General features: G+C 39.4%; 339 protein-coding genes, 6 tRNA genes, 3 rRNA genes, 1 pseudogene and 1 riboswitch (1 of these 350 only partly in view). Of the genes and pseudogenes, 142 read left to right on the top strand and 207 right to left on the bottom strand.

Translation table 11 applies throughout. The features are described 5' to 3' along the window. The first annotated feature begins 29 nt into the window (after positions 1-29). Both A9P82_RS15215 and A9P82_RS15210 read left to right on the top strand, forming a co-directional pair. Entirely contained in the window at positions 30-1130 is a 1101-nt protein-coding gene (locus A9P82_RS15215) for a hypothetical protein (RefSeq protein WP_066209402.1), read from the top strand. After that, positions 1127-1987, top strand: coding sequence for a DNA adenine methylase (locus A9P82_RS15210; RefSeq protein WP_066209400.1), 861 nt, complete (start codon positions 1127-1129; stop codon positions 1985-1987). Before A9P82_RS15215 ends, A9P82_RS15210 begins: the two co-directional genes overlap by 4 nt. Before the next feature lie 142 nt (positions 1988-2129). Here the strand turns inward: A9P82_RS15210 and A9P82_RS15205 are convergent, their stop codons facing one another. The 5 genes from A9P82_RS15205 to A9P82_RS15185 are packed head-to-tail and all read right to left on the bottom strand — an operon-like array spanning position 2130 to position 4981. After that, positions 2130-2615 (bottom strand): asparaginase domain-containing protein, encoded by a 486-nt coding sequence (locus A9P82_RS15205; protein WP_066209395.1) that lies wholly within the window; start codon positions 2613-2615, stop codon positions 2130-2132. A gap of 18 nt (positions 2616-2633) precedes the next feature. Beyond that, positions 2634-3179, bottom strand: coding sequence for an RNA methyltransferase (locus tag A9P82_RS15200; protein ID WP_066209392.1), 546 nt, complete (start codon positions 3177-3179; stop codon positions 2634-2636). Positions 3180-3226: 47 nt separating this feature from the next. Further along, positions 3227-3886, bottom strand: a complete 660-nt coding sequence (locus tag A9P82_RS15195; RefSeq protein ID WP_066209390.1) for an alpha/beta hydrolase — start codon at positions 3884-3886, stop codon at positions 3227-3229. Positions 3887-3897: 11 nt separating this feature from the next. Then, positions 3898-4707 (bottom strand): queuosine precursor transporter, encoded by an 810-nt coding sequence (locus A9P82_RS15190; RefSeq protein ID WP_066209388.1) that lies wholly within the window; start codon positions 4705-4707, stop codon positions 3898-3900. Then, entirely contained in the window at positions 4700-4981 is a 282-nt protein-coding gene (locus A9P82_RS15185) for a hypothetical protein (protein ID WP_156522717.1), read from the bottom strand. Before A9P82_RS15185 ends, A9P82_RS15190 begins: the two co-directional genes overlap by 8 nt. A 371-nt stretch (positions 4982-5352) precedes the next feature. Between A9P82_RS15185 and A9P82_RS15180 the strand changes: the two genes are divergently transcribed. From A9P82_RS15180 to A9P82_RS15130, 10 genes are all read left to right on the top strand, one after another. Continuing rightward, positions 5353-6624: an aminotransferase class I/II-fold pyridoxal phosphate-dependent enzyme gene (locus A9P82_RS15180; protein ID WP_066209383.1), complete on the top strand. Its 1272-nt coding sequence runs from the start codon at positions 5353-5355 to the stop codon at positions 6622-6624. 95 nt (positions 6625-6719) lie between these two features. Further along, positions 6720-7595: a UbiA-like polyprenyltransferase gene (locus A9P82_RS15175; RefSeq protein ID WP_066209381.1), complete on the top strand. Its 876-nt coding sequence runs from the start codon at positions 6720-6722 to the stop codon at positions 7593-7595. 153 nt (positions 7596-7748) lie between these two features. Continuing rightward, entirely contained in the window at positions 7749-8162 is a 414-nt protein-coding gene (gene ruvX, locus A9P82_RS15170; protein ID WP_066209379.1) for a Holliday junction resolvase RuvX, read from the top strand. A gap of 47 nt (positions 8163-8209) precedes the next feature. Beyond that, a complete protein-coding gene (gene def, locus A9P82_RS15165) occupies positions 8210-8794 on the top strand; it encodes a peptide deformylase (protein WP_066209377.1) in 585 nt (194 codons plus the stop codon). Positions 8795-8837: 43 nt separating this feature from the next. Then, a complete protein-coding gene (locus A9P82_RS15160; RefSeq protein WP_156522716.1) occupies positions 8838-9749 on the top strand; it encodes a hypothetical protein in 912 nt (303 codons plus the stop codon). 230 nt (positions 9750-9979) lie between these two features. Further along, entirely contained in the window at positions 9980-12241 is a 2262-nt protein-coding gene (locus A9P82_RS15155; RefSeq protein WP_082915379.1) for a sodium-translocating pyrophosphatase, read from the top strand. Positions 12242-12746: 505 nt separating this feature from the next. Continuing rightward, positions 12747-13328 carry an LOG family protein gene (locus A9P82_RS15150; RefSeq protein ID WP_066209374.1) on the top strand — a complete coding sequence of 194 codons (582 nt, stop codon included), beginning with the start codon at positions 12747-12749 and terminating at the stop codon, positions 13326-13328. A 5-nt stretch (positions 13329-13333) separates the two neighbouring features. After that, the gene (locus tag A9P82_RS15145) at positions 13334-13747 is read left to right on the top strand and encodes an NUDIX hydrolase (RefSeq protein ID WP_066209372.1); all 414 of its coding nucleotides are present in this window, start codon (positions 13334-13336) and stop codon (positions 13745-13747) included. Between the two features lie 518 nt (positions 13748-14265). Further along, complete coding sequence (locus tag A9P82_RS15135; protein WP_066209367.1) at positions 14266-15261, top strand: SDR family NAD(P)-dependent oxidoreductase; 996 nt, start codon at positions 14266-14268, stop codon at positions 15259-15261. Between the two features lie 89 nt (positions 15262-15350). Next, positions 15351-16202, top strand: a complete 852-nt coding sequence (locus A9P82_RS15130) for a helix-turn-helix domain-containing protein (protein ID WP_231891175.1) — start codon at positions 15351-15353, stop codon at positions 16200-16202. 182 nt (positions 16203-16384) lie between these two features. Here A9P82_RS15130 and A9P82_RS15125 read toward each other — a convergent pair whose 3' ends face one another. From A9P82_RS15125 to sppA, 5 genes are all read right to left on the bottom strand, one after another. Beyond that, positions 16385-18109 (bottom strand): phospho-sugar mutase, encoded by a 1725-nt coding sequence (locus A9P82_RS15125; RefSeq protein ID WP_066209364.1) that lies wholly within the window; start codon positions 18107-18109, stop codon positions 16385-16387. 6 nt (positions 18110-18115) lie between these two features. Next, a complete protein-coding gene (locus A9P82_RS15120) occupies positions 18116-19264 on the bottom strand; it encodes a TlpA family protein disulfide reductase (protein ID WP_197492195.1) in 1149 nt (382 codons plus the stop codon). Between the two features lie 158 nt (positions 19265-19422). Next, the gene (locus tag A9P82_RS15115; protein WP_066209358.1) at positions 19423-19917 is read right to left on the bottom strand and encodes a phosphoribosyltransferase family protein; all 495 of its coding nucleotides are present in this window, start codon (positions 19915-19917) and stop codon (positions 19423-19425) included. Between the two features lie 218 nt (positions 19918-20135). Then, positions 20136-21641: a cysteine--tRNA ligase gene (cysS, locus tag A9P82_RS15110; RefSeq protein ID WP_066209356.1), complete on the bottom strand. Its 1506-nt coding sequence runs from the start codon at positions 21639-21641 to the stop codon at positions 20136-20138. A 142-nt stretch (positions 21642-21783) separates the two neighbouring features. Further along, the gene (gene sppA / locus A9P82_RS15105; protein WP_066209354.1) at positions 21784-23556 is read right to left on the bottom strand and encodes a signal peptide peptidase SppA; all 1773 of its coding nucleotides are present in this window, start codon (positions 23554-23556) and stop codon (positions 21784-21786) included. A gap of 114 nt (positions 23557-23670) precedes the next feature. On the opposite strand from sppA, the gene folK reads away from it, so the two are divergent. Beyond that, entirely contained in the window at positions 23671-24156 is a 486-nt protein-coding gene (gene folK, locus A9P82_RS15100) for a 2-amino-4-hydroxy-6-hydroxymethyldihydropteridine diphosphokinase (RefSeq protein WP_066209351.1), read from the top strand. 56 nt (positions 24157-24212) lie between these two features. On the opposite strand, the gene A9P82_RS15095 is transcribed toward folK, so the two are convergent. The 12 genes from A9P82_RS15095 to A9P82_RS15045 all read right to left on the bottom strand — a co-directional run bounded on the left by A9P82_RS15095 (position 24213) and on the right by A9P82_RS15045 (position 34109). Beyond that, positions 24213-24812, bottom strand: coding sequence for an FMN-dependent NADH-azoreductase (locus A9P82_RS15095; protein WP_066209348.1), 600 nt, complete (start codon positions 24810-24812; stop codon positions 24213-24215). Between the two features lie 173 nt (positions 24813-24985). Continuing rightward, positions 24986-25159 (bottom strand): DUF4295 family protein, encoded by a 174-nt coding sequence (locus tag A9P82_RS15330; RefSeq protein WP_082915378.1) that lies wholly within the window; start codon positions 25157-25159, stop codon positions 24986-24988. Positions 25160-25222: 63 nt separating this feature from the next. Then, positions 25223-25405, bottom strand: coding sequence for a 50S ribosomal protein L33 (rpmG, locus tag A9P82_RS15090; RefSeq protein ID WP_066209346.1), 183 nt, complete (start codon positions 25403-25405; stop codon positions 25223-25225). A 27-nt stretch (positions 25406-25432) separates the two neighbouring features. Beyond that, on the bottom strand, positions 25433-25669 hold the full coding sequence (gene rpmB, locus A9P82_RS15085; RefSeq protein ID WP_066209343.1) for a 50S ribosomal protein L28: 237 nt from the start codon (positions 25667-25669) through the stop codon (positions 25433-25435). A gap of 99 nt (positions 25670-25768) precedes the next feature. Then, positions 25769-26569 (bottom strand): S1/P1 nuclease, encoded by an 801-nt coding sequence (locus A9P82_RS15080; protein WP_066209341.1) that lies wholly within the window; start codon positions 26567-26569, stop codon positions 25769-25771. 57 nt (positions 26570-26626) lie between these two features. Beyond that, entirely contained in the window at positions 26627-27064 is a 438-nt protein-coding gene (locus A9P82_RS15075; RefSeq protein ID WP_066209338.1) for a DUF4293 domain-containing protein, read from the bottom strand. Between the two features lie 99 nt (positions 27065-27163). Then, positions 27164-28504, bottom strand: a complete 1341-nt coding sequence (gene ffh, locus A9P82_RS15070; protein ID WP_066209335.1) for a signal recognition particle protein — start codon at positions 28502-28504, stop codon at positions 27164-27166. A gap of 170 nt (positions 28505-28674) precedes the next feature. Then, on the bottom strand, positions 28675-29004 hold the full coding sequence (locus tag A9P82_RS15065) for a hypothetical protein (protein ID WP_156522715.1): 330 nt from the start codon (positions 29002-29004) through the stop codon (positions 28675-28677). Positions 29005-29155: 151 nt separating this feature from the next. Then, entirely contained in the window at positions 29156-29734 is a 579-nt protein-coding gene (locus A9P82_RS15060) for an OmpH family outer membrane protein (protein ID WP_082915377.1), read from the bottom strand. Positions 29735-29822: 88 nt separating this feature from the next. Continuing rightward, positions 29823-30338 (bottom strand): OmpH family outer membrane protein, encoded by a 516-nt coding sequence (locus tag A9P82_RS15055; RefSeq protein WP_066209326.1) that lies wholly within the window; start codon positions 30336-30338, stop codon positions 29823-29825. 9 nt (positions 30339-30347) lie between these two features. Continuing rightward, entirely contained in the window at positions 30348-33119 is a 2772-nt protein-coding gene (locus A9P82_RS15050) for a BamA/OMP85 family outer membrane protein (RefSeq protein WP_066209323.1), read from the bottom strand. A gap of 171 nt (positions 33120-33290) precedes the next feature. Continuing rightward, positions 33291-34109 (bottom strand): isoprenyl transferase, encoded by an 819-nt coding sequence (locus A9P82_RS15045; protein WP_231891174.1) that lies wholly within the window; start codon positions 34107-34109, stop codon positions 33291-33293. 147 nt (positions 34110-34256) lie between these two features. Here A9P82_RS15045 and A9P82_RS15040 point away from each other — a divergent pair, with 147 nt between their 5' ends. Continuing rightward, entirely contained in the window at positions 34257-35024 is a 768-nt protein-coding gene (locus tag A9P82_RS15040; RefSeq protein WP_066209317.1) for an ABC transporter ATP-binding protein, read from the top strand. 10 nt (positions 35025-35034) lie between these two features. Beyond that, complete coding sequence (locus A9P82_RS15035) at positions 35035-36738, top strand: hypothetical protein (protein ID WP_066209312.1); 1704 nt, start codon at positions 35035-35037, stop codon at positions 36736-36738. A 76-nt stretch (positions 36739-36814) separates the two neighbouring features. Here A9P82_RS15035 and A9P82_RS15030 read toward each other — a convergent pair whose 3' ends face one another. The 3 genes from A9P82_RS15030 to porK all read right to left on the bottom strand — a co-directional run bounded on the left by A9P82_RS15030 (position 36815) and on the right by porK (position 39415). Next, positions 36815-37045, bottom strand: a complete 231-nt coding sequence (locus tag A9P82_RS15030) for a Sec-independent protein translocase subunit TatA/TatB (protein WP_066209309.1) — start codon at positions 37043-37045, stop codon at positions 36815-36817. A gap of 99 nt (positions 37046-37144) precedes the next feature. Beyond that, the gene (gene porN / locus A9P82_RS15025) at positions 37145-38161 is read right to left on the bottom strand and encodes a type IX secretion system ring subunit PorN/GldN (protein ID WP_066209306.1); all 1017 of its coding nucleotides are present in this window, start codon (positions 38159-38161) and stop codon (positions 37145-37147) included. A gap of 6 nt (positions 38162-38167) precedes the next feature. Beyond that, the gene (gene porK, locus A9P82_RS15020) at positions 38168-39415 is read right to left on the bottom strand and encodes a T9SS ring complex lipoprotein PorK/GldK (RefSeq protein WP_066209303.1); all 1248 of its coding nucleotides are present in this window, start codon (positions 39413-39415) and stop codon (positions 38168-38170) included. A 158-nt stretch (positions 39416-39573) separates the two neighbouring features. On the opposite strand from porK, the gene A9P82_RS15015 reads away from it, so the two are divergent. Genes A9P82_RS15015 through A9P82_RS15005 form a run of 3 tightly spaced genes read left to right on the top strand, consistent with a single transcriptional unit; the run spans position 39574 to position 43849 of the window. Further along, a complete protein-coding gene (locus A9P82_RS15015) occupies positions 39574-41352 on the top strand; it encodes a sensor histidine kinase (protein WP_066209300.1) in 1779 nt (592 codons plus the stop codon). Further along, the gene (locus tag A9P82_RS15010; RefSeq protein WP_066209295.1) at positions 41349-42107 is read left to right on the top strand and encodes a LytR/AlgR family response regulator transcription factor; all 759 of its coding nucleotides are present in this window, start codon (positions 41349-41351) and stop codon (positions 42105-42107) included. Before A9P82_RS15015 ends, A9P82_RS15010 begins: the two co-directional genes overlap by 4 nt. Before the next feature lie 23 nt (positions 42108-42130). Next, positions 42131-43849, top strand: a complete 1719-nt coding sequence (locus A9P82_RS15005) for a TlpA family protein disulfide reductase (protein ID WP_066209292.1) — start codon at positions 42131-42133, stop codon at positions 43847-43849. 19 nt (positions 43850-43868) lie between these two features. On the opposite strand, the gene truA is transcribed toward A9P82_RS15005, so the two are convergent. The 3 genes from truA to upp all read right to left on the bottom strand — a co-directional run bounded on the left by truA (position 43869) and on the right by upp (position 46778). After that, positions 43869-44630 carry a tRNA pseudouridine(38-40) synthase TruA gene (gene truA, locus A9P82_RS15000; protein WP_066209289.1) on the bottom strand — a complete coding sequence of 254 codons (762 nt, stop codon included), beginning with the start codon at positions 44628-44630 and terminating at the stop codon, positions 43869-43871. Between the two features lie 6 nt (positions 44631-44636). Beyond that, positions 44637-46058, bottom strand: coding sequence for a DUF4476 domain-containing protein (locus A9P82_RS14995; protein WP_066209286.1), 1422 nt, complete (start codon positions 46056-46058; stop codon positions 44637-44639). Between the two features lie 66 nt (positions 46059-46124). Continuing rightward, entirely contained in the window at positions 46125-46778 is a 654-nt protein-coding gene (gene upp, locus A9P82_RS14990) for a uracil phosphoribosyltransferase (protein ID WP_066209285.1), read from the bottom strand. A gap of 330 nt (positions 46779-47108) precedes the next feature. Between upp and spt the strand changes: the two genes are divergently transcribed. From spt to A9P82_RS14940, 10 genes are all read left to right on the top strand, one after another. Then, positions 47109-48326, top strand: a complete 1218-nt coding sequence (gene spt / locus A9P82_RS14985) for a serine palmitoyltransferase (protein WP_066209282.1) — start codon at positions 47109-47111, stop codon at positions 48324-48326. A 149-nt stretch (positions 48327-48475) separates the two neighbouring features. After that, on the top strand, positions 48476-49606 hold the full coding sequence (locus tag A9P82_RS14980) for a GNAT family N-acetyltransferase (RefSeq protein WP_066209278.1): 1131 nt from the start codon (positions 48476-48478) through the stop codon (positions 49604-49606). Continuing rightward, positions 49603-50583, top strand: coding sequence for an NAD-dependent epimerase/dehydratase family protein (locus A9P82_RS14975; protein WP_066209275.1), 981 nt, complete (start codon positions 49603-49605; stop codon positions 50581-50583). Before A9P82_RS14980 ends, A9P82_RS14975 begins: the two co-directional genes overlap by 4 nt. A gap of 138 nt (positions 50584-50721) precedes the next feature. Next, complete coding sequence (locus A9P82_RS14970) at positions 50722-51177, top strand: phosphatidylglycerophosphatase A family protein (protein WP_066209272.1); 456 nt, start codon at positions 50722-50724, stop codon at positions 51175-51177. Next, positions 51178-51549 carry a GtrA family protein gene (locus A9P82_RS14965; protein ID WP_066209268.1) on the top strand — a complete coding sequence of 124 codons (372 nt, stop codon included), beginning with the start codon at positions 51178-51180 and terminating at the stop codon, positions 51547-51549. It begins immediately after the preceding gene. Between the two features lie 11 nt (positions 51550-51560). Then, positions 51561-54134 carry a DUF5686 and carboxypeptidase-like regulatory domain-containing protein gene (locus A9P82_RS14960; RefSeq protein WP_066209264.1) on the top strand — a complete coding sequence of 858 codons (2574 nt, stop codon included), beginning with the start codon at positions 51561-51563 and terminating at the stop codon, positions 54132-54134. A 74-nt stretch (positions 54135-54208) separates the two neighbouring features. Next, positions 54209-54937, top strand: coding sequence for a CDP-alcohol phosphatidyltransferase family protein (locus A9P82_RS14955; RefSeq protein WP_066209261.1), 729 nt, complete (start codon positions 54209-54211; stop codon positions 54935-54937). After that, entirely contained in the window at positions 54930-55526 is a 597-nt protein-coding gene (locus A9P82_RS14950; RefSeq protein WP_066209258.1) for a DUF4833 domain-containing protein, read from the top strand. The genes A9P82_RS14955 and A9P82_RS14950 overlap by 8 nt, the downstream gene beginning before the upstream one ends. Positions 55527-55561: 35 nt before the next feature. After that, positions 55562-56212 carry a sterol desaturase family protein gene (locus A9P82_RS14945; RefSeq protein WP_066209256.1) on the top strand — a complete coding sequence of 217 codons (651 nt, stop codon included), beginning with the start codon at positions 55562-55564 and terminating at the stop codon, positions 56210-56212. Between the two features lie 30 nt (positions 56213-56242). Next, positions 56243-57184 carry a phosphatase PAP2 family protein gene (locus A9P82_RS14940; RefSeq protein WP_082915376.1) on the top strand — a complete coding sequence of 314 codons (942 nt, stop codon included), beginning with the start codon at positions 56243-56245 and terminating at the stop codon, positions 57182-57184. Here the strand turns inward: A9P82_RS14940 and A9P82_RS14935 are convergent, their stop codons facing one another. From A9P82_RS14935 to A9P82_RS15540, 6 genes are all read right to left on the bottom strand, one after another. Next, positions 57185-59131: an ABC-F family ATP-binding cassette domain-containing protein gene (locus A9P82_RS14935; protein WP_066209253.1), complete on the bottom strand. Its 1947-nt coding sequence runs from the start codon at positions 59129-59131 to the stop codon at positions 57185-57187. It abuts the gene before it with no gap. Between the two features lie 57 nt (positions 59132-59188). Beyond that, positions 59189-59656: a hypothetical protein gene (locus A9P82_RS14930; protein WP_066209250.1), complete on the bottom strand. Its 468-nt coding sequence runs from the start codon at positions 59654-59656 to the stop codon at positions 59189-59191. 65 nt (positions 59657-59721) lie between these two features. Next, positions 59722-60312, bottom strand: coding sequence for an acetate uptake transporter (locus A9P82_RS14925; RefSeq protein ID WP_066209247.1), 591 nt, complete (start codon positions 60310-60312; stop codon positions 59722-59724). Between the two features lie 49 nt (positions 60313-60361). Continuing rightward, a complete protein-coding gene (locus A9P82_RS14920; protein WP_066209243.1) occupies positions 60362-61042 on the bottom strand; it encodes an NAD-dependent epimerase/dehydratase family protein in 681 nt (226 codons plus the stop codon). 14 nt (positions 61043-61056) lie between these two features. Then, entirely contained in the window at positions 61057-61359 is a 303-nt protein-coding gene (locus A9P82_RS15545; RefSeq protein WP_156522714.1) for a hypothetical protein, read from the bottom strand. A 230-nt stretch (positions 61360-61589) separates the two neighbouring features. Next, positions 61590-61760: a hypothetical protein gene (locus A9P82_RS15540; RefSeq protein WP_156522713.1), complete on the bottom strand. Its 171-nt coding sequence runs from the start codon at positions 61758-61760 to the stop codon at positions 61590-61592. Between the two features lie 99 nt (positions 61761-61859). On the opposite strand from A9P82_RS15540, the gene lysS reads away from it, so the two are divergent. The 5 genes from lysS (at position 61860) to A9P82_RS14890 (ending at position 68175) form a co-directional block, all read left to right on the top strand. Beyond that, a complete protein-coding gene (gene lysS, locus A9P82_RS14910; protein WP_066209239.1) occupies positions 61860-63377 on the top strand; it encodes a lysine--tRNA ligase in 1518 nt (505 codons plus the stop codon). Between the two features lie 191 nt (positions 63378-63568). Continuing rightward, entirely contained in the window at positions 63569-64876 is a 1308-nt protein-coding gene (locus A9P82_RS14905) for a TolC family protein (protein ID WP_066209235.1), read from the top strand. A gap of 45 nt (positions 64877-64921) precedes the next feature. Continuing rightward, positions 64922-66112: an efflux RND transporter periplasmic adaptor subunit gene (locus A9P82_RS14900; RefSeq protein ID WP_066209233.1), complete on the top strand. Its 1191-nt coding sequence runs from the start codon at positions 64922-64924 to the stop codon at positions 66110-66112. A 10-nt stretch (positions 66113-66122) separates the two neighbouring features. Then, positions 66123-66869 carry an ABC transporter ATP-binding protein gene (locus A9P82_RS14895; RefSeq protein ID WP_066209230.1) on the top strand — a complete coding sequence of 249 codons (747 nt, stop codon included), beginning with the start codon at positions 66123-66125 and terminating at the stop codon, positions 66867-66869. 82 nt (positions 66870-66951) lie between these two features. Beyond that, positions 66952-68175: an ABC transporter permease gene (locus tag A9P82_RS14890; RefSeq protein ID WP_066209228.1), complete on the top strand. Its 1224-nt coding sequence runs from the start codon at positions 66952-66954 to the stop codon at positions 68173-68175. Between the two features lie 32 nt (positions 68176-68207). On the opposite strand, the gene A9P82_RS14885 is transcribed toward A9P82_RS14890, so the two are convergent. The 7 genes from A9P82_RS14885 to A9P82_RS14855 all read right to left on the bottom strand — a co-directional run bounded on the left by A9P82_RS14885 (position 68208) and on the right by A9P82_RS14855 (position 74328). Continuing rightward, positions 68208-68885: a hypothetical protein gene (locus A9P82_RS14885; RefSeq protein WP_066209225.1), complete on the bottom strand. Its 678-nt coding sequence runs from the start codon at positions 68883-68885 to the stop codon at positions 68208-68210. Between the two features lie 114 nt (positions 68886-68999). Beyond that, entirely contained in the window at positions 69000-70190 is a 1191-nt protein-coding gene (locus A9P82_RS14880; RefSeq protein ID WP_197492194.1) for a M20 metallopeptidase family protein, read from the bottom strand. Positions 70191-70280: 90 nt separating this feature from the next. Continuing rightward, on the bottom strand, positions 70281-70949 hold the full coding sequence (gene deoC, locus A9P82_RS14875) for a deoxyribose-phosphate aldolase (RefSeq protein WP_066209222.1): 669 nt from the start codon (positions 70947-70949) through the stop codon (positions 70281-70283). Between the two features lie 112 nt (positions 70950-71061). Beyond that, positions 71062-71406, bottom strand: a complete 345-nt coding sequence (locus A9P82_RS14870; RefSeq protein WP_066209220.1) for a translation initiation factor — start codon at positions 71404-71406, stop codon at positions 71062-71064. Positions 71407-71431: 25 nt separating this feature from the next. Then, the gene (gene nadC / locus A9P82_RS14865) at positions 71432-72280 is read right to left on the bottom strand and encodes a carboxylating nicotinate-nucleotide diphosphorylase (RefSeq protein ID WP_066209218.1); all 849 of its coding nucleotides are present in this window, start codon (positions 72278-72280) and stop codon (positions 71432-71434) included. Between the two features lie 119 nt (positions 72281-72399). Beyond that, complete coding sequence (locus A9P82_RS14860) at positions 72400-73305, bottom strand: ROK family protein (RefSeq protein ID WP_066209215.1); 906 nt, start codon at positions 73303-73305, stop codon at positions 72400-72402. A gap of 171 nt (positions 73306-73476) precedes the next feature. Then, the gene (locus tag A9P82_RS14855; RefSeq protein ID WP_066209213.1) at positions 73477-74328 is read right to left on the bottom strand and encodes a methylated-DNA--[protein]-cysteine S-methyltransferase; all 852 of its coding nucleotides are present in this window, start codon (positions 74326-74328) and stop codon (positions 73477-73479) included. A 240-nt stretch (positions 74329-74568) separates the two neighbouring features. Between A9P82_RS14855 and A9P82_RS14850 the strand changes: the two genes are divergently transcribed. The 3 genes from A9P82_RS14850 to A9P82_RS14840 all read left to right on the top strand — a co-directional run bounded on the left by A9P82_RS14850 (position 74569) and on the right by A9P82_RS14840 (position 77180). Further along, a complete protein-coding gene (locus A9P82_RS14850; RefSeq protein WP_066209208.1) occupies positions 74569-75192 on the top strand; it encodes a hypothetical protein in 624 nt (207 codons plus the stop codon). A gap of 123 nt (positions 75193-75315) precedes the next feature. Next, positions 75316-76530 carry an ADP-forming succinate--CoA ligase subunit beta gene (sucC, locus tag A9P82_RS14845; RefSeq protein WP_066209206.1) on the top strand — a complete coding sequence of 405 codons (1215 nt, stop codon included), beginning with the start codon at positions 75316-75318 and terminating at the stop codon, positions 76528-76530. Positions 76531-76664: 134 nt separating this feature from the next. Beyond that, the gene (locus tag A9P82_RS14840) at positions 76665-77180 is read left to right on the top strand and encodes a GtrA family protein (protein WP_066209203.1); all 516 of its coding nucleotides are present in this window, start codon (positions 76665-76667) and stop codon (positions 77178-77180) included. On the opposite strand, the gene A9P82_RS15680 is transcribed toward A9P82_RS14840, so the two are convergent. Next, entirely contained in the window at positions 77174-77344 is a 171-nt protein-coding gene (locus A9P82_RS15680) for a DUF6728 family protein (protein WP_197492193.1), read from the bottom strand. The two genes, A9P82_RS14840 and A9P82_RS15680, sit on opposite strands and share 7 nt — an antisense overlap. Positions 77345-77408: 64 nt before the next feature. On the opposite strand from A9P82_RS15680, the gene A9P82_RS14835 reads away from it, so the two are divergent. Next, positions 77409-77481 (top strand) — tRNA-Ala (locus A9P82_RS14835). Between the two features lie 67 nt (positions 77482-77548). On the opposite strand, the gene A9P82_RS14830 is transcribed toward A9P82_RS14835, so the two are convergent. The 6 genes from A9P82_RS14830 to A9P82_RS14805 form a co-directional block, all read right to left on the bottom strand. Beyond that, positions 77549-80230, bottom strand: a complete 2682-nt coding sequence (locus A9P82_RS14830; RefSeq protein WP_231891173.1) for an alpha-L-rhamnosidase — start codon at positions 80228-80230, stop codon at positions 77549-77551. 20 nt (positions 80231-80250) lie between these two features. After that, positions 80251-81876 (bottom strand): hypothetical protein, encoded by a 1626-nt coding sequence (locus A9P82_RS14825; protein WP_197492192.1) that lies wholly within the window; start codon positions 81874-81876, stop codon positions 80251-80253. A 28-nt stretch (positions 81877-81904) separates the two neighbouring features. Continuing rightward, a complete protein-coding gene (locus A9P82_RS14820; RefSeq protein ID WP_082915374.1) occupies positions 81905-85108 on the bottom strand; it encodes a glycoside hydrolase family 2 TIM barrel-domain containing protein in 3204 nt (1067 codons plus the stop codon). Positions 85109-85294: 186 nt separating this feature from the next. Continuing rightward, a complete protein-coding gene (metG, locus tag A9P82_RS14815) occupies positions 85295-87409 on the bottom strand; it encodes a methionine--tRNA ligase (RefSeq protein ID WP_066209199.1) in 2115 nt (704 codons plus the stop codon). Between the two features lie 104 nt (positions 87410-87513). After that, the gene (tsaD, locus tag A9P82_RS14810; RefSeq protein WP_066209197.1) at positions 87514-88533 is read right to left on the bottom strand and encodes a tRNA (adenosine(37)-N6)-threonylcarbamoyltransferase complex transferase subunit TsaD; all 1020 of its coding nucleotides are present in this window, start codon (positions 88531-88533) and stop codon (positions 87514-87516) included. A gap of 65 nt (positions 88534-88598) precedes the next feature. Continuing rightward, a complete protein-coding gene (locus A9P82_RS14805; RefSeq protein WP_066209194.1) occupies positions 88599-90035 on the bottom strand; it encodes an alpha-L-fucosidase in 1437 nt (478 codons plus the stop codon). Between the two features lie 124 nt (positions 90036-90159). On the opposite strand from A9P82_RS14805, the gene A9P82_RS14800 reads away from it, so the two are divergent. The 21 genes from A9P82_RS14800 to A9P82_RS14700 all read left to right on the top strand — a co-directional run bounded on the left by A9P82_RS14800 (position 90160) and on the right by A9P82_RS14700 (position 110314). Further along, positions 90160-91188 (top strand): threonine aldolase family protein, encoded by a 1029-nt coding sequence (locus A9P82_RS14800; RefSeq protein WP_066209191.1) that lies wholly within the window; start codon positions 90160-90162, stop codon positions 91186-91188. 226 nt (positions 91189-91414) lie between these two features. Beyond that, a complete protein-coding gene (locus A9P82_RS14795; RefSeq protein WP_066209187.1) occupies positions 91415-92470 on the top strand; it encodes a tyrosine-type recombinase/integrase in 1056 nt (351 codons plus the stop codon). Between the two features lie 247 nt (positions 92471-92717). Further along, entirely contained in the window at positions 92718-94052 is a 1335-nt protein-coding gene (locus A9P82_RS14790) for a DNA adenine methylase (protein WP_066209183.1), read from the top strand. Next, positions 94045-95022: a DNA adenine methylase gene (locus A9P82_RS14785; RefSeq protein ID WP_066209180.1), complete on the top strand. Its 978-nt coding sequence runs from the start codon at positions 94045-94047 to the stop codon at positions 95020-95022. Before A9P82_RS14790 ends, A9P82_RS14785 begins: the two co-directional genes overlap by 8 nt. Continuing rightward, complete coding sequence (locus A9P82_RS14780) at positions 95022-96581, top strand: AlwI family type II restriction endonuclease (protein ID WP_066209174.1); 1560 nt, start codon at positions 95022-95024, stop codon at positions 96579-96581. The genes A9P82_RS14785 and A9P82_RS14780 overlap by 1 nt, the downstream gene beginning before the upstream one ends. A gap of 6 nt (positions 96582-96587) precedes the next feature. After that, on the top strand, positions 96588-98681 hold the full coding sequence (locus A9P82_RS14775) for a hypothetical protein (RefSeq protein WP_066209171.1): 2094 nt from the start codon (positions 96588-96590) through the stop codon (positions 98679-98681). 355 nt (positions 98682-99036) lie between these two features. Further along, positions 99037-99414 (top strand): helix-turn-helix domain-containing protein, encoded by a 378-nt coding sequence (locus A9P82_RS14770; protein WP_066209168.1) that lies wholly within the window; start codon positions 99037-99039, stop codon positions 99412-99414. A gap of 86 nt (positions 99415-99500) precedes the next feature. Beyond that, on the top strand, positions 99501-100256 hold the full coding sequence (locus A9P82_RS14765; protein WP_066209166.1) for an SDR family oxidoreductase: 756 nt from the start codon (positions 99501-99503) through the stop codon (positions 100254-100256). Positions 100257-100323: 67 nt separating this feature from the next. Further along, on the top strand, positions 100324-100680 hold the full coding sequence (locus A9P82_RS14760) for a DoxX family protein (protein WP_066209163.1): 357 nt from the start codon (positions 100324-100326) through the stop codon (positions 100678-100680). Then, positions 100677-101108, top strand: coding sequence for a nuclear transport factor 2-like protein (locus tag A9P82_RS14755; protein ID WP_066209160.1), 432 nt, complete (start codon positions 100677-100679; stop codon positions 101106-101108). Before A9P82_RS14760 ends, A9P82_RS14755 begins: the two co-directional genes overlap by 4 nt. Before the next feature lie 292 nt (positions 101109-101400). Beyond that, positions 101401-102156, top strand: coding sequence for a helix-turn-helix domain-containing protein (locus tag A9P82_RS14750; protein WP_066209157.1), 756 nt, complete (start codon positions 101401-101403; stop codon positions 102154-102156). A gap of 30 nt (positions 102157-102186) precedes the next feature. Beyond that, the gene (locus A9P82_RS15675; RefSeq protein ID WP_066209154.1) at positions 102187-102507 is read left to right on the top strand and encodes a putative quinol monooxygenase; all 321 of its coding nucleotides are present in this window, start codon (positions 102187-102189) and stop codon (positions 102505-102507) included. Positions 102508-102720: 213 nt separating this feature from the next. After that, complete coding sequence (locus A9P82_RS14740) at positions 102721-103674, top strand: quinone oxidoreductase family protein (protein ID WP_066209152.1); 954 nt, start codon at positions 102721-102723, stop codon at positions 103672-103674. A gap of 472 nt (positions 103675-104146) precedes the next feature. Beyond that, the gene (locus A9P82_RS14735; RefSeq protein WP_066209149.1) at positions 104147-104929 is read left to right on the top strand and encodes a restriction endonuclease; all 783 of its coding nucleotides are present in this window, start codon (positions 104147-104149) and stop codon (positions 104927-104929) included. Positions 104930-104934: 5 nt separating this feature from the next. Further along, positions 104935-106155, top strand: a complete 1221-nt coding sequence (locus A9P82_RS14730) for a site-specific DNA-methyltransferase (RefSeq protein ID WP_066209146.1) — start codon at positions 104935-104937, stop codon at positions 106153-106155. 107 nt (positions 106156-106262) lie between these two features. Further along, the gene (locus A9P82_RS14725) at positions 106263-106835 is read left to right on the top strand and encodes a dihydrofolate reductase family protein (RefSeq protein WP_066209143.1); all 573 of its coding nucleotides are present in this window, start codon (positions 106263-106265) and stop codon (positions 106833-106835) included. A 65-nt stretch (positions 106836-106900) separates the two neighbouring features. Continuing rightward, positions 106901-107491, top strand: a complete 591-nt coding sequence (locus A9P82_RS14720) for a dihydrofolate reductase family protein (protein WP_066209988.1) — start codon at positions 106901-106903, stop codon at positions 107489-107491. Positions 107492-107682: 191 nt separating this feature from the next. After that, the gene (locus A9P82_RS14715; protein WP_066209140.1) at positions 107683-108522 is read left to right on the top strand and encodes a class I SAM-dependent methyltransferase; all 840 of its coding nucleotides are present in this window, start codon (positions 107683-107685) and stop codon (positions 108520-108522) included. A 214-nt stretch (positions 108523-108736) separates the two neighbouring features. Beyond that, complete coding sequence (locus A9P82_RS14710) at positions 108737-109210, top strand: DUF6985 domain-containing protein (protein ID WP_066209137.1); 474 nt, start codon at positions 108737-108739, stop codon at positions 109208-109210. A gap of 516 nt (positions 109211-109726) precedes the next feature. Next, the gene (locus tag A9P82_RS14705; protein WP_066209135.1) at positions 109727-110026 is read left to right on the top strand and encodes a type II toxin-antitoxin system RelE/ParE family toxin; all 300 of its coding nucleotides are present in this window, start codon (positions 109727-109729) and stop codon (positions 110024-110026) included. A gap of 3 nt (positions 110027-110029) precedes the next feature. Then, positions 110030-110314: an addiction module antidote protein gene (locus A9P82_RS14700; RefSeq protein WP_066209129.1), complete on the top strand. Its 285-nt coding sequence runs from the start codon at positions 110030-110032 to the stop codon at positions 110312-110314. A 130-nt stretch (positions 110315-110444) separates the two neighbouring features. Here A9P82_RS14700 and A9P82_RS14695 read toward each other — a convergent pair whose 3' ends face one another. From A9P82_RS14695 to rpsJ, 29 genes are all read right to left on the bottom strand, one after another. Next, positions 110445-111680, bottom strand: a complete 1236-nt coding sequence (locus tag A9P82_RS14695) for a BaiN/RdsA family NAD(P)/FAD-dependent oxidoreductase (protein WP_066209127.1) — start codon at positions 111678-111680, stop codon at positions 110445-110447. Between the two features lie 161 nt (positions 111681-111841). Continuing rightward, a complete protein-coding gene (gene map / locus A9P82_RS14690) occupies positions 111842-112651 on the bottom strand; it encodes a type I methionyl aminopeptidase (RefSeq protein ID WP_066209125.1) in 810 nt (269 codons plus the stop codon). Positions 112652-112705: 54 nt separating this feature from the next. Next, positions 112706-113875: an NRAMP family divalent metal transporter gene (locus A9P82_RS14685; protein ID WP_066209121.1), complete on the bottom strand. Its 1170-nt coding sequence runs from the start codon at positions 113873-113875 to the stop codon at positions 112706-112708. Further along, on the bottom strand, positions 113875-114591 hold the full coding sequence (locus tag A9P82_RS14680) for a 5-oxoprolinase subunit PxpA (RefSeq protein ID WP_066209118.1): 717 nt from the start codon (positions 114589-114591) through the stop codon (positions 113875-113877). Before A9P82_RS14680 ends, A9P82_RS14685 begins: the two co-directional genes overlap by 1 nt. Positions 114592-114594: 3 nt before the next feature. Beyond that, the gene (locus A9P82_RS14675) at positions 114595-115560 is read right to left on the bottom strand and encodes a 5-oxoprolinase subunit C family protein (RefSeq protein WP_066209115.1); all 966 of its coding nucleotides are present in this window, start codon (positions 115558-115560) and stop codon (positions 114595-114597) included. Then, on the bottom strand, positions 115526-116251 hold the full coding sequence (gene pxpB / locus A9P82_RS14670) for a 5-oxoprolinase subunit PxpB (RefSeq protein ID WP_066209112.1): 726 nt from the start codon (positions 116249-116251) through the stop codon (positions 115526-115528). The genes A9P82_RS14675 and pxpB overlap by 35 nt, the downstream gene beginning before the upstream one ends. Before the next feature lie 8 nt (positions 116252-116259). Then, positions 116260-118479 (bottom strand): glycoside hydrolase family 3 N-terminal domain-containing protein, encoded by a 2220-nt coding sequence (locus A9P82_RS14665; RefSeq protein ID WP_197492191.1) that lies wholly within the window; start codon positions 118477-118479, stop codon positions 116260-116262. A 234-nt stretch (positions 118480-118713) separates the two neighbouring features. Next, the gene (secY, locus tag A9P82_RS14660; protein ID WP_066209103.1) at positions 118714-120060 is read right to left on the bottom strand and encodes a preprotein translocase subunit SecY; all 1347 of its coding nucleotides are present in this window, start codon (positions 120058-120060) and stop codon (positions 118714-118716) included. A 94-nt stretch (positions 120061-120154) separates the two neighbouring features. Continuing rightward, positions 120155-120604 carry a 50S ribosomal protein L15 gene (rplO, locus tag A9P82_RS14655; protein WP_066209097.1) on the bottom strand — a complete coding sequence of 150 codons (450 nt, stop codon included), beginning with the start codon at positions 120602-120604 and terminating at the stop codon, positions 120155-120157. Positions 120605-120718: 114 nt separating this feature from the next. Continuing rightward, positions 120719-120904: a 50S ribosomal protein L30 gene (gene rpmD, locus A9P82_RS14650; protein ID WP_066209986.1), complete on the bottom strand. Its 186-nt coding sequence runs from the start codon at positions 120902-120904 to the stop codon at positions 120719-120721. A 75-nt stretch (positions 120905-120979) separates the two neighbouring features. After that, positions 120980-121501 carry a 30S ribosomal protein S5 gene (gene rpsE, locus A9P82_RS14645; protein ID WP_066209094.1) on the bottom strand — a complete coding sequence of 174 codons (522 nt, stop codon included), beginning with the start codon at positions 121499-121501 and terminating at the stop codon, positions 120980-120982. A gap of 35 nt (positions 121502-121536) precedes the next feature. Next, positions 121537-121890 carry a 50S ribosomal protein L18 gene (rplR, locus tag A9P82_RS14640; RefSeq protein ID WP_066209090.1) on the bottom strand — a complete coding sequence of 118 codons (354 nt, stop codon included), beginning with the start codon at positions 121888-121890 and terminating at the stop codon, positions 121537-121539. Positions 121891-121950: 60 nt separating this feature from the next. Continuing rightward, positions 121951-122505 (bottom strand): 50S ribosomal protein L6, encoded by a 555-nt coding sequence (gene rplF / locus A9P82_RS14635; RefSeq protein ID WP_066209087.1) that lies wholly within the window; start codon positions 122503-122505, stop codon positions 121951-121953. Positions 122506-122598: 93 nt separating this feature from the next. Then, entirely contained in the window at positions 122599-122997 is a 399-nt protein-coding gene (rpsH, locus tag A9P82_RS14630) for a 30S ribosomal protein S8 (protein ID WP_066209085.1), read from the bottom strand. A 136-nt stretch (positions 122998-123133) separates the two neighbouring features. Beyond that, positions 123134-123403 (bottom strand): 30S ribosomal protein S14, encoded by a 270-nt coding sequence (gene rpsN, locus A9P82_RS14625; protein WP_066209082.1) that lies wholly within the window; start codon positions 123401-123403, stop codon positions 123134-123136. Between the two features lie 16 nt (positions 123404-123419). Beyond that, a complete protein-coding gene (gene rplE / locus A9P82_RS14620) occupies positions 123420-123995 on the bottom strand; it encodes a 50S ribosomal protein L5 (protein WP_066209080.1) in 576 nt (191 codons plus the stop codon). After that, positions 123995-124333 carry a 50S ribosomal protein L24 gene (rplX, locus tag A9P82_RS14615; RefSeq protein ID WP_066209984.1) on the bottom strand — a complete coding sequence of 113 codons (339 nt, stop codon included), beginning with the start codon at positions 124331-124333 and terminating at the stop codon, positions 123995-123997. Before rplX ends, rplE begins: the two co-directional genes overlap by 1 nt. A gap of 105 nt (positions 124334-124438) precedes the next feature. Further along, complete coding sequence (rplN, locus tag A9P82_RS14610) at positions 124439-124807, bottom strand: 50S ribosomal protein L14 (RefSeq protein WP_066209077.1); 369 nt, start codon at positions 124805-124807, stop codon at positions 124439-124441. 73 nt (positions 124808-124880) lie between these two features. Continuing rightward, on the bottom strand, positions 124881-125138 hold the full coding sequence (gene rpsQ, locus A9P82_RS14605) for a 30S ribosomal protein S17 (protein WP_066209074.1): 258 nt from the start codon (positions 125136-125138) through the stop codon (positions 124881-124883). A gap of 97 nt (positions 125139-125235) precedes the next feature. Beyond that, the gene (gene rpmC / locus A9P82_RS14600; protein WP_066209071.1) at positions 125236-125448 is read right to left on the bottom strand and encodes a 50S ribosomal protein L29; all 213 of its coding nucleotides are present in this window, start codon (positions 125446-125448) and stop codon (positions 125236-125238) included. A 35-nt stretch (positions 125449-125483) separates the two neighbouring features. Then, on the bottom strand, positions 125484-125897 hold the full coding sequence (rplP, locus tag A9P82_RS14595; RefSeq protein ID WP_066209068.1) for a 50S ribosomal protein L16: 414 nt from the start codon (positions 125895-125897) through the stop codon (positions 125484-125486). Between the two features lie 86 nt (positions 125898-125983). Then, a complete protein-coding gene (rpsC, locus tag A9P82_RS14590) occupies positions 125984-126751 on the bottom strand; it encodes a 30S ribosomal protein S3 (RefSeq protein WP_066209065.1) in 768 nt (255 codons plus the stop codon). Positions 126752-126862: 111 nt separating this feature from the next. Further along, positions 126863-127204 (bottom strand): 50S ribosomal protein L22, encoded by a 342-nt coding sequence (gene rplV, locus A9P82_RS14585; protein WP_066209062.1) that lies wholly within the window; start codon positions 127202-127204, stop codon positions 126863-126865. Positions 127205-127320: 116 nt separating this feature from the next. Then, entirely contained in the window at positions 127321-127590 is a 270-nt protein-coding gene (rpsS, locus tag A9P82_RS14580; RefSeq protein WP_066209060.1) for a 30S ribosomal protein S19, read from the bottom strand. A 61-nt stretch (positions 127591-127651) separates the two neighbouring features. Continuing rightward, positions 127652-128488 carry a 50S ribosomal protein L2 gene (rplB, locus tag A9P82_RS14575; protein ID WP_066209056.1) on the bottom strand — a complete coding sequence of 279 codons (837 nt, stop codon included), beginning with the start codon at positions 128486-128488 and terminating at the stop codon, positions 127652-127654. A 51-nt stretch (positions 128489-128539) separates the two neighbouring features. Further along, complete coding sequence (gene rplW / locus A9P82_RS14570) at positions 128540-128839, bottom strand: 50S ribosomal protein L23 (RefSeq protein WP_066209053.1); 300 nt, start codon at positions 128837-128839, stop codon at positions 128540-128542. Positions 128840-128941: 102 nt separating this feature from the next. Continuing rightward, positions 128942-129577: a 50S ribosomal protein L4 gene (rplD, locus tag A9P82_RS14565; RefSeq protein WP_066209051.1), complete on the bottom strand. Its 636-nt coding sequence runs from the start codon at positions 129575-129577 to the stop codon at positions 128942-128944. A gap of 44 nt (positions 129578-129621) precedes the next feature. Next, positions 129622-130239, bottom strand: a complete 618-nt coding sequence (gene rplC / locus A9P82_RS14560; protein ID WP_066209049.1) for a 50S ribosomal protein L3 — start codon at positions 130237-130239, stop codon at positions 129622-129624. Positions 130240-130554: 315 nt separating this feature from the next. Then, positions 130555-130860, bottom strand: coding sequence for a 30S ribosomal protein S10 (gene rpsJ, locus A9P82_RS14555; protein ID WP_066209982.1), 306 nt, complete (start codon positions 130858-130860; stop codon positions 130555-130557). A 143-nt stretch (positions 130861-131003) separates the two neighbouring features. On the opposite strand from rpsJ, the gene A9P82_RS14550 reads away from it, so the two are divergent. Then, a tRNA-Gln gene (locus A9P82_RS14550) sits at positions 131004-131074 on the top strand. Positions 131075-131327: 253 nt separating this feature from the next. Here the strand turns inward: A9P82_RS14550 and A9P82_RS14545 are convergent. From A9P82_RS14545 to A9P82_RS14515, 7 genes are all read right to left on the bottom strand, one after another. Continuing rightward, positions 131328-132467, bottom strand: a complete 1140-nt coding sequence (locus A9P82_RS14545; RefSeq protein ID WP_066209047.1) for a TlpA disulfide reductase family protein — start codon at positions 132465-132467, stop codon at positions 131328-131330. A gap of 15 nt (positions 132468-132482) precedes the next feature. After that, positions 132483-133631: a TlpA disulfide reductase family protein gene (locus tag A9P82_RS14540; RefSeq protein ID WP_197492190.1), complete on the bottom strand. Its 1149-nt coding sequence runs from the start codon at positions 133629-133631 to the stop codon at positions 132483-132485. A gap of 42 nt (positions 133632-133673) precedes the next feature. Beyond that, a complete protein-coding gene (locus tag A9P82_RS14535) occupies positions 133674-135053 on the bottom strand; it encodes a RagB/SusD family nutrient uptake outer membrane protein (protein WP_456263922.1) in 1380 nt (459 codons plus the stop codon). Between the two features lie 43 nt (positions 135054-135096). Beyond that, on the bottom strand, positions 135097-138360 hold the full coding sequence (locus A9P82_RS14530) for a SusC/RagA family TonB-linked outer membrane protein (protein WP_197492188.1): 3264 nt from the start codon (positions 138358-138360) through the stop codon (positions 135097-135099). Positions 138361-138584: 224 nt separating this feature from the next. After that, on the bottom strand, positions 138585-139694 hold the full coding sequence (locus A9P82_RS14525; RefSeq protein ID WP_066209040.1) for a FecR family protein: 1110 nt from the start codon (positions 139692-139694) through the stop codon (positions 138585-138587). Between the two features lie 68 nt (positions 139695-139762). Continuing rightward, positions 139763-140332 carry an RNA polymerase sigma-70 factor gene (locus A9P82_RS14520; RefSeq protein ID WP_066209038.1) on the bottom strand — a complete coding sequence of 190 codons (570 nt, stop codon included), beginning with the start codon at positions 140330-140332 and terminating at the stop codon, positions 139763-139765. A gap of 165 nt (positions 140333-140497) precedes the next feature. Further along, positions 140498-140572: transfer RNA gene (locus A9P82_RS14515), tRNA-Val, on the bottom strand. Between the two features lie 163 nt (positions 140573-140735). On the opposite strand from A9P82_RS14515, the gene trxB reads away from it, so the two are divergent. Both trxB and folB read left to right on the top strand, forming a co-directional pair. Beyond that, positions 140736-141677, top strand: coding sequence for a thioredoxin-disulfide reductase (trxB, locus tag A9P82_RS14510; protein WP_066209035.1), 942 nt, complete (start codon positions 140736-140738; stop codon positions 141675-141677). 121 nt (positions 141678-141798) lie between these two features. Then, positions 141799-142155 (top strand): dihydroneopterin aldolase, encoded by a 357-nt coding sequence (folB, locus tag A9P82_RS14505; RefSeq protein WP_066209033.1) that lies wholly within the window; start codon positions 141799-141801, stop codon positions 142153-142155. Between the two features lie 3 nt (positions 142156-142158). On the opposite strand, the gene A9P82_RS14500 is transcribed toward folB, so the two are convergent. The 22 genes from A9P82_RS14500 to infA all read right to left on the bottom strand — a co-directional run bounded on the left by A9P82_RS14500 (position 142159) and on the right by infA (position 168938). After that, positions 142159-142635: an Lrp/AsnC ligand binding domain-containing protein gene (locus A9P82_RS14500; protein WP_066209031.1), complete on the bottom strand. Its 477-nt coding sequence runs from the start codon at positions 142633-142635 to the stop codon at positions 142159-142161. A gap of 543 nt (positions 142636-143178) precedes the next feature. Further along, positions 143179-143562, bottom strand: a complete 384-nt coding sequence (locus tag A9P82_RS14495; RefSeq protein ID WP_066209029.1) for a hypothetical protein — start codon at positions 143560-143562, stop codon at positions 143179-143181. Positions 143563-143607: 45 nt separating this feature from the next. Then, on the bottom strand, positions 143608-143763 hold the full coding sequence (locus tag A9P82_RS15890) for a transposase (protein WP_456263921.1): 156 nt from the start codon (positions 143761-143763) through the stop codon (positions 143608-143610). Further along, positions 143730-144368 (bottom strand): IS5 family transposase, encoded by a 639-nt coding sequence (locus A9P82_RS14490; RefSeq protein WP_197492187.1) that lies wholly within the window; start codon positions 144366-144368, stop codon positions 143730-143732. Before A9P82_RS14490 ends, A9P82_RS15890 begins: the two co-directional genes overlap by 34 nt. Positions 144369-144527: 159 nt before the next feature. Then, a complete protein-coding gene (locus A9P82_RS14485; protein ID WP_231891172.1) occupies positions 144528-146285 on the bottom strand; it encodes a glycoside hydrolase family 35 protein in 1758 nt (585 codons plus the stop codon). Positions 146286-146626: 341 nt separating this feature from the next. Next, complete coding sequence (locus A9P82_RS14480; RefSeq protein WP_066209025.1) at positions 146627-148492, bottom strand: glycoside hydrolase family 2 protein; 1866 nt, start codon at positions 148490-148492, stop codon at positions 146627-146629. 182 nt (positions 148493-148674) lie between these two features. Beyond that, a complete protein-coding gene (locus A9P82_RS14475; protein WP_066209023.1) occupies positions 148675-150219 on the bottom strand; it encodes an alpha-N-arabinofuranosidase in 1545 nt (514 codons plus the stop codon). 211 nt (positions 150220-150430) lie between these two features. Further along, positions 150431-151432, bottom strand: a complete 1002-nt coding sequence (locus A9P82_RS14470; RefSeq protein WP_066209021.1) for a glycoside hydrolase family 43 protein — start codon at positions 151430-151432, stop codon at positions 150431-150433. 29 nt (positions 151433-151461) lie between these two features. Then, the gene (locus tag A9P82_RS14465; protein ID WP_066209977.1) at positions 151462-152685 is read right to left on the bottom strand and encodes a DUF2264 domain-containing protein; all 1224 of its coding nucleotides are present in this window, start codon (positions 152683-152685) and stop codon (positions 151462-151464) included. 135 nt (positions 152686-152820) lie between these two features. Next, positions 152821-153765, bottom strand: a complete 945-nt coding sequence (locus A9P82_RS14460; RefSeq protein WP_231891171.1) for a glycoside hydrolase family 16 protein — start codon at positions 153763-153765, stop codon at positions 152821-152823. A gap of 6 nt (positions 153766-153771) precedes the next feature. Beyond that, a complete protein-coding gene (locus A9P82_RS14455) occupies positions 153772-155769 on the bottom strand; it encodes a RagB/SusD family nutrient uptake outer membrane protein (RefSeq protein WP_066209019.1) in 1998 nt (665 codons plus the stop codon). A 19-nt stretch (positions 155770-155788) separates the two neighbouring features. Beyond that, on the bottom strand, positions 155789-159016 hold the full coding sequence (locus A9P82_RS14450; protein ID WP_066209017.1) for a SusC/RagA family TonB-linked outer membrane protein: 3228 nt from the start codon (positions 159014-159016) through the stop codon (positions 155789-155791). A 179-nt stretch (positions 159017-159195) separates the two neighbouring features. Continuing rightward, positions 159196-160194 carry a glycoside hydrolase family 43 protein gene (locus tag A9P82_RS14445; RefSeq protein WP_197492186.1) on the bottom strand — a complete coding sequence of 333 codons (999 nt, stop codon included), beginning with the start codon at positions 160192-160194 and terminating at the stop codon, positions 159196-159198. A gap of 140 nt (positions 160195-160334) precedes the next feature. Beyond that, positions 160335-164396, bottom strand: coding sequence for a hybrid sensor histidine kinase/response regulator transcription factor (locus A9P82_RS14440; protein ID WP_066209012.1), 4062 nt, complete (start codon positions 164394-164396; stop codon positions 160335-160337). 364 nt (positions 164397-164760) lie between these two features. Then, positions 164761-164833 (bottom strand) — tRNA-Lys (locus A9P82_RS14435). A gap of 119 nt (positions 164834-164952) precedes the next feature. Next, complete coding sequence (gene rplQ, locus A9P82_RS14430; protein ID WP_066209011.1) at positions 164953-165537, bottom strand: 50S ribosomal protein L17; 585 nt, start codon at positions 165535-165537, stop codon at positions 164953-164955. 84 nt (positions 165538-165621) lie between these two features. After that, on the bottom strand, positions 165622-166620 hold the full coding sequence (locus tag A9P82_RS14425; RefSeq protein ID WP_066209009.1) for a DNA-directed RNA polymerase subunit alpha: 999 nt from the start codon (positions 166618-166620) through the stop codon (positions 165622-165624). A gap of 102 nt (positions 166621-166722) precedes the next feature. Further along, the gene (gene rpsD, locus A9P82_RS14420) at positions 166723-167328 is read right to left on the bottom strand and encodes a 30S ribosomal protein S4 (RefSeq protein ID WP_066209007.1); all 606 of its coding nucleotides are present in this window, start codon (positions 167326-167328) and stop codon (positions 166723-166725) included. A gap of 173 nt (positions 167329-167501) precedes the next feature. Continuing rightward, on the bottom strand, positions 167502-167909 hold the full coding sequence (gene rpsK / locus A9P82_RS14415; protein WP_066209005.1) for a 30S ribosomal protein S11: 408 nt from the start codon (positions 167907-167909) through the stop codon (positions 167502-167504). Between the two features lie 144 nt (positions 167910-168053). Next, complete coding sequence (gene rpsM, locus A9P82_RS14410; RefSeq protein ID WP_066209003.1) at positions 168054-168434, bottom strand: 30S ribosomal protein S13; 381 nt, start codon at positions 168432-168434, stop codon at positions 168054-168056. Positions 168435-168536: 102 nt separating this feature from the next. Continuing rightward, positions 168537-168653: a type B 50S ribosomal protein L36 gene (ykgO, locus tag A9P82_RS14405; RefSeq protein WP_066209001.1), complete on the bottom strand. Its 117-nt coding sequence runs from the start codon at positions 168651-168653 to the stop codon at positions 168537-168539. 66 nt (positions 168654-168719) lie between these two features. Beyond that, the gene (infA, locus tag A9P82_RS14400) at positions 168720-168938 is read right to left on the bottom strand and encodes a translation initiation factor IF-1 (RefSeq protein WP_066208999.1); all 219 of its coding nucleotides are present in this window, start codon (positions 168936-168938) and stop codon (positions 168720-168722) included. Between the two features lie 264 nt (positions 168939-169202). Here infA and A9P82_RS14395 point away from each other — a divergent pair, with 264 nt between their 5' ends. Beyond that, on the top strand, positions 169203-171146 hold the full coding sequence (locus A9P82_RS14395) for a DUF3857 domain-containing protein (protein ID WP_066208995.1): 1944 nt from the start codon (positions 169203-169205) through the stop codon (positions 171144-171146). A gap of 6 nt (positions 171147-171152) precedes the next feature. Next, complete coding sequence (locus tag A9P82_RS14390) at positions 171153-173072, top strand: DUF3857 domain-containing protein (protein ID WP_066208994.1); 1920 nt, start codon at positions 171153-171155, stop codon at positions 173070-173072. Positions 173073-173205: 133 nt separating this feature from the next. On the opposite strand, the gene A9P82_RS14385 is transcribed toward A9P82_RS14390, so the two are convergent. Then, positions 173206-174846 (bottom strand): CTP synthase, encoded by a 1641-nt coding sequence (locus A9P82_RS14385; protein WP_066208993.1) that lies wholly within the window; start codon positions 174844-174846, stop codon positions 173206-173208. 307 nt (positions 174847-175153) lie between these two features. On the opposite strand from A9P82_RS14385, the gene A9P82_RS14380 reads away from it, so the two are divergent. Next, positions 175154-176209 (top strand): RluA family pseudouridine synthase, encoded by a 1056-nt coding sequence (locus A9P82_RS14380; RefSeq protein WP_066208992.1) that lies wholly within the window; start codon positions 175154-175156, stop codon positions 176207-176209. 137 nt (positions 176210-176346) lie between these two features. On the opposite strand, the gene A9P82_RS14375 is transcribed toward A9P82_RS14380, so the two are convergent. After that, a complete protein-coding gene (locus A9P82_RS14375) occupies positions 176347-177480 on the bottom strand; it encodes an exo-beta-N-acetylmuramidase NamZ family protein (RefSeq protein WP_231891170.1) in 1134 nt (377 codons plus the stop codon). Positions 177481-177653: 173 nt separating this feature from the next. Between A9P82_RS14375 and A9P82_RS14370 the strand changes: the two genes are divergently transcribed. Further along, positions 177654-178112: an FKBP-type peptidyl-prolyl cis-trans isomerase gene (locus A9P82_RS14370; protein ID WP_066209973.1), complete on the top strand. Its 459-nt coding sequence runs from the start codon at positions 177654-177656 to the stop codon at positions 178110-178112. 204 nt (positions 178113-178316) lie between these two features. Then, positions 178317-179081: a phosphatase PAP2 family protein gene (locus A9P82_RS14365; protein WP_066208988.1), complete on the top strand. Its 765-nt coding sequence runs from the start codon at positions 178317-178319 to the stop codon at positions 179079-179081. A gap of 79 nt (positions 179082-179160) precedes the next feature. On the opposite strand, the gene A9P82_RS14360 is transcribed toward A9P82_RS14365, so the two are convergent. Continuing rightward, on the bottom strand, positions 179161-180843 hold the full coding sequence (locus A9P82_RS14360) for an NAD+ synthase (protein WP_066208986.1): 1683 nt from the start codon (positions 180841-180843) through the stop codon (positions 179161-179163). Positions 180844-180951: 108 nt separating this feature from the next. Beyond that, the gene (locus A9P82_RS14355; protein WP_066208985.1) at positions 180952-181995 is read right to left on the bottom strand and encodes a hypothetical protein; all 1044 of its coding nucleotides are present in this window, start codon (positions 181993-181995) and stop codon (positions 180952-180954) included. Between the two features lie 255 nt (positions 181996-182250). On the opposite strand from A9P82_RS14355, the gene A9P82_RS14350 reads away from it, so the two are divergent. From A9P82_RS14350 to A9P82_RS14330, 5 genes are all read left to right on the top strand, one after another. Further along, a complete protein-coding gene (locus A9P82_RS14350; RefSeq protein WP_082915371.1) occupies positions 182251-185250 on the top strand; it encodes a sensor histidine kinase in 3000 nt (999 codons plus the stop codon). 11 nt (positions 185251-185261) lie between these two features. Further along, complete coding sequence (locus A9P82_RS14345; protein WP_066208982.1) at positions 185262-186005, top strand: LytR/AlgR family response regulator transcription factor; 744 nt, start codon at positions 185262-185264, stop codon at positions 186003-186005. A gap of 143 nt (positions 186006-186148) precedes the next feature. Further along, positions 186149-187498: an OmpA family protein gene (locus A9P82_RS14340; protein WP_082915370.1), complete on the top strand. Its 1350-nt coding sequence runs from the start codon at positions 186149-186151 to the stop codon at positions 187496-187498. A gap of 50 nt (positions 187499-187548) precedes the next feature. Next, positions 187549-188127 carry a hypothetical protein gene (locus A9P82_RS14335; protein ID WP_066208981.1) on the top strand — a complete coding sequence of 193 codons (579 nt, stop codon included), beginning with the start codon at positions 187549-187551 and terminating at the stop codon, positions 188125-188127. Positions 188128-188137: 10 nt separating this feature from the next. Continuing rightward, a complete protein-coding gene (locus A9P82_RS14330) occupies positions 188138-189340 on the top strand; it encodes a hypothetical protein (protein WP_066208979.1) in 1203 nt (400 codons plus the stop codon). Positions 189341-189380: 40 nt separating this feature from the next. Here the strand turns inward: A9P82_RS14330 and A9P82_RS14325 are convergent, their stop codons facing one another. From A9P82_RS14325 to A9P82_RS14315, 3 genes are all read right to left on the bottom strand, one after another. Further along, a complete protein-coding gene (locus tag A9P82_RS14325; RefSeq protein ID WP_066208977.1) occupies positions 189381-190028 on the bottom strand; it encodes a hypothetical protein in 648 nt (215 codons plus the stop codon). A gap of 5 nt (positions 190029-190033) precedes the next feature. Beyond that, the gene (rpoN, locus tag A9P82_RS14320; protein WP_082915369.1) at positions 190034-191524 is read right to left on the bottom strand and encodes an RNA polymerase factor sigma-54; all 1491 of its coding nucleotides are present in this window, start codon (positions 191522-191524) and stop codon (positions 190034-190036) included. Positions 191525-191692: 168 nt separating this feature from the next. Then, a complete protein-coding gene (locus A9P82_RS14315; RefSeq protein WP_082915368.1) occupies positions 191693-192205 on the bottom strand; it encodes a DinB family protein in 513 nt (170 codons plus the stop codon). A 103-nt stretch (positions 192206-192308) separates the two neighbouring features. On the opposite strand from A9P82_RS14315, the gene gldC reads away from it, so the two are divergent. The 9 genes from gldC (at position 192309) to A9P82_RS14270 (ending at position 200173) form a co-directional block, all read left to right on the top strand. Further along, positions 192309-192656: a gliding motility protein GldC gene (gene gldC / locus A9P82_RS14310; RefSeq protein WP_066208971.1), complete on the top strand. Its 348-nt coding sequence runs from the start codon at positions 192309-192311 to the stop codon at positions 192654-192656. 184 nt (positions 192657-192840) lie between these two features. Then, a complete protein-coding gene (locus tag A9P82_RS14305) occupies positions 192841-193293 on the top strand; it encodes a GatB/YqeY domain-containing protein (protein ID WP_066208969.1) in 453 nt (150 codons plus the stop codon). Continuing rightward, positions 193293-193826, top strand: a complete 534-nt coding sequence (locus A9P82_RS14300; protein WP_066208967.1) for a CvpA family protein — start codon at positions 193293-193295, stop codon at positions 193824-193826. Before A9P82_RS14305 ends, A9P82_RS14300 begins: the two co-directional genes overlap by 1 nt. A 93-nt stretch (positions 193827-193919) precedes the next feature. Further along, entirely contained in the window at positions 193920-194681 is a 762-nt protein-coding gene (locus A9P82_RS14295) for an alpha/beta fold hydrolase (RefSeq protein ID WP_066208965.1), read from the top strand. Between the two features lie 6 nt (positions 194682-194687). Next, positions 194688-195350 carry a CBS domain-containing protein gene (locus tag A9P82_RS14290; protein WP_066208963.1) on the top strand — a complete coding sequence of 221 codons (663 nt, stop codon included), beginning with the start codon at positions 194688-194690 and terminating at the stop codon, positions 195348-195350. A 147-nt stretch (positions 195351-195497) separates the two neighbouring features. Next, entirely contained in the window at positions 195498-196190 is a 693-nt protein-coding gene (locus tag A9P82_RS14285) for an OmpA family protein (protein ID WP_066208961.1), read from the top strand. Positions 196191-196300: 110 nt separating this feature from the next. Next, positions 196301-196406, top strand: a riboswitch (SAM riboswitch). Between the two features lie 157 nt (positions 196407-196563). Continuing rightward, positions 196564-197601 (top strand): homoserine O-acetyltransferase family protein, encoded by a 1038-nt coding sequence (locus tag A9P82_RS14280; protein WP_066208959.1) that lies wholly within the window; start codon positions 196564-196566, stop codon positions 197599-197601. A 104-nt stretch (positions 197602-197705) separates the two neighbouring features. Next, a complete protein-coding gene (locus tag A9P82_RS14275; protein ID WP_231891169.1) occupies positions 197706-198902 on the top strand; it encodes a pepsin/retropepsin-like aspartic protease family protein in 1197 nt (398 codons plus the stop codon). A 17-nt stretch (positions 198903-198919) separates the two neighbouring features. Continuing rightward, positions 198920-200173, top strand: coding sequence for a homoserine dehydrogenase (locus tag A9P82_RS14270; RefSeq protein WP_082915367.1), 1254 nt, complete (start codon positions 198920-198922; stop codon positions 200171-200173). 58 nt (positions 200174-200231) lie between these two features. Here A9P82_RS14270 and A9P82_RS14265 read toward each other — a convergent pair whose 3' ends face one another. From A9P82_RS14265 to A9P82_RS14255, 3 genes are all read right to left on the bottom strand, one after another. Further along, positions 200232-200639: an RrF2 family transcriptional regulator gene (locus A9P82_RS14265; protein ID WP_066209969.1), complete on the bottom strand. Its 408-nt coding sequence runs from the start codon at positions 200637-200639 to the stop codon at positions 200232-200234. Between the two features lie 115 nt (positions 200640-200754). After that, the gene (gene ahcY / locus A9P82_RS14260) at positions 200755-202098 is read right to left on the bottom strand and encodes an adenosylhomocysteinase (RefSeq protein WP_066208953.1); all 1344 of its coding nucleotides are present in this window, start codon (positions 202096-202098) and stop codon (positions 200755-200757) included. A 57-nt stretch (positions 202099-202155) separates the two neighbouring features. Next, complete coding sequence (locus A9P82_RS14255; RefSeq protein WP_066208951.1) at positions 202156-203253, bottom strand: mandelate racemase/muconate lactonizing enzyme family protein; 1098 nt, start codon at positions 203251-203253, stop codon at positions 202156-202158. A 98-nt stretch (positions 203254-203351) separates the two neighbouring features. Between A9P82_RS14255 and A9P82_RS14250 the strand changes: the two genes are divergently transcribed. Further along, positions 203352-205226: a glycoside hydrolase family 97 protein gene (locus A9P82_RS14250; RefSeq protein ID WP_231891168.1), complete on the top strand. Its 1875-nt coding sequence runs from the start codon at positions 203352-203354 to the stop codon at positions 205224-205226. A 7-nt stretch (positions 205227-205233) separates the two neighbouring features. Here A9P82_RS14250 and A9P82_RS14245 read toward each other — a convergent pair whose 3' ends face one another. The 9 genes from A9P82_RS14245 to A9P82_RS14205 form a co-directional block, all read right to left on the bottom strand. Then, the gene (locus tag A9P82_RS14245) at positions 205234-206352 is read right to left on the bottom strand and encodes a PepSY-associated TM helix domain-containing protein (RefSeq protein WP_066208948.1); all 1119 of its coding nucleotides are present in this window, start codon (positions 206350-206352) and stop codon (positions 205234-205236) included. Positions 206353-206358: 6 nt separating this feature from the next. After that, on the bottom strand, positions 206359-208719 hold the full coding sequence (locus A9P82_RS14240) for a TonB-dependent receptor (protein ID WP_066208945.1): 2361 nt from the start codon (positions 208717-208719) through the stop codon (positions 206359-206361). 182 nt (positions 208720-208901) lie between these two features. Continuing rightward, positions 208902-209015 (bottom strand): 5S ribosomal RNA (gene rrf / locus A9P82_RS14235). A gap of 153 nt (positions 209016-209168) precedes the next feature. After that, positions 209169-211964 (bottom strand): 23S ribosomal RNA (locus A9P82_RS14230). 271 nt (positions 211965-212235) lie between these two features. Beyond that, positions 212236-212309: transfer RNA gene (locus A9P82_RS14225), tRNA-Ala, on the bottom strand. Between the two features lie 46 nt (positions 212310-212355). Further along, positions 212356-212429, bottom strand: a tRNA-Ile gene (locus A9P82_RS14220). 324 nt (positions 212430-212753) lie between these two features. After that, positions 212754-214281 (bottom strand): 16S ribosomal RNA (locus tag A9P82_RS14215). Together the 16S, 23S and 5S rRNA genes with 2 tRNA genes alongside form the textbook arrangement of a ribosomal RNA operon. A 511-nt stretch (positions 214282-214792) precedes the next feature. Next, positions 214793-215833: a Smr/MutS family protein gene (locus A9P82_RS14210; protein ID WP_066208944.1), complete on the bottom strand. Its 1041-nt coding sequence runs from the start codon at positions 215831-215833 to the stop codon at positions 214793-214795. A 17-nt stretch (positions 215834-215850) separates the two neighbouring features. Continuing rightward, positions 215851-216570 (bottom strand): hypothetical protein, encoded by a 720-nt coding sequence (locus tag A9P82_RS14205; protein ID WP_066208942.1) that lies wholly within the window; start codon positions 216568-216570, stop codon positions 215851-215853. Positions 216571-216908: 338 nt separating this feature from the next. Here A9P82_RS14205 and mraZ point away from each other — a divergent pair, with 338 nt between their 5' ends. The 13 genes from mraZ to ftsZ all read left to right on the top strand — a co-directional run bounded on the left by mraZ (position 216909) and on the right by ftsZ (position 233251). Beyond that, positions 216909-217370 (top strand): division/cell wall cluster transcriptional repressor MraZ, encoded by a 462-nt coding sequence (mraZ, locus tag A9P82_RS14200; RefSeq protein WP_066208940.1) that lies wholly within the window; start codon positions 216909-216911, stop codon positions 217368-217370. Continuing rightward, entirely contained in the window at positions 217363-218271 is a 909-nt protein-coding gene (gene rsmH, locus A9P82_RS14195; RefSeq protein WP_066208938.1) for a 16S rRNA (cytosine(1402)-N(4))-methyltransferase RsmH, read from the top strand. The genes mraZ and rsmH overlap by 8 nt, the downstream gene beginning before the upstream one ends. Positions 218272-218313: 42 nt before the next feature. Beyond that, positions 218314-218655: an FtsL-like putative cell division protein gene (locus tag A9P82_RS14190; protein WP_066208936.1), complete on the top strand. Its 342-nt coding sequence runs from the start codon at positions 218314-218316 to the stop codon at positions 218653-218655. Continuing rightward, on the top strand, positions 218656-220785 hold the full coding sequence (locus A9P82_RS14185; RefSeq protein ID WP_066208934.1) for a penicillin-binding protein: 2130 nt from the start codon (positions 218656-218658) through the stop codon (positions 220783-220785). Between the two features lie 12 nt (positions 220786-220797). Beyond that, a complete protein-coding gene (locus tag A9P82_RS14180) occupies positions 220798-222261 on the top strand; it encodes a UDP-N-acetylmuramoyl-L-alanyl-D-glutamate--2,6-diaminopimelate ligase (protein ID WP_066208932.1) in 1464 nt (487 codons plus the stop codon). 125 nt (positions 222262-222386) lie between these two features. Beyond that, complete coding sequence (gene mraY / locus A9P82_RS14175) at positions 222387-223691, top strand: phospho-N-acetylmuramoyl-pentapeptide-transferase (RefSeq protein ID WP_066208930.1); 1305 nt, start codon at positions 222387-222389, stop codon at positions 223689-223691. A gap of 51 nt (positions 223692-223742) precedes the next feature. Continuing rightward, positions 223743-225134, top strand: a complete 1392-nt coding sequence (gene murD, locus A9P82_RS14170; RefSeq protein ID WP_082915366.1) for a UDP-N-acetylmuramoyl-L-alanine--D-glutamate ligase — start codon at positions 223743-223745, stop codon at positions 225132-225134. 38 nt (positions 225135-225172) lie between these two features. Further along, entirely contained in the window at positions 225173-226453 is a 1281-nt protein-coding gene (locus A9P82_RS14165; protein WP_066208928.1) for an FtsW/RodA/SpoVE family cell cycle protein, read from the top strand. A 39-nt stretch (positions 226454-226492) separates the two neighbouring features. Then, positions 226493-227626, top strand: coding sequence for an undecaprenyldiphospho-muramoylpentapeptide beta-N-acetylglucosaminyltransferase (gene murG / locus A9P82_RS14160; protein ID WP_066208926.1), 1134 nt, complete (start codon positions 226493-226495; stop codon positions 227624-227626). Positions 227627-227638: 12 nt separating this feature from the next. Then, a complete protein-coding gene (murC, locus tag A9P82_RS14155; protein ID WP_231891167.1) occupies positions 227639-229048 on the top strand; it encodes a UDP-N-acetylmuramate--L-alanine ligase in 1410 nt (469 codons plus the stop codon). Positions 229049-229050: 2 nt separating this feature from the next. After that, a complete protein-coding gene (locus A9P82_RS14150) occupies positions 229051-229983 on the top strand; it encodes a cell division protein FtsQ/DivIB (RefSeq protein ID WP_066208922.1) in 933 nt (310 codons plus the stop codon). Further along, entirely contained in the window at positions 229980-231386 is a 1407-nt protein-coding gene (ftsA, locus tag A9P82_RS14145; protein ID WP_066208920.1) for a cell division protein FtsA, read from the top strand. The genes A9P82_RS14150 and ftsA overlap by 4 nt, the downstream gene beginning before the upstream one ends. A gap of 59 nt (positions 231387-231445) precedes the next feature. Beyond that, positions 231446-233251 carry a cell division protein FtsZ gene (gene ftsZ, locus A9P82_RS14140; RefSeq protein ID WP_066208914.1) on the top strand — a complete coding sequence of 602 codons (1806 nt, stop codon included), beginning with the start codon at positions 231446-231448 and terminating at the stop codon, positions 233249-233251. Between the two features lie 91 nt (positions 233252-233342). On the opposite strand, the gene A9P82_RS14135 is transcribed toward ftsZ, so the two are convergent. The 8 genes from A9P82_RS14135 to A9P82_RS14100 form a co-directional block, all read right to left on the bottom strand. Continuing rightward, positions 233343-234098 (bottom strand): phosphate ABC transporter ATP-binding protein, encoded by a 756-nt coding sequence (locus tag A9P82_RS14135; RefSeq protein WP_066208912.1) that lies wholly within the window; start codon positions 234096-234098, stop codon positions 233343-233345. A gap of 2 nt (positions 234099-234100) precedes the next feature. Then, positions 234101-234946 (bottom strand): PstA family ABC transporter permease, encoded by an 846-nt coding sequence (locus A9P82_RS14130; RefSeq protein ID WP_066208910.1) that lies wholly within the window; start codon positions 234944-234946, stop codon positions 234101-234103. An 11-nt stretch (positions 234947-234957) separates the two neighbouring features. Continuing rightward, entirely contained in the window at positions 234958-235854 is an 897-nt protein-coding gene (gene pstC, locus A9P82_RS14125) for a phosphate ABC transporter permease subunit PstC (protein ID WP_066208908.1), read from the bottom strand. Between the two features lie 28 nt (positions 235855-235882). Continuing rightward, a complete protein-coding gene (locus tag A9P82_RS14120; protein WP_156522709.1) occupies positions 235883-236824 on the bottom strand; it encodes a PstS family phosphate ABC transporter substrate-binding protein in 942 nt (313 codons plus the stop codon). Between the two features lie 19 nt (positions 236825-236843). Further along, on the bottom strand, positions 236844-237608 hold the full coding sequence (locus tag A9P82_RS14115) for a DUF2490 domain-containing protein (protein WP_066208906.1): 765 nt from the start codon (positions 237606-237608) through the stop codon (positions 236844-236846). 338 nt (positions 237609-237946) lie between these two features. Beyond that, positions 237947-240058, bottom strand: coding sequence for an ATP-binding protein (locus A9P82_RS14110; RefSeq protein WP_066208904.1), 2112 nt, complete (start codon positions 240056-240058; stop codon positions 237947-237949). A gap of 211 nt (positions 240059-240269) precedes the next feature. Next, complete coding sequence (locus tag A9P82_RS14105; protein ID WP_066208899.1) at positions 240270-240905, bottom strand: response regulator transcription factor; 636 nt, start codon at positions 240903-240905, stop codon at positions 240270-240272. Positions 240906-240917: 12 nt separating this feature from the next. Continuing rightward, positions 240918-241667 (bottom strand): ATP-binding protein, encoded by a 750-nt coding sequence (locus A9P82_RS14100; protein WP_066208897.1) that lies wholly within the window; start codon positions 241665-241667, stop codon positions 240918-240920. 215 nt (positions 241668-241882) lie between these two features. Here A9P82_RS14100 and A9P82_RS14095 point away from each other — a divergent pair, with 215 nt between their 5' ends. From A9P82_RS14095 to A9P82_RS14080, 4 genes are all read left to right on the top strand, one after another. Next, on the top strand, positions 241883-242776 hold the full coding sequence (locus A9P82_RS14095; protein WP_066208895.1) for an AraC family transcriptional regulator: 894 nt from the start codon (positions 241883-241885) through the stop codon (positions 242774-242776). 2 nt (positions 242777-242778) lie between these two features. Next, positions 242779-243264 (top strand): DUF983 domain-containing protein, encoded by a 486-nt coding sequence (locus A9P82_RS14090; protein WP_066208891.1) that lies wholly within the window; start codon positions 242779-242781, stop codon positions 243262-243264. Positions 243265-243420: 156 nt separating this feature from the next. Further along, complete coding sequence (locus A9P82_RS14085; protein ID WP_197492185.1) at positions 243421-244224, top strand: SDR family oxidoreductase; 804 nt, start codon at positions 243421-243423, stop codon at positions 244222-244224. A 112-nt stretch (positions 244225-244336) separates the two neighbouring features. Then, positions 244337-246955 carry an MGH1-like glycoside hydrolase domain-containing protein gene (locus tag A9P82_RS14080; protein ID WP_066208887.1) on the top strand — a complete coding sequence of 873 codons (2619 nt, stop codon included), beginning with the start codon at positions 244337-244339 and terminating at the stop codon, positions 246953-246955. Between the two features lie 138 nt (positions 246956-247093). On the opposite strand, the gene A9P82_RS14075 is transcribed toward A9P82_RS14080, so the two are convergent. Beyond that, positions 247094-248962: a vWA domain-containing protein gene (locus tag A9P82_RS14075; RefSeq protein WP_066208885.1), complete on the bottom strand. Its 1869-nt coding sequence runs from the start codon at positions 248960-248962 to the stop codon at positions 247094-247096. Positions 248963-249097: 135 nt separating this feature from the next. Here A9P82_RS14075 and A9P82_RS14070 point away from each other — a divergent pair, with 135 nt between their 5' ends. The 3 genes from A9P82_RS14070 (at position 249098) to mutL (ending at position 252862) form a co-directional block, all read left to right on the top strand. Then, positions 249098-249664, top strand: a complete 567-nt coding sequence (locus tag A9P82_RS14070; protein WP_066208883.1) for an RNA polymerase sigma factor — start codon at positions 249098-249100, stop codon at positions 249662-249664. Then, complete coding sequence (locus tag A9P82_RS15530) at positions 249657-250877, top strand: TonB-dependent receptor plug domain-containing protein (RefSeq protein ID WP_066208881.1); 1221 nt, start codon at positions 249657-249659, stop codon at positions 250875-250877. Before A9P82_RS14070 ends, A9P82_RS15530 begins: the two co-directional genes overlap by 8 nt. 101 nt (positions 250878-250978) lie before the next feature. Next, complete coding sequence (gene mutL, locus A9P82_RS14060) at positions 250979-252862, top strand: DNA mismatch repair endonuclease MutL (RefSeq protein WP_066208879.1); 1884 nt, start codon at positions 250979-250981, stop codon at positions 252860-252862. Between the two features lie 82 nt (positions 252863-252944). Here the strand turns inward: mutL and A9P82_RS14055 are convergent, their stop codons facing one another. The 11 genes from A9P82_RS14055 to A9P82_RS14000 form a co-directional block, all read right to left on the bottom strand. Next, positions 252945-254216, bottom strand: a complete 1272-nt coding sequence (locus A9P82_RS14055; protein ID WP_066208875.1) for a replication-associated recombination protein A — start codon at positions 254214-254216, stop codon at positions 252945-252947. Between the two features lie 56 nt (positions 254217-254272). After that, positions 254273-255334 carry a phosphotransferase enzyme family protein gene (locus A9P82_RS14050; protein ID WP_066208873.1) on the bottom strand — a complete coding sequence of 354 codons (1062 nt, stop codon included), beginning with the start codon at positions 255332-255334 and terminating at the stop codon, positions 254273-254275. Positions 255335-255531: 197 nt separating this feature from the next. Continuing rightward, positions 255532-255924: a hypothetical protein gene (locus tag A9P82_RS14045; protein ID WP_066208868.1), complete on the bottom strand. Its 393-nt coding sequence runs from the start codon at positions 255922-255924 to the stop codon at positions 255532-255534. Positions 255925-255994: 70 nt separating this feature from the next. Continuing rightward, positions 255995-256705 carry a hypothetical protein gene (locus tag A9P82_RS14040; RefSeq protein ID WP_066208866.1) on the bottom strand — a complete coding sequence of 237 codons (711 nt, stop codon included), beginning with the start codon at positions 256703-256705 and terminating at the stop codon, positions 255995-255997. Positions 256706-256749: 44 nt separating this feature from the next. Then, entirely contained in the window at positions 256750-257301 is a 552-nt protein-coding gene (locus tag A9P82_RS14035) for an RNA polymerase sigma factor (RefSeq protein WP_197492184.1), read from the bottom strand. A gap of 207 nt (positions 257302-257508) precedes the next feature. Further along, positions 257509-258474: a transketolase family protein gene (locus tag A9P82_RS14030; protein WP_066208864.1), complete on the bottom strand. Its 966-nt coding sequence runs from the start codon at positions 258472-258474 to the stop codon at positions 257509-257511. A gap of 70 nt (positions 258475-258544) precedes the next feature. Beyond that, positions 258545-259600: a UDP-glucose 4-epimerase GalE gene (gene galE / locus A9P82_RS14025; RefSeq protein WP_066208862.1), complete on the bottom strand. Its 1056-nt coding sequence runs from the start codon at positions 259598-259600 to the stop codon at positions 258545-258547. 86 nt (positions 259601-259686) lie between these two features. Further along, positions 259687-260253, bottom strand: coding sequence for a hypothetical protein (locus tag A9P82_RS14020; RefSeq protein ID WP_066208859.1), 567 nt, complete (start codon positions 260251-260253; stop codon positions 259687-259689). A gap of 3 nt (positions 260254-260256) precedes the next feature. Next, positions 260257-261303 carry an agmatinase family protein gene (locus tag A9P82_RS14015; RefSeq protein ID WP_066208857.1) on the bottom strand — a complete coding sequence of 349 codons (1047 nt, stop codon included), beginning with the start codon at positions 261301-261303 and terminating at the stop codon, positions 260257-260259. Positions 261304-261900: 597 nt separating this feature from the next. Beyond that, the gene (locus tag A9P82_RS14005; RefSeq protein WP_231891166.1) at positions 261901-263064 is read right to left on the bottom strand and encodes a sensor histidine kinase; all 1164 of its coding nucleotides are present in this window, start codon (positions 263062-263064) and stop codon (positions 261901-261903) included. Positions 263065-263494: 430 nt separating this feature from the next. Next, on the bottom strand, positions 263495-264232 hold the full coding sequence (locus tag A9P82_RS14000; RefSeq protein WP_066208853.1) for an MBL fold metallo-hydrolase: 738 nt from the start codon (positions 264230-264232) through the stop codon (positions 263495-263497). Positions 264233-264400: 168 nt separating this feature from the next. Between A9P82_RS14000 and uvrB the strand changes: the two genes are divergently transcribed. The 6 genes from uvrB to A9P82_RS13975 all read left to right on the top strand — a co-directional run bounded on the left by uvrB (position 264401) and on the right by A9P82_RS13975 (position 268739). After that, on the top strand, positions 264401-266449 hold the full coding sequence (gene uvrB / locus A9P82_RS13995) for an excinuclease ABC subunit UvrB (protein WP_066208849.1): 2049 nt from the start codon (positions 264401-264403) through the stop codon (positions 266447-266449). 16 nt (positions 266450-266465) lie between these two features. Continuing rightward, positions 266466-266831 (top strand): hypothetical protein, encoded by a 366-nt coding sequence (locus tag A9P82_RS13990; RefSeq protein ID WP_066208847.1) that lies wholly within the window; start codon positions 266466-266468, stop codon positions 266829-266831. A gap of 95 nt (positions 266832-266926) precedes the next feature. Beyond that, the gene (locus A9P82_RS15320; protein WP_082915363.1) at positions 266927-267187 is read left to right on the top strand and encodes a hypothetical protein; all 261 of its coding nucleotides are present in this window, start codon (positions 266927-266929) and stop codon (positions 267185-267187) included. Beyond that, positions 267169-267486 (top strand): hypothetical protein, encoded by a 318-nt coding sequence (locus tag A9P82_RS15315; RefSeq protein WP_156522708.1) that lies wholly within the window; start codon positions 267169-267171, stop codon positions 267484-267486. Before A9P82_RS15320 ends, A9P82_RS15315 begins: the two co-directional genes overlap by 19 nt. 66 nt (positions 267487-267552) lie before the next feature. Then, positions 267553-267783, top strand: coding sequence for a hypothetical protein (locus tag A9P82_RS13980; protein ID WP_156522707.1), 231 nt, complete (start codon positions 267553-267555; stop codon positions 267781-267783). 356 nt (positions 267784-268139) lie between these two features. Beyond that, on the top strand, positions 268140-268739 hold the full coding sequence (locus A9P82_RS13975) for a hypothetical protein (protein ID WP_156522706.1): 600 nt from the start codon (positions 268140-268142) through the stop codon (positions 268737-268739). Positions 268740-269253: 514 nt separating this feature from the next. Here the strand turns inward: A9P82_RS13975 and A9P82_RS15310 are convergent. Next, positions 269254-269403 (bottom strand): annotated as a pseudogene (locus A9P82_RS15310) (transposase); the annotation flags it as partial. 238 nt (positions 269404-269641) lie between these two features. Here A9P82_RS15310 and A9P82_RS13965 point away from each other — a divergent pair. From A9P82_RS13965 to A9P82_RS13950, 4 genes are all read left to right on the top strand, one after another. Continuing rightward, on the top strand, positions 269642-270598 hold the full coding sequence (locus tag A9P82_RS13965) for a Fic family protein (protein ID WP_066208839.1): 957 nt from the start codon (positions 269642-269644) through the stop codon (positions 270596-270598). A gap of 15 nt (positions 270599-270613) precedes the next feature. Beyond that, a complete protein-coding gene (lipB, locus tag A9P82_RS13960) occupies positions 270614-271297 on the top strand; it encodes a lipoyl(octanoyl) transferase LipB (protein ID WP_066208837.1) in 684 nt (227 codons plus the stop codon). A gap of 246 nt (positions 271298-271543) precedes the next feature. Then, positions 271544-273967, top strand: coding sequence for a TonB-dependent receptor (locus A9P82_RS13955; RefSeq protein WP_066208836.1), 2424 nt, complete (start codon positions 271544-271546; stop codon positions 273965-273967). Positions 273968-274021: 54 nt separating this feature from the next. Further along, positions 274022-274810: a hypothetical protein gene (locus A9P82_RS13950; protein ID WP_156522705.1), complete on the top strand. Its 789-nt coding sequence runs from the start codon at positions 274022-274024 to the stop codon at positions 274808-274810. Between the two features lie 106 nt (positions 274811-274916). Here A9P82_RS13950 and A9P82_RS13945 read toward each other — a convergent pair whose 3' ends face one another. Together A9P82_RS13945 and A9P82_RS13940 are read right to left on the bottom strand one after the other, a co-directional pair. Continuing rightward, complete coding sequence (locus tag A9P82_RS13945) at positions 274917-275822, bottom strand: NAD(P)/FAD-dependent oxidoreductase (protein ID WP_066208832.1); 906 nt, start codon at positions 275820-275822, stop codon at positions 274917-274919. Positions 275823-275827: 5 nt separating this feature from the next. After that, on the bottom strand, positions 275828-277033 hold the full coding sequence (locus A9P82_RS13940; protein ID WP_066208829.1) for a GTP-binding protein: 1206 nt from the start codon (positions 277031-277033) through the stop codon (positions 275828-275830). 386 nt (positions 277034-277419) lie between these two features. On the opposite strand from A9P82_RS13940, the gene A9P82_RS13935 reads away from it, so the two are divergent. Continuing rightward, positions 277420-279936, top strand: coding sequence for a TonB-dependent receptor (locus tag A9P82_RS13935; protein ID WP_066209959.1), 2517 nt, complete (start codon positions 277420-277422; stop codon positions 279934-279936). Positions 279937-280053: 117 nt separating this feature from the next. On the opposite strand, the gene argS is transcribed toward A9P82_RS13935, so the two are convergent. Then, positions 280054-281838: an arginine--tRNA ligase gene (gene argS / locus A9P82_RS13930; protein WP_066208827.1), complete on the bottom strand. Its 1785-nt coding sequence runs from the start codon at positions 281836-281838 to the stop codon at positions 280054-280056. 147 nt (positions 281839-281985) lie between these two features. Here argS and A9P82_RS13925 point away from each other — a divergent pair, with 147 nt between their 5' ends. The 3 genes from A9P82_RS13925 to A9P82_RS13915 all read left to right on the top strand — a co-directional run bounded on the left by A9P82_RS13925 (position 281986) and on the right by A9P82_RS13915 (position 283139). Then, positions 281986-282534: a hypothetical protein gene (locus A9P82_RS13925; protein WP_066208825.1), complete on the top strand. Its 549-nt coding sequence runs from the start codon at positions 281986-281988 to the stop codon at positions 282532-282534. Positions 282535-282621: 87 nt separating this feature from the next. Beyond that, positions 282622-282867: an addiction module protein gene (locus A9P82_RS13920; RefSeq protein ID WP_066208823.1), complete on the top strand. Its 246-nt coding sequence runs from the start codon at positions 282622-282624 to the stop codon at positions 282865-282867. After that, complete coding sequence (locus tag A9P82_RS13915; protein ID WP_066208820.1) at positions 282867-283139, top strand: type II toxin-antitoxin system RelE/ParE family toxin; 273 nt, start codon at positions 282867-282869, stop codon at positions 283137-283139. The genes A9P82_RS13920 and A9P82_RS13915 overlap by 1 nt, the downstream gene beginning before the upstream one ends. 93 nt (positions 283140-283232) lie before the next feature. Here A9P82_RS13915 and A9P82_RS13910 read toward each other — a convergent pair whose 3' ends face one another. The 4 genes from A9P82_RS13910 to A9P82_RS13895 all read right to left on the bottom strand — a co-directional run bounded on the left by A9P82_RS13910 (position 283233) and on the right by A9P82_RS13895 (position 290230). Beyond that, complete coding sequence (locus tag A9P82_RS13910; protein WP_066208818.1) at positions 283233-284645, bottom strand: efflux transporter outer membrane subunit; 1413 nt, start codon at positions 284643-284645, stop codon at positions 283233-283235. A 262-nt stretch (positions 284646-284907) separates the two neighbouring features. Continuing rightward, complete coding sequence (locus A9P82_RS13905) at positions 284908-288066, bottom strand: efflux RND transporter permease subunit (RefSeq protein WP_066208816.1); 3159 nt, start codon at positions 288064-288066, stop codon at positions 284908-284910. Positions 288067-288242: 176 nt separating this feature from the next. Continuing rightward, complete coding sequence (locus A9P82_RS13900) at positions 288243-289433, bottom strand: efflux RND transporter periplasmic adaptor subunit (protein WP_066208814.1); 1191 nt, start codon at positions 289431-289433, stop codon at positions 288243-288245. A gap of 200 nt (positions 289434-289633) precedes the next feature. Then, positions 289634-290230, bottom strand: coding sequence for a TetR/AcrR family transcriptional regulator (locus tag A9P82_RS13895; protein ID WP_066208812.1), 597 nt, complete (start codon positions 290228-290230; stop codon positions 289634-289636). Between the two features lie 108 nt (positions 290231-290338). Between A9P82_RS13895 and A9P82_RS13890 the strand changes: the two genes are divergently transcribed. Next, entirely contained in the window at positions 290339-291220 is an 882-nt protein-coding gene (locus tag A9P82_RS13890; protein WP_066208811.1) for a bifunctional 5,10-methylenetetrahydrofolate dehydrogenase/5,10-methenyltetrahydrofolate cyclohydrolase, read from the top strand. A gap of 2 nt (positions 291221-291222) precedes the next feature. Continuing rightward, positions 291223-291864 (top strand): 7-carboxy-7-deazaguanine synthase QueE, encoded by a 642-nt coding sequence (locus A9P82_RS13885; protein WP_066208810.1) that lies wholly within the window; start codon positions 291223-291225, stop codon positions 291862-291864. Positions 291865-291867: 3 nt separating this feature from the next. On the opposite strand, the gene A9P82_RS13880 is transcribed toward A9P82_RS13885, so the two are convergent. The 16 genes from A9P82_RS13880 to A9P82_RS13805 all read right to left on the bottom strand — a co-directional run bounded on the left by A9P82_RS13880 (position 291868) and on the right by A9P82_RS13805 (position 307916). Next, complete coding sequence (locus A9P82_RS13880) at positions 291868-292770, bottom strand: alkaline phosphatase family protein (RefSeq protein ID WP_082915360.1); 903 nt, start codon at positions 292768-292770, stop codon at positions 291868-291870. Positions 292771-292854: 84 nt separating this feature from the next. Further along, positions 292855-293949 (bottom strand): lysylphosphatidylglycerol synthase transmembrane domain-containing protein, encoded by a 1095-nt coding sequence (locus tag A9P82_RS13875; protein WP_066208809.1) that lies wholly within the window; start codon positions 293947-293949, stop codon positions 292855-292857. Between the two features lie 10 nt (positions 293950-293959). Further along, positions 293960-295381, bottom strand: coding sequence for an alkaline phosphatase family protein (locus tag A9P82_RS13870; protein WP_066208806.1), 1422 nt, complete (start codon positions 295379-295381; stop codon positions 293960-293962). Between the two features lie 65 nt (positions 295382-295446). Further along, positions 295447-297381, bottom strand: a complete 1935-nt coding sequence (locus tag A9P82_RS13865; protein WP_066208804.1) for an STN and carboxypeptidase regulatory-like domain-containing protein — start codon at positions 297379-297381, stop codon at positions 295447-295449. Continuing rightward, positions 297318-298283, bottom strand: coding sequence for a FecR family protein (locus tag A9P82_RS13860; protein ID WP_066208803.1), 966 nt, complete (start codon positions 298281-298283; stop codon positions 297318-297320). Before A9P82_RS13860 ends, A9P82_RS13865 begins: the two co-directional genes overlap by 64 nt. Further along, positions 298280-298834, bottom strand: coding sequence for an RNA polymerase sigma-70 factor (locus tag A9P82_RS13855; RefSeq protein ID WP_066208801.1), 555 nt, complete (start codon positions 298832-298834; stop codon positions 298280-298282). Before A9P82_RS13855 ends, A9P82_RS13860 begins: the two co-directional genes overlap by 4 nt. A gap of 134 nt (positions 298835-298968) precedes the next feature. Beyond that, the gene (gene tsf / locus A9P82_RS13850; RefSeq protein WP_066208799.1) at positions 298969-299799 is read right to left on the bottom strand and encodes a translation elongation factor Ts; all 831 of its coding nucleotides are present in this window, start codon (positions 299797-299799) and stop codon (positions 298969-298971) included. A gap of 98 nt (positions 299800-299897) precedes the next feature. Next, positions 299898-300794 (bottom strand): 30S ribosomal protein S2, encoded by an 897-nt coding sequence (gene rpsB, locus A9P82_RS13845; protein WP_066208797.1) that lies wholly within the window; start codon positions 300792-300794, stop codon positions 299898-299900. Between the two features lie 102 nt (positions 300795-300896). Then, a complete protein-coding gene (rpsI, locus tag A9P82_RS13840) occupies positions 300897-301292 on the bottom strand; it encodes a 30S ribosomal protein S9 (RefSeq protein WP_066208793.1) in 396 nt (131 codons plus the stop codon). A 37-nt stretch (positions 301293-301329) separates the two neighbouring features. After that, complete coding sequence (gene rplM, locus A9P82_RS13835; protein ID WP_066208791.1) at positions 301330-301773, bottom strand: 50S ribosomal protein L13; 444 nt, start codon at positions 301771-301773, stop codon at positions 301330-301332. A gap of 227 nt (positions 301774-302000) precedes the next feature. Beyond that, positions 302001-302669 (bottom strand): phosphate signaling complex protein PhoU, encoded by a 669-nt coding sequence (gene phoU / locus A9P82_RS13830; RefSeq protein WP_066208789.1) that lies wholly within the window; start codon positions 302667-302669, stop codon positions 302001-302003. An 81-nt stretch (positions 302670-302750) separates the two neighbouring features. Beyond that, positions 302751-303512, bottom strand: coding sequence for a phosphate ABC transporter ATP-binding protein PstB (pstB, locus tag A9P82_RS13825; RefSeq protein ID WP_066208787.1), 762 nt, complete (start codon positions 303510-303512; stop codon positions 302751-302753). Next, a complete protein-coding gene (gene pstA / locus A9P82_RS13820) occupies positions 303494-304339 on the bottom strand; it encodes a phosphate ABC transporter permease PstA (protein WP_066208785.1) in 846 nt (281 codons plus the stop codon). The genes pstB and pstA overlap by 19 nt, the downstream gene beginning before the upstream one ends. A 3-nt stretch (positions 304340-304342) precedes the next feature. Then, positions 304343-305323: a phosphate ABC transporter permease subunit PstC gene (gene pstC, locus A9P82_RS13815; protein ID WP_082915421.1), complete on the bottom strand. Its 981-nt coding sequence runs from the start codon at positions 305321-305323 to the stop codon at positions 304343-304345. A 159-nt stretch (positions 305324-305482) separates the two neighbouring features. Beyond that, positions 305483-306577, bottom strand: a complete 1095-nt coding sequence (gene pstS / locus A9P82_RS13810) for a phosphate ABC transporter substrate-binding protein PstS (RefSeq protein WP_066208784.1) — start codon at positions 306575-306577, stop codon at positions 305483-305485. A gap of 31 nt (positions 306578-306608) precedes the next feature. Further along, positions 306609-307916, bottom strand: a complete 1308-nt coding sequence (locus tag A9P82_RS13805; protein WP_066208783.1) for a hypothetical protein — start codon at positions 307914-307916, stop codon at positions 306609-306611. 181 nt (positions 307917-308097) lie between these two features. Between A9P82_RS13805 and hemW the strand changes: the two genes are divergently transcribed. The 5 genes from hemW to lptB all read left to right on the top strand — a co-directional run bounded on the left by hemW (position 308098) and on the right by lptB (position 316668). Further along, positions 308098-309219 carry a radical SAM family heme chaperone HemW gene (gene hemW / locus A9P82_RS13800; protein WP_066208781.1) on the top strand — a complete coding sequence of 374 codons (1122 nt, stop codon included), beginning with the start codon at positions 308098-308100 and terminating at the stop codon, positions 309217-309219. 654 nt (positions 309220-309873) lie between these two features. Then, positions 309874-311274 carry a TolC family protein gene (locus A9P82_RS13790; protein ID WP_066208774.1) on the top strand — a complete coding sequence of 467 codons (1401 nt, stop codon included), beginning with the start codon at positions 309874-309876 and terminating at the stop codon, positions 311272-311274. A gap of 7 nt (positions 311275-311281) precedes the next feature. Next, a complete protein-coding gene (locus tag A9P82_RS13785; protein ID WP_066208772.1) occupies positions 311282-314521 on the top strand; it encodes an efflux RND transporter permease subunit in 3240 nt (1079 codons plus the stop codon). Positions 314522-314687: 166 nt separating this feature from the next. Then, positions 314688-315734, top strand: coding sequence for an efflux RND transporter periplasmic adaptor subunit (locus tag A9P82_RS13780; RefSeq protein ID WP_082915358.1), 1047 nt, complete (start codon positions 314688-314690; stop codon positions 315732-315734). 130 nt (positions 315735-315864) lie between these two features. Continuing rightward, positions 315865-316668 carry an LPS export ABC transporter ATP-binding protein gene (gene lptB / locus A9P82_RS13775; protein WP_082915357.1) on the top strand — a complete coding sequence of 268 codons (804 nt, stop codon included), beginning with the start codon at positions 315865-315867 and terminating at the stop codon, positions 316666-316668. Positions 316669-316718: 50 nt separating this feature from the next. Here lptB and A9P82_RS13770 read toward each other — a convergent pair whose 3' ends face one another. The 8 genes from A9P82_RS13770 to A9P82_RS13735 all read right to left on the bottom strand — a co-directional run bounded on the left by A9P82_RS13770 (position 316719) and on the right by A9P82_RS13735 (position 330707). Then, the gene (locus A9P82_RS13770; protein WP_066208768.1) at positions 316719-318962 is read right to left on the bottom strand and encodes a glycoside hydrolase family 3 N-terminal domain-containing protein; all 2244 of its coding nucleotides are present in this window, start codon (positions 318960-318962) and stop codon (positions 316719-316721) included. Between the two features lie 59 nt (positions 318963-319021). Next, positions 319022-320083, bottom strand: a complete 1062-nt coding sequence (locus tag A9P82_RS13765; protein WP_066208766.1) for an SGNH/GDSL hydrolase family protein — start codon at positions 320081-320083, stop codon at positions 319022-319024. Positions 320084-320093: 10 nt separating this feature from the next. Next, positions 320094-321941 (bottom strand): sodium:solute symporter family protein, encoded by a 1848-nt coding sequence (locus tag A9P82_RS13760; RefSeq protein WP_066208764.1) that lies wholly within the window; start codon positions 321939-321941, stop codon positions 320094-320096. A 23-nt stretch (positions 321942-321964) separates the two neighbouring features. Beyond that, complete coding sequence (locus tag A9P82_RS13755; protein WP_066208762.1) at positions 321965-323104, bottom strand: glycoside hydrolase family 26 protein; 1140 nt, start codon at positions 323102-323104, stop codon at positions 321965-321967. A 109-nt stretch (positions 323105-323213) separates the two neighbouring features. Next, a complete protein-coding gene (locus tag A9P82_RS13750) occupies positions 323214-324482 on the bottom strand; it encodes a hypothetical protein (protein ID WP_066208760.1) in 1269 nt (422 codons plus the stop codon). A gap of 108 nt (positions 324483-324590) precedes the next feature. Beyond that, on the bottom strand, positions 324591-326249 hold the full coding sequence (locus tag A9P82_RS13745; RefSeq protein ID WP_066208758.1) for a RagB/SusD family nutrient uptake outer membrane protein: 1659 nt from the start codon (positions 326247-326249) through the stop codon (positions 324591-324593). A 111-nt stretch (positions 326250-326360) separates the two neighbouring features. Then, positions 326361-329546, bottom strand: coding sequence for a SusC/RagA family TonB-linked outer membrane protein (locus A9P82_RS13740; protein WP_066208756.1), 3186 nt, complete (start codon positions 329544-329546; stop codon positions 326361-326363). 213 nt (positions 329547-329759) lie between these two features. Then, a complete protein-coding gene (locus A9P82_RS13735; protein ID WP_197492183.1) occupies positions 329760-330707 on the bottom strand; it encodes a glycoside hydrolase family 5 protein in 948 nt (315 codons plus the stop codon). Between the two features lie 236 nt (positions 330708-330943). Here A9P82_RS13735 and A9P82_RS13730 point away from each other — a divergent pair, with 236 nt between their 5' ends. Further along, the gene (locus A9P82_RS13730; protein ID WP_066208752.1) at positions 330944-331816 is read left to right on the top strand and encodes a helix-turn-helix domain-containing protein; all 873 of its coding nucleotides are present in this window, start codon (positions 330944-330946) and stop codon (positions 331814-331816) included. 59 nt (positions 331817-331875) lie between these two features. Here A9P82_RS13730 and A9P82_RS13725 read toward each other — a convergent pair whose 3' ends face one another. The 18 genes from A9P82_RS13725 to A9P82_RS15795 all read right to left on the bottom strand — a co-directional run bounded on the left by A9P82_RS13725 (position 331876) and on the right by A9P82_RS15795 (position 353181). Next, the gene (locus tag A9P82_RS13725; RefSeq protein ID WP_066208751.1) at positions 331876-332601 is read right to left on the bottom strand and encodes a LytR/AlgR family response regulator transcription factor; all 726 of its coding nucleotides are present in this window, start codon (positions 332599-332601) and stop codon (positions 331876-331878) included. Positions 332602-332626: 25 nt separating this feature from the next. Then, entirely contained in the window at positions 332627-333694 is a 1068-nt protein-coding gene (locus tag A9P82_RS13720) for a sensor histidine kinase (RefSeq protein ID WP_066208749.1), read from the bottom strand. Positions 333695-333716: 22 nt separating this feature from the next. Further along, a complete protein-coding gene (locus tag A9P82_RS13715; protein ID WP_066208748.1) occupies positions 333717-334571 on the bottom strand; it encodes a LiaF transmembrane domain-containing protein in 855 nt (284 codons plus the stop codon). Positions 334572-334737: 166 nt separating this feature from the next. After that, complete coding sequence (locus tag A9P82_RS13710; protein ID WP_066208747.1) at positions 334738-335979, bottom strand: OmpA family protein; 1242 nt, start codon at positions 335977-335979, stop codon at positions 334738-334740. A gap of 163 nt (positions 335980-336142) precedes the next feature. Further along, positions 336143-338131 carry a M56 family metallopeptidase gene (locus tag A9P82_RS13705; protein WP_197492182.1) on the bottom strand — a complete coding sequence of 663 codons (1989 nt, stop codon included), beginning with the start codon at positions 338129-338131 and terminating at the stop codon, positions 336143-336145. Positions 338132-338209: 78 nt separating this feature from the next. After that, complete coding sequence (locus A9P82_RS13700; protein WP_066208743.1) at positions 338210-338566, bottom strand: BlaI/MecI/CopY family transcriptional regulator; 357 nt, start codon at positions 338564-338566, stop codon at positions 338210-338212. A gap of 165 nt (positions 338567-338731) precedes the next feature. Beyond that, positions 338732-339853 carry a TlpA disulfide reductase family protein gene (locus A9P82_RS13695; protein WP_197492181.1) on the bottom strand — a complete coding sequence of 374 codons (1122 nt, stop codon included), beginning with the start codon at positions 339851-339853 and terminating at the stop codon, positions 338732-338734. 39 nt (positions 339854-339892) lie between these two features. After that, the gene (locus tag A9P82_RS13690; protein WP_066208739.1) at positions 339893-341362 is read right to left on the bottom strand and encodes a PKD-like family lipoprotein; all 1470 of its coding nucleotides are present in this window, start codon (positions 341360-341362) and stop codon (positions 339893-339895) included. A gap of 23 nt (positions 341363-341385) precedes the next feature. Continuing rightward, positions 341386-342207, bottom strand: a complete 822-nt coding sequence (locus A9P82_RS13685) for a DUF4843 domain-containing protein (RefSeq protein WP_066208736.1) — start codon at positions 342205-342207, stop codon at positions 341386-341388. A 119-nt stretch (positions 342208-342326) separates the two neighbouring features. Next, entirely contained in the window at positions 342327-343811 is a 1485-nt protein-coding gene (locus tag A9P82_RS13680; RefSeq protein ID WP_066208734.1) for a RagB/SusD family nutrient uptake outer membrane protein, read from the bottom strand. 36 nt (positions 343812-343847) lie between these two features. After that, on the bottom strand, positions 343848-347246 hold the full coding sequence (locus tag A9P82_RS13675) for a SusC/RagA family TonB-linked outer membrane protein (RefSeq protein ID WP_197492180.1): 3399 nt from the start codon (positions 347244-347246) through the stop codon (positions 343848-343850). 135 nt (positions 347247-347381) lie between these two features. Further along, positions 347382-348557, bottom strand: a complete 1176-nt coding sequence (locus tag A9P82_RS13670) for a FecR family protein (RefSeq protein WP_066208732.1) — start codon at positions 348555-348557, stop codon at positions 347382-347384. A 78-nt stretch (positions 348558-348635) separates the two neighbouring features. Then, positions 348636-349208, bottom strand: a complete 573-nt coding sequence (locus A9P82_RS13665) for an RNA polymerase sigma-70 factor (RefSeq protein ID WP_197492179.1) — start codon at positions 349206-349208, stop codon at positions 348636-348638. Between the two features lie 248 nt (positions 349209-349456). Beyond that, entirely contained in the window at positions 349457-350002 is a 546-nt protein-coding gene (locus A9P82_RS13660; protein WP_066208728.1) for a DUF420 domain-containing protein, read from the bottom strand. A gap of 5 nt (positions 350003-350007) precedes the next feature. Further along, positions 350008-350844 carry an SCO family protein gene (locus A9P82_RS13655; protein WP_066208726.1) on the bottom strand — a complete coding sequence of 279 codons (837 nt, stop codon included), beginning with the start codon at positions 350842-350844 and terminating at the stop codon, positions 350008-350010. A gap of 131 nt (positions 350845-350975) precedes the next feature. Then, positions 350976-351785 (bottom strand): alpha/beta fold hydrolase, encoded by an 810-nt coding sequence (locus tag A9P82_RS13650; protein ID WP_066208724.1) that lies wholly within the window; start codon positions 351783-351785, stop codon positions 350976-350978. A 6-nt stretch (positions 351786-351791) separates the two neighbouring features. Continuing rightward, entirely contained in the window at positions 351792-352589 is a 798-nt protein-coding gene (locus A9P82_RS13645) for a response regulator transcription factor (RefSeq protein ID WP_066208722.1), read from the bottom strand. Positions 352590-353052: 463 nt separating this feature from the next. Then, on the bottom strand, positions 353053-353181 hold the full coding sequence (locus A9P82_RS15795) for a hypothetical protein (RefSeq protein WP_255363987.1): 129 nt from the start codon (positions 353179-353181) through the stop codon (positions 353053-353055). A gap of 124 nt (positions 353182-353305) precedes the next feature. On the opposite strand from A9P82_RS15795, the gene A9P82_RS13640 reads away from it, so the two are divergent. From A9P82_RS13640 to A9P82_RS13575, 15 genes are all read left to right on the top strand, one after another. Continuing rightward, the gene (locus tag A9P82_RS13640; protein WP_066208720.1) at positions 353306-353806 is read left to right on the top strand and encodes a hypothetical protein; all 501 of its coding nucleotides are present in this window, start codon (positions 353306-353308) and stop codon (positions 353804-353806) included. 234 nt (positions 353807-354040) lie between these two features. Then, positions 354041-354757 (top strand): hypothetical protein, encoded by a 717-nt coding sequence (locus A9P82_RS13635; RefSeq protein ID WP_066208718.1) that lies wholly within the window; start codon positions 354041-354043, stop codon positions 354755-354757. A gap of 57 nt (positions 354758-354814) precedes the next feature. Then, positions 354815-355240, top strand: a complete 426-nt coding sequence (locus A9P82_RS13630; RefSeq protein ID WP_066208716.1) for a hypothetical protein — start codon at positions 354815-354817, stop codon at positions 355238-355240. A 467-nt stretch (positions 355241-355707) separates the two neighbouring features. Then, on the top strand, positions 355708-356178 hold the full coding sequence (locus tag A9P82_RS13625; RefSeq protein ID WP_156522702.1) for a DUF6294 family protein: 471 nt from the start codon (positions 355708-355710) through the stop codon (positions 356176-356178). 210 nt (positions 356179-356388) lie between these two features. Beyond that, positions 356389-356880: a hypothetical protein gene (locus tag A9P82_RS13620; protein ID WP_066208712.1), complete on the top strand. Its 492-nt coding sequence runs from the start codon at positions 356389-356391 to the stop codon at positions 356878-356880. Between the two features lie 371 nt (positions 356881-357251). Beyond that, positions 357252-358058 (top strand): hypothetical protein, encoded by an 807-nt coding sequence (locus A9P82_RS13610; RefSeq protein ID WP_156522701.1) that lies wholly within the window; start codon positions 357252-357254, stop codon positions 358056-358058. 85 nt (positions 358059-358143) lie between these two features. Continuing rightward, on the top strand, positions 358144-359271 hold the full coding sequence (locus tag A9P82_RS13605; RefSeq protein ID WP_066208705.1) for an acyl-CoA dehydrogenase family protein: 1128 nt from the start codon (positions 358144-358146) through the stop codon (positions 359269-359271). Beyond that, positions 359268-359681, top strand: a complete 414-nt coding sequence (locus A9P82_RS13600) for a MaoC family dehydratase (RefSeq protein WP_197492178.1) — start codon at positions 359268-359270, stop codon at positions 359679-359681. Before A9P82_RS13605 ends, A9P82_RS13600 begins: the two co-directional genes overlap by 4 nt. Before the next feature lies 1 nt (position 359682). Then, positions 359683-360228, top strand: coding sequence for a GNAT family N-acetyltransferase (locus A9P82_RS13595; RefSeq protein ID WP_066208701.1), 546 nt, complete (start codon positions 359683-359685; stop codon positions 360226-360228). Next, positions 360229-360738, top strand: coding sequence for a GNAT family N-acetyltransferase (locus A9P82_RS13590; RefSeq protein WP_066208698.1), 510 nt, complete (start codon positions 360229-360231; stop codon positions 360736-360738). 10 nt (positions 360739-360748) lie between these two features. Next, positions 360749-361021 carry a hypothetical protein gene (locus A9P82_RS15525; RefSeq protein WP_156522700.1) on the top strand — a complete coding sequence of 91 codons (273 nt, stop codon included), beginning with the start codon at positions 360749-360751 and terminating at the stop codon, positions 361019-361021. A 586-nt stretch (positions 361022-361607) separates the two neighbouring features. After that, the gene (locus tag A9P82_RS15520) at positions 361608-361751 is read left to right on the top strand and encodes a hypothetical protein (protein ID WP_156522699.1); all 144 of its coding nucleotides are present in this window, start codon (positions 361608-361610) and stop codon (positions 361749-361751) included. A gap of 432 nt (positions 361752-362183) precedes the next feature. Then, positions 362184-362321, top strand: a complete 138-nt coding sequence (locus A9P82_RS15515; protein ID WP_156522698.1) for a hypothetical protein — start codon at positions 362184-362186, stop codon at positions 362319-362321. 26 nt (positions 362322-362347) lie between these two features. After that, positions 362348-362641, top strand: a complete 294-nt coding sequence (locus A9P82_RS13580; protein ID WP_066208694.1) for a nucleotidyltransferase family protein — start codon at positions 362348-362350, stop codon at positions 362639-362641. After that, positions 362634-362975, top strand: coding sequence for a HepT-like ribonuclease domain-containing protein (locus tag A9P82_RS13575; RefSeq protein WP_066208691.1), 342 nt, complete (start codon positions 362634-362636; stop codon positions 362973-362975). Before A9P82_RS13580 ends, A9P82_RS13575 begins: the two co-directional genes overlap by 8 nt. Positions 362976-363237: 262 nt before the next feature. On the opposite strand, the gene A9P82_RS13570 is transcribed toward A9P82_RS13575, so the two are convergent. From A9P82_RS13570 to A9P82_RS13515, 12 genes are all read right to left on the bottom strand, one after another. Further along, positions 363238-363714 (bottom strand): cytochrome C oxidase subunit IV family protein, encoded by a 477-nt coding sequence (locus tag A9P82_RS13570; RefSeq protein ID WP_066208689.1) that lies wholly within the window; start codon positions 363712-363714, stop codon positions 363238-363240. A 27-nt stretch (positions 363715-363741) separates the two neighbouring features. Beyond that, positions 363742-364425 carry a cytochrome c oxidase subunit 3 gene (locus tag A9P82_RS13565; protein ID WP_066208686.1) on the bottom strand — a complete coding sequence of 228 codons (684 nt, stop codon included), beginning with the start codon at positions 364423-364425 and terminating at the stop codon, positions 363742-363744. A gap of 30 nt (positions 364426-364455) precedes the next feature. Continuing rightward, positions 364456-365031: a cytochrome c oxidase subunit 3 gene (locus tag A9P82_RS13560; protein WP_066208684.1), complete on the bottom strand. Its 576-nt coding sequence runs from the start codon at positions 365029-365031 to the stop codon at positions 364456-364458. After that, on the bottom strand, positions 365032-365967 hold the full coding sequence (gene cyoE, locus A9P82_RS13555) for a heme o synthase (protein WP_231891164.1): 936 nt from the start codon (positions 365965-365967) through the stop codon (positions 365032-365034). Between the two features lie 56 nt (positions 365968-366023). Then, entirely contained in the window at positions 366024-367829 is a 1806-nt protein-coding gene (locus A9P82_RS13550) for a cytochrome c oxidase subunit I (protein ID WP_066208682.1), read from the bottom strand. Positions 367830-367877: 48 nt separating this feature from the next. After that, the gene (locus A9P82_RS13545; RefSeq protein ID WP_066208680.1) at positions 367878-368966 is read right to left on the bottom strand and encodes a cytochrome c oxidase subunit II; all 1089 of its coding nucleotides are present in this window, start codon (positions 368964-368966) and stop codon (positions 367878-367880) included. A 69-nt stretch (positions 368967-369035) separates the two neighbouring features. Next, positions 369036-370262: a quinol:cytochrome C oxidoreductase gene (locus A9P82_RS13540; RefSeq protein ID WP_066208678.1), complete on the bottom strand. Its 1227-nt coding sequence runs from the start codon at positions 370260-370262 to the stop codon at positions 369036-369038. 55 nt (positions 370263-370317) lie between these two features. After that, positions 370318-370995, bottom strand: coding sequence for a c-type cytochrome (locus tag A9P82_RS13535; protein ID WP_066208676.1), 678 nt, complete (start codon positions 370993-370995; stop codon positions 370318-370320). Between the two features lie 34 nt (positions 370996-371029). After that, positions 371030-371620: a DUF3341 domain-containing protein gene (locus tag A9P82_RS13530; RefSeq protein ID WP_066208674.1), complete on the bottom strand. Its 591-nt coding sequence runs from the start codon at positions 371618-371620 to the stop codon at positions 371030-371032. 56 nt (positions 371621-371676) lie between these two features. Further along, complete coding sequence (nrfD, locus tag A9P82_RS13525; protein WP_066208673.1) at positions 371677-373125, bottom strand: NrfD/PsrC family molybdoenzyme membrane anchor subunit; 1449 nt, start codon at positions 373123-373125, stop codon at positions 371677-371679. Positions 373126-373165: 40 nt separating this feature from the next. Beyond that, positions 373166-376291, bottom strand: a complete 3126-nt coding sequence (locus A9P82_RS13520; protein ID WP_066208672.1) for a TAT-variant-translocated molybdopterin oxidoreductase — start codon at positions 376289-376291, stop codon at positions 373166-373168. 54 nt (positions 376292-376345) lie between these two features. Then, positions 376346-377602 (bottom strand): c-type cytochrome, encoded by a 1257-nt coding sequence (locus A9P82_RS13515; protein ID WP_066208670.1) that lies wholly within the window; start codon positions 377600-377602, stop codon positions 376346-376348. 231 nt (positions 377603-377833) lie between these two features. Between A9P82_RS13515 and purN the strand changes: the two genes are divergently transcribed. The 4 genes from purN to A9P82_RS13495 all read left to right on the top strand — a co-directional run. Then, positions 377834-378418, top strand: a complete 585-nt coding sequence (purN, locus tag A9P82_RS13510; protein ID WP_066208668.1) for a phosphoribosylglycinamide formyltransferase — start codon at positions 377834-377836, stop codon at positions 378416-378418. Positions 378419-378750: 332 nt separating this feature from the next. Continuing rightward, positions 378751-379446: a tRNA (adenosine(37)-N6)-threonylcarbamoyltransferase complex dimerization subunit type 1 TsaB gene (gene tsaB, locus A9P82_RS13505; protein ID WP_066208666.1), complete on the top strand. Its 696-nt coding sequence runs from the start codon at positions 378751-378753 to the stop codon at positions 379444-379446. Between the two features lie 113 nt (positions 379447-379559). Then, the gene (locus A9P82_RS13500) at positions 379560-379898 is read left to right on the top strand and encodes an ArsR/SmtB family transcription factor (protein WP_066208665.1); all 339 of its coding nucleotides are present in this window, start codon (positions 379560-379562) and stop codon (positions 379896-379898) included. A 59-nt stretch (positions 379899-379957) separates the two neighbouring features. Next, on the top strand, positions 379958-380863 hold the 5' portion of the coding sequence (locus A9P82_RS13495; protein ID WP_066208663.1) for an MBL fold metallo-hydrolase. The gene runs 507 nt beyond the window's last position; the window shows 906 of its 1413 coding nt (coding positions 1-906); the start codon lies at positions 379958-379960; its stop codon lies off the right edge, out of view.

The following is a 380863-nucleotide window of genomic DNA, read 5'->3' as shown; positions in this document are numbered from 1 at the left end:
AACTTGCTTTTTAGGCAGAGGAAATAAAAATGAATATATCAGGGGAAATAACAGGCATTAAATACAAAATACTTTTAAGCGATAACTTAAAGCAAATCGACTTCAACAATTTTGACATCAATGATGTTCCTGCAACTTGTTTACTGACCAACAATAAAACTACATTTGCTATTTCAAAGTGGGTTTCGCCCAAAAGAACACGTTCTTATCCATTTGAGCGAGTTTATAATTCGCTTACAACATCAAAGAAGATTACCATTATTCCAATCGTAAAAGATGAAGGAGCAAGAGGCGACCGAGATTTTATTCAGTGGGACACAGTTTCCTTAATGTCGTTACTTGACGTTTTTGTAATTTTCGCATACTACGACAAAGCCGAAGTAAATCCACGAAACGAACTCAAAATAACCAATCAACAATTTGACAATGCCTACGTCATTGCTAAAATCAAAGAAATTCAAGCATATCACAGTTCTGCCTTGCATTGGAATTTGAATGAACTTAAAACTAATCTTCACGACATTATTGACAAGACAAAATCGGCTTACAAAAAAATTGAACAGACAACAAAAGTTCCGTTACATAACCTTACAGGCATAGACAATTTCAAAGAAAAAATCGGGCTGGAAGTTGAGTTGTTTATGGAATTTTCAAGAAAAAAAGCCAAACAAGCACAATTCAGGGAATTTGTAACACAACAACCGAAAGAAAGCTTATCAACGCTTTCAAAAGCAAAAATCACGATAACAAATTATTTAGGCGGACAATACTTTTTTACTGTTGATGAAATTCTAATTGATGAAAATACCGTTTACTTAATTGAGGGCAAACACAGTAAAAACGCCATTCTTCCAAGCAAAGGCGACATTAAAGACGGTTTGCTGAAAATGATTTTATACAGCAATCTTTCCGACGTAACCGCAAGCGGAAAGCTAATGAATAGTGTTGCAGTTTTAAGTTTAACTTCATCAAAATTAAAAGGACATATCACATCAAAAAGTTCAACAAAAGACATTGTGAATTTCCAACGAGATAACGAAATTTTTAATCAGCAAGCAGTTCTGTTTGGCGATTTATTGAGAGAAGCCGAAGAAAATAATTTTATTATTAAAATAGGTTTTTCAAAATGATAAAAAGTCCGTTAAGATACCCGGGAGGCAAGAGTCGTGCGGTAAATTTAATTGCAAAGTTGCTGCCTGAATTTGACGAATTTCGTGAACCTTTTTTGGGGGGCGGTTCAGTTTTTATTTACGCTAAACAACATTTTCCCAACAAAAAATTTTGGGTAAACGACCTTTATCTTGAGTTGTATAAATTTTGGGAAATGGCGCAGAAAGACGTGAACGCTTTAATTGACAAAATTTACGAATGGCGAAATCTGTTTCCCGTTGGTAAAGAACTACATCAATTCTTGAATAAAAATATTGCGACATTCGACGACTTAGAAAGAGCAGCAGCATTTTTCATTTACAATCGCATCACATTTTCGGGAACAAGTTTAAGCGGTGGTTTCAGCGAAGGTGCATTTACAGGACGTTTTACTGAAAGCAGTATTCAGCGTTTAAACGAATTTGCACAAGTCATCAATGGCGGCACTACGACAATTACAAATCTGAACTACGAAGACGTTGTAAATGCAGACGGGCAAAATGTTTTCATTTTCCTTGACCCGCCATATTACTCTGCGACAAAATCGGCTTTATATGGCAAAAACGGAAATTTACACAAAGCGTTTGACCACGAAAAGTTTGCCGACACAATGAAAAACTGCCGGCACAAATGGTTAATTACTTATGACGATTGCGACTATATCAGAAAACTTTTTTCATTTGCCAATATCATTCCTTGGGACTTGACCTATGGAATGCGAAACGTAACAGGAAATTCCAATCAAAAAGGAAAGGAACTTTTTATATCAAATTATTTGAACGAAATCCCACGAACAGAACAATTAACGTTTGCATTCAGCGAATTCGATGGCAAATGAAACGCCCATAAATAAGTATTTTGCATACCCAAAGCGATGATGATTTTGGCGGCATTACTATTTTAAGACGGAGTTCGTGAATCTCCGATTTCCATCTGACAATTAAAAAGCAAGAAAAATAAACAGACAAAAACAGAAAGATTTATAACTCTTCAAACAAGCCTGTTTGCTTGTTTTTGCGCACATTGTCCCAAGTAAAATATCTTCCGTTCATCGCCACGTAAACGCCGTGCGGCAAGGTTTGCAGAAATGCGAGCGCTGCACCGAGATTAAAAAATCCGTCCGAACTTCCGAACTTATAAGGAATCATTGCGCCCGTAATAACAATGGTTTTTGGAAGATTCGCTTTCGCTAAATATTCGGCAGTAACAGACATTGTATCTGTTCCATGTGTGAGCAAAATTTTATCTTCGGGAACGGTTTTACAGTTGTGCAAAATCAGTTCGCGGTCGGTGTTCGTCATCTCTAAACTATCAACCATCATCAGCGTACGGATTTCCGTAGAAACCGTGCAGCGACCGAGTTTCAGCATTTCCGGCACGTGTGTTTCCTCAAAATCGAGCTTGCCGTTTATCATGTCGTATTCCTTGTCGAATGTGCCGCCTGTAACTAAGATTCTTATGCTCATTTTGTTGTCTGTTATTCGTTATCTGTTGTCCGTTATTTGTAAATTCGCTCTTGCCGCTTCCCACAAAACAATGCCTGCCGCGATGGAAATATTCAACGAATGTTTTGTACCAAGTTGCGGAATTTCGATGCAGCCATCGCAGGCATCAATCACGCTTTGTTGCACGCCTTCCACTTCGTTCCCTAATATCAAAGCAATCTTTTTTTCTTTTGCAAAATTAAATTGATTTAATGCAATACTTCCTTTTGCCTGCTCTACTGCATAAATGCCGAAACCTTCATCACGCAAAGATTTCAGCGAATCATTTATATCTTCAAAATATTTCCATTCAACAGTTTCCGTTGCGCCGAGCGCAGTTTTATGAATGTCTCTGTGCGGCGGTCGCGGCGTGTACCCGCAAAGATGAATTGCCTGAATCAAAAATGCATCTGCCGTGCGGAATATGCTACCGACATTGTTCATGCTGCGTACGTTATCCAATACTGTAATTATAGGAAGTTTTGCTGCCTGTTTAAATTCTTCCACAGACATTCTTCCCAAATCATCCATACTCAATTTTTGCATGGCGCGAAGGTAGATTTTATTACACGAATTTGAATGAATTACACAAATTAGATTGATTCGAAAGAAGATAATTTTTCATTCAAAATTTTATTGATTTCTCTTGCGCGATTAAACGTCATAAAATGCGTTCCGCCTTTTACTGCAATCATTTTTTTATCTTTTTTAAAAGGGATAATTTTATCTTTTGTTCCGTGTATTCTCAACAGATTTTCAGGAACGAATTGATTATCCCAATGAACAATTCTTGATATTGACCAACGGAAAAAATCTATCGAAGCATTTTGCAACATTTCTTTTTGCAAAGCCTTATCTTCTTTTGATTTTATACCTAAAAAATTATCGGTAAAAGTACTGCTGGTATGATACATTTTTTCGGAAATCAAATTAGCAATTCCTAATCTTCCTAAAAATAAAGCCCAGCTTGGCAATTCATTTTTATTAACTGCACTTGAAATAAGAACAGTTAATTTAGGAGAAAGAAATTTATTCATTTCCACAGCAAGCATTCCGCCAAATGAAAGTCCTATTAAAATAAAATCTTCATTCAGACTAATCTTCTGAGATAGCCGCTTGGTATAGCTTTCAAGCGATTCATCTTTCAATGGATTTATCCAAGTCAGATAAATTATTTCAAAATTTTCAGGCAATTTTACATGTTGAAAAATTCGCTCGTCCGCACCCAATCCGCTGATAAAATATGCTTTCATTTTAGTTCAATTTACCCCGCAGTCGGAATATTTTCAAAAGTATCTTGCTCTTCGCCCATTGCCTGCAATTTCATTTTGTGTGCAACATTGTGTCCCACATAATGTTCAATCCATTTTTCTACATAAACAATCACAGGTGTGAGAATTATAGCAACAATAAATTTATAGATGTAGTTCATCATGCCGATTGCTAAAACTTCGCCCCAGCTCCAATTATTACCAAGCTTAAACGCAATGATTAATACAATATAGCTGTCCACCAACTGCGACACGAGCGTTGAACCTGTGGAGCGTAACCAAATCATTTTATTGCCTGTGCGTTTTTTGATTTTGTGAAAAACATATACGTCCACCAACTGGCTGAAACCAAATGCCACAAGGCTTCCGAGAATAATCCACATGCCTTGCCCGAAAATTCCATTGAACGCATTTTGCATATTAGGAATGCCATAACTCACATAACTTCCCAACCAAAAATCCGCAGGCGGCGTTTTAATCGCAAGAAAAAACATGAGATAAGCATAAGCAATTAAAATGATGGTTGTATAACTGATTCTTCGTACAGCTTTCGGTCCGAAAAATTCATTCACAATATCGGTAATTACAAATTCGAGAGGCCACAACAACACGCCGCAGGTAAGATTGAACGATAAGCCGGATTGCCCGAAAATAGTAAAGTTCGCAGGATGCAAACCGAATACTTTTTCCAAAGAAAATATTTTTCCGCCGATACATTCTGCAATCAATGCGTTGGCGACAAAGAATGCAGCAAAACCAAGAAACAACTTGGATGGCTTGTCTTTTAAGAATTGATTAATCATTGAATAAAAATAAAAAAGTTTGAAAAATCAGACACAACAAACAGAAAACCCAAATGTATTTTTTCACTGGCAACGGTTCGTTTTTCTTCTTGATAAAAATTAACGACAGCAACAATGCCAGATTAAAAACCGGCGCGAGCAACCAGCCGCCGAGCAAACCGATTGCATTTGTGCTGAGATTGTTTGCAATAATTTTAAACCTTAACAGCAAATCAATAAAATACAAAACATTGAATATAACAGCCACTTTGGACAAAAAAGAGATTCGACGCATGAAAGCAAAGTTAGTCTTTGTGATTACACGAATGATAACGAATTGCACGAATTTTTGAAGCGAGAAAATAATAAATTGAAACGGAACACTTTTGTGCGTCATTCCTGCAGGCAGAAATCTCACTTCGTGCAACTCTGTGTAATCTCTGTGTACCTCTGTGGCACAGCTATTACACAAAGAACCACGAAGTAAAACACGGAGTTTCACAGAGAGGTTCCCGCCTGCGCGGGAATGACGTGTATGCGTTATCAGAAATCAATTGCATTGTCGAACACTCATCATCCGATTATCACATTATCAAATCATCTCATTATCACATTAAAAATTATCTTTGCCGAAATTTTTTCATTAAAAAAATTCTTTGATAAGATATGGCAGACATTTTTGAAAAACTTGTAAAGCACTACGGACCTATCGGTCAGCACAGAGAAAGAGCGCATGGATATTATGCTTTCCCACGATTGGAAGGCGAAATCAATAGCCGCATGAAGTTTCGCGGCAAAGAAGTAATCGTGTGGAGTTTGAACAATTATCTGGGTCTTGCCAATCATCCGGAAATCAGAAAAGTAGATGCAGAAGCATCAGCAGAATATGGTCTTGCATATCCGATGGGCGCACGCATGATGAGCGGAAATACAACGCTGCACGAACAACTCGAAAGTGAGCTTGCGGCATTTGAAAATAAAGAAGACGCTATTTTATTGAACTACGGCTATCAAGGCATGATAAGCATTATCGATGCTGTCTGCGGGCGACACGATGTGATTGTGTACGATGCGGAATGCCACGCTTGTATTATGGACGGAATGCGGATGCAGCTTGGTCATAAATTTGTGTTCAAACACAACGATATTGCCGATTTTGAAAAACAAATGGAACGCGCCACAGCATTGATTAATAAACAAAATGCAGGCGGTATTCTGGTGATTTCCGAAGGCGTTTTCGGCATGGCGGGCGACCAGGGAAAAATCAAAGAAATTGTTGAATTGAAAAAGAAATTTGAGTTCCGTTTGTTGGTCGATGATGCGCATGGTTTCGGTACGCTTGGCAAAACAGGCGCAGGCGCGGGCGAAGAACAAAATTGCCAGGACGGAATCGATTTATATTTTTCCACATTTGCAAAATCGATGGCATCCATCGGCGCGTTTGTGGCGGGCGATAAAATCATCATTGATTATATCCGTTACAATATCCGTTCACAAATTTTTGCAAAGAGCTTACCGATGCCTTTTGTCGCAGGTAATTTAAAACGTTTACACATGCTGCAAACCATGCCCGAACTGAAAGCGAAACTTTGGAGCAATGCAAAACATTTGCAGGAAGGATTGAAAGAAAGAGGCTTTGATATCGGCAATACCAATACGCCTGTAACGCCGGTTTACATGAAAGGCGGCGTGGAAGAAGCAACGGCGATGGTCATGGATTTGCGCGAAAATTACGGCGTATTTGCAAGCATTGTGGTGTATCCCGTAATTCCGAAAGGGCATATTATTTATCGTTTGATTCCGTCTGCCGCGCACTCCGATGAAGACATTGAAATTACATTAAAAGCATTCAGCGAAACGAAAGTGAAATTAGACGCAGGTGAATATAAAGTTGCAGCGATTCCTGACGAATGGCAAAGCGTTGCGGTGGATGAATAAACCTTTGTGGAACTTAGAGTCTTTGTGTCTTCGCGGCAAAATAATATGCCACAAAGACTCAAAGACACAAAGGCTCAAAAAGAATTTAACTTACAATGAGTACAGTAAAAAATTATCTTTCTTTAGTTAAATTTTCGCATACCATTTTCGCGATGCCTTTCGCGATGATAGGGTTTGCAATAGGTGTAAATGCAATAGACATACATCAATATACTTTCGCACAAATTCTGCTGAAGTTCTTGCTGGTATTAGTTTGCATGGTTACGGCGCGCAGCGCAGCAATGGCATTTAACCGTTATTTAGACAGAAGTTTTGATGCGAAAAATCCGCGCACGGCAATACGCGAAATCCCAAGAGGAATTATCTCGCCGAACAATGCTTTGCGGTTTACGATTATCAATTGTATTCTTTTTATTATCGCAACTTTCTTTATCAACAAACTATGCTTTGCCTTGTCGTTTGTGGCGTTGTTCGTGGTTTTGTTTTACAGTTATACCAAACGTTTCACGGCTTTATGTCATTTGGTTTTGGGCTTGGGAATGTCGCTCGCGCCGATTGGCGCATACATTGCCGTTACGGGAAAATTTGATTTGTTGCCGGTTTTGTTTTCCATTGCTGTGATTACTTGGGGTTCGGGCTTTGATATTATTTATGCCATGCAGGATATTGATTTTGATAATTCGCAAAAGTTACATTCCATTCCTACTTTTATGGGTGCGGCAAAAGCGTTGAACTTATCTGTTTTCTTACATATTATTTCCGCCGCAGCAGTAGTGTTTGCAGGCGTTTACGGACACTTTGGGATTTTGTATTGGCTCGGAATTGCAGTATTTATCGGCATGTTGGTTTATCAACATTTGTTGGTAAAACCCAATGATTTAAGTAAAGTGAATATTGCATTTATGACGGCGAATGGCATCGCGAGCATTGTGTTTGGCGTGCTGGTAATTGCGGATGTAATTGTCTTCTGAACGAGGATTTGGGTGGATTTATAAGATTGTGAGGATTTTTCAAATCATAATTATCATAAAAAACCTGCGTTCTATTTTTCAAAAACAATTTAACCATATAGCAATTCAGCAATTTGAGAACGGATAACAAATAACAGACAACGAATAACAAACTTGGCACGCATCATCTCCATAGACTACGGCGGAAAGCGCACAGGCATTGCAGTTACAGACCCTTTGCAAATAATTGCGAGCGCGCTTACGACCATTGATACAAAAAATTTTATTCCGTTTTTGAAAGATTATTTTTCCAAAGAAGAAGTGGAATTAATCTTAATCGGCGAACCGAAAAATTTGGATGATTCAGACACACATGCAACGCCTTTGGTAAAGAAAGCGATTGCAGAACTAAAGAAAAATTTCCCGCACATTCCTATCGAAACCATTGATGAAAGCTACACTTCCAAAATGGCGCGCCGCGCAATGGTAGAAATGGGCATGAAGAAAAAGCAACGCGAGAAAAAAGGCAATACCGACCAAATAGCCGCAGCCATTATGTTGCAGGAATATCTTACCAATCGCTATTAAAATTTTTAAAGTAATTTTGCACGAATTTTAAACTTCGTTATTAGAAAATGATTTTACCAATTGCCGCATACGGAATGCCCGTTTTAAGAAAAGTTGCCAAAGATATCGACAGCAATTATCCCGATTTGAAGAAACTGATTGAAGATATGTGGGAAACGCTTGCAGAAAGTCATGGCGTAGGTTTGGCAGCTCCGCAAGTGAATAAAGACATTCGTTTGTTTCTTGTGGACAGCGCACTGATTTTTGACAACAAAGATGAAGATGATGAAGACGGAGAAACTTTTCCCGATGCACCGGGCGTGAAAAAAGTTTTCATCAATGCGAAAATAATCGACCGCAAAGGCGAAGAATGGGCGTACAACGAAGGTTGCCTGAGCATTCCGAAAATTCGTGAAGATATTTTCCGCCCCGAAGAAATTACGATTGAATATCTGGATGAGAATTTTGCGCCGCACACTGATACATTCAATGGTATTACGGCAAGGATTATTCAGCACGAATACGATCATATCGAAGGAAAATTGTTCATTGATTATCTCAAGCCTTTAAAGAAAAAATTGCTGCAACGCAAACTCAGCGATATTTCCAAAGGCAACATAAGCGTGGATTACAAAATGCAATTCCCGAAATAAATTTTTCATATTGCTCCTCATTTTTTCAAATATTACTAACCTTTTGAAACGCCTGTTACTTTTTGCAACAGCATCGTTTTTTTGCATACCTGTCGGAGCACAGGTTGATACAATTATTGACAACAGTAATATCACATTGCCTGATGTATTCGTCGGCAATGTGAATGTGCCTGTATTGCTGCATCGTATTCAGAATGACAGCAGCTTTTATAAAGCGTTCAAATCTTTACACATCGTAGGTTACACATCTATCAATAACATCAATGTTTTGAATAAAGATGGAAGCGCAAAAGCAACATATGACAGCCGCGTACAACAAATTCATCAAAATAACTGTCGCTATGATAAAGTTTTAAGTCAGCATACAACAGGCGATTTTTTTGACAAGAAAGGAGATTACAATTATATGATTGGCGAACTGTTCGCGGGATTATTTTTTATAAAAGATACTGCCTGCGGCGAAACAAATATTGTCGCAGGAAACACTTTTGATACCAAAGGAAAATCGGGCATTGATAAAAAGAAAGAACAATTAAAAATGTTGTTCTTCAATCCCGGCAAAAAAATTTCGGGCATTCCTTTTATCGGCAACAAACTCGATGTTTATGATGACGATGCCAAGAAAAAATACGATTACAAATTAGATACTACAATTTATAACGGAACGCCTGCTTACGAATTTACCATTACACCAAAGCCCGGCTCAAATGGCATTGTGATTGACCACATGAGCACTGTATTCGATGCAAATTCATTGGAAGTACTTGAGCGGACTTATTCATTGAGCTACAAAGCCGGCGTGTACGATTTTGATGTCCACATGAAAGTGGAACTGCAACATATCAACGGATTATTGTTGCCGGTGTCGCTGCATTATTCAGGCAACTGGTACGTGCTGTTCAAAGGCAGGGAACGCGCCGATTTCACATCGAATTTATACGATTTCAGGAAATAAAATTTTAGGCTATGTGCGGCATCTTCGCTGTATATATTTTACTGCCTGCTCTTGCCGGTATTGCCTAGCGGCAATAAAATAAAAGTGTAAAATGAGGATGCTTCATACTGTAGCTTCGCATTGTCATATTTGCCGCCTTATTGTGATTTCTCTTTAAAAAAATTTGTAGTTACTAATTTCTTTTAACTTACATTCGTTAAAATTTTCTTAACCTAAACGAATTATTGTCTATGAATTGCATATTTTTTATAGTGCCTGTTCTCGGGCTGATAGGCTTGCTTTATACGCTTATTAAAAGCATTTGGGTATCCAAACAAGATGCAGGCAATGACCGCATGAAAGAAATTGCAACATACATTGCCGATGGCGCAATGGCGTTCTTAAAATCGGAGTACAAAATTCTCACATACTTCGTGGTTATCGCAGGATTATTATTGGGCATTATGGGTTACAGCAACGAAAACTCAAGCTGGACGATTGCGCTGTCATTCGTCGTAGGTGCGGTATTGAGCGCGCTCGCAGGTTTTATAGGTATGCGCATTGCCACGAAAGCCAACGTGCGTACGGCAAATGCAGCGCGTACAAGTTTACGCAAAGCATTAGCGGTCTCTTTCACAGGCGGTTCCGTAATGGGCTTGGGTGTTGCGGGTTTGGCGGTACTTGGTTTAGGCGGATTGTTCATTATTTTAATACAAAGTTTTGCACCCGGCGCATTAAGCAATTCTGTGGATGTAGGCAAAGCGATTGAAGTACTGACGGGTTTTTCGCTTGGCGCGGAAAGTATCGCATTGTTTGCACGCGTTGGCGGCGGCATTTATACAAAAGCAGCTGACGTGGGCGCAGATTTAGTGGGAAAAGTGGAAGCCGGCATTCCCGAAGACGACCCGCGCAATCCCGCGACAATTGCCGATAACGTGGGCGACAATGTGGGCGATGTTGCGGGCATGGGTGCCGATTTATTCGGCAGCTATGTAGCAACCATTTTGGCAACAATGGTGTTGGGACACGAAGTATTGGGACAAGATGGAAATGCCTTAAACGATCATTTAGGGGGTTTCTCTCCTATTCTTTTACCTATGCTGATTGCAGGCATTGGTATTTTATTATCCATTGTAGGAACTTTCTTTGTAAGAATAAGCGAAAGCGCAGGATTGAGTACGGCAAAGGTCCAGGCGGCTTTGAACAAAGGCAATTGGGGTGCAATTATTCTCACGGCAATCGCTTCTTATTTTATCGTTCATCATATTCTTCCTTCAAATACGACGTTCGTGCTGCGCGGCACGGAATTCACGGCTGACGGCGTTTTCGGAGCCATCATCGTTGGCTTGTGCGTAGGAACGTTGATGAGCATTATTACAGAATATTTTACAGCTATGGGAAAAAATCCCGTGAAAAGTATTGTTCGCCAGTCAGGTACGGGGCATGCGACAAACATTATTGGCGGGTTGGCTGTTGGAATGCAAAGTACCATGTTGCCGATTATTGTTTTAGCGGCGGGCATTTACGGTTCTTATGCTTGTGCAGGCTTATATGGCGTTGCTATTGCCGCCGCCGGCATGATGGCAACAACTGCGATGCAATTGGCAATTGATGCTTTCGGTCCGATTGCAGACAACGCAGGTGGCATTGCAGAAATGAGCGAATTGCCTGCGGAAGTACGCGAAAAAACAGACATTCTCGATGCAGTTGGCAACACAACAGCGGCTACGGGCAAAGGCTTTGCAATTGCTTCTGCCGCACTTACTTCATTGGCTTTGTTTGCAGCGTTTGTCGGCATTGCAAAAATTGACGGCATTGATATTTACCGCGCGGATGTATTGGCAGGATTGTTTATCGGCGGCATGATTCCTTTTATATTTTCATCGCTCGCTATTAAAGCCGTAGGACAAGCAGCAATGGCAATGGTAGAAGAAGTGCGCCGGCAATTCCGCAGCATTCCGGGCATTATGGAAGGCAAAGCAAAACCGGAATATGATAAATGTGTTGCTATTTCTACAAGCGCTTCAATTAAAAAAATGATGTTGCCCGGCGCAATTGCAATTATTACTCCGTTGATTATAGGTTTTGTTTTCGGACCTGAAGTGCTGGGTGGATTTTTAGCGGGTGCAACAGTTTCCGGTGTGCTGATGGGTATGTTTCAAAACAACGCAGGCGGCGCTTGGGACAACGCAAAAAAATCTTTTGAAAAAGGCGTGGAAATCAACGGCGAAATGCACTATAAAAAGTCCGAGCCGCATAAAGCTTCGGTTACAGGCGATACAGTCGGCGATCCGTTTAAAGACACATCAGGTCCTTCGATGAATATTTTGATTAAGCTGATGAGTATCGTGTCGCTGGTAATTGCGCCAACGATTACCAAAATTCATTCCGACAGTATTCATCAAAGATTACAGGATAAAGCAAAGAATATTCAAAAATTGTTGAACGAAAATGCGACTTCTTTCGTGAATCCAAGAGCGGATGTGCATACAGCATATTTTGTGAGTCGGTAAAAGCTTATAGCGAAAATAAGCTGAAAAAGCAAAAATCAACAAGCAGGCGTGCATATACTGTTTGCACCACAGTTTCACTATGCATTTAAGAATAGACATCAGCTATATCCAAAAAGTTCTAGGACACAACGATATTAAAACGACCTTCATCTGTACCGGAGTTGGTAAAAGGATTTGAAGAAAGTAAAAAGCCCGTTAAGTAGCATTCAATGAGTTGCGTATTTTAGGTATTTTTGTAGATATGCTTGAAAATCAAATTTGAAATTTTCGGGGAGTTGCGTATATTCATGAGATGTAACGCAATTCTCCGCTACGCTACGTCTTGCGTTACATCGTCCCGCCGGATTTCATCCGTAGATGAACACAGCTCTACGCTGTCGCTCCGAACTGCGTTCATCTACGGATTGACTAAATTCTCAATGTTGAGCAAAGCTCACATTGGAACTTCGTCAATCCGGCGGGACGTTAGCGGTAATGCGGCTCAAAAATTGTATAAAATAAAATTATGGAGAGAATAACAGTATTTTGCGGTTCAAGTCTTGGTACAGAATCGATATTTGAAGAACAAGCATATAAATTAGGAAAATTATTAGCTGAACAAAATATTGAACTCGTTTATGGTGGTGCAAATGTTGGTTTAATGGGAGCTATTGCAAACGGAGTGTTAGAAAACCAAGGCAAAGCTATCGGAGTATTGCCAAAATTTTTGCAAAAAGTTGAAATTGGTCATAAAAACTTAACCGAACTAATTTTGGTCGAAACAATGCATCAACGAAAAACTAAAATGGATGAGCTTTCCGATGGAATCATTACCCTGCCGGGAGGATTTGGGACACTCGAAGAATTTTTTGAAATGCTTACTTGGGCTCAACTTGGATTACATAAAAAGCCCGTTGCAATTTTAAATACAGACGGATTTTATGACGATTTGTTGTCTCTTATTCAGAAAATGGTAGATAAAGAATTTTTGAAACAAGCCAATCAGGAAATGTTAATAGTGAGTGATAATATTGAAGAGTTGCTTGACAAAATGAAAAATTATAAAGCGCCGGCTTTTGGGAAATGGATTAACAAAAATGAAGTGTAACAATAATGGATACTATATCATTACCAACAGCCGGTTTAGTGGTTGTAACAGAAAACAAACTACTTTTAGCATATAGTAAAAATAAAAAGGCTTGGTATCTGCCCGGTGGAAAAATTGACAAAGGAGAGACCTCTTTAGAAACTTTACAAAGAGAAATATATGAAGAACTAAATATTAAATTAAAGACTGAACGTTTAAAGTATTATTGTCATATTACAGCTCTTGCTTATGGAGAATTACCCAATATTATAATGGAACAGGATTGTTTTATTTATGATTTGAGTGAAAAAATCAAACCGAATAATGAAATAGAAGAAGTCAGATTTTTCAATAGAGAAATGTATCAATTAGAACCTGCACAAGTTCCTGGTGTTTTAAAGATATTCGACAAATTAATGAAAGACAAAATTTTGCTTTAAAAACACGCACTACCGCCAATAAGGAATTGCCAAAAGCGGGGCTGAACAGCTTCGATTGGGTATTTGTGCAAAATTCAACTTTCGATCTTCGATTGAACTTTATCCCCGCCTCCGGCAATACCCAAACCGTTAGTGGCAATTTTAACGATAGACACTGCCAAACAAAATGAAAAAGATATTTACGATTTTACTCTTGACCTTTTCAATTTCAAATCTGTTAGCACAAAATAATTTAGCAACAATGAAAGCAAATGACAAATCGTTTCCGACAAATATTTTCAAAGGAAATAACAATGAACTTAAAAAGTTTGACAGTAAAGTAATCGCATACGATGGGATTATTGAAAATAGCTGACAACAAAAACAAGAATGGATAGACGGGAAAATTCCAAGTTCAAAATAAAAACAACAACCACTCTGTCCCAAAACCGACCTTTTGAACAAAGCAAATTCGGACGTTTAAACAAAGTCGCCTGAATGGACTCTATCTACTTTTGTCCCAACAAAATAATTTAAAAATGGGACAAACAAATTACAACGGAGCATTACAGAAACCAATCGTTTCGGGCTTCAACGCAAAATCAACTTCAACAGAAGTAATTAAAGGCATTGACCTTACAGGAAAAATCGCCATTGTGACAGGCGGCAATACGGGCATTGGACTGGAAACCGTGAAAACACTTGCCAATGCAGGCGCAACAGTTATTGTTCCTGCAAGGGATATTGAAAAAGCCAAGAAAAATTTGCAAGGAATTGCTAATGTTGAAATAGAAGAAATGGACCTGATAAATCCAACTTCCATTGACGCATTTGCAGAAAAGTTTTTGGCTTCGGGCAGACCTTTACATTTGCTCATCAACAACGCAGGTATTATGTGGGTTCCGCTTCGCAGGGACAATCGTGGAATTGAATCGCAATTAGCCGTTAATTATTTGGCACAATTTCAGCTCACAGCAAGACTTTGGAGCGCACTAAAAAAAGCCAACGGAGCAAGAGTAATTAATGTATCATCAGGCGGACATAAATTTGCACCTTTCAATTTTGACGACCCGAATTTTGAACATCGGGAATACGAAACTTTGCAAGGTTACGGACAGTCAAAAACCGCTGTCAATTTGTTTTCACTTGAATTAGACAACCGAGCAAAAGCATTTGGCGTTCGCGCCTATTCATTATGCCCAGGTCGAGTTGGCGGAACTGAATTAGCAAGAGAAGCACCAATAGAATTGTTTGTAAAAATGGGATTGAGCGATGAAAAAGGTAATATTTTACCCGAAGTCGCAGCTTCGTTAAAAACAATTCCGCAAGGTGCTTCTACAACAGTTTGGTGTGCCACAAGCCCGCAATTAAACAACATTGGAGGCGTGTATTGTGAACATACAGATATTGCGGCTTTAAGTACCGACTTAACAGCATTTGGCGGTGTGCAATCTTACTCCTTAGATGAAGCCAATGCAAAACGCTTGTGGGAACTAAGTGAAGAAATGACCGGCATTACATTCAACGTTAATTGATGTTTGTAAATTGCTCTTGTATTTTTTATTGCTTTTTGGTCAAGAGGAACCTTTGATGAAATTTTTCATATCCTTTGTGTAATTTTGATATGAAAAATTTCATGTCGGTTTGCAATCACACAAGTATTATGGATGAGTATAAGGTTAAATACATAACACCCGATATTAAACTTTCTTCCTACAATGGCAAATTGTTTAAAACAGAATTTGCATTTGACGACCATATGCTTGTGTGGTTCATTTCTGGCGAAACAAAAATTATTCAAGCCGACCAAAACTATTTGTTCCAAGCAGGTGACATTTTTCTTATCCCGAGAAATCAGTTGGCAACAATCATCAATTATCCGAAAGACGGAATACCACATAAATCCGTAGCAATGCATTTGTCTATTGACCGACTACGAAAATTTTACGCTAACTTAAATGTAAAACCAAAAGTTTCTTCAACTCAAAAAATACGAAGTTTTAGCAAACATCCATTATTGGAAAGTTGCCTTGCTTCACTTATCCCTTATTTTGACGTGCAGGAAAAGTTTCCCGAAAACATTGCTTTATTAAAAATTACGGAAGCAATTTCCATTCTTCGCACCATAGACAAAGACATTGACAACATTTTAGCGAATTTTGACGAACCGCATAAAATTGACTTGACAAGTTTTATGGAAAAGAACTTTATGTTCAATATGCCTTTGGAAAAATTTGCTTATTTGACAGGACGTAGTTTGACAACTTTCAAACGTGATTTTCATAAACTTTACAACCAAACACCACAGCGCTGGCTGACACAAAAACGTTTGGAGTTGGCACACTACCAACTGACAGAGAAAAACAGAAAACCCGTTGAAGTCTATTTAGAAACAGGCTTTGAAAACTTATCACATTTCTCTTATGTTTTCAAAAAACAATTTGGTTACACGCCGACAGAATTAACAGGACAATAATAAAACTTGACAAACGTCAAACAACTAATATCGTTTTGCGTGGCAACCCTGCTCTTCGGAATTTGCAATTCCGAAGCCCTGTCTGCGGATTTTTATCCGCATATCAAGTGTGCATTACAAATACACAGATAATAATTCGCGATTGCAAATCGCGAATAGCAACTCTCTCAAAAGTGAATATTTTACACGCCCAAATCTTCCACAATCTTCTTAATTTTCATTTCCAATTCTTCCAGCTTTTCATCAAACTCGCTCCTATCTTTCAACGTTGTTTTTACGCTGAAATAAAATTTTATTTTCGGTTCGGTGCCGCTGGGTCGCGCGGAAATTTTTGAGCCGTCTTCCAGAATAAATTGCAACACATTGCTCGTAGGCAAATCAATTTTCCATGTTTCGCCCGTGTCCAAATTTTTACCAACGTGCAGCTCGTAATCCAGCAACTGCGCCACTTTCGAGCCGCAAAGTTCTTTCGGCGGTTCGTTGCGGAAGCCTTCCATCATCTTCGCAATTTCTTCCTGTCCGTTCATACCTTTTTTGGTAATGCTGATGAGTTTTTCCAGATAGAAACCGTATTGAATGTATAAATCAATCAGTTTATCATACAAAGAATTTCCTTTTTCTTTTTCGTAAGCAGCCATTTCGCAAAGAATGGCAACGGCGGAAACAGAATCTTTGTCGCGCACCTTATCGCCAATCATCAAACCGAAACTTTCTTCCCCGCCGATAATGTAATTTTCCTTGCCTTCTTTCTCCTTGATTTTTTCCGCAATCCATTTAAAGCCCGTCAATACGTTGTAGCATTTTACGTTGTTGGCTTTGGCAATATCGTCAATCATGTTGGTGGTAACAATCGTTTTTACCACCATGTCATTCGGCTGCGCAATGCCTTTCGCTTTGCGCGCTTCAATAAGGTAAGCGTGTGCCAGCACGGCGGTTTGGTTGCCGTTCATCAGCACCCATTCGCCTTTATGATTTTTAATGCCTATAGCCACGCGGTCGGCGTCCGGGTCGGTGCCTAACAAAATATCGGCTTCTATTTCTTTGGCATAATTCAAACCGATGCTCATGGTTGCCGGCTCTTCAGGATTCGGATAAGCCACCGTCGGAAAATTGCCGTCGGGCTTTTCCTGTTCTTTCACAATATGAACGTTGGTAAAACCGAATGTTTCCAGCGCACGCGGAACTAATTTTATACCGCTGCCGTGAATGGGCGTGTACACAATTTTCAAATCGTGCTGCTTTGCAATCACGTCGGGATAAACGCTCAGACTTTTTACCATCTCGATATAAGCGTCGTCTACTTCTTTGCCAATGATGGTAATGTTTTCGTCGTTACCGCTCCACTTTACATCGTCCACGCTGGCGATGGCTTCCACTTCTTTAATCACGTTTTTATCGTGTGGCGGCACCAACTGCCCGCCATCGTTCCAATAGGCTTTGTAACCGTTGTATTCTTTGGGATTGTGCGATGCGGTTACATTAACGCCGCCGTTGCAACCGAGCAGGCGAATGGCGAAAGAAAGTTCGGGCGTGGGACGTAAATCGTCGAACAAAAAAACCTTGACGCCATTAGCGGCAAAAACGTGCGCCACAGTTTCCGCAAAGAAGCGGCTGTTGTTGCGGCAGTCGTGGCAAACAGCAACTTTTATTTCCGTACCGGGATATGTTTTGTTGAGATAATTGGCAAAGCCCTGCGTTGCCATGCCAACGGTATATTTGTTCATGCGGTTGGTGCCAACGCCCATGATGCCGCGCAAGCCGCCCGTGCCAAATTCCATGTTCTGATAAAATGCTTCAACCAAATCGTTGGGATTTTCTTTTTCCAAACGAATAATTTCATCTTTGGTTTGTTGGTCATAATCGCCGTTTAACCATGTGTCGATTTTTTGTTGAATTTGTGCGTCCATAATGTTTTATTTTTTATTTAAAAGAGAATTTATTGTTGTAGTTAAATCTTTTTCTAAATCATCATAATACCCATCATCGCCTCTTACTATTTTTTCATCTTTATTAATTACATAGAAACTCGGAGTAGCAAAAGCATGATAATTTTTTTTCAAATTAGCGTTCCCTAAATATACGGGAAATTGGATATGCTGACTTTGAATATATTTCTTTGCTTGCTCCGCCGTTTCATAATTATAGACACAAAAAATCAAAACGTCTTTCTCATCATACTTCTGAAATAATCTGTTGAGCAAAGGATTTGCAAGAGGGTTTGCGGGACACTCAGTTGAACCAAATTCTACGAGCAAAATTTTATTTTGAAATAAAGATGAATCAACATTTTTGTCCAATAAATTTTTTAAAATCAATGATGGAGCTTTTGTTCCAACAGAAAGCATTTTATTATTTGGAAGTCTGTATTGATTTGTATTTATGCTGAATATTGAATTATCAAGCGGTTTATCTACAACATAATTGTAAAAATGTTTTTGAGAAAAATTGCTTATTCTCCCTATTGATTTTCCGCCTTTTGTTGCAGCGCCTTCGCCAATATCTTTATAGTATATCGTCAAAAGATTTTGTTTGTCAATATAAAAATAGGTGTATCCGAAATTATGTTCATTGTTTACAATCGTGTCGTAGCTCTTGGCGAAAATGTTATAGCAATCAATATTATCAATAACAGTATCTTTTTCTTGAATGAATTTAGCGTTTTTTTTATGCAACAAAAATTCTAACCTTGCTTTAACGTCAAGAAAATCGTTGGCAATATAGCGAATCAAAGTCGCGTGTTTTGTATATGTGCCGTCTGAAAAATCAAATATATAACTCGTATCGTTTAAATAAAATTCTTTGTAGTTATTATTCTTACTAAACTCTCTATTTATGATTTTAATATTTCCTGTATCACTAAAATCTAAAACAGATTGCCACCGGGAATTAGTTGTATCATCAGTGAAAAAGTTCTTATCTACATTTTTTACTTCATAGCTCAACGTTTTTATTGCGTTGGCTTTGTTCAAACATTTTCGCAAAATATCAGCAGCATCTTGTGCTTTTGCAAAAGATATACTTGAAATAACTAAACAAATTAAATAATATATTTTCTTCATCATAATCTTTTCAATCATCCTAAATTTTGCTTCAGAAATTAAACGCTGATTTTTTATGATAGTTATGATTTGGATTTATTTTGAATAATCCATAATAATCTGCGCCATCTGTGTTCTATTTTATAATCCTTCAAATCCTCAAAATCGCCCCAAATCCTCGTTCAGACAACTGCGCCCACAATTTCGCCGTCTTCGATAATCACTTTGATATGGTCTGTTGCAGTTGTGGCAACGGACAAACCGACATAATCGGGTTTTATGGGAAAATGTTTGTGCATTCTTTCAATCATCGCCAACGTTTGTATTCGCTTGGGATGAAAGTCCAGCAAGGGTTTCAGCGCATAAAGAAATGTTTTTCCCGAATTGATTACGTCATCGACAAGGATAATATTTTTGTCGTTGAAATCAATTTGTTTGCTCAACGTAATTTCCGCAGGATAATTTTTATCTAAAGAAAGAGAAAGAATTTCAATAGGTGCGTGATGATATTTCTCGATAAACATTTTCAGCTTTTCGGCAATTTTATAACCACTTTTTTCAATGCCGATTAAGACAAGATTATCTTCATCGTCGCTGATATTTTCGGCAATTTCCAAAGCCATACGATGCAGCTTTTCCTGCGCCGCTTCTCTTGATAAAATATTTTGCTGCAACATTGTCGTTCGTTAATTTATGGCTTCAAATCTACTGTAAATTACGAACAAATTAAATGAAGAAATTGAGAATGCTGTTCGGAATGCGCTGTGCTAATATCCAGAACAGCGAAATTTGGGCTAAAAATTTGAGAAGAAAACTCGACAAGTTCCATATACAAAAATATCATTGATAATAAAACATCAATGATATTTTTTTACAGCACGTAATATTTTTCAAGCTACTCAAAACTGTAACTCACGCTTCCATCCTTTTCGTCTTTCAATAAAATGCCGAGCGCAGCAAGTTCATTTCTTATTTTATCACTCGTAACATAATCTTTTTTTGCTTTAGCATCTTTGCGCATTTCAATCAATAATTGAAGTGCGCCGTGCAGTTGCTCGCCTGCGTTTTCAGAAATATTTTTTAAACCGAGAATATCGTCAAGATAAATTTTTACCTTACTTTGTAACAAGCTGAAAGTAGCGCCACTCAAGGCTTTCGTCGAAATATGATTATCTTTAATTCCATTAATCACGGGAACAAGTTCAAACAAATTTGCCAATACTTTCGCCGTGTTGAAATCGTCGTTCATAAACTCATCCAACTCGTTCAACAGTTTCAAAACTTTTTCGTCAAGCATTTTATCTTCCGCAACTTCGGATAAATCGAAAGAAATTTTTTGCAGATTTTCATTTGCTTCCAACAATCTTCGTAACCCTTTTTCCGCAGCTTTCAAAGCATCGTTGCTGAAATCGAGCGTGGAACGATAATGCGTTTGTAAAATAAAAAACCGAATAACCATCGGATGATACGCTTGTTCCAGCGCAGGATGATTGCCGCTGAACAATTCCGTAAATTTAATGACGTTGTTGTAGCTCTTGCCCATTTTACGACCGTTAATCGTAATCATATTATTATGCAGCCAATACTTCGCAGGCATCTCGTGATTGCAAACAACGCTCTGGGCAATTTCGCATTCGTGATGCGGGAACTGCAAATCCATGCCGCCGCCGTGAATATCAAATTGCTTGCCCAAATATTTAGTACTCATCGCAGAGCATTCAATATGCCAGCCCGGGAAACCTTCGCCCCACGGGCTTTTCCACCGCATGATGTGCTCGGGCGGCGCATTTTTCCAAAGTGCAAAATCGGCTTTATTTCTTTTCTCATCCTGGTTTTCCAAATCGCGTGTAGTTTCCAACATTTCTTCCAAAACTCTTCCGCTCAAAATACCATAAGGCAATCCTTTTTTGGAAAAATCCGCATTATATTTTTCTACATCGAAATAAACAGAGCCATTTGCCACATACGCATAACCGTCTTCAATTATTTTTTCAATCATCACAATTTGTTCCACAATATGTCCGGTTGCAGTCGGCTCGATGCTTGGCGGCAGCGTATTAAATTCTTTCATTCCCCAATGAAACAAGTCGGTATATTTTTTTACCAACTCCATCGGTTCAAGTTTTTCGAGAAATGCTTTTTTGGAAATTTTATCTTCCGCTTCGCGACCTTCTTCTTCAAAATGCCCGGCATCTGTGATGTTGCGCACATAACGAACTTTGTAACCCAAGTGTTGCAAATAACGATTTACTACATCGAATGTGATATAAGGTCGCGTATGACCGAGATGTGATTCGCCGCTCACGGTTGGTCCGCACACATACATTCCCACGTAACCTTCGGTAATTGGTTGAAAAATTTCTTTTTGTCTTGTAAGTGAATTATAAACTTTCAATTCCATAAGTGAAAGATAAAGCAAATGCTTAGAAAAAATTTTTGCGAAGATAATTGATTATTGTTTCACACAGAGTTCACGGAAAAACAAAGACGCAGAGAAAAACGCTCCGTGCCTCATTTACTTTTTGTTCTCTGTGTGAAATGCTCTATTTTACTTCAAACTCAAACGGCAAGCGGGTTTGTGGCGTGTTCATCATTGCTTTGACGCTCATAATATTTTTCCAGCTATCGGAAATTTCTTTGCCGAATTGTTGCGATAATATTTTTGCTTTCGCATCGTCAGCATCATTGTCGTCGCTGTTGAACAGTTGGTCAAAAATGTTTTTTCTTTCGGGATATTCACTAATGTAAACGCTGTTGCTGTGGACCAGTTTTGCAGCATAATGAATAGCATCTGCCAACGAACCAAGCGAATCTACCAAACCGATTTTTATTGCTCTTTCGCCAGTCCATACGCGACCTTGCGCAATGCTGTCGACAAATGCAACAGACTTGTTTCTACCTTGTGCAACTCGCTCGGTAAATGTTTTGTAAACGCTGTCCACCGATGCCTGCATTAGATTTTTTTCGGGCTGTGTCATTGGTCGGGAAATCGTTCCCAAATCGGCATACGGACTTGTTTTTACTTCGTCGAAAGTGATACCAAGCTTATTGTTGAAAAAGTTTTGTGCATTGCCCATCATCGAAAAAACACCGATAGAACCTGTGATAGTATTAGGTTCTGCAAAAATGTATGTGCCGTTGCACGACATATAATAGCCGCCCGAAGCCGCATAATTGCCCATAGAAATAATGACAGGTTTTACTTTCTTGGCTAAAGTAATTTCGCGCCAAATCATATCGCTCGCCAGCGCGCTGCCGCCGGGAGAATTTACACGCACCACGATTGCTTTTACATTATCATCTTTCCTCAATTTTCTTAGCAAAGGGACAAACTCTCCACTTGAAATAGCATCATCATTTTTACCATCCACAATATCGCCTTGCGCATATACGACGGCAATATTATCATTCCCCGTAAATGCTTTATAATCTGTGGCTTGTGCGTAAGTGTCTAACGAAACAAAGTTGATTTTATCATTATTCTGTGTACCTAAAGATGTAAATGTTTTTATAACGCTCTCAACTTCATCGCTATAAGCCAAATCGTCCACCAAATGATATTTTAGTGCATCGTGAGCAGTTTGTATCAGCGCGCTGTCCGCGAGATGATGCAGTTCACTTGTATCAATATTTCTGCTTTGCGAAATTTCTTTCAGGTAATTGCCGTAGATATCATTGAGCCAAACAGAAGTTTGCAAGCGGTTTGGCTCGGTCATTTTCGTTACGCGAAAAGGTTCTGTGGCGCTTTTGAATTTTCCCGCGAAAAATATTTCGGGTTCAATTTCTAATTTGTCTAACAAATTTTTGAAGAACATTAATTGGGCAACCATACCTTTCCATTCTACACCGCCTTGCGGATGCGTATAAACTTTATTTGCCGCAGAAGCCACGAAATAGGCGTTTTGCGTTATGGTCGCACCATAGGCAACTACAAATTTCCCGCTTCTCTTAAAGTCAAGAATAGCGTGGCGAAGTTCTTCGCTTGCAGCCAGTCCGTTGGCATTATTGTCGGCTTTTATGTAAATACCTTTGATATTTGCATCATTGCGGGCATACCTTATCATCTGAATTACAGCGTACAAATTTGGCTGCGATGTAGATAGCTTTTTCAGGTTAAGGTTTATTTTTAAAGCCGGCTGCTCAAAATCGTGATACTCTTTTGAAAGGTCTAAAACAAGTACGCTATTGGGCGAAACAGTTGGTTTGTCAGAACTTGATGCAGCTGCAACAATTCCCAAGAAAATAAAAAACGCTATCAGCGAAAACACCACAAGTGCCAGCAACGCAGCAAAAAACGTTTTGAAAAAATTATTCATGTTGATAAATTATTCTACAACAATAAAAATCCCGCTGCTGTTTTATTTTTGCAAACGGTAATTATACGCGACGCAAATGTATGACATCTGTAACTACATATTCAACCGAAAATTATGAACAAGACTTATTTACTGATAGGCGGTAATTTAGGAGATGTAAGACAAACTTTTACAAACGCAAGTAAAGAAATAGAACGCCATATTGGAACAATAAAACTAAAATCTTCGTTATATAAAACTGCCGCGTGGGGAATGGAAAACCAGCCCGATTTTCTGAATCAGGTATTGGAAGTCGAAACCGGTTTATCTGCACAAAAGGTATTGACAACCGTTTTGAAAATTGAAGAAAAATTAGGCAGAGTAAGAAAAGAAAAATACGGACCGCGCGTGATAGATATTGATGTTCTTTTGTTTAACAATGACGTGATTGATGATGAAAACCTGAAAGTGCCGCACCCGTTTTTACACAAGAGAAATTTTGTTTTATATCCGCTTGCAGAGATTGCACCTGATGCATTTCATCCTTTGTTGAAAAAAACTGTTCAACAATTATTATCAGAAACGGAGGACACGTTGGATGTAGAAAAGTTAGATGAATAAAAAAGTCCGTCCGAAATGATTTCGAACAGACTTTCGGGTAGAAATATTTATAAAAATTAAATTGCAATAGTATCAACTGCTTTTTGCAATGCAGTTGGCGCCAATTCAGAAACACTCAAACCTTCTGCACGATAAACTGTAACATCGGTAATACCTATGAAACCGAGAACGCCCTGTAAATAAGGAACAGCGAAATCATAAGGTTTGTACGGTCCATCAGAATATACACCGCCTGTTGCAACTGCCAAATACGCTTTCTTACCTTTTACCAAACCTTCCGGACCGTTTGCCGTATATTGGAAGGTAACTCCTGCTCTTGCTACGTGGTCAATCCACGATTTCAAAGAAGAAGGGATGCTAAAATTGTACATCGGTACGCCAAACACTACTACATCTGCATCGAACAAATCTTTGATAAACTCTTCGGAATATTTAATAGCTTCAAGGTGTTCCGGCGTTCTTTTCTCTTCGGGAGTAAAGAAAGAAATCAGATGTTCTTCGCCTAAATGCGGGAGATTGATTTTGCTTAAATCGACTTCCTTTACCGTGCTGCCTGGATTTGCAGCTTTTACTTTTTCTACAATTGCATTACCCAATTTAATGCTGACAGATTCATTACCTCTTGGACTTGATATGAGGTGTAAGATTTTAGACATAATTGATTAAGATTTTATTTCTCTGCAAAACTACTCTAATAAGCTTTCAATCAGGAAGTCATATTCTAAACTAAACCCAGTTTCCTCTGTGAAAGCAAATATTTCCGGTAAAGCAGAAACAACAAAAGCCGCTTAAAGCGGCTTTAAAAAATTATGTTTTGATAAGCGGAAAATTATTTTGCCGCTAAGAAATCTTTAACCTTGTCTTTGTGTATAATACTTTCTTTAAACGTATATGCGCCGGTTTTAGGGCTGCGTACAGTTTTAATTACCTTAGTCCAGTTTTTCGCTTCAGCAGAAGCCTTAAGGTCTTTAACTTTAGCGTTTTTTGAAGCTGCCTTTGCCATGATATATTAATTTGAAAATGAGGTAATTTGAAAATTTGAAAATAATTCAAACCATCAAACCAATTATTTAATTTCTTTGTGAACGGTTACTTTTTTCATGATTGGGTTGTATTTTTTCAACTCCAAACGTTCCGCAGTATTCTTTTTGTTTTTCTGCGTAATGTAACGGCTGGTTCCGGGCAATCCGCTTGCTTTATGCTCTGTGCATTCCAAAATTACCTGAACTCTGTTTCCTTTCTTTGCCATTGTATAATAACTTTAAAAATTGCTTACTTAGATTTTAACACCTTCTGCTCTCAATTGTTTTACAACAGTTGCCAATCCGTTTTTATTGATAGTACGAATAGCATCTGCTGACAATTTCAAGGTAATCCAACGGTCTTCTTCTGCGAAGAAGAAACGTTTAGTTTGTAAATTAGGTAAAAAACGACGCTTGGTTTTAATGTTTGAGTGAGAAACATTATTACCCACAATTGGTTTTTTTCCTGTAACCTGACATACTCTTGCCATAACTGTAATTTTTATCGGACGGCAAAGGTAGAAAAGTTTGCCGAAATTCCAAAAAATGTTTTGAAATAGTTTAAAAATTCTACATTTACCTGAACCTATTTACCCGAAAATATTGTTTAATATTTCAGCCAGGCGCAAACCACCGTCAAGCAACTGTTGGTTGAGCTTCCAATAAAACATATAATTGTACTTGTAGCTGAGATGTGAGTTGGCGGGTGTTCTGTCATAAATTTCATCGGCTAATTCATGCGATTGGTAAAACCAATCTTCGAGCGTGCCGCTCTGAATTTGCGCAACTGCTTCTTTGCTTGCAACATCAATATTATCGGCATACTCAGTATAGCTCCATTTTTGATAATCAACCAAGGCATCGTCCCAAATAGCGTGCAGATTGGTTTGCTTGCCAAACCAAAATTCTTCAATATCGTTGCCGCCTTTATCTTCGGGACGACCAACGTGCAACGGCTGATGCAAATCGCCCACGAAATGAATCAGCAAACGCAATGCAACCTCTTTGTCTTCGAGCGAAGCATGATTGTCTTTCAAAATATTTTCCATCGCAGGAATTTGCGAATAAAGACTTTTATGGTCAATGGCTTTTAATGCTTTCACAAATTCGTCTTTGGACAAGTGCCCAGGCAAGTCCACATAATGCCACGCGCTTACTTCTTTCCATTTTCCTGTTGTATCGGATTTGATAAAATCTGCCCAGTTTGCCCAGAATGCTAACGGTTCACGCCCGAATAATTTTGCAATATTTTTTTTTGCTTTTTTGGTTAAATGCCTTTCTGCAATTTCAGCGACAACACGGTGTCCCGTAGTTCCCCATGCAAAAACAGATTGAGAAATGAAAACAAAAGCCACAACAACAGCTATCTTATACAAGCAGTTTTTTATCATGTGAATTAATTTTTATTGATGAAACGACAACTTCATTTTAAGCAATCAAAAATAGAATTAACTGCGCAACCTGTCTGCATTTTTCAATAATTTAATATCGCGGTTGATACCTCGTATCGCAAGAATTAAAACAATGGGAATGGCAATTACAAAAACTGCTGTAATGGCAATGGTGCCACCGCTGTTGGTAACGAAAAAAGTATGAATTTCGTAATAATACAAATAAATCAATACAAGGCTGACAACCAAATTCAAAACGACCAACCACAATTGCTGTTTTCTGTTTTTGTATAAAAAAATAGTAACAAGCGAAAGCACAATCGTTACCACCGTTGTTATCAAAACAGGAATGGAAGGATTGTGCCCGTTTAAAGATATTTGTGCGTGTTGCGTGGTTCCGTTCAGCCAGGTTCCTACATAAAAAGGAAACTTGAAAGATAAGACAGCCAAGATTGCTGCAACAAAAAGCCAAAGGCTTTGAATACGTTGTATCATTTTAATTAAGAATTAGTAATTAAAAATTAATTGAACCCACGATAATATTTATCTGTATTTTGTAATCAAGATAATCTTTAAATCCCTACAAATAAAAGTCTATCTTCTCATTCCTTTCAACGCACCCAAGCCCGGCATCATGCCGCCCATCGGCATTTTGTTCATCATCTTCATCATCTGGCGCATTTGTTCAAACTGTTTCATAAATGCGTTTACTTCGCTCAATTGTTTTCCGGCACCTTTTGCAATTCTGTTTCTGCGCGAAGTATCGATACTGTCAGGATTTGCGCGTTCAAACGGTGTCATGGAACTGATGATTGCTTCCACGCCTTTGAATGCATCGTCGCTTATGTCCACATCTTTAATTGCTTTTCCAACGCCGGGAATCATGCCCATCAAATCTTTGAGATTACCCATCTTTTTGATTTGCTGCAACTGTTCCAGAAAGTCCTGGAAATCGAACTGGTTACGACGGATTTTCTTTTCTAATTTTTTTGCCTGCTCTTCGTTAAACTGTTCCTGTGCTTTTTCCACAAGCGAAGCAATATCGCCCATGCCGAGAATACGCTGCGCCATACGGTCCGGATAAAACACATCGAGTGTATCCATTTTTTCGCCGCTGCTGACAAATTTTATCGGCTTGTTTACCGTGTATTTAATGGTCAAAGCTGCACCGCCGCGCGTATCGCCGTCAAGCTTCGTAAGCACAACGCCTGTAAAATCGAGTCTGTCGTTGAAGGCTTTTGCTGTGTTCACGGCATCTTGCCCGGTCATGGAATCGACTACGAATAATATTTCGTTCGGTTTTACGGCGCGCTTTATATCAGCAACTTCGGTCATCATTACTTCATCCACGGCAAGGCGTCCCGCCGTATCGATAATGATGATATTTTTTGCTTTTTCTTTCGCATACTTTATTGCATTTTCAGCAATGGAAACGGCGTTGTTATTCTCGCGTTCGCTATAAACTTCCACACCTATTTGTTCGCCCAAAACGTGCAGCTGGTCAATAGCTGCGGGACGATAAATATCTGCCGCAACAAGCAAAGGTCTTTTACCTTTTTTTGCTTTAAGATAATTTGCCAGCTTGCCGCTGAATGTAGTTTTACCCGAACCTTGCAAGCCCGCAATCAGCACAATTGCGGGATTCGCATTTGTTTCAAAACTTGCCTCGCTTCCACCCATCAGTTCGGTCAATTCGTCCTGGACAATTTTTACCATTAACTGCCCCGGACTAATCGCGTTGATTACTTTTTCTCCGGTAGCTTTTTCTTTTACTTTATCGGTAAATTCTTTGGCAATTTTATAATTCACGTCGGCATCGAGCAACGCACGACGAATATCTTTAACCGTGTTGGCAATATTTAATTCCGAAATGCGTGCCTCGCCTTTGAGGTTTTTAAACGCACCTTCCAAACGCTCCGAAAGATTATTAAACATCTGTCTTTAATTCAATTTTTTGTTCGCTGCGAAATTAAGATTTTTATGATAAGATAGCCACAGATGCACAGATAGTTTGTATGCCGCAAATTAACACGAAAAATTTATTAGTAAAATTGGTGTATTCGCGGCTTTTAATTCATCTGTGCATCTGTGGCTAAAACTTTAGACTATGCAGTTTTTTCTGCTTCGTCCTCTTCATTACTGAGCGCGTCGCTAAGTTTGTCTTTTGCCGTGTCGAATGCTTCACCTGCTTTTTCTTTGGCGGCATTAAGGGCATCGCCTGCATGGCTTGTGAGGTTTGAAGCCGTTTCTTTTGCCGATTCCCATGCTTCGCCTGCTTTATCGGAGAGTTCCGATGCGGCTTCTTTTGCAGATGCCAAAGCTTCGTTCAGCTTTTCGTCCACATGAAGGTTTTCGTATGTTTCCTCGGCTTTGTCTTTCAGTTGTGATAACGCGTCTTTTGCTTTATCAAAAAAGCTTTTGTGTTCTTCACTCATAGTTTTTGTTTTAAAATTAATAAAGGGACATACAAAGTAAATCAAATTTCTATTGCTACTATTATTCACGCAATTATTTTTTTGTAATCTCACAAAAATAAAAATGCCTCCGGAAAATTCCGAAGGCATTAAACGTATTATATTTCACAAATTATTTTCCCCCTGCTGCACTGTCTGTCGGCAATTTAACTCCCAAATCTTTTAATACTAACTCGTTAAGATTAACAAGAACTTTGGAGTCCGGTACATCAAATATAGCTTGTGGACTTAAAACCAAATTAACCTTACTTGCAGCCACAACTTTTTTATAAGACGCACCAACTTTCTCATAATAAGGACGAGTTAATTCTCCATATTTATTTTGACTTGCCTGCTGAACAGTATTTGACCAATTTGCGAGTGTAAGGTACAATTGCTGAACCTGACCGCGCTCATAATCCAAAGTTGCTTTTGGCTTTTTTGCCAATGAATCTGCCTGATAAGTACTATCTGCTCTCCTATATTGCAATTCATAATTGTCTCTTTGAGGACCGAGAGAATCTCTTTGATAAGATTCCATCTTTGCCTGAAGTGCCTTATACTCGTCAGGTGAAGATTGCATTACATACTGCGTTACTTGGTCAATATCAAATACGCCAATTTTCAATGCCGGAGTTGTCTGCGCCTGAACTTTATTCGCTGCGAAACCTAATGCTGCAATCGCCAATAAGGAAAAAATTACCTTTCTCATTCTCTGTTTTTTATTTTTTTGTTTTTAGTTGTTTAAATTGTTTTTATGAAACGCTGTAAATATATGAACTTAAATTGTTCTGCCAATTTTATTTTGTTTTTACACCTAATGCTTCTAAAACAGCATCGCTTTTATCGAGCTTCGGGTCGGAATATAACAACCCCGTATCCGCATTTTTATAGAAGACCAAATCCCAACCGTTTTTTAATGCCATTTGCTGAATTACGCTGTAAATTTTATTTTGAATAGGCTGAACTAATTTTTCTCTTTGTTGAAATAGTTCTCCTTTATATCCAAAGTATTTTGTTTGCAAATACATTACACGCTTTTCGGCATTGTCCACTTCTATCTGTCGTTTGGATTTCAGTTCGTCTGCCAGCATATATTTCTCCGCATCAAAACGGTTGCTGAGTGAATCGGCATAATGCTTTGAACTGTCCACTTCTTTTTGCCATTTCATCTGCATCAATTGAAGCGTAGTATCGGCATTCGCGTATTCCGGCAATTTGTTCAGAATATACTGCAAATCCACTACTGCATAGCGCTGCGCAAAAGATGTAAACGATACAAAACAAAAGATACTTAGGACAATTGCTTTTTTCATACAAGAAAATTAATCGGGTTCGTAACCAAGCATAAAGGTAAACCTTCCTGCTTTACCGATGCCTTGTCCTTTTTGCAATCTATCTAAACCTATACCGTAATCAAACCCTAACAAACCAAACATTGGCAAATAGAAACGTGCACCCACTCCTATTGAACGTCTTAACTGGAATGGATTGTATTGCTGGAAAGAATACCATCCGTTTGCAGCTTCTGCAAATACCAATCCGAAAATAGTACTTGCCTGGCTCAACGATAACGGATAACGCAACTCCATCGTATATTTATTGAATATAGTAAAGTATTGCGAAGCGCCCGTCTGGTCGGGGTTTTTGCTTGGGTCGGAGTTGTCGTACACAGGATAACCTCTTTGTGAAATAATGTCGTAACCCAAGAAACTATATGTGTTACTCATGCCTGCATCGCCCAACTGGAAACGCTCAAACGGCGACAATGGCATTTTGCGATTGTATCTGCTGATATAACCCATTTTTACCGCAGCCCTTAATACCAGTTGTTTTTTATCCTCGCCGCGCGGCGCCGTAAGCGGCACATACCAGTCGCCTGTAAAACGATATTTCTGATACTCAATAAACTTATATTTTTTCGCCGGGTCGGTCGCCGTTTCCATTGAATTGGTAAATAGCGAATACGGAGGTGTCAGCTGCGCAAACATATTGATATTAGAACCGCTCGTCGGAAACTGTGCACTATTGAGCTGATTACGCTGAATAGTCAAACGCAGATTAATGTCGTTAGATACACCGTTTCTGAAATTGATAAGTTCCGGAGAATAATCAATATTGTAATTGCGCAATGAGTAACGTGTATAACCTAACGACAAACCAATGTTGAAATACGGGTCGGGCCACATCAACTGCTTGTTATATCCCAGACCGATGCTCACAGTTGAGAAAGACGATGTATCGGCAAGCTTGTCCCATTTACCGGTATAGTAATTATATCCGTTTCTGAATTTGCTCGAAGAAAGATTTATACTCAGCCCATTACGATGCTTTCCACCCAACCAAGGTTCAACAAATTGTAAGTTGTAAGAATGATATGAGCGACCGCTACTTTGATAGTTTACAGATAGTGTTTGTCCGTCGCCTGTGGGCAAAGGACTCCAGCCTTTTTTATTAAAAATGTTACGGATAGAAAAATTGTTGAGTGTAATACCCAAAGTTCCGGTAATACCGATACCGCCGCCAAAGCCCGCACTCAATTGCAACTGGTCGGCCGATTTTTCTACAAGATTATAAGTGATATCCACTGTTCCGCTAACCTGGTCGGGCATTGGCACAGGTTGAATTTTTTGCTCGTCAAAGAATTTCAGCATGCTCAGCTTACCAATGGACTGCATGATGTTGCTTTTGCTGAACGGCTCTCCCGGACGAGTCTCCAGCTCTCTGCGGATAACGTGTTCATAGGTTTTGTCGTTGCCGGCAATGTCAATTTTCTTGTTATATGCAATAGGACCTTCGGTAATATTGACCACAAAATCAATTGTGTCGTTATATACACGGCTTTCAATAGGATTTACATTGGCAAACAGATAGCCGAAATCAAGATAAGCGTCTTTTACATTAGCGGTTTGTGCAGCTCCGTCGCCAATTCCCAACTTATTCATCAATTGATTTACATTGTAGGTTTCGCCTTTATGTATATCTAAGATAGAATTAAGTATAGAATCGCTATACACAGTATTACCTACCCATGTAATCTTTCCGAAGTAATATTTTTCGCCTTCCTCAACCTTTATAGCAGCATTGATGTTTCCTTTGGAATTGTAGTAAACCGAATCTTTAACAATTTTGGCATCGCGGTAGCCTCTGGAATTGTAATAAGTAATTAGTTTTTGCTTATCCTCCTGATATTTTGTTTCATTGAACTTTGAAGAGGCAAACGGATTGATATGCACATACGGACTAAGTACGGCTCGGGTTTTGGAGTATGTCAAAAATCCTTTGTCATTCACATAATCTTTAAAAGAGTAATTGGTTGGTTTTCCCCAGCCGGTTGTGTCAAACTTATCGTGCGGCGGATACAATGTAAGACGCGACATTTCTTTCGTATCCTTCATTTGTTTTTTCAGCTTTGCACTTTGGATGGCATCATTACCGAAGAAATCAATTTCATTGACTTTGACTTTTGAGCCTTTATGAATATCGAAATATATTTTTTCGGCATTGGTATATGCAGAGTCTTTAACTTCCGTTATATCAATACTCACGCGCCTGTAACCTTTTTCCGAATAGTATTTACGAATGGCTTCCACTGCACCTCGCTTGGTTGCATCGGTCAAAGCATGTCCGGACACGATGCCCGTTTTCCCTTTTAAATCGTCGGCATTGCTTTTGCTTACGCCACGGAAATAAAATTTGGTTACTTTAGGACGTTCTGTTACATGCAATTCTAATGAAATATTGTTGCCATAAACACCTGTAAGATAATAAGTGATGTCACTGAAAGAGCTTTGCGCCCACAGCTTGCGGATACCCTTTGCCAATTCATCGCCGCCGGGAATAGTTACAAAACTGCCCACATTAATTCCTGAAATAGCCAGCAATACACCTGAAGCATAGGTAGTACCGGTAACAGTAATATGTGCAACTTTATACCGTTGAGGATTAATTTGATTTACAACGGTTTGCAGTTCAGCATTGGAAGAGGCTAATATCTGTTTTGTGAAAGAGGAATCAGTTGTTGTTATTTGTGCACGCACACTTACTGACGACAGAATAATGAGCAGTACAAATATTAATAAACTCGGTTTTCGCATTCAAATCTTTATTGCTGTGATGTATTAGTTTCTGACCCTTTACTTCTAATTATTATTAATAATATATTAGCGTGGCAAATTAGGCGTAATATTCAAAAGTCTTTGTTAAATAAATACATTTTATAATAACTCATATCTTTTTGTAAAGGGCTATTATGAAGTTCTGTTTTATTATTTGTTTCTAATCTGTTCTCCGGTTTTCCCGAAACGCCGCTCCCTGTTCTGATACTCCCACACAGCTTTAAAAAGCTTTTCTTTGTCAAAATCTGGCCATTTGTCATTTGTAAAATATAACTCCGTGTACGCCAACTGGTAAAGCAAAAAATTGCTTACTCTATGTTCTCCGCCCGTTCTTATCATTAGTTCCGGGTCGGGAATATCAACAGTACTCAGGTACTTTTCCAATGTTGATTGATTTACATCATCTGCATTGAGTTTGCCGTTCTGTATATCCATCGCAATATTTTGCACAGCCTTTTCCAATTCCCAACGGCTACTATAACTCAATGCCAACACCAAAGTTAAACCGGTATTATTTTCGGTTTCTTTCAATGCTTCGTTCATTTCCCTTTGCGCCTCCGGCGGCAGCATAGATAAATCTCCGATAACCTTCAACCGTACATTGTCTTTATTCAATTGCGGAACTTCTTTACGGATAGTCTGTACCAGCAACTCCATTAAGCCGGTAACTTCTTCCATCGGTCTGTCCCAGTTTTCGGTACTGAATGCATATAATGTCAAATAACCTATGCCGAGTTCTGACGCTCCCTCCACTACCGAACGCACACTGTTTACGCCGTGATAATGCCCGTATAAGCGGTCTTCGCCTTTTTCCTGCGCCCACCTGCCGTTGCCATCCATAATGATGGCAATATGCCGGGGCAGTTTTGTAAGGTCGATTTTTTCTTTATATCCGTTATCCATCTTTACGCAAAAAGCATGAGTGCGCAAATGTAATGAAATAATCTTTTTATTACCGTCCGTTTTCATAGCAGTCAGGTACACATTTAATATTATTTTGTATTATTTTAAAAAAAACGGTGTAACATTTGAACACTTTCCGCTACCAATAAAGAAAAACTTTTCCTTCGTCAAGCACTATTCTTTACTTTTAAGTCTTAAACAAACCAAAATAAAATGGAATCAATTATATCCATCAAAAATTTAGAAAAATCCTACGGCACAAAACAAGTGCTGAATAACATTAACCTCGACGTTTACGCCGGACAGGTTTTGGGCTATATTGGTCCCAACGGAGCAGGCAAAAGCACGACCGTGAAAATTTTGTGCGGATTGATTAACGATTTTTCCGGCAGCGTAACCATCAAAGGCGTTGATTTGAAGGAAGAACCGATAAAAGCAAAAAGCCTCATCGGTTATGTGCCGGAATCTGCGGAACTGTACGACGTGCTTACGCCGAGAGAGTTTCTGTCGTTCATCGGAAATCTCTATGAAATGGATGAAGCCGTTTGCCAAAACAGAATTGTGCGCATCATGTCGGCATTCGGATTGGAGAATAATCTTGACCAGCGCATGGAAAGTTTCAGCAAAGGCATGAAACAAAAAGTATTGATTGCTTCGGGCATTTTACATAATCCCGACATTATTATTTTGGACGAACCTTTGAGTGGTTTGGACGCCAACAGCGTTATTATTATCAAAGATTTAATCAATCGTTTGGCGAAAGAAGGCAAAACCATTTTCTATTGCAGCCACATGATGGACATTGTAGAAAAAGTGAGCGACAGAATTATTTTAATCAATAACGGAAGCATCATTGCCGATGGAAGCATCGAAGAACTGAAGCAGCAAAACGGCAACCAAAGTCTTGAACAAATTTTCTCCAATCTTACCAATGTAAATGTGGGCGAGGCTTCCAACGATTTGATGAACGCTTTTAATTAAAACCAAACTGATGAATTTTATCAATACATTTTTATTGCGCCTGGCAATGTTGCCACAAAGTTTGTACGAGAAATTGGGCGTAAATACTTGGCAGCTTTACACCATTCTGCACACAAAACTGACGATGGACAACCGCCGCCCGATTTCGTTCCGTTCCATGGGAAGACAAAGGCAGCAAAAAGAATCCAACAATTCGGCTATCGCAACAGCGTTCGTGAGCTTGCTGATGGGTTGCCTTTTCCTGATGGCTTTCACACTCAAGGAGCAGGAAACGCAAATGACGCTTTATTTCGGCATGATGATTTTTATGCTCGCATCCATTTTGATTTCCGATTTTACTTCTGTGTTGATTGATGTGCGCGACAATTATATCATTCTTCCAAAACCCATTAGTGACCGAACCGTAGTGCTGGCGCGGGTTTTACATATTATGCTGCACGTACTGAAAGTGGTTATTCCTATGTCGCTACCCGGAATTATTTGTGTTGCCATCATGTACGGAACTATTACCACATTGATTTTTATCGTGATGGTTTTTTTCTGCACATTGTTCACACTGTTTTTAATTAACCTCATTTATGTGCTGATTTTAAAAATTGTTCCACCTGAAAGATTTAAAACCGTTATCAGCTTTGTACAAATATTGCTGGCGATTGTTGTATATGGCGGCTACCAGGTAGTTCCGAGAATGATTAACAAAATGGATTTTGATTTCTCACAAATCCAATATATTTACTTATTGCCGCCCTATTGGTTTGCCGCAGCAATTAAAGCAATCAGTACATTTTCTGCGACGCATACGGAATTGATTTCGGGCGTTCTTGCATTTGTATTTCCTGTTGTTGCCTTATATGTTATGATTCGCTTTTTGGCGCCGTCGTTCAACAGAAAAATCAGCGAAATAAATACAGTTTCGGACAACGCTCCAAAAACTGTAACAAAAAATAATACAGTTACAAAAAAGTCCTATTCACAAAGGCTTGCAGACGTTTTAATGAAAGACAAAACCGAGAAAACAGGCTTCTTATTCAGCTGGAAAATCGGTAGCCGCAGCAGAGATTTTTATATGAAAGTATATCCTGCATTCGGTTACTTGATTGTTATGTTTTTTGTATTCTTTTTCAACAAACAAAAAGGACAACCGATAGATTATTCGCATATCAGCGCTACAAGTCATATCGTGAAATATGCAACTATTTTCATCATCTATTTTACGGGATATATTTTGCTTACTGTGCTTGCGCAAATTTCTTTTTCTGACAAATACAAAGCTTCATGGCTGTTTTATACAACGCCTTTGCGCGAGCCGGGAAAAATTTTGTCAGGAACTTTCAAGTCGATTGTGATGAAATTTTATTTCCCGGTTGCATTGGCATTAACGCTTTCAGCCATTGGCTTATTCGGCTGGCAATTGCTGCCCAATTTGTTCCTTGCTATTTCAAATGTGGTACTGAATGTCGGTATTATATTTTATTTCGGTAATCACGATTTTCCTTTTTCATCGCCGCAAAATATGAATGCGAAGAGTGGTAACTTTATGAAAAATATGTTTCGTCTTGTATTGATGGGCATTTGCGGTGTAGTGCATTATTTTATTTTTCCGTTCACAATCGTTGTAATGATAGCTTTGATTTTATCACTGATTGCAAATTGGCTGCTACTTGATAGCGTCAAAAAAATAAGTTGGGAGAAAATAAGCGCAAATGAAGATTAAGTAAGGTTACAAAATAGATAATCCGCTCTTTGCGGAGCGGATTATCCAAATAATATTTCCGTAAAAAACTAAAACCTTATTTTACTGCTTCGTGTTCAACATCGGTAATGCTGCTCGGTGTTTTCGCACTCTCGGATTTTTCGTTTTTAGCCTCATTGAAATCGTTTACCATTCCTTTTTTAGCATCGTTAAATTCGCGCACGCCTTTTCCAAGCCCGCGCATCATTTCCGGTATTTTTTTACTGCCAAAAAGTACTAATAATACGATAGCAATGACCAATATTTTTTCAAAACTAAGTTCGCCCATGATTTTCTTTTTATAAGAATGAAAGTAAGTTTGAAGCCTCAAAGATAATCACATTTCCCGTTTTTCCCGATTTAATTGCAGAATTTAACATCAGCCGGATTATTTCCTCTTTGATTTTTTCGGAGGTGTATCCTGCGAAATCATATCATAATCGTCGCTGCCGTATTCTTTTATCTGCTTGCGAATTTCTTCTTCGGTTTTCTGTTGTTCGTCCAAATCGGGCATCAGCGTGTTCCAGTTTTCGCCGCCGGGATTATTGTAATCAGACTTTACGATTCTGCCTTTAAATTGCCTCAAATCAAACAGTTCATCAAATGGCATTTTTGTGCCGGGTGCCTGTGTATTGTAAGCTTTGTATTTTGTAAGAATGGAACGCAGGTCGGGAAAATAAATCCAAAACAAAGGATGTTCGCTGTTCGGTATTACTTCGCCTGTGGATAATTTAAACGGAATAACCGGCGCAATACCAATGATGCGTACCATCATTCGCCCATAATTTTTATCGTAAAACCAGTCTTCTTTTAAACGAAATGTGTAAATAGAATCCAAATCAACTGCTTTGTTGCGCACCTGATAACCTGTAATATTTCCATCCATATCAAGTGTTGCGGAAGTATCCAGACCATTGCCCATAGTTTCCTTTACTTTTTGCGGTGTCAACGGCGTTGTAAACCGGTCGTCCTGTGCATCAAAAGCCGTTAACCGGTTCGCATTGATTGCTTTTAAAATAACGGCAATCAACGGCTGTGCACCAAAATCGTCCATCGCGTACATCATGGTTCTGTTTTGCGGCTTACGCGTATTCACATCTTCCCATACACGCACATTGTAAGCGATATCTTCCTGTCGTACGCGCGGATAAGCAAGCGCATTACTTTGCTGATAAGGCGCTTGTACGTATGGAAAATCGTTGCGCAGCGACATTTTACCTTGCGGCAAGGTATTATTATCGGGAATAACCGTTACCGGCAAACTATCGGCTTTACCCTGAGAAAAAAAGTTGGGACGCAACTTAGTCGGCAGCGTATTATTTGTTTGCGCAAACAAAGGCGATGCTAAAACCGGCAAAACCGCCAAAGTCAAAACGATATATAAAAATTTCTTTTCTTGCATCATTATCAACTATTTTTTAGACGCTTTGGGCGGAATATCTATTACACAACGAAACCCGATATAGGAACGGGCAGAATCCATATACTCGTAACTTCTGGCATTAACCCGAATGTCTATTGCCGGGTCTTTCCAGCTACCGCCGCGCACGGTTTTTCTTTTTAAATCAGCAGCATCGGCGCTTGTTGCATTAATACTAATGTTGGGATTAAAATCATTGTCATACACCTGATAGCCATTTACAAAACTCGTAGAAGTCCACTCCGCTACATTACCCGACATATTGTACAAACCGTAATCGTTGGGGAAATAAGAATCTACACGTGCAGGATATAAAGCACCGTCGTCGGTGTAATTGCCTCTGCCGTCTTTAAAATTCGCCATGATGCAGCCTTTATTATTTTTCAAATAATTGCCCCATGGATAAAGGAAATTATTGTGCCCGCCGCGCGCTGCATATTCAAATTCTGCTTCTGTAGGCAAGCGGTAAACATTGCCCGAAGCCAATTTTTTCCTTCCTAAATATTGGTTCAGATAATTAGTACGCCAATGGGCAAAAGCCGTTGCCTGCCGCCACGTAACGCCAACTACGGGATATTGCGCGTAAGCAGGATTGGAAAAGTAATCGCGTACCATGGAGATATTGTATGAATAATCGAAGTCTTTTATCCAAACCAAAGTATCGGGATAAATAGGAACGCTGTATGTGTAAATGAAGTTCTTTCTCGGCTGGTCGGGATGATGCGCCGCAGCATTAAAATCGTAACCGTGCGCTGTGTAAACCAATTTTTTCGGGTCTATTTCGGGCTGGTTGTTCAGCAAATCTTCCGGCGGCAACATCAGACCTGTAAGCCTACCGAGAATGGCTGAATCTTTCCAGTTTATTTTTTTTGCTTTGGTCCAATCAACAGTTGTGTCTCCGTCTTGCGACACATGTACATAACCTAATTCAACCGCAGCAATGGAATCACGTACCCAATTGACAAACTGATGATATTGTGCATTGGTTACTTCATATTTGTCCATCCAAAAACCATTAACAGATACACTGCCGCCGCCCGCGAGTTGAAACGACCCTGTTGGCACATACACCATATTCGATGGTAAATCCATTCCTTTGGGAACAACGCCGTATTTGGCGCCATGCACTACTCCATCGTCCAGCCCTGTGGCTGTGGACATTTTGGCTTTACAGCCTGCAAACATTGCTGCCGCAGACAACAAAAGCGCACCGTAAAAATTCAATTTGATTTTACTCATATTCAAAAAAACCGTCGCCGACGTTTAGTAAAAACGAAACAGTGCGTGTATTATTGTATCGGGCACAAAAGTATTGAAGAATTTCCCGATTCAAAATAAACCTTACCGTTTTCAAATTCCTTATAAAAAATCATAGTAAAATATTGTTGCTTTGTTATATGCAAATGCGAGGTATTCTTTCAATATTCATTTTTCTTTTGATTGGCATTTCGGGCTTTTGCCAAAAGCTGGAAATGCAGTTGGACAGTATTAATCCTATTTTGAAAAATGATTCGCATGGAGATTCCATTCGTAAATACCTTTCTGTTACAATGTATAGCTATCCCACTCCTGCTTATTATTCAGATGTAAAAAACTACAAAACCAAATTAAAAGAACCATATTTGGGAATGTCTGCATTTTATTCCAATAAATTACTCGTAAATCCTGCATTTGCAATAGAAAAAATTCCTGCGATTTTAAAATATCAAAACGATTCTTCCTTTGGAGATTCTCATGGATTTGATTCCTATTCAGGTAAATATGCCATTCCGATTTTTGATTCTTCTGGAATTATCATTACAGTGAATGGTATTAATCAGGAAAATGCTGATGAATATGAATTTCGCGTGCTGGAAAACAACACAAAAGTTGTTTTACCCTGGACAACTCCGAAACACTTTTGGAAAGCTTATTGGATGACAAAAATTGCCGACCCAAAAAAGATTGATACCGTAACAGCTTATCTCGGGCAGTTCAAAGATGAATATGGGAAAGCATTAATTTTTCAAGTAAGAAGAAAAGATATGCCCGATGTGATTCAGGCTTCCATGTCCGCGCTTTGGGTAAGCAGAACACCGAAAGTTGTAGGCATTTTTACCTTTTCTCAACTATATGATTTTCTCCGGCTTTTCAAAAAACAATGGATGCCCAATAAAGCGATGATGAGTATGCAGGATTGGACACACGATAAAACATTACTACATCTTAAACATCAATTTCAATCAAATGAAAACAGCATCATTTTTTATCTTGACGATGTTGTTAGTACGAAAGATGCGATTGAATACAATGTGGTACAAGGCAACGATAGCACAGGCTGGCGTTCCAATGATTTTGATTTAAATTTTATTTGGCTCAAAAATCTTTCACCGGGCAACTATCAACTCAAAATACGTTACAGCGTTCAACGGCAAAATATGTGCATTTATCCGTTTACAATCAAAGCTGCGTGGTATCAAACAGTTTGGTTTAAGATTGGATTAATATTGCTTTCTTTTTTGATTATCGGTTTTATTTTACTGGTGCTGCGCTCGCGCAATCAGGCAAGGAAAATAAAAACGGAGAACGTGCAAAAACAACTGGTACAAACCGAATTGAAATCCATTCGTTCGCAGTTCAATCCGCACTTTGTATTTAATGCTTTGAGTTCTATTCAAGGCTTGATAACCAAAAATGATTCGGAAAATGCTTCTAAATATTTAATCGAGTTCGGCGACCTCATGCGCGATTCGCTCAAAGCAAGCAACAGCGAATTTGTAAGCATTTCAAAAGAAATAAAGATGCTGGAAAATTACCTGAATCTGGAAAAGCTGCGCTTTGGTTTTACTTATCAAATTATTACAGATGAAAATATAGACATCAACGCTGTTGAAATTCCGAGCTTACTTCTGCAACCTTTGGTAGAAAATGCTGTAAAGCACGGCATATCTGCATTACAAGAGAAAGGAAATTTAACAGTGTCTTTTAAAAAACAGAAAGATGATATGATTGTTTCTGTAACGGATAACGGGAAAGGGTTTTCTGAAAATATAGAAACAAAAGGCTTCGGGGTTCAATTGACGAAAGACAGAATCAGGTTGCTGAATCAAACTTTGCATCAGCAGCAAATCACATTTTCCATTGTGAAGAACAACAACACACAAGTAATCATTCATTTTAAAAACTGGTTGATATGATACGCGCCGTAATCATTGACGATGAAAAAAACAATATTGATAATCTCACAGGATTGTTGAAAAAATATTCACTAAATGTAGATGTTATCGGAATTGCAACCAATGCAGATGACGGCGTACAAAAGATTCTCGAAACCAATCCGGACTTATTGTTTCTCGATATTCAGATGCCCGACAAAAACGGCTTTGATGTGTTGCGTGCATTGCCGCATCATCAGTTTGAACTCATTTTTGTTACGGCTTATGACCAATATGGCATACAAGCCGTGAAGTTTGCGGCGATTGATTATTTACTTAAACCCATTAATCCCGAAGAACTGAAAATTTCCATTGCAAAAGTGGAAGAAAAATTAAGCCGAAAGAAAGCAAATCTTCAATTGGAAAATTTGCTGGAACTCATTAAAAACAAAGATTCCAAGAAAGAACATAAGCTCGCATTGGCAACTACAAAAGAAATACGATTTGTAAACACAAGCGAAATTATTCGTTGTGAATCATCTAACGCTTACACAACTTTTTATTTATCCGACGGCAAAAATATTATGGTGTCCAAACCGATTTTTGAGTACGAAGAATTGCTGACGGAATATGGTTTTATTCGTTGCCATCAATCACATTTGGTTAATAAGAAATTTATCAAAAGCCTGATCAGAGAAGACGGCGGTTACTTATTGTTGGAAGATGATACACAAATTCCCATATCAAGAAACAAGAAAGAAAATGTGTTGAAAGCATTGACGACACTCAACAAATAATTATTCAATTAAAAATAATAAAAATGAAACAGCTATTATTCGCAACAGTACTGCTGCTCTGCATTTCAGCAAACGCGCAATCAAATTTGCCTTTGGCAATCGAAGACCCGAAAATGGATGCTTATCTGCAAAACCGAAAGTCCGCAACGCTAAGTATTCAAATTAATAACCTGCCGGATAGTATCAAAAAAACAAAGATTACGTACACGCTTGTGTGTTTCGGTTCGGATTTTCAGGTAACAAAATATACACATACAAATGCGAACGGGTTCGCAAAAATTATTTTAAATCAAAACTTTCCTTATCAACAAATATGGTTAAGTGTGGGAGATTATTTGTACACGGGCGCTTATGTAAACAAAGACCTGACAGTAATAATTGATGCAGATAAAATAAAAGATAAAGACGGCGTTTTTCTTATTGGCAACGGCGTTACTTATTCGGGCACAGATGGCGAACTCAATACCGTAATCAATAAACATACTTTGTACAAAAGAGAAGAACAAAACAATCTCAACGACAGGTTGCGCGAACTATGCCAATCGCGTCGAAAGCTAAGCGTAGACACTTTCCAACAAAAAACGGATTCAATTTTACAGGCGCTTACCAAAATTGACAACGCATTTATTCTTCAATATCCAAAGTATGATTGGGCAATTCAAAACGAAGTCGCATCAGGCTTCTACGGAGAATTATGCACTTCTTATTGGGGAGATAAAATGCCCGAAAATTTGTTTGCTGAAATAAATAAACATAAGCCTTATTTTACGAGCAATGACGGCGTTTTGTTTTATCGCTATTTTCATACATATATCACATCCGCACCCGACAATCGAGCTGTGGTTTTTCATCAAAACGAGCTTATGAAAAATTATGCCCATTACAACGCGGAACAAAAAGCAGTGCTCGATTCAATAAATTATTATAACAATTTGCCGCAGGAAGAAAAGAGCAAACATTCATCATCGACGACTATACTAATGCAGAAAGAATTTAATCTTTTTCCACAGGAAATAGAAGCAATGAACATTAACAAGAACATTAAAATAATAGACAGCCTTTTCCCGCAACCAAAATCCGACGTATTAAAAACATTTTTTCTTGATGATGGTAAGAATGAATTTGCATTGGTTTACCCTGAGATACTGAACAGCACAAAAACCGGATGGTGTAAACAGCTCGTTGCAAATGAGCTGAACGAAGCGACCATCAAACAAAAAAGTATTGACAGTTTGCTGGCATCTGCAAAGCAACTAAAAGGTTCGGACAATTTCATTGGAAAGCCTTTGGAAACATTACCATTCGGTGCCGCGTTGTATCAATTGGACAGCGTTAAAAATGTAGATGATTTGATTCTCAATCTTAAATCAAAATTTAAGGACAAAGCATTGGTTATCGATTTTTGGGCAACTTGGTGCGCGCCTTGTTTGCAGGAATTGCCTTTCAGTAAAAAGCTGCACGAAGCGAATAAAGATTTACCTGTCGAGTACATTTACATTTGCACAAACACCGCATCCAATATCAATGTTTGGAAAAACAAAATTGCAGAACTCCAATTGCCCGGTACACATATTTTTATGGATGAAAAAATAGTAAGCGCATTAAAAAGCAGCTTCAACAATGCCGGTTCCGGTTTCCCGACTTATGTGGCAATAGGCGTCGACGGCAAGCTGCGCACAAAAGCCATTCAATGGATGCAGTCTTTGGACAGAGCGGGATTGAAAAATGCGACAGGACTTTGAATCTGTAAGTTTTGAAAACTCATAGATTTATTTTCCCACTCCCTTTCAACTCAAAGGGGTATTTTACTTCCATCAAAAACAAGCCATGCGCGGGTGTTGAGAAATCGGCATTTGTGCAGTTTTTGCTTTCGATAATATTTTTAAATTCATCTAAGGAAATAGAGCCTCGCCCCACTTTCAGCATTGTACCTACTAAAGCGCGTACCATGCCGCGTAAAAAGCGGTTGGCTTCCACACGGTAAACAAGGCATTCGTCTTTTTCAAACCAAAGGGAATTTTTTATATCACAAATAAATGTATGTACCTGCGTGTTTCGTTTGGAAAATGTAGTAAAATCTTTGTATGATTTAAGAATGTCCGCAGTCTGTTGCAGCTTGTCTTTATCAAGTTTAAACGGATAAAAATATGCTCTATCTGCCAAAAAAGGATTTTTTTCGAAATACAAATAATATTGATATACTCTTGATGCAGCGTCAAAACGCGAATGCCGATCTTCTCCTACTTCACAGAGGTTTTTCAATACAATATCATTCGGCAAAATTGCATTGAGATTGTATAAGATTTTTGGGGAAAGAACGATATCCGTATCGAAATGAAAAAAATTTTGCAAGGCATGAACTCCGGCATCCGTACGAGACGAAGTGGTAAGACTCACAGATTTCTGAAGAAATGTCTGCAATGCTTTTTCAACTTCGCCTTGGATAGTTGCCATATTCGGTTGCGATTGGAACCCTTTGTATGCAGTGCCTTTATATTGAAGTTCTAAAAAATAACGAGGCATCCGCAATTATTGATTAAGCATGTCGGTAAAGCGCTTTTTGAAATAGTTGTCGAGCAACTGGCTTTTCAAAGAAGCATAATTTTCTTTGTCGGAAACATTGCCATAAACATCCTGATAAAGAGCAAAACGTCCTGCATCAGACAGAAACAAAGTTCCTAATTGCTTTACTTGCTGTGTAGTAATACATTTCCCTTTTAAAGACTTGTCCACAAGCGCCAGCATAGCATCGTCATTACTTTTGCCAATCATTTTCTTTTGCAGCTTAGCCAACTCTTTGTCCGACACCGGATTGTCGCAGGGCGTAGCCGCCGCCGATGTTTCAATTGACTGAGAAGCAATATTATCGTCCGCGCTTTTTATGTCTGTATTATCTTTTTTATAAAATGGGTTGTTTACATCTTTGGAAGTGTCTCCGGCAGCATCGCTGTTGGCTTCCATATTTAATAAATTTTCCTCCCGCTGTTTTTTATTTCTTTTTTGATGTTTCGACGGAGTGTTGCTGCTTTCAACGGTATCACCGCTATCTGTATTAGTAAACAAAGCCAAACTATTATTATTACTCTGCTCCGTTTTCGAACTTGATGATTCATCTTCATTATCGCCGGAAGCATTTGCTGTTTGGGGCTGCGCCGATACTTTCCCCGGAATCACAATTTGTACTGTATCTGTCGAACGGGTATTGAACAGGACAAAAGTCATTTGCTGACTGCCACCGCTGTTGGTTTCGGACGATTTGATAACACCATATGTTTCATTCGTATCGCCCAAATCGCCGGCTTTCAGGTTACTGTCCGTAGATGCCGCAATCACAGCTTTGGTATCTTCCTGCGGATTTTTTCCAAAATTATCGGCAACTGTTTTTTCTACCGGAGCGCTCATAACCGCTTTGGGTGTCGCTGCAACCGCCGGTTTGTTCAAAGTTGAATCGTTTGCTGCCGAAGAAAGCATATCTCCAAAAGCGGAAGATGTCTGCGTACTGTTCTGCTGTGGGTTTGCAGAAGCTGTATTAGTCTCCGCCGTATTTGTTCCAATGTATTGGTCTTCCAATGTGGTAACTCCGCCGGATGCAACAAATTTCCGGGACTGAAGGTCTAACAAGCCTAAATTGCCCTCATCGTTTTTTTGCAAAGAATATCCCACATCAGCATTATTTACCACACAGGTAAAATTTTGCTCCGGTGCAGATTGTTTTGGGAAACCTATTCTTAAATTATAGCTCCCGTTTTTCAGCTTGGGAATAATTAAATAACCAATGGTAGATGAACTATATACTTTACTATTGAGAATAACGTAAAAGGGCTGTTTACTTTTTGCCTGTATATATATAAAATGATTGCTGTTGACATCTTGCGCATGAGCGGCAAAATCAAACGCACAAAGGAACACAACAAGTGATAAGATAATCTTTTTTAACAAAGTATAATTCATGTAGTCTTTAATTTCAAAACAAAAATAGTTGCATACACCGAGTTACCAACAAAACTTATGCTAAATTTAATGCTGAAGCTTTTCTCCATAAGCCAAATCGCCGGCATCGCCCAATCCGGGAATAATATAACCTTTTTCATTCAGCACAGTATCTATGTCTCCGCACCAAAGACAAATATCCTCTCCCAGAACCTCTTTCAATTTTTCAATTCCCCGTGTACAGGCAATCGCGGCTACAATATAGATTTTTGAAGGCGTACCCAATTTTTTTAAAGCAACAATCGTTTTCGCAAGAGAAGTTCCCGTTGCCAGCATAGGGTCTGAAATAATCAATACGCGGTTTTCGATGGACGGGCTGCTTACATAATCCAACACAATGTCAAAACTACCATCAGCGTTATGCTTTCGAAACGCCGATACAAAGGCATTATCCGCTTTATCAAAATAATTGAGCACTCCCTGGTGCATTGCCAAGCCTGCACGCAAAATGGTAGCAACAATAGGCTGCTCACTCAATATCTTACTCCTGTGAATACCCAACGGCGTTTGCACTTCGGTCTCTTTCCACGGCAATAATTTACTGATTTCAAATGCCGCGACCTCTCCTATTCGCTCCAGATTCCGGCGGAAACGCAACCGGTCGTCATGCACTTTTACATCACGCAATTCGCTTACCCAGTTACTTACAAGGCTGTGTTTTTCGCTTAAATTCACTATCATGCAGCTAAGATAATTGATATTTATGAATAAAGATTTTAAACGCCTAACAAGTTGCTGAAGCGGGATTATTTTACCGATATTTAAATTTTCGTTACCAATATATAAATGAATCTTTATCTTTGCAGATGGGTGTATGGTATCTACTCAGTTGATTAAGTATTTTTGATAGAACTTGTTAAGTGTAATTTTTTTCCACTTAAAGGTGTTCTATATTATTTTTTTATTATTTCATAAAGGTATTACGACTATACCTGTGTTGTAGATTAAGTCATTCCGGGTTCACAAGAAGGTTTATTAAATGGCAATAAAACTTTTATAACAACGAGGCGAATGCAGAAGAATTTAAAAACAAAAATTGCCGAGTTTAAAGATGCGACAGCAATTAAAGAAAAAGGGCTTTACCCTTATTTCCGTGCTATCGAATCGGGGCAAGACACAGAGGTGTATATTAAAGGCAAAAAAGTATTGATGTTTGGTTCCAATTCCTATTTAGGACTGACCAGCCATCCCAAAATCAAAGAAGCGTCTATGCTTGCCGTAGCAAAATATGGTACAGGCTGTGCAGGTTCACGCTTTTTGAACGGCACACTTGACATTCATATTGAATTGGAAAAGCGGCTGGCAAAGTTCGTGGGCAAAGAAGATGCGCTGCTTTTCAGCACAGGTTTTCAGGTAAACCTCGGAGTACTTTCCAGCATTGTCGGTCGCAATGATTACTTGATTCTGGATGAATATGACCATGCTTCCATTATCGACGGTTCTCGCTTGTCTTTTGCAAAAACATTGAAATATCGCCACAACGATATGGAAGATTTGGAAGCCAAGCTCCGGCAGCTTCCCGATAATATTGTTAAGCTAATTGCAGTTGACGGAATATTTTCCATGGAAGGCGATATTGTAAAATTACCCGAAATTGTAGAACTCTCTAAAAAATACGGCGCCAATATTTATGTAGATGATGCGCACAGTCTCGGCGTCATTGGTTTCAAAGGCGCGGGCACAGCTTCGCATTTCGGCTTGACGGACGATGTGGACATGATAATGGGAACATTCAGCAAATCATTTGCATCGCTCGGCGGTTTTGTAGCTGCCGATGCCGAAACAATCGATTATCTGAAGCACCGTGCACGTTCTGTGCTTTTCAGCGCGAGCATGACACCGGCTTCCGTTGCAAGCGTAATTGCAGCTTTGGACATTTTGGAATCGGAACCCGAACATATAGAAAGATTGTGGGACAATACAAACCATGCTAAAAAATTACTGATAGATGCAGGTTTCGACATCGGACCAACCGAAAGCCCTATTCTTCCTATTTATGTAAGAAATCCGGATAAGACTTTTCTGCTTACCAAATATTTGCTTGAAGAAGGCATCTTCGTCAATCCCGTTGTAGCGCCTGCAGTTCCGCCCGACGATTCACTGATTCGCTTTTCGTTAATGGCAACACATACTTTTGCACAAATTGAAGAAGCAGTAGAGAAAATTTCAGGTGTAGCAAAGCGCATCGGCATTGAATCAAACCATGTGCTGTCTCAAAAATTCGCTTAACCGAATAATACGAGTAAAGTTTGTTCAAAAGCTATTTTGAAATACATTTGCATAGTAACAATAACCGGAATTGCCTAAGTTCGTTTGTCATTAAAATAACGAGAACTTAGGCAATTTCATCTTTTAAACCACAAACAAATTTTTTCGGAATGAAGAAAATAGTGCCTGCAAATTCAGCAAAGCAATTGAAACTGTTTGTAGATTTTCCACACGATTTGTACAAAAACGACTCAAATTATGTTCCCGAATTATTCATTGCACAAAGAGATTTGTTGACGCCGGGCAAGCATCCTTTTCACGAAAATGGCGAAATTCAAAAATTTCTTGCTTATGACGAAGACAAAATTGTAGGAAGAATTGCCGCAATCATCAACAAAAACCACAATAAATATTACAATAGCAACGACGGCTTCTTCGGTTTTTTCGATTGTATCGATGACAGCGAAACTGCCAGGCTTTTATTTGATGAAGCTGCAAAATGGCTGAAAGACAAAGGCGTTACGGGGAAAATAATAGGACCGGTAAACCCTTCAACTAATGAACCTTGCGGTTTACAAACCGAAGGCTTCGATAGTCCGTCAAAAATAATGATGACCTACAACGCACCCTATTATCAGCATTTGGTAGAAGAAAACGGTTTCACAAAGCAAACGGATATTTTGGCTTACCAGTTTCTAAAAGCCACCTACAACGATACCCGTATGCGGCGACTGCACGATTTGATGCAAAAACGTTTGCACGACCGCAACATTACCATTCGCAAAATCAATATGAAAGATTTTAAGAATGAAGCCGCAAAAATCAAAGGCGTCTATAATTCGGCCTGGGATAAAAATCTTGGTTTTTCGCCGCTTACAGATACAGAATTTGCCTACATGGCAAAAGATATGAAACTGGTGCTTGACCCCGACTATTGCGTTGTAGCAGAGCATGAAGGTAAAATTATAGGATTTGCCCTGGCTTTGCCGAATATCAATGAAACGCTGATAAAAGTGAAACGCGGACGATTATTTCCCACAGGAATTTTCAAGTTACTTACAGGAAAAAACAAAGTAAAATCTTTGCGCATTCTGCTGCTTGGGGTAGTGGAAGGTTACCGCAAAGCGGGCATTGAAATGAATTTTTATTCAACTATTATTGACAATGTTGTCAAAAGCAATCGCATCGAAGAGGTAGAAGCATCATGGATTTTGGAAGATAATTTGCTTATGCGCAAAGCTATTGAAGACATCAACGGAAAAATTTACAAACGTTACAGAATTTACGAAAAACAAATATGAGTGAAAAAAGATTGCTGATAACCGGCGCAAATGGCTTTGTGGGTTCGCATTTGGTCGAAATGGCATTGCAAAAAGGCTATAAAGTATTTGCCGCCGTGCGCAAAAGCAGCAATCTTGATGCACTCAAAGGGTTGAACATTTCGTATGTTTATCCCGATTATTTTAATGAAGAGAAATTAATTGAACTTCTCAAAGAAAATAATATCACACACATCGCACACGTTGCGGGAACTACCAAAGCAAAAACGCAAAACGATTATAACAAATCGAATGCACAACTCTCTGTAAACCTTGCCAATGCCGCTTTACAGGCAAATAAAGATTTGCAGAAATTTGTTTTTGTAAGTAGTCTTGCGGCAATGGGACCTTCGGAAAATAATGAATTGATTACAGAAAATTCCGTTGCACATCCCATTACTTTTTACGGAAAAAGCAAATTGCTTTCCGAACAGGAATTAACTAAAATAAATTCGCTCCCTTTAATTTCCCTTCGCCCGACAGCAGTTTATGGACCAAGAGAAAAAGATTTGCTGATGATTATTCAAATGGTCAAAAAAGGCTGGGAACTTTACATTGGCAAAGCACCGCAACAATTGACATTTATTCATGTTACGGACGTCTGCAACGCTATTATTCTTTCATTGGAAAGCGGCAAAAACGGCGGAGCCTATATTCTTACCGATGGCAACAATTATGACCGTTACGAGTTTGCCAATATCGCAAAAAATATACTGCATAAAAAAACAATCAAGTTGCATATTCCCAACTCACTGGTTACATCCGGCGTTACTTACATGGAAAAATTGTTTCCTCGCCGAAATTCTATTCTGAACAAAGACAAATTGCAGGAACTTACATCCGGCTGGCAATGTAACATTGATAAAGTAAAAGAGGATTTAGGTTTTACACCTGAATACAATTTACAAAGCGGCTTACAGCAAACAATTGACTGGCTGCTTAGCAGTAAGCAATTATAGCAGCAATCAATCAGGAACTTTGTCGGTTTCTTGTAATAAACTTAAAAACAAAGTTAAACGCTTGTTTAATTTAAACAATTGTTTAACTTTGCAGCCGATTTGTATAAACCCTTGTAAGGCGCTTAACTTATCAAAGAAATGCTGATACATAAAATCATCTCGACCTTTTTCGGAGTCGGCTTTGTAAAGAAAGGCGGAGGAACTGTTGCAGCGCTTATCACGGTTTTAATTTGGTATGGGGTTTCAACAAAACTCGATATTGGTATTTTTACACAAATCATTATCATCGTCGTTCTTTTTGTATTGGGCGTATGGAGCAGCAATAAAGTAGAAGCCATCTGGGGCAAAGACAGCTACCGTGTAGTGCTGGACGAGGTTTTAGGAATGTGTGTTGCTTTATTTGTGATTCCGGTAACATGGCAAACGGCATTGGCGGCATTGATTTTGTTCAGGGTGTTTGACATTGCAAAACCCTTCTACATCCGCAGGATGGAAAAATTCCCGGGTGGTTGGGGCGTTATGGCAGACGATGTATTGGCCGGCATTTATGCGAATATTATTTTACAATTAATACTTGTGTTTCATTTGTTATAGATGATTACTTTTTTAAAAGCGCAGGCATCTGCAATAGGTTCAACGGCAATAGATTTTATCACAACAATGCTTTTGGTAGAATTGATTGGCGTACCCAAAATTGAAGCAAGAGTTATCGGGTTAATTGTGGGTGGCGCAGCTAATTTTTTTGTAAACAAAAAATGGGTTTTCGAAAAACACAATAAAGTGGCAATAAGACTGGTAAGATATATCTTAGTATGGGGCGGAAATTTTTTGCTCAACTACTACGGTTACAGAGCAATGTTAATTGCATTTCCGGCGCTGCCTTATTGGGTTTCAATGGCAATTGTGGCAACAACAGTCGGTATATTTTATAATTATCTTTTGCAAAGAAGATTTGTTTTTAAATAAGAAACGCTTACATGAATTTTCATTCTCAAGCTATTTTTAAAAGAATTTTTTTAATTCTTTCAATAGTATTTTCTTTAAGTTATTTGGCAAATGCTCAATCATCGTCCATCATTATACGAGGCACGGTGGTGGATTCGGCAACGCGCGCTCCTATTGCAAATGTGAGCGTATATTTCAAAGGTTCCGGAGGAGTACGCACCGATTCTTCCGGGCATTATTCTTTAATTGCTTCGCAGAAATTTCTTACGAATACGCATCTCGAGTTTTCGTACATAGGCTATAAAACAAGCTCTCTGAACATTAATTTTAATGTTGCAGAGCAAGAAGTGAATATGGCACTCAATGCAGATTCTCGCTCGCTGCAAGATGTAACCGTAGGCAATACCAAACGGAAATACCGTAACAAAGGAAATCCGGCAGTAGAACTGATAAGACAAGTAATCGCACACCGCGACGAAAACAGAATGAACTCGTATGAATATGCGCAGTATAGCGAATACGACAAAATGGTAATGTCCATCAGCAATTTTTCCGAAAAAATAAAAGACTCCAAATTCATGCAGAAATACAAGTTTCTGCTGGACAATCAAGATACGACAACAGTTCCCGGCAAAAGCATCGTACCTATTTATTTAGATGAAGTAAGCTCGCAGAATTATTACAGGAAGAAGCCCGAAAATTCCAAAAAAATTATTACGGGACACAATACGGTAGATTTTGGCGACTTCATAGATACAAAAGGTATTACAAGCTGGCTCAAAGCCTTGTATGCCGATGTGGATATTTATGACAATAATATTACGCTTTTTACCAACCAATTCCTCAGTCCTATTTCCAATATGGCGCCCACATTTTATATGTTCTTTCTGGGCGATACCGTAATGATTGACGGCGTTAAGCAAGTGCAACTTTCTTTTCAGCCGCGCAATCCGCAGGATATGCTCTTCAGAGGAACGATGTATGTAACACTTGACGGGCACTATGCCGTACAACGTGTAAGACTTTATTCGCCCAATGGCATCAACTTTAACTTCCTGCGCTCAATGCGTATCCAGCTTGATTTCACAAGGCGCAACGATGGAAAATACCTGCTTACAAAAAGCGATATTGTAGGCGACTTCGGTATTTTCAAAAAAGGCATGGGTTTATACGGCGAGCGCGTAGTGATGTATAAAGATTTTGATATTAACAAAGAAATACCTTCCGCTATCTTTAAGGGTTCAAGTGAAATAGTACAGGATTCCGCCATGAATCAAAGTTCCGAATTTTGGGCACAAAACCGTTTTGATACTTTAACAAGAGCAGAATCGCTCACATACCAAAACGTTGATAGTTTGTCGCACATGAAATCGTTCAGAAACCTGATGGACTGGCTTACATTTTTCCTCGCAGGTTACAAACAGGTGGGTCCGGCAGAAGTAGGTCCGGCAAATGCGTTTTATAGTTTCAATCCGGTCGAAGGTTTCCGTTTAAGACTTGGCGGTCGTACCACGCCGCGTTTGAGCAAGCGATACTATTTTGAAGGTTATGGTGCTTATGGCTTTAAAGATAAACGCTGGAAATATTTCGGAAGCGCCACCTATTCTATCAATAACAAATCTATTTACCAGTTCCCGCAAAACTATGTGCGCGTAAGCTATCAAAAGGAAACGCAAATTCCCGGACAACAATTACAATTTGTACAGGAAAATAACTTCTTACTTTCGTTCAAGCGTGGCAATAACGACAAATGGCTGTACAACAATTTCTTTAAAATAGATTACGTAAAAGAGTTTCAAAACCATTTTTCGTGGGATTTGAATTACACATATTGGAAACAGTTTGCAGCCGGCACACTGGCATTTTTGTATCCCAACCAGCCGGTACCGCCGCTGAGCCAACAAAGTATAACATCGAGCAGTATAAATCTTACGCTACGCTATGCGCCGCACGAAATATTTTATCAGGGGAAGATTTACCGCGTTCCGTTACTCAACCAACATCCAATATTTCAATTGAAATATACGGCAGGTTTCAAAGGATTTTTGGGCGGACAATACAATTATAACAACATAGACGCAAACATTTTCAAACGCTTCCTGTTGTCGCAATTCGGCTATGCCGATTTTACCTTGGCAGGCGGATATATGTTTGGTAAGCTGCCATACCCTTTGCTCCAGTTGCCGCATGCCAACCAAACATACGCCTATCAGTTGCAGTCGTACAACCTCATGAACTTTTTGGAATTTGCCAGCGACCACTATGTAAGTCTAATGGGCGATTATTATCTTAACGGATTTCTGTTTAATAAAATACCTTTGCTGAAAAAACTGAAATTCCGTGAAGTAGTTGAAGGAAAGGTTTTATATGGTGGATTGCGCGACGAGAATAATCCGGCAAAAAATCCCAACCAAATGTTGTTCCCTACAACAAACGGATTGCCGAGTACCTTTCCTCTGGGTAAAACACCTTATGTAGAGGGCGGCTTCGGCATAATGAATATTTTAAAACTGATAAGAATCGATTACATACACCGTTTCACGTATTTGAATCATCCGGAGATTCCAACAAACGGTATCCGGGTATTAATCGTTCCTAATTTTTAATTTTGCATTGTATGAGATAAAGCATAAATAATGCATAGTTCTTATCCAACCATTGAAAAAATAAAAATATACGGATGAAATTAAGAGACCGTCTGCAATTGGGTATTTATAAAGTAATCAATCCGTTTGTACGATTGCTTATCAGGTGCGGGATTACACCGAATGGCGTGAGTATAATCGGGTTGATTCTCAACATTGGGGTAGCCGTGATTTTTATTTTTGGTGCAGAATCAGATGGCAGGTCTCATGGCGACCTTAAAGCCTTAGGTTGGGCAGGTGGATTGATTTTATTTGCGGGATTATTTGATATGCTCGACGGGCAGGTAGCACGCATTGGAAAAATGTCTTCGACTTTCGGTGCGTTTTTAGATTCTGTTTTGGACAGATATAGCGAGCTCATACTATTTTTAGGTATTTGCTATTATCTTATCGCGAAACATTATTTCTTAAGCTCTTTGTTTGCATTCATCGCGATGATTGGTTCGATGATGGTAAGTTATACACGTGCAAGAAGTGAAGGATTGGGCATACAAAATAAAGGCGGTCTGATGCAACGTCCCGAAAGAGTAGTGTTGATAGGCGTGTCGGCGATTGCCTGTGGTATAGCTTCGCATTTCATTAGCGGCGATTATAAATTGTACGTACAGGGAGTCAAATATCATATTTTTGAAACAATGTCTATTTTTACCATTCCTATTACGGTAATGGCGGTGCTTACAAACATTACGGCTGTCAGGAGAATGCGCGATGCAAAAAGACAATTGGACAAGCTGGATGAAGAAAAAAGATTGAAGAATGAATAAGGAGTTTAACCCGAAGAATTGGTTTAAAAATATATTTTTGTTACTATTGCTTGGAAGCCTCACCTTACAAGGCTTTGCACAAAAAACGATTGTGCGTGAAGGAATCGCTTATCCCATTCCGCCAAGTGAGCCAAACAGAATGTTCTATTTGCAAAGAACACCCAATACAAATACAATCGCGTGTGATTTGAATATCGTAAACGGACAATTAGATACCGATAAACCCTTGACGACTTATTGGCTGCGTTACGGCGATTCGCCTAAAGGAGAAAAAAAGGAATTAAACTTTATTCAGCGTAAATTTGCCTACGGATTAAACATAAAAAAAATAAGCGATACCCGATATGAGTTTTGGTTTGTTTCTTACAAAAAATACCACATGTATCTTTTGAAAAACAAAGAGAACGAATGGAAGGTATATGGAAAAATCAATAACGAAGTTGCAGTAATGAACAGCATTTTTATTTACATCAAGGGCGGCTCGTTTTGGAATCCGCATGTAGTATATGTTGAAATTAAAGGCAACGACATTAAAACCGGTAACGAAGAAGTCGAACGTCTTACCAATGTGAAGAAAGAAGAAAGTTAAATTTACGGCTAAAAATTTAGGAGGAGAAAAAGGTCATGGCAAAAAATTTTGTTTCCAATTCGGAAGAATCAACAAGAATGTTCAAGAGCAGTTTTTTGGAAAGTTTGTCCAAAGTACATTTTACTGTTCCGTTATATATATTTATTCCCGCAATTGCTTTCTTCTCGTGGAAAGCCTTTGCAGCAGAGCATTGCAGCGGTTTATTCTTTTTGGAATACTATATAATCGGTTTAATTGTCTGGAGTTTGACGGAATATGTATTACACAGATTTATTTTCCATTTTGTACCAAAATCTTCATGGGGATTACGCCTGCATTTCATTTTTCATGGTGTACACCACGATTATCCAAAAGATAGATTAAGACTTGTAATGCCGCCGTCGGTAAGCATTCCGTTGGCAATTTTATTTTACTGGATTTTCTCATTATTCTTTTCAAAACCTGCATTATACAGTTTCTTTCCGGGTTTTATTACAGGATATTTGATTTACGATATGCTGCATTATGCCATGCATCACTACAATTTTAAATCTTCATTGATGAAAAAGATAAAGCAACACCATATGCTGCATCATTATCAGGATGAGAAAAAAGGGTTTGGTGTAAGCTCTTCTTTGTGGGACATCATTTTCGATTCAGGTTTTCCAAAGAAAAAAAACACCACACAAACACAAAAAACAGCATAATTATTTCTTTATAAAAAATCTTGATAGCACGTGCCGAACCTGAATAAGACGACCGTATATACCATAAAAAATTTCTTATTGACTTTCGGCATTTCAGCATTGTATCTTTTGCTTTGTTGTGTATTGATTGGCTATAAAACGGAACAGTCAATTTTAATTATTCTGTTCAATGTTTTGTATTATCTTACTTCGGGAACGAGAAAATTTATTCTTGCTTTTTCGGTGTTTATCGTGTTTTGGGTAATCTTCGATTTTATGAAAGCATTCCCAAACTATAAATTCAGTCAGGTTCATATTAAAGATATTTACAACCTGGATAAATCTTGGTTTGGCATCTTTGACAGCGGGAAAAAAGTTTCGCTGAATGAATATTTTTACGCACACCAAAAAATATTTCTTGATATTCTCGCAGGTTGTTTCTATTTGTGTTGGATGCCTGTTCCCATTCTGTTTGGCATATATTTATTCTACACAAAAAAGCGTGCAGGTTATATCAATTTTGCGCTAACATTTTTGTGGGTAAATCTCATCGGTTTTGTAATTTATTATGTTTGTCCGTCTGCGCCGCCATGGTACGTTCAGCTGCACGGATTTGCGTTCAACCCGCACACACCGGGCAATACAGCAGGTTTGGGAAGATTTGACGCTTATTTTCACTTAAATATTTTTCACGGGCTGTATGCACAAAGTTCCAACGTGTTTGCTGCCATGCCTTCGCTGCACGCATCTTATCCAACAGTTACGCTTTATCATGCTATCAAAAATAAACAACGCTGGTATGCGAAAATATTTTTTGCCATTATAATGCTTGGTATTTGGTTTACCGCTGTTTATGCAAGCCATCATTATTTGCTTGATGTGCTTGCCGGAATCGCTTGCGCTGTTGTAGGAATTATCTCATACAATTGGTTGTACAAAAAAGTAAACTTCGTTCATAAGTTTGTAGATGCGTATGTGAAGTTGGTAAGTTAATTATCCGTCCAATTCCACAATCTTCTCAAACACCGATTCATACTCACTTTCAGAAGATTTAAGCTTTGCAGAAAGCTGCGTATATTTATTTTCCAACTCTTTAAATTTCTCGGGCGAAGCATAAGTTTCCGGCGAAGACATTTCCAATTCCAAAGCTGTTTTTTCTTTGTTCAACTGATTGATTTGCTCTTCTAATTTTTCCAATTGTCGTTGCAGTTTTTGCAATTCTTTTTTCTGCTCACGGTCGAGATTATTTTGTGGTTCAGGTTTTTTTTCTTCTGTTTTTTTAACTGTAATATTTTCTGTTACAGTTTGTTTTTGCTGTGCAGTATTTTCTTTTTCGCGTTTCGCCATTAATTCTTTCCACTCAACATATTCGGCGTAAGTGCCTTTAAATTCTTTGATTTCATTGTCCACAATTTCCCAGATTTTATTTGCTGCTTTGGAAATAAAATAACGGTCGTGGCTTACAAAAATCAAACTGCCCTCGTATTTGTTTAAAGCCTGCGCGAGCAAATCAACCGAGTGCATATCCAAATGGTTCGTAGGTTCATCGAGCATTAAGAAATTGGATTTGCTTGCAATTACTTTTGCCAATGCCACGCGCGCTTTTTCGCCGCCGCTCAGGATTTTTATTTTCTTGTCAATATCATCGCCGCCAAACATAAATCCGCCTAACAGGCTGCGCAATTCCAAATCGGTTTTGCCGCTGCCGCAAAGCTGCATTTCTTCCAAAATGGTATTATCCAAATTCAAGCTTTCCAACTGGTGCTGCGCGTAAAAACTTTCTTCCACATTATGACCCCAAACCCGCTCGCCATCGAAGTTTTCGGCGTTTGCGATAATTCTTAACAAAGTAGATTTACCTTTTCCGTTGGCGCCGATTAAAGCAATTTTATCGCCGCGGTCAATTTCTGCGGAAGTATTTTTTACAATGATATTTTCGCCGAAAGATTTGGAAATATTTTTCAGCGAAGCAATAATTTTTCCGGGCTGTTTATCTATCTGGAAATTGATGCGCAGGTTTGGTCGCTCGATTTCAACAGCTTCGATGCGCTCGATTTTATCCAATCGTTTCATGGCCGATTGCGCCTGCGCAGCCTTTGTAGCTTTGGCTTTGAAGCGCTCAATAAAACGTTCTTGCTGACGAATATATTCCTGCTGGTTTTCATAAGCGCGCTGCTGAATTTCTATGCGTTGTTCTTTTTCAGTTTCGTAAAACTCATAATTGCCCGAATAAATATGTAATTGTTGTTGATACAATTCCACAATTTTATTGACCATGCGATTGAGGAAAAATTTATCGTGCGAAACGATGACCACGCTGCCTTTATAACCGGACAAATATTTTTCCAACCATTCAATACTCGGCAAGTCCAAGTGGTTCGTAGGTTCGTCAAGTAGCAATACATCAGGCTGTTGCAAAATCATCTTCGCGAGCAACACGCGCATACGCCAGCCTCCGCTGAATGTTTTATACGGACGATGCAATTGCTCATTGCTGAAACCCAAGCCGTGCAACACTTCTTCTGTTTTGTATTGAATGTTGTAACCGTCGAGCACGTCCATTTCGTGCAGGTAATCGGTATAAGTTTCTAATGATTTTTCATCATGATTTTTTTCCAGTTCAATGCCAATTCTTTCAATTTCTTTTTCCAAAAAACGCACGCGCTCAAACGCGCCCATCGCCACTTCGAGAATGGATTCGTTGGTATCAAAACTCAGCAAATCCTGATGCAAATAACCAATGGAAACATTTCTGCCGCGCTCAACTGTGCCGGCACTTGGCGTATATTCGCCCACAATCACTTTGAGCAAAGTAGATTTTCCCGTACCGTTATAGCCAATCAAGCCCACGCGGTCGCCGGGAAGTATGTGCCACGAAGCATCCGCGACAATAGTGCGCGCGCCAAACTCAAAAGTTACATTATTCAGTCCTACTAACATTGAACGCTTTTTTGGAAGCGCAAAGATAACTTGATTTATGATTTAAGATTTGGAGTTTTATTTTTCCAAAGTAAGAATGTGGTTGGCATCAGCAATATATAATTGATGGTCGAATAAAACAGAGTCGGGATAAGGAAGAACATAGCAAGCAGTAGAAACAATTCTTTTTGATTTAATGATTAATGTATCAATAGATAAATCTGCAATTTGCATATAAAAAGTATCTGTAAAAGAAGGAATTGGCGTTGCAAAATATTTTGAGGAAGAATAAACAGTAACAGGAAGCGTATCTTTTTGCGTAACGTTGTTTTCAAGCGGCACAAAAATATAAACCTTAAGTTGGTCTTTGGTATATTTCGGATTATCGGAGAAAAATAAATCTTGCGAAGTTGTTTTATCTATGAAATTAAACATTAACTGAGGTGCGTGTCCAATGGCTGTACATAATATTTCTTTATTATCTTTTTTACAAGAAAACAGGAATAAAGCAACAACTAATCCGATTTGGAATAATGTTCTTTTCATAATTATTCTTTTACATATGAAAACGCAACCGAAAATCATTCTGCTACACTTATAAAAAATATTTTTCAACTTTTCATTACCACGCCGAGCGGCAATACAATTTTCCCGTACACTTCATTCAGTACTTGCGCCAAACCCGTGTAAATAGCGGACAATCCGCATACGATGCCTTCGTAACCTGCAAACTTTCCAACGCTTCCATTGCCTGCAAATTCCGCATAGCCCAGCAGGAAAAATAAAATAACCAACGTGCCGAAAACGAATTGCAATGCGCGGTTCAATTTAAAAGTTGCAATGAACATTATGAGTGTGAACAGTCCCCAAATAAAAAGATAAACACCTAATGTATTGGCATCGGCAGAAGTGTCCCACCAACCGATTTTAGGCAACACCAGCAAGCCTACAAATGTGAGCCAGAAAAATCCGTAAGAAATAAATGCAGTCGCGGCAAATGTGTTGCCTTTTTTCCATTCCATAATACCCGCAATTACCTGCGCAATGCCGCCGTAAAAAATACCCATGGCAAGTATCATGCTGCTCAAAGAAATGAGTCCTGCGTTGTGAACATTCAACAATACGGTGGTCATTCCAAAGCCAAGTAAACCAAGCGGTGCGGGGTTGCCCGTTGTATCTTTTTTGATGATTTCGTTTTGCATAACAAACGTTTTTTAGCTTTTAGAAACCACTAAATTAACGCATTGTTTTTTACAAAAAATATTTTTCAATCAAATTCTCCGTGTAGTTCTCGTCATCGATATTTAACGCTGCGAAGGCTTCTTCGGCAAATGTTTTATCGGAAAAGTAAAAGTTGCCTTTGTTGAGCAATTGATAATTTGCTTTCAACGAAAGTTTTAGTTCAAAGGCTTTTACAACATCTTCAATCATTATATCTTTTGGATTAACTATAAAAATAGTTTTGTTCGGAGAATGATTTTTCAAATAATAATCCGTCATCAAAGCAAGATGTTCTACATCAATTAAATTTCGGTTGGTATTTGTCCATATGTCAAAAGGAATGTTTTCCGTGAGATTTTTATAAATAAAATTCGTGAGGTTTCCTGCTTGTCCGTTTTTGCCTACAACATTGGAAGTGCGCGCGATTACATATTGCGAAGCAAGTTCTTTGACCAGGTTTTCCATACGTTTTTTATGCAGCAAATAAGGCGTGTTTTTTGCATCGTCCGAATCGCTGATGCTGTATGAACTGAAGTAAATAATCGTTTTATCATTATACTTCGCAATATTTTCGCGCAGCAGGTTTTCTTCGCGCAAACGTTGTTCTTCAATATGCCCGAATAAATTGGACACGCCCGATGCGCAGAACAAAACATCATTTCTGTCGATCGCCTGTAACGCTGTGCCAATAAGCCCTTTGCCGAGAATCATGGTTGAAATACTTTTTAAAACATTGATTGCAACACCATATTTGCTTCCTGTCTCACAATGTCAATATCCGACAATTTATTGGCAATCAAAAAACAACTTGTCTGTTCATCTTCAAATAATTCAAAACTTTTTCTGCCGATAAGATTAATCGCAACATATCGATATATGCTGAATCGCTTAGTGTTTTCAATAGATTCCATTTGAAGATGATTGATAAAAACAGGCGAACCGATGAATGCAAAACTTGCTTTTTTATCATCCGATAAAATCGTCATCATAATATCAAAACAAGTTCTGATAATTCTTGAAGCTTTCATTTCATGCGTGAGTTTGCCGTACTTTGAAGCTTTCTTGCTGTTCTTATCTGTTCGCAAAAAGAATTCGATTACATAAAGTGAGGAAACGTAACATTTTATATCAACGAGATAATGATGCAGTTCAGTTTTAAAACTATAATGTAAAGTCTTTAATATATTATTATCAATAAAAGGATTAAGGGTTTGACCGATTTGTGTAAATTTATAGGAAGCATCGAACATGATATAAATTATGGAATCAACGGCTTGTAAGCATCAATTTTGTTGGCATCATATACTTGCTTTGAAATTTTGGATAAATTAATATTGACTTTTGTATATGCTTTGTCGGCAGCAACCTTTTTTGTTTTGCTGCTTGTGCGAATTGATAAATTTTGCTTTTTTGATACAATAGTTTTCATCTTCATTTATTTTGCTTCTTCAAAGATACCTTTTCCAATCAGCATTATCAAATTATCATATTTTCAAATTGTCAAATTCAGAATTTATCTTTGCGCCCTATGAGTCAAAATTTATCAGAACAGGAAATTATCCGCAGGGAAAAATTAAAAGCACTGGAAGCCGCAGGAATCGACGCATATCCTGCCGCGTTGTATCCCGTAACACATTTTTCGACAGACATAAAAAATTCTTTTACCGAAGAAAACAAAGATGATTTTACCAACGTATGCGTTGCCGGTCGCGTGATGAGCATTAACGACAAAGGCAAAGTTTTCTTTATAAAAATACAAGACAGCAAAGGCATCATTCAATTATATGTAAAGCGCGACGAGCTTTGCCCCGAGGAAGATAAATCGTTTTGGACAAATGTTGTAAAGACGTTGGATTTGGGCGATTTCATCGGTGTTACAGGATTTGTTTTTATCACAAAAACGGGCGAAACTTCTATTCATACGCAAACTTTAACCTTGCTCGCAAAATCCCTGAAACCCTTGCCGGTCGTGAAGCGCGACGAAGAAGGTAATGTGCATGATGCTGTCACAGACCCTGAATTTCGTTACCGTCAGCGTTATGCCGATTTGGTGATTAATCCCGAAGTAAAAGATACGTTTGTAAAGCGAACAAAAATCATTAATACCATTCGTGAATTTCTCAATAAACAAGGCGCATTGGAAGTGGACACGCCTGTGCTGCAGGCAATTCCCGGCGGCGCGGCGGCAAGACCTTTCGTTACGCACCACAATGCTTTGGATGTGCCGTTTTATCTCCGCATTGCAAATGAATTATATTTGAAAAGATTGATTGTTGGCGGATTTGATTGGGTGTACGAATTCAGCCGCAACTTCCGCAACGAAGGCATGGACAGAACGCACAATCCTGAGTTTACGGTGTTGGAATGGTACACGGCGTACAAAGATTATTTCTGGATGATGGAAACCACCGAGCAATTGTTTGAGCAACTCGCCATCGCCGTTCACGGAACAACCGATGTAAAAGTCGGAGAACAAACCATCAGTTTTAAAGCGCCGTTCAAACGTATTTCTATTCTCGATGCGATTAAAGAAAATACAGGCATTGACGTAAGCGAAAAAGACGAAGACGGTTTACGCGAAGTATGCAAGCAACTGAACATCGATGTTCCGCCGAATATCGGCAAAGGAAAACTGATCGATGAAATTTTCAGTGAAACATCGGAAAGCAAATATATACAGCCGACTTTCATCATTGATTATCCTGTAGAAATGAGCCCGCTTACAAAAAAACACCGCAGCAAACCCGGACTTGTTGAACGTTTTGAACTGATGATTAACGGCAAAGAAATCGCCAACGCATACAGCGAGCTCAACGACCCGATTGACCAGCGCGAACGCTTTGAAGAACAAGCGCGTTTAATGGAGCGCGGCGATGACGAAGCCATGTTTATCGACCAGGATTTTCTTCGAGCATTGGAATACGGAATGCCGCCGACAAGCGGCATCGGCATTGGTATTGACAGGTTGATAATGTTATTGACCAATCAGCAATCGATACAGGACGTATTGCTATTTCCGCAAATGCGACCGGAGAAATTAGCGTAAAATATAGAACCCAGATTTTTTATGATTGATTAAGATTTGAAATCATGATTGTCATACACAAATCAAAATTTAATGCAGCCTTCAACGGCTGCATTTTTATTTTCCATTGACCGATACATTTTGCACTTTTACCCATTTTATTTCTCACATCATTTTTATTGCATATTTTCGGGTAGTTAATCTCTATGAAGATGTTGAAAAAACTGACCCTTTGCCTTTGCATGATTTTAATTGCCATGGGCAATCATCTTTTCGCGCAAACTGATAATACAGATTTGCCGAAGATGTGGACATTGCAGCAATGCCTCGATTATGCAAAGCAAAACAACATTACCATTAATTCATTACGTCTTACCGCAGCCTCGAATGAACAAAATTTGATTCAGTCAAAAGCCGCGCGCTACCCCAATTTGTCCGGCAATGTTTCAACAGATTTGAATCATTACAAATCGGGCTTTTCGCCGTCCACAACCTTTGGCGCATCCTCTTCCGTTACGTTGTATCAGGGCAATTATCTTAACAACGATATTAAATCAAAACAGTTGGCTTTACAGGCTGCAAACCTTGATATTCAGTCGGCGGAAAATGATATTACTTTACAAATCACACAGGCATTTTTAAACATTCTTCTTGCCAAAGAAAATATTCTGTACTATAAAGATTTGATTACGACTTCCGAAGCACAGGTAACGCAGGCGCAACAAAAATATGATACAGGCTATCTTGCCAAAAAAGATTTGCTGGAATTGCAGGCAAGTCTCGCTACGGACAAATATTCTTTGGTCAATGCAGAAAATACCGTGCGACAAAATAAACTGACATTAAAACAAATTCTTCAACTGCCAACGGAAGATACTTTCGATGTTGTAAGCAGTGATACGGTAAATGTAAATCCTGCGCTCGTTTCCTTGTCAGATGCAGAATCTGCCGCGCTGCAAACACGCCCCGAAATCAAAAGCGGCGAATTAAATGTAGATGTAGAAAAGGTAGAACTGGAAAAGGCAAAATCCACTTTACGACCAACGCTTTCCGCAGGCGGCTCGTTGGGAACGAATTATGCAGGTAATCCGTCGTCGCCATATTTTCCTGCGCTCAACAATAATTTTTATCAGCAAATAGGATTGACGTTGAGCATTCCTATTCTCGACAGAAAAGTTACGAAAGCAAATACCGAACGTGCAAAAATCAATATAGAGCAGGCTAAGCTGAATCTGAAAAATACGAAAACCACTTTGTCGCAAAGCGTGGAGCAATCATATATTGATGTTGAAAATTCTTTAAATCAATATCAGGCGGCGAAAGTGCAGTTGGATTACACACAGGAAGCGTTTCGTATTGCAGATGCTTCTTACAAAATAGGTCAAAGCAATCTGGTAGATTATCTGCAACAAAAGAATTTGTACATACAAGCCGAGCAATCGTTTATTCAGGCAAAATACAGCGCGGCTTTATATGCGAAGATTTATAATTTCTATACAGGCATTCCTGTAACCGAATAATATAATTACAAAACGAAAAAGTTCATTATACAAACATATTTGAGCATGAAACGAAAAAATATTATCATACTACTCATCATCTTGCTGGCAGCAGTTTCGATATGGTACTTTTTCTTCAGAACAAAAGCAAAAGTTACTACTTACCAGACAGAGAAAGTGCATATCGGGCATATTGCAGAAACCGTAACCGCAACAGGAACAGTACAGCCGGTAGATACAGTTGCTGTAGGCACGCAGGTTTCCGGAACAGTTGCACATTTGTATGCCGATTTTAATTCGGTTGTAAAAAAAGGACAACTGCTCGCAGTGCTTGACCAGACGTTGTTTCAGGCATCTGTACAACAAGCGCAGGGCAATCTGGCAAATGCACAAAGCCAGTTGAATTATCAGCAACAAAATTATAACAGGCAAAAACAATTACTGGATGTGGGCGCCATCAGCCGTGCAGATTATGACAATGCTTACGCCTCTTATCAATCGGCAAAAGCTCAGGTGGAAGCATCGGAAGGAAGTTTGAAAAGCGCGCAAAAAAATCTGCAATTGTCCACGATTTATTCGCCCATTGACGGAACGGTTTTATCCAGAAATGTAAGCGAAGGTCAAACGGTTGCCGCGAGTTTCAGCACGCCTACTTTGTTTACGATTGCCAAAGATTTAACCAAAATGCAGGTGCTTGCGTCTGTTGACCAAGCCGATGTCGGCAACATCAAAGACAGTGAGCGCGCAACGTTTACGGTAGATGCTTTTTTGAACGATAAATTTGAAGGAAAGATTAAAGAAATTCGTCTAAATCCTGTAACATCATCCAATGTGGTAACTTATTCAACCATCATTGATGCACCAAACAAAGATTTGAAATTAAAACCCGGCATGACCACAAATATTATCATCTATACAAGTGAGGCGGATAGTGCGCTGTTAATATCTGAAAAAGCCGTGAAATACACGCCCAATACAACTGCCATACCGAAAGAAGATACACTTGTAAGCCTTAACGATACAGCACAGCTTGCGAATGATGAACGATACGTTTGGGTTTTACAGGGACATAAAATCATTCAAAAGAAAATAAAAGTCGGCTTGGACGACAATACAAAAGTACAGGTGCTGGATGGCTTAACACCGCACGATATTGTAATCACAGGCGAATCGCAGGTAACGGCAAAAGAAGCAGAAACAGAGGCTTCAAGTCCGTTCATGCCGCATCGTCCGGGAGGAAAAGGCGGTAGAAGATAAAGTTTGAAAAATGAGCAAAACCATTTTAGAAATAAAAAACTTAAAGCGCAATTTCGTAACGGGCGGCGAAACAGTACATGCTTTGAAAGGCGTTTCGTTTACCGTAAACGCGGGCGAATTTGTGACCATCATGGGAAGCAGCGGTTCAGGTAAAACCACTATGCTCAATATTCTCGGCTGTCTGGACAAACCGAGCGAAGGCGAATATTTGCTCGATGAAGTAAATGTAAAAAAATTGAACAGAGATGAATTGGCTTTACTGCGCAATCAAAAAATTGGTTTTGTGTTTCAGGCGTATAATTTATTGCCAAGAACAACAGCGCTTGAAAACGTAGAGTTACCGCTTTTTTACAACAAAAAAATAAGCGCCGCCGAAAGAAAAGAGCGCGCCGTTCATGCTCTCGAAGCCGTGAAATTACAAGGTCGCATGGACCACACGCCAAGCCAGCTTTCGGGCGGACAACAACAGCGCGTAGCCATCGCAAGAGCTTTGGTAAACGAGCCGGTAATGATTCTTGCAGATGAAGCAACCGGAAATCTGGACACACGCACGTCTTACGAAATAATGGCGCTGATGCAGGAATTAAATTCGCAGGGAAAAACAATCGTATTTGTAACGCACGAGCCTGACATTGCCGCATTCAGCAGCAGAACCATTATGCTGAAAGACGGAATATTGCAAAAAGATTATTTTAATGAAAATAAAAAATCCGCACAGGACGCATTGGACGCGCTGCCTGTGAGCGATGCGTATTAGTCTGAACCATGATTTAAAGGGATTGAAATGATTAATTGGATTGGCTATGAACTATTAGCCATGAACTATGAATTAAAAAACAATGGGCATTTCCAACCTCATAAAATTAGCATTAAGAGCTTTGCAGCGCAACAAGCTGCGGGCGTTTTTGACCATGCTCGGCATCATCATCGGCGTGGCAGCCGTAATTGCAATGATGGCAATCGGCAACGGCTCAAAAGAAAGCATTCGCACATCTTTATCGGGGATGGGTTCAAACATGATAAACATTATGCCGCAAAGTAACATCAGCGGCGGCGTGCGCATCGGCGGTTCGAGTTTTCAATCGCTTACCATGAGCGACGTGAGGGCTTTGCAGAAAAACGTAACATTAATCAGCGATATTTCGCCTGTTGTTCAGTCGAGCGGACAAGTCATTAACGGCGCGAATAACTGGAACACACAAATCATCGGCGTTGCGCCATCTTATCTAAACATCCGCCAATTCACAATTAAAGATGGCGTAAACTTCGACGATAAAGACGTGGAAACATCCGCTAAAGTTTGTCTGCTCGGACAAACCGTTGTTACCAATCTTTTTCCGAATGGCGAAAACCCCATCGGACAGTTTATTCGTTTTAAATCCACGCCGTTTCAGGTAATCGGAACATTAAATTCGAAAGGACAAAGCAGCTTCGGACAAGACCAGGACGATATTATTCTTGCGCCATACACAACCGTTCAAAACCGGATAACTGCACAAACAATTTATTTAAACAGCATTTACGCTTCGGCTGTAAGCGAAGATGAAAGCGACTCTGCAACCACGCAAATAGAAAATACACTTCGACAAAATCATCGTTTGAAAGAGACTGATGAAGACGATTTTTCTGTAAGAACGCAGGCTGAATTAATCAGTACCATTTCGAGTACAAGCAGTATGCTTACGGTTTTATTAACTTCTGTTGCGGCAATATCGTTGCTTATCGGCGGTATTGGCATTATGAATATCATGTACGTTTCGGTTACAGAGCGTACACGGGAGATTGGCTTGCGCATGGCAATAGGCGCACGCGGCATCGATATACTAATGCAATTCCTCATCGAAGCTATCATCATTAGCATTACCGGCGGGTTGATTGGCGTACTTTTAGGATTGGCTGCCTCTTTCGGAATTTCCTATTTTGCACATTGGCCCATATTGATTTCAGAAACTTCTATTGTCGTTTCGTTTTTAGTGTGCGGCATTACCGGCATTTTCTTCGGTTATTATCCCGCGCAAAAAGCGGCAAGGCTTGACCCGATTGAAGCGCTGAGGTATGAATAATGAAGCGTGAAATGTTATTGATTATTAGCAGTTTAACTCCTTTTCGAGTTTCTGAATTTACGAAGCACATCAAATCCCGGTGTTGAAATTGAAAGCGGAATTATAAATGCTGTTCCTACATTTTTATCAGGATGTGGAGATTTTTCCAAGTCATTGCATTTGGAAATTATAGTTGCCATGCTAATCATTAACAAGCTGTCATTTATAGGGTAATCACGTTCTTTTTCATATACAGCAATTATCACAGGACAACCTGTAACCTCCATCATTTTTTTATGTTTTTCAAAATCCTTGATAGAAAAATAAAAGAAAGGAGACTTTTTACTGCCGTAGAATTTTCTGCATTTTACCTCGATTTCAACTTGTTGAGCATTTCTTACAATGAAGTCACCTCTTTTAATTAATCCGTCAGCCACATTTGTATAAATCTTAAAACTTTCCTGACTTTGGTTAATTTCTTCTAATACAAATCCCTCAATTGCTGCCTGTTCTTTAAATAATTTTTGAGCTTTAATTCCAGCTCTAAACCAGTCAAGCGTATAATTTCTATATTCTTCAACTTCTTTTAACTTGACCGGTTTCCAGTTTGGCTCACCTTGATAAATGATAAAGTCTTCATCTAATTCGTAGTCCAAGAGTTCGTCTAAATGATTGATATAAATCGAATTGACGGAATCTTTTTTATTTTTTATAATTAAATGATAGCCCATAAATTTAAGTTTTAATTCGTTAGAAATTTATGTTCTTCTTCTCTCAATCTTAATGCAACAATAGCAAAGAGCTTGATTGTTGATAAAGCCGCAAGCCACTAAAACATTTTGCATCTATACTTCTACGCTCGCCCCCAGCCACGCCATTGTTCCCATTCCAACCTCAATCGCATTTTCATCGGCATTGAATTTTGGCGTGTGTACGTTGTGAATAATTCCTGCGCTTTCGTTTCGCACGCCGAGGCGGAAAAAACAACCTGCAATTTTTTGCGTGTAATAACCGAAATCTTCTGCGCCCATGCGCAGTTCGGTTTCGAAAACATTCTCTTCGCCGATAAACTCTTTTGCTAAATGCTGCGCAGTATTTGTAAGCGTTTCATCGTTATCAACGGACGGATAACCCACATCAATCAGCAAATCAATTTCTGCGCTTGTGGAAGTTTTTAACCCTTCAATATGCTTACGAATTAATTCGTGCGCCTTGTAACGCCAGGTTTCGTCCATTGCCCTGAAAGTCCCTTTCAGCCTGACTTCCGAAGGAATGACATTGGTTGTATATCCGCCGTTAAACGCGCAAATCGACAGCACCGACGGCGAAAAAGGATTCCTGTTTCGACTGATGATTTGCTGCAAATCCACCACCAATTGCGAAGCAACTAAAATAGTATCAACCGTGAGTTGCGGCGCGGCAGCATGACCACCTTCGCCTTTTATCGTAATAAATATTTCGTCGGCGCTTGCCATTACTTTTCCCGAACGGAAACTCAGTTTTCCGCAATCCAATCCGGGATGAACGTGCAAACCGATGATACCTTGCGGCGCAGGATTTTCCAACACGCCGTCTTTAATCATCAAACTTGCGCCGCCGGGATTTCTTTCCTCGCCGGGCTGAAAAACTAATTTTATCGTTCCTAACCAATTATTTTTAGTTTCCTGCAAAATTTTTGCTGCGCCGAGCAAACAGGTTGTATGCACATCATGCCCGCAAGCATGCATCACGCCTGCGTTTTGCGACTTGTAATCAACATTATTTTCTTCCGAAATAGGCAAAGCATCCATGTCCGCACGCAACGCAATTATGCGCGACGATGGATTTTTTCCTTCAATAATTCCCACCACGCCTGTGGTTGCTTTTACTTCAAAAGGAATGTTCCATTCACTCAATTTTGACTGAACAAATCTGGACGTTTCAAATTCTTCATAGCTCAATTCAGGATGCGCGTGCAAGTGACGACGCACTTGTATAAACTCATCTTTGTGTTGCGATGCAAGTTGTTGTATTTTTTCTTTTAATATATTGTTCATAACATAACGCTTGGTATTCCTTTGCGTCTTCGCGCCTTAGTAGCAAAATTAATGAGCCACAAAGACACAAAAGCACGAAGGTTCACAAAGTTAATAATTTCCTTCCGCCGTTTCCCCTGAAACGATTGCCACGCTTGCACTACAGCCCAATCTTGTCGCGCCGGCTTCTACCAATTCTTTGGCAAATTCATACGTGCGAATGCCGCCGCTTGCTTTGATTTGAACGCCTTGCGGCAAATTTTCTTTGAACAATTTTACCGCGTGAACCGATGCGCCTTTTTCGGCATAGCCCGTGGAAGTTTTTAAATAATCAATGCCCGCCGCTCCATACAGCTGGCAACATTTTACAATTTCATCATCGGTTAAAATGCCGCTTTCGATAATGATTTTTACCACCTTATTTTTCTCTTTGATAATCGGTACAAGATGATTGATTTCATTCACCAGATATTCCCAATCATTATTTTTCAAAGCGATTAAATTAATCACAATATCAAGTTCATCCACGCCATCAACAATTGCCAAAAGTGTTTCCGCAATCTTCGCTTCCACAGCCGAATAACCGAACGGAAACCCAATCACAGTGGCGGTTTTCACGTTTTTTCCTTGTAATAATTCTTTCGATTTTTTTACAAAAGGCGGCGGAACACACACAGCCGCAAACTCATATTCGACGGCTTCCTTGCACAACTTTTCAATATCGGAAATTAAAGTTGTGGGCTTTAAAATCGTATGGTCGATGTAGTGGTTTAGTTTCATTTTTTATTACACAAATTTTTACGAATTACACGAATTTTAGAACGTTGATTTTTTATGATAATTATGATTGTCCTCACAATCCAAAAAATCCACCCAAATACAGGTTCAGATTTTATCCGCCTGCTTTTTTCGTTTGCGAATATCCTTCTTTCAACAAGTATTGCAAAACTTTATCGCGTTGGTCGCCCTGAATGAGCATTTCATTGTCTTTGACAGAGCCGCCCGTACCGCAAAAGTTTTTTAATTTTTTTCCTAATTCTTTCAAATCATCTTCACTTCCCACAAAGCCTGAAACCAGCGTGGCAGCCTTGCCGCCGCGATTTTTTGTTTCTAACCAAATGCGCAGTTTTTGTTGATTCGGCGCAAGCGTATCAACGCTTTCTTCTTCGTTTTGAAAAGAAAAATTCGGGTCGGTGCTGTAAACTAAACCGTTGTTATCTCTTTTGTTTTTGCTCATTCTGTTATCTGTTGTCGGTTATTTGTTATCCGTTCAATTCCGCTTTCAAACTTAAATCCAAACTTACCGCGTGATGAATGAGCGCGCCCACGCTCACATAATCAACGCCTGTGCGCGCGTAGCTTTCAACCGTTTCGAGATTGATGCCGCCGCTGGCTTCGGTTTCAAATTCTTTATCAATAATTTTTAATGCTTCGCTGATTTTGTCAGGCGAAAAATTATCCAGCATGATGCGGAAAACTTTTCCTTTACCCATTTCGCAAACCGTTTTTACATCGTCCAACGTGCGTGTTTCCACTTCGATTTTTAAGTTTAAATTATTTTCCTGAACATATTGAAACGCCTGATTAACGGCGCTTTCAATGCTTCCGCAAAAATCGATATGATTATCTTTCAGCATTATCATATCGTACAAACCAAAACGATGATTGATGCCGCCGCCGATGCGCACGGCTTCTTTTTCCAACAAACGAAAATTGGGCGTGGTCTTGCGTGTGTCTAAAACTTTAGTATGATAATTTTTTAATTTTTCAACATATTGATTGGTCAAAGTTGCGATGCCGCTCATGCGTTGCATACAATTCAACACCACACGTTCGCAACTCAAAATCGTTTGCATGGACGCTTCTACTTCAAAAGCGATTTCGCCGAACTTCATGGCATCGCCATCATTTTTATATTGATTGAAAACAGCATCTTTTTCTACGTGTTCAAAAATCGCTTTCGCAACTTCAACGCCTGCAAGAACACCGTCCTGCTTCACTTTCAGCACAGCCTTTCCTTTTTTATTTGCCGGAATGCAACTCAAAGTCGAGAAGTCGCCTGCGCCAATGTCTTCTTTTAATGCTTCTGAAATTAAGTGTTGTAAGTTCATTGTTATCGGTTATCAGTTATTTGTTGTCCGTTATTTATTATGCAAAACTGTTTAATTGCTTTATTGTTTAATTATTTTTATCAATCCCACAAATCATTACAATCTTCCCAAATCCCCGTTCAGACATTTGCCACCAACGCCGCTGCGCCAAAAACGCCGGCACTGTCGCCCAGCGCGGGTTTCAGAATATCCACGTCCACGCGGTTGTTGAAAATATATTTTGCCAATGCTTCTTTTCCTTTTGTATAAAGACTATCAATATTGCCAACGCCGCCGCCAATCACAATTACATCCGGGTCGAGAATATCCACGACAACGGAAATAGCTTTACCAAACATATCGTACAACCTGTCCAAAGTCTGCTGCGCAAGTACATCGTGCGAAGCATCGCTTACAATTTCTTTCAAAAATTTTTGTGTGCCGGAAATTTTTTGATAAAAATCTTCCAGCGCGGGACCCGCAATTATTTTCTCCACACAACCAACTTTTCCGCAGTAACATCGTCCGCCACTTTCGTCTAGAAAATTATGTCCCCACTCGCCGGCGATGCCGTGCTTGCCGTTCCAAATTTTCCCGTCCATCACAATGCCTGCGCCAACGCCCGTTCCCATAATAATTCCGAAAACCATGCGCGCTTCGGGCGTTTTCTCTTTTACGATTCCCCAAGTGGTTTCTGCCAATGCAAAACAATTAGCATCGTTCGCAAGTTCCACTTTTACGCCTAAAATTTCTTCCAAATCTTTCTTCAACGGTTTGCCGTTCAACGCTGTAGAATTACAGTTTTTCATAGTTTGTAAAACCGGGTCTAACTCGCCGGGCGTACCGAAACCGATGTGTTCTGGCGCTATACCCGAATCGGATTTCATCTTCTCCACTAAAAATTTAATTTGATGAAGAATATGTTCATAACCTTTGTCTCCTTCGGTTGAAACACGCTCGCGGATAATCGGTTTTGTGTCCTGCAACGACGGCAATACCGCGCCTTCGATTTTTGTTCCGCCTAAATCAATTCCCCAAATTGCCATGTTCAGATTTTTGGATTCAAAGATAAGTTTATGTGGAGATTTATGATGTCTGATTTATTGATGTTTGGTTTGAGAAAATTTTTTATAGGCAACATGAAAGCCGCCAAGAGGCGACAAAATAAAGGTTTGAGGCGAGGACACCTCGAACAGCAACTATTTCAAAAAGTAAGATTAATTCTCTTCGTCCGTCTTCGCTCCTTCCCAACCAATGATTGCTGTTTTTCTTATATTTCCCCAGCGATAGCCGTCGAATGTTCCCGAACTGCGAATCACGCGATGACAAGGAATTAAAAACGCAACAGGATTGCTGCCGATTGCCGTTCCTACGGCACGCGATGCACTTGGATTCCCAATTTCTTCGGCGACATTTCCGTAAGTAGATAATTTTCCAAAAGGAATTTTCAGCAGCGTTTCCCACACTTTCAACTGAAAATCCGTTCCTTTTAAATGCAGTTTTATTTCGGGCAATTTGCTCCAGTCATTTTGAAAAATAAAGAGCGCATTTTGTTGCAGCATATCCAATTTTTTATGAAAAACGGCATTGGAAAATTGTTTCTTTAAATCAAATAAAGCTTCCTGTTCATTTTCTGCGAAAGCCATATAACATACGCCTTTCGCGGTAGAAGCTACGATTAAATTCCCAAACGGGCTTTCCGCGAAACTGTAATTCAAGGATAAATTTTTGCCGCCGTTTTTATACTCTGCAGGCGTCATTCCTTCGATGTTTACAAATAAATCGTGCAGCCGGCTCGTACTTGATAGCCCTGTTTCAAAAGCGGCGTCAAACAACGTTACTCGGCTGTCTTCTTTCAAAATATTTTTAGCATATTCCACGCTGATGTATTGCAAAAATTTTTTCGGGCTTGTGCCTGCCCAGTCGGTAAATAACCGCTGAAAATGTGCAGGGCTCAAATGTACTTTTTCCGCCACTTCATCAAGGTCCGGCTGTTGTTTGAAATTATTTCTGATGTAATCAATTGCGTCTGCGATGCGGTTGTAATTGATAACTTGCTGCGTGTTCATTGATTCAAATTTATACAAATGTCATCCATATTTTTTTCATAGAAAATCCGAAATATGCGGAGTTTATCTGCCCTCGGATTACAGGCAAAAGAAATTCACAATTGATTTCGGTATTAAAAAATTGACCACTTGGCAAAACTGAATTTTCGGCATACATTGCGCTTCCTCAATTGATACTGTATTTTTACCTTGATATAAAAAATTAAGAACTCGATTTAATAATTTAATAAAAACAAAATAATGAAGAAATTATTACTTTCTATTGCAGTTGTATTGGCTGCATCGGCAAGCGCTTTGGCACAAACAAAAACTATTGCCGACAGCACTTCTCCACAAGTAGAAACTATCGTTGTTATCCGCCATGGAGAAAAGCCGCAAGGTGGTCTCGGACAACTCAACTGTAAAGGGCTGAACCGCTCACTTGCATTGCCGAAAGTATTGCTTAATAAGTTTGGCAAACCACAGTTCATTTTCGCACCCAATCCATCGGAAAAAGTGGACGATGCCAAATATTTTTATGTCCGTCCATTAGCAACCATTGAGCCGACAGCTATTTATTGCGGCTTGCCCGTTAATACCGAGTTCGGCTACCTGGAAATTGAAGCACTGGAAAATGAGCTGTACAAACCGGAATATAGAAACTCCACTATTTTTATTGCATGGGAACATGGTTTGCTCAATGCCTTTGTCCACAGAATAATCAGGCATAACGGCGGTAATGACAAATCTGTACCTTCATGGTCGAACGATGAGTACGACAGAATTTTTGTATTTAAAATTATAAGAGAAAATGGTCAAAGAAAATTCTCCTATACAATTGACCACGAAGGACTAAACGGCGTGAGCGACCAATGCCTGCTTTAAAATTATTTGAGTTTTTTACAGAAAATAACGCTGTATTTATTTGTTAATTCAATTTTATTAATGAACGATAGCTTTGCTCGTTAACCGAGTTCCGCTATCTTCGTACTCCAAAAAAATATTGTTATGAACCTACACGAATATCAGGCGAAAGAATTATTGAAAAAATATAACGTTCCCGTGCAAGAGGGAATTGCTGTGGAATCGGTAGCTGCGGCGGAAGATGCGTACCGGCAAATCAAAGCGGAAACTGATTCCAAATTTGCCGTTATCAAAGCACAAATTCACGCAGGCGGACGCGGAAAAGGAACAATTAAAGAACATCCCGAACAACACGGCGTACAAGTTGTAAAAAGTGTGGAAGATGCAGCCGAAGTAGCAAAAAACATTTTGGGCGGAACTTTGGTTACGATTCAAACAGGCGCAGCGGGCAAAAAAGTGAACAAAATATTTGTTGCAAAAGACGCCTATTACGACGGACCAAGCCCTACAAAAGAATTTTATTTGTCCATTTTATTGGACAGAGCAAAAGGGCAAAACGTCATCATGTACAGCACAGAAGGCGGCATGGACATTGAAGAAGTCGCACACAACACACCCGAAAAAATATTCAAAGAATGGGTGCATCCGTCAGGCGGATTGTTGCCTTTTCAGGCGCGCAAAATTGCCTTCAATTTTGGTTTGAGCGGCGATGCATTTAAGAACTGTGTGAAATTTGTAACCAATTTATACAACGCCTACATCGGCGTGGATGCAAGTATGCTGGAAATAAATCCACTGTTCAAAACATCGGATGAAAAAATTATCGCGGTAGATTGTAAACTGAATATTGATGAGAATGCATTAATTCGTCGTCCCGAAATTGCTGCACTGCGCGACATTACAGAAGAAGACCCAACCGAAGTTGAAGCGGGACAATACAATCTCAACTTTGTAAAACTCGACGGCAATGTTGGTTGTATGGTAAACGGCGCAGGACTTGCGATGGCAACAATGGATATGATTAAACTAAGCGGCGGCGAACCTGCGAACTTCTTGGATGTTGGCGGTACGGCAAATGCACAAACTGTGGAAGCGGGTTTCAAAATCATTCTGAAAGACCCGAACGTAAATGCAATTTTAATAAATATCTTCGGCGGCATCGTGCGCTGCGACCGTGTTGCAGCCGGCGTGATTGAAGCGTATAACAAACTAGGCGATATTAAAATTCCAATCATCGTGCGGCTGCAAGGAACAAATGCCGAAGAAGCGAAAAAGTTGATTGATGAAAGCGGCTTAAAAGTAGAATCTGCAATTTTGTTGAGCGAAGCAGCGGATTTGGTAAAGAAAGCAGTGGCGTAAAATCTTCTCTAATAAATTTAATGAATCGCTGTGATGATAATAATCATTACAGCGATTTTTATTTTGTATAAAAAGCAAAGCCGTGAAGAGAATCATAATTCGCAAATCATACATCCTCATTATCTTTGCCGCACATGATGATGCAATTACATTATTGGCTAAAAAAGCAGATATTTAAGATTGTAGATTTTTTTTATCCGCCGTTTAAAAAATTTATTCCGTTACGAACGTTTCGCTATGCGGTTTGCGGCGGCAGCAATTTGGTATTGAGCAATACACTATTCTTTGTTTTCTTTCATTATGTCGTGGGCAAACAGTTTATTCCGCTTCATTTCGGAAGTATTTCTTATGTAATTTCTCCACACGTTGCAGCGCTGATTTTATCATTCATCGTGTGTACACCCATAGGCTTTTATCTCAACTTATTCGTGGTATTTCCCGGCTCGCAGTTGAGGCGGCGTATCCAGTTTGTACGTTATTTTCTGGTGTGTATTCTAAACCTGATATTGAATTATATCTTGCTAAAATTCTTTGTAGAGAAGCTGCATATTTATCCAACCATTGCCAATATTCTAAACACCGTGATTGTGGTAACGCTCACTTACATTCTGCAACGAAACTTTTCGTTCAAAGAAAAGCGCAATCAATGATGTCCGAAAATCCATCGATACAGCAAAATCAATAGTGCAACAAGGAACATCAGAATAGAAATTCTGTTCATGCCATGCATCATTTTGAGATAAGTATCGGGTTTGTCTTTTTTATCGCGCTTCTTGATGTATAGATATTCTGCTATTTGCCTTAAAATGCCCATATAAAAAGTTTGAGAAACAAAGTTATCATTTTTACGGCAAAGCCTTACATTTGCAAACGCTTTCGGGGAATTAGCTCAGTTGGTAGAGCGCTTGCATGGCATGCAAGAGGTCAGCGGTTCGAACCCGCTATTCTCCACGTTAAAATCAAGCACTTATCATAATATGTAAGTGCTTTTTTATTTTCGATAAACTCTTGAAATACATTATTTTATAACAAACTCGTAGCTGCCTGAACTAATCGAATATTCTCTTACATTTTTTATTCGTTGGTTTTTATAATACGCAGTTTGCCCCGGCAGAAGCGGAAAATTAATTGTAGCCGAAGCATTCGCCGGAATAGTTACATTATAATAAACAATATTTCCATTTCTCTTCCATGATGAAATAATTTTTCCGTAAGGACTTATATGCTCTGCCGTGAAATAATTTAAGCTATCGACAAAATTTGGGGCTAATAAAACATTTTTAAATCCCGGATGATTTTCATCGGGTTTAATACCGCCGAGAGCTTTGTATAACCATGCGCCTATTTCGCCGAACATAATATGGTTGAGCGATAAATCTCTTTTCAAATTAATATTCCAGTTTTCATACAAGGTAGTTGCGCCATTTACAATCCACCAGCCCCATGAAGGAAATGTTTTTTGTGCAGCTAAACGATACGCTGTTTCAGCCTGTCCGTTATCGCTCAAAGCGCCGAGTATCGCTTTCGCGCCAAGGATGCCTACGTCCAGATGATAATTATTTGCAGCCACCGAATCGGCAAGGTTTGCCGCGACTTTACGCTTTAAGCTGTCCGGCACAATTCCCCAAAACAAAGGCATACTCAATTCCGTTTGAAAACCATCTGCATATATTGCTTTTTTTGCATTCAGATATTTTTCGTTGATGGCATTTTTTATTTTTTCTGCTAATACCCCATACTTTATATAGTCATCATTTTTGTGCAGCACATGAGCCGCTTTTGCCAGAATATTTACATCTACATAATAATAAACAGACGAAACTAATTCTACCGGAGTTTTGGACTTCAAGGGTGCCCAATCGCCAAGTCCCCAATCAGTCAATCCTGTGGGATACAACTCATCAATATGATTTACATAACGCTTTATATTTTCATAATTGTCGCTCAAAATTTTACTATCGCCATAGAACAGATAGACATTCCATGGGATAATGGCGACAACGCTTGTCCAGTCGGGTCCATTTCCCCATTCATATCCCCAGCCGTCGGTTGGGATAATGGACGGCAACACACCATTCGGCTGCTGCTCATCGCGAACATCTCTCAGCCATTTTTCATAAATAGTAATGGCATCAAAATTATACAAGCCCGTTTCGCTGGCAATATGCGCATCGCCTGTCCAGCCGTTTTTCTCGCGTTGCGGGCAATCGGTGGGATAGCCGAAAAGATTGGACAAATAAGAAGCATTGGTCGCTGCGTAAATTTTATTAATCAATTCACTGGATGTTTGAATATTTCCGACAGGCGCTACATCGCTGTGCATAAAATATGCAGTAAGATTTTCTTTGCTCAAGGATATTGGTTTGTTTGCTTTCACTTCTACATACTGAAATCCTTTGTAATCAAAATGCGGCATAAAAGTTTCGGCGCCTTTTCCGTTCAATGTATAAATATCGGTAGCAAAAGGGTCGTAACTGCGCGTATTTTCGGCAAGAAAATAATCGACATTGGACTGGTCAGGATAGCCATTTTTATCTAATCGTTCTGCGTGAATCACATGAACAAGAGTGCCGGAATCGCCATTCAGCGTAATGCGCGTAACGCCTGCAATGTTGCGCCCAATATTAAAGATGTAAACCGAGTCATTCATTTTGGTAATGCTTACCGGTTTTATTTCTTCCACGTTGCGTATAGGCTGCATAGCTGCTGCCGAAATATATTCGCCCGGCGCTTTTCTATATACTATATTTTTCCATTTGCTGTCGTTGAAGTTTACCGTGTTCCATCCGAGCTGCTCCCGTCTTGCATCATAATGTTCTCCTGTGTAAATACTGTTATAAACAATTGGTCCAAGAGATGTTTTCCAGTTTCTGTCCGAACTTATTGTTTCTACCGAACCATCGCTGTAGGTAATTCTTAAATCAAAACAAAATGCCGGGCGATTGCGCCACGGAGCACGCTCATAATCCCAAACTGCCTGTGTTTGAAAATTGTACCAGCCGTTACCGAGAATTACGCCAATGGCATTTTTGCCTTCCTGTAAATTTTGTGTTACATCATAAGTTACATACAAATTGCGACGGTCAAAACGTGTATATGCAGGGTCTAAGCGGTGGTTGCCTATTTTCTTGCCATTGATATATAATTCATACAATCCGGCAGCGGCTATGTATGCTCTGGCAGATTTGATAGATTTGGAAGCATCAAATACTCTGCGGAAATACGGAGCAGGCTTAATATTTCTATCCTCTCCATCGCTTATCCACCAGCCTCTCCAATTGGCTTCTGACAGCATTCCCGTTTCAAAAGAAGCAGTTGATGAAACAGGATGTTTGTCTCCGTTTTTCCAAACAGAAACTCGCCAGTAATATTTTGTAAAAGGTTGTAGTTTTTTTCCCCGGTAAGTAATAAGATTAACCGAAGAATCGACTTTTCCTGTTTCCCAAAAATTGCCCGTTCCTTTTGAAACGCTGATGGAATCAGTACCCACAGCAATTTGATAAGCGCTTTGAAATACACCGGAAGTTGCATCTGGAATATGCCATACAAATCGCGGATGAATATTATCGATACCAATCGGATTTTCAAGATACTCACATTTCAAACCAACAACCTGCGCCTGAGCAGAAAACACTGATATCGAAAGAAAAAATAAGAACAACAACTTCATAATAGCCGGTTTTGTTTCTCTACTTTTCATAATATTTAAATCGTTTCTGTTTATAGTTTCAATAGTATTTTATTATTTTCGGGAGTTAATCTAAAAACTGAGCCTGCCGCCTTGCTGAATGTGCCCTGCGTTGCCTCGACTTTATAAGAAGTTTTTTCGAAGACAGCTTGAACAGATTGCTGTACAATATTTTGAAATGGGAGATTCACTGAATCTGCGGTTTCAAGTTCCAAATACCATTTCTGTTGGATATTGCTATCCAAATATATAGCTATTTGCCTCTCTGTAAATTCTATGTGCAATATTCCCGGAATGTTTTTTAATTGCCAGCTGATTTTTAAAATACCTTTTTGACTGTCATCCACAGAAACAACATTCCCGTCCACAAGGACATTTTTTCCGTCAATTATTGTTTTAAATTCAAGCCCGGCACGCTTGTTTTCTTTGCTCCACAAATAACCATCGACAAACGGCAATGTAAACAACCGGCATTCATTGGAAGTTGCGGCATTTTGAAAATATGGCGAAACAAGATTCTCGTCGAACAAATGTATATCCCTGAAACGCAATGCGCCATTCTCCCACAACAAATTTGCTCTGTAATACCTGCTGTTAAACCACACTGTTTTTTTATTGCCGTTCCGAACATCTTCCAAAGCCGTAACCGACGTTGACGGAGTTACGAGAAAATGTTTTTTAAACCATTGACCGGACTCAGCCAAAGTTTCTACACGCACTTGTTTTTCGTCCCTTAATTTTTCAATCAACGGGAATTGTAGCTCAAGACCTTTTGCCATTGCATTCCACGTAAAAGAATTTTCCTGCCCGGCTTGCGTATAAGCAAATGCCATTGATGCGCCGTTTACGAATTGTTTTAAAAACCAATTTATCCATACAGCATTTCCGCCGGCTCTCGGATAAACAGGTTCGAGTGTTATTACACCTTGTCTTGATTGTTCCAATCCATCGTCGTACTGATGTATCGGGTCGCTGCCCAGCATTCTGAAAACAGGAACAGGAATTTGTTTGTTCTTATGTTGCGCCGGCATATAAACATTCACTTTGCTTGGATAGTATGCCTGATTCCAGTATCCGCCCCACAATGTATATCCGTCTGTGCCATATTGATCTTTGCAGTTGGCGGAAGCGACTATATGATACTTATTGTACATATACTGTAAGCTGTAAGCATCAATAAACCACGATGCAACGGATTTAGGATAATAGCCGAATATTTTTTTGAAATCCTTCATATAAGTATCAATCAGTTTTCTCCTTTCGCCGGGTGTATAACCGGTTGAAAAACCAACATTAGCACGCCAATCCCATGGATAACGTCCGCGCCATTTCATACCCGAATTTTCTACCAGCGGCTGCGGAATTTCCCACCACGCGCCTATTTCAAACGAATCGCGCGGAAGCGCTTTCAACAGTTTTTGATACCGGGCATCCATTAAAGCATCGTATTGCAATAAAAAAGTTCCACCTAAATGGCACTTCCGCATTAAAGCAATTTGATTAACAACAGTTTGGTATAAAACATCTTCAGTAATCGCAGGGTCGCGAGGCTCCAATAACCGGATAAAGTTGACTATGTTCACGATGCGTGGAGACTGGCAACTGCCTGTCTTTGCTATACAAAAAAGCAGAAAACAACTAAAAACGACCTTTCTCATGTGCATAATTTACATATTCGGGTATTTATTATTTGTCAAGCAACCGGATTTGATAGCTAAACGATGTGGGACGGGAATACACTCTGTATTTTTCCAACGGACGCGGACCACAACCATTAGAACCAACACCCAGTGTTTTATGTTCAATGCACAAAACCGTATGATTACTCTTTGGCAAATCAATTCTGTATTCAACATTTTCCATTTCCTCATCACTGTACGGAAGTGCGGAAAACTGGAACAGGCTATCTGTGTGTATTACGGAAAATTGATTGCCTCCCGCATCCAGCAAACTGACTGTACGTACATCTTCATGATTGCCGCACTCCATCGGTTTTTCGTAAGGTGTCATTAGCTCTTCAACGCTGCTGTAATAATTTCCGACATCTGAGCCTTGCTTTCTATCAGCGTAATTTTCCATCGGACCTCTGCCGTAATATTGTACGCTATCCATGCTTTTATTTAAAAAATATCTTACGCCTATGTGCGCCAGCACAATATCGGAACTACTGAACTTAACATCATTGGAAACATTAATCACACCTTTGCCGTTGATGGTATAAGCTACATGATGCTCCACCCAAAAACCATTTCTGCCTGTGCCTCTCAGGTCTACAGATATTTCCACTAAGTTGGATGCTGCTTTTTTGTAAGCGACATTTTCTGCTTTCCACGACAATGAATTTAAACCATATTTCATCCAATCCCTGTAAGCCCACATATCATCAATCTGATGCGGTGCACGCCACAAATGCAGCATTGGACCACCATTTGCCTGCAAGAGTTCCGTATTATTTTCCAGCATCTTTGAAAAAGTACCTTTTGTTTTATCAAATTCCAGTAAGAATCTGCTGCCCTTAACGGTAATAAATTGCGAAGCATCATTTACCGTAATATCTTCTCCATTGTCCGTTATTCTTGTTTCCGGAGCAGATGCAGGTAACAATATTTGCTGCGATGCAACTTCATAACCTTTATTTGCCCACAGCAAATCTTTGGTTGTGTAAAAAGCTATTCTTACAAAATATTCGCTGCCGGCACGCGGTTTCAGCTTATAAGGGATTTTAATATCTTTTTCCTTTTGTGGTGCAATATTTCCTGTTTTAAAATCGCCGGAAGCAATTACATTGCCATTTTCGCTTAGCTCCCATTTCGCAGAAAAATTGTTCAAGTTGGCAAACTGATAACGATTGCTGATAGTAAATATTTGCTTGTCAAAATCTTTCGCAGCAATACTTATCCATTGATATGCATGCTTTAATTCGGGATATTGCGGCTTCGGATTTCTGTTGGAAAATACTACGCCTTTATGAATAAAATAATGGTCGTTGGGAACTTCGCCAAAGCCGCCGCCATAAGCGGTTATCGGGTGTTTCGGGTCGCGGTTGTTATAAATTCCCTGGTCTTGCCATTCCCATATTGCACCGCCCAGCAATGCAGGATATTTGTTGAATAAATCGTTATACTCATCCACCGACCCCATAGAATTGAACATGGAATGCGCATATTCACACAGGTAAAAAGGTTTTACTAAAGTCTTATCCTTAGCATGTTTTTCCAGATTATCTACATCGGTGTACATTTCACTGTCTATGTCTGCGGGATTATTATCTCCGATACCAAAACCCTGATAATGCGTTGGGCGTGTAGAATCTATTGTTTTTATAGTTCGCAAAGCCGCCCTGAAATTGCTTCCACCGCTGCCGCATTCATTTCCCAAAGACCAGATGATTACAGAAGGATGGTTTTTAAAGCTTTCCACATTTGCCACATTTCTGTCTATAATGGCAGCTTTAATTCGTGGGTCTTCATTAAATTCATCCCACGAGCCATGACATTCGAGGTTGGCTTCCGCTACCAGATAAATTCCGTACTTATCGCATAGTTCATACCAGTAAGGGTCATCGGAATAATGGCAGGTGCGCACATGATTGCAATTGGCTTGTTTGATTAGAATAATATCTCTAATCATTTGTTCTCTTGTAATGGCGTGTCCGTCATCGGGCCAGTTTTCGTGCCTGTTTACACCTTTCAGTTTTATGGGCACACCGTTTACCAAAAACAATCTGCCTTTGATTTCTATCTTCCTAAAGCCGGTTTGTGAAGATAAAATTTCTGTGTTGTTGCCTTTCCCATTCGTCAAAGTAAGAACAGTTGTATAAAGCACAGGCGTTTCTGCCGTCCATTTTTCAGGATTTTTTACGGGAAAATTTACCGAGACCAACACTTCTTCTCCCGGCTGCAAAGCGGGCACGGAAGTCTCTGCCGATGCGCCTTTTACGGATTTTTGCTCATCATACAAAACGGCTTTCAATGTTTGCGGCGCAGTAGCTGAACTACCGTAGTTTTTGACTTTTACACTTATTTTTTCAGTTGCATTTTTATACTGGTTATCCAAATCTGTCTTAATAAAAAAATCCCGGATGTGTTCATCAGGGCTGCTCCACAGCGTTACGTTTCTGAAAATACCACTCAAGCGCCACATATCCTGGTCTTCCAGATAACTACCCACGGTAAAGCGATATACTTCGGCGGCAATTATATTTTTTCCCGGTTTCACATATTTTGTAATATCAAATTCGGCAGCATTACGGCTGTTCACACTATAACCTACTTTATGACCATTAATCCATAAGAAAAAACCCGCATCCACACCATCAAAAGTTACAAATATTCTCCGCCCCTGCCACGATGCAGGCAGTTCAAAATCTCTGCGGTAGCTGCCGACCGGATTGCGTTGCTCGTAAGTAGTATAACTTACCGGCGGTGTACTCATTACATGAGGAAAATCTTTTTGAAAAATATAAGTATAGTTGCTGTAATTGGGCGTTCCGTATCCTTCCACCTGCCAGTTGGACGGAACATTTATATCAGCCCAATGGGAAACATCGTAATCTGGTTTGTAAAAATCAACCGGGCGTTTCTGGGGCCAATCTACATAATTGAATTTCCAGTTGCCGTCCAGACTCTTGCAGAAAGAGGAAGCAAACCTATCGGCATTTAAAGCTTCAGACATCGAACCGTAAGGCATCAAAATTGCGTGCGCCGGTTCTTTATTGATACCGATGCATTCCGGGTCTTCAATTTCCTCAGGAATCGAAGCCGTATCTGTCTTGGAAAAAAGATGATTAAAAGAGTACGGAACAGTCGAAGTATCGGTGTGCGTCTGAACACTATTAACCGGAAAAACCAACCCGAAAAGAAGATTGAGACGTAAAAAAATGGTCAACATTAGTTTTCTGAATTTATTGTTTAAGATTACAAACAATGCTGAAACAAAGAAAACAAATAATTAACAAATAGTTCTTAACAATAACAATCTGTTCAAAATTTGGATTGAATGAATACAATAAATAATATAAAATAAAACAGCTGCACAACATCATTGTACAGCCGTTCAAAAGAAAGTCCCGGCTTTTTAACTTACACCACTCCCATTTTCAACTTTATTATCAGGATTTACAAAAACCAATTTCCCTTCTGTATTTTCCGCCATTAAAATCATGCCGTTGCTTTCGATGCCGCGCATTTTACGAGGCGCAAGATTTGCCACAACCGTTACCTGTTTACCCACAATTTCTTCAGGGGAAAAGTGCATAGCTATGCCGGAACAAATAGTGCGCACTTCGTCGCCCATATCGATTTGCAGCTTCAATAATTTGTCAGCCTTCGGAATTTTTTCTGCTTCGATAATCGTACCTACACGCAAATCGATTTTTGCAAAATCATCGAACTGAATTTGTGCTTTCCGGTTTGCAACTTCCGGTTTCGCTTCTATTGAAACACTTGCTGCATCTGCTTTTACCAAACCTGCTTTTAGTTTTTCTATTTGATAACTAATTTCTTCGTCTTCTATTTTTCTAAACAACAATTCAGGCGGGTTAAGCGAATAGCCAACACTTAATAATTTGATTCTTCCACCGTTTTTCCATTCCAGCATTTTATCCACCACTTTCATCATCCTGCACAATTTACGTGCGGTATTCGGTAAAAACGGATTGATGAAAATGGCAAGATTGGCACAAAGTTGTAAACACAAATGCAGACAATTATCAATCAATTGCTGGTTCTGCGGATTTTCTTCCAAAGTCTTTGCAACAATCCAAGGCTCTTTTTCCTGCATATATTTATTGCCTTTGCGCGCAAGGTCAATCACTTCAAAAAGTGCATCACGAAATTTATAGTTTTCAAGATTTTTTTCGATCGCAATTTTTGTATTTTCAATATCTGCAATTAACGTTTCATCTTTTTCATCCAACAGTGCAGCGTGCAACGGCGGCACTTTGCCGTTGCAGAGTTTATGCATCAGCACAAAACTTCTGTTTACAAAATTGCCGAAGATGCTTACGAGTTCGCTATTGTTCGCATCCTGAAAACCTTTCCACGTAAATTCACTGTCTTTGTTTTCGGGAAGAATTGTTGTGAGATAATAACGCAGCACGTCTGCCATTTGCGGTCCGCCGTTTTCTTTCTTGATGAAATCATCAATATAATCCTGCATTTCGAGTTTCCAGTTTCGGCTTGTACTCATCTTGTCGCCTTCAAGATTGACGAACTCGTTGGCAGGTACATTGTCAGGCAAAATATTGCCGTGCAACTTCAGCATCACGGGAAAAATAATACAGTGAAAAACGATATTATCCTTCCCGATAAAATGAATGAGCTTCGTGTCTTTATCGCCCCAGAGAACATTGTAATCGAGATTATTATCAAGACAAAATTGTTTCGTCGCGCTTATATATCCAATCGGCGCATCGAACCATACATACAAGACTTTAGACTCTGCGCCGGCGATGGGAACGCGGATACCCCAATCCAAATCTCTTGTAACAGCGCGCGGCTGCAAACCGCCGTCCAGCCAGCTTTTGCACTGACCGAGCACATTGGTTTTCCAATCGTTTTTATGGTCTTCGAGAATCCATTTGCGCAGCCATTCTTCATGTCTGTCCAAAGGCAAGTACCAATGTTTCGTTAAACGTTTTACGGGCGCTTTTCCGCTTAATGTGCTTACAGGATTAATCAACATTTCGGGACTTAAACTTGTGCCACATTTTTCGCACTGGTCGCCGTAAGCGCCATCGAATCCGCAATTGGGACAAGTTCCTTTGATATATCTGTCGGCGAGAAATGTTTGCGCTTCTTCGTCGTAAAACTGTTCCGATTCTTTTATTTCCAAGTCGCCATTATCATTCAACTTGGTAAAAAATTCCTGCGCCGTTTTGTGATGCAGCGGCGACGACGTGCGATGATAAATATCAAACTGAATACTTAAATCTTCAAAGTTTTGTTTGATGATTGGATGATATTTATCGATAATCGCCTGCGGCGTTGTACCTTCTTTTTTTGCCTGAATGGGAATGGCTGTTCCGTGCTCGTCGCTGCCGCAAACAAATACTACGTCTTTGCCTTGCGCTTTTAAATAACGTACAAAAATATCTGCCGGTAAATATGCGCCAGCCAAATGCCCGATGTGTTTCAAACCGTTGGCATAAGGCAATGCTGCCGTAATCATGTATCTTTTCGCTGAACTCATTTGTATAAAATTAGGTGGACAAAGGTATTGCAAAGTAAGGGAAAACCGAAAGAGAGAATTGGTCTTAGACAAAGACTATACGCTATACTCAAACATTTTCTGCACTACCACTCCGCTCTCGCGCTGGGACTTGCGTCTAACGAAGTAAACTCGTTGTTTTGATATTTATGATAAGCCGTCATGGCAATCATTGCAGCATTGTCCACGCAATATTGGAAATCGGGAATAAATGTTTTGATATTATTTTGCAAACCATATTCTGTCAAAGCCATCCGTAATCCGCTATTGGCACTTACACCGCCCGCAATGCACACTTGCTTCACACCGGTTTGTACAACAGCTTTTTTCAATTTCTTCATTAAAATACGAATAATAGTCCGCTGAACAGAGGCGCATAAATCATTTAGATTTTCTTCAATAAAATTTGGATTTTCCCGGACTTGCTTTTGCAAAAAATACAATACCGAAGTTTTTAGTCCGCTGAAGCTGAAATTCAGTTCGGGAATTTGCGGCTCTGCAAATTTGAATGCATTCGGGTTTCCAAGCTTTGCATATTTATCAATTAACGGACCACCCGGATATTTCAAACCCAACAATTTTGCCGTTTTGTCAAATGCTTCTCCGGCGGCATCATCAATGGTTTCGCCAATAACTTCCAATTGCAAAGGCGAATGCGCCAGTACAATTTGCGTATGCCCGCCGCTTACCGTCAAACATAAAAAGGGAAATGCAGGTTTATTTTCCGCAATCAGGTTCGCCATTACATGCGCCTGCATATGATGTACACCAATCAAAGGTTTCTCCAAAGCCAAAGCCAGCGATTTGGCAAACTGTGCGCCTACCAAAAGGCTCCCGATTAACCCGGGTGCCTGTGTAAAAGCAATTGCATCCAATTCTTCCCGGGAACAATTTGCTTCTTTCAAAGCAGTTGTAACCACAGGCACAATATTTTGCAAATGCGCGCGACCGGCAAGTTCCGGCACCACACCGCCGTATTGCTCGTGAATTTTCTGCGTAGCAATAATGTTTGACAATATTTCTCCGTTTCTACAAACCGACGCGCTGGTTTCATCGCAGGAACTTTCTATCGCCAATAAAGTAATATTCTTAGCCGATTGTTGCATAATTAAGTGGGCAAAGATAAATATTAATCGCGAGGTGTGAGTCCGCGAAATAGATTGCCACACATCTATTCCACTTTCAACACCACTGCATATTTGCTAAAAATATTTTTCGACGATTTTTTCGGGAAAACTATTTCATTCGTTGCTGCATTCCATTTCAGTTTTTCTTTTGTTCCTAAAATGGAAATTTTGTTTTGTTTCGATGTAAACCCTTCGGGCAAATGCAGCGTCTGCGGCAATGTTACTACATCATTTTTTTCATCGGAAAGAATGAAAATGTATTTTGCTTTTCCGTCTTCCGATTGCGTGTAAACAATATTGTTTTCTTCGTAAGGCGCCAAAGGTTTGGAATCATAAACCGCATCGCCGTAAACGTGCATCCACGCGCCAATATCTTTTAACCGACTGTACGCCGTATCGCTCCAATCGCCTTCGGGCGAAGGTCCGATATTCAACAATAAATTGCCGCCGCGCGAAACTATTTTAATCAACAAATGCACCACATAATTTGCCGTTTTATAATGGTCGTTCGGCACATAGCTCCACGAGTTTCCCAGCGTAATGCAGCTTTCCCAGGGATTGTTCAAAGGCTCGTCCGGAACAGTTTGTTCCGGCGTTTGATAATTCTCGTATTTGCCCGGAACGGTTCTGTCCACAATCAAAATTCCGGGTTGGTTTTTACGCGCCATCGCAGCAATGCGCGGCATATCAATATCCTGATTGTAACGAATACCTTTTTGCCAATCCACGTTTTTATCAACGCTTGCCAGCGGACGAACCCAGCCGCCGTCCAACCACAAAATATCCACGGAACCGTACCCGGTTGTCAGTTCATTTATTTGATTATAAACAAAGTTTTTAAAATCGTTCCACCGTTGCGGATATTTGGCAGGGTCGTAATTCACGTTTCGGTCTTTCGGCGGAAAATACGGCCACCAATAATCTTGGCTGTGCCAATCGGGCTTGGAAAAATAGGCGCCAATCATAAAGCTGTCTTTCCGAAAACTCTTAAATACTTCTTTCGCAATGTTCGCTTTCGGATTGGACGAAAAAGGCGTTTTGGACGAAGTAACTTTGTAATCGGTCTGATGCGTGTCGAACATACAAAAACCATCGTGATGTTTCGTTGTAAACACCACGTATTTCATGCCTGCATCTTTAGCAGCAGTCGCCCATTTGTCCGGATTAAATTTTATGGGATTGAAAGTCGTTTGCAAATTTTCATAAGCCTTTACATAATCAAAATAATTATCGGCATACGGACCTTTGCGTTGTGTCCAGCCTTCATCTTCGGGACAAATGCTCCAACTTTCCACAATACCCCATTCGCTGTAAGTTCCCCAATGCATCAGCAAACCGAATTTTTCTTTTTGCCAATGGTGCAGTTTCTTCAAAACCAGCGGGTCGGTCGGATACTCATACGTTTTGGATTTTTTGTGTTGCTGCGCAAATGCAGTGTTTATCAGTATTACAGAAGATAAAAGAAGAAAATATTTTTTCATAACATTGAACGATAAGATTTTAAAGATAATATTGAATTGTGAAACATTCAAACATTTTTTCAATAAAACACAATCAACTATTGAGTATATTTGAAGCAAGATATCTGCTACTCAACCCAATAATATGTACAGCTTTAAAAACGATTATTCCGAAGGAGCGCATCCAAATATTCTCAACAAATTAATAGAAACAAACCTTGTTCAACAGGCAGGTTACGGAGAAGATGATTATTCAACGGAAGCAAAAAACATACTGAAACAAAAGCTGAATAACGATGATGCGAAAATATATTTTGTGTCCGGCGGCACACAAACTAATTTTATCGTTATTGCAGCATTGCTTCGCCCGCACGAAGCCGTAATAAGCGCAGACACGGGACATATTTTTACCAACGAAGCAGGCGCCATCGAATCTTCGGGACACAAAATAATTCCTATTCCTACGAAAGACGGAAAAATAAAAACGGAAGAAATCGCGAACATCCTAAAAGAATACAATTCGCCCAACACGGTAAAACCTAAGCTGGTGTACATTTCCAACGCTACGGAATTAGGAACGATTTACAGCAAAAACGAACTGTCGGCACTATTTGAATTTTGCAAATCCAACAATTTGTATTTGTTCATGGACGGCGCAAGGCTCGGCAATGCTTTAACGGCGTACGATAATGATTTGACATTCTCAGACATTGCTGCATTGACAAATGTGTTCTATATCGGCGGCACGAAGAACGGCGCGTTGCTCGGCGAAGCAATTGTTTTCAACACATCCGAACTTGCAACGGACTTTGATTACATGGTAAAACAAAAAGGCGCATTGTTGTCCAAAGGAAGAGTGCTGGGCATCCAGTTTTTGGAATTGTTCAAAGACGATTTGTATTTTTCCCTGGCAAAAAGAGCGAATGATTTGTGTATGAAAATCATCAACGCAGCGAAAGAACAAGGTTATTCTTTTTTGGCGGAAACCTCGACCAATCAGGCATTTCCGATATTACCGAACAAACTGATTGAAAAATTAATGCAGCGATATTCGTTTTATATTTGGGAAGAAATAGATACAAATTTTTCAGCCGTAAGATTGATTACTTCCTGGGCGACTGATGAAGATAAGGTGGATGAATTTATTAGGGATTTGAAAAGTTTGAGTTTGTAAAAGCTCTCCGGCATTTGAAATGCCGAAGCTGTATAGGCGAATTTGTAATTCATAATAATGGATAATGAGAATGCACAGATACAGATTTGCGATGGCACATCACAGCGAGCAGCTGGATGAATTTATTAATGATTAAAAAAAATAGAGCTTGTATTATCAATCCTGAGCAAGATGAAAAACTACATTGAGCTAACTATTATTTGCAATTTGTATAAATTCGTGCGTAATGTACACCGCCAACATTATTACACACAAAGGGCAAAAACGCATTGCCGTAACTTTTGAAAAGCAACCCGAACTGATTGCACGTTTCAAAAAGCTGAAAGGTGCAAGATGGAGCGCTTCGCTCAAGGTTTGGCATTTGCCCGATACAGCTGAATACCGCAAACGATTCGGCGTAGAAGTTGCGCCCGTATCCAAAGAAATATTGCTGAAAATTCACGAAATCAATAAGCCCGCCATGCAGCGTTTGGTGGAAGAATTGCAACTGAAAGGTTACAGCACAAACACAATAAAAACGTACAAAAACGAATTTGCACAACTGCTGTATATACTCAAAAACCATCCTGTTGATAAGCTGAATGCCGATAAAATTCGCGGTTATTTTCTCTATTGCATCAACGAACTGAAAATGACGGAAGCCTTGCTGCACAGCCGTTTCAATGCCGTAAAATTTTATTTTGAACAAGTACTGAAGCGCGAAAAAGTTTTTGTAGAAATTCCCCGACCCAAAAAGCCGTCAAAACTGCCCAAAGTCATCAATGCGCAAGACATCAAAAAAATGTTTGACGCAACCGACAATCTGAAACATAACTTGATGCTGAAACTATGCTACGGAATGGGCTTGCGCGTAAGCGAGATTGTGAATCTGAAAATAACGAACATCGACAGCAAGAATATGCAAGTGTTGATAGAACGCGCCAAAGGCAAAAAAGACCGCTATGTAAACCTGCCCGAAAGCGTATTGGGCGAGCTTCGTGCTTACTACAAAACATACCAACCGAAAGAATATTTGTTTGAAGGGCAATATGGCGGGCAATACAGCCTGCGCAGTGCACAACAGGTTTTCAAAAACGCGCTGAACAAAGCAAAAATAAATAAGCAGGTAGGCATCCACAGCTTGCGCCACAGCTTTGCTACACATTTGTTGGAAGCAGGAACAGACATCAGTTACATTCAAAAACTTCTTGGCCACAACGACATCAAAACCACATTGATTTATGCCGAAGTAGGCAAGAAAGATTTGAAGAAAATAAAAAGCCCGCTGGACAATATTCCATAGTTGCGCATTTTGGATATTTTAAAATAATGAATTTTTTGAACTTCTTGAAAATCAATTTGCGAAAATGTTAAAGTTGCGTATATTTGAGAGTTATAGGCAACCCCAAAACCCACCGCACATTTAGCACATTTTGGTTTTTCCAACCGCACAAACCAATGCTAAAAAAACCAAAAAGAGCTAAATTTTCCAACGCTCAACCAACATAAATCAAAACAATATTCTTATATTTGACGAAAATTGTCAAATTATGTTGGATACTTTAATTTCTATTGGAGATACTTTAAAAGAGATACGGGAAACCAAAGGTTTTCATCTTCAAGAGGTTGCTGAAAAGACAACTATCAACTATACTTCTTTGAGTAGAATTGAAACAGGAAAACGACTTCCGACAAAATCGCAAGTTCAAATTTTGGCTTCATTTTACAAGTACAGCGAACAAGAACTAATCAAACAACTGATAAGCGACAAAATCATTTACGAAGTTCAAAATGAGGATTTTGGACTTGAAGGATTTATTCTTGCCGAACAAAAAATAAAATACGGAAACTCACTTTTTAACGACTACGAAAATTTAGACAAATTTGAATTACATAGTCGTAGATACATCGGCAACAAAGCAAAATTAACAGATTGGATAATGGAAATTATCCAAAAAGAAACCACAGGAAACGACACTTTTATTGATATTTTTTCGGGTACTTCAATCGTTGCAAAAGAAGCAATGAAAACCTACAAAAATGTAGTTTTAAACGATATTTTGATTTCCAACAACATTGCTTACCAAGCGTTTTACGACAACAAAAAATGGAACTCAAAAAAAATTATTGACATCGTAAACGAGTACAACACTTTAAATCCAAAAGACTTAAAAGAAAATTATTTTTCTAAAAATTTTGGTGGCAAATTTTACGAACACGACATTTCAAAACTAATCGGACACATTCGTCAAGACATTGAAAACAGGAAAAACGAACTCAATTCAAAAGAGTACGCCATTCTTTTAACTTCGTTAATTTACACGATTGACCGACTTGCTAATACTGTCGGGCATTTTGACGCATACATCAAAAAACCGATTGCAAAACGCCCTTTGAATTTTCGCTTAATTCAAACCGAAGATTTTGCAGGAGCAAAAATTTATAAAGAAGATGCCAATAAATTGGTTAGAAAATTAAAAGGCGACATCGCATACATTGACCCACCTTATAATTCACGACAATACAGCCGTTTTTACCACATTTACGAGAATTTAGTACAATGGCAAAAACCTGAATTATTTGGTGTTGCATTAAAACCCGAACCCGAAAATATGAGTGAATATTGCACATCAAGAGCAAAACACGCTTTCAAAGATTTGGTCGAGAATTTAGATGTAAAATATTTGGCTGTTTCGTACAACAACACTTATAAATCGAAAAGCAAATCTTCTGCAAACAAAATCAAATACGAAGAAATTTTAGAGATTTTAAACAGCGTTGGAGAAACACAAGTGTTTGAACAATCGCACAAATATTTCAACACAGGAAAAACCGATTTTAATGACCACAAAGAATTTTTATTTATAACAAAAAAATATGACTAACCACAGCAAAACATATCGTTCGCCATTATTTTACGTTGGAGATAAATACAAACTCTATCCAAAAATCCGTAAATATTTCCCTAAAACGATAAATCGTTTTATCGAGCCATTTACAGGTGGTGGTTCGGTTTTTCTCAACGTAAATGCAAACGAATATTTACTGAATGACATTGATACAAATGTTATCAATATTCATCGTTTTTTAATTGAACAATCACAAAACCCGAAAGCATTTTTTGATAGCGTTTTTGAGGTTATTCAAGAGTACAATTTATCACATTCTTACATCAAAGACATTGTTCCACAAGAATTAAAGAACGAGTGGATAAAAACGTATTACGCCAAATTCAACAAAGATGGATTTGATAAATTAAAAGCCGATTACAATTCAAGTACCGAAAAAAGTGTTTTGCATTTGTATTTGCTTTTGATTTTTGGCTTTAATAGAATGTTGCGTTTTAACTCAAAAGGAGAATACAATTTACCTGTTGGAAATGTAGATTTTAATAAAAATACGGAAGTCGCATTGAACGATTATTTTCGTTTAACAAAGCAAAAAAACATAAAATTTTACAATTTAGATTTTTTAGATTTCTTCAAACAAATTGAATTTCAAGAGGACGATTTTGTATATCTTGACCCACCCTATTTAATTACATTTAGCGAGTACAACAAACTTTGGAACGAAGAAACCGAAAAACGATTACTTGACTTTTTGGAATGGTTGGACACCCAAAATGTAAAATTTGCAATTTCTAATGTTTCACATTACAAAGGAAAAATCAATCAGCAATTTTTTGAATGGAGCAGACAGCATAATTCATTCGACATAAAAAGTAATTACATCAGCTATCACGACAATTCTAACAAAGAATTTAAAGAAGTTCTGATAACCAATTATGAACCCGAAATTTTTGTTCCTACACAGGAAACAATCAACTTTACAGAACTTGAAACAGTATTAAGATAATGGCAAAGAAGAAAATAAAAAGAGTAGCAACGTATAAACAAATGGCTTTTGAAACAGCCGTTAGAAATCCTGAACGATACAAGGGAATTTTAACAGCAATTTCGCCATATATCAACAAAACGCTCAATGATGAAACACTTTTAAAAGTTGTTTCTTCGATGTATTTAAACGGAATTGTTTCAAGTGAAGGAGTTGAAATTGATGAAAATTCCACGATTGAAAGTATTGAAGATGCTGTTATCGAAGTGAATAGCACACGAAGAGCAGATGGTGGATTTCCGCAAGGTTATCAATCTCGTTTTTGGACTTACGTTAGAACTTTGTCAGAAATGGGGTTTGTGTTGGCTCAATACGGACAACCTTTGCAGTTTTCAGAAATTTCTTTGAAGTTAATCAACAACGAAATTGACGAACAAGAAGCGTTCTCTATTCAAGCAATGAAATACAACAGACGTTCGCCTTATCGCAATGTTTCAAATGATTTCAATTACTTCAAATTCATTTTGGAAGTGCTGAAACAACGTGAGCGAATTTCTTACGAGCAGTTTATCGTTTCTACTTTTAGCAATGACGGAGATGTTTCGGAATTTTTGAAAATCATTGATGAAAATACTTTTGGAGAACCAGCAGAGGTTGAGGAATTTTTACGAAATGAATACGGAACAAACCTAAAAGCACAAACGATTTTACGAGATTATCCAGATGTTGTACTTCGGGTTTTGATTATTACGGGTTTTGTTTCAATACAGTTTAGAGGTAAAGTTTTCATTTACAGAAACATTGCAAATGATGATTACATAAACGACTTACTTTCAGTAAATATTGAACTGACAAACGAGGAAAAAGAAAATCCAAGTTTGCATTTTGCAAAATTGGAAACTTACAATAATCAGCTACTTGAAATTGTTTACAAACATCGTGAAGAAGAATTAGAAGCAGACGGATTTGAGTATGTTCAAAAAGTTTCCGAAATCATCAAATTGTACGAACTAAACGAAGATAAAATCGTTGAAAGTATTGGTTATATCGGAACTTCTAAAAACATAATTCCTGCATTCAAATACATTGCAGAACCTTTGAAATTAGAGTTTTATTTGAGTTTAATTCTTGCTTTAAAATACGGAAAAGAATTTGCGATAAGACCTAATTACAAAGCCGATTACATCGGTTTACCAATTTCTCACGCACCCGGAAATACAGGCGACATTGAAGTTTACTCAAAGAAATTATATTGGCTCATTGAGGTAACTTTAATCAGAAACAAAACGCAACAATTAAACAGTGAAACTACATCAGTAATTCGCCATTTTTTGGACGACAACAAAATCAATAATTATCTTTCAAAATATCTTTCGTTTGTTGCACCTGTCATACATCAAGACACGAGAGAGTTTTTTGATTATTCGATTGTCAGACACAAAATTAAAGACCAACGATTTAACCTAAAACCATACTCAATCTCTGAATTTATTGATGTAACATTGACATCTGAAAACTTCAAGGATATGGAAAATTACACAAGCCAAGTGATTGAAGATTTTAGAAATAACCTAAATTAAAACGATATGGAATACGCAGATAACCAATTCATAAAAGCACAAGACTTATCGTTTGTAGGTGTATTACACGATATTAAAAAATCTCAAAAAGCGTTACAACCAGTTTTTGAGTGCTTTACTAATGCTTTGGAGGCAATTAAAATCAAACAAAAGTTAAATGCTGATTACAAGGGGGAAATTCTAATAAAAATTTTTGCTTCTGAAACGACTGTACAAAGTACAGAGTTTAACAGTTTGTCAATAACTGATAATGGTATCGGTTTTAATAATGACGAGTTTAAACGCTTCAATACATTCAAATTAACTGATAAAGGATTTAAAAATTTAGGTTCGGGTCGTTTACAGTATGTACATTATTTCGACAATACAACAGTAAAAAGCGTATTTGAACAAGACGAAAAATATTTTGAACGTGAATTTGTAGTTTCAAAAAAGGAAAACTTTTTGAAAGAAAATGCTATTGTAAAACATAGACATTGCAAAGAGGTAGATGCTTCTAATACAGAAACTACGGTTTCTTTTAGTGCTTTATTAGAAAATAGTGGTGTTTACAACGATTTGAACGAACAAACGCTAAAAGAAAAACTACTTGAAAGATACATTCACTATTTCTGTTACAACAAAGGGAAATTACCCAAAATAAAAATTGAGTTTTATGTACAATCTGAATTGAAAAGTGAATCTACAATTTCACAAGCTGATATTCCAAGTATAGATAAAACTCAATCAGTACAACTTCAATATTCTAAAAAAGGAAAAACAGGAATTGAAAAAACAGACAAAACGGAAGATTTTACGATAGATGCTTTCAAAATTCAAAAAAATATCCTCAAAGAAAACAAACTCAATTTGGTCTCAAAAGGAGAAGTTATTGAAGAATCAGATGTAAATCTTGAAAATCTTGCAGGTAGTGATAATGTAAAGGGAAACAAATATCTATTTTTGGTTTCAAGCAATTATATTGACGCAAGAGATACTAATTTAAGAGGTGTTTTGAACATTCCCAACAAAGATACTTTTGAAAAAGACCTATTTGCTAATCAAGAAGAAATACTTATTGAAGATATTCAGGAAGAGGTAAACAAGACTATTGATACAATGTATCCTGAAATCGAGGAAGTAAAACAAAAACATCAAGAGAGTTTCACAAAATTGAAAGAAATGTTTTTATTAGATGACGAAACCGCCAAAAATATCAATGTTTCGATTAACGATAGTGAAAGCGATATTTTGAAAAAGTTCTATGAGGCAGAAGCAAAGAAACAGGCTTCAATAGATGCTGAAATTAAAGAATCAATAGATAATTTAGAAAAACTTGATACACGTAGCCCAAATTACAAAGAAGAATTAGAAAAAGAAATTGGCAGACTTGTCAAAGCTATACCAATGCAAAACAAAAAAACTTTAACTCATTATGTAGCAAGACGAAAATTAGTATTGGATTTGTTGGATAAAATTTTAGCTCGACAATTACAAGTTCAACAACAAAAAGAAAATTATGACGAAGCATTGATACATAACTTGCTGTTTCAAAAAGGTTCAAATAACACAGAAAACAGTGATTTATGGATAATCAATGAAGATTTTATTTACTTCAAAGGAAGTTCGGAAAAGCAACTGAGTAAATTGGAAATTAACGGAGAACGAGTTTTTAAAGACAAATTTTCAGAGGAAGAAGAACGCTATTTAACTTCATTAGGAGAAAACAGAAAAATCAAAAGACCAGATGTATTACTTTTTCCCGAAGAAGGGAAATGTATCATCATTGAGTTTAAAGCACCACACGTAAACGCTTCTGACCACTTAACACAAATTGATACTTATGCAAATTTAATTCGGAATTATACAGAAGATAAATTTCAGATTACAACTTTTTACGGTTATTTGTTGGGCGAAAGTATAGAAACAAGAGATGTTCGAGGTGCGGTAAGTACATTTGAAGAATCGTATCAGTTTGATTATTTATTCAGACCATCTGCAAAAGTTGTAGGTTTTGACAACAGAAAAGATGGTTCAATTTATACCGAAGTAATCAAATATTCGACTTTACTTGAACGTGCAAAACAACGAAACAAAATATTCGTGGACAAACTAAAATAAAACCAACGCAAAAGCCATACACATTTGCAATTCGCACAAGCCAACCGCACAAAGCAAAAATTGCAAAAGAGTATGGCTTCCCCAACGCTCAACCAAGCGACCGAAAAAAGGGGTATGCCTATAACAAGGGTTTTGTGAAATGGCGGGAAAACGACTTCGATTGAAACTTTTGTGCTATCTTTGAAGTCGGTGCTTCGATTGAAAGTCAGTGCAAATAATCCGCCACTTCACAAAGCCCCGAACCGTTATCAGCAATCCTACTGAAACCCGTCTCTAAAAGAAAAAAGCCGAAAAGGTCACCATAAATAGTTTTTATGAATATTGCATATTTACAATATTTTTTGAATGAAAGCGAATGAAAAAGAGCGAACGAGATATATTAAAACGGAGCAAAGAAATTACCGAAAATTATTTTCAGTTTTTAGACAACCATATTGAAGATGTTGTTTTGGGAAAAACTGAAGAATTTATGGAAATCAATCAAATTGCCAGCGCATTATTTATTTCTCATAAACATTTAACAGATACCGTTCAAAAAGAAACTGGAAGTCATCCTTGTCATTTTTATGACCTTAAAATTCTTGATGAAGCCAAAAAAATGCTTTTAGAAACAGATAAAACTATTTCTGAAATTGCAAAAATATTGACATACGATCCATCGAATTTTTCTAAGTTCTTCAAAAAATTTATTGGACAAACTCCTGGACAATTCCGAAAAGAAAACAAAAAATAAAAACTACCGAAAAGTTCACCACGATTTATATTTTTTGCTTAGCCATCTTTGCTAAATCAATTGTATAACATTTAAAATCAAACAAAATGGCAAGAAACGATGTAAATGGAAAAGTAGTTTTAATTGCAGGTGGTGCAAAAAATTTAGGTGGCTTACTAAGCCGTAATTTTGCGGCTAAAGGAGCAAAAGTGGCTATCCACTACAATAGCGACAACACAAAGGCTGAAGCCGAAAAAACATTGGCAGATATCATAAACGCAGGTGGAGAAGCATTTTTATTCCAAGCTGATTTGACAGATGTAAAAAACATTACAAAGTTTTTTGATGCAACTATCGAAAAATTCGGAGGAATTGACATTGCTATTAATACGGTTGGAAAAGTATTAAAAAAACCATTTATTGATACTACCGAAGAAGAGTACGACAGTATGAGTGACATTAATGCAAAAGTGGCATATTTCTTTATTCAGGAAGCGGGTAAAAAGCTGAACGATAATGGGAAAATCAATACAATTGTAACGTCTTTATTAGCTGCGTTTACGGGATATTATTCTACTTATGCAGGAGCAAAAGCACCTGTGGAGCATTTCACTAGAGCAGCTTCCAAAGAGTTTGGTTCACGTGGCATTTCTGTAACTGCGGTTGCTCCCGGACCAATGGATACACCTTTCTTCTACGGACAGGAAAGTGATGATGCGGTAGCATACCACAAACAAGCTTCTGATTTAGGTGGATTAACCGACATCAAAGATATTGCTCCTTTGGTGGAATTTTTAGTAACCGATGGTTGGTGGATTACAGGGCAAACCATTTTTGCAAACGGAGGCTACACAACAAGATAAAATAAATTTTACTATTTTTAAAAAGGCAAATGACTTAGTTTTTTGCCTTTTTTTAAATTTAAAGATTATGATTTTAAAAATTCTCAATTCAGCATTGATTTTATTTGCGGTGTTTATGGGTGCCAAGCACGGATGGAATATGCTCACTGCAAAACCAGAAATGCTCGAAATGTTTGGTAAATGGAATTTTAGCAAAAATGCTGTAATGATTAATGGTGCAGTTACCTTATTGGCATCTATATTAATCCTTTTTCCGAAAACATTCGTGTGGGGAAACTTTCTAATGGCAGCGGGAATACTGATGATTATCTGTTTGCAGTTGCTCAACAAAGACTTGAAAGGCGTGGCGATAGAAATCCCATTTCTGTTACTCAATTTAATCATCATTTATTTACAACACCCATTAAAATCGAATGTGTTATGAGAAAATTTCTAATCATTTTGTTTTCCTCTTTTTCACTTACGGCGTGTGGACAAACACAAAACACCAATCAAACAACAAATAAAAAATCAGAAAAAATGCAAGACGAAACCCTATTAAAACCAGTAAAAACTTTGATGGAAGCGATGCAAACAGAAAATGCCGAATTGATCAGAGCTCAATTTTCGGAAACAGCCACTCAAGCCTATGGTTCGGATGGAGTGATGAAAACAGCCGAAGAAACCAAAAAATGGATTGAAAGTGATATCGTGGATCGCCAGGGCAAGGTTGCCAACCCTGAATATTCTGTGATAAGTGAAAATGAGGTTGTTGTCAAAGGGCAGTATTCGAGTGTAGGTTATACAAATAAGGCTAACTTTTTATTTACCGTTGAGAACGGATTGATAACAAGTTGGAGAATGAGATATTAAGTACGATAGTTTATTACCTATAAAAGGACTGCTGATAACATCGCATTGGCAAAATGGCGGGGTAAGTGCAATCTTCAATTTTTGTGCTTTTTTATCAGCCGAATGTGTTCCACATTCAGCTTTTTTTAATAATTTAGCTTCTGTGGAATCCTAACGAAGTGGATCGACGAAGTCAAACACATCGGCTACGTTACTGCTAAATTGAACTTTTCGTCCAATTTATCCGCCACTTCGCCAATGCGTTTCCCGTTGGCGGTCATTTTAAGAGACAACCCTATTATAGACAGAAAAAATGGACAATGATTTACGTTACAAAGTCGTCGAACCTGACAACTCGCTTGCAGACTTTGTAGAAAGTTTTTGGTTTCTACAAAACCAATCAGACAAAAACAAAGAAGCTATTGCATTACCAGACGGACGAATTGATTTATTTTTATCACAATCCACATTAAAACCTTTCAATATTTCCCTTTTGGGAATTGGCACACAAGCCAACCAAACTGTAATTATATCAGGAAGTTTAATATTTGCCATAAGTTTCAAACTGCTTGCAACGGAATATATTTTAAACACATCCGTTACAAATATATTAGACAACGGAAAATATTTGCCAAATAATTTTTGGGACTTCAACGCCAACGACTTGACTGATTTTGATGCGTTCTGCAACAAAGCATCACAAAAAATAAAAGAGCTTTTGCCCAAAGAAATTGACAAAAGGAAACGAAAACTTTTTGAACTTATTTATACTTCAAAAGGCTTGATAACAGTGAAAGAAATTTCTGAAAAAATATTTTGGAGTAGCCGACAAATCAATCGCTATTTCAATCAGCAGTTCGGACTTTCATTGAAGACATATTGCAACATTTTACGGTTCAGAGCATCATTAGAACACATTGCACAAGGAAAACTTTTCCCCGAACTTGATTTTGCAGACCAAAACCATTTCATAAAACAGATAAAAAAGTTTTCGGGGGCTATCCCAAAAGAATTATTCAAAAACAAGAACGACCGATTTATACTATTATCAACACTTAACCCGAAGTAATTTTGTGCCGTAATTTTAAAACAAAATACTATGTCAGTACAAAACGAAAAAGGACAACCAGGTTATGTAATAAAAATGGTCGCCAAACCCGGTAATGGCGATTTATTACGCAAACTTGCCACAGATGGAATGAGAATAGCTAACGAAGGCGGAAATTGGGTACATTGTTTAGTAGAAAATGAACCCGATACCTTGTGGACATTTGAATTTTTTGAAAGTGAAGAAGCAAAAAGGCATTATGAAGAAAGCAACCTTGCAGACAAACTTCGTGACGAAATAATTGATCTTCTCGCTGAACCGCCAATTCGTATCGTTGTAACACCATTTTCAGCAAGTTGGTTACCTATTTAATAACAGTTCAGTATAATATAGCGAAGAAAAAAACGAACCGCTAACAGCGCATTTAAGCGATCGCTGGGTTTTCGGTAGCCGGAAGTTGTGGTTTCACGAAGAAACATTATCTTCGGCGGAGAGAACTCAGTTCGCTTTGACAGCAACCGCGTAAATGCGCGAAACGTTGGCGGTCATTTTAAGCGACATCACTAATAGACAGATAAAAAATCAATGAAAGCAGCAATCTTAAAAGAAATTGGGACAACACCTGTTTGTGTTGATTTTCCCGAACCTGTTGTTGAAAATGAACAACAAGTTTTAGTGAGTGTAAAAGCATCATCTATTAAACAATTAGATTTACTGAAAGCAGCAGGAAAACATTACACAAAGTATTCATCATTGCCCATTATTGTGGGAATGGACGGTGTTGCATCTTTAGAAAACGGACAAAGAATTTACGCAATGGGCGTAACAGGAATGATGGCACAAAAAGCCGTTTTGCAAAAGGATAGATGGATAGTTCTTCCTGACGCACTTGACGACAGCACCGCAGCAGCATTGCCCAATTTTTTGGTTGGTTCTGATATTGCTTTACGAACTAAAGCACAAATAAAAAAAGGCGATATAGTTTTAATAAACGGAGCAACAGGTTCAACTGGAATGGTAGCCGTTCAAATGGCAAAATATCACAACGCCACCACTATTATTGCGACAGGTCGCAACCCCGAAGTTCTTGAAAAACTGAAAGAACTTGGTGCAGATATAATCATTTCACTGAACCAGTCTGAAAATGATATTATGAACGATTTTAAAAAAGCATATGCTGCTTTTCCTTTTGATATTGTTATTGATTATTTGTGGGGAAAGCCAATGGAACTGCTTTTGCAAGCCTTGTTGACACAACCCTCAAAAACAACAACCAAAATTGTTACAGTCGGCGAAATGGCAGGACACACGATTTCTTCATTAACATCAGACATATTACGAAGCAGGGACATTGTTCTTTTAGGTTCAGGAATTGGCAGTTTTGAACAACAAGTAATAACAGATTACATGCGAAAAATACTTCCTGAAATATTTCAATACGCAGCTTCTGGCAAACTCAAAATAGACACTGAAACTTTTCCTTTAGAAGAAATATCCATTGCTTGGAATTTGAACAAGACTGTTGTTATCAAGATTTGACGACAAACGGAACAAGCAGGATAAAAACGAACCGCCAACAAAAGTATTTATGCAAGCAGGGGGGACATTACGTACTTCGGCTTTAGTATCGCTGTTCAGCTTTAGTCCCATCGTGACGGAACGCTATTAAGCATTAGTAGTAAATTCATCTTTGTATCTTTACCCGGCTTCGGTTATCGGCTGACACAGCGCTATTGCCCTGCCTGCATAAATACCGAGCCGATGTAACGCAATTCTCCGCTACGCTACGTCTTGCGTTACATCGTCCCGCCGGATTTCATCCGTAGATGAACACAGCTCTACGCTGTCGCTCCGAACTGCGTTCATCTACGGATTGACTAAATTCTCAATGTTGAGCAAAGCTCACATTGGAACTTCGTCAATCCGGCGGGACGTTGGGTGCAATGCTACGAGCGACCGTGCCAATTATCAACAGACGTAAAACGGACTACATTTTTATTATCTTTGCAATATGAATTATTGGACGGAACTAAGCATAGAATACGCTAATCAGAGAAGTTACTTGGACGACTTGTTTCAGGTATATCCGACCATTCCAGAAGGCATTAGAGATATTGACAAGGAGCGTTGGACGAACATTGAGAAAGCATTTAAGAAGAAAAACAACGACATTTTAATTCGTGAATTACTGAAATTAGAATTGTTTCCAATTAAAGACAGTTACATTGCATATTTGAAACGTGATGCTTCGGCTATTGAACGAAATCCGAAAACCATTAACCGAATTTGCGGACGACTTTATGAAATGGGCTTGGACAAAATTTTTGAGCGTTGTTCCGAACCCAAAGAAACCAACCGACAAATTGGACCATTTTTCAGACGTTGGACAAACAGTAAAGCGTTAGGTATTCAACCTGTCGGATTGGAAGAATTTACCAAGACAAAAAATGATGCAATTCTAAACGGAAGCGACAAACAGTTAATGGACTTTGCTGCCGAAGAATTAAACTATAAACACACCAAAGGACTTGATTTTATTGGACGTTTCAATGGAAAATATGTAATTGGCGAAGCCAAATTTTTGACTGACTTTGGCGGACACCAAAACGCACAATTCAACGATGCAATCAGCACCGTTCAAGCCAAAAATGTAAAGGCAATTAAAATTGCCATTCTTGACGGAGTTTTATACATCAAAGGAAACAACAAGATGTATAAAGACATTACCACAACATACAAAGACCTTAACATAATGAGCAGCTTAGTGCTGCGTGAATTTTTATACCAAATCTAAATTCTATGCAGTTACACTATCCAAATAAAAAATCAGAGCAGGAAATATTTGACAGTATTCCTGACGTTGAATTGATTCAGATTAACGATAGTGTAAATCCGAATTTGCTAATTCATTCCAACAATTTGATAGCGTTAAAACAACTTATCACTAAGCACAATTTAGCAGGAAAAGTTGATTTGATTTACATTGACCCGCCATTTGCAACAAACAACACGTTTACAATTACAAACGGTAGAGCAAGCACCATCAGTAATTCAAAAAGCGGAAACATTGCTTATTCTGACACGCTGAAAGGTTTTGACTTCATTGAATTTATTCGTGAACGTTTGGTGTTGCTCAAAATGTTGCTTTCGGACAACGGTTCAATTTATTTGCACATTGATTACAAAATCGGGCATTATGTAAAAATTGTAATGGACGAAATTTTCGGAATTGAAAATTTTAGAAACGACATTACACGAGTAAAATGTAATCCGAAAAATTTTGCTCGTAAAGGTTACGGTAACATCAAAGACTTGATTTTGTTTTATTCCAAATCCGATAATTTAATTTGGAACGAACCGAAAACGCCATACAGCGAAGAAGACAAAATAAAACTGTTTCCGAAAACCGACACAAACGGCAGACGTTACACAACTATTCCGTTGCACGCACCGGGCGAAACTCAAAACGGAAACACATCAAAAGCGTTCAAAGGAATTTTGCCACCCAAAGGCAGACATTGGCGAAGCGATGTAAGCGTTTTGGAACAGTGGGATAATGACGGTTTAATTGAATGGAGTGACAACGGAAATCCACGCAAGAAAATTTATTTTGACGAGCAGGAAGGAAAACGTATGCAAGATATTTGGGAGTTCAAAGACCCGCAATATCCTGTTTATCCGACAGAAAAAAATCCCGACTTGTTGGACTTGATTGTAAAAACTTCTTCCAACGAAAACAGCATAATTTTAGATTGCTTTGCAGGTTCGGGAACAACCTTGAAAGCTGCACAGACAAACGGCAGACAATGGATAGGCATTGACCAATCGGACGAAGCGATAAAAGCAATTACACAAAAATTAGACGGAGTAGAAAACGACTTGTTTGTTGCAAAAGCGGACTACAAATTACTGACAGAAGAAAAGCACAGCACCCAACAAGGGCTTGGCGCAATGCGGGGCGAAGTGCTTCTATCGGGCGGTAGTGCTATATTGAACAGTATTGCTTTTAATAAACATTAGTGCTGTAAGCCCGCACTTCGCCAAGCCCCGAACCGTTGGCGGTCATTGTAACGGACGACACAACAAAACAATTAACAAAGGACACATTATAAACAGAAATATAAAGTATGAGAAAAATAATTTCATTTATGCACATATCGCTTGACGGTTTTGTAGCAGGACTAAGCGGAGAACTCAATTGGGCAAAGGCAGACGAAGAAATTTTTACTTATGTCGGCAATCGTATAAGCAAAACGGAAACTGCATTATACGGACGAAAAACTTATGAAATGATGCAAGGTTATTGGCTGACAGCAGGCGACAAACCAACAGCAACCAAACACGACATTGAACATTCAAAATGGTATAAAAAAGCTCACAAAGTTGTTTTGTCAAAAACACTTAATGAAGCGAAATTGCATAACACGACAATCATTAACGACAATCTTGCAGACCAAATAAATGAAATAAAACAGCAGGACGGTAAAGAAATCTTGCTTTTTGGTAGCCCGACAGCCACACATTCGCTTATGCAACAGAATTTAATTGACGGCTATTGGCTATTTGTCAATCCAATTATTCTCGGACAAGGCATTCCATTGTTTGTGGATATAAAAGACAAAACTTCGCTAAACTTAGTAAATACACGACAATTTAATAACGGAGTAACAGAACTGAATTACATTGTGGACAGACAATAATCAACGAACTACCAACATCATTGGCAGTCATAGTAACGGACGACAGTAACAGACAAGATAACAATATGAACAAATTAATTCTTGAAACACAAATTAGTATTGACGGATATATCGCTGACGAAAATGGTGGTACAGATTGGATGATTTGGAATTGGGGACCAAATTGGAATTGGGATAAAGACCTGCAAAGTTATCATACAAATCTAAACAAATCCGCTAACAGCATTTTGATAAGCAGTCAAATGGCACAAGAAGGTTTTAACGCACATTGGAAACAAGTAACACAAGACCCGACAGACACAAGATTTGAATTTGCCAACCATATTGTAAACACAAATAAGTTTGTAGCAAGCAGAACTTTGACAACGGAAACCGAAATCCCGGGCGGTTGGGAAAACGTATCCATTCTAAAAGGCAATTTAGCTGACGAAATCACGAAACTGAAAAACCAAGACAATGGAGACATTATCGTTTATGGTGGTGCAACGCTTGTTTCTTCGCTTATCAACGCAGACCTCATAGACGAATTTCATTTGATAACAAACCCAGTAGCATTAGGACAAGGTTTACCTATTTTCCAAAAGCAGACAAACCTGAAAACAGTAAACTCAACACCGTTTAAGTGTGGTATCATCGTCAATCACTACAAAAAATGAAACAAAAAGATAAAAACAACGAACCGCCAACATCGTATTGGCAATAGGCGGGCTGAACGGCTTCGTATCAACGAAAGTGCAAAATTCGACTTTCGTTCTTCGTATCAGGGTTAGTGCTAAAAATCCGCCACATCGCCAAGCCGTGAACCGTTAGCGGTCATTGTAACAGACATCGTGCATAGAACAAAATTATGACAACAAAACAACCAGACAATACAGCATTACGAACAGCTTTATGGCGAGCATTACATGTTTTGACAGACGATAAGCCTTACATCATTGAGGACAAAGTTGGATATGACTTAATCAAACCCGAAAAAGATTGGCAAGAACGTCCTGATATGAAATATACAAAACGGCTTAGGGCTTCTATTGTTGCTCGTGCCAGATTTGTTGAGGACTTAGCCAAAGAACAAATTGGAAAAGGCGTAACACAATATATTATTCTTGGTGCGGGACTTGACAGTTTTGCCCAACGAAATACTGAAATCATTTCGCAAGTTGACATTTATGAAATTGACCAGCCCAACACATTGACTTGGAAAGAAGAAAAGTTAGTTGAAAATGGTTACAAAATTCCCGACAATCTTCATTTCGTTCCTGTTGATTTTGAAACTTCATCTTGGTGGACAGAACTTTTAAACAAAGGTTTTGACACTACAAAAACGACTTTGGTTTCTTGCACAGGAGTTACGCTCTATCTGACAAAAGAGGCAATTGTAGATACACTTAAAAAAATGACTTCACTTGCATCGGGTTCAACTATTGCAATAGCATTTTATTTACCATTGGAACAACTTGACGAAGATGACAAGCCAATGCAAGAAATTGCAATAAAAGGAGCAATGGCTTCGGGAACACCTTTTGTAAGTTTTTTCTCTGTTGACGAAATTGTAAAACTTGCACAAGAAGTAGGTTTGAAAGAAATCCAAACCGTTTCAACAAAAGATATGACAGAAAAATATTTTAAAGGCAGGACCGATAATTTTGTTCCAGCAAGTGGAGAATTTTTCTTGGTTGCGAGAACATAAAAAACGAACCGCCAACATCGTATTGGCAATAGGCGGGCTGAACGGCTTCGTATCAACGGAAGTGCGAAAATTAAACTTCTGTTCTTCGATTAAAGTTCAGTGCTAAAAATCCCGCCCATCGCCAATACGCGGCCCGTTGATGGCAAGCTTGCAGAACATCCTACATCAATAGACAGGAGCCGAAAATTTCAAAATATTAAGCGAAACAAATTGAATGATTGATATGATTTCAAAAATTGTAGGACAACTAACACAAGACAAGCATTTTGAAGAATGTTGGAATAGCGAATTAATTGATATTCCATATTTTCAAAACAAGCAACTAAAAGTTGTTTTTACAGAAGCAGAAAATGAAAGCTACTTTAAACTTGCAGACATTGCTCTTGAGAATTTTATGCGACTTTCAACATCGGACAGAGAAAATCATTCTTCTAAAATTGTTGAAAACTACAAACAGAATTTAGTTTTTAACTATACACCAAGACTTGAATTAAAATCAGACAACGAAATTTGGAATTTCGTTTACCCGACTGATATAATTTTAGCTCAAAATGAAACAGGTGAAGTTTTTGTTTTAGTCGAATGTGGTTGCGAATGGGAAGAAGAACACGGGCTTCAACTTGTTTTTAAGAATGGACAACAATTAACAAGAGTAAGTTACAACGATGGAGGATTAGAAGATGAATAAATACAAAGAATCAATAAAGCCTGCCACCAACATCGGTTTGGCGTCAGGCGGGCTGACGTTCAACGTCACAGTTACTACGAACTTTCACGCCTATCCGCCAAGCCCCAAAACGTTGGTGGCAAGGCTAACGACCGCACAGCCCGACACTTGAAAAAGTAATCGTAGGACTGTCCCTGACGGTTCTTTATTCGGCTGACACAACTGCATTTCAGCTTTCGTTCTTTTATCAACTTTTGCGGTGGACAGTCTCGCTTTTCGATATTTGCGATATCGAAGTATATCGGCGAATTTGCAATTCTCACATAAGATGCACTATAAATGCACAGATAATAGTTCGCGGTTGCAAATCCCGAACAGCTAATCAAACATTTTCGGCAATCGTCTTCCCAGCAATCCAGCCGCTCGACCATGAAAGTTCGTCCTTTTGAATGCCAAGCATCAAAAACGACCTTGAAAAATAATTTCTGTATATCCCAATATTTTACCAATTTTGTATCCGAATGAATACAGATTAAAATGTACTTTATTGAAAAAACAGCGGAATTTGACAAGTGGTTAAGAAGATTAAAGGATTTACGAGCAAAAGCAAAAATTTTGTTTAGAATCCAAAAATTGGAAACCGAAGAACATTTCGGAGATTGTAAATCTGTCGGAAACGGCATTAGTGAATTAAAAATTAACTACGCAAAAGGTTATAGAATTTATTTCAGAGAAACAGACGGAAAAATTATAATTCTGCTTATAGGCGGCGATAAATCAACACAACAAAAAGACATTGAGAAAGCAAAACAAATTTGGGATAAATTAAAAAAGTAAAAAATGGAAACTTCAAAATTTGACATAGCAGATTATTTAGACAACAACGAAATGATTGCGGAATATCTTAACACGGTTATAGAAGAAGGCAATGATGCTGATATAATTAATGCTATTGGAAATATTGCAAAAGCAATCGGGATGACAAAAATTGCAGAAGAAACAGGTCTAAGCCGACCAAGTCTATACAAAGCGCTGTCCGACGGAGCAAAACCTCAATTTACAACTATAATGAAAGTTTTGAAAGCCGTTGGCGGACAAATACAGGTTAATCCAATAAGCGCTTAAAAAACGAATACACAACTCGCTCTTCGGAATTTGCAATTCCGAAGTCCTATCGGCGAATTTGCAATTCTCACATAAGATGCACTATAAATGCACAGATAACGGTTCACAATTGCAAATCGCGAACAGCGAGTTAAACATTTGCTGCCACCGTCTTCGCCGCAATCCAGCCGCTCGACCATGCGTGCTGAAAATTAAAACCGCCTGTAACGCCGTCCACATCAAGGATTTCGCCTGCGAAGAATAGATTTTTATGCAGCCTGCTTTGCATAGTTTGTACATCAATTTCGCTGAGTGAAATGCCGCCGCAGGTTACAAATTCTTCCTTAAAAGTGGTTTTACCTTTTATGTGATATTCGTCTGCAACCAGAATTTGAATCAGTTTGTTTTGCTGCTTTGAAGGCAATTTCGACCAATATAAATCTTCATCAATTTCCGCTTTGGAAAGAAAGTATTGCCACAATCTTTTCGGTAAGTCAAACGGATTTTTATCAATGATTTTTTGCGAAGAAATTTTGTTGCGAATATCATTCCAATCATTTCGCAAACTCTGTTCATTGTATTGCGGCAACCAATTTATATGAATAGAAAACTCATAATTCTTCTCTGCTAAAATTCTCGCGCCCCAAGCCGATAAACGCAAAATTGCAGGTCCACTCAAACCCCAATGCGTAATTAATAACGGAGCTTGTTCCACCAATTTTGTCCCAAGAATTTTCACTTGTGCAACTGAACTTATACCCATTAATTGTGTAATGTTATTTTCGGGAATATTGAATGTAAACAAAGACGGCACAGGCATTTCAATGGAATGTTCCAGATTTTTCAGCCAACTGAACTGTTCTATTTTCGGAAAACCGCCGCAGGCAATACAAACAAAATCTGCTTTTATTTTTTCATACCCTAAATCAATTACCCAATTATCATTTTCTTTGAAAAGCTGATGAACATTGGCATTCAGCCGAATTTCAACATTATATTTTTTCGCTTCGTTTAGCAGGCAATCAATAATCGTTTGCGAAGAATCGGTTATAGGAAACATTCTTCCATCGGCTTCGGTTTTTAATTGTACGCCGCGTTGTTCAAACCATTCAACGGTATTTTTAGGCGAGAAATTAAAAAATTCTTTTTTGAGAAAATTTTTACCGCGGGGATATTTTTTAATCAGTTCATTTACATCAAAACAATGATGTGTAACATTGCAACGCCCGCCGCCGCTTACTTTTACTTTGGATAAAACTTTGGAAGACTTTTCCAGAATCACAACCTTCAAATCACGTGAAAGCCGCGCCGCATTTACCGCGCAGAAAAATCCTGCCGCACCCCCGCCGATAATGATGAATGTTTTTTGATTGTTGAAGTCTGTCAAAAGTCGGGATTTTTTTGAGATTCCTCACTCGTCCCTCGTTCGGAATGACGGTGCAAGGCGTTTTAATTGCTCTTCAAATCATCATCTTAGATTATAAAATTAAAAACCGCATCGTCATTTCGACAATAGGAGAAATCCCTTACAACGATGAATCATTTAATTTATAAATTTTCATAGCTTGTATTCAAATTCGGATTTGTTTTCTCCGCTGCTTCGATAATCGAAAAGTCGGAAAGTATCTGTGCTTTTCCTTTCTTCACACATACATTATGCTCGAAATGCACGGATGGCGAGCCGTCGCGCGTTTTTACCGTCCAGCCGTCGCTTTCGGTATAAACATTTCTTTTTCCGAGATTAATCATTGGTTCAATGGCAATCGTGAGATTCTCTTTCATTTTCAATCCCGTTCCGCGCCTGCCATAATTCGGTACATTCGGTTCTTCATGCATGGTTTTACCCAAGCCATGTCCCACTAATTCGCGCACCACGCCGTAACCGTGTTGTCTTTCCGTATAATCCTGAATAGCGAATGCAATATCGCCGATGCGATTGCCGGCGACCGCTTTCTCAATGCCTTTGTATAAAGATTCTTTGGTTACTTTCACGAGCTTCAAATGTTCCTGCGGCGTTTCGCCCAACACAAAAGAATAAGCATGTTCGCCCACATAGCCGTTCTTAGTAATGCCCAAATCAAGCGATACGATATCGCCGTCTTTTAGCTCTTTTTTGTTGGGAAAACCATGCACCACCACATCATTTACCGACGCGCAAAGATTGAAAGGATAACCATGATAATTGTGAAATGTAGGAATGCCGCCTTCGTCCAAAATCATTTGCTTACACATTTCATCTATCTGCAAAGTAGTCATTCCGGGCTTTAATATTTTTGCTATTTCTGCAAGAATGCGGCTGATGGTTGTCGCATTCTGCTGCATGATTTCTACTTCTGCATTGGTTTTGTAAATTATCATCTTCTTAAAATTAAAACTGCAAAGGACGGAAATTCCTGCGTTGTGAACAAATTATCAGAGAAATGTATTCAGCGATTTTATACTCAGCCAATTCATTATCAAGACTACAATCCAACCGAATATTTGTAACCATAAAGAATGCTTATAATTATTCATTAATGATTTTTTTCGCGAAGCAATCAGCATTATCGCCAAGGCAATCGGCAATATAAATCCGTTGACCGCGCCCGCCATTATCAATAGTTTCACGGGTTTCGGATTAATGAGAAATATGATACAAGAAATAATGATAAATACGGTAACGACCACCTTTTCGTTCCGCCTGATAAAAGGCGACAAACTCCTCCAGAAACTTACCGTTGTGTACGATGAACCGATAATGGAAGTAATACTTGCGCTCCACAAAATAACGCCGAAAAAAATATAACCTACAGAACCTGCCGCTGACTGAAACACCGAAGCCGCAGGATTACTGCCCGATAATGCAATGCCCTTTACCACCACGCCCAATGCAGCAAGAAATAAAACGTACCGCATTACTGCCGTAATCAAAATACCGCTCACAGAACTTTTGGTAACGTGCTTTAAATTATCCCTTCCCGAAACGCCCGCATCGAGCAACCGGTGCGCGCCCGCGAAAGAAATATAACCGCCAACGGTTCCGCCTACAATAGTTACAATAATAAAAAAATTAATTTTTCCCGGCATCACAGTTCTGTGCAAAGCCTCGCCCAACGGGGGATGCGCGGCAAAGGCAACATACACGGTAAGTGCAATCGTTAAAATACCCAACGCTTTGAAAATAAAATCCAGCACACGACCGGCTTCCTTAAACCAAAACATGGATAATGCAAAACAGCAACTGATAACTCCGCAAACCGAGGGCGATAATCCGGTAAGCACATTCAGTCCCAAACCCGCACCCGCAATATTGCCGATATTGAAAGCAAACCCGCCAAACGCAATCAAAGCAGCCAAAAAATATCCTGCGCCGGGCAGCAGTTCATTTGCCATATCCTGCGCATATAATTTGCTCATAGTAACAATACGCCACAAGTTTAATTGCGCACCCAAATCAAGCAAGATGGAAATAAAAATTACAAAACCGAAACTTGCTGCAAGCTGCGAAGTGAACAAACTCGTTTGCGTAAGAAATGCAGGACCAATTGCGGAAGTCGCCATTAAAAATGCTGCACCAAGTATCGCTGTATTTCTTTTTTTCATTAGTCGGTTGCTTGGTTTATCAGCAATGAAATTATTTTCGCAAATGAAATTGCGTGTGTGCCATCGCCGTGAATACAAATAGTTTCGGCAATCACGGGAACAGTTTTTCCCGATACGGAAACAACTGAACTTGTTTCAATTAATTGCTTTACCTGATTCAATAAATCAGTTTCATTTTCAATTAAAGCATTCGGTTGTTTTCTCGGCGTAAGCGAGCCGTCGTCCTGATATGTTCTATCGGCAAACGCTTCGTTCACGGCTTTTAAACCGATGCGTTCCGCAGCTTCAACAGAACAACTTTTACTTAATCCGAATAACTTCAATTCGGGATTAAAATCTTTTACGGCTTGTGCAATTGCAGAAGCTGTTTCATTATTTTTTGCAGAAATATTATACAACGCACCATGCGGCTTTACGTGATAGATAATAGCTTTCAGCGATTCCGCAACACGATGAAACAAACGAAGCTGCGTAGTTACCAAATCATAAATTTCATTCTTTGACAAAAACATCTCTGTTCTTCCGAAGTTTTTTTTATCATCAAACGAAACGTGCGCACCAATGTGTACACCATGATTTTGCGCAAGTAAAATAGCTTCCCTCATGGTTGCTTCATCGCCCGCATGAAAACCGCAGGCAATATTTGCCGAAGTTATGTATGGCATCAACAACGCATCGTTGCTCATACCTTCGCCCATGTCGCAATTAAAATCCATAGTTTAAATTTCATTCCATTTCAAAGCACAAGCTGTTTTCAACTGTTCCAAAAAACGTCGTTGCTCCATTGCTTTTGCTTCGGCAACAGCCTGTGTGGTAAAAATAAATTTTATTTTTTTACCTGCGGAATATTGCGCCAATTTATTGCGATGCGCCGAAATTACGTGCGCTACGCGCGGATAACCGCCAGTCGTTTGATGGTCTGCCATCAGCACAATTAATTGCCCGTTGGGCAATAATTGAATCGTTCCAAAATTAACCGCCGATGAAAGCATTTCAGTATTTTGTTTTCTGCTTAATGATTGCCCCAAAAGCCTGTAACCCATTCTATCGGACTTCGCAGTTATTTCAAAATAATTGTTTTCAAACAAAGCTTTCGATTCATCATTCAATTGTTCCCATTCGTTGCCTTTCAGCACCAGAATCTCATCATCGTTTTCTTGGATAATCGCGGCTTTCCAAGTGATTTTTTCTACAGCGTTGATTATCTTTTCGGAAAGTGTTTTTCCATATTCGAGCACATCATCTTTTTTTAAAGAGCGTCCGAAATGCCCGCCACAATTGAGTTTCAGGTTAGTACTGTAACTGTTCAGCCATTTATCTGTTTTAAATCCGCCATAAACAGCAAGATATAATCTTGCGCCGGAAATGCATCTTTCAAAAACCAATTTATCTCCAACATTCACAAATATAGGTTGATACGAAGCAACTGTTTTTCCATTCAGTTTAGGAGAAAAATTTGCGCCGCTCAGCACGATAATTGCAGGCTTCTGAAACAGAATCTGTGATGCGGGAAAGTGCATTTCCAACACGGCATCGTCTGCATTATTATTTACAAGAATATTTGCAATTCGCGCAGCAAAAGCATCCATTGCGCCACCCGGATTTATGCCCAAATGCCGATAGCGTAAACGTCCTGTATCTTGCACCGTATCAAGTATTCCGGCTTTGATAATTTTCAAACTCATTTTTGCTGATTGAATAAAACTGTATTTTATCTCCGGCTTTTAAAAAACATGGTTCCTCATTCTGCGGATCAAATATTTTTACGGGTGTTCTGCCGATAATCTGCCATCCGCCGGGCGAACCTACCGGATATATCCCTGTTTGTTTTCCTGCAATTCCCACGCTTCCTTCCGCTACATTTACAGGTTGCTTTTTTCGTTCAAATGCAATAGCATCGTCGACTTCGCCCAAGTATGGAAAGCCGGGCAAAAAACCAATCATATACACATTATACACTTTTGATGAATGAATGGCGATTATTTTATCAACTGTCATTTCTTTTTTTATCGAAAGATTTTTAAGGTCGGGCGCGAAGATTTCATCATAGCAGACAGGAATTTTTATCAGTCTTTCTTCAGCTTTTAAAACAGCCTTATCCTTTTCTTGTAATAATTGCTCAACCTTATTTTTGACATAGTAAAATGCCGTTTCATTTTTCTTTCGCCGATTGTTTTTTAACACAACATCTAAACGATAAAAAATGGCAAGTGTTGTATAGGCAGCAACAGTTTCCACAATTTCATGCGACAGCCCGGCTTGTATTTTTCGGTTCAATCTTGTAACTTCAAAATGTGCGTCCACCAACGGAAGTTTACCGAAATCAACAATAAGTGCATCGTCGCCCAAAGATTGTATGATGTATTCCGGAGTCATTGCTTAAATTATAAATTGATTGAGCCTTTCAACCGAATATCGTTTGACGATGCACCGATCAGAATTTCATATTCGCCTTTCTCAACTTCCCATTTTTCTTGTGCTGTCCAATTGCGCAATTGCTCATCTGTAATAAAAAATGTTACAGTTTTTGTTTCGCCTGCTTTCAGATGAATCCTATCGAACGCCCGCAACTGTAATCGCGGACGAACGGTTGATGCATACTTTTGATGAATGTATAATTGCGGCACTTCGTCGCCGTCAATATTGCTCGTATTAGTAACTGAAAAACTAACTTTAATATTTGTCTTTGTTGCAATACTTTTATTTTCAATCGAAAGATTCCGGTAAAAAAATTTACTGTAACTCAAGCCGTAACCAAACGGATACAAAGGCGTTGCCTCTTCCTCGACATATCTGTGTTTTGCCGGACGTTGATAATTATAATAAATCGGCAATTGTCCCACACTTCGCGGGTAAGAAACGGGTAATCTGCCTGCAGGGTTATAATCTCCGAACAGCACGTCCGCAATAGCATTGCCACCTTGCCCGCCGGGATACCAAGCATTGACAATTGCAGGAACGTGTTTTGCAGCCCAATTCAAATTTAACGGTCGTCCTTCAATTGTTACCAACACAACAGGTTTTCCTGTTGCGACAACGGCTTGTAACAATTTATTTTGCAAGCCAAGCAAATCAAGCGTTGTACGGTCGTAACCTTCGCCGCTTTCCATATCGCTCAAATGTTGTTCATTATCTTTTACAACTGCGGCGCCGGTATTTTTGTAATCGGTTTTAAAATCACGCGCGCTCGAACCGCCAAGCACAATTACCGTTGCATCCGCATTCTGCGCGGCTTTCACGGCTTCATCGATTTGGTTCCAAGTTGTATCGCGAATAGTGCAACCTTTCACGTATTGAATATTCGCATTCGGCAATTTATTTTGAATGCCTTTCAAAACAGTTACAACTGCATTAGGTTTTTGCGGCGCGGAATAATCGCCGATTTGATTATAAACATTATCTGCATTCGGACCGATAACCGCAATGTTTTTAATGTCTTTAGAAAGCGGTAATAACGGCTTATTATTTACGGAATCATTTTTCAATAAAATAATTGATTCATCCGCTACTTTCCTTGCAATTTTTATATGTGCCTCACTACCGACATTTGCAAGTGCTTCGGAAGAATCGGCATAAGGATTTTCAAACAAACCCAGTTCAAATTTTGCGCTCAACACACGACTCACAGCTGTATCAATCTCACTCATGGAAATCAATTTTTCGTCATAGGCTTTCTTCAGATTTTTGCCGAAACCATTGCCGCCAAGGTCCGCATCCATTCCTGCTTTTAAGGATAAAGCCGCGCCTGCTTCGGGCGTAGAGACTATGTTTTGCGTACTGTGCAATCCGTCAATGCTGCCCAAATCCGAAACCACAAAACCTTTAAAATTCCATTGTTTCCTTAAAATATCAGTTAATAAATACGGATTGGCAGAGCAAGGAATTCCATCTATCGAATTGTAAGAAGCCATTATGGACTTAGCTCCTGCCGCTACTGCCATGTGGAACGGATACAAAATATTTTCCAACAAATCTCTTTTACCAAGTGTTACAGGTCCGCCGTTTTGCCCGCCGTCGGACATTCCATAAGCCGTAAAATGTTTTAATGTACTGATTACTTTATACTTGCCATTCTGTAATCCTCTGACCACCGCAACGCCCATTTCGCCCACAAGCTCAGGGTCTTCGCCAAAGGTTTCTTCTACACGCGACCAGCGCGGCTCACGTGCCAAATCAAGAATAGGTGCATAAACAATATTGCTTCCCTGCGAGCGCGTTTCCGCTGCAATGGCTTCAGCCATTTGACGAATCAAAGCCGTGTCCCAGGTTGAAGCCTGCCCAAGCGCCGTAGGAAAAACCGTCGTACTTATTGCCATTTCGCCGTGCGCGCCCTCTTCCGCCAATAAAAGCGGAATATGATTTTTAGAATGTGTTACAGCATAATGCTGCAAAGCATTTGTGGTTTCCACAGCTTGTGGAACAGTTAAGCCGTTGATTAAAGAAATTTTTGTCCAGGGGTCGGCGCGCAATGTTCCCCACAAAAATCCCGGAATCTGCGGCATATTTTTAAGTTTGTCGGAGATGGTAATTGAATCGTTTTTCTTTGCATACATTTCCCAACCGAATACTCCCGACAACTGATTGATTTTTTCATCAATAGACATTTTTCCAAGCAAATTTTTGATTTTATCATCGATCGATTTCGCTGATAAAGAAAGGTGTTGTGATTTAACCGGAATAATAGAAAGAAACACAATAACCGACAAAAAAAATTTCCTCATAATTGAACGATTTCAAAAATGCAATAAAGATAAAACAAGACTAAAACAAAAAGCCTGTCAGACTTGTAAGTTTGACAGGCTTTCTTTATGAAATTAATATATAGTAAAAATGCAAAATTAAACTCTGCTTCCGCTGTAAGTGCGTCCTTGAATACGTGCATTACCACTCATCAAACCATCGTATTGGCGCATGAGCAAATGCGTCTCTATCTGTTGTAATGTATCCAGAATTACCGCAACCATAATCAACAAAGATGTTCCACCGAAGAAATAGCTGAAACTTTGCTGAACGCCAAGCATTTGCGCAAAACCCGGCAAAATACCTGCGAGCGCCAACGCAACAGCACCGGGAAAAGTAATTCTATCCATGATAGAACCAATGTAATCGGCAGTCGGTTGTCCGGGTTGAACACCCGGAATAAATCCATTGTTACGCTTCAAATCTTCGCTCATTTCTTTGGGATTGAAGATTAGTGCCGTATATAAAAATGTAAAGGCAATTGTCATTACACCATAGATAACCATGTACCAAACATTGGTGTGATCGCCAAAGATTCTTGCAATAGCACCTCCTTTATCCAAATTGGTAAAAGAAACCAATGTCGGCAAAAACATAATTGCTTGGGCAAAGATAATCGGCATTACACCGGCAGCATTTACCTTTAATGGAAGAAATTGACGTGCACCACCAACTTGTTTATTGCCAACCAGTTGCTTTGCATAAATCACGGGTACTTTTCTTACCCCTTGTACCAGCATTACCAAAGCCATATTGATAAAAATGAAAGCCGCAATTTCGATTAAGAATATCAATAAGCCGTTGCCGCCTTTTACCATTTTAGATTGGAATTCCTGAATAACAGCCTGCGGCAGACGAGAAAGGATACCAATCATGATGATGATAGAAATACCATTACCCAAGCCTTTATCCTGAATTTTTTCGCCAAGCCACATCACAAACAATGAACCAGCCGTTAATACAAAAATAGTCGATACATAAAAATAAGGTTGATAGGTATCAATTAATGCTGCACGATAGCTTTGACTTTCCAGCAAAGAAATATATGCTACTGCCTGAAATGCAGTAACTACCACAGTCAGGTAACGAGTCCACTGATTAATTTTAATTTGCCCGCTTTTACCTTCCTTTTGAATTTTTTGTAATTGAGGTACAAGTACCGTCATTAATTGCATAAAGATAGATGCAGAAATATACGGCATTACACCTAAAGCAAAAATTCCGGCCTGAGAAAATGCTCCGCCGGCAAATGCATCGAATAAACCAAGCAACCCGTTATTTTGCGTACTTTTTGCAGCAGCTTCAATTTTGTTTGGGTCAATACCCGGAATCACAATATGCGCACCAAAGCGATATACCAACAGAAGCAAAAGCGTCAGCGTAATCTTCTCGCGCAACTCATCAATGCTCCAAATATTTTTTAAAGTCTGAATAAGTTTCTTCATCTGATTAATTGTCTATATCCTTTGTTTGAAAGGGACTGCAATATAAGGCAAAAAGGACGCATCTTTAGGATGCGTCCGGAATATTTTTTAAAAATTATTTCAAAATTTCTACCGTTCCGCCAACTGCTTCAATCGCCGCTTTGGCTTTTTCGCTTGCCGCGTGAACTTTAAAGCTCAGTTTTGCAGCAATTTCTCCATTGCCTAAAATTTTTACTTTATCGGTACGGGAAACCAATCCGTTGATATATAAATTTTCCAAAGTAAATTCAGTCAATTGATATTTAGCAGCAAGCAACTCAATTTGAGCTAAGTTAAATACCTTATATTCAACACGTCCGGGGTTTTTAAATCCGCGTTTCGGAGTACGACGTTGAATTGGCATCTGACCACCTTCGTGTGCGGGCTTGCTTTTATAACCTGCACGGCTTTGACCACCTTTATTACCTTTTGTAGATGTACCGCCTTTACCGGACGCTTCGCCGCGACCAAGACGTTTTACTTTGTGAACCGCGCCTTCTGCGGGTTTCAGAGAGTGTAGTTTCATTTTATTTGATTTTTTAGACTCAACGGGGGAATCGCCCCCTCGCTTTTATTGAATATGCAAATGAGATAATGTGCAAATGTACCAATAAAGAACATTTGCTTATTGGCACATTTGCTAATTTGCTAATTGTTCCACTTTTACCAAGTGCTTAACTTTATTTACCATGCCTTCGATTTGAGGCGTAGCTTCAACTTCTTTGGATGCGTTCAACTTTTTTAAACCTAAAGCGAACAACGTTTGCTTTTGGTCTTTAGGTCTGTCGATAGCGCTCTTAACTTGTGTTATTTTAATCTTTGCCATTTGTATAAATTTAGTCATTAAGTCAATGGTCAATCAGTCAATGACTTAATGACTTCTTGACTAACTGACTTTATTCTATCCGTTAAATACTTTTGTCAAATTGATATTGCGTTGTTTTGCAACTGCAACCGGCTCGCGCAACATAGTCAATGCTTTTACAGTTGCTTTTACCACGTTTTGTGGATTTGCTGAACCTAAGTTTTTAGAAAGGACGTCAGTAATACCTGCGCTTTCCAAAACGGCGCGCATACTTCCTCCTGCAATTACACCTGTACCGTGCGCTGCAGGCTTAATCAATACTTTTGCTGCGCCTTCTTTTGCAAATTGCTCGTGCGGAATTGTACCGTGACGAACAGGAACTTTTACCAAATTCTTTTTAGCATCTTCGATACCTTTAGTAATGGCTTCCTGAACTTCTTTTGCTTTACCCAAACCTTGTCCCACAACACCATTGCCGTTACCAACTACTACCAAAGCAGAGAAGCTGAAAGTACGTCCGCCTTTTGTGGTTTTAACCACACGGTTGATGGAAACAACTTTTTCTTTCAATTCAGCGTCGGCTGTAGGTTTTACTTTTTGTATGTTTGTATTAGACATTGAAATCTATTTACTTTACTTTGAGAATTTTTTAATTAAAATTGAAGTCCCGCTTCGCGAGCACCTTCTGCCGCAGCTTTCACACGACCATGATACAAATTTCCGCCACGGTCGAATACTACTTCTTTTACACCTAAATCCAATGCTTTTTTTGCGATAGCAGAACCTGCCAATTTCGATTTATCGGTTTTAGTTCCTGTTTGGGCAGCGATGTCTTTATCTCTTGTAGATGCAGCCGTAATAGTTACGCCTGACTCATCATTAATCAATTGAAGATATAATTCTGCATTGCTGCGGAAAACAGACAAGCGTGGTTTTGCAGCCGTACCCGAAACTTTCTTGCGGATGCGGTAACGTATTTTTTGTTTCTTTTGAAGATTATTGCTCATTCTATGAAAATTAATTTTTCGATACTGCCGAAAAATGTGATAGAAATTATTTTATAAAAATTATTTACCTGCTGCTTTACCTGCCTTACGACGGATAACTTCATCGGTATATTTAACACCTTTTCCTTTGTACGGTTCGGGCTTGCGCAAGCTGCGGATTTTAGCGGCAACTTGTCCAAGTAATTGCTTATCGTGGCTTTCTAAAGTAATCAATGGGTTTTTACCTTTTTCAGTTAAAGTAGTAACCTTTAATTCCGATGGAACTTCGAAAATGATATTGTGAGAATAACCCAACGCCAAATCCAAAACATTACCCTGATTCGCAGCTTTGAAACCCACACCTACTAACTCCAATTGCTTTGTAAAACCTTCAGAAACACCTTTTACCAAGTTTGACAATATGCTGCGATATAAACCGTGCAATGCACGATGACGAATTTGGTCAGTAGGACGAGTGATATTGATCTCACTTCCATTCACTTCCACTTTAATATCACGGTCAACAGCCTGTTTCAATTCGCCTTTAGCGCCTTTTACAGTAACCACATTATCACTACCGACTGTTACCGTAACACCGGAAGGAATTGTAATAGGTTTTTTACCAATACGAGACATACAATTAAATTTTTAAAATGAATAACTGGGAGTTTTAAACCGGTCAGCCGTGTATGTTGCGACTTAATGTATTTAAAACCGAATAATACTTTATTAATAAATGTGGCAAAGCACTTCGCCGCCTACATTTTCGGCTTTAGCCTGTTTGTCGGTCATTACACCTTTTGAAGTGCTGATGATTGCAACGCCTAAACCGTTGATTACTCTTTTGAAATCTGCAGGTTTTGAATATTGACGCAATCCCGGACGGCTAACGCGTTCCAAAGACTGAATAGCAGGTTGCTTTGTTGCAGGGTCGTACTTCAACGCAATTTTGATGATGCCTTGTTTGTTGTCATCTTCAAATTTATATTTCAAGATGTAACCTTGAGCGTACAAAATTTCAGTGATACGTTTCTTCAAGTTAGAAGCCGGAATTTCGACTACTCTGTGACCTGCCATTTGTGCATTACGAATTCTCGTTAAGAAATCTGCAATAGGGTCTGTAACCATTTTCTATTATTTTAATTTGCTAATGTGCCAACTTGCAAATATGCAAATGAAACACACGGAATTTTAATTTTTGTATCTATTCCTCCGACCAGTAATATTTGCACATTTGCATATTTACTGATAGGCATATTATAACTTACCAGCTCGCTTTCTTTACACCAGGAATTTTTCCATCAAGCGCCATGTCGCGGAAAGCATTACGAGAAATACCGAAATAACGGATATAACCTTTCGGACGACCTGTAAGCTGGCAACGGTTTTTCAAACGAACCGGAGAAGCATTTTTCGGCAATTTATCCAAAGCCGCATAATCGCCTGCTTCTTTTAATGCCGCTCGTTTAGCTGCGAATTTTGCAACCAATGCCTCGCGTTTTCTCTGGCGTGCTTTTACTGATTCTTTAGCCATGTTCTTTTATTTGAAATTAGTTATTATCTTTTTTTACGTTCTTAAACGGAAGTCCCAATTCTTTCAACAACTCATAAGCTTCATCATTTGTGCTTGCAGAAGTTACGAAAGTAATATCAAGACCTGTGATTTTGTTCACTTTATCAATGTCGATTTCAGGGAAAATGATTTGTTCGGTTACACCTAAAGTATAGTTACCGCGTCCGTCAAATGCTTTGTCGCTGATGCCTTTGAAATCACGCACACGAGGCAAAGAAACAGAAATCAATCTATCCAAAAATTCATACATTTTTTCTCCGCGCAAAGTTACACGAGCACCAATCGGCATTCCTTTACGCAATTTAAAGTTGGAAATGTCCTTCTTGGAATAAGTAGTTACCGCTTTCTGACCAGAAATCTGTGTCAACTCATCAACAGCGACTTCAACCAATTTCTTGTCGGAAACTGCACCGTTTACACCACGGTTCAAGCAAATTTTTTCTAATTTAGGAGCTTGCATTGGCGTTTTGTATGCAAACTTCTTAATTAAAGCAGGAAGTACTTCTTTTACGTACTTATCTGCCAATCTCGGCGTATATTTTTGTGTACTCATTATTTAATTACCTCCCCCGATTTTTTAGAAATACGAACTAATTTACCATTTTCACGGGAACGTTTGATTTTCGCAGGAGCGCCCGATTTTGCATCCCACAACTGTACATTGCTGATATGAATTGGGGCTTCTACTTTTACAATACCGCCTTGCGTGTTGCTTGCAGATGGTTTCGTGTGTTTGGTTACGATATTCGCACCTTCTACGACTACACGACCTTTGTCCACAATTACTTCCAGGACTGTACGAGGCTTTTTCAGGTCTTTGTCATCTCCAGCGATGATAACGACCTTGTCGCCTTTTTTGATATTGTATTTAGGTTTAAATCTGTTACTCATTTTTTTATGTTTAGTCATTAAGACACCAAATTCTTTAGTCATTTAGTCACTGGTCATCAGTCATTGACTTAGGGTCTTATTGACTAATTGACTTCATTGACTTTCTTACAATACTTCCGGAGCCAAAGAGATAATTTTCATATATCCTTTATCGCGCAGTTCACGCGCAACAGGTCCGAAGATACGCGTACCGCGAGGTTCATCAGAGTTATTCAACAACACAACAGCGTTGTCGTCAAAACGAATATAAGAACCGTCTTTGCGACGCAATTTATTGGTAGTACGAACGATAACTGCCTTTGATACCGTACCTTTTTTGACACCGCCGGCAGGAATTGCATCTTTTACGGAAACAACAATCTTGTCGCCGATTTTTGCGTAATCCTGTCCCGAGTTTCCTAAAACACGGATACAAAGTACTTCTTTCGCTCCACTATTATCAGCTACACGTAGCCTACTTTCTTGCTGAATCATTTTATTTTGCTTTTGCTCGATTAATATTAATTAATCCAAATTCAATTTATTGTCCAAGATAATCGCGAGAAAATTACTTAGCTTTCTCTACGATCTCTACCAATCGCCAACGTTTTGTTTTGCTCAAGGGACGAGTTTCCATAATCTTCACCACGTCGCCGATACCTGCTTCGTTCTTTTCATCGTGCGCGTGGAACTTGGTCGTCTTTTTTACGAATTTTCCGTAAATAGGATGTTTTACTTTTCTTTCAACGGCAACAGTGATGGTTTTCGTCATCTTGTTGCTGCTTACAACACCTATTCTTGATTTACGCAAATTTCTTTCGGTCATATTATTTTAATTTGCTAATCTGCTAATTTGCCAATTTGCCAATGTATTACTTTAATTTGCACATTTGCCAATTTGCATATTTGCACATTAATTATTTTTACTTGGTTAATTCTCTTTTTTTCAATTCAGTTTTCACGCGTGCAATATCTCTTCTAAACTGGCGAATACTCATAGGATTTTCCAACGGAGAGATTGCGTGAGCAAACTTCATTTTTTTCAAACGAAGCTCATCTTCCTGAATGCGCGCCTTCAAATCCTCAACAGATAAGGAAGTAAGACTTTGATTAAATGCTATTGCTTTATTAGGCATCAGTAATGAATTTTAATTTTTAAACTAATCTTTTATTAAATATCTCTGCGGGTTACAAACTTAGTTGCAATAGGCAATTTAGCTGCTGCGAGCTTCATTGCGTTTTGCGCTGTTTCGAGAGATACACCATCGCATTCGAAAATAATGCGTCCCGGCTCAACCACCGCAGCCCAATATTCAGGGTTACCTTTACCTTTACCCATACGCACTTCTGCAGGTTTTTTAGTAATTGGCTTATCGGGGAAAATACGAATCCATACATTACCTTCGCGCTTCATGGCACGTGTCATTGCCTGACGCGCAGCTTCTATCTGACGATTATTCAACCAAATAGGTTCTACGGCTTTAAGTGCATAAGAACCGAAGGAGATGGTAGTTCCTCTCTTTGCTACGTTTCTGATGCGTCCTTTCTGCGCTTTCCTATGTTTTGCTCTTTTTGGCTGTAACATTTTATTTTAATTTGCTAATTTGCTAATTTACCAATGTGCTAATGAAAACGAATTTGCATACTGGCACATTTGCATATTTATAAAAATTAATTTCTGCGTTCTCTTCTTTCTCCGCGAGGCGCTCTTCTGTCATTTCTGTCGCCGCGTTCACGGTGTTCGCCGCCTCTTCTTTCGCCACTTCTCTCATTTCCACCGGACAATAAATTCGGATTCAAATCTCTTTTTCCTAAAACTTCGCCCTTACAAACCCAAACTTTGATACCGATTTTTCCGTAAACCGTTTGTGCAAATACGCTTGCATAATCAATATCCATACGGAAAGTATGCAATGGAACGCGACCTTGTTTAAACTCTTCGGAACGAGCGATTTCTGCACCTCCCAAACGTCCGCTGGCTTTTACTTTGATACCTTCGGCACCCATACGAAGTGCAGAAGCTACCGCCATTTTAATAGCACGTTTAAAGTTGATACGGTTTTCAATCTGACGAGCGATGGTGTCGCCGATGATTGCCGCATCTATTTCAGGACGACGGATTTCCAAAATGTTGATTTGAACATCGTCTTTACCCGTTAATTTTTTCAGCTCTTCTTTGATACGGTCAACTTCGCCACCGCCTTTACCAATGATAATACCCGGCTTTGAAGTATGAATGGTAACAATCAACTTACCCAATGTGCGTTCAATGACGATTTTAGAAACACCGCCTTTGTTGATACGCGCGTTTAAGTAAGTGCGAATTTTATTGTCTTCAATCAGGCGATTAGCATAGTCTTTTTTATTGCCATACCAATTGCTGTCCCATCCGCGGATGATGCCTAACCTGTTACCTATTGGATTTGCTTTTTGACCCATATTTTTTTAAAATGTGCCAATGTGCCAATGTGCTAATGTGCTAATTTTTGTCGCACTTATCTGCCGAAATTTGCAGATTTGCTCATTTGCATATTTGCTAATTGATAAATTTTATTTTGTATCTACAATAATCGTTACGTGATTGCTGCGTTTACGAATGCGATGACCACGACCTTGAGGTGCAGGGCGCATTCTTTTGATGCTGCGTCCGCCATCAACAAAAATTGTTTTTACTACAAGATTTGCATCCGCTGCGCTTTGACCTTCGTTTTTCTGTTCCCAGTTTGCGATAGCGCTTCTCAACAATTTAGCCAAAGGCTTTGCGTTGTGTTGAGGATGATATTCAAGAATGGAGATGGATTTTTCTACATCCAATCCGCGAATAACATCAGCCAACAAGCGCATTTTGCGCGGTCCTGTGGGATAATTTTTTAATTTAGCTACTGCTTCCATTTTTCTAATTTGAAAATTTGAAAATCAGACAATTTGAAAATAAATTTTGCAACTGACTAATTCAAATTTATTTTATGATAAACCGGTAATCCGCCGAATTTATTTTTATTAACTAATTATTTCTTAGAACCTGCGTGACCTCTGAAATTTCTTGTCGGAGCAAATTCGCCCAACTTGTGTCCTACCATAAATTCTGTTACATAAACCGGAATAAATTTGTTTCCGTTATGAACCGCGAATGTATGCCCAACAAAATCAGGCGTAATGGTAGAGCGGCGGCTCCATGTTTTAATAACTGCTTTCTTTGCTTTTCCTTCGTTGATACCAAGAACTTTGGTTTCCAGATTTGCATCTACGTAAGGACCTTTTTTAATTGAACGACCCATGTTTTATTTTTAAGTTTGTTTATTTGTTTTGACTGCTCAAAACCATTTTAACAGAAATAATTTACTTAGCTAATTTCCTTCCGTTTCTTCTCTGGATAATCAGTTTATCAGAGCCTTTTTTCTTACGGGTAATTTCGCCTTTAGCGTATTTACCTGTACGAGAACGAGGGTGTCCGCCCGATGCACGACCTTCACCACCACCCATCGGATGGTCAACAGGGTTCATCGCAACGCCTCTTACGCGAGGACGAATACCTTTCCAACGATTGGCGCCTGCTTTACCTGCACTTTGCAAATTGTGGTCGCTGTTGGAAACAACGCCTACAGTTGCATAACCGTCAATCAACACTTTTCTCAATTCGCCGGAAGGCATTTTAAGAACCGCGTATTTTTCTTCTTTGTTGCTCAATTGTGCAGAAGCACCTGCGCTTCTTGCCATTTTAGCGCCTTGTCCGGGTTGCAATTCAATGTTGTGAATTGTTGTACCTAAAGGCATATTTTTTAGTTTCAAAGCGTTGCCCAATTCAGGTGCAACTGCATCGCCCGAAATAATGGTAGCACCAACTTGCAAACCTTGCGGAGCAATGATATATCTTTTTTCGCCATCAGTATATTGTACCAAAGCGATGAATGCTGTACGGTTTGGGTCGTATTCGATAGAAACAACTTTTGCTTCGATGTTTACTTTATCGCGCTTGAAGTCAATGATACGATAATGTTTTTTGTTACCGCCACCGATGTAACGCATAGAACGACGACCTTGTGCGTTGCGACCGCCCGTGCTTGATTTCTTTTCCAACAAACTCTTTTCGGGTTGGTTGGTGGTAATTTCAGCGTAAGCGTTACCAATTTTCCAACGCGTACCTGCCGTAATTGCTTTATATTTTTTTAATGCCATGCTATTTAATTTATGCGAAATTTTCAGCTCCGCTTGCTATAATTTATTTTCTTAAATACTTCCGTACAAATCTATTGAATCGCCTTCTGCAACTGTTACATAAGCTTTCTTATACGCAGGTTTTTGACCTTGAATAAAACCTGCTTTTGTGTAACGTGTTTTATTTTTTGCAGGAACTACGATTGTATGCACATCTTTTACGCTAACGCCGTAGAATGCTTCAACTGCGTCTTTAATTTCCAATTTGTTTGCCTTACGGTTTACACGGAAAGCAAATTTGTTTTGCTTTTCGCTTTGCGCGTTTGCTTTTTCTGTAAGGATAGGTTTTATCAAAACTTCGCTAAGTTTCATCTGTTTATTTTTTTATTTGTCCACCTCCGGCGAACTAATTTTATTTGTCAGATGGAATGCCTGCCGGCATTTCATTCTTAATTACTCTATATAATTTTCAAATTAAGCCGCAGCTTCTTCTTTTTCGGTTAAACCTTTCAGCGCTTCTTCGGTAAACACGACTACATCAGCATTTACAACATCGTAAGTATTAATATCTGCCAACAAAGTGCTTTCTACTCTTTGAAGATTGCGCAGGCTCAAGTAAACATTATCGTTATAATCAGGCAATACAAACAAAACTTTCTTTCCTGCTACTTCAATGTTTTTCAACACTTCTACAAACTGTTTTGTTTTTGGCGCTTCGTAATTCAAATCTTCCAAAACCACGATTGCACTATCTTTCGCTTTGTGAGAAAGCGCGCTTATTTTCGCAAGGTCTTTCACTTTTCTGTTCAACTTGATGGTGTAAGCGTGAGGTTTAGGTCCGAAGATTGTACCACCACCTTTATATAAAGGGTTACGGATGTTACCTTTACGAGAACCGCCCGTACCTTTTTGCTTGTGTAATTTGCGGCTCGCACCCTGAACTTCGGCACGAGTTTTTACTTTGTGCGTTCCCTGACGTTGAGCAGCCAAATATTGTTTTACTGCCAAATAAATAACGTGGTCATTAGGTTCTACGCCGAATATATCAGCAGGCAATTCAATGGTTCTGCCTGTGCTTTTTCCTGTTGTATTTAAAACTTCTAATTGCATTTTTGTTTCATTTTGAGTAAAGAAAAATTGATTTATCTCTACTTTTATTTTTGGATGAAAACGGTAGAACCGATATGTCCGGGAACAGAACCGCTGACAAGAATATAATTTTTTTCAGGGAAAATTTTTACCACTTTCAAACCTTTCAGTTTCACGCGGTCGTTACCCATTTGACCAGCCATTCTCATACCTTTGAATACTCTTGAAGGATAAGAAGAACCGCCCACAGAACCCGGAGCGCGCTGACGGTCATGCTGACCATGCGATTGCTCGCCCACACCGGAAAATCCATGACGCTTTACAACGCCCTGAAAACCTTTACCTTTGGTTGTACCTACTACATCTACTTTTTCGCCTTCTGCGAAAATTTCAACGGTAACGGTATCGCCGATATTTTTTTCGATTGAGTAATCGCGAAATTCTTTTACGATTTTTTTAGCCGAAGTGCTGGCTTTTGCGAAGTGATTAACGGCTGCTTTTGTGGCGCGCTTTTCTTTTTTGTCGCCCACAGCCAATTGAAGAGCGCTGTAACCGTCTTTATCGTGACTCTTGATTTGAGTAACCACGTTTGGTTCAGCCTCGATGATAGTAACCGCGAGTTGCTTTCCTTCCGGACCGTACACGCTGGTCATACCGATTTTTTTTCCAATAATTCCTTTCATTGTTTGCGGTTTGTGCCCCGCAGAGGTGTTGAGACAATACCGAATGAAGCAGTATTTCAATCTCATGCTATCCGGCGACCTTTTCTTTTTTCGTTTAAACTTCTAAACTTGAGAAGTACCGTCGGCTAACAAACCTCGAAGGGCTTGTTTATTTATCTGAACCATGATTTATTTGATTAAAAGATTTACCCGAATCTTTATCATGGTTTTGTTATTTTTAAATTCAGAGCTGCTTTTTCGTTAAAGATTGGCAGATGAAAAAGAACTTTTGTTTTGCTTTCGAAAATTTTCTTAATAAAGAAATTTTTCGACTTATCACGCTTTGATTTCTACTTCAACACCTGAAGGCAAATCCAATTTGCTTAACGCATCAACCGTACGAGATGAAGACGTGTAAATATCTAAAAGGCGCTTATGTGTAGCCAATTGAAATTGCTCACGACTCTTTTTGTTTACGTGCGGCGAGCGCAATACTGTAAATATTCTTTTGTGCGTAGGCAAAGGAATAGGACCTGTAACCACCGCGCCTGTACCACGAACCGTTTTCACTATCTTCTCGGCAGACTTATCTACCAAGTTGTGATCGTAAGATTGTAATTTTATTCTGATGCGTTGTGACATAATATAAACAACCAATTTTTGAATTGGGATTGCAAAGGTAAGAGGAGTTTTTGAATGTGCAAAAATTTTTTGAAAAATTATTTTTGCGACAATGTTTTTCAGATAAAAAAGATAATTACATTTGCATTCCAAAATTACAGAATTGCCCGATAGTATAATGGTAGTACTACAGATTCTGGCTCTGTTAGTTCAGGTTCGAGTCCTGATCGGGTAACAGGTTGAAACAAGTCTTTTTTTGCAAGGCTTGTTTCTTCATTTTTAACTGATAACTATTTATTAATCATAGAAATAAGATTTACAGCTTCGTTAAATGTTTGAGTTCGAGATTTTTCAGCGAAAATCACATAATTTGAAGGAAAAATTGAACTTACGACCTTACGCTATACCTCCGGAATGAACGGATCTTCCATTATTTGTCTAAAAATATTGGTGACCAATTTAGAGAGCACTACCATTATTGGATTTAGTTATTTCAATACAACATCCAATTTCTTAAATAACTCTTCAGCATGCCAATCTTTTGCAATAATGACCCCGTTAGGATCTATTAAAAAAGTACGTGGTATGAGGGTAACGCCATACAATTTAGCAGCAGCATTACTGCGCTGTAAATCTGAGACATTCGTCCATACAAGCCCATCTTTTTTAATGGCTGTAATCCACGCGGCTTTTGTACTTGCATCATCTAATGATATACTCACTATCGTAAATCCTCTGTCCTTGTATTTTTCATACACTTTAACCAGCCTGGGGTTTTCTGCACGGCAACCGCTGCACCAGGAAGCCCAAAAATCAACCAAGACATATTTGCCCTTGAAATCATTTAAGCTAACCATTTTTCCGTTTATATCCGGTTGTGAAAAGACCGGCGCTTTAATTCCAGCAACGATTTTACCGGCCTTTGATAGCTCATAGGACACCCTTTGTCCCGCAGATGTTTTTTTGATACGATCTGACAAACTATTAAATAAGGGGCTTATTATTTTGGGGATAACACTACCGGACCCCATTGATCTGATAAGATCAAGGCTTACATACGAATCAGGATGACTATAAATAAACTGTTTGGTCAAATCATTTACATGCTCTCCTATTTCTTCACTCTTTTTTCTAAATTCATTGCGTGTTAATGTGTCCTTAGGGTCTTTTCGATAATGCGTAAGCGACTCATCAATTACTTGCATTCTCTCTTTGTTGAAAGGACTGACACTACCGTTATAAACTTCGAAGTCATTTGTAGTTTCAGGACCGGTTACCTTCGCAGATAAGATCGAGTCTTTTATTACTATCCGGATTACGCCAGCATCTAAATATATGAGTCTTGTATCTTTTTTGTTATACATATTTCTGATGGTCAGTCCTTCCCCAGTATGATCTAATGCAATAGCAGCTCTTCCGGGATTAGCTATGATACCTGAAAAATGAAAATTGCCATTTGTTACATTACTGGAATCGAAATTCATTTTCCCTTGTTCATCCTCATATGAAAGATATACCTTACTTTTTGGAGAATGCATTGATATAGAACCATTAATACTGAATTTTAATTTTTGAGCAAACGTAAATGTTGGTAAAACGATTACTGCAATTAAAACATACTTAAACATAATTTGATTTTTTAATTATAATAATTTTTCTAATGCTTCTCTTAACTCATGTCCCCGTAAATCCATTTTAACGATGTGGCCATTTGGATCAATCAGGAAATTAGCAGGAATTGCATCTACGCCGTAAATTTCTGCCGCCTGATTTTTTGCTTTAAGATCAGATACCTCTGTCCAGCTCAATTTGTCGTCAGCAATAGCTTTTAGCCATTTACTCTTATCAGTGTCTAGGGAAACGCCTATAATCGTAAAATTTTTATCCTTAAAATCATTATACGTTTTTACTACATTAGGATTCTCTGCGCGACAGGGTACACACCATGAAGCCCAGAAATCAACTAATACCCAACGGCCTTTAAAATCCGAAAGTCGGATTGGTTTTCCATTAACATCGTTCTGTACAAAATCTGGAGCTACCATTCCTACGTTGATCTTTGCTGCTCTTGCTATACGCTGAGCATATTCTATTCCCCGCATAGATTTTTTGATCTCATCAGACATTTTTTCAAAATAGGGCGTCATCTTTTTGATTTCATCAGCGGAAAATGGAAGCTGATATAAAAAATCTAAGCTCTGGAAAGAGTTCGGATGCGTTTTGACATATTCCTCTTCCATATTAAGCATCGACGTGATTAGAGCGTCCATCGCAATACCAAGATTTCTCTGTTCTTCTTTGCTCATCGTTGAGTCTTTACTCTTTTTCATTAAGCTGTCATAAATATCCATTTTGGGAGCCAATGCGTGTGAAAAAGAATCTACTTCGTCATTTAGCGTAGATGCTAACATTTTACTTTTTCTTAATGAATCTTCTCCTGCAAAAATTTGCTTCTTCTTTTCGATGTATATGTAACGTTTGTCAATACTGTCCGATTTGAATGCCTCGTTTACGGACAGATTTTTACTTGGATCATATAATTTTAGCATCCCCGGCCTCGGCTCCTCTGTATAGCCACTAAAATGAAACTTGCCATTAACTATTTTAGATGAATCAGTTATATAAACATATTTAGAATCAACAACAGCAGAGTAGTTTAAATACACGATATCGTGGGGATTTAAATGTTTTACCTCACCAATAATTTCAAAGTTTTTTTTCTGTACTTTCTGTGCGTTTCCAAGAAACGGGAAAGCTGATACTACCATTACGGTCATCAATAATTTATTCATTTTCATTTTCTTTTTTTATCAGTACTTTAATTATTTAATAGATTAAAATGTATATCCCGGGTTCTGTTCATTTGCCATATTGGGGTCATTCAGCAACTGATTTTCTGGAATTGGATACAACTGCCAATCATCCTGCCATGTGCCACCTTTCCGGATATCATCTGCCGGCATAATATCCTTTGCACGACCTGTGCGTTTCAGGTCAAACCAGCGTTGTCCCCATTCCGCGAAAAACTCCAATCGCCGCTCTTTTTCAACAGCCAGCAAAGCATCTGCTTGAGAAAGACCGTCCGGAAGTAAGGGGGCACCTGCCCGCTCGCGTACCACATTCAGGTCATGCACGCCATCGTCTATACGCCCCTGCCATATCCGGGCTTCCGCACGTATAAGGTATTGTTCCGCTAACCGTAGCACCGTATTACATTCGCTCAATACGGTAGCACTAGGGATTTTATATTTATTAGGGAAATAATAAATATCTATGGGAGCAACTGTAGTAGTATAAGTGCCAATCCAACTTGTTTTGCGGCGGTCTGCCGCATCAAACGCAGCCAACAGTCCGGGGCTAATTGTAGTAGATCCATAGCTGTTAGTAGATGGGCTGGCAGCAAGAACAAACAGTGACGCTTCATTCGCGCTAGTTTGCGAACCAGGCAGAAGTTGCCAGATAGCTGCTTTTGAGTTAAGCAAAAATACATCGTTCAGACTTACGGTATCATACAGCTGCTTATTGTCAATTACCAGGGAGGCTTGTTGTTCTGCATTTACCCAATTGCGGTTATAAAGATATACCCTTGCCAATAACGCTGTAGCTGCAAATTTATTGACACGTGTACGACTGCCGGCAGAAACAGAATAATCTGATGCAAGCGAACCCTCTGCATCCTCTAAATCGCTAATTATTTGTTTATATACGTCTGCAGTATCCGTGCGCGTGGCATTTGTATTTTGATTGTAATCCGTGCCCAGGATCAACGGCACATCACCAAACATATTAACCAGATAAAAGTAGGCAAATGCACGCAGGAACTTAGCCTCTCCGGTAGCCTCTTTACGTGTAGCGGAACTAATGCTTTTAGACCGGGCAAGGCGATTGATAGCATCGTTTGCCTGGTAAATAGTCTGGTAAGGTCCTGTCCACAAAGATCCAGTACCAATTTCTGAAGTCAGCGTATTCGTATAAAAAGCTTTATCATTTACCGAAGTAGAAAATGACGTTACATCATCGCCACTTAATGTCGCGCAATAAGTAATACTGGAGTTCTGCCCTGAGGCATACCCACTTGTACCCATTAATGCATAAATGCCGCGGATAGCTGCCATAGCGGTAGAATCATTATTAAATACCCCTTCGCTGGAAAGCTGAGTTTTAGGAGCACCTACATTTAAAAACTTCTTGCAGGATACCAACACGAATGCCATACAAATCAATATGATATAATTATACTTTTTCATTTTATCCAATTTATAATGTAAGAGATAGCCCTAATGTTATCATTCTTAGTGGGGGCAACGCGGAGAGCGACATATTATTTTCCGGGTCCCAGCCTTGGAATTTGGTAATCGTTAAAAGATTTTGAGCCTGTAAGTAAAACCTCGCTTGTTGTATTTTCAATCTCTTAACTACTTTGTCCGATAAACTATAAGATAGGGAAAGATTTTTCAAACGAATATAAGAGGCATCCGTATAGCCATTTGTGGTATACATAAGCTGGGAATAGTCCTGATAGCCCGAGAATGACTGTGTAAATTTGGCGATATTGGCAATATCTCCCTCTTTTTGCCATCTGCTATCCGAATATAGCATTGCAGGCTGATTAGCACCCTCAAATCCTGGAGGATACCCCGCAACCGTGAGATAATTTTTACCTAACTGTTTTACAAACTGGAACAATACATCCAAGGAAAAGCCCTTGTATTCAAATGTATTGGAAATGCCCCCATAGTATCGCTGGGAGACATCTATGCTTCCCGTACGATCCAGATAATTAATCGTTCCGTCACCATTGGTGTCCTTAAATGTGTACCGCCCCGTTTCCGGATCAACACCCTCGTAGATATAGCTGCGAACAATGTTAAGTGGCTGCCCGATCACATAAGTAGTTGCATAACTTGATCCTGCAAGATTGGGATAAGCAACCAGTTTATTACGGGGGATAGTAAGATTGGCATCTGTGTGCCAGCTAAAGGAATGACCACTGATATTCTTTGTGTGCAGCTCAAATTCAAAACCTGTATTCTGAACAATAGCCGGAAGATTTGCCTGTACAGAAGTAAAACCCGTTGTAGGAGCCAGCGGATATCCTACAAGCTGATTAGATGACCTGTTTCGAAAATAATTTCCCGAAAATAATATCCTATCATGCAAAAAACCTGATTCAAACGCAATCTCCAATTTCTTGTTGGTCTCCCATCTGAAATCGGGATTGTACAAATTACTGGGCACTAATACAGACCCGCCATAGCTATTGGCATAATAGGATGAATATCCCGGTAATCCGTATAAACTTAAAAACTGGTAATCGGGCAACTGGTCATTGCCTGTAATGCCGTAACTCGCTCTCAATTTACCAAAGCTCAGGAAAGGCAAGGATTCTTTTACAGCCTTTTCACTCGAAAAGATCCAGGCAGCGCCTACTGCGCCAAAGTTAGCCACCTGTCTGCCTGGTCCGAAGCGGCTGCTTCCATCCCGTCTTCCGGTCAAATCTATCAGGTATTTATTAAGCAAATTATAGTTAATCCGCAGAAATCCTGCCGAATAACGATACAGGTTCAGATTATAAGTAGAAGTAAGCGTTTGTGCGGACGCGGGATTTTCCAGCAAGTCGTCACTGGCATAATTCGTTCCGAACAGTGAAAGCATCTCCGTACGTTGCTGCTGCATCGTAGCACCTAAAACCACAGCCAGCTTACCGTCTCCCATTGCTTTATCATAGGTAAGCTGCGGTTCCAATATCCAGGATTTTACGCTATTGGTAGAATAGCTGGCGCTGGACTGCCTATGCTGGGCAGGGTCATAAGATTTAGCCGGCCACAATGACATTTCTTTGAGCTGTGTGACTGTGTAACCCGCGTTCAGCTTCACACGTAAACCGGGTATAATCTGGTAGGCCATATTAGCGTTGCTAATCAGGTTATCGGTAACAGCGTTGTATTTTGTCAGTAAGTATGAAGCCGGGTTCGAGAATGTTGAATTTGCCCAATTCAACTGTCCGTCCGGCGTAAATAAAGCAGGCGCATCCGGCGGAAGCTGTATCACTCTGGAGGTAATATCAAGGTTTGGCAGGTTATTGTTGTCATTTACATAATTTACGGTAACCGCAAACTCAAACTTCTGGTCCATGGAATGATGATTTATGCCCAGATTAAAAGATGCCTTCTGATCGGCAAAATCGCCTTTAAATATCGCTGTTTCACGCTGGTATCCCCCGCTTGCGCGAAAAGTGGTCAGGCTGTTACCGCCGGACAGAGATAATTGGGCATTGGATAAATGAGATGTTCCTCCCAGTAGCTCTTTCTGCCAGTCTGTATTGCGTGTAGTATCCCAAACTGTAAGATCCGGATCTGCTGCAGTAGGACTGGTACCATCATTTCTGAATGCTTCGTAACGCATATCCAGATATTGGCGGGTATCCATCATCTTCATTTTACGCGTAAGCTTTCCATTACCTGAATAAACATTTGCTTCCAGGCTTGTTCTGCCCGATTTTCCTTTTTTTGTTGTGATTAATACCACACCATTAGCACCGCGTGAGCCGTAAATAGCGGTAGCATCTGCATCTTTCAGCACATCAATACTCTCAATTTCCGAAGGGCTGATGTAGTTCAGCGGGCTGGTGGGGTCCTTTAATATATTGGCGCCAATTCCACTGGATAATGATGTGGACATATATGGTACACCATCGATAATATACAAGGGATTGTTACCATTTGATATACTGTTCTGCCCCCGGATCCTCACTTCATATCCTGCACCCGGGACTCCGGACTGTTGGGTAATTTCCAAGCCTGTTACTCTTCCTTCAAGGGCTCCCAGTACATTCATTACCGGATTTTTTGCAATATCTGCTGCCTTTACGGTAACAATAGAAGAAGTACTTAACCGTTTTGATGTTTTTCCGTAAGCAATAAATTGTATCTCATCCAAAGGATTGGAACTTTCTTTAAGGATGACAGTAGTATCTGCATATTTACCGACAGTAATTTCCTTAGATTCATAGCCAACATAGCTGATATGCAGGACATCCCCATTGTGAATGTCAGTTAAGGTAATAGTCCCGCGTTCATCTGTCAATCCGCCATTCTTAGTACCCTTTACCACAACGCCCGCACCCTGTAAAGGGTGCCACGTCGAGTCTATTACATGCACTATAAGCTTTCGTTGTTCCGGTACGGTTATAATATCATCGGTTTGAGAAGTCATATTCTTTGCTGCTACTTTCTTGGTAAGGATGATCGTCTTTCCGATAATTTCATAAGTAAAGGGCAACTGTTTAAAACAAATGTCCAGTACGTTTTGTAAAGGAGCATCTTTAACCTGCACGGAAATCTTTCCGGATTGTTGAATATCCTGCTGATTATAAAAAAAGACATATCCTGTCTGGTTGTAGATCGCGTCGAAAATCTTCTCCGGCGAAGCACTTTTTTGCCGTAAGGTTACTTTTTGGCTATAACCTCTCGCACTGACCTGTAAACAAGCCACAAATAGGAAAAATGCAACTAGTTTCATAGATAAAAGAAAAGACCGTTTTGAAATTTTCTCACAGCAGTAAGTGCGCTTCCTTCGATAAAAAGGAAGCGTGCAATGCGCAATAAATTGCATAACTTTGTTTTTGATTGGGTTTAAGAAATAAAACTTTACTCGGTTTGATTTTCGGGTTAGCCCAACTTTTGATCGCTCCGGTTGCCTCCGGGGCGATTTTTATGGAGTACCCGTCGTTTGTTCATAGTTCTTTAAGGCATGACGATAATTTTTTTGTTTTGTATTTTAAAATGGATTCCGCTCTTTTCTAAAATAGATAGCGCTTCGTCGATGTTGCTGCTGCGGGCAATACCCCCGCCGAAATGAACATCAGGTATTTTTCCTTCGTACTCAACATCCACATCGTACCATCGTGCCAGTTGCCGCATAATCGTTGCGAGACTGGCATTATGGAAAAGGAAATAACCGTCTTTCCAAGCAATTACTTTGCGTGCATCAACATTGGTTACGGACAAATTGCCGTCTTTTTCTACGGATTGCTCTCCGGGATGTAATAATACGCTTCCTACCTTGACTGCACCTTCTAGCAAGGTTACTCTGCGGTCCGGCTCATCCGCATACGCATTTACGTCGAAAGACGTTCCAATATCTTCAATTGTCTGATTGCCGGCATGTACCCGAAAAGGCTGCTTCGGACGGTGAGCTACTTCAAAATATACTTCACCGGTTATTGTTACTTCCCTTGTTCTTCCGGTAAATACGATCGGGTAGCTAATCGAAGAAGCTGCATTAAGCCAGACCTTCGTGCCATCCGACAGCACTAATTGATATTGCCCCCCGCGCGGTGTAGTAATCCTGTTGACCGCATCGACTGCTAATGTATTTTTAGCATCCCTTACTTTATATTCTATTTTACCATCCGCGGTTTTCTCTACCTCCATACCGCCTTGCTTTGCAAGAGTGCCCTTACCGGCATCTGTTAGTGTTACCTGACTGCCGTCAGCAAGTGTCAAAGTCGCTTTATTACCACCAGGCAGAATAACATTATTTTGAACAAGCGCATTGGTAGCTTGATTCTTTTGTTGCATATACAAAAAGCCGACAATCGCTAAAAGAAGGACTATGGATGCAGCTATAGTGTACCATAAACGGATACGCTTATGTTGTAATCTTCTATTAATGCGCCTTTCGATATTTTGCAGCATCAATTGCTTTAAAGCTGATTCCTTTTCTTTACCTAGTGTTTGTCTGGCAGATTCGTCTAACCGGCGATAATATTCCGCCAGCAAACGATCTTCCTGCTCGCTGCTATTACCACTCAGGTACCTGTCTAATAATCGAAAGAAAACGTCTTTTTCCATGGTTCTACATAGTATAGTACCAAAAAAGAAAGAAAGCCGACAAAAAAATAGGATTTTTTATTTAAAAATTAAAATTGGGTTAGTATAACAAGACAAGCAGAGATAGATAAACCTGTTTGAATCAACTTTAAAGATTTAGAAATCTTTCTTTCCACTGTTCTTTCCGAAACGCCCATTTGCTCCGCGATTTCTCTGTGGGTCATTTGTTCTGTTCGGCTGAGTCGGAAAATCTCCCGGCAATCTTCTGGCAGACTTTCTACCAACTTAAGGATCAGTTGCTGCTGTTCCTTATAAATAAGCGGATCGTCCATAATAATGTCAGTCGTGATCTTGCGCAGCCTTTCACACATAGCTTCATGCCATTTCACTTCACGCATTGCCTTGAATACTGAAAATCGGACGGATTGCTGCAGCCATGCTTTCAGATGACCAATATTCACCTCTTTTCTGCGCTGCCATAAGCTGAAAAAAACGTTCTGTACAGCGTCCTGTGCAGCATCTTCATCTTGCAAAATACGGTAAGCCGTACGCAGCAATACCTGCCAGTACCGCTCGTAAATCTCGGTAAATGCTGCCCGGTCTTCCTGTTTCAGAAGTTCAACCAACTGCTGATCCGTATGGTCTCGATATGTCGGCATGACAAAATAAAAGTGATAAAGCCCCCCTCAGTGCGGTAAAACTAAATGATTTTTTTCTGACATTAACAAATAATTATTTTTTAGAGTGGCAACATAGGTCAGATTAAATTGTTTGGAAAAAGAAAAAGCACCTACGAATTTTCTTCGTAAGTGCTTGATTTTCAGTGGGAGTTGACGGGGTCGAACCGCCGACCCTCTGCTTGTAAGGCAGATGCTCTAAACCAACTGAGCTAAACTCCCTCCCGTAATTGGAGTGCAAATATAGAGTGATATTTTTTTCTGCCAAATTTTTATGGGATTTTTTTTATTCCTTATCTCAAAAAACACCTTACCAAAACCCATTGGACCATAACTCAATTTAACAATTACATTCATTAATTTTGCATCTCAATTTAATTTCAACATGAGCGAAAAAGTACATTGTTTAATTATCGGTTCAGGTCCGGCAGGATACACTGCGGCAATTTATGCGGCGCGCGCCAATATGAAACCCGTATTATATCAAGGCATTCAGCCAGGCGGGCAATTGACCATTACAACAGAAGTAGAAAATTATCCCGGTTATCCCGAAGGCATTCAGGGACCGGAAATGATGATAGATTTTGAAAAACAGGCAAAAAGAATGGGCGCGGATATTCGTTACGGAATTGCTACGAAAGTAGATTTTTCGGGTTCTGTCCATAAAGTTCAGATTGATGAAAAAGACTGGATTGAAGCTGATACCGTAATTATTTCCACAGGCGCATCTGCCAAATGGTTGGGCTTGCCGAGCGAGCAACATCTCAATGGTTATGGCGTAAGCGCGTGTGCAGTGTGCGACGGATTTTTCTTCAAAGGAAAAGAAGTGGCAATTGTGGGCGCAGGCGATACGGCTTGCGAAGAAGCATTGTATCTTTCAAAATTGGCGACTAAAGTTCACATGATTGTACGTAAAGGCGAAGACGGAATGCGCGCCAGCAAAGTGATGCAGGACAGAGTGAAAGCTGCGGAAAATATTCAAATCTACTGGAACGCAGAAACCGATGAGATTCTGGGCGAGAAGAAAGTAGAAGGCGTACGTATCAAAAATATTCTGACGGGCGAGAAACAAGAAATTCCTTTAAGCGCTTTCTTTGTAGCAATTGGTCATAAACCGAACAGCGACATTTTTGCAGGTTATTTACAGCTTGATGATGCAGGCTACATTATTACTCAAGCGGGAACTTCCAAAACCAATGTTGCAGGCGTATTTGCCGCGGGCGACGTGCAAGACAAAATTTATCGTCAGGCTATCACAGCTGCAGGAAGTGGCTGTATGGCAGCGTTGGACGCAGAAAGATATTTGACGGAAAAAGGAATTCACTAATTTATCAATTAGTAATTAAGAATTAATAATTGAGCAACGTGTTACATTTCAATTTCAACGATTTGACGCGTTGCTCTTTCATTATCAAATTATCACATCTTCAAATTTTCAAATTAACAGAATGCTCAAAATAGAACTCCACAATTTATGGTTTCATGCCAATCACGGATTGTATGAAGAAGAAAAAGTTTTGGGCGGCGATTTTATGCTCGACGTCGAGATCTTATACAAACCCAAAGCCACGCCGCATCATATTTCCGAAACGGTTGATTATTCGGCAGTTTATAGTTTAATCAAATCGCATATGGCAAAACCCGAACCACTTTTGGAAACTTTAGCAATGAATATTACGAACGATATTTTGCATAAATTTCAACTCGCCGAAGAAGTTAGTTTAAGCATAAAAAAAATAAACCCGCCAATGATAGGCTTTACCGGAAACGTAAGTGTAACTTATACCGCAAAAAGAGAACAATAAATTTTACTCCTCATCTTCCAACACCTGCACATTTCGACTGAAACTTTCTTCAAGAGAAATCAACGTTTCAGTGCGTTCGATGCCTTTGATGTATTGCAACTTATCGTGCAGTACTTGTTTTAATTGCTGGATATCACGACAAACGATTTCGGCAAACATACTGTATGTACCTGTTGTGTAATTAAGGCGCACAATCTGCGGAATTTTTTCCAGCTCCTTTGCCACATCTTCGTACATCGAACTCTTTTGTAAATAAATTCCTACAAAAGAAATCACATCATAACCCAGTGTTTTAATGTTAATCGTAAGTCGCGAGCCTGTAACGATGCCCATTTCCTGCATTTTTTTTATGCGCACATGAATAGTTCCGCCGGAAACAAACAACTTCTTACCTAGATCGGCATAAGAAATCTCGGCGCTGTTTATCATTTCATCAATGATTTGATAATCCAGTTTATCCAAATTTAATTTATCACTCATAATTGCACCATTATTTAATTAATATTCAAATATATAAAATAATCATTAAACAATATCTATATTTTCATTTTTTTTGTTGAAAAATTTGAAATATAGAAATTACCGTTTTATTTTTGCATTGTCTTTATGATAAAGATGAGTTCTAAACATTGTGGGGTGATGAAATTTTTTGGCAGACATGCCCTCTCGTCTCGAGGGTGGGGACAACAGGATAAACAAAGCATAGAGCCTCTCGCAAGAGAGACCGGGATTGACCACCGGACTTTGTACTTTAGCTAACTGCCCCGTGTAGGTTCGACTCCTACCCCTACAGCAATCTAAAATCCTAATCAGTTGATATTTAATTGATTAGGATTTTTTATTTGAAATGTAGTGCAAATTGTAGTGCAGATTTGAGTATTTTTGATGCAAAAAGAAACAGAAATCTTTCGCAAGCGTATGCGCGTAATTGTATGTTTTGAGCGTGATTTTGATGTAAAGTAGCTGAAGGGTAATGAATAAAAAAACCACTCTTAGTAGAGTGATTTTAGTTAGTAATTTATCTTAATCTTCGGTTATCATTAGACTATACGAAGAGCTTGTACTTATTGATAAATTCACATCCCAACTGTTACCCACATTCAATGCTCCGCTATTCCCGGAATTATCCGAGTACGAAAATGACGGAGTTCCTGATGCAGTTGGGAGCATAAAAAGGTTAAAGTTTGAAAATGCAAATTGCGTCTGTTTTGTTTGGTGGAGAGGCACATCAATTGTCGTAAATCCCGAGCTTTGAATAAAAACATGCTCACTGGTTGAATTACTAATCGTTGCATTTATTAAGAAGGGGTTTAATCCGACCGCTTCGGCTTTATAATCACTGCTTTTCATTGAAGTAAAGCCAATAAGTAACAAAAGTCCTAAACAAATTACAATTGTCTTTTTCATAATTTTTGGATTTAGTTTTTAAGAAATGAGATACTAAGAACCTGTTTAAATTTTATTTGCCAAAAGTTTTATGGCGGATAGTTTGACGATTTCTTCGGAAGATTCCATTAGTAGTTCGTAATTGCGACATAATCTTCTGTCATTATCAAACCAAGAGAATGTTCTTTCTATAATCCATCTTTTAGAACGGGTTTGAAAGATTTGTCCGGCGGTTGCTTGCCCATGACAATTTTCAACAAATACCCGAATTTATTTTTAACGTCATCCACAATATCTCCGCGATACCCTCCGTCGGCAAGGATGACTTTAATACCGTGAAAATATTCTTTTAATACACGCATTAACCAAATTACAGCTTTGCTGTCATGAATGTGTGCCACCGTTACCATAACTGCCAGCAAAAAGCCATTCTTATCCACAACCACGTGCCGTTTGATGCCTTTCACTTTCTTATTGCCGTCATAACTTTTAAAAGAACGATTATTGCCCCAACGCACACTCTGACTGTCCATAATGGCTAATGTCGCTCGAGCTTTCTGACCTTTTCTGACCCTGATTATGCTGCGCAATTTTTCCAATATCAAATCATTCAACTCTTCATTAATCCACTTACGATAGTAATAATACACTATTTCCCAACGTGGAAAATCGTGCGGAAGCATCCGCCATTGACAACCTGTTTTTACCACATACATCAAGGCATTCCATACTTCTCTTAAATCATATTTACGGCATCTTGCCGTATTCAGATATTTTGATATAATTTGCCATCCGCTATCGCTTACATTGCTCGAGTAATTTGTCATACTGATTGAGTTTGTGATGATTCACAATTAGTACAACTATTCTTGCAAGCAGCGATAGCTTCTTAATATCTTATTGCTTCAGTACCAATTTTTCAACACCTTATTAAGTTTATTCATAATTTTAAACAGGCTCTTATTTTTAATTATATAGTGTGATTCTTATTGCAATTTGTCTAATACCGGCATTTTTATACCTTCTAATTTATCTTGTTCCGGCTTCAATAGTTCTAATACTTCAATTTCATTCTTTCCGTTTTTCAACCATTCCGCAGGCAGGTAAATCGTTTGCTGCGGACCCACATACCAATATCTTCCAAGATTATGACCGTTTACCCACACAACACCTTTTCCCCATTTGCTCATATCGAGATAAGTATCGGCAACGCTGTCTAAAACAAATGAACCTTTGCGCAAAACAGGAATATTACCTTGTACAAAATTCTTGTTGAAATGAATGGAATGAATATCATCGAACGGAAGACAATATTGTTCCCAATTATCCAATTCTTTTCCATTAAACAAAACGGTTTTTGTAATGCCTTTGAAATTCTGTAACAAGTACTTACCAAAATTTATTCGTCCCAGATTTTCCACTAAAATATCCAATGTATCTTTTCCTGCGGGCAATGATATTTCCAGGCTGTCTTGTTTCAAACGCCTGTCCAGCAAGCCTTTCCGCTCTCCGTTAATCATAATGACTGCGTAGTCGCGCAGGTCTTTTATCTTTAGTAAACCACTTTTTCCACCATCAACAATTGTTCTATAAAGTACAAAACCATAAGCCTGGTGCAGAGCTTCAAACGTCAAAGGATGTACGCTTTTCGTTGGTTTCGGAAGAATGTTGCGGATAGAAACAACGCTATCGAAATGAATATTATTGATTTCCATCGTAGGCTTGGTCGCAGGCACAGGCGGCAACTTTTCGTCTTTCGGTAAATGCTTTTCTATTACTGAACGGAAAGCAAAAAATTTCTTTGTAGGATTACCAGCTTCGTCCAATGGTGCATCATAATCATAGCTGCTTATCTGCGGTTCATAAGGCGTGTTGTCTTTATAATTTGCACCGTTCATAAATCCTCGCGTAGTGCCGCCGTGAAACATATACATATTGATAGACAGTCCTGCTTTCAATACTGCATCCAGTTTCATAGCATAACCTTCTGCAGGCACGGTATGATGCGGCGCGCCCCACCAGTCGAACCATGCAGGATACCATTCCGCAATCATAAACGGACCTTTGCCGTTGTGGTATTTTCTTACCGTATCTTTTACCGCTTGCGGGTTGTCCAAACCATTGACTGCAGGCAATAAGCCGGGCAAATATCCTTTTTTCAAATCCGCAGGAGGGTCACAGGTATAAAGCAATCCGTCGAAGCCGGCGTCGCGGAACATTTTTTCATTCAAAGCCAAATAATCTTTATCGCTGCCGTAGGAGCCGTATTCATTCTCAATCTGCACCATCAGAATATTGCCGCCGTGATTGATTTGCAAAGGCGCTAATTGCTTGCCAACTTCGTCAATATATTTTTTATATTCTTCGAGATATTGCTTTTCCTTGCTGCGCACAACAAGCCCTTTTTCATTTTGCAGCCAGTAAGGATAACCGCCGTATTCCCACTCGGCGCACACATACGGACTTGGACGAAGAATAACCCACAAATCCTCGTCCTGCGCGGCTTTCACGAAAGCCGCCACATCATTATTTCCGGTAAAATCGAACTTACCTTTTTCGGGTTCATTCACGTTCCAGAACACATACGTGCTGATGGTGTTCAAACCCATTGCCTTTGCGGCTTTCATGCGCGTGCGCCATGCTTCGCGCGGAATGCGCGGGTAGTGCATTTCGCCGGAAATAATTTGAAAAGGCTTGCCATCTAACAAGAAAACAGAATCGCCAAGAGCAAAAGTATGTTGCACTTTGTGTTGCGTTTTGCATGAGTAAAATGAAGTGCATAATGCGTAGCAAAAAAATAAAAATGGTGCGAAATGCCTGATGTGGTTGAATTTCATCCGTGTGATTTTTATCTGAAAAATGATTTAATATTTTTTGTTCTCTTCGTTTTTGATAATGTTTTAATTAGTATGGAAACGATTGTCGTCATGCCAAACTTGTTTCGGCATCTCCTGGCAAAAATCATTTCCGCACGACAAGAGATTCCTGCTTCCGCGGGAAATGTAAATTCGGCGAAGCCAATGACGGGCAGGCGTTATCCTATTTTACATTCATGTTCATGCTTATAAATTTTTAATTATTCATTCTACTGAACGCCTGGTCTGCCGTGTAATTGAATGTCTTTATAAAATTTTTGAAGAATGTAAAACGCTTCTTTCTTATTGCCCTTATCATCATACAAACCTTTGCGGTTCCAGCCATCCTGGTACAAAGGATTGTTGCGCTTGGGCGAACGAAAATCCGCCATTATCCAGGGCGACATTCCTACCCAATTATCCGGCATTCTGCACAACATTTTTATTTGTTCCCGGTAATACCAAGTCTGGTATTCTTCGCTGAACCGTGTAAGCGAATCAGCATGAAAACCATACTTCGCACCTGCACCTGTTTCGCTGATGAACAAAGGTTTATTGTAAGGCGTTGCCCAATTTGTTGTTCTGCATTTATCAGGCATTCCGCCGTACCAGCCGAGATATTCGTTGAAGGAAACCAAATCCACATAAGCGCCGAGCGGGTCGTCAATTTCATTGATATTTTTTCCCGAATTATAGTTTACTTCCAGCGCAGCGGAAACCATGCGTGTACTGTCCAAACCATGCGCACAATTAATTAATGAGTGCATAAAACCGGTGCGCACTTCACTCACAGGCGTTTCATTGCCTACCGACCAAATAATGATGCTGGCGCGGTTATGGTCGCGCGTAATCATTTCTTTTAATTGCGCTTCGGCTTTGTTGTAAACTTCTTTGTTTTTAAAATCGATTGTCCAGTATACAGGAATTTCCGACCACACCAGTATGCCCAAAGAATCTGCAAGCCTTGTCATGCTTTCATCGTGCGGGTAATGCGCGAGGCGAACCATATTGCAGTTCAGTTCTTTTGCCTGATTGAGTAATTGCAACACATCTTGCCTGCTCCATGCGCGACGAACGTCTTGTGGAATTTCTTCGTGAATAGCAATGCCGCGCATAAAAATGGGTTTGCCGTTCAGCAACACTTGCCGGTTGTATGCTTCAACCGTCCGGAAACCTATTTTATCTTTCAGCGTATCCGTTTTTGTTGTGATAATTACCTCGTATAATTTCGGATGTTCGGGCGACCAGAGTTGAATTTTCGGAAGCGTAAAACTGATATTTGTTTTTTGTGTAGTTATAGTAAATGTTTTTTTAAAAACCAGTTCGGGAATGGAAACCTCAGTGTTTTCGGTCATTCCAGGCTTTTGATTCAATTCAATCCATCCTTCAACTTTTGCATTTTTATCGGACGGAACGCTACCCGGTTTTTCTTTTTTCAAATGAATAAAAAAGTCCTGCACAAAAGTTTGCGGCTCTTCAATTAATAAAACGCTGCGCGTGATACCGCCGTAATTCCACCAATCGGTATTCAACGTAGGCACATCGTCTTTGTGGCGCGTATTGTTTACACGAACGATGAGGTAATTGTTTTTTTCTTTCAAAACGCTATCGGGAATTTCAAAATCAAACGGCGTGAAACCGCCTTCGTGCATTCCTAATTTTTTTCCGTTGAGATACACATCCGCACGGTAATTGACCGCACCGAAATACAAAAACACTTTATCATTCCTTTCTTTCTTTTTATAATCAAAAGATTTCTTGTACCAAACCGTTCCTTCGTAATAAATGAATTGCTTGTCCTGATGATTCCAATCGCCGGGAACTTTCAAACTATATTTATCGTTATAACCAAACTCTTTTAAGTCTGTTTTATTTTTAGGTTCATCTAAATTCCAATATGCCGCAGGATTTTTTTCATTCAACTCTTTATAACGATAATCGTAAAAGCCCGTTTCATAAGGATCAACAATATATTGCCATTTGCCGTTAAGGCTCGTGGTTACACGGTTTGGAACATCAGTGAGCAACGGCGATTGCGCAAAAGAAATCGCATTACTTAACAACAGGAAAATTAGTATGACTGATTTTTTATTCATCCGTATATTTTTTATTGTTTTTTAATTGTCGGATGGAACCTTGCTTATACATTTCCCTGTGTGAGAAAAATTATCATGCTCGGTTTCATTTTTAAATCATTATAAATTAAGAGCAATCGTTCGACTGCTGTGTGAAGCGTCTTCGCTTCACACGAATATTCTATCGCCTCATGGCGATTAAATTATCTCAAACTCAACAACACAACACTGTGTTTAGGCAAAGTAACTTCCAGTTGATTGCCTTGTTTTTTCGCACCAACAAAGACTTTCGTTACAACTTTATTTTTATCGTTAAATGTATTGATGTCGGTTACTTTATCGGCATCGAGTATTTGTCCTTTAATAGAATTATAATTTTTTCCATCAACATTTGCGCTTACGGTTATGTCATGCTCCGCATCTAAGTTTACCAATGTAATATGGATGGTTCCTGTTGAATCCAGCGATGCCGAAGCATTTACTGCCGGAATGCTGTCGTCATTCATTTTATATCCGGGTGTTGAAAGCTGCAGCGGAATGAGCTTTGCGTTTTGATGTACTTTATACATATCAAACACGTAATAAGTGGGCGTAAGCAACATCGCATTTCCTTTTGTAAGAATCAACGATTGCAGCACATTCACGGTTTGCGCGAGGTTTGCCATTCTTACCCTATCCGCATGATTATTGAAAATATTTAAAGTTGTTGCGGCAATCAGCGCATCGCGCAGGCTGTTTTGCTGCTCCAGAAAAGCCGGATTTGTTCCGGGTTCCGCGTCTGTCCACACGCCCCATTCATCAACCACTAAAGCCACTTTTTTCTGCGGGTCGTACTTGTCCATGATGGCAGAATGTTTGGTAACCAACTCTTCCATCTTCAAGCAATTCTTCATGGTGTTGAAATATTCTTTTTCATCAAACGCTGTTGCAGAGCCTTTGTGTCCCCAGTTTCCCGTAGGAATGGTGTAATAATGAAGGCTTAATCCCCACATCATATTGTGCGGAATTTCTCTCATCAGAACATCCGTCCAATGATAATTTTCATCGCCGGCACCGCTGGCAATTCTTTTTAAAGGCGCATTTTTATAACTCTTGGTAAATGTGGCATAGCGGCGGTACAAATCGGCATAATATTCGGGTTTCATGTTGCCGCCGCAGCCCCAGCTTTCATTACCTATGCCGAAAAAAGACACATCCCAGGGTTTACTTTGCCCATTCTTTTTTCTTAATTCCGTCATAGGACTGATGCCGTCGAAGTTCAGGTATTCCACCCACTGCGACATTTCCTGTACCGTGCCGCTTCCCATGTTTCCCGAAATATAAGGCTGCGTGTGCAAGAGCTTGCACAGCTCCATGAACTCGTGCGTGCCGAAGCTGTTATCTTCCGTAACGCCGCCCCAATTGGTATTGACCATTTTCGGTCTCTTCGCCGGCGCACCAATACCATCCATCCAATGATATTCATCCGCAAAGCAGCCGCCGGGCCAACGCAAATTGGGAATATGAATTTCGCGAAGCGCATCCACAACGTCCAAACGAATACGGTCTTGTTTCTTTACGGTCACAGAACTGTCCGTCCAAAAACCGTCATAGATACCGCGCCCGAGATGTTCGGAAAACATTCCGTAAATGTTACGATTGATGATGGTTTTGGCATCAGCAATGTTTGCGGAAACCGTTGCCGTTTCCTGTGAATAAACAAACACAGACGTGCAAATAAAAGTGAATGCTAAGAGGATTTTTTTCATAAAAATAAATTATTCAGTTCGTCTTCAAATTTTATATAAAAAGTTTTGAGATTTCTCGCTTCGCTCGAAACGATGTAGTCTTTGATTTTATTAATTTATCTGCTGATATGCAAAACATTTAAAACATCCGCGCCGTATTTCGACGAGGAACGAGGAGAAATCTCAACCAACATTATTTTTCAAAATCAAGTTTTTAAATATTAATGAAATTTTATTTTTTATTAAAGACATCAAGATTCCACGTATCATACCAATCGATGTGAACATCATCGCCTGAAAATTCTATCGGAAGAAAATGATAGCGGCTGTCTTCAAGATTTCTCGGATTCCATTTATCGCCTACGTAAATGAAACTGTTTTTCTTTTTCGGCAACGGAAAAATAAATGCGGACTGCCCGCCAAATGTGATGTTGCTGTCTTTACCGCGCATAGGATTGCCAACGATTTTCCATTCGCCATACAAATTATCGGCAACGCGCATAATCGCTTTGTTGGATGCCCAACCCGTGCAGGCACTTGTAATAAGATAATATTTTTTGTTGTATTTGAAAATGGCAGGTGCTTCGCGATGTGCAGAAAAAAGCAATGAGTCTTTTGCAGTTACATTTAAATAATCATCAGTCAGCTTTACAATACGCATATCATAATTTTCTCTGGAAGAATAAATCTCATAAGCACTTCCGTCATCATCCACATAAACCGTCATATCGCGCGACATATTGCCGTTGGGACGAAAACTGCGGACAAATTTATAAGGTCCCGTGATGCGGTCGCTGACGGCAACACCCACTTTTGCCGCGCCATAACCTTTGCCTCTTACTTCTACATGAAACCACATAACGAACTTTTTAGTCTTTCGGTTAAAAATCACTTTCGGCCGTTCCATAATGCCACCCCAGGCGATATCGCTTGTAGTATCATCGGAATGTGCCAACGCAAGCCCTTCCGGTTTCCAATTGTATAAATCCTTGGATGAATATACATTTACACCTAATGACTGGTGTGCATTTCTTTTCTCTCCGAACCAATAATACGTTTTGTTGTAATACACAATGTTTCCTCCGTGTGCATTGATGGTGTCGCCATTGATATCAAGCCAAATTTCGCCTACATGAAATTGGTTATACTTTGCTGTTTGCGCATGACCATAAAAACAAGTCATTGCGAATAAAAACAGCAAACAGAAGAACAGACATTTCATTTTTATATTCATTATTAACTTTTTAATTGTTAAATATACAATTATCTTAAATCCAATGCATGGTCGCCGGAATAATCTTCTTCGTTCCATATTGCTTTTTCAGACCAATCTTTTGCAGGCTCCGACCAAAAAGGTGCGCCCGGCGACAAGCCCAACGGTAGAAAAATTTCCGTGCACAAATACAAGCTGCCTTGTGTATTATACACATCTGCCTGTCCGGGTTGATTTCCGTCAAGACCAATGACGAGCCATCCGTTTTTGTCAAATGTTCCTTGCGCCGTCAATGTTTTTTTCATTACGGCATTCAAGGCTTCGCGCACTTGTCCGGCGCTCAAATTTTTCGGCAATTGTTCATGCAATGCCATATTCGCCAAATGATGAAACGCGCCGCAGCGATAAACAATTGACCTGCCGAATGCAGGAAAACTTCCGTCTGAATTTATGGAACGTTCCTGTATCTGCGAATAACGATTGTTGATGGCGGCGAGGCGTTGTTGTTCCCATTTGTACCTGCCCGTTTTTGCATTAACAATATCAATAATTTCTTTTAAGAAAGGTTGAATCACGTAACTGTTGTAATAATCAAGATGAAAATTCATTCCGTCGGAAAACATGCCGTCGCCTACGTACCAATGCTGCATAAATTCCCGCACGCCGTACTCAATTCTCAATGGTTCATAGTCGTAACCATACTTACAAAAAAATGCCTCTATCATGCCGCTGAACAAAATCCAATTGCTGTAAACAGGAATGATTTTTCTTGTAAGCGTTAAACAATGAACCACATTATTCTTTACGGCATCGTCCAAATGCTCCCATAACCAGGGACAACGAATTAATCCCAACGCGAGATAAGAAGCGTCCACTACAGGCTGCCCGCCTTTGTCCCAAACCATGTAATCTTTTTTGGTAGAATCTGTTGCATTGGCAATCGCTTTGATTGCCCAAGTTCTATATTGTGCTCTCAGCTTTGTTTCTTCTGCAGATCCGCCATCTGATTGCAGCCAAGGCGCAATGCCGCTCAATGTTCTTCCCAATGCTTCGAGATACTGGTCGGCAATTCTTCCTTTAGGGTTGTCGCTGACGGGCGAAATTTCCACAGGCATTTTTTCTTTCAGCTCATCGTTTGCCAAATTATAAAAAACAGGACGCGCGATTTTATCGAGCATTTGCAACCATTCGCTACGTTCGTTTGTTGTTTGCTGCGCCGAAAGACTGCAGACACACAACAGCAAAAGCGCATTCAGTAAAAATATTTTTCGCATATATATCATTTATACTATTACATTTTTTAAAAACAAAGCTTTTCCGAATAGCTGAAATTCCGGTTTGCCTCTTCTCTGTTATTCTTTATAAACAGCCTTACCGAAAAAATCGGAATTAAAGAGAAAGATACATATTTATTCTTTCTGATAAACTCTGACATAATCTATTTCGTACCGCTTCGGAAATATAGTTTCGTCGGGGCTTCCGCCATTGTCCCCGCCGATTGCAAGATTGAGCAAAATATAATGCGGCTGCATAAACGGATTGCTTCCATCGGGATTGTATAAACTGTCCAACGGTACTTTGTTCATTAAAATATCATCCACATACAATCTTATTTCTTTCTTATCCCAATCCATCCGCCATACATGAAATTTATTGCTCCAATCTTTTGTGTTGAAAGAACTGATGAGCCTTCTGTTGCTGTACCATTTGGCAACCGACGGCTTGTTTGTTCCGCATGCGATGTTCGCCAAAAGATGTTCACGATAGTATTCCATAATGTCAATTTCGCCATTTGAAGGCCAAGGCTTGCTAACGCCAAGCGTCCAGAATGCAGGCCATAAGCCACCCGATGTGTCAAATCTTGCACGCATTACAAACCTGCCGTACTGCCAGCTTTTATGCACACGCGTGTTAAGACTTGCAGATGTATAGTTTATCCATTGCCTGTTACTTTTCCAATTGCTGCTTCCCTCTTTGTAATTCGGATTCGGGATATGTACCCGCTTTGCCTCAATTACCAGTTTTCCATCTTTACAATACGCATTTTCGGACCGGTACCATTGATCTTCATGATTGCGCACAAAGCCTTTTTCATAACTCCATACCGAAGAATCGGGCGCGCCCTCTTTATTAAATTCATCAGCCCAAACGAGTTTATAACCATCCTTCCCGTTATGGCTGAAAGAATAAAGAACGCCTGCAAACAGCAAGGCAAAAACTGTAAAAATATATCTGTTTAACATAGCTCTAAGATAGGATTGCCATAGGAATCCGGCTTCCACTTTTTTATCAATTAAAACACGAATATTGCTCTTTATATACAAATAAGTCCATGCATCCAATATGGCATACATGTATTCTTAATCGGTTGCTCCTGTTCCAGCCTGCGTTGACCATCCCGGATTCTGATAAATGGGCGATGTAGAGAGGTCGTCTCCCTGGGCTGTTATAGTAAAATGTTCTGCGGCAATCGGACTTAAGTAATGCGCCATCGTCCACTTCACACCATTATAACCGGTTGAATTTCCAAGTATTTCATAAGGCCTTAAATATGGACTTAACGCGGGGTCGGAAACAACTGCCGCCGAATTACTTGCGCCATAAACAAGTTCGCTGCTTGTATACCAATTTTTCATTGGCCCCCATAACTTAAATCCTTCGATATGCGCAGGCGTAGTAATCAACTGGTCTAATGCCCTCCAACGTTTTAAATCCATAAAACGAAGCCCTTCAGCCATCAGTTCATCACGCCGTTCTCGCCGGATATTGTATAAAGTAGGGTCTATTAATTTCCCTGCAGAATAGGCTCCCCAGTCGCCGGTCTCTTCAGACATATTCGTAGCGGCAATTGTTTTATCAACGTCTGTGCTTACCTTAGCCCTTTCCCGTATTTGTGTCCAATAATTTCTGGCATCCCCATCCAAAGACCCGTTCTTTTCGTAGCAGGCTTCTATGTAATTCAAGTATGCTTCAACTGCCCTAAATATAATTAAACCTGTATATCCTTGCCCGTTTCCTGCCTGAGCGCCATCATAATTAAGACCTTTCCTGATGGCATAACCTGTGGTGTATTTTTGTTCGGCGCTTGACACCCAAATTTCCGGAATAGGTTCAATTACAGTAGCATGGTCGCCCGCTGTAGTATTCAGCAAAACATTGGTATCTCCCGGTTGCTTTAAAAATAATTGCAGTCTATCGTCTCTGCCTATTTTTACAGATTGAATAGAATCATCTCCCTGATACCCGCTTCCGGCAGCATAAATCGGTAATCCGTTAGACATTAAAAAACTTTCCACCATACTTCTTGTAGTTCCTATTCCGTCATTTCCTAACTCTTCATACACTTGCACATTGTGAGTGAGTCCAAGCGCCTTGCTGTATTGTCTCCAAAGTAGTACTTCGCCATAACCTGACATATCGACGGCTCCAAACATACTGAAATAGGGATTTTCATTATTGGGCGATTGTATAATACCTGTGTTGGAAACTAAAGGAACTGCATCGGCAACCAATTTCGCCGCCGACATTGCTTCTCCGAGAAAATATTGTATTTCATTGTCAATACTACCGGATTGAAACTGGTAATTTGCATTATAATCTTTACCGGCGCCGGGCCAATTGGGACCATTCGGCACAAAAGCCGTACCTTTAAAGTATTTCAACCATGTTCCTTCATATAAAGCCACCCGGGACTTAAACAACTCCGCACAGGCTTTTGAAATCCTGTTCTTTTTCCCGTCAGGAGAAACATCTTTCAACAATGTAATAGCCGAGTCTAAATCAGAAAGAATAAAACGCGCTACTTCAGAGCATGGCTGCCTTTTGCTTTCTACTGTCAAAGTATCTTTGTTGTCGGGCAAGGTTGTTCTCAATATCGGGAAGTCTCCCAACGCCTGCAACTTATTGAAATACACATATGCTCTGAGAAAGTATATTTCACCAATATCATGTTTAATATTGTCAGCATCTCCCGTAATTTTTCCACTTGTCCATTTCGGCAATACTGTTTCAAGAAAATAATTCAACTGATAGATAGTAGTAAAATCCCAATCTCCACCGGTTGCACCAACCAGCCACAAGCCCGGAGCATATTTATTATCCATACTCATTCCCGACATATTATCTGTATTGGCATCAATGCCAAATGAACCAAATGAATAATTGGCAATTCCGGGAAGAACGGACGGATATTGCCCAAGAACATACGCAGATAGTTGGGATTCATCATTCAGATAATCATCTGGCGTAATGTTTGACAATGGTGTCTTATCAAGAAATTTTTTGCAAGATGATATCATTACAAAAGCCATTAATAAAAATGGTAGCCACCATCCGTTTATTTTATTAGAATATTTCATCAGTATAATTTTTATTTTGTTAGAATGTAATACTTAAACCTCCAGATAACACTTTTTGCAAAGGATAAACATCTCCGCCTGAGCCGCCATCCACAGTTTCAGGGTCAAACATTTTTGCCATTTTTGTTCCTGTCCACAGGTTTTCTCCCGATACATAAAAGCGAATTGTTTCGATGCCCCATTTCTTTACTAAAGAAGATGGTAAGGTATAACCGACTTGTATATTCTTCAATCGTATATAAGCCGCATTTTGTAAATATCGTGTTTGTACCTGTTCATTTTTATCACTAAACAAAGGGCGAGGATAATATGAATTCAGGTTCAACCCAAGCGGGTCATCCGGGTCATTGCGGAAATAGTTTTCGTGTTGTACGAATCCGTCCGCCCACCACTGACCGGCGCCTGTTGTACCCCAGAAGAAAGGGCTTCCCTGCCAAATCTCCCTTTTCATAACTCCTTGGAAAAACAGATTCACGTCAAACCCTTTCCAACTTGCATTGGCCGTAAATCCGAATGTATAGCGCGGAGTATTATTACCTATAACGTGTAAATCTCCGGGATCGCTTACAGTTCCTTTTCCTGAACTCAATTTACCGTCCTTGTTATAGTCGGCATACATAATATCTCCAGCGCTCCACTGAGAACCAAGAGAACTTTGACCACCGTCGAGCGTAGCTAAATGTGTATCCATTTCTTCTTGGGTCTTAGCAATTCCTATGGTAGTATACCCCCATATTTCCCCAAGCTTACGACCTTGCACATAAGTACTTAACAATCCTGTGGGATTAGGATATTTGGTAACAATTGTCTGGTCGTCCGATAATTGAAAATGTAAATTATAAGCCAATCCATTGTTAAGATGGTCGCTCCAAGTAATTTCCGTTTCAATACCGTAAGTTTTCAAATCGGTATTATTTGTTTGCGGAACAGCCGTTCCTAAAATAACAGGAAGTTCAGGCGCCGGACCTACCATATTTTTAGTTCTTCTGGTAAACCAGTCAAAAGAACCTGTCAGTCGGTTATTGAACATACTCAAATCAACCCCCAAATTATAGCTTTCGATACTTTCCCAGGTAAGTGTAGAACTTACAAGCCCGGGTGCAGTTGCGGTGTTAGGCATTGCTCCATTAACCAGCCACGTACCATTGGCTGTTCCGATAGGCATTGTAACATAGGTAGGATACCAGTTATTGGTATTTTCATTTCCCAGTTTACCATAAGAAGCCCTGATTTTAAATGTATTTATTACATTATCAATTCCTTTCCAAAAAGCCTCTTTTGCAACGTTCCACCCTAAAGAAAGAGAAGGCGATAATATCCAACGATTATCTTCTCTGAAACGGGAAGACCCGTCATCACGAATATTACCTTCTAATAGGTACTTTTCTTTGTAATCATAATTAAGACGTCCAAAAAAACCGGCAGTTGACCATGCCTGATACTGTCCGGTCACTGCCGGTGTTATAGGCACTCCGTTAGGGTCGGTGCCAGAGGTTGTATTAATAGTGGAAATTGCGGGAACAATAATTCCGTTACGCTGAACGCTTACATCCCTGTATTTGGTAGATTCCGATTGAAAGCCCCCCATCATTTTAAAATGGTGTTCATTTTTAATGTTCCAGGCATATTCCGAATAAGCATTATAATTGAAATAATCCTGTTTATAACCATATTCATATACATTGGAACTGTTTGAATAAACGTATGGTTCGCCGTTTACATCGTGATTATAGAGTTCCTGCGAATCCCAATGACGAAAAACTATTTGTGAACGATAATTTCCGATAGCATATATTTTCCATCCTTTTAAAGGTTCGATTGTAATTTGTAATTGTTGGTAATCCCAATCGGTTTGGGTATTATCTTTCCCACCTTCAGCCATGGCTAATGCAGGAGAAGGCGAACTGTATAAAAAACCATTTGGGTCATAGAGCGGCAACGTAGGCCAGCCTTGCCGCGCCAAATCCTGATAAAAACCATTTGTCAAAGCCGCAGGTCTTTGATAGCTTTCATGGAGATACCTGTTGCTGTACCCTGCCGATACATAGTTGTTAATTTTTGTATTGATTTTGGCAGTAGCGCCATAACGGCGATAAAAATCCTGATTAAATTGCATCAATCCATTTTGGCTCATGTAATTTCCGGAAACATAGTATGTGGTGTTCTGATTACCACCACTTACACTTATATTATGTTCTTGAGATGGCGATTGGCTTCTATACATTGCTTTATACCAATCTACGTTAGCATTTCCATAGGCATATCCATCTGCCCAACGAGTAGGATTATTAATGTCAGAGATAATATCATCCGTTATTTTCCCTGCCTGATAATCCAAGATTCTTTGAAGATGGGTAGAATCAAAAAATGCGCTGCTACCACTATTTACATTAGCGGCATTAATATAGAGCGCCCAGGTGTAAGAGTCCATCTGCTGAGGCAATAGTAGAGGGCGTGAAGAGCGGAAGTTATTATTGTAATTTACTTTTGATTTTCCTACACTTCCTTTTTTGGTAGTAATTAAAATTACCCCAAAAGCTGCACGGCTGCCATAAATAGCGGAAGCTGAAGCATCTTTCAAAACAGATATACTTTCCACATCCTGAGGGTTTATAGCAGTAATTGAGCCTTCCATACCATCAATCAAAACTAATGGTGCGGAGGATGATGTTCCAATCGTTCCGGTACCACGAATATTAATACTTGGTGTAGATTCCAGAGAGCCGTTATTCTGAGAAATATTCAATCCGGGAACTGTACCTTCTAGCGCCTGTGACAAACTCTGAACCGGTCGATTAGCAATATCCTTCATATTAACTGTGCTTACGGCACCCGTTAAATCTACCCTCTTTTGAGTACCGAAACCAACCACCACCACGTCATTTAACGTTTGTGATTCATTTTCCTGCAACACTACATGAATCTCCGATTGTCCATTGATCGCAATAGTTTGCGTTTTATAGCCGATAATTGAAAACATCAAACTATCGGAAGAATTCGCATGTAAGTCAAATTGACCGCTGCTATCTGTAATAGTTCCGGCTTTAGTGGCAAGCACAACCACAGAAACATTGGGAAGCGGTACATTGCGACCATTAACAACCGTACCCTGAATCGTTTTTCCTGTTTGAGCCGCTGCATCATCAATAAAAATAGCGAGCATTGATAATGCAACCAAGATTCTGGCAATCAAAAGCTTACCGCCAGGTTTTGCACAAGAAAGAAATGTAGTTTTTCTTTTTTTCATATAGAGAATTTTAATTCGTAAAAATTATAAGAACCAAAAAGTTGAAAATTCAGTTTCTTTAATTTAACTAATGTTCGTACAAAGCAACACTCTGCAACGCTAAATATTAGGGTAGAAATCAGTACAAAAAAGGGAGATTTTGGTAATATTCGGTTATATCATTTTCTATAAACGGCTACTCACGGAAAATAACGTCTCTTTACAACCAATTTATCTCCTGAATCATCCATTTCAAATAAACAAGGAATACGGATATATGTCCCTCTTTCATTTACGCTATGACTATGTATTACCATTAATAACTTTCCATCGAATGTTCGGAATAACATACCATGACCGAAATTCGGTGGCGTAATCGGTTCTTTCTCTTGTAACCATGGACCATCCAGTGTACCGCTTACTGAATATGCTACGCCTTGGGTATAATTATTATATACCCAGCTTGTCCATAGCATTCCCAACTTTCCGGTCTGGGTACGAAAAACATACGGTCCGTCCGTTACTCTGTTTGGAACAATTTTGCCATTTAATTTTTCCCGGCTCCAAGGAGAACTGCTCGCCCGAAACAATATTTTTCCTTTACCTATGGTGCCGCTTAAATCAGGTTTGAGTTGTATTTTCTCGACTGTGCCGTTCCAGTTTTGCAACCATTCATGGCAGTAAATCATATAAGGCGTATTATTTTCGACCCAAAATGTGGCATCCAAAGTAGATTTATTGGCAGGCAGGTATATTGAATCTGCCATAGGAACATAAGGTCCATCAGGGTGGTCACTCACTAAAATGTGGCAAGCTCGGCGTTCAATCACATTTCCTCTGAAAGTATCAATCTTAATATTGCTGTTTGTAAATGTGGCAAAATAATAATACTTGCCATGATAATAATGTAGCTCGGCAGCCCAAATTTGAGGATTACTGCCCATCCAAGAATGCGGATTAATCTGAACGACGCGGAAAGGTCCTGTCCAAAATTTCAAATCACGGCTTTTCCATATTAACCCGCCCGTACCGGTCATATAATAACTATGTGTCGGCTTATCTGCTAAAATAAACGGATCGCTTAAGCGAATGGAATCTAACGGTACATTTGTATGAAAAGGAACTTTTGTTTGCTGCGCCAAAACAAACATAAAACTCGCTCCAAATAAAAATGTCAATATCGCTGATTTTGCTTCCACCTAACAAATAATTTAATGGTTTACTGACAACGCAGCATTCATAACATCATCCGAGACAATGCACAAAATAACACTCATTAGCACTTAGAAAAAGGGGAGAAATTGGTAAAAAAGGGGGATATTTTAACTATTTGTAAATATCAGGAAGCATTAAAATTCATGGAGGAATAAGATGCACCTAAAGACTTCCGATATTTTTTAATATATGCCGAAGGCGTCATTCCGAAGACTTTTTGAAACTGTGTACGAAAATATTTAACATCATTAAATCCGACCATAAAAGCCGTTTCATTCACATTATGATCGGCATTGATAAATAGTTCGGCGGCTTTCCGTAAACGGACAAACCGCACAAAACCGCTTGCCGAGTAGCCGGAAATATGGTGTATCTTTTTGTATAAATTGGAATGGCTCATACAGAGTTTATCAGCCAGTTTTTTAATTTCAAACTGGTCATCATCCAAATGTTCTTCCACAACAGCAATACATTTTTCCATAAAAGCTTTATCCTCGGCAGATATTTTCTGAAAATTTTCCTGTAACGTAATCTCGTTATAAAAATAACGCTGAAGGTTACTTTTCGTTTTCAATAAATTATTAACCCGCGCCGATAACAGTTCTTTATCAAACGGCTTTGTGATATAATCGTCCGCGCCGGATTCTACACAACGCAACTTTACTTCCGACGAAATTTCCGCCGTGAGCATAATGACGGGAATATGACTTAGCCTTTCATCACTCTTTATGGATTGGCAAATTTCATCGCCATACATTCCGGGCATTACCAGATCAAGAATAACCAAATCGGGCATACATTTTCTTACCTGTTCCAATGCCGCAAGCCCGTTGCTTACTTCGATTATTTTATAACCGTTTGCAAATAATTTGCGTACGTAACTGCGGATATCAACATCATCATCCGCTAAAAGAATGGTTTTATTGGTAGAAATTAATTCTGCTTGCAAAATATCATCATTCAAAACCTGTTCATTGTTTTGCACAATTTCTTCCGGCATAATTTCTTCCAGCAAAGTTTGGTCACTATTTTTACTTTCCCGAATAGGAATGCCTGCAAAGTGCTTTTTACCTTTTAAGAGTTCTATATTAAAAGTTGTGCCTTTGTTTTGTTCGCTGCAAAAACCGACATATCCGTAATGCTTGTCAATGAAATTTTTGACTAAAAACAAGCCGATGCCGAAACCCGTTCTTCCCGTATTTTCCAGCGAATGAATCTGGTAATATTTTAAAAATATTTTTTCCTTGTTTTCTTCTGTTATTCCCAAACCATTATCGGTAACAGATATATGCACTTTGTTTTCATCTTCTTTTACGGTCAATTCGACTTTTCCTTTTTCAGGCACGTATTTTATTGCGTTGGACAATAGATTGAACAGCACGATTCCGAGCTTTTCATAATCGCCGTATATTTCTACATTTTCATTGTCGCATACAAAAGTATAATGAACGGTTTTTGTTTTTGCCTGATAGGCAAAGCTGTCAAACACTTCTCTTGCAAGCGCCGAAAAATTTAGTTTGCTTACTTGCATTTCCGCATCTTCCGCATCGGTTTTTCTGAACAACAGTAATTGACTTACCAAAGAAAGCATTCGTTTGGAATTCTTATAAACAGTTTTTATTTCTTCGGGATGTTCATTTTCATCTACATTTTTCATCAGTTCCTTAATCGGATTAATGATAAGCGTAAGCATAGTTCGGAACTCGTGAGAAATATTGGTAAAAAAAGAAATCTTTCTTTCGGTCAGTTCTTTTTCTGTCTCGGCATTCAGGCGCGTGAGCTTCATTTCATATTCCAGCGCTGTTTGCCTTTGTTTGTATTTCAAATAAAAATAAACAGCCGATGCAAATGCTGCCGCATACAGCAAATACGCCCACCACGTTCTGTACCACGGCGGAAGAACTTTAATATTGATAACTCTCTCATCGGCACTCCAGCTCCCATCTGTATTGGTGGCTCTTATATGCAGCTTGTAATTTCCTTCATACAAACGGGAATAATTTGCAACACGTGCTTTACCGGCATCATTCCAACCTTTATCCCAACCTTCCAAATAATAAGCATATACAATACTGCCCGGCGCTGTATAATCCAAACCTGCAAATCGTACAGAAAGCGTAGCCTGATTAAACGGAATGCTTATATTTTCCACATCTACAGGTGTTGAGCCTTGCGGCAAATACCTGGTATCCTCAAGCGGTACATCATTGATTTTAAAATCAGTTACCAACAATGGCGGATGAATAATATCTTTCCTGATTTCATCCGGATTAAATTTATTAAACCCTCCTACGCCACCGAATAAAAACTCGCCGTTACTCAGTTTAAACGCCGCATTGTAGTTGAACTGATTACTTTGCAATCCATCGTTAATATTGAAATTGACAAATGTATTTTTTGCAACATCAAATTTGGCTAAGCCATTATACGTGCTGCACCAAAGATTGCCCTGCGCATCCTGCAAAATATTCAGAACAGAATTGCTTGGCAATCCGTCGGCTTCTGTGTAATGCTTAAAAGTATTGTTCGCCTGATTGTACAACATTAGACCACCGCCTTCTGTCCCAATCCATAAACGATGATTTTTATCTTCGATGATAGCGCGTACAGCATAACCCACGTTGAGGTATAAATGACGTTTTTGTAGCGTATCTATTTTTATCAGCTGATTGTAATTGCCTGCCCAGAGATTGCCCCGCGAATCTTCATACAATGTGTGAATATTGATGAGCGAATTATCGAACAACTCGAAGCGGTTTTCTTTTTCATTAAAAAGAAAAAGCGCATCGTCTTTGGTGCATCCTGCCCAAATACGATGATGCGAATCCTGGTACAATTTCCATAAATTGATATTTTGTTTTCCCGTAACGGGATTATAACAAGGATAATGTGTAAAGCTGTTTGTAGTCTTGTTAAATAAGTCAATACCGCCGCTGAAAGATGCAATCCATAAACGATTCTTATAATCGTTCAAAATACTTGTTACATAATTGCTTAAAAGCGAATTTGGATTGTCAGGGTTATGCGTATAATTGGTAAAAGTATTTGTTTTAAGGTTCCAATAACTTATGCCTCCGCCGTCCGTACCAATCCAGATATTGTGCTTATCATCTTCGCCGAATGAAAGCGCGAAATCACTTGCAAGTGTATTATGCGAAACGGGATTCCTCCTGATGGTATTAAACAAATTCGGCTTGGTATTTAAGATACCTACGCCGCCTCTTAACGTTGCTATCCATTTTTCATTATTATTTTCATATACTGCATAAACTGCATTACTCTTTAATCCGTTGTTATCATCACTTTGTTTAAGAAAATCAACGCTGTTATCGGGATGGATTTCGCCCAGTCCGTCGCCGTCGGTAGAAACCCAAAGATTGTTTTCTTTATCTTTATACAGATTAGTAACGTTACTATGTGCAAATTGAAGATAGGGGAGCGATATTTCGCCTGAGGATATATCGTATTTAAAAAGACCGTTTTCCGTTCCTATTAAAATATTATTTTGTTCAGGCAGATAAAGCAGTTTAGATGCATCGGTAATTTTATCTGTAAGCAAAATAATTGTATTATCAACAGGATTAAATGTGTATAATCCTTTTCCCATTATAAACAATAAAAGCTCGTTGTTTTTATATAGAGTAATCGCTGAAGCATTGTACTTAACCGAATTTTCAAATGGTATTTGCTTAAAAATATTTCTATCCTTTTGTAATACAAATAAACCGTCATCTTCAGTAGCAACAAATGTGTTACCATTTTTATCGGTTTCTATTTCTTTAATACGGGCGTCCATTTCATGCGGAGAATGCTGCCCGTTCGGGGAATAATAAATATTATGAAATTTAAAACTTCTGTAATCAAATACGCATAATCCTTTAAGCGTACCAACCCAAATGGAATGCTCATTATTTTCTTTCAGAACAACAACATGGTTATTAATAAGCGATGTTGAGTCTTGCCATTTGCTGCGGAATATTTTAAATTCATAGCCGTCATATCTGTTCAAGCCATCGTAAGTTCCCATCCACATAAAGCCGTATTTATCCCGCAAGAGACAGGTTACAGAATTATTAGATAAACCTTTGGTTACATCAATATTTGAAAGCGTTAATAAACCCTGCTGTGCTTTAGTATAACCGCTAAAAAGAATCAAAGAAATAACAAGCAGAAGTCCTTTGTGCATACTGTTTTGAGTTTAATAAAAAACGGAATTATCCATTGTTAAGAAATCAATCACCTACATACAAACGATTGTAATTTACATCAAAATAAACAATTAATTATTAAATTGACAAATATCTTTGAATAGCCTACTTTCATCTGTTTATTTTTATTGTTTTTTAATGGTGAGATGGAATGCCTCTAAATAATCATCCATTTGGACAAATATCTTTATAGGCATTTTTCAAACTAATTAATCCTAATTGCAGAGTATAAAAAGAGAAGTCTTGGATACCATAAAGGCTGTTAATTTTTATCTGCAGCCAAAAATACGCGCCAAATAAAAAAGCAGCTATGAATTTACTTCATAACTGCTTGATTTTCAGTGTTCCCGCAGAGACTCGAACTCTGGACCCGCTGATTAAGAGTCAGCTGCTCTACCAACTGAGCTACGGAAACTTTAGGGCTGCAAATAAATTAAATTATTGTATTTCTACCAAATCATATTTGCAACTTCAAAATAAAAGAGCAACTTTAAACGGGTTGCTCTTTTATTATTAAAACTTATTCTTACATGATTAAGCTTCTTCGCCGCTTTCTTTTGTTTCTTCAGTAGTATTGTCTTCTGCTTTTGGCAATTCTTCTGCCGGAGTTTCTTCAGCAACTTCTGCTTCAGTAATAGCCGATGGCGCTTCTGCTACAGCTGCTTCCACTTTCTTCGCAGAAGAACGACTACGCCGTGTTTTCTTAGCCGGTTCAGCTCCTGTTTCAATTGAAGCTCCATAAACTTCGTTGAAATCAACTAACTCAATCATTGCTTTTTCTGCATTATCGCCGGGACGAATACCTAACTTGATGATGCGTGTATAACCACCCGGACGTTCATTGATTTTCGGACCAACTACGGTAAATAATTCTTTTACTGCAGTTTTATTTTGCAGGTAACTGAACACGATACGATGATTGTGACTTATCAAAGCTTCGCTTGAATTCTTCTTCGTTTTTGTAATCAACGGCTCAACATACTTACGCAATTCTTTAGCTTTTGCCAAAGTAGTTACGATACGCTTGTGTGTGATTAACTGTGCAGCAAGGTTTGACAATAACGCATCTCTGTGCGCTTTCTTTCTGCCTAAATTGTTTTGCTTATCTCCATGACGCATGATTTTTCCAGATTTTATATTTACACCGTGTCAAGGAATGTAAATACCGACCCAAAGGTCTGATTTAAAAAATTATTTATAAAATTAATCGTTTACTTCGATACCCATACGAGCCAAGTCCATACCGAATTGTAAACCTCTTTCGTGCAATACCTGCTCGATTTCGGTTAAAGACTTCTGACCGAAGTTGCGGAACTTCATCAAGTCTTCTTGTTCATATTGAACCAATTCGCTCAAAGAGTTGATTTTTGCAGCTTTCAAACAATTGAATGCACGTACAGAAAGGTCTAAATCTTCCAACGGTGTTTTCAATACTTTGCGCAATTGCAATACTTGTTCATCCACCACATCTTCTTTCTTATCTTCCTTACTGTCGAAAGTGATGTTTTCATCGGTAATAATCATCAAATGCTGAATCAAAATTCTTGATGCTTGTTTTACCGCCTCTTCAGGATGAATAGTTCCATCGGTAATCACGTCTAACAACAATTTTTCATAGTCTGTACGTTGTTCTACACGATAGTTTTCAATGGCTATTTTTACATTTTTGATAGGTGTATGAATAGAATCGATAGCGATATAGCCAAACGCTGTGTCCTTCAGCTTGTTTTCTTCAGCAGGAATATAACCACGACCTTTGCCGATAGTTAATTCAATGTCCAATTTCGCAGACGTATCTAAAGTACACAACACCAATTCCGGATTCATAATTCCGAAACTTGAAGTCGCTTCGCCAATTTGAGCGGCTGTAAATTCGTTCTTACCTTTAACAGACAAAACGATTTTTTCGCTGCTTACTTCCTGTTCAACAATCTTCTTGAAACGTACTTGTTTTAGATTCAGAATCAGCTCAGTTACATCTTCGGTAACGCCGCGAATAGTAGCAAATTCATGGTCAACGCCATCAATTTTGATACCTACAATTGCATATCCTTCCAATGAGCTAAGCAATATTCTGCGCAATGCATTGCCCACTGTAAGACCGAATCCCGGTTCGAGTGGACGAAATTCAAATTTACCTTCGAAATCAGTTATTTTCTGTAAAACGATTTTATCGGGTTTTTGAAAGTTTAATATGGCCATATTAAAACTTGTTTTTTATTAAATTTTCAGCAAGAAACTGAAAAAAATTGTTTTAAAATATTTGTTGAAAAAATACCGTTTGAAAACTCCCAAGAAATCTCATTACTTAGAATACAATTCTACAATCAACTGCTCTTTGATATTTTCCGGAACACTTTCTCTTTCAGGATAGGTAATAAAAGTACCTTTCTTTTCACTTTCATTCCAGTCAAGCCAGGAAAATTTAGGATTTTTGCCACGAATACGGCTTGTTAATGCTGCATTCGCCTCACTCTTTTCTTTCAAACCGATAATATCGCCGGGCTTCAACTGATAAGAAGGAATGTTTACAATGTCGCCGTTTACGGTAATATGCTTGTGGCTTACCAACTGGCGCGCTGCCGGACGGGATTCTGCAATTCCTAAACGGAAAACTGTATTGTCCAAACGAGCTTCCAGCAATTTAATCAGGTTTTCGCCTGTAACACCTTTTATGCGGTTAGCCTCTTCAAAGGTATTGCGAAACTGGCGTTCCAATACACCGTAAGTGTATTTTGCTTTTTGTTTTTCTTTCAACTGAGTAGCATATTCGCCCAATTGTTTACGCTTGCGCAATGCACCGTGCTGACCGGGAGGATTGCTGTTTTTGCCAAGATATTTTCCGTTGCCTAAAATAGGCTCGCCGAAAATACGGCTGATTTTGGTCTTTGGACCTGTGTAACGTGCCATAAAGTTTATTTGTTTGTGATTTTTTAATGACGATGTTTTATCTGTAAAAATCTAAAATGAATAAAACATCCTTTATCAATTAATAATTGAAAATTAATAATTAGTAATTTGATGCGGACTTATTTATCATCGTCCAATAATTTTTAATTACTAATTATTAATTCTTAATTACATTAAACTCTTCTCTTCTTAGGAGGACGGCAACCATTGTGCGGAAGCGGTGTAATATCTCTGATAATTGCAACTTCCAAACCGCTTTGCGCCAAAGAACGGATAGCGCCTTCACGACCTGCACCCGGACCTTTTACAAAAACGTCAATTTTCTTTAAGCCTGCATCTACTGCTACTTTTGCAGCATCTGCTGCAGCTAATTGCGCTGCATAAGGCGTATTCTTTTTAGAACCGCGAAAGCCCATTTTACCGGCAGAAGACCAAGAAATTACTTGTCCTTGCTTGTTGGTAAGCGCTACAATGATGTTGTTGAATGTTGCGCTGATGTGCGCATCGCCATGCGCATCTACCTTTACCACTCTTTTTTTAGCGGCAGCTTTTGCGCTGGTTTGTTGTTTTCCTTTTGCCATTTTTTTTGTTTGTAGGTAATCTTCTGAATTTTCGCCTCTCCTTTTCTTCTCCCGAAGAACTATCCGACGGCTTTTTTGTTATAAACACAAAATTTCAAATCCCAAACAACCGGAATTGCTTGAGATTTGAAACTGATTAAGTTACTATTTCTTAGGCGCTTTCTTTTTACCTGCAACCGTTTTACGTTTCCCTTTGCGGGTACGGCTATTGGTACGTGTACGCTGACCACGAACAGGCAATCCTTTACGATGACGAAGACCACGATAGCAAGCAATATCCAGTAAACGCTTAATATTCATTTGCACTTCACTACGCAAAGCACCTTCAACTTTGATTTCTCCGTTGATAATGTTACGGATAGCAGCTTGTTCATCATCCGTCCATTGATTTACTTTTTTATCGAAATCAATACCAGCTTTAGTAAGAATATACTGAGCTGTTGAACGTCCAATACCAAAAATATAGGTCAATCCTATTTCGCCTCTTTTATTTTTGGGTAAGTCTATGCCGGCAATACGAGCCATATTTCTATTTTAATTTGATAATTTGAAAATTCTATAATTTGAAAATTGCAGCAATTCAAAAATCATTTTCAAATTCTCAAATTGCTTCATTCTCAAAGTTGATTATCCTTGTCTTTGTTTAAAACGAGGATTCTTTTTGTTAATAATGTACAGCTTTCCTTTTCTGCGAACGATTTTGCAGTCGGCGCTGCGCTTTTTTACTGATGCTCTTACTTTCATATCAAATAGCTTTTAAGCTTTATTGTTGTTTGTAGAACTTTAGTACAATAAGACTAAAGCCTATTTCTACTTATACCTGAAAATGATTCTCCCTCTCGACAAATCATAAGGACTCATTTCAACGCCTACTTTATCGCCGGGCAGAATGCGAATATAGTGCATTCGCATTTTTCCCGAAATAGTTGCCAATATTTCGTGACCATTTTCCAACTTTACTCGAAACATTGCGTTACTCAATGCCTCCAATATTACTCCGTCCTGTTTTATTAATGGTTGTTTAGCCATACTATTTTTGGGAGCGCAAAGATAGAGATTATATTTTAAATAATAAAAAAAATTAGTTTTTTATTTAAAAATGAGAGGAAATTATTCATTAAATATATAGGAATGATAGCTTTTTGCTAAACTACCTGCTAAATTAAATATTGACCTCATTATTCCATCATTGAAAAATTTTTATTTTTCTTCAATCAATTTATTTCTCCTAACTTCATCAGCAATTTGTTTTAATTGAAATACCAAATACATACTTAAACTTCGCTTCAAATCATGAAAAAAAACGCGCTGCACCTGCTTGCAATAGTAATGACATTGCTATGCTCAGCACAAAAAAATATCGCTCAGGACAAATTAATTTCTTTCGGCAAACCGGATAAAACCGAACTTGAATTAAAAGATTGCGATTTCGACCCCGGCGCGCCGCTCGAATGCCTTGCCGATATAGGAACAGTAAACTACCAAATATCGAATGCAGGTGTAAATATTATTACGAAAAGAAGAACCCGGTTTAAAATATTTAAAGAATCAGGCATCTCCATTGCCGACGTGAAACTGCGTTATTACGCAAAAGACAACTATGAAGATATCACAGGTATCGACGGCTACGTTTATAATATGGACGGCAGCGGCAATGTTACCGTAAGCCGGTTGAAAAAAAGCGATATTTATAAAAAAGATGTGGACGCAGAATATGCCGAAGTATCTTTTGCCCTGCCGGATGTTCGTGTCGGGTCTGTGATAGAGTTTCGTTACACCAAGTATAAAAAAACTATAGGTAACATAGATTCGTGGTATTTTCAACATGAATACCCTGTAAAATACAGCGCGTACAATCTAATCGTTCCCGATTATTTTGACTTTAACTACCAGGTAAACAGAAGACAGGAAATGACTATTAAAAAAAGTACCGATGCCGATGGCAACTGGTTTATCATGCACAATGTGGCAAGCGTACACGACGAGCCGTATATGCCCGGTTTCAACGACTACAATCAACGAGTGGATTTCAACCTTACCTCTATCACGCCGCCGGGCGAATCTACCATTGTCGTAGGTTCTACATGGCAAAAGCTTGCCGAGCAATATCTGGACGAATACACTTGCGGCGGGCAGTTGAAGAGAAATGTAAAACATCCGTCCGAGTTAGATTCCTTGGTTGCGAATAGTAAAACCAATATCGATAAGCTGAAAACCATTTATTATTATTTGCAAAAAAACATCAAATGGAACGGAGACGACGACATTGGCGCATTTGAAGATGGCGGCATCAAAAATGCGTGGGATAAGAAACAGGGCAGCACGGCAGATATTAATTTACTCTTCGTCAACTGGCTGCGCGATTATAAAATCAACGCCGACCCCATTTTGGTAAGTACAAGCGACCACGGGAAAACAAATCGCTACTATATCAATATGAACCAGTTCAACTCGGTAATGGCGTATGTAACCGTGGACAGCAACACGTATGTTTTGAACGCAGCAGACAAATACAATCCATTCGGACTGATACCTTACAATGTTTTATTTTCCCAAGGATTGACAATGTCTAAAAACGCTTCGTGGATAACAATGGCAAGCGTTTTACAAAAATTTTCGACAGGTGCAGTTATCAATATAGATATAGACAAGAAAGGCAAAATATCCGGCTTCGGCAATCTTACTTATTCAGGCTATGCGCGCGCCATCGAAATGAAAGAAGTAGAAGAAAACAAGCTGAAAACAGATTTATCTTACAGCAAAGACATCACAATTGATGCCGACTCCATAAATGTTGAACATACAGATAATGATTCGCTTCCGCTGAACATTAATTTTACCCTAAGCGGGGGCGCACACAATTCCGGCAATTATTTGCTGATTCCTTATAACCTTTACGGAATGTCCACGGAAAACCCTTTTACTTCCGACAAAAGATTAACAGCCATTGATTTCAAAAGCCTGCAATCATACAACGTAATGGGTTACATTAATATCGACAGCAGTTTGACTTTCGATGAGCTGCCCAAAAATTTTGCCGTTCGCACAGAAGACAGCAGCATTATCTTAAAAAGAATATTTCAGAAAAACAGCGACCAAACGCTCAGTTATTTATTGTCCGTCAATTTTCTCCGACCGGATTACACGCTGGACGAATATGCCGGCATTAAAGCATTTTATAAGCAGCTGTTTACATTGCTCAACGAAAGAATTGTAGTGAAAAGAAAAACCCGTTAAGCCTTTATGATTACCAAAAAAATTTTAACGTCATTTATTGTTTGCACTTATTTATTAGCGCATTCGGCTGTTGCGCAAGCTCAAACACAAAAATATGCCGTCAATAATATTCCGAAAAACCTGTTGAAACATGCTAATTCCGTCAAGCGCGAAGAAACATTACATTTTACGGTCAAAGGCATTGGAGATGCCGTGTTTCAGCATCACAGCGTCATTACTGTTTTGAATCACGACGGCGATGATAATTTGTCTTTCGGCTGCTACACTTTTAAATTCGACAAGCTCGACGACGCTTCAATTTCCGTATATGATTCTTTGGGAAATAAAATCAAAACTTATTCGCTCAAAGACCTGCAGGCAACAAGTTACGGCGACGGTTTAGTGGAAGACGGAAAACTATATTATTTTTCGGTTACAGCGCCGTCTTACCCGATAACCATTGAAATAAATTCCGTAGAAAAATACAAAGGCTTGCTCTTCTACCCTTCGTTCGATATTCAGGATAAAGACCAATCGGTTGAACAATCGTCTGCGCAAATTATTGTTCCTAAAACATTAGGACTGCGCTACAAAACCATTAATATAAAAGACAATTGTATAAAAAAAGAAGACGCTTCAAACATTACTTACAGTTGGACTGAAAACAATCTGCCTGCCATAAAAGTTGCACGCCATTCAGGACCCCAATATTTGTATTTGCCATCCATATTATTTGCGCCCAGGCAATTTAAAATGGATGATTATACAGGCGATATGAGCACCTGGCAAAGCTTTGGAAAATGGTACGGCGATTTAATCAGTACCACAAACACCTTAACGCCGCAGGAACAAACCTTTTATCAGAACATGGTAAAAGATAAAACCACCGACCGCGAAAAAGCCGAAACCATTTACCGTTATATGCAAAACAATATGCGCTACGTAAGTATTCAGTTGGGCATCGGCGGCTGGAAACCTTTTGCAGCTTCCTTTGTAAACACTAAGAAATACGGCGATTGTAAAGCACTGACCAATTATATGCAGGCAGCCTTGAGCGCAGTCGGCATTAAAAGTTATCCCGTCATCAATCACTTTGGAACGTTGAGTACGCCAATAACCAAAGATTTTCCGGTTAATGCGTTCAATCACGTTTTGCTTTGCATTCCGCAGGCAAAAGACAGCATCTGGCTTGAATGTACCAGCAGCAGCAACGACTTCGGCGAACTATACACCGAAACGCAAAATCATTTGGCTTTATTGATTAATGAAAAAGGCGGCGAGCTTGTAAGAACGCCTCTTGAAAATGCCGATGAAAACACATTGAGTTCAAAAAGCATCATCAACCTGAATGTCGATGGCAGCGCAGTTGTAAACACGCAAATCAATGTAACGGGCGAAATAAAACAGGAACATCTTGCTTATTTATATCAGGAATCGGACGAACACAAAAAAGATTTTTTCTATTCTTACCTGAGTTTCAAACCTGCCGACTCTATCGGCATTACGGAAAGCAATAAATTCACAACACCATTCTCGTACAATGCGAAATTGAATTACGGCAATTTCCCCGATTTTACTACAGGTTCAAAAATATTTATGCCGTCGCGATTGCACCGGATTTTCAAAGAAAGAATTACGGACGACACAGCGAGAAAGCAAGATTACTATTTTGATTATCCGTATAAAATATCCGATACTGTTGAATTGCACTATCCGCAAGGTTTTCAGCCGGAAGACTTGCCGAAGAATAAAAATATTTCAAAGCCATTTGCATCGTATAAAAGCGAATACATTTTAGATACAACTGCAAAAACAATTACAGTAATCACGCATTTATCCATTCTTCAAACCATTGTAAAAAGCGCGGATTATAAAGATTTGGAAGATTTTTCAGAACACGTTTTGGACGATTTGGATGAGAAAATTGTGGTTAACGGTAATGAATGATTTCTCCGCCGAGTTTCGTGCCTACACGAACCTTTTTCAGTACATGAAGACACGTACCGAGACTATCAGCAGTAATCAAAAAGCCCACAATTTAAATCGTGGGCGTTTAAATTACGACTGATATTTTTTTCATTTAAACAACACCTACTTCTTTTTTCTGTGCCGTTCTTTTTTCGTTAAATACTTTTGCCGCAGCTATAAAATCTACAAACAACGGCGCAGGATTTTCCACCGTGCTTTTGAGTTCAGGATGATACTGCACGCCAATAAAAAACGGATGCGCAGGCACTTCCACAATTTCCACCAAACCCGTATCGGGATTGAATCCTGTGGCTTTCATGCCGTTTGCTTCAAACTGTTCGAGATAATCATTGTTAAATTCATAACGATGACGATGGCGTTCGGAAATATGCGTAGTTCTGTAAATTTTTTCTGCAAGCGAACCCTCTTTTATTTCACAAGGATAAGAACCTAAACGCATTGTTCCGCCCATCAATTTTACTTTCTTCTGTTCTTCCATCATGTTCACAACCGGATTCGGCGTATTCTTATTCATTTCAGTTGAATGCGCGTCCTTAATATTCAGCACATTTCTTGCAAATTCAATGACCGACATTTGCATTCCCAAACAAATACCGAAGAACGGAATATTATTTTCACGGGCATATTTGATCGCTAATATTTTCCCTTCGATGCCGCGCTCGCCAAAGCCCGGCGCAACAAGCATTCCATCAACATTCTGCAATTTTTCCGCAACATTTTCCGGCGTAATAAATTCGCTGTGAATGTTCTGCACTACTACTTTCACTTCATTCATTGCGCCTGCGTGAATAAAGCTTTCGAGAATGGATTTATATGCATCCTGCAACTCAATATATTTGCCGATTAAACCAATCGTGATTTTCGATTTCGGGTATTTTATTTTATCCAGAAATGCTTTCCATTTGTCAAGGTTCGGTTCTTTGAAATCCGTAATGCCAAACTTGTTTAAACAAATTACATCCAATTTTTCACGCAGCATTTCCAAAGGAACTTCGTAAATAGATGAAGCATCCATCGCTTCGATTACAGCGTTCTGTTTTACGTTACAAAACAGTGCAATTTTTCTTTTCAAATCATTGGTCAAAGGTTCTTCCGTGCGGCAAACAATAATATCGGGATGCACGCCCGTTTCGCTCATCATTTTCACGGAATGCTGTGTGGGCTTTGTTTTCAGCTCTTTCGCTGCGCGCAAATATGGAATTAAAGTCAAGTGAATTACACACACATCTTCATCGGGCAATTCCCATTGAATTTGCCGGATGGCTTCCACAAAAGGCAGACTCTCAATATCGCCAATCGTTCCGCCGATTTCCGTAATTACAATATCATATTCGCCGCCGCGACCGAGCAGTAACATTCTGCGTTTGATTTCATCTGTGATATGCGGAACAACCTGAACAGTTTTTCCGAGATACGCGCCTTCGCGCTCTTTATTGATGACGGTTTGGTAAATTCTTCCTGTAGTTACATTGTTTGCTTGTGAAGTATGTATGTTGAGAAAACGCTCATAATGCCCCAAATCCAAATCGGTTTCCGCGCCGTCTTCGGTTACATAACATTCGCCGTGTTCATACGGATTGAGCGTTCCCGGGTCAACATTAATGTACGGGTCAAATTTCTGAATGGTAACGCTGAAACCGCGTGCCTGCAGGAGTTTCGCAAGCGAAGCCGCAATAATTCCTTTTCCTAAACTGCTGGTTACGCCGCCGGTAACAAATACATACTTTGCCATAATATATTGAATAAAAATTTTACTAAAAAAAAGTTCATCCGCGCAAAAACTTAACTATTTAAACGGATGAATTATGTTATGACCTGATGCTATTTGTCCGGAAAATTAAAATCGAATCTTTTATAATAGAGAGGTCGTGCAAAGATAGATGATTTTTTTGCGAGAAAAAAATTTGTTGGATTTTCCTGCAGATATGCGCGGATTTTTTCGCTGAGGACGCAGATTCTTTTCAGCGAATATCTGCGGGTATTTAATTCTGCGAATATCTGCGGGAAAAATTAGATAACAAAGCCATTATCTTTGCGCCATGCTCGAACACGACGATTTATTGCAGGAAGAAAATGCAGAGGAACTGTACGAAAAGAAAACCTTTATCATCGACAAAGGGCAAGAGCCTTTGCGCATTGATAAATGGATGCACGCTCGTATCGAAAATGCCACGCGCAACAAAATCCAAAAAGGCATCGACGCGGGTTTTCTTACCGTAAATGGTCGTGCTGTTAAAAGCAATTACCGCGTAAAACCTGATGATAAAATTGTTTGGATTACGCTCATAAATCCTGAGTTTTCAGAAATTGTTCCCGAAAATATTCCGCTTGATTTTGTGTATGAAGATGATGCCGTAATGGTCATCAACAAACCGCCGAATATGGTGGTTCATCCCGGCGTGGGAAATTATACGGGAACTTTATTGAACGGCGTTGCGTATCATTTGCAACAACAAAATCCTGACTTAAATGAAGAAGATTTGCCGCGTTTCGGGCTTGTTCATCGCATCGATAAAAACACAACGGGATTAATTGTTCTGGCAAAAACCGGCGAAGCTGCATCCAATCTGGCGAAGCAATTTTTTAATCATACCGTTACCAGAAAATACATCGCCGTTGTTTGGGGAAATGTGGAAGAAGATGAAGGCACAATCATCGGAAACATCGGCCGCCACGAGCGTTTCAGAAAAATGTTTACCGTTTATCCCGAAGGCGATAAAGGCAAACACGCCGTAACGCATTACAAAGTTTTGGAACGATTGAATTATGTAACGGTTGTGGAATGTGTGCTGGAAACCGGTCGCACGCACCAGATTCGCGTACACATGAAATCCATCGGGCATACGCTTTTCAACGATTGGGAATACGGCGGCGATAAAATTTTAAAAGGAACTGTTTATACAAAATACAAGCAGTTTGTAGATAATTGTTTTGAAGTTTGTCCGCGCTGCGCATTACACGCGAAAACATTGGGTTTCGACCATCCTGTTACAGATGAAAGAATGTTTTTTGATTCGCCTTTGCCAAATGATATGCAACAGCTGATTGAAAAATGGGAAAGGTATATTCAGTTTAAACCGCTGCCGGAAGAATAATCTTTTGCTGTTTGAAGCGTCTTCGCTTCAAACGCCTATTCTGTCGGCTCTTGCCGACTTTAAAGTTGCCATGAGGCAACAGAATAATCATGCGAAGCGAGGACGCTTCGCATAGCATCCCGCACTTCAATGCTCAACTATGGATAGAGCAAATATTTCTTTCTTATCTGCATAAATTTTTTCAAAGGCTTGCGCCAGCTTCGGCGAATTTGCGCTTCCGTTCTTCCTGCGATAATTTGTTTCATCAGTTCATCGCTGCCTGCCAATTTGTTGAAGAAAATTTTTGTCGGTTCATTTCCCTGGCTTATAAAAAAATGCTGCTTGTCCGGAAATGCTTTGTATGCCTGCAATAAATATTTTAATACCAAATGACTGCAGAAAACAGAATCATGAATATTCCAGCCGTAACAAACTTGTCCGTAAAACTTTGATGATTCCGCGCCTTTTCTCGGTTCGGGCGTGAAGCTGAATAACGATTTATCCAAACTCGGATGACCAAAAATCTCAAAAGGAAATTCCGTGCCGCGACCTTCGCTCAACACCGTTCCTTCAAAAAAACACATAGACGGATATTTATACACCGAACTCATGAAAGGCAGATTTGGCGAGGGTTTCACGGGAAGCATATAACGGCTTTCGTGCGTATAATTTTTACAGGGAATAATTTTTATGTCCACAGATTTTGCATCATATTTTGTTTTTGTATTCAGCCAATGTTCGCCAATGAGCATCTTTGCATATTCGCCAATCGTCATTCCGTAAACAACAGGAATCGGCTGCTCGCCTACGCCGCTTGCATATTTTCTGTCAAGTATTGGACCATCAATATAAAAGCCGTTCGGGTTCGGTCGGTCAAGAATAATTAATGGTTTATGCAAGTCAATTGCCGCTTCCATAAAGTGTTGCAACGATGCGATGTAAGTATAAAAACGCACACCCACATCCTGCAAATCGAACAACAAAACATCTACATTTTTTACGTCTTCTTCCGATGGTTTTGTTTTCTTTCCGTATAAAGAAATTATTTTAATGCCTGTTTTTTTATCAATTTCGTTACCCACTTTTGCGCCTGCATCTTCATCGCCGCGAAAACCATGCTCAGGCCCGAATGCACACACCACGCGGGTTCCGAGCGACAACAAAGAATCTACTAAAGGCGTTCCGTTGATTTCGGAAGTAGGATTTGCAAATACACCAACCGTTTTATTTTTCAATAAAGGCAGATAATTTTCCGTTTGATAAGCCGCAGGCAAAATTTGCTGCGCCATCATTTTCGTTAAAGAAAAAAAGATGACAAATGGTAAAATGAATAATTTTTTTTTGAGAGAAAAAAACATTGGACCAAAAATTTCAGTTCATTAAAAAATCTTTTCAAACCTACAACAAATACACGTTGAAAATAGCAAATCGCAGAAAAGGTTTACCTTGCCACAAATTACAGACTATGCAAACAGCAAAAAAAGGCGATAAAGTAAAAGTACATTATCACGGCAAATTAACTGACGGAACTACCTTCGACAGCAGCGAAGGTCGCTCCCCGCTTGAGTTTGAGATTGGAAGCGGACAAGTAATCAAAGGCTTTGACGACGGCGCTACCGGCTTGCAAATAGGCGAAAAACGTACGGTTCATATTCCTGCGGCAGATGCTTACGGACCTGTTTCCGAAGAGCAAATCGTAGAATTTCCACGCAGCCAGTTTCCGCCCGAATTAAACCCCGAAGTGGGAATGCCATTGCAAATGAGCAACGACCAGGGACAAACTTTTCAAGTAGTAATTAAAGAAGTGAAAGACGATGTTGTGGTATTAGATGCGAACCATCCTTTGGCGGGAAAAGATTTGATTTTCGATATTGAATTGGTGGATATTGCTCCCGGAAAATCTTCGTTGATTATTCCGGAATAAATTAATTCAAAAATATATTTTGAAAAACGGTTTGCTTTCGTGCGAACCGTTTTTATTTTATGGCAATTTATTTTTTACAAAAATTAAACAATTGTATAAAACAATTGTTTAATTTTGCAAAAGTTTCTTTTCATAAGAGAAGCTTTATCGACTGTTATACCAAGTGAAAATATAATTATTTACATCTGTAAAATTGGTATTGAGTTGAAAGATTTACGAACAGAAGCATTATCCTTTTCTTTTCAAAAAAATAAAGGTTTAAGAGAAGTATTATTATTCATTGGTGTTGCTATTTTCTACAAAGTTTCGCGATTTATTGCTATCGGCGATGAGCATACGGCATTTCAAAATGCGTATAAAGTTGTGTCTTTTGAACAAATGCATAGCTTGTTTTATGAGATAACGTTACAGCATATATTTTCAAAAGCTACGCTTTTGCTCCGGTTTATGAACCGTTTTTATTTGCTGGTGCACGTACCGTCGATTATTGCATTCTTTTTTTGGCTGTTCCGTTATCACAGGGAAAAATATTATTTCATCCGGAATGGTTTTTTGTTTGCCAATTTCATCACGCTGTTTATTTTCATGTGGTTTCCGTGTGCGCCGCCGCGAATGCTGCACGACATAGGCTTTGAAGACACACTTCTGCAAGTAAGCCATTTGAATTTATATAGCAGCAGTCTTACACATTATTTCAATCAATATGCAGCCATGCCGTCTATGCACTTTGGAACGGCGTTGATAATCGGCATTTGCGTATGTATGTACACAAAAAAAGTATTGTTGAAGCTGCTAATGGTTGCGTATCCCGTCTTTGTATTATTCGTGATAATTGTAACAGGCAACCATTTTTTTCTGGATGCTATTGTTGGTGCGAGTGTTTCTGTTGTCGGATTTGCAGTTGTTTATCTTTTTTACAAAATAAAAAGTAAACGCTTACAGCCGCAAGTGCAGGAAATTAAAGAGTAAGCGTTGTTACGTTTATCTAAAAAATGAAGTATAAATGCACGAATAATGTTTGCGTATTTATACTTCATTTTTCTTTCAATCAAATCAAATATTTTCCTACAATCGGCACGCGACGCCCGACACCAAAGGCTTTCGGCGAAACGCGAATGATAGGACAGAATTGGTTTCGCTTGTATTCATTGATATTTACAAGTTTCAAAGTTCTATCGACCAATGCTGTATCAAATCCCAAAGATTTTATTTCATTCGGACCTTTTCGCTGCTCAATATATTGATATAAAATTTGGTCGAGAATGGAATAATCCGGCAGGCTGTCGCTGTCTTTTTGATTTGGACGAAGTTCTGCGCTCGGCGCTTTGTCAATGATGTGTCGCGGAATAATTTCTTTTTCACGGTTGATATATTTTGCCAATTCATACACTTGCATTTTATAACAATCGCCCAAAACGCCCAGCCCGCCTGCCATATCGCCGTACAGAGTTCCATAGCCAGTTGCCAATTCACTTTTGTTGGAAGTGTTTAATAAAATATAATTGAACTTATTGGCGATTGCCATTACTAAGTTTCCGCGTGTGCGGCTTTGGATATTTTCTTCCGCAACGGAAAAAGGCAAATCGTTAAAAATCGGTTTCAGTTCCTGCAAGAAACTTTCGTAAATATTTTTGATATGAATAATGTCGTAAGGATTGTTTAAGTTTTTGCTCAATTCAACAGCGTCATCCACGGAATGGCTTGTGGAATAAGGCGAAGGCATCAGAATTGCACGAACATTTTCCGCGCCCAAAGCATCGCAAGCCAACGCCAAAGTAACTGCAGAATCAATGCCGCCCGACGAACCGAGAATGGCTTTCGAAAAATTCATTTTATTAAAATAATCGCGGATGCCCATAACGAGCGCGCTGTAAACTTCATCAATATTGAGCGAAGGAATTAATCGTTCGGGATTTAATTCATGCGTTGGCAATTCATCTGCTTTCTCTATAATAGATTCGCTGAAAGTATTATCAGCATTGAGTTTCAAGCCATCGACAATTTCCTCAAACAAAGGAAATACCTTAATAATATTTGCATCTTTATCAAAAATAAACGAGCCTCCGTCGAACACGATTTCGGTTTGCGAACCGACTGCATTGCAATAAAACATCGGCAATTTATACTTCAATACATTTGCCTTGATAATGGCTTTTCTGTCTTCATAATGTGTGTAATCGAACGGCGAAGCAGAAAGATTTATCATTAAATCGGGTTGTTGTTCCATCAACAAATCCATCGGGCAAACGCGGTACAAAGGATTATCGCCAAGATTCCAAATATCTTCACAAATAGTTACTGCAAGCCGCTTTCCGCGAAATTCAATTACATTCCATTCATACGCAGGTTCAAAATATCTATCCTCATCAAACACGTCGTAAGTAGGCAAAAGCGTTTTATGAATTTCAGCTTTTATTTCTTTTTCGTGTAAAAGAAAAACCGCATTGAACAAATCTTTTCCATCGTATTGCAAGTTGCGTGCAGGCGCGCCAACCAATACACCAATGTTTTCCGTATATTGTTTTATTTCGTCTAATGCACGGTAACTTTTTTCGATAAAATCTTCAAACTCCAAAAAATCTCTTGGTGGATAACCACACACGCAAAGCTCCGAAAATATGATGAGGTCTGCGTTTCGCGACTTCGCTTCGTTGATTGCTTCAATGATTTTTTTTGTATTGGCTTCAAAATTTCCGATATGATAATTTTGCTGCGCTAAAAATATGTTCATGTGTTTTGTAGAAATTGTGAGGCAAAATTACGATTTGTTTGATTGCTTTACGGTTCAATTGTTTTGCAATAACGAAACGCAGATTTTTTATGATAATGATGACATCATTCAAGGTTTAGGCTTATTCCAGATTTTTTCCGCGCTTCTTCCAATCAGCCAAAACGATAAAGCAAGAACGATGAAGAAAACTGCCTTATAGCTTCCGTTCCAGAAATATTCAAAGTAGCGCGTGTAAATATTGAGGAACAAAAATGTAATGCCGAAGTTTCTTACATCAGGCAAATCTTTCTTCCAACCGATATAAGTCGCAATCGCTGAAACGCCCATAGATAAAAGCGCCCAGCCGAACAGATGAATCTGCGGAACTTTGTTCCATTCTTCCCAAGTGCCGTAATTTCCGCATACGGAAACAATCCACAACGAAATAAAAAACAAGCAAAGTGTGTAATAACATGTAAGCGAGTAAAAGTCTTGCAGTTGTTTTATTCGCTTCATAAAATATGTTGCAATCAAAAACAAAATACTGAAAACAAAGAACCGCAACGCATAATTCAATCCAAGAAAGTACGGCTGCCAATGCGTAGCATTCGCCGACAAAACGCAAACCCAACAAGTGAAAGCGAGCAAACCGAGCAGCCATATAATTTGGCTTTTCAGCAAGAATGAAAGGGTAACGTAAAATATAGTTGCCAGCAAAAAAGTAGTGATATAATACGCATCGCCTTTGCCGGAAAGATTGGCAAAGTTGGCTGCCGTGAAAGCCGCAAACGCACTACCCATCAGTATAAAACCTTCGTTGGTAAAAATTTTATCTGGATTTTCTTGTTTCCATTTTTGCCCGAAATAAAAAAATACGGCAGCAATAATTGCACAAATAATTCCAAGTAAAAGATTAGAAGCATTGAATAATTTTTCAATTAACAGGTCGAAGAAATTAATCAGCTTTCTGTCTGCAAATGTTGCTACGACAGCGATTACACCGCATACGATGGCAATGATGAAAGCATATTTGGCAACATTTTTCCAGTCAAATTCTCTTACCGAAAAACTTCGTTTCAGTTCTTCGGCTTTGTCGCTTGTGATGATGTTTTTGTTTTTCCAGTCATCAATCGCGTCTTCAAGAAATGCTGCCTGAGATTTGTTGATTTGCATATACAGGAATTTTGGCTAAAGTTAAATTTCTTTTGGAAAAGAAATTACGTCATCAGCCAATAAGCAATCAATTGACAACCGACTCCTACGACAATTCCGCTGTTGCCGTCTATCATTCATTTCACGCCGCCGACTTGCCAACGGGCGCCTTTGGCTCATTAATGAGTCAAAACTTTTTTCGCTTTTATATCTTTGAAAAGTTATTCCTGTAGCACTAAGAGGTTTTTACAGATACTTTCTTATTTTAAATTTGTTATGTCGGCATATTGTACACGCAGAATTTTTCGTTATTCATTCACTTGCCTTGCGGGAGTGTTAGTCACGTATTGTTCCAACCTCTCGGCACAGCGGGTACTGATGAAAAATTATTCCATGGAAAACGGTTTGGTAGCCAATCCCGTTTTCAGTATATACCAGGATACCAAAGGTTTTATGTGGTTTTGCACACCTTACGGAATAAGTAATTATAACGGATATCGATTTACCAATTATACTGAACAATCGGGGCTTTCCACAAGCCTGGTCAGCGGAATATATGAAGATGAATCAGGCAGTATATGCATTACGCTGGACAACGGGCAAATAGACAAAATAGGAGAAGATTCCATTGAACACAACATTGCCGACAAGCTGCTGTATGCTTGCCGGCTTTATAAACAAAAGGACAGTTCCGTACTCGTCGCTACGGATGAAGATGGCATTGTACATATTTCCCATGGGAAAATTATACCCATTACACAACACCTGCGCGGGAGAAGCTCATCGTTTTACCGGCTGGAAAACGGAACGTACATTATCGGGGGAAGCTTTTCTAAAAACGATATAAATGTTTCCTCGCTTTTACTAACCGACAGCAGGGGTTATCTATTGGCGCAAGCCGAAAAAAATCGTCCCTCCGATGTATTTAATATATATAATGACAGTCGCGGCCATTTATGGATATGCTCCGGCAACGGGCTTAAACTTATTTCTACCAACGATCTTCTGAATGGAAAAATTTCCTTCCTTCCTTTGCCTGCACCTTTCCGGAATGCCTTGCTTCAAAACGTGGTTACGGATATGCTGGAAGACCATTACGGCAACTACTGGATAGCTACCGAACAGGGGCTGATACGAATAACACCGGCAGGAAAACTTACCCGCTTTACCGATGCCGACGGGCTGGCTTCCAACAAAATAATTTGTCTTTATCAGGATAGAGAAAACAACCTTTGGGCAGGCACCACCAAAGGCGTTACCAAGATTCCGCTGGGCGGTTATATTCAATATTATACCACTGACGACGGGCTGGCGGACAATGATATTCAAAGTGTATTATCGCTCAGCAACCATACTGTTTTTTTTACTACCGTAAACGGAAATCTCCAGCAAATAAACCCCGAAACTTCTGTTGTAAAAACACTCACCCGTAAAACGCCGGGTTTTTTCAGGTTTATCAAAACACACACGGGACAAATATTTGTGGCGCATAGTTCCATGCGCTGGGTAGCCCGGGAACTGTATCCGTTTGACCCCGAAACCGGCACCGGCAAAAAAATATTTTCTTTTGACCGGGATTTTTTTTGTGTGGAAACCGATAGTGTGGGCAATTATTTAATCGGCTCCGCTTACGGATTGTATTCTTTTAATCCCCTAACGGGGAATAAATATATTTTGGGAAATATTACTGAGCGGATTTACGACATGGTTTTTGACAAACAAGGCTATTTGTGGGTCAGTAGTTTTTCAGGGAAGTTATATCAGTTGAAGTTGATATATGATGACAACAATGTAACTGCCGAAGTAAAAAACAGGACACCTTTGATTACCGGCAGCAAATCAAGTTATCTATTCATAGATTCCCGAGGCGCTGTCTGGGTAGGCACACACAACAACGGTGTAGTAAAATTAACACCGAAAGATTCCGGTTATAAGATTTTGCCCGTTCCATTTAAAGACGGGATAATGTCTTTCTCCAGTCATATTTCGATGGAAGATGACAACGGCGATTTTTTTCTTTCTTCTCTTTTGGGATTAGATAAATTAATCGTCAACAAGTCCGGCAAAGGAAAGCCATATAGGGTATTTAATTTCAGTAAAGAAAATCATTTTTTTGATGAAGCATGGTCTGTTTCAAAAACGAGAAACGGTGTGTTTTGGGTGGCTACCAGTTCCGGTCTGGTACGCATTACCGACCGCTATACGGAAAGGCTTCCTTCGCCGCCTGTATATATTACCCATATCCAAACACCTCAAAACACGGTATCTCCAGGGAAGCATTTGACATTGGCATACAATGAAGGCAATCTTCAGTTTGAATTTTCTTCGCCATCTTTTATCAATGAAAAAACAATTCAATACACTTACCGACTCTCAGGCAGCTCCGATGAAAACTGGGGTACGCCTGATAATAAACATTCCGTTTCCTATGCAGGATTAGGCGAAGGAGATTATCAATTTGAGGTAAAAGTGATTAATCACACAGGCAATGCAAGTCCCGCAGCAGTATTTTCTTTCACGGTGCGTCCACCTTGGTGGGAAACATGGTGGTTTATTCTTTTCACTGTTCTCGGCTGCACAATAATTATTCTTTTTCTGCTAAGAAGAAGAATTAAAAATATTCGCTATGAAGCGGAAATGAAACACAGAATAGCCGAGACCGAAATGATGGCGTTGCGGGCGCAAATGAACCCGCATTTTATTTTCAACAGTATTAATAATATTGACGCTTTTGTTCAAAGCAATGACAAGTACCATGCGACCATGTATCTAAATAAATTTGCACGTCTATTACGAAATGTATTGGACAGTTCCAGACAAAACACAGTATCTTTATCCAAAGATTTGGAAACTTTGCAATTGTATGTCGCATTGGAGCAGCTTAGGGATAAAAATAAATACATGGTTACTTTCGATATAGAAAAATCGTTGTGGAATGCCGATTACAGTGTGCCGCCGCTTATTGTACAGCCTTTTGTGGAAAACGCCATCATTCACGGGCTGCGCAACAAAACAGAGAACAACGGTCATTTGCAAATTACCGTTTCCACTCAATTACCTTATATAAAATATGTGATAGAAGACAATGGCGTAGGTAGAAAAACAACCGCCGCCAGTAATGTATTTAAAAATAAAACATCTTACGGAACACAAATGAGCAACGACCGTATTCGTTTTTTTAACAAAGAAGAAGAGGCTTCCGTTTCCGTAACAGATTTGGAGAAAGACGGTAAACCTGTCGGCACACGCGTAGAAGTATTGTTGAAAGTTGATTAAAAATAAAAACTATGCTTACCGCTACTATTATTGATAATGAGGAAATGGGACGCATCGCACTTCGTCAAAAACTCAACAACTATTGTCCCGGAATAAAAATTCTGGGCGAAGCCGCCGACGGCGCCGAAGGATTGCATCTTATCGAAAATCAATCGCCCGACATAGTGTTCCTCGATATTGAAATGCCCCGTATGGGCGGCTTTGAAATGCTCAACCAGCTGCCGGAGCATCACTTTCATCTCATTTTCGTTACTGCTTACGACCAATATGCCATCAGAGCCATACGCTTTGCTGCTTTCGACTATTTGCTAAAACCGGTAGATATTGACGAACTAAAGCAAGTGGTTGAGCGGGCACAACAGGCAACACCTTTACACAACAATGCCCGAAAGCTGGAAGTTTTACAAGAGAATGTAAAAACAAGTTCACACCTTGGGAAAATCGCCATTCCTGTTTTAGAAGGATTGCTGTTTCTGAACACAGAAGAAATTGTTCATCTCGAGGCAGCCGGCAATTATACAGTCATCCATCTTACCGATAATTCGCGGCAGGTAGCCACGCACACACTAAAAGATTTTGAAGAACTCCTGCCTTCCAATCTGTTTTTCCGTACACACCACTCCCATATCATCAACTTAAAATATATTAAAAGATATATCAAAGGCGATGGGGGACAAATAGAACTTACCGATGACCGGTTCATTACTGTATCAAGAAGAAAAAAAGAAGAATTTCTTAAAAGATTCAGGCAATAGCCGACCTTATATTTGCTCAGCCATTCGCCATTTATCTCACGTTTTCCGCCACTTATGTGTTCGCTTCCGCCAGCAGCTAAATGTCATATACAGACATTCGGGCGTGCAAGTATTTTTGTCGTACATGACAAAAATATTGACGTATGAAAACGATGAATATCCTGAAATACTTATTGGCAATTGCTATACTTATTATTACTTCTTCAGTTACCCGGGCACAACTGCTTAAAAAATTAAAAAAAGTGGTCAAGGATGCTGCCGAGCAAACCGTACAAGATAAAACTGCCGAGAAAACGCAGGAAACAACGAGTAAGGCAATGGACGGCGTATTTGCCATGCCGGGTAAAATAAAAATTCACAATAAAAAAGATAAACGCCATCTCTCCGGCAGCGGCGATAACAATGCGGACAATACAACGGCGTATTCCGTTTCTGCAAGCGAATCTTCTTTCGCCGCTTTATCCAAATACGATTTTGTGCCGGGCGAAAAAATTGTGGCTATGGAAGATTTTTCGCAGGATGCTGTGGGCGATTTCCCCGCCAAATGGAACACCAATGCTTCGGGCGAAATCATGCAGGTAGAAGGCAGCGACGACCATTGGCTGGCGCTGACCACCAAGGGTGCCTCTACACCGGAATTCGTTGCGGATATTCCTGAAAATGCCACCATTGAATTTGACCTTGCCGTAACGCCGAAATATAGTTATTACTCATCGCCTTTATTTATATCAATCATAAACAATAAAAGTAAAAATGATTTTGCCAACTGGTCATATCCGGCAGCAGCACGAAAAACATCGGGCGTACTATTTTCCTTACATCCGCAAGATGCAGGAAATGTAAGTTTGGGCAGGTCTGCCATTCAGACATTTGAAAACAAAGAAAAAGTAATGGGAAATGAGAAGAAAAATCTTGAATGTTTCAGCAAAGAACAAAATGTAGTACACGTGGCACTTTGGCGGCAAAAGCAAAGGTTAAGGGTGTATGTAGATGAAACAAAACTTTGGGACCTGCCGCGTGCTTTTGCCGAAAATATTAATTATAACTCACTCGTCTTTGGACACAATGGAAGCGAAAAAGGAGAATTTTATCTCATCAGCAATATCCGCTTGGCGATAGGCGAACCCGACACAAGAAACAAACTGATTACCGAAGGAAAGTTTACCACCACAGGTATTCATTTTGCCACAGGCTCGGCAGAAATTATGACGGAATCTTATGGCGTACTGAAAGAAATAGCCAATGTATTGAAAGAAAATTCATCCGTTAATATTCAAATAATCGGGCACACGGATAATGTGGGAAATGCCGCAGCTAATCAGCAATTATCAGAACAAAGGGCTGCTTCGGTAAAAACATATCTGAATGCACAATTCGGGATAGATAATGCCCGTATGACTACAAGCGGCAAAGGCGATACACAACCTGTTGCAGATAATAACACTACTGAAGGCAGGGCGCAAAACCGCAGAGTAGAATTTATAAAAATGTAAAACAATAAAAAATACAATGGTTCATTTTAAAAACAATATAAAATAAACAAATGAAAAAGCATTTCTTCCTCGCAATAGTTTCCCTGACATTTTTGCCGCTGTTGGGCAACGCCCAGGTAATACTTCATCCGGCAAAACCGCTTACCAAAAAACCCGTTACCGCAACGCCGCTCAATACGAATACCGCGCATCCGCTAACGTTTATAAAAAATAATATAGACCAGGGAAAAGCCTGCTACAATATGTATGTATCGGTGTGCTTTGTAGAAAAACACGAGGCCAAATACAAACCCGGCCCCATACTGGCTTATGCGCTCAGCGGAGTAAAATCGGAAAGCAATTATATAAAAAGTGATTTTGGATTAGTTCGTTCGGATAAACATTTTTCCCAGGCATATAAAAACACCTGTGAAGTAATTTTAAGACCTACTTCCACAGGCGGCTTCGACCCCAACAACGTAAAGCTCACCTGGCGGTTTCCCGACATCGGACTTAAAACCTTTATGCTGGAAAATGTGCACGTGCAGGTAAGCGCTTATGGCGTTACCATTTCAGGCGATGCCACAGTGGACGGACAAAAATTCCTGGCAGTGAGCATCGCCATTGGAGAAACAAGTTGCCTCATCTAAATGTAAAATAATGAAGATACTAATTTGCCTTTCTCATCTTATTTTTCTTGCCGGTAATACTATATGTTTCGGGCAAACCGAAAACCCGTTTCAGTTAGACCAGGCTTTTGTTTTTGATAAAAAAATAGAGTTTGTATCTAAAGTCAACGGCAGGGAAATCCCGGGAAATCTGCTCTTCAACGAAAAAGACGGTTATCTTCTTTTAAAAGGCGATATGATTGCTGCCGCCGGGAATATAAAGCCCGATTACGTCATTTCTTTTCCCAAATACAAAGAAGAATTTGTATATCTCACGGATAATAAAACCGGGAAAAAATATTCGTACAAAATGAATACCGACAATTCAAAATACCAAGCGGAAAGTCACAACAAAGATTTTTACGAATACTTTAAAGAAAATATGGAAAAATCGGGAACAAAGGAAAATATCGGCGACGAGGACTACAAAAAATCATCCGACCGGTACAAAGACAAAAATTCCGATTTTGAAATTTTTGTAAGTGATAATACTAATGCGTCCATACCGGAAAATTCATACCTAAATAACTGGTCGGGTTTGGGATATATCAATCTTAGCGGCAAAACTTATGTCATTACCAAAGTGAAAAAAGAATCCGAGGAATTGGATGTAGAATTAAAAAAAGAAAAAGACGAAAATTTTCGTCTTAACGGTGCAAATTATAAAACGGCGCAAACAACAATTAATGAAAAATATCTTGACAAGTATGAAGAAGAAAAAAACAAAAAATATGCGACCGACCGCGAAAAGCTCAACCAAATAGAAGACCCGCAGGAAAGAGCCTTACAGAAAAAAATATTTGATAAAGAAAATGAAATGATGGAATCAAGTAAAGATGTGATTTCCAATATTGCCCAACAGCAGGGAAAGAGCAAAGACTTCTATAAAGACATCAATAATATTTCCAGTCCTAAATTTATGATTCAAAGTATGAAAGCCAAAATAGAATTGGAAGCATATAAAACACAGCAAAAATTACAAAAAGAAATGAGCAAAGGCGATAAAGCCGATGCAAAAAAAGTAGCGGAACTAAATAAGAAACTCGCAGACATTAAAGCCAATCAAGAAAAAATAAACAGTTTTGCTCAGAAGGAAAAAACCATAGAAACCGACTATCAAAACGACAGCAAAAAGAAATATGAGGAAAACAATAAACTGATGAAAGAAATCATTAAAACAATGTCAGGAAAATAAAAATATCATTTTCCAACAGCAATTTTCAGGCAGATAAAATTTACGTCATCAACCAATAAGCAATCAATTGACAACCGACTCCCACGACAATTCCACTATTGATTTCAAACATCGAATGTTCACTCAAACTCATTCGCGCCGTGCAGATAATTCCTGCAATTAAAGTTGCAATTGCAATATCTAATCCGTAAGTTGTCTGATATAGAATACAAGTCAAAATAAGCGCCGTAACTGCACCGGCCGCGCCCATTGCGTGCATACTTATTTTCACAAAATTGTTCCAGATTAATGCGGGAACAGTTGCTAAAAAAATACCGAAGTAGAAGAATTTCAACGCACTTGCCTGGTCGGTAAAATTGCGGCTGAGATACCACATCCACCAATAATAAATCATCGTGGCAACGTAAGGAATAATGCGTTCCTTTTGATAACGAAGATGAATACTTTTTATAAAATACAGTTTCCATAAAAGAAAAACCGTGAACGCCGGAAAGAACGCTGTAGTCATAAATAAACCTACGATTCTCAAATTCAGTTCATGTCCGTATAAGCCGACAAATTCATAAGGAAACCTTTTGTACATCCACAAAAAAATGTATGTGGGAATGAATAAAGGATGAAAAATATAAGAAATGATTTTCGCCGAAACCCTGATGTACTGAGGCTGCCGCGCTGCTACGTTTTCCATAAGCGTTATAATTGTTTCCTTAACCGCGCCACAGGCACGTTCAATTGTTCACGATATTTTGCCACAGTTCTTCGTGCAATGTTGTAACCTTTTTCCTGCAAAATTTCCGTTAAGCGTTCATCGCTCAAAGGTTTTGTTTTATCTTCTGCTTCAATTACGTCCGTCAGAATTTTCTTCACTTCGCGGGTGCTTACTTCTTCGCCGCTGTCTGTACTTAACGATTCACTGAAGAAAAATTTTAAACGATAAGTGCCGAATTCCGTTTGCACAAATTTGCTGTTTGCCACACGGCTTACCGTAGAAATATCCAGTTCTATTTTTTCTGCAATGTCTTTCAGAATCATCGGCTTTAAAGTAGTTTCATCGCCGGTCAAAAAGAATTCTTCCTGATAAGTCATAATAGCGTGCATCGTGCTGTACAAAGTATGCTGCCTTTGTTTTATCATGTCGATAAACCATTTTGCAGAGTCTATTTTTTGCTTGATGAACAATACTGCTTCTTTCTGCCGCTTATCTTTTTTACTGCCTCTATCGTATTCTTTCAGCATATCGCGATATCCTTCGCTGATGCGCAAATCGGGTGCATTTTTAGAGTTGAGCGACAACTCCAAAATCCCGTTTTGGTTGGTAATAAAAAAGTCGGGGATAATGTAGCTCGCAGCTTTGTTCACTTCTTCCAAAGCGCCGCCGGGCTTTGGATTCAGGCGAATGATAACTTGTATTGCCTCTTTCAGTTGTTCTTCTGAAATGGATAATGAACGCTGAATTTTCTCGTAATGTTTTTTGATAAATTCATCGAAATATTTTTTCAAAATCACAATCGCATTCTGCACATTTTCATTCGATGCTTCCAAAGGTCGCTGCAATTGCAGCAACAAACATTCGCGCAAATCTCTTGCACAAATGCCCGCCGGATCAAACTGCTGCACTTGCTGAATCAACGATTCCACTTCTTCTTCTGAAGTTTCAATATTTTGACGGAAAGCCAAATCATTCACAATGGAAGTGATTTCGCGGCGCAAATATCCATCATCATCAATACTGCCGATAATCTGCTCCGCAATGGTGTATTGTCTTTCATCGAGCGACAACATACCAAGTTGGTTTACCAGATTTTCATGCAAACTTGTTTCTACTTTGAAAGGCAATGTTTGCCGTTCTTCCTGCTCGCCATAACCGTCGTCGCGCAATTTATAATCGGCAATTTCATCGTCGCCTTCACTTACATATTCCGAAATATCAATATTATCGTATTGTTCTTCACTGCCGTCAAGTTCAAAGTCTTCGTCGTCGGAAGAGTCAAATTCATCTACCGGATTTTCACTATCGCTATGCAAGTCTTCTTTAAACTCTTCCAATGCAGGATTTTCTTCCAGTTCTTCCTTAATTCGTTCTTCCAGATTTGCAGTCGGTATCTGCAACAATTTCATCAACTGAATTTGCTGCGGCGATAATTTCTGTAATAATTTTTGTTGAAGCCCCTGACTTAAAGCCATATTTTCAATATCCTTTTCTAAAAAATTGTGTCAAAAATACAACGAAAATAGTCGTTTGAAAATAAAGATAGAATATGATGTAAAAATTAACAAGGATGATAAAAAATAGCCAAAGATACACAGATAATGATTTTTCATCCGGGAATCTGCGGCACTTCTCACTCAATTTTAAAGACTATATTTTTCTTTTAAAATATGCTGATGATGAATAAAATGTCCGTAAATGTTGAAAGCAAAAGCTTTTGCACTCACTTTGTAATCCGCAACATTTCCCACGCGCAACAATTGTTCTTCGCTTAACGAACGAAGCAAAATATTTGTTGCGTAGCGCACGGCTTTAAATTCTTCTTTCACATCATCAAAAGAACGACGAAGCACATTGGAATTTTGCGCATAAATATTTTGGTCAAATCCTGTCAGTGTCTGCATTTCGCCGCGCGACATGGCAAGAATTCGGTAAGCAAAAACACGTTCCGTATCGCTGATGTGTTGCACCGCTTCTTTGACTGTCCATTTATTTTCCGCGTAAGCAAAATTAGCTTTATCGTTCGGCAAGGCATCAACATAATTTAATTGTTCATCGTTGTACTTGCTGATGACTTCTGCAATGCTTTCGCCTTCTACCAAAGAAATATATCTTTCAAAATAAGGCGGATATTCGTTTTGTTGAGGACGCGGCATAATGACATTGTTTTAGCAAATAAAAGTGAAATTTTTTATTGAAACGATGAAGAATCAATGAATTCTTTTTTTAAAATTATCTTTGCACATTCAAAAAATAATTATGGCAAAATCATCTATTCATATAGATATTGAATTAGACAAAGACAAAGTTCCCGAAAATATTTCGTGGAGCGCAACCGACGGAAGCGAAGACGCGCAAAAAGCTAAAGCAATGCTCGTGGCATTCTGGGATGGCGCAGATAAAAGCGCATTGCGCATCGACCTGTGGACAAAAGAAATGATGGTGGATGAAATGGCAGATTTTTTTTACCAGATTTTTTCTACAATGGGCGATACGTTTAAACGCGCAACCAACCAGCAAGTGTTGGTGGACGATATTAAAAATTTCGCCAAGGATTTTTACCAGAAATTCAGAGAAATTCAGATGAAAGAAAATAAATTAGGCTAACCATGATTTGAGTGGATTTAAGAGATTTTAGGAAAAAGTTTGAAACACAAAGAACACAACGACACAAAAGGACACAAAGTTTTTGTACGATTTTGGTAAATTAAAATAGCGAAAAACAATTAAGCAATATATCAATTAAACAATTCGTATAGTTCGATTTAATTCGTGTAATAAAAATAAAAAAATGAGCTTAGAACAAGAAATCATGACGCGCATGAAAGATGCGATGAAATCAAAAGACGAAGATACTTTGCGCGGCTTGCGCGCTATCAAGGCAGAAATTATTAAAGCGAAAACCGAACCCGGTGCAGGCGGAGAAGTTTCTGCCGAAGGCGAATTAAAACTATTACAACGCTTAGTAAAACAACGCAAAGATTCTCTGGAAATTTTTGAAAAGCAAAACCGCGAAGACCTTGCGCAAAAAGAACGCGCTGAGATTGCCGTGATAGAACAGTTTCTCCCCAAACAATTGAGTGAAGAAGAAATTCGCGCTGCGGTGCAAAGTATTATTGCGCAGGTTGGTGCAACTTCGCCTGCGGACATGGGCAAAGTAATGGGCGCAGCTACCAAAGAATTTGCGGGCAAAGCCGATGGCAAAATTGTAGCCGGCATCGTGAAAGAACTTTTAAGCAAGTAATGATAGACATTATCACAATTATTCTGCTGGCGCTGGCAATATTTAAAGGTTACAGGCAAGGCGTTATACTTGCCGTATTTTCTTTTCTTGCCATCATCGTCGGCTTGGCTGCGGCAATGAAATTGTCTGTCATAGTCGCAGGTTATTTAAACGCCAACGGCATTCAAGGAAAATGGCTCTCGTTCATTTCGTTTTTATTGGTATTGGTCATTGCAGTATTATTGGTCAGACTCGCAGCGCGGCTCATTCAGCGATTGCTGGAAACTGTTTTAATGGGCTGGGCAAACAGGCTCGCAGGAATCGCGTTGTATGCATTCCTTTATTTAACCATATTCAGCGTAGTGCTGTTTTATGTTGAAAAAATTGAATTGATAAAACCCGAAACGCTAAACAAATCGCTCAGTTATCCGTTTATAAAGAACTTAGGTCCTTGGCTGATTGATAATTTCGGGAAGATAATTCCCTGGTTCAAAAATATGTTTACCGACCTTGGGAATTTCTTCGGAAACTTGGCAACCGGTATTTCCAAATAGTACGAAATATAAGTTTTATTTTTATAGATAAGTTTTCAATTTATCAATTGAATAGCGTTTATTTGTAAAGCAGAAACAGCAGTTAGATAAAATATGAGTTACGAAATAAAACAGTTAGATAAATTTCACTATATAGATGAAGGCGAAGGCGAAACATTAGTGTTGTTTCACGGATTGTTTGGAGCGCTTAGCAACTTCGCCGATTTAATAGAGTATTTTAGGAAAACGCATCGGGTAGTTGTACCGATATTGCCATTGCTCGATTTGGATTTATTAAATACAACGGTTGGCGGTTTGCAGAAATACGTGAACAAATTTTTCGAAAAATTAGATTTGAAAAATATTCATCTGCTAGGCAATTCACTTGGCGGACACGTAGCTTTGGTACAGATATTAAAGCATCCCGAAAGAATTAAAACCCTGATTCTCACAGGTAGTTCGGGACTTTTTGAAAGTGCAATGGGCGATACTTATCCCAAGCGCGGCGACAGAGCCTATATCCGTAAAAAAACCGAAGATACTTTTTATGACCCCAGGATTGCAACCGAAGAATTGGTGGACGAAGTATTTGAAATCACGAACAACAGGTTGAAAGTTATTAAAATTATCGCGCTTGCAAAAAGCGCCATCCGCCACAACCTCGGCGAAGAACTGAAAGAAATTAAACAACCCACGTTGTTGATTTGGGGAAAAAACGATATTGTAACGCCGCCGTTTGTCGCAGAAGAATTTCATAAATTGATTCCTAATTCGGAACTTTACTTTATCGACAAATGCGGACACGCACCCATGATGGAAGTTCCCGGCGAGTTCAATGTGATACTTGGCGAATTTTTGGAAAAACACAAACAATAATTTATTATGCTTTGCAAAGAAATTACAACGTCAAACTTTCCTTTGCTTCATCCCGAAGACAAGGTAAGCGACGTTTTGCAGCAAAGCCATCATACAGGTATTTTATATTTTCCCGTTGCAAATGATGAAGAGCTTATCGGTGTTTTACCGTTGAACGAAATCACTGAAATGCCCGTAAACACAAGCATTGCGGAGTTGCAGCATATATTCATCAAAATATCCGTTCCTGAAAACGAACATTTTATTTCTGCACTTAAAATCCTGGAACTTACGGACAGCAATATTTTGCCGGTTATTGACAACGAGCACAAATATCTCGGCGTTATCACACAAACATCTTTGCTGGATGCGCTTGCAATTCTCCTTGATGTTGAAAATAATAACGGCGGACTGATTGTATTGGAAATGTCGAAAATAGAATATTCATTTTCTGAAATTTCACGCATTGTAGAATCGACTGATGCGAACATTTTACAACTCAATTCTTATTTTGATGTAAAAACAGAACTGTTCATTGTAACCATTCGTGTCAGCCGCAATAATGTTTCCGAAATAGTGAATGCCCTTCAACGGCACGATTATCATATTGCATATTTCGTGGGCGAAGAATTATACGAAAATGAAATAAAACGCAATTATGATGCGTTAATGAATTACTTAAACATATAACCGTTATTTCGATTGAAAATGGCATAATAATTGGCTCATATATTTTTAAACTGAAAAATCATACATGAAATGTTTTGCCGAAAATTTTAATCAAAAAATAGCTTGCATTCTATGTAGTAAAACAAAAAACAATAAATACAAATACACATGAAAAACCTAAAATTATCTTTTGTCGCCATCCTTTCCGGAGCAGTTATGTTATCATCCTGCAGCGTTTATAACAATGCTACGCGCGCAGAACGCGGCACAGCCATTGGCGCGGGCGGCGGCGCTGTTGCAGGCGGCGTTATCGGAAAAATATCGGGCAATACAGCACTTGGTGCAATCATCGGCGCGGCAGTAGGCGGCGGCGCTGGTTATATTATCGGCAAAAAAATGGATAAACAAGCCGAAGACATCAAAACAGAAGTTCCTAATGCAAAAGTTGAACGCGTGGAAGAAGGAATTGTGGTAGAATTTTCGAGTAAAGTATTATTTGGTTTTGATTCGTACAGCCTTACGGATGCTTCTAAAAACACACTGAACGATTTGATTACGGTATTGAATAAATATCCGCAAACCAATCTCGAAGTCCAGGGGCATACTGACAGTACAGGAACGGAAGCATACAACATGGATTTGTCAGTTAAACGTGCAACATCAGTTGCCAATTATTTAAAGCAAAGCGGCATCGATGCTTCACGCCTGACTGTAAAAGGCTATGGCGAAGCCGACCCGAAATATGACAACGGGACACAGGATGGTCGTGAACAAAACAGAAGAGTTGAATTCCTGATTACAGCCAATCAGCAAATGAAAGACGATGCTGCACAAGAGGCAAAACAGCAGGGGCAGCAGTAAAACTCTCTCATATTATTTTAAAATGTCCAACAGGTTTGTTGGGCATTTTTATTAAATCAAAATTCATAATTCTAAAATAAGTATTACCTTTGCGCACAGTTCTTTAAAAATTCTTATCAAGAAAGGCAGAGGGAATGGTCCGATGAAGCCTTGGCAACCTCACGAAAGTGAAAGGTGCCACATCCAACCGAATAAAATTGTTCGGGCAGATAAGTCAGTGTAATTGCATAAATTATTTTCAAAAATAGTATAGCCTGCGCTGATTTATTCGGTGCAGGCTTTTTTATTGCAATTATGTAACTCCCTCGCTCTGTCTAATTTTTGGAAAATTTTTAAACGATACAACAACTAACAAAATAAAACAAACGGACAGGTGCATCAGGCAATTTACAATCACAATGAAGAATTTGTGCTGGAAAGCGGCGAAAAAATTCCCGCTTTCCGGTTGCAATATACCACTTACGGAAAATTAAATTCCGCTAAAACCAACGTGGTGTGGACGTTTCACGCGCTCACTGCAAACAGTGAAGCGGCAGATTGGTGGAGCGGAATCATCGGCGAAGGAAAGGTTTTCGACCCGGAAAAATATTATATCATTTGCGCCAATATTCCCGGCAGCGCGTATGGAAGTTTGTCGCCGCTGGACATTAATCCAAAGACAAATGAAAAATATTATCACGATTTTCCGGTGTTCTCGATGCGCGACGTAGTGCGTACATTTCAGCATCTAAGAAATTATCTTGGCATAGAAAAAATTGCCGTTGGCATCGGCGGTTCGCTTGGCGGAATGCAGTTGCTCGAATGGGCGATTGAGCAACCCGATGTTTTTGAAAAAATTATTCCGATTAGCACAAGTGCAAAAACTTCGCCGTGGGCGGCGGCGTTAAATGCTTCGCAACGCATGAGCATCGAAGCAGACTGTACATGGAAAGAGAAAAAAGATGATGCGGGCATCAGTGGTTTGAAAGTGGCACGCTCTATTGCACTGCTTTCTTATCGAGATTACAACGCCTACAACGCAACGCAGCAGGGCTTTTCGGAGCAAACGAAAGATTTGTCTATTGATAAAAAAATTACCCGCGCGGAGACGTATCAAAAATACCAGGGCGAAAAACTGGCGAAGCGTTTCAATGCATTCAGCTATTATTTTATCACAAGAACAATGGACACGCACGATGTGGGACGCGGCAGAATTTCTGTTGAAAACGCTTTGGGTAAAATCGCAGCAAACACGCTTGTGATGGGCATTTCAACGGATATTTTGTTTCCGCCGGAAGAACAAGAATTGATTGCAAAACATATTCCGGATGCAGAAGTGCGCATAATCAATTCGTTGTATGGACACGATGGTTTTTTATTAGAGTTTGATACGATTGAAAAAATTATAAGAGATTTTATCTTTAGAAAATAATTTTATTGATGAAATATTTTTGCCTTTTATTTTTCCTATTTATAAGCATTCATTCTTTTTCACAAAAAAGTAATGACAGTGCGGTTTTTAACAAAATTTACCGTTTGATTGGTAAGGAAGATTATTTTAAAGCAAGAGATATTTATCTTACCAATAAAAATGATTTATCAAAGTTTCATCGGGCAGTTATAGAAGCTAATCTTGATTATAGTTTTAATAAGCCAAAGTCGTCGAATGAGAAGGTTGGAATTGTAATGAAATATTATAATGATTTCAATCAGTTGGCAGATTCTATTCAGACGCTTCTCTACTATATTAAAATGGACAATTATGTTCGCTTATATCAATATTCAGATGCAGAAAATGTTGCAGAAGAAATAGAGAAAAACTATGCCGGTTTTATAGCAAAAGATTCTGCAAAAGCTGTTTCCCTGAAAGATAAGTTGAGTATGTTTCATGTATTGAGCAATACGCCAAAACAGGAAATTACTATTAAAAACAATGATTCTATTCAGCTGATAAAAGATGCAGTAGGACTGAAAAATTTAAAGATTACGCAAGGCATTAATTCCGATTATTTTGTTTTTGACACGGGCGCGGGCTTTTCCACTGTTCCTGAAACAACGGCGAAAAAATATAAGATGCACATCTTAGAAAGCTTAATGAATGTGGGCACGGCAACGGGAAAATCAATCAAAGCACACATTGCCGTTTGCGACGAATTGAACATCGAAAACATTGAAGTCAAAAATGCAATTTTTCTTGTAGTTGCCGATTCGGCTTTAGCTTTTCCTCAAATTAATTATCGCATACAAGGCATCATTGGATTTCCCATAATTGAAGCGTTGAAGGAAATTCAAATCATGAATGATGATAAACTTATTATTCCTAAGCGACAAACGACATGGAATGCTCCATCAAATTTAGCCTTAAGCAATCTTTCATTAAGAATTTCAATCAACGATTCTGCATATATTTTTGATACAGGGGCTTCATCAACCTGGTTAAGTAAAAAATATTATGATGCCAATAAAACAACCATCGACGCACATTACAAGCAAGAAACATTCATGCAAGGCGGCGCGGGCAATATAGATACATCCAAAGGATATTTGATTGATTTTGTTACTACAATCAATAATAAAAAAATTACTGTTCCAAATGTGAATGTTTTAATCAGGGAAACAACTTCCGACGATGATGACAATAATACATACGGAAGAATCGGTCAGGACTTCATTCATCAGTTTAATAAAACGACTATCAATTTCGACAAGATGTTTATAAAATTCGACAATTAATTTTTAAATAAAAAATAATGAGTACTAAAGAATTAGTTATAGGAATGTTCGGCTTCGGCGTTGTGGGCGAAGGTTTGTATAAAATTTTGCAGCAAACGCCATCGCTCAATGCGCGGATAAAAAAAGCCTGCATCAAGCATCCGGGAAAAAAGCGCAACGCGCCGGAAGAACTGTTTACGACGGATAGATATGAGTTGTTGAACGATGAAGAAATCAACGTAATTGTTGAAGTGATTGACGATTCGGTGGCGGCTTATGAAATTGTAACAACTGCTTTGAAAAATGGCAAAGCCGTTGTGAGCGCCAGCAAAAAAATGATTGCAGAAAATCTTGCATCACTGCTCGCTTTACAGAAAGAAACCGGACTGCCTTTTCTTTGCGAAGCCGCAGCCTGCGCGTCTATTCCCGTGATTCGCAACCTGGAAGAATATTACGATAATGATTTACTTCATTCCATTCGTGCGATTGTAAATGGCTCGACAAATTTCATCTTAACGAAAATGTTTGATGATAAGCTCGACTTTCAGGATGCGCTGTTATTGGCGCAGCAACTTGGTTATGCAGAGAGTGACCCGACGCTCGATGTGGAAGGTTTTGATGCCGTAAACAAATGGGTAATTTTATTAAATCACGCTTACGGCATTGTTACCACTATCGATAATATTTTGTTTTCCGGTATTCAGAATATCCAGTTGAGCGATGCGAAAATTGCACAGGAAAAAGGCTGGAACATAAAATTGGTGGCGCACGCCAAAACTTTATTAAACGGAAAAATATCGGCGTATGTGTTGCCGCAGTTTGTAAAAAATGACGGCTTATTATCTTTCGTGAAAAATGAATTTAACGGCGTTGTTATCGAAAGCGGTTTCGCCGACCGGCAATTTTTTTACGGCAAAGGCGCCGGAAGTTTGGCAACAGGTTCGGCTGTAATGAGCGATATATCGGCATTGCGCTACGGTTATAAATATGAATACAAAAAACTGTATCATCACAAACCGAAAGAACTGACGGAAGATTTTTATGTGCGCGTGTACATTAGTTTTGATGAAGTTAATAAAATACGCAGGGAAGAATTTGAATGGATTGAAGAATGGCACGCGGGATTGGAACGCAGCTATTTAATCGGTGTAATTCATTTTTCAAAACTAAGGGAAGACGATTGGTGGAAAGCGCCGGGCGTTTCTTTGATTCTTACGGTAGATGGTATTATCGAAGAAATTGATTCCCGTAATGCAAAAAAGCGAAGTCTTGAACTGGCGGGAATTGTGTAAAGAAATGCCACAGATACGCAGATGTTGAAATTATGTATCTGTGGCAATAACATATAGCTTATAAGTTCAAATCTGCCACAGTCTGATGTTCCAGAATGGCAAGGTTTGCATCGCGTACGCGAATCAGTACATTGCGCAAGCCGCATTCTTTTTCGTCGCAGTTGTCGCATTTTTTATAAAAGTGCAGACTCACACAAGGCAACAAAGAAATCGGTCCGTCAATCAGGCGCATCACGTCAGCAAGTACTATCTGGCTTGCATCTTTTGCCAAAAAATAACCGCCGCCTTTTCCTTTCTTGCTATCGAGAATACCATCCTTTTTCATTTCGAGAAGAATATTTTCCAGAAACTTCAAAGGTATTTTTTTCTTGCGCGCTATTTCTGCAATTAATATTGGTCCGTTGTCTTTTTGCTGAGACAAGTACATTAAAGCCTTGAAAGCGTATTGTGTTTTTTTGGATAACATTTCTGTTTCTCTGATTGTTTTATTTTGAACTACAAATTTACTTTTTTTCCTAAAATAAATATGCACACAAAACCTGTGTGCATATTTTTAAAAAATTAATTAACAAACTAAAGTATTAGTAACGATAATGTTCCGGCTTGAAAGGTCCTTCTTTGGGAAGTCCGAGATAATCTGCCTGCGCATCGGTCAAAGTATCTAATTCTACACCGATTTTTGCCAAGTGCAAACGCGCAACTTTTTCGTCAAGATGCTTTGGAAGCACATACACTTTGTTTTCGTATTTATCGCTATGTTGCCACAATTCAATCTGCGCAAGAGTTTGATTGGCAAATGAATTACTCATTACAAACGAAGGATGCCCCATTGCCAAACCAAGATTTACCAAGCGGCCTTCTGCCAATACAATTACTTCTTTACCGTCGATGTTATACAAATCCACTTGTGGTTTAATTGTATCTTTTGTATGACCATAATTTTTGTTCAGCCAAGCCATATCAATTTCAATATCGAAATGCCCGATGTTGCAGACAATGGTTTTATCTTTCATCAGTTTGAAATGTTCTCCGGTAACAATATCTCGGCACCCTGTTGTGGTTACAACAATGTCCGCCTCTTTTACTGCGTCCATCATTTTCTTTACTTCGTAACCTTCCATTGCGGCTTGCAATGCACAAATCGGGTCAATTTCCGTAACAATTACGCGAGCACCTGCACCACGCAAACTTTCGGCAGACCCTTTGCCCACATCGCCAAAACCCGCAACCACAGCCACTTTGCCGGCAATCATAATATCCGTACCGCGGCGAATAGCATCTACCAAAGATTCGCGGCAACCGTATTTATTATCAAATTTTGATTTGGTAACACTGTCATTTACATTAATTGCAGGAATTGGTAAAGTGCCTTTCTGCATTCTTTCATACAAACGATGAACGCCTGTTGTGGTTTCTTCGGAAAGTCCCTTGATGTTCTGAATCAGTTCGGGATATTTATCAAAAACAATATTGGTCAAATCGCCGCCATCGTCCAAAATCATATTCAACGGCTTGTCTTTGCTGCCGAAAAATAAAGTTTGTTCAATACACCAATCGGCTTCTTCAACAGTTTCTCCTTTCCATGCAAAAACAGGAACTCCTGAAGCAGCAATTGCAGCAGCAGCATGGTCTTGCGTAGAAAAAATATTGCACGAGCTCCAGCGAACTTCCGCACCGAGTGCCGTTAAAGTTTCAATCAAAACAGCGGTCTGAATAGTCATGTGCAAACAACCTGCAATGCGCGCCCCTTTCAAGGGTTGCGATGCTGCATATTCTTCGCGAATGCTCATCAATCCGGGCATTTCGGCTTCGGCTAATTTAATTTCTTTACGTCCCCATTCTGCAAGACTAATGTCTGCAATTTTGTAAGGAAGATTGAACTGTATTTTTTCAAGTCCTGTGGATGTATTGATTTCTGTTGACATATTTTCTTTTAAAAATTTTAATGTGCGAAGATAAGTTTTTTTAAAGAGAATGATTACTTAGACTATCCATTTCTCACATTGATTCAGAAAGCTTTCATTAGCATCCGCACCAATGCCGGGAAGTTCGGGAAGTGAAATATGATAACCATTAAACTGAACCCCTTCAATGGCAGGGTCTTCCAACTGACCGAGCATACAAGTGTCCATATCGTAAAATTGAATATTAGGCGAAGTATAAGCAAAATGCACTTTTGCGGAAAGTGCAATACGGCTTTCCAGCATTCCACCCATCATACAAGGAATATTGTGTTGTGCGGCAACATCATGTATTTTCTTTGCTTCTGTAATGCCGCCCGATTTTGAAAATTTGATGTTGATATAATCGCAGGCATTTGCCTCAATCAGTTTTTCCGCATCATAATAGTTGTAGCAACTTTCGTCTGCCATAATTTTTATAGAAGTTTTGCTTCTAAGTTCAGGCAAAAATTTATCATCATAAGTGCGCATTGGCTGCTCACAAAATTCTATGTTGAACTTTTCCAAAGCCTTCAACGCCTGCAACGCATCGTCATAATTCCAGCCTTGATTCGCATCAATGCGAATAGGCAATTCAAAACCGATGGCTTCGCGAATGGTTTTGATTCTTTCAATATCTTCATCGGGATTTTTGCCGAGTTTTACTTTCAATACTTCGGCATTGTTATTTTTAAATTCCAGAGCTTGCGCAGCCATTTTTTCGGGCGAAGAAATTCCTACTGTAATATCGGTAACAATCGGTCTTGGTTCGCCACCGAGAAATTGGTATAAAGGTACGTTTTTCGCTTTTGCGGCAATATCATACAACGCCATATCAAACGCACTTTTGATGGTTGTATTTTTTGCAATAAACCAATCGAGTTCCTGCAAACGTTCTTCAATTTCCAAAGGATTTTTCCCTTTCCAGAGTTTTGCAAATTCTTTAGCCAAAACCAAACAGGTATCTTGCGTTTCGCCTACAATCATGGGAAATGCGGAGCATTCTCCCACGCCGTAAAATCCTTCATCGGTATATATTCTGATAAAAACATTTTGCGCATAATCCATCGTTCCCGTTGCAATCGCAAAAGGAACCATCGGAATAGAAAAACGATAAATCTCGGTGTGTGTAATTTTCATTTGACAAAAATATTAAAATCTCTATGGTTCAGCATTGAAAAGATTTTCCATTAGAGGAAAATATTGCATCTTTATACAATAAAAATGTACAAATGAAAATGCCAGAAAAATTAAAGTTGTTTGCTCTTATTGCCTCTTGTTTGTTTGTCTTGCAAAATACTAAAGCACAGCAAACATTCACACTGAGCAGCCCCGATAATCATGTAAAGGTGCATCTATACAACAAAGATCAACATTTGCATTACACATTATCATGCAACGATAGTCTTATATCTGACAACACTTTTGCTTTTCAATTAGGCGGGAAAACCTACGGGCAAAATATTCAATCAATCCAATTGCTGAACAAAGAAAGAATTAAGCGAAGCTTCGATGTAAGAGGCGTTCACAACACAGCAAAAACGGACAAACAGGTTTATCGGTTAAGCATTCTATCGACAGATAAAACAAGAGATTTTCTTTTGATTTTCAACGTCTATGACAATGGGATAGCAGTTTGCTACAACGTAGCACATCATCATAACGTTTTGGAAAAAGATTTATCAAACATTGATTTTCCCGAAAATGTTACCTATTGGTGGCAGGGCGATGTTGCAGACTACGAGGGAAATTATTCCGCTTCACACATAAAAGATTTGCGCGACAGCCAAAAAATAGGAATGCCGCTAACCGTAAGCTATACCGGCGGAATGTTTGCGGCAGTAATGGAAGCAAACCTACATAATTTTGCCGGAAGTCATCTTACATACAACAACGAAAGGCAGGCATTTGATTACACGCTTGCCGGTTCTGTAAAGCCTGTAACAGAAGATACATTAAAATCGCCTTGGCGCATTATTGTAATTGGGCGCGACCTCAACACTTTGGTCAATAACGATATTGTTTCCGATGTATCTCCAGCTCCCGATAAAAAGTTATATCCGCAAGGTTTGCACACCTCATGGATAAAACCCGGCGTGAGCGTATGGTCGTGGATGAGCAATAAAAGAGATGTAACCCCGGAAAATATGAAACAGTTTACGGATTATGCAGCGCAACTGAAAATCCCTTACAACCTTATTGACGATGGCTGGTCGGGTTGGAAAGAAGATGGAAAAGATATGTGGGCGCTTTTACAGGAACAGGTTGATTATGCAAAAAATAAAGGCGTAGGTATTTGGGTGTGGAAAGCGTATGTTGATTACAGAAATACTCCAGGATTAAAAGATTCCACATATATGGAAAGTTTTTTCCGGCATTGCGCGAAAATTGGTGTAAAAGGTTTGAAGATTGACTTCATCGACTCAGAGCATCAACCGGAAATTGCATTTTATGAAAGAGCCGCGCGGCTTGCTGCGAAATACCATTTAATGGTTGATTTTCATGGCGCGGATAAAGCAACAGGACTGGAATATACTTATCCGAATGTCCTTTCGCAGGAAGGTGTGAGAGGCTTGGAACAGGAAGACAGAGTAAACTGGCCCTTCCATAATACTGTGCTGCCTTTCACAAGGTATTTATCAGGTCCGGCTGATTTTACGCCTATGAGTTTTCGCTCATTTGTTCATACGACCACACTTGCACATCAGGCGGCTACAGTGGCATTATACACTTCTCCATTTTTATGTTTGGGAGTTGACCCGGGCGATTTATTAAAAAGCGAAGCATTACTCTTCATTAAAAATATGCCCGCAATCTGGGACGAAACAATTGTTTTAAATCAAAGTCAAATAGGAAAAGCGGCAGTATTTGCACGTCGGAAAAACAATAATTGGTACTTAGCAATTACCAATGGCGAAATGCCGACTACCTTGGATTTAAAATTAAATTTTTTACCCGCCGATATTGACTTTACTCTTCAGGCATTAAGCGACACAAAAAATAACAGAGAGTCAAAAATGGTTATTTTACAACACATAAATAAGCAAACAGTTTTGCACATAGAAATGCCTTCCGGCGGCGGTTATTTGGGTGTTATCAGGGTAAGGAAATAGTGTCTTATCATTTTATTTTTTTCTTCCGCCTGCCCCACCAAATCAGGAAACCGGTAACAGGCAGTGAAGCGGCAATCAGCGCGACAATGAAATAAATAATTTTGCTGAAGATACCCAATGAACCGATGCGCCCTGTATGCAGATTATAATTGCTCATGGCAATTTTATCATAAGCATTGTACTTGCGATAAAGTTTTTTGCTTATAAGATTGCCATTTGCAGCACTGAACAAAAAGGTATTTTGACTGCGCATAATGTTATAGGGGTAACGAAGTGCAATGCGTACATCCTTAGTTTTTTTGCCCGGAAATGTAATGATACTTTCAATTGGCACTCCATTGTCAAAACTTCTTGCGTTGTCATACATTTGCTGAAAGCTAAGCGTAGCAGGTGTTTCAGCAGACAGCATTAGGGTTTTGGACTTCTTTTCTTTTTGCATGATTTTCCCTGTCGTAATAAATGATGCAATATTTTTTGCCGTATCATATTTCATAAAAATTCCCGTGAGGGAAATAAGCAAAAGAATAATCAGCGCGTAAAAACCAAGCACATTGTGCAATTCCCATGTAAAACGTTTCCGGTTTCTTACTTTGAGATTAATCTTCAAAGCCTGTTTCAGATATTTTGCTTTACGCGGAAACCAAAGTATAAATCCCGACAGGCACATAATGAAAAACACCAGCACATTCCATTTTACAATTTCGCCACCCACTTCGCCGAGATATAACTCTCTGTGAATTTTCAAAACGATGGTAAAAAAATCTTTACTCGTTTCCCTAAAGCCGATGATTGCTGCATTTGAGGGATTTACCGAAATCAGTTTCTTACCGGTATAAAAAATGTAAGCAGCATCTTTATCGCCTTTGAATCGTATGCCCGTAATTGTCTCTTTTGGAAAATGTTGTGCAACGGAATCGCGCAGTACATCAACCGGAAGCTTTGTAGTATAAACATTTTGTGTATGAAAATATTTCGATTGAAAAGCATTTTGCAACTCATCCTGAAACACATAAGTCGCAGCGGCAATCGCTACCACAAAAAGAATAAGCCCGGAGATTAATCCGAGCCATAAATGAATTGTGCCTATTATTTTTTTGAATGAAATTGCCTGTTTCTTTTTGTTCATGCAAAATTAAAATCTAAACGTAAAGTTGGCGGAAAATCTTCTCAACATTTGCGGCGCCAAACGGAACGACCAATAATGTTCATTTGTGAGATTATCTACTTTCAATCCTATTCTCCATTTGCTTGCATCGTAAAACAACGTTGCGTCTAATGTCGTGTACGAAGGAATCGTAAATACAAAGGTCTTCGTGTTTGTCTGGAAAGACGAGCTTCCGTAATTACCGCCGACACCAAATCCTAAACCACGCACGCTTCCTGTGAGAAAACGGTAACTTAGCCAAAGATTTGCAAGATTGGATGGTCCTGCAGTTGCCGGGCGCAAACCTAAAACAGACGAATCAGACCTGGTAAATTTGCTGTCATTGTATGTGTAACCGGCAACAATATTTAATCCGCCGAACGGGTTGGCAATTACTTCTGCTTCCATGCCTCGGCTCAATTGTGTCCCGTCCTGGATATCATAGCCGGGATGTTCAATATCGTCGCGTGTCATATTGCTTACAGAAATATGATAATAACTTATCGTGCTGCTTAGTCTGTGATTAAATGCATCAGCTTTGAACCCGATTTCCCATTGATTGGCTTGCTCAGGTTTAAATGTATTGCCATTGTAATCGGTTCCTGTCTGGTTGTCAAATCCGTTCATATAATTTCCGAAAAGTGATAATTTATCTTTTACCAATTCATACACAACGCCCAACTTCGGCGACAATGCGTTTTGATGATAAGCGCCTTTGGTAGAATCATTTGCAGGATAATAAGTGCCTTTGTCCACAAAATGGTCGCCGCGTAAACTTAGCATTACGTTCAATCTATCTGTGATGTTCAACACGTCTGAAACATAAGCGCTGTATGTAAACTGGTTGGTTCGATACACATCATATTTTGTAGCATACGGAGCAAGCGAATCCACTACATCAGCATTAAAATTGTAGTATGCTTTGCCCGGATGTCTGAAATTGATGACAGGCATTGTGATAGTTGGCGTATTTCTGTCGCTGCGCTGGTTGTAATAATCAATGCCCGCTACGATGCGGTTTCTGAACGAACCGATTTTGAAATCGCCGATAATGTTTTGCTGAATTTCCACGCCGTTATATGGAAAATCTTCTTTCTGCACACTCTGTTGCAAAGTACTGTCCGACTTGCCAGATAACTGCGTAACATATCCTTTAGTTGCAGAATAAGTGCGTGTGAGATTTGTTTGCAATTTCCATTTATCGGATAATTTGTAATTAATTTGTCCGTACACATTCAATTGCTGCGTGGTATAATCCAAAGAGTTATTAGAGAACGATTTCTTATAATCCATTCCCAAATCTTTGATATTATGAATACTTCCAGAAGGCGCAAAACGAATAGGCGAAGTCGCATTAAACATGGATGCTTCTACATCCAGCAGAAAAGTAAGTTTATCATTTACTTTGTAAACGAAGCTCGGAGCAAGCATCACACTTTTGGTAAAACCAAAATCCTGAAAACTTTGTTCCGTATGCAACGCACCATTCATGCGGAACAAAACATTTTTATCCGAATCCAACGGATGATTAATGTCAAACGTAATTCTGCTTAAACTATTTCCGCCGCCTGTATATGAAAGCTCCGTTCTTTCGCCATCAAAAGGCTTTTTGGTAACGCGGTTAAACAATCCACCAAATGAAATCTGACTGCTGTTAAACAATGTGCCTGACGGTCCTTTGATTGCTTCCAGTACTTCCAGGTTTGCCGGGTCAACATTTGTATAGACAAAACCTGAAATACTGTTACGGATAAGATTTGCCGTTGTAAATCCGCGTGAAAGCATCGCACTTCTTCCCTGATTATAAACAACAGGAACGCCGGCACCCGGAACATTTTTAAAAATACTATTGTAATCTGTTGCCATCTGTTCCGTTATAATTTCTTTCGGAATAACGGAATAAACCTGTGGATTTTCGATATTCTTCAATGGAAGACGCGCCACATCATCCGTTTCTTTTTTGTTGAATTTGTTGATGCCCGATAGAATAGTTACATCGGAAAGTTGCGCATCAGAACTTTTTAAGGAAATGATGAGTGTATCACAATTTGCGTGAACAAATAGTTTTTGAGAATAATTTGCATATCCTATAGCAGAAACGAGCAATTGATAATCGCCTGCCGGAACATTTTTCAATTCAAAATAACCGCTGGCATTGGACAATGTGTGGCGTGCTATTTCTTTCAAACGAACACTTGCCCCCTCTACAATATGACCATCTGTAGCTATAATTTTCCCTTTAACTAAAAAACCGCTGTCTGTAGTTATATGATATGCAAAAGACGATTCGAAAAATACAGTAAACAAAGATGTAAGAATAAATAATCTGATAAAATATCGCTTTTCCATTGCTTATAAAAAATTAGGATGCAAAAGTAAAAGCGATGTACACTTCGATGTTTACGAAATCGGGAAAAATTTTTATTATTAATCTTAGCAATAACAAATATATGAATCTATTTTGTTATTATCCTCCATGTCTCTAAAACGAAAGAGCCTCATTGATTTTTTCAATGAGGCTCTTATAATAATTACGGCAGCTACCTACTCTTCCGGGGACATAGCCCGAGTACCATCGGCCATGAGGGGCTTAACTTCTCTGTTCGGTATGGGAAGAGGTGAACACCCTCGGATTAACCACCATAAAAAATTAAGAATTAAAAATTAGTAATTAATAATTGTCACAGACAACTAATAACAGATAACCAATAACTCAATAAGTTACATATTGGAAAAGCTCACTTAGAGCTGCCTCTTTCTTATTTCCCTCCTTTGGAGGGATTAAGGGAGGCTTTTAAAAAATAAAGCTTACGGGCAATTAGTACTGCTCGGCTTTGATGTTACCACCTGTACACCTGCAGCCTATCAACGTCATCGTCTCTGACGACCCTTAAAAGTAAACTCATCTTGAGGAGGGTTTCACGCTTAGATGCTTTCAGCGTTTATCCCGGCTGTACATAGCTACTCGGCACTACACCTGGCGGCATAACCGATACACCAGCGGTACATACGACCCGGTCCTCTCGTACTAAGGTCATGTCCTCTCAATTTACTAGCGCCCACCACAGATAGAGACCGAACTGTCTTGCGACGTTCTGAACCCAGTTCACGTGCCACTTTAATGGGCGAACAGCCCAACCCTTGGGACCTTCTCCAGCCCCAGGATGTGACGAACCGACATCGAGGTGCCAAACCTTACCGTCGATATGAGCTCTTGGGTAAGATCAGCCTGTTATCCCCGGAGTACCTTTTATCCTTTGAGCGATGGCCCTTCCATACAGAACCACCGGATCACTTTAGCCGACTTTCGTCCCTGCTCGGCGTGTCTGCCTCACAGTCAAGCACCCTTATACTAATGCGCTCTTTGTACGATTACCAACCGTACTGAGGGTACCTTTGCAAGCCTCCGTTACTTTTTAGGAGGCGACCACCCCAGTCAAACTACCCACCATGCAATGTCTCCTTCTCAGGATTAGGTTCTAAGCAACAGAAGGTTGGTATTTCAACGTTGACTCCCCGAATGCTGGCGCACCCGGCTCATAGTCTCCCAACTATCCTACACATCGGTTGCTCAAAATCAATGCAAAGTTGTAGTGAAGGTTCACGGGGTCTTTTCGTCCCGTGGCGGGTAACCGGCATCTTCACCGATACTACAATTTCACCGGGCTCGTGGAGGAGACAGTGTTCAACTCATTAGACCATTCGTGCAGGTCGGAACTTACCCGACAAGGAATTTCGCTACCTTAGGACCGTTATAGTTACGGCCGCCGTTTACCGGGGCTTCAGTCAGAAGCTTCGCTTGCGCTAACATCCTTCCTTAACCTTCCGGCACCGGGCAGGTATCAGGCTCTATACGTCATCTTTCGATTTTGCAGGGCCCTATGTTTTTGTTAAACAGTTGGTTGAACCTATTTACTGAGACCATATCGCTATGGTATGCTTTATCCCGAAGTTACAGCATTAATTTGCCTAGTTCCTTCTCCACGGCTCACCCGAGCGCCTTAGAATACTCATCCCGTCTACCTGTGTCGGTTTGCGGTACCGGTTGCATATCTCGCTTTTCTTGGAACTGCTTTTACACTTTCGCTTCCTCCGAAGATTCTGCTCAGCGCCCTATTCCGTCAGGACGCAAGTGCCACGGCAATCCGTCACTTTTAATGATATGCAAGTGCAGGAATATTAACCTGCTTTCCATCAGATGCCCCTTTCGGGTTTTCCTAAGGACCGGACTAACCCTGATCCGATTAACGTTGATCAGGAACCCTTAGACTTTCGGCGATGGAGTTTTTCACTCCATTTATCGTTACTTATGCCTACATTTTCTTTTGAAATCGCTCCAGCAATGGTCGCCCATCACCTTCAATGCAGATTTCAATGCTCCCCTACCAATTGTACAAGTACAAGTTTAGAGCTTCGGTTCATGGTTTGATGCCCGATTATTTTCCGTGCAGAGTCTCTCGACCAGTGAGCTGTTACGCACTCTTTAAATGAATTGCTGCTTCCAAGCAAACATCCTGGCTGTTATTGAAACTCCACCTCGTTTGATCAACTTAACCATGTATTGGGGACCTTAGCTGCTAATCTGGGTTATTTCCCTCTCGGCCACGGACCTTAGCGCCCGCAGCCTCACTGCCGCAGATATTTATTAGCATTCGGAGTTTGTCAGGATTTGGTAGGCGATGAAGCCCCCTAGTCCAATCAGTAGCTCTACCTCTAATAAACTTCAATATGCGACGCTGTTCCTAAAAACATTTCGGGGAGAACGAGCTATCTCTCAGTTTGATTGGCCTTTCACCCCTATCCACAGGTCATCCCAAGACTTTTCAACGTCAACGGGTTCGGTCCTCCATTTTGTGTTACCAAAACTTCAACCTGCCCATGGATAGATCACAAAGTTTCGCGTCTACCCCCACTGACTAAACGCCCTATTCGGACTCGCTTTCGCTACGGCTCCGTTAATTATGAACTTAACCTCGCCAGTGAGGAGTAACTCGTAGGCTCATTATGCAAAAGGCACGCCGTCACCATTGCTGGCTCCGACCGCTTGTAAGCGCACGGTTTCAGGTACTATTTCACTCTCCTATTCGGAGTACTTTTCACCTTTCCCTTACGGTACTGGTTCACTATCGGTGTCTGAGGAGTATTTAGCCTTACCAGATGGTGCTGGCAGATTCACGCAAGATTCCTCCAGTCCCGCGCTACTCAGGATACTGCTCGTCCTCATCAATTTGTACCTACGCGACTTTCACGCTTTATAGTTCAACTTTCCAGATGATTCAGTTTGATGATGATTTCTAAATGCAGTCCTACAACCCCGAAGAGGCACGCCTCTTCGGTTTGGGCTCTTCCCTGTTCGCTCGCCACTACTTAGGGAATCATTGTCTTATTTTCTTTTCCTCCCGGTACTTAGATGTTTCAGTTCTCGGGGTTGGCTCCCTTGCGGGTGCTATGTCTTCAACATAGCGGGTTGTCCCATTCGGAAATCTTCGGATGTATCGCTCGTGTGCAGCTCCCCGAAGCTTATCGCAGCTTACCACGTCCTTCGTCGCCTCTCAGACCCTAGGCATCCACCATGCGCCCTTATTCGCTTTAAAAAATTTAGAAATTGTAGTGATGTTACCACCACTATTGTAATTAATAATTATCAATTTTTAATTAATAATTATTTTGTTACTCTTTTGATTTTGCTTTCCCAATATGTCAAAGAACTTTCTTCCAATTAATAATTACTAATTAAAAATTAATAATTATTGTTTATTGAAAACTGTTGATGTTTAGATTACGAACCTCAGACCTTTCGTCACATCTTTTTATTCTAAAGAACTTGAATCTGTAATTTTTAATTATTAATTCTTAATTTACTTGTGGAGGATATCGGAGTCGAACCGATGACCCTCTGCGTGCAAGGCAGATGCTCTAGCCAACTGAGCTAACCCCCCGTATCCAATTATTAATTAATAATTATCAATTAATAATTTTTTTGAGTAGTCCCGCCCAGATTTGAACTGGGGACCTCTACATTATCAGTGTAGCGCTCTAACCAACTGAGCTACGAGACTGTCTTAATTTAATGTGCCAATGTGCAAATTTGCTAATGTGCTAATTACTTGCATGGCTGTTCATTTTCGACTGCCGTATTCATTTGGCCATCTTTGCGTTTCACCTTTTTAAAGAACTCTTTTGAATAATTAATACTCAATAAACAAATTTCAATATTCAACTTATTGATATTATTTTTCTAAAACCTGAATCACGATAACCTGATTAATCATTTTAAATCATGGTTCAGATAATAATTTAAAAGGAAACGAAATAACAGTAATACTACATTCCAATTATTAATTGTTAATTATCAATTCTTAATTAAAAAAGCGTTACTCTAAAAAGGAGGTATTCCAGCCGCACCTTCCGGTACGGCTACCTTGTTACGACTTAGCCCCAATTACCAGTTTTACCCTAGGCAGCTCCTTACGGTTACCGACTTTAGGTACACCCGGCTTTCATGGCTTGACGGGCGGTGTGTGCAAGGTCCGGGAACGTATTCACCGTATCATTGCTGATATACGATTACTAGCGATTCCAGCTTCATGCAGGCGAGTTGCAGCCTGCAATCCGAACTGAGATTGGGTTTTTGAGATTCGCTCCTTGTCGCCAAGTGGCTGCTCTTTGTCCCAACCATTGTAGTACGTGTGTAGCCCTGGGCATAAAGGCCATGATGACTTGACATCATCCCCTCCTTCCTCGCGTCTTACGACGGCAGTCTCAGTAGAGTTCCCAGCTTTACCTGTTGGCAACTACTGACAGGGGTTGCGCTCGTTGCGGGACTTAACCCAACACCTCACGGCACGAGCTGACGACAGCCATGCAGCACCTTGCTTCATGTCTATTGCTAGAAAATACCCTTTCAGGTACGGTCATTCGCATTCTAGCCCAGGTAAGGTTCCTCGCGTATCATCGAATTAAACCACATACTCCACCGCTTGTGCGGACCCCCGCCAATTCCTTTGAGTTTCAACCTTGCGGTCGTACTTCCCAGGTGGATTACTTAATGCTTTCGCTCAGACGCGCACTGTGTATCGCACACGTCGAGTAATCATCGTTTAGGGCGTGGACTACCAGGGTATCTAATCCTGTTTGATCCCCACGCTTTCGTGCATCAGCGTCAATTTTCGCTTAGCCTGCTGCCTTCGCAATAGGTGTTCTATGTCATATCTAAGCATTTCACCGCTACATGACATATTCCGCAAACCTCAACGACATTCAAGACTCATAGTATCCAAGGCAGTTTCTGAGTTAAGCTCAGAGATTTCACCCCAGACTTACAAGCCCGCCTACGCACCCTTTAAACCCAGTAAATCCGGATAACGCTTGCACCCTCCGTATTACCGCGGCTGCTGGCACGGAGTTAGCCGGTGCTTATTCATAGAGTACTGTCAAGACCGATAGATATCGGTTGTTTCGCCCCCTATAAAAGAAGTTTACAATCCAGAGGACAGTCATCCTTCACGCGGCATGGCTGGTTCAGACTTCCGTCCATTGACCAATATTCCTTACTGCTGCCTCCCGTAGGAGTCGGGCCCGTGTCTCAGTGCCCGTGTGGCTGATCATGCTCTCACATCAGCTAATGATCGTAGGCTTGGTGGGCCGTTACCCCGCCAACTACCTAATCATACGCACGACCATCTTTATCCGCAAGTGCTTTAATAATCAATCGATGCCGACCAACTATATTATGGGGTATTAATCCGGATTTCTCCGGGCTATCCCCCAGATAAAGGAAAGTTTCGTACGTGTTCCGCACCCGTTTGCCGGTCGCCACCAAAATATTGCTATCTCGTGCTGCCCCTCGACTTGCATGTATTAAGCCTGCCGCTAGCGTTCATCCTGAGCCAGGATCAAACTCTCCATTGTAAATGTTGTGTCTGAACTGACTAAATTTTTCTCTCGAAATCTTTAGGCGTCAAAATATGTATATCCTTTCAACGCTCGTAGCTTCCTTACTGTTATTCCATTGTTTCCTTTCAAAGAACTTTCAAAGACTTTCATCTTTATTGATAATGCTTCAAACTCTCGTCGTCAGCACCTTCTTTATTTTTGGGATTGCAAAGGTAAAAGCTTTTTACATTCTACCAAAATTTATTTCCACTTTTTTTTGAAAAAAAATTTCAACCAAACCTCTCGCAAACTCTTATTAATCAACTAATTAGAATAATAAAAATCCAACCCTCCAAGAACTTCCCGACTCATATCCCGTTTCGGGAGTGCAAAAGTAATACCTTTTATATTCACAACAAACTTTTATCCAATTATTTTTTAAAAAATAAAAGTCGATTCATTTTTTTAAGAACTTCCCTTTTCTTCCGAAAGGGCTGCAAAGATATATGGACATTTGATAACAAACAAATATTAAAGAAAATATTTTTTATTTTCCCCAATACTGAAAGAATATCTCGGTAGCGCCGTAACCAAAACGCGGGTCGTACTGATTAACGAATGACTGTACTTCCTTCTTTGTTTTAAGCATATTGTGTATTTCATCGCGCAGCACGCCTTTGCCTACACCATGTATTATTACAAGATTCGGCTGCATATTAGCGACAGCAATGTCGTACCATTTCTCAAATTCTTTTAATTGCAGCGATACAATTTCATAATTGTTCAGCCCTTTATAATCATCCGTAATTTTTTCTATATGCAAATCTACTACGCTTCGTACAGGCGGATTTTTTTCTTTTACAGGAACATTATTGATTACCTTAAATCCCGCTTTAGACAAACTGCTCAAATCGACTTTCTTGTCTTCTTTAATTTTATCGGGATATATATCTAATAATATGTAAGAGAAAGTAGGCTCGTTCTTTTCTTTGATTTCCTCAATCTTTTTAAACACTTGCTTTGCACGAAGTTTTAATTCCGTTTCAAAATAATCGGCTTTCTTTTTATCGGGTTTCGACAAAGAAAATTCAAAGAAAAAATGCGGACTTTCATTCAGCACCGAAAAATCCAAATCGTGCAGATACACATCTTTCTGCGCATATACTTCGCTTTTAAATTCAAATTGCAGCGAACCATTCGCTTCCTGCTGATAATAAAATCTTAAAGAATCATTGGTTCGGTTTACCAAATAGATTTTAAAATAATCTACCAAATCGTCTCCGAACTCATCGAAAGAGTATTTTGGAATAAATGAAAGCCATACGCCGTCGGCAGCTTTTATTTCGCGAGTTTGCGGCTTGCGCTCAACGGGAATCTGGTCTATGTATGTTTTCTCTGCTTTTTTCTCGGTAAATAATTTCTTTTCGGTAAATCGTTTGAAATAGGGAAAATCAATCTGGTCGGTATGAATGGGAAAACGCACGCCACGCACTTCCACAATGACCATTTTATCATCGATAATTTCCTGCACTCGTCCTTCTTCATTGGTTTGCAACACCAATATTTCATCGCCTATTTGATACTTCATTTTGCAAAAATACACATCTACCTTAGTGCAACAATCAGCGTAGCATAAAATCCATTCAAAGAATGATTTACTGTAAACGGATATTTACCATCATATATAATATTCTTCTCGCCGAAACCATATTTATACCCCAACTGAAGCCCAAGCCATGTTTCATTCTTAATATGCAATAAATAATTTACTTTAAAATTCAGGTAAACAATATCGTTTCGCGCGACTTTAGTATTATACATATCAGGATTTTCGTCGCCGTCATCATCACTGAAATCTTCTCCTCGCGGTACATCCTGATAACGAATATTGTCTTGCATATAACCAATACCTATCGCCGGAATTACCAGCGTTCTTTCAGTTGCCAACACGCGATAATCAAAATTCAAATCGCCACTGCCAAAAAACTGTTGCAGCCTTACTTTATTATATCTTGGTATGCTTGCCGGAATATTTTCTTTAACCCTATGATTAATTTCCCAAAAATTGAACGTAGCATCTACATTATATTTTGCAGTAACAGGATGCAATGAAATTCCGAGCTTAATTTCAGGAACTGCGTTTCCTCCTCGTGTATGCAAATTATTTTGCTGCGCTACTCTATTATATTGAAAAGCATCGTAAGCAAAAACACCAAAACCTAATTGCACACCGCCCCATTCATTGCTGGTCTGGGAAAAAAGCTTTACAGGAAGTGCTGCAGAAATGAAAAGCAGCAGAATAAAGCAGTAAAATTTTCTCTTCATAATAAAAATTAATAGCAGTAAAAATTACAGTTATGACACACTTAACGAACGAAAGTTTATCAGTATTGTCAGTTTTATTTTGAAGTTAATTGTTTTAAAGAGAATTAGCTATCAATTATTAATATGCACAGTAAATTCACTTATAAATTATAGTTATTCACACTTATTAACATTTAAAGAAATCTACATTCTTCTAAAATAAGCTAAAACACTGGCAGAATGAGCATTTCAGCCAATTTTCCATTGTGGATAAAATAGAATGCCACTTTTTTGGGTTAAAAGTGGGAAAAAGTGTTATTTTGTGGTAGAAATTCTAATTTTACAATCTTAATCGATAAATGACGCGTTTTCTCGGCGAATATGAAGTTACTCTTGATGCAAAAGGCAGGTTCCTTTTGCCTTCCGGCTTTAAAAAACAATTGCCGGAAAATGAGTTACGCTTCGTTGTCAACCGCGGATTTGAAAAATGTCTTACCCTCTACCCGATTCAAAACTGGGAACCACTTCACGCAAAAATAAGTGAGCTGAACGATTTTGACCCGAAAGTTCGCGCTTTCCGCAGACAATTTCTCGGCGGCGCTACCGAAGTGGAAGCCGATACAGCAGGCAGATTATTATTGCCGCCAACGCTCCGCGATTTCGCAGGATTGACCAAAGATGTGATTTTGGTAGCCGCAGTAGATAAAATTGAAATTTGGGATTCGGCAACATACAAGAAGTTCTTTGAAGACTTTTCGCCCGATGCGTTCAGCGATTTGGCAAAAGAAGTAATGGTAAAAAACGAGGGTAAAAATGAGTAATCAAACTTACCACATTCCCGTGCTTTATCACGAAACGCTGGAAGCCTTGCAAATAAAACCCGGTGGCGTATATGTCGATTGTACATTCGGCGGCGGCGGACACAGCAGGGGAATTTTAGCAAAGCTGAATGAAAACGGGAAACTGATTGCGTTTGACCAGGATGCAGATGCACAAAAAAATTTGCCTGCCGATAAACGCGTGATTTTTATTCCGCAAAATTTTGCGCATTTGCAAAGGTTTTTGCGGTTGTATAAATATCCGAAAGTGGACGGCGTGCTGGCAGATTTGGGTGTGAGCAGTCATCAGTTTGACGAAGGCGAAAGAGGATTTTCCATTCGCTTTGACGGACCGCTGGATATGCGCATGGACAGAAGACAAGAGACGACAGCAGCAACGGTCTTAGCCAATTCGTCGGAAAAAGAACTGACGGAAATTTTCAGCTTGTATGGCGAAGTTTCTAATTCAAAAACATTGGCGAAGCATATTGTGGAGCATCGCAGTACATCGGCTTTAACCACTATTCAATCGTTCAAAAACATGATTGCACCTGCGGTTAAAGGCAATCCGAATAAATATCTGGCGCAGGTTTTTCAGGCATTGCGCATTCAGGTAAATGATGAACTCGGCGTATTAAAATCTTTGCTCGAGCAATTGCCCGAAGTCTTGAACAACGGCGGTCGCGCAGCAATTATCACATTCCATTCTTTGGAAGACAGATTGGTCAAAAATTTTTTTAAACAAGGAAGTTTCGAGGCAGAAGAAGAACATCCGTTTTTCAATTCAACGAAGAAAAGTCCTTTTAAAATAATTACGAAGAAGCCGGTTCTGGCATCGGAAAAAGAACTAAAAGAAAACACACGCAGCAGAAGCGCAAAGCTGAGAGTTGCAGAATTGATATAAAAAACATTTAAAAACACTTAACCCAACAACAGAAAATATTAGATGAGCCACGAAGAAAAAAAGAAGCGGAAAGTTTCCATCAGGAAAATGGTAAACTATGAATGGATTACCAAAAACATCGGCTTCTTCTTATTTCTTGCGTTGCTCACAATTTTATATATCGCCAATGGTCATTGGGCGGATAAGACTATCAGAAATATCAGCAAAAACAATAAAGAAATCAAAGATTTACAGTTTGAATACAAAACGCTGAAAAGCGAATTGATGTTTCAGACACGCGAATCGGAACTGGTAAAAGCCGTTGAAGCCAAGGGCTTGAAGATAAGTGAAACGCCGCCGATTCACATCAAACAAGAAAATAAAGACAACAGCACAAATAAATAAATGGATGTAAAGCGCGACATACTTTGGAGGGTTTACCTGTGTTTTATAGGTATTATACTCTTGTGCGCTGTTATCATTGGCAAAGCATTTTACATTCAGCAAGTACAAGGTGCGTATTGGGAAGGCATGAGCGACAGTTTGCATCAAAAGATTCAGGAAATAGCCGCCGACAGAGGAACAATTTACAGCGACGATAAACAAATGCTGAGTACGAGCATCCCGCAATTTGACATTTATATTGACTTTGACGCAGATGGATTGAGAGAAAAAAACGGCAAACGTTTTAAAAAAAATATTGATTCTTTAAGCATTGGTTTGGCAAATCTTTTTAAAGATAAAACAGCCGATGCGTACAAACAGGAATTGCTAAGCGGTTACAAAAGAGAAGTGCGTTATTATCCACTAAAAAAGAATGTCGGTTATCGTCAGTATCAGGCTTTATTAAAATTACCATTGGTAAGAGAAGGCAGAAATAAAAGCGGATTTATTCCCGAAGTAAAAAATATTCGTTTGAATCCATATCAAATGTTGGCGTTCAGAACGATTGGTTTGAACAGAGAAAATTCTCAAAATGTAGGCATCGAAGCAACTTATGATTCTGTACTGAAAGGCACACCGGGCAAGCGTTTGGTACGATTTATCGCAGGCGGTGTTGCAGTTCCTGTGGACGAATCGGCAGACATTGAACCGCAAAACGGCAAAGACATCATTTCCACCATTGATACACATATCCAAGAAATCACGGAAAATGCGTTAATGAAAATGATGATAAGCAATCAGGCTCAGCACGGCACGGCAATTGTGATTGAAACGAAGACCGGACAAATAAAAGCCATCGCAAATCTCGGCAGGCAAAAAGACGGTTCGTATTGGGAAGATTTGAACTATGCCATCATGCCGACCGAACCGGGTTCCATTTTCAAATTGGCAACAATGCTTTCCTTACTGGAAGACAAAAAAGTTACGCTGGACGAACCTGTTAATCTGGAAGGCGGGCATTGGACAATCAACGGCAGAACAGTAAACGACGCAGAAGACGATGAAAATGCAAATACTGTATTGCAGGCATTTGAAGCAAGTTCCAATGTTGGTATGGCAAAGCTGGTATATTATGCTTACAAAGACCATCCCGAACAGTTTATTAATCATATAAAAAAATTGGGACTTGGCAATTTAACAGGCGTCGATATTATGGGCGAACGGCATCCGTTTATTTCCACGCCCGGAAGCAAAGTGTGGAGTGCAACTACTTTGCCGTGGATGGCTTTTGGTTATAATAATCTGATTTCGCCGCTTGGCATTGCAATGCTCTACAATGCAATTGCAAATAACGGAGCGATGCTGAAACCTTACCTCGTTTCTGATATTATGAACGGCGCAAATGTAGTAAAACACATCGACCCTGTTGTTACAAGAACCGTTGCCGATTCCAGTGTTGTAAAGCTGTTGCAGCAATGTTTATACGGCGTTTGCAACGACCCACACGGAACAGGTTATACTTTGCTGAAAGACTTGCCGTTCAAGCTTTGCGGAAAAACGGGAACAGCGCTCGTAGCAAACGGTTCTCATGGCTATGCCGATAAAATTTACCAATCGGCATTTGCAGGATATTTTCCTGCGGACAATCCGCAATACACTTGTGTTGTAGAAATTGTGAACAGTCCGCACTCGCGCATTTATTACGGCGCAGCCGTTGCCGGACCTGTGTTTAAAGAAATTGCACAACGCTTATATACATTGTATGTACGCCGTAACAATCAGGCTCAATACGCAAGCCTGGATAGTTTGAAACCAACGAAAATGCCTTACAGCTTTATCGGCTCGGCAGATGAATTGAAAACTTTTGCAAATGGTTTTGGCATACAATATAATGGCAATATTCCTGCAAACAACGAATGGGCAACACTTACAAGCGACAGCAATGCAACAGACAAATTAGTTGCTACAAATATTCCGGAAGGAAAATCAATGCCTAATCTTTCAGGTTTCGGACTAAAAGATGCGTTGTATGTGTGCGAAAATCTGGGATTGAAAGTAAATATAAAAGGCGTCGGTCGTGTAGTGCAGCAATCGCTTACTTCCGGCGCGCCGATAGCACGAGGGCAATTAATCAATTTACAATTAAACTAAGAAAATAGTTAGTTGAAAACTTTACAGGACATATTGCATAAAGTTCATCTTACAAAAGTGAACGGTCTGCTGAACAAAAAAATTTCTTCTGTTCAGATAGATTCGCGCAAAGTTGTGACAGGCACGCTGTTCGTGGCTTTGAAAGGTGTTCAAAGCGATGGACATGATTATATTGGCAAAGCAATTTCGCTCGGTTCGCAAGCCATTGTTTGTGAAATATTGCCGAAGGAACTTGCCACAAATATTACTTATGTTCAGGTAAGCGATTCCCACGAAGCGGCGGCAATTATCGCGCATAATTTTTATAATGAACCATCCGAAAAATTAAAATTAGTCGGCGTTACCGGAACAAACGGGAAAACGACAGTCGCTACTTTATTATACAATTTATTTACAGGTCTTGGTTACAAATGCGGATTAATCAGCACCGTTCAAAATAAAATCGGCAACAAAATTATTCCCGCCACACACACAACACCTGATGCAATTTCGTTGAACGAATTACTGGCAAAAATGGCAGATAAAAATTGCACACACGTGTTTATGGAATGCAGCAGCCATGCCATTCATCAGCATAGAATTTCAGGATTGAATTTTACGGGCGCATTGTTTACTAACATCACGCACGACCATTTGGATTATCACAAAACATTTGACGAATACATCCGTGTAAAGAAAAGTTTCTTTGATAAACTAAGTTCTTCGGCATTCGCTATTTCCAACGCCGACGATAAGAACGGCAAAGTGATGCTGCAAAACACCAAAGCAAAAAAATATTTATACAGCCTGAAAACCGCAGCAGATTTCAAAGGAAAAATTCTGGAAAATGCTTTGACAGGTTTGGTCATGCTCGTCAATAATACGGAAGTTAATTTCCGGCTGATTGGAACATTCAACGCCTACAATTTGCTCGCGGTCTATGGTGCAGCCATTTGCCTGCATGAAAATGAAGATGAAGTTTTGCGTGTATTAAGCATGACGAACGGCGCTGAAGGACGATTCGACTATAAAATTAGTCCGTCAAAAATTATTGCCATTGTCGATTATGCGCACACGCCAGATGCATTAGAAAATGTTTTATCAACCATCAAAAAATTACGCAAAGGCAACGAGCAGGTAATTACGGTTGTGGGTTGCGGCGGCGACAGAGATAAAACCAAAAGACCCGAAATGGCTGAGATTGGCGCAAAACTAAGCGACCGTTTAATCATTACAAGCGATAACCCGCGCAGCGAAGACCCGAATGAAATTATCCGCGAAATGGAAGCTGGATTGGATAGCGCAGGAAGAAAAAAATCTATCAGCATTGCGGATAGAAAAGAAGCAATAAAAACGGCGGTAAGTTTTGCAAATGCAGGCGACATCATACTTGTAGCCGGCAAAGGACACGAAAAGTATCAGGAAATAAAAGGCGTAAAATATCACTTCGACGATAAAGAAGTTTTGGATGAAATGTTTGAATTGTTAGAGAAATAAAATATTTCGGTTCGTGAGACACAAACCGATGCAAAAAAATCGCCGCGAGGCGATAGAATGAAAGTTCGAGGCGAGGACGCCTCGAACAGCAACAACAAACAATCGACAACAGAAAACAAAAAATTATGTTATACAGTTTGTTCACATGGTTAAAGCAGGAGTTCAACATCTCGGGCGCAGGATTGTTTCAGTACATCACGTTCCGTGCGGCTTTGGCGATTATTTTGTCGTTGCTGATTGCGACTGTGTACGGCAAACGCATCATCAATTTTTTGCGCAGAAAACAAATAGGCGAAACCGTGCGCGACCTGGGATTGGCGGGCGAACAACAGAAAAAAGGAACGCCTACAATGGGCGGCATCATTATTTTACTGGCAATCATCATCCCGACTTTGTTGCTCGCCGACTTGCACAAAGTTTATGTACGTCTGATGTTGCTATGCACTGTATGGCTCGGTATCATTGGATTTCTGGACGATTATTTAAAATTAAAAGCAAGAAAAAAAGCGCAGCAAGCCGGAGAAAATTATAAGAAAAAAAATAAAGACGGGCTTGCCGGAACGGCAAAAATCATAGGACAAGTAGGACTTGGGATTATCATTGGCGCAACGCTTTATTTCAACAACAATGTAACGATGGAACGCGAAGTCGTTCCTTCAAACGGAAAGATTGATAAGACCGTTCGTGTTACAAATGACCAACAGGTTGTAAGAGAGGTAAACGGAGTTGAACAAAAATATGTACGCGTGAATGCACCCATTACAACGATTCCTTTTGTAAAAAATCATGAATTTAATTACGAAAGATTAATCAGCTGGCTCGGCGACGGCGCAGAAAAATATACATGGATTATTTACATTTTGGTTGTTACGTTCATCATCACGGCAGTATCAAATGGTGCAAATATTACAGACGGACTGGACGGGTTGGCTGCGGGCGTGAGCGCAATTATCGGAATGGTTTTAGGTGTACTGGTCTATGTTTCGGGCAACTATCAAATGGCAGGTTATCTCAACATTATGTACATCCCGAACCTCGGCGAACTGTCCATTTTCATCAGCGCATTTATTGGCGGTTGCATTGGTTTTCTTTGGTACAACGCTTATCCGGCGCAGGTTTTCATGGGCGACACGGGAAGTTTGGCACTTGGCGGCATTATCGCATCGCTGGCAATTATCGTGAGAAAAGAATTGCTCATACCGATTTTCTGCGGTGTGTTTTTGGTAGAAAACTTAAGCGTGATTATTCAGGTAACTTATTTCAAATACACGAAGAAAAAATATGGCGAAGGGAAAAGAATTTTCCTCATGAGTCCGTTGCATCATCATTATCAAAAGAAAGGATTTCATGAAAATAAAATAGCAATACGCTTTTGGATTATCACATTGATTTTAGTTGTATTTTCTATTGCAACACTCAAAATAAGATAAACCCCTGTCCCCTAAAGGGGGGAATTTAAACGAAGCGAATAAAAATTTATAATGAATAACGAAGTAAAAAACATTAATCAACAACAAAATTTCCCCTCTCAGGGGACAGGGGTTTTTGTTGTGCTTGGCGCAGGCGAAAGCGGCGTGGGCGCTGCATTGTTGTGGAAGCAGCATGGCTATAACGTATTTGTTAGTGATGCAGGAAAAATCGCCGATAAATACAAAAAAGAATTGCAAGAGAATGGAATTGAGTTTGAAGAGGGGCATCATTCCGAAGAAAAAATTTTATCGGCAACAGAAGTGATGAAAAGTCCCGGCATTCCCGATAAAGTTGAATTGATAAAAAAGATTCGTGCAAAAAATATTCCTGTTATCAGCGAGATAGAATTGGCATATCGGTACAAAGGCGACAGTAAAATTGTTGCGACTACGGGAACGAACGGAAAGAGTACAACTACGTCGTTAATTTATCATATCTGTAAAACGGCGGGCTTGGATTGTGCGTTGGTAGGCAACATCGGTTATTCATTTGCAAAACAAATTGCCGAAGCGCCGAAAGCTTTGTATGTAGCGGAAATCAGCTCTTTTCAGCTGGATGATATTAAAACTTTTCGTCCCGACATTGCTATTCTGCTGAACATCACGGAAGACCATTTGGACAGGTATAATTATGACATTGAAAATTACATAAAAAGCAAATTCAGAATAATAGAAAATCAAACTGCCGCCGATTACTTCATCTACAATTTGGACGATGAATTAATTACGGCTCATTTAAAATCCATTTCATTTCACTCAACACCATTACCTTTTTCTATGAAACAAGAAGTAACCAAAGGCGCATACATCAAAGACAATCAAATGATGATTAAAGCGCAGGAAGAACGTGTAACTATGAACATTTATGATTTTGTGGCATTGAAAGGTAAACACAATCAGTACAACACAATGGCAGCAGGCATAGCAGCATCGGTATTGGACATCCGCAAAGAAAAAATCCGCGAAGCGGTTCAGACGTTTGAAAGCCTCGAGCATCGTATGGAATTTGTTGCCACCATTCGCGGTGTGGATTTTATCAACGACAGTAAGGGAACAAATCTAAACTCGGTTTGGTTTGCACTTGAAAGCATGACAAAACCGACTGTATTAATCTTAGGCGGCGTGGACAAAGGCAATGACTATTCCATGATTGAAGAACTGGTAAAAGAAAAAGTAAAAGCCATTGTATGTCTCGGTTTGGACAATGAAAAAATTATTAATGCATTTAAAGATACTGTCCCCATAACAGAAACAACATCCATGAAAGATGCAGTACAAGCTGCTTACAGCCTTGCCGACAAGGGCGATGTTGTTTTATTAAGTCCGGGTTGTTCCAGCTTTGATTTGTTTAAAAATTATATGGAACGAGGCGAGCAATTCAAAGAACAGGTAAAAGAATTATAACGTCATTGCGAGCGAAGCAATCTTATAATAATTTAAAAATGATAAACGATTTATTGGACATAGAAAATTATTCATTCAAAGGCTTAACCGATAAAGCCAAAGGCGACCGATACATTTGGGCTTCTGTAGCTTTGTTGGTGCTCGTGTCGATGCTTGTTGTGTATAGTGCAACAGGTTCGCTCGCTTATAAAATGAATCATGGTAACACAGAAGTTTATCTGTTCAAGCAAATCGTATTTTCTGTAATTGGTTTAGCGGTTATTTATTTTTTGCATCGCGTCAACTATGCATTGTACTCACGCATTGCCATCATTTTATATTTCATTTCGATTCCTTTATTGTTCTACACTTTATTTTTCGGCGCAGAAATTAATGACGGAAGCCGTTGGATAAAAGTACCGATTATCAACATGACTTTCCAAACGAGCGACTTCGCGAAGCTCGCATTGTTCATGTTCATTTCACGGCAATTAAGCCGCAAGCAAAAAGTCATCAAAGATTTTAAAAAAGGTTTTCTTCCCGTGTTTGTTCCGGTTGCTATTACGTGCCTATTAATTTTCCCGGCAAACCTGTCAAATGGTTTGCTCACGGGCGCAACATCATTGTTACTCATGTTTATCGGGCGTGTAAATACCAAGCATATTTTACTCGTTATCGGCATAGCATTGATACCAATTTTTTTCCTTGTTTCTTCGGCTATGATTCATCATGCTGCGCATAAGAACGACACGGAAGACACAATTGAAAACACACAAAGCCATTCCACATTTAAACGCTTTGCAACGTGGCGCACACGCGTAGAAGACTTCATATATTCCAAACAAAAAGAAGTTCCTTACCAGGTGCAGCAGGCAAAAATTGCAATTGCCAACGGAAGTGTTTTGCACGGTTTGGGTCCGGGTAATAGCCGTCAAAGAAATTATTTACCGCAGGCGTATAACGATTTTATTTTCGACATTATCATTGAAGAATACGGCTTGTTAGGCGGCGCTTTTATCATTTTTATATACCTCATTTTTCTATATAGGTGCATAAGAATTTTCAGAAAATGTCCTTACGCATTTGGCGCATTTCTCGCACTGGGATTGAGTTTCACGTTGGTAATACAAGCGCTTGCAAATATGGCAGTCAACGTAAACATCATGCCGGTAACGGGTGTTACGCTGCCGCTAATCAGCATGGGCGGAAGTTCGTTCTTATTCACTTGCGCGGCTATCGGAATTATTTTAAGTGTAGCAAGTAACGTGGAAAAAATGGAAGGCGAGAAACAAAAGAAAGTTGTAGAGGCTATTGTAAAAGAAGAAAAACCTGAAGCATGATGTAAAAAATTTATTTGATTAACATGATTGAAAATATAAATGAATAACGATATAAAAAATAGCAAGAAAATCATCATCGCGGGCGGTGGCACCGGCGGACATATTTTCCCTGCCATTGCTATTGCCAATGCGTTGAAAGCGATTGACAGCAGCATTGAAATTTTATTCGTTGGCGCAAAGGGGAAAATGGAAATGGAAAAAATTCCGCAGGCGGGTTATTCTATCAAAGGCTTGGACATCACGGGTTTCAACAGAAGCTCCATGCTGAAAAATATTTCATTGCCATTCAAAATTATAAAAAGCTTTTATCAGGTAAAAAACATTTTTAAAGAATTTCTCCCCGATGCAGTTATTGGTGTCGGCGGCTATTCTACATTTCCCGTATTGAAATATGCAGAGAAAAAAGGCATTCCCACATTTATTCATGAATCCAATTCTTTCGCAGGAAAAAGCAATATTTTACTCGGGAAAAATGCAACTAAAATTTTCGTCGCATCGGAAGGAATGGAGAACTTTTTTCCTGCGAACAAAATTATGATTACCGGAAACCCTGTACGGAAAATTATTTCCGAATCAACCGTTACACGAAATGAAGGCATTAAATTTTTCGGTTTGGATGAAAATAAAAAAACAATTCTTGCCGTAGGCGGAAGCCTTGGCGCGCGTAGCATCAACGAAGTGATAATGGAGCATCTGATTGATATCAAAGCGCTGAATATTCAATTGATATGGCAAACAGGCAAAACCAATTCGGCACGTTATATCCATCACGGAAAGTTGGCACCGCGCAATGTATGGGTTGGAGAATTTATTCAGGACATGGACAAAGCGCTTGCCGCGGCTGATGTAGTCGTTTCTCGCGCCGGCGCAATGTCAGTTGCAGAATTATGTGTCGCAAAAAAACCTGTGGTGTTTGTGCCTTATCCTTTCGCGGCGGAAGACCATCAAACTGTAAACGCGAAAAAATTGGTGGATAAAAATGCAGCTGAAATGATAAGTAATGATGAAGCTAAAATAAAATTATTTGGCGCTGTTACGGATTTACTGATGAATGAAGAACGATGCAAAACATTGTCTGAAAACATAGGCAAACTTGCAGTTACAAACGCAAACGAAATTATTGCAAAAGAAATTTTAGCCTCCCTAAATCCCTCCAAAGGAGGGACTTATTAAAGCGAAGATTAAATGATGAATGAATACAACAAAAATATTGACACGCTTTTAAAGCTCCCCCCTTCGGGGGGCAGGGGGGCTGTTTATTTCATCGGTATCGGCGGTATCGGCATGAGCGCGTTAGCAAGATACTTCAACAGCAAAGGCGTTGAGGTAAGCGGCTACGACAGAAAAGAAACGCCATTAACTAAACAGTTAGGAAATGAAGGTATCAAAATTCATTATGAAGAAAATATTGATTTGATTCCGAAAAACGTGGATGTAGTGGTTTACACACCCGCGATTCCTGCGACACACAAAGAGTTGGTTTATTACAGAGAAAATAAATTTCTCGTATTCAAGCGCAGCGATGTATTGGGCTGGATTACCGCGCAATCGTTCAATATATGTGTTGGCGGTTCGCACGGAAAAACAACAATTACAACTTTCATTGCACATATTTTACGCGACAGCAAATATGGTTCAAATGCTTTTCTGGGCGGTGTTTCAGCGAATTACAACAGCAATTTTTGGGCAAGCAACAACAAAGATGTAAGTGTAATTGAAGCGGACGAATACGACCGTTCTTTTTTAAAGCTCTCGCCCGATATCGCAGTGGTTACGGCAATGGATGCCGACCATTTGGATATTTACGGAACAAAAGAAGAATTAGAAAATGCGTATATAGAATTTGCTTCCAAAGTGAAACCCGGTGGGCTTTTGCTGAGAAAATATGGTTTAAACAGAAGTTATGAATTATATGCAGCACATCCGCATCATTTAAAATACAGCTTTGAAGATGCGCGTGCAGATATTTATTCCTTGAACAGAACTGTTGTAAATGGTTCTTATCGATTTGACGTGAGTTACAAAAATCAAATCATTAAAGATTTTGAATTGCACATCGGTGGGCTGCACAATATTGAAAATGCAGTGGCAGCAATAGCTGTGGCTAAATGGCTAAATATTGATGAAGAAAAAATAAAACGCGCTGTTGCAAATTTCAAAGGTGTGAAACGCAGGTTTGAATATTATCTGAAAGACGATAAACATATTTTGATTGATGATTATGCGCATCATCCCGAAGAATTAAATGCATTGATAAGCGGCATAAGAAGTTTGTTCAGTGATAAATTGACAGTTGTTTTTCAGCCGCATTTATACAGTCGCACAAAAGATTTTGCAGATGAATTTGCAAAGGCTTTGGACAAAGCAGATGAAGTGATTTTGTTGCCTATTTATCCCGCACGCGAGTTACCGATGGAAGGTGTTACAAGCGAATTGATTTTGAATAAAATGAAATTGGACAACAAAAGAATATTATCGAAAGAAGAATTATTAAAAACAATACAAGCCGAAAACCCGCGACTGGCGGCATTTTTAGGCGCAGGCGACATTGATGAATTATTGATTCCCGTAAAAGAAATTTTGGAAGCGCAATAAAAATGTTGAAGAAGAAGCTCATAATCACTTTGTGGATTTTGCTCGGTGTTGCAGCAACGGGGCTCCTGTTTATTGCCGCAAAAGAGAAAGGTGAAAAACTGTGCAAAGGCATCAACGTCGAGATAAGTAAAAACGCAAAGCAGGTTTTTGTAGATGAAAACGGCATCAAAATTAAAGTGAGCGAAAACGGCGGAAAAGCAGGCATTCCAATTAATAAAATCAATGTAAAGCAAATTGAATCAGAGCTTGAAAAAGATGCATGGATTAAACAGGCAAAACTGTATTTCGATAACAATCAAATATTACAAATAGATTTAAAAGAAAGCGACCCTGTGGCAAGAATTTTTACGATAACCGGCAATTCATTTTATATAGACAGCAGCGGAAAATATCTGCCTGTGAATAGCAATGTAATTGCCAGAGTTCCCGTATTTACAGGGTTTACAAGCAATAAGCAAAAGCTGTCTTCGCCGGACAGCGCATTACTGCAAAGTGTAAAACAGGTCGCAAACTTTATCATCAGCGATACATTTTGGACAGCGTATGTTTCGCAGATAAATATTTTGCCAAATACGGAATTTCAGATTATTCCTGTTGTCGGCAACCAGATTATCGACATTGGCAATGCAGATAATTTGCCCGATAAATTTAATCGTTTGTACAGTTTTTATCGTCAGGTTTTGAGCAGAACGGGCATCAACAAATACAAAGAAATCGATGTTCAGTACAAAGGTCAGGTAGTTGCATCAAATGGTATGAAAGATTCAACAGCAGCATTATTACAACGCAATAATATGCCTGCAACACCGGATTCTGAAATTATCAGGTTAGATAATGTCGCGCGGGTAAATTCGCCCAACAAAACAAAAACAACTCAACATAAAACGAAACAAATTATACATAAAATAAACACAACTAAAACCAATAAATCATGAATGAACACACACACAACACCGAAGAAGTAAATGCTGCATTTCACAGCGACGCCCCTATTATCGTAGGTCTTGACATCGGCACTACGAAAATCGCGGCTATCGCAGGAAGAAAAAATGCACAAGGCAAACTTGAAATTCTTGGCTTTGGTCATGCACCAAGCAACGGCGTGCAACACGGACAAGTGTTGAACATCGATCAAACCGTGCGCGCGATTGAAACCGCAATGGACAATTGCAGGCACAGCAATCCCGATTTGGAAATCAACGAAGTATATGTAGGTATTGCAGGTCAGCACATCAAAAGCCTGCAAACACGCGGCGACATTGTACGTCAGAATCCCGACATTGAAATTGAGCGACACGAAATCGAGCAATTGATTGCCGACCAACGCAAGACTTTTATTCCTGCCGGCGACCAAATCATTGACGTAATTCCGCAAGATTTTCATGTAGATAATTTTCAATCCATCAAAGACCCGATTGGTTATAACGGCGTAAAAGTGGGTGCAAATTTTCACATCATTACGGGCGATAGAAACGCGATTAAAAACATTAACCGTTCGGTAGAAAGAAGCCGTTTAAAAACTAAAGACCTCGTTTTGCAACCATTGGCTTCGTCCGCAGCCGTATTGAACGAAATGGATATGGAGGCAGGTGTTGCTGTTCTCGACATCGGCGGCGGCACTTCCGATCTTGCGATTTTTTACGAAGGAATGCTAAAGCATACGGCTGTAATTCCTTTCGGCGGGGAAAACATTACCAACGATATCAAAATGGGGCTGGGCGTATTGAAGCAACAAGCCGAAGCCATGAAAAAGCAATTCGGCTCTGCATTGACCGATGAAGCAAAAGCCAACGCATTTATTACCATTCCTGGAATGCGCGGCTTGCCCGCACGCGAAATAAGCGTGAAAAATCTGGCAAATATTATCCAGGCAAGAATGACCGAAATATTGGAATTTGTAACGTATCACTTAAAGCAAGTCGGCTTGGACAACCGCAAGCTCAACGGCGGCATCATTCTCACAGGCGGTGGTTCGCAACTCAAACATTTAATTCAATTGACAGAATACGTTACAGGCTTGAACGCGCGCATCGGTTATCCGAACGAGCATCTCGCACCAAGCCATGTTGACCAGTTGAAAAATCCTGTGTATTCAACATGTTTGGGCTTGATTTTAAAAGGCGAAAGCGATTATGAAAACAAGACAAAAAACTTTGAAAAATCAAACGTTTCCAAGCATCAGCCGCAGGTTATTTTAACTTCGGAAACTCAGGAAGCAACTGTCAAAGAAAAAGAAGTGAAAGTGCGACAGCCTAAACAACCGTCAAAATTCTGGACTAAATTCAAAGACAGTCTTATTGATATTTTCAAAGAAGAAGAAGACTCTGTAATGAACTAAAATAATTAGCTCAATATAAAATCCGGTTTAAAAACTACTAACCATTAAAATTTAGAATTATGATAGACTTTGATATCCCCAAACAACGCTCCTCGATTATTAAAGTAATCGGCGTTGGCGGCGGCGGCGGAAATGCCGTAAACCACATGTTTTCACAGAAAATCGAAAACGTAGATTTTATTATTTGCAATACCGATGCGCAGGCTTTGGACAACAGCGCCATCCCCAATAAAATTCAGCTTGGACCACATCTCACGCAAGGTTTGGGTGCAGGCGCAAATCCCGAAATCGGCAAGCAGGCAACAGAAGAATCGCTGGAAGAAATAAAACGCATTCTTGAAGTAAATACCAAGATGGCATTTGTGTGCGCAGGCATGGGCGGCGGCACCGGAACAGGCGGCGCGCCTATCATCGCAAAAATTTGTCAGGACTTGGGAATTCTTACAGTCGGCATCGTAACCACGCCTTTTTCTTTTGAAGGACCGAAAAGAAAAAACCAGGCTGAAAACGGTATTAAAGAATTAGAACCGCATGTAGATACTTTGCTCGTCATCAGCAATGATAAATTGCGTATGCAACACAAAAACCTGAAAATGCGTGAAGCATTTGGTAAAGCAGATGATGTGCTTTCAACGGCTGCAAAATGTATCACAGATATCATCAACAGCAACGGACAAATCAACGTGGACTTTGCCGATGTTTGTACCGTAATGCGCAAAGGCGGCGTGGCTATTCTCGGAAGTGCCATTGAAGAAGGCGACAACCGTGCGCAGACTGCAATTGAAAATGCCATCAACTCTCCTTTGCTGAACGACAACAATATCAGCGGTGCAAAATGGATTCTGCTCAACATCAATACCAGCGAAGGCGATTATGAATGCGGAACGGATGAATTTGAATTGATTAATGACTTCGTTCGTCAGAAAGCAGGCGAAAATACCGATGTAATCGTAGGTATGGGCATCGATGAATCTTTAGGTAAAGGATTGTCCGTAACGCTGATTGCGACAGGCTTTTCACATAAAGACCCGTTTGCCGAAAAAGCAGATTATGAAACAATTCCGCAGAAAGATAAAGTGATTCTCACACTCGATGTTCAGGAACCAAAACCAATCATTATTCCAATTAAAGAAGAAGTTGTAACGCCTGAACCCATAACTAAAACACAAGCGGAACCGGAAATAAAACAAACAAAAACGTTAACCGAAGAAGAAGCGTTACAGCCGACGTTGACTGAAGTGGAAGAAACCGTTGCACCCGTTCAGCAAGTTATTGAAAAACCTGTAATTGAAACGCAAACAGAAGCGCCGGTTCATTTTTCTTTAGAAGAAGAAGTGAAAGATGAACAGCCGGAATTTAAGTATGAAGAAAAAACTGTTGAAGAAGTTCAGCCGAAAGCCGAACCTATACCAAGTTTCCTGAGCAAGCCAAGCAATATTTATGCTTCGCAGTCCGCACCGAAGCAAGAGGAAAAACCGCAGCAAAGAGCGACAGTAACAATGCCCGCACAGGAAGAAGAATCTTTCCGGATGGTGTATAAAGAAGTTGCATCTGCACCGCAGCCTGTTGTTGCAAACGCGCTCGGCAATCAGGAAGAATTAAGCGATGAAGAACTAAAGCGCAAAAAAGCTGAAGAACGTATTCAGAAACTACGAAATCTTTCGTACAATTTTTCCAACAACGACCCAAGCGGAGATTTGGATGCAGTACCGGCGTACGTACGCCGCAATTTGGAAATGCTTGACGGAGTTTCCGGCAATGTACCTGAAAACTATTACAGCAAATACACGGTAAACAAAGACGATAAAACAGGCTCAAACATATCAAGCATCAATGCTTTCTTAGAAGGCAAAAAGCCCGATTAATATTTTTTCATGGTTTTGAAGTTGGTTTTTAGTTGTTAAATCCCCCGAAGTTTCGGGGGATTTTTTTATTATCAATTCCCGGAAAATTTTCTTAATGCCCGCTTTGCAAATATTCTTTCAGCACATCTGATTGTGGGTTTCCAAAAACTTTTTCCGGCGCGCCTTGTTCAATTATTTCGCCGAAATACATGAACACAACATTGTCTGCAAGGCGCTGCGCCTGCCGCAGAATATGCGTTACCACTATTAGCGTATAATCATTTTTTAAATCGAGAAATTTCTCTTCAATCTTTTTACTGGAAATCGGGTCGAGCGCCGATGTAGGTTCATCAGCCAGAATAATTTCCGGTCCCACAGCCAGGCCACGCGCGAGGCACAACCGTTGTTGTTGCCCGATGGATAGTCTTGTAGCGGGCGAATGCAACCTGTCTTTTACTTCGTCCCAAAGTCCCGCATCGCGCAGGTTTTGCTCCGCACTTAGCTGTAATTTTTCCTTGTCTTTGATGCCTTTTATTTTCAGTCCGTAAGTAATATTTTTATAAATGGACATCGGCAAAGGAAACGGTTTTTGCGACAGCAATCCCATCTTCTGGCGGATGCGCGTAAGGTCTTGTTTGGGATGAAAAATATCTTCGCCATCTATCAACACTTCTCCTTTTACCGACAGTTGCGGATGTAAATCAGTAAGCCGGTTTAAGCATTTGAGCAAAGTAGTTTTGCCGCAGCCCGAAGGACCGAGCAACACCGTGATTTTATTGCGCGGTATTTCCAGGTTAATATTTTTCAAAATAGGCGCATTGCCCGCCGTTACATTTAATCCTTTTATTTGAATGATGCTGTCTGACATTTTTATAAAATATTTCGCTTGTATTTTTTAGTGCTTAATCTCGATACAATGCTGATGATTAGAATGATTCCGGTCAATATCAATGCGGCAGCATACGCTCTTTCCTTTACTTCGGGAATGGACGAGCTTAGCTGGAAAAATATGGCTAAAGGCAAAGTGGCGGTCGGGTCTTGTAAAGAATGCGGAATGCGGTCGGTGTAACCAGCCGTGAATAAAACCGATGCCGCGTCACCGATGCCGCGCCCGAAAGCGAGCAAAATGGCGGTAATAAATCCCGGCAAAGCCTGACGAAAAAATACGCTGTAAGCCGTACGTGTTTTGGTAGCGCCTAAAGAATATGACGCTTCCAGCAAGCCGCTGGGTATCGTTCTGATGACTTCATCCAATGCGCGGATAAAAATGGGAACGATAAATAAAGTTACCGTGATAATGCCCGCCAGCAACGAAGCGCGTAAATGAAAATACGTCATCAAGGCAAAGCCGAACGCGCCGAAAACGATGGACGGCACGCCCCACAACGCATCCAGTAAAAAACGTAAAACGCTTACCCAGCGCTTGTTCCGGAGAAAATGAATATTCATTCCCAACGCAACCGGCAAGCCGATAAGCACTGCCAGAAAAGTGGAACCTAAAGCTAAGTATAGCGAACCGACAATGGCGTTGAGTATGCCACCGCCTTTGCCAAAATAAAACCCGCCTTGCGGCACTTCAGAAATTATTTGCCACGACAAGGCGTGCCAGCCTTTTTTAATGATGACCCAAAGAATAAGAATGAATACAAGTATGATACTCGCGGTAACCAATTTCATTAATCCTAAAAAAATTTGTTCTTCAATTTTCTTCTTCATCCGTATATTTTTTATTTATTACGTTGATAAACTAATGAATTAGTCAGTATGTTAAACAGGATAATAATAATGAACAATAACAACGCAGATAACATCAACGCCGAACCGTACATTGGAATGGACATCATATCGCCGTAATTGTTGGCAATGAGCGCGGGCAAAGGATAAGCCGGCTGGAACACATTGTGCGGCACCTGCACCACGTTGCCCACAACCATCAGCACGGCAATAGTTTCGCCCAGCGCTTTGGAAATGCCTAAATTCAGCGCGGCGATAATGCCCGTTTTCCCTTGTCTTAATAAAACTTTTTTTATCGTTTCCCAATACGTTGCTCCTAAAGAAAGCGAAGCTTCTTTCAGTTCTATGGGAATGTTTCGCAGCACTTCCATCAGCATATTCAACATATACGGCACGGACATGATGGCAAGTACTACGCCGCCGGACAAGAGACAATAACCTGTGGACGTAAGACCAAATGCAGGCGCAATGTGCTCGCCAATGAGCGGAACAACAACCAGTACACCCCAGACACCATACACTACCGAAGGAATACCTGCCAGCACATCAATAATAAAATACATGGTTTGCATGAGCCTGCGCGGCGCATATTGGGTAAGATAAATGGCTGCCAGCACACACACCGGCGCCGACAAAATAAAAGACAACAACGTTACCAGCAACGACCCGATAATGAACGGAAAGAAGCCAAACTTCCCTTCCAGCGGCGACCAATCGGATGAACCAATCAGCCGGAAAAAAGAATGTGTTCGCAGCAATGGCAGGGATTCAAGCACAAGCCCCAAACCGATTGCCAACGGTAACAACAGTAGGAAAAATGTTGCTACGTTCAGCCACGTATTTGAAATCCTGTCTGTCCATTTTCGTGGGATGGAGAAAAACGTTGTCATCTTTATTTGCCGTTTTCTTGAGTTAGTATTATTTCAGTTTTGCCAATTGCGCATCAATCTTTTCTTTGGGCAAAGGCACATAACCGGCGGCTTTCACATATTGTTGTCCATCAGTAAGCACCCATTTTAAAAAATCAATAATTTGCGGATTGGTTGGTTTTCCTTTTGTAAGAAAATATAAATCCCTCGCGGGCGGTGAAGGATAACGTCCGTCTGCAATGGCAGCCAAAATACTGTCAGCATTGTCGTAGAAATTTTCATCGGAATCTATTACTCGATTATTATTTTCATCAATCGGCGCTACATCAATGCCCGGTCTTTTTTTGCCTGTGGTAATATCATAAGCATAAGCCACATTATTGAAACCGATTCCGTATTGGTCTTTGGCTACGGCATCTGCCAAACCCGGGTCGCCGAAAATTCCCGTGCCTTTGATATTGCTTTGTTTGCCGCCGAAATACGCCGCCCAGGTGTCTGCCGCTCCTGCCGCATCGGAGCGCGTATAAACAGCAATGTTGTGGTTATCCGTTGTATCCAGCAGGCTTCCCCACGTAATATTTTTTCCTGAAAAATAAATTTCTTTCAGTCGGTCGTGTGTCAATCCTTTACGATGAATCAAATCCGCCAAAGGATTTTTAGCGCTGAAAGTGGGCACTACCGCATCTTTCGCCACAGCAAAAAGTACCACGCCTTTTTGTTCTTCTTCGGGTGTGAGCGCACGTGAAAACATTGCAATGTCCGCCGCGCCCGCCAATGCATCAGTCAAACCCTTTCCTGCACCGCCGCCCGAAACATCGAACCGTGCATCAGGATGCAGTTTTTTATATTCTTCCGTCCACTTTACACCCAAAGGATATAAAGCAAATGCGCCGCTGATAATAATACTTTTATCATTATTGCTTTTGCACGACAGGAAATAAAACGGAAGTGACACGAGTAAAATTCCGGTAATGATTTTCTTTATTTGCATGATATAATTTTTAAGTGAATTAATGTTTTTTGTAAAAATTAATGGTGTGATAAATCGTCAGTCGTGCAATGTTGTAGTGATAATATTGCGTGCCTGAACTGCGCTCCTGGAAGTAATCCATGTAGCCGACTTCTACCTGCAGATTTTTAACGATGCCGTAATTCAAAGCAATGTATGCACGGTTTTGATCGAAAGTGTTATAAACAATGGAATGTCCTAAATTCAGCATGATTTCGTCCGAGGCTTTTACGCTTAAAGTACCTTTGGCTGTTTCTGCTTTGACTATTGGATATGTCAATTGAAGCTGGTAACGGAAACGCCCTTTAAAGGAATATCCGTTCATCAGTTCAGTACTTGTACTGTTATGTGTCCATCGTTCTTCCAGACGGAAACGCTGTTTGATGGATAGATTTTTTATTTTCTGTGAATAGGTCAACTCTTCATGAGGCCGAAGCTCTGGAACCGTTACTGCCGTTGGCTTTGAAGGGTCGGCAGGATTAGACGTTCTGTAATAAGTAAAGCCTGCACCCCCGCTCCAGCCTGCACCAAGCTTGCGTGTAAAAGTAACGCGAGGCAATACCCAATTGCTTTGACGGCTGCCCTTCATAAACCGCCTGTCGTCAATTTCAAGATCAATGTTCCATTTCGGCGAAATATTGTATTTGCCGTAATAGCGCATCCAATATTGACCGTGATGCGTTACTTGCTTTTGTGCATAAAGAGTCGTTGCATAGCCTGTTGACAACATTAACAGCAAAAGCAGATTTATATATATTTTATTCATTAATATTAATTTAGTTACATAAAATTTTAATTATAATAGATAAAAGTGTCCTTTTATCTGCAACAACCAGAAAGTCCACCAGCGGGACCAGTTAAATATATAATAATCATATATCTGCACTTATTAGTCTATAAAAACAATAGACTATTTAAATAAAAAACTTTATTGTAAAAAAATATTCTATTCATATCTTATATAGCCGCGATTAAAAAAGGAAATCAAATAAATAGTCTATCTAATTTATAGACTAAATAAATAAAAGATTAATTACTTGGCAGCAAATATATACTATTCGTATAATCTCTGCCAAATAAATATGAATTAAACTTGCAACGTCATCAAATATACTTCCCAATTTTTTCCAGCAGTTCCTGCGTTTTAAAAGGCTTTACCAACCATTCGGCAAACAATTCTTTTTTCCCTTTTGAATCCTCTGCGTCAAAACCCGTAAGACAAAAAACAGGAACAAAAGCATTATCGCTTTTGGACGTTTTTATTTTGTCGGCAAATTCAAAACCATTCATACCAGGAAGTCCAATGTCGGTAAGTATAAGCGCATATTTATCTGAATTAATCAAAGATAATGCGCTTTCAGCATTGTCAGAAACCTGCACGATATAACCGTTTTTCGTTAGTAATTGAGAGAGAAATTTTTGATTAAACTTATCATTTTCTACTATCAGTATTTTCTTGTTTTTTGGCAGCACAGCATTTGCTTTGGGTTCTTTTTTTATCGTTTTCGGACCTTCGTCTTTTGCTTTTTGTGTATCATAAGGAATATCCAATACGAACTCCGTTCCTTCATTTATTTTGCTGGTCACGGATATTTTTCCTTTATGTAAATCCACAATCTTTTTTACAATATTCAAGCCCAAACCACTGCTGCCTGCAACTACTTCATTTTTATGTTCGTTGGTCGAAAATTCGTCAAAAATATGCGGCAGGTCTTTTTCCGAAATACCAATTCCTGTATCGCGAATAACAATGTGTAATAATACTTGTTTATTAGCGGCAGCATTCAGATTTGCTTCAATAGTAACGCTTCCTTTATCGGTGTATTTAATGGCGTTGCTTATCAGATTCAGCAGCATCTGGCGCAATTGAAAAGCATCTCCATATACTTCTTTATTGGTACTGTCGTTTATTTTTCCTGTAAGCTGTAAATTCTTTTGCTTTGCCTGAATAGCAATACCTGCAAGAATCTCGTTGATGATTATTGACGGATTAAACGGCTGTGATTCCAGTTTGAACTTACCTTTTTCAATTTTTGTAAAATCCAAAACATTATTGACTACGGACAATAACATTCCGGACGATAGTTTGATGGCGTTAATCACTTCTGCCTGATGTGTACTGTCGTTTTTAATATCCAACTCATTAGCAAAAGAATTTATGGAGTGCAACGGCGTACGGATTTCGTGGCTCATTGTTGCCGTAAATTCACTTTTGAGACGCGCATAATTTTCCGCCTGTAATTTGGCTTTGTTGAGCGCCAGCTCATTTTTGTACAATAAAAATAAAACACTAAGAATGCCAAGCGAAAGTATGATACTGAAAATGGTAATATATGTATTGTTGATTTTCAAATTGTGTGTAAGAAAACTGGCATTACGACTCAATGCGGCATTGCGTATTTGCTGCGCCTCAAGTTCATTTCTCTTTAATTCCTGCAACAATGTTTGCAAATCGTTAAACAACCTGTGATTCGCATCAAGCACGTTTTTTTCTTTTTCTTTCAGATTTCCTAATGCCCTCTCTCTGCCTTTGAAATCCGAGACTTGCAACTGTAACACCCTGTTTTCGTACTGCATTTTTACAGAATCTTTTGCAAAGCGCTGCACCAGCATTTTATCAACCAGCGGCATGGAAGTATCCTGCTTGTTTTTAATGGCATCGCCTATTCTGCCGAATAATCCTTTTTTCTTTTTGGGTTGCGGCGCCTGTGTTGTATGTGTCGTATCCACTTCAAACATTGAAGTATCCAGCGGCGGCAACGTGTGATGAACAAACTTCGGAGCGCCTACCGGTTTCACACTATTATCCATCAGTAAGGAATCGACCAACAACTGAGCTTTCAAAAACAGTTGTGTTTTTATTTGCTTGTCCTGAACAAGTTCTGCAAGATTATCTTCATTTGCCTGGTTGCTGCTTAAGGAATCTATCAACTGCGCTACCGATTTCAACTGAGAAGTAAATGCCGTGTAATAAGGTTTCTCGTTGTACAAAGCGTACATACGTGCATTGTTTTCTGCGATATATAGTAGCCCTAAAGCGCTGTCGATTTTTTCTTCATCGCTGTGGTTTTTGGACAAATCATTTACCGTGGAACTTAATTTTGCAGAGTTCTTGTTATAGTTTGCCGTAAAAAAAGTGAGAAAAGCAAGTGCAATTACTAAAAATACTATGATTATAAACCCGTACTTTGAGTTGAGCGTCAAACGTGTTTTCATAAATGATTTTGGTTAATCGCCGCTAAAGATACGGAAAAAATAAGTACCGGTATGGGTTATAAGGTGTTTTAAATTGGTTGTTTTACCCCCTCCCGGTACTCTTGTTCATTTCTCTGTTATGAAAATTTCTCTACCACAAATGTAGAACGCGGAAGAAAAGCAGAGTGTAGAAAAAAGCAGATTCTTATGTAGTAATTTTTCTACAAGCGTTTTATATGTCGTAGAATTTGAAAACGTCCATCATTTCGGGAACAGACTGCACGGATAGTTTTTCGAAAATACGGTTTTTGTATGTGCTGATGGTGGACACGTGGATATTAAGCTCGTTAGAAATATCTTTCAGGCGCATACCTTTCATAAGCCGCGTGGCAATTTCCATTTCCCTGTTGGATAATGAATGGAAAGGATTTTCATCGAACGCTTCTTTTTTAGCAGAATTAAAAATCAGGCTGTCTTTCAAATCATCACTCAGATAGTTGCCGGAAGTAAACATCCGCTCGAGCGCTTTTTTTACTTCATCTTCTTTTGCCAGCTTGTTTAAAAAACCGTTAGCCCCTGCGTGAATGTACCGCAAGCCATGAAGCTGAGCGTCCAAAGCAGAGAAAACTAAAATTTTAGTAGAGGGTTGTTTTACTTTAATATAATCCACTGAAGACTGAAACGACCCTTGAGGCATATTGACATCCAATATCAATAAATCAAATTTTTCTTTTTCTACCAAGTCCAATACCATTGCGTAATTATCCGCCTCAACAACAGTAGCATGAGGTCGTAATTTCTTCAACATCATTGCCATCCCTATTCGTACAATACCATGGTCATCCGCTATTAAAATCTTCTCATTCATATTCCATGTATTTTATCCTGAAATCCGCATATTATATAACTCAAAACATATTGCAACACATCTTTGTTTAACGGGTGCGGCACTTAACTTTCCACCCAATATACCTGCCAAATCTTTTGCAAACAACAACCCGGAACTCAGTGTCTCCGACTCATTCATTACATTTATTCCCGAAATTTCTTCAAATGTGAGTATATCAAAAACAGACGATGCAGTATTTTCTACCTCTGCTTTTATGCTAATTACCAATGTGTGCTCTTCATTCAATAATAAATCTAAAATAACATCTTTTTCCGAAATTGAAAATTTAATTATGTTTTCAAAAACTTTCCTCAAAACAAATTGCACTACAACCGGGTCTGATAAAAAGTTCAACTTTTCATCTCCTGCAAACGACAATTTCATTTTCTTTTGCTGCAATCGGTTCGCAAAGAAATGGTTAATCTCTTCATACAAACTCCCCGCATTAATAACCGAAACAACCGGTTTATAAATATCTTCCTGAATTTTTATCCACTCCCATGTTTTTTGAAATACACTTAGGTTGTTATCCGCCACGGCTCTCAGCTCCGGCAACAATTCCTGCAACATATCAGGCGAAGCCATTCCGCTTTCAACAGCTTCTATAAGCCACATAATATTGGCAAACATTCCCTTAACTTCATGACCCAAAAAAGCAATCAACTTATTCCTGTACCGAAGACTTTGTTCCAGCACAGCAATTTTGTTCTCTCCAAGTGATTGTTTATGAGAATGTTCCATAACACTGCAAAAGTATAACGATATTCATATTTAAAAAAGAAATAACTCTGTATCTATCAAATATTTATGAATCAAAAATTCTGTAAGAACACTTGCAATCTTTCTCCGAAAAAGTATTTTCTATCGTAAAAAGATAAAAAGTACCATAAAACATAGAAAAAGTTTTATCATAAAAAAAGACCGGAATCTACCTTTGAATCATAAACAATTGAATCATGAGCAAAGAAAAAATCCCCGTTTATGATATATGCAATCTTACAAAAGATAAATGCATAACCGATGATTTTCTCGTTGAGCGCTTTCATAATTATCTCAAGATTCATTATGCACAATTGCATTATCCGCACAGGCATTCATTTTATCATCTTGTGCTGTTCACAAAGGGCAACGGATTTCACACAATAGATTTTCAAAAGTTCAAAGTAACGCCGTATCAAATCTATTTTATGTCGCCGGGACAAGTACACAGCTGGCATTTTGAAAACAATGTGGAAGGCTATGTCATCAATTTTTCCGATACATTTTTCAGGTCGTTTTTGTTATCGCCAAATTATCTGGAACGCTTTCCTTTTCTTACCGGAAACGTTGCGGAATGCTGTTTCAGGCTTCCGGCTTCTATTCAACAGAAAACACATGCATTGCTGGAAGAAATGATTAAAAAGAATGAACAGCCCGATAATGATAAAGATATTTTCAGAATATTATTGCTGAAGCTTTTTCTCGACATACATTCAGCTCGTGCTACAAAAGAAAAGAAACCTGTTCCACAGCTGAAGCAACAATTACTGCAATCGTTTAAAAGCCTTATTGATAAACATTACAGCACGCTAAAACTCCCAAAAGAATATGCCAATTTGTTACACATTACACCAAATCATCTCAATGTCTTGTGCAACGAAATGCTTGGCATAACGGCAGGCAAAATGATTCGCGACAGGCAAATTCTTGAAGCAAAACGTTTACTCATCAACGCCGATATGACGATTACAGAAATAGCATCTATGCTCAACTTTGAGGATAATTCTTATTTTAACCGCTTTTTCAAAAAAAGCGAAAGCATCACTCCAAATGAATTCAGAAAACAATTAAACAACATACAAAATTTATAATAATGGAAACAACAGAAATTGCAGCGGTACACACATCGAATAGACATACACATAAACCGAGTTTTTTAAGATTATTTCAGTGCAAATGCCCGCGTTGCCGCGAAGGGAATATGTTTGAAACGCAAAATCCTTACAAGCTGAAAATTTTTATGAAGATGAATGAAGTCTGTCCTGTTTGCGGGCAGCCGTTAGATTTGGAAGTTGGCTTTTATTATGGTTCAAGCTATGTGAGCTATGCACTCACAGTTGCACTCAGCGTGGCATCGTTTGTTGCATGGTGGACACTATTTGGTATCTCCTGGCAGAACGACAGCATTTTTCACTGGCTTACATTTACTATTATTTTGCTGATTATTGTTCAGCCTGCAATCATGCGCATTGCACGTACTTTATGGTTGGCAATTTATGTACGATACGACAAAAACTGGAAAACCAATCCACCGAAAAAAGCCGAACGCATGATTGAAGAATATAAAAATGCGTGGTAACATTTTTACGAAAACCTGTCTTTACATTTAGCCTGTCGTTTAAACGGCGGGCTTTTTTGTTTATTAAAAAATAACATTTTCTGAAACAGATGATTAATTTTTATAACCGACCTTGAAAAAAATTTTTATATCTCTCCAATTTCAAACATCATACGCATGAAACTACAAAACCAAATCGCAATCATCACAGGCGCCAGCAGCGGCATTGGCAAAGCTGTTGCAAAATCACTCGCGCTCGAAGGCGCAAAAGTTATTATCAACTATCCTTTTGAAAAAACTAAGGCTGATGCACAAGCTGTGCTTGACGACATTAAACAAGCAGGTGGAGACGGCATTATTTTTCAAGCCGATGTAAGCAAGGAAACCGATGTACAAAATATGTTTGCTGCAACCATTCAACAATTCGGCACGGTCGATATTCTTGTGAACAATGCGGGCATTCAAAGCGATGCGCCTTTTGAAGAAATGACGTTGGATAAATGGAACGCCGTGATTGGCGTGAATCTTACAGGACAATTTCTTTGTGCACGGGAAGCGATTAAAGAGTTTTTACGCAGAGGAATCGACGAAACAAAATCCGTTGCGGCAGGAAAAATTATCTGCATGAGCAGCGTGCACCAAATTATTCCGTGGGCAGGACACGCAAACTATGCAGCGAGCAAAGGCGGCATCAATATGCTGATGCAAACATTGGCGCAGGAATTTGCGCCAAAAAAAATACGCATCAACAGTATTTGTCCCGGTGCTATTCAAACGCCCATCAATCACAATGCGTGGGCAACGCCGGAAGCATTGAACAGTTTATTAACTTTGATTCCATATAAAAGAATAGGGCAGCCGGAAGATATCGGTAAAGCCGCAGTTTGGCTTGCAAGCGATGAAAGCGATTATGTGTGCGGCACATCTATTTACGTTGATGGCGGCATGACGCTGTTTCCTGGCTTTACAACGAACGGATAAAATCAATTTGATAATTTGATATTAGGATATTTATATATTGCAATATTACGATAGATTGAAATTTACTTTGAATCTATATTAAATATCCCAATATCTTAATTTCTGACTTATAATGAACGAAGAACAAAAACGCATACAAGACCCTGCATGGAAAATCTGGGGACCATACATGAGTTATCGCCAATGGGGAACCGTACGTGAAGATTACAGCCCAAACGGCGATGCATGGAACTCCACAACACACGACATGGCTCGCTCCAAAGCATGGCGGTGGGGGGAAGAAGGAATCGCCGGAATATCCGATGAACAAGGCGTTTTAAACTTTGCATGGAGTTTCTGGAACAAGCATGATGCCATTTTGAAAGAAAGATTTTTCGGATTGACCAACGAAGAAGGCAATCATGGAGAAGATGTGAAAGAATTGTATTATCATCTCGACTCCTCTCCTACGCATTCTTATATGAAAATGTTGTACAAATATCCGATTGCAGCATTTCCTTACGACAATCTCGTTGAAGTAAATAAAAATCGCTCGCGCAATGAACCGGAATTTGAATTATATGATACAGGAATTTTCAATGACGATAACTATTTCGACATCATTGTCGAATACGCCAAAGCCTCGCCGACAGACATCTTAATAAAGATTACCGTGAACAATTTATCGAACAATGATGCTTCAATAAATATTATTCCGACTGTTTGGTATGCCAATAATTGGTCTTGGTTTCATAATTCATACAAACCAAATATTACCTGCATTTCAAAAAATACATTGTTGCTGGAAAACGAAAATTTTGGAAAATATTATTTGCACGTAAAAGAGGCAGCGCAAGTTTTGTTCTGCGAAAATGAAACCAATAATCGTCGCTTATACAATTCTTCCAACGATTCCAATTATGCAAAAGACGGCATCAACGATTATATTATTCATGGAACTAAAAACACCGTTAATCACGAAGAAGGAACAAAAGCAGGCATTAATTATGATGTAACTATTCCCGCACAAGGAACAGTTTCTTATTGTTTACGACTGAATCAAAACAAGGTAAACAAAGTGTTTGACGACTTTGACGGAATTTTTAGTCTTAGACAGAAAGAAACAGATGAATATTATGAAGAGTTGCAACAAGGAATAAAAAACGAAGATGAAAAATTAATTCAGCGACAAGCGTTTGCAGGAATGTTATGGAGCAAGCAAGTGTATCATTACAATGTGGAAGTGTGGCTCAACGGCGATGAAAAAATGCCGCCACCACCACCGGAACGCAAGCTGGGGCGCAATTCCGGTTGGCGGCACATTAACAATAACTACGTTATTTCCATGCCCGACAAATGGGAATATCCCTGGTATGCCACATGGGACCTGGCTTTCCATTGCATCAATTTTGCAGTAATTGATTCGGATTTTGCTAAGGACCAATTGCTGCACTTCACACATGACTGGTATATGCACCCAAATGGACAGTTGCCTGCTTATGAATGGGACTTCAGCAATGTAAATCCGCCTGTTCATGCTTGGGCGACGTGGCGCGTTTATTTGATGGATGAAAAAATAAAAGGCAAGCCTGATGTCGAATTTTTAAAAGCCGTTTATCACAAGCTGCTGTTGAATTTTACATGGTGGGTCAATCGCAAAGACCGTGAAAACAACAATATCTTTGAAGGTGGATTTCTTGGTCTGGACAATATTGGCGTATTCGACAGAAACGCCGTATTGCCGCACGGCGTTGAACTGGAACAATCCGACGCCACAAGCTGGATGGCGATGTATGCACTCAATATGATGCGTATTGCACTGGAACTTTGCAAGTTTGACCTTGTGTATCAGGATATGGCTTCTAAATTCTTTGAACACTTTTTAAATATTGCCGATGCAATGGAAAATCTCAACGGCGATGGCAAAGGGCTTTGGGATTATCAGGATGAATTTTATTATGACCGGCTGCATTCCAAAGATGGCATAGACATTAGCGTAACGCTTCGTTTACGAAGCATTGTGGGCATTATTCCTTTGTTTGCCGTTGAGGTGATTGATGAAGAAAGCCTGCAGCACGCGCCTAAGTTTATCGAACGCATGAATTGGCTTTTTAAAAATAAACCGCAACTTGCCGCACTCGTTTCGCGTTGGGAAGAACCGAATAATACACAACATTTATTGTCTTTGCTACGCGGGCATCGCATGAAAAAAATATTGGAACGTGTATTGGATACAAATGAATTTTTAAGTCCGCATGGCGTGCGTTCCATTTCAAAATTTCATCTGAATAATCCTTACCGCATCGCACTTGACGGCAATAATTTTACGGTAACATATCTGCCCGGCGAATCGGACAGCGGCATTTTCGGCGGCAACAGCAACTGGCGCGGACCCGTATGGTTACCAATTAATTTTTTAGTAATTGAAAGCCTGCGAAGTTTTCACAGCTATTACGGAGACGATTTTAAAATTGAATGCCCTACAGGTAGCGGCAATTTTTTAACTATCAAAGAGATTGCTTATTTCTTATCCGACAAAATAGTTTCCCTTTTTACAAAAGACGAAAACAGTAACCGTGCATTCTTAAACGATACAAGCACCATGCAGCGCGACCCAAATTTCAACGACCATATTTTATTTCATGAATACTTCAACGGCGACAATGGCAAAGGTCTCGGCGCATCGCATCAAACAGGCTGGACAGGCATCGTAGCGAAGATTATTCATTTGAAGAATGAGTTGGATAAGTAAGCCACAAATGCACAAATATTATGCAAGAGGCTGTCTAAAAAGTCAAGACAGCCTCTTTTTATTCTGACACCTGACGGAATCATAGTGTCGTTTATGCAATTCTCATAGAGTTCATCAACCTTTTTAGACGCCCTCTTTTTATTCTGTCGCCTCATTACCTTTCAAATCTTTCGCCGTTTGCGCAAGCCGAACAAATTCAGCTCTGTAACCCTCATTATCATTGCCTTTAGAAGATTTTGCCAAAGCAATCACATTATCATAATTTGAATTTTGTTTGTATGCCGAATGCTTCAACAACATTCCAAATTCCGCAACTGCAACAGCAAAACGGAAGTCATTGCTCTCATGATTTATATCGATTATTTTATCATCAACTATTGCCGAAATCAATTTACTTGAATTTTCTCTCGGATTTTTGTAACGAAGTTTTACAGTCAATAATTCATTGCCTAAATTTTTAGTTTTATCATTCTTTTGATATTTCAATTCATCCATATTTTTCAGCAAAGTATCTTTTATACCGGCTGGTATAATTTCATAAAATGCCGTAACCGTTTGTCCCGAACCCATTTCGCCCGCATCTTTTTTATCATCATTAAAATCTTCATCATTCAATTTTCTGTCTTCATAGCCCAATAAGCGATAACCTTGAACTTTCGCAGGATTAAATTCTACTTGCAACTTCACATCTTTCGCCACGGTAAACATCGTTCCGCCAAATTCGTTCAACAACACCCTGCGTACTTCCTGCATATTGTCGATGTACGCATAATTGCCATTGCCTTTATCCGCAAGCGTTTCCATTTTACTGTCTTTATAGTTGCCCATTCCAAAACCCAGCACAGTCAAGTAAATTCCTGATTGGCGTTTTTGTTCAATCAGTTTTTGCATATCATTATCGCTCGACATTCCCACATTAAAATCGCCGTCCGTTGCAAGAATAATTCTATTATTGCCGTTTTTGATAAAATTTTCCGAAGCAATTTGATATGCTTTTTCAATACCGCCTGCGCCGTTGGTTGAACCAAAAGCAGACAAGCCGTCGAGCGCGTCTTTAATTTGCTTTTTATTTTCGGCAGACGTTGAAGTCAGCGCCACGCTTGCATTTCCGGCATAAGTAACAATGGCAACTTTATCTTTCGGTCGCAGATTATCTGTAAACATTTTTAACGATGCAACCAACAAAGGCAATTTGTTCGGCTCGTTCATAGAACCTGAAACATCAATCAGAAAAACAAAATTGCTCGGCGGTAAATTTTCCGTAGGAATTGTTTTTGCCTGCAATGCGACCTGCACCAACTTGTGCTTCGGATTCCAAGGAGCATTTGAAACCTGTGTAACAATATTCACAGGATTTTTTCCCGCCGGTTGCGGATAATCATACTTAAAATAATTAATCATTTCTTCCACACGCACGGCATCTTGCGGCGGCAGATTTCCATCGTTGATAAAGCGGCGAACATTGCTGTAACTCGCATTGTCCACATCAATTGAAAAGGTAGAAAGCGGCGCAAGATTTGCATATTTAAAACTGTTTTCATCAGTATGCGCATAACTTTCTTCATCGCGTGAAACGTAGTAACTATAAGCATTTGGCAAACTGCTTCTTCCACGTATCATAATATTTTGAGAAGAGCTGTTTACTGCAATTCCACCGGTTAGCATTTCTTTTTTCTGCGTTCCATAGCCAATTACCACAATATCGTTCAACGCAGCATTATCCATTGACAACGTTACGTTGATTGTTTTTTGCTTACCGATTTTTATTGTTTGGTTTTTATAACCGATGAATGAAAATGTCAAATATTCATCGGTTTCGGAAATCATTATTTGATAACTCCCGTTTGAATCCGTTACAGCTCTGTGATTTTGAGAAAGACTAATAACGCTTACACCGCTTAACGGCATTCCGTTTTGGTCAGTTACTTTTCCTTTAATGATTTTTTTCTGCGGTAGAAAAGAAAAACATAAAAATGCAACTGTAATAAAGGCAATTAAATTTTTCATTGTATAAAATTTTTGTTTCTCCTTTATGATGCAGCGTTTTGAGAAATTACATAAATAATTAAAAAAAAATCCCGAACGAACAAAACGAACTGAAAACAAATAACCGATAACAATTAATTACCTTGCAATTACTTTATGCAATTTGAAAAACAGACATCTACATTCGACCAATATAGCGATGCCGAACTGATTGCTTTGTACAAAAACAGCAAGGATTTAAAACCGCTTGCAGCTTTGTACGAGCGATATATGGCGTTGGTTTACGGCGTCTGTTTGAAGTATCTGAAAAATGAAGAAGACACTAAAGATGCTGTGATGCAATTGTTTGAAGAGTTGATAACCAAATTGCAAAAACATCATGTGGAAAACTTCAAAAGTTGGTTGCACGTGGTTGCGAAAAATTTTTGCCTGATGCAGCTTCGCAAAAATCCGGGACAAAATAATGCAGAACTGAAAGATGATTTTATGCAATTGCCCGCAATGGAGCATCATACTGAAAAAGAAGCGGCATTTTCGCTTTTGGAAAAGTGTTTGGAAACATTGAATCACGAGCAACGTACGGCAATACAACTATTTTATCTGGAAGAAAAATGTTATAAGGATGTAGCGGAAATTACAGGTTATGCGACCGACAAAGTGCGCAGCTATATTCAAAACGGAAGAAGAAATTTAAAACTCTGTATGGACAAAAACAGTGAATAACGAAGAAATAAATATCGACCTGATTAAAGATTATTTCGCAGGCAAGCTCGATGCGAAAGCCATGCACGCTTTGGAAAAACGCGCACTGGAAGATCCGTTTCTTGCCGAAGCGATGGAAGGCTTTTTCACGTATTCAAATAATGTGCCTTATGATTTAAATGAGTTACAAACAAGATTGAAAAATCGTGTTTCAAAAAAATCATTCAACCTGAAACCTTGGCTGATTGCAGCTTCCATCGTCTTACTTTTAGGCATCGGAGTTTTTTTCGTATTGAATAACTCAAATAACAAGACACAAAATATTGCAAAAGAAATTGTGCAAAATGCAAATATTCAGCAACCTGTTGTGATTAATAACGATACGCAGTCATCGGTTGTTACGCAAACTGATACAACTTCAAAAATTGTGGCATTAAGAAAAAAAGAAATGAAAATTATCAGAGATACTTTCCCGTCTCCATATAAAAAAGTCTTCCCCGAAAAAGAATTAATTCTTGCTAAGAACAATACATTTAATAACAAAAGTTTTGTTGCTGCAAATATTATAATTCCATCAAAAAAAATTAGCGATTCATCTTTCGCTTCTACATTGCAAGGAAAAGTCGCCGGAATTGTTGTTGATACTACAACCGCCAACCTGAACGATGTAGTTGTTGTCGGTTACGGTACACAAAAAAAAGAAAGCATTACAGGCGCTGTTGCAGCAACAGACAATCATATGATGATTCGTGGAAACAATTCTTTAGATAAAACCGCGCCGCTTATATTGATTGATGGCTCATCCGGTAATCTTGATTCAATCAATCCGCGAGATATAGCAAGTTTCAACATACTGAAGGACTCAAAAGCAACAGCTATTTACGGTTCACGAGGTGCAAACGGCGTAATTTTGATTACAACGAAAAAGAGAAACGTAAATAATTTATCTTTTGCAAAATTGAAAAAGGACACTTCAATTGTCCACCCGCAAATCAGTTGGAAAAAGTTCAAAGATTATGTTGAAAACGCTGTAAAAAAATCAGACACAACAGGCACGAAAGGTACGGTAATACTAAGTTTCAGCGTTTTACCCGACGGTCGTTTGACTGATTTTAAAATCATTAAAGGTTTGTCCTATGAAAGAGATCAGCAAGCGATTGATATTTTAAAAAATGGTCCATTATGGAATTATAATTCAATATCACACACAGGGTTTTATACGATTGAATTTTAAAAAATGCAGCAAAACACAAAGACTTCGTACACCTCCTCGTCTTTGCGCCTTAGTGGCAAAATACTTCTTAACTTCGCTCCAAAGAAAAGAGGAAATTTTACGTGGATATTATTCAATTATTACCCGATAGCATCGCAAACCAAATTGCCGCAGGCGAAGTCATTCAGCGCCCGGCGAGCGCTGTAAAAGAGTTGTTGGAAAATGCGGTGGATGCGGGCGCTACCGAAATAAAATTAATCGTTCAGGATGCGGGCAAAGCGTTGATTCAAGTGATTGACAACGGCAAAGGCATGAGCGAAACCGATGCACGGCTTTCCTTTGAAAGGCACGCCACCAGTAAGATTCAAAAGATTGACGATTTGTTTCACATCAAAACAATGGGCTTTCGCGGCGAAGCGTTGGCATCTATTGCAGCCGTTGCACAGGTGGAATTAAAAACGCGCCGCGCCGAAGATGAATTGGGCACTTATATCGAAATTGAGAATAGTATAGTTATAAAACAAGAGCCTTGTGCTGCGCCTTTCGGTACAAGCATCAGCATGAAAAATTTATTTTTCAATGTTCCTGCACGAAGAAATTTTTTAAAAAGCAACGCTGCCGAATTGCGCCACATTATTGAAGAATTTATCCGCGTAGCAATGGCTTTTCCGCACCTGTTTTTTTCACTGACAAGCAACGGACAAGAGGTGTTTCATCTCGAAGCTGGTTCGCTAAAACAGCGTGTAGTGCAGGCTTTGGGCAATCATCTTAATGCACAGTTAGTTGCCTTGAAAGACGAAACGGATTATATCAACATCAGCGGTTTTATCGGCAAACCCGAAGTTTCCAGGAAAACGCGCGGCGACCAGTATATTTTTGTCAATAATCGTTTTATCAAAAGTTCTTATCTCAACCACGCGATTGTCGGCGCTTTCATCGAATTGATTCCGAAAGAAAATTTTCCGTTGTATGTTTTGTTTTTAGAAATCGACCCTGCACAGGTTGATATTAATGTTCATCCGACCAAGCAGGAAATAAAATTTGAAGACGAAAAAATTATTTACGCGTTTGTAAAAGCTGCCGTGAAGCACGCGCTCGCGCAGGCAAGCATAGCGCCGTCTTTGGACTTTTCGCTGAATGCGGATATTCAGCAACTCGATGCAATCAACAAGCCTTTCAATAAGGAAGAACAGGAATCCGCAGCAACTTCCAATTTGTTTAAAACATTTACGCAACGCAACCAGGCGCACTTTATAGAATCGGACAACAAGGCTGAATTGCAGCATTGGCAAGACTTTTACACGCCTTCAAAAGAAAATTCATCGTCAAAAAAAATAGATGCTTTTTTACAAAATGAAAAGCACGAGGATGATTTTGCGTTTGCGCAATACGATTTTTTGAGCAGCGAAAAGGCAAAGCAGGAAAAGAAAATTATTGAAGGTGCGCCTTTGCTGCAAGTATTGCAAACCTACATTCTCGCTCCCGCCGAAAACGGATTTGTACTCATTCATCAGCAACTTGCGCATGAAAGAATTTTGTATGAAAGATTTGAACAAACGGTTCATCGTCATTCTGCCATATCGCAGCAATTGCTGATGCCTTCTGCATTACAGCTTTCCGTTGCCGACAAAACTTTGTTAGAAGAATTATTACCCGATTTAAAATTAATTGGTTACATCATCGAAAAATCTGCAGATAATATTTTTTCTGTTACAGCCGTTCCTGCGGATTTACTAAATGGCAACGAAACCAAAGCGATTGAGTTGCTGCTCGAACAATACAAGCATTTCAACAGCGAAGTGAAATTTTCCAAAAGGGAAAAAATTGTGCGTTGTCTTGCGCGCCAGCACGCTGTGAAAGCAGGACGAATTTTAACTGAAAAAGAAATGCGCCAGTTGGTGGAAGATTTGTTTCAATGCCAGACATCGAACCTTTCGCCATCAGGCAGCAGTCCTACATTTATTGAGTTTAAGGAAAATTATTTGGATGGATTGTTTGGGATTTAGCAATTTGAAAATTTGAGAATTTGGAAATTTGAAAATGCTTGTGCCGATAATTATCAAATTATCACATCTTCAAATTTTCAAATTAATATCCATACTTCTCTTTCCACAACGTTCTCAAATATTTCCGCGTTTCTTCTTCCCTTGCGTTCTTGCCTGGCTCATAAAATTTCGTTCCTGAAATTTCTTCCGGCAAATATTCTTGTCCTGCAAAATTATGTTCATAATCATGCGCATATTCATAGCCTTTGTGATAACCCAAATTTTTCATCAGCTTGGTCGGCGCATTGCGCAAATGCAATGGCACAGGCAAATCTCCGGTTTGTTTCACAAAAGCCAAAGCATTATTAATGGCTACATAACTTGCATTACTCTTTACGCTGGAAGCCAGATATACCGCGCATTGCGATAGAATGATGCGCGCTTCGGGATAACCGATTTTGTTCACGGCTTCAAAGGTCGCATTGGCAAGCAGCAACGCATTTGCATTCGCATTGCCAATGTCTTCGCTCGCAAAAATGACCATGCGTCGTGCAATAAATTTTACATCTTCGCCACCTTCAATCATTCTTGCCAAATAATACACTGCAGCATTCGGGTCGCTGCCGCGCATACTTTTGATGAACGCAGAAATAATATCATAATGCTGTTCGCCTTTCTTATCGTACAAAGCAATTTTTTGCTGCGCAGTTTTTATTACTAAATCATTTGTAATGATTATTTCTCCTCCTTTGGAGGAGTTAGAGGAGGCTGTGAGTTCCAGTAAATTCAACAGTTTGCGCGCATCGCCGCCCGAAATATTAATTAAGGCTTCAGTTTCTTTTAATTCGATATTTAATTTTTGTAAATAAATATCTTGCTTAATAGCAACTTGTAACAATTCTCTCAAATCCACGTCAGTCAAAGGTTTTAGCACATAGACTTGTGCGCGGCTGAGCAAAGCCGAGTTCACTTCAAAAGACGGATTTTCCGTAGTCGCACCAATCAGAGTGATGACTCCTTTTTCAACAGCGCCGAGCAAAGCATCTTGCTGACCTTTGTTGAAACGATGAATTTCATCAATAAACAAAATTGCGCCTACTTGTTTCTTTGCATTATCCAACACTTCGCGCACTTCTTTCACGCCACTGCTAATGGCGCTCAATTGATAATACGGAACATTTAAAGTATGTGCGATAATATTTGCAATCGTGGTTTTGCCTACACCCGGCGGTCCCCACAAAATCATGGAAGGAACTTTGCCGGCTTCTATAGCCGTACGGAGAATACTGGCTTTTCCCGTCAAATGTTTTTGCCCGACTAATGCGTCCAAATTTTCGGGGCGCAGTCGTTCCGCTAATGGTGTTGAGGAATTCATTCAACAAAATTATTCATTCTGTAAGCGGAAAACAAAAGGAAAATATGTGAGTGAAATTAACTGCCGGAGTATATTTTCTTTTCGGACAAGTGTTTTGTATAGTCAATCAGCAATGTAAGCAGTTGAAACTGATTGGCAGCTCTGTCTTTATTTTGTTCGGGATAATCAATATGATAATAAATATCACTATTCAAATAGTCGGTAAGGAAACGCAGCGCCTGCATATATACGATAATTTTTCCCGACATATCAATGTCTTCCCATTCCTCTTTCGTTAAATAAAGTTGCATCGAATGGAGATAGCCGTCTTTTATAGCGGCATAGAAATCTTTCCGCACAATTAACTCATTTATATTTGTCTCATTCTCTGAAAGATTTGGTGCCATGGAACGAATCATATCTCCGAAATCTGAAAAATACAATCCGGGTTGTGTGGTATCTAAATCTATCGGACTATATATTTCACTCGTTCCCTCTTTAAAAAGAATATTGGCAATCTTACAATCGTGATGCAGCGTATGCAGCGGATATTGCTTTTTTGCTGAAGCAATTTTCTGATAATATTCTATGAACAATTTGTGGCTGTATGCCTGTTCAATAAAGCGTTTCGCTTCTTTCATTCTTTCCGGCACGGCTGCTTTGACAGCTGTTTCAAATTGTTTAAACCTGAAATCTAAATCGTGAAAACCGGGTAGAATAATCGACAATTTTTTTGTATCAAGGTCGGATAATTCTGCAGAAAATTTTCCAAAACAATTTGCGACTTGCCATGCTTCATCCGGATTGGAAGAAACTGCCGGACTATATGTATGCGGAATAAATTCAAAACAACGCCAAACAATATTATCATACGTGAATATGAGTTCTCCGTTGCGGGCAGGCACAATTTCGGGAAGATGAAAACCTCCTTTTTGCGATAAATGGCGCTGAATAATTCTATAATTTTTTTGGACAGCCAAAGGCTCTAAAAATACTTTTGTATTTATTTGTTGAAGCAAATAGCTGCCTCCTTTCTCAGGAGTGATTTTGTATGTCTGGTTAATTAATCCTGTTGACAATTTCCGTAGGTCGAATTTTTCATCAATACCAAAAGCCTCTGTTATTGCCGATGCCATCATTAATTTAATTTCTTTTGCCGTGTTTTATTTAAGATAAAGGTCTGCTTATTCGTCCAACAAAAATCAAACAAACGATTGCTCAAAATTAAGTGTATCAATAATATATAAAATAAAAAACAGCCAATGCGTAGAAACGCGCGGCTGTTGCTAACCTATGAAAAACACCTAAAAGTTAAATATCGTTTTTATATAAAATTTCATCTATGCTGCCTGTCATCTCTTCCTTTAAGTTCATTCTTCAGCATTATCCTATAAGTTCGTTCTGCCTTATAAACGTCGTTTGCACGCTCGTGTGAATGAAGGATATTTGCAAAAGCATTTCTGTAATTGTCTTTTATAATTGCAGCCTTTTCCATAAACACATCTTTATTTCCATTACTCTGCTGCCACGCCTTTCTTATTTCTGCATCATAACGGTTATAGATTGGCCAAAATGCTTTTGACTCCGGTACTGTTAATTTGAGTTGACGGGTAAAAAAGACTCTTTTTACTTCTTCGACTTTTTGCCTGTTTCTCAACGCAGTGTCCTGAGCTTGACAAAGATAAGAAGGAAAAACGAAGAGAGATAAAATTATAACAAATTTTTTCATAACAAATGAATTTTTAAATAAATCCTCCGAATAACCGTCAAAAATTGAGGATATATCCGCAATTCGAATATTAATAAATCGTAGGCGTTTTATCCAAATAATTTTCCATTTCGTCGTTCGACATTTCGCTCATGGCTTTTTTTGCTTCCTGCACGCCGGCTCCTTCGATAATTGTATCGTTGTCAGACGGGTCGGGAGTGTTCAGATAATTAGCAATTTCGTTGGTACTTATATTAGATAAATCTTCTTGAATGTTTGCACTATTATCAATAACCGATGCGTATGAACGGTGCTGTTTTTCCGAAGGGACTCCTCTGTTTTCTAAAAACAAACCACCACTTAAAACAACACCCGAAATAACTGCTGCCGCCACTGCCATACGCCATACATTTCTTCGTGGTCTTAGCTGAATTACTTTTGCACCGGCTTCTTCCATTATTGTCTTTGAAGGAATGTCAACTGTCAAATTATCAAAATAGCCATCCGGAACAGTATATACATTTCCTTTGGGCAAACTGTCAAGAAAAGAAAGGTCTTCTGCATCTTCAGAAGCCGTCTTTATTTTGTTTAATATCTTGTCGGGAAATGTCGAAAAATAATTATCCGGAAGAGAATAATGATTGTTCCTATCAAGACTTTTCAGGCGCAATGCCGAAAGCAGCTTCGTTGAAAATCCGGAAAAATAATCTTTAGGCACATTAAACAGCAAATCCGTCCTGTCAATATTTTGCAGGATGGAATCGTTATTCAACTCGTCCATATTTCTGTCTATTATTTCCATTTTCTGTTAAAATCTTCTGTTTGACGGCGAACAAGCATTAAAGTTTAATCCTCATTCCTGATATATTCTTCAATTTTTTTCGCCGCGTGATGATAGCTTGCTTTTAGTGCACCTTCACTCGTATCGAGTACTTTGCTCATTTCTTCATAAGGCATTTCTTCATAATACCGCAAATTAAATACGATACGCTGTTTTTCGGGCAACTTCTGAATAGCAAGTTGAAGTTTCCACTCCAATTTGTTCGCATCAAATCCATCATCGGCTTTGATTTTATTGGATAAGCCGCTTTCCATTTCGTCGAATGAAACCGATGATTTTCTTTTTTGCTGTTCCAAAAAAGTAAGGCATTCATTAGTAGCAATTTTGTACAGCCAGGTATATAAACGACTGTCTTCGCGGAAATTGCCCAATGCATTCCATACTTTGATAAAAACATTTTGCAGTACATCATCTGCATCGTCGTGATTTACAACCATACGACGAATATGCCAATACAACTTTTCCTGATATTTTTTTACGATACCGGTAAAAGCACGTTCTTTTGTTTCCTCTTGCCTGAAAAGGCTTAAGAGTTCTGCATCGTCCAGCTGCTGCATACAGACTTTTTCAATTTTAATTTATATAGTCCCAAATATAATAAAACCTGCCAAATTAAAGGCAGGTTTTATTCCACAGACATTTTATCGGGAAATATTATGCATTCTTTCGTTCGTATATATTTTTCGTTTGCAGCTTCGCTGTAATTGTTTTTTGCCGAACGGAAGCTCGCTTCACAATTTCTCTGCACGAGAAAACTATCATGCTCACTTTCTTGCGATAGCTTTTTCTGCAGCGTCCACAATGTAATGCGGCGTTAAGCCGTATTTTTCCAACAATTCTGCCGGCGTGCCGCTTTCGCCAAATGTATCTTTTGTTCCGATAAATTCAATCGGCACAGGAAAATTATTTGAAGCAACGTGTGCGACACTCTCGCCCAAACCGCCCCAAATATTGTGTTCTTCACAAGTAACGGCAGCTTTCGTTTTTGTAATAGATTTGATAATTGCCTCTGTATCCAAAGGTTTGATGGTGTGGATATTTACCACTTCCGCGCTGATGCCTTTTTCTGCCAAAGTTTTTGCGGCTACAATTGCGTTCCACACTAAATGCCCGCAAGCAAACAAAGTAACATCCGTTCCTTCTGCCAAAACCTGCGCTTTGCCTATTACAAAATCGCTTCCGTCAACCGGAGTAAAGTTTGCCCATTTTGGACGACCGAAGCGCAAATAAACCGGTCCTTTATAATCTGCAATCGCTTTTGTAGCCGCTTTAGTTTGATTGAAATCACATGGATTAATCACAGTCATTCCGGGCAGCATTTTCATCATACCAATGTCTTCCAGAATCTGATGCGTAGCGCCGTCTTCGCCTAAAGTAAGACCAGCATGGCTTGCACATATTTTTACGTTCTTTCCGCTGTATGCAACGCTTTGACGAATCTGGTCATATACGCGGCCTGTGCTAAAATTGGCAAATGTAGTTGTATATGGAATTTTTCCACCGATAGTCAAGCCTGCAGCTGCGCCAATCATGTTTGCTTCAGCAATACCAAACTCATGAAAACGGTCGGAAAATTCTTTTTGAAAAGGTCCTAACTTGAACGAACCTGCGAGGTCGGCAGTAAGAACAATAACGTCTTTATTAGTTTTTGCTACTTCATAAATTCCTTCGCCAAATCCTGCGCGGGTTTCTTTTTCATTCTGTACTTGAATATCTTGTAACGATGCCATAATGATAATTGATTTATAATATATTTTTCAAATTTGTCTGCAAGGTAATTCATTTCGTTTTAAATGAATATTAATTCAAAGCAGATTTTTGCGCCGTTGTAAGCAAGCCTTCTTTTTTCACTTTCTGCTCCCAAGCCCAAGCCGTTCGCATCATTTCTTTGAGGTCGTATTTTATTTCCCAGTTCAATGTATCCACCGCATATTGATTGTTGGCAAATATTGCCATAATATCTCCGGGACGGCGCGCGCCTATTATATAATTCAGCTTTTCGCCGCTTACTTCTTCAAATGCTTTAATAGCTTCGAGAACCGTAACGCCGTTGCCTGTACCGAGATTGAATACTTCGGTTTTGGATTGATTTTTATTTGCCAATAAATATTGCAAAGCCAATGTGTGTGCGTGCGCAATATCGGAAACATGAATAAAATCGCGGATACAGCTTCCATCCCGCGTAGGATAATCTGCACCGAAAACAACCATTTGGGGCAGTTTACCAATTGCTGTTTGTGTAATTGCAGGAACTAAGTTTTGCGGTCTGCCCAAAGGAATTTCGCCGATTTGATTAGACGGATGCGCACCCACAGGATTAAAATAACGCAAGAGAACAGTATTGGTTGACGCTATGTGTGCAAAATCGCGAATGATTTTTTCGCCCATTTGCTTGGTCGCTCCGTAAGGAGATTCGGCTTCCTTAATGGGCGACTGCTCAGTTACAGGAACCACATCCGGACTGCCGTAAACCGTGCAAGAAGACGAAAACACAAAATTTGGAATATTAAATTCACGCACACATTTCAATACGTTAATTAACGCTTCCATATTATTTTCATAATATTCCAAAGGTTTCTCTACCGATTCGCCTACAGCTTTATATGCCGCAAAGTGAATGATGCCCGTGATGTCCGCATTTTCCTGAAAGACGGCGCGGGTATCGTCAAAATTTTTTAAATCTACTTTATAATTTTTATAAGGTTTACCCGTAATTTTTGCGATGCCTTCGGCAAGCAATGTTGTGGAACGAGAGTTGTCGTCAATAGAAATTACTTCAAATCCGTTTTCCATTAAATCCACCGCCGTGTGCGCGCCAATATAGCCGCAACCGCCTGTAACCAATATTTTGCTCATTTGTCTTATTGTTTGAATGTGTGCTGTAAAATTAATTCAGAAAACAGAGATACCGAAGTTTTCTTCCATGAATCGTTCGTTATAATTTATTCGGTCAGATGTTTTTTGCAAAAAGCATTAAACTCGCTTTCCAAATCTTTTGAAACAACATCCTGTGTTTCTTTCTGAAATAATTTGTTGTTTTTAAAATCAAGCGTGAGCAAGCCGCCGTTCATCACAACATTATTTAATTCTTTCCACAAATAATTTTTTACGGGAATTGAATTAATAACAATGCCACTATCGTCAAAGCCTATTTCCAGCGGAAACTTAGCTTGTTTTTCCAACAATCCTGCAAGAATGTAAAATATGCCAATCCATGAAAAATATGAAGGCGAGGGAAGAAAAAGAAAACTTACGCCTACAGCAAACAATGCCAATCGATAGTAAACTTTCCCTTTTGAAAGATAACAATAAATCCTCCAAAACATCGTGAAAGCCGCAATAGTAAATGCAATAATTGCAGATTTCGTATCAACACGGGAAACAACCCAACCAATATAGAGCAATGCGCAAAAAGCAATCAACAGCAACAAGCGCGAAATCAAATCAATCGCATTGTTGCTGATATTTTTTTTCAGCGTAACGAGATAATCGTATTCTTTTGATGGCATAAATTAACTGTTGCTAAGCGTAAGCCAGTTGCACAATTGCCAAAGCACGCGCGCGCCCACATAAGCATCGGTGGTTACATGATTAGAGCCCACTTCGACCAAATCAAAGCCGATAATTTTTTTGCCTTTGGCAACCAGTTTTTTGATGAGATAAAATATTTGTGCAGTCTCAAATCCGCCCTGTACCGGCATTCCGGTATTAGGACAAAGTTTCGGGTCAAGCCCGTCAATATCAAAGCTGATATAAATATTTTGCGGAAGCTGTTCAATAATTTCGTCGGATATTTTTTGCCACGTTTCGCCCTCAAACATCCGCTCTTTAATACTTCTGTCTAAAAACGTGGTAATTCTGTCTTTATGCTCCTGAACATAATCCCATTCTTCTTCACAAAAATCGCGCACACCAATTTGTACCAATTTTGTAACCTGTGGAAGCTCGTTCAGCACATTGTACATAATAGACGCATGAGAATGTACGAAGCCTTCATAAGCTTTGCGCAACCCGCAATGCGCATCAATTTGCAAAATACCAAATTCGCCTTTGGTTTCGGCGAGCGCTTTTATAAAACCAAAAGGCGTGCTGTGGTCTCCGCCAAGTACGCCTACAAGTTTTCCTTTGTCCAATAAATTAATGGCACGTTCATATACCCAATTGTTCAGATATTCGCCGCCCTGATTTATTTCGCGAATACTTTTGCACATGAAAGTATTCTTTTCGACTTCGTCGCCGTGACAAATATAATCAACAAACAGCTCGGCTTCTTTGCGCAAATAATCACTCTTGGTAAGAATTTTCTTGTCCACATCGAGCATATAAAATCCCTTTTTCCAGCAATTTTGAAAATCGGGTTCAAACAAATCAATATGAAGACTTGCTTTTAAAACAGGCTCTATAGAACGCGCGGTGCCTGCGCCAAAGCTAACTGTAGTTTCCCAGGGAACAGGCAATATTACTACCTGCGCGTCTTCCACTGTATTAAAGGGCAAACCAAAAATACCGTTTTCCGGGTTACCTACTTCGCCGGGGTTAAAGGTTGATAAATCTACCATGACTTTGAAAATAAAACGCTGCAAAGTTATACAGCTTTTGGAAGATAATGCAGGATTGTTAAAGGATTTATGATTTTTATTATCAACAACGAATTTACTTTGTAAAATGGAACTTTTGCCGGCATTGAAAACAGAAAACCGGCGATTTTTTTAAAGGCCACAGATGAAGAGGTTTTATTTCAATATAAAAACCAAAAAATGCAATTTTTCAATCTCTCATTTTCCAACTAAATATATACACTACAAAGTTTGCTATTGTATATGCCCAACCAAAAGTAAGTTGGTCATTACTTTTATAAAATCCAATAATTGTATCTACAAAGCTATTTCCGCTAAGCCACGCTATTGCTATATTCATTACGATAATTGAAAGAATAAATGCTATTGGATAAGATGAATGAGTATTAAGTTTTAATAATGACACGAAAATCAAATTAAATACAAACAACGCAATCGAACCTGTTAAAAACAAAGGTATATAAAGCAAAATTTTTTCATATTCGTTATGAAGCAAAAGAAATATGTATGATATTAGAATTGATAATAAAAAAACTCTCGATGCATTTTTCATCATACTCTATTTTAATAAGTTGCGAATTACGCTTTCAACACAATCCTAAACGTCGTTCCTTTTCCAACTTCACTCGATTTTACAAAAATATTTCCGTGATGATATTCTTCAACTATTCTTTTAGTTAATGCCAAACCCAAACCCCAACCACGTTTTTTCGTCGTAAATCCGGGTATAAAAACTTTCTTGAATTGTGCGTGCGGAATGCCTTTACCCGTGTCGGAAACATCGATAAAAATATCATCCGCTTGTTGCTGAATTTTTATGCTGATAGCACCTTGTCCGTCCATTGCATCCAATGCATTCTTCAATAAATTTTCAATTACCCAATCAAACAAAGGCGCTGAAACTTGCGCGTAGAGCGGGTTTTGCGAAGCATCCACAGAAAAACGCACATTGCCGCCTGCACGTTTACGAATGTATTCGACCATATTTTGAATTTGCACCACAATATCTTTCCCTTCCAATTTCGGTACGCTGCCAATTTTTGCAAAGCGGTCGCTGATGAGTTTTAACCGCTGAATATCTTTGTCCATTTCCGGCACAACCGTTTCGTTGCCTTCTATATTTTTCAGTATTTCCGTCCAACCTTCGAGGCTCGAAACAGGCGTTCCGAGTTGATGCGCAGTTTCTTTCGCCATACCCACCCACAAACGGTTTTGCGTGCTTTTGTGCGCGTTTCTTTCCGCAACAATTAAGATGATGATGAACAGCGCAACTATCAATAATTGCACAATCGGGAAATACCGAAGTTCTTGCTGCAAGCGGCTTTCGCCGTAATAATATTTATTTTCAACATCATTCAGCTTAACCAAAATCGGTTCATGCAGTTTTTTGAATGAGGATAATTTTCTTTTTAAATAATTTTCATCATGTGCAATTTCTGTTGTATCAAGATTATTACTCGACACAATGCTGTCATGCTCATTCGTCTCAATGATAGGAATATCGCGATTTTCAGAAGAAATTAATGATGAAAGATTTAAGTTTGTTTGCGAAGAAGTATCAGCAATTTCTTTTTGTGCTTCTACCCAAATGTGCATTTCTTTTTCTTCAATCTTTGCGAGTTTTTCGGAAAGATGGCGCGAATAAAACAAGCTGCCAATCACTATCGCAACAGCAATCAGCACAAGCACATAACGCCAATTCAAAAGGTTTTGGAACATATACAAATGTAAGGTTTGTTTCACGCAAAGAAAATTTTCTCACAGAGTACACAAAGAAATAAAGACACAGAGAATAGATTCTTTTACAATTACCACCTTTGTGTCTTTGCATGAAACCCAAAATTTTCCCGATTTCGTAAATGGTTTTTCCCGATTTCGTAAATGAAGTGAGCAAGAGCAATCTATTTTTGCAGCAGTTCTTACAATAAATGCATATCACAATTTGAATAGTGGTGGCGCTTTAGTCTTATCGCGCCACTAAAAAAAATCTCAAAAGTTATAAACTAAATCAACCACATAGAAACATAGCTTTTGGCATAGTTGAACGAAGCGAAAATAAAGCAACACATTAGATTTTCATCTTCGATGAAAATACTATGATTTCTTGTTCGTTCAAATATCAATCACATTTTAATTCTTATTCTTAAAACAAACTTTCTATGTGTCTATGTGGTTAAAATTTAAACATTGGCGATTTCACATCGTGATAAAACAAGAACGTCCATTTTTCCTGCTCGCCCTGCGTCCACCACTGCTGCCGAAGCTCCATACATTTTCTTCCGTCAAAATCATATTTGGCAATATATCGCTTGCGCATTTGTCCGAGTTGCGGAGCATCATCGCCGCCGAAGAAAACAGTTTCATTATCTTCTTGAATCCAGAATACCTGATGAAAAGGAGAATGTGCTCCGGTCAAATGATACGAAATATAATCATCAATTTTTCCGTCGCCGTTGAGTAAAACCGTTTGCGGATTATCTTTCAGAATTTCAACATCTTCTTTTTTATAGGAAGGATGATTTCCGTTTAATGCAAAGTCCAATTCCTGTTCCTGCACATAATATTTTGCATTGGGAAAAGATAATTTTCTTTCGCCGTTTCCATCTTCAAAACTGATGCCGCCCGAATGGTCTTTGTGCAAATGCGACATCAATACTTTGGTTACTCCATTCGCACCAATACCTTGCTGCATCAATATTTCGTGGATTTGCAGTTTTCCGTTTTGCATAAAGCCCAAGCCTGTATCGAGCAACAAAATATCTTTTGAAGTGATGACAAGAAACGGTTGAATTTCTACCAGCAAACTGCCGACAGCGCGCTCTTGCAGATTGTCTTTTTCGGAATTAAACGGAATGAATTTTTTACTTGCATCAATGGTAAATGCGCCTTCTGAAAGCGGAATGATTTTCATGGTGCAAAGATATTTCATTTGCCACGAAGACACAAAAACACGAAGTAACACAAAGTAATTTCCTTTGTGCCTCTTAGCGACTTATTTTCTTTGTGGCAAAAAGTTCTCGCGACATCCATTTTCAAATTATCCCATTCTCAAATTTTCAAATTGGCGTAGCTTTGTCTTATGCCTTTCGAACTTCATTCCGAATACAAGCCGTCGGGCGACCAGCCGTCGGCAATCAAGCAATTGACCGAAGGACTCAACAGCGGCGAGCAGTTCCAGACTTTGCTCGGCGTTACGGGTTCGGGCAAAACGTTTACGATGGCGAACGTGATTCAAAACGTTCAGCGTCCCACACTCGTTTTGACGCATAACAAAACTTTGGTGGCGCAGTTGTACGGCGAGTTTAAGCAATTTTTTCCGAATAATGCCGTCGGTTATTTCGTGAGCTATTACGATTATTATCAGCCCGAAGCGTATATGCCCGTGAGCAACACCTACATTGAAAAAGATTTGAGCATTAATGAAGAATTGGACAAACTTCGTTTGCAGGCGATGGCGCAGTTGTTGAGCGGACGGCGCGACATTGTGATTGTTGCGAGCGTGAGCTGCATTTACGGTATCGGAAATCCCGAAGCGGTGGAAAACGGCATCATTCGCATTCACAAAGGGCAGGCAATTTCGCGGCAAGGATTTTTACATTCGTTGGTCAATTCATTGTACAACCGCACGCAGGTTGATTTTGTTCGCGGCAGTTTCCGCGTGAAAGGCGATACGGTCGATATTAATTTGCCTTATGTGGATTATGGCTATCGCATCACGTTTTTTGACGATTATATCGAGAGCATCGAAACCATTGACGTGATTACGAATATGCGCATTGCGCGTACCGATAACGCTGCGATTTTTCCTGCGAATTTGTATCTCGCACCGCAAGACATGATGCAGCAAATCACGTATGAAATTCAGGATGAAATGATGGCGCAGGTAGATTATTTTACCCGACAAAATAAACTGATTGAAGCGCAGCGCATCAAAGAGCGCGTGGAATATGATTTGGAAATGATGCGCGAACTCGGCTATTGTAACGGCATTGAAAATTATTCAAGATTTTTCGACCGCCGCGCGGCGGGAACAAGACCTTTCTGTTTGCTCGATTATTTCCCGAAAGATTTTGTTTGCGTGATTGATGAAAGCCATCAAACCATTCCGCAAATCGGCGGAATGTTCGGCGGCGACAGAAGCCGTAAATTAACGTTGGTGGAATACGGTTTTCGCCTGCCGAGTGCGATTGATAACCGTCCATTGAGCTTTAATGAATTTGAAAACATGATTGGTCAAACGGTTTTTGTTTCGGCTACGCCGGGCAATTACGAATTGGAAAAAACAGGCGGCGTTGTGGTGGAACAAATTGTTCGCCCGACAGGTTTGCTTGACCCGCCGATTGAAGTGCGTCCGAGCATTAACCAGATTGATGATTTGTTGGACGAAATTGATAAGCAGGTTAAAAAAGGCGGGCGCGTTTTGGTTACGACTTTGACCAAACGCATGGCGGAAGAAATGGATAAATACCTGCACAAAATCAATATCAGTTCCAAATACATTCACAGCGACGTGGACACGCTCGACCGAGTGGAAATATTGCGCCAGCTGCGTTTGGGCGAGATTGACGTACTCGTTGGCGTGAACCTTTTACGTGAAGGTTTGGACTTGCCCGAAGTTACGTTGGTTGCCGTGTTGGATGCGGACAAAGAAGGATTCTTAAGGAACGAAAAATCGCTTACGCAAACCGCAGGACGCGCGGCGCGCAACGCGGAAGGCAAGGTTATTTTTTACGCCGATAAAATTACGATGAGTATGCAGCGCACGATTGATGAAACCAATCGTCGCCGCGAAAAACAGATTGCTTATAACACCGAACACAACATTATTCCGAAAACGGTTGCTAAAAGTAAAGAACAGGTTTTTGCGCAGACTTCTGTTTTGGATATTAAAGGTTTTGACGAACACAGAAGTTATGCAATCGGTTATGACGACGATATTGTGCAAAGACAAGTTGCCGAAGACGAAGTTGAATACAAACCTAAACGCACCATTCCCCAACTCGAAAAAGCGATTGCCCAAACCAAAAAGAAAATGGAAAAAGCCGCGAAAGATATGGACTTTATGGAAGCTGCGAAACTAAGAGATGAGATGATTGCGATGCAGCAGGAGTTAGAAAGGATGAAGTGAATTTAAAATACCTTATATGAAATATGCAATTGAATACAAACGCGAATTAAATCAAAACGAAGTTGAGATTATAAAGTTTTTATTAGAAAAAGAAAAAACCGAATTATTATCTAATATAAATAATCTCAAGGTAATAGGAAGGTGTGGTTGTGGCAATTGCCCGACTATTATGTTAGGAAATTCTTTTAATGATACTATTAGAACAAATCAACCAATTATTGCAGACTATTACGGTAAAGATAAAAATGGCTATGTTAATGGCGTTATTTTATATGGCAATAATGAAATATCTGAATTAGAATTTTACTCAATGGATGGAAAGGCGGAGAAAGTTGAAATACCGATAATTGATACGTTGAAAAAGATAAAAAGTAATGAGTAGTTTTGCACGAGCTGTTCGACTTATTCCGCAGGGCAAGTCTGTTGCCTTGGTTCGTGTCCTCACGAACCAGCAAAACTCACGAAAATATCTTCAATATGGACAAAAGTATATTCATACCCAAGCGCAAATCGTATATGGAAATCGGCGATATATTCTTTTGGACAGCGACCATTAATAATTGGTACCGGCTTTTGGAAAATAATTTGTATAAAGAAATAATTATCGGTTCATTGAATTATTTGAATGAGAAAGGTATTGCGGATATTTTTGCTTTTATCATTATGCCGAATCATGTGCATTTTATTTGGCGTGCAAAACATAAAAACGGAAAGAAACCGTGCAAGGCTCTTTCTTGAAATACACGGCTCATGAATTTAAAAAACTGTTGCTTAAAACTAATCCCGGAAAGTTACATTTGTATAAAGTAAATGCGATAAACAAGCATTATGAATTTTGGCAACGCGACCCGTTGGCAATTCACTTGTTTACACAGGAAGTTGCTTATCAAAAGTTGGATTATTTGCATAATAATCCTTTGGCAGAACATTGGCAATTGGTTAATCATCCTTGCGACTACAAATATTCAACGGCGAGGTTTTACGAAGATGGTAAAAAAGATTTTTCTTTCATAAAAGATTTGAGAAATGAATTTTAATATTTTTTGATAGGTTTATAAGTGGTTCGTGAGGACACGAACCATGGCGGGAATAAAAAGCATAAAATGAATGAAATAATAGAAATATTAAGAAAAAAGTTTTCAATTACAAAAATTATAATTGAAAACTTTACCAAATTGAATATGGAAATGTCCATATACATTGAATTAGAGCTTGAAGAAAATAAGTTTAAAAGGATTGTATTTAAGAATGTGTCTGGATTAGAGATAAGCTCAGAAAATTATTCTTGTTCTGAACTATCTTCAGTTATAATTCAAGATATACCTAAAAAATAGTGGGAAAATATTGACTATCAAGTTATGATATCTGAAGATGCAATGAGATTTTATTGCAAAGAGCTAAAGATAATAGATTAATTTAGGAAGCGTATCGGTAGGGTAATGTATCAGATATGTTGATATTCTCTGTAATGCTTATGGGGCGTGAATTGTAACTGATTAAGAAAATATAAAACAGTATTGTATGGAAAGGATAATTACGGCGGCATTGAATTTTAAGGCATAAAAACCCCTTTAATGAAGGAAGTCTGTTGTAGTGTATCAAATATGTTGATGTTTGTGAACTTATAAAGTTCAGGATAAACTAATTAATTTACAATTAAACTATACTTTTAATTTTAAAAATGCAAATTATGTTCAAAAAAGTTATTCTGTTTTTTTCAATTGCTTTCATATCTGTTAACGTAAAGGCACAGTTCGGCGCTCCCATGCCAACGACAATCCATACACCTTACGGCAACGTAACTACTTATCAAAATACTTATATGCCGTTTTATTTTGGCGGCGGTAAAGGTGTATCATTTAAAAAGTATAACTATACTGTCGTATTAAAGAACGATTACACATTTACAGGCAAAGGAAAAATGCACAGTAAAAAAGGGATTACTTATTTAGTATTAAAAGGCAAAGACGGGGAAAAAGAATTTTATCCGGCTGATACAAAAGAAGCTTACATCATAGGAGATGGAGGGATAAAGATTTCAGGGATTCCTTCATTTAACGATTCCTGCTGGCTTTTCAAAGTTTCCGAAGGAAGGATCAATGAATTTGCTATTGTGCCTGAATTAGGAACTCCTTATATATCTGCTGTACAAAAAGGAAATGGCGCTCCAATTTTAAAAATTACGAAAGAAAATATTATGCCATTGGTCAATGATAATCCTAAAGCGTTAAGGAAAGCAGAGAAAGATAAATTGAACAACGCGCTGGATATTTACAATCACGGCAAATAAGTTTATTTCCCAAGAGAATGCGAACTATTATTGACGGGAATTATCATTTCTATTTACATTTTATCTGAAGAGAGGCCTTGGGGAGCGGCTGCAAGTATAATCTATGGAGCAGGAGAAAATCAAATATGGAATATAAATAAAAAGTAAATAATATGATTTTATATAAAAGATTCTGCTGTTCTATATATTGTTTTTTAAAAGACAAAGCTCATTCGGATATTCCAGTTTTTGCAACATTTATGTTTATTTTGTTTTTATTTGTTTTATTATTTTATGGATTAGATGCTTTATTATTTTTGATATTCAAAACTCCATACATTTTCACAGAACATATTATGTATTTAATAGTAGGAATATTTGGCATTCTAAATTATATACTAGTATTCAAGAATAATGAGTTTTTACAATATACCTCAAAACGATTGAATCCAATTTTAACATTTATTGTAATTATAGCTATTTTTGCAGGTGGTTTAGGATTGATATTGTATGTAGGTCCTAGAAATATTAGTGGTCATGTACTCAGTTCGTCCCAATTATCCCGCCAGGATTTTATAGCATAGGCATATTTGCTTTTCCATTTCTGTTCAAAATCACTAAGGGCTGCAAGAGCTGCCTCCTTGTTGGGTGCGGTATAGATTGCCTTCATATCTTTTGTAAATTCCTTCTTGTCTTTCTATACCACATAACTCACGCTGTTCGACTTGTTCCGCAGGGCAAGTCGAACGACAGATAAAACAGGATTTCCAAATCCTGCATATCTACGGTTCAGGATGCGCTGCACTAACATCCTGAACACTGAACAGCGACAGCAAAAGACATAACCAACGAAAACACAAATAATTTTTCCATTTTTTTTATAAATTATTAACTTTGATAGTATCAAATGATATTATCATAAAATGAAACCGCCATACACCATTACCGATAAAATATTGCATTCTGTTGTCGCTGTTTCGGAAAAAATAGGCGCTGTCAACATTTCCCATTTGTATAAGCCCGCAACAGAACTGCGCAAAAAGAACCGCATAAAAACCATTCAATCTTCATTGGAAATTGAGGGAAATACTTTGACGGAAGAACAAATTACTGCATTATTGGAAAACAAGCGCGTGATTGCGCCAAAGAAAGATATTATCGAAGTAAAAAACGCCATAAAGGTTTATGCTCAATTGCAAAAATTCAATCCATATCAACTGAAAGATTTAGAAAGAGCGCACGCAATTCTGATGAACGGACTGATTGACAATGCAGGCAAATTAAGAACGAAGAATGTAGGTATTGTAAAAGGTTCGCAGGTTAAACACCTTGCTCCAAACGGAACAATGGTTCGCGGCTTAATGAAAGATTTATTTGCTTACCTGAAAAACAGCAAAGAACTATTGCTCATCAAAAGCTGCGTGTTTCATTATGAGTTTGAATTTATTCATCCGTTTATTGACGGCAACGGCAGAATGGGCAGATTGTGGCAAACATTAATTTTAATGCAACAATATCCTGTGTTTGAATTTTTGCCTGTTGAGCATTTGATTAAGCAACGCCAGAAAACATATTATGCAAAGCTTTCCGAAGCAGACAGCAAAGGCAATTCTACGCCGTTCATCGAATTTATGTTGGACATTATTTCGGAAGCATTGGACGAACTTCTTCAATCGCAAAACAAAACCCTTTATGCAGAAGACAGAATACAATTATTCAAAGAAAAAATCGGCAAAAATAAATTCGTAAGAAAAGATTATCTGCAAGCATTTAAGCACATTTCCGCGCCTACGGCAAGCCGCGATTTGAAATGGGCAACGGAACAAAATATCATCATCAAATTCGGCGAACAACGATTAACAGAATATCGGTTTAAATAGAATTATCTTTGCCTTATGAATCGTGTACTTTTCAAAGATTTGGGCAAAATGCCATACAAAGCCGCGTGGGATTTTCAGGAAGAAAAATTGTTACAGAAATCCGCTTTAAAACGCGAAGGCAAAGCCGACGAAATTACCAACGAACTGTTCTTTGTAGAACACAATCACGTTTATACTTTAGGCAAAAGCGGACATGAAGAAAATGTGTTACTGAATGAAGAACAATTGGCAAAAAAAGGCATCGAATATTTTCGCAGCAATCGCGGCGGCGATATTACCTATCACGGTCCGGGACAAATTGTTGGTTATCCTATTTTTGATTTGGAACAATTCAAGACAGATTTGAGTTGGTACTTGCGCAGTCTGGAAGAAGTCTTCATTCGCACCATTGCGGAATACGGCATTAAAGGCGAGCGCAGCAAAGGCGAAACCGGCGTGTGGATTGAACCCGACCGCAAAGGTTACGAACGCAAAATATGCGCGTTGGGCATTCGATGCAGCCGATGGATTACAATGCACGGCTTCGCACTCAATGTGAACACCAATTTAGATTATTTCAACTTCATCATTCCCTGCGGCATCCAAAACAAGCAGGTTACTTCCATTCAGAAAGAATTAGGCAAAACAGTTCCGATGGAAGAAGTAAAAGAAAAAATAAAACGCCATTTCAAAGACATCTTTGAATTAGAATTAGCTTAACCACAACGCTAAAATAAAATTGGAATTCTCTTTTGTGCCTGAGAAAAGGTGGCGAACCGCACGCATTTATATTTCAAATTTTCTATAAAGGGGCAACCCTACACGGCAAAAAGTTTCTAAAAAATTTAATGTATCCCTAAAAATTACAAGAAAACTTTAAGAATTTTTTGTTACACCGTTGCAATTTGTATCTATATTTGCAAAATGCAACATTATTGCATTTATTAAATTATTATTCAAGTCGTAATGATAAGAGCAACAACGCTGTCAATTCTTCTCATCAATTTGTTTACGTTTACTGTGGCAAAAGCGCAAAATAAAAGTTACAAACTTTCGCTTTATATCAAAGACAAAGTGGCCGGTCAGTTGTTGTCCGGAACTACGGTGCGCATTAATGGCGAAGGGTTTACAACAAACGACAGCGGGAAAATCATTATACAAAGAAATTCTCTGAAAAATTTTCACGCGGTTTTTTCTCACGTCGGATACGACAAGCTCGATGCGCATTTTTATCCAAAAAATTCTGTTGAAACAGATACCGTTTTCCTCACACCTGATGACGGCAAGTTGCAGGAAGTAACCGTTAACGGATACATTATTACCAACGGCGTAAACGCCATTGCACCTGCTACCACTTTGACTCAAAGCGATTTGGACAAAACGCGCGGCGAGAGCCTTGCTCATTTGTTACAGACCATTCCCGGCGTGAATATGCTGCAAACTGGCAACACAATTGCCAAACCTGTAGTAGATGGACTTTATGGTAACCGCGTACTGGTCATCAACAATGGCGTTCGTCAGGAAGGACAACAATGGGGCGCAGAACACGCGCCGGAAGTGGACCCGAATATCGCCAGCGACATTACTGTTGTAAAAGGCGCAGACGCCGTGCGCTATGGCGCGGAAGCATTGGGCGGCGTTATATTGCTTAACCCGGCGCCATTGCCTTACAACGACCCTACGTTGCATGGAGAAGTAAATATTAATGGCGTTTCCAACGGTCGCGGCGGCTCAGGCTCTGCCATGCTGAACAGCAGCTTTAAAGGCATACCGCAACTGGCTTGGCGACTTCAGGGTTCCTATTCAAAGTTGGGAAACTATCAAACAAAAAATTATTTTTTAGAAAACAGCGGCACCGAGCAAAAGAGTTTCTCCGGTACAATAGGCTATCAGGGAAAACATTTCGGTGGTCAGGTTTTTTACAGCCGTTTCCAAACAAGCCTTGGCATATTCATCGGTTCGGATATTGGCAGCATCGACGACTTGATTAGAATGATACATTCAAGAGGCAGCCAATACGCAAAAGGAAATTTTTCTTACAATTACAGCGCACCGTACCAAGCCGTAATACACCAATTGTTGAAAGGCAGTGTTTATTATAATACCGATGATGGCAGCCGATTTGAAGTAAACTACAACCTTCAAACCGACCACCGGCGTGAGTTTGACCGCCGTCGCGGAGACAGAAGCACTCTTCCCATCAATGACTGGATACTCCATACCAACACGCTGGAAGGCACGTGGCAAAAAACTTTTTCGGAAAAATGGCATACTACTACAGGCATAAACTTACGTGCGCAAAGCAATTACAACGACACCATTACTTTATCCAATCCATTTATTCCAAATTACAGCGCCAACTCAGTCGGTGTTTTCGGCATCGAACGCCTTGACTTAAACGACAAGATAGAATTAGAAGCCGGAGCAAGATTCGATTACCAGAAGTTCAACGCGGCTTCCAAGCGTTTCTTATACCAATATTACGACAGCTTAGGCAATGTAATACCTACTGAACAGGTGCCTTACTACGATGGAATTCCTTCACTACGAGGAGCTTACCATGAATATGGCGGAGACAGGAAGTTTGGCAGTTTTTCTTTTATTACAGGCGCCTTGTGGAAAATAAACAACATCTGGAATATCCGCTCCAATATCGGACTGGCTTGGCGCACACCCAACCCGGAAGAATTATATGCCTTTGGTCTGAATCAAGGAGCCAACAAATTTGAATATGGCGACAGCACATTGAGTAGTGAGCACGGTTATAAATGGATTACGACCCTTACAAAAGCAGGAGACAGGTTTTCTTTTGCCGCTAATATTTATTTACAATATATACAAAATTATATCTATCTAAATCCAACCGATTCCTTTACAAAAACGGTTACGGGCTATTATCCTGTTTTCCGGTATGTACAGACGAATGCTTTTTTCAAAGGACTGGATTTTGACGGCAGGTACAGCTTTGGCAACGGTGGCAAATTATTCCAGTACGAATTAAAGGCGTCGCTGGTAAGGGCTTACGATCTTACAAAAGATGCTTATCTTCCCAATATACCTGCTGACAGATATACCAATAGCCTACAATGGAATATCCCTTCGTCAAAAAAAATTACGGACAATTTTATACAGGTCAATTATATGTATGTTACCAGACAAAGCCGCTATGAACCCAACAGCGATTATGCACCGCCACCCGGCACGTATGGTTTGTGGGGACTATCTGCAGGTACTAAATTTTTACTGGGCGATGGCAGTAAATCTCTGACCGTTGACCTTTCCGTAGATAATCTGTTCAATATCGCGTATCGCGACTATCTGGACAGCTGGCGATATTATACTGATGAAATCGGTAGAAACGTTCAGCTACACGCAGTTTTCAGGTTTTAAATCAAAATAATATAATAAAAACAAGTATTACTCATCATCTAAAATGCAAAAACAATGAAAAAGAAAAATCTCTTATTCTCAACGACAGCAATGCTTTCAGGCGTCTTACTGTTCAGCTCGTGCTCAAAAACACCTTCTGATGAAGGACAGAAAATAGCGCCGCAGGAATTTTATTCTTCTACGGAATTAGTCGTAACACCCGGACACTTAACAGATACTACGAGCGCTCTTCCCGCTTTTACTGCAGACGGGGCTTCACAAACGTACTATGTAGATGCGCTTGGACAGTATTATACCATCAATGGTACAGATACATCTAAAGCAGAAACGCCCACACTAACCTTTTCAGCAGACCATGATTACCAGTTCCAAATCAATTTCCGTGATGAAGACGGGCAAATAAGCAACGATGAATACACCGACGAATCCAGCGATGAAGACGGTGCTGCCATCCACCAATTCTTCTTTGTGCCGGTAGCATCCGGCAGTGTAACCCCGGTAACCCAGACAAATGACGACGGAGACAAAATCGACGGATACGTAAATCTTACCGGTCTTGAAGACCATGGCGGATTGAGTTATTTCTATGGAGATAAAGGCACTAAATATCCTAATCAGATGATAGGATTAAACGGCTATTTCCATGTCTTAAAAGCGGGAGAAAGCTTTGATATGGTAGTGGATTTAAGACATGGCATACAGGATAAATTTTCGCATAATTATCCTTGGTATGATGCCGACTTTTCTTCAACAAACCCGGATAATGTAGTGGATGTGAACCAGCCATACGGCGCAACGGATTTTGCGACACTATTCCATATGCACGTGCAGACAACAAATTAATCCGTCTTCTGTATTTTTCTTTGATAATGATAAAGCCTGTTCGCAAAAGAACAGGCTTTATCATTATCATTGGTCATTGGATAAATTGATAAGAATGATTCATTTTTTACGAAAACTCTTCTTCCGTCATTATATTATTTATCATCGCTCCTGCAAAATTTCCTGCGGCTACAGCATTGGCTACGGAACGCATCGGGCTGGTATTGTCTCCACAGGCAAACACATTTTCTACGGTCGTTTTTTGGAACATATCTACTTTGATGTAACCTTGTTCATTAAGCTCGCAGCCCAGCATTTCGGGAATTTTACAATATTGTTCAAAGTCCGGTCGCGAATAAATTGCTTTGAGTTCAAAAGTTGTATGGTCTTTGAAGACGATTTGTTTCAAATAACCATTTTCGTGCTTGATTTCAGCTATTTCTTCTTCAATAATGGGAATATCGTGTCGGATAATTTTCTCGGTTTGCACTTGTGCCAAAGTTGATTTTCCGTTGGTAAAAATGGTCAAATCTTTTGTCAAGTTATGAATGAGTTGGGCATAATGAAATGCAAAATCGCCATTGGCAAGGATGCCTGTTTTTTCCTGTTTTGCTTCATAACCGTGGCAATATGGACAATGAATAACCGAAATTCCCCAACATTCTGCAAAGCCTTTGATACCGGGCATTTTATCTTTAACACCTGTGGCAAAAACGAGTTTTTTTGCTTTGTATGTTTCGCCTGATTGTGTAGTAATTTCAAAACCGAAATCGATTTTCTTTCCGCTAACGGCAAGGTCGTTTAAAAACATTACCGTGTCATATTTCAAAACCTGCGCTTTGGCTTTTTCTGCAATCAGGTTTGGTTTTTCTCCGTCCTGCGTAATGAAGTTGTGCGAATGCGGCGTTTGCCGGTTGCAAGGTTTTCCGCTGTCAATAATCAGGACTTTCCGCAGCGAACGCCCCAAAGCCATTGCTGCGGAAAGCCCTGCATAACTACCGCCAATGATGATTACGTCGAAATTTTTGTTCATTTTTTTCAGATATTTTCGGGAAACGGGTCATTCAATTTTACTTTCTTTTCAAACAAATATTCTTCATCTTCCTGCAACAAACATTTTTCCAAATCACGAGTAATTTTTTCCTTGTCCATATCCTGCCCGATAAAGACAATTTCATTCATCCTGTCGCCCCATTTTTTGCTCCATCTCGATTCGATGTATTTTTGATGATATACAAATGATGCGTATCTGGTACGTTCGCTGTAAGGCATACTGCACCACCAAACGCCCGCTCTTTCCACGCGCGAAGAACCGCCGGCTTGTGAAAAATTCAAAGCGTCATCGGGGCGAGAAGCCAGCCAGAACAAACCTTTGGCGCGGATGATATTTTGCGGATATTTTTCATCCAGATATTGCCAAAATCTTGCGGGATGAAATGGTCGCGGATTGCGAAACACAAAAGAAGCAATGCCGTATTCTTCCGTTTCGGGGGTGTGGTTTTCCGTCTGTAATTCTTTTTGCCAGCCAGCCGAAGTTTGCGCTTCGTCAAAATCGAAAAGCCCTGTATTTAAAATTTCATTGGGCGCTACTTTGCCAAATTGTGAAGTAATAATTTTCGCTCCCGGATTTAATTTGTGAATAGCTGCTTTTAGTAACCCGACAGTTTTTTCATCCACCAAATCGGTTTTGTTTAAAATAATCACGTTGGCAAATTCAATTTGGTCGGTCAGCAAATTCACAATCGTTCTGTAATCGCCTTCCATATCGGTAAGATTGCGGTCTTGCAGGAATTCATTCGTAGCGAAATCCTTGAAAAAGTTAAAACAATCCACCACCGTAACCATCGTATCGATATAGCTGAATTTGGAAAGGTCAATGCCGTTTTCTTCATCCACATACGAGAAAGTTTGTGCCACCGGAACCGGCTCGCTGATGCCGGTACTTTCAATCAACAAATAATCAAAACGTCCTTCTTTCGCCAGCTTTTCCACTTCAATCATCAGGTCTTCACGCAGCGTGCAGCAAATGCAACCGTTGCTCATTTCCACCAGCTTTTCTTCTGTGCGTGAAAGTGTGTTTTGGTCTTCCACAAGCTTGGCATCTACATTTACTTCGCTCATGTCGTTCACAATCACAGCAACTTTTAGACCTTCTTTATTATGCAAAATATGATTAAGCAAAGTTGTTTTTCCTGCGCCAAGAAATCCGCTCAATACCGTAACAGGCAATTTTTTCTGTATCATTTGAATAGTTTATTTTGAAACAACGTTGCAAATATAGTATTTTAAAACAAATGAAACAATGTTGCACAATTTAAAAATTGAAATTTTAAGAGAGCGCAGACTATTATCGCGATTATCTAAACTTTTTAAATTCACATCCTAATCCCGACAGGATTATATGTTTATAGCAGATTCCCGAATATAACTACTCAACATATTTTCTATTAACATTGAACCCTTCGGGTTCTTTTCTATCGTTCAAAAAATTAAAATTACCTTATCAGCAACGACAGCTTTTGAATTACAAGAAATTTATGATGAATCAATGCAACATTGTTGCAGTCGGTATGTACTTTTGCTGCTTCATTTGTGCAAAATCAATCATCCGTAAAACCGATAAATATTTTATGAAGTTCAAATTGTTTCTCTGTGCAACGCTGCTATTCATCAGCATTTCAGCGTTTTCTAAAAATACAAACGACATTATTTCTTCATTCAGCGGAACGGTTACGGACGAAACAACAAAGCAACCTTTGCCTCGTGCAACCATCACAATTCCCGACTTGCACATCGGCGCGGTTAGCGATTCTTCGGGAAAATTTACTATCAATAATATTCCTAAAGGCATTTATTTGTTACAAGTGAGTTATGAAGGCTATGCAACTTTTCTTCAGAAGATAGATTTTTCAAAAATTAATTATTTAGATATACAACTAAAAGAATCGGCATTGGAAAATGCAGATGTTGTAATCACAGGTGTAAGCAAGGCAACGGAAATTAAACGCGACCCTGTACCGATGGTTGCCGTGAGCAAATCGTATATCAACGAGAAAGCGGCATCTGGCAATGCGATTGATGTGATTGCCAATCTTCCGGGTATCAGCGCAGTTACAACGGGACCGAATATTTCCAAACCTTTTATTCATGGTTTGGGCTATAACAGAGTAGTAACTTCTGAAGACGGAATACGACAGGAAGGGCAACAATGGGGCGATGAACACGGCGTGGAAATTGACCAAAATTCGATTGACAGAGTGGAAATTATTAAAGGTCCTGCAAGCCTGAGTTTCGGTTCGGACGCGATTGGCGGTGTTGTAAATATGATTACGCCCGCGCCTGTTGCCGATGGAAAAATTCTTGGTTCGCTTACGGCAAATTATGGAACGAACAATGGATTAATCAACGGTTCATTTCGTTTGCAAGGCAATCATCACGGATTGGTTTGGGGAACAATTATTTCCGCCAAAGAAGCGAAAAATTATCAAAACCAACATGACGGTCGCGTGTATGCAACAGGCTTTAAAGAGAAAGATGCGCGCGCTATGATTGGCTTGAATAAATCATGGGGATATTCTTATTTAAACGCCTCTTTGTTCGACGATTTGCAAGATATTCCCGATGGCAGCCGCGATTCCGCTACGCGAAAATTTACGTATCAAATTAATGAAGCCGATACTTTCCGCCCGGTGGTTCCAAACTCCGTTTTAAATTCTTATGCGATTCCAACTTTGCATCAGCACGTGCAGTTATATCGCATTTATGACAACAGCAATATTCATTTAGGCAATGGAAATTTATTGTTCAATCTCGGTTATCAATATAGCCATCGCAGAGAATTTACGCATCCTGAAAACGCCGATATTCCGGGCTTGAATTTGGAATTAACCACATTGACTTACGACGTAAAATATGATTTTGATTTAGGCAAAGGTTATGAAACCACGTTCGGTGTAAACGGAATGTATCAGAATAATTCACTTGGTTATAGTACAGATTTCCCCATTCCTGCTTATCATCAGTTTGACATCGGTTCTTTCGCCGTTATGAAAAAAACGTATGACAAATTAGATGTTTCCGCAGGTGTTCGTTACGACCATCGTTCATTCAACGGAAAAGCAGCGTACATCGATACTTCGGGCGAATTTCCGACTTTGTATAAAGGTTCAAATCCTGCAACAACAGAGAACGTTGCGCAACAGTTTGCTGCGCTAAACAAATCGTTCAACGGCGTTACCGGAAGCGTTGGCGCAACGTATAATTTTTCCAACGCATTTTTAATAAAAGCCAATGTAGCCCGCGGTTTCCGCGCACCGAACATTGCAGAACTTTCAGCAAACGGTCCTGACCCGGGTTCGCAAATTTATCATGTAGGCAACTCAAATTTTAAGCCCGAATTTAATGTGCAGGAAGATTTAGGCATTGCGCTTACGTTGCCGAATGTTTCCGCAAATATTGAATTGTATAACAATAATCTGAGCAATTATATTTTCCAGCAACAGATTCTTGATGCCAACGGAAACGCCGAAAGAGTGGATGAAGACGGCACTTCCAATCCAAACGGGCAATACAGTAAATTTACGTATGTGCAAACCAAAGCAAGAATTTACGGCGGCGATTTTGACCTGGATATTCATCCCATTTCGTGGCTGCATTTTGAAAATAACCTGACATTAACTTACGGAAAAAATTCAGGCAACGGCGGCACAGTTCCCGACAGTTTAAAATACCTTCCATTCATTCCACCGTTGCATACGCACAGCGAATTGCGCGGAATGTTTGCCAAAGGTTTCGGCATTTTCAAGAACACTTATGCGTTTGTCGGCTTTGACCATTACAACGCGCAGGACAGATTTTTCGCGGCTTACGGAACGGAAACTTATACTGCAGGATATAATTTATTGAGCGCTGGAATCGGCGGAAATATTGTAAATAAACACGGCGATAAAATTCTGGAATTGTATATCGAAGGAACAAATTTGGCAAACAAAAATTATCAATCGAACATGAGCCGTTTAAAATATTTCGACAATGCGAATGTCCCTGACGGCGTGCAGCCGGGCATTTTCAACATGGGAAGAAATATCAGCTTTAAAGTGATTGTACCGTTTGATTTGTCAGCTCGTTCCAAGCAACGAATTTCGTAAGAAAATAGCTACAGATGCACAGATAAATTTATAATGTGCCTGTGGCTTTTTCAATATCTTTTTAAAACAGAATAGCTTTCTACACACAATTTCATCTGTGCATCTGTGGCTATCATTCTACATTCTTTCAGGCACATCAATACCCAATAAACTCATCGCTTTTTTAATGGTATTGCCTGCAAGCTGTGCCAATTGTACACGCAAAATTTTCTTCTCAAGGCTTTCAGCATTTGCAATGGAAAGGTCTGTATAAAACTGATTGAATGTTTTTGCAAGATTGAAAACATAAATCGCGAGCTTCGACGGGTCTTGCTCTGTCGCTGATTCGTTAATGGTTACCGGAAATTGTTCCAAATGTGTAATTACATCTTTTTCCTGCGGTAATAAATCGGTTGATTGGATACTCTGTTCCAATAATTTTTCTCCCGACACTTTGCGCAAAATGCTTTGAATACGCGCATAAGTGTATTGCACAAACGGTCCCGTAAAACCGTGAAAATCGATGCTTTCTTCGGGATTAAAAATCATTTTCTTTTTCGGATGCACACGCAACAAGAAAAATTTCAACGCGCCCAAACCCAATGTATGATAGAGTTTCAGCAATTCATCTTCCGAAAAATCTTTGACTTTGCCAAGCTCTTCGGTTTTTTGCTGCGCAATGTTCATCATCTCTTGTACAATATCATCTGCATCAACCACAGTTCCTTCGCGGCTTTTCATTTTTCCCGAAGGCAATTCCACCATTCCGTAACTTAAATGTTCAATTCCATCTGCCGAAGGCAAGCCCAATTTCTGGCAAATTAATTTCAACACTTTGAAATGATAATTCTGCTCATCTCCCACTACATAAATACTTTGGCTGATGCCAAATTCTTTTTGCTTTTGTTCCGCCAAACCAATGTCTTGCGTGATGTACACAGAAGTTCCATCTTTACGGCGAACGAGTTTTTCATCCAAGCCGTCGTTGGTCAAATCAATCCAAACGCTGCCGTCTTCTTTTTGATAAAAAACATTTTTGCGCAAGCCATCTTCTACCAAATCTTTGCCCAGCAAATACGTATTGCTTTCGTAATAAACTTTATCAAACTTAGTTCCAATCAGTTTGTATGTTTCGTCAAAACCTTCATAAACCCAACCATTCATTTTCTTCCACAACTCAATCACATCGGGCTTTCCGGCTTCCCAATCGAATAACATTTGCTGTGCAGCGCGCATAATCGGCGCTTCTTTTTCGGCTTCGTCTTCACCCTTTCCTTGCGCAACTAATTCTTTAATTTGTTGCTTATATTCATCGTTAAACTTCACATAATAATCGCCTACAAAATGATCGCCTTTTGTATTGGTCGACTGAGGCGTTGCACCATTCGCAAACATTTGCCAGGCAATCATGCTTTTGCAAATATGGATTCCTCTATCGTTCACAACGCAGGAACTAATAACTTCGTTACCATTCGCTTTGAGAATTTCTGCAATGCTGTAACCGAGAAAATTATTTCTTAAATGACCAAGATGCAAAGGCTTGTTGGTGTTGGGCGAAGAATACTCCACCATAATTTTTTCGTTGGTAGAAATTGCCTGACCGAAGCTTTTGTTCAGCGAATTTTCTTTTAAAAAATCAATCCAAAAACTATCTGAAATTGAAAGATTGAGAAAGCCTTTGATAACATTAAATTCTTTTATCAAATCATTATTTTTCTCAACAAGATAATTGCCCAATTCATTTCCCAATGCTTCGGGAGATTTCTTCAACTGCTTCACAAAACTGAAAAGCACCACCGTGTAATCGCCTGTAAATTCGGGCTTTGTGGCGTTGATTAAAATATCTTTTGCATCAATCGGGAATTGATATAAATCGTTAATCGCTGTTGCCGTAATGTTTTTTATTTGCGCTACAATGTTCATTCTGCTTGATTTCAACTCGCGCAAAAATAGACTGTTTGCGGGCGATTAACAAATTGCGCTCAATTGTGGCACGAAATTTATTTATCTTTATAAAACCAATTCGTTTTGGTTCTATAATTTTGTACTCAACAATTAAAATAATAACAAATGAAAAAAACACTTTTTGCTGCCGCAGTTTTATTATCAAGCGCATTTCTTTTTTCTGCCTGCTCTTCCACATCGCACATTGTTGGCGGCGTTCAGTTGAACGGAAATTACGTTGTAACCAATGTATCCGTTTCCGGAGTGGACACAGCGTCTTCAACACACAAAGAAACTTTTGATGATGCAGGCAATACATCGGCAACCATTCTCACAAAAGTAAAATTGGAAACTACCGTATTTGACGACGTAACGCCGAATTGCTTTATCGGCAGCACATGGAAATTGCCACACAATGGTATGGGAACTTATACGATTCAAAACAACGGCGATTGCTACGCAGGAACGAGAAACATTGTATGGTCTGTTCGCACCGACCAAAACGGACAAAAGATTTTCCAACTGAAAATACTGAACGGACAAAAAGCGAAGAAAGTAACCGAAGGTTATATACTGAGTATCGTAAATACTTCCCAAGACGGCTTCACGCTGGAATCGCCCGTAACCGTTGACGGTCAAACGGCTTATGTGTATTACGATTTTGCAAGACAATAAAAATGATTTTTATACATGAAAAGCATCACGTAAATTGTGTGATGCTTTTTTGTTTAAATTTGTATCAAATAAGATACACACACAACTATGACAACGACAGCAATCAGAAAACGTTTGACAGATTATCTGCAAACGGCTGACGATAAAAAAATAAAAGCCATTTACGCAATGGTTGAGGACGAAATAAATACTGCCGAAAATGATTGGGATGATGATTTTGTAAAAGAATTGGAACACAGAAGCAAAGCATTCGCAAGCGGAAAAACAAAAACATATTCTTGGGAAGAAGTGAAACAGGCAGCGAGAGAAAAAGCTAAACCCGTTGTCAGATAATGAGCTATCCTTTATTGTTCAATCAGCAAGCTAACGAAGAATATGCCGAAGCATATCTTTGGTATGAACTGAAACAAAAAGGATTGGGCGAACGCTTTATGCAATGCGCGGAAAAACGATTAAATCAAATAAGCGAAACACCCGAACGTTACAGCAAAAAATACAACCTGCGATTCAGAGAAGTGAAAGTTGAAGACTTTCCATACATGATAGTCCACGAATTTTCCTCGAAAAAAACTGATTCATATTGCCGCCATCATACACGGAAATAGAAACAACAAACGCAGATACAGAAGAATGAAATAAAAAAAGCCTCACACAAATTGCATGAGGCTTTTTTATTTATCAAAATATACAAAGGAAATTTACTGCCAACCACCGCCTAAACTTTTATACAAACTCACAGCTGCAATCAATTGCTGACAATGTGTTGAAGCCAAATTCAATTGCGCCTGTAACGAATTGTTTTGTGCGGTAATCACTTCAAGATAATTTGCCATTCCGCTTTTGTAAAGCATAGATGCGTTGTCCGTAGCGCGCGCTAAAGTTGCTACTTGCGACGATGCAATTTTTTCCTGCTCGCTCAACTTATTCAATTGCACCAACGAATTAGAAACATCCGTAACAGCGCCAACAACCGACTGACGAAATTTGATGACAGCTTGTTCTCTTTCAGTTTTGGCAACTTCATAATTTGTCTTCAAAGTTCGTTGTCCGAAAATCGGTTGTACCAATGAACCACTTACAATTCCGAATAATGAACTCGGAATATTAAACCAGTTACTTGCTTTCAAAGATTCCAATCCGCCGTTGGCAGTAATGTTTAAATTCGGGTACATATTTGCTTGCGCAATGCCTACTTTTTGATTGGCAATTTCAATATTCATTTCTGCCGAGCGCACGTCAGGACGATGGCTTACCACCGCCGCAGGAACGCCTGCATTCAACTGTTGCGGCAATTGAATATCCGACAATTGCGCTTGCCTTTCTATACTTTGCGGCAATTGTCCTGTTAATTGACTCAACGCATTTTCCTGCAACGAAATCTGTTCTTGTAATTGCGGAATTAATAATGCCGTTGTTTCTCTTTGCGCTTTCGTTTGTTCCACCGACAAAGCATTGGTTTCGCCTGCATCTTTCAGCAATTGTGTTTGCTGTAAAGTGCTGTCGGCTAAAGCAAGGCTCGCATTGGCAATACGTAATTGTTCATCCAGCATCAGGAGATTGTAATAACCATCTGCAATGTCCGCAATAAGCTGTGTTTGCACGGTTTTCTTCGCTTCATAAGTTTGTAAATATTGAAGCAAAGCCGCTTTCTTTTGGCTGCGCAATTTTCCCCAAATGTCCGCTTCCCAACTAAGGTTTAAACCAACAATATAATCTTCATAATGCTTGCTGCCGGTAAGGTCTGCAAAGCTTCCGTTCAAGCTGTTTTCGGATGGACGATTGTATTGTCCGCTCACAGTTCCGCTCAATGTCGGCAATTGCAAATTTTTCGCCTGCAACAATTGTTGTCTTGCAATTTCAATTCTGTTTACAGCAACCTGCAAATCGAAATTATAATCGATGCCTTTTTTAATCAAAGATTTCAGCGTAGCATCCGTGAAAAAATCTTCCCACGAAATGTTGGCAATACTTGCCGTGTCACTGTATGCAATGTCTTTATATTGCTGCGGCAAATTCAAACCGGGCTGTTGATAAGGCTTCGTTACATTGCACGAAAGCAGTGCTACGACAGTGATTGCAGATAAATAAAATTTGTTTTTTGAATGTTTCATGTATTTATTTTTTGAAACTGTTTACAATTATTTTTTAGAGATTCCTCATTCCGCTTCGCTCCATTCGGAATGACGGTGCAAGCGTTTCAATTGCTTTGCAAATCATCATTATAAATTAAAAAATGAAAGTCTGCATCGTCATTTCGACCGCAGGGAGAAATCTCAACAAAACTTATTTTATTAATTGTTGAACGAAACTTTTCATTATCCTCAAAATCTTTCGCACACAGTTTCGTCCAACAATAGTTTTAATCATGTTTTATTAATCGTGAATATCCACTTTCGTTATTCGTTTTGAATCTTTCTTTACCACCTTTTCCTGCAAGTATTGGAAAATCACAAACAACACAGGAATCACGAATATGCCCAATAATACGCCCGTCAACATTCCGCCGACAGCACCTGTTCCGATAGAACGATTACCCAGCGCCGAGGCGCCTGTTGCACGCATCAAAGGAATCAAACCAACGATGAACGCGAACGAAGTCATCAATATCGGGCGAAGCCTTAAACGCGATGCTTCCAAAGCCGCGGCAAACAAGGGCATTCCGCCGCGCCTGCGCTGTACGGCAAACTCCACAATCAGAATCGCGTTCTTCGCCAGCAGCCCGACGAGCATGATTAAACAAACCTGCACATAAATATTGTTGTCAATGCCAAACCAATTGATGAACAGCATTACACCAAACACTCCCAGCGGAATGGTCAAAACAATTGCTAACGGAAGAATATAACTTTCGTATTGCGCAGCCAGCAAGAAATAGACAAACACAAGACTCATGATAAAGATGATGGTCGTTTGCGAGCCTGCATTAATTTCTTCTCTCGTCATGCCCGTCCATTCGTAACCGTAAGATTTCGGTAATACCTGCGCCGCTGTTTCTTCAATAGCTTTAATGGCGTCGCCTGTACTATATCCGGGCTTCGGTGTACCGTTGATGGTTACTGCATTGTAAAGGTTATTTCTCGTAACCGTTTCCGGTCCGTACACGCGCTTGAACGAAACAAGCGCATTTGCCGGAACCATTTGTCCTTGTGCATTTTTCACATAAATATTATCCAGCGATTGAGTATTCATACGATACGCGGCATCGGCTTGTACCATTACACGATAATATTTTCCGAAGCGATTAAAATCATCTACAAAAGTGCTTCCGTAATAAGTCTGTAATGTTTGCAACAAATCGCTGACGTGTACGCCAAGTTGCATGGACTTTTCATTATCAATCTCCAGCATATACTGCGGATTACCTGCGGAATATGTAGTAAATGCAGCAGCAATTTCTTTGCGTTGCATCAATGCACCAATGAACGCATGTGCAGTCGTATCAAGCTTTCCGAGCGAACCGTTGCCTCTGTCCTGCAACATAAATTCAAAGCCACTTACATTACCAAATCCTTGAATCGTCGGGAATGTAAAGAAGAACGCACTTCCGCCTTTTACCTGCTGCGCCACCTGCATCGTCATGTATCCTGCAATCTGGTCAAAGCTTTTCATCGCGCCGCGTTCTTCCTGCGGTTTCATACGTATAAAGCCCGCACCAAAAGGCGCTGCATTTGCGTTGGAAATAAAGTTCAATCCATCTATCTGGTAATGATGCTGCGTGAAAGACTGTTGCTTTGCAATGCCTTCAATGCTTTTCATTACTTTATTCGTTCTGTCCAAAGAGCTTCCGGGTGGCGTATTTACCGCATACAACAAGAAGTTTTGGTCTTCCGTAGGAATAAAACCGGTAGGCGTTCTTTTTATCATAAAGAACGTAACCACAGCAACCAATGCTAAACCTGAAATGGCAACCCATTTCCGCTTAACTAAAAACTTAATTGCTTGCAGATATTTGTCGGTCAAAGTTTTAAATCCCACGTTAAATGCCGCGAAAAATCTACCCAAAAATCCTTTGCGCTTTTCGCCGTGTTCTTCGGTATGCGGGTTTTTCAAAATCAATGCACATAACGCAGGACTAAGCGTAAGCGCGTTCACGGCAGAAATCAAAATAGCTATTGCCAGTGTAAACGCGAACTGTCTGTAAAACACGCCTGCAGGACCTTTCATAAAACCAACGGGAATAAACACCGCAGCCATGACCAATGTGATAGAAATAATCGCGCCCGAAATTTCGCTCATCGAATGTTCCGTTGCTCTGCGCGCAGGCAAACCCGTTTGTTCCATTTTCGCATGTACGGCTTCGACCACCACAATCGCATCGTCTACCACAATACCGATGGCAAGAACCAATGCAAACAAGGTCAATAAATTGATACTGAAACCAAAGAGTTGCATGAAGAAAAATGTACCCACAATAGCTACGGGTACTGCAATTGCGGGAATTAACGTTGAACGGAAATCCTGCAAGAAAATAAACACCACGATGAATACCAATATGAACGCTTCCACTAATGTGTGCAACACCTGATGAATGGAAGAATCCAAAAACTCTTTGGCATTGAACATAATGGTTGATTTCAAACCTTTGGGCAGCCTTTTATTAAATTCGTCCAATTGTTTTTGCGCTGCTGTAAGAATGTCGTTCGCGTTAGAACCTGCCGTTTGATAAATTGCCAAACCGGAAGTAGGGTTGCCGTCTAACCTGCTATTGGCGGAATAAGTATAAGAACCCAATTCAACGCTTGCAACATCTTTGAGTTTGATTACAGAACCATCCGTATTCGCTTTGATGATGATGTTATCATAGTCTTCAGGCTTGTTCAGTTTGCCTTTATATTTCAACACATATTCAAATACCTCTTTGCTTTGCTGTCCCAATCTTCCCGGTGCAGCTTCCAGGCTTTGGTCTTTAATTGCATTGCTTACATCCTGCGGCGAAAGCCCGTAAGCATTGAGCCTGTCTGGCTTCAGCCAGATACGCATGGAATAATCCCTGTTGCCGAAGGGTTGCGCCTGTCCCACACCCGGAATACGCTGCAACTGCGGAATCAAATTTATCTTGATATAGTTTTGAATAAAAGCTTCATCATAGCTTGTATCTGAACTCGACACGGCAATAAACATGATGATACTGTTCTGTACTTTCTGTGTGGAAACGCCCGCCTGAACTACTTCCTGTGGTAACTGGCTTAAGGCTTTCGACACCCTGTTCTGAACATTTACCGCATCAATATCGGGGTCTGTTCCCTGTTTAAAATATACATTCAAAGTCATGCTTCCGTCGTTGCTTGAATTGGAAGTCATGTACGTCATGTTTTCCACGCCGTTTACCGCTTCTTCAATCGGGTCGGCGACGGAGCGCGCCACAGTTTCGGCATTCGCACCGGGATAAGTGGTCGTAACCTGCACGGTCGGCGGCGCAATATCAGGAAACTGCGAAACGGGCAATGTGGTTAAAGAAATCAGCCCCAATATCAACAATATTGCCGAAACGACTGTCGATAATACCGGGCGCTGAATGAATTTTTTTAGCATAAAAAATATCTTTTTATTTAGATAAATGATTTTTTCACGCAACGCGACAACGAAAACCGCGAACGCAACGCACTATTTATTTTGTTACGTGAAATGATGTTCAATAATATATTCGATAGCAATAAAACATTAACGTAGCGAGCTTTGCTCTCTTTGTTTCGTTGCGTAAAACTCAACTACTCCAGCGGCGATACTTTCAACAAACTGTCCAAAGTAATCGGCTGCGGCTGAATGGCTGCGCCGTCTGCGAGCCTGTCGAAACCTGCATATACGATTTTGTCGTTTGCTTTTACGCCATTGTTTACGACATAATAAGTGCCTGCACTTTGTGCAATGTTGATTTGCCTGCTCGCAACTTTGTTGCTGTCGCCCACAACAAAAACAAAAGTTTTGTTCTGCACTTCAAACGTCGCTTCCTGCGGAACGACTGTTCCGTTTATCGCCTGGTCAGGAACGCGGATTCTACCTGTGTTGCCCGAACGCAACAAACCGTTTGCATTAGGAAATGTTGCACGGAAACTGATAGCGCCGATGTTTTTATCAAACTGTCCTTCCACGATTTCCACTTTTCCTTTTTCGGGATAAAGAGAATCATTTGCCAACACAAGCGATACCGGCGGAATGTGTGATACTTTTTCTTCCATAGTTTTTCCCTGAACCGATGAAGTGAAATGCAGGAAATCTGTTTCACTCATGGAGAAATAAACATACATCTGCTTTGTTTGCGAAAGCACCGTCAATGCTTCGGGCGAAGTTGTACCCACGAGGCTTCCCGTTTTATAAGGAATGCGACCAATGTAACCGTCGGCAGGCGCGTCAATCGTGGTAAAACCAACATTGATGCTTGCAGAAGATTCAGCCGCCTGCGCTTGTGCAACATTAGCTTTTGCCTGTTCATACTGCGCCTGTGCAGTCTGCAGTTGCACATCGGATACCACATTGTTTTTTACCAAAGGCAACAATTTGTCCACGTTGATTTTTGCGTTTTGCAAAGCCGCTTTTGCAGCCAGTAAAGTCGCGTGTGCGCTGTTCTTTTGCTCGTTGTAAGGTCTGCTATCAATTCTAAAAAGCGTTTGACCTTTGTGAACATAAGCACCTTCATCCACATAAATCTTCGTCAATATCCCTTCGACCTGCGGACGAATTTCTATGTCTTTGCTGCCTTCTACCGAAGCGGTAAATTCTTTGTAAGTATTTACATTCAAATTTTGCAAAGCCAATACAGGCAATGCAGGCGGCGGCGGTGCGGCAGCAGCCTGATTTGCAGCCGAAGATGAACCGCAGCCGGACAAAGCAATGAGCGAAAACGCAATCAATCCGAATAAGTATCCATACTTATACTTTTGAATAACTCCTTTTTGTGTCATCTGTTTTTATTTTTTGTTTTTGATTTGATTAGAAATATAACTATGTTAGTATTTATAACATTGTTAGATAATGAAGAAAAAAACTCTTTTAAATATTATTACACAGCCTTTTTATGGCTTTAATTTTTTCTTTGAATAATGTTTTAGACTTAACATCGTTAGTATTTATAACAACATTAATGAGTAAAGAAAAAAATTTACTAAACGTTTTTAATATAAGCTGCTACCGTATCTTCCATTACTTTCTTGTTAAATGTTGCATCTATGTCCGAGTCACGCATCAGCATAATGGAAATTAAGCCGTGCAGTACAGACCAAAACGAATATGTTTTAAAGCAAAGCTCGCTCATATCGGACTTGTTTTCACGCATAATCTTTTCAATGGCTTCCGCAACAAAATCGCGGAAATCATTAACTTCGGGCTTCATTTTTCCAGCGCCACAACATGGCACGCCAAGCCCATACATCAACTGATAATACTCTTTATTTTTAAAAGCAAAATTCCAGTAAGTATCTGCATAAGCTTTCAACTGCTCTTTAGGGTCGGAATATTTTTTCTCTGCTTTCGCCAACAGCTTGTGCAATTGCCCGAACGCATCGAGCGACAACTCGTATAAAATAGCTTCTTTATTCTCGAAATGCCCGTAAATGACGGGCGCACTGTACTCAATTGCATCCGCAATTTTGCGCATGGAAAGCGCCTGCCAGCCTTCTTCTTTTACGATTTGGCGGGCTACATCCAATATATTGGACTTCACATTTTCCTTATGTCTTATTTTACGCTCCGTGATACCCATCACACAAAATTTTTTCTAACACCGTTAGCAAAATTAAGACCGTTTTCTATTCCGGCAAAAAAAATTTATTTAGAACCGATTATCAGTTAATCAAATTATCTTTGCGCCATGCAATTATTAGACGGAAAAATCGCTTCAAAAGCGGTAAAAGAACAACTGAAACAGCAGGTCGAAACCTTAGTAAACAAAGGCAAACGCGCGCCGCATCTCGCGGCAATTCTCGTGGGAACAAACGGCGCAAGCGAAACCTATGTCGCCAGCAAAGTGAAGAACTGTGCAGAAATCGGCTTTCAATCTACCTTAATTCGTCTGGATGAAAATGTGGACGAACAGACTTTGCTCGACGAAATCATCAAACTGAATAATGATGAAAATATCGACGGCATTTTGGTACAACTTCCTTTGCCCAAGCACATTAGCGAGCAAAAAATAATTGCAACCATTGATGCCGCGAAAGACGTAGATGGTTTTCATCCCATCAGCGCAGGAAATTTAATGCTCGGCATTCCGTCGTTCATTCCCGCAACGCCTTACGGCATCATGCTGATGCTGGAACATTATAATATTGAAACGAAAGGCAAGCACGCCGTTGTGATTGGTCGCAGCAATATCGTTGGCAGACCGATGAGCATTTTGTTAAGCACAAACAATCCTTACGGCAATTGCACGGTTACACTTTGTCATTCGCACACACATAACTTGAAAGAGCTTTGCTTGCAGGCAGACATTATTGTTGCCGCATTGGGTAAGCCGGAATTTTTAAAAGCCGATATGGTTAAAGACGGAGCAATTATTATAGACGTTGGCATTACGCGCGTGGAAGATGCAACAAAAAAATCGGGTTACAGCATCAAAGGCGACGTCGCGTTTGATGAAGTTGCAGAGAAAGCATCTTTCATTACGCCTGTTCCCGGCGGCGTGGGGTTGATGACGATTGCGGGATTGTTGAAGAATACGATGCGGGCGTACGAATTACGTGAGGTAAAATAGAAATGGAAATCATAAATCAAACATCGCAAATCAAACATACACTTCCCGTGATGGAAGCATTTTACACCATTCAGGGCGAAGGATTTTATCAGGGTCGCGCGGCGTATTTTATTCGTCTTGGCGGCTGCGATGTGGGCTGCGTTTGGTGCGATGTAAAAGAAAGCTGGGATGCTAATCTTCATCCTCAGCAAACTGTAACAAAAATTGTTACAGATGCTTTGCAGGAAACCAATAAGGCAAAAAATGTAATCGCCGTCATCACAGGCGGAGAACCTTTAATGTATAATTTGGATGAACTGACGAATGCTTTGCAGGAAGTAGGTTTTCAAACTAATATTGAAACTTCCGGCGCCTATTCGTTAAGCGGAAACCTTGACTGGATTTGCCTTTCGCCCAAAAAATTTAAAGCGCCTTTGCCGGAAGTTATAGCTAAAGCCAATGAATTAAAAATCATTATCTACAACAAATCCGACTTTGCCTGGGCGGAAAAATATGCCGCGCAAACAAAGCCGGATTGCAAACTATATCTTCAACCTGAATGGTCGAAAGAAAAAGAAATGTTGCCTTTAATTGTAGATTATATCAAGCAAAACCCGAAGTGGGAATTGAGCTTGCAGATTCATAAATATATCAACGTTCCGTAATTTTTATTTCCACACATCTGTAATTTCGTGTGCAGAAGTATCCTGCACGCAAGGCGGCAAACCGTACATTTTTTCAAGAGTACGCAACACATCAAAGTGATTAATATGTTCGGCATATTCTCCGGGTTTTACCTGCGGTCCGACAATGAATGTAGGAATACGATTAGTCGCCGTCATATCGTCTTCATCAAAAGTAAGAATGAACATACTGTTATGCGTTTTAGCCCATTCGATATATGCGCTTAGGTTTTCTTTCAGCCAGTCGTCGCCACGCTTGATGGCAGCCGAATCGCCCGGTTTGCCAATGTTGTGCATATCGTGGTCCATATCGGGAATTACGAAAGCAACATCCGGAAGTTGATTAAAATCTTTGGGGAAAGCAGTCATTGGCAGACTTAAAGAATCGGGGAAATTATTTTCTCCGTTGCCTTGCCAGTTTATCCACGGACAATGCTTGCGACCATAGACAGTGCCATGCGTAAGCGCGCTTACACTGTCGCGGCAAATCTTACTGCCTACCGAAGGTAAACCTTGCGCGTAACCTTTAAACGTAAATCCTTTGGCAATAAGGGAAGCACCTAAATTCTTAGTTGTATAAGGCGTAACCGAATCGAGGCAACGGTCGTCGGTTACATCTTGTACACTGCCCGAAAAAAATGCGAGATAGTTAGGCTGGCTCGGATGTATAACACCATGAGAATCGGTAAACAGTGCAGCTTCCTTACTCAACGAAGTAATATACGGCGCATTGGGCGAACCGATAATTTCATCGTACTTATGATTTTCATCAATCACGATAATCAAATGTTTTGGTCGCGGAATGGTAGCCGTTGTTTTCGATTTGCAGGAAAACAAAAAGCTAAACATAGCTGCTGCCAATAAAAAGGAAAGATTTGTTTTTCTCATCGCCTGATATTTTTTTTCAACGACGAAAATAACTTTTGATGCTTAGTCAAAATGTTATGTCATTGTTAATAGCATTTTAACTTTTTATACATTACCTCTTGTTCCCGCTTGTCTTCTCAATCTTCCGATAACAACAAATGCGCCTACCATGGCAGGAAAAAACAAGATGAACGACCTTTGCAAAACCGTGAACAACGGAAGCATTGCAGCAGGAATTATTTTCTTATAAAATACTGCGATACCCAACTCCGCAAACCCGCTACCGCCGGGCGTTGGCGCAAAATAAATCATAAACTGAATGAGTATTTGCACACAAATAACGTGTATCAAATTTGCATGAATTCCCAATCCTAAAAGTATCACATACTGCGTACAATATTTATTCAGATAAAGCGCAATTGATATTAATATTGCCAACGGAAATAACAACGGATTTTCTTTCAGCAATGTATGGCAAACTGCCTGATACTTTTGAATATTTCGGAAAGATTTTGCTCCCCAACTTTCTAATTTCTTTTTTCTTTTCGAAAATAAATGCGCCAATAAAGCTGCAATTTTTTGTATCAAATTTCCAATCAAAACAGGTTTCCAAAAAGCGAGCAGAAATACCAGTAAGAACAAAGTGAAAAATGTAAACCCGTATTTCAACAGATAGCTGATAACATCCGCTTCAATCTGATGATGTATTGTAAGCAATGCAAACAGCGCAGCAAGCGGCATATAAATAAGTGTAGCACCCATATTGATTAGTGCAACAGCAAACGCATCGATAAACTTAACGCCGTTGCTCATATAAATATACAATTGTGCCGGACCGGCACCGCCATGCGCGGGCGTAATGGCACCCATAAACATATTCGCCGCATTGGCTTTGAAACTTACCCACGAAGAAATTGTCGGATTGAGCTTTCGTATAAAAATATGATTGCGCCAGCCGCCGAGCAGCAAATCGATAAAAACCATCAGCAAGCCAAGCAACAAATATTTTAACTTGAACTTTTCAAGCGCTTTCAGTGTGCTACCTGCATTATTATACAAAAACAAAAAAGTTAATACTGAAATCGTAATCAGTGCAAACCACAAAACACCTTTGACGATGGCATTCTTTTGAAAATATTTCAAAAAACCGCTTTCTTTTTCTGCTTGTAATTCAAGCGTAGTTGCATTATTTTCTTGCATAAAAGATTGTTTATTTGAATAATGATTGACCTTCCGACGGATAATGATTCTTGCCCATCCAATGAAGAATTGTATTAAAGACATCAGCAGTTCTAGCAGAGAAATCCGCGTTCAATGTTTTATTGGAAATAAGCGGAACCAACATATGTTCCCGTTGTAAAGAACCGTGAGAGCCTTTGTGTTCAGGTATTTCCCAAAAGTCGCGCAAGTCGTAACCTTTTTGTGCGCTTACAACAAAATCGCCTGCTCTTTTGCCGCGAAACAATTGTTCTATCTGCACCAAAGCATCGGGATAATTTGTATCGAAAGTTGATTCCAATGCTTCTCTCGAATCAATGGAATTAATTTTTCCTAAGCCAAGCGGGTCGTTCGTTTCAGGAGAATAACTATATTTTTCATTATCTTTAAAAATGATTGCTTTACCGTGTAAATTCTCTACAACAAAACTATTTTCCCTGTTCCCGCGATAAGTAATAAAATCAATGGCAGGTTCTTGCAGCAATGCTTTACGCCTGTCTTTTGTGAAATAATGCATCAACTCATTTTCTCTCAAACTATGACTGCCTCTGTGTTTCAGTAAATGAATACTTGCAAAAGAATTGCCCGAAACGGAAACGGAACATTTTGGATTCAAACGCCAGATAACAGGATAGCTGACCGATTTTAGTCCATGTTCCGTCATCCAATCGCTGAGGTCTAAATGTGTATGTGTGGGCGTTAATCCGTGGTCGGATGTAAGTATGAACAATGTATCATCCCAAAGATTTTTCTTTTCAAGAAATGCTCTTACTTCGCCAATACTTTCATCTGCAATTTTATAAGCGGCAATTGTTTTTTCATCTTGAATATGATAATAATGCGAATCCCAATCAACACTCGGGAAAACGGCAAAGAGAAAATCAAAATCTTTTCCGCTAAGCAGCAAATCCATAATGCGCGCGTGTCCCGTAATATCCACAGGATGATTTCTCTTGAAAAAATGCGCACGCATATACAACAAGGCTTTTCCTTTTTTGCCCAAATCATTTTCGGCTTTTACGCCGCGCGTAATCATGTTGTAGAGGTTGTATGACTGGTCAAAAATTTCTAACAACGTTGGTTTGTCCTGCGGCATATCTGTATTGAACAACCCTGCTTCGGGACCGCAATACGAGCGCATGGTATTTTTATTAAACCATCTTTTTCGTTTAAATTCTTCTTTATCAAACCAGCGAATGCCTGTAACATTCATGGTTCCGGGAAAATGCCCTGTGAGAAACGGCAAGTATGCAGGTCCGGTAGTTGATGGAAAACACGTGGTTGCTTTTCTGAATGTGCCTTCCTCTGTAATGCGTTTGATGTTCGGCAGCTCGCCTTTGTCTATTAATTTTTTTATCACGTCGATATGCGCGCCATCAACGAGATAATAAATCACTCTTCGTTTTTTCTTCATCCATTGCAGGACAATTCAACAGAGCAATACCCTACTCTAAAAGAAGTATTTTTTTCTAAAAATAATTAACGGCTTTTCCAAAGCGTATAGCCGAAACGAAGAGACAGAATATCCTGTTCAAGTTTAAAGTATTGCATACTTAGGCTTATTCTTTTTCCAATGTCCCATCCAACTTCCGGCGCGTATAAAAACCTCTCTTTTATATCATGGTTTTTAAAAGACATTCCTATTTGCATTGCAGCAAAAAAATGTTGCGTGGCAAAAATCTTTAACCCTGCCATTTGATAAAAAACAGGAACGGAATTAGCATTGGGATTTATTCCATAGTCAGCATACCAATTGTCCAATTTTGCCATCCCTGTTGTTGCAATAAAAGCCATGTTATCCGGAAGGTTTTTCAGAACTCTTACATCATAGCCCAAAAGCCTGAAGCCGATTGTATTGAAGTTGGGCAGCAATGCAGGCTGCAAAGACCATGACCTATCGGAACTGTTACTGCTTCTGACCGTTGTTTTTATCCAAGAGTCATTGCTTATTCCCAACTGCCATCCGATGCCATATTTTGTTTTGCCTGCGAAATGGTCGATATATCTTTTAAAAACGGGACCGCCGAAAAGGGAATACCTTTTTGCAAATCGCCAACTAAAGGACGGGCGAAATTCCAAGAGATAATTTATATCACTAATACTATTGTCATCAAATTTTGTTATGTGTAATATTCCGTGTTTTTCCCCATCTAAATATCTTGTTTCCCAAAACATTCCCCAGTTAAAAACTGTTGAAAAAATCATACGTTGATTAATCACAAAATCATGCCCCAATCCGAAACCAATATAACCTATGTGTTTAGTAAAGAAATTTGCGCCCGCCAAAATTGAAGTATATAATTTCCTGTTACCCAATTTTATCTCTGCATTTGTACTCATCATATCCGTGGCAAAAAAAGAAACAGCGGGGAAATATTTACTACCAGAAATATTAATAGCTCCTAAGCTATAACCATCCGAAGAATCGGAAATATTAATCAAACCTATCTGCAATCCTTTCAAGTGTTTCGCGTGATTAATAGCGCCAATTTGCACACCGTCTTCCTCGCCTTCCGTTTTATTTAATAAAGCTGCAAGCTGCAATCCACGTGCAGTATCGCCCACATAATTATGAATGCCTGCAAGCTGTACGCCGTTCAACGACTTCTCTATAATATTGACGGCTCCTGCAATCTGGATAATACTTCCATTGCCTTTGTTGTAATTAAAAACAGTTCCCGCTTCCAGGCCGTTTACACCATGCGAAGTGCCGCCAAACAAATGCAATGCAACATTTTTTTCGTACGTATTCTTTGTTTCCGAAGTTACCGGCGGCAGTTCCGGAACAGGCATTTGTCGAAGTGAAATAGTTTGTTTTTCGTCATCGATATTTTCTAAAGAAATTATTTTATCTGTATAAAAATCTTTGCTGATACATAAATAATTTATCGTTGTATCCAACGGAATTTTAATAATAAACTTTCCGTCTATATTCGTCTGAACCTTAGTTGTGGCAGGCATTGTATAAATAAATGCGTTATCAATTTTTTCTCCCGTAGAATCGTCCAAAACAATGCCTTCAATTATCCTGAATGCAGCTTTACGAATAACGATATATCCGTTTTCTTCCGTAAACAAAAATGAATGATGCAACATTTGCGCAAGCACCTTTTCAACGGTTTCATTCTTCACATCAATATTTACAGATTTAGCATCTTTAAAAATATCGGATTGATAAGAAAACAAAACATTGGTTTCATTAGAGAGTTTTTCCAACGCCTGCGGAACGGATAAATGATTAACCGAAAAATCTGCAACATGTTTCTTCAACAAGGTTTGTGCGTGAAGTTGTAAGCCAAACAGAACAGCAAGTACAGCGATGTATAATTGTTTCAAATGCGTATAAAATTTTAATGGCGGTAAAGTATAATTTTCCCTTGTGTTTTTCTGTATTTCAATCGTAATGTGCGGCATACAATTTCCAGTACATTGTCCAAAGGAAGATTGTTGAACGTAACCGTTATCGGAATATTTTCAAGACTGTCATTTTCCAGAACAATGTTTTGGTTATAACTATCGTTCAAAGCGTCGATTAGATTTTTCAACGGAGTGCTGTTGCAATTGAAAATTTTTGTTCGATAATATTGATACAATTTATCGGAAGCGATTGCTTTTACAAGCGGCGCATTATTGGTTATTTCCGTTTTTTCATTTGCGGACAACAATAATTCGCTGCCGTCTTTTTCTACTTTTACCTTGCCCGATTCCACCACTATTTCCGTATTTTCTTTATCCGATTTTATGTTGAAGGATGTACCAATGTCTTCAACGGACAAATCATTTACCGATACCTTAAACGGCATAGAAGCATTATGACGAACATTGAAAAATGCTTCGCCATGCAGCGTTACCCTTCTGTTTTTTCGGTTGAAATTTTTGGTATAAACAAGAGAAGAATTTTTGTTTAGTGTAATCTTAGAACCATCGGGCAATGTTGCAGAAACAATTTGTTTGCCCGAAGCAATCTTAATTTTTTGACTATTGGAATAATAATAAGCAATAGAAGCGATAAAAATAAACCCGATAAACATTGCCGCAACACTGAAAATTTTCCTGTATGAAACAGAAAATTTTCCGATTGAATATTGATTGATTTTTCTTTGAAAAATTTTCCATTCTCTGTCAAGATCAACAGTAATATTTTCTTTCTCGCTTTCTACCTGCTGCAAAATGAAACGCAAATCATCCACACGTTTTGCATTGGCTTTATCAGTATTCATCCACGACAAAACCGTTGCGTTTTGTTCTGCATCCAATTCGCCTAACAAATAGCTTACGAGCATTTCATCGTTTATATTTTCATCTTGATAATTCATTTGCCAAACAGCATTATTAAAATTAACGGAAGATATTCTTTCAGTTCCACTCGCAAAATTTTCAACGCTTTTGTAATTTGTTTTTCAACCGCTTTTATAGAAATACCGAGCCTTTCAGCGATTTCTTTATACTTCAGTTCTTCGAAGCGGCTCATGCAAAAAATAGTTGCGCATTGTTCGGGAAGCCTTTTTATTACATCATTTATTTTCTTGCGTAATTCTCTTTCCGTTGTTCGTTCATCAGATATAACAATATTTTCTTCATGTTTCATTTCTTTGAGATAAGCCGTTTTTACTTTGCCATGTTTTATATAATTCATGCACTCATTATGAATCGATTTATACAAATATGCAGACATTGAATATTCAATCGATATACTTTCTCTCTTTATCCATAATTTATAAAAAACCGTTTGTGCAATTTCTTTTGCCGCTTCTACGTCTTTCAAAAAAGTATTGGCATACGCTGACAGACTTTTAAAGTTTTCTTTAAAGAGTTGCTCAAACTCGTAGTCGCCTAATTGTATATATTGCTTATGTTCTATAAACAAATATCGTTTCTCTGATTAATAACAATTCAGGTTTCACTTACCCTACCTCAAATAAAAATAATATTTTCAATCAACAAATAAAAAAGCCCGCGACTTAAATCGTGGGCTTTTATTTAACATGAATTGAGGAAAGACTATCCCAAAGCTACGCGCTTAAAGCCTGTAACTTTCAAATCTTTTCCGAGATATGCTTCAACTGTTTTGCTGCCGTCTTTTACGAAAGGCTGTGCAAGCAAAGTGTTTTCTTTGAAGAAAGCATTTAATTTTCCTTCAGCGATTTTTGCAATCATTTCATCGGGTTTGCCTTCCATTTTCGGGTCAGCTTTCATAGTGTCAATGATAACGCTTCTTTCGCGTTCGATCGTTTCGGGCGTGATGCTGCTGGCATCTACTGCTAATGGATTCAACGCTGCAATTTGCATCGCCACATCTTTTCCGGCTTCAGCATTTGCTGCGCTCAAACCAACCAAAACGCCTAAACGATAAGCGCCATGAATATAAGAAGCAACATAAGGCGCTTCCAGTTTTTCAAAACGTGCAACAGCAATTTTCTCGCCGATGGCAGCCAATTTATCATTAATCAAATCTGCCACCTTAGCGCCGTTTACAGAAACCTCGTTCAATTCTTCCGCAGAATTTACATCATTTGCAACTGCAGCATCTGCAATGCTTTTAGCGAAAGCAACAAAATCTTCATTTTTAGATACGAAATCCGTTTCGCAAGAAATAGTTACAATGTAACCTTTCGTGTTGTCGCTATTGGTTTGTGCGATTACAACGCCTTCTTTCGCTTCGCGGTCGCTGCGTTTAGCGGCAACTTTCTGACCTTGCTTGCGCAACCAGTCGATAGCTGCTTCAAAATCGCCGTTGGCTTCTGTCAAGGCTTTGCGGCAATCCATCATACCGGCGCCGGTAGCCTGGCGTAATTTATTAATATCCTGTGCTGTAATAGTTACTGTTGACATAATTATTTTCCTTTAAAATTTGTGTTGATAAAATTAGACAAGAAGCCTGCAAAATTTACAGGCTTCTTATTTGATAATATTAATTTAAAGAGATTGGTTTATCTCTTTCCGCCTGCTTGCGTTCTACTGCGTCCGCCCGGAGTAGTTCTGCGTCTTGCGCCTGCCGGAGCATTATTGCCTTCCGAAGAACGGTTGTTGCGGCTGCGTCCACCTGCTTCTGCTTCTGCTTCTGCCTGAATGCGTGCTGCGCGAGCTTCGTTTTCGTTGCTTTCTGCAACTTCTTCGTCTTCGTCTTTAGAAGCCTGACGTTCTGCCAAACCTTCTGCGATTGCCGCTGTGATATAGTTTGTAATGATAGCAACGGATTTAGTTGCATCGTCATTTGAAGGAATTGCAAAATCGACTTTGTTCGGGTCGCAGTTGGTATCAACCATACCAAAGGTAGAAATTCCGAGACGCTTTGCTTCTGCTAACGCGATGTGCTCATGTCCGATGTCCACCAGAAACAAAGCTGCCGGAAGACGGCTCATTTGTGCGATACCACCTAACACTTTTTCCATTTTATCTTTATCGCGTGCCAATGTCAAACGTTCCTTCTTTGTAAGGCTTTCAGCGTTTACATCGTTCAACAATTTTTCGATGCTCTGCATTTTCTTCACGCTCTTGCGAACCGTGTTGAAGTTAGTAAGCATACCACCCAACCAACGTTCTGTTGCAAAAGGCATATTTACTTTTTTCGCACAGTCGGAAACAATTTCTTTCGCCTGTTTCTTCGTTGCTACGAACATGATTTTTTTACCGCTTTTTGCAATCTGTTTCAATGCTGCCGCCGCTTCCTGCAAATGGTCAACGGTTTTGTTAAGGTCTATAATATGAATACCTTTTTTCTCAGCGAAAATGTAAGGCAACATTTTCGGATTCCACTTCTTTTTAAGATGACCGAAGTGAACGCCGGCTTCAAGCAACTGCTGCTGTAAAGAAGTATTTTGTTCCATTGTTATTAGTTAATATTAAAATAGTTTTTAAAAATTGTTCATAGCTGATAGTTCATTGTTCATAGTAATACCCGATGAACTATCAGCCATGAACCAGAAAGATTAACGCTTGCTGAACTGGAAGCTGCGGCGAGCTTTTCTCTTACCGAATTTCTTACGTTCAACACCTTTTGCATTACGTGTAAGATAACCTTGTGCTTTTAATGCAGGACGATATTCTGCATCCAATTCAATCAAAGCGCGTGCAATACCGAGCTTTGCAGCTTCTGCCTGACCTTTGATTCCGCCTCCTGTTGCATTAATGGTTACATCAAATTTGTCCAAACCTTCAACGGTTTTCAAAGGAGCCTCAACTTGGTTTTGCAAATATGCAAGCGTGAAATATTGTTTATAATCTTTGCTGTTTATAACGATGTTGCCCGAACCGCGAGTTAAGAAAACGCGCGTTACCGCTTCTTTGCGGCGACCAACTGCATTTTTTTGATTTGTTGTTGCCATTCTTATTATTTTTTACCCCTTTAGGGGAATTGGGGTTTTAAAATTTTAATTCTTTTGGTTGTTGAGCTGAGTGCGGATGAACGTCGCCTGCATACACAAATAATTTACCAATCATTTTGCGACCCAATTTGTTCTTCGGAAGCATGCCTTTGATGGCTCTTTCCAAAACCACTTCGGGGCGGCGTTTCAGCAAGTCTTTTGCAACTTCTTCTTTTTTACCACCGGGATAACCGGAAAAGTTGATGTAAGTTTTTTGCTCCAGTTTGTTGCCGCTGAAAGTAACCTTGTCGGCATTGATGATGATAACGTAATCGCCGGTATCAACGTGCGGAGTGTAAGAAGCCTTGTTCTTACCACGCAGGATTGCAGCGATTCTCGCGCTGATGCGACCCACGGTTTGATTAGTACCGTCCACAACGTACCAATTGCGTTGTACGGTAGCCGCGTTTGCGTGCTTGGTTGTGAAATGTAATTTGCTCATTTTAATTTGTGTTTGTCCAACGCTATCCCGTTGGCATTAAAAAATTTTTGGACTGCAAAGGTGCAGCTAAAGTTTTGATATAACAAGCAAATACAGAATAAATTTTCATGTATGTTTTGTAATTAATTGATTTTCAATAAAATTTTTGTCATATAATTTTAAACTAAAAAGACTGAGCCTTTAAATTGCCCAGTCTTTTATAAAAAATATTGAAATAAAATATGCTTTTATATCAAATCATTATTATGCTTCAGCACTTTGGCTTCCACGTAAAAAATAATTTCTTCCGCGATATTTTTAGTTTGGTCGCCCACACGTTCTATTTTACGAATGGTCGAATAGATGTACAACAATTCATCAATTTCTTCGGGATGTTCTTGCAAATATTCTTTTGCAAACTTAGTCGAGTTGATATTGATTTCGTCAAGGTATTCATCGCGCTGAAAAATGCTTCTTGCAAGAATTGTATTTTCATTTTCAAACGCCGATAAAGCATCATCCAAAATGGAAAGCGATACATCCAGCATATCCAATACTTTGGATTGCTTCAACAGATTTTGCGAAAAGGGCTTGCCCGCATTAATCAAATATTTTGCAATACCTTCTGCAATATCGCCGATGCGTTCAAGGTTGTAATTTATTTTCAATACAGCCAGTACAAAACGTAAATCCACAGCCACAGGCGTTCTCAGCGCAAAAATATCTTCACAGTCGCGGTCTATTTTCAGCTCGTAACTGTTCACGCGTTTTTCTTTGACAATGACTTCGCGCGCCAAATCCTGGTCAAAATTGACAATGGCGTTCTTTGCTTTTTGCAACTGCTTGCGCACCAAAGTCCACATATTAATGACTTCTTCTTTGAGGTGCTGTATTTCTGATTCTATGGGAGCTGCCATGTTTTTTAATTAAGAATTAAAAATTAGTAATTAATAATTGAAACCATCATTTGCACATTTGCATATTATCGCATTTGCACATTAACTGAATCTTCCTGTGATATAATTCTGTGTACGCTCGTCTTTCGGGTTGGTAAACATCTGGTTTGTTTCATCGTATTCCACCAATTCGCCGAGATAAAAGAAAGCTGTTTTATCGCTTACGCGCGCAGCCTGCTGCATATTGTGCGTTACGATAATGAGTGTGTAATTTTTTTTCAGTTCAATAAATAATTCTTCCACAGTTGCCGTTGAAATCGGGTCAAGCGCAGAGGTCGGCTCGTCGAACAACAACACTTCGGGCTGCATGGCAACTGCACGTGCAATACACAAACGTTGCTGCTGCCCGCCGGAAAGGAAAGTTCCTTTCTTCATCAAAGAGTCTTTTACTTCTTTCCACAAAGCCACTTTGGTCAAAGATTCTTCTACAATCTTATCTCTTTCGCTTTTCGGCAACTTTATTCCATTCAATTTATAACCTGCAATTACATTGTCGTAAATGCTTAGGTTCGGAAACGGATTCGGTCTCTGAAAAACCATGCCTATTTTTAAGCGCACCACTATCGGATGCAGAGCCATTACGTCTTCGCCGTTCAACAAAATTTGTCCGTCGGCGTGCGCACCCGGCGTCATTTCGTGCATACGGTTGATGCCGCGCAAAAAAGTGGTCTTTCCGCAACCGGAAGGTCCCATCAATGCTACTACATGGTTTTTAGGCACCTCAATATTTATATTCTTGATAACATGATTATCGCCGTAATAAGAATTATAATTAACAGTTTTGATTATAGTTGTACTTTCCATCTGCGTGTAATAAGTTTAGTCAGAGTATTTAAGGCTAAAACAAAAATCAATAGAACCAATGAAGCACCCCAAGCCAGATTTTGCCAATCGGTGTAAGGGCTTGTCGCGTAATTGAAAATCAGCAAAGGCAGGCTTTGCATAGGTTTCAAAAGATTTGTAGTGATAAACGGATTACCAAATGCTGTAAACAACAACGGAGCGGTTTCGCCCGCCACACGCGCCACCGAAAGCATCACACCCGAAAGTATTCCGCTGAAACCGGTAGGAATAATTACTTTCATAATCACTCTCTGGAAAGGCATACCCAAAGCGTAAGCCGCTTCTTTTAATGTATCGGGAATGAGCTTTAAGGTTTCTTCCGTAGAACGAATGATAATCGGCAGCATCATAATCGCAAGCGCCACGCTCCCCGAAAGCGCCGTGTGCCCGCCAAACGGAAGCACCAGCCACAAATAGCCGATAATACCGATAACAATGGACGGAATACCTTGCAATACATCTACACAAATACTTGCCCAGTAAGCCAGCTTGCTTTTTTTATTTTCATTCAAATAAATGCCACAAATAATGCCAATAGGCACGGCAATGACGCTTGCCAGCAAAATAATCATTGCTGTTCCAATAAGCGCATTTGCAATACCGCCGCCCGGCTCGCCCACAGGCTTTGGAATATTTACCAAAAAATTCCAGTTAATGGCGCCGATGCCTGCTTTAATAATGTAGAGCAAGATAAAAACCAGAGGCAACACACAAGCGCCTGAAAGTGCAATAATCAGCCAGTTCATGCCTTTGCTTTTGGCTATTCTGAAATTCAGTTTCGTCTTCATGGTTTAGTTGTTTTTTGTTACTCGCTTAATTACCGCTTTACCAATCAGATTAATCACAAATGTTACCAGGAATAAAAACAATCCCATTTCTATCAATGCCGAAATGTAGATGGGGTCTGCCGCCGCGCCAAATTCGTTGGCAATTACGCTCGCCATTGTATTACCAGTGGAGAAAATGCTTGTTGGTATTTCGCTTGAGTTACCGATAACCATTGTTACCGCCATTGTTTCTCCGATAGCACGACCAAGTGATAATAAAATACCGGCGAATAATCCTGATTTTGAATAAGGTAAAATCACGTCGCGCAGTACTTCCCAGCGTGTCGCGCCCAAAGCATAAGCGCCTTCTTTCAAATGCGAGGGCACCATTCTAATCATCGTAGTTCCAAGCGATGCAGCATAAGGAATGACCATTATTGCCAATACAAGCGACGATGAAAAAATGCCCAGTCCGTTTGGCGCCACGCCAATTTTTAATTCAAAAGTCCTTACCATTGGCACTAATACGAAAAAGCCCCAGAAACCAAAGATTACCGAAGGTACGGCAGCAATCAAATCAATAGTGCTGCGCATAAAGTTGGAGAAACCACCTTTCGGAAAATATTCTCCCAATAAAATAGCCACCGCAATCGAAAACGGTATGGATATCAACAATCCTAAAAAAGAAGTAATTAATGTTCCTAACAAAAACGGTAATGCACCAAACACATTGGTTACGGGATTCCATGTAGATGTCCAGAAAAATTTCAGTCCGAGCGCTTTCAAAGCAGGAATAGACTGCCATACCAGCGTAATCAATATTGCACCTACCACCAAAATGAGCAGCAAGCCTGCAATACCCAATATGCCTTTAAAAATTTTTTCGCCCCTGATATGATTGGATGAACGTCTTACCTGTTTGGTTTTTCGCGCGGTTGCCACTTCGTGAAGCGTTGTTGCAACGCCGCCATTTAATGTTTGTGCTATATTTCCTGCTGCTTCCATAATTTCTTCCATTAATTCAAGGTCAAAAGTAATATTGCAGTATTACCAAATTGTTAAGTAATCGAAATGACAACGATAATAACCTAAAAATAAAATGCCCGCAATGCGATATATACAACACCGCAAAAAGGGCATTTTATTCCTTTCTTATTGAACAAATTATTTTAGAATAGCCTGTCCTTTGTAAGTGATAGATTTCAGTAATGCTTCATCAACACTTACAGCAGCAGAAGACAACGGTGCATAGTACAATGAAGCGCCGTATTGCTGACCGGAATGAACCATCCAGTTTACAAGATTTACCAATTGTTCTGCCTGCGCTTGCGTACGAGAGCCATAACCTTGCTCTTGATACAACAATACCCATGAGAAACCTGAAATCGGATAACCGTCCGGAGCATCTGTATTTGTAATCCAAACTTTACCGTCGGCAGGAATTGTGATGTTTGCCGCAGCCGTTACACTTTCAGGAGTCGGAACGATGAAGTTGCCCGATTTGTTCTGCACTTTACCATAAGCAATATTATTCTGAATAGCGTAAGCTAACTCGATATAACCGATACCGCCCGGAGTTTGTTTTACAATGCCCGAAACACCTTCGTTACCTTTTCCGCCAACGCCTGCGGGCCAATTAACGGAAGTACTTGTACCTACTTTTGAATGCCATTCAGGACTTACTTTATCCAAGAAAGATGTGAAGATAGCAGATGTGCCGCTTCCATCTGAACGATGTGCTACCAAGATTGCAGTTGAAGGCAATTTCACGCCGGGATTTGCAGCAGCAATTGCAGGGTCGTTCCATTTAGTAATTTTACCCAAATAAATGTTTGCCAACACTTCCGGTGTAAATTTCAATGTATCTTTTACATCAGGTAAGTTGTAGCTCACAACTACTGCACCTGCTGTAATAGGAATGTGAATCACAGTTGCTCCGGCGGTTGAATCTTGCTTGCCGGTCATTGGCGCATCAGAAGCTCCGAAATCAACGGTTTTACCTGTCAATTGAGAAATACCTGCACCGGAACCAACAGACTGGTAGTTGATTTGGGTTTTGGTAGAATCGTAATACGCAGCAAACATTTTTGAAAATAAAGGCTGGTCAAACGAACTTCCTGCGCCTACAACCGCTTCGGAAGCAGAAGAAGTACTGTCTGAACCATTTCCTGCTCCGCCACCGTTACAAGAAGTTAAACTTGCATTTAAAGCAATAGCCGTGGCAGCAAGCGCACCGAATTTTAAAATACTCTTTTTCATTTTTTATTTTTGTTTTAGTTGTTCAAAAAATTTATTTACCGAATGTATAATAGAAGGTTATGCGATAAGCTAAATCATAATCGCCGTTTGCTTTATCTGCAAGAGAACCATTAAGCGCTGTATTCTGTGTTGAACCTAATTGCGTTTTATAATGATTGTACCAAACGTTCGGTTCGATATGCACATTTTTAGCAGGGGAAAAATCCAAGCCGGCAGTAATGAAGTTTTGCGTATAAGTCTCATCGCCGGTAGCCGTAGTGCCATTGAAAGAATTATCATTATAGTTACCCGTGTTGAATACATATTTGCTGTATAAGCTGTTGTTTACAACATTCGTAGGCGTATAATGGTCATAACGAGCGAAGAAGCGCAATTTGTTTTTTACGATATCTCCATGGATGTATGCAGAAATACCCTTCGCTTTGTTGTCAAGCACTTCGTACGGCGAGCCGCTTGTAGGCGCTTCCGTATAATAGGCATAAGCATCTTGCTTCAAATTATTGATAAATCCTTCCACACCAATTGTTAATGGTGCTGTATTATACGCGATATATCCTTTAAACATTTGGCGGGAATGATGCCATGTAGGAGTCCAGTTGAGTCTTTCATAATCGCCGTAAATATCTGCGACCAATTTCTGGTTAAAGAATTTTGCCCATAAATCGCCGTAAAACCATTTATTGCCATCATTTTCAGGTTTTGCACTCGTTCCGTCTGCCATCAAGAGGTCATAACCATAATTTTTAGTTTTCGGGTCAAATGTTCCTTGCAGGCCAACACCCAAATCGTAAGATGGCGTGCGGCGGATATCGGCTATGGTTCTTTCAATATTACGGTAGTTCCATATTTTTTCCGTTAAGCCCGGAAACGCAGGCGTAGCCTGCTGCCCGATAACTAAATCCGTTCCTCTCCAAATATTTTTGATTCTTAAATCAGCCAGTTTAATGTAAAAAGAAAGTTTACCGTTTGACAATTCATCGCCGCTTTGAGCAGAGGAGGGAGAGCCTTGACCTGCCGGAAAATTGTCCTCTGCCGCCAATAACAACTCTGTAGAGAACTTCTTATTAATATTAAAATCATAACCAATGTAAATACGGCGAATCTGGAAAGCATTTCTATTTTTCGGGATGCCCGTATATTGGTTGGCATTACCGCGATCCAAAGCGTCTGCGTGAGCTTTGTAATAATAATCGCCGAATGTGTAGCCCCATAAGTGTCCGGTCATCGGCGTTCCAGCGTTGAATGCGGAGTCCGAATTGAAAAGATACTGGGCGCTAAGCGAATGTGTTCCCATCAGGGAAATAAACAGCAACAAAAGGCTGTAAAATAGTTTTCTCATTTGTGATTTTAATTATGCAGCAAAGAAACTTGCACCTTATTATTTCAATATTACCGTAACGTTAAGTTAATGTTACCTACCCTGAAACACCCTCCGTTATTGTATTTAAAGAGTTTATATTTCTTTAACTTTTTAATTTTTTACTTTTGAGTTCCATTATTGCATAATAATTATTATCCAGTTGTCAGGCATTTACATACATATTCCTTATTGCAAAAAAGCTTGTCATTACTGCAATTTCCATTTTTCCACTACCCGGTATAATTCGGCAGAAATGATGAATTGCATAAGACAGGAAATTGATTTACGAAAAAATCGTATTGATGATGAAGTTGAAACCATTTACTTCGGTGGCGGCACACCATCTATAATTAATGCAGATGAACTGGAAAAAATCGTTGATAAAATCAAGAAAAATTTTCCTGTTTCGGATAATGCAGAAATCACTTTAGAGTCAAATCCGGATGATATCAATAAAGAAAAATTATTGCAATGGAAAAGCATTGGCATCAATCGTTTAAGCATTGGCACACAATCTTTTTGCGAAGAAGATTTGCAATGGATGAACCGTGCGCATAGTGCCACACAAGCATTTCAAAGCATTGTACTGGCACAGGAAAATGGCTTTCTAAATATTTCGGCAGATTTAATTTATGGAACGCCAATGCTGACAGATGAACTTTGGAGAAATAATTTGCAAAAAATAACCGAGCTGAACATTCCACACCTTTCAGCGTATGCTTTAACCGTCGAGCCCAAAACTGCTTTGCATAAAATGATTGAAAAACACAAAACGCCCGATATTGATTTGGAAAAACAAGTACGGCACTTTGATATTCTAATGCAATGGGCTACACAAAATAATTTTGAACATTACGAAATTTCCAATTTTGCAAAACAGGGTTTTCGCAGCCGCCACAACAGCAGTTATTGGCAAGGAAAACGTTATCTCGGCATCGGACCGTCGGCGCACTCCTTCAACGGAAATGCGCGCCAATGGAACATTGCAAATAATGCACTTTACATACAATCTTTAAAAAGCAATCAGTTAAATTTTGAAGAAGAAATTCTTTCGGGTGAAAATAAACTGAATGAATTGATTATGATTTCGCTGCGAACAATCGAAGGAATTGATTTGGGAAAAATAGAAACAGATTTCAGCTTCGAGCATAAAATCAGGTTAGAAATAATTGCGAAAAAATTTCTCAATAAGAAAATGCTTGCACTTCAAAACAATCATCTCACACTTACCAATCGCGGAAAACATTATGCAGATGGCATTGCTGCAGATTTGTTTGTGTAAAATTATTTACCAATGCGATAAATAACAAGCATTCATTATCCGTTAATGATTTTCTTTTTAAGAATTATTTAATCTTTATACCAAACTCTAAACATTATTTTTGTCAAAGCTGCTCAATATCAGCTGCTGATGCAATCAATAACTTCATACAATTTTCGTCATAAATTATGGGTCAGTTTTTTACTGATTGGCTTTATAGCAATTCTATGCGCACATCTTTTTATAGTACCAAACAAATTCGGAATTAACAACACGCTAAACACAAGTTTCGTTTGGGAAATATTCAACAAGCGTACAACATCTGACAACTCAAACAATACTATTCAAAATAAAAATCACAAACCGCTGAAGTTTAGAATCAACAAGCATTTTCAAACGGAGAAACTGGTTTTTATTCTTCTTTTATCAACAAGATTTTCCTGTTTCAATACCACCTTACCCAAGCCGCTCTATTATTACAGCAATCATTTTGTTTCTTCATTTTTATACATCTGTAAAGGACGCGCGCCGCCTGTAATTGCTTAATTTTCTTGACTCTTTTTAATCTGAGCTTTTCATTTTTTTAAATGATGTGTTGAGTTGTTGTGCATCGCCATACACAACCTTCACGGATTAATTCATTTCACGAATTTTCTATACAAAAATTACAGTTATATGCAACCTTTTCATCAAAGGAAGGTCGCTTTGATTGTGTGTGTTTTGCTTGGATTTTTATATCCAAATTTTTCGCGCGCGCAAAGCAATCAATCAACTTATTCATTACAGCAACTTATTGAAGTTGCAGAAAAATATACACCCGCAATAAGGCAAAGCGAAGCATTCGCAAATGCAGCAACGGCACATATTACAGACGTTAAGCACGAACAATTGCCTTTTGTAAAATTCAATGCGCAGGCATCGCTCGGCAGCGCCAATGCTGTGAACGGCACCTATTTTCCAATGGGCGTTGTTCCGTCAACTTCAGGCAGCATTACCAACCGGCAAAACTACAATGCAACGATTGGAGATTTAGCATCCGTTTATTCCGAGTACGACATTTATAATTTCGGATTGAACAAAGCAAAAAATGAAAATGCGCAAGCCGAAGCATCCCTCGCAAATGCAGCTTTAGCAAAAGATAAATACCAATTAAAAATAGAACTGGCAAAGTTGTATTTCAATATTTTGACTTATCAAAATCTTCAAAGAATAGATAAACAAAATGTAAAAAGATATGCAACAATCGACACCATTATTCAATCACTCGCACGCGCAGGAATCAAGCCCGGTGCAGATTTGTCGCAGGCAAATGCAGAACTGGCAAAAGCAAAAATTCAACTAAACAGAACTAATGCGCAATTGAAAGAAGCTTTGCAAACATTATCCACTTACACAGGTATTTCTCTTGATTCATCAAATATCAATAACCGCATTTTAGATTCCGAAGTAGTGTTCAACAATCTTCAATACGATTCAACAGAAGCCAATAATCCTATGCTTGACTTTTATAAAAGCAACAATGATTATCTCGCTACCAACGCCAAACTTTTAAAGAAAAGTTACTTACCGAAATTTACTTTAATCGGCAGCGTTTGGGGACGCGCAAGCAGCTATGCGGGCAGCAATCAATTCAACGCAATCGGCACAGGGCTTGGATTTCAGCGATACAACTATGCTGCGGGTATTGCATTTGTTTATGATTTCATGGATGGCTTACACAAAAAAGACAAGCTCACGGAATACAAGTACGAATTGAAAGCCGGGCAAGAAGCATACAATCAGCAAAAATTAAATTTTGACGAAGCCAATGCACAAGCCGATTTGCAATTAAAATTAGTTATGGATAATCTGCAACAATTGTCTGTTCAAAAGAAATCGGCGCACGCAGTTTATGCCGATAAAGAAGCACAATACAAAGCAGGAATGGTTACATTAATCGATTTGACCAATGCAAGTTTTGTGTTGTATCGTTCGCAGGTTGATTATCTCGACGCTATTGACGACTGGTATGCTGCAAGTCTCTCAAAAGCAATAGCCACGGGCAATCTGGACAATTTTATTCAATCAGTAAAATAAAAAAATTATGTTACGAGCCGCATTAAAAAGACCGGTAACAACCATCGTAATTTTCGGTGGATTGTTGCTCTTTTCCATCATTGCGCTTCTCAATATTCCCATTGATATTTTTCCGAAATTAAATCTTCCGACTATTTATGTAATCGAATCTTACGGCGGTATGTCGGCGAAACAAATGGAAGGTTTTTTTGCTACGCGAATGCAAGACCAGTTTTTGTATATCAACGGCATTAAAAATATTGAAAGCAAAAACATTCAGGGCTTAACGCTCATCAAGCTTTCTTTTTACGAAAGCACCAATATGGCGGAGGCCTCAGCAGAAGTGGCTTTGCAGGTAAACAGGTGTTCCAAATTTTTTCCCGCAGGCGCGTTGCCGCCGCAGGTAATTCGTTTTGATGCATCGTCTTTGCCTGTGGGTCAATTGGTTTTCAGCAGCAAAACAAAATCGCTGAAAGAAATTTATGATGTGGCTTCAACCCGCATCAGACCCATGTTTGCGACCATTCCGGGACTTTCCGCTCCACCACCTTTCGGTGCAAACTCAAGAACAGTCGTAGTAAATATTGACCCCGTAAAATTGCGTTCGTTCAACATTTCTCCCGAACAAGTCGTAGATGCTATTGCAAAGAACAATACGATGACACCTTCGGGAAACATTCGCATCGACAGCATGATGTATCTCACCACAGAAAATTCTTTGGAGCAAAATGTAAAAGATTTTGAAAACATTCCTTTGAAAACAAGCGGCAACAACGCAGTGTTTGTGCATGATGTAGGTTCTGTGGAAGATGCATCGGATATTACGGTTGATTACGCGTTGGTTAATGGCAAGCGTTCTGTGTATATTCCTGTGGTAAAAACAGCCGATGCTTCTACTTGGTCAGTCGTGCAGAATTTAAAATCCAAATTGCAGGATATGAAAAATCTTTTGCCCGATGATGTGGACGTGAGTTACGAATTTGACCAATCGGTTTTTGTGATGAACTCCGTAAAAAGCTTAATGTCCGAAGGCATTATCGGCGCTATCCTTACAGGCTTGATGGTATTGCTTTTCCTGCGCGATTGGCGAAGCAGCATTGTGGTAATTATCACAATTCCTGTTGCTATTTTAAGCGCCATTTTATTCCTGAATTTATTCGGTCAAACGATTAATATGATGACGTTAAGCGGACTTGCTTTAGCGATTGGAATATTGGTGGACCAAGCGACCGTAACCATTGAAAACATTCATCAGCATTTGGAAATGGGCAAAGATAAAAAGCATGCCATACTCGATGCGTGTACAGAAATTTCTTTTCCCTTGTTATTGATTTTGTTGTGCATTCTCGCGGTGTTTGCGCCGAGTTTTATTATGACAGGCGTGCCGAAAGCCATGTTCTTACCATTGTCTTTATCCATCGGTTTTGCGATGATTATTTCATACATAGCTGCACAAACTTTAGTGCCGGTAATTTCAAACTGGTTGCTAAAAGCTGATAAGTTCAAAGCTCATGCTCATGCAGGTTTGGCACTGAATCAAAATGAAGTAAATGAAATAAACTCGCATGATGAACATCAGAAAAATCATAAAAAAGAAACCGGTTTCTTCACGAGAATGAAGCAACGTTTGGAACAATGGCTGAACAATCAGATGCCGAGAAGAAAGCTGATTGTATGCCTTTATCTCGTTCTTGCATTCGGTGGAGCTGCAGCGTGTTTTATGATTATCGGGAAAGATTTATTACCGAAATCAAACAGCGGGCAATTGCAAATTCGCATCAAAGAACCTGATGGAACAAGGCTTTCAAAGACAGAGAGCGCTATGCGCGGCGTGTTGCAGATTGTGGATTCTACCGTGAAAGGAAATCTTGATATATCATCGGCTTACGTGGGAATTGTGCCGAGCAGCTATGGAACGAGCAACTTATATGTTTTTAATGCAGGAACAAATGAAGGCGTAGTGCAACTTGAAATCAATAAAGATTACAAAGTAAATTTGGATGATTTGAAAGATGAAATCAGAAAGAATGTTGCAAAAATTTATCCTAAACTAAATATTTCGTTTGAGCCTATTGAGCTTACGGAAAAGATTATGGCACAAGGCGCATCCAACCCGATCGAAGTAAGAGTTGCAGGAAAGAATTTTGATACCATTGAACATTATGCAACGCGCCTTGTAAATGAGATGAAGCAAATTCCTTACCTGCGCGATATACAGATACAACAGCCTTTGCATTTTCCTACCATTAAAATTAATATTGACAGATTTAAACTCGCACAAATGGGTGTAACGCTCGACCAGGCTGCGCAAAGCATTACAGATGCAACTTCATCGAGCCGTTTCACACAAAAGATTTTATGGTTAGACGAAAACAATTCTTACACTTATCAGGTGCAAGCACAAGTTCCGATTGATATAATGAATTCAGTTGACGAGCTGAAAAGTATTCCGCTGATTCCGGGACAACCTCGCCCGATACTTTCGGATGTTGCAACTTTCTCCCAGTCATCCGAACCGGGAGAATACGACCGGTCCGGTCCGAGAAGATTTGTAACCGTTGGCGCAAACATTTATAAAAAAGATTTAGGTTCGGCTACAAGTGCCGTCAAAAAAGCAGTTGCGCAATTAGGTACACTTCCAAAAGGTTTGATTTGCGAAGTAAAAGGCACTTCTGTTTTGCTCACGGAAACATTAAATTCATTGCAGGTCGGTTTGCTGGCAGCAATTGTTATTATTCTGTTGTTACTCGCTGCAAATTATCAGTCTTTCGGATTGGCGTTGGCTGTAATGTCCACTGTGCCTGCAGTTATCTTAGGCGCGTTGCTTCTGTTGTTGCTTACAGGTTCAACCCTCAATCTTCAATCGTATATGGGTTTGATAATGTCGGTTGGCGTTTCTGTTGCCAACGCCATTCTAATTATTACCAATGCGGAAGCGTTAAGAATAGAATATCGCAATCCCTTCAAAGCATCGTCAACTGCGGCTTCCGTAAGATTGCGTCCGATATTGATGACTTCTATCGCAATGGTTGTAGGAATGATTCCGATGGCAAGCGGACTTGGCGAATCGGGCGACCAGTCTGCGCCTTTAGGTCGCGCCGTAATTGGCGGATTGATTGCATCAACATTTGCAGCATTGTTCATTGCGCCGTTGGTGTATGCGTGGGTTCAACAGAAAAGAACGTTCAACCATCCGTCGCTTTTGCCGGAAGATGAGCCGAACCATCAGTTTTATGAAGAAGAAATACAAGCAAGGCAAATGGATTAAAATACAGTATTCATCAATGTTTCAGACAATAATTAAACAATAAATCTTTTATCATGAAATAAGCCGGAAAAATTGTGCATATCCAAAGTAATGATTATTCCGGCGAAACGGAGTTCGGCAAAGCCAATTCCATCTGACAATTAAAAAACAATAAAAAAATAAACAGATGAAATATTTTCCCATCATAATGTTCGGCTCGATAATTTTTTTATCGTGCAACAATGAACAAAAAAGCAAACAGCAATCTTCTGCAACTACAGAACAAAAGATTGTAAAAACTACGCCAATATTGAAAGGCGGGCTATCCACTTTATCGAAATTACCTGCGCAACTCGCCGCTTACGAAGAAGTTAGTATTTTCCCTAAAGTGAATGGGTATGTAAAGAATGTTTTAGTTGATATCGGTTCAAAAGTCAGCACAAATCAACTGTTAATGACGCTCGAAGCGCCCGAACTGGAACAAGCTTCTGCAAGTGCCAAAGCCGAATTTGAAAAAGCAAAATCAGATTATGAAATCAACGAAGAAAATTATAATCGTTTGCTCGAAGCATCACAAACAGAAGGTGCAGTTTCTGCAATGGATTTGGCTTTGGACAAATCGAAAGTAACGTCTTCGCTTGCAACTATGAAAGCTGCACAAGCTAATTGGCAGGAACAGGAAACAATGCTGCAATACTTACAGGTTCATGCGCCGTTTTCGGGCGTGATTACAGCACGCAATGTGCATCCCGGCGCGCTTGTGAGTAATTCGATTAAAGATGTTCCTATGCTGGAACTCAAGCAGGAAGCGCATTTGCGCTTGCAGGTAGATGTTCCTGAAGACATTGCTGCGAATTTGAAACAAGGCGATTCTGTATCTTTTTTAATTCCTTCATTAGACAATAAAAAAATGAGCGGCGTTATCAGCAGAATTGCCGGCAATGTAAATCCCGAATTTCGTTCGGAAAGGATTGAATTGGATGTAATGAACGATGGCACCTTGAGTTCAGGTATGTATGCCGATGTAACGATTAAAACAACGCCGATGCCGAATGTTTTTCACGTGTCGTTATCTGCTGTAACCAATCTTCCGACAGGAAAATTTATTACCGTGAGAAAGAATAATCAAAATGAAAAAATTAAGGTAACAACTTTTCATCAAACAGCCGACAGTATTGAGATTAAAGGAAATTTTCAGGATGGGGAGAACGCGGTTTTAAACGCAAGCAATTAAATGATTAATGACAAAGTGCAGAACGTATAAACATAAGTTCTGCACTTTTTAAAACGGCAAAATTCTCCTAAAATTGTTTTCCGTCTTTCATCAAATTTTTAAATTCCTACATTTGTAAAAACTCGAAATTTTGAGCATTACCATTTCCACTAAAGATTTAGTAAAAACTTATCGCAACAGAACCGTTGTGAACCATGTTTCCGTAAACGTAACGCAAGGCGAAATCGTAGGTTTACTTGGACCGAACGGCGCGGGAAAAACCACATCGTTCTATATGGTTGTTGGATTGATAAAACCCGACGAAGGTACGGTTTACCTGAACGAAGAAGACATTACAAAATTGCCGATGTACAAACGAGCGCAAATGGGCATCGGTTATCTACCGCAGGAAGCATCGGTATTTCGCAAGCTGAGCGTGGAAGATAATATTCTTGCCGTGCTTGAAATGACAAAGCTGACAAAAGAAGAACGCTACACAAAACTGGAATCGTTGTTGGAAGAATTTAGTCTGCAGCATGTACGCAAAAACAATGGCGACAGCCTTAGCGGCGGCGAACGCCGCAGAACCGAGATTGCACGCGCGCTTGCTGTAGATCCGAAATTTATTTTGTTAGACGAACCGTTTGCAGGCGTTGACCCAATTGCGGTAGAAGATATTCAGGCAGTAGTCGCAAGGTTGAAATATAAAAACATCGGCATCTTAATCACAGACCACAATGTAAACGAAACACTTTCCATTTGTGACCGCGCATATTTATTAATTGAAGGAAAAATATTCAAGCACGGAACCGCCGAAGAACTTGCCGATGACGAGCAAGTGCGTCGCCTCTATCTCGGCACCAACTTTGAACTGAAACGTAAAGACTGGATTTTAGAAATGGGTAAAACACCTGTCGCAACAAAACCGGAAAGCGAAAAAATTACTGAAAAATAAAGAAAAGAAGCTGTCAATTTTTAACAGCCCCTTTTCTATTACCGGCTAAATTAATATTCAAAATCTTTACTCAAATCTGCAACATGCACCACAAATTTTCCCGGTTCAGTTACTCTTTTCAAATCATTATTGATAAAAGATAATTTATCTTTTGTAATGGTAAATGAAACCGTTTTTGTTTCGCTTGGTTCCAAGTCAATCTTCTCGAACCCGCGCAGGCGCTTCACTTCAGGCGTTATAGATGCGACCAAATCGCTCACGTACATCAGCACCGTTTCTTTGCCTTCGCGCGCACCCGTGTTGGTAACATCTACGCTTACCTTTATTGGCGCATCATCACTTAGTTTATCGGAACTTAAACGAAGATTGCTGTACTTGAAAGTTGTATAGCTTAATCCAGTACCAAACTCCCATTGCGGATTGTAGCCCGCAATTTCATCGTTTACATCTTTATCTTCCGTATATTTTCGATAATAAGTTGTAAAACTATTTGTATAACGCGGATACGTAAAAGGCAATTTTCCTGAAGGGTTTATTTTTCCATCCAAAACATCTGCAATTACATTGCCGCCTTGGTTGCCTAAATAATATGCATCAATCACAGCGGAAGTATAAGGCTCTATTGCAGAAATCACGCGCGGTCTGCCTTCCGTGAGTACAAGAATAATCGGCTTTCCGGTTTTTGCCAATGCTTTTGCCAGTTTTATCTGCGGTGTGGAAATGGTTAAATCATTAATATTTCCGGGCGTTTCGGCGTAGCTCGATTCGCCGGCGCACAACACAATCACGTCTGCATCTTTTGCTTTGGCAACAGCATCATCTATATTTATCGTTGAATCAAAAGACACGCCTTGTTCGTAACTAACATTTTCGTTTCCGAAAGTTTGTTGCATAGCTTCGAGTATGGTGTTTTTATCTTTTTCCGTTTCGTCGGAAGTTGTTCCCTGCCACACTCTCGACCAGCCGCCGTCGAGAGAACGCATCGTGTTGGCAGATGCGCCCGTTACCAATATTTTTTCATTTTTCTTTACCGGCAAAATATTGTTTTTATTTTTTAATAAAGTAATACACTGCGCAGCAATATCATAATTCACTTGCTGATGTTCCTTTCCGCCGAAAAGCGGGTAATCATCAGCGTTTCCGGTCGGATACTGAAAAATTCCCGATTTATATTTTACATACAAAATACGGCGCACGGCATCGTTGATGCGGCTCATAGAAACTTTACCTTCTTTTACCAAAGCGAACAAATCTTTGGTAAAAGAAAAATCGGTCGGCACCATGCTCATGTCAATGCCCGCGTTGATTGCCATGCGCACAGCGTCTTTATTGTCCACCGCAACATGATGACGTTGGTACAAGTATTCAATGTCTTGCCAATCGCTGCACGCAAAACCTTTAAATTTTAATTCTCCTTTCAGAATATCGGTGAGAATATGCTTATTCGCATGAACAGGAACGCCGTTGATTTCGCCGCTGCAAACCATTACCGTTAATGCACCTTGTTTCACGGCTTCTGCAAACGGCGGCAGAAAATATTCGCGCAATTCTCTTTCGGGAATCCACGCGGGCGTGCGGTCGTGTCCGCTCAACGGCATACTGTAACCCATGTAATGTTTGAGGCACGCAAGCACATGATATTTGTCGCTTACATCATTTCCATGAAAGCCTTGTATCATCGCAGTTCCCATCGTTGAAACGAGCAAAGGGTCTTCCCCGAATGTTTCCCAAAAACGAGGCCACAAAGGCTGCCGACCAATGCCCAACACAGGACTGAAAACCCAAGGCGTAAACGACGCACGCGTTTCGTAAGCGGTTACTTCCGCTTCCTCTTTTGCCAATGAAGGATTGAACGATGCAGCCATTGCAATTTCCTGCGGAAACAAAATGCTGCCCGATGTATAATTGTTGCCGTGTATCGCGTCAATGCCGTACAGAATGGGAATTTTGGAACCTTCGGACAAGGCTTGCTTTTGAATTTGCGTGATGAGTTGCTGCCAGTTTTGGCGCGTTTGCGCATCGCCGCCTACATTCAATATCGAACCGATTTTATATTCGCGCAAAGCCGCGCCCAGCTTGGCTGTATCCAGTTCGTGCGGATTGGTTACGTTGCCGTTTGCGTCTGTTTTTAAAAATGCTTCAATGCTTATTTGCGTCATCTGTCCTACTTTATCTTCAAGCGACATTTTGGACATGAGCTTATCTACAAAAGCGTAAGCCTTTGCATCGCTGTTTTGCGCGTTTATGATATAAAAATTTAACGTGAGTAAAAAGAAAAAAACTATTTTTTTCATGTATAATTTAATTTTATAGTTTAATTATTAATAATTTAATTTTTATGATTAATAATGATTTACCAATGTTTTATTTGTTTAATAAAAGGCGCTAACTCCGCCGCAATTTGTTGATGTTCGTCCACATCGGGATGTCCGTCGCAACCATGATAATATCTTTTTTTAAAGAAATAATGATATACATTTTTATCGCCTTCATTGTTGATTTCTTTTTGTACAGATAATAAATAATTCCGCAAAACTTTATTCAGATTTTCATCAGCCATCGGGCTTGTGAGTAAAATAAAAGTCGTATTCGGGTATTTGCTGCGCAATGTTTTTACAAACTTCACATAAGCGCTGCAAAACTTTGTAGAGTCTTGGATTCCGTCGTTCTGCCCCAAACAAATCGTTGCCACATCAGGCTGCATTTTATTCATATTCCATTCGATAGAATCGTTGCGCAGCATCAGCTTATCATACACCTGCGGCATCGTTATTTTCATTCCGCAACAGCTATGTATTAGTCCGATTCCGGAAACTGCCGAAATAATCCATCTTGCATTTAAAGCGCGCGCCACAGTTGGACCGTAACTCATATACGCATTGTGCTGGTCTTCCCAGCGTCCCGCACCGCAAGGCGTTTGCGACAAATCGCTGCTCGTGCCGCACGTAATGGAATCGCCGAAATATTCGATTAAATATTTTGAACTATCTTTTTCGTTAACCAATTTTCTACAACCAATTCCCACGACTTCGAGATAACCAATGCCGGACTCCGTGTCTTTACAAACGAGCAACGTATGTTTTCCTTTGGATAAATTTTTTGCCACCCAAACCGTATCTGTTTTCGCTGAAAGCATGATGCGGCGAGGCTTTCCGTCCACAACTATTTCAATATAATTGTGCATAACACCGTAATTTACTTCATCATTTAAAACTACATAACAGTCTGGACCTACAAATGTTGTATAAAAATAAACGCCCGGCGACCAGAAGCGCGGCAACTCAGGATTGCTACAATCTATTCGCCCTACATAGTGAATTGCTTTGTTGGAAGCATCAAAAAATTTTAATCGACGAAAAGTTTTTGCAAAACAAAAATGGTTCAGCAATAAAAATAAAACGAGTAATTTTTTCATTCACATTCATTTAATATTCATTCAATCTATTCCACCAGGTTTTTTTAAGGATGAATAAGACAACTAAAAGAATAGTTATTGTAATCAGCAGCGGCAATTTCATCTGCAATACCACATACATCGGCAGTATGGTTAAACATAATTGTCCAATAATGCCAAGCACCACATTGAACATATTCAGTTTAAAGTTTTTATTGCCCGCAAACATGGCATCTTCTTCGACAACCTTTTGATGAACAGGTTTCCAAAATCCCCAGGGGCGAATGGTTTTGTAAAAAGATTTCAATACCGCTTCATCCGTAGGCGGAGCAGTGTAACTACCGAGAATCGAACCTGTCAGAGATAATATGAAAATCACAATCCAATAATATAAATCCAATCCCTTCAGTATATTTAAAGATTTTAAAACTGCGAGTGCAATTGCCGGAACAATACCGGCAAGCATTCCCCAAAAAAATCCGCGTGCATTGAAACGCCACCAATGCCACTTCAACATATTGGATGCAATGTAGCCGCCATACAAGCCAGACACAATCCACTGCAAAATCGTATTCACATCTTTAATAAAACAGCCCAATCCAATGCCAATGATTACAACACCAACGCCGGCGATGTAGTTCATAGAAATAATTTTTTTGTTTGACGCTTCCGGGTTGATATATTTCAAATAAATATCATTCACAATGTATGCCTGCGCGGCATTCAGCGTACCGGAAAAAGTTCCCATAAATGCTCCGAACAATCCCGTCAAAACCAAGCCCATTAAGCCTGCGGGTAAAAATGTATTAATGGTTGCGGGTAAAATAGTTTCAAAATCTGTTCCGTTTGTTCCTTGTATTTGCGGATGAATTTGATTGAAATACAACAATCCCAAAACCGTTAAACCTATTACCAGCGTATATCTTACAGGCATTAAAATAATGGAAACAAAACCACTCATCTTGCTTGCCTCTTCGGGCGAGCGCGTGCTTAAAATTTTCTGCATATCATAGTTAGGTGCAGGACCTGCAAGACTTGCAAATACGCCTTTGAACAACATCATCATAAAAAACAAACCGAATAACGAATAATCGTCGCTTTGTATTTTTTTATTTGCATCGGCTGTAATGCCCGTCCAGTCAAGGTTTAAGCGCCATCCAAAGAAAGGATTTATCCAACCTTTCGGCACATTCACTTGTTGTCCTTTTAAATGAATCATTGCAATCACGCCAACGCTTACACAAGCAATAGTCATAATTGCATATTTGATAACATCGCCCAAAACAATGCTGTGCATTCCGCCAATTACCGCATAGAACATGGCGAACAAAGTAAATACCACACCATAAAAATGCGGCACATATTCCGCTGAAACATGAAACGGAACATAAGGCGCAACGTACTTCCAAGGAACAAAAATTTCCACAAATTTTCCCAATCCCACAAAACCGTAAGCCATAAAACCCAAACAACTTAACAATGCAAATACAACTACAATATTGTGCGATGCGCGAACGCCCGTGCCTTCTTTTCCAAAGCGCGTTTCGAGCCATTCCGCGCCTGTTGTAGCATTTGACCTGCGCAGCCATTTTGACAAATACATCATCATAAATACCTGATTAAATACGGGCCACAACCAGGGAATCCAGATGCTTTTCATACCGTACACAAAACACAGACTCACGAGCCACATCGTACCCGAAATATCAAACATATCGCCTGCATTACTTAAACCAAGCATATACCAAGGCAATGATTTTCCGCCGAGCAAATAGTTTTCTTTATTCAGCCGCGCACGCTTGCGCAGTGTCCATCCGATAACCAGCATGCTGAGCAAATAAGCCAAAATAATAATAATATCTATGAGCTGTAACTTCACTGCGAGTTTTACACCTATGCTTTTTATTTATATAAATTTTCTTTTGCCGCATCTTTTAAGAAGAAAGTATTCTTTTGCTTGTAAAATTTTACAAAATCTTCTGCGGACATATCGCCTTTAAATGGTACGTAATAATGAATGTGCGGATGCTCCGGAGTGCCTATTTCGCCGGCATTTCGCCACACAAGCAAATACGCGATTTTATGTTGATTAATGCCTTTCATCAGCTTTTCCGTCCACCATGTTTTGTACGGAATACGCTCATAACCGGTTTCCGCTAACGCGAATAGTTTTCCTTTGTCGCCGGCAATTTTTTCTATTACGGATAAACAATTATCCAAATTCTTTTCAAACACATCGCTGGTTGCCGCATCTGCTGATTGATAAGAATCCAAGCTCAGCACATCCACTACATCATCTCCGGGGTAACGTTCGAGAAATCCGTTTGCATCTTTAAAATTATCCGAAGGATTATATACAATGAGCAAATTGTGCAAATGTTTTATATCGCGCAAATAATGAATTTGATAACGCCACAATTTTTTAAAGTCGGCTGTGCTGCAAGTATTGGCGCACCACCAAAACCAGTTGCCGGAAAACTCATGAAACGGTCTGTATAGAATAGGAATTGCTTCGCCGTGCGCACCTTTCAAAGAATTTAAAAATGCCGCAACTTTATCCAACCAAGTTTGATATAAGACATGATTGATGCCGCCGGGCAAAATGCTCTCCACCGTTCCATGCGTGGTATCCCACGCCGTTTTGCCATTGCCTAAGGGACTTGGCGAATGCCAACTGAAAGTAATAACACCGCCTTTCGCATAAGCCCACTCCACACAACTTTTTACAAGCGAAAAAGGGTTTCCGTCAATATCTTTATCATGGTCGCTTTCAAGTCCGCTTAAATCACAACCGAAAAGCCCCGGATAATCGCCGGTGATGCTTTTTACATCACTGCTGTCTTTCTGATATTTCCAATGAATACCATACGCCAAATCATCTTGATGCCCGAAAAGAAAACCCCGTAACGAACTATTTTTTAAATTTTGATAAAGATGAATGGTTTCTTTGGTTGCATTTTTATCGGAAGGAAAATTGCTTTGGGCAAATGAGGTTGAAATATGTAAAACAAAAAAAAACGCGAGTATATATTGCTTTCTCATCGTGAAAATATTTTGTTCTTACGCAATTTTCGTAAGATAATTAAAAACTCTGCAAAGCTTATATGGCTTTGCAGAGTATATTTTCTATGTAGGCAAATAAGCAACTCTATTATTTTATCAGCATTACATTATCAAAATAAAATGTCTCATCTACCGTATTTCCCGGCACAAAGAATGCAACTGTACTTAACAATTGTGAACTATTAGCGCTCCAGTTTGTCGAACCGAAATTCCACATCAATGTAGGAATGGCTATTTTAAAGAATTGCCATGTATTTGGCTGAACGGTTATCGGATTGGTCTGAGTTTGAGCAAATCCTGAATTACCCCATTCAAGATACAATGTTTCTTGCATTACACCGCCCTTTACCCAGAATGATAGATACTGCCAATCAGATGAGTAAGCAAGTCCATCAGTAGTGCCGCCGCCACCTTGCCTGAATCCATCTATCCACCAAGCTCCGCCATTAAATGTCATTGCTCCGGAAGCACTACCGCTTTTATATACTGAAGTGCTTACATTAAATGGACCCCAAGACCAACTTCCCCAACCATTTTGTGTAGCATCAGTAAAAATTTGATAAGCCTTATCAATGTTGTTAAATACAGTTGTTGATATTGACGTATCTTTTGTTCCGTCTGTTTGAGTATAAGCAAAAACCAGATTACCCTGCGTAATATCGGTTTGCGGGAATTTTACCACCATTATGGAATCATTTACCGATACAATCTGCACTGGATCGATTATACCATTGGATTCAATGGAAGTTCTGATTCCCTTGATAAATAAATTATCGGTACTTGCAAAACCTACTCCGTATAGTGTATCTATTCCCCCTGCTGTAAAGTCATAATCGGAAACTCCATTTGTTGCATTAATCGTAGGAGCAGGAGCCAATACCGTGAAATGATACTTTGCCGTTCCGTACAAGGTAGTTACCGTAAGCGTATCGGTAGCCAAAGGAGCGCGATAAGGCGTATTGCTGGGAACCTGTACAACAATAGTTTGATCTGTTCCCAAAGAACGATTGAAATAAGCCTGCGTACCATTGAAATACACTCCGGTAGCAGCACCTAAGTTCGAACCATGAATGACATAATAATTACCCAAGCTACCGACACTGGTTGCAGAATCAAAAGCTGCGGTAGAATTAGCAATCGTTGTATCTGTCGTTGAGGTAAGGCTACCCGTGCTGTCGTACGACTGATGTGTTGTTACGGTTGTATCGTAATAAACCGTTTTATTCATTGTATATACACTTGTAATAACAGGTGCACCTTTCCCCGGCGTATAGCCCATATAATCGTATTTCTTGTTACAGGATATTAATGCTGCAACCAGCAAAAACGAGGTACCTATTAATTGTTTATATTTCATCTGTTTACTTTTTAATGTTTTTAATTATCAGATGGAATTCGCCAAAATAATCATCGCTTTAGATATTCAAAGTTCTTATGGCTCATTTCATTTTATAAGTTTTATCGTTTACCATGTGAAATCATAAGGAACAGGAGATTGCAGCAATTGCGGATCAGAAGACGACTCATTACTCGGCACCAGACAATAAAAATTATCATCTGTCAAAGTAACTTTTGATGAATAAAGAACAGACTTATCAGGATAATTATTTGCATAAGTCCCTCTCTCCTGCTGCGCAATGATAGCTCTCGCCACAGGATGTGGTGCAGATTGTATTCCATTGTTTGTAGTGGTTGCCTTAAAGCCGTCTATACGACCTAAATCAAACCAATAATCTTGCTCCAATGCAAATTCGAGTCTTCTTTCATTTAATAATTGTTTATAGGTAAACGACGTTACTTGCGGCGCACCGGCTCTTGCTCTTACCATATTGTAATATTTCAAAGCTGTAGGGTCGGAAGTAGCAGCTGAAGTATCAATGCCTTTGCTTGTTACAGGTTTTGCCTGTTGCCCTAAAATTGCTTCAGCTTCAATCAGCAATATATCTGCATAGCGCATGATATAGGTATTATTCCCGCCGGCTTGTGCTATTGGCGGAGCTAAGCTATTGTCAGGGTCGCCGGGAGCACCTATAACATACTTCTTACATTGCGCCTGTGTTCCCTGCGAACTTGCATTTAACGGCAATGTATATCCGCCATTGTTTACATCCAGCTCCGCATAATGCTCTCCCGGCAACATAATAGTAAAATGCCTGCGTACCGTGTCTCCTCCTTCTGCTTCAAAAGCTTTAACCAAATCGATGGTTGGCGCAGCAGAGCCGTAACCGTCGCCGGTTTGTGTTATGGAACTACTATACGCCCATGATGCTTGTATAGAATTGCCATAATCGTAACCCGTCCCCGGTCCATGCGGTGTCCATTGCATTGCCAAAATGGATTCTTTATTATTGTTATTATTTGTAATAAAGAGGTCACCAAAGTTTGGCAATAATGAAAATTCGCCACTATTGATTACTTTCTCGGCTTCTATTCTTGCACTATCGTAATTCTGCATATACAGATAAACCTTTGCCAGCATCGCTGACGCCGAACCACTCGAACCGTGTCCGGTTGCCGCAACATTTGGCGTACAATTAGCCTCAGCAAATTTCAGGTCTCTTACAATAAATTTATATACGTCAGGAATGGAACGTGTAGGTACATTTTGAAAATCATCGATATTATCCGATGGGTTTTCTATCAAAGGAACATTCCCAAACGACCTTACTAAGTAAAAGTAAGCTACAGCACGCATCAGGTGTGCTTCGCCCAAAGCGTTGTTGATAGCGTTTTGCGCAATAGCAGAAGTATTGGCAGTACTAATATTGGTAATTAAAGCATTGCATTGAGCAACTACCGTGAAAGGAGAGTTCCACAATGTACGCAATTCAGGATTGTCCGATGATACCGGCATTGTGCCGAAAGGCGCCACATCGGATGACCATGAACGAAGGTTACCACCTGAAATTTCGGTAAGCGACCAACCACATTTGTTGTTCCAACCAAACCATGGCGTACCGTATAGAGGAGTAGTGGCTGCAGCCAATTGGTCCGCAGTCTGATAATAAGAACCTGTTGTAACAGAAGTTCCCGGTACGCGGTCAAAAAAGCTTTTGCTGCATCCTGCTAAAAGCCAACTTGTAATCAATGCAAGACTTGCAATATTTTTTATTTGTAGCTTCATCTGTATATTTTTTATGTTTTTTGAATTGCCAAATGGAATTTGCCAAAATCATCATCGCTTTTGTATGCAAGATTTTTATGGCTCATTTCATAATATTATTAGTTATAAAAATTAAAACTGTGCATTAATACCAAATGTGAACACTCTCGGCGAAGGATATCTACCCAAATCAATATTCTGCATGGTCGGGTCCTGATTGTGAGATCCTACTTCAGGGTCAAGACCTGAATAACCTGTAATCACAAATAAATTTTGAGCACTTATATACGCTTTCAAACTTTTCATGGCTATGCGCTTTGCCCAGTTGTTCGGAAGATTATATCCTAAACGTACATTTTGGAATCGCAGGAATGATGCACTTTCCAGCCATCTGTCAGACATTACAAGATTGGCATTACCGAGTCCCGGATAAGGTGCAGGAACATCTGTATGCGTATTTTGCGGTGTCCAAAAATTGGCGGCGGATGCAGACTGATTCAAATATAAATCCGATAAACCCATTGTTCTTACTGCCAAAGCATTCAGTATTTTCCCTCCTTGGGAGCCGTAGAGAAATACGCTCAGTTCAAAATCTTTGTAATCAAATGTATTGGTCAATCCGTACGTAAAATCGGGGTTAGGACTTCCCAAAGCATATTGCGTATTGGGTGCTCCGTCATTATTGCCCTGATATTCAAGGTCTCCATACCAAACATGGTTAGGATTTGTACGGTCACTGGTAACTACTTGCGCCGTACCCGTAACATTTTGTGGGTGTGCAGCCAAGTATTGTAAGTCCGATTCCGAATTAATAATACCTTTTACTTTATAACCATAAAACTCGCCTACCGGCATACCTACTACTGTTTTTGTAATATTAGACAAGGTTACATAAGCCAAAGTCAGGGACTGGTTGATAGCAGGTGCACCATTCAACGACATTACTTTATTATTGTAATGAGAGAATGTGAGAAGTGTATTCCATTGGAAATCTTTATGCATAATATTCTTGCTGTTGATACTAATATCAAATCCCGTGTTGCGAATATTACCCGCATTAACATAAGGTGCGGAAATTACCGCGGTCGCGTCTCCGTAATCATTTGGTCCGCCTACGAGAAATGCCGGCAAAGGCTGGTGGAACAAAAAGTTTTTAGCAGTTTTGACATAATAATCAAAGCTACCGGAAATTCGTTCATTTAAAAGCCCGAAATCCAAGCCCCCATTTGACTGAACGGCTGTCTCCCATTTTAAATTTGGATTAGCAACATTTGCCACTACAAAACCGGTTCCTGACGCTACTACTCTTGCATTCAGCACCGATCCGTAAGCATAAGCCGGGACACTCGAATTTCCGTTTGTGCCATAACTCAAACGAAGTTTCAGAGTACTCAATACATTTTTAGTATTATTCATAAATGACTCATTCGATATTTTCCAGGAAACTGCTACACCGGGAAAATAACCTACGTTATTCCCTTCATAAAAATTTGATGATTTATCTCTGCGAATGTTAGCAGTAATGCTGTACTTATTGCCATAAGTATAAATTACACGTGCCAGAAAAGATTCCATTACTGAAGGAGACTCTGTTTCCGAAGCAGGATTTTGCGTAGCAGCAAGCTGAATACTCTTTAAATCATTGCCTGCAACAAAACCACTTGCTCCCATACTCAATTGGTCCCAGTCGCTTTCCCATACTTCGTGCCCTGCTATTGCATTCACACTACTTTTTCCCCATGTATGATTGTAATTGAAATATTCTTTCCAGCTCCAGTAAGTACTATTGCTCAGCATCCTTTGCAATGAAGCATTATTATTTGTCAGCCATGTGTTTGGGTCGGTTCCGGTCATTCCATAGTTGTAAGTGGGATTAAAAGTATAGTTATCCGCCCAATTGAAATCTCCATCTAATTCTGAATGTAAAGAAAGGTCTTTAAAGAAATTAATATCCGCATACACACTTCCATTCACTTCGCTTCGAATCAGATTATTGGTCAGAGACAAAGCCTGCTGAACAGGGTTTATATTCCCTTGTCTTGTGCCCGTAGAAGAAACCGAAGGTCCGGCATACGAACCATCAGCATTATAGATTGGTTGGTCAGGCGGTGTTAACAATGCGTAATAAATTATACCTGTATTGTCGCCCATACCTACATTCTGATTGCTGCGCATTGCACCAAAAGTGCCACCCATTTTCAGCCAGTTATTTACATGAGAGTTTATACTGGCTCGAAATGTATAACGCTTGAAATTAAATCCCAGCACTGTCCCATCCTGGTCAAAATATCCGCCGGAAAGATAATAATCTGTTTTATTGGAGCTACCCGCAACAGAAATATTATGGCTTGTTTCTAAAGCATTTCTAAAGATAGCTTTCTGCCAATTGGTTCCTGTACCCAATGCTCCCGGATTGGCAAATTCTACGCGAGGCTGCTGACCATAAGCAACAGCAAGATTATTCTCCAGATTAGCATATTGCTGCAAATTCATCATCTTTAAATATTTGCCCTGCGATTGCCAGCCTACAAAAGCGTCATAAGATAAAGTTGTAGTTCCTCTGCCATGCTTGGTAGTAATGAAAACTACTCCATTAGCGCCGCGACTACCATAAATAGCAGTAGCCGCCGCATCTTTCAGTATGTCGATAGATTCAATATCATTCGGATTCAGCATTGCTAAAGGACTTACACCCGTTTCTTGCTGAGAACTTCCGGGAGTAGTCAATTGTACACTTGATGCATTCCCAGACATTTCCACCCCGTCAATTACGTATAGAGGGTCCGTTCCACCAAAAGAAGTGATACCGCGAATATGTACGGATGTTGCGCTTCCCGGCTGACCGGAGTTTTGTGTAACAGTAACACCGGCAGCTTTACCTTGCATCATCTGGTCCACGCTTGCTTGCGGAAGGTTTGCAATATCTTTTGCACTAATCGATGATGCAGCACTATTTACATCTCCCCTTTTCTGTGTACCGTAACCAATCACAACCACATCCCCCAATTTTGAATCGGCGGACTCCATTTGAACATTCAAAAGCTGTCCGTCAATAATCGCTTTGACAACGTCTTTTTTACCCGTATAAGAAAATTGCAGCAATTTGGTATTTACAGAGATCGTAATTGTAAAATTACCTTTATCATCCGTAAGCGCGTGCCTGGTACCGCCTACCTCTTTTATGGCAACCAAACTTAGCGGCTGCCCGCTTTCATCTTTCACATTACCGGACACCGTACGCGTTTGAGCAAAAGCAAAAGTTGCCGGCAGCAGGAAAAAGATAAAGGCAAAAAATCTGTAAACTTTTCTATTAATCATCGTTTGTAAGTTTTGGACAAAAATAGAGCATAGCACATCACATTTATAATACTTTATAAACTATTACTTGTTATTTTTTAACAAAATAATAAAATTGCAATCGATAGCAAGATTTTAATTAGACAATTATCTTATGCCCTTATAAGACATAAGACCCTTATAAATACTGTATTTTATCTTAATCAAAGACAAAAAATATCACAATCGATTAATCTAATACTTTTTTAATAATGTTTTCGTATAAATACCCGACTCTTTTAAGTCATCTTCAGCCCAGTTACCTGAAGCATTCGCAGACTTTTCCAACATAGAACAAGTTTCATCTTTATCCGAAACCGACCATACAACCCATGAGAGTTTGCGTTTATCTGCCCAATGAATCCATTTGTTCCATTCGGGAATGTCCAATTTTCCATCGCCGGAAGCTTCCATGCCCGCCGATTCGGAAATGAAAATCGGCAAGCCCTTTGCCAAAGCGCTATCCGCACGCTGGCGCAACCAGCCTTTGTGTGTTGCTGCATAAAAATGCAATGTGTACATCACATTAGTTACATTTTTTATCGGGTCTGCAGCAGGCAAATTCAGGTCTTGGTCCCAATGCGGAGAGCCGACGAGTATCACATTCTTTTTGTCATAAGTACGAATGGTCGCTATCAATTTTTCTGCATAATTCTTTACTTCTTTCCACGATTCAAAATCCGGCTCGTTGTACAACTCATAAAGAATGTTGGGATAGCGATGATATTTCTTGGCAATCGTTGTAAAAAACTGCGTAGCAGAATCGAGATTAATGTTGTGCGAATGCCAATCTACAATCACATAAATTCCACTTTTAATCGCGCCTTTGATAACTGCCTCCGCAGCTTTAAGCGCCTGCTTCGGATTATCAATATATCCGCCTTTCGGTTCAGCGCCAATCGCCGCGCGTACAACGATTGCGTGCCAATCTTTCGCCAGCCATTCAACCGTTTTCTGGTTGTAAAAACGTGGATGAAAATTGTGCCAGCCAAAGCTTACGCCATGCAATGCAACAGGGTTTCCGTTTTCAGCAACAAGCTGCGTTCCATTAACACTCAAAAATCCATATTCTTTCACAGATTGCTGCGCATTTGCGCACGAAATTAACATCATCGGCAGGGCTAAAAACAGCAGTTTTTTCATAACCATATTTTTATTGAAAGAAAAACCAAATATAGATTTTTATACATCATTTATATAATATTATTTTATCAAAAAATGATAATAATCAATCCATTTTATAATAATGAATAATAAAATTTTCTTTTTTATTAGGCATTATAAAAGATGATATGGTTTAGTAAGTAATAATACTTTTTTATTAAATTATTGAATATAAATAAACATAATTCTATATTTTTGTATCATAAAAAAGCCTCATGGAGATTTTTCGGGAAATAACCACGCTTACGCCGAACGATTGTTTTACACTGGCAACAAGGCACAAAACCAAATTTGATTTTCCTTTGCACAGCCACGAAGAATTTGAATTAAATCTTATTCTTAACGGGAAAAATGCAAAGCGTGTAGTGGGCGACCATATTGATTTAATTGACGATGTGGAACTTGTGTTTGTGGGACCAAATTTGCCTCACGCATGGTTTACGGAGAAATGTACAAGCAAAGACATTCATGAAGTTACCATACAATTCCATCGCGATTTGCTGGACGATAAATTTTTACAGAAAAAGCAACTGAGCTATTTGCGCACAATGTTTGAAAAATCTTTCAATGGCATTTTGTTTTCAAAAGAAACCGTTGAGCGCATCGCACCGCGCATTATTGCGTTGGCAAAAAAGACCGGGTTCGATTCCGTATTGGAACTGTTGTCCATATTGCACGACCTATCCACTTCACGCAATCTTACGACGCTTTCCGGCAGCAGCTTTAATATGAACAGCCAGATATCTTACAACAGCCGCAGAGTGGAAAAAGTGATGGAATATTTGCACGGCAACTTCAACAAAGAAGTAAGCCTTGCCGAAGCTGCGAAAATTGCTAATATGACAGAAGTAAGTTTCAGCCGTTTTTTTAAAATCAGAACAGGGCAAACGTTCATCGATACGCTAAATGAAATTCGCATTGGGAATGCTACACGTATGCTGATGGCAACCACACACGGCATTGCTGAAATTGCCTATTCATGCGGGTTTAACAACATTTCTAACTTCAACAGAATTTTCAAAAAAAGAAAAGGGCGCACACCCAAAGAATTTAGGGAAAGCTTCTCGGGAACGAGAATTTTTATTTAGCCCCTATCCCCTGAAGGGGAATAAATATCATACACAAACTCCTCTTTAGGGAACGGGGATTAAATACCCAAAACCGCTTTCAATTTTGCATAGCCGCTACGGCTTACGGGCAATCTTACATCGTTTCTCAACACTACACAATATTGGTCTTTTTCATACAAATCCACTTTGTGAATATGCTGCACATTGACCAGATAAGAACGATGAATGCGCACAAATTGCTGCTCGGGCAATTGGTCTTCAAAGCGACTCATAGTCTGGTGCTTGAGATAATATTTGTCTGCCGTATGAATCTTTACATAATCATCGGCAGACTCTAAATAAAACACTTCCGGCAATGGCAGTATTTTAATATTACCGTTTACTTTCACTACAATTCTTTGTGCCTGCTCGGGCAAGTGTGGAATTTTTTCTTTGATAGAATTTTCGACCACGCTTGACTGGCGACTTAATTTTTCCAAAGCTTTGCTCAGTCTTTCGGGATTCACGGGTTTTAATAAATAATCCAGCGCATTTACGTCAAACGCTTTTAGTGCATATTCGTCATAAGCCGTTGTAAAAATCACGTGCGGCGGGTTATCCAGCAGCTCAAGCATTTCAAAGCCTGTTATTTTAGGCATTTGAATATCAAGAAAAATCAAATCGGGATTTAATTCCTGAATGGCTTTCAAACCTTCAAAACCATCGCCGCATTCAGCAATAACTTCAATATTTTTTTCGGATTCCAAAAGCTCTGTCAATAAAGAGCGGGCCAACGGTTCATCGTCAATGATAATGGTACGCATAAAAATAGTTTTAGCGTGAAAAAAATTATTTTGTCAAAGGAATAATAATCGTAGCAGTAAATGTTTGCAACAAAGTATCTGCATCTTCTTTCGGAACAATTCCCTGCTCTATTTTTAAAAGGTCATTTCTTGCAAATAATAAATACAGCCTGCGACGAATCGATTCCAAACCAAAGCCTGTTCCTTTTGTCATCACGGCATCCGCATCGTAAGGATTGCTGATGGTAAATATCAATTCTTTACCGATTTTTATAACTGTAATAATTATTGTTACAGTTCCAATTGTGCCGTACAATCCGTATTTAATTGCATTCTCCACCAACGGCTGCAAGAGAAACGGCGGCACTTTCATATCTTCACAATCAAGCTCTACATTTTCTTCAATTTTCAACCGATGCCCAAAACGCACTTGTTCAATGGCGAGATACAAGCGCAGGTCATTCATTTCTTCCCGGAAAGAGATAAAGCTATCATCTTCTTTCTTAATCGTATTTCTCAGGTAATCAGAAAGTTGCTGTATCATTTGCCTAGCTTTCTGCGGTTCGCGCCCAATCAATGCATTAATAGAATTCAAACTGTTGAACAAAAAATGCGGGTGCAATTGTTGCCGTAGCTTAAAAAGTTCTGCATCTTTTCTTAACTTTTCCGCTTGCTGTTCTTCCGTAATTGTTTCTCTTGTTTGCGCCAATTCTTTACTCAAAAAATAAATAAGCGTAAAGCAACTCAGCATAATCCAGCCTATTAAAGCACGCAGAAAAAACGTAGTATTCCAGAGTTCAATATAATTTTGTTCCGTAGCAAAAAGGTGCGTCAAAATGTACCTGCACAAACCAATCCAGACCCACGCTAAAAGCAAACTTTGAAACCCAATGGAAACATAATTTGAATAAATAAAAAAATGAATGCGGCGCGAATATTTGATAAATAAAAACAGTCCATACATTAACAGATAACTTACCAAAACATCTGCCAGCGCAGGTTTCAGCGCAATGGAATTACGCAGATAGAGCCAACAAAACTGCGCAAAAGCAATAATAAAAAGAAAAATTGCGCCACTATCTTTAACCCATCCTCTGTTTGTTTTTACCGGCATCTGAAATGTTTCGTTGCAATCATCAATAATTTTTTATTTCTACGCCGCCGCAAAACACACTGCCTCTTAAAATTAATATTTTTGGCGGAACTGCCGGCGACGAAAGTTTTCGTTTATCTTCAATGCCGCCCATAAAAGCGGTCAATTCGTTTTGAATTGTCCAGTTTGCCGGAACCGTTATTTCCGCACCACCGAACGTAACTGTAACATTTAATATTGCAGTTTCCTCAATATCAGCCTGTGAAAGATTTAGTTCGCCGCCACCAAAAGAACAAGTAATATTTCCGCCCTTGAATGTTTTGGTAAACAAAGTTTTTTCCGCACTCCCGAATATGGAATTTATATCTACATAATCTTCGCTGCTTCTATCGGTAAACTGTTGATGACCGCCAAAACGTTCCCTGCCTGTGCTCTGCCAAAATTCCTGCCTCCTTTTCATGCGTTCATAAAAACGGCTATCGCGACGGCAATATGGTCCATAACGAGGATTTCCTCTTTTCAATAAAATTAATAGTCCTGCAAGAATTAACAGTAATGGCAACGCATAAATATTCCATTGCTCTTTAATTACATTCTGGTCTTGCAACAAAAAATACAGCCCGATAAAAACAGGTATCAGCCAGCCGAAACTTCCTCTGAACCCGTGCTTTGCTCCGGCAAAAATTCCAAGAACAATCGGAATCATAGGCCAGTCGAACAGCCAGTCGGGAAAATATTTTGCCGTTTGCGGCATACGGTTGAACAACAACACTATACCTACAATGATAATAACTACGCCGCCAAACCAATGATTATGAGGACTCCTTTGAGGGAAATTATTAAATCTGTTATCAGAAGAAGCATCGCTTGGCGACACTTTCAAGTCTTCGTTTTCCATATCCAAAATTTTAATACACAAATGTACAATGCAGCATCGCCAATATAGAAAGCTTTTTCGATAAAGGAAGATTATTGGTCGGTAAACGATAATTTTTGGTATTCAATAAAATAAAAAAGCGACTCAAATATGAGCCGCTTTGTAATAAAAAAAAGATAAAGGAATTTTATTTTTTAATCAACCGAACGGAAGTCCTTCTGTCCACAGCGCGTGCAGAATCACTTGCATCTGCCGCCACAGTTGCGAACTGAGAACCATAACCTGTTGCTTCCGGCACTTGCGAGCCTACCCCCGCAGCGTTCAACGCTGTTTGCACCGCTTTGGCACGACTATCGGAAAGTTTAAGATTAGCAGTAGAATCGCCTTTCTTATCGGTATAGCCGCCAATTTTCATTTTCACATCAGGGAATGCTTTTAAAATAGCAGCAATATTGTTCAACTGGCGTGTAGATGTCGAATCCAACTCAGTTGTGCCGAATTTAAAATTCAAATCGTCAAAGTTAAACCACTTGTCTTTTAGTGTGCTGTCGGTGGCATTTTTGTAATCATCCGATTCGATAAATTTTACCAATTGGTCTTCAATGCCGCCGGGATAAGCCTGCAACGTATCGCCGTTGGGCAACACAACCGCAGTCAATGTTCTTACCGCAGTTGCTGGCATTACGGCAGTTGTATCTTCCTGCATTGTATCTGCCATAACCATTGCATTTTCGTTTCCATGACAACCTCTGAACAACCAAATTAATAAAAACAGAAGAATAATACCAAGAATCAACGGAACTAAAAACTTACTGCTGCTTTTTGCCCTACTTGCGACACTCGTTGCCGCCGATGTTACGCCGTGTGCTGCATCCGCCGCGTGCGTGTGCAAGCCGGACAATAAAGAACTTAATCCCAAACTTGCAGGAATGGAACTGAGAAACGAAGCCTTGTTGCTTTTGAAAAACTCGCCAATGGAGTCTGGTGTTCCGTTGTTCTCTATCAAATTTTTTCCAAGACTACCCAAAGAAGCAATGCCCGATGTATCAAACAATTGTCGTGTGCTGCTGCTTTTAATACCTGCGAAAGAAGATATTTTTTCAATAATACCGTGTAAACCGCCGCCGAAAATATCGAACAAAAAAGAACCGGCTTGAGTTCCTTCTGTACTTGAAGTTCCTGAACCAAATAAGCTGCCTAAATCGCTCAATGAATGATTGGTAAAAATGTTCCTGGCTTCACTTACGACCGTTGTAAGAAAAGAAGGGTCGTTGGAAATTTTGTTGCCGATACCGCCGAATATAGTTGGTACAATTGCCGATATCGCTTTAGAAATACCGTCGGGAGTTTCTCCGAGTTTTTCTGCTGCTGCCTGAGCGAAATTGCCGCCCAGCAACTCTTTTGCATAATCCAAAATAGAAGTACTCATAGTTTTGTTTTTTAGGGATTGTGATGAAGATTTTTTAAATTAAAAACAAATTTAATTCAAAAAGTAAGCCAAACGCAATCATTCCCTAATATATTAATTTTATAACAGAGGGCAATGCCCGGTTATCCAAGCGTTGCCCTCTGTTTTTTATTTTTCATTTTATTTATTCTGAAATAGAAAATGTGATTTTCTGTTTCATGCGGTAAGTAACCGCTCTATGATTTTGATAAGCGGGTGTCCACTTACCGCTTTGCGCCACTACACGCACGGCTTCCGCCGCAGCACCGTAGTCATGTTTCGGAACATTGACTGCTTTCACTTCCGAAACATAGCCGTCCCGGTCAACCAAGAACGAAACAGTTATAGGATAAGTTCCCGGAGGTGCGCCATTATCGGAAGGAATATTTTCTCGAAGGTTCATTCTTAAATATCTTGACCACGCAGATTCTCCGCCCGGAAAAACAGGTTCTACCTGGACAGAGGTAAATTCTTTGTCGCCATAGTTTGGCTTTTTCTTTGGCGAAGCATAACCAATGACCGTTACTTCTTTCAGGTCTGAACTGTCCGGTATAAATGTATTGCCGCTTGCCTGCCTTTTTCCGATAGCTGTTACCTTAACGCTCGAAACTTTTCCCTGAATCGGCACTCCGTTTACAGTTATCGGCTCGATGGTAATTTTAGTTTTAGGTAAAGAGTCTTTGGTAGTAATTAATATTACACCGTTTCGCGCATCAGCGCCGTATTTAATAGTTGCCGCAGCATCTTTCAAAATCGAAATAGATGATATGTCGGATGGAGCTAAATTTCTCATTTCCCCCTCATTGGCTTTTTTATCATCAATAAAGATAAGCGGACTCCCATCAGCGATTCCACGATAAACATAGAGATGCCTGCTCGAATCTTTTTTATGTGTAATGCCTGTTTTTGTAGTAACGAACACCACACCATTATCTGCCTTGCTACCGTAAATCGCTTTGGCAGAAGCATTTTTCAGTACAGAAACCGATTCAATGCTTTTCGGTGCAAGAGCATCCACATCTGCCTTATTTTTTGCAGGAATACCATTAACCACATACAACGGCTCGCCGCCCGATAAGCGTAACGAAGAGAACGTACTTTTCAAAGGCTTGAAAGAAAAAGTATCCGAAGTAATGATGATTGTATCCTTATGCGTTTTTTTCTCATTCAACTTTTTATCTGTAACCAATTTTACATTGACTGTATCCATTTTCTGCTGAACGGAATCCTGCGATTTCAACAAAGTAATCATGCCGTCAATCGCTTCACTTTGCTGTTTTATTTCCATACGATGCGCACGAAACGCCAGCAGAAATGTTACACAACCAAGCACCGGCAAAATCATTAATCTGCGGAGATAACTGTATTTCGGTTTTTTGGAATTGGTTATCATCATTAACCGCTTTTTGATGGTAGAATAAAACAACGGATGCGCCGGTTCGAAGGCAAATTTACCAAACTGCGTTCGCAAAAGCATTTGCGCAAAAGCCTCGCCGTCTCTGTCTTTCACGGCTTTTTCATCGGCAATAAATTCGTGAATGAGCAAGAGTTCTTTTTTCATCAGATAGAAAAAAGGATTCATCCAAAAGACTGCCGTCAGTATTTGAAAAAACAGTTTGTCCCACGAATGTTTCTGCGTGATGTGCGCCATTTCGTGATGATAAATCTGTGTTCCGATTGCATCGTCCAGTTCAATATCCTCGCGCCAGAATAAATTGTGCATGAAAGAAAATGGCGCGTTTTCAACATCAGTATTAATGAAGTCGATTTCGTCCAGCTTTGTAATTGGAAACGACTTTTTTAACTGGTAAATTTTTATTACCCTGATTACTACCAGCGCCAGCAATACAGCCGTTACCGCAAGTGATGCAAAAAGTACAATTTGTCCCCAGTCAATATGTGCCGTTTCTGCGCCCACCGTAACATCGGGCAAAGCTCCGCCATACATCAGTTGCATCAGCTCCAGCATCTTTGCATTATTGCTTTGCATATCAAACATACTGATGTGCAATAAAGGCAATAAACAACTAAATGAGGCTGCAACGAGCAGATAAAACCTGTTGTACGGATGGAAACTTTTGTTGCGCAGCGCCAGTAAATAGTATGCGAAAAACAATGCGGAGCATACTATCATTTTTATTAAATAAACGATAAGTGCGTGCATAACATCCGCTTTAATATGTAAGAAAATAAGGCTCCTACGGAGCCGGGATTATTTTTTCTTCAGTTGCTTGAGCAACAGTTCGAGGTCTTTTACGCTCAGTTCTTTTTCTTTTACAAGGAACGAAACGGCTTCTTTGTACGAACCTTTGAAATAATTGCTTACAAAATTGTTGAGCGAACCTTTGGAATATTCTTCGCGGGAAACCAAAGGATAATATCTGTGTGCACGACTAAATACCTCGTAACTTACAAATTCTTTTTCGATTAAAATTTTAAGAATAGTAGCAACGGTATTGGTGTGAGGTTTAGGTTCGGGCAACGCGTCAATAATATCTTTTAAAAAACCTTGATTAACGTCCCAAACGGCTTTCATAATCTGCTCTTCGGCACGAGTTAATGTTTTCATTTTACTTAAATTTTTATTAGTTGATAAATTAATTTACTCAAACGTATAACTATTTTTTTAGTTTTCCAAAAAAATGTTTTTACCTGCTCTTCAAAAAATATTTTTTAACAAAAAGAGCACCGATGCCGATGCTCTTTTATCAAATCCATACTATGCTTGTAACGTCTATTTAAAAATTGTTGCCAGCTTGTTGTTAAGCTCATCGCCGCGCAAATCCTGCGCAACTATTTTTCCCGATGGGTCAATGAGAAAATTTGCAGGCACTGCATTAATTCCGTAAAGCACGGCAACGGCATTTTTCCAGCCGTTCAAATCTGAAACCTGTTTCCACAACAAACCGTCTTTCTTAACGGCTTCTACCCATTTATCTTTTTCGTGATCGAGCGAAACGGACAATACATCAAAGCCCTTGTCTTTGTATTTTTTATATGCTTTCAGCACATTCGGACTTTCGGCGCGGCAAGGTCCGCACCAGCTTGCCCAAAACTCCAGCAACACATATTTTCCCTTGTAAGAAGAAAGTGTTACGGACTTATTGTTTTCATCTGCCTGCGCAAAGCCCGGCGCGTTATTTCCCACTTCCACACGACTAAGCGTTGCAATTCTCTCGCCCGTTTCTTTTCCCATTGCAGAAGATTTTACAACAGGAGAAAACGCGTTATACATTTGCTTGCTTACTTCTAATGTTTTATCATTGAGATAGTGCAGCAATTCCCATGCACTTGCATTGCTGTTCGGATGCGTTTTTATATAATTAACCTGCATTGCAACAGCCTGCTTGCTTTGCTCGTCGCGCGCAGCATTAAAGTCCGCCTGATATTTTTTCATGCTTACAGAATCGCCTGCTTTATATGCAGCTATCATTTTTTCGTAAATTACCTGAACAGGTTTTCTCAAATCCATTTGAGATTGATTGTACGCCGCATATTCGTTTACGACAGGACTTCCCGAAACCCTGATGTCATAAGACGAATCGATATTCCCGTTGATAATCACTTTCCCTTTGTCCAGAAACATATCCACTTTTACCGTGTAATCGTGATTAAACAACATTCCATACGACGGCTCGGAAAGCGAATCGCTGAATGTGAAATAGCCATTTGTTACCTGCGCCGTATCTGCGCGCATATTGCTGAACGAGCCATACGCGAGATACAGTTCTCCATCTGCAAGACCTTCAATATGCCCGCTTGCAGTAAAAGGCATTTTATGCTGCGCAAATATGCTTCCGCCCAAAAGCAGAAAAGCAGATTGCATTGCGACTGATTTGATAAGATTGATTTTCATTTTATACATTTTAAAAATTAAACAAATTTTTTAATCGCGCTATTGCGCACGATAAGCCATATCAATAACTTTACCGGGAAGCCCGTCAATTTTTTTGATAAGCGTTCCATATTTTCCTGTACTAATATCGAGATAATAAATGCTGCCATCAACTCCTACCGTCAAAGTATTTTGGTCCAGCACTTTTACCATCGTTACTGTTTTTCCGCCAAAACCGGCACTCACTGTTCTGAAATCCTGATTGGTGGGATTGTAACGATATACTTTATCCTGATAATTGAAATAAATAATACCATTTTGCGTAGCCTGCCATTTAGTTGCAGCAGTAATTAATTCAGGATGCGCAAACGGGCGCTTAAGCATATTTGTAATTTGGAAAGGTCCATTAAACTCTGCGTTAAACTCCAGTTCGTACAAAGTATCATTGTCAGGTGCTTTGCAGTAGGCGTAACAAAGTCCTCCGTTGATTTGCTGTAAGTGAACTAAATCCATTTTAAGGTCGGTAGGATTGAACAGCGAATCATTAATAACCTGATATTGCGTACCGAAATAAGTAGCTGCTCCATACAAATTGAAACGCAGAAATTGTTTACGATTTATATCGAATCCTACGAAATTTCCGGGACCGTAAGTCCCCGTGTAATTAAATACCATTTCCGGCGAACACTCGTAATCGCCCGTTGCTCCGGCATCAAACATTCCATAAGTGGGCGCTTCGTTCCATGTAGATGTAGTACCACTGTACAACACACCATTGATAACGCCGGAAAGAACGCCAAGCGGATCAACAAACATATTTTGCGGAATGAGTGCAGTATCCGGCGCACTGAAGAAATTATCTCTCAGGTATTCTATTTTCTTAAAAGTATTGGCATCAATTTCAACACCGGTATTTTCGCCGCTTTTACCAAATACCCAATAGCTCTGAATCGGCGGCTGATACGCTACCGGAATAGCAAGTATCTGCGCAGGATTGCCCGGCAGTTCTTCGCCCGGATTCACTGCCTGGTATATTCTCGGCTGCACGGAATCGTCCGGCTTAATAAAAGATACCTGCGTTACGCCGTTTTCATCGGTCAATACGGTTGTTCCCATGGAGAAAGCCGTTTGCCCGTTGATGATAAAATCGTGAAAATACTTCATGCCATTATCATTATTGGTAATAGCGAATCGCACCAAATATTTTTGCGGACCAAGCCCGAATACAATATGCAGTTCATTTCCTGTGAACACAAGATTAGTATCTGCCGGAGATATCGGCGGCACTTCGATAGTCCATTGAAAACTCAGATTGGGGTTGTCCACGCCAGGCAGTGTTACTACAGGTTTTACCACAAGGCTGTCGCCGACATATACATTATAAATGCTGTCCAAATGAGAAACAACAGGCGCGGCAATAGTTGTATAAGCATAATTGCCTTTGTCTTTATAACAACCGCTTACAGTCGCTATCGCAATAATAGCTGCACATACAAAAGAGAGGCGATAGAGAAATTTATATTGCATCATAGTTATTTTAATCGTCAGAAATATTAGTTTACTTCCAATCCGTTTTCGTCAATAAAGAAATATCTGCCGGCTTGCGCATCATATCGGTATAAGATTTTCTTTTCCGGATTATCGGTATTGTAGAAATAATAAATATTGTCATTCTGTTTTTTCAATACATAACCTTTATCGGAATTTTTGCTTATCCATGCATCGGGATCATTGAGAAAGCTCGTGAGCACACTGACGAAATATAAATTTTTAGGTGCATCCAGTCCGTCTGTCGTCATGGAAGTTTGTCCGGTAACAATGATGAAAAGCTGGAATTTTATCTGCGAAAAATAATCGCCCATCCACATTGTCCACCAATCGGGCTCTTCGAGCTTGCTGGAAAATACAAGCCGTCCTTTTATCAATTTTGGTAAAGCCGTGTCCAAATCAGATGTAGGATAAAGCCTGAACCTTATCTGGACAGATTTGGATTGCAAAGCCGTATCGGTATTATAAATTATCAATGGCACATCCGTTTCACCGGTATTGGCTGCAAGCGTGTACACGCTGTCAAGCGGCTTATAATGTTTGTTTGCAACAGCCGTAGTAGAATCGGGATTCGGGTCTATTTTGATAATAAATTTTCTATCTCTGTTCTCTCTCAACCCGGAAAGTTTTACGGGAAGATAAATAGTATCTGCCTCGCGCGAAGGCTCAAAGGCAAAAGTATATAGCAGGCTGTCGCGCTGTGCATCGGTAAAATCGAAGTACACATTATCGGGACTGTTGTACAATTCTAATTCATCGCGCTTACAGGATGTAAAGTATGCCGCGGATATTGTTATTAAAAGAGAATAAATCAAAAATCGCTTCATCTGTTTATTTTTATTTTTTATCTGTCAGATGGAATTGGCTTCGCCGAACTCCGTTTCGTCAAACAATCATCACTTTAAGTATGAAAAGTTCTCATGACTCATTTCATGTATTTTATTTTTTACCGGTTTCCAAATTCCACTTCATCGTTTGGCAAAGGCAATACGAAAATTTTATCGCTTGGCGAAATAAGTGAGCCGCTATGTCCTACAATACTTTGGTTGAGACGCTTGTACATATAAAATATTTGTCCTTCGCCGTAAAATTCCTTGCGCGCTTCTTTAATCAATTCGCCGGTAAACTGCGATTTGGAAGAAACACTCAGAGGAGTTCCAATACCTCTGTTTTCACGCACATCGTCAAAATATTCCAATGCCTGTTGTGGACTGCTGTCGTAAGAGCATTCTGCCGCGATATAGTACATTTCGCTGAGGCGCAACGCGGGAATTGTTTGCGGATAAAGGTTAACGCTATTATCGTCGCTTGTTCCTTTCGCCTGGTTTCTTGCATATTTTTCAAATATCATATTCTGGTCCAAGCCTGTCTGGAACCACGCTTTAGCTCGATTATCTTCGCCGCCTATGCCATTTGTTTCATAGATATATTGCATATCGTCCTGAGAAGCAAATACACCGCCACCACCCGAGAGGAAACGATTCAGCAGGCTTTGCGATTCCCACGGACAATACCAGCCGAAGAGAATTTCTTTGTACATGATTTTATCTTGCAGGCTTGGGTCGGAGTTAATCAAATCTGCAGATTTTGTCCAGGGAAACTTGTTTGACTGAATAACTTCCAAAGCATTCGCAAGCGCATTGCTTTTATCGCCTTCGTACAAATATGCTCTTGCCAGCTCGCCGCAAACAGCGTAATAATTCAGCCTGTTTCTTCTGTCTTGTAAAAACAATGAAGGGTTTGAATTTTCAGTTGATGAATCACTTCCCGGATAATCAATTACATATGTCCCTTTCACAATAGGATCAACAGGTTTTAATAACATTTTCGCCGAGTCGAGGTCTGTAATTATCGCCTTCATTACATCTTGCGGAGAAGAGGTTTTGGTTACCTTGTTGGAATAAGTAGTTACATAAGGAATACCTTCCGGTGCGCCTGTACTGCTGAACGATGAGCCGAACATTCTGAAAACATCAAAATGCAGATAAGCGCGCAACGCCAGCGCTTCGCCTTTTATCATAGCATATTCATCGGGATTGGAAAAAACACTTTTCTTTTGGTCGATGTTCTCAAGAATAAGGTTCGCATTCACAATGGCATTGTACAATCCATTCCATGTATTGTCTTTACGGCTGATAAAGTTGGCATCGGTATAATTGAACTTTTGCGTTTGCAGATAGCCATAGGCATCGTTCTGAGTTGATATGGTAAAGTCCTGCGCCAATACGTCCAGGAAACCTGTTGAGAGTTCATTACCATACAAATCGTCTTGTGAACAACGAGTGTATACGCCGTTCAATGCTTCTTCAAAACCTTCCTGCGTTTTGTAGAGGTCGTCGGACGAGACTTGCGATTGCGGCGTTATATTCAGCCATTTGTTGCAGGAGCTGAGCGCTAACAAACCGGTTAATATGATTAAGTATTTTTTCATTGTAAAAAATTATTTGAATCTCTCTGATAATGTTTATTAAAAATTAGCCGTCAAAGAAAAAGTGAAACTATGCGCATACGGATAATCGATACCCCGCTCCATACGGATCGAAGACAGGCGAAACACATCGTTGGTTGTAAAAGCAAACCGCAGGCTTTCCATTCCCAGCTTTGAATAAAACGATTTTTTTACATCGTAAGAAAGATACAGCGATGATAATTGCAGCACCGCATCGCTCTGCACAAAGCGTGACGATACCTGCGTTTGCCCGAGGTCAGAAATGCTTTTATAAAAAGTATGATCACCGGGTTGTTTCCATTTATCGTCCAGCGCACGTATGTCTTCATTGTAACGCGGGTCGGCATTTTCGACCCTGTCAACCAAAGTTTGATTGTACATTTTGCCTCCCCAGCGCGTATAAAAATTGAATGTCATATTGAATTGCTTATAACGAATGCTGGAGCCGAAATAACCTTCTACTTTCGGGTCGGCATTGCCTACGGGCACGATATCATTTGCACTCCAGTCGTAAGTAAGCGTTCCGTCTTTTTTTACATAAATTTCCCTGCCGTTTTCCGGGTCGATACCCAACGACTTAACAGCATAAATTGTATTGAGCGATTGTCCTTCCTGATAGTGCAATAAAGGCGCTCCCACATTTTCCGGGTCTGACTGTGCATCGTCCGCACGATTGTTATAAGCCTTGAGCGCATCGGATATTTTTACAATCACGTTTTTGTTGTGTACAAGATTTGCCGTGAGGTTCAGGTTAAAATTTTTGTTGCTGATGACGCCGTACTGGAAATTCAGTTCCCAGCCTGTGTTGCGCATATTTCCGATATTATCTTTATACGAAGTGAAGCCTGTTGATGGCGGCAGCGTTACGTCTGCAATTAATCCTTTTGTGTATTTGTAATAATATCTCGGCATAATCAAAAGCCTATCATGCATAAATCCTATTTCCATTCCCAAGTCATTATCGCGGGTTTGTTGCCATTCGAGATTGTTATTGCCGTAATTGTTTACGATGGCGCCGGCACCGGTTGCATACCAGTTGCTGGTATAGTAGCTATAAGTCGTTTGTGCCATATAAGGAGAAAAGGAAACCGAACCGGTAAGACCTGTACTTGCACGTATTTTAAGACGGCTGAAAACAGAGCCTTTCATAAACGGCTCGTTATGAATATTCCAGCCGATACCTACAGCATTAAATGGAGCAACTCTTTTGTTTGAACCAAAGTCAGACGAACCATCTTCGCGGAAAGTAAAATCCAGCAGATATATATCGTCATAAGAATAGTTCAGCGAAGTAAATGCGCCCGCAAGCCGTTGCTGCGACACATAACCATAAGGTGTCGAGCCCGGCGCATAGCTATTTGCAAAACCGATGTTGGAAAATTTATCGTTGGTAAAGCCGACCGCCGAAAATGCTTTGTAATCTCCCTTATCGGTATGAATGTTAGAGCCTGCAACCAGATTGATAAAATGATGTCCAAGCCTTTTGTTGTAATTCAGCGTAAGGCTACCATCCACAACAGTTTCAACATTATCGCTGTAATCGTAACTGCCGCGCTGATTTAGTTGGTCAGTACCATAAAAATAAAAAGCATTGGCAAACGGCGATTGAAAATTATCACTCGTGCTTCTTGTCTGGTTTATACTGATGAGACCTCTCAAGCGCAGCCCGCGAGTAATAGTCCAGTCTGCCGAAAGCGCATCAATCAATTGCAGATAATCCGATTTGTTGAAGCTGCCGAGCGTGGCATTATACAAAGGGTTCAACACCGGAGTTGTAACAATTCCGCCGCCTGTTCCGGAACGGTCTGTCCAGCTATCAACCACCTGAACGATTTTTCCTGCGGAATCTGTCATTGGATAATATGGATTCATTTTTACATAGTCGGAAAAATCTCCATACGGCGATTCTTTGCTTTTCATTTGGGTAATGCTTACCGTATTTTTGAAAAGAAATTTATTGCCGATATTGTACGAAAGGTCAAGATCGGTGCTGTACCTGTCTCGCGTGGAACCTTTCATTACGCCGGGATCTGTCTGATAACGTGCTGCCAGTCCATATCTGAATGTTGATGAACCGCCTTCAATGTATAGCGAATGCTTTTGTCCGTAGGTAGTGCGTACAGGTTGTACAAGCCAGTCGGTATTAACGCCGCTAAGCACAAGATTTAATTTGTGATAATAAATATCGTCTAACTGGTCTTGCGACAATGCCGGATTATTATCGGTGCTGTACAAGCCTGCGAGCTTTTCGTATTGCAGTTTTTGTGTCGCGTCCAACTCATGATATGCCGATATATCCGGTGTAGTTACATTTAGCTCATAGTTATATGAAACCTGCAACTTTCCTTCTTTAGGCGGATTGGTAACAATGACCACAACGCCGTTAGCAGCACGCGAACCATATACAGCCGTAGCTGCAGCATCTTTCAGTAAGGTTACGGATTTGACACGGTTAATATCAAGGTCAAATATTTTTTGTACATCTACTTCATAACCATCCAGAATAAATGTAGGCATATTGACTGTTCCCGAAAGCGTATTGCGACTGATGGCATCTGTACTACCGCTTGGCAAAGCCGTAGAGCCGCGAACGTTGATATTGGGAAGCGTATTGGGATTTGAACCTGCAAGATTATTTTCTACAATTTTGAAAGAAGGGTCAAATGTTTGCAAGCTTTGTAAAATGCTTTGAGGATTTACTTTTTTAAGTTCCGCGCCGGAAACCGAAACCGCCGTGCCCGTATAGCTATCTTTATTGATTTCCTGATAACCTGTTGAAACAACTATGTCGCTCATTTCTTTTTCCACCAGTTGCAACGTAACATCCGCATGTCCGGGTATTGCCGCAATAGATTTACGTTGAAAACCAACGTAACTTATAATCAATGAATCTGCCGGTACGTTCGTAATATCAAGTGAAAAATTCTCTTTATTATCCGTGAAAACGCCGCGGGCAACACCTTTTACCTGTACGCTCGCGCCTTGTATGGGAACGCCCGTTTCATCGATGACCGTTCCCTGGACAATCTTTTTCATAGGTTGCTTGACCGTATCGGCAGGAAGCGCCGGAATATTTTTCTTTCTTCTTACGATAATAGTTTTGTCGTCAATAATAGAATAGGTCAATGGCAATGTTTTAAAACAATTGTCCAGCGTTTGCGGTATATTCGCATCTTTAACATTCACATCTACCGCAGGCAGCTTCTCAATCATTTCGCTGTTATACAAAAACTCAAAGCCTGTTTGCCTTCTTATTTCTTTAAACAAATTCGGCAAAGACATTCCTTTCTCTTTGATAGAAACCGTTTGTCCGCACAAGCGAAAACTTAACATTACGATGATTAAAAATAGCGTTCCAACCTTCATTGTGTTTTTTAATTTTAGTTTGGATTGTTTTGTTTTAGATTCCGAACTCATTGTCTTTTCTTTGGAAAAGGCAATAAGATTTCAGACCGACTTTTTGAGAAGTCTGTCCATTTTTTATATCAATAAATTTTTGCGCTTAACTCTTACATATCACTTCGGGCAAAAAAAAATTTTCTCATGTACTTTTTAATAAGCATATATTTTTCTGCCGTTTACTTTAAAATTCACTACGCCCGTTACCGACAATAAATGTAAAATATCTGCAACATCGGCGCGTCTTGAAATAACACCGTTAAACCGAAGTTGTCGCTTGTCTGCCGCACAATCCACGTCCACATCGTACCAACGCGCAACCTGTTTCAGAATATTGTCCAGCTTGTCATCATCAAACTGAAACATACCGTTTCTCCAAGCCATTGCTTTATCCAAATCAGCCTCCGATACTTTCGGTTGTGCATTGCTTTCCTGCATTTGTGCTTGTTGTCCCGGAACTATTTTTACGGCATTGTATTCATCATTTCCATAAACTTCAACGCTACCTTCAAACAAAGTTGCTTTATAATTTTGCTCATCGGGATAAGCATTTACATCGAAGTGCGTTCCTAAAACTTTTACCGACATACGGTCTGTCTGCACCACAAAAGGCACCCTCTTTCCTGTCTTACCCAATTGATGTGCCACTTCAAAATATACTTCTCCGGTAATGGAAACGAGCCTTGCAGAATCGTTAAACGCTGTCGGGTATTTTATGGATGACGCGGCATTCAGCCATGCCTTTGTTCCATCGGGTAATACAATCTGAAATTCCCTGCCGCGCGGCGTACTCATTGTATTGTATTGCACAGCATTGCCTACAACAGCATTCGCATTTGTGTATGTTACAATATTTCCCTGCTTCACAATTTTGCTGCTGCCCTGTACGCCTATTTGCCCGTTATTAGAACTGTCCAAAACCACCTGAGTTCCATCTGCCAGCGTTAATATTGCACCGTTACGCCCCGGCTGTATCATATTTTGTACAATCGTTCCCGTTTGTTTCGGCGAAGAAATATTACTGCGGCTCCACCACCAAAAACCGCTGCCCAATAACACAATAATAATTGCCGCAGCTGCAACATTCTTATAACGAAATAAAAAAGGCATACGTACCGTTTCCGTTTTCAATGAACTGTTCAGTGTCGCATCCATGCGCGCTTTCAGCCTTTCGTAAATATTGTTCTCTTCATCTTCAAACTGAGCGGGAACAATTATATTTTCATCGTTAAAAGATTGGTACCACTCCGTCAATTGCCTCGCTTCGTCTTCGTTGGCAACACCAGTTAAGTATTTTTCTAATAACTCTTTTAGCAATGAATTTTCCATTAATTACAAGGCGTTCTTTAATAAAGTGAAGAAAAAAGGCGCTAACCCTTAGTCTGTTTTGGATTTTTTTCTGAAAAATTAAAAAAATAAGGAAAAGAAAGAAGATAATGAACTTTTTAACGCAGAACGCAATTGCCTGATGGCACGCGTAATGTGCGCTTCAACAGTTTTGGATGATAATTGAAGTTCTTCAGCAATTTCGCGGTTACTCATGCCCAACTCTCTGCTGTATTGGAAAACGAGTTTGCATTTATCGGGCAGTCGGTCAATTTCTTTCCGAACAGCTTCTTCTATAAGTTGATACTTCAGACTTTCGTCGATGGTGGTAAAAGTATTGCCATTTATATGGAGCGCTTTCGTTAGTTCATCTTCTTTCAGTTGTTTTCTCATTGCATGAAAAATACTATACCGAACAGCAGATGACAGATAATGATTCAGGGATTTTATTTCCAGTTTTTCCCTCCGCGTCCACAATGTACTCAACACATCCTGCACTACATCTTCCGCACCATGTTTGGATTGCAGGCGGTTGTACGCCATTGCATAAAGCTTTTTCCAATACCTCTCGAAAATTTCTCTGAATGCAGATTCGTCGCTCTCACATACTAAGTGAAGCAACTCTTCATCTGAATAAGAATGATAATTATGCACAATTTTAAATAAATGATGAACCGGAACGAAATTAATGAAAAAATAAATTATAAAAATTAGTTAAGATAAATAAAATAATTATACCATTCTCTTTCACATGAAATGCCCATAAGTATTTTACATACCCAAAGCGATAATTATTTCAAGGCATTCCATCTGACAATTAAAAAACAATAAAAATAAACAGATGAAAAAAGCCCTCAGACAAAATGTGCTGAAGGCTTTCAATATTATTCTTTAAAATATTTTTAATGATAATAAGGAGCAATCATAAAATAAATAATTGGTCCCGTAACCGAAATATATAACCACGATGGAAATGTATAGCGCGCTATTTTTTTATGCTTTGCCCATTCGCCTGTCAATCCGCGATAAGCAGTAAACAATATAAACGGCAACATAATTGTTACCAACGCAATGTGTGAAATGAGAATAAAATAATACACGTAACGAATTGCACCTGTGCCGCCATAAACCGTATCGCCGGCAAACAAATGATGACAGATATACGACAATAAGAATAATACGGATAGAATAATTGCCGCAAACATAAAATTGCGGTGCAGCTCAAATTTCTTTCGCTTCACAGCCCACAATGCTGCGAGTAAGCAGATAGTAACAAGCGTATTAATCACGGCATTTGCCAGCGCAAAATACCGCACATCAAACAACGTAAAAGTCGGATGGATAATGTGCCTGTCCAAAACCACAACTGCACCAAAAATAACCGCAGATACAATTCCAATCAACCATTTTGCTTTCTTATCATTCTTCTGAATAGCAGCCTGTAACATAAAGTTTATTTATTGTTGATATTTTTTTTCTTTTTAAAAATAATACGCGCCAGCAATAGAACAATCACAATGGTAATCGCAAAACAAATACCCATCTCCACCGGATCGAAAGGTAGTGCTGCCGGATGTTCACGGTCTTTTTCCACCATCAATACACCAATGTCATGCGCAAGTTTCGGCAAAGCCTCTGCTGTATCCAAGCCATCGTAGTAGCCGCGAATGTGATGGTCTCTGTCCAGCAATACAAACCTTCCCGTATGCGGAAAATCGGGGCTAATGGGAATGGTATCGTCATACTTATCTACCTTTAACTGCTCATAAATAAAGTTGTAAATCGAATCCTTATTGCCCGTCAGAAACCACCAGTTATCGTTGTTCACACCATATCTGTCGGCATATTTTTTCAGTCGTGCAACGCTGTCACGCTCAGGATCGATACTAAAAGAAATAAACTGTACACGGTTAGCGCCATCTGCATCATTTTGTACAGACTGGGAGTGACTGCCTTTTTCAAATGACTTTTGGAGCATCCGCATATTGTGCGTAAGCGTGGGACAAATAGAACCGCAGCTTGTAAAAAAGAAATCCATTACAATGGCTTTATTCTTTATATCATACAATTGCACGGTATCGCCAAGCTGATTAACCAAACGGATATTCTCCACGGTATGCCAAACAGTATCGTCGTATATTTTGCCATTATCGGTTTTGGTAACGACCGAATCATAAATATAATTGCGCGGCACATCTACTGCGTTCTCGCCGGCATACTTCAATAACAGATAACCAACAAGGGGAATAAATAAGGCTACTGCAATTGCAGCTAATGCTTTTTTGTTCATTACAATTCCGATAAAGATAAGAAAGCAAAAGTCAAAAGCATTTCGATTTTTTGCTTAGAATTGATTTCGTGGCAAAAGTCCTACATAATTTTGATAAAACAATTTTGAAAAAGGATTTTAAGATTTTGTATTTATACTTCGGCAGCTATTATATCCGCCACACGCTGCGCTTCTTCAATATGCGGATAATGAGACGAATGCTCCAGCCTGTATATTACATGACGGGGAAACTTTTCTTTTATAAAATCCATTTCTTCCGGTATGATTACAATCTTGTCACGCGCACCATATACAATAATTGTTTTTGTCGAGGTAGGAATGATATGTATATCGGTCATAGATTTTCTTACGGCGAAAAAATTTTCGATATCAAATCCATATTCGGGTGCTATAAAGTTGGCAAGATATTTTGCCTGTGCTTCTGTGTTTGTCCAGTAATAATTTAAAAATCCCGGATTTGCCAATGCCAGCTCCCAGCCTTTTATTGCATTATCATCGAATGAGCCGGATAAACGTTCAATTACTTGCTGCATTTTTTCAAAATTACTATCATCATTATTTCCCTTGTAATCTTGCGCAATAAAAGTGAAAATATTATGGTCGGCTTTGTATATATCAAAACAAGGGGCAGACAAAATTATTGAAGCGACTTTATCACTATGATTTTGTTGAAGCCATGCAACCACTTGGGCGCCCCAGCTGCTTCCGAATAAATGCAGCGGCGTTCCGTCATAGTGCTGTAACAGAAAGTCTTCTGCGCTATGCAGCAATTGCTCAAAATGCGTGCGTGTGTTCAACTCTTTTAAAGTGCCTCTCAATAGCGAAGGCTCATCCCAAACCTGCAAATCCAAATTCGCGGTTTTGTACATAGACGCCAGCAGGTTGCGTTCCGGATTGCCGTTAAGCCCGGGACCGCCGTGATAAAAAAGTATCTTTTGCATAACTGTCTAAATTATTCTGTTTTGTGTACTGTAGGCTATCAATGCAGCAGTATTTTTAGTATTGGATTTTTCCATCATTTTTTTCCGGTAGGTAATAACGGTTGTATCTGCAACGCGCATTTTATCTGCAATTTGCTTGGTAGAAAGCCCGTCTGCCATGTACAGCAATACTTCTTTTTCTCTTTTTGAAAACAATTTGTCTTCTTCGTTGGGGAAGAAATAATTGGTTTCCATCATTAAATTGGCAGGGCTGTTTCTATTCATTTTCTCAATCGTGTGTACCATGCGGGTATCTGTTTTCACAGCCGTAAGGTTAAGGCAAATGCCCAAAGAATATAATGGAAGTCCCGTTTCCGGCGAAGTAATATAACTACCTCTTTGCCATATTTGCTGATGCTTTCCTTTTGCATCGCTAATGCGAAATGTGTAAGAAAACAAATAGTTCTCGTGCTCGCTTTGTGGTATGGACCGGAGAAATTCACAGTTGCGGGAAAAGATTTTTTCGTTATAAATTTTAAAATCGTCTTTCTGGTAAACATACAAAAGCATCTCCAGCCCGGAATCCAAAAAATCGCGCGGATGATAGCCCGCTATCTGGCGAACGGCATCGGAGTATAAAATATATTCCCGCTTTCTGTAATCTATGATAAAAAGTAATGGGAGCGCCCCAAATCCCGTATTGGCAAAACCTTGCAGCTTGGCAAACAACTCCAGAACATCATGTTCATCAGATTGCTCTTTGTCGTAATAAATCTCCCGCAGATATCCTTCGTATGAGTATGAGAACTTTTTATAAGCAGGCATAACCGGTCGTTTACACTCCAAATTTAGAAAATACTTTCAAAAATACCAACGATTTTATCCTCATAAATGAGGATTGATTGAGGATAACAGTCATTTTACATTTGCAGTATTATCTATTATTATCAGCGGAAAGATATGTACAGGCACTCTAAGAACGAAAAAAATATTGGCATAAATGTCTGTAAAACAATTGATTGTTGCTGCCCAGGCAATGTATGCGCCCGCATGTATATTGTGGAATTTGCCAATGCTAAAAGCGGCAACCATGATTGCAAAAAATACGTGTTTTTACGGTATTCAGGGAGGGGGTTTTTACTCCCCCTGCCCCCGTAAAAATACGGGGGTAAAATACCGTATTTCTACGCTTGACTTTGCCATACCGGTCATAGTAGCTTTGCATAGTAGATGCAGCATACAAGATTAGCATTGAAAAACAGAACCGGCAGCATAGTCCCGGGACTACTCACAAAATACCCACTTGATGGTATTGCTGTTGAGTAAAATGAAAATAATTTTGATAACGATTGAGAAAATGCACGATGCGCTTGCCTTTGGCAAACGACCGGCTGATACAAAACACGATGATGCTCATTGAAAAAACTGTGACGAAAAAAATATGAAACAGACCAAAAACAATAAAACAATTAATTCATTATTCAACAACCTCGTAAGCCGAAAAGAGGATATAGAGTAGGCGAAATAAAAAATTATCAATTATGTCAGACATTTTAGGAACAATCATAGCGTCTATTTTGAGCTATGACCAGCTTACCCAAGAAATCAGAGAAGCTGCGGTATTTAGTGCGCCACATTCTTCTTATGCACCATGCGATGGTCGCTCTATTCAAAATTCCTGCTTAAATCGAAATACAGGGCAAATAAATGCACCTGATTTACGAGGCAAGTTCTTACGGGGGTTAAATACGATTTATAGTGTAGGGCAACCTTTACCATTTGATCCGAATACGCACGGCGACCCAGACGGAGCTAACAGAACAGCCAATGATTATCAGCCAGATACGATAGGTCAGCACGCTCATAATGTTATTGGACATTTTTTAGAAGCGAGTGGTGGTAGTGGATTTAATGGCTATGGATTTGAATCAAATTCTCGGCAGGGAAACAAAACCTATACTACAGATAATAGTGGAAATGGGATTAACTCAGAAACACGCCCGAGAAATGTAGCCGTTTATTATTACATTAAAATCAATTAAAAAATCGAAAGTCATAGTCGCTATGGTGGCTATGACTTAATCTCAAAAACATTTTTTAACACACTAAAATTTTAAATATCAATGAAAAAATCAATTACCATTTTATGTACTCTGTTATTCCTTACGGGAATACAAGTCAGTTTTGGACAAACACACCTTGCCCGAAAAGCTTTAGCTGCACCAACTCAAAATATGGCTGATAATTCTACAAAAATAAAGTATTGTTTTATAGTTATGAGTACTAATAATTTTAAAGTAGTATATGTAAGCAATGTATTAGACATGTATGATTTTGGAACAAGAGATGCTTTACGCAGTGCTGCAATTAAAACACTAGCTGATAAAGGTATAAATGCAACAAACTATAGTATTGACATTGATACTACTAACACAAAGAGAATATCCAATCCTGAACTGGAATTTGAAAACAAGGAAGATGCAGTAGGATTTCGTTCGTTTTTGATTGGAGGGTGGGCAGACCCAGCGTTTGACCGTTCTGTAACCGAATTTACCATTAACGCTTCTAAGACCGCAAAAACAAAAATGTTTTACGGTGGCAGTGCTTATGTAAAAGTAAAAAACAGCAAAGGCAATGAATATTATCGTGTGGCGACAGAAGATTGCAACCACAGTAATATAGGAGAAGCTCAAAGTTACTTACGCACAAAAATAAAAACGCTTGGCGTTACATTAGAAACATCCATTCATTATAGCATAGATTCCGCAGGTGTGTACAGTATAGGAAATCACACATACAGCGGTACTGCATCTGCCAAAGTACAAAACTTTAAAACAGGCGATATAAGAACTGTAACGGCTTCTACTTCGGGCAATAACCATGACAGAGGACAAGCCAAAACAGACCTGACTTTAAAAATACAAGACCAATTAAATCATCAGGACGGAAATAATGAACAACTTATAACGCCGATTACTTATCACATTCAATAAAAGACCTCGTAAGCCGAAAAGAGGATTATAGAGTAGGCAAAATAAAAACCTAAAATTATGTTAGTAAGAAATGAAGCCTTGCAATTGGTAGATACTTCTGCTTTTGCAAATGAAATACTCGCCGAAGGCTTGGGCGATGGTGCTGTTACCGAGCAAGATGCTCAGGAAGCATTGGCTAATTTATATCTTTCAGCGACGAAACAAATGAGTGAAAGATTCTGGAGCAACAATACTCACGCAAACATGATTGCTCTAAGTATTAGTGGTATAAATAAAATAAATCTTTGGGATGAGTTAAAAAAGATTTTCTGTTCAATTATTCAGGGCGATAGTATTGCCGGAAAAATTATTGATTTTGTTTTAGAAGCAATAGCTCATATTATTCCTCTCGGGGTCTTTGTGAAGAGTCTTGTAAAAGTAATTATCAAATTCTTTTTGCAACAAGGAATAGGAAAGCTATGTCCGGCGCAACATAAGATATGAAGATGCAGCACATCGCATGTTACTTATGTGGTGTGCTGTAAAATAAATAAAGCTGAACAATTTAATTGGGCTGGAATAAATATTTCATTCTCCGCACAGTCTCCCGCAGGGGACTTTGCGGAACGATAAACCAATCACGCTGTTCGGAATATTAGCGAAGCTCATGCTATGTTCAAATTGGGAGAACATTATGAAAATTATCCCTTGCGCAAATATTCCAAAGCAAAATACTGGTATCAAAAGGCTGCACAAGCAGCGGGCAACAATTAAATGTAAGAGTAAAAAATTATAAACCTCGTAAGCCGAAAAGAGGAATAAAGAGTAGGCAAATTAAAATAAAAATCTGTAATAAAGCGGGCTTACAACCCAAAGTCGAACAAATGCGGAACAACGACACCAAAAAATAAAGTACGCAACAGAGTTGCCGAAAACTGAACAGAGTAGGCAAAAATTAAAAAATTAAAACAATGAAAGTATATGTTTCTTTTGCCGTGATTTTATTTTGTTTACCATTAAACAAAATAACTGCATTGAATGACAATGCTACAATACCAAAAAGTTTTGTTATATCTAAATTCAATAAAAAAGAAAGTATAGCACTTTTTAATAGGAACATTCAAATGCCTCATAAATCTTTTGCTTTTCAGGAAATAAGAAAAGGAGACTGTACAATTTTTTCAGGAGCAACGTTTACCCTATATGCTAATGGAGCAATTAATTGGAGGTGCAACATTAAAAGTAGCGATTCTGGCGACGAATGGGATGGCTACATAATATGTTATAATGCAAACAATGTAGAATTGTGGAGAGAACATTTTCACTTTGATATTCATGATGGAAATGTAATCAAACGTTGGGATGAAACAAGAAAGCCTGATACTAAGAAAGCACATAGTTTTAATGAAGCAAATAGAATAGTTTTTACTTGTAACTGTTAAAAGGATAAATGATTCCATCAACGCTGTTCATGATGTTAGCGCAGCGCATCCCGGAACAGCAGATAAAACAAGATTTACAAAATCCTGCAGTATTTCAAGTTTTAAGAAAGCACAAAGAACACCATTTATCATGTCAATACAATTTTCTCCTTCTCAAATAATAAAAATGAATAATTAAAAAAACAATTAACCATTTAAAAATTTCAAGCTATGCCAATTACCAATCTCAACAACCTGCACCTCACAGCAGAGCAATTAACGGCTGCACAGGATGCGCTTACGCAACTCGAAACAACACTCGCCGTAATCAATATAAACCTTACGGCAGATGACCGCCGCAAGTACGGCAGCATCAACGAGCAGAACAAATTGTTTGTAAACAAGGTAAACGATTACAACACGAGCCAGCCCGCACTTTCCTCTCCCGAAGTGGACTGGACGGAGTTTACGGCAGATTTCGCAAGCCGCCAAAGTTATGAAGCGCTCATAGCAAGGCTCGACAGCCTGCACACACGCCTCGATAATGCCAAAACGCTGCATGACTACGACAACTATCAGGCAGCGTTGACCGATTATGCTTATACTTCGTACAAAGCCGGTACATCTGCGCCCGGTTTTGAAACCAAGTACGACGATTTGAAACAGTTCTTTGCAAAATCCGCAAGCCCTGTTACACCGCCTGCGGATGGTGCGGGTCAGTAATTTTCCCCCTTATGAGGGATTTAAGGGGAGGCTTGAGGTTCGGAACGTATATTTTGGCGTTCCGAACCTATCCGACGGGGTCTTGAAATGGTCTGAACCTGTAATACACTTATCGCGAGGGGTTGCGAACGTGTTCGGTAGGGTTATGCAGCCTATATTTTGGGGTTGCGAACGGCAAATTTTGGGTCTTGAACCGCAAGGGTGGTGTTCGCAATGTATCGAGATGTGTTCAGAACCGCGACGGAGCATTGCGGAACGTGGAAAGAGGTTGTCTGAACGGGGATTTTGGGATTTAAAGATTTGCAGGATTAAAATAAAAACCTCGTAAGCCGAAAAGAGGATTATAGAGTAGGCGAAAAAAAATGACTGTTATGAAAAAATATTTGTTTATCTGTATCTTTCTCACTGTGTTGAGCATTGTAAACGCACAAAATATTTATCAACTACACAGTAACTTCTCCAAATGTAAATTTGGCGTTCTACATGAAGTAATTAATGGAAAAATAGATTCCACACCTCGCCATATAGCCCATAACCTAAAGGGGTTCGTTTCTAAACGTTTAGGAGATACCTTACTTATTAATTTCTGGGACATAAATAAAAACTATGATAGTTTTAAACAAAATAAAGATATTATCAATTCTTGCGATAACGATTCTTCTTTTGCCTACATTATACAAAAAAGTGATTGGGTTAATGGCATTTCTTTTACAATTCCATTTTCAAGTTGGGCATTTACCCCTTTAAATATACCTTTTAGGTATAGACTAGAAAAAAATTCCGATTTAGAAGCACAGTTTCTAAATACTGGTGTCAATTTTCTTAAAATTTGGGGTAAGGCTAAATATTTTAAAAAGACACAAATCAATCCTCGAGAGCATTATTGGGGGACAGGTGTATTTCTCGCATTTTCCCAGCAAGCATTAGATAGTGCCAATACCAATGGAAAAGTAATGACAAAAGATAATATTGCTGCTATAAGCTATGGTATAAATGGAATATATTCTATTAATCATTTAGGATTTACATTGGCATTAGGCTTCGATAACGCCATAGGCGCTAATGCAAAATATTGGACAGAAAACAATGGAAAACATGGATTAAAACCTTGGATTGGTTTCGGTGTGGCTTTAGGATTAACTGCCCTATCCTTTAACTCAAGCAACAGCAATAAGTAGTGGCAATATTCCTTATTTTCAACAGTGCTGAGTGCCTTCGCATTTAATATGAATAAAGTAAACGACACTAAAAATATACAATAATATGCTTCATAATGCCCACACACAACAATTTATCGATTTCTGCAAGCAATTTGCAACAAAGTATATTCGCCCAAATGTACTCGCTTGGGACAAAGCAGGCGCTTTCCCAAAATGGTTATACGAAGAATTAGGCAAAGCAGGTTTCTTAGGTATGCAGATTCCCGAAGAATACGGCGGAACCGCGTTGGACTACCATACTTATACGCAAGCCATCATTGAAATATCTAAAGTCTGTGGTTCTGTAGGATTATTTATTGCTGCGCACAATTCTTTAGTCAGCAGGCATATTGTACAGTTCGGGAGCGATATGCAAAAAGCAAAATATCTTCCGCAACTTGCTTCGGGCGAATACTTGGGCGCATGGGCATTAACCGAACCAAGTGCCGGCAGCGATGCTGTAAGCTTGCAATGTAACGCGGTTTTTGACGGTAACAGCTGGGTGTTGAACGGTAGTAAAATATTTATTACACAAGGCGCATCGGCACAGGTAGTGGTGGTGCTTGCAAAAACAGGAAACGAGAAAAATAATATAACCGCGTTTCTTGTGGAGAAAGGAACAAAAGGGTTCAGCGCAGGCAAGCCGCTTGACAAATTAGGTATGAAAGCCTGCGAAACCGTACAACTGTTTTTCGACAACTGCATTGTTCCCGATAGTAACAGAGTGGGAAACGCCGGCGAGGGTTTTAGACAAGCCATGCAAATCTTAGACGGCGGACGTATTTCTATTACAGCCTTATCGCTCGGCATTGCAAAAGGCGCATATCAAATTGCATTGCAGTATGCAAAACAAAGAGAACAGTTTGGAAAAAAGATTATTGACTTCCAGGCAACAGGTTTTAAGCTCTCTCAAACAGCAACAGAATTATATGCAGCCGAATTAATGCTGAAAGATGCTTGTGCTAAAAAAGATGCAGGATTAAGTACAACAAAAGAAAGTGCCATGTGTAAATTTTTTGCTTCTGAACTGGCTGTAAAAACGGCTAATGATGCTGTGCAAATTCTGGGCGGCTATGGCTATACAACAGACTATTTGATAGAAAAATATTACCGCGATGCTAAGCTTTGCACCATTGGCGAAGGCACAAGCGAAATTCAACAATTAATCATTCTAAAAGAAATATGGAAATGACAAAACCAAAAATCGGCGACATTTTTAAGCACGACTTCATCTTTACCCATGAACAAGTATTGGCTTATGCCAATATTTCCGGAGATACAAATCCTATACACGTGTCCGAGCAATATGCAGAACAAACGAATTTTAAACGCTGTATCGTTCACGGATATTTCAGCATTAGTATTTTTTCAAAAGTATATGGCACATTGCTTTATCCCGAAGAACATATTTTAATAAGCCAAACAGCGAGGTATATAAAACCTGTTTTTACAGGAATAGAATACACGGCAATTTTTACCACCAAAGAATTTTTTCCTGACAAAAACAGAGTTTGTTATATCAATGAAATTATCGAAAAGCAAACAGGCGAAATTAAAGTAACCGGCGAAGCGTTTTTAATGAACAAAAAATATTACAAGTAGTATGACACAAGTTGAAACAAACAATTGGATAATTCGCTCAGCCACAAGTAGCGATGTGGATGATATTGCAATAATATGGCAACAAGGTGTTTTAGAGCAAGGTTCAGTTGTAGATGAAAATCACTTACAAATAGATAGCTTGAAGAAAGAATTTCTTCATCAAATTCAACAGCAAACACAAGACTTTAAATTCTGGATATGCCTTTCTCTTGATAACAAAATTGTAGGTTGGCAATCAATATTACCATTTCATGTTTCGCCCAATCCAATAGTGAAATCAAGCTTTGGACAATCAAGTACCTATGTAAGGAAAGAGTTTCAAGGAAAAGGAATTGGGAAATTGCTTTTGCGCCACGCTTTAAATTATTGCAAAAATCACAGCGATATAAAATATGTTTTTGGCATTGTACTTACTGAAAATAAAAAAAGTTTGAAAATGTGTGACGAAATCGGTTTCTATAATATGGGGACACTTCCAAAAAATAACAATCTTCATTTCCCTGATTGGGATTTTTTAGTTTATGAAACTAATAAACAAAACCATTAAATGATAACAGCACAAAACATAAAAATACGATTAGCTGAAGACGAAGATTTTGAACAAATATTTTCCATTTGGCTTGAAGGTATCTATAATTCATTTGAAGACGATAATATTGATTTAGATACCGTAAAGAAAAAATTCTCATCAAACTTTTTTCAACGAGAAGGTATATTTAATTTTTGGGTGGCTGTTGATGAAGAAGACAAAGTTTTAGGCTGGCAATCTTTAATAAAGTGCATTTCTCATCCGGTCAAAGAAAATATTTATGCCGAAAGCAGCACATACATTTCAAAAAATATACGGTCTGATGGTTTGGGCAAATTGCTTCTTGACTTTGTAATTCAGGAAGCAGAAAAAAGTTCTTTAGAATACATTATAGGATTTGTTTCACTTACAAACGAAGCAGCAAGAAAGATAACATCTCAAACAGGTTGGATTGAAATCGGCATTATTCCGCCGTCGAAAAAAGGGAGCAACAAGTTTCAAAAAATATTTATGATTAGACCCGTATAAAATGTTTTAAATGTCCCAGTTTTATTGCATATACAACAGCCAAACAACTGACAGCCTAAATGTTGCAGCAAGATTAGCTTCATTGGAGAAGGCTTGCCAAAAGTACAACATTCAATTTTGCCTCATGGATGAAGCAATAACAGATTTTTCAAATTTACCTGTGCCTACAGAGCATGACGGACTATATAATTGTACAAGAGGAAGTTTACCGCCGTGGTTCGTGCGGACACGAACCACACATTCCGGCAACGTGAATACACGTACCGGGGCGGAAACAGCATAGGTTTTCCCACTCCGCTGGAGTGGTATATACCTGCCGCCGCGGTTCGTGTCCGCACGAACCGCTTACATTGTTTCGGTACGCGTCTCACGTACCGAGGCTGCGTAAACACAGTAAGTAATTCCTTAAAAATCATAACCAATGTCTCACAAGCAAAAAGGCTTGCTTACCGTAAGCGGAGAATGGAAAAAGCATCTGCGTAAATATTACCGCCGTGGTTCGTGTCCGCACGAACCAGCCATTCCGGCAACGTGAATACACATACCGGAGCGGAAACAGCATAGGTTTTCCCACTCCAACGGAGTGGTATGTTTATAGCAGAAATATTGCGACGAACATACGACCCCTATGGGGTCGAACCTGCATCATCCTCGTTTTTGCTATAAACGTATCATCCCTTCGGGATGACGGGCAGCAAATAACAAAAACATAATTGAGCAATTAAACATTCATTTACCATTTAAAAATTTAAAACTATACCTGCCGCCGCGGTTCGTGTCCGCACGAACCGCTTACATTGTTTCGGTACGCGTCTCACGTACCGAGGCTGCGTAAACACAGATAAGTAATTCCTTAAAAATTATAAATCATGTCTCACAAGCAAAAAGGCCAGCTTGCCGTAAGCAGAGAATGGAAAAAACATCTGCGTAAATATTGGAAAAAACATTACTGGCACAAAGAACGCAGGGCTGGCAAAAATAAGATTGCAAAAGACAAGCGTGGAAATAAATAAGTTTTCCGGTTACTAATAAATATTACATAAAAATAAAAAAGCCGCTTTCTTCTCCGCACAGTCTCCCGCAGGGGACTTTACGCAACGATAAACCAATAGCCGCAAAGTCCCTTGGCAAACACACAAAGCTATACAAGGAGACTATGCGGGGGAAAAGTCTTAACTATTGCAGATAAATCCTCTACGCTGCATATCTGACGTGCTCTGCATGAAAATATTTTTGCACCTGCTTTTTGTCATTTTTGCGCTGATGCATGAACGCTTCCACGTTATCCCGCATCTGATCCTTATTAATAGGGCGTTTCTTCCCTATGATGTTGGTCTTTACCGCCGTGGTTCGTGTCCGCACGAACCACTCACATAGTTTCGGTACGAGAGACACGTACCGAAGCTGCGTAAACACAGTAAGTAATTCCTTAAAAAATCATAATCATGTCGCACAAACAAAAAGGCTTGCTTACCGTAAGCAAAGAATGGAAAAAGCATCTGCGTAAATATTGGAAAAAACATTACTGGCACAAAGAGCGCAGAGCAGGCAAAGAAAAGATTGCAAAAGACAAAGAAAAATAGTAAGAACTTTTAAATAACTTTGCAGTATGTACACAACGGGCGAAATACTAAATATTCTCAAAGCCAAAAAAGCCGAGTTGGAAAAAAAATATCCCATTTCGGAAATGGGCTTGTTCGGCTCTTATGCCCGCGGCGATTATAATGAGCATAGTGATATTGATATACTTGTAGATTTCAACGCCCGCATAGACGGTTTTGATTACATAAGAATAGCCCATGCGCTGGAAGATACTTTCAATACCAAGATAGACCTTGTTTCCCGCCAAGGCGTACAGCCTAAATATTTGCCCTTTGTAGAAAAAAGCCTCATCCATGTCTGAAAGAGCATTATCCTTGCTGTTGGAAGATACGTCAAGCTCTATAAACTACATTATGGAGTTTACCAAAGGAATGCACCTGGACGAATACCAAGCCGACGTAAAAACAAGATATGCCGTAGAACGGAATTTTGAAATCATAGGCGAAGCTGCTTCAAGAGTTCCGCAAGCGTTTAAGTTACAGCATCTTCAAGTAGAATGGCGCATTATAAAAGATTTCCGAAACTTTATTATACACGATTATTTCGGCATCAATCAAAACATTGTTTGGGACACTATCCAATACCGGCTTCCCGACCTTTTGGAGCAAATAACCGTTTTAAAAAATCAACCGTAATAATTGCGGAAAAAATACAGTCATGTCGCACAAGCAAAAGGCTTGCTTACCGTAAGTGGAGAATGGAAAAAGCACCTGTGTTAATATTGGAAAAAACATTACTGGCACAAAGAACGCAGGGCGGGTAAAAATAAGATTGCAAAAGACAAGTGTGGAAATGAATAAGTTTTCCTGTTACCGTACGTGAGAAAATATTGCAGAAAACAAAAAAGCCGCTTCTATCTTGAAAGCGGCTTTTTAAAATCTTATAAAACAATTTAATTTATAAATTATACAACTTTTGCGATTCGGGCGCAGGTTTCACTTCATGCGTATTCTCTTTTTCTTCATGAGCAGGCATCGGTTGCTTGGACAGTTCCACTTTGTATGGGTCTTCTGTTGCACGGAGATTTTTATAAGAACTTCCGTCTTTTAAAAACGCAATAATAAACCATACAAAAAACAACGCCGGCAATGCAATTACCATTATCATGGTTTTTACTTCATGACGCAAGTGCATAAAATAACCAATAATATAGAACGCTTTCCAAAGCATTAGAATAATGATAATGCCTTTTACAAAATCTCTTTTAAAGCTGCCTTCTTCCCAGTTCATCATCGTAAAACCAAGTATCAACTCAATAATCGTCAATACGGTAAGATACAATGTGATTTTCCAAATTTCTTTCCTTACCGCTTTTGAATCAAAAGCGTGTGCATGTGTGTGTCCACCGCTTTCTAATTGTGCTAAATCTGACATATAAAATCGTATTGAAATTTTTTAAACTTAAATCAAATAGAAACAAGTAAATACAAATACCCAAACCAAATCCACAAAGTGCCAATACAAACCCGCTTTCTCAATCATCAGGTAATGACCTCTTTTCTCAAACGTATTGCACAACGTCATTATCAGCATAATGATATTGATAATCACACCAGAAAACACGTGGAAACCGTGAAAACCCGTAATAGTAAAGAAGAAATTGGTAAAGTTGGGCGAAGAAAGTGTTCCGTCCGCATTCGGGAAAGGGTTTCTGCCCCACCAAGCACCTTCATGAAATAAGTGTGTCCATTCCCAAGCCTGGCAGCTTAAGAACGCCAAACCACCAATAATAGTCAATATCAAATATTTGACAACCGCTTTCTTGTTCATTTCCTTTCCCGACTGTACCGCCAGCACCATCGTAACGGAACTGATGATGAGGATAAAAGTCATAATACTTACAAATACCAATGGAGAATTGCCGTCGCCACCTAAAGGGTACTTATTGAAAACCTTATTCGGATCGGGCCATCCCATGGTTGCAAAGCGTGTGGTACCATAAGAAATAAGCAATGCGCCAAAAGTAAAAGAATCGCTCAACAAAAAGAACCACATCATCAACTTGCCGTATTCTACTTTAAACGGGCTGTATCCTCCTGACCAGGGGCTTCTTTTTCCTGTATGTGCTGCTACTGAATCTGCCATAAAAACAATTATAAAAAGTTGATATTTTAATTAATTCAAGCTAAAAAATATAAACAAATAAATCCAAAGTATATCTACAAAATGCCAATAAATAGCTGCTATTTCTACCGGTGTTGCATCATACCTTTTTACCCGTTTGCGAAACGCCCGAAAAAACATTATCAATAAAGCTACCACTCCGCCAATTACGTGCACCGCATGCACAATTGTTATCACACCCAAAAACGAAGCCGATGCATTACTTCCGGTACCGAATATATGAATGCCTCTGTGCTCCAAAGTTATAAAACCATATAACTGCAATAATGCAAACGCAACTCCCAAGGCAGCCGTAAGCGTTATTAGTAATCTGTACCTTTTACGTTCATGTGCCTTAAAAGCCTTTAAAGCCAAGTGCATCGTCAAGCTGCTAATAAGAATAACACATGTCGAAAGCCAAAAAATCTTAGGCAAAGGAAATTCCAGCCAGTTGGCAAAGGAACGCTTTACAATATAAGCGCTTGTCAAACCCGCAAAGAGCATCACAATACTTGCTATACCTATCCACAACAAAAATTTGTGCGGATGCATTCTTCCTCTATTTTCAACTACGCTCACGCTTGTCATTTAAAAATTTTTATTCGCTGCGAATAATAATGCCAATAATACAATCGGCAAATAAATATAACTGCTGAACATCACACGTCTTGCCGATTTCACATCCATATTAATATACAATCTCACACACTGAACCACCATCCCGATATTACACAGCAACAATATTATAAAACTTACTTTTCCTCTTAACGTATTTATGTCATTCAAAGACCCTTTACCAAAATCTGCAAAAGCCAGCATTCCCACCGGAATCATCATTACTGCGTAAACTATCGACTGTAATGCCGTGCTTTTTGTTGGTCCTTTATCCGATGGCAACAGCTTAAAACCAGCCCTGCTGTAATCGCCGTGCGCTACCCATGCAATTGCCCAAAAATGCGGAAATTGCCAAAGAAACTGAATCAGAAATAAAATCAGCCCGCCCGTCCAACTATTGTTCCCACCATCCACAAAACCTGCGACCCAACCAATCAAGCAAGGAAAAGCGCCCGGAAAAGCACCCACCAGAACAGCAACAGAACTCACTTTTTTCAACGGCGTATAAATATACGCATACAAAAAAAGACTGAATGCAGACAGTAATGCAGATTGTAGATTAAAACAATACCACATCATCGCGACACCGGTTGCTCCCGTAACGAATGCAAAAATCATCGCTTGCTGCTGAGATATTTTACCGGAAGCCACAGGGCGTTTTGCAGTGCGTTTCATCAAAGCATCGGTGTCTTTTTCCACCGCCTGATTAATCGCATTTGCCGCACCAGTTACCAGCATGCCTGCTACAAAGAGCTCAACTATTTTTATCGCCAACACTTCCGTATTCGGCGATAAAAGATAACAAATAACACAGGAAAATACAACCGTGAAACTCAATGTGAATTTCGTAAGCGCCATATAATCTTTCCACACAGGCGTTCTTGTTGCTGAAGAATTTTCCTTATCCAAAAAACTATTTTTATTCAACCGCAGTATTCATAACCCTGCGGTTTTCGATTTATCAATTAATGATGCTCCGACTCATCATCCCCTATCGGTGTTGTCTGTGTAATGAAATCTTTACCATCTTTACCATAATCATATGGCCAGCGATATACTTCAGGAATTTCTCCGGGCCAGTTGCCGTGCACCGGTTTAATAGGAGTAGTCCATTCTAACGTATTAGACAACCATGGATTTTGTGTAGTTAATTTTCTTCCTTTGAAAATAGACCAGAAGAAATTTACCACAAATAAGAACTGAGCTGCAAATGTTACAATTACTGCAATACTAATAAATCTGTTTAGCGAAACAAATTGTTTAAAACTTTCCCAATTGCTGTAATCATAGTAGCGGCGCGGCATTCCCGCAAGCCCTTCGTAGTGCATGGGCCAAAAGATAAGATATGCACCAATTAATGTAAGCCAAAAATGTACATAACCCATCGTCGGATTCATGTGTCTGCCGTACATTTTCGGAAACCAATGGTACACTCCGCAGAACATTCCAAAGAACGCAGCCACACCCATTACCAAGTGGAAGTGTGCAATCACAAAATAAGTATCATGCACATGAATATCAATAGCAGAGTTGCCCAAATAAATACCTGTCAAACCACCGGAAATAAACAAACTCACAAAACCAATTGCAAACAACATACCCGGCGTGAAACGGATATTTCCCCTCCACAACGTCGTTAACCAGTTAAATACTTTAATCGCCGATGGTACCGCAATTAACAGCGTAAGCAACACAAATACAGAACCGAGGAACGGATTTAATCCGGTAACGAACATGTGGTGCGCCCATACAAGAAATGCCAGGATGACAATGGCAAACATAGACATTACCATGGCAGAATATCCGAAAATGGGCTTTCGTGCGTTGGTGGACATGACTTCCGAAACCAATCCCATCGCAGGGAGAATTACAATATACACTTCCGGATGTCCTAAGAACCAGAATAAATGCTGGTACAAAATTGCATTGCCTCCTTCATGTGCAAGTGCCGTACCGCCTACATAAATATCAGATAAATAAAAACTTGTTCCAAAATGACGGTCAAACAACAACAAAATGAAACCGGCAAATAAAACAGGGAAAGACAGGACGCCTAAAACGGCTTGCAAAAACACACCCCAAACGCTCAAAGGCATACGTGTCATGCTCATACCTTTGGTACGCATATTCAATACAGTAGAAATATAATTAAGACCTGCCAACAATTGCGATACCACAAACAACACCAGCGATATCCACCACAAATCCATTCCGGTTTTAGACCCGTCCGAAGCAGCGCCCAACGCACTCAATGGCGGATAAGCCGTCCAACCACCGGAAAATGGTCCTGTTTCTACAAATAAAGACGATAACATGATGATGCTCGCAATAAAGAAAAACCAATAGCTCAACATATTCATCAGTGGAGAAGCCATATCGCGCGCACCTATCTGAAGCGGAATCAAAAAATTAGCAAACGTGCCGCTCAATCCGCCTGTCAACACAAAAAATATCATGATAGTACCATGAAGCGTGGTAAGCGAATAATATGCCTCATCAATCAAATGACCGCCTTTAGCCCATTTACCCAAAATAGTTTCCAGCCAAGGGAAAGTACTGTCGGGAAAACCTAATTGTAAACGGAACAACACCGACATAAAGCCTCCTAATATAGCCCAAATCATACCGGTAATCAAAAACTGCTTACCAATAGTTTTATGGTCCTGGCTAAAAATGTATTTGGTAATAAAAGTTTCCTTATGATGATGAACGTCGTGATGCTCTGCTGCGTGAACTGCGGCAACGCCGGCGTGTGATATTGTTTCGCTCATGATTAATGCTTTATATAAATTCTATAATTTTATCTGTTTCTAAAATTGCTACTTTATTGCCACAGTTTTCAAGCTATCCGTCGCCGGTTTTGTTGAATCTGCCGCGGGCTTAATATTGCTTGGATCTTTATCGGGAAATGCAAGATAATATGCCGGCTTTTGTTTTGCCATAACCGCATCAAACTCCGGCTGAGTCAATACAACGACTTCCGCACGCATAGAATAATGTCCGCGCCCACATAACTGGTCGCAAGATAGTTCATATACAAAATTTGGATTGCCTGTACGCTGCTTCATTTCTTCGGTTGTGTATTTTGGTGTAAACCAAAGTGTGGTAGGTGTTCCTGGAACAGCATCCATTTTCAAACGGAATTGAGGTAACCCTACATCGTGAATCACATCCTGCGAATTAATCAAAAATTTCACAGGCTTTCCCTTGACCAAATATACCTTTCCTTCCATTGTAATATCATCAAATGTTGCTGGGTCTGCTTTCTGATTAAGCGCTGCACTATCTTTCCAAATTAAACCTAAGCCATTATTTGCATTAATATCTTTAAAGTATTTTTTACCAAACTCTCCGTCTTTTCCGGGATAGCGGAATATCCACCCGAACTGGTGTCCGGTAACTTCAATTTGCATAGAGTTTTTAGGCGCATCGCCTGTAAAAATAAACCAACTACGCAATCCGTAAGCAATCAAAATCAACAGTACGATTGTAGGTACGGAAGTCCAGATAATTTCCAAGCGTGTATTGTGCGGGAAAAAATATATTTTCTTATTCTCTTTATACTGGTATTTATATGCAAATACAAATAACAATATTTGGGTAATAAAAAACACAACGCCGGTAAGCGCAATCGTAATGTATAAAAGTTTATCTACGTTTTCGCCTTCCACACTTGCAGAACCTTGGGGAAACAATGTTTCGGGATACAATTCATGATTGCACCAAAACACGCCGATTAAGCCCAAAACCAAAAAGGCAATCATCAAACTACCGTTGATTTTGTTGCTCTGCTTATTAAATGTTCCGCTATCGCCTTTCAATGCAGACACATACTCACTTGCCTTAGCAATTTGAAAAATCACTATCACAATTAAAACAATCGCGGCAATGGTTAACAACATAGACATAATGTATAATGCTTAAAATAATTTTCTGAAAATCGTTTGCTCTACTATTCTAAAATTCTAATCGAAACTCTATGTATGATGAATAATACTTTCTTTCAGGAACGGATGATACTTTGGAACCAAAGGACGTTTTGTTAAAGCCCTGCCTACGCAGAAAATCAATATTCCTACAAAGAATGCCAATATTCCAAAGTCAAGCCAACCTAAAGTAATTTTTATAGGAGAAATACTGCCCATAATCATTTGATAAAAATCTAACCAATGACCAAATAGTAACAATACTGCCATAAAAGTTACCAATGTATAATTTCTTTTTGCGGGTCTCGACATCAGTATCAAAATCGGACATACAAAGTTAATGACTAAATTAAGGAAAAATACACCCTTATATTCGCCCTGAACACGATGCTTGAAATAGATAGTTTCTTCAGGAATATTTGCATACCAAATCAACATATATTGTGCAAACCAAATATATGTCCAAAATATTGAGAACGCAAACAGGAACTTACCTAAATCGTGCAAATGCTCTTGGTTAGCTAATTCCAGATAACCTTTATTTTTCAGATAAATAAAGAATAAAGTAATCAATGCCAAACCGCCCACAAAGCTGCTTGCAAATGTGTACCAACTATACATGGTGCTTCCCCAATGAATATTCAGGCTCATTTGCCAAAACCAAGGCGTAACGCAACCTGCCGTCAATCCAAACCATGCAATAAACATCGAAGCTGTTACGGTATTACGCCAGATAAAGCTTTGTCCTTTTTCCAAGCCCATATTTTCAACATCAGCTTCGGCGGAAAGTTTACGCATTCTTGCACCAAGCATAATCCACAAACCGATTGTAGCAATTGTCCATAAGCTAAAGAACCAAGGATTTAAAAAACCATGTATGCGGGAAGAAATCATGTCTTCCTTTACTTTTTCCATATCTGTCCATTGGTAGATATGCAGATTGCTTATAACAATACCAATCAGCAAAACACCCGCAATCGTCCCAAATACCGGAACTGTAGCAGAAATTGCTTCCGGCACTCTTCTCAAAGCTGTTTGCCATCCACCCATTCCAATCGTTAATGCGCAAATGAAAAACATGGCGACGTTGGTAATCAGCAAAAAGAAGATTGCATTATACATAATTGTTCCCCAAAATACCTGACGGTCATACACATCTGCACTCATTCCTTTTGTAAACAAACCAATTAAGAATGCAACAATTCCCACAGCCATCAGCCCATAAGACCAAGTCTTCATTTTTGCCGGAATTTCAAATTGCGTTTTTATAGATGCCATTGTAATGTTGTTTATCTCTGCTATAAAATTTTTAAACTGCTATTCTTTATCTATATTATTGTGCCGCTGCAAGTACTGTTGAATCTGCCACGTCTGCCGGAGAAACAGGTATTTTTTTTGCCTGGTCTTGCATTGCTTTAATATAATGAACCAATTGCCAACGTTGCTTACGGCTCAATTGCGAAGCATAACTTCCCATCATATTCTTTCCGTATTCAATAGAATAAAACATTTGTCCTTCTGGCATCACGGAAACCGTAGGACTTCCTAAAAGATCTGCAGGCTTCGAAGGAAATGGTCCATTGCCATCTTTATATAAAGGTCCGTTACCATCCATTTTCGCACCATGGCAAATGCCACAATTGACCAAGTATAAGCGATGTATTTCTTTTGCTTCAGCAGCAGTAAGCGGAGGTTCCGGATTTTCTATTGCTTTTGCGGCAACATAATTCGTAGTATCGCCTTGTTTGTCTTTTGCCAAAGGAAAAGGCAAATCTTCTCCGCGGGCAATAGTTCCTGCAACCGGCTGATTGTTGTAAAATATTTTTTCTCCGGCTTTTGCAGCATCGGTTGTGAATTGCGCAGAGTCTCTTTCCGCATAAGTTTCATACGCACGGCTGTAAAACATATCGGGCATATACACATGTCCCGGGTCGCGTCTTACATTACTGCAGCTAACCAGTACAGAAGAACCGGCTACCAAAATTGTTGCTATGACAGATAATCTTTTCATCCGAAAATATCTAATGTTCTATTCTAATAATTTTTTATAAAACCTCAACTGCTTGCTCATTGATGATTTGCTGCTCTTTATCGAAACGTCCCCACCACCAGTCTGCTTCCGCTTCCTGTATTTCTACATCCACTACATTTTTACTTTTCATAAAGCTTACCAATTCATCTACATTTGTCGAAGACGTACATTCAATTGCCATGATAAACAAATCGTCTGTCTGTCTCGGATTGAAAATATGTTTTTTCACAAACGGTGCTAATTGACACAACCAGCAGAAAGTCATTACCATTCCCACCGCCGCAAACAATACCGTCAATTCAAATGTAATAGGAACAAATGCAGGTAATGCAAAGTGTGGTTTACCATCATAAATCTGAGGCCAATCGCTGGTAAAAATCCATGTCATACAGCCCAAAGCTGTTGCAGTCCCGGTAATACCATAGATAAAACCGGCAGTGTGCAAGCTTGTTTCGCGCAAGCCCAATGCGTGGTCTAAACCATGCACCGGAAACGGTGTATATACATCATGGATTTTGTAGCCGGCGGTACGAACATCTTTTACCGCAGGAAAAACTTTCTCCTCATCATCAAAACTCGCTACAACAAATTTCTTTTTTGCCATAATTTATTTTCAGTTTAGCGATTTGCTATTATTCTAACTTTCTGTTTTCTTAAAAACTAATGTGCAAATTCATGTGCAAAAGCTTCAGGTTCCATTGCTTCCACTTTTGAAATTTCATCAGCCCATTTATGATTGTCGCCCGATGTTTTCGCAATGCTTTTAATTTCAGCAAGCGCAATTACAGGGAAATATTTAGAGAACAGGAAGAAACAGGTAAAGAACAATCCGAACGTACCAACATAAAAACCTAATTCCCAAATCGTTGGATGATAATATACCGACCATGCAGACGGAACATAATCACGATAAATAGACGCAACGATAATTACAAAACGCTCGAACCACATACCGATATTTACAATGATACTCATGAAGAAAGTAACAAAAATGTTTCTCCTCATTTTCCTGAACCAGAAAATTTGCGGGCTTAATACATTACAGCCAATCATACCCCAATAGCTCCAACCCAATGAACTGTACAAATTTGCTCTATTATAGAAAAATTCGTACGCTTCATATCTGTTTCCGCCGTACCATGCTACAAACAATTCAGACAAGTAAGCTATACCAACAATCGAACCCGTAAGCACAATTACTTTATTCATTGCCTCAATGTGGCCCATCGTTATGTAATCCTGCAAATTCATCAGTTTTCGTACAATCAACAACAAAGTATTTACCATTGCAAATCCTGAGAATACCGCACCTGCCACAAAGTATGGCGGGAAGATGGTAGTATGCCAACCCGGAATTACAGACGTGGCAAAGTCAAATGACACGATAGTATGTACTGAAAGTACCAACGGCGTAGCCAAACCTGCCAATACCAATGATAATGCTTCGTGGCGCTGCCAGTGTTTTGTTGAACCCGTCCACCCGAAAGAAGCGATACCGTATAATAATTTTCTCAATTTTGTTTTTGCTCTGTCTCGCACCGTTGCAAAATCAGGCAACAAACCTGTGTACCAAAACAAAACGGATACCGTGAAATAAGTCGAAATCGCGAATACGTCCCACAACAAAGGCGAATCAAAGTTAGGCCAAAGTGGACCGCGTGTATTCGGATAAGGCAATACAAAGAACGCATCCCAAACACGACCCATGTGGAAAATCGGGAACTGACCGGCGCACATTACGGCAAAAATCGTCATAGCTTCTGCAGCACGGTTTACACCTGTTCTCCATCCCTGACGGAACAACAACAAGATTGCCGAAATCAGCGTACCTGCGTGACCGATACCTACCCACCAAACGAAGTTGGTAATGTCCCAGCCCCAGCCAACGGTCTTATTCAGGTTCCATTGTCCGATACCGTAGATAACTTCCATGGTTACACTCACAACGCCAAACAACAACAATGCAACTGCAATAAAAAATCCTACATACCACAGCTTGCCCGGCTTTGCTTCAATAGGCTGCACAATGTCTTCCGTCATCTGATGATAACTCTTGCTGCCTTTTACGAGCGGTTCTCTTAATTGCGATTCGTACTTTAATGATGACATTCGGTTTCGTTTATAACTAAACAGATATTTATTCTTCTTTTTACGCCGTATAAGTTTCTTCTACTTCTATATCGGTATTCCTGACTTTTGCCAGATAGTTTACATTCGGCAAAGTATGTAATTGCTCTAATGAATGGAACAAACGTAACGGATTTTCGTGGCGAGCCACAGATACCGCACTTTTTGTATCATTGGAATTTCCGAAAGTGATACAATCGCTTGCGCACGCTTGCTGACAAGCCGTTTTTACATCCCACTCGTTGTTTTCGCCCGATTTCAAAGGTCTGCTTTCTTTCTTCGCCTTCAACTTGCCATCCTGCAATCTTTGTACGCAGAAAGAACATTTTTCCATCACACCTCTTGAGCGAACCGTAACATCAGGGTTCAATACCATCCGGCTCAGTTCCTCGTTCATGTCATGAACGGGCGCATCCAATTTACCAACTATTTGCTGGTCCTGATTGTTCGGGAAGCTGTCTGCTCCAAGATAATCTGCCCAGTTGAAACGACGTACTTTATATGGACAGTTGTTCGCACAATATCTTGTACCGATACAACGGTTATAAGCCATTTGGTTCAACCCTTCCTGACTATGGTTGGTAGCATTTACCGGACATACGTTTTCGCAAGGCGCATTGTCACAATGTTGACACAGCATCGGCATAAACGTAACATTCGGATTTTCCACATCACCGGAATAATAACGGTCGATGCGCAACCAGTGCATATCATGGAAACGAGCCACTTCATCTTTACCTACAATCGGAATATTGTTTTCGATATTACAAGCTACAACGCACGCGCCGCAGCCGTTACAAGCATTCATATCAATGCTCATTCCCCAATGAATACCCGGTTTGTCATAGTAAGGATAAATTGTTCCTTGCTTTACAAATCCGTCAATGCCTCCAAAAGGTTTCAATTCTTCTTCTCTTCCTTCCAAAATCTGTTTTGGATTTTTCACGAAAGATGGAAGCGTTAATGTTTTTATTACCTCTTCGCGCGTACCGCCAATTACCGAACTGTAAGTTCCGTGGAGCTGTGTTTGCGCAATTTTATACGTATCGTTTGTCTTTTCTAATTTAACGCCGTACTGTTCAAACTGAACTGCATTTCCTTTTAAAGTAGCCAAAGGAAAAGCGTTCTTTCCGTATCCGGCAGCAGCTTTACCAATTTTTCCTGTACGTCCGTAACCGAGTGCAATACCGACTGTATTCGGATGAGTTCCCGGAATAATCAAAACCGGCAATTCAATAGTTTGACCGTTTGGTGCAGTCAATTTTGCAACGGGCTTCATTACGTTTACTTCGTAATCGTCCGTCTGACCTTCGTTTGTCAAATCAATTCCCAGTAAGGTTTTAGCCAAAGCCGGAGAAATCATAATATAATTATCCCATGTGGCTTTTGAAATCGGGTCGGGCATTTCCTGCAAGAAAGGATTGCTTGCACCTTGTCCTTCACCGATGGCTATTTTTTGATAAAGAACCAATTCCAAATTACCTGATGCTTTTGCAGATGTTGCTGCTGAAATTGCAGCAGTTACTGCACCTGCATTGAACGGCGCTCCTGCAATCGCAGGTTCTGTCGCAGGATTGATAACTCCAGCCTGTAAAGCCTTTTCCCAACCTGTTGCGCCGCCACCGATTTTTGTAGTCCAGTAATTGATTAAATAATCTTCGTAAGATGTTGTATTTCCCGACCATTTCAACAAACTGTCTTGCCATTGACGTGTTTTGAACAATGGATTGATGGTAGGTTGTTGCAAAGAGAAATATCCTGTTTTCGGTTCTGCATCGCCCCAACTTTCGAGATAGTTGTGGCTTGGCAAAACGTATTTTACCAATTGTGTACTTTCGTCATTCTTTTCGTTAAAGGAAATTGTTGTCGGTACTTTTTTCAAGCCCGAAACAAATTTCGCACTGTCGTACCAACTGTATGCAGGATTTGCACCGAAAATCAACAAAGATTTTACTGTGCCTGCATTCATATCGTTTACCAATTGAATAAAGTCCGCATCATTTCCCTGACGAGTATTATGAACCACAGACCAGTCAATAGTTTTACCGTTTGCACCAATCGCTTCATTGATAGCATTTACCAAAATCTGTACATTCACGTCATTGCTTCCAGCAACAACTAATGCTTGTCCTTTATTGGCAAGTAAATCTTTGGCAACTTTGGCAATTCCGTCAGCTAATTTTTTATCAGTAATTCCACTTACAGATTGTCCGTTAACAGCACTCAATAAAGCGGCAACCACTTTCCCTGTTTCAGACGGAGCATGCAAAATACGTTCATCAGCAGCAGCGCCTGTAGGTGTTAAAATACTTTCAAACTGATAATGTTTGCTCATCATAGGATTTTTCTCGTCAATCTTCCTATTCACGGAATATTGTTTTGAAAATTCCACCGGAGAAACCCAGGTTCCCAGGAAATCTGCACCAATGCCAACTATCACTTTTGCATTTTCAAAATGATAAGAAGGAATTGCGCGTTTTCCGTAAGTTGTATTATTTGCTTCCAAAATTCCCTGATAAGAAACCGCATCGTAAGTTACATGGCGGCTTCCGGGATATTTTGCAATAAAATTATTAATGATTTCAAGCGTTGTAGGCGATGTGATGGATGAAGTTAAAATTACGGCAGGTGCAGTTAATTCGCTTGCAATCGCTTTATCAATCGCTTCAAAAGTTACTTCTTTTCCGTTGATAGTCGGGAAACGAAGACGTGCCGTGTTGTATAAATCTACCACAGAAGCCTGCGCTCTTGCCGATGTTCCACCTTTTGTAACCGGACTTAATTCATTTCCTTCAATTTTGATGGGACGACCGTCGCGCACTTTAGCCAATACGCTCAATACTTCACCATCCTGAACAAAGGTTGTAGCATAATAATCCGCTACGCCCGGAATAATGTCTTCCGGCTTATTAGCAAATGGAATGACTCTTCTTACCGGCGTTTCGCAACTTGCAGCAAGCGCAGCCGCAGCCGTGCTGAATCCAAGATATTTTAAGAAATCTCTTCTCGCAGTAGGCGCATTCAAAAAACCGCCTTTCACTTCTTCAAAAGGCAGAAGTTCTTCCCGAAATTCGTCTTTGTTTGCGTCCTGAAAACCTTTTGTTTGCTGACGCTCCCCAAAACTTTGCCAATGTTTAATATTCGCCATTTATCGGAATTTGAAAAATTTGAAATTAATATTCTCTCGAAAAACGTTCAACAATTAATAGTGACATTTCTGACAGTCAGTACCCCCAATCATTTGCACGGTTACAGAATCAATTGTTCCGTTTTTCAAGCCTTCATGATATTTTGTATAAATGCTGTAAAATCCGTTGTCCTTAAATTGTACCGCCGTTGTGCGGTGGCAGTTGATACACCAGTTCATACTTAATGGTGCAAACTGTTTTACTTCATCCATTTTATTAATCTCGCCATGGCAAGTCTGACACTGAACTTTACCTACCATCACGTGCTGCGAGTGGTTGAAGTAAACATGGTCGGGTAACTCATGAATACGAATCCAAGGAATTGGTTTTGCTTTTGAAGCATCAAACGTTGCGCCGGGACCCGGTGTGAAACCTGCATACTTGTACAACTTTTGAATTTCCGCCGTTCCGTCAATATCATTTCCTTCGGCATCTTTCAGTTGTGGACCACTGTATGAATTGATTGCCAAGTGGCAGTTCATACACACATTAATCGGTGGCACAGTTGCATGACGGCTGTATTGCGCATTGGTATGACAATATAAACAACTGATTTGATTTATTCCCGCATGAACTTTGTGTGAGTAGAAAATCGGTTGGCGTGGCTCGTAATTCTGTTGTCTTCCAATACCAATCGCATTGCTCGACAGCCAGAAACCAATGTATATAAATATTGCGATTGCAATAATTGTGATTACCTTTTTATTTCTGTACCAAGGAATTGCAGCAATTGCAGGCTGACCTTCTTTTTTAGCAGCAACTTTTTTAAGGTTGGTATTTACCTGCCACAAAATAAATACTGCTATTAGCAAAATACCGGTAAGTACTGCATACAGCAAAGTATTATCACTCCCGGAAGCCTGAGTTGTAGTTGCGCCGGCAGCTGTTGCAGTTGCAGGTTGTTTATCCTGCTCGGTTTTGATATAATCAAGAATCGCATCTACATCTTTATCGGACAAAATACCCTGAAATTTCGTCATTTGGGTTTTTCCAAACCTGTTAAAGAGGTCATTCGCATATTTGTCGCCGGAAGCCAACACAGCAGCACTATTGTGAACCCACGCAATAATTTTATCCCTGCTGGGCCAGCGGTCTTCTACGTGTTCCAATGCAGGACCTGTGGCATCTTTATCTATTCTGTGACAGGAAGCACAGTTGGTCTGAAATAAAGCTTTACCGTCTTGAGCGCGAACGCTGTTTGCAAAAAATAATAAAAAAACAATACTTACAATAAAACCAAACTTGGCGGTTATTCTATTTAGTTGAATCATATTCACAATTCAGTTGTTCGTATGTGGAGAAATGTCCCTTGACGGGGGCAAAAATATGACACGAAATTGACAAAAGAACATTCACAGAAAAAATTTTTTATTTCACAGCATTACTTTACGCCTAAAACGCAATGATATCAATATGTATATAAATTTTTTTTATAGAAATACAACACTCGTTGTAACGCATATTTTCTCCAACATTTAAAGTTTTATCGCAACTTTGCGCTCATGAATCAAACCTGTAACCTCGCCATTTTTGCCTCCGGAGCCGGAAGTAATGCGTTGAAAATCATTGAACATTTCAGAAATAACCCTTCTGTTTCCATCAAGCTGATTTTGTGCAACAAGCCCGAAGCCGGCGTATTGAAAATTGCCGATGAGAATAATATTCAAAAAATATCGATTGAAAAAGAATCTTTTTTCCGTTCCGACAAATATGTTGAATTGCTGAAACATGAAGACATTAACCTGATTGTGCTTGCCGGTTTTCTGTGGAAAGTGCCGTCCAATCTTATCCGGGCATTTCCTGAACGCATCATTAACATTCATCCCGCGCTGTTGCCGAAATATGGAGGAAAGGGTATGTACGGACATTTTGTACACGAAGCCGTCATTGCCGCGCACGAAAAAAAATCGGGCATTACCATTCATTTAGTTGATGAACAATATGACCACGGCAAGCATTTGTTTCAAGCCGAATGTGATGTAAAAGAAACCGATACGCCGGACGCGCTGGCGCAAAAAATCCATCAATTGGAACATCAATATTTTCCGCAGGTTGTCGAAGATTATATCAATTCGTCGCTCAATTAAAATGCTGAAACTAGTTCAGCATGACGGACAAGCGTGTTCTGTATTTCCTTTGTTTCACCACGTTTTTGTGGTTCAAAACAATCCTCACAATCTTTTAAATCCACCCAAATCCTTGTTCCGACAAAAAAAGACCTCTTAAAAATAAGAGGTCGTGCTGCTAATCAAATCATCTATCTAATCATTAAACAAAAAGGAGTAAGTTATTTTTGCTGATTATGCCGACAAAGTTAAAGGACTTTTTGTTAATTAACAAATATAAGTTAGTAAAATTTAAAACCTTTTTCCAGCGCAACTTTTTTAGTTTACTAATTTTGTGAAAAATTTCATATTCAATGGCGCTTATTTTATTGATTGACACAGCTTTGGAAAACGCATCGATTGTTCTCGCCGACACGCAGCATATTCTCGCAGAAGAAAAAAATTCAGAGCAAAAAAATCATGCAGCATTTGTGCAGACTGCCATAGAAAGCATTTCAGCCAAAACTCAAACATCATTAAAAGACATTGACGCCGTTGCTGTAAGTGCCGGACCGGGGAGCTATACAGGCTTGCGCGTGGGAATGGCATCGGCAAAAGGCTTGTGCTTTGCCTTGAACAAGCCATTGATTTTGTTGAACACTTTAAAAATCATGGCAAAATCGACAGCGCTGCAACTAAATAAACAAGATGCTTTATACGCGCCCATGATTGATGCACGCAGAATGGAAGTTTTTGCTGCACTTTATGATTTTTCACTGAATGAAATAGAGAAAACAAGCGCATTTATCCTGACCGAGCAAAATTTTTCAGAGACTTTCCTTAACCATGAAAAGGAAATTATTTTCTTTGGAAACGGTATGGACAAATGGAAAGCAATCGCTCCGCAGGGCAACTTTAGTTTTCCCGAAAACATCGCTATTGACGCAAATGCCATTAACGCTTTGGCGCAGCAAAGCTTTGAAAAAAAACTGTTTGCCGACCTTGCTTACAGTGAACCGGTTTATGCAAAAAGTTTCTATACGACAGCGAAGCCCGGCAAAACCAGCTAAGCATGTTAAAATATTGTCATTTTTCATCATAAGCTACTACCGAAAAGCAATTAAATGCCTAATTTTATATTTGTTTTTTACAATATATCTGTTTTGAAAAAATTATCTTAGTCATGAGCACAACACAATCTATCATTATCAAATTCCCAGCAAGTTCCGAAGAAATTACTATTGACTTTTTACGCATGAAAAAAGCCGCGCTAATACTTCGTGCTATCAATCATAAATTACGCTTACAAATCGTCAAACTGATTCAGGAACACCAGAAAATTACCGTTACCGAAATTTACGTGAAACTACGTTTGGAACAATCTGTAGTTTCCCAGCATCTGGCAATTCTCAGACGCGCCAATTTGGTGCTCACACAACGCGACGGCAAGTTCATTTATTACACCATCAATTACGCCCGCGTAAAAGAACTTGTAGGTTTTGTGGACGATTTGTTGAAATAGTTTATTATCTTCTTTTCCCTGTTTGGTTCGTATCTTTGCAGGATTAAATTTTTTGCAAAATGTACATTGAACAATTATATACAGGTTGCCTCAGCGAAGCGGCTTATTACATCGAAAGCAACGGCGAAGCGGCAATCATTGACCCGATGCGCGATATTGAGCCGTATCTCGAACTGGCAGAAAGCAGAAACGCGAAAATCAAGTACGTTTTTGAAACGCATTTCCACGCCGACTTCATCAGCGGGCATCTGGATTTGAGCGGCATCACAGGCGCGCCCATTATTTACGGTCCAAAAACCGAAGCGAATTTTGACGTGAAAATTGCAAAGGATAACGAAATGTTTCCTTTGGGAAATTGCAGCATCCAGGTGTTGCACACACCCGGACACACACTGGAAAGTTCCTGTTTTCTGCTGAAAGATGAAAGCGGAAAAGACTACGCAATTTTCACAGGCGACACTTTATTCATCGGAGATGTCGGTCGTCCCGATTTGGCACAAAAAGGCGAAAGCCTTACCACACAAGACCTTGCCGGCATGATGTATGAAAGCCTGCAAAGCAAAATTATGCCTTTGGCAGATGATGTGCTGGTATATCCCGCACACGGCGCAGGCAGCAGTTGCGGAAAAAACCTTGGCTCAGAAACCGTGAGTACAATTGGCGAACAAAAACAAACCAACTACGCTTTGCAACAAACTTCAAAAGACGATTTTGTAAAAGCCGTAACCGAAGGATTGAGCGAACCGCCGCAATATTTTCCTGTAAACGCATCTATTAATAAAAACGGATATTCTTCTTTGGATAATGTTTTGGATAAAGCATTAACAGCATTGTCCGTTGAAGATTTTGATAAAAAATCTAAAGAAGAAAATACGTGGATTATCGACACGCGTAACAAAGAAATTTTTACCGAAGGATTTGTTCCAAATTCGGTATTCATAGGGCTTGACGGGCGATTTGCCGAA

Origin of the sequence: Arachidicoccus sp. BS20, from assembly GCF_001659705.1 — a bacterium.
Lineage (GTDB): Bacteria > Bacteroidota > Bacteroidia > Chitinophagales > Chitinophagaceae > Arachidicoccus.
This window is presented reverse-complemented; position numbering and strand designations above follow the sequence as displayed.

Excerpts from the sequence above, each read along its gene's own strand:
- A9P82_RS15515 (WP_156522698.1), top strand. The coding sequence starts at position 362,184 with ATGTCGCACAAACAAAAAGGCTTGCTTACCGTAAGCAAAGAATGGAAA.
- A9P82_RS14705 (WP_066209135.1), top strand. The coding sequence starts at position 109,727 with ATGTACTTTATTGAAAAAACAGCGGAATTTGACAAGTGGTTAAGAAGA.
- A9P82_RS15150 (WP_066209374.1), top strand. The coding sequence starts at position 12,747 with ATGGAGAGAATAACAGTATTTTGCGGTTCAAGTCTTGGTACAGAATCG.
- rplV (WP_066209062.1), bottom strand. The coding sequence starts at position 127,204 with ATGGAAGCAGTAGCTAAATTAAAAAATTATCCCACAGGACCGCGCAAA.
- A9P82_RS13710 (WP_066208747.1), bottom strand. The coding sequence starts at position 335,979 with ATGAGTACTTCTATTTTGGATTATGCAAAAGAGTTGCTGGGCGGCAAT.
- rpoN (WP_082915369.1), bottom strand. The coding sequence starts at position 191,524 with ATGGCTTTAAGTCAGGGGCTTCAACAAAAATTATTACAGAAATTATCG.
- A9P82_RS13650 (WP_066208724.1), bottom strand. The coding sequence starts at position 351,785 with ATGCAAAAGATACTTTTTTATCACGGCGGTCCCGGGCTTAACGGCAAT.
- A9P82_RS14665 (WP_197492191.1), bottom strand. The coding sequence starts at position 118,479 with ATGTCTATTGATGAAAAAATCAATCAGTTGTCGGGAGTATTCGGTTGG.
- rpmB (WP_066209343.1), bottom strand. The coding sequence starts at position 25,669 with ATGGCAAGAGTATGTCAGGTTACAGGAAAAAAACCAATTGTGGGTAAT.
- A9P82_RS14325 (WP_066208977.1), bottom strand. The coding sequence starts at position 190,028 with ATGGAAAACGTAGCAGCGCGGCAGCCTCAGTACATCAGGGTTTCGGCG.
- A9P82_RS13955 (WP_066208836.1), top strand. The coding sequence starts at position 271,544 with ATGATAAGAGCAACAACGCTGTCAATTCTTCTCATCAATTTGTTTACG.
- A9P82_RS14185 (WP_066208934.1), top strand. The coding sequence starts at position 218,656 with ATGGATGTAAAGCGCGACATACTTTGGAGGGTTTACCTGTGTTTTATA.
- A9P82_RS13610 (WP_156522701.1), top strand. The coding sequence starts at position 357,252 with ATGAAAAAATATTTGTTTATCTGTATCTTTCTCACTGTGTTGAGCATT.
- A9P82_RS15540 (WP_156522713.1), bottom strand. The coding sequence starts at position 61,760 with ATGAAAACTATTGTATCAAAAAAGCAAAATTTATCAATTCGCACAAGC.
- A9P82_RS14685 (WP_066209121.1), bottom strand. The coding sequence starts at position 113,875 with ATGAAAAAAAGAAATACAGCGATACTTGGTGCAGCATTTTTAATGGCG.
- A9P82_RS14395 (WP_066208995.1), top strand. The coding sequence starts at position 169,203 with ATGAAAAAAAACGCGCTGCACCTGCTTGCAATAGTAATGACATTGCTA.
- A9P82_RS13580 (WP_066208694.1), top strand. The coding sequence starts at position 362,348 with ATGTACACAACGGGCGAAATACTAAATATTCTCAAAGCCAAAAAAGCC.
- A9P82_RS15145 (WP_066209372.1), top strand. The coding sequence starts at position 13,334 with ATGGATACTATATCATTACCAACAGCCGGTTTAGTGGTTGTAACAGAA.
- mraY (WP_066208930.1), top strand. The coding sequence starts at position 222,387 with ATGTTATACAGTTTGTTCACATGGTTAAAGCAGGAGTTCAACATCTCG.
- A9P82_RS14975 (WP_066209275.1), top strand. The coding sequence starts at position 49,603 with ATGAGTGAAAAAAGATTGCTGATAACCGGCGCAAATGGCTTTGTGGGT.
- A9P82_RS14725 (WP_066209143.1), top strand. The coding sequence starts at position 106,263 with ATGAGAAAAATAATTTCATTTATGCACATATCGCTTGACGGTTTTGTA.
- A9P82_RS14015 (WP_066208857.1), bottom strand. The coding sequence starts at position 261,303 with ATGGTAGATTTATCAACCTTTAACCCCGGCGAAGTAGGTAACCCGGAA.
- A9P82_RS13730 (WP_066208752.1), top strand. The coding sequence starts at position 330,944 with ATGGAGATTTTTCGGGAAATAACCACGCTTACGCCGAACGATTGTTTT.
- A9P82_RS14710 (WP_066209137.1), top strand. The coding sequence starts at position 108,737 with ATGATTGATATGATTTCAAAAATTGTAGGACAACTAACACAAGACAAG.
- A9P82_RS14800 (WP_066209191.1), top strand. The coding sequence starts at position 90,160 with ATGTACAGCTTTAAAAACGATTATTCCGAAGGAGCGCATCCAAATATT.
- A9P82_RS13545 (WP_066208680.1), bottom strand. The coding sequence starts at position 368,966 with ATGTCTATGTTGTTAACCATTGCCGCGATTGTTTTAATTGTGATAGTG.
- infA (WP_066208999.1), bottom strand. The coding sequence starts at position 168,938 with ATGGCTAAACAACCATTAATAAAACAGGACGGAGTAATATTGGAGGCA.
- A9P82_RS13660 (WP_066208728.1), bottom strand. The coding sequence starts at position 350,002 with ATGTTACAGGCTGCTATTCAGAAGAATGATAAGAAAGCAAAATGGTTG.
- rplF (WP_066209087.1), bottom strand. The coding sequence starts at position 122,505 with ATGTCTCGTATTGGTAAAAAACCTATTACAATTCCTTCCGGTGTTACG.
- A9P82_RS14825 (WP_197492192.1), bottom strand. The coding sequence starts at position 81,876 with ATGAGAAAGGTCGTTTTTAGTTGTTTTCTGCTTTTTTGTATAGCAAAG.
- trxB (WP_066209035.1), top strand. The coding sequence starts at position 140,736 with ATGAGCGAAAAAGTACATTGTTTAATTATCGGTTCAGGTCCGGCAGGA.
- rpsM (WP_066209003.1), bottom strand. The coding sequence starts at position 168,434 with ATGGCTCGTATTGCCGGCATAGACTTACCCAAAAATAAAAGAGGCGAA.
- A9P82_RS13520 (WP_066208672.1), bottom strand. The coding sequence starts at position 376,291 with ATGGCGAATATTAAACATTGGCAAAGTTTTGGGGAGCGTCAGCAAACA.
- A9P82_RS14995 (WP_066209286.1), bottom strand. The coding sequence starts at position 46,058 with ATGAATTATACTTTGTTAAAAAAGATTATCTTATCACTTGTTGTGTTC.
- folK (WP_066209351.1), top strand. The coding sequence starts at position 23,671 with ATGAACAAGACTTATTTACTGATAGGCGGTAATTTAGGAGATGTAAGA.
- A9P82_RS14965 (WP_066209268.1), top strand. The coding sequence starts at position 51,178 with ATGATTACTTTTTTAAAAGCGCAGGCATCTGCAATAGGTTCAACGGCA.
- A9P82_RS14440 (WP_066209012.1), bottom strand. The coding sequence starts at position 164,396 with ATGCACAAAGGACTTCTGCTTGTTATTTCTTTGATTCTTTTTAGCGGT.
- A9P82_RS15135 (WP_066209367.1), top strand. The coding sequence starts at position 14,266 with ATGGGACAAACAAATTACAACGGAGCATTACAGAAACCAATCGTTTCG.
- A9P82_RS14375 (WP_231891170.1), bottom strand. The coding sequence starts at position 177,480 with ATGATGGCGCAGCAAATTTTGCCTGCGGCTTATCAAACGGAAAATTAT.
- A9P82_RS13625 (WP_156522702.1), top strand. The coding sequence starts at position 355,708 with ATGAAAGTATATGTTTCTTTTGCCGTGATTTTATTTTGTTTACCATTA.
- A9P82_RS13875 (WP_066208809.1), bottom strand. The coding sequence starts at position 293,949 with ATGCAAGAAAATAATGCAACTACGCTTGAATTACAAGCAGAAAAAGAA.
- A9P82_RS14895 (WP_066209230.1), top strand. The coding sequence starts at position 66,123 with ATGAGCAAAACCATTTTAGAAATAAAAAACTTAAAGCGCAATTTCGTA.
- A9P82_RS14250 (WP_231891168.1), top strand. The coding sequence starts at position 203,352 with ATGCCAGAAAAATTAAAGTTGTTTGCTCTTATTGCCTCTTGTTTGTTT.
- A9P82_RS14890 (WP_066209228.1), top strand. The coding sequence starts at position 66,952 with ATGGGCATTTCCAACCTCATAAAATTAGCATTAAGAGCTTTGCAGCGC.
- pstB (WP_066208787.1), bottom strand. The coding sequence starts at position 303,512 with ATGGAAAGTACAACTATAATCAAAACTGTTAATTATAATTCTTATTAC.
- A9P82_RS13635 (WP_066208718.1), top strand. The coding sequence starts at position 354,041 with ATGAGTACTAATAATTTTAAAGTAGTATATGTAAGCAATGTATTAGAC.
- A9P82_RS13895 (WP_066208812.1), bottom strand. The coding sequence starts at position 290,230 with ATGGGTATCACGGAGCGTAAAATAAGACATAAGGAAAATGTGAAGTCC.
- A9P82_RS13595 (WP_066208701.1), top strand. The coding sequence starts at position 359,683 with ATGACACAAGTTGAAACAAACAATTGGATAATTCGCTCAGCCACAAGT.
- A9P82_RS14105 (WP_066208899.1), bottom strand. The coding sequence starts at position 240,905 with ATGAATGAGAAGATTTTAATAGCGGATGACCATGGTATTGTACGAATA.
- A9P82_RS13940 (WP_066208829.1), bottom strand. The coding sequence starts at position 277,033 with ATGATACAGAAAAAATTGCCTGTTACGGTATTGAGCGGATTTCTTGGC.
- A9P82_RS14820 (WP_082915374.1), bottom strand. The coding sequence starts at position 85,108 with ATGTTGACCATTTTTTTACGTCTCAATCTTCTTTTCGGGTTGGTTTTT.
- A9P82_RS14165 (WP_066208928.1), top strand. The coding sequence starts at position 225,173 with ATGATAAACGATTTATTGGACATAGAAAATTATTCATTCAAAGGCTTA.
- A9P82_RS14795 (WP_066209187.1), top strand. The coding sequence starts at position 91,415 with ATGTACACCGCCAACATTATTACACACAAAGGGCAAAAACGCATTGCC.
- A9P82_RS15035 (WP_066209312.1), top strand. The coding sequence starts at position 35,035 with ATGAATTTTATCAATACATTTTTATTGCGCCTGGCAATGTTGCCACAA.
- A9P82_RS14070 (WP_066208883.1), top strand. The coding sequence starts at position 249,098 with ATGCAATTTGAAAAACAGACATCTACATTCGACCAATATAGCGATGCC.
- A9P82_RS15680 (WP_197492193.1), bottom strand. The coding sequence starts at position 77,344 with ATGGGCATTTTAAGGCAAATAGCAGAATATCTATACATCAAGAAGCGC.
- A9P82_RS15080 (WP_066209341.1), bottom strand. The coding sequence starts at position 26,569 with ATGATAAAAAACTGCTTGTATAAGATAGCTGTTGTTGTGGCTTTTGTT.
- A9P82_RS13690 (WP_066208739.1), bottom strand. The coding sequence starts at position 341,362 with ATGATGCAATATAAATTTCTCTATCGCCTCTCTTTTGTATGTGCAGCT.
- argS (WP_066208827.1), bottom strand. The coding sequence starts at position 281,838 with ATGAACATTGTAGCGCAAATAAAAAACATTACGGCAACAGCGATTAAC.
- rplR (WP_066209090.1), bottom strand. The coding sequence starts at position 121,890 with ATGAGCAATAATCTTCAAAAGAAACAAAAAATACGTTACCGCATCCGC.
- A9P82_RS13695 (WP_197492181.1), bottom strand. The coding sequence starts at position 339,853 with ATGAAAATCAATCTTATCAAATCAGTCGCAATGCAATCTGCTTTTCTG.
- A9P82_RS14370 (WP_066209973.1), top strand. The coding sequence starts at position 177,654 with ATGCAAACAGCAAAAAAAGGCGATAAAGTAAAAGTACATTATCACGGC.
- A9P82_RS13900 (WP_066208814.1), bottom strand. The coding sequence starts at position 289,433 with ATGACACAAAAAGGAGTTATTCAAAAGTATAAGTATGGATACTTATTC.
- A9P82_RS14830 (WP_231891173.1), bottom strand. The coding sequence starts at position 80,230 with ATGAAAAGTAGAGAAACAAAACCGGCTATTATGAAGTTGTTGTTCTTA.
- A9P82_RS14455 (WP_066209019.1), bottom strand. The coding sequence starts at position 155,769 with ATGAAATATTCTAATAAAATAAACGGATGGTGGCTACCATTTTTATTA.
- A9P82_RS14755 (WP_066209160.1), top strand. The coding sequence starts at position 100,677 with ATGAGAAAATTTCTAATCATTTTGTTTTCCTCTTTTTCACTTACGGCG.
- A9P82_RS14960 (WP_066209264.1), top strand. The coding sequence starts at position 51,561 with ATGAATTTTCATTCTCAAGCTATTTTTAAAAGAATTTTTTTAATTCTT.
- A9P82_RS14110 (WP_066208904.1), bottom strand. The coding sequence starts at position 240,058 with ATGAAAACACGTTTGACGCTCAACTCAAAGTACGGGTTTATAATCATA.
- A9P82_RS14265 (WP_066209969.1), bottom strand. The coding sequence starts at position 200,639 with ATGTTATCCAAAAAAACACAATACGCTTTCAAGGCTTTAATGTACTTG.
- A9P82_RS14270 (WP_082915367.1), top strand. The coding sequence starts at position 198,920 with ATGAGTACTAAAGAATTAGTTATAGGAATGTTCGGCTTCGGCGTTGTG.
- murC (WP_231891167.1), top strand. The coding sequence starts at position 227,639 with ATGATGAATGAATACAACAAAAATATTGACACGCTTTTAAAGCTCCCC.
- truA (WP_066209289.1), bottom strand. The coding sequence starts at position 44,630 with ATGCCTCGTTATTTTTTAGAACTTCAATATAAAGGCACTGCATACAAA.
- A9P82_RS14715 (WP_066209140.1), top strand. The coding sequence starts at position 107,683 with ATGACAACAAAACAACCAGACAATACAGCATTACGAACAGCTTTATGG.
- A9P82_RS13620 (WP_066208712.1), top strand. The coding sequence starts at position 356,389 with ATGCCAATTACCAATCTCAACAACCTGCACCTCACAGCAGAGCAATTA.
- A9P82_RS15175 (WP_066209381.1), top strand. The coding sequence starts at position 6,720 with ATGAGTACAGTAAAAAATTATCTTTCTTTAGTTAAATTTTCGCATACC.
- rplW (WP_066209053.1), bottom strand. The coding sequence starts at position 128,839 with ATGAAACTTAGCGAAGTTTTGATAAAACCTATCCTTACAGAAAAAGCA.
- A9P82_RS13605 (WP_066208705.1), top strand. The coding sequence starts at position 358,144 with ATGCTTCATAATGCCCACACACAACAATTTATCGATTTCTGCAAGCAA.
- A9P82_RS13540 (WP_066208678.1), bottom strand. The coding sequence starts at position 370,262 with ATGGCATCTATAAAAACGCAATTTGAAATTCCGGCAAAAATGAAGACT.
- spt (WP_066209282.1), top strand. The coding sequence starts at position 47,109 with ATGCAGAAGAATTTAAAAACAAAAATTGCCGAGTTTAAAGATGCGACA.
- A9P82_RS14530 (WP_197492188.1), bottom strand. The coding sequence starts at position 138,360 with ATGAAACTAGTTGCATTTTTCCTATTTGTGGCTTGTTTACAGGTCAGT.
- A9P82_RS13750 (WP_066208760.1), bottom strand. The coding sequence starts at position 324,482 with ATGAAATATAAACAATTAATAGGTACCTCGTTTTTGCTGGTTGCAGCA.
- rpsS (WP_066209060.1), bottom strand. The coding sequence starts at position 127,590 with ATGGGTCGTTCAATTAAAAAAGGTCCTTACGTAGATGCAAATCTGGAA.
- A9P82_RS14355 (WP_066208985.1), bottom strand. The coding sequence starts at position 181,995 with ATGCAAATCAACAAATCTCAGGCAGCATTTCTTGAAGACGCGATTGAT.
- gldC (WP_066208971.1), top strand. The coding sequence starts at position 192,309 with ATGGCAAAATCATCTATTCATATAGATATTGAATTAGACAAAGACAAA.
- A9P82_RS14905 (WP_066209235.1), top strand. The coding sequence starts at position 63,569 with ATGTTGAAAAAACTGACCCTTTGCCTTTGCATGATTTTAATTGCCATG.
- A9P82_RS14030 (WP_066208864.1), bottom strand. The coding sequence starts at position 258,474 with ATGGCATCGTTACAAGATATTCAAGTACAGAATGAAAAAGAAACCCGC.
- A9P82_RS14930 (WP_066209250.1), bottom strand. The coding sequence starts at position 59,656 with ATGAAAAGAACATTATTCCAAATCGGATTAGTTGTTGCTTTATTCCTG.
- A9P82_RS14880 (WP_197492194.1), bottom strand. The coding sequence starts at position 70,190 with ATGAACAATATATTAAAAGAAAAAATACAACAACTTGCATCGCAACAC.
- A9P82_RS14775 (WP_066209171.1), top strand. The coding sequence starts at position 96,588 with ATGGAATACGCAGATAACCAATTCATAAAAGCACAAGACTTATCGTTT.
- A9P82_RS13735 (WP_197492183.1), bottom strand. The coding sequence starts at position 330,707 with ATGAAAAAACTGCTGTTTTTAGCCCTGCCGATGATGTTAATTTCGTGC.
- phoU (WP_066208789.1), bottom strand. The coding sequence starts at position 302,669 with ATGGCAGCTCCCATAGAATCAGAAATACAGCACCTCAAAGAAGAAGTC.
- rplO (WP_066209097.1), bottom strand. The coding sequence starts at position 120,604 with ATGAAACTACACTCTCTGAAACCCGCAGAAGGCGCGGTTCACAAAGTA.
- A9P82_RS15095 (WP_066209348.1), bottom strand. The coding sequence starts at position 24,812 with ATGTCTAAAATCTTACACCTCATATCAAGTCCAAGAGGTAATGAATCT.
- galE (WP_066208862.1), bottom strand. The coding sequence starts at position 259,600 with ATGAGCAAAATATTGGTTACAGGCGGTTGCGGCTATATTGGCGCGCAC.
- pstC (WP_066208908.1), bottom strand. The coding sequence starts at position 235,854 with ATGACAACGTTTTTCTCCATCCCACGAAAATGGACAGACAGGATTTCA.
- rplE (WP_066209080.1), bottom strand. The coding sequence starts at position 123,995 with ATGAGTACACAAAAATATACGCCGAGATTGGCAGATAAGTACGTAAAA.
- A9P82_RS14120 (WP_156522709.1), bottom strand. The coding sequence starts at position 236,824 with ATGCAAATAAAGAAAATCATTACCGGAATTTTACTCGTGTCACTTCCG.
- A9P82_RS15190 (WP_066209388.1), bottom strand. The coding sequence starts at position 4,707 with ATGATTAATCAATTCTTAAAAGACAAGCCATCCAAGTTGTTTCTTGGT.
- A9P82_RS15155 (WP_082915379.1), top strand. The coding sequence starts at position 9,980 with ATGAATTGCATATTTTTTATAGTGCCTGTTCTCGGGCTGATAGGCTTG.
- rpmC (WP_066209071.1), bottom strand. The coding sequence starts at position 125,448 with ATGCCTAATAAAGCAATAGCATTTAATCAAAGTCTTACTTCCTTATCT.
- A9P82_RS14850 (WP_066209208.1), top strand. The coding sequence starts at position 74,569 with ATGAAGAAATTATTACTTTCTATTGCAGTTGTATTGGCTGCATCGGCA.
- A9P82_RS14870 (WP_066209220.1), bottom strand. The coding sequence starts at position 71,406 with ATGAGCAAAAACAAAAGAGATAACAACGGTTTAGTTTACAGCACCGAC.
- A9P82_RS14525 (WP_066209040.1), bottom strand. The coding sequence starts at position 139,694 with ATGGAAAAAGACGTTTTCTTTCGATTATTAGACAGGTACCTGAGTGGT.
- A9P82_RS13675 (WP_197492180.1), bottom strand. The coding sequence starts at position 347,246 with ATGAGTTCGGAATCTAAAACAAAACAATCCAAACTAAAATTAAAAAAC.
- A9P82_RS14210 (WP_066208944.1), bottom strand. The coding sequence starts at position 215,833 with ATGAAGTATCAAATAGGCGATGAAATATTGGTGTTGCAAACCAATGAA.
- A9P82_RS13785 (WP_066208772.1), top strand. The coding sequence starts at position 311,282 with ATGTTACGAGCCGCATTAAAAAGACCGGTAACAACCATCGTAATTTTC.
- A9P82_RS14735 (WP_066209149.1), top strand. The coding sequence starts at position 104,147 with ATGAATTATTGGACGGAACTAAGCATAGAATACGCTAATCAGAGAAGT.
- ykgO (WP_066209001.1), bottom strand. The coding sequence starts at position 168,653 with ATGAAAGTAAGAGCATCAGTAAAAAAGCGCAGCGCCGACTGCAAAATC.
- A9P82_RS13865 (WP_066208804.1), bottom strand. The coding sequence starts at position 297,381 with ATGCCGCACATTACGATTGAAATACAGAAAAACACAAGGGAAAATTAT.
- A9P82_RS15520 (WP_156522699.1), top strand. The coding sequence starts at position 361,608 with ATGTCTCACAAGCAAAAAGGCCAGCTTGCCGTAAGCAGAGAATGGAAA.
- rpsB (WP_066208797.1), bottom strand. The coding sequence starts at position 300,794 with ATGGAACAAAATACTTCTTTACAGCAGCAGTTGCTTGAAGCCGGCGTT.
- A9P82_RS15075 (WP_066209338.1), bottom strand. The coding sequence starts at position 27,064 with ATGATACAACGTATTCAAAGCCTTTGGCTTTTTGTTGCAGCAATCTTG.
- A9P82_RS15060 (WP_082915377.1), bottom strand. The coding sequence starts at position 29,734 with ATGAGAAAGGTAATTTTTTCCTTATTGGCGATTGCAGCATTAGGTTTC.
- A9P82_RS13890 (WP_066208811.1), top strand. The coding sequence starts at position 290,339 with ATGCAATTATTAGACGGAAAAATCGCTTCAAAAGCGGTAAAAGAACAA.
- ftsA (WP_066208920.1), top strand. The coding sequence starts at position 229,980 with ATGAATGAACACACACACAACACCGAAGAAGTAAATGCTGCATTTCAC.
- mraZ (WP_066208940.1), top strand. The coding sequence starts at position 216,909 with ATGACGCGTTTTCTCGGCGAATATGAAGTTACTCTTGATGCAAAAGGC.
- A9P82_RS14300 (WP_066208967.1), top strand. The coding sequence starts at position 193,293 with ATGATAGACATTATCACAATTATTCTGCTGGCGCTGGCAATATTTAAA.
- A9P82_RS13655 (WP_066208726.1), bottom strand. The coding sequence starts at position 350,844 with ATGAACAAAAAAGCATTAGCTGCAATTGCAGTAGCCTTATTTATTCCC.
- A9P82_RS13535 (WP_066208676.1), bottom strand. The coding sequence starts at position 370,995 with ATGAAAAGATTATCTGTCATAGCAACAATTTTGGTAGCCGGTTCTTCT.
- A9P82_RS14130 (WP_066208910.1), bottom strand. The coding sequence starts at position 234,946 with ATGAAGAAGAAAATTGAAGAACAAATTTTTTTAGGATTAATGAAATTG.
- A9P82_RS15180 (WP_066209383.1), top strand. The coding sequence starts at position 5,353 with ATGGCAGACATTTTTGAAAAACTTGTAAAGCACTACGGACCTATCGGT.
- A9P82_RS13515 (WP_066208670.1), bottom strand. The coding sequence starts at position 377,602 with ATGATTCAACTAAATAGAATAACCGCCAAGTTTGGTTTTATTGTAAGT.
- A9P82_RS14360 (WP_066208986.1), bottom strand. The coding sequence starts at position 180,843 with ATGAACATATTTTTAGCGCAGCAAAATTATCATATCGGAAATTTTGAA.
- A9P82_RS15015 (WP_066209300.1), top strand. The coding sequence starts at position 39,574 with ATGCAAATGCGAGGTATTCTTTCAATATTCATTTTTCTTTTGATTGGC.
- A9P82_RS14190 (WP_066208936.1), top strand. The coding sequence starts at position 218,314 with ATGAGCCACGAAGAAAAAAAGAAGCGGAAAGTTTCCATCAGGAAAATG.
- A9P82_RS13790 (WP_066208774.1), top strand. The coding sequence starts at position 309,874 with ATGCAACCTTTTCATCAAAGGAAGGTCGCTTTGATTGTGTGTGTTTTG.
- A9P82_RS14450 (WP_066209017.1), bottom strand. The coding sequence starts at position 159,016 with ATGAAAAAAAGAAAAACTACATTTCTTTCTTGTGCAAAACCTGGCGGT.
- tsaB (WP_066208666.1), top strand. The coding sequence starts at position 378,751 with ATGGCGCTTATTTTATTGATTGACACAGCTTTGGAAAACGCATCGATT.
- rpsI (WP_066208793.1), bottom strand. The coding sequence starts at position 301,292 with ATGGCAACAACAAATCAAAAAAATGCAGTTGGTCGCCGCAAAGAAGCG.
- A9P82_RS14480 (WP_066209025.1), bottom strand. The coding sequence starts at position 148,492 with ATGAATAAAAAATCAGTCATACTAATTTTCCTGTTGTTAAGTAATGCG.
- A9P82_RS14340 (WP_082915370.1), top strand. The coding sequence starts at position 186,149 with ATGAAAACGATGAATATCCTGAAATACTTATTGGCAATTGCTATACTT.
- tsaD (WP_066209197.1), bottom strand. The coding sequence starts at position 88,533 with ATGCAACAATCGGCTAAGAATATTACTTTATTGGCGATAGAAAGTTCC.
- rpsJ (WP_066209982.1), bottom strand. The coding sequence starts at position 130,860 with ATGTCACAACGCATCAGAATAAAATTACAATCTTACGATCACAACTTG.
- A9P82_RS14290 (WP_066208963.1), top strand. The coding sequence starts at position 194,688 with ATGCTTTGCAAAGAAATTACAACGTCAAACTTTCCTTTGCTTCATCCC.
- rplQ (WP_066209011.1), bottom strand. The coding sequence starts at position 165,537 with ATGCGTCATGGAGATAAGCAAAACAATTTAGGCAGAAAGAAAGCGCAC.
- A9P82_RS15125 (WP_066209364.1), bottom strand. The coding sequence starts at position 18,109 with ATGGACGCACAAATTCAACAAAAAATCGACACATGGTTAAACGGCGAT.
- A9P82_RS13640 (WP_066208720.1), top strand. The coding sequence starts at position 353,306 with ATGTCAGACATTTTAGGAACAATCATAGCGTCTATTTTGAGCTATGAC.
- A9P82_RS13550 (WP_066208682.1), bottom strand. The coding sequence starts at position 367,829 with ATGAGCGAAACAATATCACACGCCGGCGTTGCCGCAGTTCACGCAGCA.
- A9P82_RS14080 (WP_066208887.1), top strand. The coding sequence starts at position 244,337 with ATGAACGAAGAACAAAAACGCATACAAGACCCTGCATGGAAAATCTGG.
- A9P82_RS13575 (WP_066208691.1), top strand. The coding sequence starts at position 362,634 with ATGTCTGAAAGAGCATTATCCTTGCTGTTGGAAGATACGTCAAGCTCT.
- A9P82_RS14535 (WP_456263922.1), bottom strand. The coding sequence starts at position 135,053 with ATGGCATTCGTGTTGGTATCCTGCAAGAAGTTTTTAAATGTAGGTGCT.
- rplP (WP_066209068.1), bottom strand. The coding sequence starts at position 125,897 with ATGTTACAGCCAAAAAGAGCAAAACATAGGAAAGCGCAGAAAGGACGC.
- A9P82_RS15040 (WP_066209317.1), top strand. The coding sequence starts at position 34,257 with ATGGAATCAATTATATCCATCAAAAATTTAGAAAAATCCTACGGCACA.
- A9P82_RS15215 (WP_066209402.1), top strand. The coding sequence starts at position 30 with ATGAATATATCAGGGGAAATAACAGGCATTAAATACAAAATACTTTTA.
- A9P82_RS15545 (WP_156522714.1), bottom strand. The coding sequence starts at position 61,359 with ATGAAAGCTTCAAGAATTATCAGAACTTGTTTTGATATTATGATGACG.
- A9P82_RS14730 (WP_066209146.1), top strand. The coding sequence starts at position 104,935 with ATGCAGTTACACTATCCAAATAAAAAATCAGAGCAGGAAATATTTGAC.
- A9P82_RS14240 (WP_066208945.1), bottom strand. The coding sequence starts at position 208,719 with ATGGAAAAGCGATATTTTATCAGATTATTTATTCTTACATCTTTGTTT.
- A9P82_RS14045 (WP_066208868.1), bottom strand. The coding sequence starts at position 255,924 with ATGAAAAAATTTGTTATAATTTTATCTCTCTTCGTTTTTCCTTCTTAT.
- A9P82_RS15130 (WP_231891175.1), top strand. The coding sequence starts at position 15,351 with ATGAAAAATTTCATGTCGGTTTGCAATCACACAAGTATTATGGATGAG.
- porK (WP_066209303.1), bottom strand. The coding sequence starts at position 39,415 with ATGAGTAAAATCAAATTGAATTTTTACGGTGCGCTTTTGTTGTCTGCG.
- A9P82_RS13870 (WP_066208806.1), bottom strand. The coding sequence starts at position 295,381 with ATGAAGAAAAAACGAAGAGTGATTTATTATCTCGTTGATGGCGCGCAT.
- A9P82_RS13885 (WP_066208810.1), top strand. The coding sequence starts at position 291,223 with ATGGAAATCATAAATCAAACATCGCAAATCAAACATACACTTCCCGTG.
- rpsN (WP_066209082.1), bottom strand. The coding sequence starts at position 123,403 with ATGGCTAAAGAATCAGTAAAAGCACGCCAGAGAAAACGCGAGGCATTG.
- A9P82_RS15045 (WP_231891174.1), bottom strand. The coding sequence starts at position 34,109 with ATGAAAACGGACGGTAATAAAAAGATTATTTCATTACATTTGCGCACT.
- tsf (WP_066208799.1), bottom strand. The coding sequence starts at position 299,799 with ATGTCAACAGTAACTATTACAGCACAGGATATTAATAAATTACGCCAG.
- A9P82_RS14780 (WP_066209174.1), top strand. The coding sequence starts at position 95,022 with ATGGCAAAGAAGAAAATAAAAAGAGTAGCAACGTATAAACAAATGGCT.
- A9P82_RS14305 (WP_066208969.1), top strand. The coding sequence starts at position 192,841 with ATGAGCTTAGAACAAGAAATCATGACGCGCATGAAAGATGCGATGAAA.
- rpsD (WP_066209007.1), bottom strand. The coding sequence starts at position 167,328 with ATGGCACGTTACACAGGTCCAAAGACCAAAATCAGCCGTATTTTCGGC.
- A9P82_RS14330 (WP_066208979.1), top strand. The coding sequence starts at position 188,138 with ATGAAGATACTAATTTGCCTTTCTCATCTTATTTTTCTTGCCGGTAAT.
- A9P82_RS13925 (WP_066208825.1), top strand. The coding sequence starts at position 281,986 with ATGAAAAAAACACTTTTTGCTGCCGCAGTTTTATTATCAAGCGCATTT.
- A9P82_RS14040 (WP_066208866.1), bottom strand. The coding sequence starts at position 256,705 with ATGGAAATAATAGACAGAAATATGGACGAGTTGAATAACGATTCCATC.
- folB (WP_066209033.1), top strand. The coding sequence starts at position 141,799 with ATGCTCAAAATAGAACTCCACAATTTATGGTTTCATGCCAATCACGGA.
- A9P82_RS14760 (WP_066209163.1), top strand. The coding sequence starts at position 100,324 with ATGATTTTAAAAATTCTCAATTCAGCATTGATTTTATTTGCGGTGTTT.
- A9P82_RS13975 (WP_156522706.1), top strand. The coding sequence starts at position 268,140 with ATGTTCAAAAAAGTTATTCTGTTTTTTTCAATTGCTTTCATATCTGTT.
- A9P82_RS13590 (WP_066208698.1), top strand. The coding sequence starts at position 360,229 with ATGATAACAGCACAAAACATAAAAATACGATTAGCTGAAGACGAAGAT.
- A9P82_RS14350 (WP_082915371.1), top strand. The coding sequence starts at position 182,251 with ATGTCGGCATATTGTACACGCAGAATTTTTCGTTATTCATTCACTTGC.
- A9P82_RS13720 (WP_066208749.1), bottom strand. The coding sequence starts at position 333,694 with ATGCCGGTAAAAACAAACAGAGGATGGGTTAAAGATAGTGGCGCAATT.
- A9P82_RS13645 (WP_066208722.1), bottom strand. The coding sequence starts at position 352,589 with ATGCCTGCTTATAAAAAGTTCTCATACTCATACGAAGGATATCTGCGG.
- A9P82_RS14785 (WP_066209180.1), top strand. The coding sequence starts at position 94,045 with ATGACTAACCACAGCAAAACATATCGTTCGCCATTATTTTACGTTGGA.
- A9P82_RS14540 (WP_197492190.1), bottom strand. The coding sequence starts at position 133,631 with ATGAATAAATTATTGATGACCGTAATGGTAGTATCAGCTTTCCCGTTT.
- A9P82_RS13880 (WP_082915360.1), bottom strand. The coding sequence starts at position 292,770 with ATGAGAAAAACAAATCTTTCCTTTTTATTGGCAGCAGCTATGTTTAGC.
- A9P82_RS14470 (WP_066209021.1), bottom strand. The coding sequence starts at position 151,432 with ATGAATATAAAAATGAAATGTCTGTTCTTCTGTTTGCTGTTTTTATTC.
- A9P82_RS13965 (WP_066208839.1), top strand. The coding sequence starts at position 269,642 with ATGAAACCGCCATACACCATTACCGATAAAATATTGCATTCTGTTGTC.
- A9P82_RS13860 (WP_066208803.1), bottom strand. The coding sequence starts at position 298,283 with ATGAATTATCAAGATGAAAATATAAACGATGAAATGCTCGTAAGCTAT.
- A9P82_RS15115 (WP_066209358.1), bottom strand. The coding sequence starts at position 19,917 with ATGTTGCAGCAAAATATTTTATCAAGAGAAGCGGCGCAGGAAAAGCTG.
- A9P82_RS15005 (WP_066209292.1), top strand. The coding sequence starts at position 42,131 with ATGAAACAGCTATTATTCGCAACAGTACTGCTGCTCTGCATTTCAGCA.
- A9P82_RS14085 (WP_197492185.1), top strand. The coding sequence starts at position 243,421 with ATGAAACTACAAAACCAAATCGCAATCATCACAGGCGCCAGCAGCGGC.
- lysS (WP_066209239.1), top strand. The coding sequence starts at position 61,860 with ATGAGTCAAAATTTATCAGAACAGGAAATTATCCGCAGGGAAAAATTA.
- nrfD (WP_066208673.1), bottom strand. The coding sequence starts at position 373,125 with ATGTCATCATTAAAGTACGAATCGCAATTAAGAGAACCGCTCGTAAAA.
- pstS (WP_066208784.1), bottom strand. The coding sequence starts at position 306,577 with ATGAAAAAGAGTATTTTAAAATTCGGTGCGCTTGCTGCCACGGCTATT.
- sppA (WP_066209354.1), bottom strand. The coding sequence starts at position 23,556 with ATGAATAATTTTTTCAAAACGTTTTTTGCTGCGTTGCTGGCACTTGTG.
- A9P82_RS14465 (WP_066209977.1), bottom strand. The coding sequence starts at position 152,685 with ATGCGAAAAATATTTTTACTGAATGCGCTTTTGCTGTTGTGTGTCTGC.
- A9P82_RS14295 (WP_066208965.1), top strand. The coding sequence starts at position 193,920 with ATGAGTTACGAAATAAAACAGTTAGATAAATTTCACTATATAGATGAA.
- rpsQ (WP_066209074.1), bottom strand. The coding sequence starts at position 125,138 with ATGACCGAAAGAAATTTGCGTAAATCAAGAATAGGTGTTGTAAGCAGC.
- pxpB (WP_066209112.1), bottom strand. The coding sequence starts at position 116,251 with ATGACTCCGGAATACATCATACAATCTTTGGGCGACGATGCACTTATT.
- A9P82_RS13560 (WP_066208684.1), bottom strand. The coding sequence starts at position 365,031 with ATGACAAGCGTGAGCGTAGTTGAAAATAGAGGAAGAATGCATCCGCAC.
- pstA (WP_066208785.1), bottom strand. The coding sequence starts at position 304,339 with ATGAAGACGAAACTGAATTTCAGAATAGCCAAAAGCAAAGGCATGAAC.
- A9P82_RS14055 (WP_066208875.1), bottom strand. The coding sequence starts at position 254,216 with ATGAATTCCTCAACACCATTAGCGGAACGACTGCGCCCCGAAAATTTG.
- A9P82_RS14135 (WP_066208912.1), bottom strand. The coding sequence starts at position 234,098 with ATGTCAGACAGCATCATTCAAATAAAAGGATTAAATGTAACGGCGGGC.
- A9P82_RS13685 (WP_066208736.1), bottom strand. The coding sequence starts at position 342,207 with ATGAAGCGATTTTTGATTTATTCTCTTTTAATAACAATATCCGCGGCA.
- A9P82_RS14095 (WP_066208895.1), top strand. The coding sequence starts at position 241,883 with ATGAGCAAAGAAAAAATCCCCGTTTATGATATATGCAATCTTACAAAA.
- A9P82_RS14050 (WP_066208873.1), bottom strand. The coding sequence starts at position 255,334 with ATGATGGCATCGGCAATAACAGAGGCTTTTGGTATTGATGAAAAATTC.
- A9P82_RS15120 (WP_197492195.1), bottom strand. The coding sequence starts at position 19,264 with ATGATGAAGAAAATATATTATTTAATTTGTTTAGTTATTTCAAGTATA.
- A9P82_RS14945 (WP_066209256.1), top strand. The coding sequence starts at position 55,562 with ATGGCAAAAAATTTTGTTTCCAATTCGGAAGAATCAACAAGAATGTTC.
- A9P82_RS15525 (WP_156522700.1), top strand. The coding sequence starts at position 360,749 with ATGTCCCAGTTTTATTGCATATACAACAGCCAAACAACTGACAGCCTA.
- A9P82_RS13500 (WP_066208665.1), top strand. The coding sequence starts at position 379,560 with ATGAGCACAACACAATCTATCATTATCAAATTCCCAGCAAGTTCCGAA.
- A9P82_RS14500 (WP_066209031.1), bottom strand. The coding sequence starts at position 142,635 with ATGAGTGATAAATTAAATTTGGATAAACTGGATTATCAAATCATTGAT.
- A9P82_RS13920 (WP_066208823.1), top strand. The coding sequence starts at position 282,622 with ATGACAACGACAGCAATCAGAAAACGTTTGACAGATTATCTGCAAACG.
- A9P82_RS15795 (WP_255363987.1), bottom strand. The coding sequence starts at position 353,181 with ATGAGCATCATCGTGTTTTGTATCAGCCGGTCGTTTGCCAAAGGCAAG.
- A9P82_RS13990 (WP_066208847.1), top strand. The coding sequence starts at position 266,466 with ATGAAATATGCAATTGAATACAAACGCGAATTAAATCAAAACGAAGTT.
- rpsK (WP_066209005.1), bottom strand. The coding sequence starts at position 167,909 with ATGGCAAAAGGAAAACAACAAACCAGCGCAAAAGCTGCCGCTAAAAAA.
- A9P82_RS14545 (WP_066209047.1), bottom strand. The coding sequence starts at position 132,467 with ATGTTTAAGTATGTTTTAATTGCAGTAATCGTTTTACCAACATTTACG.
- rpsH (WP_066209085.1), bottom strand. The coding sequence starts at position 122,997 with ATGGTTACAGACCCTATTGCAGATTTCTTAACGAGAATTCGTAATGCA.
- pstC (WP_082915421.1), bottom strand. The coding sequence starts at position 305,323 with ATGGAAGCAGCAGGAAATATAGCACAAACATTAAATGGCGGCGTTGCA.
- rplD (WP_066209051.1), bottom strand. The coding sequence starts at position 129,577 with ATGCAATTAGAAGTTTTAAATACAACAGGAAAAAGCACAGGCAGAACC.
- sucC (WP_066209206.1), top strand. The coding sequence starts at position 75,316 with ATGAACCTACACGAATATCAGGCGAAAGAATTATTGAAAAAATATAAC.
- A9P82_RS13740 (WP_066208756.1), bottom strand. The coding sequence starts at position 329,546 with ATGATTAATAGAAAAGTTTACAGATTTTTTGCCTTTATCTTTTTCCTG.
- A9P82_RS15185 (WP_156522717.1), bottom strand. The coding sequence starts at position 4,981 with ATGCGTCGAATCTCTTTTTTGTCCAAAGTGGCTGTTATATTCAATGTT.
- A9P82_RS13530 (WP_066208674.1), bottom strand. The coding sequence starts at position 371,620 with ATGGCAAAAAAGAAATTTGTTGTAGCGAGTTTTGATGATGAGGAGAAA.
- map (WP_066209125.1), bottom strand. The coding sequence starts at position 112,651 with ATGATAATTTACAAAACCAATGCAGAAGTAGAAATCATGCAGCAGAAT.
- A9P82_RS15200 (WP_066209392.1), bottom strand. The coding sequence starts at position 3,179 with ATGCAAAAATTGAGTATGGATGATTTGGGAAGAATGTCTGTGGAAGAA.
- A9P82_RS14255 (WP_066208951.1), bottom strand. The coding sequence starts at position 203,253 with ATGAAAATTACACACACCGAGATTTATCGTTTTTCTATTCCGATGGTT.
- murD (WP_082915366.1), top strand. The coding sequence starts at position 223,743 with ATGAATAACGAAGTAAAAAACATTAATCAACAACAAAATTTCCCCTCT.
- ffh (WP_066209335.1), bottom strand. The coding sequence starts at position 28,504 with ATGTTTAATAATCTTTCGGAGCGTTTGGAAGGTGCGTTTAAAAACCTC.
- A9P82_RS15675 (WP_066209154.1), top strand. The coding sequence starts at position 102,187 with ATGTCAGTACAAAACGAAAAAGGACAACCAGGTTATGTAATAAAAATG.
- A9P82_RS14790 (WP_066209183.1), top strand. The coding sequence starts at position 92,718 with ATGTTGGATACTTTAATTTCTATTGGAGATACTTTAAAAGAGATACGG.
- metG (WP_066209199.1), bottom strand. The coding sequence starts at position 87,409 with ATGAGTTCAGCGAAAAGATACATGATTACGGCAGCATTGCCTTATGCC.
- A9P82_RS14900 (WP_066209233.1), top strand. The coding sequence starts at position 64,922 with ATGAAACGAAAAAATATTATCATACTACTCATCATCTTGCTGGCAGCA.
- A9P82_RS15010 (WP_066209295.1), top strand. The coding sequence starts at position 41,349 with ATGATACGCGCCGTAATCATTGACGATGAAAAAAACAATATTGATAAT.
- deoC (WP_066209222.1), bottom strand. The coding sequence starts at position 70,949 with ATGAAACTAAACCACTACATCGACCATACGATTTTAAAGCCCACAACT.
- A9P82_RS15320 (WP_082915363.1), top strand. The coding sequence starts at position 266,927 with ATGGACAAAAGTATATTCATACCCAAGCGCAAATCGTATATGGAAATC.
- A9P82_RS13700 (WP_066208743.1), bottom strand. The coding sequence starts at position 338,566 with ATGAAAACATTAACTCGTGCCGAAGAGCAGATTATGAAAGCCGTTTGG.
- A9P82_RS13805 (WP_066208783.1), bottom strand. The coding sequence starts at position 307,916 with ATGAGAAAACTATTTTACAGCCTTTTGTTGCTGTTTATTTCCCTGATG.
- A9P82_RS14335 (WP_066208981.1), top strand. The coding sequence starts at position 187,549 with ATGAAAAAGCATTTCTTCCTCGCAATAGTTTCCCTGACATTTTTGCCG.
- A9P82_RS14740 (WP_066209152.1), top strand. The coding sequence starts at position 102,721 with ATGAAAGCAGCAATCTTAAAAGAAATTGGGACAACACCTGTTTGTGTT.
- A9P82_RS14885 (WP_066209225.1), bottom strand. The coding sequence starts at position 68,885 with ATGGGCTATCATTTAATTATAAAAAATAAAAAAGATTCCGTCAATTCG.
- A9P82_RS15050 (WP_066209323.1), bottom strand. The coding sequence starts at position 33,119 with ATGCGAAAACCGAGTTTATTAATATTTGTACTGCTCATTATTCTGTCG.
- A9P82_RS14840 (WP_066209203.1), top strand. The coding sequence starts at position 76,665 with ATGATGATGCAATTACATTATTGGCTAAAAAAGCAGATATTTAAGATT.
- A9P82_RS14925 (WP_066209247.1), bottom strand. The coding sequence starts at position 60,312 with ATGCAAAACGAAATCATCAAAAAAGATACAACGGGCAACCCCGCACCG.
- A9P82_RS14495 (WP_066209029.1), bottom strand. The coding sequence starts at position 143,562 with ATGAAAAAGACAATTGTAATTTGTTTAGGACTTTTGTTACTTATTGGC.
- rplB (WP_066209056.1), bottom strand. The coding sequence starts at position 128,488 with ATGGCATTAAAAAAATATAAAGCAATTACGGCAGGTACGCGTTGGAAA.
- A9P82_RS14720 (WP_066209988.1), top strand. The coding sequence starts at position 106,901 with ATGAACAAATTAATTCTTGAAACACAAATTAGTATTGACGGATATATC.
- A9P82_RS15195 (WP_066209390.1), bottom strand. The coding sequence starts at position 3,886 with ATGAAAGCATATTTTATCAGCGGATTGGGTGCGGACGAGCGAATTTTT.
- A9P82_RS13780 (WP_082915358.1), top strand. The coding sequence starts at position 314,688 with ATGAAATATTTTCCCATCATAATGTTCGGCTCGATAATTTTTTTATCG.
- A9P82_RS14380 (WP_066208992.1), top strand. The coding sequence starts at position 175,154 with ATGCTCGAACACGACGATTTATTGCAGGAAGAAAATGCAGAGGAACTG.
- A9P82_RS15055 (WP_066209326.1), bottom strand. The coding sequence starts at position 30,338 with ATGAAAAAAGCAATTGTCCTAAGTATCTTTTGTTTTGTATCGTTTACA.
- A9P82_RS14150 (WP_066208922.1), top strand. The coding sequence starts at position 229,051 with ATGTTGAAGAAGAAGCTCATAATCACTTTGTGGATTTTGCTCGGTGTT.
- A9P82_RS13905 (WP_066208816.1), bottom strand. The coding sequence starts at position 288,066 with ATGCTAAAAAAATTCATTCAGCGCCCGGTATTATCGACAGTCGTTTCG.
- A9P82_RS15205 (WP_066209395.1), bottom strand. The coding sequence starts at position 2,615 with ATGAGCATAAGAATCTTAGTTACAGGCGGCACATTCGACAAGGAATAC.
- A9P82_RS14520 (WP_066209038.1), bottom strand. The coding sequence starts at position 140,332 with ATGCCGACATATCGAGACCATACGGATCAGCAGTTGGTTGAACTTCTG.
- A9P82_RS13950 (WP_156522705.1), top strand. The coding sequence starts at position 274,022 with ATGAAAAAGAAAAATCTCTTATTCTCAACGACAGCAATGCTTTCAGGC.
- A9P82_RS13600 (WP_197492178.1), top strand. The coding sequence starts at position 359,268 with ATGACAAAACCAAAAATCGGCGACATTTTTAAGCACGACTTCATCTTT.
- nadC (WP_066209218.1), bottom strand. The coding sequence starts at position 72,280 with ATGAACTTACAACACTTAATTTCAGAAGCATTAAAAGAAGACATTGGC.
- A9P82_RS14245 (WP_066208948.1), bottom strand. The coding sequence starts at position 206,352 with ATGAACAAAAAGAAACAGGCAATTTCATTCAAAAAAATAATAGGCACA.
- A9P82_RS14425 (WP_066209009.1), bottom strand. The coding sequence starts at position 166,620 with ATGGCCATATTAAACTTTCAAAAACCCGATAAAATCGTTTTACAGAAA.
- A9P82_RS14935 (WP_066209253.1), bottom strand. The coding sequence starts at position 59,131 with ATGTTAGTAGGACTGAATAATGTAACTTTTGAGTTTGGCGCGCGCACT.
- rsmH (WP_066208938.1), top strand. The coding sequence starts at position 217,363 with ATGAGTAATCAAACTTACCACATTCCCGTGCTTTATCACGAAACGCTG.
- A9P82_RS14020 (WP_066208859.1), bottom strand. The coding sequence starts at position 260,253 with ATGCCATCAAAAGAATACGATTATCTCGTTACGCTGAAAAAAAATATC.
- rplC (WP_066209049.1), bottom strand. The coding sequence starts at position 130,239 with ATGAAAGGAATTATTGGAAAAAAAATCGGTATGACCAGCGTGTACGGT.
- A9P82_RS15210 (WP_066209400.1), top strand. The coding sequence starts at position 1,127 with ATGATAAAAAGTCCGTTAAGATACCCGGGAGGCAAGAGTCGTGCGGTA.
- A9P82_RS13915 (WP_066208820.1), top strand. The coding sequence starts at position 282,867 with ATGAGCTATCCTTTATTGTTCAATCAGCAAGCTAACGAAGAATATGCC.
- A9P82_RS15030 (WP_066209309.1), bottom strand. The coding sequence starts at position 37,045 with ATGGGCGAACTTAGTTTTGAAAAAATATTGGTCATTGCTATCGTATTA.
- rpsE (WP_066209094.1), bottom strand. The coding sequence starts at position 121,501 with ATGTCTAATACAAACATACAAAAAGTAAAACCTACAGCCGACGCTGAA.
- A9P82_RS14315 (WP_082915368.1), bottom strand. The coding sequence starts at position 192,205 with ATGCCGCGTCCTCAACAAAACGAATATCCGCCTTATTTTGAAAGATAT.
- A9P82_RS14205 (WP_066208942.1), bottom strand. The coding sequence starts at position 216,570 with ATGAAGAGAAAATTTTACTGCTTTATTCTGCTGCTTTTCATTTCTGCA.
- A9P82_RS14855 (WP_066209213.1), bottom strand. The coding sequence starts at position 74,328 with ATGAACACGCAGCAAGTTATCAATTACAACCGCATCGCAGACGCAATT.
- A9P82_RS14285 (WP_066208961.1), top strand. The coding sequence starts at position 195,498 with ATGAAAAACCTAAAATTATCTTTTGTCGCCATCCTTTCCGGAGCAGTT.
- A9P82_RS14860 (WP_066209215.1), bottom strand. The coding sequence starts at position 73,305 with ATGGCAATTTGGGGAATTGATTTAGGCGGAACAAAAATCGAAGGCGCG.
- A9P82_RS14490 (WP_197492187.1), bottom strand. The coding sequence starts at position 144,368 with ATGACAAATTACTCGAGCAATGTAAGCGATAGCGGATGGCAAATTATA.
- A9P82_RS13570 (WP_066208689.1), bottom strand. The coding sequence starts at position 363,714 with ATGTCAGATTTAGCACAATTAGAAAGCGGTGGACACACACATGCACAC.
- cysS (WP_066209356.1), bottom strand. The coding sequence starts at position 21,641 with ATGGAATTGAAAGTTTATAATTCACTTACAAGACAAAAAGAAATTTTT.
- A9P82_RS14100 (WP_066208897.1), bottom strand. The coding sequence starts at position 241,667 with ATGGAACATTCTCATAAACAATCACTTGGAGAGAACAAAATTGCTGTG.
- rplN (WP_066209077.1), bottom strand. The coding sequence starts at position 124,807 with ATGATTCAGCAAGAAAGTAGGCTACGTGTAGCTGATAATAGTGGAGCG.
- rpsC (WP_066209065.1), bottom strand. The coding sequence starts at position 126,751 with ATGGGTCAAAAAGCAAATCCAATAGGTAACAGGTTAGGCATCATCCGC.
- A9P82_RS14675 (WP_066209115.1), bottom strand. The coding sequence starts at position 115,560 with ATGAGTTTGAAAATTATCAAAGCCGGAATACTTGATACGGTGCAAGAT.
- A9P82_RS14090 (WP_066208891.1), top strand. The coding sequence starts at position 242,779 with ATGGAAACAACAGAAATTGCAGCGGTACACACATCGAATAGACATACA.
- A9P82_RS13715 (WP_066208748.1), bottom strand. The coding sequence starts at position 334,571 with ATGGAAAACGAAGACTTGAAAGTGTCGCCAAGCGATGCTTCTTCTGAT.
- A9P82_RS14980 (WP_066209278.1), top strand. The coding sequence starts at position 48,476 with ATGAAGAAAATAGTGCCTGCAAATTCAGCAAAGCAATTGAAACTGTTT.
- A9P82_RS14460 (WP_231891171.1), bottom strand. The coding sequence starts at position 153,765 with ATGTATGCCATATTGGATGCATGGACTTATTTGTATATAAAGAGCAAT.
- A9P82_RS13745 (WP_066208758.1), bottom strand. The coding sequence starts at position 326,249 with ATGAAGCTACAAATAAAAAATATTGCAAGTCTTGCATTGATTACAAGT.
- murG (WP_066208926.1), top strand. The coding sequence starts at position 226,493 with ATGAATAACGATATAAAAAATAGCAAGAAAATCATCATCGCGGGCGGT.
- A9P82_RS14750 (WP_066209157.1), top strand. The coding sequence starts at position 101,401 with ATGGACAATGATTTACGTTACAAAGTCGTCGAACCTGACAACTCGCTT.
- A9P82_RS14115 (WP_066208906.1), bottom strand. The coding sequence starts at position 237,608 with ATGAATAAAATATATATAAATCTGCTTTTGCTGTTAATGTTGTCAACA.
- A9P82_RS14345 (WP_066208982.1), top strand. The coding sequence starts at position 185,262 with ATGCTTACCGCTACTATTATTGATAATGAGGAAATGGGACGCATCGCA.
- A9P82_RS13765 (WP_066208766.1), bottom strand. The coding sequence starts at position 320,083 with ATGAAAAAATTACTCGTTTTATTTTTATTGCTGAACCATTTTTGTTTT.
- secY (WP_066209103.1), bottom strand. The coding sequence starts at position 120,060 with ATGAAGAAACTTATTCAGACTTTAAAAAATATTTGGAGCATTGATGAG.
- A9P82_RS13910 (WP_066208818.1), bottom strand. The coding sequence starts at position 284,645 with ATGAAACATTCAAAAAACAAATTTTATTTATCTGCAATCACTGTCGTA.
- rpmG (WP_066209346.1), bottom strand. The coding sequence starts at position 25,405 with ATGGCAAAGAAAGGAAACAGAGTTCAGGTAATTTTGGAATGCACAGAG.
- def (WP_066209377.1), top strand. The coding sequence starts at position 8,210 with ATGATTTTACCAATTGCCGCATACGGAATGCCCGTTTTAAGAAAAGTT.
- A9P82_RS13705 (WP_197492182.1), bottom strand. The coding sequence starts at position 338,131 with ATGATAGTATGCTCCGCATTGTTTTTCGCATACTATTTACTGGCGCTG.
- A9P82_RS13670 (WP_066208732.1), bottom strand. The coding sequence starts at position 348,557 with ATGGAAAATTCATTGCTAAAAGAGTTATTAGAAAAATACTTAACTGGT.
- A9P82_RS14700 (WP_066209129.1), top strand. The coding sequence starts at position 110,030 with ATGGAAACTTCAAAATTTGACATAGCAGATTATTTAGACAACAACGAA.
- A9P82_RS13630 (WP_066208716.1), top strand. The coding sequence starts at position 354,815 with ATGTTAGTAAGAAATGAAGCCTTGCAATTGGTAGATACTTCTGCTTTT.
- A9P82_RS14920 (WP_066209243.1), bottom strand. The coding sequence starts at position 61,042 with ATGATTCTCGGCAAAGGGCTTATTGGCACAGCGTTACAGGCGATCGAC.
- A9P82_RS14390 (WP_066208994.1), top strand. The coding sequence starts at position 171,153 with ATGATTACCAAAAAAATTTTAACGTCATTTATTGTTTGCACTTATTTA.
- uvrB (WP_066208849.1), top strand. The coding sequence starts at position 264,401 with ATGCCTTTCGAACTTCATTCCGAATACAAGCCGTCGGGCGACCAGCCG.
- A9P82_RS13935 (WP_066209959.1), top strand. The coding sequence starts at position 277,420 with ATGAAGTTCAAATTGTTTCTCTGTGCAACGCTGCTATTCATCAGCATT.
- A9P82_RS13565 (WP_066208686.1), bottom strand. The coding sequence starts at position 364,425 with ATGGCAGATTCAGTAGCAGCACATACAGGAAAAAGAAGCCCCTGGTCA.
- rpmD (WP_066209986.1), bottom strand. The coding sequence starts at position 120,904 with ATGGCAAAGATTAAAATAACACAAGTTAAGAGCGCTATCGACAGACCT.
- A9P82_RS14765 (WP_066209166.1), top strand. The coding sequence starts at position 99,501 with ATGGCAAGAAACGATGTAAATGGAAAAGTAGTTTTAATTGCAGGTGGT.
- A9P82_RS13945 (WP_066208832.1), bottom strand. The coding sequence starts at position 275,822 with ATGAACAAAAATTTCGACGTAATCATCATTGGCGGTAGTTATGCAGGG.
- A9P82_RS14000 (WP_066208853.1), bottom strand. The coding sequence starts at position 264,232 with ATGAAAATCATTCCGCTTTCAGAAGGCGCATTTACCATTGATGCAAGT.
- A9P82_RS14770 (WP_066209168.1), top strand. The coding sequence starts at position 99,037 with ATGAAAAAGAGCGAACGAGATATATTAAAACGGAGCAAAGAAATTACC.
- A9P82_RS13770 (WP_066208768.1), bottom strand. The coding sequence starts at position 318,962 with ATGAAAAAAATAGTTTTTTTCTTTTTACTCACGTTAAATTTTTATATC.
- A9P82_RS15065 (WP_156522715.1), bottom strand. The coding sequence starts at position 29,004 with ATGAGTGAAGAACACAAAAGCTTTTTTGATAAAGCAAAAGACGCGTTA.
- A9P82_RS14475 (WP_066209023.1), bottom strand. The coding sequence starts at position 150,219 with ATGAAAAAAATCCTCTTAGCATTCACTTTTATTTGCACGTCTGTGTTT.
- A9P82_RS13680 (WP_066208734.1), bottom strand. The coding sequence starts at position 343,811 with ATGAAAAAATACTTAATCATATTAACCGGTTTGTTAGCGCTCAGCTCC.
- upp (WP_066209285.1), bottom strand. The coding sequence starts at position 46,778 with ATGATAGTGAATTTAAGCGAAAAACACAGCCTTGTAAGTAACTGGGTA.
- A9P82_RS14035 (WP_197492184.1), bottom strand. The coding sequence starts at position 257,301 with ATGCAGCAGCTGGACGATGCAGAACTCTTAAGCCTTTTCAGGCAAGAG.
- lipB (WP_066208837.1), top strand. The coding sequence starts at position 270,614 with ATGAATCGTGTACTTTTCAAAGATTTGGGCAAAATGCCATACAAAGCC.
- A9P82_RS14385 (WP_066208993.1), bottom strand. The coding sequence starts at position 174,846 with ATGGCAAAGTATGTATTTGTTACCGGCGGCGTAACCAGCAGTTTAGGA.
- ahcY (WP_066208953.1), bottom strand. The coding sequence starts at position 202,098 with ATGTCAACAGAAATCAATACATCCACAGGACTTGAAAAAATACAGTTC.
- A9P82_RS14805 (WP_066209194.1), bottom strand. The coding sequence starts at position 90,035 with ATGAAAAAATATTTTCTTCTTTTATCTTCTGTAATACTGATAAACACT.
- purN (WP_066208668.1), top strand. The coding sequence starts at position 377,834 with ATGAATCAAACCTGTAACCTCGCCATTTTTGCCTCCGGAGCCGGAAGT.
- rplX (WP_066209984.1), bottom strand. The coding sequence starts at position 124,333 with ATGAGTAACAGATTTAAACCTAAATACAATATCAAAAAAGGCGACAAG.
- A9P82_RS14680 (WP_066209118.1), bottom strand. The coding sequence starts at position 114,591 with ATGGATTTTAATTGCGACATGGGCGAAGGTATGAGCAACGATGCGTTG.
- A9P82_RS14075 (WP_066208885.1), bottom strand. The coding sequence starts at position 248,962 with ATGAAAAATTTAATTGCCTTTATTACAGTTGCATTTTTATGTTTTTCT.
- A9P82_RS14950 (WP_066209258.1), top strand. The coding sequence starts at position 54,930 with ATGAATAAGGAGTTTAACCCGAAGAATTGGTTTAAAAATATATTTTTG.
- A9P82_RS13755 (WP_066208762.1), bottom strand. The coding sequence starts at position 323,104 with ATGAGAAAGCAATATATACTCGCGTTTTTTTTTGTTTTACATATTTCA.
- A9P82_RS13725 (WP_066208751.1), bottom strand. The coding sequence starts at position 332,601 with ATGCGTACCATTATCATTGACGATGAACCGTTGGCCCGCTCTTTATTG.
- porN (WP_066209306.1), bottom strand. The coding sequence starts at position 38,161 with ATGATGCAAGAAAAGAAATTTTTATATATCGTTTTGACTTTGGCGGTT.
- A9P82_RS15330 (WP_082915378.1), bottom strand. The coding sequence starts at position 25,159 with ATGGCAAAGGCAGCTTCAAAAAACGCTAAAGTTAAAGACCTTAAGGCT.
- ftsZ (WP_066208914.1), top strand. The coding sequence starts at position 231,446 with ATGATAGACTTTGATATCCCCAAACAACGCTCCTCGATTATTAAAGTA.
- A9P82_RS14955 (WP_066209261.1), top strand. The coding sequence starts at position 54,209 with ATGAAATTAAGAGACCGTCTGCAATTGGGTATTTATAAAGTAATCAAT.
- A9P82_RS14970 (WP_066209272.1), top strand. The coding sequence starts at position 50,722 with ATGCTGATACATAAAATCATCTCGACCTTTTTCGGAGTCGGCTTTGTA.
- A9P82_RS13980 (WP_156522707.1), top strand. The coding sequence starts at position 267,553 with ATGAATGAAATAATAGAAATATTAAGAAAAAAGTTTTCAATTACAAAA.
- rplM (WP_066208791.1), bottom strand. The coding sequence starts at position 301,773 with ATGAGCAAATTACATTTCACAACCAAGCACGCAAACGCGGCTACCGTA.